364 protein-coding genes, 11 tRNA genes, 1 pseudogene and 1 CRISPR repeat array (2 of these 377 cut by a window edge) are annotated in these 461373 nt (G+C 63.6%); of the genes and pseudogenes, 213 read left to right on the top strand and 163 right to left on the bottom strand.

Annotation, left to right across the window (positions count from 1 at the left end):
* Nucleotides 1-272: the 5' portion of a Fe-S cluster assembly protein SufB gene (gene sufB, locus SALLO_RS0107105; protein WP_022835619.1), read on the bottom strand. 1195 nt of this gene lie to the left of the window's left edge; the window shows 272 of its 1467 coding nt (coding positions 1-272); it begins with the start codon at nt 270-272; its stop codon lies beyond the left edge, outside the window.
* Nucleotides 273-578: 306 nt separating this feature from the next.
* Here sufB and SALLO_RS0107100 point away from each other — a divergent pair, with 306 nt between their 5' ends.
* Nucleotides 579-911 (top strand): HesB/IscA family protein, encoded by a 333-nt coding sequence (locus SALLO_RS0107100; RefSeq protein ID WP_022835618.1) that lies wholly within the window; start codon nt 579-581, stop codon nt 909-911.
* A gap of 121 nt (nt 912-1032) precedes the next feature.
* Here SALLO_RS0107100 and SALLO_RS0107095 read toward each other — a convergent pair whose 3' ends face one another.
* The 3 genes from SALLO_RS0107095 to SALLO_RS0107085 form a co-directional block, all read right to left on the bottom strand.
* Complete coding sequence (locus SALLO_RS0107095) at nt 1033-2547, bottom strand: trypsin-like peptidase domain-containing protein (protein ID WP_022835617.1); 1515 nt, start codon at nt 2545-2547, stop codon at nt 1033-1035.
* A 155-nt stretch (nt 2548-2702) separates the two neighbouring features.
* Nucleotides 2703-4103: a class II fumarate hydratase gene (locus SALLO_RS0107090; RefSeq protein ID WP_022835616.1), complete on the bottom strand. Its 1401-nt coding sequence runs from the start codon at nt 4101-4103 to the stop codon at nt 2703-2705.
* A gap of 110 nt (nt 4104-4213) precedes the next feature.
* Entirely contained in the window at nt 4214-4900 is a 687-nt protein-coding gene (locus SALLO_RS0107085; protein WP_022835615.1) for a response regulator transcription factor, read from the bottom strand.
* Nucleotides 4901-5164: 264 nt separating this feature from the next.
* Between SALLO_RS0107085 and SALLO_RS0107080 the strand changes: the two genes are divergently transcribed.
* The gene (locus SALLO_RS0107080) at nt 5165-5893 is read left to right on the top strand and encodes a head GIN domain-containing protein (protein WP_084696204.1); all 729 of its coding nucleotides are present in this window, start codon (nt 5165-5167) and stop codon (nt 5891-5893) included.
* A 29-nt stretch (nt 5894-5922) separates the two neighbouring features.
* Here the strand turns inward: SALLO_RS0107080 and SALLO_RS0107075 are convergent, their stop codons facing one another.
* The 3 genes from SALLO_RS0107075 to SALLO_RS0107065 form a co-directional block, all read right to left on the bottom strand.
* Nucleotides 5923-6861 (bottom strand): tyrosine-type recombinase/integrase, encoded by a 939-nt coding sequence (locus SALLO_RS0107075; protein ID WP_022835613.1) that lies wholly within the window; start codon nt 6859-6861, stop codon nt 5923-5925.
* A gap of 121 nt (nt 6862-6982) precedes the next feature.
* Nucleotides 6983-8851, bottom strand: a complete 1869-nt coding sequence (gene sucB / locus SALLO_RS0107070; RefSeq protein WP_022835612.1) for a 2-oxoglutarate dehydrogenase, E2 component, dihydrolipoamide succinyltransferase — start codon at nt 8849-8851, stop codon at nt 6983-6985.
* A gap of 211 nt (nt 8852-9062) precedes the next feature.
* Nucleotides 9063-11165: a sodium-translocating pyrophosphatase gene (locus SALLO_RS0107065; RefSeq protein ID WP_022835611.1), complete on the bottom strand. Its 2103-nt coding sequence runs from the start codon at nt 11163-11165 to the stop codon at nt 9063-9065.
* 479 nt (nt 11166-11644) lie between these two features.
* On the opposite strand from SALLO_RS0107065, the gene SALLO_RS0107060 reads away from it, so the two are divergent.
* A complete protein-coding gene (locus SALLO_RS0107060; RefSeq protein WP_022835610.1) occupies nt 11645-12601 on the top strand; it encodes a cation diffusion facilitator family transporter in 957 nt (318 codons plus the stop codon).
* An 11-nt stretch (nt 12602-12612) separates the two neighbouring features.
* Here SALLO_RS0107060 and SALLO_RS0107055 read toward each other — a convergent pair whose 3' ends face one another.
* Nucleotides 12613-15114, bottom strand: coding sequence for a lamin tail domain-containing protein (locus tag SALLO_RS0107055; protein ID WP_022835609.1), 2502 nt, complete (start codon nt 15112-15114; stop codon nt 12613-12615).
* A 70-nt stretch (nt 15115-15184) separates the two neighbouring features.
* Here SALLO_RS0107055 and SALLO_RS0107050 point away from each other — a divergent pair, with 70 nt between their 5' ends.
* The 9 genes from SALLO_RS0107050 to SALLO_RS0107010 all read left to right on the top strand — a co-directional run bounded on the left by SALLO_RS0107050 (nt 15185) and on the right by SALLO_RS0107010 (nt 28279).
* Nucleotides 15185-16129, top strand: coding sequence for an L-threonylcarbamoyladenylate synthase (locus tag SALLO_RS0107050; protein ID WP_022835608.1), 945 nt, complete (start codon nt 15185-15187; stop codon nt 16127-16129).
* A 109-nt stretch (nt 16130-16238) separates the two neighbouring features.
* Nucleotides 16239-16802 (top strand): hypothetical protein, encoded by a 564-nt coding sequence (locus SALLO_RS0107045; RefSeq protein WP_022835607.1) that lies wholly within the window; start codon nt 16239-16241, stop codon nt 16800-16802.
* Nucleotides 16803-16947: 145 nt separating this feature from the next.
* Entirely contained in the window at nt 16948-18894 is a 1947-nt protein-coding gene (gene secD, locus SALLO_RS0107040; protein ID WP_022835606.1) for a protein translocase subunit SecD, read from the top strand.
* Between the two features lie 66 nt (nt 18895-18960).
* Nucleotides 18961-19869, top strand: a complete 909-nt coding sequence (secF, locus tag SALLO_RS0107035; RefSeq protein ID WP_022835605.1) for a protein translocase subunit SecF — start codon at nt 18961-18963, stop codon at nt 19867-19869.
* A gap of 76 nt (nt 19870-19945) precedes the next feature.
* Nucleotides 19946-21253 (top strand): adenylosuccinate synthase, encoded by a 1308-nt coding sequence (locus SALLO_RS0107030; protein ID WP_022835604.1) that lies wholly within the window; start codon nt 19946-19948, stop codon nt 21251-21253.
* 139 nt (nt 21254-21392) lie between these two features.
* On the top strand, nt 21393-22757 hold the full coding sequence (locus SALLO_RS0107025; protein ID WP_022835603.1) for a sensor histidine kinase: 1365 nt from the start codon (nt 21393-21395) through the stop codon (nt 22755-22757).
* Between the two features lie 265 nt (nt 22758-23022).
* Nucleotides 23023-26088 carry a SusC/RagA family TonB-linked outer membrane protein gene (locus SALLO_RS0107020; RefSeq protein WP_022835602.1) on the top strand — a complete coding sequence of 1022 codons (3066 nt, stop codon included), beginning with the start codon at nt 23023-23025 and terminating at the stop codon, nt 26086-26088.
* 157 nt (nt 26089-26245) lie between these two features.
* Complete coding sequence (locus SALLO_RS18140) at nt 26246-27730, top strand: RagB/SusD family nutrient uptake outer membrane protein (protein WP_022835601.1); 1485 nt, start codon at nt 26246-26248, stop codon at nt 27728-27730.
* 144 nt (nt 27731-27874) lie between these two features.
* Complete coding sequence (locus SALLO_RS0107010; RefSeq protein ID WP_022835600.1) at nt 27875-28279, top strand: hypothetical protein; 405 nt, start codon at nt 27875-27877, stop codon at nt 28277-28279.
* 125 nt (nt 28280-28404) lie between these two features.
* Here SALLO_RS0107010 and SALLO_RS0107005 read toward each other — a convergent pair whose 3' ends face one another.
* From SALLO_RS0107005 to SALLO_RS15825, 12 genes are all read right to left on the bottom strand, one after another.
* Nucleotides 28405-29706: an NAD(P)H-dependent oxidoreductase gene (locus tag SALLO_RS0107005; RefSeq protein WP_022835599.1), complete on the bottom strand. Its 1302-nt coding sequence runs from the start codon at nt 29704-29706 to the stop codon at nt 28405-28407.
* Nucleotides 29703-30470, bottom strand: a complete 768-nt coding sequence (locus SALLO_RS0107000; protein WP_022835598.1) for a glycosyltransferase family protein — start codon at nt 30468-30470, stop codon at nt 29703-29705. Before SALLO_RS0107000 ends, SALLO_RS0107005 begins: the two co-directional genes overlap by 4 nt.
* A complete protein-coding gene (locus SALLO_RS0106995) occupies nt 30467-31015 on the bottom strand; it encodes a dTDP-4-dehydrorhamnose 3,5-epimerase family protein (RefSeq protein ID WP_022835597.1) in 549 nt (182 codons plus the stop codon). The genes SALLO_RS0107000 and SALLO_RS0106995 overlap by 4 nt, the downstream gene beginning before the upstream one ends.
* Nucleotides 31012-32424 carry a UDP-glucose dehydrogenase family protein gene (locus SALLO_RS15845; protein ID WP_022835596.1) on the bottom strand — a complete coding sequence of 471 codons (1413 nt, stop codon included), beginning with the start codon at nt 32422-32424 and terminating at the stop codon, nt 31012-31014. Before SALLO_RS15845 ends, SALLO_RS0106995 begins: the two co-directional genes overlap by 4 nt.
* A 5-nt stretch (nt 32425-32429) precedes the next feature.
* Entirely contained in the window at nt 32430-33575 is a 1146-nt protein-coding gene (locus SALLO_RS0106985) for an NAD-dependent epimerase/dehydratase family protein (RefSeq protein ID WP_084696202.1), read from the bottom strand.
* A gap of 32 nt (nt 33576-33607) precedes the next feature.
* Entirely contained in the window at nt 33608-34381 is a 774-nt protein-coding gene (rfbF, locus tag SALLO_RS0106980; protein WP_022835594.1) for a glucose-1-phosphate cytidylyltransferase, read from the bottom strand.
* Between the two features lie 29 nt (nt 34382-34410).
* Nucleotides 34411-35361: a glycosyltransferase family 2 protein gene (locus SALLO_RS15840; protein ID WP_022835593.1), complete on the bottom strand. Its 951-nt coding sequence runs from the start codon at nt 35359-35361 to the stop codon at nt 34411-34413.
* A gap of 235 nt (nt 35362-35596) precedes the next feature.
* Nucleotides 35597-36064, bottom strand: a complete 468-nt coding sequence (locus SALLO_RS0106970; protein ID WP_022835592.1) for a hypothetical protein — start codon at nt 36062-36064, stop codon at nt 35597-35599.
* Nucleotides 36065-36202: 138 nt separating this feature from the next.
* Nucleotides 36203-38542 (bottom strand): polysaccharide biosynthesis tyrosine autokinase, encoded by a 2340-nt coding sequence (locus SALLO_RS15835; RefSeq protein WP_022835591.1) that lies wholly within the window; start codon nt 38540-38542, stop codon nt 36203-36205.
* 57 nt (nt 38543-38599) lie between these two features.
* Nucleotides 38600-40105: an undecaprenyl-phosphate galactose phosphotransferase WbaP gene (wbaP, locus tag SALLO_RS0106960; protein ID WP_084696200.1), complete on the bottom strand. Its 1506-nt coding sequence runs from the start codon at nt 40103-40105 to the stop codon at nt 38600-38602.
* 28 nt (nt 40106-40133) lie between these two features.
* On the bottom strand, nt 40134-41270 hold the full coding sequence (locus SALLO_RS15830) for a glycosyltransferase family 4 protein (RefSeq protein WP_051141423.1): 1137 nt from the start codon (nt 41268-41270) through the stop codon (nt 40134-40136).
* A 354-nt stretch (nt 41271-41624) separates the two neighbouring features.
* The gene (locus SALLO_RS15825) at nt 41625-42353 is read right to left on the bottom strand and encodes a response regulator transcription factor (RefSeq protein WP_022835588.1); all 729 of its coding nucleotides are present in this window, start codon (nt 42351-42353) and stop codon (nt 41625-41627) included.
* Nucleotides 42354-42709: 356 nt separating this feature from the next.
* On the opposite strand from SALLO_RS15825, the gene SALLO_RS15820 reads away from it, so the two are divergent.
* The gene (locus tag SALLO_RS15820) at nt 42710-43621 is read left to right on the top strand and encodes a mechanosensitive ion channel family protein (protein ID WP_022835587.1); all 912 of its coding nucleotides are present in this window, start codon (nt 42710-42712) and stop codon (nt 43619-43621) included.
* 22 nt (nt 43622-43643) lie between these two features.
* Here SALLO_RS15820 and SALLO_RS15815 read toward each other — a convergent pair whose 3' ends face one another.
* The 5 genes from SALLO_RS15815 to hisH form a co-directional block, all read right to left on the bottom strand.
* Nucleotides 43644-44840 carry a saccharopine dehydrogenase family protein gene (locus SALLO_RS15815; protein ID WP_051141327.1) on the bottom strand — a complete coding sequence of 399 codons (1197 nt, stop codon included), beginning with the start codon at nt 44838-44840 and terminating at the stop codon, nt 43644-43646.
* Nucleotides 44841-44892: 52 nt separating this feature from the next.
* Complete coding sequence (recR, locus tag SALLO_RS0106935) at nt 44893-45540, bottom strand: recombination mediator RecR (RefSeq protein WP_022835585.1); 648 nt, start codon at nt 45538-45540, stop codon at nt 44893-44895.
* 86 nt (nt 45541-45626) lie between these two features.
* Nucleotides 45627-45947: a YbaB/EbfC family nucleoid-associated protein gene (locus tag SALLO_RS0106930; protein WP_228702790.1), complete on the bottom strand. Its 321-nt coding sequence runs from the start codon at nt 45945-45947 to the stop codon at nt 45627-45629.
* Between the two features lie 179 nt (nt 45948-46126).
* A complete protein-coding gene (gene dnaX, locus SALLO_RS15810) occupies nt 46127-48355 on the bottom strand; it encodes a DNA polymerase III subunit gamma/tau (RefSeq protein WP_022835583.1) in 2229 nt (742 codons plus the stop codon).
* Nucleotides 48356-48472: 117 nt separating this feature from the next.
* Nucleotides 48473-49108 carry an imidazole glycerol phosphate synthase subunit HisH gene (gene hisH, locus SALLO_RS0106920; protein WP_022835582.1) on the bottom strand — a complete coding sequence of 212 codons (636 nt, stop codon included), beginning with the start codon at nt 49106-49108 and terminating at the stop codon, nt 48473-48475.
* Nucleotides 49109-49384: 276 nt separating this feature from the next.
* On the opposite strand from hisH, the gene SALLO_RS0106915 reads away from it, so the two are divergent.
* A complete protein-coding gene (locus SALLO_RS0106915) occupies nt 49385-50947 on the top strand; it encodes a glycine betaine ABC transporter substrate-binding protein (RefSeq protein WP_157621327.1) in 1563 nt (520 codons plus the stop codon).
* A gap of 170 nt (nt 50948-51117) precedes the next feature.
* Nucleotides 51118-51441, top strand: coding sequence for a hypothetical protein (locus tag SALLO_RS0106910; protein WP_022835580.1), 324 nt, complete (start codon nt 51118-51120; stop codon nt 51439-51441).
* 99 nt (nt 51442-51540) lie between these two features.
* Here the strand turns inward: SALLO_RS0106910 and SALLO_RS15805 are convergent, their stop codons facing one another.
* From SALLO_RS15805 to SALLO_RS15800, 3 genes are all read right to left on the bottom strand, one after another.
* Nucleotides 51541-53229 (bottom strand): acyl-CoA carboxylase subunit beta, encoded by a 1689-nt coding sequence (locus SALLO_RS15805; RefSeq protein ID WP_022835579.1) that lies wholly within the window; start codon nt 53227-53229, stop codon nt 51541-51543.
* Nucleotides 53230-53337: 108 nt separating this feature from the next.
* The gene (locus SALLO_RS0106900) at nt 53338-53517 is read right to left on the bottom strand and encodes a hypothetical protein (RefSeq protein ID WP_228702789.1); all 180 of its coding nucleotides are present in this window, start codon (nt 53515-53517) and stop codon (nt 53338-53340) included.
* 107 nt (nt 53518-53624) lie between these two features.
* On the bottom strand, nt 53625-56216 hold the full coding sequence (locus SALLO_RS15800; protein WP_157621325.1) for an amylo-alpha-1,6-glucosidase: 2592 nt from the start codon (nt 56214-56216) through the stop codon (nt 53625-53627).
* Between the two features lie 166 nt (nt 56217-56382).
* On the opposite strand from SALLO_RS15800, the gene dusB reads away from it, so the two are divergent.
* Nucleotides 56383-57438, top strand: coding sequence for a tRNA dihydrouridine synthase DusB (dusB, locus tag SALLO_RS0106890; protein WP_028567002.1), 1056 nt, complete (start codon nt 56383-56385; stop codon nt 57436-57438).
* Between the two features lie 134 nt (nt 57439-57572).
* On the top strand, nt 57573-58055 hold the full coding sequence (locus tag SALLO_RS0106885) for a hypothetical protein (protein ID WP_022835575.1): 483 nt from the start codon (nt 57573-57575) through the stop codon (nt 58053-58055).
* Nucleotides 58056-58244: 189 nt separating this feature from the next.
* On the opposite strand, the gene SALLO_RS0106880 is transcribed toward SALLO_RS0106885, so the two are convergent.
* The 3 genes from SALLO_RS0106880 to SALLO_RS15790 all read right to left on the bottom strand — a co-directional run bounded on the left by SALLO_RS0106880 (nt 58245) and on the right by SALLO_RS15790 (nt 62830).
* On the bottom strand, nt 58245-59324 hold the full coding sequence (locus SALLO_RS0106880; protein ID WP_022835574.1) for a class I fructose-bisphosphate aldolase: 1080 nt from the start codon (nt 59322-59324) through the stop codon (nt 58245-58247).
* Between the two features lie 223 nt (nt 59325-59547).
* Entirely contained in the window at nt 59548-62226 is a 2679-nt protein-coding gene (gene gyrA, locus SALLO_RS15795) for a DNA gyrase subunit A (RefSeq protein ID WP_022835573.1), read from the bottom strand.
* Nucleotides 62227-62389: 163 nt separating this feature from the next.
* Nucleotides 62390-62830 carry a SufE family protein gene (locus SALLO_RS15790; RefSeq protein WP_022835572.1) on the bottom strand — a complete coding sequence of 147 codons (441 nt, stop codon included), beginning with the start codon at nt 62828-62830 and terminating at the stop codon, nt 62390-62392.
* Nucleotides 62831-63015: 185 nt separating this feature from the next.
* Between SALLO_RS15790 and SALLO_RS0106865 the strand changes: the two genes are divergently transcribed.
* The 4 genes from SALLO_RS0106865 (at nt 63016) to SALLO_RS15785 (ending at nt 66930) form a co-directional block, all read left to right on the top strand.
* Complete coding sequence (locus SALLO_RS0106865; protein WP_022835571.1) at nt 63016-64011, top strand: aldo/keto reductase; 996 nt, start codon at nt 63016-63018, stop codon at nt 64009-64011.
* A gap of 189 nt (nt 64012-64200) precedes the next feature.
* On the top strand, nt 64201-64785 hold the full coding sequence (msrB, locus tag SALLO_RS0106860) for a peptide-methionine (R)-S-oxide reductase MsrB (protein ID WP_022835570.1): 585 nt from the start codon (nt 64201-64203) through the stop codon (nt 64783-64785).
* Between the two features lie 102 nt (nt 64786-64887).
* Complete coding sequence (msrA, locus tag SALLO_RS0106855) at nt 64888-65592, top strand: peptide-methionine (S)-S-oxide reductase MsrA (protein WP_022835569.1); 705 nt, start codon at nt 64888-64890, stop codon at nt 65590-65592.
* Between the two features lie 39 nt (nt 65593-65631).
* The gene (locus SALLO_RS15785; RefSeq protein WP_022835568.1) at nt 65632-66930 is read left to right on the top strand and encodes a type IX secretion system plug protein; all 1299 of its coding nucleotides are present in this window, start codon (nt 65632-65634) and stop codon (nt 66928-66930) included.
* A gap of 25 nt (nt 66931-66955) precedes the next feature.
* Here SALLO_RS15785 and SALLO_RS0106845 read toward each other — a convergent pair whose 3' ends face one another.
* Entirely contained in the window at nt 66956-68380 is a 1425-nt protein-coding gene (locus SALLO_RS0106845) for an MBL fold metallo-hydrolase (RefSeq protein ID WP_228702788.1), read from the bottom strand.
* A 195-nt stretch (nt 68381-68575) separates the two neighbouring features.
* On the opposite strand from SALLO_RS0106845, the gene SALLO_RS15780 reads away from it, so the two are divergent.
* Entirely contained in the window at nt 68576-69466 is an 891-nt protein-coding gene (locus SALLO_RS15780; RefSeq protein WP_169577897.1) for an MBL fold metallo-hydrolase, read from the top strand.
* 51 nt (nt 69467-69517) lie between these two features.
* On the opposite strand, the gene SALLO_RS0106835 is transcribed toward SALLO_RS15780, so the two are convergent.
* The gene (locus SALLO_RS0106835; RefSeq protein WP_022835565.1) at nt 69518-70360 is read right to left on the bottom strand and encodes a 2,3,4,5-tetrahydropyridine-2,6-dicarboxylate N-succinyltransferase; all 843 of its coding nucleotides are present in this window, start codon (nt 70358-70360) and stop codon (nt 69518-69520) included.
* Between the two features lie 219 nt (nt 70361-70579).
* On the opposite strand from SALLO_RS0106835, the gene SALLO_RS0106830 reads away from it, so the two are divergent.
* Nucleotides 70580-71830: an MFS transporter gene (locus SALLO_RS0106830; protein WP_040605736.1), complete on the top strand. Its 1251-nt coding sequence runs from the start codon at nt 70580-70582 to the stop codon at nt 71828-71830.
* Here the strand turns inward: SALLO_RS0106830 and rodA are convergent.
* Genes rodA through SALLO_RS0106815 form a run of 3 tightly spaced genes read right to left on the bottom strand, consistent with a single transcriptional unit; the run spans nt 71824 to nt 76292 of the window.
* Complete coding sequence (gene rodA / locus SALLO_RS0106825) at nt 71824-73089, bottom strand: rod shape-determining protein RodA (protein ID WP_022835563.1); 1266 nt, start codon at nt 73087-73089, stop codon at nt 71824-71826. The two genes, SALLO_RS0106830 and rodA, sit on opposite strands and share 7 nt — an antisense overlap.
* Nucleotides 73090-73095: 6 nt before the next feature.
* Nucleotides 73096-74997, bottom strand: a complete 1902-nt coding sequence (mrdA, locus tag SALLO_RS15775) for a penicillin-binding protein 2 (RefSeq protein WP_022835562.1) — start codon at nt 74995-74997, stop codon at nt 73096-73098.
* 56 nt (nt 74998-75053) lie between these two features.
* On the bottom strand, nt 75054-76292 hold the full coding sequence (locus SALLO_RS0106815; protein WP_022835561.1) for an acyl-CoA dehydrogenase family protein: 1239 nt from the start codon (nt 76290-76292) through the stop codon (nt 75054-75056).
* Between the two features lie 234 nt (nt 76293-76526).
* Here SALLO_RS0106815 and SALLO_RS0106810 point away from each other — a divergent pair, with 234 nt between their 5' ends.
* Nucleotides 76527-77027 (top strand): hypothetical protein, encoded by a 501-nt coding sequence (locus SALLO_RS0106810; protein ID WP_022835560.1) that lies wholly within the window; start codon nt 76527-76529, stop codon nt 77025-77027.
* Between the two features lie 629 nt (nt 77028-77656).
* Nucleotides 77657-78145: a hypothetical protein gene (locus SALLO_RS0106800; protein ID WP_157621323.1), complete on the top strand. Its 489-nt coding sequence runs from the start codon at nt 77657-77659 to the stop codon at nt 78143-78145.
* 74 nt (nt 78146-78219) lie between these two features.
* Here SALLO_RS0106800 and SALLO_RS0106795 read toward each other — a convergent pair whose 3' ends face one another.
* From SALLO_RS0106795 to rdgB, 8 genes are all read right to left on the bottom strand, one after another.
* Nucleotides 78220-78789: a hypothetical protein gene (locus tag SALLO_RS0106795; protein WP_022835557.1), complete on the bottom strand. Its 570-nt coding sequence runs from the start codon at nt 78787-78789 to the stop codon at nt 78220-78222.
* 38 nt (nt 78790-78827) lie between these two features.
* Nucleotides 78828-79310 (bottom strand): cyclic pyranopterin monophosphate synthase MoaC, encoded by a 483-nt coding sequence (moaC, locus tag SALLO_RS15770; protein WP_022835556.1) that lies wholly within the window; start codon nt 79308-79310, stop codon nt 78828-78830.
* Nucleotides 79311-79448: 138 nt separating this feature from the next.
* On the bottom strand, nt 79449-80180 hold the full coding sequence (locus SALLO_RS0106785) for a thermonuclease family protein (protein ID WP_084696198.1): 732 nt from the start codon (nt 80178-80180) through the stop codon (nt 79449-79451).
* A 96-nt stretch (nt 80181-80276) separates the two neighbouring features.
* Nucleotides 80277-81248, bottom strand: a complete 972-nt coding sequence (locus tag SALLO_RS15765) for an NAD-dependent epimerase/dehydratase family protein (protein WP_022835554.1) — start codon at nt 81246-81248, stop codon at nt 80277-80279.
* 3 nt (nt 81249-81251) lie between these two features.
* Complete coding sequence (locus tag SALLO_RS15760) at nt 81252-81758, bottom strand: acetyl-CoA carboxylase biotin carboxyl carrier protein subunit (protein WP_022835553.1); 507 nt, start codon at nt 81756-81758, stop codon at nt 81252-81254.
* 35 nt (nt 81759-81793) lie between these two features.
* On the bottom strand, nt 81794-83470 hold the full coding sequence (locus SALLO_RS0106770) for an amidohydrolase (RefSeq protein ID WP_022835552.1): 1677 nt from the start codon (nt 83468-83470) through the stop codon (nt 81794-81796).
* A gap of 28 nt (nt 83471-83498) precedes the next feature.
* Nucleotides 83499-83954 (bottom strand): D-aminoacyl-tRNA deacylase, encoded by a 456-nt coding sequence (dtd, locus tag SALLO_RS0106765; protein ID WP_022835551.1) that lies wholly within the window; start codon nt 83952-83954, stop codon nt 83499-83501.
* Entirely contained in the window at nt 83951-84547 is a 597-nt protein-coding gene (gene rdgB / locus SALLO_RS0106760; RefSeq protein ID WP_022835550.1) for an RdgB/HAM1 family non-canonical purine NTP pyrophosphatase, read from the bottom strand. Before rdgB ends, dtd begins: the two co-directional genes overlap by 4 nt.
* Before the next feature lie 145 nt (nt 84548-84692).
* Between rdgB and rpsU the strand changes: the two genes are divergently transcribed.
* Nucleotides 84693-84881 (top strand): 30S ribosomal protein S21, encoded by a 189-nt coding sequence (rpsU, locus tag SALLO_RS0106755; RefSeq protein WP_228702787.1) that lies wholly within the window; start codon nt 84693-84695, stop codon nt 84879-84881.
* A gap of 111 nt (nt 84882-84992) precedes the next feature.
* Here rpsU and SALLO_RS0106750 read toward each other — a convergent pair whose 3' ends face one another.
* The 3 genes from SALLO_RS0106750 to SALLO_RS0106740 form a co-directional block, all read right to left on the bottom strand.
* Entirely contained in the window at nt 84993-85424 is a 432-nt protein-coding gene (locus tag SALLO_RS0106750) for a secondary thiamine-phosphate synthase enzyme YjbQ (protein WP_022835548.1), read from the bottom strand.
* 85 nt (nt 85425-85509) lie between these two features.
* Nucleotides 85510-85582: transfer RNA gene (locus tag SALLO_RS0106745), tRNA-Thr, on the bottom strand.
* A 97-nt stretch (nt 85583-85679) separates the two neighbouring features.
* Nucleotides 85680-86003, bottom strand: coding sequence for an ArsR/SmtB family transcription factor (locus SALLO_RS0106740; RefSeq protein WP_022835547.1), 324 nt, complete (start codon nt 86001-86003; stop codon nt 85680-85682).
* Between the two features lie 221 nt (nt 86004-86224).
* On the opposite strand from SALLO_RS0106740, the gene SALLO_RS15755 reads away from it, so the two are divergent.
* Both SALLO_RS15755 and SALLO_RS0106730 read left to right on the top strand, forming a co-directional pair.
* Nucleotides 86225-86965 carry a CPBP family intramembrane glutamic endopeptidase gene (locus tag SALLO_RS15755; RefSeq protein WP_022835546.1) on the top strand — a complete coding sequence of 247 codons (741 nt, stop codon included), beginning with the start codon at nt 86225-86227 and terminating at the stop codon, nt 86963-86965.
* A gap of 83 nt (nt 86966-87048) precedes the next feature.
* Complete coding sequence (locus SALLO_RS0106730) at nt 87049-87894, top strand: zinc metalloprotease HtpX (protein WP_022835545.1); 846 nt, start codon at nt 87049-87051, stop codon at nt 87892-87894.
* Nucleotides 87895-87914: 20 nt separating this feature from the next.
* On the opposite strand, the gene SALLO_RS0106725 is transcribed toward SALLO_RS0106730, so the two are convergent.
* Nucleotides 87915-88604, bottom strand: a complete 690-nt coding sequence (locus SALLO_RS0106725; protein WP_022835544.1) for a protein-L-isoaspartate(D-aspartate) O-methyltransferase — start codon at nt 88602-88604, stop codon at nt 87915-87917.
* Between the two features lie 116 nt (nt 88605-88720).
* Between SALLO_RS0106725 and SALLO_RS15750 the strand changes: the two genes are divergently transcribed.
* From SALLO_RS15750 to SALLO_RS0106655, 14 genes are all read left to right on the top strand, one after another.
* A complete protein-coding gene (locus SALLO_RS15750) occupies nt 88721-89377 on the top strand; it encodes a hypothetical protein (RefSeq protein ID WP_022835543.1) in 657 nt (218 codons plus the stop codon).
* Nucleotides 89335-90537 carry a bifunctional diaminohydroxyphosphoribosylaminopyrimidine deaminase/5-amino-6-(5-phosphoribosylamino)uracil reductase RibD gene (gene ribD, locus SALLO_RS0106715; RefSeq protein WP_022835542.1) on the top strand — a complete coding sequence of 401 codons (1203 nt, stop codon included), beginning with the start codon at nt 89335-89337 and terminating at the stop codon, nt 90535-90537. Before SALLO_RS15750 ends, ribD begins: the two co-directional genes overlap by 43 nt.
* 306 nt (nt 90538-90843) lie before the next feature.
* Entirely contained in the window at nt 90844-91497 is a 654-nt protein-coding gene (locus tag SALLO_RS18135) for a DUF4145 domain-containing protein (RefSeq protein WP_084696197.1), read from the top strand.
* 105 nt (nt 91498-91602) lie between these two features.
* Entirely contained in the window at nt 91603-95331 is a 3729-nt protein-coding gene (locus SALLO_RS17725) for a cold shock domain-containing protein (protein ID WP_022835540.1), read from the top strand.
* 388 nt (nt 95332-95719) lie between these two features.
* Entirely contained in the window at nt 95720-96118 is a 399-nt protein-coding gene (locus SALLO_RS15740; RefSeq protein WP_022835539.1) for a nucleotidyltransferase domain-containing protein, read from the top strand.
* 144 nt (nt 96119-96262) lie between these two features.
* The gene (locus SALLO_RS0106695; protein ID WP_022835538.1) at nt 96263-99463 is read left to right on the top strand and encodes a basic secretory protein-like protein; all 3201 of its coding nucleotides are present in this window, start codon (nt 96263-96265) and stop codon (nt 99461-99463) included.
* 371 nt (nt 99464-99834) lie between these two features.
* Complete coding sequence (locus SALLO_RS0106690) at nt 99835-101415, top strand: AMP-binding protein (RefSeq protein ID WP_022835537.1); 1581 nt, start codon at nt 99835-99837, stop codon at nt 101413-101415.
* 73 nt (nt 101416-101488) lie between these two features.
* Entirely contained in the window at nt 101489-102034 is a 546-nt protein-coding gene (locus tag SALLO_RS0106685; protein WP_028566996.1) for a GNAT family N-acetyltransferase, read from the top strand.
* 78 nt (nt 102035-102112) lie between these two features.
* A tRNA-Gly gene (locus tag SALLO_RS0106680) sits at nt 102113-102185 on the top strand.
* 434 nt (nt 102186-102619) lie between these two features.
* Entirely contained in the window at nt 102620-104818 is a 2199-nt protein-coding gene (locus SALLO_RS0106675) for a sensor histidine kinase (RefSeq protein ID WP_022835535.1), read from the top strand.
* Between the two features lie 224 nt (nt 104819-105042).
* On the top strand, nt 105043-105762 hold the full coding sequence (locus tag SALLO_RS0106670; RefSeq protein ID WP_022835534.1) for a response regulator transcription factor: 720 nt from the start codon (nt 105043-105045) through the stop codon (nt 105760-105762).
* A gap of 83 nt (nt 105763-105845) precedes the next feature.
* The gene (locus tag SALLO_RS0106665; RefSeq protein ID WP_022835533.1) at nt 105846-106994 is read left to right on the top strand and encodes an aminotransferase class V-fold PLP-dependent enzyme; all 1149 of its coding nucleotides are present in this window, start codon (nt 105846-105848) and stop codon (nt 106992-106994) included.
* Complete coding sequence (locus SALLO_RS0106660; protein ID WP_022835532.1) at nt 106987-107844, top strand: helical backbone metal receptor; 858 nt, start codon at nt 106987-106989, stop codon at nt 107842-107844. Before SALLO_RS0106665 ends, SALLO_RS0106660 begins: the two co-directional genes overlap by 8 nt.
* A 5-nt stretch (nt 107845-107849) precedes the next feature.
* Nucleotides 107850-108338 (top strand): hypothetical protein, encoded by a 489-nt coding sequence (locus tag SALLO_RS0106655; protein ID WP_022835531.1) that lies wholly within the window; start codon nt 107850-107852, stop codon nt 108336-108338.
* 62 nt (nt 108339-108400) lie between these two features.
* Here the strand turns inward: SALLO_RS0106655 and SALLO_RS0106650 are convergent.
* Together SALLO_RS0106650 and SALLO_RS0106645 are read right to left on the bottom strand one after the other, a co-directional pair.
* Nucleotides 108401-108473, bottom strand: a tRNA-Met gene (locus SALLO_RS0106650).
* A 175-nt stretch (nt 108474-108648) separates the two neighbouring features.
* Nucleotides 108649-109524 carry a DMT family transporter gene (locus SALLO_RS0106645; RefSeq protein ID WP_022835530.1) on the bottom strand — a complete coding sequence of 292 codons (876 nt, stop codon included), beginning with the start codon at nt 109522-109524 and terminating at the stop codon, nt 108649-108651.
* A 274-nt stretch (nt 109525-109798) separates the two neighbouring features.
* Here SALLO_RS0106645 and SALLO_RS0106635 point away from each other — a divergent pair, with 274 nt between their 5' ends.
* The gene (locus SALLO_RS0106635; RefSeq protein ID WP_022835529.1) at nt 109799-113365 is read left to right on the top strand and encodes a TonB-dependent receptor; all 3567 of its coding nucleotides are present in this window, start codon (nt 109799-109801) and stop codon (nt 113363-113365) included.
* Nucleotides 113366-113476: 111 nt separating this feature from the next.
* Here SALLO_RS0106635 and SALLO_RS0106630 read toward each other — a convergent pair whose 3' ends face one another.
* On the bottom strand, nt 113477-114784 hold the full coding sequence (locus tag SALLO_RS0106630) for a Glu/Leu/Phe/Val family dehydrogenase (RefSeq protein ID WP_022835528.1): 1308 nt from the start codon (nt 114782-114784) through the stop codon (nt 113477-113479).
* Nucleotides 114785-114956: 172 nt separating this feature from the next.
* Here SALLO_RS0106630 and SALLO_RS0106625 point away from each other — a divergent pair, with 172 nt between their 5' ends.
* Nucleotides 114957-115733 carry a TrmH family RNA methyltransferase gene (locus tag SALLO_RS0106625; RefSeq protein WP_022835527.1) on the top strand — a complete coding sequence of 259 codons (777 nt, stop codon included), beginning with the start codon at nt 114957-114959 and terminating at the stop codon, nt 115731-115733.
* Nucleotides 115734-115828: 95 nt separating this feature from the next.
* Here the strand turns inward: SALLO_RS0106625 and SALLO_RS0106620 are convergent, their stop codons facing one another.
* The 3 genes from SALLO_RS0106620 to SALLO_RS15735 form a co-directional block, all read right to left on the bottom strand.
* On the bottom strand, nt 115829-117514 hold the full coding sequence (locus SALLO_RS0106620) for a sodium:solute symporter (RefSeq protein ID WP_022835526.1): 1686 nt from the start codon (nt 117512-117514) through the stop codon (nt 115829-115831).
* 63 nt (nt 117515-117577) lie between these two features.
* Complete coding sequence (locus tag SALLO_RS0106615) at nt 117578-120298, bottom strand: MGH1-like glycoside hydrolase domain-containing protein (RefSeq protein WP_022835525.1); 2721 nt, start codon at nt 120296-120298, stop codon at nt 117578-117580.
* Between the two features lie 9 nt (nt 120299-120307).
* Complete coding sequence (locus SALLO_RS15735) at nt 120308-122764, bottom strand: glycoside hydrolase family 31 protein (protein WP_022835524.1); 2457 nt, start codon at nt 122762-122764, stop codon at nt 120308-120310.
* A gap of 490 nt (nt 122765-123254) precedes the next feature.
* Between SALLO_RS15735 and SALLO_RS15730 the strand changes: the two genes are divergently transcribed.
* From SALLO_RS15730 to SALLO_RS15715, 8 genes are all read left to right on the top strand, one after another.
* Entirely contained in the window at nt 123255-123833 is a 579-nt protein-coding gene (locus SALLO_RS15730; RefSeq protein WP_022835523.1) for a GNAT family N-acetyltransferase, read from the top strand.
* Between the two features lie 147 nt (nt 123834-123980).
* Nucleotides 123981-124850 carry a DUF547 domain-containing protein gene (locus SALLO_RS15725; RefSeq protein ID WP_022835522.1) on the top strand — a complete coding sequence of 290 codons (870 nt, stop codon included), beginning with the start codon at nt 123981-123983 and terminating at the stop codon, nt 124848-124850.
* Between the two features lie 95 nt (nt 124851-124945).
* On the top strand, nt 124946-125812 hold the full coding sequence (locus SALLO_RS0106595; protein WP_022835521.1) for a membrane protein: 867 nt from the start codon (nt 124946-124948) through the stop codon (nt 125810-125812).
* A gap of 85 nt (nt 125813-125897) precedes the next feature.
* Entirely contained in the window at nt 125898-126677 is a 780-nt protein-coding gene (locus SALLO_RS15720; protein ID WP_022835520.1) for a DUF4230 domain-containing protein, read from the top strand.
* Nucleotides 126678-126801: 124 nt separating this feature from the next.
* On the top strand, nt 126802-127164 hold the full coding sequence (locus SALLO_RS0106585; RefSeq protein ID WP_022835519.1) for a hypothetical protein: 363 nt from the start codon (nt 126802-126804) through the stop codon (nt 127162-127164).
* Between the two features lie 69 nt (nt 127165-127233).
* Nucleotides 127234-127974: a tetratricopeptide repeat protein gene (locus SALLO_RS0106580; RefSeq protein ID WP_022835518.1), complete on the top strand. Its 741-nt coding sequence runs from the start codon at nt 127234-127236 to the stop codon at nt 127972-127974.
* 27 nt (nt 127975-128001) lie between these two features.
* Complete coding sequence (locus SALLO_RS0106575) at nt 128002-128541, top strand: 3'-5' exonuclease (RefSeq protein WP_022835517.1); 540 nt, start codon at nt 128002-128004, stop codon at nt 128539-128541.
* A 191-nt stretch (nt 128542-128732) separates the two neighbouring features.
* Complete coding sequence (locus SALLO_RS15715; RefSeq protein WP_022835516.1) at nt 128733-131345, top strand: CRISPR-associated helicase/endonuclease Cas3; 2613 nt, start codon at nt 128733-128735, stop codon at nt 131343-131345.
* A 143-nt stretch (nt 131346-131488) separates the two neighbouring features.
* Here SALLO_RS15715 and SALLO_RS0106565 read toward each other — a convergent pair whose 3' ends face one another.
* Nucleotides 131489-131710 carry a hypothetical protein gene (locus tag SALLO_RS0106565; protein ID WP_022835515.1) on the bottom strand — a complete coding sequence of 74 codons (222 nt, stop codon included), beginning with the start codon at nt 131708-131710 and terminating at the stop codon, nt 131489-131491.
* Nucleotides 131711-131911: 201 nt separating this feature from the next.
* Between SALLO_RS0106565 and casA the strand changes: the two genes are divergently transcribed.
* The 12 genes from casA (at nt 131912) to cas2e (ending at nt 145013) form a co-directional block, all read left to right on the top strand.
* Nucleotides 131912-133474 (top strand): type I-E CRISPR-associated protein Cse1/CasA, encoded by a 1563-nt coding sequence (gene casA / locus SALLO_RS15710; protein ID WP_022835514.1) that lies wholly within the window; start codon nt 131912-131914, stop codon nt 133472-133474.
* 123 nt (nt 133475-133597) lie between these two features.
* A complete protein-coding gene (gene casB / locus SALLO_RS0106555; RefSeq protein WP_022835513.1) occupies nt 133598-134077 on the top strand; it encodes a type I-E CRISPR-associated protein Cse2/CasB in 480 nt (159 codons plus the stop codon).
* A gap of 106 nt (nt 134078-134183) precedes the next feature.
* Nucleotides 134184-135455 (top strand): type I-E CRISPR-associated protein Cas7/Cse4/CasC, encoded by a 1272-nt coding sequence (cas7e, locus tag SALLO_RS0106550; protein WP_022835512.1) that lies wholly within the window; start codon nt 134184-134186, stop codon nt 135453-135455.
* A complete protein-coding gene (cas5e, locus tag SALLO_RS0106545; protein ID WP_028566987.1) occupies nt 135455-136201 on the top strand; it encodes a type I-E CRISPR-associated protein Cas5/CasD in 747 nt (248 codons plus the stop codon). Before cas7e (SALLO_RS0106550) ends, cas5e (SALLO_RS0106545) begins: the two co-directional genes overlap by 1 nt.
* Entirely contained in the window at nt 136198-138777 is a 2580-nt protein-coding gene (gene cas3 / locus SALLO_RS0106540) for a CRISPR-associated helicase Cas3' (RefSeq protein ID WP_022835510.1), read from the top strand. The genes cas5e (SALLO_RS0106545) and cas3 overlap by 4 nt, the downstream gene beginning before the upstream one ends.
* Nucleotides 138774-140300 carry a hypothetical protein gene (locus SALLO_RS17720; RefSeq protein WP_022835509.1) on the top strand — a complete coding sequence of 509 codons (1527 nt, stop codon included), beginning with the start codon at nt 138774-138776 and terminating at the stop codon, nt 140298-140300. The genes cas3 and SALLO_RS17720 overlap by 4 nt, the downstream gene beginning before the upstream one ends.
* Nucleotides 140239-140763 carry a type I-E CRISPR-associated protein Cse2/CasB gene (gene casB, locus SALLO_RS0106530; RefSeq protein ID WP_022835508.1) on the top strand — a complete coding sequence of 175 codons (525 nt, stop codon included), beginning with the start codon at nt 140239-140241 and terminating at the stop codon, nt 140761-140763. The genes SALLO_RS17720 and casB (SALLO_RS0106530) overlap by 62 nt, the downstream gene beginning before the upstream one ends.
* On the top strand, nt 140760-142010 hold the full coding sequence (cas7e, locus tag SALLO_RS15700) for a type I-E CRISPR-associated protein Cas7/Cse4/CasC (RefSeq protein ID WP_022835507.1): 1251 nt from the start codon (nt 140760-140762) through the stop codon (nt 142008-142010). Before casB (SALLO_RS0106530) ends, cas7e (SALLO_RS15700) begins: the two co-directional genes overlap by 4 nt.
* A complete protein-coding gene (gene cas5e / locus SALLO_RS15695; protein WP_022835506.1) occupies nt 142007-142765 on the top strand; it encodes a type I-E CRISPR-associated protein Cas5/CasD in 759 nt (252 codons plus the stop codon). Before cas7e (SALLO_RS15700) ends, cas5e (SALLO_RS15695) begins: the two co-directional genes overlap by 4 nt.
* Nucleotides 142766-142774: 9 nt before the next feature.
* A complete protein-coding gene (cas6e, locus tag SALLO_RS0106515) occupies nt 142775-143557 on the top strand; it encodes a type I-E CRISPR-associated protein Cas6/Cse3/CasE (RefSeq protein WP_022835505.1) in 783 nt (260 codons plus the stop codon).
* Nucleotides 143558-143737: 180 nt separating this feature from the next.
* The gene (cas1e, locus tag SALLO_RS0106510; protein WP_022835504.1) at nt 143738-144628 is read left to right on the top strand and encodes a type I-E CRISPR-associated endonuclease Cas1e; all 891 of its coding nucleotides are present in this window, start codon (nt 143738-143740) and stop codon (nt 144626-144628) included.
* On the top strand, nt 144600-145013 hold the full coding sequence (gene cas2e / locus SALLO_RS15690) for a type I-E CRISPR-associated endoribonuclease Cas2e (RefSeq protein WP_084696192.1): 414 nt from the start codon (nt 144600-144602) through the stop codon (nt 145011-145013). Before cas1e ends, cas2e begins: the two co-directional genes overlap by 29 nt.
* A 94-nt stretch (nt 145014-145107) precedes the next feature.
* Nucleotides 145108-146972: a CRISPR direct-repeat array (repeat unit 28 nt; unit sequence GATGACCCCGCACACGCGGGGATAGACC).
* A gap of 818 nt (nt 146973-147790) precedes the next feature.
* Here the strand turns inward: cas2e and SALLO_RS0106495 are convergent.
* The gene (locus SALLO_RS0106495; protein WP_211214081.1) at nt 147791-150148 is read right to left on the bottom strand and encodes an amino acid permease; all 2358 of its coding nucleotides are present in this window, start codon (nt 150146-150148) and stop codon (nt 147791-147793) included.
* Between the two features lie 498 nt (nt 150149-150646).
* Here SALLO_RS0106495 and SALLO_RS0106490 point away from each other — a divergent pair, with 498 nt between their 5' ends.
* The 4 genes from SALLO_RS0106490 to SALLO_RS0106475 all read left to right on the top strand — a co-directional run bounded on the left by SALLO_RS0106490 (nt 150647) and on the right by SALLO_RS0106475 (nt 162580).
* The gene (locus SALLO_RS0106490) at nt 150647-152599 is read left to right on the top strand and encodes a hypothetical protein (RefSeq protein ID WP_157621320.1); all 1953 of its coding nucleotides are present in this window, start codon (nt 150647-150649) and stop codon (nt 152597-152599) included.
* Nucleotides 152600-152677: 78 nt separating this feature from the next.
* The gene (locus SALLO_RS0106485; RefSeq protein ID WP_157621318.1) at nt 152678-159025 is read left to right on the top strand and encodes an Ig-like domain-containing protein; all 6348 of its coding nucleotides are present in this window, start codon (nt 152678-152680) and stop codon (nt 159023-159025) included.
* Between the two features lie 104 nt (nt 159026-159129).
* Nucleotides 159130-161598 carry a fibronectin type III domain-containing protein gene (locus tag SALLO_RS0106480; protein ID WP_022835499.1) on the top strand — a complete coding sequence of 823 codons (2469 nt, stop codon included), beginning with the start codon at nt 159130-159132 and terminating at the stop codon, nt 161596-161598.
* Nucleotides 161599-161713: 115 nt separating this feature from the next.
* A complete protein-coding gene (locus SALLO_RS0106475) occupies nt 161714-162580 on the top strand; it encodes a vWA domain-containing protein (protein WP_022835498.1) in 867 nt (288 codons plus the stop codon).
* 7 nt (nt 162581-162587) lie between these two features.
* Here SALLO_RS0106475 and SALLO_RS0106470 read toward each other — a convergent pair whose 3' ends face one another.
* The 3 genes from SALLO_RS0106470 to SALLO_RS0106460 form a co-directional block, all read right to left on the bottom strand.
* Nucleotides 162588-163148: an SPOR domain-containing protein gene (locus SALLO_RS0106470; RefSeq protein ID WP_040605733.1), complete on the bottom strand. Its 561-nt coding sequence runs from the start codon at nt 163146-163148 to the stop codon at nt 162588-162590.
* A gap of 88 nt (nt 163149-163236) precedes the next feature.
* Nucleotides 163237-164079 carry a deoxyribose-phosphate aldolase gene (gene deoC / locus SALLO_RS0106465; protein WP_022835496.1) on the bottom strand — a complete coding sequence of 281 codons (843 nt, stop codon included), beginning with the start codon at nt 164077-164079 and terminating at the stop codon, nt 163237-163239.
* Between the two features lie 72 nt (nt 164080-164151).
* A complete protein-coding gene (locus SALLO_RS0106460; RefSeq protein ID WP_022835495.1) occupies nt 164152-165537 on the bottom strand; it encodes a sigma-54-dependent transcriptional regulator in 1386 nt (461 codons plus the stop codon).
* A 172-nt stretch (nt 165538-165709) separates the two neighbouring features.
* Here SALLO_RS0106460 and SALLO_RS15685 point away from each other — a divergent pair, with 172 nt between their 5' ends.
* Nucleotides 165710-166705, top strand: a complete 996-nt coding sequence (locus tag SALLO_RS15685) for an ABC transporter substrate-binding protein (RefSeq protein ID WP_022835494.1) — start codon at nt 165710-165712, stop codon at nt 166703-166705.
* Nucleotides 166706-166766: 61 nt separating this feature from the next.
* Here the strand turns inward: SALLO_RS15685 and SALLO_RS0106450 are convergent, their stop codons facing one another.
* Nucleotides 166767-166988: a cold-shock protein gene (locus SALLO_RS0106450; RefSeq protein WP_022835493.1), complete on the bottom strand. Its 222-nt coding sequence runs from the start codon at nt 166986-166988 to the stop codon at nt 166767-166769.
* A gap of 172 nt (nt 166989-167160) precedes the next feature.
* Here SALLO_RS0106450 and SALLO_RS15680 point away from each other — a divergent pair, with 172 nt between their 5' ends.
* Complete coding sequence (locus SALLO_RS15680) at nt 167161-168189, top strand: M14 family zinc carboxypeptidase (RefSeq protein WP_022835492.1); 1029 nt, start codon at nt 167161-167163, stop codon at nt 168187-168189.
* Nucleotides 168190-168197: 8 nt separating this feature from the next.
* On the opposite strand, the gene lgt is transcribed toward SALLO_RS15680, so the two are convergent.
* Nucleotides 168198-169004 carry a prolipoprotein diacylglyceryl transferase gene (gene lgt / locus SALLO_RS0106440; protein ID WP_022835491.1) on the bottom strand — a complete coding sequence of 269 codons (807 nt, stop codon included), beginning with the start codon at nt 169002-169004 and terminating at the stop codon, nt 168198-168200.
* 74 nt (nt 169005-169078) lie between these two features.
* Nucleotides 169079-169507 (bottom strand): hypothetical protein, encoded by a 429-nt coding sequence (locus tag SALLO_RS0106435; protein ID WP_157621316.1) that lies wholly within the window; start codon nt 169505-169507, stop codon nt 169079-169081.
* Nucleotides 169508-169947: 440 nt separating this feature from the next.
* Here SALLO_RS0106435 and SALLO_RS0106425 point away from each other — a divergent pair, with 440 nt between their 5' ends.
* Nucleotides 169948-171402 (top strand): ATP-binding protein, encoded by a 1455-nt coding sequence (locus SALLO_RS0106425; RefSeq protein ID WP_051141322.1) that lies wholly within the window; start codon nt 169948-169950, stop codon nt 171400-171402.
* Nucleotides 171403-171637: 235 nt separating this feature from the next.
* Entirely contained in the window at nt 171638-172024 is a 387-nt protein-coding gene (gene msrB, locus SALLO_RS0106420) for a peptide-methionine (R)-S-oxide reductase MsrB (protein ID WP_022835487.1), read from the top strand.
* A 382-nt stretch (nt 172025-172406) separates the two neighbouring features.
* On the opposite strand, the gene SALLO_RS0106415 is transcribed toward msrB (SALLO_RS0106420), so the two are convergent.
* The 3 genes from SALLO_RS0106415 to yidD are packed head-to-tail and all read right to left on the bottom strand — an operon-like array spanning nt 172407 to nt 173634.
* Nucleotides 172407-172883 carry a DMT family transporter gene (locus tag SALLO_RS0106415; RefSeq protein WP_022835486.1) on the bottom strand — a complete coding sequence of 159 codons (477 nt, stop codon included), beginning with the start codon at nt 172881-172883 and terminating at the stop codon, nt 172407-172409.
* A 9-nt stretch (nt 172884-172892) separates the two neighbouring features.
* Nucleotides 172893-173351: a DMT family transporter gene (locus SALLO_RS0106410; RefSeq protein WP_022835485.1), complete on the bottom strand. Its 459-nt coding sequence runs from the start codon at nt 173349-173351 to the stop codon at nt 172893-172895.
* 10 nt (nt 173352-173361) lie between these two features.
* Nucleotides 173362-173634 (bottom strand): membrane protein insertion efficiency factor YidD, encoded by a 273-nt coding sequence (gene yidD / locus SALLO_RS0106405; RefSeq protein ID WP_022835484.1) that lies wholly within the window; start codon nt 173632-173634, stop codon nt 173362-173364.
* A 169-nt stretch (nt 173635-173803) separates the two neighbouring features.
* Between yidD and hisI the strand changes: the two genes are divergently transcribed.
* Nucleotides 173804-174196: a phosphoribosyl-AMP cyclohydrolase gene (hisI, locus tag SALLO_RS0106400; RefSeq protein ID WP_028566979.1), complete on the top strand. Its 393-nt coding sequence runs from the start codon at nt 173804-173806 to the stop codon at nt 174194-174196.
* A gap of 4 nt (nt 174197-174200) precedes the next feature.
* Here hisI and pheT read toward each other — a convergent pair whose 3' ends face one another.
* The 5 genes from pheT to infC form a co-directional block, all read right to left on the bottom strand.
* The gene (pheT, locus tag SALLO_RS0106395) at nt 174201-176663 is read right to left on the bottom strand and encodes a phenylalanine--tRNA ligase subunit beta (protein ID WP_022835483.1); all 2463 of its coding nucleotides are present in this window, start codon (nt 176661-176663) and stop codon (nt 174201-174203) included.
* Between the two features lie 54 nt (nt 176664-176717).
* Nucleotides 176718-177704: a phenylalanine--tRNA ligase subunit alpha gene (gene pheS, locus SALLO_RS0106390; protein WP_022835482.1), complete on the bottom strand. Its 987-nt coding sequence runs from the start codon at nt 177702-177704 to the stop codon at nt 176718-176720.
* A gap of 141 nt (nt 177705-177845) precedes the next feature.
* A complete protein-coding gene (gene rplT / locus SALLO_RS0106385) occupies nt 177846-178193 on the bottom strand; it encodes a 50S ribosomal protein L20 (RefSeq protein ID WP_022835481.1) in 348 nt (115 codons plus the stop codon).
* Nucleotides 178194-178297: 104 nt separating this feature from the next.
* A complete protein-coding gene (gene rpmI / locus SALLO_RS0106380; protein WP_022835480.1) occupies nt 178298-178492 on the bottom strand; it encodes a 50S ribosomal protein L35 in 195 nt (64 codons plus the stop codon).
* A 289-nt stretch (nt 178493-178781) separates the two neighbouring features.
* On the bottom strand, nt 178782-179300 hold the full coding sequence (gene infC, locus SALLO_RS0106375; RefSeq protein ID WP_028566978.1) for a translation initiation factor IF-3: 519 nt from the start codon (nt 179298-179300) through the stop codon (nt 178782-178784).
* 188 nt (nt 179301-179488) lie between these two features.
* Between infC and SALLO_RS0106370 the strand changes: the two genes are divergently transcribed.
* From SALLO_RS0106370 to SALLO_RS0106340, 7 genes are all read left to right on the top strand, one after another.
* Nucleotides 179489-181132, top strand: a complete 1644-nt coding sequence (locus SALLO_RS0106370) for a S41 family peptidase (protein WP_022835478.1) — start codon at nt 179489-179491, stop codon at nt 181130-181132.
* Between the two features lie 40 nt (nt 181133-181172).
* Complete coding sequence (locus SALLO_RS0106365; protein WP_022835477.1) at nt 181173-182687, top strand: aromatic amino acid lyase; 1515 nt, start codon at nt 181173-181175, stop codon at nt 182685-182687.
* A gap of 7 nt (nt 182688-182694) precedes the next feature.
* Complete coding sequence (locus tag SALLO_RS0106360) at nt 182695-183024, top strand: 2Fe-2S iron-sulfur cluster-binding protein (protein ID WP_022835476.1); 330 nt, start codon at nt 182695-182697, stop codon at nt 183022-183024.
* A 74-nt stretch (nt 183025-183098) separates the two neighbouring features.
* Nucleotides 183099-183578, top strand: coding sequence for a hypothetical protein (locus tag SALLO_RS0106355; RefSeq protein ID WP_022835475.1), 480 nt, complete (start codon nt 183099-183101; stop codon nt 183576-183578).
* Between the two features lie 72 nt (nt 183579-183650).
* Nucleotides 183651-185027 carry a tRNA uridine-5-carboxymethylaminomethyl(34) synthesis GTPase MnmE gene (mnmE, locus tag SALLO_RS0106350; protein WP_022835474.1) on the top strand — a complete coding sequence of 459 codons (1377 nt, stop codon included), beginning with the start codon at nt 183651-183653 and terminating at the stop codon, nt 185025-185027.
* A gap of 199 nt (nt 185028-185226) precedes the next feature.
* Complete coding sequence (locus SALLO_RS0106345; RefSeq protein ID WP_022835473.1) at nt 185227-185463, top strand: FitA-like ribbon-helix-helix domain-containing protein; 237 nt, start codon at nt 185227-185229, stop codon at nt 185461-185463.
* Nucleotides 185460-185870 (top strand): type II toxin-antitoxin system VapC family toxin, encoded by a 411-nt coding sequence (locus tag SALLO_RS0106340; RefSeq protein WP_022835472.1) that lies wholly within the window; start codon nt 185460-185462, stop codon nt 185868-185870. The genes SALLO_RS0106345 and SALLO_RS0106340 overlap by 4 nt, the downstream gene beginning before the upstream one ends.
* A 487-nt stretch (nt 185871-186357) precedes the next feature.
* Here the strand turns inward: SALLO_RS0106340 and SALLO_RS18420 are convergent, their stop codons facing one another.
* Nucleotides 186358-188040 (bottom strand): DUF2207 domain-containing protein, encoded by a 1683-nt coding sequence (locus tag SALLO_RS18420; protein WP_022835471.1) that lies wholly within the window; start codon nt 188038-188040, stop codon nt 186358-186360.
* A gap of 426 nt (nt 188041-188466) precedes the next feature.
* Here SALLO_RS18420 and SALLO_RS18895 point away from each other — a divergent pair, with 426 nt between their 5' ends.
* Nucleotides 188467-188748, top strand: coding sequence for an endonuclease domain-containing protein (locus tag SALLO_RS18895; protein WP_040605732.1), 282 nt, complete (start codon nt 188467-188469; stop codon nt 188746-188748).
* A 193-nt stretch (nt 188749-188941) separates the two neighbouring features.
* Here the strand turns inward: SALLO_RS18895 and SALLO_RS0106330 are convergent.
* Nucleotides 188942-189025 (bottom strand) — tRNA-Leu (locus tag SALLO_RS0106330).
* Nucleotides 189026-189347: 322 nt separating this feature from the next.
* Here SALLO_RS0106330 and SALLO_RS0106320 point away from each other — a divergent pair.
* Nucleotides 189348-190331, top strand: coding sequence for a DUF4268 domain-containing protein (locus tag SALLO_RS0106320; RefSeq protein WP_022835468.1), 984 nt, complete (start codon nt 189348-189350; stop codon nt 190329-190331).
* A 195-nt stretch (nt 190332-190526) separates the two neighbouring features.
* Here the strand turns inward: SALLO_RS0106320 and SALLO_RS0106315 are convergent.
* The 5 genes from SALLO_RS0106315 to SALLO_RS0106290 form a co-directional block, all read right to left on the bottom strand.
* Nucleotides 190527-190611 (bottom strand) — tRNA-Leu (locus SALLO_RS0106315).
* 112 nt (nt 190612-190723) lie between these two features.
* Nucleotides 190724-190966, bottom strand: a complete 243-nt coding sequence (locus tag SALLO_RS0106310) for a DUF4926 domain-containing protein (RefSeq protein WP_022835467.1) — start codon at nt 190964-190966, stop codon at nt 190724-190726.
* Nucleotides 190967-190971: 5 nt separating this feature from the next.
* On the bottom strand, nt 190972-191319 hold the full coding sequence (locus SALLO_RS0106305; protein WP_022835466.1) for a DUF6883 domain-containing protein: 348 nt from the start codon (nt 191317-191319) through the stop codon (nt 190972-190974).
* The gene (locus SALLO_RS15670; protein ID WP_157621312.1) at nt 191320-191616 is read right to left on the bottom strand and encodes a hypothetical protein; all 297 of its coding nucleotides are present in this window, start codon (nt 191614-191616) and stop codon (nt 191320-191322) included.
* Between the two features lie 242 nt (nt 191617-191858).
* Nucleotides 191859-191943 (bottom strand) — tRNA-Leu (locus tag SALLO_RS0106290).
* A gap of 219 nt (nt 191944-192162) precedes the next feature.
* On the opposite strand from SALLO_RS0106290, the gene SALLO_RS0106285 reads away from it, so the two are divergent.
* Nucleotides 192163-193611, top strand: a complete 1449-nt coding sequence (locus SALLO_RS0106285) for a sodium:solute symporter family protein (RefSeq protein WP_022835465.1) — start codon at nt 192163-192165, stop codon at nt 193609-193611.
* 10 nt (nt 193612-193621) lie between these two features.
* Here the strand turns inward: SALLO_RS0106285 and panD are convergent, their stop codons facing one another.
* From panD to SALLO_RS0106265, 4 genes are all read right to left on the bottom strand, one after another.
* Nucleotides 193622-194047, bottom strand: coding sequence for an aspartate 1-decarboxylase (gene panD / locus SALLO_RS15665; protein ID WP_022835464.1), 426 nt, complete (start codon nt 194045-194047; stop codon nt 193622-193624).
* Between the two features lie 33 nt (nt 194048-194080).
* Nucleotides 194081-194962 (bottom strand): pantoate--beta-alanine ligase, encoded by an 882-nt coding sequence (gene panC, locus SALLO_RS0106275; protein WP_022835463.1) that lies wholly within the window; start codon nt 194960-194962, stop codon nt 194081-194083.
* A 46-nt stretch (nt 194963-195008) separates the two neighbouring features.
* Nucleotides 195009-195392 carry a preprotein translocase subunit SecG gene (gene secG / locus SALLO_RS0106270; RefSeq protein WP_022835462.1) on the bottom strand — a complete coding sequence of 128 codons (384 nt, stop codon included), beginning with the start codon at nt 195390-195392 and terminating at the stop codon, nt 195009-195011.
* Nucleotides 195393-195482: 90 nt separating this feature from the next.
* Nucleotides 195483-196031, bottom strand: a complete 549-nt coding sequence (locus tag SALLO_RS0106265) for an NUDIX domain-containing protein (RefSeq protein ID WP_022835461.1) — start codon at nt 196029-196031, stop codon at nt 195483-195485.
* Nucleotides 196032-196136: 105 nt separating this feature from the next.
* Here SALLO_RS0106265 and SALLO_RS15660 point away from each other — a divergent pair, with 105 nt between their 5' ends.
* Nucleotides 196137-196601 (top strand): thiol-disulfide oxidoreductase DCC family protein, encoded by a 465-nt coding sequence (locus tag SALLO_RS15660; protein ID WP_022835459.1) that lies wholly within the window; start codon nt 196137-196139, stop codon nt 196599-196601.
* Here the strand turns inward: SALLO_RS15660 and malQ are convergent.
* The 3 genes from malQ to SALLO_RS0106240 are packed head-to-tail and all read right to left on the bottom strand — an operon-like array spanning nt 196569 to nt 200181.
* On the bottom strand, nt 196569-198071 hold the full coding sequence (gene malQ, locus SALLO_RS0106250) for a 4-alpha-glucanotransferase (RefSeq protein ID WP_022835458.1): 1503 nt from the start codon (nt 198069-198071) through the stop codon (nt 196569-196571). The two genes, SALLO_RS15660 and malQ, sit on opposite strands and share 33 nt — an antisense overlap.
* Before the next feature lie 25 nt (nt 198072-198096).
* On the bottom strand, nt 198097-199641 hold the full coding sequence (locus SALLO_RS15655) for a PH domain-containing protein (RefSeq protein WP_022835457.1): 1545 nt from the start codon (nt 199639-199641) through the stop codon (nt 198097-198099).
* Nucleotides 199642-200181, bottom strand: coding sequence for a PH domain-containing protein (locus SALLO_RS0106240; protein WP_022835456.1), 540 nt, complete (start codon nt 200179-200181; stop codon nt 199642-199644).
* 474 nt (nt 200182-200655) lie between these two features.
* On the opposite strand from SALLO_RS0106240, the gene SALLO_RS17715 reads away from it, so the two are divergent.
* The 3 genes from SALLO_RS17715 to SALLO_RS0106225 all read left to right on the top strand — a co-directional run bounded on the left by SALLO_RS17715 (nt 200656) and on the right by SALLO_RS0106225 (nt 204338).
* Nucleotides 200656-201753: a sensor histidine kinase gene (locus SALLO_RS17715; protein ID WP_022835455.1), complete on the top strand. Its 1098-nt coding sequence runs from the start codon at nt 200656-200658 to the stop codon at nt 201751-201753.
* 17 nt (nt 201754-201770) lie between these two features.
* Complete coding sequence (locus SALLO_RS0106230; protein WP_022835454.1) at nt 201771-202637, top strand: SDR family oxidoreductase; 867 nt, start codon at nt 201771-201773, stop codon at nt 202635-202637.
* Nucleotides 202638-202724: 87 nt separating this feature from the next.
* A complete protein-coding gene (locus SALLO_RS0106225) occupies nt 202725-204338 on the top strand; it encodes an alpha-amylase family glycosyl hydrolase (RefSeq protein WP_022835453.1) in 1614 nt (537 codons plus the stop codon).
* 91 nt (nt 204339-204429) lie between these two features.
* Here the strand turns inward: SALLO_RS0106225 and dnaK are convergent, their stop codons facing one another.
* Entirely contained in the window at nt 204430-206361 is a 1932-nt protein-coding gene (gene dnaK, locus SALLO_RS0106220; RefSeq protein WP_022835452.1) for a molecular chaperone DnaK, read from the bottom strand.
* A gap of 302 nt (nt 206362-206663) precedes the next feature.
* On the opposite strand from dnaK, the gene pgsA reads away from it, so the two are divergent.
* From pgsA to SALLO_RS0106205, 3 genes are read left to right on the top strand one after another with little or no spacing between them, the layout of a single operon-like run.
* Nucleotides 206664-207266, top strand: a complete 603-nt coding sequence (gene pgsA, locus SALLO_RS0106215; RefSeq protein WP_022835451.1) for a CDP-diacylglycerol--glycerol-3-phosphate 3-phosphatidyltransferase — start codon at nt 206664-206666, stop codon at nt 207264-207266.
* Between the two features lie 10 nt (nt 207267-207276).
* Nucleotides 207277-207921: an orotate phosphoribosyltransferase gene (gene pyrE, locus SALLO_RS0106210; RefSeq protein ID WP_022835450.1), complete on the top strand. Its 645-nt coding sequence runs from the start codon at nt 207277-207279 to the stop codon at nt 207919-207921.
* An 11-nt stretch (nt 207922-207932) separates the two neighbouring features.
* Entirely contained in the window at nt 207933-209174 is a 1242-nt protein-coding gene (locus SALLO_RS0106205) for a competence/damage-inducible protein A (RefSeq protein WP_022835449.1), read from the top strand.
* 18 nt (nt 209175-209192) lie between these two features.
* Here SALLO_RS0106205 and SALLO_RS0106200 read toward each other — a convergent pair whose 3' ends face one another.
* Complete coding sequence (locus SALLO_RS0106200; RefSeq protein ID WP_028566975.1) at nt 209193-209624, bottom strand: hypothetical protein; 432 nt, start codon at nt 209622-209624, stop codon at nt 209193-209195.
* Between the two features lie 325 nt (nt 209625-209949).
* Between SALLO_RS0106200 and SALLO_RS0106195 the strand changes: the two genes are divergently transcribed.
* The 7 genes from SALLO_RS0106195 to SALLO_RS0106165 all read left to right on the top strand — a co-directional run bounded on the left by SALLO_RS0106195 (nt 209950) and on the right by SALLO_RS0106165 (nt 217309).
* Entirely contained in the window at nt 209950-211050 is a 1101-nt protein-coding gene (locus SALLO_RS0106195; protein ID WP_157621310.1) for a hypothetical protein, read from the top strand.
* A 118-nt stretch (nt 211051-211168) separates the two neighbouring features.
* Nucleotides 211169-211987 carry a hypothetical protein gene (locus tag SALLO_RS0106190; RefSeq protein ID WP_022835446.1) on the top strand — a complete coding sequence of 273 codons (819 nt, stop codon included), beginning with the start codon at nt 211169-211171 and terminating at the stop codon, nt 211985-211987.
* 108 nt (nt 211988-212095) lie between these two features.
* The gene (locus SALLO_RS0106185) at nt 212096-214396 is read left to right on the top strand and encodes a hypothetical protein (protein WP_157621308.1); all 2301 of its coding nucleotides are present in this window, start codon (nt 212096-212098) and stop codon (nt 214394-214396) included.
* A 43-nt stretch (nt 214397-214439) separates the two neighbouring features.
* Nucleotides 214440-214970: a DinB family protein gene (locus tag SALLO_RS15645; protein WP_022835444.1), complete on the top strand. Its 531-nt coding sequence runs from the start codon at nt 214440-214442 to the stop codon at nt 214968-214970.
* Nucleotides 214957-215598, top strand: a complete 642-nt coding sequence (locus SALLO_RS0106175) for a class I SAM-dependent methyltransferase (protein WP_022835443.1) — start codon at nt 214957-214959, stop codon at nt 215596-215598. The genes SALLO_RS15645 and SALLO_RS0106175 overlap by 14 nt, the downstream gene beginning before the upstream one ends.
* Nucleotides 215599-215672: 74 nt before the next feature.
* The gene (locus SALLO_RS0106170; protein WP_157621306.1) at nt 215673-216413 is read left to right on the top strand and encodes a hypothetical protein; all 741 of its coding nucleotides are present in this window, start codon (nt 215673-215675) and stop codon (nt 216411-216413) included.
* Between the two features lie 83 nt (nt 216414-216496).
* Nucleotides 216497-217309: an SDR family oxidoreductase gene (locus SALLO_RS0106165; RefSeq protein WP_022835441.1), complete on the top strand. Its 813-nt coding sequence runs from the start codon at nt 216497-216499 to the stop codon at nt 217307-217309.
* A 17-nt stretch (nt 217310-217326) separates the two neighbouring features.
* Here the strand turns inward: SALLO_RS0106165 and obgE are convergent, their stop codons facing one another.
* Complete coding sequence (obgE, locus tag SALLO_RS0106160) at nt 217327-218343, bottom strand: GTPase ObgE (RefSeq protein ID WP_022835440.1); 1017 nt, start codon at nt 218341-218343, stop codon at nt 217327-217329.
* Between the two features lie 210 nt (nt 218344-218553).
* On the opposite strand from obgE, the gene rnhA reads away from it, so the two are divergent.
* Nucleotides 218554-218994: a ribonuclease HI gene (rnhA, locus tag SALLO_RS0106155; RefSeq protein WP_022835439.1), complete on the top strand. Its 441-nt coding sequence runs from the start codon at nt 218554-218556 to the stop codon at nt 218992-218994.
* 14 nt (nt 218995-219008) lie between these two features.
* Here the strand turns inward: rnhA and SALLO_RS0106150 are convergent, their stop codons facing one another.
* Nucleotides 219009-219464, bottom strand: a complete 456-nt coding sequence (locus SALLO_RS0106150) for a CBS domain-containing protein (RefSeq protein WP_040606070.1) — start codon at nt 219462-219464, stop codon at nt 219009-219011.
* Between the two features lie 204 nt (nt 219465-219668).
* Between SALLO_RS0106150 and SALLO_RS0106145 the strand changes: the two genes are divergently transcribed.
* The 17 genes from SALLO_RS0106145 (at nt 219669) to bcp (ending at nt 236426) form a co-directional block, all read left to right on the top strand.
* Complete coding sequence (locus SALLO_RS0106145) at nt 219669-220346, top strand: hypothetical protein (protein ID WP_022835437.1); 678 nt, start codon at nt 219669-219671, stop codon at nt 220344-220346.
* Between the two features lie 30 nt (nt 220347-220376).
* Complete coding sequence (locus tag SALLO_RS0106140) at nt 220377-221027, top strand: histidine phosphatase family protein (RefSeq protein WP_022835436.1); 651 nt, start codon at nt 220377-220379, stop codon at nt 221025-221027.
* 20 nt (nt 221028-221047) lie between these two features.
* The gene (locus SALLO_RS15640) at nt 221048-222463 is read left to right on the top strand and encodes an isochorismate synthase (RefSeq protein ID WP_051141320.1); all 1416 of its coding nucleotides are present in this window, start codon (nt 221048-221050) and stop codon (nt 222461-222463) included.
* A 24-nt stretch (nt 222464-222487) separates the two neighbouring features.
* A complete protein-coding gene (locus SALLO_RS0106130; protein ID WP_022835434.1) occupies nt 222488-223210 on the top strand; it encodes an RsmE family RNA methyltransferase in 723 nt (240 codons plus the stop codon).
* A gap of 80 nt (nt 223211-223290) precedes the next feature.
* A complete protein-coding gene (locus SALLO_RS0106125; RefSeq protein ID WP_022835433.1) occupies nt 223291-225402 on the top strand; it encodes an ATP-dependent helicase in 2112 nt (703 codons plus the stop codon).
* An 8-nt stretch (nt 225403-225410) separates the two neighbouring features.
* A complete protein-coding gene (locus tag SALLO_RS0106120) occupies nt 225411-225887 on the top strand; it encodes a GNAT family N-acetyltransferase (RefSeq protein ID WP_022835432.1) in 477 nt (158 codons plus the stop codon).
* A gap of 82 nt (nt 225888-225969) precedes the next feature.
* Nucleotides 225970-227772, top strand: coding sequence for a sodium:solute symporter family protein (locus SALLO_RS0106115; protein WP_022835431.1), 1803 nt, complete (start codon nt 225970-225972; stop codon nt 227770-227772).
* A 39-nt stretch (nt 227773-227811) separates the two neighbouring features.
* Entirely contained in the window at nt 227812-228453 is a 642-nt protein-coding gene (locus SALLO_RS0106110; protein WP_022835430.1) for an LON peptidase substrate-binding domain-containing protein, read from the top strand.
* Nucleotides 228454-228510: 57 nt separating this feature from the next.
* The gene (locus SALLO_RS15635; protein WP_022835429.1) at nt 228511-229359 is read left to right on the top strand and encodes an MBL fold metallo-hydrolase; all 849 of its coding nucleotides are present in this window, start codon (nt 228511-228513) and stop codon (nt 229357-229359) included.
* Nucleotides 229360-229393: 34 nt separating this feature from the next.
* A complete protein-coding gene (locus tag SALLO_RS0106100; protein WP_022835428.1) occupies nt 229394-229651 on the top strand; it encodes a histidine kinase dimerization/phospho-acceptor domain-containing protein in 258 nt (85 codons plus the stop codon).
* 217 nt (nt 229652-229868) lie between these two features.
* Entirely contained in the window at nt 229869-231050 is a 1182-nt protein-coding gene (gene porV / locus SALLO_RS0106095; RefSeq protein ID WP_022835427.1) for a type IX secretion system outer membrane channel protein PorV, read from the top strand.
* Between the two features lie 961 nt (nt 231051-232011).
* A complete protein-coding gene (locus tag SALLO_RS0106085) occupies nt 232012-232371 on the top strand; it encodes a chorismate mutase (RefSeq protein WP_022835426.1) in 360 nt (119 codons plus the stop codon).
* 106 nt (nt 232372-232477) lie between these two features.
* The gene (gene mltG / locus SALLO_RS0106080) at nt 232478-233518 is read left to right on the top strand and encodes an endolytic transglycosylase MltG (protein WP_228702784.1); all 1041 of its coding nucleotides are present in this window, start codon (nt 232478-232480) and stop codon (nt 233516-233518) included.
* A gap of 79 nt (nt 233519-233597) precedes the next feature.
* Nucleotides 233598-234344, top strand: coding sequence for a TIGR01548 family HAD-type hydrolase (locus tag SALLO_RS15630; protein WP_022835424.1), 747 nt, complete (start codon nt 233598-233600; stop codon nt 234342-234344).
* Between the two features lie 18 nt (nt 234345-234362).
* Nucleotides 234363-234968, top strand: coding sequence for a diacylglycerol/polyprenol kinase family protein (locus tag SALLO_RS17710; RefSeq protein ID WP_157621304.1), 606 nt, complete (start codon nt 234363-234365; stop codon nt 234966-234968).
* A gap of 13 nt (nt 234969-234981) precedes the next feature.
* Nucleotides 234982-235842 carry an esterase/lipase family protein gene (locus tag SALLO_RS0106065; RefSeq protein WP_051141319.1) on the top strand — a complete coding sequence of 287 codons (861 nt, stop codon included), beginning with the start codon at nt 234982-234984 and terminating at the stop codon, nt 235840-235842.
* A 98-nt stretch (nt 235843-235940) separates the two neighbouring features.
* Nucleotides 235941-236426, top strand: coding sequence for a thioredoxin-dependent thiol peroxidase (bcp, locus tag SALLO_RS0106060; protein ID WP_022835423.1), 486 nt, complete (start codon nt 235941-235943; stop codon nt 236424-236426).
* Nucleotides 236427-236432: 6 nt separating this feature from the next.
* Here the strand turns inward: bcp and SALLO_RS15620 are convergent, their stop codons facing one another.
* Both SALLO_RS15620 and SALLO_RS0106050 read right to left on the bottom strand, forming a co-directional pair.
* On the bottom strand, nt 236433-237782 hold the full coding sequence (locus SALLO_RS15620; protein WP_022835422.1) for an NAD(P)-dependent oxidoreductase: 1350 nt from the start codon (nt 237780-237782) through the stop codon (nt 236433-236435).
* Nucleotides 237783-237873: 91 nt separating this feature from the next.
* The gene (locus SALLO_RS0106050; RefSeq protein WP_022835421.1) at nt 237874-238575 is read right to left on the bottom strand and encodes a hypothetical protein; all 702 of its coding nucleotides are present in this window, start codon (nt 238573-238575) and stop codon (nt 237874-237876) included.
* A gap of 110 nt (nt 238576-238685) precedes the next feature.
* Between SALLO_RS0106050 and SALLO_RS0106045 the strand changes: the two genes are divergently transcribed.
* Nucleotides 238686-239714, top strand: coding sequence for a hypothetical protein (locus tag SALLO_RS0106045; protein ID WP_028566960.1), 1029 nt, complete (start codon nt 238686-238688; stop codon nt 239712-239714).
* Nucleotides 239715-239823: 109 nt separating this feature from the next.
* On the opposite strand, the gene SALLO_RS17705 is transcribed toward SALLO_RS0106045, so the two are convergent.
* Nucleotides 239824-241638, bottom strand: a complete 1815-nt coding sequence (locus SALLO_RS17705) for a lamin tail domain-containing protein (protein ID WP_084696187.1) — start codon at nt 241636-241638, stop codon at nt 239824-239826.
* A gap of 132 nt (nt 241639-241770) precedes the next feature.
* A complete protein-coding gene (locus SALLO_RS15610) occupies nt 241771-242247 on the bottom strand; it encodes a hypothetical protein (protein WP_157621300.1) in 477 nt (158 codons plus the stop codon).
* A 355-nt stretch (nt 242248-242602) separates the two neighbouring features.
* Here SALLO_RS15610 and SALLO_RS0106030 point away from each other — a divergent pair, with 355 nt between their 5' ends.
* Nucleotides 242603-243283: a metal-dependent hydrolase gene (locus SALLO_RS0106030; RefSeq protein ID WP_022835417.1), complete on the top strand. Its 681-nt coding sequence runs from the start codon at nt 242603-242605 to the stop codon at nt 243281-243283.
* 144 nt (nt 243284-243427) lie between these two features.
* Nucleotides 243428-244096, top strand: a complete 669-nt coding sequence (locus tag SALLO_RS0106025) for a phosphoribosylanthranilate isomerase (protein ID WP_022835416.1) — start codon at nt 243428-243430, stop codon at nt 244094-244096.
* 18 nt (nt 244097-244114) lie between these two features.
* On the opposite strand, the gene murJ is transcribed toward SALLO_RS0106025, so the two are convergent.
* Together murJ and SALLO_RS0106015 are read right to left on the bottom strand one after the other, a co-directional pair.
* Nucleotides 244115-245818 carry a murein biosynthesis integral membrane protein MurJ gene (murJ, locus tag SALLO_RS15605; protein WP_022835415.1) on the bottom strand — a complete coding sequence of 568 codons (1704 nt, stop codon included), beginning with the start codon at nt 245816-245818 and terminating at the stop codon, nt 244115-244117.
* Nucleotides 245819-245821: 3 nt separating this feature from the next.
* Nucleotides 245822-246319: a metal-dependent hydrolase gene (locus tag SALLO_RS0106015; RefSeq protein ID WP_022835414.1), complete on the bottom strand. Its 498-nt coding sequence runs from the start codon at nt 246317-246319 to the stop codon at nt 245822-245824.
* A gap of 153 nt (nt 246320-246472) precedes the next feature.
* Between SALLO_RS0106015 and SALLO_RS0106010 the strand changes: the two genes are divergently transcribed.
* Together SALLO_RS0106010 and SALLO_RS0106005 are read left to right on the top strand one after the other, a co-directional pair.
* Nucleotides 246473-247042 carry a gamma carbonic anhydrase family protein gene (locus SALLO_RS0106010; protein WP_022835413.1) on the top strand — a complete coding sequence of 190 codons (570 nt, stop codon included), beginning with the start codon at nt 246473-246475 and terminating at the stop codon, nt 247040-247042.
* Nucleotides 247043-247059: 17 nt separating this feature from the next.
* Nucleotides 247060-247135 (top strand) — tRNA-Arg (locus SALLO_RS0106005).
* Between the two features lie 33 nt (nt 247136-247168).
* Here the strand turns inward: SALLO_RS0106005 and SALLO_RS0106000 are convergent.
* Nucleotides 247169-247447, bottom strand: coding sequence for a hypothetical protein (locus SALLO_RS0106000; RefSeq protein ID WP_157621298.1), 279 nt, complete (start codon nt 247445-247447; stop codon nt 247169-247171).
* A 237-nt stretch (nt 247448-247684) separates the two neighbouring features.
* On the opposite strand from SALLO_RS0106000, the gene SALLO_RS0105995 reads away from it, so the two are divergent.
* The gene (locus SALLO_RS0105995; protein WP_022835411.1) at nt 247685-250777 is read left to right on the top strand and encodes a type ISP restriction/modification enzyme; all 3093 of its coding nucleotides are present in this window, start codon (nt 247685-247687) and stop codon (nt 250775-250777) included.
* Nucleotides 250778-251313: 536 nt separating this feature from the next.
* Here SALLO_RS0105995 and SALLO_RS0105990 read toward each other — a convergent pair.
* A complete protein-coding gene (locus SALLO_RS0105990; RefSeq protein WP_022835410.1) occupies nt 251314-252834 on the bottom strand; it encodes an aminotransferase class V-fold PLP-dependent enzyme in 1521 nt (506 codons plus the stop codon).
* 129 nt (nt 252835-252963) lie between these two features.
* On the opposite strand from SALLO_RS0105990, the gene SALLO_RS17700 reads away from it, so the two are divergent.
* Nucleotides 252964-253767 (top strand): hypothetical protein, encoded by an 804-nt coding sequence (locus SALLO_RS17700; RefSeq protein WP_022835409.1) that lies wholly within the window; start codon nt 252964-252966, stop codon nt 253765-253767.
* 88 nt (nt 253768-253855) lie between these two features.
* Here SALLO_RS17700 and SALLO_RS15595 read toward each other — a convergent pair whose 3' ends face one another.
* Nucleotides 253856-254521, bottom strand: coding sequence for a phasin family protein (locus tag SALLO_RS15595; RefSeq protein WP_022835408.1), 666 nt, complete (start codon nt 254519-254521; stop codon nt 253856-253858).
* Nucleotides 254522-254790: 269 nt separating this feature from the next.
* Between SALLO_RS15595 and clpB the strand changes: the two genes are divergently transcribed.
* Nucleotides 254791-257454, top strand: a complete 2664-nt coding sequence (clpB, locus tag SALLO_RS0105975) for an ATP-dependent chaperone ClpB (protein WP_022835407.1) — start codon at nt 254791-254793, stop codon at nt 257452-257454.
* A 112-nt stretch (nt 257455-257566) separates the two neighbouring features.
* Here clpB and glgX read toward each other — a convergent pair whose 3' ends face one another.
* Complete coding sequence (gene glgX, locus SALLO_RS15590; protein ID WP_022835406.1) at nt 257567-259750, bottom strand: glycogen debranching protein GlgX; 2184 nt, start codon at nt 259748-259750, stop codon at nt 257567-257569.
* 269 nt (nt 259751-260019) lie between these two features.
* Between glgX and SALLO_RS0105965 the strand changes: the two genes are divergently transcribed.
* Together SALLO_RS0105965 and treS are read left to right on the top strand one after the other, a co-directional pair.
* On the top strand, nt 260020-262044 hold the full coding sequence (locus SALLO_RS0105965; RefSeq protein ID WP_228702782.1) for an alpha-1,4-glucan--maltose-1-phosphate maltosyltransferase: 2025 nt from the start codon (nt 260020-260022) through the stop codon (nt 262042-262044).
* A 49-nt stretch (nt 262045-262093) separates the two neighbouring features.
* Nucleotides 262094-265462, top strand: a complete 3369-nt coding sequence (gene treS / locus SALLO_RS15585; protein ID WP_040605730.1) for a maltose alpha-D-glucosyltransferase — start codon at nt 262094-262096, stop codon at nt 265460-265462.
* A 3-nt stretch (nt 265463-265465) separates the two neighbouring features.
* On the opposite strand, the gene purD is transcribed toward treS, so the two are convergent.
* Nucleotides 265466-266758: a phosphoribosylamine--glycine ligase gene (gene purD, locus SALLO_RS0105955; protein WP_022835403.1), complete on the bottom strand. Its 1293-nt coding sequence runs from the start codon at nt 266756-266758 to the stop codon at nt 265466-265468.
* Between the two features lie 167 nt (nt 266759-266925).
* Here purD and SALLO_RS0105950 point away from each other — a divergent pair, with 167 nt between their 5' ends.
* Nucleotides 266926-268074, top strand: coding sequence for a BamA/TamA family outer membrane protein (locus SALLO_RS0105950; RefSeq protein WP_169577896.1), 1149 nt, complete (start codon nt 266926-266928; stop codon nt 268072-268074).
* Between the two features lie 6 nt (nt 268075-268080).
* Here SALLO_RS0105950 and SALLO_RS0105945 read toward each other — a convergent pair whose 3' ends face one another.
* Entirely contained in the window at nt 268081-269562 is a 1482-nt protein-coding gene (locus tag SALLO_RS0105945) for a UDP-N-acetylmuramate--L-alanine ligase (protein WP_022835402.1), read from the bottom strand.
* A 131-nt stretch (nt 269563-269693) separates the two neighbouring features.
* Here SALLO_RS0105945 and SALLO_RS0105940 point away from each other — a divergent pair, with 131 nt between their 5' ends.
* Nucleotides 269694-270788: a type III polyketide synthase gene (locus SALLO_RS0105940; RefSeq protein WP_028566957.1), complete on the top strand. Its 1095-nt coding sequence runs from the start codon at nt 269694-269696 to the stop codon at nt 270786-270788.
* An 18-nt stretch (nt 270789-270806) separates the two neighbouring features.
* Here the strand turns inward: SALLO_RS0105940 and SALLO_RS0105935 are convergent, their stop codons facing one another.
* Nucleotides 270807-271748 (bottom strand): ATP-grasp domain-containing protein, encoded by a 942-nt coding sequence (locus SALLO_RS0105935; RefSeq protein ID WP_022835400.1) that lies wholly within the window; start codon nt 271746-271748, stop codon nt 270807-270809.
* 339 nt (nt 271749-272087) lie between these two features.
* Here SALLO_RS0105935 and SALLO_RS15580 point away from each other — a divergent pair, with 339 nt between their 5' ends.
* Nucleotides 272088-273962, top strand: a complete 1875-nt coding sequence (locus tag SALLO_RS15580; RefSeq protein ID WP_040605729.1) for a glycoside hydrolase family 13 protein — start codon at nt 272088-272090, stop codon at nt 273960-273962.
* Between the two features lie 241 nt (nt 273963-274203).
* Here SALLO_RS15580 and moeB read toward each other — a convergent pair whose 3' ends face one another.
* From moeB to SALLO_RS0105900, 6 genes are all read right to left on the bottom strand, one after another.
* Nucleotides 274204-275382 (bottom strand): molybdopterin-synthase adenylyltransferase MoeB, encoded by a 1179-nt coding sequence (moeB, locus tag SALLO_RS0105925; RefSeq protein ID WP_022835398.1) that lies wholly within the window; start codon nt 275380-275382, stop codon nt 274204-274206.
* 63 nt (nt 275383-275445) lie between these two features.
* The gene (locus SALLO_RS0105920; protein ID WP_022835397.1) at nt 275446-275748 is read right to left on the bottom strand and encodes a MoaD/ThiS family protein; all 303 of its coding nucleotides are present in this window, start codon (nt 275746-275748) and stop codon (nt 275446-275448) included.
* Between the two features lie 49 nt (nt 275749-275797).
* Nucleotides 275798-276238 carry a M67 family metallopeptidase gene (locus tag SALLO_RS0105915; RefSeq protein ID WP_022835396.1) on the bottom strand — a complete coding sequence of 147 codons (441 nt, stop codon included), beginning with the start codon at nt 276236-276238 and terminating at the stop codon, nt 275798-275800.
* A 13-nt stretch (nt 276239-276251) separates the two neighbouring features.
* Complete coding sequence (locus SALLO_RS0105910) at nt 276252-277187, bottom strand: PLP-dependent cysteine synthase family protein (RefSeq protein ID WP_022835395.1); 936 nt, start codon at nt 277185-277187, stop codon at nt 276252-276254.
* Between the two features lie 266 nt (nt 277188-277453).
* Nucleotides 277454-277756, bottom strand: a complete 303-nt coding sequence (locus SALLO_RS0105905) for an FxLYD domain-containing protein (RefSeq protein WP_157621296.1) — start codon at nt 277754-277756, stop codon at nt 277454-277456.
* Between the two features lie 152 nt (nt 277757-277908).
* The gene (locus tag SALLO_RS0105900) at nt 277909-280581 is read right to left on the bottom strand and encodes a valine--tRNA ligase (RefSeq protein WP_022835393.1); all 2673 of its coding nucleotides are present in this window, start codon (nt 280579-280581) and stop codon (nt 277909-277911) included.
* 344 nt (nt 280582-280925) lie between these two features.
* Between SALLO_RS0105900 and pgl the strand changes: the two genes are divergently transcribed.
* Nucleotides 280926-281684 carry a 6-phosphogluconolactonase gene (gene pgl, locus SALLO_RS0105895; RefSeq protein ID WP_028566955.1) on the top strand — a complete coding sequence of 253 codons (759 nt, stop codon included), beginning with the start codon at nt 280926-280928 and terminating at the stop codon, nt 281682-281684.
* Here the strand turns inward: pgl and SALLO_RS0105890 are convergent.
* Nucleotides 281665-282279 (bottom strand): MarC family protein, encoded by a 615-nt coding sequence (locus SALLO_RS0105890; protein ID WP_022835392.1) that lies wholly within the window; start codon nt 282277-282279, stop codon nt 281665-281667. The two genes, pgl and SALLO_RS0105890, sit on opposite strands and share 20 nt — an antisense overlap.
* Nucleotides 282280-282617: 338 nt before the next feature.
* Between SALLO_RS0105890 and SALLO_RS15575 the strand changes: the two genes are divergently transcribed.
* From SALLO_RS15575 to SALLO_RS0105875, 3 genes are all read left to right on the top strand, one after another.
* Nucleotides 282618-284135, top strand: a complete 1518-nt coding sequence (locus SALLO_RS15575; protein WP_157621294.1) for a nucleotidyl cyclase domain-containing protein — start codon at nt 282618-282620, stop codon at nt 284133-284135.
* Nucleotides 284136-284241: 106 nt separating this feature from the next.
* Nucleotides 284242-284796, top strand: a complete 555-nt coding sequence (gene msrA, locus SALLO_RS0105880) for a peptide-methionine (S)-S-oxide reductase MsrA (RefSeq protein ID WP_022835390.1) — start codon at nt 284242-284244, stop codon at nt 284794-284796.
* A 156-nt stretch (nt 284797-284952) separates the two neighbouring features.
* Nucleotides 284953-285357, top strand: coding sequence for a hypothetical protein (locus tag SALLO_RS0105875; protein WP_022835389.1), 405 nt, complete (start codon nt 284953-284955; stop codon nt 285355-285357).
* A gap of 76 nt (nt 285358-285433) precedes the next feature.
* Here SALLO_RS0105875 and SALLO_RS15570 read toward each other — a convergent pair whose 3' ends face one another.
* The gene (locus tag SALLO_RS15570; RefSeq protein WP_051141317.1) at nt 285434-286681 is read right to left on the bottom strand and encodes an Lnb N-terminal periplasmic domain-containing protein; all 1248 of its coding nucleotides are present in this window, start codon (nt 286679-286681) and stop codon (nt 285434-285436) included.
* 112 nt (nt 286682-286793) lie between these two features.
* Between SALLO_RS15570 and nth the strand changes: the two genes are divergently transcribed.
* Complete coding sequence (gene nth, locus SALLO_RS15565; RefSeq protein WP_040605728.1) at nt 286794-287642, top strand: endonuclease III; 849 nt, start codon at nt 286794-286796, stop codon at nt 287640-287642.
* A 15-nt stretch (nt 287643-287657) separates the two neighbouring features.
* Here the strand turns inward: nth and SALLO_RS0105860 are convergent, their stop codons facing one another.
* The 3 genes from SALLO_RS0105860 to SALLO_RS0105850 form a co-directional block, all read right to left on the bottom strand.
* Nucleotides 287658-288143: a hotdog family protein gene (locus SALLO_RS0105860; protein ID WP_157621292.1), complete on the bottom strand. Its 486-nt coding sequence runs from the start codon at nt 288141-288143 to the stop codon at nt 287658-287660.
* Between the two features lie 217 nt (nt 288144-288360).
* On the bottom strand, nt 288361-290973 hold the full coding sequence (locus SALLO_RS0105855; RefSeq protein WP_022835386.1) for a S9 family peptidase: 2613 nt from the start codon (nt 290971-290973) through the stop codon (nt 288361-288363).
* Nucleotides 290933-291589: an acyloxyacyl hydrolase gene (locus SALLO_RS0105850; protein ID WP_169577895.1), complete on the bottom strand. Its 657-nt coding sequence runs from the start codon at nt 291587-291589 to the stop codon at nt 290933-290935. The genes SALLO_RS0105855 and SALLO_RS0105850 overlap by 41 nt, the downstream gene beginning before the upstream one ends.
* A gap of 59 nt (nt 291590-291648) precedes the next feature.
* On the opposite strand from SALLO_RS0105850, the gene SALLO_RS0105845 reads away from it, so the two are divergent.
* The gene (locus tag SALLO_RS0105845) at nt 291649-292416 is read left to right on the top strand and encodes an alpha/beta fold hydrolase (RefSeq protein ID WP_022835384.1); all 768 of its coding nucleotides are present in this window, start codon (nt 291649-291651) and stop codon (nt 292414-292416) included.
* A gap of 10 nt (nt 292417-292426) precedes the next feature.
* Here SALLO_RS0105845 and SALLO_RS0105840 read toward each other — a convergent pair whose 3' ends face one another.
* From SALLO_RS0105840 to SALLO_RS15560, 5 genes are all read right to left on the bottom strand, one after another.
* Nucleotides 292427-293866: an NAD(P)(+) transhydrogenase (Re/Si-specific) subunit beta gene (locus SALLO_RS0105840; RefSeq protein ID WP_022835383.1), complete on the bottom strand. Its 1440-nt coding sequence runs from the start codon at nt 293864-293866 to the stop codon at nt 292427-292429.
* A gap of 42 nt (nt 293867-293908) precedes the next feature.
* On the bottom strand, nt 293909-294199 hold the full coding sequence (locus SALLO_RS0105835; protein ID WP_022835382.1) for an NAD(P) transhydrogenase subunit alpha: 291 nt from the start codon (nt 294197-294199) through the stop codon (nt 293909-293911).
* 6 nt (nt 294200-294205) lie between these two features.
* Nucleotides 294206-295354, bottom strand: coding sequence for an NAD(P) transhydrogenase subunit alpha (locus SALLO_RS0105830; RefSeq protein WP_022835381.1), 1149 nt, complete (start codon nt 295352-295354; stop codon nt 294206-294208).
* A 123-nt stretch (nt 295355-295477) separates the two neighbouring features.
* Nucleotides 295478-296584 carry a 3-phosphoserine/phosphohydroxythreonine transaminase gene (gene serC, locus SALLO_RS0105825; RefSeq protein WP_040605727.1) on the bottom strand — a complete coding sequence of 369 codons (1107 nt, stop codon included), beginning with the start codon at nt 296582-296584 and terminating at the stop codon, nt 295478-295480.
* 156 nt (nt 296585-296740) lie between these two features.
* The gene (locus tag SALLO_RS15560; RefSeq protein WP_022835379.1) at nt 296741-297211 is read right to left on the bottom strand and encodes an FKBP-type peptidyl-prolyl cis-trans isomerase; all 471 of its coding nucleotides are present in this window, start codon (nt 297209-297211) and stop codon (nt 296741-296743) included.
* Between the two features lie 192 nt (nt 297212-297403).
* Between SALLO_RS15560 and SALLO_RS0105815 the strand changes: the two genes are divergently transcribed.
* The 5 genes from SALLO_RS0105815 to SALLO_RS0105795 all read left to right on the top strand — a co-directional run bounded on the left by SALLO_RS0105815 (nt 297404) and on the right by SALLO_RS0105795 (nt 306263).
* Entirely contained in the window at nt 297404-298354 is a 951-nt protein-coding gene (locus tag SALLO_RS0105815; protein WP_022835378.1) for a Brp/Blh family beta-carotene 15,15'-dioxygenase, read from the top strand.
* Nucleotides 298355-298672: 318 nt separating this feature from the next.
* Complete coding sequence (locus tag SALLO_RS0105810; protein ID WP_022835377.1) at nt 298673-299404, top strand: hypothetical protein; 732 nt, start codon at nt 298673-298675, stop codon at nt 299402-299404.
* Between the two features lie 95 nt (nt 299405-299499).
* Complete coding sequence (locus tag SALLO_RS15555; protein WP_157621290.1) at nt 299500-300645, top strand: glycoside hydrolase family 113; 1146 nt, start codon at nt 299500-299502, stop codon at nt 300643-300645.
* A 57-nt stretch (nt 300646-300702) separates the two neighbouring features.
* The gene (locus tag SALLO_RS18615; RefSeq protein WP_022835375.1) at nt 300703-305451 is read left to right on the top strand and encodes a DEAD/DEAH box helicase; all 4749 of its coding nucleotides are present in this window, start codon (nt 300703-300705) and stop codon (nt 305449-305451) included.
* 5 nt (nt 305452-305456) lie between these two features.
* A complete protein-coding gene (locus SALLO_RS0105795; RefSeq protein WP_022835374.1) occupies nt 305457-306263 on the top strand; it encodes a coiled-coil domain-containing protein in 807 nt (268 codons plus the stop codon).
* A gap of 342 nt (nt 306264-306605) precedes the next feature.
* Here the strand turns inward: SALLO_RS0105795 and SALLO_RS0105790 are convergent, their stop codons facing one another.
* Nucleotides 306606-307556 (bottom strand): aldo/keto reductase, encoded by a 951-nt coding sequence (locus SALLO_RS0105790; RefSeq protein WP_022835373.1) that lies wholly within the window; start codon nt 307554-307556, stop codon nt 306606-306608.
* A gap of 232 nt (nt 307557-307788) precedes the next feature.
* Here SALLO_RS0105790 and SALLO_RS0105785 point away from each other — a divergent pair, with 232 nt between their 5' ends.
* Both SALLO_RS0105785 and SALLO_RS0105780 read left to right on the top strand, forming a co-directional pair.
* Nucleotides 307789-308121, top strand: a complete 333-nt coding sequence (locus SALLO_RS0105785) for an ArsR/SmtB family transcription factor (RefSeq protein WP_022835372.1) — start codon at nt 307789-307791, stop codon at nt 308119-308121.
* Between the two features lie 20 nt (nt 308122-308141).
* Nucleotides 308142-308840 carry an SDR family oxidoreductase gene (locus SALLO_RS0105780; RefSeq protein ID WP_022835371.1) on the top strand — a complete coding sequence of 233 codons (699 nt, stop codon included), beginning with the start codon at nt 308142-308144 and terminating at the stop codon, nt 308838-308840.
* A 21-nt stretch (nt 308841-308861) separates the two neighbouring features.
* Here SALLO_RS0105780 and SALLO_RS0105775 read toward each other — a convergent pair whose 3' ends face one another.
* Nucleotides 308862-309476 (bottom strand): class I SAM-dependent methyltransferase, encoded by a 615-nt coding sequence (locus tag SALLO_RS0105775; RefSeq protein WP_022835370.1) that lies wholly within the window; start codon nt 309474-309476, stop codon nt 308862-308864.
* Between the two features lie 84 nt (nt 309477-309560).
* On the opposite strand from SALLO_RS0105775, the gene SALLO_RS0105770 reads away from it, so the two are divergent.
* The 5 genes from SALLO_RS0105770 (at nt 309561) to SALLO_RS0105750 (ending at nt 312851) form a co-directional block, all read left to right on the top strand.
* A complete protein-coding gene (locus SALLO_RS0105770; RefSeq protein WP_022835369.1) occupies nt 309561-310208 on the top strand; it encodes a polysaccharide deacetylase family protein in 648 nt (215 codons plus the stop codon).
* Nucleotides 310209-310277: 69 nt separating this feature from the next.
* Entirely contained in the window at nt 310278-311078 is an 801-nt protein-coding gene (locus tag SALLO_RS0105765) for a TPM domain-containing protein (RefSeq protein ID WP_028566952.1), read from the top strand.
* Nucleotides 311079-311118: 40 nt separating this feature from the next.
* On the top strand, nt 311119-311442 hold the full coding sequence (locus tag SALLO_RS0105760; RefSeq protein WP_028566951.1) for a tetratricopeptide repeat protein: 324 nt from the start codon (nt 311119-311121) through the stop codon (nt 311440-311442).
* A gap of 64 nt (nt 311443-311506) precedes the next feature.
* Complete coding sequence (locus SALLO_RS0105755; RefSeq protein WP_228702780.1) at nt 311507-312373, top strand: LysM peptidoglycan-binding domain-containing protein; 867 nt, start codon at nt 311507-311509, stop codon at nt 312371-312373.
* Between the two features lie 40 nt (nt 312374-312413).
* Nucleotides 312414-312851 carry a DUF1353 domain-containing protein gene (locus tag SALLO_RS0105750; RefSeq protein WP_022835365.1) on the top strand — a complete coding sequence of 146 codons (438 nt, stop codon included), beginning with the start codon at nt 312414-312416 and terminating at the stop codon, nt 312849-312851.
* A gap of 93 nt (nt 312852-312944) precedes the next feature.
* On the opposite strand, the gene SALLO_RS0105745 is transcribed toward SALLO_RS0105750, so the two are convergent.
* The 9 genes from SALLO_RS0105745 to SALLO_RS0105705 all read right to left on the bottom strand — a co-directional run bounded on the left by SALLO_RS0105745 (nt 312945) and on the right by SALLO_RS0105705 (nt 319042).
* Nucleotides 312945-313018, bottom strand: a tRNA-Cys gene (locus SALLO_RS0105745).
* A gap of 452 nt (nt 313019-313470) precedes the next feature.
* Nucleotides 313471-313544 (bottom strand) — tRNA-Pro (locus SALLO_RS0105740).
* 14 nt (nt 313545-313558) lie between these two features.
* Entirely contained in the window at nt 313559-313717 is a 159-nt protein-coding gene (locus tag SALLO_RS18610; protein WP_022835364.1) for a hypothetical protein, read from the bottom strand.
* Between the two features lie 6 nt (nt 313718-313723).
* The gene (rpmG, locus tag SALLO_RS0105730; protein ID WP_022835363.1) at nt 313724-313888 is read right to left on the bottom strand and encodes a 50S ribosomal protein L33; all 165 of its coding nucleotides are present in this window, start codon (nt 313886-313888) and stop codon (nt 313724-313726) included.
* Nucleotides 313889-313921: 33 nt separating this feature from the next.
* On the bottom strand, nt 313922-314158 hold the full coding sequence (gene rpmB / locus SALLO_RS0105725) for a 50S ribosomal protein L28 (protein WP_022835362.1): 237 nt from the start codon (nt 314156-314158) through the stop codon (nt 313922-313924).
* A gap of 161 nt (nt 314159-314319) precedes the next feature.
* Nucleotides 314320-315144, bottom strand: a complete 825-nt coding sequence (locus tag SALLO_RS0105720; RefSeq protein WP_022835361.1) for a phosphosulfolactate synthase — start codon at nt 315142-315144, stop codon at nt 314320-314322.
* A 41-nt stretch (nt 315145-315185) separates the two neighbouring features.
* Nucleotides 315186-316451, bottom strand: coding sequence for an ABC transporter permease (locus SALLO_RS0105715; protein ID WP_022835360.1), 1266 nt, complete (start codon nt 316449-316451; stop codon nt 315186-315188).
* 34 nt (nt 316452-316485) lie between these two features.
* A complete protein-coding gene (locus SALLO_RS15545; protein ID WP_157621288.1) occupies nt 316486-317346 on the bottom strand; it encodes a hypothetical protein in 861 nt (286 codons plus the stop codon).
* Between the two features lie 175 nt (nt 317347-317521).
* Entirely contained in the window at nt 317522-319042 is a 1521-nt protein-coding gene (locus tag SALLO_RS0105705) for a helix-turn-helix domain-containing protein (RefSeq protein WP_022835358.1), read from the bottom strand.
* A gap of 259 nt (nt 319043-319301) precedes the next feature.
* Here SALLO_RS0105705 and SALLO_RS15540 point away from each other — a divergent pair, with 259 nt between their 5' ends.
* The 4 genes from SALLO_RS15540 (at nt 319302) to SALLO_RS15535 (ending at nt 324703) form a co-directional block, all read left to right on the top strand.
* Nucleotides 319302-321041 (top strand): malate synthase, encoded by a 1740-nt coding sequence (locus SALLO_RS15540; protein ID WP_022835357.1) that lies wholly within the window; start codon nt 319302-319304, stop codon nt 321039-321041.
* A 45-nt stretch (nt 321042-321086) separates the two neighbouring features.
* Entirely contained in the window at nt 321087-322382 is a 1296-nt protein-coding gene (gene aceA / locus SALLO_RS0105695; RefSeq protein WP_022835356.1) for an isocitrate lyase, read from the top strand.
* A gap of 263 nt (nt 322383-322645) precedes the next feature.
* Nucleotides 322646-323134 carry a Uma2 family endonuclease gene (locus tag SALLO_RS0105690; RefSeq protein ID WP_022835355.1) on the top strand — a complete coding sequence of 163 codons (489 nt, stop codon included), beginning with the start codon at nt 322646-322648 and terminating at the stop codon, nt 323132-323134.
* A gap of 252 nt (nt 323135-323386) precedes the next feature.
* Nucleotides 323387-324703 carry a glycosyltransferase family 2 protein gene (locus tag SALLO_RS15535; RefSeq protein ID WP_022835354.1) on the top strand — a complete coding sequence of 439 codons (1317 nt, stop codon included), beginning with the start codon at nt 323387-323389 and terminating at the stop codon, nt 324701-324703.
* 24 nt (nt 324704-324727) lie between these two features.
* On the opposite strand, the gene egtD is transcribed toward SALLO_RS15535, so the two are convergent.
* Nucleotides 324728-325702, bottom strand: a complete 975-nt coding sequence (gene egtD / locus SALLO_RS0105680) for an L-histidine N(alpha)-methyltransferase (protein WP_022835353.1) — start codon at nt 325700-325702, stop codon at nt 324728-324730.
* Between the two features lie 166 nt (nt 325703-325868).
* Nucleotides 325869-327209 (bottom strand): ergothioneine biosynthesis protein EgtB, encoded by a 1341-nt coding sequence (gene egtB / locus SALLO_RS0105675; protein ID WP_022835352.1) that lies wholly within the window; start codon nt 327207-327209, stop codon nt 325869-325871.
* 259 nt (nt 327210-327468) lie between these two features.
* Between egtB and radC the strand changes: the two genes are divergently transcribed.
* Complete coding sequence (radC, locus tag SALLO_RS0105670) at nt 327469-328200, top strand: RadC family protein (RefSeq protein ID WP_022835351.1); 732 nt, start codon at nt 327469-327471, stop codon at nt 328198-328200.
* A 36-nt stretch (nt 328201-328236) separates the two neighbouring features.
* On the opposite strand, the gene SALLO_RS0105665 is transcribed toward radC, so the two are convergent.
* Nucleotides 328237-329331: a prephenate dehydrogenase gene (locus tag SALLO_RS0105665; RefSeq protein WP_022835350.1), complete on the bottom strand. Its 1095-nt coding sequence runs from the start codon at nt 329329-329331 to the stop codon at nt 328237-328239.
* A 177-nt stretch (nt 329332-329508) separates the two neighbouring features.
* Here SALLO_RS0105665 and SALLO_RS15530 point away from each other — a divergent pair, with 177 nt between their 5' ends.
* Nucleotides 329509-330270 (top strand): rhomboid family intramembrane serine protease, encoded by a 762-nt coding sequence (locus tag SALLO_RS15530; protein WP_022835349.1) that lies wholly within the window; start codon nt 329509-329511, stop codon nt 330268-330270.
* Nucleotides 330271-330286: 16 nt separating this feature from the next.
* On the opposite strand, the gene SALLO_RS0105655 is transcribed toward SALLO_RS15530, so the two are convergent.
* Nucleotides 330287-330742 carry a YkvA family protein gene (locus SALLO_RS0105655; protein WP_051141314.1) on the bottom strand — a complete coding sequence of 152 codons (456 nt, stop codon included), beginning with the start codon at nt 330740-330742 and terminating at the stop codon, nt 330287-330289.
* Between the two features lie 213 nt (nt 330743-330955).
* On the opposite strand from SALLO_RS0105655, the gene SALLO_RS0105650 reads away from it, so the two are divergent.
* The 5 genes from SALLO_RS0105650 (at nt 330956) to SALLO_RS0105630 (ending at nt 337042) form a co-directional block, all read left to right on the top strand.
* Entirely contained in the window at nt 330956-331168 is a 213-nt protein-coding gene (locus tag SALLO_RS0105650; protein WP_022835347.1) for a type II toxin-antitoxin system Phd/YefM family antitoxin, read from the top strand.
* Nucleotides 331169-331248: 80 nt separating this feature from the next.
* Entirely contained in the window at nt 331249-332322 is a 1074-nt protein-coding gene (prfA, locus tag SALLO_RS0105645) for a peptide chain release factor 1 (RefSeq protein ID WP_022835346.1), read from the top strand.
* Nucleotides 332323-332956: 634 nt separating this feature from the next.
* A complete protein-coding gene (locus tag SALLO_RS15525; protein ID WP_022835345.1) occupies nt 332957-334975 on the top strand; it encodes a copper resistance system multicopper oxidase in 2019 nt (672 codons plus the stop codon).
* A gap of 71 nt (nt 334976-335046) precedes the next feature.
* Nucleotides 335047-335769 carry a copper resistance protein B gene (locus tag SALLO_RS0105635; protein WP_022835344.1) on the top strand — a complete coding sequence of 241 codons (723 nt, stop codon included), beginning with the start codon at nt 335047-335049 and terminating at the stop codon, nt 335767-335769.
* A 46-nt stretch (nt 335770-335815) separates the two neighbouring features.
* Nucleotides 335816-337042 (top strand): permease, encoded by a 1227-nt coding sequence (locus tag SALLO_RS0105630; protein ID WP_022835343.1) that lies wholly within the window; start codon nt 335816-335818, stop codon nt 337040-337042.
* Nucleotides 337043-337152: 110 nt separating this feature from the next.
* Here SALLO_RS0105630 and SALLO_RS17690 read toward each other — a convergent pair whose 3' ends face one another.
* The gene (locus tag SALLO_RS17690; RefSeq protein WP_169577894.1) at nt 337153-339309 is read right to left on the bottom strand and encodes a LamG-like jellyroll fold domain-containing protein; all 2157 of its coding nucleotides are present in this window, start codon (nt 339307-339309) and stop codon (nt 337153-337155) included.
* Between the two features lie 547 nt (nt 339310-339856).
* On the opposite strand from SALLO_RS17690, the gene SALLO_RS0105620 reads away from it, so the two are divergent.
* A complete protein-coding gene (locus tag SALLO_RS0105620; protein ID WP_169577893.1) occupies nt 339857-344080 on the top strand; it encodes a hybrid sensor histidine kinase/response regulator transcription factor in 4224 nt (1407 codons plus the stop codon).
* Nucleotides 344081-344226: 146 nt separating this feature from the next.
* Here SALLO_RS0105620 and metK read toward each other — a convergent pair whose 3' ends face one another.
* On the bottom strand, nt 344227-345381 hold the full coding sequence (gene metK, locus SALLO_RS0105615; RefSeq protein ID WP_022835340.1) for a methionine adenosyltransferase: 1155 nt from the start codon (nt 345379-345381) through the stop codon (nt 344227-344229).
* Between the two features lie 162 nt (nt 345382-345543).
* Between metK and SALLO_RS0105610 the strand changes: the two genes are divergently transcribed.
* The 18 genes from SALLO_RS0105610 (at nt 345544) to SALLO_RS15485 (ending at nt 365615) form a co-directional block, all read left to right on the top strand.
* Nucleotides 345544-346020 (top strand): GNAT family N-acetyltransferase, encoded by a 477-nt coding sequence (locus SALLO_RS0105610; RefSeq protein WP_028566944.1) that lies wholly within the window; start codon nt 345544-345546, stop codon nt 346018-346020.
* Nucleotides 346010-346654 carry a 16S rRNA (guanine(527)-N(7))-methyltransferase RsmG gene (locus tag SALLO_RS0105605; protein WP_022835339.1) on the top strand — a complete coding sequence of 215 codons (645 nt, stop codon included), beginning with the start codon at nt 346010-346012 and terminating at the stop codon, nt 346652-346654. The genes SALLO_RS0105610 and SALLO_RS0105605 overlap by 11 nt, the downstream gene beginning before the upstream one ends.
* 346 nt (nt 346655-347000) lie before the next feature.
* On the top strand, nt 347001-347654 hold the full coding sequence (locus SALLO_RS0105600; protein WP_022835338.1) for a cytochrome c3 family protein: 654 nt from the start codon (nt 347001-347003) through the stop codon (nt 347652-347654).
* 79 nt (nt 347655-347733) lie between these two features.
* Nucleotides 347734-350886, top strand: coding sequence for a Fe-S cluster-containing hydrogenase (locus tag SALLO_RS0105595; protein WP_022835337.1), 3153 nt, complete (start codon nt 347734-347736; stop codon nt 350884-350886).
* Nucleotides 350887-350996: 110 nt separating this feature from the next.
* Complete coding sequence (gene nrfD, locus SALLO_RS15515) at nt 350997-352418, top strand: NrfD/PsrC family molybdoenzyme membrane anchor subunit (RefSeq protein ID WP_051141420.1); 1422 nt, start codon at nt 350997-350999, stop codon at nt 352416-352418.
* A gap of 50 nt (nt 352419-352468) precedes the next feature.
* Nucleotides 352469-353074 carry a DUF3341 domain-containing protein gene (locus tag SALLO_RS0105585; protein ID WP_022835335.1) on the top strand — a complete coding sequence of 202 codons (606 nt, stop codon included), beginning with the start codon at nt 352469-352471 and terminating at the stop codon, nt 353072-353074.
* A 46-nt stretch (nt 353075-353120) separates the two neighbouring features.
* Complete coding sequence (locus SALLO_RS15510) at nt 353121-353774, top strand: c-type cytochrome (RefSeq protein ID WP_022835334.1); 654 nt, start codon at nt 353121-353123, stop codon at nt 353772-353774.
* 92 nt (nt 353775-353866) lie between these two features.
* A complete protein-coding gene (locus SALLO_RS0105575) occupies nt 353867-355129 on the top strand; it encodes a hypothetical protein (RefSeq protein WP_022835333.1) in 1263 nt (420 codons plus the stop codon).
* Between the two features lie 121 nt (nt 355130-355250).
* Nucleotides 355251-356030, top strand: a complete 780-nt coding sequence (locus tag SALLO_RS15505) for a hypothetical protein (protein ID WP_022835332.1) — start codon at nt 355251-355253, stop codon at nt 356028-356030.
* Between the two features lie 310 nt (nt 356031-356340).
* On the top strand, nt 356341-357090 hold the full coding sequence (locus tag SALLO_RS0105565; RefSeq protein ID WP_228702777.1) for an SCO family protein: 750 nt from the start codon (nt 356341-356343) through the stop codon (nt 357088-357090).
* A gap of 41 nt (nt 357091-357131) precedes the next feature.
* Nucleotides 357132-358127 (top strand): cytochrome c oxidase subunit II, encoded by a 996-nt coding sequence (gene coxB / locus SALLO_RS0105560; protein ID WP_022835330.1) that lies wholly within the window; start codon nt 357132-357134, stop codon nt 358125-358127.
* 86 nt (nt 358128-358213) lie between these two features.
* Nucleotides 358214-359932 carry a cytochrome c oxidase subunit I gene (ctaD, locus tag SALLO_RS15500; protein WP_051141419.1) on the top strand — a complete coding sequence of 573 codons (1719 nt, stop codon included), beginning with the start codon at nt 358214-358216 and terminating at the stop codon, nt 359930-359932.
* Between the two features lie 65 nt (nt 359933-359997).
* Nucleotides 359998-360699 carry a cytochrome c oxidase subunit 3 family protein gene (locus SALLO_RS0105550; RefSeq protein ID WP_022835328.1) on the top strand — a complete coding sequence of 234 codons (702 nt, stop codon included), beginning with the start codon at nt 359998-360000 and terminating at the stop codon, nt 360697-360699.
* Between the two features lie 63 nt (nt 360700-360762).
* Nucleotides 360763-361206, top strand: a complete 444-nt coding sequence (locus tag SALLO_RS0105545; protein WP_022835327.1) for a cytochrome C oxidase subunit IV family protein — start codon at nt 360763-360765, stop codon at nt 361204-361206.
* A gap of 119 nt (nt 361207-361325) precedes the next feature.
* A complete protein-coding gene (locus SALLO_RS15495) occupies nt 361326-361631 on the top strand; it encodes a hypothetical protein (protein ID WP_051141312.1) in 306 nt (101 codons plus the stop codon).
* 154 nt (nt 361632-361785) lie between these two features.
* The gene (gene metF, locus SALLO_RS0105535; protein ID WP_022835325.1) at nt 361786-362742 is read left to right on the top strand and encodes a methylenetetrahydrofolate reductase [NAD(P)H]; all 957 of its coding nucleotides are present in this window, start codon (nt 361786-361788) and stop codon (nt 362740-362742) included.
* A 41-nt stretch (nt 362743-362783) separates the two neighbouring features.
* On the top strand, nt 362784-364973 hold the full coding sequence (ppk1, locus tag SALLO_RS15490; protein WP_022835324.1) for a polyphosphate kinase 1: 2190 nt from the start codon (nt 362784-362786) through the stop codon (nt 364971-364973).
* A 12-nt stretch (nt 364974-364985) separates the two neighbouring features.
* Nucleotides 364986-365615 (top strand): hypothetical protein, encoded by a 630-nt coding sequence (locus tag SALLO_RS15485; protein WP_022835323.1) that lies wholly within the window; start codon nt 364986-364988, stop codon nt 365613-365615.
* Nucleotides 365616-365628: 13 nt separating this feature from the next.
* Here SALLO_RS15485 and SALLO_RS0105520 read toward each other — a convergent pair whose 3' ends face one another.
* The gene (locus SALLO_RS0105520; RefSeq protein WP_022835322.1) at nt 365629-366462 is read right to left on the bottom strand and encodes a ZIP family metal transporter; all 834 of its coding nucleotides are present in this window, start codon (nt 366460-366462) and stop codon (nt 365629-365631) included.
* Nucleotides 366463-366625: 163 nt separating this feature from the next.
* Here SALLO_RS0105520 and SALLO_RS15480 point away from each other — a divergent pair, with 163 nt between their 5' ends.
* On the top strand, nt 366626-367432 hold the full coding sequence (locus tag SALLO_RS15480) for an NRDE family protein (RefSeq protein ID WP_051141417.1): 807 nt from the start codon (nt 366626-366628) through the stop codon (nt 367430-367432).
* A gap of 99 nt (nt 367433-367531) precedes the next feature.
* Here the strand turns inward: SALLO_RS15480 and rho are convergent, their stop codons facing one another.
* On the bottom strand, nt 367532-368959 hold the full coding sequence (gene rho, locus SALLO_RS0105510) for a transcription termination factor Rho (protein WP_022835320.1): 1428 nt from the start codon (nt 368957-368959) through the stop codon (nt 367532-367534).
* Between the two features lie 460 nt (nt 368960-369419).
* On the opposite strand from rho, the gene SALLO_RS15475 reads away from it, so the two are divergent.
* Nucleotides 369420-370658 carry a KamA family radical SAM protein gene (locus SALLO_RS15475; protein WP_022835319.1) on the top strand — a complete coding sequence of 413 codons (1239 nt, stop codon included), beginning with the start codon at nt 369420-369422 and terminating at the stop codon, nt 370656-370658.
* Here the strand turns inward: SALLO_RS15475 and corA are convergent.
* The 4 genes and pseudogenes from corA to SALLO_RS0105485 all read right to left on the bottom strand — a co-directional run bounded on the left by corA (nt 370618) and on the right by SALLO_RS0105485 (nt 374703).
* A pseudogene (gene corA, locus SALLO_RS18725) lies at nt 370618-371460 on the bottom strand (magnesium/cobalt transporter CorA). The gene SALLO_RS15475 and the pseudogene corA sit on opposite strands and share 41 nt — an antisense overlap.
* Before the next feature lie 264 nt (nt 371461-371724).
* Nucleotides 371725-372039, bottom strand: a complete 315-nt coding sequence (locus tag SALLO_RS15465; RefSeq protein ID WP_051141309.1) for a LapA family protein — start codon at nt 372037-372039, stop codon at nt 371725-371727.
* Between the two features lie 44 nt (nt 372040-372083).
* Nucleotides 372084-373145, bottom strand: coding sequence for a glycosyltransferase (locus tag SALLO_RS0105490; RefSeq protein ID WP_228702776.1), 1062 nt, complete (start codon nt 373143-373145; stop codon nt 372084-372086).
* A 139-nt stretch (nt 373146-373284) separates the two neighbouring features.
* Nucleotides 373285-374703 (bottom strand): NAD-dependent malic enzyme, encoded by a 1419-nt coding sequence (locus tag SALLO_RS0105485; protein ID WP_022835317.1) that lies wholly within the window; start codon nt 374701-374703, stop codon nt 373285-373287.
* Between the two features lie 433 nt (nt 374704-375136).
* Here SALLO_RS0105485 and SALLO_RS0105480 point away from each other — a divergent pair, with 433 nt between their 5' ends.
* The 9 genes from SALLO_RS0105480 (at nt 375137) to SALLO_RS0105440 (ending at nt 389371) form a co-directional block, all read left to right on the top strand.
* A complete protein-coding gene (locus tag SALLO_RS0105480) occupies nt 375137-378160 on the top strand; it encodes a SusC/RagA family TonB-linked outer membrane protein (RefSeq protein ID WP_022835316.1) in 3024 nt (1007 codons plus the stop codon).
* Between the two features lie 64 nt (nt 378161-378224).
* Nucleotides 378225-379847 carry a RagB/SusD family nutrient uptake outer membrane protein gene (locus SALLO_RS0105475; RefSeq protein ID WP_022835315.1) on the top strand — a complete coding sequence of 541 codons (1623 nt, stop codon included), beginning with the start codon at nt 378225-378227 and terminating at the stop codon, nt 379845-379847.
* A gap of 113 nt (nt 379848-379960) precedes the next feature.
* The gene (locus SALLO_RS0105470) at nt 379961-381355 is read left to right on the top strand and encodes a hypothetical protein (protein ID WP_028566938.1); all 1395 of its coding nucleotides are present in this window, start codon (nt 379961-379963) and stop codon (nt 381353-381355) included.
* Between the two features lie 102 nt (nt 381356-381457).
* Nucleotides 381458-385783: an alpha-amylase family glycosyl hydrolase gene (locus tag SALLO_RS17685; RefSeq protein ID WP_051141307.1), complete on the top strand. Its 4326-nt coding sequence runs from the start codon at nt 381458-381460 to the stop codon at nt 385781-385783.
* 49 nt (nt 385784-385832) lie between these two features.
* Nucleotides 385833-386063, top strand: a complete 231-nt coding sequence (locus tag SALLO_RS0105460) for a hypothetical protein (RefSeq protein ID WP_157621280.1) — start codon at nt 385833-385835, stop codon at nt 386061-386063.
* 149 nt (nt 386064-386212) lie between these two features.
* Nucleotides 386213-387781: an alpha-amylase family glycosyl hydrolase gene (locus SALLO_RS15455; RefSeq protein WP_022835311.1), complete on the top strand. Its 1569-nt coding sequence runs from the start codon at nt 386213-386215 to the stop codon at nt 387779-387781.
* A 21-nt stretch (nt 387782-387802) separates the two neighbouring features.
* Nucleotides 387803-388273, top strand: a complete 471-nt coding sequence (locus SALLO_RS15450) for a 6-pyruvoyl trahydropterin synthase family protein (RefSeq protein WP_022835310.1) — start codon at nt 387803-387805, stop codon at nt 388271-388273.
* A gap of 10 nt (nt 388274-388283) precedes the next feature.
* Nucleotides 388284-388982: a 7-cyano-7-deazaguanine synthase QueC gene (queC, locus tag SALLO_RS0105445; RefSeq protein WP_022835309.1), complete on the top strand. Its 699-nt coding sequence runs from the start codon at nt 388284-388286 to the stop codon at nt 388980-388982.
* Nucleotides 388983-389098: 116 nt separating this feature from the next.
* Nucleotides 389099-389371 carry a hypothetical protein gene (locus SALLO_RS0105440; RefSeq protein WP_022835308.1) on the top strand — a complete coding sequence of 91 codons (273 nt, stop codon included), beginning with the start codon at nt 389099-389101 and terminating at the stop codon, nt 389369-389371.
* A 182-nt stretch (nt 389372-389553) separates the two neighbouring features.
* On the opposite strand, the gene SALLO_RS0105435 is transcribed toward SALLO_RS0105440, so the two are convergent.
* The 4 genes from SALLO_RS0105435 to SALLO_RS18125 are packed head-to-tail and all read right to left on the bottom strand — an operon-like array spanning nt 389554 to nt 393833.
* Nucleotides 389554-390288 carry an ATP-binding cassette domain-containing protein gene (locus SALLO_RS0105435; protein WP_022835307.1) on the bottom strand — a complete coding sequence of 245 codons (735 nt, stop codon included), beginning with the start codon at nt 390286-390288 and terminating at the stop codon, nt 389554-389556.
* Nucleotides 390285-391208: a universal stress protein gene (locus SALLO_RS0105430; RefSeq protein WP_028566937.1), complete on the bottom strand. Its 924-nt coding sequence runs from the start codon at nt 391206-391208 to the stop codon at nt 390285-390287. The genes SALLO_RS0105435 and SALLO_RS0105430 overlap by 4 nt, the downstream gene beginning before the upstream one ends.
* 46 nt (nt 391209-391254) lie before the next feature.
* Nucleotides 391255-391911: a response regulator gene (locus SALLO_RS0105425; protein ID WP_022835306.1), complete on the bottom strand. Its 657-nt coding sequence runs from the start codon at nt 391909-391911 to the stop codon at nt 391255-391257.
* Nucleotides 391912-391925: 14 nt separating this feature from the next.
* Nucleotides 391926-393833 carry a PAS domain S-box protein gene (locus tag SALLO_RS18125; protein ID WP_022835305.1) on the bottom strand — a complete coding sequence of 636 codons (1908 nt, stop codon included), beginning with the start codon at nt 393831-393833 and terminating at the stop codon, nt 391926-391928.
* 300 nt (nt 393834-394133) lie between these two features.
* Between SALLO_RS18125 and SALLO_RS0105415 the strand changes: the two genes are divergently transcribed.
* Nucleotides 394134-395018 carry a universal stress protein gene (locus tag SALLO_RS0105415; RefSeq protein ID WP_022835304.1) on the top strand — a complete coding sequence of 295 codons (885 nt, stop codon included), beginning with the start codon at nt 394134-394136 and terminating at the stop codon, nt 395016-395018.
* Nucleotides 395019-395099: 81 nt separating this feature from the next.
* On the opposite strand, the gene SALLO_RS0105410 is transcribed toward SALLO_RS0105415, so the two are convergent.
* The 3 genes from SALLO_RS0105410 to SALLO_RS0105400 form a co-directional block, all read right to left on the bottom strand.
* Nucleotides 395100-395176 (bottom strand) — tRNA-Asp (locus SALLO_RS0105410).
* A gap of 23 nt (nt 395177-395199) precedes the next feature.
* Nucleotides 395200-395275: transfer RNA gene (locus tag SALLO_RS0105405), tRNA-Phe, on the bottom strand.
* Between the two features lie 182 nt (nt 395276-395457).
* Nucleotides 395458-396348, bottom strand: coding sequence for an NAD(+)/NADH kinase (locus SALLO_RS0105400; RefSeq protein WP_022835303.1), 891 nt, complete (start codon nt 396346-396348; stop codon nt 395458-395460).
* A gap of 152 nt (nt 396349-396500) precedes the next feature.
* On the opposite strand from SALLO_RS0105400, the gene SALLO_RS0105395 reads away from it, so the two are divergent.
* The 7 genes from SALLO_RS0105395 (at nt 396501) to SALLO_RS0105365 (ending at nt 406642) form a co-directional block, all read left to right on the top strand.
* Nucleotides 396501-398792, top strand: a complete 2292-nt coding sequence (locus SALLO_RS0105395; RefSeq protein ID WP_028566936.1) for an NAD(P)-binding domain-containing protein — start codon at nt 396501-396503, stop codon at nt 398790-398792.
* A gap of 234 nt (nt 398793-399026) precedes the next feature.
* Nucleotides 399027-401474, top strand: a complete 2448-nt coding sequence (locus SALLO_RS15440; RefSeq protein ID WP_022835301.1) for a TonB-dependent receptor domain-containing protein — start codon at nt 399027-399029, stop codon at nt 401472-401474.
* 61 nt (nt 401475-401535) lie between these two features.
* Nucleotides 401536-402690 carry a sensor histidine kinase gene (locus SALLO_RS15435; RefSeq protein WP_169577891.1) on the top strand — a complete coding sequence of 385 codons (1155 nt, stop codon included), beginning with the start codon at nt 401536-401538 and terminating at the stop codon, nt 402688-402690.
* Complete coding sequence (locus SALLO_RS0105380) at nt 402687-403502, top strand: LytR/AlgR family response regulator transcription factor (protein ID WP_022835299.1); 816 nt, start codon at nt 402687-402689, stop codon at nt 403500-403502. The genes SALLO_RS15435 and SALLO_RS0105380 overlap by 4 nt, the downstream gene beginning before the upstream one ends.
* 103 nt (nt 403503-403605) lie before the next feature.
* Nucleotides 403606-404682: a hypothetical protein gene (locus SALLO_RS18605; RefSeq protein ID WP_022835298.1), complete on the top strand. Its 1077-nt coding sequence runs from the start codon at nt 403606-403608 to the stop codon at nt 404680-404682.
* Between the two features lie 142 nt (nt 404683-404824).
* Complete coding sequence (locus tag SALLO_RS0105370) at nt 404825-405913, top strand: endonuclease/exonuclease/phosphatase family protein (protein WP_022835297.1); 1089 nt, start codon at nt 404825-404827, stop codon at nt 405911-405913.
* Nucleotides 405914-406042: 129 nt separating this feature from the next.
* Nucleotides 406043-406642: a YceI family protein gene (locus SALLO_RS0105365; protein ID WP_022835296.1), complete on the top strand. Its 600-nt coding sequence runs from the start codon at nt 406043-406045 to the stop codon at nt 406640-406642.
* Here SALLO_RS0105365 and SALLO_RS0105360 read toward each other — a convergent pair.
* A complete protein-coding gene (locus SALLO_RS0105360) occupies nt 406639-407928 on the bottom strand; it encodes a M16 family metallopeptidase (protein WP_022835295.1) in 1290 nt (429 codons plus the stop codon). The two genes, SALLO_RS0105365 and SALLO_RS0105360, sit on opposite strands and share 4 nt — an antisense overlap.
* 203 nt (nt 407929-408131) lie before the next feature.
* Here SALLO_RS0105360 and SALLO_RS15425 point away from each other — a divergent pair, with 203 nt between their 5' ends.
* Nucleotides 408132-408887 carry a hypothetical protein gene (locus SALLO_RS15425; protein ID WP_022835294.1) on the top strand — a complete coding sequence of 252 codons (756 nt, stop codon included), beginning with the start codon at nt 408132-408134 and terminating at the stop codon, nt 408885-408887.
* Here the strand turns inward: SALLO_RS15425 and SALLO_RS15420 are convergent.
* The 3 genes from SALLO_RS15420 to SALLO_RS17680 form a co-directional block, all read right to left on the bottom strand.
* Entirely contained in the window at nt 408869-410284 is a 1416-nt protein-coding gene (locus tag SALLO_RS15420; protein WP_051141306.1) for a DUF6298 domain-containing protein, read from the bottom strand. The genes SALLO_RS15425 and SALLO_RS15420 overlap by 19 nt on opposite strands.
* 29 nt (nt 410285-410313) lie before the next feature.
* Complete coding sequence (locus SALLO_RS0105345) at nt 410314-411072, bottom strand: class I SAM-dependent methyltransferase (protein WP_022835292.1); 759 nt, start codon at nt 411070-411072, stop codon at nt 410314-410316.
* Between the two features lie 216 nt (nt 411073-411288).
* Nucleotides 411289-412830 (bottom strand): PKD domain-containing protein, encoded by a 1542-nt coding sequence (locus tag SALLO_RS17680; protein WP_022835291.1) that lies wholly within the window; start codon nt 412828-412830, stop codon nt 411289-411291.
* 831 nt (nt 412831-413661) lie between these two features.
* On the opposite strand from SALLO_RS17680, the gene SALLO_RS0105335 reads away from it, so the two are divergent.
* Nucleotides 413662-414468, top strand: a complete 807-nt coding sequence (locus SALLO_RS0105335; protein WP_022835290.1) for an enoyl-CoA hydratase/isomerase family protein — start codon at nt 413662-413664, stop codon at nt 414466-414468.
* Between the two features lie 22 nt (nt 414469-414490).
* On the opposite strand, the gene SALLO_RS0105330 is transcribed toward SALLO_RS0105335, so the two are convergent.
* Genes SALLO_RS0105330 through pyrR form a run of 4 tightly spaced genes read right to left on the bottom strand, consistent with a single transcriptional unit; the run spans nt 414491 to nt 417423 of the window.
* Nucleotides 414491-414757, bottom strand: a complete 267-nt coding sequence (locus SALLO_RS0105330) for a Smr/MutS family protein (protein ID WP_022835289.1) — start codon at nt 414755-414757, stop codon at nt 414491-414493.
* Complete coding sequence (locus tag SALLO_RS15410; RefSeq protein WP_051141305.1) at nt 414757-415839, bottom strand: isoaspartyl peptidase/L-asparaginase family protein; 1083 nt, start codon at nt 415837-415839, stop codon at nt 414757-414759. Before SALLO_RS15410 ends, SALLO_RS0105330 begins: the two co-directional genes overlap by 1 nt.
* A gap of 15 nt (nt 415840-415854) precedes the next feature.
* Nucleotides 415855-416802, bottom strand: a complete 948-nt coding sequence (locus tag SALLO_RS0105320; RefSeq protein ID WP_022835287.1) for an aspartate carbamoyltransferase catalytic subunit — start codon at nt 416800-416802, stop codon at nt 415855-415857.
* A gap of 48 nt (nt 416803-416850) precedes the next feature.
* Nucleotides 416851-417423, bottom strand: coding sequence for a bifunctional pyr operon transcriptional regulator/uracil phosphoribosyltransferase PyrR (pyrR, locus tag SALLO_RS0105315; protein ID WP_022835286.1), 573 nt, complete (start codon nt 417421-417423; stop codon nt 416851-416853).
* A gap of 324 nt (nt 417424-417747) precedes the next feature.
* Here pyrR and SALLO_RS15400 point away from each other — a divergent pair, with 324 nt between their 5' ends.
* From SALLO_RS15400 to SALLO_RS0105300, 3 genes are all read left to right on the top strand, one after another.
* Nucleotides 417748-418347 carry a hypothetical protein gene (locus tag SALLO_RS15400; protein WP_022835285.1) on the top strand — a complete coding sequence of 200 codons (600 nt, stop codon included), beginning with the start codon at nt 417748-417750 and terminating at the stop codon, nt 418345-418347.
* A 122-nt stretch (nt 418348-418469) separates the two neighbouring features.
* Complete coding sequence (locus SALLO_RS15395; RefSeq protein WP_022835284.1) at nt 418470-418967, top strand: polyhydroxyalkanoate synthesis regulator DNA-binding domain-containing protein; 498 nt, start codon at nt 418470-418472, stop codon at nt 418965-418967.
* A gap of 197 nt (nt 418968-419164) precedes the next feature.
* Nucleotides 419165-419683: a hypothetical protein gene (locus SALLO_RS0105300; RefSeq protein ID WP_022835283.1), complete on the top strand. Its 519-nt coding sequence runs from the start codon at nt 419165-419167 to the stop codon at nt 419681-419683.
* Between the two features lie 51 nt (nt 419684-419734).
* Here SALLO_RS0105300 and SALLO_RS15390 read toward each other — a convergent pair whose 3' ends face one another.
* Nucleotides 419735-420583 (bottom strand): tellurite resistance TerB family protein, encoded by an 849-nt coding sequence (locus SALLO_RS15390; RefSeq protein ID WP_022835282.1) that lies wholly within the window; start codon nt 420581-420583, stop codon nt 419735-419737.
* A gap of 83 nt (nt 420584-420666) precedes the next feature.
* On the bottom strand, nt 420667-421278 hold the full coding sequence (locus tag SALLO_RS0105290; RefSeq protein WP_022835281.1) for a thioredoxin family protein: 612 nt from the start codon (nt 421276-421278) through the stop codon (nt 420667-420669).
* Between the two features lie 941 nt (nt 421279-422219).
* Here SALLO_RS0105290 and SALLO_RS0105285 point away from each other — a divergent pair.
* From SALLO_RS0105285 to hrpB, 11 genes are all read left to right on the top strand, one after another.
* Complete coding sequence (locus tag SALLO_RS0105285) at nt 422220-423215, top strand: alpha/beta fold hydrolase (protein WP_028566933.1); 996 nt, start codon at nt 422220-422222, stop codon at nt 423213-423215.
* 5 nt (nt 423216-423220) lie between these two features.
* Nucleotides 423221-424405 carry an aminotransferase class V-fold PLP-dependent enzyme gene (locus SALLO_RS0105280; protein WP_022835279.1) on the top strand — a complete coding sequence of 395 codons (1185 nt, stop codon included), beginning with the start codon at nt 423221-423223 and terminating at the stop codon, nt 424403-424405.
* On the top strand, nt 424402-425667 hold the full coding sequence (locus SALLO_RS0105275; protein WP_022835278.1) for an MFS transporter: 1266 nt from the start codon (nt 424402-424404) through the stop codon (nt 425665-425667). The genes SALLO_RS0105280 and SALLO_RS0105275 overlap by 4 nt, the downstream gene beginning before the upstream one ends.
* Nucleotides 425668-426004: 337 nt before the next feature.
* Nucleotides 426005-426274, top strand: a complete 270-nt coding sequence (locus SALLO_RS0105270) for a cold-shock protein (protein WP_022835277.1) — start codon at nt 426005-426007, stop codon at nt 426272-426274.
* Nucleotides 426275-426354: 80 nt separating this feature from the next.
* Nucleotides 426355-426789 (top strand): rRNA maturation RNase YbeY, encoded by a 435-nt coding sequence (gene ybeY / locus SALLO_RS0105265; protein ID WP_022835276.1) that lies wholly within the window; start codon nt 426355-426357, stop codon nt 426787-426789.
* A 142-nt stretch (nt 426790-426931) separates the two neighbouring features.
* Nucleotides 426932-428698 (top strand): single-stranded-DNA-specific exonuclease RecJ, encoded by a 1767-nt coding sequence (gene recJ / locus SALLO_RS0105260; protein WP_022835275.1) that lies wholly within the window; start codon nt 426932-426934, stop codon nt 428696-428698.
* Between the two features lie 171 nt (nt 428699-428869).
* Entirely contained in the window at nt 428870-432010 is a 3141-nt protein-coding gene (locus SALLO_RS0105255) for a basic secretory protein-like protein (protein ID WP_051141304.1), read from the top strand.
* Nucleotides 432011-432093: 83 nt separating this feature from the next.
* Nucleotides 432094-433254, top strand: a complete 1161-nt coding sequence (locus SALLO_RS15385; RefSeq protein ID WP_022835273.1) for a quinone-dependent dihydroorotate dehydrogenase — start codon at nt 432094-432096, stop codon at nt 433252-433254.
* A 153-nt stretch (nt 433255-433407) separates the two neighbouring features.
* A complete protein-coding gene (locus tag SALLO_RS0105245; RefSeq protein WP_157621278.1) occupies nt 433408-433833 on the top strand; it encodes a hypothetical protein in 426 nt (141 codons plus the stop codon).
* Between the two features lie 213 nt (nt 433834-434046).
* Nucleotides 434047-434478, top strand: coding sequence for an Hsp20/alpha crystallin family protein (locus tag SALLO_RS0105240; RefSeq protein WP_022835271.1), 432 nt, complete (start codon nt 434047-434049; stop codon nt 434476-434478).
* Nucleotides 434479-434625: 147 nt separating this feature from the next.
* Nucleotides 434626-437121, top strand: coding sequence for an ATP-dependent helicase HrpB (gene hrpB, locus SALLO_RS0105235; RefSeq protein WP_022835270.1), 2496 nt, complete (start codon nt 434626-434628; stop codon nt 437119-437121).
* A gap of 75 nt (nt 437122-437196) precedes the next feature.
* Here the strand turns inward: hrpB and SALLO_RS18890 are convergent, their stop codons facing one another.
* From SALLO_RS18890 to SALLO_RS18885, 4 genes are all read right to left on the bottom strand, one after another.
* On the bottom strand, nt 437197-437418 hold the full coding sequence (locus tag SALLO_RS18890; RefSeq protein WP_022835269.1) for a PIN domain-containing protein: 222 nt from the start codon (nt 437416-437418) through the stop codon (nt 437197-437199).
* A 471-nt stretch (nt 437419-437889) separates the two neighbouring features.
* Nucleotides 437890-441630 (bottom strand): choice-of-anchor D domain-containing protein, encoded by a 3741-nt coding sequence (locus SALLO_RS0105230; protein WP_169577890.1) that lies wholly within the window; start codon nt 441628-441630, stop codon nt 437890-437892.
* Nucleotides 441631-441854: 224 nt separating this feature from the next.
* Nucleotides 441855-442178: a DUF6916 family protein gene (locus SALLO_RS15380; protein WP_022835267.1), complete on the bottom strand. Its 324-nt coding sequence runs from the start codon at nt 442176-442178 to the stop codon at nt 441855-441857.
* Nucleotides 442179-442371: 193 nt separating this feature from the next.
* Nucleotides 442372-442890, bottom strand: coding sequence for a phage tail protein (locus SALLO_RS18885; protein ID WP_407689958.1), 519 nt, complete (start codon nt 442888-442890; stop codon nt 442372-442374).
* A gap of 255 nt (nt 442891-443145) precedes the next feature.
* Here SALLO_RS18885 and SALLO_RS15375 point away from each other — a divergent pair, with 255 nt between their 5' ends.
* Both SALLO_RS15375 and SALLO_RS0105215 read left to right on the top strand, forming a co-directional pair.
* A complete protein-coding gene (locus tag SALLO_RS15375; RefSeq protein WP_051141303.1) occupies nt 443146-443679 on the top strand; it encodes a GNAT family N-acetyltransferase in 534 nt (177 codons plus the stop codon).
* Between the two features lie 441 nt (nt 443680-444120).
* Nucleotides 444121-448548 (top strand): hybrid sensor histidine kinase/response regulator transcription factor, encoded by a 4428-nt coding sequence (locus tag SALLO_RS0105215; RefSeq protein ID WP_084696176.1) that lies wholly within the window; start codon nt 444121-444123, stop codon nt 448546-448548.
* Nucleotides 448549-448618: 70 nt separating this feature from the next.
* Here the strand turns inward: SALLO_RS0105215 and SALLO_RS0105210 are convergent, their stop codons facing one another.
* Entirely contained in the window at nt 448619-455758 is a 7140-nt protein-coding gene (locus SALLO_RS0105210) for a LamG-like jellyroll fold domain-containing protein (protein WP_169577889.1), read from the bottom strand.
* A gap of 545 nt (nt 455759-456303) precedes the next feature.
* On the bottom strand, nt 456304-461373 hold the 3' portion of the coding sequence (locus SALLO_RS0105205) for a LamG-like jellyroll fold domain-containing protein (RefSeq protein ID WP_022835263.1). Its footprint extends 4284 nt past the window's final position; only the last 5070 of its 9354 coding nucleotides appear in the window; its start codon lies beyond the right edge, outside the window; it ends in the stop codon at nt 456304-456306.

Genomic DNA, 461373 nt, shown 5'->3' with positions numbered 1-461373 from the left:
TAGCTGATGTCCTGCAGGTCCGGTCGCTTATAGTCCAGATGGGCCCACTCCGGATAGCTGCCTTCGTCTTCCATCAGTGTTTTGAAGTAGCGAAAGGCCTTCAGGCGCCATTCGGTAAGCCACTCGGGCTCTTCCTTGCGCTCGGAAATGTAGCGCACGACGTCTTCGTTCAGGCCTTTGGGGGCCGTCTCGGTTTCGATGTCGGTGGTCCAGCCATGCTCATACTCCTGACTGGCCACTCCTTCGAGGTATTCGGTTTCAGACTGGCTCATAGGGCGTCGCGTTGTGCTCAGGCTCAAGTGCGCGGAGGATGAACGAAACCGGCCCATGCGGCAGCAGGCAGCCAGTGTTCATCGCAGTGTAAACGTTTGTTTACGTGTCAACAGCAGTCGACACACCTGGTCTACCTGTGCACCTCCCGGACGTTCCGCGGCCGTGGTTTGGCATTGCATGTTGGTCACGGTTTGCCCCGATTCTCACGCAGGGTTCATGCGGTCGTGCGCAGAAACTTATGAGTGGATGCCGCGGTTACGAATCATCCGTCTGCAATGAACTGCTTCACTTGTTTGGTTGCTGCCATGACTGTCTCTGTTACGGATCGCGCGCTTAATCAAATCCGCGATGTAGCGTCTGAGGAAGGGGTTGACCTGGAAGAAACGCTCTTGCGCGTTGCGGTCGTGCCCGGCGGGTGCTCGGGGCTTACGTACGACCTAGGCTGGGATACCACCGTGCAGGAAACGGACACCGTGGAGGCGGTGGACGGCGTGCGCGTTGTGCTCGATCAGAAAAGCGCGCTCTACGTCGACGGCTCGGAGCTGGATTTTACCGACGGGCTAGATGGCGAGGGCTTTCACTTTGCCAACCCGCAGGCATCGCGCACTTGCGCATGCGGTGAGTCGTTTGGCATGTAAACGTTTGTTTACACCGCACTGAGGCGACGTCTGTCGTCGGGCACGCAAACGCAAACGCCCGGATCGCTGCAAAGCGGTCCGGGCGTTTGCGGTATGGTACCGACAGCGTAAGACCGGTGTGTTAGTTCGCGGGCTTCGTGAGGGAGGAGACGTACATGAAGCCGTTCGGGCTTTGGAGCATGATCCGGAAGCTCTGTCCCGGCTCAATCTGTTGGTAGATCGCCTCGAAGGAATCCGCGCCGGTTACGCGCTGTCCCGCCATCTGCACGATGACCATGCGGGGCTGGATGCCGGAGTTGCGCACCATGCGGTTGCTCTGGTCTACCTCCGTGATGATAACACCTTCTGACGTCTCTAGGCCCAGCTGACGTGCGATTTCGGGGGTGATATCGCGATAAGCAAAGCCTAGCTCACTCATGATGTCTTCGCTCGTCAGGCTGTCCTCGTCGCCCTCGCCCGAAGATCCGTTTGAAGCCGTTGGGCCGGGGTTCATGGCCCCAAGCGTGACGGTAAAGGTCTGACGTTCGCCGTTACGCTGTACCGTGAGCTGCACGGTGTCACCGGGTTGTTTGCCAAGAATGACATTGCCCACCTGCAGGTAATCTTCCAGCGTCTGCCCATCGATGCTTACAATGATGTCGCCTGCCTTGAGGCCGGCTTCGTCGGCGGCCGATCCTTCGTTCACCTGCCCAATGACGGCAGCGCCGGCTGGTAGGTCTTCGTTTTCAATGAGCGTTTGCGGCGCCGGGCCGTAGCGGATGCCGAGGCGCGCGCGCTGCACGGTGCCATCGGCGATCAATTGTTCGGCGACCCGTTTCACGGTGTTCACCGGAATGGCGAAGCCAATGCCTTGATAGCCGCCGGTCTCGGAGATAATGGCTGTGTTGATGCCGATGATTTGCCCCTTAAGGTTTACCAAGGGGCCGCCGGAGTTTCCGGGGTTGATGGCGGCATCGGTCTGAATGAAGTTCTGGACGCCGCCGTCTTGGGAGGCCGCGCGCAGGCGCCCGACGGCTGAGACGATGCCTGCGGTAACGGTGTTGCTTAGCTGTGCGGAGAGCGGGGAGCCAAACGCCACCACCCACTGCCCGGTCTCTACCGATTCAACATCGGCGTAGGGGACGGTGGGCAACTCGGTTGCGTCGACCTTAATGACGGCCAGGTCGCTCAGCGGATCGGTGCCCACAATTTCGGCGTCGTAGGTCGTGCCGTCGAACATGCGCACGCTTAAGTTGTCGGCATTTTCCACCACGTGGTTATTGGTGACGATGTACCCGCTGGAACGCACGACCACGCCCGAGCCGATGCCTTGCGAGCGATACGTGCCGCCGCCCCGCCCGCCAAAGAACTCTTCGAACGGCGTGCCAGCAAACGGGCTGCGCCGTTGTATGACTTTTTCCGCCTGAATTTGGACGACCGCCGGGTTGACGGTTTCAGCAACTTGGGTAAAGGCTTCTTGCATGGCAGCCATCTGCGGGCTAACCGGCAACGCCGCGGCCGAGGGGGCTGCCGTGGTTGCTGTGCCTACGGCCTCCTTGGCATTGAAGTAATTGGCACCTATGGTGGCGAAAAAGATGCCGGCGGTAAATGCCGTAACCACCACGATTGCTATCGATACTTTGCTTTTTGCACTCATAAGCTGTGCGTATTCGTCGCTTGGCAACACGAACAACGGCCCGGGTATGCGGGGCCGCTGCAACTCCCACCACGGGGCTGTATAACGGAACGGACCCGCGGTTTCGTATGCGCGGGCCCGTTCCGGCAATCTTACGTTTGGTTGACGCATCTACGCTAGCCGGGGATGCCGGGTTCGGTCATGGCGCGCACGTCGAGGTACTCGTCGAGCTCCTCGGCGGTGAGCAGATCCATTTCCTGCACGATGGTGCGCACCGACTTCCGCTCCTTCGCGGCCCGCTTGGCTACCTCGCTGGCTTTGTCGTATCCAATCGCAGTATTCAGGGCCGTCGCAATCGAAGGGTTGAGTTCCAACAGCTCCTTGCAGCGCGCCCGGTTGGCCTCGATGCCCTCGACGCACTTGGTGCGGAAGGCCTCTACGCTGCCGGCCAAAATGTCGATGCTCTCAAGCATGGCATGGGCCATGACGGGCATCATCACATTCAGCTCGAAGTTGCCGTGCGTGTTGGAAACCGTGATGGTGGTGTGGTTACCCATCACGCGGGCCGCAACCATCATCACCTGTTCGCTTTGCACCGGGTTGATTTTGCCGGGCATGATCGACGACCCCGGCTGAATGGTGGGCAGCGTAATCTCCGAGAGCCCGCTCGTGGGCCCGCTCGACAGATGGCGCAGGTCGTTGGCAATCTTGAGAAGGGCCGAGGCCAACGTATTCAAACTGCCGTGCGCCTCCACGTACGTATCTTTGGCGGCCTGTTCGGCAAAGTGATTGTCGGTCTCCTGGAAGTCGAGCCCCGTAATCTCGCTGATAAACCCGATGGCCCGCTCGGGAAAGTCGGGGGGGCAGTTGAGGCCGGTGCCCGTGGCGGTGCCGCCCAGGGCGACGGTGCCCAGCGCCGCGGCCGACTCCTCGATGCGCGCGATGGCCCGCGCAACCTGCGCAGCATATCCGCTAAACTCTTGCCCCAAGCGTACCGGCGTGGCGTCCATCAGGTGGGTGCGGCCGCTTTTGAGCACGTCGTCGAACGCAGCGGCCTTGTCCGATAGCGCCGTGTGGAGGGCGCGCAGGGCGGGCAGCAACTCCTCGGTGAGCGCACGGCGGGCGGCCACGTGCATGCTCGTGGGAATGGTGTCGTTGGACGACTGCGACATGTTGACGTCGTCGTTGGGGTGCACCGCCTTGCTGCCGCGCGCGGCGCCCACCAGCTCCGAGGCGCGGTTGGCAATCACCTCGTTGGCGTTCATGTTGGTGGAGGTGCCGCTGCCGGTTTGGAAGATGTCGACGACAAAGGCGTCGTCGTGGGTGCCCGCGCGCACCTCGCGAGCGGCTGCTACAATCGCATCGGCGGTGGCCTCGTCGAGCAAGCCCAGCGACTGGTTGGCGCGGGCCGCGGCTTCCTTCACGATGCCAAGGGCTTCAATGAAGCGGCGCGAAAACCGTAAGTCGCTTACGGGAAAGTTCTCCTTCGCGCGTTGCGTCTGGGCGCCGTAAAGGGCATCAGACGGCACGCGCACCTCGCCAAGGGAGTCGCGCTCGGTTCGAAAATCGGTAGCCATAAGGGGTTGAAGGGCGTTCGTGCAAAGGGCGAAACGAAACGGGGCGGCGCCTCGGGCGCAAAGCATAGCTGCCCGAGGCACACGCCACCTGATCGGAAAGAAAACGGGCGTTACTCGTCCGTTTCGAGGCGGTAGCCCACCCCACGCACCGTCTTCAGCTGTAGGTCTTCGTCCCCATCATAGGCTTCGCGCAGGTGCTGTCGCAGCGTCGAGACGGTGACGTCGATGGCGTTGTTCGAGACGTCGCTCGATCCCCATACGCGGCGCGCGATCACGTTTCGCGGGACCACCGCCGGCGCCCGCTCGGCCACGAGCCGCAGCAAGTCGAATTCTTTCTTCCGAAGCTCAAGGGTCGTGTCGCCGATGTACACGCGCCGCTGCGCCATGTCGATGTGCAGCGGGCCTACGTGGATGTCGTCAATCGATTGCCAGCTAGTGGGCCGCCGCAGTAGGGCGCGCAAGCGGGCTAGCAGCTCCTCAAACGAGAACGGCTTCGTGAGGTAATCATCGGCGCCGCTTTCCAGGCCCTCCACGCGATCAGACACGCTATCGCGCACCGTCAGCATCATGGCCGGGGTGTGGTGGCCTTTGTCGCGCAACGTCTTGATGAGCTTCGGGCCGTTCATGCCGGGCAGCATCCAGTCGACGACCATCGCGTCGTAGTTATGCTCATCGGCCGCCTTCAGGGCATCCTCGGCGGTTTCCATATGATGCACGCGGTACCCGTGGGCTTCAATGCCGTCGAGCAGGGTATCGGCCAATTCCGGTTCGTCTTCTACCAGGAGTACAAGTTTCATGGGCAGGTGTCTAAAAATGTACGGTTACAGAGTTGTGGGTGGGTATTCTCTTAAATATAAGAGGCACAAATGAGAGTGTCCATCCACAAACCCAGAAAGGATGCAAAAAAGCGTGGAAGGTGGGGCAATGCGAAGTTTAGGACTACTGAGGAGCGGCCTGTAGGGGCGTAACATTGCGCGCAGGCCTTTCGTCTTGACGGGCACACGCTGCACCAATGCCATGCAGCGCTCACGCATGCTACACATACAACACCCCTGCCTACCATGAAACGTTTTGCCTGGATACCGATGATGTTTTTGCTGTTGCTTGCCGGCGCGTCGGCGGTTAGCGCGCAAGATGTAGAGCGCCGCACGTACGACGTCCGCGGCTTTACGGGCCTTTCTGCGTCGTTGTACGGCACCATTCACGTGCGTCAAGGCGACACCTACGCGGTAGCCATCGAAGCGCCGGCGCGGGTCCTCAACGAACTTGCGGTTTCGGTCGAGGACGGCCTGCTGGTGCTAGAGGCGAAGCAGCGCGGCTTTTGGGACCGGCTGTTTGGCGACGGCTTCGACGATGACAACGCACCGGTGGCTACGGTACAGATGCCCGTAATCAATGAGGTGGCGGTGTCGGGCGCGGCCGACGTGGTGGGCGATACCCCCATCAAAACGGAGACGCTGCGGCTGTCATTGAGCGGCGCGGGCTCGATGACGCTCGATGTTGCGGCCGACCGCGTGACGTCGGCGCTCTCTGGCGCGGGCGACCTGATCCTGCAGGGAACGGCCACGGAGCACACGCTCCGGTTGAGCGGGGCCGGCGAGGTGACGGCGCACGAGCTGAAGACCGCCCGCTCGACGCTCACCGTTAGCGGGGCCGGAGACTGCAGCGTGTACGCGACCGATCGCCTCGACGTAACCATCAGCGGCGTGGGCGAGGTGCGCTACAAGGGGACGCCGAAGATTTCGCAGAGCGTAAGCGGCGCGGGGTCCATTGAAGCCATGGACGAATAGCGCGCGCCGCGAGGGCCTCTAAGCCGGCGTCAAGTGTCCTCAGGGGCGCGGGTGAGGAGGCCCTGTTTCTTGTAGTAGATCATGGTGGTTTCGAGGGTGCCGTGGCGCATGCGCTCTTTCACCTCTTCGAGCGGCATGCCTTCGTTCAACCAGATTAGGGCGGCCGTGTGGGTGAGGCTGTGGGGCGTTATGCCCCGTCGCTTAATGCCCGCCGCCTTTAGGTACCCGTTGATGCGGCTGCGCACCGAACGCGTCTTCAGGCGCTGGCCGGCCGACCGGTGCCCGTGCGATACAAACAGCGGCGCAGAGGGCGCGGGCTGATCGCGCGTTTGCAGGTACGCCTCTACCGTGGCCAGCACCGGCGGGTCGAGCGGCGCCTGCTGATCCTTGGCCGTGTGCCCCTTGCTCTGCACATACAACACGGGGCCCATCAGCGTGTGGTCGAGGTCCTCCACGTTGGCGCGCACAATTTCGATCTCCGTAAGACCGGCATACAACATCAGATGCACCATGGCCACATCGCGCTTGTCGATCGGCGACGAGCCGCCCAGTTCCTCCTTGAGCGCGGTGATGTCGGCTTCGGTGAGCACCTTGCGCGTGTGACGATCGGGGCGCCGGTTGCCTTTGACCCCGGCTGCCGGATTTTCCGACAGCGCGCCGGTATCCACAAGGTACTGGCAGAAGCGCCGCAGCGCCGTCAGATAGGTTGACACGGAGACTTGGCTCAGCCCGCGCTCCTCGCCCAGGTACGTCTTGTACGCCCGCACATCGTCCTCGCGGAAGTAGAAGCGGCCGTTGATCTGCACAAACCACTTTTGGAAGGTGCGCAGCGAGCGCTGATACGTGCCCACCGTTTCCTCGCTCTTTTCGGCCAGGTACTCGGTGACAAACGCGTCCAGGTGGCGGCGAAGGGCTTTGAGGCCCAGCTTGAGGTGCGGAGACTCGGGCGCGTCGGAAGCACCAGGCATAAGAGGCAACAATCAACGAGCAGAATACGAACGCCACGCGGCCCTCGACTGGCGTTGGTACCAATCAAGGGCCGCGCGCGGTTTTAATCAACCGTTGAGGCGATGCAGCAACGCAACGACCTTACAACAGATCGCTGTCGGCATCAATCGCTTCCAGCTCGTCGACCACCTTGCGCAGGAAGCTAGCGCCCATCGCGCCGTCGATGATGCGATGGTCGTAGCTGAGCGACAGGTACATCATGTGGCGAACGGCAATCACATCGCCCATCGCGGGGTCTTCAACCACCACCGGCTTCTTCTTGATGGCGCCCGTTGCCAGGATGCCCACCTGCGGCTGGTTGATGACGGGCGTGCCCATGAGCGAGCCAAGCGAGCCGATGTTGGTGACGGTGAACGTGCCGCCCTGCAGCTCGTCGGGCTGCAGCTGCTTCGACCGAGCGCGCTCGGCAATGTCGGCCGCGCGGCGCGCGATGCCCACCACGTTGAAGTCGCCCGCGTTGCGAATGACGGGAGCGAGGAGCCCCTTGGTGCCGATGGCCACCGCAATGCCCACGTGGTAATCCTTCTTCACCACAATCTTATCGCCTTCTACGCTGGCATTCAGCACGGGATGTTCGCGCAGGGCCTCTACCGCCGCCTGCACAAAGAACGGCGTGTACGTCAGCTTGATGCCTTCGCGTTCTTGGAAGGCCGCCTTGTGTTTCTCGCGGAAGTTGACGAGACCGGTTACGTCGGCTTCGGCAAACGACGTGACGTGCGCCGATGTGGCCTTCGAGCGGACCATGTGCTCGGCGGTGATGCGCCGCATGCGATCCATCTCCTGAATCTCGACGCGGTCGCCGTACTGCTGGCGGATCTCCGCATCGCTGGGGCCATCCTCAACCGTGTACGCGGGCCGCGCAGGGGCCGCAGCGGGCTGCGACGACCGCTGGGCGGGCGCTTCGGCCGGGGCGTCCTCGCGGGAGGGTTCGCGCCCGGGGGTGGCTTCCTGCTCCTGTGCGGGTTGCGCGGGCGTCGGGGCGGCCTCGCGCGTGTCGAGATAGTCCATTACATCGGATTTCGTGACGCGCCCGTCGCGGCCCGATCCGTCAATCGTTTCCAGCTCGTGCATCGATAGGCCTTCCTTCTCGGCAATCGAGCGGACGAGCGGCGAAAAGAATTGGCCATCCGTGCCGCGGCGCTCAATGGGGCCGCCGTCACCGGCCGGTACAGGCTGGGCCGCGCCGTCGCCTGCGGCGGGCGCGCTGGTATCCACGTCGCTGGTGTCTGCGGGCGCAGCGTCTGCCGCGCCGCCGGTGCCGCCGGTCGCATCGGCAGCGGGGGCCGCGCCTGCGCCAGTGGCTACCCGTGCAATGACGGTGCCCACCTCTACGGTGTCGCCCTCGTCCACAAGCTGCTCGTGCAGCGTTCCGGCGGCCGACGACGGCACCTCGGTATCCACCTTGTCTGTGCCAATTTCCAGCAGGATTTCGTCAATCTCCACCGAATCGCCGGGCTGCTTGTGCCAGGCAATGATGGTGCCTTCGGTGATGCTCTCGCCCATCTTGGGCATCACGATGTCGACCAGCTCGCCGGCCGCTTCGTCATCGCCCGCCTCAGGCGCATCCGCACCGTCGCCGGTGGATGCTTCGTCGCCGGACGCGTCCGCAGCGGCTGGTTCGGGGGCCGTGTCGTCGGCTTCTTCGGCCGCCGCTTCCTGGGCTGCCTCGTCGGGGGCGTCGCCGGAGGCCCCGTCGCCTGCTGCGGCGGCCTCCGTTTCGAGGCGCGCGATAATGGTGCCCACCTCCACGGTATCGCCCTCGTTGACGAGGATCTCGTCGAGCGTGCCCTCGGCGGGCGACGGCACCTCCGTATCGACCTTGTCCGTTCCTATCTCCAGCAGAATTTCGTCCTGCTCCACCTGGTCGCCCGGCTGTTTGTGCCAGACGATGATGGTGCCTTCAGTGATGCTTTCGCCCATTTTGGGCATTTCGACGTCAACCTTCGCCATAATAGATCCGCGTATTCAGCGTCTGAGAGCATGTGTGCGTGAGGGGTGGGCGGTGCTTCGGGGCGGAAGCGCTGCCGCAGCCGTTGCGTTTGCGATAAGGTAATGTAGGAAACGCAACGGTATCAAAAAAGCGGGGCGGCCTCGGAAGATCCGCTGTGCGCGCATCTGCGTGACCGCCCCGCGTGATGGTGTGCTGTGTGGCGGCCGCCAATTAGCCCGCGAGGAGCGGTGCAATGACGAGCGACACTACCGCAATGAGCTTGATCAGGATGTTGAGGCTGGGGCCGCTGGTGTCCTTCAGCGGGTCGCCCACGGTGTCGCCCACGACCGATGCCTTGTGGGCCTCGGAGCCTTTCCCGTGCGTGGTGCCGTCCACCACGAGGTCCGACTCAATGCGCTTCTTGGCATTGTCCCAGGCGCCGCCGGCGTTGCTTTGGAAGATGGCAAACAGAACGCCGGATACCGTGACGCCGGCCAACAGGCCGCCCAGCATGCTCTTGTCGATAAAGCCAATCACGACCGGGACGAGCACCGCCAGGATGCCGGGCGCTACCATCTCGCGCAGCGCGGCCTTCGTCGAAATGTCGACGCAGCGGGTGTAGTCGGGCTTCGCTTCGCCCTCCATGATGCCCGGAATGTCGTTCAGCTGACGGCCCACTTCGGTAATCATGTCGCCTGCGGCGCGGCCCACCGCACCCATGGCCATGGCGCTAAAGACATACGGCAGAACGGCGCCAATCAGAAGACCGGCCAGAATGCGCGGATTGGCGACGTCAATGTTTGGCACTTGGGCTTGCTGCATGTACGCGGCGAACAGCGCAAGGGCCGTAAGGGCCGCCGAACCAATCGCAAAGCCTTTGCCGATGGCGGCTGTGGTGTTGCCCACTGCGTCGAGCTTATCGGTGCGCTCGCGCACTTCGGGCGGGAGCTCGGCCATCTCGGCAATGCCGCCGGCGTTGTCCGAAATCGGACCGTAGGCATCAACGGCCAGCTGGATGCCGGTTACGCTGAGCATGCCCACGGCCGCAATGGCAATGCCGTACAGGCTGGCAAAGTAGTTTGCACCAATGATGCTCACGGCAATGATGAGGGCCGGAATGCCGGTGGAGTACATGCCCACGCCCAGTCCGCTAATGATGTTGGTGGCGGTGCCGGTTACGCTCTGCTCCGCAATGCCCAGCACCGGTTTCTTGTCGGTGGCCGTGTAATACTCGGTGATGAGGCCGATAAACGTGCCGGCGAGAAGACCGATGACCACGGCAGCAAAGATGCCGTTGGCAGTGTATGTGAAGTTGGCCCCCGTGATGGCGCTGGCAGCTGTCCAGCTATCAGGCAGCAGCGCACCAATGATGAAGTACGTGGCCACGAACATGATACCCACTGCGCCAAACTCTCCGATGTTGAGCGCGGTCTGCGGGTTGCCGCCTTCCTTCACGCGCACGAAGAACGACGAGGCGATGGCCACTACAATACCGACGCCCGCGATAACGAGCGGGAGGACGACAGCAGCCAGTTCCATAATGCCCGTCTGGGCCTGAAAGGCCGTCATGAAGGCCGTGCCCAGCACCATCGTACCAATGATGGAGCCGACGTAGCTTTCGAAGAGGTCGGCGCCCATGCCGGCCACGTCGCCCACATTGTCGCCCACGTTGTCGGCAATGGTGGCGGGGTTGCGCGGGTCGTCCTCCGGGATGCCGGCGTACACCTTGCCGGCCAAGTCGGCGCCCACGTCGGCCGCTTTCGTGTAGATGCCGCCGCCCACACGCGCAAACAGGGCGATGGACGATGCGCCCATCGAGAAGCCGGTGATCACGTTGATCACCTTGGCCGTCTCCCATCCGAAGCTCGTGTACAGCAGCCAGAGCAAGCCCAGGCCGATGATGCCGAGGCCCACCACCGAAAGTCCCATGACCAAGCCGCCGGAAAAGGCCACGTTCATGGCCGGGCTCAGGCCCGTGCGCGCCGCCTGCGTGGTGCGTACGTTCGCCTTTGTGGCCACCGTCATGCCAATGTATCCGGCTAGGGCCGAGCAAACGGCGCCGAGAATGAAGGAGACGCCAATCCACCACGACGAAGCGGCTTCGTTCGTGTTGGCCACGATCAGGAGACCTGCCACCACCAGGACGAAGATGGCCAGAATCCGATATTCGCGGTTCAAAAAGGCGCGGGCCCCGTCGGCAATGCTGGCCGCGAGGTCGGCCATCTGTTCGGTGCCGACCTCCTGCTTGTTAATCCACTGCGTTCGGTACAACGCGTAGAGAAGGGCCAGCACACCGCTTACCGGCACCAGAATGTTAATAAGTGACAGACTCATGAGAGCTATTCAGCCAATGAATGAAGTAAAATTGCGTTGGTGTGGTCACGTCCGTTCCCGACGTGGTGCGCCGGGGGGTGGCGTGCTTGCTGTTTTTCAAGTTCGCCGGTCGTTCCGCCGCGGCCCGCAGACTGCGTCGAGGGCTGAACGGACGCGTGCCATGGGGTTAAAAGGCCATGGCAAAACCTCAGAAACAAAAATCTGTGCGCGACCTGCCGCGTGCAACGCCCCTAAAAGACGGGCACGGATCGCAGGTTGCAAGGCTTCAACGTACCGACCATGGACCCGCCTTTACAGCGTTTAACACGTAATTCGTGGTGAAATCCAGATGGACCGTGCGCAGGCGGTCGTCAATCGGCGCTGTGGGGCCCATAAGCCGTTGGGCACACAAGCACTCGACGGACAAGTCGCGGCGCGGGCGTCAACATCCGCGCGGGGAGGAGCGTAGCCTACCCCCTCTGGACCAATGCGTATCACATATGCCTGCTACCCGCCCAAATCAACGCGCCCGCTACCGAGCCATCGGGTGGAGCGTAGCCGTTGCCGTCCTCATGCTGGCCGGGAAGCTGACCGCGGCGGCCATCACCGGCAGCGCGGCCATCTATTCCGATGCGGCGGAGTCCGTCATCCATCTTTTTGCTACGGGCTTTGCGGCCTTTAGCCTGTGGTACGCCTCCACGCCTGCCGACGAGAGCCATCCATACGGCCACGGCAAGATCGCCTACTTTGCCTCGGCCGTCGAAGGGCTGCTCATCTTGGTGGCTGCCCTCACCATCCTCTACACGGCGATTCAAGATCTGGTGCGCGGCCCGTCGCTCGACCGGCTGGGCACGGGGCTGTACATTTTGCTGGGCCTTACGCTGGTGAACCTGGGGCTCGGGGCGTATCTGGTGCACACCGGGCGCAAGCACAACAGCCTCGTGCTGGTGTCGAACGGGCAGCACGTGCTTACCGACATGTGGACGAGCGTGGGCGTGATTGGCGGCGTGGCGCTGGTGTGGCTGACGGGCATCGAGTGGCTCGACCCGGTGGCCGCGATCCTCGTGGCCCTCAACATCCTGTGGACGGCGGGCCAGCTTCTGCGCCGCTCGGTGTATGGCCTCATGGAAAAGGCCGATCCGGAAAGCACCGCGCGCATCTTTAACGTGCTAAACGAAGCACTGGAAAACGAGACCATCGTCAATTTCCATCAGGTGCGCTACCGCCGCGTGAGCGACGAGGTGTGGATTGAGTACCACTTACTCTTCCCGGGCAAGATGTCGATTGAGGAGGCGCACGCCCGGTCGCACGCCGTAGAGGACGAGATCGCGACGCTCTTTCCGCGGGCCGAGGTGCACGTAACCGCTCACTTAGAGCCGGCGCGTCACGACGAGGCGCATCCGCCGCACCACGTCGAGCCGTCCGATCCGCTGTACGAGGCGCAACACGGGGCGTAGCGCCGCGGCGATTACAACGGACGGGCAAGCACGACGGGCACCTTTTCGCGGGCGACGGTACCGCCGCGCGCGTCGACGGCTTCAAACAGGACCACGTAAATGCCCACGGGCAGCCGGTGGCCATTGTCGTCGCGGCCATCCCACAGCAGCTCGCCGGTGGGGCCGGCCAGCCGGGCGGCGGTGAGGGTACGCACCTGGCGGCCGCGGTTGTCGAAGATGCGCACGCGAATCAGCTGCGGGGCCCGCGGCAGCGTGTAGCGGAGGCGCGTGGCTCCGTCACGTTCGATGGAAAACGGCGACGGCGCGATGCTGAGCGTAGCCGCGGTGGGGCGAGCGGTGCGGGGCGGAAGCGACAGGCTGTTGGTGTGGCCGGGCGTGCCGCCGGCGGCAGCCGTGCTGCTCGACCAGTTGTCGGCCGACTGCGCCGGGCCGGTGGCGCTGATCCGCTCCAGCGCAACGCCGCGCGGTGTCTCCAGCGCCTCGGCGTGCCAGTCGGGGCGGTAGGCGATGCGTGCGACCACGCGGCCGTCGGCGCGATGCACCACGATCTGTTCGCCGCTGTTCAGCAACCCCAGCGAGGCGGCCTGTGCAGGCAACAGCGCTACGCTATCGGCAGCAAACGACAGCCCCGGAAAGGCCGTGGCGAGGCCCGCGGTGGTATCGGAGGGCGGGGCTGCATCTACGCGGTTGTACGCCACGGCAAAGCCGCCCGGCGGCACGGCCTGCAAGCGGTCGCCAAGCCGCAGCGTGTCGGCCGCGCCTGTCTCGTCGGGCGTGTCGGTCAGGAACCAGCCGCGGAGGGTGCGCGGGCGGTTGGACAGGTTCTGCACCTCGATGTACTCCGGCTGATTGGGGCGATCGTCGAAGGCGTCGGTGCGCGGGGCGTACATGATCTCGGTGAGGGCCACGTGTGACGAGTCGGCGCGGAATGCCACGACGTGCCGCGTGGCGGATTGCTCGTTGCCCGTGCGGTCGGCAAAGGTGCGCACGGTGGCCACGCGGCCCGCGGGGGCGTCATCGAACACAGCGACGGCGGTCGTGGCATCGGCGGCCGTGGTGACCGAGCGGGCGGCGGCTTCGCCCCACCGCACGTCGCCCGCGCTGAGCGTGGCGGCGTCGATGGCCTCGCTGAACCACAGCCGGAGCGTATCGGCGGCTTGCGCTTCGGCAAACACGAGCCGCGGCGCGCGCTCATCCGGGGCGTACACGCTGTTGCGGGCCCCGGGCGTGCCGCCTTGCGGGTCGGTAGACGCGGCAAACGTGGCAGGCGCATCCGAGGGGCCCCGTGGGTCCACCCGCGCAAGGGCTGTGCCGTCGCCGCCGCCCCACGACGAGGCGTATGGGACGGCATCCAGCACGGTCGTTTCAAACAACACGGCCGGAATGTCGCCGCCGTTGTTGAGCGCGGGCCAGTTGGGCAGCGTGAGCGTGTCGGCGTTGGCGTTGGGGAACGATGCGGCAAAGGCTGCGGGCGCTTCCACTAGCACCAGATAGCCCCCGGGGCGCAGCGGGCGGCGCGTGGCGGTGAGGCGCTGCGGGGCGCTTCGTTCGTCGCGCCACCGGAGCTGGCGCACGTCGATGGTCTTGTTCGACCGGTTGTAAAGCTCCACGTACTCGCCCGAGCCGTTGGGATCAATCATCAGCTCGTTGATGACGAGGTCGCCGGGCGCGGGCCTATCGGCCTGAAAATAGGTGAACGAGGCAGTGGTGCGGGGCTGCACGTTGCCGCGGCGGTCGGCCATGTTGGTGGCGACGAGCGTGTACCGGCCGTCAGAAAGTGCAGCGCCCAGGCGCAAGCGGACGGTATCGGGGGCAACGAGCGCCGCTTCGGTGATGGCGGGCGGCGCGGGGCCGTCCAACGCAAATGCAGCGGGCGTCACGGCTGCCGGAGCGAGGGCCTCCGAAAAGGCCGCGTGGAGGGTGCGCCCGTCGCGGGCCCAGCGCACCGTGCGCAGTTGCGGCGGGGTGGTATCGACGGCGTACACGCTGTTTTGGACGCCGGGCGTGCCGCCTTGCGGATCGGTGGAGGCGGCAACGTTTTCGGAGGTGGACGGGCCGCGCGGGTCGATCCGCTCAAGGGAAACGTTGTCGGGCGCGGCATCGCCGTCGTAGACGAGGGAGTCGATCATGGTGGAGCCGCGGCGCAGCAGCACCCGGTCGCCGCCGTTGTTGAGGCCCTCCCAGTCGGGGGCTTCGAGGGCTGCGGGCGCTTGCGGAAAGCGCGCCGCGAAGGCCGTGGTGTCGCGGGCAATCAGGAGATAGGCGCCCGGGGGCAGCGCTGTGCCGGCAGGCGCCAGCGCATCGAAATCGCGGTTGCCGTCGGCATACTGAAGGCCGTCGAGCGACAGCGTCTGATCGGTGGTGTTGTAGACCTCGATGAACTCGGCCGCGGTGGGCGTGGGCGCAAACAGTACTTCGTTAATCACCAGATCGCCCGGCGTGGGCGCCGGTTGGGCGACAGCGCTGGAGGCGCACAGCACGAGAAGCAGGAGGGCGCGGGTCAGTTGGCACATACGCGAGCAGCAAAGCGTAGCAGGCACGGGGAGGCAAGACACGCAGACCGCCAGAAAATAACGAATTGGCATGAAGACCCTTTGCACGTCTGATGTGGAGCGGGCCGCCGCGGTGCTTCGGTCGGGGGCGCTAGTGGCCTTTCCCACCGAGACGGTGTATGGCTTGGGCGCCGACGCGCTGGATGCCGCGGCGGTGGCGTCGATCTTTGCAGCGAAAGGCCGCCCCGCCGATAATCCGCTGATTACCCACGTCGCTTCGGTCGTCGAAGCCCGCTTGCTTGCGGACGTATTGCCCGAAGCGGCCGAGACGCTGCTCCATGCGTTTGCGCCGGGACCGCTCACGGTGATCGTGCCCCGCGGCCCGCGTGTGCCCGATGCGGTGACGGCCGGCCTCGACACGGTAGGGCTTCGCATCCCCGCGCATCCAATGGCACAGCACTTCCTGCAGGCGTGCGCCCGGCCGGTGGCCGCGCCCTCGGCCAACCGCTCGGGACGGCCCAGTCCAACCACGGCCGCCGCGGTGTTGGAAGACATGGACGGCCGGATTGCGTGCGTTTTGGACGGCGGCCCCACCGATGCCGGCGTGGAGTCGACCGTGGTCGATTGCACGACCGATCCGCCGGTTCTCTTGCGGCACGGTGCCTGCACGGTGGAGGCGCTGCGCACGGTATGTCCGGCCCTCCGCGTGTCATCGAGCGCCGAACAGCAAGCGCGGAGTCCGGGCACGCGCTACCGCCACTATGCGCCGCAGGCCCGTGTGGTGCCGGTGGCGCACCCCGGGGCCGCCGCGCCGGGGGCGCAGCACGCCTACATCGGTCGACACGCGCCGCCCGCGCCCGAGGCGTTTGGGCTGGTGGCCGTGTGCGACACGCAAGCCGCGTATGCGCACCGGCTCTTCGACTTCTTCCGGCAGGCCGACCGGGCCGGCTGCTGCGTCATCTTTGCTGAGCGGGCGCCCGCGGAGGGGCTGGGGCCCACCATCAACGACCGGGTCGCGCGGGCCGCGGCGGGGTAACAGGCAACGCACGGCCCGCACCGGGCCGGAGGAACAACCGGTGCCGGTGGCGAATTGGCGGTTGCGGTTGTTACGAACTTCTTTCCTGAGCGCCTTCCGAACGGCATCCATGCAGAGGTTTCGCACGTATTGGGGCCGGCTTGTGCCGGTCGTTGTGCTGGTGGCCAGCCTGCTACCGCTCAGCAGCGTGCAGACGCTCGTCGCGCCGCCCACATCGAACGCGGCGTATGCGCAATGGCTGCACGCGCGCCTGCCGGCAACTGCCGAGGCGGTGCAGCCGGATGTTCAGGCGGCGCTTGAGGCCGCACAGCAGCAACCGGCACCTTCGCTTGCCGCGTTTGTGGAAGCCTTCGTGCAGGCCTACGCTGCACAACAACCGTCTCGTTCGTTGGCACAGGTGATAGGGCACGCCGCCACCGATGGGCCTGCGCTCGTGCGGTACCTGCGCGGGCAGCAAAGCTTGCAGGCCCTTCCGGCCGTGCCCGGCCCGCGGCTCGCGCAATGGCTCGTAGCCACCTCCACCGCCGCAAGCGGTCCTGCGGCTGCCCTTGGGGCCGCCACGCGGACGCTGGCCATGCGGATGCACATGGTCGTGCAGCGCTGGGGCCCGCCCGTGGGCGCTGCCATCGCCGAGGCCCTCATCCCCCGCGTGCTGCAACCGCGCGCGCCGTAGTCTCTGGGCGTCCCATGTCGCGGGACGCCGCGCTTCGTCTCTCCTTCTGTCAGCTGCGCGCCTGTCACAGGCATGCAGCATGCAGCGCGTGCGCCGTGCGTGCGCTGCCGACCCTCTTTGTCTCTATCGAACGACTGCCTGACTTATGAACGGTAACGGAGTAAAAATTGGCCTGACGGTATTCTTCCTGGCCATCTGCGGGTACTACCTGTACCCCACCGCGCAGAACTTTATGCTCACCAACAAGCTCAACGAGCTCTCCCCCGAGGCCCGCGAGCAATACATAGCAGACAATGCCCAGTACATCCGCGATGTGCGCAACAGCTCGCTTCAGCTGGGCCTCGACCTGCAAGGCGGCATGCACGTAACGCTGCAAGTGCGCGTCGCGGCGCTGCTCGATCAGCTGGCCACAAACAAAGACGCTGCGTTTCGCGAAGTGCTGCAAGCGGCCCGGCAGCAGGCCGCCGCCCAGGGCACCTCGGTAGTGGAAGCCTTCCTGACGCAGTTTCAACAGCGCGACGGGCAAGTGCGCCTCTCGCGGTACTTCCGTAACGAAACGGCCAACATCACGCGCCGCTCCACCAACGAGGAGGTGGCCGAGTACCTGCGGCAGCAGGTGGACGAAGCCGTGGATCGCGCCATGGAGGTGGTGCGCAATCGCGTCGATCAGTATGGCGTCTCCGAGCCGTCCATCCAGAAGAAAGGGTCGCGGCGCATCAGCGTAGAGCTGCCGGGCGTAGACAACCCCGACCGCGTGCGGAATCTCCTGGAAGGCGCCGCGCGCCTCACCTTCCACCTCACCGCCGAGCCGCAGGCCCTCACGCAGTCCGCGCAGGACATCATCGCATACTACGAGCCCGACACCACCGGCACCGCCGACACGACCGCGGTGGACACCGTGGCGGCCGATCCGCAAGCCGGCGGCGACCCCGTGCCCGAAACGCAGGGCACGTCGCTCGTCGATCCCACCGATACAACCGCGGGCGGCGATCAGGGCACCGCGCTTACGGGCCCCAGCGGCGATGCGCAAAACCCGTTGCTTGCGGTGCTGCAGCCCTTGCCGTACCGCCAGCAGCCCGTGTTGGGGCAGGCCTTTGCGCGCGATACGGCCCGCGTAAACGACTTGCTACAGCGTCCGGCGGTGCAGCGCATGTTGCCCAACGGCGTCCGCCTGATGTGGACGGCCAACCCCGCGCCGGGCGCGCCGGGTGGGCAAGAAGCCTACAACCTGATAGGCGTGCAGGCCGAGTCGGAGTTGAGCGGCGAAGTGATTGAAAGCGCATCGGTGCAGTTCGATCAGTTTACGAACGAGCCCAGCGTGTCGATGACCATGAACTCGGACGGCGCCCGCATCTGGGCACGCCTCACCGGCGCCAACGTGGGCGAGCAGGTGGCTGTGGTGCTCGACGGCAAGGTGTACTCCTATCCGCGCATTCAGGAGCGCATCGCCGGCGGCCGCACCTCCATTAGCGGACTGGAGTCGCGCGCGGAAGCCCAGGACATCGTGACGATCTTGCAGTCGGGTGCGCTGCCCGCGCCGCTCGACATCATCGAGGAGCGCACGGTAGGCCCAAGCCTCGGCGAAGCGTCCATCCGCGCCGGTTTCATTTCGGCCGTGGTGGGGCTCTTGCTTGTGGCGCTGTTCATGATCTTCTACTACCGCACCGCCGGCATTGTGGCCGACGTAGCGCTGCTGCTTAACATCGTCCTCATTCTGGGCGTGCTGGCCGCCTTCAACGCCACGCTCACGCTGCCGGGCATCGCGGGCATCGTGCTTACGATTGGTATGGCGGTGGATGCGAACGTGCTCATCTTTGAGCGCATCCGCGAGGAGATGGCCACCGGAAAGACCGAGCGCGCCGCGCTGGAAGCGGGCTACGACAAGGCCCTCAGCGCCATCCTGGATGCCAACATCACCACCTTCTTTACGGGCGTAATTCTGTACTCCTTTGGCGTGGGGCCCATCCAAGGCTTCGCCGTTACGCTCATGATTGGTATCTTGGCGTCGCTCTTTACCGCCATCATCGTAACGCGCATCGTCTTCGACTACTTGATGGACACGCGCGGGGTGACGAGCATCAACTACGGCTGATGCGCCGCCTGTCCGCTCCGTTCCATCTATTGACCGGTCGGCAACGACCTCAACCGAATAGCTACTATGCGTATTTTTGAAAACGCCAACTTTTCGTTCATTCCCAATCGCCGCCGGGCGTACATCATCTCGGCGGTGCTCCTGCTCCTTAGCATCGGCTCGCTTGCCACGCGCGGGCTGCAGGTAGGCATCGACTTCAAGGGCGGTATGGAGTTCGTCGTGGAGGCGAGCAACCGCTTGGAAGCCACCGAGGTGCGCAATGCCCTCACGCAGCCGCTGGGCGGTCAGCCCGAGGTAAAGACGTATGGCGAGGTGGGGCTGCTCATTCGTACCGCGGCGCAAGACGACATTAGCGCCGTGGAGTCGACCATCCTCAACACAATCCGGCAAGAGTTTCCGCAGTCGACCCCCAAAATGGTGAAGACCAACGTGGTGGGGCCGCGCTTTGCCGAGGACTTGATGTGGGGGGCCTTCTATGCCGTGCTCGGATCGCTGCTCGTCATCTTTCTGTACATCTTGCTGCGTTTCGAGTGGCAATTTAGCACAGGCGCAGTGGCCGCGCTCCTTCACGACGTCACCATCACGCTGGGCATCTTCTCGCTCTTGGCCGGCATCGCGCCGTTCTCGCTCCAGGTCGATCAGTCCATTATCGCCGCGCTCCTTACGGTGGTGGGCTACTCGCTGAATGACACCGTGGTGGTGTTTGACCGCGTGCGCGAGTACACCAACATGTTCAAAACCGACGCGTACAACGACGTCGTAAACCGATCCATCAACAACACCCTCAGCCGTACCTTCATGACGTCGATTACGACGTTGCTGGTCGTCACCATTCTGTTCTTCTTTGGCGGCGAGGTGCTGCGCGGCTTCTCGTTTGCGCTCATCATTGGCGTGCTTGTGGGAACGTATTCATCCATCTTCGTGGCCTCGCCCGTGGTGGTGGAACTCCGTGACCGCGCGAAGGCGGCAGCGTAACGTGTATCCATGATGGGGCGCCGGCCGCGTCGCCGGCGCCATTTCTGCTCAATTTCTGAAGACCCAACGCATTCTCATGCCCGTTTCAATTGTTATCGGAAGCCAGTGGGGCGACGAAGGCAAAGGCAAGATCGTCGACCTCCTCAGCCCCGACGTCGACATTGTGGCCCGCTACCAGGGCGGCGCCAACGCCGGCCACACCATTTGCTGGGACGACGAGGAGTTTGTGCTGCACCTGGTGCCCAGCGGCGTCTTTCACGACGGGGTCACCTGCGTGATTGGCAACGGCGTGGTGCTCGACCCGAAGGCCGTCATTGACGAGATCCAGAAGATTGAAGACCTGGGCTTCCCCGTTGAAGGACGGCTGAAGATCTCGCACAATGCGCACCTCATCATGCCCTATCATAAGGCCATCGAGGCCGCGCAGGAGGCGAGCCGCGCCGAAGCCTCCGACGACGACGCAATTGGCACCACGGGCCGCGGCATTGGCCCCAGCTACACCGACAAGTTTGCGCGCACCGGCATCCGCGTGGTCGACTTGCTGGACCGCGACGTGCTGCGCGCCAAGCTGACGCGCTCCATCGAGGAGAAAAACGCCATCCTCAAGCAGATCCACGGCGCCGATCAGCTCGATGTGGACGCGATTATTGAAGAGTACGTCGCGTTCGACCAGCAGATTGACCCGTACGTCACCGACACGTCGGAGTACCTGTGCAACGCCCTGGACGATGGCAAACGCGTGCTGGCAGAAGGCGCGCAGGGTTCGCTGTTGGATGTAGACTTCGGCAGCTACCCGTTTGTGACGTCCAGCCACCCCACGGCGGGCGGCTGCTGCACGGGGCTGGGCGTACCGCCCACGGCGGTGGACCGGGTGATTGGCATTGCCAAGGCGTACTGCACGCGCGTGGGCAACGGGCCCTTTCCCACCGAGCTGCACGATGCCGCCGGCGAGCGGTTGCGCAAGGTGGGCGCCGAGTTTGGCGCGACCACCGGGCGGCCGCGGCGCTGCGGATGGCTCGACCTGGTGGCGCTGCGCTATACCAGCATGATCAACGGCTTCAGCGAGCTCACCATCACGAAGATGGACGTGCTCTCGGGGCTCGATGAGCTGAAGGTGTGCACGCAGTACCGCTACGATGGCAAAACGACCCGCCGCTTCCCCAGCGAAGCGCAAACGCTGGAACGTGTGGAGCCGCTCTACGAAACGCTACCCGGCTGGGACGAAGACATCACCGACGCGCGCCACATCAGCGAGCTGCCCAGCGAGGCCCAGGACTACCTCGACTTCATCAGCGACTACCTGCGCGTGCCGGTGGGCATGGTGTCGATTGGGCCGCGGCGCGACCAGATCATCCCCCTGGCCGACACCGCGCCTGCCGCGTAAGCATGGAGCTGCACGGCTGCAGCGAAGCAGCCAGCTGGCGTTGATGTACAACAGTTGATGTACAACAAGAAGTCGCAGGGGCGCATGCACGTGCGCCCCTGTTGCGTTGCATACCTATTTCTTCTGCCCTGCGAGTCTCATGAACACCTACCGCTGGTCGGTTCGGCTGAAGCTGGGACTCATCGTCTTTGCCGGGGTCATCGCATTGGCCTCGCTATGGTACACGCAGCAGCTCGTCGACCGGCTGCAGGAGCGCGAACAGGCCATCGTGCAGCTCTGGGCCGATGCGCAGGCCCAGCTCGCCAGCGCGCAACAGCAAACCGGCAACCCCTACCAGCGCGAGCTGCAATCGCTCGCGGCCTACGTGCGGGAAGGCGCTGCGCTCTCGTCCGCACAGCGCACCCAGCTGCTCCGCGCCATTCAGTGGGCGCAGTCCATGCCGCCCGCAGGCGAGGTCAACTTCATCCTCAACGAGATCTTGGAGCCGAACGCCTTTGCGATACCGGCGATCATCACGAACGCAAGCGGGCAGCCGCTCTTTTGGCGAAACGTCGGCGTGCCGCCGTCGCTGCAGTCCCTAACGCGCGAGGACTCGCTGAAAGCCCTGCAGAAACTCCGCGAGCGCGTGGTCGCAATGGACGCCGCGTTTGCGCCCATCCCCATCACCATTCAGTTTGGCACGCCGCAGGGGCCCGCGCAGATAACGCAGTACGTGCACTACGACGAGTCGTCGCTGGTCACCGAGCTCCGATGGTTTCCGTACGTGCAACTGTTGTTCGTAGCGCTTTTCATCGGCATAGGCTACGTCGGCTTTTCGTACATTCGGCGCAACGAGCAGAGCAACCTGTGGGTGGGCATGGCGCGGGAGGCCGCGCATCAGCTCGGCACGCCCATCTCCAGCCTGATGGGGTGGACGCAGCTCCTGGAGGCCAACGACCTGTCGGCCGCCCGGCGAAAAGAGGCCGTGCAGGAGATTGCGCGCGACATTGAGCGGCTGCAGCGCGTGGCCAATCGCTTTTCGGATATAGGGTCGATGCCCAAGCTGGTGGAGCAGCCCCTGGGGCCCATCTTGCAGGATACCGTGCAGTACATGCAGCGCCGGGTGCCCCAGCACGCGGGCCGCGTGCGCCTTGAAACCGCGATAGAAGAGCCCCTTACGGCGCCGGTAAACGCAGAGCTGTTTGGCTGGGTGATTGAGAACCTCCTCAAAAACGCCCTCGACGCGCTGGATGCTTCAGGCGGCACCATCACCCTGCGGGCACAGCGGCAGGCCGCGCAGATTCGCATCGAGGTGGAAGACACCGGTCGGGGAATTGCGCGCAGCGAGCGGAAGAGCATCTTTCGGCCCGGCTACAGCACAAAACAACGCGGCTGGGGGCTGGGGCTCAGCCTGGCACAGCGCGTCATCAACGTCTACCACGAAGGCACGCTGGCGCTTGCCAAGAGCCACGTGGGGCACGGCAGCACCTTCCGCATCGTGTTGCCCGCTGCGTCGGACGGATGAGGCGCATAACGACCAAAATGTGAAGATACCAAAAACTTGGCTTGTAGGATGAGCGAAGTGCGGGGGATATGGTCACCCTCTCTTGACAGTCTGTTGACCTTCGCATAAGATGGGAACGTAATATTTCGCAAAACGCACGGATTGCCGTTTGTGAACTCCCCCGCTCTTTCAACCGTCGTAGACCCACCTACGGCGCACGCGGCCCTTGGGCGTTACCCATCGTGCAGTCCACTCGTCGTTTCTCGGTTACATTAGAGGAATCATCATGAGAAGATTTGCTACACAGCTCCTCTGCGGGTTGTTGGTGTTGCTCTTTACACCAGCACTTGCGTGGGCACAAGATGCTACGATTCGAGGGGTCGTGCGCGACACCGAGGGAGAACCCCTTCCCGGCGCCACGGTCCAGATTCAAAGTTTGAGCATGGGTGCCGCAACCGATGCTGACGGTCGGTATACCATTGCCAGTGTTCCGGCAGGCACCTATACCTTGCAGGCCTCATTTGTTGGGTACAACACCCAAACCAAAGAAATTACGGTAAGTGAAGGCCAGCGCGTCAACGTCAACTTCCGCTTGTCGATTAAGACGGCAACGCTTGATGCCGTTACGGTATCGGGCTATCGGCCCACCACATCTCGTTCAGAGAGCGGGGCGTCGGTCGTTGTCGGCTCCGAAGAGCTAGAAGGCGTGAGTGTACGGAGCCCCGACGCTGCGATTCAAGGCAAGGCCGCTGGTGTACGTGTTACCGCTGCTAGTGGGCAGCCGGGAGCAGGCATCCAGGTGAATGTTCGTGGCGCGGTATCGGTGAATGCCGGCACGTCGCCGCTTTACATTGTGGATGGCGTCCAAGTAAGCGCCAACGACAACTTGTCGCTTGCCTCAGGCAACCCGCTCACGTCCATCGCCCCAAGTGACATTCAGTCGATTGAGGTTCTGAAGGATGCCGCGGCTGCGTCAATTTACGGCGCCCAGGCGGCCAATGGCGTGGTGCTCATTACCACAAAGCGTGGTCGTGAGGGCGCTACACGCGTCAACTTCAGTGCGCAGCTCGGGTCGGCGGATCGCACGAAAACATTTAACGTGCTGAATACGCCGCAATATCTTCGGTACAGAGCGCTAGCAATCTCAAATGCCGGAAATATTCCCGTTGGTAACCTCGAAGACAGCTTCAACAGCAACGGAGACTTTACAGGATACGGGATCGCAAATTCGTTCCGAGGACCACGTAGCGTCAATGAGAACTGGCAAGATCTGGTATTTCGCACCGGACTTCAGCAGTCCTACAACCTCTCAGTGCGTGGCGGCAACGAGGATACACAGTTCTACATCTCTGGGCGTTTTGGTCGAGATGAAGGGCAAATTATCGAGTCGGCTTTCAAGCAAGGCGGCTTGCGTGCGAACCTGAGTCACGATGTGAATGACAAGCTGACGTTGGAGTCTACCTTCAACTTCACGAACGGACACTACCGCGGAACCATTGGAAACGGTGCATTCATCAATAGTCCGTTTTGGGCCGCGCAGTTTATTCCGCCTACCGCTTCGTTGTATAACGAACCGGGCAACCCGGCAAGCGGGTTCAATCTGGAGCCCAATAACACCTTTAGCTATAACCCGGTAGCGCAGGAGAAATTCAATACGCGCAACTCCGTGGTGAATACGGTTATTGCGAATGTGTCGGCTGATTACCAGTGGACGGATGATATTGCATCGCGTACGTTTGCTGGTGTACAGTACGAGGACGTACAAGAGGAAAACTACGATGACCCACGACTTCCGGCGAATGCAGGCGTTGGCGGGTCCGGTTTTGCGCGGGCCTCGCGTACGACAAGCTTTAACATTAGCCAGACCGTGGCGTACGACAAGCTGTTTGCAGACGTACACAACGTGTCCGTCCTTCTTGGTGGCGAGGTGAAGCGCGAGCTGGAAACCGGTCTTGGTGGAAATGCCCAGGGGTTTCCTAGCTTTCTGTTTCGCAAGCTGAGTCAAGCAGCGGAACCAACTGGTGTGTTTCAGTACAGCACGGAGTATCGCCAGCTGAGCGTGTTTGGAAATGTAGAGTACACCTACGACAACACGTATCAGATCTCGGCGACGGTACGGCGCGACGGCAACTCACGCTTTGGCGAATCCCAGCGCTATGGTACATTCGGTACGGTGGCCGGCTACTGGCGCGTATCCAACATGGGATTCCTTCAGGATATTGAGGCACTCTCAAACCTGAAGCTGCGTGCGAGCTATGGTGTCACTGGAAACAGCGACATCAACAACTTTATCTCGCGTCAGAGCTTCCTGGGTGCCGGAGAATACAACGGATCACCTGGGTTGCGCCCTAACAGCATTGGTAATAACCAGCTGTCGTGGGAGGAGAAGTGGTCGACCAACATTGGGCTTGACTACGGCCTCTTTGGCGGTCGCATCTCGGGTGCTGTGGACGTGTGGCGTGATCGCCGCACGGAACTGCTCCTAAATCGTGACCTGCCGGTTGATAGCGGGTTTGGCTCGATTATCGACAACGTGGGAGAGATCACGGTCGAAGGCATTGATGTGCTCGTGAACACTACGAACATCGACTATGCCGACTTCCGGTGGGATACGTCCTTCAACATTAGCTTTCAGCGCACCGAGGTAAACAAACTTCTACCCGGTGATGACACGGTGATTGCTGGTGGCCTCTATTACGTGGTTGGCGAACCCGTAGCGCAATCCCGCTACGTGCGGTACGCAGGAGCCAATCCGGCCAACGGACGGCCCATGTACTACGATGCGGATGGCGACCTGACCTACGTTGGAACGAACGTCGATGACGAGAAGCTGGTGGGCAACACGCAGCCTGATTTCTTGGGTGGCTTGACCAATAGTTTCTCGTTCAAGGGAATCTCACTCAGCGTTTTCTTCCAGTACGACTACGGTCGCACAACGCTTAACAATAATGCGTTCTTCTCCGACGTTGGGTACTTCTCATTCAACAAGGCAGATCGCGTGCTGGATGGCTGGCGTCAGCCCGGCGATGTGACCGAGGTCCCGAAGCCTTACGGTACAACGCTGCTTGCTGGAGGAACAACGTTTCCGGATGGAACGACTGAAGGAATCTTCACCACGCGATTTGTCGAGAACGCCTCCTACATCCGCTTGAAGCGTGTCCGGTTAGGATATTCCCTGCCGTCCTCGCTACTTGCAGGTACGGGTCTCCGTTCGGTTGAGATCTACGGTGCAGGAGCAAACTTGGTAACGTGGACGAACTTTACGGGCCCCGATCCGGAGCTCGTGGGTACGGCCCTTGGTGACTATCCGCAGGCCAAGACCATCACCGGCGGCATCAACATTGGCTTCTAAATGATTCGTATCATGGGAAGCTACCGGGAGGCATTTTGCTTCCCGGTAGCGCATGATGCGGCTGCGCCTGATTTCTCCTCAACGGAGAAATGCAGTGCCAGAAGTCTCTGTTCGATACGTTCAAGAAACATCCTCGCTTCCTTAGAAGCTTTTGACTATGATTAGACAGCTTACACGTTTAACACTAATAGCCGCGCTGGCCATTGGCTTGTTCAGTGCATGCGATACTATTGCGCTCGATGAGGCGCAGCCTACAGACCGCGTCGTTCCTGGAGAGGCGCTCTCGACCGTACAAGGGCTTGAGTCTATTCTTGCAAGTGTCTACGATCGCTTGCAGGGCGTAACACGGTATGGGCAACATTTTTTGCTGTACCCGTCTGCATTGGCAGACAACATTCAAATTAAGCAGGGGTCAACCTCTAACCGCTACCCAGGGGTAGTTGCAAATACAGTGTTTACGCACTTGACTACTTACGGCGGCCCCTATGCGTCGATAAACGAAGCAAACAATGTCCTGGCGGCCATTCCAGATGTGGAAATTACCGGCACCGACGCGGAAGCGACTCGTGATCGCATCGAAGGGGAAGCGCGCTTCCTCCGCGCCCTGAGTTATTTCGATCTCGTGCGGACCAAGGCCTATGAGCCAGGACGTGGCGTTCAGCAACCGGATGCACCACAGGGATGGACGCCCCAAACAGGCGTCGTCATTCGGACGGAGCCAACCCAAACGGTTGAAGATGCAAGCTTTCTGCCTCGGGCGCCAGTGTCAGAAGTTTATGCCCTCATAGAGAGTGACCTGAGCACTGCGTACGACCTTCTCCTGGATAATCCGACGGCTGCGCCGCTTCCTAATCGTGCGACGGCAGCGGCGGCAGCAGCACTGCTTGCCCGCGTATACTTGTACCATGCTGATCCCACGGCTGCTAACGATCCCTTGTGGGCGGAAGCAGAAACGTGGGCCACGCGTGCTATTGACCTCGCTGAAGCGGCGGGCGTCACAGTGAGTACGCCGTCTTCGTTTGCAGGAGACTGGGCGAGCAGCACGCATCCTGAGTCTATCTTCGAGCTTACACTAACCTCCGGGCTTGATGGAGCTGTAACCAACTCCAATGAAGCGTTGACTGCGCTTACAACGCCTGGGGTATTCACGTACGAGGTCCTTCCGACCCAAGACCTGATCAGCACGTACGCCGCAAATGATGTGCGTCGTGAGTTGCTCAGAACGGATAGCGATGGTGCCACGTACCTGGCGAAGTACACGGGGACGATTGCGCCCTTTACCGATCGCCTCCCGGTGATTCGGATATCGGAAATGTACCTGACCCGTGCCGAGGCGCGCGCCCAACAGGGCAAGTTGCCGGGGGCACGCAGTGACCTCGATGTTATCCGCACAAACCGTGGAGTCGGGAGCATCGGAACGAGCATCGGCCAGGCGGCACTCATTGACAGCATCCTGCTGGAGCGTCGTCGCGAACTGGTGTACGAAGGCCATCGCTTCTTTGACCTGAAGCGCTATGCGCGCGACATTCCGAAGCCGCAGCTTGGCGGATCGCTTCCGTACTCTGATATCCGGATCTTGGCGCCGCTGCCGTCGGCACAGGTCGACAGCAATCCTGAGCTTGTGCAAAATCCTGGATACTAACGGTTGCCAGGTGTGCTAGGCTGCGTGGCGTGAGAGCGTCACGCAGCACGGTACCATGGATTGCTCAATTTTGTATGTCTTAACTCTTTTGACGTTATGAGAACTCGAGGATACACACTTGTACTTGCCGTAGCGGTTGCTTCCATGCTACTGCTCACGGGATGCTTTGACGAAGTTAGCGGACCCTACGACGGACCGCCTCAGGTGGCTTTTGCACAAGTTGGCGGCGCGTATTCGGCAGCCGTGCTTGAAGGATCGGGCGTTGTTGGCCTGACCGTTGAGCTCGTTGGTCCGCAACGTAGTGCGCCGCTCACGGTGAACTTCCAGGCAGAGGGCGGAAGCGCCTACTCGTTGCCAAATGGAAATAGCCTTACGATCCCGGCGGATAGCAGCAGTGGCACGCTGGCCATCAACGTACAAAGCGGAGTCAATGATGGCGCGACGCAGGTCGTGGAACTCAGGCTCACGGGCGCTGATGCCAGTGAGGTTGTGGTGGCCGAGAACTGGTCGACTTTTGAGCTGCAGATCGTCGACGATCCGCAAGACTGACACGCTGGTTACGATTCCAGCATAGCATACCAAAGCAAAGAGGCTCGCAAGTGTGTGCTTGTGAGCCTCTTTTTTATGTTCGCCGACGTTTTTGTGGGGCGATGGTACCGCGAGGCCGACGTCAATCAGGCGTCGACTGTTGATCCAAATCGCTCGACCTGTTCATTCCACAGCCGGTCGAGGGGGCGCCCCGCGGGGCGCGCGATGGCATCGAACGTCAACGCTTCATCCTGCGGCACGTCGCGGGTGAGCGTAGCGCCCTCGGCGAGTCCGATGGGTAGCAGGTTGTGCATAGCGGCCTCGGCTTCGGTTTCCAGCACGCCATAGGTCATAAAGCCGCCCAGCCCGTCGATCGTCTCGCCGGCGCGTAGGTCGCGCTTGGCGAGCGTGAGCACGCGCGCAACGGGGCCGCCCTGCGGTGCGATAACCGCGTCATGGAAGTCCACCGCACGGGCCACCGAGAGCGGGGCCTCCCACATGGGCAGGTGGTACGGCGTGTAGAACACGTGGAACGGCCCGTCACCCATCTTGAGGTACGACATGTACGGCGCGCGCACGGGGTCTTCGTTGTACCCAATCACAAACACGCCCGGACCGGGCTCGGCGCCCAGTACGTAATCCACCAGACCGCCGTCCAGCAACTGATCTTCTGGAAACAGGCCGACGGCGTCGTTCACGTGCGCGCACGTAGGACCGTACATGCCGCGTTGCCCCACGCCAAAGCCGGTGGCATTTGCCACGACGGCCATTTCTGCAGAAATCTTGGTGCCGTCGGCAAACGACGTGACCATATGCGGGCGCTGGTTGTGCTGCTCGGCAAAGCGCTGCTGCGTTTTGGGCGTCCGATAGGGGTCGATGAGTCCTTTGATGTTGCCTGCGAGCACAGGGCGGTAGCCGGTCATCTCGACAAAGCGCATCAGGTTCATGACCACGCCGGGCTGGTCGCCGTCGGCATTGGTGAGGATGACGCCCGCATCGTCGGCGTAGGTCTTGAGGATCGGTCCTAGGGTGGCATCGAGCTCGGCGTTGAGCAACACCACGTGCTTGCCGTGGCGGATGGCGTCGAGCGTTACGTCGAGGCCAAAGGCGACGGCGCCGGTCGCTTCCAACACGGCGTCGATGGGACCGGCCTGCACGACGGCCTCGGGCACGTCGCTCACGACGTATTGCCCCCGCTCGATGGCCGCGGTGGCCTCGGCTGGGGTGTTCACGGTAACAACCGCGCTGTCATCGAGTCCGGCGGCGGTATACGCTTCCCGAGCCCGCGGAAGCGTGCGGTTAAAGATGGCAACGATCGCCAGGCCGGGCACCTCGTGCAGCACGTGGCGCACTATGGCCCGGCCCATGTAGCCGGCGCCGATGAGGGCAACGCGAATTGGATTATTGGCCGCGGCGCGCTTCTTAAGGGCGGTGTCTACGATAATCATGGCTGGTCGGTAACGGAATGAAAGGTGTGGGCGAGGGCGTCGGGCGTACCTACGTCCCGAAAGCGTCCATCAGGAAACGAAACGGCGTCAATGCGGAGGCCGGCGGCATGTGCGTCCTGCAGCACGTGGCCAACGTAGCGCTCGTGTGCATAGAGCGCATCGGCCGGCCGGCGCTGCCACGCGGCGACGGTGTCGTGCAGGTGCTGGGTGAAGCGCGGGCCCCAGACGGCCAGCACCCAGGCGTGGGTCAGGTCGGTGGCCGGTGGTTTGATCACAAGGTCGGTCACGCGACCCGCTTCCACCTGTACCATGTCGACCTTCGACGGCTCGGGCGCCGGAAAGCATCCCAGCACGACGTCGGCGGCTGTGTTCGAAAAGCGGTCGAGTAGTGGTCGGATCACGCCCTCCGGTTCGATCAGGATGTCGGGAAAGCCGAGCACCACCGTGCGGTTGTGTACAAACGGATAGGCAGCATCCAGCGTGAAGGGCGTGCCGAAATCGGTGGCGGCGATCAGGTAGCTCAGCGCCAGGTTGTAGGCCGCGCCGTCGCCCAAGAACGCCGGGATGTCCCACTTGCCGCGGCGTAGAATCACGTGGGCCTCGCCAACGCCCGCGGCGTGAAGCTGCCGCAGCAAGGGCTCCATCACAACCGTTACCGTGGGGGCTGCGGCATAGCGGATCGGCAATACTTCCTTGCTACACGGCAAGCGCCCCAATCGGCGCGCGCGCCCCGCGCAGGGCAACAAAGCAACGGGAGCCGTCATGGGGCAGAGGGGGTTGCATCGTGGAGCAGCGGCCAGGCGCGGTCTTTGGCAGAGACGTTCGTCACCGCGTGCGGCCAGTCGATAGCGAGGGCCGGATCGTCGTAGCGCAGGCCGGCTTCGGCCGCGGGGGCGTACGGGGCCGAGACGAAGTAGAACGCTTCGGTGTCGGGCGCTAGCGTCTGGTAGCCATGGGCACAGCCTTCGGGCAGGTAGAGCATCGTGCGGTTCGCTGCCGTTAGCTCAAGCCCCAGGTGCTGCAGGTACGTCGGCGACTCCGGGCGAACGTCGACGATCACGTCGTAGAGGGCGCCGGCCGTGCAGCGTACGAGCTTCGCCTCGGCATGCGGCGCGCGCTGGTAGTGCAGGCCGCGTACGGTGCCCGCCGCTGCGGTGTAGCTGGCGTTGGCCTGCACCATGTGCGGCGTGCAGCCGTGGGCACGGGCTTCGTCTTCGCACCAGATCCGTGCAAAGAAGCCGCGGTCGTCGCCGTGGGTGGCAAGGTCGACGCGGTACGCGCCCGCGATGGCGAGGGGCGTAAAGATCATGACGGGGCCGTTGCTGTGTGTGAAAGCGATGGCGCCGCCGTGGCCGTGCCGTCGCCGGTCGTTGATGTGGACGACCACCCGATGGCCGCGTAGCGCGGCACGCTATCTTTGGCCAGCATGCGCCGCCCGTCAATCACCACCGGCGCGGGCGAGCGGCCCTCCAGCAGCGCGGGGACCTCGGCAAACGCGGGCCAGCGCGTGATGAGCAGCACAGCCTCAGCGTCGGAAAGCGCCGCGGCAAGCGAGGGGGCATACGTGATGCCTTCGGTGCCCAGCACGGCCTGCGCCTCGTGCGCGGCCACCGGGTCGTATGCCATCACGTGGGCGCCTTCCGCGCGCAGCGACCGGATCACCGGCAGCGCGGGCGATTCGCGGACGTCGTCGGTGCCGGGCTTAAAGGCAAGGCCGAGCACCGCCACGCGGCGGCCGCGCAGGTCGGGAAGGTGCGCGCGCAACAAGCGGAGCATCTGCTGCGGCTGCGCGGCGTTGATGTCGAGCACCGATTGCAGCAACGGCATAGGCACCTGGGCCGACGAGCCGTGGGCGACGAGCGCCTTCACATCCTTCGGGAAACAGCTGCCGCCAAAGCCGCAGCCCGCGGACAGGTAGCTTGTAAAGCCGGGGGTAATGCGCGAGCCGTCGGGCAGGAGCGGGCTCATGCGCTTGTCGAGGTGCACGCCGCGCATAACGTCTTGCGCGTCGATGTCGCCCAGCGCGCTGCACAGGTTTCCGATTTCATTGCTGTACGAGATGAGCGTAGCCAGCAAGGCGTTGGCAGCATACTTAATCATCTCGGCGGTACGCGGCGTTGTGCGCAGCTTATCGGTATCCGGGAAGACGGCGTAGAGCGCGTCCAGCCGGTCGAGCGTGCGTTCGTCCATGCCCCCCATCACGATGCGATCGGGGGCCATAAAGTCCTCGATGGCCGTGCCCTCGCGCAGGAACTCCGGGTTCATGCCCACGCCAAAATCGCGGCCCGCGCGTTTTCCAGCGGCTTCTTCGAGCAGCGGGCGCACAACGTCGCTCGTGGTGCCGGGCACCACGGTACTTTTTACGATGACAGCGTGGTACGCGTCTTTGGTGCGCAGCGCCGCGCCCACGTCGCGGGCGGCCTGTTTGATGTACGAGAGGTCGATGGTGGTGCCGTCAAACGGCGTGCCTACGGCAATAAGCGTGAGGTCGGAGGCGTGCACCGCAGCGGGAAGATCGGTGGTGGCAAAAAGCCGCGTGCCCACGGTGCGCGCGAGCAGTTCGGCAAGCCCCGCTTCGTAGATGGGCGGGTCGCCCTGGTTGATCTGCTGCACTTTGGCGGCGTCGATGTCGACGCACGTTACCGTGTGGCCTTTTTCCGCAAGGCACACGCCGCTGACGAGGCCAACGTATCCGGTGCCAACAATGGAGATATGCATGGGGGTCAAAAGTCTTCGGTGAAGGTGGTGGCGTACCATAAGAGCGAGCGCTTCAGGCCCTCGTCGAGCGAGATGCGCGGCTCGTAGTTGAGCGTCGTGCGCGCCTTGGTGATGTCGGGGCAGCGCCGGTTCGGGTTGTCGGTGAGGTACTGCGGGTCGTCGGCGGTTTCGCGGACCACCTGGCCGGTGTAGTCGAACAGCTCACGGCCGAGCGTCACGAAGCGCGCGCCAAGGTCGGCGATGGACACCTCGGGCGCATCGGTGCCAATGTTGTAGGCGGCGCCGGGCGTGCCGTGCACCAGAATCTTGTAGTAGCCGATGATGGCGTCGGCCACGTAGCAGAAGGTGCGGGTGGGCGATCCGTCGGAGAGCATCACGATGTCGCGATTGGCCAGCACGTCGCGCGCAAAGTCAGGCGGTACGCGGCGGTCGTGCAGCGAGAGGCCGGGGCCGAAGTTGTTGAAGGGGCGCGCGGTTTTCACCGGCACGCCGTGCGCGGCTGCGTAGTTGACGCACAGCGTTTCGCCATAGCGCTTCGACTCGTCGTAGCAGGCGCGGGGGCCGGTGCACGATACGCGTCCGGGATAGGTCTCGGGTGTGGGGATGGCCGCGGGCTCCGGGTCGCCGTAGATTTCGCTGCTTGAGAAAAAGAGGAGTCCGTGCAGCGGGTGGCCGGCGTGGTCGCGCGCCACGGCATAGTCGAGCAGGTGGCGCAGGCCCTGCACGTTGGCATCCATCGTGGCCAGCGGGTGCTTGCGGTAGAACGTGGGCGAGGCGATAGAGGCGGCATGCACGATGAAGTCGAACGCGCCCCACGTGTCGGGCAGCGGCGCGGTGATGTCGTGCGTGCCTACGGTGAGCGTGTCGTAGGTGGCGGCGCAGCGGTCGAGCCAGCGCGGGCGGCCGCGCATGAAGTTGTCGACGGCCACAACCGCAACGGGGGCATCGGCGCCGCGGGTGGCGTTCCAATGGAGGACCGACTGCACCAGGTAGTAGCCCAGGAAGCCCGCCCCGCCGGTAATGAGGAGGCGCGTGCCGGCCATGGCGCGGAAGGTATCATCCAGCGCGTCGGCCATGTAGTCGAGGTCGAGCGTGCGCACCGGGGGACCGGTGCGGGTGGCGGTGGGCACGGAAGGAGCGAAGGGAGGCATAGTGCTTGGGTTGACGGGGGGGCAGGGGGCGGTTACCAGATCTTCCACGGCGGGCTGTCTGATTCCCAGAGTGATTCGAGATAGTTCTTGTCGCGCAGCGTATCCATGGGTTGCCAGAAGCCCTCGTGACGGAAGGCGGCTAGTTGCGCATCGTGGGCGAGCTGCATGAGCGGCTCCTGCTCCCACACCGTGGCGTCGCCCGCGATGTAGTCGAACACGTCGGGCTCCAGGACGAAGAAGCCGCCGTTGATCCAGGCACCATCGCCCTGTGGTTTTTCGCGGAAGTGGGTGATGGTGGAATCGTCGTCGGGCAGGTTGAACACGCCAAAGCGGCCGGGCGGCTGAATAGCGGTGAGGGTGGCGTGCTTGCCGTGCGAGCGGTGAAAGTCGATGCTGGCGCGCACGTTGAGATCGGTGACCCCGTCGCCGTAGGTTAGGCAAAACGTCTCGTCGCCCACAAAAGACCGCACGCGCTTTAAGCGGCCGCCGGTCATGGTGTCCTGTCCGGTGTCTACGAGGGTCACCTGCCACGGCTCGCAATGGTTGCGGTGGATCGTCTCGGTGCCGGTGCGAAAGTCGAACGTGATGTCGGACCGCTGCTGGCGGTAGTCGGCAAAGTACTGCTTGATGACCTCGCCCTTATAGCCGCAGCACACGATAAACTCGTCGACGCCGTGGGCAAGGTAGATCTTCATGATGTGCCAGAGGATCGGCTGGCGCCCAATATCCACCATGGGCTTGGGGCGTACCGAGGTTTCTTCGGACAGGCGCGTGCCGTATCCGCCGGCAAGGATAACCGCTTTCATGGGACAGAAGGGGTTGGATGAAGGGGCATTTAGGAGGGTACAGAGTGCACCGGAGGGCGAGGTGCGAGGTATGAACGGATGGCATGACGCGTCGCTGTGCAGCATTCGCGGAACAGGTTGCGCCGGTGATACCGCATGTAGACAGTCACGACGTGTTTTTGGCAGATCAGGCGCTGCGCTGTGGTAAGCGGGGCGTCGGCGATGGCGTCTCGGTAGGCCTGCACAAACCGCCAGGCGGGCAACACGAGGCGGTCGGTATTGGCCGGATCGAACCAGGCCGCGCGGGCAGCGGCTGTGGCGTAGCCGTGCGAGGAGTTGTTGGGGTGGTCGCGGCGATACATCAGCGCCCCGGGGGCCTCAACGATCGGTCCGTGCAGCAAGAGGGCCCCGAGCATGACGATGTCGGCCGCCGGGTAGCCGCCCAACCCGCCCACGCGCCGCAGCACGTCGGTGCGTACAATGCCAAACTGCTGGGTGCACAGCCCGCCGTGCAGGTACCGCCACAGGTAGTGCCGGAAGCGCTCGACCGGGTCGGCCATGGGCAAGTGCAGCGAGCGGATGGAGAAGCCGGTGTTGGGGAGCTGCTCGCCGTCGGCGTCAATCATTTGGGTGGCCGGATAGGCCAGCACCGCCTGGGGGTGCGCGCGCAGCGCGTCGAGGCACGCTTGGAGGCAATCGGGGGCGAGCACGTCGTCGTCGCACGCCCAGCGAAAAAGCGGGGCCCGCGCCGCCTGCAGCACGTAGTTAAAATTGCCCGCGGCCCCCCGATTGGTCGTGTGGCGCACAAAGCGAATGCGATCATCACGCGCGGCATACGCCTGCGCAATCTCGGGCGTGGCATCGGTCGAGGCATTGTCGGCCACGATAATCTCAACGTCCGTGAACGACTGACGCACGATCGAATCGAGCGCCGTGCGCAGGTACCGAGCGCCGTTGTAGACCGGCAAGCCAATGCTGAGACGCGGCGGAGCAGGAGGCATTGGGACGAAATCGGGTCGCGGAGAGCCACTGTGGATTGCGGGTTCAACATCGGAAGCGGCGATCCGGCAGACGTGCACATTCCGACGCAACCCCCATGGACTTTTGGCGCACGCCGGGGGGCAGAGGCGGCCCATGGGCGGCGCGGGTCTACGCGCTACCGCCCGTATAAACGCACAACGGACGCTACCTTGTGGGCAGCGTCCGCGGACGTCCGAAGCAGCATGGACGGAGTGGTTACAGGCGATCGAGAAGCAAATAGGTGGAGACGAGCGACGCGATGGTTCCGGTAACCTGCGAGATGTCGCGCCACGAGAGGCGGCGCTTGGCCTCGGCGTCTAGCACCAGGATGTCTCCATTTTGCAGGCTCGGATAATCGATGCGCCGTGCGAATAAGTTTTCCAGGCGGGCCGAAAAAATCGGGTCGCCCTGGGTTTGGCCGCGGCGGTACAGCTTCACGGTGTAGATGATGCGGCGGTCGGGGCTGCGATCCGTCATGTTGGCGCCGCCGGCCGACACGCTTAGGAACTCCACGAGGTCGGTGCCCTCTTCAATAGACCACGTGCCGCCGGTGGGGGTGCCCCACACGAAGATCGTAATTTTTGGGTAGCCCGGCCGGCCGTAGGTCTGAATGTTCGGGTTGGTGTTGGCATCGGGAATCGTTTGTGCGTATGCCATCTCGCTGCCCGCAAGCAGCATAATCATGAAGCAGGTGACAAACGTGGCAAGAGAAGTTGCAGCAGTGCGTATCATGGGTGTGGTAGAATCATCGAAGGGAATGGGGTTGGGGCGCGCCGCCCTATGCAGCGCAGGAACTACGGTTCATGCAGCGGAGGGGCCGCCTTACGCCTCCTCGGGCGCATAGGCATACTTCTGATCATAGCTGTACCCGTACTGGTAGGCGCCATCCCCTTTGTCGGCATCGTAGCGGTTAAAGATGACGCCGGCAATTTTGATGCCCACGCCGTCGAGCGTCTCGCGGACCTGGCGCAGGGCGCGCAGATCGGTTTTTTCGGCCGAGGCAATCATGAGCGTTGCATCGCACAGGTCGCCAATGATGAGCGGATCGCTGGCCGCAAGAATCGGCGGGGTGTCGACGATCACAACGTCGCAGCGCTCGCGGCCCATCGCCAAGAGGCGACGCATCCGCGGCGAATCGAGCATCTCGGTGGGCGGGTGGTTCACCGTACCCGCCGGCACAAAGTAGAGGCCATCGACGAACGTCTTCTGAACGATCTCCACGTCTTCCGCGCCCGACAGCATTTCGGCCAGCCCCGGCGAGCGGGACACGCCCAGCAGCTTGTGAGCATTTGGCCGGCGCATGTCGGCATCAATCAGTAGCACCCGACGCCCACTCAGGGCAATAGTAAGTGCAATGTTCACCGCTGTGGTGGTCTTGCCATCCGACGGCTCGGGGCTTGTAACCATAAGCACCTGCGGCGCTTGCTTGCTGCCGTTGGTAAACTTGAGGTTGGTGCGCACGAGGCGGTAGTTCTCCGTCACGGGCGACCATGGGTTCAGGATCGGAAACAAGCGCGTACTCACGTCGCGCCCGTCCACCTTCACCGACTCGTTGCCCTTGAAGGACTCCTTGATCTCGCGATCCATCCGTGGGATGACGCCCACCAGGCTAAAGCCATGCTGCATGATGTCTTCCGGGTTGTAGATGCGCCAGTTCATGGCTTGCCGTACGAACGCGAGGCCAATGCCCAGCACCAGGCCCAGCAAAATGCCCAGGATGATGTTTTGCTGCATGTTGGGGCTCACCGGCAGCGTAGGTACAATCGCCGCCCGCACCATCTGCACGTAGCCCAGCTCCGACTCTTCGGCAATAATGGTGCGCTGGAGCTCCATGGCAATGTCTTTGTAGAACTGCTCGGCCTGAGCCAAGCGCCGTTCCAGCTGCTCCCGCTGTACCGTTTGTTGCGGGATGGATTGAATGCGGCCGCGGAAGTTGGCAATGCGCTCGTCGAGCGTGCGAATTTGGGCGCGCAGTTGTCCGATCGTAAGCTCTTGCTCCTCAATCTGTGTGCGCAACAGGCCTACCTGCCCGATGGCCGCGCCCGCCTGCACGCTGTTGGGCGCGTTGGCGGCGTGGGCTACCAGACGGTCGGTAAGCGCGGCGCGGCGCTGCTCAAAGCCCTTAACGCGCCGTACCAGCTCGGCGAGCTCAGGCACGCGCCCCTCGTTTCCGCGCAGCGTCGGGTCGTTGATGTAGTACGGTTCGGCCTGCGCCTTAAGCGAAGCAATTTGTTGCTCCAGCGCCTGAATTTGGGTGCGCAGGCTGGCGGCTTCTTGCTCGTCGCGCACGCTCGCCCGCAGGTTGGGCTGCAGCTGCGCCAACTGTTCTTGCATCACCGTCAGCTTGCGCTGCTCCTGCTCCAGCTGAAAGACCAGCTCCTGGCGCTGCGTCGTCAGGTCCACGTACTCCTGCGCCACGCGCTGGCCGTCGGGGCCCTGCGTGACGAGCTGGTTGGAGCGCGCAAACGTGGCCCACTCGTCTTCCAGCTGGCGGATATCCTCGCGCCGCTTGGCCAACTGATCCTCAAGAAACTTCCGGGCTGCCACGACGCCCACACGGGCCATCTCGCGGCTAAACTGCCGGTACTCATGGGCAAACACGTTCGCAATGGCCGCAGCCTCGGCGGGCAGCTCGCTCGTGGCCGTAATCTTGATCATCATCTGCTCATCGTTCGCATTGAAGTCCACGACCTCGCGCATGCGTTCGATGGCCACGAGCGTATCAACCGGCACGCCGTCTTCCGGACGAAACAGCGGGAAGGCCGCCGCGCTGGTGTCGTCGATGGCGTAGAGCCGGCGAATCACGCGATGGGACAGCTGGCCGGAGTTCTCCAGGATGCCGACCTCGTTGGCCAGGTCGGGGGCCGCGCCAAAGTTGATGACGCGCTGCTGCGTGGGCGAGGGATCGACCGACACGATGGCGCTCGATTCGTACACCGGCGGCAGCGTAAGCGTGTAACCGCCAAAGGCGGCGGCTACCAGCACGCAGGTGGCCAGGATGATCCACTTGCCGCGCTTTAGGGTGCTCCAAATGGCGCCCAGGTCAAGGGCGGCTTCGTCGGTGTCGGGCGCCGCCGTGTTGGCGTGCGGACGCGACGTGCCGTAGGAGGCCGCGGCCTTTTTCCGGGGCAGATCGAGGGCTGTTTCGTTTGTTTTTTTCATTGCGATACGGGGTGAACCGAAGGGGTTCGTGAGTGGGGCGCAAAGGGGCGTAGCAGCCTAGCAGGCGCCGTCGCCACGCAGCACAACCGGCGCGGTGCGGGCCAGCAGGTATAGGTCGAGCCAGGGCGACCAGTGCTGAATGTAGTGCACGTCGAGGTGCACGCGGGCTTCAAAGCTCAGGTGATTGCGGCCGGACACCTGCCAGAGGCCGGTGATGCCGGGCGGCGTTTGCAAGACGCAGCGCGCGAGGCCTTGCATCTCGTGCAACTCGCCAGGCATGTAGGCGCGCGGGCCCACGAGGCTCATGTCGCCGCGCAATACGTTCCAAAGCTGCGGCAGCTCGTCGAGGCTGTAGCGCCGCAGCACGCGGCCAATGGGCGTTACGCGGGGGTCGTTTTGGAGCTTATGGAACCGTTGGTACTCCGCGCGCAGGGCATCGTCGCGGAGCAAGACCTCGCGCAGCATGGCATCGGCGTTGGTGTACATGGTGCGAAACTTGAGCACGGAGAAGCACCGACCGTCGCGTCCCATGCGATGCTGACGATAAAACACGGGCCCCGGATCGTCGCGCTTGATTAGGAGCGCCACCAATGCAACAATTGGCGCAAGCAGGACCAGCAGAATGGCGCTCCCTACCACGTCAACGGTTCGCTTCGCGGCGCGCGCGAGGGGGCGCAGCGCGTAGCGCCGGATGCCAACGCCCATCAGCCCATCGGCCGTTGCGCCGGTCGTCCAAAGCGCGGGCCCTTCGCCGGCCACGGGTACGATAAAGACCTTGTCAAAGAAGCGGCTGTAGCGTTCGATGAGGCGGGCCCGGTCGACGGCCTGCACGTGGGGCAGCGCCACCACCACGTACGGAATCTTGTGGGTGGTGGCCAGGTGCAGCGCCTCGGCCTCGGCACCGCCATAGGGCACCGAGGCGGCCGCCGACGCGTCGTCGGGCAGGGCGTCGCCCACCAGCGCTACCGGCCGAATGCCCAGCTCGGGCCACCGGCGCAGCGTGTCGAGCACCGCGGGCGCCGACTGGCTCCGGTTGATGATGACCGCCGGAATGCCCCACCACGACTGTTGGGCCAACAGGATGCGCACCAGGCCGTGCGTGAATGGAAGCACGAGGGTTGCCATCAGGCCCCAGACCATCAGCTCCAGGGCCTGTTCGGTAGACCCGGTGGCGAGTCCTACGGAGAGGGCAGCAACCACCGAGAGCACGAGGGTGAGCATGGCCATGCGTTGCATGACGTGCACCGGGTGCTGGGCCGCTTGCTGGTAGAGGCCATTCAGGCCGATCAACACGAGCAGGGCCACCGTGGCCACCACCAGCGATGGTCCGGGAACCTGGAAGGCCGCCCGCACGCCCAGGGCGAGCATGCTCAGCACCAACAGATCGGCGGTTGCCATGAGCGCGGCTACGAGGTAGCGCGGCGCCCACGGCACCTGCACCGTGGCCCTTGAGGCGGCGGAGCGATGGGCGGTTTCTGCCAACACCGGTACCGGGTGGCTGCGGTTGGTAAGACCCTTCGGGGCAAAGGGCGCTGTAGGTGATACAGATACGGAGGGCATCATGAGAACAAAACGTAAGGGGAGAGCGGCGCTACGTTAGGTGATCCTCAAGCGTGAAGGGGTCGTCGTTAAACGCGGCATGCGTGTCGCTCACCAGTTGATGGAACGCCTGCCGAAAGCGAGGAACGGAGAACTGCTCGGCGTGCGCACGAATGCGCTCGGGGACAAACGACGCGCGGCGCTTCTCGAACGTGCGGACGGCCTCGCACAGGGCTTCGGTCGTCTGGCGATCGAACCACACGCCGGTTTCGCCGGGCACAACCGTTTCGCGGGCGCCGCCGCGTCCGTAGGCAATGACGGGGGTGCCGCAGGCTTGAGCCTCCACCGGCACGATGCCAAAGTCTTCTTCGGCGGCAAACACAAACGCGCGGGCGTGCTGCATGTAGTACTGCACGGCTTCGTTGGGCTGGTAGCCCAAGAACGATACATTGGGCCCTGCCAGCTGGCGCAGTTGCTGGGCCTCGGGGCCGTCGCCGATGACGATCAGCTCTTTCTCGGGCATCGCGGCAAATGCCTCCACGATGAGGTCGATGCGCTTGTAGGGGACGAGCCGCGAGAGGGTGAGGTAGTACTCATCCTTGTCGGTTTGCAGCGAGAAAGCATCCACATCCACCGGCGGATACAGCACGGGGGCCCGGCGCCGGTACGTTTTCCAGATGCGCCGTGCTACGTGTTGCGAGTTCGCCACAAAAAGATCCACCCGCGGGGCGCTACAGGCATCGAAGAGGCGCATGTAGTGAAGCAGCGCACGCGCCACCCAGCCCCGTAGTCCGCTCGTCAGGTTGTTTTGCTTCAGGTAATCGTGGTGCAGGTCCCAGGCGTAGCGCATGGGGCTATGCACATAGCTGATATGCAGCTGATCGGACTGCGTGAGGATGCCTTTGGCGACTGCATAGCTGGAGGACACAATGACGTCGTGCGCGCGCAGATCGAACTGCTCAATGGCCAGCGGGGCCAGCGGAAGGTAGTAGCGGTATTTTGAGCGAGCAAAGGGAAGGTGTTGAACGAACGAGGTGTGTACCGACTTCCCTTGCAGGAAGTCGCGCTGATCGGGGGGGAGAAAGTCGATGAGGCTGTACAGCTCGGCCGATGGGAACGACACAAGCATCTGCTCCAGTACCCGCTCAGCCCCTGCGTACACAGGCAGCCAATCGTGGACGAATCCCATGGCTGGAAGTCCCGATTGGCCATCGCCCCCGGTCAGCCAGGCGGCCACATCCGGATGAGAGGCGGTAAGCGATGTTGACGATGAAGGCATAGAAGCACCAACAAAACGTTCAGGAGGAGGCGTGCGGCAGTTGATCCATAGCATACGGCGCATCCCTAGGAGGCATGGTGCGGTTGCAGCGCATCCCCACCGCGCCTTTTCACCCGTCCTGTGCGTGCAGGCCCTACCAGAGTTGGAGACGGGATGCGCCAAAAGTAGCATACCGACCTATCGTTGCGGTCCACCGTCCGCGGGCGGCGCGCCGGGCGGTGGCCAGGCGCGCGCCGCGAACCACGGAGCGCGCCAATGGGCCGCTCACGGATGTGTCTCGGTTGAGGAAGACGATGCCTCGCGGCCGTACGTCCATTGCACCGCATACTGCAGCAGCTCGGAGACGGTATCGAAACCCAGTTTTTCCTTGGCCCGTCGGCGATAGGTCTCAATCGTTTTGCGGCTCAAGTCCAGCTGGTCTGCGATGTCGGTGACGTTATGCCCGGCACCCAACATCTGGAAAACGGTCATTTCGCGGTCGGTCAGGCGCTCGGTGGCGGCCCCTAAGGTGTAATCCTTTTGATGGATCACCTTGTTGAGGATGCGCGACGACATGCGGCGGCTCAGGTACACCTCGCCCTGCATCACCGTCTCGATGGCCTGAATGACATCCTGCGTGGGGGCATTCTTCATCACGTATCCGGCGGCGCCGGCTCGGATGGCGCGTTCGGCGTACACCGTCTCGTCGTACATCGAAAAGACGAGCGCTTGCACGTCGGGCATCTCGTTGCGGAGCGTCTCGATAAGGTCAAAGCCGTGGCCGTCCGACAGCGAGAGGTCGACGATGACCACGTCGGGGGGGCGTCGCCGCAGGAGCTCCAGCGCGGTCTGCGCAGATCCGGCCTCTCCGATCAGGCGGAAGTTAAGGGTGCGAGTGATGGTGGAGGCGAGTGCTTCGCGAATGGCGGGGTGGTCGTCCACGATAAAGACGCGAACGCGCTCATCAGGCGTCGAAGCACTAAAGTCGTGTGGATGTTGAGACGGTGCGTTCATACGAACAGGTGTGCACGCTTAGTAGGTAGAAAAGCCTTGCAGCCTGCCGGTAGGCCCATGAGGCAACGAGAACATGCGTGAGGACAACCAACCTCGGTTGTTTCATCGTCGCATAACCTACACGATGGCGCAGGGGCGTACACGGTCGTTCCTACCCAACGAGTGACGGAGGTTGGGCGCATTGCGGTGTCATGCTTGCGCTGCGCCACCGTCTCTTTTGCTACCGTGGGGCGGTCATCCAGGCCGTGCGTACACGAGTAATTGCCCGTGCAGAATATCCGCACGCCAGCAGTTGCATCTCTCCCGCCGCCCGCTTTCCTTCAGGGCAGCGTGCTGCTTCCGACGTCTCTTAGGCCATGGACCTCTCCACCCTGCCGCTCAATGCTACGCTCATCTACCGGCTGGTGGTTACCGCTGCTGTGCTGGGGGCGGCCTACGGACTCATCCGCCTGGGCCATCGGCTCATTAAGCGCTACGTGCACGACGCGACGCACCGCTACCAGGCCGCCAAATGGGTGCGGCGGGGCACGGTGCTGCTGGCTGCTGTCTTCACCATTGCCTTGTGGTCCCCCAGCGCAAGCGGCGTGTTTACCCTCCTCACCATCATTGGTGCGGGGCTGGCCGTTGCGCTGCGCGACGTACTGCTGAGCCTTGTGGGCGGCGTGCGGCTGTCGTGGCACGTGCCCTTTGCGCACGGCGACCGCATCGAGGTGAACGGCGTGCGCGGCGACGTTGTCGACATCGGGCCGCTCCAAACGGCGGTCATGGAGGTGGGCGAGTGGGTCGCGGCCGACCAAAGCACGGGCCGCATCGTGCACATTCCGAACAGCTGGCTCTTTGTGCACGCCGTTAAGAATTACACGGACGGGTTCGACTTCATCTGGAATGAGGTGAGCGTCGTGGTTACGTTTCAGAGCGATTGGCGCGCGGCGCGCGGCATCGTCGAAGAAGTGGCCGAGGAGTTGCTGCCTGATGTGACGCGCGAGGCGCGCGAGCAGCTGCAGGCCGTAACGCGGGACTACCTGGTGCGCTACCGCGTGCTTACGCCGTACGTGTATGTCGACATGGTCGACCATGGCGTGCGGCTCACCCTGCGCCACCTCACACACACGCGCGGCCGTCGCAACCTGCGGCATGGCCTAACCATCGAGCTGCTGGAACGCTTCGAGACGCACCCCAACATTGCCATCGCTTACCCCACCTACACCGTGCACGGCGCCAACCCGCACAGCGCATCGCCCGATCGGCGGCCGCTGCCGCCCATGTAAGCCGCCCGGCTCGGTCGAGCGCTTAGGCTTGCTCCATCGGGCGGGCCGTGGCCACGTCAACAAAGCCCTCGTGCCAGCGCTCGGTGATGCCCAGCCCCTGCTCGCACACCATGTCGTAGAACGCATCGAGGGGTACCACATCTTCAAGGACGCCAGCCCCCCCGCCCGTAACGGCCCCGTCGCGCCTTGCGATGAGGAGCGCTGAGGCAATGGCCGGAATGGCTGTGCTGCGCATCATGGCCGTCTCGTGGGTGTCGTCGTTGAAGCGCTCAGCCATCTCGTAGACCAGCGTGTGCGGGGCGCCGTCCTTTTCGCCGTGGAGCACCACGCGCAAGAGCACGGCGTCTTTGTACACGCCCCCCAGCCGATCGCGCATCTTGCGCACCAGCACATCGCGGTACGTGAGATGCGTTTGGACGCCAATCTTGCGATCTTCGGCAAGGCCCAGGCCCAGCACAAACTGCATCTGCGAGAGGTGTCCGGGCCAGCGGATCGTCTTGTGATCAAACGTTTCGATGGTGCCGGCCAACGACTCGGCCAGCGTGGAGAGGCCGCCCTGCGTGCAAAAGGCCTGCATCCCTTCAAACGGCGGATCGAACGTGATGTCTTCGGCGCCCGAGAGGGCGTCGACGGTGGTGAGCGTGCCGCCTCGGAGGTGCTGCGCAGGATTGGTGTAGTCGTCGAGGATGCGCTGTGCCGACCACGAGATGCGGAAGTTGAACGGGGGCTGCGGCTCCAGGGGCACGTCGCCCACGCGCAAGTGCGCGGCCTGCGGGGTGTCGAACTGCGCCAGCCCGCGCATGCACAACACGTTGATGAGCCCCGGCGCGAGGCCGCAGTTGGGCACCACCCATATCGACTTTTCGCGGGCCTGCTCGTCGAGAGCCAGCTCGCGGTTCACAATCTGGTCGTTGCCGCCCAGGTCGCAAAAGTTGATGCCAAGGTGCACGCAGAGCTCGGCGAGCTCGGGGTTTAGCTCAGGCGGCACGCAGCTAATCACGCAGTCGCTGCCCCGAATAATCTGGTCGATCACGTTGGTGTCGCGCGCGTCGGCCTGAAACGACCGCAGCACCGGCGCGTCGGTCTGGTCGTGCAGCTTTTGCAGCGAGCTGGCATGCGTATCGCACACCTGCACCTGCGAGACGTCATCGGTGTGCGCGCACAGGTGACGGGTGACGGCTGCGCCGATGGAGCCGGCGCCGATGACTGTAATTTTCATACCGTTGCAGTTCCGAAGGGGAGAGGAACACGTGGGGAACGCAGCACCGCCCTTAGACGTGGCCGCGTCCTTCGAGCGCCCGCGAGAGGGTGGCTTCATCGGCGTACTCTAAGTCGCCTCCAATGGGCAGGCCGCGGGCAATGCGCGTTATGCGGACGTCAAACGATTCCAGCAGTTGCGTGATGTAGTAGGCCGTGGTGTCGCCCTCCACGTTGGGGTTCACCGCCAAAATGAGCTCTTGAATGGCGAGGTCTTCCGGTGCGGGGGCTTCTTCTTCGGCCGTGCCGTTGCCAAACGACGGATCGAGGCGTTGCGCCAGCTCGCGGATGCGCAGGTCGTCGGGGCCTATGCCGTCGAGCGGCGAGATGACGCCCCCAAGCACGTGGTACAGCCCGCGATATTCGCCGGTGCGCTCAATGGCCAGCAGGTCGCTCGACTCTTCCACAACGCAAATCGTGGTACGGTCGCGTTCTTCCGACTGGCAGATGGGGCACGGATCGGCGTCCGCAACCACGTAGCACCTTGAACACCGCTGTACGCGCTCTTTTACGTCGAGCAGGGCCTGCGCAATCGCCGCCACCTCATCGTCGGGCATCTTGAGCACGTAGTTGGCCAGGCGGCGTGCCGTTTTTTGCCCAATGGTGGGGAGCTTGGTGAATTGCTCCACCAGCGCTTCCACAGACTCCGATGTAAATTGCATAGTGCACCCACTTATCAGCAATACCGGCGCAGCGGCCCCGAAGCGACACGCGACGGGGCGCCTACACCATCACAACGCGGTTCGGTCTACAGTCCCAGCTGGCTCAGGTCCATGCCCGGCGGCAGCATGTTGCCCATCGACTTTTTCATCTCTTCCTGCGCGAGGTCGCCGGCTTCTTCCAACGCCTTGTTCACGCCCGCGATGATGAGGTCTTCGAGCAGTTCGAGATCGTCAGGATCAACGGCATCGGGGTCAATCTCGATGGCCGTGACTTCCTGGTTGCCGTTGGCGGTAACCTTCACCATGCCGCCGCCGGCTTCCGCGGTGGTCGTTTTCTTACCAAGCGATTCCTTGGCCTCGGACATCTTTTTCTGCATGTCCATCATTTGGCCAAACATCTTCGACATATCCATTCCGTTGGACATAAAAGGGGTAGGGCTTAAGAAATTGTGTGCGTACAAGCGGGTAGTGTACGAGGAAGTGCTCCTGCCGATCCGCTCCCACGGGCGAAACGATGTGAACCCATCGTTAGGCATTGACGGGGCAGCCCGCCCGCGGTGCGCGGGTTAACGGAGGCGGGCATGCGCTACCAGGCCGATTCGAGGTCGAAGCCTTCAAAGAGGGCGTCGAGGGCGTCGTACGTGGGCCGCAATTTTTCGAGCCGTTTGATGGGCGAGAGGAACGCGTCGGGCGTGGCAGCCGAGGTGTCGGCGGGGGCGGTGTGCACCTCCGGGTTCAGCCGCTTCACATCCACATCCGTTTCCTCGGCGATGGCGGTCAACAGGGCCTGCTGCTGCTCGCGGACGGTGCGCCGCTGCAGGTCGTCCTCCACCGTAAGCGTCAGCACGCCGTTGGAGAGTGCGCCGGGCGCTACGTTTTTGAGCACCGATCGAACGGCAATGTGCCCCTGCGTGGCCGACTGCACGATGCGTGGCCATTCCTTTTCGATGCGCGCCTGGGCGTCCGCATCGTAGCGCGCGGTGGGGGCGGGGGGCTCAGCTACCGCCGTGGCTGTGGAACTTGCGTCATCGCGTGGGGCGTCGTCGCCGCTCGCCGCCTCGCCGGCAGTCTCGTCGTCGGGCGAGAGGGCGGGCTGGCTAAAGAGGTCGTTGTACAGGTCGTCGCTGCGATCGGACGGTGAGGAACCTGCTGCAGGCGGTGCGGTGTCGTCCGACGGAGGCCGGTTGCTGGGGGCGTCGTCCGCTCCGTCGTCCGCGCCGGTTCCGTCCTCGCCCGAGGAAGCCTCGTCGCCTGGCGCCGCGGTGGGCGTTTCGTCCTCCGCGGGCTTCGGGTCAGAAGCGTCTGCATCGGCCGCAGGCGTCGTATCCTGCGCCGGCGCATCCGCAGGTTCATCGTCGGGATCGGCCGGTGCGGCCTCCGATTCATCATCACGTGCGGCGGACGGGTCGGCCGGTGCGTGCGGCGTGGGGGGGCCCGGAATTGGATCGTCGGTGGGGGATGCCTCGGTGTCCTCGTCAACGTCCGAAGCGTCTCCGGCATCCGGAGCGCTTTCGGTGGACGTTGCGGGCGGCGTCGATGCTGCGTCGGAGTTCGAAGCGCTCGATTCGGTTGAAGCGCCGGTTGTTCCTTGTGTGGGGTCGGAGGCTGACGGGCGGTCGGGGGCCGTCCACGTATCGGGCAGTTCTCCTTCGTCTACCAACGTTTCCAGGGCATCGATCGCGTCCAGGGCCCGCTCAAGGTCGGCGGCGCGCTGCATGTGCGCCATCTTCAGCAGGGCGAGCTCCAGCTTCAGGCGCGGCTGCGGGCTCCCCTTGACGTCGGCTTCGGCGTCGCTGGCCACCATGAGCAGGCGCAACAGATCGGCTTCCCCAAACGGGGCGGCGGCCGCGACGTAGCGGCTGCGGGCGCCCGCGGCGACTTCGGTAAGGGCTTCGGGGCCCAGCGTTTCCACCACGAGCAGGTGGCGCAGGTGCTCGGCCAGTCCATTGAGAAATTCGCGGAGGTCGTAGCCCTCGTGCACCACGCGCTGCACCAGCTGGAGCATTCCGGCGCTGTCTTGCCCGGCCGCGTGGGTAGTGGCCTTGAAGTAGAGGTCGCGGTCGACCACGCCCAGCGCCTGCGCGAGCGCTTCGTACGTGAGCGTGGTGCCACAGAGCGAGAGGGCCTGATCGAACGCGGAGAGGGCGTCGCGGAGGGCGCCTTCCCCCTTGCGCGCGATGAGCATGAGCGACTCATCATCGGCCGTGATGTCTTCGGCCGTGCAGATTTCCTGGAGGCGCTCCACAATGTCTGCGACGGGGATGCGGCGGAAGTCGAACCGCTGGCAGCGCGACAAGATGGTGGGCAGCACCTTGTGCGGCTCGGTGGTGGCAAAGATGAACAGCGCGTGCGGCGGCGGCTCCTCCAGGGTCTTCAGCAGCGCGTTGAAGGCCTGGGTGGAGAGCATGTGCACCTCGTCGAGGATGTACACTTTCTTTTTGCTCCCCTGCGGCGGGATGCGCACCTTCTCACGCAGCTCGCGGATGTCGTCGACCTTGTTGTTGGAGGCGGCATCGACCTCAAATACGTTCAGGCTGCGGCCCTCCTCAAACGCCTTGCACGACGGACAGGCGCAGCACGGCTCGGCGTTGTCGGGGCGTTCGTCGCGCGGGGTCTCGCAGTTGATGGCCTTGGCCAGGATGCGCGCGGCGGTGGTTTTGCCCACTCCGCGCGGTCCGCTAAAGAGATAGGCGTGGCTGAGCCGGTCGCGGCGGATCGCATTTTTGAGCGTGCTCGCCACGTGCTCCTGCGCCACCAGCTCGTCGAACTGGCGGGGGCGGTACTTGCGGGCACTTACGAGATAGCGCTCGGCCATAAGCGGGCGGCGGGTTGCTGAACGATACGCGGGATAAATATAGCCGCCGGCGCGCCGACGCGCAAACCGATTACGGGTGAAGCGGTCCGGGCCCTGCTCATGCCCTGTCGGAAGCCTCTATGCGGGCACCGGCGCCAGGGTGGCAAAGTTTTGGAGGATGCGCAGCCCCGGCAACTGACTCTTTTCGGGGTGGAACTGGACGCCATACACGTTGTCGCGCTGCACGATGGCCGGAAACGCGTGTCCGTAGGTCGCCGTCGCCACGACATCGCGCGGGCTGTCGGCGACGGCGTGATACGAGTGCACAAAGTAGACGTACGGCGCATCGCCCAGGTCGCGCGTCAGAGGCGTTGCGCGCCGAATGGCCAACTGGTTCCAGCCCATGTGCGGCACCTTGAGGGCGTCGGCTTCTCCGGCGGGCGCCTTGTGGAAGTGCACCACGCGGCCGGGCAGGAGGCCGAGCCCCTCGTGGGTGCCGTGTTCGAGGCCCACATCAAACAGGAGCTGCATGCCCACACATACGCCCAGCAGCGGCGTGCCGCGGCCCACCGCCTCCTGCAGGGGCGCTTCCAGGCCGCGGCTTCGGATGGCGTCGGCGCATGCCCCAAAGGCGCCCACGCCTGGTAGGACCAACCGATCGGCGGCTGCAATGGCCGCTGGATCATCGGTGCGCGTGACCGACGCGCCCACGCGCTCCAGCGCCTTCTCGATAGACCGCAGATTGCCAATCCCGTAGTCGATGATGGTGACCATGGTCGTTCGGGCTGAGATGAGAAAAACGTTCCCCGCTTGTACGATATGAGCCGGGCGGGAGGTCCAGCCGTGTCCGGAACCGGCGATGGGGCCCAGCCGGCTGCTGCGGCAAAACGGCGGGGCGTGCTTTTTATGTGCTCGGTCGTATTGACAACTTGAAACGCCGTTGCCCAATCCTCGACGGAGGGGACCACAACCGCCGGCCTATCGGTGTTAAGGCACGGTGCTTTGTCGCCCAATGGCCGTTCGCAAGTCCCGATGCGCCTCATGATCCGTATGCAACCCGTCCGCTGGCTTCTTCAACGTGCTCGTTTTAGCCTCCCCCGGCCTCCCGAAGTATCTCGGTGGAGCCTGATCGGGGGGCTGGCGCTTCTGCTGGCGATTGGCCCGGCGCCCACATCTGCTCAACCGGCCGACAGCACGCGCGTGGTGGTGGGCTCGAAGAAGTTCACCGAGAACGTCATCCTGGGCTGGATGGCTACGCACCTCATCGAAGCGACCACGTCGCTACCGGCGCGCCACGAAGCGGAACTGGGCGGCTCGCGCTTTCTGTGGGAGGCCCTGCTGCGCGGCGGGCTCGATGTGTATCCGGCGTACACGGGCACGCTTACGCAAGAAATTTTGCCGGGCACTGCCCCTACGCGGGCCGCGCTCCGCGATACGCTCGCGCACTACAACCTGCGCATGACCGCGCCGCTCGGCTTCAACAACACCTACGCCCTCGGCATGCGCGCCGCGCAGGCCCGGCGCCTGGGCATCGAGTCCATTGCCGACCTGCGGGCGCATCCGGACCTCACGTTTGCGTTCACCAACGAGTTTATGAAGCGCAGCGATGGCTGGCCGGCGCTGAAGCGGGCCTACGAGCTGCCGCAGTCGGCGCAGGGCGTCGACCACGCGCTGGCCTATCGCGGGCTGCGCAGCGGGGCGATCGACGTCACCGATGTGTACACCACCGATGCCGAACTGGCGGCCCACGATCTGCGCGTGCTTGCGGACACCCGCAACTTTTTTCCGGCATACCAGGCCGTCTACGTCTACCGGGCCGATCTGCCGGCTGCGGCGGCACAGGCCCTTCAGCGGCTGGCCGGCCGCATCGATGCGGCCACCATGCAGCGGCTCAACCGGCGCGCCAAAATTGACGGGCAGCGGGAGACCGTCGTCGCGGCGCGCTTCCTCAATCGTACCTTCTCGTCGCTGCGCGTAACGCCGCCACCGGCCGCGTCGTGGGTCGATCGCGTGTGGCAGCGGACGCGCGAGCACGTGGGGCTGGTGGGCGTTTCGCTGGCCGTGGCCGTAGTGCTGGGCATTCCGCTGGGTATTGTCGCGGCCCGCGTGCGGTGGGTAGGCCCCGGCGTGCTGTTGCTCGTGGGCGTCACCTACACGATTCCCTCCCTGGCGCTGCTGGCCCTCATGGTGCCGCTCATCGGATTGGGCTACGCGCCGGCGGTGCTGGCGCTTACGCTCTATAGCCTGCTGCCCATCGTGTGGAATACCTTCACCGGACTGCGCGGCATCGAACCGTCGCTGCAGGAATCGGCGGCGGTGCTCGGACTCTCTCCCACGGCTAAGCTCCTGCGCGTCGATCTTCCGCTGGCCGCCCGCTCGATAGGGGCGGGCATCAAAATCGCGGCCGTCATCAACATCGGAACGGCCACGCTCGGTGCCCTCATTGGCGCCGGCGGCTATGGGCAGCCAATCCTCACCGGCATTCGCCGCGCCGACGTAGGTCTCATCTTGGAAGGCACCGTGCCGGCGGCCGTGCTCACCGTTGCGGTGCTTGCCGTGTTGGAAGGGGTGCAGCGCGGCCTTCTGCCCCGCAGCCTGCGCACATCCGAGTGACGCGGCTTGTCTTCATCCAGCGCAGTGCGTATCCTGACGTACCTGGCCTTTATTGCTTACATGCTACCTTTATGAATCACGTGCTCGCTGCATTTCTTCTGAGCGTGTCTGTTCTTGTTGCTGGTTGTTCGGTCACGCAGTCCCTATCGGGTGGCGCTGGGGAGGGCGCAATGCGTACGTACAGCCAGTCGTCCGTTGGGCAGGTGCTAACGGCCGCGCAAGCGGTCATCCGTGCGTCCAATTTCCAACTCGCGGGCACCGCCCGGCCCGCGCGATCGCGTTACGAACTCTCGTTTGTTCGCCAGGACGCCAAGACGCGAACGCCGTATCGCGTCGTTATCGCAGACAAAGAAGCCACGACGCGTACCAACGCCCGCGTAACCGTGCAACTTCTCGCGGCCGACGGCGACGAAGCCCCGGCGGACGTTGTGCAGGCCTTCTTCAGCAGTCTGGATAAGCAGCTGGGACAGCAGCGCGGTGCGCTCGTGCAATAGACCCGCGTCGACCGGGCGCGCATCGAGGCCTTACGGTAAGTGCGACTTTCGGCGGCAAATCCTGATAACAAGGCACGAGTGAGCTTCGAACGGCCATCATCAGGTTTGGATGACGCCCGGATTGAACGGCTCCATGGTTGGGTTGTGATCGGCCATCTCGATGCCTAACGACAGCCACTCGCGCGTGGCGGTGGGATCGATGAGGGCGTCGGTCCAGAGGCGGGCCGCGGCGTAGTAGGCGGTCGTTTGCTCTTCGTAGCGGTCCTCGATGGTTGAGAGAAGCTCCTGCTCGTCTTCTTCCGAGAGCTCCTTGCCTTTCTTCTGCAGGGCGCGCACCTGGATCTGCTTGAGCACCTTCGCCGCTTGTGTGCCGCCCATCACGGCGATCTTGGCCGTTGGCCAGGCGAGCATCAAGCGCGGGTCGTATGCCCGCCCGCACATGGCGTAGTTGCCGGCGCCGTACGAGTTGCCCATGACCACCGTAAACTTGGGCACGGTGCTGTTGGCGACCGCGTTCACCATCTTGGCGCCGTCCTTGATGATGCCGCTGTGCTCGGCGCGCTTGCCCACCATGAAGCCGGTGACGTCCTGGAAGAACACCAGCGGGATGTGCTTCTGATTGCAATTCATGATGAAGCGTGCGGCCTTGTCTGCTGCGTCGCCATAGATCACGCCGCCCACTTGGATTTCGCCGCGCTTCTCGTGGCCCACATTTTTACGGACGATGTTGCGCTGGTTGGCCACAACACCCACGTTCCAGCCGTCGATGCGGGCGTAGCCGGTAACGAGCGTTTGCCCGTAGCCCGCCTTGTATTCCGTCCACGACTCGGCATCTACGATGCGCGCCAGGATGTCGCGGGCGTCGTACTGCGGCGTGCCTGCGCTGGGGAAGAGGCCGTACAGCTCATCAGCGGCAAACGCTGGTTCTTGGGGCGTCGCGCGCGTAAAGCCGAAGCGCTCCACCGGCCCCATGTGGTCCATCAGGTTGCGCACAATGTCGAGCGCCTCTTCGTCCGTCGCGGCGGTGTAGTCGGTCACGCCCGAGATTTCAGAGTGCGTTACCGCACCGCCCAGCTCGTCCTCGTCCACTTCCTCGCCGATGGCCGCCTTTACCAAAAACGGTCCGGCCAAAAAGACCGAGCCGGTGCCATTGACGATGATGGCCTCGTCCGACATAATCGGCAGGTAGGCGCCGCCCGCTACGCAACTGCCCATGATGGCGGCAATCTGCGGGATGCCGCGGCTGGAGAGACGGGCGTTGTTGCGAAAGATGCGCCCAAAGTGCTCTTTGTCGGGAAAGATTTCGTCCTGCATGGGCAGGTAGACCCCGGCCGAGTCGACGAGGTACACGATGGGCACGTGGTTCTCCAGGGCAATTTCCTGGGCCCGCAGGTTCTTCTTGGCGGTAATGGGAAACCACGCGCCGGCCTTTACGGTGGCATCGTTGGCCACCACCAGGGTGAGGCGTCCGCTGATGGTGCCGAGGCCCATCACGGTGCCGCCGGCCGGGCAGCCGCCTTCCTCCTCGTACATCTCGTAGCCCGCAAAGAGCCCAAGCTCCTTGAAGTCGTCCGGATCGTCGAGCACGTATTCGATGCGCTCGCGGGCCGTGAGCTTGCCGCGCTCGTGCTGGCGGTCAATGCGCCGCTGGCCCCCGCCGGCGCGCACGGCGGCGGCGCGTTCGTTCATGGTTTGCAGCAGGGCTTCGTAGCGGGCCGCGTGCTCCTGGTAGGAAGCGCTTTCATGATCGGCAGCGGCGCCAAGGGATGTAGCGTCAACATCAGACATGCAACAGCAAGGGTGTGTGCGTAAAAACCAAACGAAAGCGCCTGTCCGCAAGTGCGAGACAGGCGCCGGTGCGCAGTGCGCAAGAAAGCAAGCGAGCGCGGACGAAAGCTACAGGATTGCGCCCATTTTGCGGCGGATTTCCTCACGCGATTCGCCGGTCTTGTCGTGAATCAGCCCGACGATCTTGTGCATCTCGCCGCGGGCCCGCTTCATCTCTTTGTCGTCGAAGTCGGCCTCTTCCCAGATTTCTTTGATCTGGTCGCGAATGCGACGCCAGCTTTCGTTCATTGCCTCTGTTGCCATAATACAGCCTCCGGTGCGCTTATTTCAATAGTCGGATGCCTATCTAACCGTAAATTTACCGGCTACGTTCCGCGCGCTGCCGACGGGCGCGTCTACCACCGCACGCGAAGGGTCTGCCGCACGTAGCGCGTGTCGGCGGGCGGAAAAGGCACAGACAGCACGGTGATGTCGCCGCGGCGTTCTACAATGGATGTGCCCGGGGGCGCCGTGAGGCGGTGGGGCGAGCGGATGGGCACGCGGTAGGTGCGCCCGGCGCGGCCCTCCAGCACGAGGCGCAGCGTACCCGTGGTGGCGGCAGCGCGCAGCACCCGCAGCCCGCGATTCATCGCCCCCTGGGCCGGCGCGTGCACGGGCAACAGCGCATCGGTACCGCGCGTGCGTTGCAGCGTGAGGGTCAGCGTATCGGCGGCGCTCGATGCCCGAACGACCGCCCGCATGCGATCGCCGGCCGCGTGCGTCCGAACGTCCACCGCCGCCCCGTTCACGCGCGCGCCACGGACCGTCGCGTCGCCGGGCAGCGCCGGGGCAAAGACAACGTCCGGAAGGGCCGCTGCCGGGGATTGCGGCGCGAGCGTGAGGCGATAGGTGCTGTCGGTGCGAAGCAGCGTCAGCGTGTAGCGCTCGTTGCCGGCCGGCACATTGCGTGCCTGCAGGTGGTCCCAGTTGGCCGGTAGCTGCGGCGCAACGTGCAGCGTGCGTCCGCCATCCCGCACGCGCAGGCCCAGGAGCCCGCGCAACGCCGGCGTCACAATCATCGCTTCCGACCAGATCTGGTGGTGCGAGGTGCGTCCAAAGGCGGTGTTGAAGTCGCCCGACAGCAGTTCGGTGATGTAGCCCAGGGCATCTTGCGTGGTGAGCAGGGCCGTGCTCATCAGGGCCTGGTACCCCACGTGCGGCCGCGTGTACCGATAGGCGCCCATCGCGGCCCATCCGGTAAAGAGGGGCCACACCGATCCGTTGTGATACGACAACGGATCGTACACGTCGCTCGTCTGTGCCACAATGCGGTGCCCCCAGTCGGTAGCCAGGGCGCCACTGCCCAGGTGGTCAATTTGCGAGGCCGCACGGGCGCTGTCGAGCAGGCCCCACCACAGCGGCACGGCCGGAAGCACGCTGCTTGCGGTGTAGCGCTCGTTGCCGGGGGCGGGCCGCCGGGTGCCCAGGGCGTAGTGGCCGCGTCGGGGGAGCCAGTAGGTGGCCTCCATCGCCGCCACAACCTGCGCGTGCACCGCGCGGGCCTCGCGGGCCAACGCCGGAGCGTCCATGACGGTAGCGAGCGTGGCCATGCTGCGGGCGGCCTCGGCCCACAACCCTTGCAGGTAGAGCTCTTCGTGCGACGGGTACAGCAGGCCCCCCTCAATCCAGGCGTGGCCCACGTTCGTGTTCTCGATGAGATGATCGCCGTCGGTATCGGTGCGTTTCGAGAAGCGGTAGGCCTTCCGGAGGGCCTCCCAGTGCTTTTGGAGGAAGGCGCGGTCGCCGGTGGTCTGGTAGAGATCGGCGTGCGCAATGATGAACAACGGCGTCGCATCGGCGCTGGCCCAGGGGTACGGAAAGTCGGCAAACCAGTCCACAAGAGCAGCGCTCTGCGACACCTCGTGGGGAATTTTGCCGTCGGCACGCTGATAGGTCTGGAGGAAGTTGAGCGCCGTGCGGGTCCCTTCCGTGTCGCCCGCGGCCGTCAGGGCGAAGGCGGTCCAGAGCGCATCGCGGCCAAAGAACCAGGCAAAGCCGGGGCGGTCGCTCGCGCCCGCCGTGCGGAAGCCCGCCACGAGCCCGGTGCCCAGCTGCGGATTGGTGGCAAAGCCCTTGTCCATTCCAATCAGGGCCCAGTCCATGGCCCGGTCAAGGCGGTCGTCGGGCGTGTCGAGCTGCACCGATTCGCGCAACACCGCGCGGTAGTGCGCGACATTCTGCTGATAGAGCGAGGCAGCGTTTTGCAGAAGCCGGTCGGCGGTGGCGTGGGCAGCGGCGAGGCTGTCCATGCTGCCGGCAAAGACGATGGGCAGCCACCGGTTACGGGTCGTAGCGGGCGTCGTCTCGATGACAAACTCGGCGGGCACGTTGCGCGGCTCCTCCTGGTACGGCATCAGCGAGACGTCGCGCGCCCCGGGGGCCGCGATGACCCCGGCGTAGGGATGGCCGGGCACCGTCAGCTGGTAGCGATCGCGGGCCGCGTCAAACGCGATGTTGTCTTGCGGCATGCCCGCGGGCCACATCAGGCGCAGGTCGGGCCGAAAGACGCCGTGTACCGTCACCGGCCGCACGCTTTCCACATCCAGGAGCATCACCACGCCGGGCGCGTCAATCGGGGCAAACACAACTTGCCGCACGGTGAACGCCGCGTGGGTGTAGGTGATGGTTGTCGCCTCCGGCCGCACCGTGATGCGGGTCATGAGGTCGCGCCCGTCGTAGGCCAGCGGGTAGCCCGCAATGGAGAACTTCAGCCGCCAGTCGTGCACCAGCTTCAGCGGATAGGTCCACACCTCAAACGATTCGTTTTCGTAGCCGAGCAGTGCTGCGCGGCGTCCCACCACATCCAGGAAGGCGCCTTTTTGCGCGGGCCGCGAGAGGACGAGGCGCGTGGAGTCGCGCGCAAACGGTTCGATCCATTGCGCGGGCTGCGCGGGTAGGGCGGCGGGCATCAGGAGGAGAACACACCAGGCGGCAACGAGGCGTCGCATGAGGCACGAGGGTAACGGTGAGCGGCGGTTGCGCTGAAGTATAGATCAGGCGTCGCACAAAAGAAACGGTCGCGTCTGCTTCCCCTGCAAAGGAACAGCCCGCTGAGGAAAAAAGTTGGGCCGCATCCATGTTTCGGTGTCATCCCGGTTCTGTGCTTCGCGTGCCATGCGCATTGGCCCCCTCGAATTTTCCGACCGCCCCTTGTTTCTCGCGCCCATGGAGGACGTGAGCGACCCGCCGTTTCGCATCCTGTGCAAGCGGTACGGCGCAGACATGCTCTACACCGAGTTTGTCTCGTCGGCCGGGCTCCTGCGGGACGTAGACGATGCGCACCAGAAGCTCGACATCTACGAGGCGGAGCGTCCCATCGGCATTCAGGTGTGGGGCGGCGCGCTCGACGAGGTGCGCCGGGCAACCCCACTCGTGGATGCCGCGGGCCCCGATGTGATCGACATCAACTTCGGCTGTCCGGTGCGTAAAATCGTGCGCAAGGACGGCGGCGCGGGCATCCTCCGCGACCTCGACAAGATGGAAGCCATCACGGCCGCCGTGCTCGAGCACTCGAACCGTCCGGTCACCGTCAAAACGCGTCTGGGCTGGGACGACGACTCTATTCGCATTGTGGAGGTTGCCCGGCGGCTGGAGCGCCTGGGCATTGCGGCGCTAGCCGTGCATGCCCGCACGCGCGAGCAGCAGTACACCGGGGATGCGCGCTGGCCGTGGCTGCGGCGTATTAAGACGGACGGCGTAACCAACATCCCGCTCATTGGCAACGGCGACGCGCTCGACCCCGAGCGGATTGATGCCATGTTCAACGAGACGGGCGTCGATGCCGTGATGATTGGCCGCGGCGCGATCGGCAACCCCTGGATTTTTCAGCAGGCAAAAACGTATATGGAAACGGGCGAGGTCCCCCCGCCGCCCGGCTGGGAAGAGCGCGTGCAGGTGGTGGCCGAGCACTTGTCGATGAAGTGCGAGTGGCTGGGCGAGCGGACCGGCGTGCTGGAGATGCGAAAAAACTACAGCGGCTACTTCAAAGGCTTTCGTAACGCCAGCAAGCTGCGGCACCGGCTCATGCAGCAAGACACCAAAGACGAGGTGCTGGAGGTGCTCCTCAACTTTCGCCCCGACGCCCCGGACATTCAACTTCCCAGCGCTTCCCTTCCTTCCGAGACGGCCGCGCCCAAAACGAAAAAGGCGGAGCTCCCGGCACCCGCGTGATGTCCGCCGTAGCGCATGGATGCGGGGCTTCGTGGATGTACGGACTTTGTAACTAGACAGCGTCTGCTGCAACCGGCAAGACGAGCAGCGGTAGGTACAACATATGCTATTTTTTCACCGTTGCTTCATCAGTTATGGCTACCACCAAGGCAAAGCCTCCTCAGCAGCTTGGTTCGACCGGCGAAAGTGCCGAGTATGTCTCCGACATTAGCCTGCGCGGCATTTTGTGCGCAGCGTTTCTTGCCGGCGGTGCGTTCATCTTCTTCGAGTACGCCACGCACTGGATGGGGGCCGACAACCCAATGGGCCCCACGCACTTCATTCCGAAGGTGCTTAACTTTGAGCCGGGCCCGCAGCTGGTGACGTACCTGGCGCCCATCCTGTTCATCCACTTTGTGATTGCGACGCTTGTGACGGTGCCCCTGGGGTGGCTCATCCATCGCCGATCGAAAAGCCTGGCGCTCCCTCTAGGCACGAGCTTTGGGCTGTCGCTCTACGCGCTGACGTACTTCATCCTGAACACCGAGCCGATGGGGGTAGGGCAGCACGTTGCCGTGGCGTTGGTCTTTGCGGGCTACGGGACGCTCACGGCCTGGATCTACAAAGTTACACAGTAGCCGCACGCTTCACGTTTGGGTACCATACATAGCAGCCCGTCGGTCCACACGCGGCCGACGGGCTGTTTGCTTGTTGAGATTTGAACGGTGGACGTATTGCACAAAAAAGCGCACCCTCAGACAGAGAGTGCGCTTCGGGATAGCAGGTACCTGCGGGACCCTGCTGCTTGGATGCAAGGATATCGTGGGTTAGGCGACGGTGATGTCCTCGTTGCGGTACACATCCTGAATGGCGTTCAAGATCTCAACGCCGTCCTCCATGGGCTTCTGGAAGGCTTTGCGGCCGGAGATGAGGCCCATCCCGCCGGCCCGCTTGTTAATCACAGCGGTGCGCACCACCTGCTGCAGGTCATTTTTGCCCGAGCCGCCGCCCGAGTTAATGAGCCCGGCGCGCCCCATGTAGCAGTTGGCCACCTGATAGCGCGTCATGTCGATCGGGTGATCGCCCGAGAGCTTCGTGTAGATGCGCTCATCAAGCTTCCCGTAGCTCGAATCGCCCATGTTAAGCGCCTTGTAGCCGCCGTTCAGGGTGGGCTGCTTCTGCTTGATGATGTCCGCCTCAATGGTTACGCCGATGTGGTTGGCCTGCCCGGTGAGGTCGGCCGAGGCTTCGTAGTTTTTGCCGTCAATTGTGAAGGCCGAATTGCGCACGTAGCACCACAAAATGGTGAACATGCCCAACTCGTGGGCCCGCGCAAAGGCCTGCGTCACCTCCTGAATCTGGCGCGTCGAGTTGTCCGAGCCAAAGTAGATGGTGGCGCCCACGCCGGCACAGCCCATGTCGAAGGCGTCCTCAACCGATGCGTAGAGCGTCTGGTCGTACGTGTTGGGGTACGACAGCAGCTCGTTGTGATTGAACTTCAGGATGAACGGAATCTTGTGGGCGTACTTGCGGGCCACGCTGCCCAGTACGCCGTAGGTGGTAGCCACCGCGTTGCACCCGCCTTCAATGGCCAGCTCAATGATGTTCTCCGGATCAAAATAGATCGGGTTCGGGGCAAACGACGCGCCGCCGGAGTGCTCGATGCCCTGGTCGACGGGCAAAATGGAGAGGTAGCCCGTTCCGGCCAAGCGGCCGGTGTTGAACATCTGCTGGAGGTTGCGCAGCACACGCGGGTTGCGGTCGGAGTCGATCCACACGCGGTCCACAAAGTCCGGACCCGGCAGATGCAACTGGTCTTTGCTGATCTTGTCGCAGGTATGATCGAGGAGCGAGGCGGCTTCGTCGCCCAAAAGGTCGGCGATGTGGGACGTCGTTGCTTCAGCCATAATATGAAGTCTTATGTGAGCGAGCTACAGAAACAGCGGATGGTGCATACTGCACCACCACGATACAAAATGAGGGACAGCTTGTCCATCTGCAATGCACAAAATGCGCCCAATTTCGATGAAGGACGCGCCGCGGCTACAGCACGCCGCACGCGCCATAGCGCAGCCGTAGTGCGTGCCCAGGCGCTATCCGCATCGGCCGGTGCAAACCGCCGTAGCGCGCTCACGCCTCCGGCGATTGTCCGTTGGTTGGCGTATCGACGGCCACCGTTGGATCTGTGTCTTCGTCGGCCGCGCGTTCATCGGCCGTTTCCTCCGCGCCGTCGGCCTCTTCCTCAACCACCACACGGGTGATGTCGGCAATGGCATCCTTCGACTTCAGGTTGATGATGCGCACGCCCTGCGTGTTGCGCCCCATGGTGGAGATGCCCTCCACGCCGGTGCGAATCATGATGCCGTTTTCGGTGATCACCATCAGGTCTTCGTCGTCGGTCACGCCTTTCAGGGCCACGAGCGGACCGGTGCGGTTGGTCGTCTTCATGGTGATGAGGCCCTTGCCGCCCCGGCTTTGGGTGCGGTACTCCGTGAGGGCCGTACGTTTGCCGTAGCCGTTGGCGCCCACAGCTAAAATGTCGAGCGCCTCGCGCATGTCGGGCGCCACGGAGACCATCCCCACCATTCGTTCGTCGTCGCCCAGGGTGATGCCCCGCACGCCGCGGGTGTTGCGGCCGGTGGGGCGCACATCGTCTTCGTGGAAATGCACCGCCCGCCCGCCAGAGGATCCTACCACCACGGTGTTGTCGCCGCCGGTGAGCGCGGCCTCAATGAGCTGATCGTCTTCGTCGATCGAGATGGCGATGATGCCGTTGGTACGCGGCCGGCTGAAGGCTTCAAGCACCGACTTCTTGACCTGCCCTTTGCGGGTGGCCATGAGGACGTAGTGGCTGTTAAGGAAGTCGTCGTCCTCGAAGTCGTCTTTGCTCACGGACAGCACCGCCCGCACGCGGTCGTCGGGCGCAATGTCGATGAGGTTGCGGATGGAGCGGCCTTTGGCGGTGCGGCTGCCTTCCGGGATTTCAAACACACGGAGCCAGTAGCACTGGCCGTGGTCGGTAAAGAAGAGGAGCATGTCGTGCGAGTGCGTCACGAACAGATGCTCGATGTAGTCGTCGTCGCGGCGTCCGGTGGCCTTCAGGCCCACGCCGCCGCGGCCCTGCGCCCGGTAGACGTCGAGGCTGGTGCGCTTGGTGAGGCCCTGATGCGTGAGCGTAACCACCACGTGCTCGCGCTCAATCAGGTCCTCCATGATGATGTCGCCACCGGTATAGTCGATGGCGGTGCGGCGCTCGTCGTTGAAGCGGTCCTTCACCTCCAGCAGCTCTTCGCGGACGATGGCCAGGCGCCGCTCGCGGCTGTCCAAGATTGTTTGCAGCCGGTCGATCTCGCCCAGGATGTCGTCGTACTCGGCCACGATCTTCTCCCGCTCCATGCCGGTGAGGCGGTTGAGCGTAAGGCGAAGGATGGCGCGGGCTTGCTCCTCGGTCATCCATCCCTCGTCGGGACGGTGCATGAGGGCATTTTCGTTGCGGTCCGGGCGCGTGTGCGGCGGGGCGAGGGAGACGCCCAGGTCCTCCAAATCGGCATCGGAGAGCGTGTCGGGATACACGCCGCGCATCAGGTTCTCGCGGGCCGCGTCGGAATCCGGCGAGTGTCGCACAATCGCGATGACGGCGTCGAGGTTATCGAGCGCCCGCGTGAGGCCGGCCAGCGTGTGGGCCCGAGCCTGCGCCTTGTCGAGGTCGTAGCGCGTACGGCGCACCACAATCTCGTGGCGGTGCTCCACGTAGTGCTGAATCGCCTGCTTGAGGTTGAGCACGCGCGGGCGGCCGTTGACGAGCGCCACCATGTTCACGCCAAAGGTGTCTTGCAGGCGCGAGTGCTTGTAGATTTGGTTCTTGACGACATCGGGCACCGCGTTTTGCTTCAGCTCCACCACGATGCGCATGCCGTCGCGGTCGCTCTCGTCGCGCAGGTCAGAGATGCCTTCAATCTTGTCATCGCGCACGCGCTTGGCAATGCGCTCCAGCTCGTTGCTCTTGTTAACCTGGTACGGAATTTCGGTGATGACGAGGGCTTGGCGGCCCTTACGGATTTCCTCCTCGTGCATCTTGGCCCGCATGATGACGCGGCCGCGGCCGGTGTGGTAGGCATCGTGCACGCCCTTGTAGCCGTAGATGATGCCGCCGGTGGGGAAGTCGGGCGCCGGGCAATGCGCCATCAGATCCTCGATGGAGCACTCCGGGTTGTCGATGTAGGCCACCGTGGCATCGATGGCCTCGCCCAGGTTATGCGGCGGAATTTTGGTGGCCATGCCCACGGCAATGCCATCGGCGCCGCTCACGAGCATGTTGGGGAAGGCGGCCGGCAGCACGGTGGGTTCTTCGAGCGAGCCGTCGAAGTTTTCCTGCGTGTTGACGGTTTCCTTGCCCAGGTCGCGCAGCAGCTCCTCGGCCAGCTTGGTCATGCGGGCCTCGGTGTAGCGCATCGCCGCTGCCGAGTCGCCGTCGATCGAGCCAAAGTTGCCCTGGCCATCCACCAGCGGATAGCGCATCGAGAAGTCCTGGGCCAGCCGTACGAGCGTATCGTACACCGACGAGTCGCCGTGTGGATGATACTTTCCGAGTACCTCGCCCACGATGCGCGCGCTCTTTTTGTAGGCCGCGCCGGCGGTAAGGCCCAGGTCGTGCATGCCGTACAGCACGCGCCGGTGCACCGGCTTCAGGCCGTCGCGCACGTCGGGCAGGGCGCGGCTCACAATCACCGACATCGAATAGTCGATGTAGGAGGATTTCATTTCCTCCTCGATGTTGATCGGAATGATGCGGGAGTTGTCCGCTTCCATAAAGCGTCAAGTAAAATGCGTACACAAAGCTACCGTCGCGCCCCGTCCTATTTTTTGCGGGGCGTCGTCGAATGCGAAACAGTACAACGTACGAATCCGCGAGGCCAAAAGCTACCGCGCGGGCGCCGCACGCACGCCAACAACTGTTGAAATTTGGTTGCGCTTAGGAGGCGTCCGGTGCGGCCTGGTCGACGTGCGCGCGCACCGCCTGGCGCAGCCGCTGATAGATGGCCGACAAGCCCTGGAGGCGCCGCGCGCCCAGCAGCGCGCGCAGGCCGAGGCGGTCGAGCAGGTCATCGGGCGCGTTGAGGAGGGTGGCCGGCGGCTCGCCATCGAAGGCGTCGTGCAGGATGGAGACGAACGCGCGGGCGGTGGGGGCCTCGCGGGGCGCGTAGGCATTGACGCGGACGGTGCCATCGCGCACCTCGGGCCGTAAAAAGACGGGCGACTGGCACTCGTGCACCATGTTGAGCCCGGCGTTGCGCATTTCCTCGTAATCGGGCGGCAGCGGCGGCAGCTTATCGGCGTACTCCAACAGCAGCTCAATGCGCATGTCGCGGTTTACCATCTCAAATGGGGCCGCAATGTCGTCTATCGAAGGCATACGGACGGAAGCAAGAAGCAGAAGATCAAACGTTGGAAGCAGTGAAACGGCGCAGCAGAGCAATCGCTCCATGCCCGCGCTGTGTCGTGCGCGTTTGGATCTATGCCGCGCGGTGGCTACCTTCCGACGACCTGCTTCTTTTGGGGTCCACCCATCGGTTGCCCTGTCAAAAGCTTCTTGCGCGTATGACCAATTTCCGATACTTGGGCACTACGGGCGTGAAAATTTCCCCGCTGTGCATGGGCACCATGTCGTTTGGCGATGCCGCGGACGCCGAGATGGCAGCGCGCATGTTCGATCGATGCCGCGCGGCTGGGATCAACGCGTTCGACTGCGCCGATGTGTACGCCGATGGGCGCTCGGAGGAAATCTTGGGCGGGCTCATGGCCGGCTGCCGCGACGAGGTGTTCATCACAAGCAAGGTGTACTTTCCCACCGGCGCCGGCCCTAACGCCCGCGGCAGCTCGCGCTACCACATCCGCCGGGCGGTGGAGGCGAGCCTGCGCCGCCTGAACACCGCATACATCGACTGCTACTTTGTCCATCGCTTCGACGAAAAGACCGACCTGGCGGAAACCCTCCGGGCGCTGGATGATCTGGTGCGACAGGGCAAGGTCCTGTACCTGGGCGCGAGTAATTTTGCGGCGTGGCAGGTGATGAAGGCGCTGGGCATGCAGCGGGCGCGCGGCTGGACGCCCTTTCACGTCATTCAGCCGATGTACAACTTGGCGAAGCGGCAGGCCGAGGTGGAGCTGCTGCCCCTTGCGCAGCACGAAGGCCTGGGCGTGCTGTCGTACAGTCCGCTAGGGGGCGGGCTGCTGACTGGGAAGTACGGCGTAGATAAGCGGCCCGATGATGGGCGCCTCGTGGAAAACAAGATGTACCAGACGCGCTATGGCGACCGGGTGCATTACGAGATTGCCGAGCGGTTTGCAGCCCTTGCGGCCGACCGCGGCTTCCATCCCGTGAGCCTCGCGGTGGCCTGGGCGATGCACCATCCCGGCGTAACCGCCCCAATCATCGGCGCGCGCTCGGTGGAGCAGCTGGAAGGCTCGCTCGGCGCCCTCGACATCGACATGACCGAGGAATTGTACGACGCCATTGCTGCGTGTGCCCCCACGCCGCCGCCCGCGACCGATCGGGTGGAGGAACGTTCGGAGCACACGTACGGGACCCGGTGAGCGGCTGCTTGGGCGGCCGAGAGGACGCACCGGGCGTACCACCAACGACAACGTAACACCGTGCGGGCATCGTTTGGCACACGCTGTCGTTAGAAAACATGCGTTGGTTGTCGTCCTTCGCAGGCTTATGTTCCTGCGTGGCGGTTCACCCAGCGCGTAGTTTATGCAATCACCAACCGGTCTGGCATTATGGATCGTAAAACCTTTTTGAAGGGCCTGTTGGGCGCGGCCCTCGTGCCCTCGGCGCTCGCGGCCTGCACGCGTGGTTCGTCGACCCCCCGTGCGTCGGCGCCGGCGGCAGCGTCTGCCGCGCCGCCCGACACTTTCTACGTGCACCCGCCGGTGGAGGCGTTTCAGCCGCTGCAGGTTTCAACGGCCCGGTGGAAAGAGGTGCTGCCGGCCGATGCGTACCGCATCTTGTTTGAAGCAGGCACCGAGCCGCGTTTTTCGAGTCCGCTCCTGGAGGAGCAGCGCCGGGGCACGTACATCTGCGCGGCGTGCTACCTTCCCCTGTTTTCGTCCGAGACGAAGTTCAAAAGCGGCACCGGCTGGCCGAGCTTTTGGGCGCCCCTCACCGAGAAGTACATCGAGACGTCGCGCGACACGAGCCTGGGCATGGTGCGCACCGAGTACCACTGCGCGCGCTGCAGCGGCCACCAGGGCCACGTGTTTATGGACGGCCCCGAGCCGACCGGATTGCGGTATTGCAACAATGGCCTTGCGCTCAACTTCATTCCAGAGCACGAGGCGCTCCCGGCGCTACGAAGCCTTTAAGACCCCGTGCTGATCCTGCATCAGAAGGCGCGCAGCGGGGGGGGGACATCGCACCAAGCGTGCACGGCGCCATCCTTTTACCGAACCAGTAGAATACACGTTATGCGCATCCTCTTTGCTAACCGTTTCGGCGGTTTCCTCGCCGCGGTGCTTATGAGCGCCGCCCTGCTTGGCGGCTGCCAATCTTCGACCTCCTCGGAGGCCGCGTCGCGCACGGACGTGCCGGCAGACCCCGCGGCCCTTACGCTGCGCCCGGCACTGGCCGACACAGCCGTCTTTGCGGGCGGGTGCTTCTGGTGCATGGAGCCGCCGTTCGACAAGCTCGCGGGCGTGCAGTCAACCATCAGCGGCTTTGCAGGCGGCTCGATCGAAAACCCGAGCTACCGCCAGGTGGCCAGCGGCGCCACCGACCACACCGAGAGCGTGCAGGTGGTGTACGACTCGTCGCAGGTGTCGTACGAGGAGCTGCTGTACGTGTACTGGCGCAACGTCGACCTGCTCGACGACCAGGGGCAGTTCTGCGACCGCGGATCGCAGTATCGTCCGGTCATTTTTGCGCTCAACGACCGGCAGGCCCGGCTGGCCCGCGCGTCGAAGCAAGCGCTCACCGACGACTTCGATCAGCCGATTGTCGTGCCGGTGCAGCCGCTGATCGCTTTTTATGCCGCCGAGCAGTACCACCAAAACTACTACAAGAAAAACCCGAAGCGCTACAAGACGTACCGCGTGGGGTGTGGGCGCGATGCCCGGCTGCGCGCCCTGTGGGGCGAAGCGGCGGGCGGCCATCCGGTGCCCGATTCGCTGTAGCTCTCGCGGCCGACTGACCTTCAACGTTTCTCTTCTGGTATGATTGTTCGTCGCGTCGCCTGGCTGCTCGTCATCGGTGGGCTCGTTGGGGGCAGCCTGGCTGGGTGCGTGGCGCCGCAGTCTACGTCGGGCGGGGGCGCAGCCGGAGCGTCAAGCGCCGCGGCCCCCTCCTCGCAGCCCGCGCCGGCCCGCACCAGTCCGGCCGTGCGCACCGTGCAGCTGTACCGCGGCACCGATGAGCGCGCCCTGCCCCACCTTACGCTGGGCAGCGATCAGTCGCTCACGCTCGCGTTTGATCTGATGGAGGCGCGCGGACGGCCGCTATCGGTCCAGTTCATTCACACCGATCGCCAGGGCCGTCCCGACCTGTCGCCCGTGCAGTACATGGACGGCTTCACGCGCGACAACATCCTCTCGTACGACGCGGCCCTCGGCACGCGCGTGCCGTACGTGCACTACACGTACCGCTTCCCAAACGACGACATCCAGTTTCGGGTGAGCGGCCGGTACCTCGTGCGCGTCACCGCGCAGGGGGAACCGGACCGGGTCTTGCTGGAGCGCCCCTTCTATGTGTCCGACGGTACCGCCCTGCTTCAGCTGTCGATGGACGAGGTGGTGATGACCGGACAATCCTCGAACGCCATGCGGCCGGTGGTGCAGCTCACCCCGCCCGGCGACATACGTGGCGATGCGTTTGGGTTTACCGTGTGCGTGGTGCGCCAGGGGAACGCGCCGATGCGCCGTTGCATGGAGCGCCCGCGCCTGTCGCTACAAGACGGGCTGCGGTTTGTGCTGGACCGTGCCGAAGCCTTTCCGCCCGCCCCGCCGCAGTATCGGTTGGATCTTGGCCGGCTGCAAATAGGAGCGTCCATCGAGCGCATCGACCGCACCGTAACGCCGTTTCAGGTGCAGCTGGAGCCCGACATTGCCGACTTCTCGGGCAGCCTGCCTGCGCCGCTGCTGGGCGGACAAATTGTGGTGGGCGGCGTGGTGGATGCCTTGGCAACGCCTGCGCGGAGGGCCGAGTACGTTCGGACCACGTTCCGCTTTGTGCCCCCCAACCGGCAGCCGCTCCGCCGCTCGGTGTATCTGCAGGGGAGCTTTACGGAAGGCCGGCCCCCCACCGATTTTCGGCTGGCCTGGGACGCCAAGCAGGCGCGCTACGAGGGCAACGTGCTGCTAAAGCAGGGGCTCTACGCGTACGCCTACCGGTCGGACGACCGCGCGCTGATGGCGCGGACGCTCTCGGGGCGCGCGCTGTACACGGCGTATGCCTACTACCGCGATCCGCGACTGGGCACCGATCGCCTGCTGGCCCTTCAAACGATTGCTTATTGAGCGGTGCCCGTGCGCGGGCGCCGCGTTACAGCGTCAAGACCTCGCCGCCGTCGGGCTTGTGCACCGTGACGGTGGGGTGGCGCTCCTCAATCTGCTCCTGCATCCATGCGCGGGCGGCGGGTTCGCCATGCACCAGCACCACGGTGTCGGGGGAGAGCGTCGCAACGATGTCGAGCAGCTCCCGCCGGTTGCTATGGCCCGAAAAGCGAAAGCGCTCGACGGCGCAGCGAACGGGCTGGGGCCCGCGCGCCTCCGAGAGCACCACTTCAGTGCCGGGACCCTCGGCGGCGGCATCGAGCAGGCGGCGCGCCGGGGTGTCCTCCTTGGAGTACCCCACGAGCAGAACGGCGTTCTTTTCGTCCTCAATGAGGCGGCGGCCCAGGCGGTTGGAGAGGGTGGGCTCAAACATCATCCCGCTGCTTACCACCATGATGCTGGGTTCCTTAAGCGCCTCGCGGAGCCCGCTATCGCTGTAGGGCAGACGCTCTTGCGAAACGCCAAACACGCGAAAGTCGGAATCGAGGCGGGGCGTGTTGTTTCGGGTGCGGTCGTAGATGTCGGCCACGCCGCGCATGGAGCCGGCCGTGTAGATGGGCACGTCGTCCGGGATTTTGCCCTGCCGCTTCAGCTGGCCAAGCACCGCAATCATTTCCTGCGCGCGGCCCATCACAAACACGGGGATGAGCGCCGTGCCGCCGCGCTTTAGGGTGCGCTGCAGCAGCTCGGTAAACCGCTTCGTCTCCAGCCCGCGGGTGGTCTGCTCCGCTTCCGGGTCGCTGCCCAGCGTCGACTCCAGGATGAGCACGTCGGTGCTGTTGGGGTACGACGCCCCTGCAATGATCGACTGCGGCTTGACGTTCGTGTCGCTGGTGTAAAAGACGTCGCGCGTTTGGCCCTCCTCTTCAAACTGCAGCGCCACGCCCACCGAGCCCAGGATGTGCCCGGCATCGTAGAACCGGGCCTTCACGGGGGTGGGGCTGTGGCCGGTTACGTCGAAGGTTTGCTGCAGCTGGTGCGTGAGGTACAGCTGCTGGTAGAGCTCGGCCTCGTCCTCGGTAAAGAGCGGATCGGCATCGGTGGTGCCCTCCTCGCGCTGTCGCCGCTGCAGCCGCGCCGAGGCCGGAAGCAGCATCTCGGCCAGGAGGTGCGTGGCCTCCGTCATGTGGGCTACCACGTTCGGAAACTCCTGCACCAGCACCGGCAATCCGCCCAGGTGGTCGTGGTGGGCATGCGTTATCAGCGCATGGTTGACGTAGCGGTCGCGGTGGCTGTGGATGATGTCGAAGTTGGGAAGGGAAGCGCGGCCGTCGCGTCGCGGGTCGACGCCCGCATCGAGCACGAGGCCCGTGTTGTGGATGCGCACGAAATGGCAGCTGGCCGCCACGTCGTCGGTATCGCCCAGTGCGATAAACTCCATAAAAAGCCGGAAGAAAAAGTGGGGAGAGAGCAAGCAAGGCCCGGTGATAAGCCGTCCGGAAAACTTTACCGGGCGTTTGATTGTTTCTTAGCGGCTTATGCTCCTAATGCTGTGTACTGTATGCTTCCCACCGTTCGATCGCACGCGTGGTACACCCAACACCATCACCACAACGGCAGGTTTTACAATCTGCAGGGCCCGTCGCGTGACGCTTCTCTCTGGAAGACCATGCGCTGGATGGCCGGGAAGGCCGTCGACGGCACCTACCACCGGCCGCCTGCGGTGGTGCGCCCCACGTCCGAAGCGCTTGCCCCACCGCCCGAGCGGCTGCGCATCACGTGGCTTGGCCATGCCACCGCGCTGATTCAGTGGCCGCACCTTACGCTGCTTACCGACCCGGTGTTTAGCACGCGCGCAAGCCCCACCGCGTGGGCCGGCCCCGAGCGCATTCCGGCGCTGCCGCTCGACCCGCGCGGGCTGCCGCCCATCGACGGGGTTGTCCTTTCGCACGACCACTACGATCACATGGATCGCGCCTCGCTCCGGCTCTTAGCCGCGCGCGACAACCCGCTGTTCATTGCGCCCCTCGGCGCGCACAACCACCTGATCGGGTGGGGATGCACCCGCGTGGTGCCCTTCGACTGGTGGCAGTTTGCCGAGGTGCCCGCGTGGGGCATGACCGTACGCTGCGCGCCGGCGGTGCACTTCTCGGGGCGCACGCTCACCGACCGCAACGAAACGCTGTGGGCCAGCTGGTGGCTGGAGCCCACCGACGCGACGCAGGCGACCGTCTACTTTGGGGGCGACAGTGCTTACAGCCCGCACTTTCAGGCCATCCACGCGCACTGGGGCACGCCCGATGCTGCGCTGTTGCCCATTGGCGCCTACGCGCCGCGGTGGATGATGCAGGCCGTACACGTCAGTCCAGAAGAGGCGGTGCAGGCCATGACCGATTTGGGCGCACCGCCAACCGTCCCGATCCACTGGGGCACGTTTGCGCTGTCCGATGAACCGCTGCACGAGCCACCGGAGCGGGCGCGCGAGGCTGCGCAGGCGGCCGGCATCGCCGATCGCCTGCACGTGCTCGATCTCGGCGGGTCGTTTGCCCTGCCCACGTAGCACCAAGGCCCCCCTCGGCCAGGCGCGGCCCGCGGGGGCCCAACCAGCGCCCTAGCGCAGCGCCTCTTCGAGCACGGTGGCCGCGTCGGTGCTCGCATCGCGGTACTTCACGATGATGGGCGCGTACAGCGACAGCCCGTGCTCGCGTCCAAAGTCGGAGGTCATGGGGCGGGTGCCGGGCACAACCACAGCGCCTGCAGGCACTTCCAGCGGCTCCTGGGCGGTGCCTGCGATGACGGTTTCGTTGACCGTGTCGTAGAGACGCGTCGATGCCGTAAGGCGAACGCCTGCCGCCAGTACGGCGCCTTCGCGCACCACGCAGCCTTCGTAGAGGCCGCAGCCGCCGCCCACAAACACGTCGTCCTCTACAATCACGGGCGTGGCGTTCACCGGCTCCAGCACGCCGCCCACCTGCGCCGCTGCCGAGAGGTGCACGCGGGCGCCGATTTGGGCGCAACTGCCGACGAGCGCGTGCGAGTCGATCATCGTGTCGGCGCCCACATAGGCCCCCACGTTGACGTACATTGGCGGCATGCACACCACGCCCGAGGCGAGGTGCGCCCCGGTACGCACCGACGAGCCGCCGGGGACCACGCGCACGCCGTCGCCCAGCTGGAGTGGCTTCAGCGGGTAGGTGTTCTTATCGAAGAAGGGGAAGTGGTCGGTGGAATAGTCGACGATGCGGCCGATGCGAAAGCCGAGCAAAATGCCCTCCTTCACCCAGGCGTTGGCGCGCCAGGTGCCATCGGCGGTGCGCTGGGCCGCGCGCACCGTGCCGTTGTTCAGCGCGCGCAGGAGGTCGGCGACGGCGTTGCCTGCTGCGCCGCCGTCGGGCGCGTCGTCGGCCACAAGCGCGGTGATGCGGTCTTTCAGATCCTGAACGTCGATAGCCATGAAGTACCATACATTGGGAAACAGAGCGCACCTCTACACTACAAAAGCGGCCGGGCGAAGAACGTGAAACGTCAAGCAAACCGCCGGTAGCGCCCGCGGCGCTCGCCAAAATTCCGCAACAAAATGCCTTTATCGTGTACACCGGATGAAGGGCCGGCACTTCTCAAATTGGGGTATCGTAGAGGCCCTACCGCACTGTATCACTTGTATAACAACTGTATGGCTTCTATAGCGACTTCGCCGACGCATTTGTTGGGCATGGATCGGCGTGTGCTGGCGCTGGCGTTTGCGCGCATGGCCGACGCGCTGGGCAATTCGTTTCTCATTATTGTCTTGCCCCTGTACATCGCAAGTGGCACGGTGACCGGTGTGGTATTTGGGCTGTCGGAGTCGTTGGTGACGGGCGTGGTGCTTGCCTTGTTTGGCTTTGCGAGCAGTGCGGCTCAGCCGTTTGCGGGGCGCTTTTCGGATCGCGTGGGCCGGCGGAAGCTGTTTGTGCTGGCCGGATTGTTCGTGTTTAGCGTGGCCAATGTGGCCTTCGTGTGGGCCACCACCTACGTCTTTCTTTTTGGGCTGCGCATTGTGCAGGGGCTGGCGGCGGCGTTCACCATTACGGCCAGCCTGGCGCTCGTCAACGAGGTGAGCACAGGCGGCGACCGTGGCGGCAACATGGGCGTGTACAATGCCTTTCGCCTCGTCGGCTTTGGGTCGGGGCCGTTGCTCGCAAGCCTTCTCATTGAGGGCGGTCCGTATGCGGTGGCCGCGTGGCAGGTGTCGGGCTTCGAGGCAGCGTTTTATGTGGCGGGGGCTTCGGCCCTGGTGAGCGCCGGGTTGGTGGGCCTGCTGGTGCGCGACCCGGACGACATCGAGCCGCCCGATCGGTCCGTGCCGCTGCGCGTGCGTGACCCGTCCGGCCGCACATGGCTCGACTCGATCTTTGTGCTGGGCATCGGAACGCTCGTCCTGTCGCTCTGCTTTTCGATGCTTGCCACGCTAGAGCCGCAGCTCAACGCCCGCCTGTCGCAAGGCCCTACGCTGTTCTCCATCGAGTTTGCAGCCCTGGTGCTGTCGCTTGCTCTTTTTCAGCCATTGATTGGCAACGCCAGCGACACGTGGGGACGCAAGGTGTTCATCGTAATTGGGCTGGTGAGCCTTGTGCCCACTACGCTGGCGCAGGGGCTGGTGACGACGCCGGCCGCGATGATTGCCGCGCGGGCGCTGCAGGGCATTGCCGGGGCGATGGTGTTTGCGCCGTCGCTTGCGCTGGCGGGCGACCTGGCGCGCAAGGGGCAGTCGGGGGCCGAGCTCTCGGTGCTCACGGTGTCGTTTGGCCTGGGCATCGGCTTCGGACAGATCGTGGCGGGCTACATGGTGCGCTTTGGCTTTGTGGTGCCGTTTGCCGTGGGCGCCGCGTTGGCTGTGGGCGCCGTGGTGCTCGTGGTTACGCAGGTACGCGAGCCTGCTCAATAGCCGTAGATGGAGAGGTCGTCGCGCCGCATGTGGGTGTTCAGGACGATGGCCAGCATGGCGGTGTTGGCTACCAGGGCGCTGCCGCCGTACGACACGAACGGGAGCGGAATGCCAATAACCGGCAGCAGGCCTGTGGCCATTCCAATATTCACGAAGATGTGAATGAGGTACACGCCCACCGTGCCGGCGGCCACCATCGACCCAAACGGGTGCTTGACCTTGCTGCCGAGATGGATCAGGCGAAGCAGCAGCGCAGCAAACAGCGCAAGCAGCACCACGCTGCCCACAAACCCAAACTCTTCGGCAATCACGCTAAATATGAAGTCCGTTGACTGTTCGGGCACGTAGGCGCCTTGGGTTTGGGTGCCCTGCATGAAGCCCTTCCCCCAGAGGCCGCCCGACCCGATGGCCGCTTTGGATTGCACGAGGTGAAAGCCTACGCCCTGGCGCCATTGCTCGGCCTCGGGGTTCGTGAACGACACCAGCCGGGCCACCTGGTGCGGCTGGAAGACGTACGTCATCAACACGGAAAGGCTCGCAGCTACGCCGCCCGTAAGGAGCGCCGCCAGGGCCGTTACGTAGCGCTGACGGGTGTACCAGTACAGCCCTCCGGTAAACACCAACCCGAACCCGAGGGCGACCGGCGGCGATAGCAGGGCGATGTACCCCGTCACGGCGGGCGACAAAATGAGCGCGATGATGTACAGCGGCATGCCGCTCCAGAACAGCACGACGGGCACCAGCCCCAAAAAGACGAGGGCCGTGCCGGTATCGTTTTGCATGAGGATGAGCACGGCCGGAAGCAGAAGCAGCCCCACCGCTTGCAGGGCGGCGTTTACCTTCCGTGCCTTGTTGATGCGGCGCTCAGAGAGCAACTGGGCGACGGCCAGCACGGTGCCCACTTTGGCAATCTCGGCGACTTGCAGCCGCACCGGTCCCAGGGCAATCCAGGACTTTGCACCGTTCACCTCTACGCCAATGACGAGTGAGGCGATAAGCAGAAGGATCGACACGACGTACGCCGGAAACGCCAGGTGCCGGTAGTACCGCACCGGAATGGTGAGGGCAATGGCGAGCCCCACGATGCACAGCCCGGCCCACATCAGCTGTCGTTGGAAGTTGTTGCCGGTTCCCTCGGGCGCAAACGCCGCCGCGGGGCCATGCGTGGTGCTGTAGATGGCGATGAGTCCGGTGGCCACCAGGCCCACCCAGGCCGCAAGCGCAAACAGATCCAGGCGTTGGGTATAAGCGCGGGCCATGGGGCGTCAGTCGGTTTGAACAGTAGCGGCCGCCGTGACGGACGACGCGGGGGCCTCCTCCGGCGCAGGAGGGGGCTGCACCGAGTCGGGGGGCGTGAGCGGCGCGCTGCGTACCTCGTTCATCAAGCGCTTGATCCAGTAGCGGCGCTGCCAGGTGTCGGCGATGGTGCCGGTCAGGTATTGCTCGGCCATGAGGCTGGCAATGGGCGCAGCGGCTGTAGAGCCGTAGCCCGCGTTCTCGACCGCCACGGCGATGGCAATCTCGGGATCGTCGAACGGGGCAAACATGATGAACAGCGAGTGATCTTTGCCGTGCGGGTTCTGCGCCGTTCCCGTCTTGCCCGCGCTGGGGATGCCTGGAATTTGCACCCACTGGCCGGTGCCGTTCAGCATCACCCGGTGCATGCCCTCGCGCACAATGTCAAAGTAGTCCGTTTTTATGGGAATGGATTTTTCGGGCGGGTGATCGGGGCGTATCACGCGGCCGGTTTCAGGGTGCACCATCTTCCGCACAAAATGGGGGGGCACCAGCGTGCCTTTGTTGGCCAAGGCCGCCGCGTAGCGCGCCAGTTGCAGCGGCGTAACGCTCATGTCGCCCTGGCCGATGCCCAGGTTTACGGTGTAGCCCCGGGTCCAGCGGCCGTAGGTTCGGTTGAAGTACGAGGAATCGGGGATGAGGCCCGGCAACTGATCGTCGATGTCGAGGGGCGCGCGCTGTCCAAACCCAAACTTGAGGGCCCAGTCGTGCCACGTGTTGACGTCCATCTTGAGCATCACCTGGTAGAAGAAGGTGTTGCAGGACACCTCCAGGGCTTTGGGGATGGTGATGCGCCCGTAATCCTTGGTGCCGTGGTTATGGAAATACCGCCGGCCAATGCGCCATGCGGGGGGGCAATTGAGGGTTTCGCCGGGCGAAAGGATGCCCTCCTGCAGGGCCACAAGCGACATGAACGGTTTCCAGGTAGAACCCGGCGGAAAGCCACTCATCGATGCGCGGTTGTAAAGCGGATCGGACGGCGCGGTGCGGATGCTGTCCCACACGGCCGGATCGATGGTCTGCGAAAAGCGCTCAAGCGAAAAGTCTGGGTGGCTGACGAACGAGATAATTTCCCCGTTGTCCGGGTCAAGCGCCACGGCAGCGCCGCGCTTGCCCACAAACAGCGATTCGGCCAGGGCTTGCACCTGCGGGTCGAGGGTAAGGTGCAGGTTGAAGCCGCTGGTGGGGGCCTGGTCCATCGCGCCGTTGCGGTACGGTTGCACCGGCATGCCGCGGACGTTCACAAACACGTACTCGGTGCCGTCGCGCCCGCGCAGTTGTTCCTCGTAGGATTCTTCCAGGCCCGTAATCCCCATGCGGTCGCCCAGGCGATAGCCGTCATCGCGCAGGCGCCGCAGGGCGCGGTCGCCGATCTCGCGGACGTAGCCCAGGGTATGGGTGAAGTTTGCTTCGGTGCGGTAGCGCCGCCGCTGATCGATGACGTAGGAAACGCCGGGGAGCCGGTACAGATGTTCTTGGACGCGGCTGAAGGTCTTAAACGGCAGGTTTTTGAACGAACGGCTGGCACGAAAGGGACTCCAGGCGCGCGCTTCGGCGAGCTTGCGGGCAACGGTGCTGTCGGGCACGCGCAGCAGGTCCGCCAACAGGGGCAGCTTCGAGCGGTCGAAGTAGCGCGGCGTGAGGGTGATGGTGTACGCCGGCTGGTTGTCAACGAGCAGCGTGCCGTTACGGCCGTAGATGGCACCTCGCGCCGAGGGCACCGACCGCTCGTGTACGGCAATGCTCTGGGCCGTGCCCCAGTACGTGTCGCCGCTCACCAGCTGCAACTGCACCAGGCGGCCCAAGAGAAGGCAAAGCACGACCAGGACAGCTCCGGCATACAACCGGACACGCCCGCGCGGTTCATCCATAGACAGAGGGAAACATCAAATCAGGCAAAGAGAGAAAGGGGTGAGGGCAGCGTGCCTTACGTGAAGGCATTTTCGCCTGTTACGTCTTGGCCAACCACCAACGTGTGCACCTCGTGCGTGCCTTCATACGTGATAACCGACTCAAGGTTGGCCATGTGGCGCATCACCGGATACATGCCGGTAACGCCGTTGCCGCCCAGAATTTGGCGCGCCGAGCGGGCGACGTCCAGCGCCATCTGGCAGTTGTTGCGCTTCGCCAGCGACACCTGTTGCGGGCGCATGGTGCCGTCGTCCTTCAGGGTGCTTAGGCGCCAGTTGAGCAGCTGGGCTTTGGTGATTTCTTGCACCATGTCGGTGAGGCGTTCTTGAATCAGCTGGAAGCCGCCAATGGGGCGTCCAAACTGCTTGCGCTTGGTGGCATGCTGGCGGGCGACGTCGTAACAAGCCATTGCGGCCCCCGTAGCGCCCCAACAAATGCCGTACCGGGCCTGCGTCAGGCACGAGAGCGGGCCGCGAAGTCCTTCCACGTTGGGCAGGCGATGCGCATCAGGAATGCGCACCTCGTCGAGGATCACCTCGCTCGTCACCGCGGCCCGCAATGACCACGTATCGTCGATGGTCGGTGTGGAGACGCCGTCGCGATCGGTTTCCACAAGAAACCCGTGCACGGTGCCCGCCTCGTCCTTTGCCCAAATGACTGCCACATCGGCGATGGAGGCATTGGTTGACCAGCGCTTGTGGCCCGTTAGTATCCAGTCGTCGCCGTCGCGCACGGCGCGCGTCTCCATCCCCGCCGGGTTTGAGCCGTGATGGGGCTCGGTGAGTCCAAAGCAGCCGATAGCCTCACCGGCGGCTAGGGCCGGCAGCCAGCGGTCCTTCTGCGCGTCGCTGCCGTACCGCCAGATCGGATACATGACGAGCGAGCCGGTGACCGAGCAAAACGAGCGCAGCCCCGAGTCGGCCCGTTCAATTTCTTGCATCATAAGGCCATACACGAGGTTGCTGTGGCCTCCGCCGCCGTAGGCCGCGGGCAGGTGCGGCCCCAGCAGACCGTGCTTGGCAAATTGCGGAATGAGGTGCTCGGGAAACGTCTTCGACTCCGCGTAATCCTCAATGATGGGAAGGACGGCATCCGTCACGAAACCGCGCACGCGGTCGCGGATGGCGCGGGCGTCGGCGGGGAGCAGGTCGTCGAGGGCGTAGTAGTCGAGTCCTTCGTAGGCCGCGGGGTCCCAGGTGGACGAAGCGGCGGAAGCGGTTCCGTTGAGGGGCGCGGCAGGGGTGGCGTCAGGCATGCAGCCAGGGGCTTAATGAAGGCGGCTTGGTGAAAGCACTGCACAAACGTGCTGAATCGTTCGGGGGCGGCGCGTTGGTGGTTGACCCTCTACGGGCCACCGCCTACGTTCTATTGTGCGCTGTGGCGGCGGCTATGCTAACGGGCGCCAAGCCCACAAGGAGCCGACCCGAACAGACGCCGTATGTACGGCTCGTGCACCCCCATGATTCATCAAACGACTTCTGGTTTTTACATGAGATACGCAGCCCGCACATTGTTCGTATGTTTTCTTCTATGGGGCCTACAAGTGGCGGCGAGCCAGGCACAAAGCGGGCCGCGGGTCGGCTTAGGGTTAAATGTGCAGGCGAGCACGGAGCAGGGCGTGGGGCCGGGCGTGCTCTTGCGCATGTCGGCGCCCATCAATGCCGACGTGTCGCTCGCTATTGGATCGTCGTTCACGGGCTACGTGCTGGAGGGACAAGACGAAGCCTCATATGCGTTCAATCCGCAGGTGTCGGCGATTGTCACGGTGCCCATTGGGAACGCCGTAGGTACGTACGTGATGGGCGGTGTGGGCGCGTACGTGCCGTTTGGAGAAACGCAAGCCGGCGGCAGCCCCACGTTTCATCTGGGCCTCGGGCGGGCTTGGCTGCTGCGTGACAGCTCGTTCTTCGTCGAAGCCGACCCGTCACTCGTCATTGGCGAAACGGCCGTCGACCTGGTGCTCCCGTTGCGTCTTGGAATCATCTTTTAGATGAGGGCATCGGTCGTGTAGGCGTTGTTCGAAACGTCAGGATGCAAGCGCGTCCGCAGAGGGCAGATAACGCCCGGCTGTTCGCGGGCCCCGCGTATGCGCGGTCGTGGCACGAGAAGGGGGCGCAGGGGGCGGCTATGCGGCCGCTCAGGTTCTGTGGCCGGCCCACCATCATCACTTCCCAGATCCCATCGGGGCAAGCAGGCGCGAGCCATCCGTTCATGGATAAAACGCCCCCGCACATCTAACGCCCACAGGGTGCAAGAGGTACAAAACACCCCGTTGTCCGTCGATTGGCAAGTCCTAAGAATGTAAAGATTAAATCAAGCGGTGTGGGGAGTCATGGCGACGACAGTGCGCTTCACTTCACAAAACCACGGACTCACGCCATTCTAGCCCTTTTTTTGTTCGGGAATACAATACGGGCATGATTATTGTTGGCGGCAAAACATCATCTTTTGGAGCAAATATGTAACCTGCACTGGAACTTATGACTGCTCTTTCGTACTCATGGTGACAGTGTATGCAAGTCGTTGCTGTACATCGATCGTCGCCTCGCGGCGGCTGCGGTGGACGCCACAGGCTTGGAGGGAGGATTCCGTTCATCGAAGCAGATTTGAGATTTCATCATGAAGCTTGTCAATCCGCTCCGTTATTTCGACTCGGCTCAGCGTCCTGGGGAAATGATCGCTGATGACGCGCATCTCATCGACCAACTGCCAACTATTGGAGAAGCGTTGCAGGCTGCGGCGACACAGGAGAATATCGTCGCCGAGGACACACAGACCATGCTGTACTGGGTGCGTCGTTTTTGCCAGTACTATGCAGAGGTGACGCCGGGCGAGGTCTCGGTGGCGCATGCGCGTGCCTACCTGCAGGTTGCACGCACATTGTATCGTCTATCGGACGAACAGTATGGCGAGCTGGAGCGGTCCATCCGCTTCTTCTACAAGTACGTCCTGGAGTGCACCGACGAGGACACGGATGCCGGCGCGTGGTGGCTCGAACGGATGCAAGACAATCCCGAGGAATGCCGCCAACAGTTGCTGCCGTGGTTCTTGCTGCGCACGAGCATGAACCTTCAGGAGGCGTATCAGCTGACGTCGCGCACGCCTTGAGAAACGACCGTTTTCACGAACCCGCCGCGCGGGCTGTGTCTACGCACTACGCAGGCGCAGCCCGCGTTTGTACGTTACGTTGTGCTGGCTTCGGGCTGCCGTCCGTACGCGAGCACGAGCTTGAGGTGGCGCACGACGGGCGGCACCAGGTCGAGCGACGCGAGGCGCTCTTGCGGCGATTCGGGAAGGCCCGGCGGGCTGATGCGGCCCATCCACAGCTCCATCTTGTCAGATAACGCACGCGGCCCCGGAAAGCGTCCGTCGGGCAGGTGCGTCCGATAGAAGGAGAGCTTCCGCTCCAGCCGCGCGTGGATGGCATCGGTAGCGTTGGCGTCGCCGGGGGCGTCGGGCGCTTCCATCATCGACAGCCCCAGGAGGTAATCGCGGTAGGTGTACGGCAGGGCAAGCAGCGCATCGGGGAGCGACGCATCGTCGGTGCGCTTCGAAAGCGCGACCGCCACGGCACGCGCTGTGGCAGTCGCGACGAGGCAGAGCGTCTCTTCTGCAATCAGTTCCGGATCGGCGCCCTCTATGTCCCCAAGCGAGCGCAGCATCGTGTGGGTCAGGTCTTGCGTAAGGCCAAGCGCCCCCACGGTGGCGAATGTGGCGTAGCGGGCGGTGGTATCGGGAGACAGCGAAGGCATAGGTGCACACGCAGGTGAAGGGACGGGAGCAACGGGCATCACGCGTCGACGGCGCGCTTCCAGCTACCGCTTTGGCCGCCCGTTTTGGCCAACAAGCGGATGTCGGTGATCTGGATGTTTTTGTCGATCGACTTGCACATGTCGAAGACGGTGAGTGCGGCCACCGAAACGGCGGTTAAAGCTTCCATACCCACGCCGGTGATGCCCAGCGACTTGGCGTACGCACGAATGACAACCGCTTCGGCCTCGGCATCGAGCGAGAAGTCGATGTCGATGCCGTTGATTTGGGCGTCATGGCAGAGGGGGAGGAGCGTGCTGGTTTGTTTGGCGCCCATGATGCCGGCGATATTGGCCACGGTAAGCACATCGCCTTTCTGAATCGTGCCCTCGCGGAGCTGCTCAAACGCTTCGGTGGACAGCAGCACGCGTCCTTGCGCAACCGCCGTGCGGATGCCTTCGCCGCCGGACGATTCGGATGAAAGGTGCTGGGTTGACGCGGCAAGCGTCGAGGAGCCACTCATGGCACATGATGCATTTCGTCAAAGGGGGTAGGCGAACGCTCCTCGTTGAAGGAGCGGGGGGCGCGCCGTGTTGTCCGCTCCTATGGAGAGCGGGCGCCGGGGTTTCTGCGGTGCCGGGCGCGTGCGGGGCGCAAGGCGTTACGGACGTGCAATGGATGCCGCGCCGCATGCCGCGCCGTCGCCGTCGGGGTCCAGGCCATAAGGATCGCGGGCCGGACCGCCAAAGCGGCGAAAGAACCGTTGCGCAAAGGCCGGTGACGGAAACGTCTGGCACGAGATGGCTGAGGTGGCAACATGCGGGGGCACGGGATGGGTGGTGGCTTCCAGTGCGGGCAGCGTTGTGTTGCCCCAGAGGCCGCGCTTGTTCTGGCGCGCCTCGATTTCGTACGCCCAAAACGATTCTAGCTGTTTGAAGGGGCGGGTCAAGCGCGCGTAGGCGTAGCCGTCTACAATCATCCGCGCATTGAGCATAAACCGGCGTGTGCCCTGCGCGTCGGTCACCCAGACGTACGCATCTTTGGTGGGGCGGGCGGCGGCCGGTACGACTTGGACGCGGGCGCTGTCAAGGAGCAGGCGGGCATAGCCCCGGGCCAGCCGTCCGAGCGATTGCAGATCCTCCAGGGAGCGGCCGGAGGCACGGGCCCAGCGCCGAAGCTGCAGCCCCGTGTAGGGCGAGAGGGCATCGACGCCCACAAGGTGCACCCGGCGGCCGTCGGCGAGCTGCAGCATGTCGCCTTCCAGGACGCGCGCCACGCGCACACTGCCCGTGCCCGATTGCGCGCGCCCCGCGAGCGGCACAAGGCCGATGAGCAAGAGGAAGCAGAAAAGACGCGTTGTAGACATCGTAGCATCGGGGCACGTCCCAGACATATCGCGGACACAGCCCGTATGCGTTCCGCCAGCATTCGTTTTCGTGATACTGTTAATCGGAGATTACCATTGTGCTATTGGGCGCGCATCCAGGGGCTACGTATCCGAAGGCAGCGCGTTGGCAAGGAAGGCGGCCGTGTCGGCAAAGGGACGAAACGAGCAGCCGAGTTCCTCGATGGCGCGGCGGTTGGAATAACGCGTGCGGCGGGTGGCAGCCCGCGCCTGATCGCGGAGTGCGCTGGTGGGCAACCCGACGCGCGCCAAGAGTCCGGCCGTGCGGCCGGTGAGGTGCAGCGCGGCGGCCGGCAGCGTGTAGCGGGGCGGGGCCTGCCCGAAGGCCGCGTTGAGCGTGCGCCCGATCGCGTGCCACGACAGGTTTTCGCTCGACAGGATGTACCGGGTGCCGGTGGCGCCGTGGCGCATGGCGCGGCGGTGCCCGGCGGCCACATCGCGCGCATCGACAACGCCGGTACCGCCCGGCGGCACCACGCGCAGCCACCCGCGGCGCGCCAGCTCCACAATCCGGCGCGTATTTTCGTGGGGACGCCCCAGGCCAAACATCAGCGACGGGTTCACGATGACCGCGTCGAGGCCTTCCGCAATGCCGCGGTGCACCTCGCGCTCGGCCGCGCGCTTCGATTGGCCGTACCCCGACAGGGCCGCGTGCGCTGCAACCGTCTCCTCGGAGACCGTCTGGTCGCCGTGGCGCCCCAGGGCGGCAATGCTTGAGGTGTACACGAGCCGCTGCACCCCCGCAACGCGCGCGGTGTCCACCACGTGGGCGGTGCCCTGCACGTTCACGGCATGCAACGTTTCCTCGCGGAGCGTGCCCGACGGGACAACGGCGGCGGTGTGGTAGACGTGCGTGATGCCGTGCATGGCTTCCTGCACGGCGTACACATCGCGGAGGTCGCCCGTGGCGTGCTCCACCTGCGCGCTGTAGTCGCCCAGCGCCTCCAACGAGGAGGTGGCGCGCCGAAAGATGCGCACCGTCGCGCCGTCATCCACCAACTGGCGCGTGAGCACCGAGCCGAGCAGGCCGGTGGCGCCGGTTACAAGTACATGCACAGGCTATCCCGCGTTAATTTCGAGGAGCAAGGCGTTCTTGTCGACGGCATCGCCCGGGGCCACATGAATGGCTTCCACAACCCCATCGGCGGGCGCGTGCAGCTCGTTTTCCATCTTCATGGCTTCCAGCACGAGCAGGCCGTCATCGGTCGCCACGGTGTCGCCCTCCGAAACGAGCAGGTCCAACACGAGGCCGGGCATGGGCGCGCGCACCTCCTGCTGTCCGGCCGCAAGCGCATCAGCGAGTCCAAACTCTTCCAGCAGCAGCGCCCGCTCGTCCTGGACCGCAACGGTGGTGCGGCGACCGGCAATGGTCACCGCCAGCGTTCCGTCGGTGTCGGTGGGGGCGATGGCAAGCGGAATGCTGCGGCCGTTAACGATCAGCGAGACGTAGCCGGGACGGATCTGCTCAAACGAGTAGGCGACGGGTTCGCCGTCGACGGTGAGCGATCCGTCGTCGAGGGACAGGTCAAACGTTTGGTCGTCAACCGTGGCGCGAAAGGTAGGCATGAGCAGCGGGGAATGGGTGAGCGGGGTGGAAGCCGTTACGGGGTGTGGGGCCAGGCGTCGTCGTGGTAGACCGGCGCGCCGCCCACGTAGGTTGCAATCACGCGGGTGTCGAGGATCTGTTGGGCGGGCACCTGCATCAGGTCCTGCGAGAGGACGACGAAGTCGGCGTACTTGCCCACTTCGAGCGAGCCGCGGTCGTCGGCCTGAAAGGCGGCGTAGGCCGCGTCGATGGTAAATCCGTGCAGCGCCGCGGTGCGCGAGAGGCGTTCGCTGGGGTACCAGCCGCCGGCCGGCTGCCCCTGCGCGTCTTGCCGGGTGACGGCCGCGTAAAAGCCTTCGATGGGGCTCACGTCCTCCACGGGAAAATCGGAGCCCAACGCGAGGCGCGCGCCGCTTTCGAGCAGCGAATTCCACGCATACGCCGTCTGCAGCCGCTCGTCGCCCAGCCGTTCATCGGCCCAGGGCATGTCGCTCGTGGCGTGCGTGGGTTGCATCGACGCGATGACGTTCAGCGCGGCAAAGCGTGGCAGGTCGTCGGGATGCAAAATCTGCGCATGTTCAATGCGATGCCGCCCGGGGCCCGCGCCCAGCGAGTCGATGGCCGCTTCGTACGTGTCGAGCACCACCCGGTTGGCGCGGTCGCCAATGGCATGCGTGTTGACCTGCAGCCCGCACCGAAGCGCAGCGCGCACGTTGGCCGCAAACGTATCGGGCGATTGCAGCAGCAGCCCGCGATTGCCCGCATCGTCGCTGTAGTCCTCCAGCAGCGCAGCGCCCCGGCTGCCCAGCGCGCCGTCCATGTAAAACTTCACCGATCGGACCGTGAGGCGGCCGTTGTAGTCGTGCAGCAGGCCGTTTTGGCAGAAGTGCGTGAACGTGTCGCCGCGGCCGGCAATCATGCCGTACAGGCGCAGCGGAAAAGCGCCCGCGTCAATAAAGTCCTGGTAGCGCTGTACCGTGGCCCGGTCGACGCCCGCGTCATGAACGCCGGTAAGGCCGTTGCGAGCGGTGACGTCCAGCGCGCGCGACAACCCCTCATCCAGCGCCTCGTCCGAGAGCGGCGGCATCTGGTCGCTGATGAGCTGTGCCGCTGCGTCAACAAACACACCGGTGGGTGCGCCGTCGTCGGTGCGCACAATGTGGCCGCCGGGGGGATCGTCCATCGTGCGCAGGCTGCCGAGGCCCACCGTTGCTTCAATGGCCGCCGTGTTCACCCAGGCCGCGTGCCCGTCGATGCGTTCGAGGTACACCGGACGATCGGGAAAGGCCGCATCCAGCACCTGGCGGGTGGGAAATTGGGTGGTGGGCCAGTCGTTCTGGTCCCAGCCGCGGCCGCGCAGCCACGCGCCCTCGGGGAGCGTGGCTGCAAACGCCTGGAGCGTATCCACAATGGCTGCTTTGGACGGCGTGCCGACGAGGTCGGCCTGGATCAGGCTCGTGGCGAGGCCCATCAGGTGCCCGTGCGCGTCAATCAGGCCCGGCACCACCGTGCGCCCGCCCGCGTCGATGCGACGGGCCTCGGGGTAGGAGGCCAGCACATCCGCGGCGGAGCCCACCATCACCAGCCGGTTGCCGCGCACCGCAAGTGCCTCGGCCGTTGGCTGCTCGGTGTTGGCGGTGTAGATGGTGGCGTTGTGCAACACGTACGTTGCCTGTGCAGCAGCCAGGTGGGGCATGAGCAAAAGAGCAAGCAGCGAGAGCAGATAGCGCATGGAGTGTAGAAGCAATGGGTAGGAAAACTTAGGCGTCGGTGGGCGAGCGCTCAAGCCAGAAGGTGGCCGGTCCGTGATTGGTAAGCGATACGTCCATCATCGCCCCAAAGACGCCGGTGGGAACGGGGCGGTCGAGCTGGGCGGACAGTTCCTCGACAAAGTGCCGGTACAGGCGCTTCGCTTGGTCGGGCGGGGCCGCGTCGGTAAACGAGGGCCGGTGCCCGCTGGCCACGTCGGCGCACAGCGTAAACTGCGGCACCACCAGCGCCTCGGCGCCCACATCCAAGGCGGAGTGGTTCATGCGGCCATCGGCGTCCGAAAAGACACGCAGGTGGGCGCACTTGTGGGCGAGCCACGCGCTCTCGTCGGTGGTGTCGCCGGTGGCCACGCCAAGAAAAATCAGCAAGCCATCGCCAATCTGTCCGGTGGTGGAGGCGTCAACGGTTACGGCCGCCGATGACACGCGCTGAACGAGAGCAATCATTCCGACGAAGCGTGGGTGGAAAGGAAGGTGCGAACGGCATCGAGTGCCCGTTTCCGGTGACTGATCGCGTTTTTCTCGTGCTCCGGCATTTCCGCGAAGGTGCGCGTGTGCCCGGTGGGAATGAACAGCGCATCGTAGCCAAAGCCGCCCTCGCCACGGGGCGACGCGGCAATGCGTCCCTCGCAAACGCCCGCAAACGTGCGGGCGGGGCCGTCGGGCCAAACCAGCGCCGCAACGGTCCGAAAGCGGGCGGCGCGCTCCGTCACCCCATCCATTACCGAGAGCAGGTGGCGTTTGTTGTCATCGGCCGTGGCCGCATCGCCCGCAAAGCGCGCGGTGCGCACGCCGGGCCGCCCGTTCAGCGCATCCACAAACAAGCCGGTGTCGTCAGCCAGCGCCACAGCCCCCGACTGCTCGGCGGAGGCGCGGGCCTTTTTGATTGCGTTGCCCGCCAGCGTCGCCCGATCCTCATCCACCGCGGGCGGCGCATCGAGCGTCATTAAAGCAATGGGCAGATCGGCAAGAAGGGCTTGAATTTCACGGACCTTTCCGGGGTTTCCGGTAGCCAGCACCAGGCGGCGAGGGATCTGCATGAACAACGAGGGGTACGCAAGGACGAGGACGGAGAAACATGTCGGCACAGGGCCTGTAACTCAGCTACTACCTCGGGTGTGAGGCCCAACTAAGTTAATCATCGTAACCAGACATCGCAAGGAGGGATCCATCTTGGCTGTTGGAGTGAAAGTTCGTAACAACGAATCGATCGATCGTGCACTCAAGCGTTTTCGGCGTCAGGTAAACCGGAGCCGCGTGCTGCGGGAGTTTCGCCAAAACATGAATTACCTGAAGCCGTCGGAGGAGAAGCGGCTGAAGGCGAAGCGTGCGCGTCGGCGGCGGCACCGCAACCGGAGCCGGAAGCGCCTCTAACGCTGCGGTTCTGAGAACCTGTTTTGAAGCATCGTGGAGGCTACGGTGTGGCGCTGTAGCCCCTGAAAGGCAACCCGGCCCATGGGTTGCCTTTTCCATGTGTGGGCACCATTAGGCGGCCTCGGGGGCCTGGCCGTGCACGGTAAGCACCAGCGTGCGCGGCCCGCCCTGGGTGCGGTGCTCACACAGGTACAACCCCTGCCAGGTGCCAAGCTGCAGCGTGCCGTTGTTGATGGGCACCGTAAGGGTGTGGCTGAGCATGGACGCCTTGATGTGCGCCGGCATGTCGTCGGGGCCCTCTAGGGTGTGCTCGTAGTAGGGCTGGCCTTCGGGAACCATCTCGTTGAAGTGCCGCTCTAGGTCGCCGCGCACTGCGGGGCTGGCGTTTTCGTTAATCGTGAGCGCCGCGGAGGTGTGCTGGATGAACACGTGCAGCACGCCCACGGCGACGTTTGACAGGTCGAGGGCGTCGCGCACGGCATCCGTGATGAGGTGAAAACCGCGCGGGCGCGGGTCGAGGGTCAGGGTGCGCTGGGTCCACATAACGGGCGCGTCGTGTTAATACGAAGAAACGGGGGCGCATGAGCAACAAAAAAGCCCCACAGCGAACGCTGCAGGGCTTGTGGTGAGCCAACGACCGGACTCGAACCGGTGACCTGTCCCTTACGAGGGGACTGCTCTACCAACTGAGCTACGTTGGCGGGTGTTGTAATGTCGGCGCTTTCTCACGAGGCATTGGGCGTTAGGATCCGCTGCCCGCCTGGTTTCGACAGGGATTAACAGAGCCGCAGCATCGTTCTACGGCGCATCGTCGGCGTCCGATTCGTCACGCAAGCGCCCGCATACCAGCATACACAGGGCCGACAGCGTGGGGTCCGAGATGGAGTAGTGCACGTACAACCCCTCCTTGCGGCGATGGAGCAGCCCCTCGCGGGCCATCAGGCCCAGGTGCTTGCTTACATTGGCCTGTTGATGGTCGGTGGCGTCCACCAGCTCGCTCACCGTCATCTCGCCTTTCTTTTGCAACTGGTTCAGGAGTTCAAGCCGTACCGGTTCGCTCAGAATCTTGAAGCGACGCGCCGCAAGACGAATCTGATCGGCAGGAATGAGGGTGTTTGCCATAACGACGCGAAATCCTTCCGGGGAAGCACTGTGCAGCCGGGGCGCTGCGGTATGCGAGCAGCGGGGCTCGTGGGCGTTTTTGCATGCAACGTACATTTGTAATATGCAGAAGGGAGAGGCCGCGCGCAATACCCCACACGTTCTTAACGCAGGATGCAGCGGCGGTCTATTGTGGCCCCGCTGGGCGCACGGGGTGTAACCGAAGCCTCGTGTTGCACGTTATGCTCGGTGATCCAGACCAAACGGAGGACGCACCCATGACATGGACGGTGTATCATCGCGCGACGCGGTCGCCCACCTACGGCTTCATCCACGGAATCCTGCTGGTGCTGCTGTACGAAGGACTGCGGTGGACGGCTGGGGCCCATGGGGTGCGCGTGGGCGCGGAGGTGTGGATGTGGCAGGGGCTGGCGGTGGTTGGATTGCGGGGCGTGGCGGCCCTGGCGGTGGCCGTGGGCTGCGTGGCGGCGCTGGTGTGGTGGGCCGAGCGCGGCCGTCAGGTGCCGTTGCGGTGGGACGTTGCAAGCCTCGTCGTGGCCGAGAGTGGCCTCTACGCGGTGGTGGGGGCGGCGCTGGTTTCGGGAACCGTGGGGCTTGTGCTGGGCCAGTGGGCGCCGGGCGGGGGCGCCCTCGGCACGCGGCTCGCGCTCTCTGTGGGCGCCGGGGTGTACGAGGAGCTCGTCTTTCGCGTGCTGCTGGTGGGCGGCCTCGCGTGGACGCTGCGCCACCTGATGGCCCGCCGCGGGTGGGCCTACCCGCTGGCCGCGCTTATCGGCGCCCTCGTGTTTAGCGCGGTGCATTACCTCGGCCCCATGGGCGATGCCTTCGCGCTCGCATCGTTCACCTTCCGGTTTCTCTTTGGGCTCGTCCTCAACGGATTGTTTTTGTGGCGCGGATTTGCTGTAGCGGCCTGGACGCACGCCCTGTACAACGTTTTCCTTACGCTCGGCCTGCTGGGCTGACACTTCGGCAGCCCGCCTGCGGCTGGCACACCCTTTGACCTTCGTATCGCCCGACGTTTCCCTCCTTACGCTCACGTAGTGCAATGAATGCTTTTCGTACCACCGCCCTGATGGCGGCACTCATTGTTTTGTTTGCGCTCATTGGGCGCGCCCTCGCCGGCCCCGGCGGCATGCTGGTGGCGCTTTTGGTGGCCGTTGGGCTGAATGCGTTTAGCTACTGGTTTAGCGCGAGCATCGTGCTGAAGGTGCACGGCGCGGAGCCCGTGTCGGCCGACGAGGCGCCGGAGCTCTACGCCATGGTCGACCGGCTCCGCCAACGGGCCGACCTGCCCATGCCGCAGGTGTGCATCATCGCGTCGGATCAGCCGAACGCCTTTGCCACGGGGCGCAACCCGGCGCATGGCGTGGTGGCGGTTACCACCGGCATCCTGCAGCAGCTCACCGATGAGGAGCTGGAGGGCGTGATTGCGCACGAGCTGGCGCACATCAAAAACCGCGACATCCTCACGTCGTCGGTTGCGGCCACGCTGGCGGCGGCCATTACGCTGCTGGCGCGCTTCGGCATCTTCTTCGACCGCGGCGACCGCGACGGCGTGTTCACGTCGCTCCTCATGCTGATTCTGGCCCCGCTCGCGGCCGTCATGATCCAGATGGCCATCTCGCGGTCGCGGGAGTACGCGGCCGACCGGGAGGGCGCGCGCATCGCGCAGAATCCGATGGGTCTGGCCCATGCCCTGCAGCGGCTGGAGGCGGGCGCGGCGCGGTATGCAATGCCGCAGGCGCAGGAGTCGACGTCGCACCTGTTCATCGTGAACCCGTTTAGCGGGGCGCTGAGCGGCTTGCGGTCGCTCTTTTCCACGCACCCGGCCACGGAGGAGCGCGTGGCACGCCTCGAAGAAATGGCGCGCGACGGCAGCTACCGGGCGTAGCGGGTGCCGGGTGGGCCTGGTTAGTCCCCATCGCTGACAAGCGGAACGAAGCGAAAGTCGCCAAACGATTCGCGCTGCACGGCCTCCGGTCCGGTGCGGGTGATGCGCAGCATCTCCTGGCTCTCGCGGTCGCCCACCGGAATCACAAGGCGGCCGCCGCGCGCGTCCTCGGTTTCGGCCTCCGGCGCACGCAGCTGATCGACCAGCGCGTCGGGCACCGCGGTGGCGCCGGCGGTTACGATGATGCCATCGTACGGGGCAAAGGCCCGCCAGCCGTTCGAGCCGTCGCCGCTTTTGGCCGTGATGCGATAGCCCAGCGTGCGGAGCAGGTCGCGCGTGCGCGACAACAGATCGGCGTGCCGCTCGATGGAAAAGACGCGGGCGCCGAGCTCGCACAGGACGGCCGCCTGGTAGCCGCTCCCGGTGCCCACCTCCAGCACCTTCATGCGCGGCGTAACGCCCAGCAGCATGGTCTGGTAGGCCACCGTAAAGGGCTGGGAGATGGTCTGATCGCGCCCGATGGGCAGCGCCTCGTCGTTGTACGCCCGGTGCCGCAGGCCCGGCTCCACAAACCGATGCCGGGGCACGCGCCCGATCGCCTCCAGCACGCGTTCATCTTCGATCCCCCGCTCGCGCAGGGTACGCACGAGGCGTTCGCGGCGTCGGTCAAACGACCATTCGGCACGTTCTTCGGCGGAAGGAAGCGACATGGGCTTGCGTATCAATGGAAACGAAAAAGCAACGGCACGCGGCAGCGCATGATGGCAGAAACGCGAGCCTGTGCTGCGCCGTTTGCCTTGTTCTACCATCGTAATGACGTATCGTTGTGGACATTGTCAAGTACTTTTTCGAGGAGCCGGTGCTGGTGGAGCCCGTGACGCCGGATACGAGCGCGGATGCCCGGCGCCGCGAGGGCCCACAGCTTCCGCTGGACGCCTTGTTGCGCACATCCGATTACCACCGCGGCTACCTGGCCGGCACCAACCTGTCGACGGGGCGCGTTGGCTTCACGGCGTTGCAGAACGCGGAGGAGGTGGCGCGGGCGCTCGTGGAGGCCTTCCCAAAAGACCGGTGGACGCGCTGGGCTGATGAAGGGGTTGACGCGCTGTCACCGGAGGCGGTGATTGCCGAATGGATGGCCCCAACCGGAAGCGCCGTGCTGGCGACGGGTCCGACGCCGCCCGCGCCCGAGGCCCTCGCCACGGTGGCCCGCGGGCCGCGGCGCGACACGCTGGCGGCGCTGCGCACGCTTTTGGACGACGATGCGCTCGTGTGCTTCCGCGAGCCCGCCCATGACGGATCCGACTGGAGCCTGTTTGCCGCCCATCCGTTGCGTGCGACGGTTGTGGACGTCCTGGGGGCGCTCACCCATCCCACGATGCGGCAGTTTGTGCTGCCGTACCAAAAAGCCCGATCTGAATCCAAGTTTTACTTTGAGCAATGGCAGCTAACGTCGCTTCCGACGTACATCACGGAACTGTAGCGCCCGCCTCGTCCGACGCCCGCTGGATGGCCCGCTGCCTGACGCTGGCCCGCCGCGGCACCGGCTTCGTGAGTCCGAACCCGCGGGTGGGCGCCGTGATTGTGGGGGCTGACGGCACCGTGCTGGGCGAGGGCTACCACGCGCGGTATGGCGAGGCCCACGCCGAGGCGCGCGCGCTGGCCGACGCCCGGGCCACGCATGACGCGGCGGCGCTGCGGCAGGCCACGCTCTACGTGAACCTGGAGCCGTGCAACCACCACGGCAAGACGCCGCCCTGCACCGACCGCATCCTGGCGCACGACATTCCGCGGGTGGTGGTGGGCATGGTCGATCCGTTTCCGGCGGTTGCGGGACGGGGCATCGAGCGGTTGCGCGCCGCGGGGGTCGACGTGACCGTGGGCGTGCTGCCGGAGCGCTGCTACCGGCTCAACGAGGCGTTTGTGCACCATGTGCGCACCGGGCGGCCGCTGGTGACGCTCAAGATCGCGCAGACGCTCGACGGGCGCATTGCCACGCGCACCGGCGACAGCCGGTGGATCTCGGGCACCGAGGCACGGACCATGGTGCACGCCTGGCGGGCCGCGGCCGATGGGGTGCTGGTGGGCGCCGGTACGGCCGCGGCCGACAACCCGCGCCTGACCGTGCGCCATGTGGAGGGGCCGCAGCCGCAGCGCCTGGTGCTCGACCGCCGGGGCACGCTCGATCCGTCGTTGCACCTGTTTAGCGACGACCAGGCCGCCACGACGACAGCCGTGCTTGGCGCAACGCGCGCCGCGCCCCCTTACGCCGAGGCCCTGCGTGCCGCGGGCGGACGGGTGCTGCGCATCCCCGAGCGCGACGGGCACCTCGACCTGTCGGTGTTGCTGCAGCACCTGGGCGACGGCGCCGGCGAGGCACGTCCGGTGCAGTCGCTGCTGGTGGAGGCGGGGCCCGGGCTGGCCACGGCCCTCGTGCGGCAGGCGTTGGTGGACCGCTTCTTTCTCTTCATCGCCCCGAAGCTCGTGGGCGCCGGGCGGCCTACGCTCAGGGATCTAGGCATCGAGGCCATGGCCGAGGCCCGGACCTTCGCGGCCGGCGCGTGGGAGCCGGTGGGCGACGACATGCTGTTTCGCGGCTACATGCACCCGGCCGAAGCAGGCGAGACGCGGGCTTCTTCCTAGCAATGGCTCCGTTTGCGGGCGGCTGTCGCCCGCGCGGACCGTTGCCAGGGCCTTCCGTTTGCAGTTCTTTCAGATCGCCTGTACATTTTGTAAGCATTACCCTCGCATGCTGGCCCGTGGCTACATGCGATATCGCATAACGCGCTATGCCCACTTTGTTGACATAGCACCGGGCCCGATACACCCATCGCACTGACTTTCAGGTGTTTGCGCAAAATGATGGATGCGTGCTATGTCAAGTATGTTGATATAAGTATAGGTTATGTGGTTTCGAGGAACCAAGATTATTCTTCATATCAGTAGGACATGAGAGTCTTTTGCAATAACTGCGGTTCAGAGACAAATCATCAAATCAAGGCTGAGCATACCACAGAGTACCCTGATATCCGTGCTGGACGTTACACGGGTTTCTGGGAAAGGCGTAGGCAGAGACTCCTCATTTGTGCTGGCTGCGAAGAGGGAACGCTTGAAGTTAGTTGGACACGTGCGGGTGATCACGATCCTGAGAGTGGTGAACAGTTATGGTCATCTAGCTACTATCCGAAGAGGAAAAAGCGGCTAGTTGATGCAAAGCGTTTTAAGCAGCTACCAGAGAAGTTGAACAAAATCTACCGGGAGACAGCTCAGGCCTTCAATTTAGAGACCAGAATCCTAACGGCTGTTGGGCTTAGGTCTCTCGTTGAGGGAATCTGCAAAGATCAAGACATAGGTCAGTCCGGTGACAACTTAGAGAAGAGAATAGAGAAGCTGGACCAGATACTCCCTGATCACATCGTGGAAGACCTCCACGAGTTCAGATTCATGGGTAACGAAGCAGTTCACGAACTGGGCGCTCCTTCGGAAAATGATCTCCGAATCGCGATTGAGATCTGCGAGGACCTATTGAATTACATCTACGAACTCGATTATAAAGTTAAGCAGCTTTCGTCAAGTCGTAATCAAGACGGGAAAGCCACATAACCTCACGCTGCTGCGGACGGCAAGCCGCCGCAGAGCTCCCCCGTTATGCCGCTCTGTGCTAATAGCTCCATCATCAGTTCATCCGTGCTGACTGCATTTTCTGTAATGGTTACACGTATTGACCGAGAGAAATCAAAGTGGTGCCTTGGAAAAGTAAAGTTCTACGATGCTAAGAAGGAGTTTGGCTTCGCGCGAGATCTGACCGTTGCCGATTACACGGAGAACGAGGACGACGTCTACATCGGGGGCGATGTACAGGCTTCCCACAAACTCGTCGACGATGCATACATTGTTTTTCAGAAAGTTCCGTCCTCAAGAAAGCCGGGTACCTTCAAGGCCAAAGACATTCGTCTTCTTCACGATCACCCTGATGATCTTGGACCGCTTATCAAAGAGGTTGCCTCTACCTCCGAACACGAAGAGCTCCGTAGCTACCTCGAGAGTGAGCGCGCGAACTGGCAGATCGGAAAGGTCAAGTTTTTCGACTCCAACAAGGGATTCGGCTTCATTCAGCCGCTGAAGCCGCTCGACGTGCTGGACGGCGATGACGCATACGTCAACGAGCGGAATGTCGAGGCTGAATCTATTTCCGATGACATGTACGTCGCGTTTCGCATTGTTCCCTCTCGGAAGCCGGGAGAGTACCAAGCCGTCGGAGTTCAATCCCTAAGAGAGTTCGGCCGGCCTTCAGTTTCGTTTGCGGAGGATTTGGCTTTTTGGATGCTCGGGGGTGTAAGTCTGAGACCTAATGTTTCCGTTATGGCTCACTTGGTGCCACAGTCGGACGTCAGCGGGGTGCTGGATCTCATCGAGATGGTTGCCTGGAGCAACGAAGAGCGGTCCGACCGAAAACGGGGAACGGCCCTCCGGCTGCTCGGCAACGTGCTGGAAAAGGCAGTTTTGCCCTCGGAGTGGACGGAGCGTATTTGGAATAAGTACTGTCAAGAAGTCCGAAGTCTGCTGGATCACGACGTCATTCCAGGTAGCGTCGCCTCCATGCTTTGGCTGGAGGGGCTTCTCCCGACGCTTGAACCGGGTCTAATTGACACGCTTGTAGACCAAGCCTGTCAAGATGACTGGTCCGACCAGCTTGTCGATCTATCCTATCACTCCTATCGGTCGAGATCTATCCGAGGGACAAAACTTCGAGACATTGTTCGACGCTTTTCACAGGAAGATCTTGCGAGCTGGGTTGATCGACATACCGAGATAATCAATGAAGCCCTCCTGACTGCGGATGCAAACGCTGTCTCTCTCCTTGATAAGCATTATGAGATTCTGAAGGCGCTTCGGAAGGAGCACGAGAGGGAGATCCCCGAGGATATTGACGGGTACGTGGGGGCTGTCGAACGCCTCGTACAGCATTGCTACAAGCAGAGCGAACTGAGCAGAGAGCGGGCGTTTTCGCTATGGGAAGATGGTTTCCTCGTCGATATCGGATACTCGGAGTTCGTCAATGGCTACTCTGACTGTTGGAAAAAGAAGACACGCGTCGATCTGCTCCAGCACCTGGAATCCGAGCAACGGCGCCGGTTTGCTATCTGCCGAACGAACGAGCTTTTGAAGGCCTGGGAAGACTCTACTGAGGAGCGAAATGATACTCTTTCCCAATGGCTTGAGGATGTCCAGTCCTATTCGGAGACATTCGAGAGTGAGACCAGGGATACGACTACAGAGTCCCTGCGTGATCAATGCGAGATGGTTCTACAGCAGGAGGCGACAGAGAAAACGCAGGTTGTTCTCTACGGCAAAGGCTGCCTGTCCGCAGTTCCGGAAGAATGGCTCTTGCAGAATGCCAGCAAGTTTGACCGAAGTGACCTGGAGCCGGTGCTCGAAAAGGTAGACCCAACCATCGCAGAAAGGATTTTGAGGGCACGCCTGGAGGATCTACCCATGATCGCTGAGTCCGACCAAACGAGCATCCGCGGGTCCGATTTCCTCCCGGTCATCTACACATCGCAGGAGTCGAAGTGCTACCCAGAAGCCCGATGGCTTCTCGCTGCAGCCGAACAGACGTTGGCCGATGCGCGGCGTGCAAATTTCGAGTCTGCATTGGTGGAGCACGTAGATGTCCCCACCCACGTTCAGCTCTACCAGGAGGGACATCTCGACGTGCATCCACAACCTCGAATCTTGGAGTATCTGGACGGTCTCACGGTGGATGCGATTGATACTGGTGAGTCTTGGGTCAAGAACGGAGCTCTTGAAGTCAGTGCGTTCGCACACACCCTGTGCACGTACCTGCAGGACATTCAGGTTAGGAATCGAGAGACCGCACGCTGTGTGCAAAAGGCGGCACGCCAACTGGTGGACCATGCCCCCGGCCGCCTGACTCTTTCTAATCTGTCTTCCGAGACCGCCCGTGCCGTGGTCCGTCTTACCTGGTGGATTGACGATGAGATTGATCGGCAGGAGGACGCTGACTTTGAATTACCACTGCTCCAGGAGGGTCTTTCCTGGCTCTCGGATTCGGATCAAGTGAAGGCCCTCCGGAAGGCGTTCTACCTGCATGCCCAGGAACGCGTGACGCTCACTCCGGAACGTTTAGCTGCCTGCTCGTCCTTTCAACTTGAGGAGGAAAACAAGCGAGACAGAAACGAAAGTCCTCCCGGTGCTTCACCTCCTCTGGGCCTCTCCGCCGAGCTCATCATCCAGACGATTCAGCATGCCGCTCGAACGGGAGAATTTCCTCGAGAGGGGTACCTGATTCAAATTGCGAGACACGTCACCAGAGACAATCCCTGTCGACGTCTTCGGATTCAGGACATTTTTAATCGTTGTGAAGGTAGAGCCGAACTTCAGATGCGACCAGGAAAGGGCGAGGTGGAGGAGGTCATGCAGAACGAGCGGCGGCTATTCGTTATCTCATTTGAGTACGACAAGCAGCTCGTTGCTAATGTCAAGCGTCTCCCTAGACGACGCTACGACCCCAACCGGAAGGTTTGGACTGTTCCGGCGGAGAACGAAAACCAGCGGGAAGCCGTCTTCCAGTTTGCACGTAACCATGATTTCTTTATCAACCTCCAGGACGAGAAGCATTGGTCCAACAGCAAGCATCTGGTAGAGACGGAACGAGAGAGTTGTCTTGATGACCCGACGTACTGCGAGGGTCGAAAAGCGAAGCGTAAAGACTTTGGCGTCCATGATTTCTGGTGGTGTCGCAACAAGAAGTGTTACGCCAGTTGTCACGGACGCCATGAAGAGAGTAATTGGGAATCTTACACCCTCGAGGATTTCCTCGTCCTGCTTAATCTGTCCGTCGATGAAGATCTTCCGTACGAAACCATTGAGATGGGGCAGTACCACCGGTTTCTCGGCTGGGTCAATCGATTCGCGCAGTTGCTGGACCGGCTGTACTGTCGGGAATGTGACCACATTCTCGATTCGACGCGAAGTAGCAATTATGCATACTACCGCGTGACGCACTTTCACTGCGGAAACAAATCGTGCGCAAAGCATGGCCAAGAGGTGTACCTACACCATTGCTTCAATCCGAAATGCCGTTCTGTTATTGACAGTAGGGATTCATCACAATGTGATAATGGATGGTGGATTTGCACGAACGAAAATTGCGGAGCGTGCTGCTCACATGAAGAGATGGTCAAGAGAAGAGACCGGCTCATTGAGGTCGGGCAGTACGTTCCAAAAGGATTGATTCGGGACATCAACGAGAAGGTTGGCCACTTGGAGCGAGCCCAGCACTTTTGCTACGTCTGCGGGAAAGAGATGGAAGAGCGACGCCCCGAGCATTTCCACTGCTCAGACGGTCATGTCAGGTATGATCTCGAAGAATCGGAGTTTGACCGCCCTCATCGCGGCCTTACGGACAAATGAAAAAGCGCACATATGGAAAAAGAAGTGTTATGCTATCTACTTTGTTTGGCAATCACGCGGCATAACAAAACGCTACAGCTGACGATGGGCCAACGCCAAATTCTAAAGCTTGCACTGATCCCGCTACTATCGCAAGTTCATGGCGTCCATCGCACCTGAGCTATCCCGTTATACCACCCAGGAGCCTGTTCCAAACGAGTCGGTAACACAGATACACTCGTCCAATACCAAACGTTTGCTCGTATGGCAAATTCTCGTTTCAAGCTGGATACCTCAGCGTTTTCGGTGACTTCCTTCGCTGAAGCTGAGGACGACGACCGCACCTACTGGTTGTCACTGGATCCCAAGGCCCGTATCGCGGCACTCGAGGAAATGCGCCAAATCAACTATGGCTACGATCCAGCTTCCGACCGAATTCAGCGAACTGTTGAAGTTGCTCAACGCTCATGAGGTCAAATACCTCATCGTCGGAGGTTACGCTGTCGCCTACCACGGTTATCCCCCCACCACAGGCGACATCGACATCTGGATCGAGTCGACGGAGAACAACGGGAAGCGAATCGTGGCCGCGTTGGCTGAGTTTGGCTTCAACGTTCCGGCCCTACAGCCCGCTCTGTTCACAAAGCAAGATCAGATTATCCGCATGGGCCATCCGCCGCTTCGCGTGGAGATTCTGACCAGCCTCAGCGGCGTTGTCTTCGGTGAATGCTACCGGCACCGAACGCAAGACGAGCTCGGCGGTGTCGCGACCACGCTGATCGGCTCATGGAAAGGAGCTGCCGCCTAATCACGCGCTCCAGCGGCCGGTCGTGTAACGATTTGTTCCCTCGTTGCGGACGCGTAACGACCGTCGGCAGCGGGCGTGAACGCTTTGGCTTTAGGGGCGGTTGGGAAGACCACGCGTAGCCTTCTTCCTAGCAATGCGTATATTATGGATCGGTCGTCTGTTCGTACGACCCTGATAGGTCTGCTGCTCGTGCTCGTCGCGGTGCCTGCGCAGGCGCAGTACTTTGGGCGCAACAAGGTGACGTACGACAATTTTAATTTCCGTACGCTGCGCACAGATCACTTCACGTTCTACTACTATCCGGCCGAGGAACAGGCCGTGCGCGATGCGGCCCGGATGGCCGAGCGCTGGTACGAACGCCACTCGCAGGTCTTCCTGCACACGTTCGACCACAAGCCGATCATCCTGTATGCCAACGATGCCGACTTCCAGCAGACGAACGTCATCGATCAGGCGCTGAGTCCGGCCACGGGCGGGTTTACCGAGCCGCGGCGCGAGCGGGTGGTGATGCCGCTCTCGCCTGCATACGGCGAAACAAACCACGTGCTGGGCCACGAGCTGGTGCACTCGTTTCAGTACGACCTGGCCCTCAACAGCGACAGCCTGAACCTGCAGCTGCAACGCCTGCCCCTGTGGCTGGTGGAGGGCATGGCGGAATACCTCTCCCTGGGGCGCGCGCATCCCCACACGGCCATGTGGATGCGCGACGCGGCGCTGCGGCAGGCCCTGCCGTCGTTTGGCGAGCTGTCGAATACGCAAAAGTTCTTTCCGTACCGCTACGGGCAGGCCTTCCTGGCTTACGTGGGCGGCAAATACGGCGACCGCGCCGTCACCAACCTCTTCAAGCTGGGCGGGCAGATCGGCGTGAAGAAAGCCATCCCGCGGCTGTTTGGCATCACGGGCGACTCGCTCGTCACCGAGTGGACTGAAACCATCGAGAACACCTACGCGCCCCTCATGACCGGCCGCACCCCGGCCGATTCGCTGGGCAAGACGGTGCTCACCGGCGGCTCCATCAACATCGCGCCGCGCCTGAGTCCGGACGGGCAGTACGTGGCGTTCTTCTCGGCGCGCTCGCTCTTTTCGCTCACCCTGTACGTGGCCGACGCGCAAACGGGCGAGATCATTGCCGAGCTCGACAATGCCGGCACCACCGCCCACTTCAACGCGCTGCGCTTCATCAGCTCGGCCGGCACGTGGTCGCCCAGCGGCGAAAAGCTCGCCTTCGTGTCGTACGCCAACGGCGACAACCAGATCACGATCTGGAATGTGCAGACGGAAGAAATCGAGCGCAGCTTTAAGATCAAGAACGTAACCGCGCTCAAAAATCCGGCGTGGTCGCCCGACGGCACGAAGCTCGCCGTCACCGGCACCAACGGCGGCATCAGCGACCTGTACGTGCTCAACCTGCAGACGAAGGACGTGCGGCAGCTCACCAACGACCGCTACGCCGACCTGCAGCCCGCGTGGTCACCCAGCGGCGACCGCATCGCCATCGCCACCGACCGCGGCGACACGAACCTGCGGCTGCTTGCGCCCACGACCAACATGAACCTGGGCCTCGTGGACGTGTCCTCGGGCGAGATCACCATCCGCGAACCCTTTGGCGACGCCCTGCACCACAATCCCCAATTTTCGCCGGACGGCGAGAGCCTCTACTTCATTAGCGACCAGGACGGCTTTAAGGATGTGTACCGGCTGGTGCTGCGCAGCGACGCCCTCTTTCGGGTGACGCGCTTGAAGACGGGCATAAGCGGCATCACCGCGCTCTCGCCAGCCATGTCGGTGGCGCGCCAGAGCGGGGCCATGATGGTGTCGGTGTTTGCCAAGGACACGTACACCGGCCATCGCCTGACGAAGGCCCAGGCCCAGGGCACGCCCATGAATGCAGCGGCCACGGCGGGGGCCCAGGGCGCGCCCGATCCAGCGTCGGTGACCGACGCCGTGCCCGAGGCGGCTCCGCCGGCCAACCGTGTGGCGGAGGCCGCGACCGTGCCGCCCGAAGCCGGTGTGCTGCCGCCCTACACGCCAACGGAGGATGGCCTCGTGGCCACGCTGCTCGATAACCCGCGCCTCGGATTTCCCAATGCGCCCGACACGTACGAGACGCAGCCCTACGACCCCGACCTGTCGCTCACGGGCATCGTGCCGCCGTCGGTGGGCGCTTCGGTCGGCGGGCCGCTGGGATCACGCGTTTCGGGCGGCGTGGCGCTGCAATTTTCTGATATGCTGGGGAATCAGCAGCTGACGGTTGCGGTGCAGGCGCAGGGCAGCTTCAAAGACATCGGCGGGCAGGTGCAGTACCTCAACCAGCGCTACCAGTGGGATTACGGCGTCTCGGGCGGCCATCTCCCCGTCATTTACGGCGCGCGCGTCGTGCCGGTGGCATCCAACGCCGGGCCCATCTACAACCAGATCATCCGGCGCGCGCTCATCACCCAGGTGGGCGGCGACCTCATCTACCCGCTCGACCGCACGCGGCGGTTCGAGTTTGGTGTGGGCGGCGTGCGGTACGGCTTCGACGTCGATGTGCAGTCGCAAACCTTCACGGGCCGCGCGCTGAACGAAGATCTCTCCCTCGCGGAAATCAACAACTTCCTCCGCCAAAACAACTTTCAGCCGCTCCCGGGCGAGGCCAAAACACGCTACTTTGCCCAATCCTCGGCCGCCTACGTGCAAGACTTCTCGTACATGGGGCTCACGTCGCCCATCAAGGGCGGGCGGATGCGGCTGCAGGTGTCGTCCCAAGTGGGTTCTACGTCGTTTGTCTCTACCCTCGCCGACTTGCGCCGGTACGTTTTTGTGAAGCCGTTTACGTTCGCCGGGCACATCCTACACATCGGAAATTACGGCGCGTCGTTCAACGATCTGTTCGGGACGGAATACATCGGCTACCCGTACAGCCGCGGGTTCATTCGCGGATACAACGTGCGGGAGATCAGTCCGAGCGAGTGCACCACGCTTCAACAAGGCAGCGTATCGCCCGCACAGTCGCTGACCGGCTGCCCGGCCATCGACCGGCTCTTTGGTACGCGGGTCGCCAAGCTAAGCGCGGAGGTGCGGCTGCCGCTCCTTGGCCCCGAGCAGCTGGCCGTCATTCCGTTTAAGTACCTGCCCACGCAGGTCGGCGTGTTTGCCGATGCCGGGCTGGCGTGGACGAGTCAGGATGCACCGACGCTCAAATGGGACACGAGCACCAACGAGCGCGTGCCGGTGACGAGCATGGGCATCACGTCACGCTTTAACGTGCTGGGCGCGATTATACTGGAGATGTACTACGCGTATCCGTTTCAACGGCCCGATAGCGGATGGGAGTGGGGCCTCCGCATTTCGCCCGGCTGGTAACGACGCCGCTGCGGGCCCCGATCGGCGTCACCGCGCCCCCTAAAGGTCGATGCAACAACCCTGGATTTCTTGGAAGGAGGCGCAAGGTCATGCTGAAAGGGCAATCTCCGCAATGGGGCACTCCTGGCCGTAGATGGAGATCGTACCACGAGCATGACCAAGGCCCTATCGTAGATATGACCCCCGGCCCCTCTTGCTCCCGGGCACGTCGTCATCACGCTGTAAATCCCTCCTGAGCGACATCAGCGCGAACCGGCACGCTTGGAGCGATTACCCTGCGATCGGTGTGAAGCAGTTGCAAAGCCGGAAGCGCCTCCTTACGTTAAGGGATACTGCATCGAAGCGCTTCCATTGGCTATTGCCCGGCTCCCATGATCTACACCAGCCCGTTTGACGACGTTGCCATCCCCGACGTAAGCCTGCCCGCGTTCGTTACGGAGCGCTTTGCCACGTGGGCCGACCGCCCGGCGCTCATCGACGGCCCCTCGGGGCGCACGCTCACGTACGGGGCCTTGCAGGCGCGCATCGAGCAGATGGCCGGGGCCCTCGCGGCCCGCGGGTTTGCCCCCGGCGATGTGTTTGCGATCTACGCGCCCAACGTGCCCGAGTACGCCATCGCATTTTACGGTGCCATCCGCGCCGGCGGGATCGTCACGACCATCAATCCGCTCTACACTGCCGACGAGCTCGCTCATCAGCTGAAGGACGCCGACGCCCGCTTCCTGCTGACCGTCCCGCCGTTTTTCGACAAGGCCAAGGCGGCAGCGGACGCTGCAGAGATCGAGGAGGTGTTTGTACTGGGCGGCGGCGATACGGGCGGGACGTCCTTCGAGGCGTTGCTGGCAACCGGCGGCGCGGCGCCCACGGTGACGGTCGATCCCGCAGACGACGTGGCGGTGCTGCCCTACTCCAGCGGGACGACCGGTCTGCCGAAGGGCGTGATGCTTACGCACCGCAACATCGTGGCCAACATCTGCCAGTGCGTGCCGGTGGAAGGCCTCGAAGCCGGTGAGGTAACGGTGGGCATCCTGCCGTTCTATCACATCTACGGCATGACGGTCATCTTGAGCATGGCGCTGCGCTGCGGCGCAACGGTGGTGACCATGCCGCGCTTCGAGATGGAAGACTTCTGCGCGCTCGTGCAGGCGCATGGCATCAAGAGTGCCTACCTCGTGCCGCCCATCATCCTGGGCCTGGCCAAGCAGCCGGTCGTCGACGACTACGACCTCTCGACGCTCCAGTACATCACCTCGGGGGCCGCGCCGCTCCCCACGGCCGTCGCCGAAGGCTGCCGCGACCGGATCGGCTGTGTCGTGAAGCAAGGCTACGGCATGACGGAAACGAGCCCCGTCACGCACCTCGCGGCCCGCGGGGCCGACATCCACAAGATTGACGCGGTAGGACGCGCCGTGCCCAACACCGAATTTCGGATCGTAGATGTAGACGGCACCACCGACGTGGAGACTGGCGCGCGCGGCGAGCTGTGGGTCCGCGGCCCCCAGGTGATGAAGGGCTACCTGAACCGCCCCGACGCCACCGCCGACACCATCGACGAGGCGGGCTGGCTGCACACCGGCGACGTAGCCATCGCCGACGAGGAAGGCTTCGTGTATATCGTCGACCGCGTGAAGGAGCTCATCAAATACAAGGGCTACCAGGTGGCCCCCGCCGAGCTGGAGGCGATCTTGCAGGCGCACGAGGGCATTGCCGATGCCGCGGTGGTGCCCAGCCCGAGCGAGGAAGCCGGCGAGGTGCCCAAGGCGTTTATCGTGCGCAAGCCGAACGCCCGCGGCCTAGCGGCCGAGGACGTAATGGCGTTTGTGGCCGACCAGGTGGCGCCGTACAAAAAGGTCCGGCGCGTGGCGTTTGTGCAAGAGATTCCGAAGACGGCCTCGGGCAAGATCCTGCGGCGTACGCTCGTGAAAGAGGAACGAGCAGCGGCCGGATCGTAACCGGTGGATACATTGCAGCCGTCGGGCGTTGTTTGCCGTCCGTGTGCCCATTGAATCGATCTCTTCGTTTGCCATGTCCGATGCTCAAGCATTTCCCGATGTTCGCCGCGCCGCGACGGACGATTTGGCGCGCCTGGAGGCGCTGTGGCTGGCGCTGCAACGCGAGCAGGCCGCCCAAGACGAGCGCCTCACGCTTTCTGAGGATGCCGCCGAGCGCTGGCGCAACGACGCGCCGTATTGGCTGAGCGACGAGACGCAGCGGCTGTTTGTGGCGGAGGACGAAGGCACGGTGGTGGGGTTTGTGAGTGCGCGCCGGACGGGGCCGCCGCCCATTTATGCCGCCGTGGATGAGGTGTTTATCGACGAGCTGTACGTGGTGCCAGCGGTGCGGAGCCAAGGAATTGGCCGGCAGCTGGTGGCCGCGGTTACCCACTGGGCCACGCACCAGGGCGTGGCCCGCGTTCGGTTGCAGGTGTTGCAGGCCAACGGGGCCGGGCAGGCCTTCTGGAAGGCACAGGGCGCCACGCCGTATGCGCAAACGTTTACCCTTCCGCTTGAAACGCGCGCGTCGGGCGATGCCGAAGACGCGCGCAAAGGATCCGCGAAGATTGGGTTTTGAGGGAACCGATGGTTAGCGTCCGTATTTACCGAAATCGCAGTTGCGAAAATAGCAACTGCTCCCAACATATTGCCTTATGCGGGTGTAGCTCAGTGGCTAGAGCATCTGCTTGCCATGCAGAAGGTCGTGGGTTCGAATCCCATCACCCGCTCCGAAGCGCGGAATAAGCTATGAAAAGCTTGTTCCGCGCTTTTTTATTTTCTTGATATTTGTATCTCGGATGGTGGGTCGTGTGGCACAGCAGTTGTCTCCATGACCCATCGCCCCCGCTCCCCCTGACGCGCGGGCATCCATCAGGCGGTATGATACTGAAAACGCACGGCCTAGCACGCTTCGCCTACCGGATGATGCACCAGAGGCGCAGTACAAACGGACGAAGAGTGGACTGACGGATGTTGCCCTATCCTTTACTATGCGTAATAGATGCACGTTGGAGGACACGACCTTGCGCGTAACGCCTCCAATCCCCACCATCCCCACCTAACGCGCTGCTTGTTTGGGATCGCATCCCGCAGGCAGCTCTCCTGTGCACATATGAAGTCTTTACCTGTAGCTGTTACAAGATCGCGGCCCTCCGAGGCCTCTGTGGCGCCGTTGTGGGACGCTATCGCGCTGGGCGTGGCGGGCATTGCCGCGGCGCCGGGCGCGCGATCGGCCCTGCAGCAAGCGCTTGCACGGGTGACCCGTGCGCTGGGCGCGGCCGACGGGGCGCTGTTTGTCCATCACGCGTCGGTGCAGACGCCGTATGTGAGCTCCGGGCTTCGGGCGGTGGATGTAAACGAGGCCGCGTTCTCGATGGATGTGCCCATCTCCGATCCGGCTGTGGGGTTGTGGGGCCGCCTGCGGTTTCGGTCGCTCAATAGCGTGGTGCACTGGGGGCACGACGCCATGGCGCGCCTGGAGCACTTCGGCGAGATGCTGCGGATGCACCTCACGGAAACAGGCGCATCCACGCCCGGCGTGCTGGCCGCCGTCGATGGCCTCATTCAGCGCGCAAGCAGCAGCGGCACGCTGAGTCACCCGGCCCTTACAATCGCGCCCGACGGCCGCGTGCATCGCGCCTCCACGGCGTTCCGGGAGCTGTACGGCCGGCCGGTGCATCACCTAACGGATGCCGTGACCCACGAGGAGTACCGGCAGACCATCGCAGCCGCCGTTGCCGAAGGCCGCGCATGGACGGGGCGCATTCCGCTGCGCGGGCGCATGGTCCGCTGGCACGTTACGCCGCTGCAACCAGCGGGCACGCTGCACGGCGCCGTCTGCTGGGTGACCGAGACGATGGGCCCGGCCGCAATGCCCGATAGCGGGGTTGAAGAGGCGTTGGTGAAGGCCTCGCGCCTGCTCGTCGCCGAAACCCCGGGCGACCTGAACGCGCTCCCCGAGATCGTGGGTACGGCCACCGGAGCCCAGTACGCGTTTCTGATGGTGTTGCCCACCGAGCGCATCGCGCGCCTCCGAGACGAAAAGGCCGCGTCGGCCGCCGACGATGCCGTGCCGCTGGAATCCTACGTTCAGTACGAGTGGGGGCACCCCTCGGGCGAGCCGCCGCCCGGAGCCATGTTTGCGGTGCCCATCTTGACGGCCGAAGGGCACATGCTGGGCTACCTGGGCATTGAGCACGGGCCGGGCCACAGCGCCTACCGGTCGCGCGATGCGCGCTTGCTCAACGTGCTGGGCGACCTGCTGTGCACCTCGTTGCAGCGGCGGGCCGCGAACCGGGCGCTCCGGCGCAGCCAGCAGCGGTACCAGCAGTTTGTGGATGCCACCTCCGAGGCCATCCTGCGCATTGGGCTGACGCGGCCGCTGTCGCTCCGAAAAGCGTCCGAAGCGCAGATCGACCATGTACTGCGCGCGGGCTACGTGGCGGAATGCAACACCGCCGCAGCGCGGCTGCTCAACTACAAGAGCGCACAGGCCCTCACCGGACGCGCCCTCAGCGACTTGCTAACCGACAACAGCCGAAAGATTCTGGAGAAGGCGGTGGCCGCGCAGTTCCGCTTGCAGGGCTACGAGCACGTGATGGAACAGCTGGAAGCCCCCCATCGGCACTTTGTGATCAACACGGTGGGCGTTGCGGAAGAAGAAGTGCTGCATGACATTTGGGTAGGAAGCACCGAAGTGACCGACCGCGTGCACATGGAGCAGCGGATGGTGACCGCCGTCGAGCGTCATCACCGCCGGATTGGGCGCGCCCTGCACGATCGTATTGGGCAGCAGCTTGCCGGTACGCGCATGCTGCTGCAAAACATTGGCGAGCGCCACTTCGAGCCTGCAACCGATGGCTACCACGCCATTCAGCGCGTGTCTAATCACTTGCAAACGTCCATCGTCCACGTCAACGACCTGCAGCGGGGCGTGCTGCCCATGCAGGTAGAGCGCGACGGCCTTGCCCATGCGCTGCGCGACCTCGCCACGCGCTGCAACCAGGAGCGCGACGCCGTAACGTGCTGCTACATGCACGACGGCAGCGCCGAGGTGACGGACGACTACGCCAAGATGCAGCTCTACCGCATTGCCCAAGAAGCCCTGCGTAACGCCCGCCTGCATTCCGAGGCCACATGCATCGAGGTGGTGTTCCGTCGCACAGACGACGGGCGCCTGCTGCTCCGCATTGCCGACAATGGCGACGGATTCGACCCGCGGGCCGCGAGTGATGGACTGGGCCTGCACAGCATCCGGTACCGGGCGCGCGCCATCGGCGGCCAACTGAACATCACGTCCTCTCGGCGCAACGGAACGACCGTTGCGTGTACGTGGCGCCCTTCGGCTGTTGAGAGCGTTTGACTTGGGTGTGATTGAGGTGGAGCCACGGGCTGTGGATATGCTCCAAATCTACCACGCACAGCCCGTCACTGGCGCATATTCTAGGTGTTGCTTCTTCCGTACCATACTCCTGCGTGCTTCTGTCGTTAGCGTTTTGTACCATGACGTCTACGCGACGCGTGCCACGCGCCCTGTACCTTCCGTCTGCTGTTCGGATCCCCTTCGTTGATCGATCTACCAATCCCATGGCTAAGAAATCCAACGCCCGCTCCACCGACCACGTACGCATCTTTGTTGTTGACGATCATCCGGCCATCCGTGAGGCCATTGCCGACCTCATCGAAGGCACCATGGATATGGAAATTGTTGGCGAGGCGAGCTCGTCGGATGAGGCCTTTCACCTCATGGAAAAACTGTCGCCCGATGTGGCGGTCGTCGACATTTCCTTGGACGATGCGCACGGCCTCGACCTCGTTCAGAACGTGCGTGCACAGCTTCCCGACGTGCAAATGATTGTCTTTTCGATGTACGACGAGAACGTGTATGCCGAGCGGGCCATTCGGGCCGGCGCCTCGGGCTACCTGATGAAGAGCGAGCCCACCCGCACCGTTCTTGAGGCCATTCGAAGCGTGCAAAACGGCGAGGTGTACCTCAGCCGCCGCATGGCTTCGCGCATCCTGAACAAGGTGGCCATGGGCCGTTCCTCGGAGCCGAGCTTCGCCATCGACGAGCTGACGGACCGCGAGATGGCGGTCTTTCAGATGCTAGGACAAGGCTACAGCGTGCAGGACATTCAGGAGCGCCTGAACTTGTCGCGCAAAACGATTGAAACCTACCGCCGACGGGCCAAGGAAAAGCTGGGCTTCGATACGGTGTCTGAGCTGTTGCAATACTCGGTGCAGTGGACGTACAGCCAGGGCACCAACGAGCAAACGCCGAAGCCCCCGGTGATGGAAGAGAACTGACGTCCGTCCGTTGTAAGTCGCGGACGCTGAACACCCCTTAGCAGCAGGCGAACCATTCGTCTGTTTCGTCTGCTGCTTTGCTTATGTCGCCGACCGACGCCCGCCGGTACTTTCCGCACACGGCCCACACGATCTACCTGAACCACGCGGCCACCGCGCCTTTAAGTCGGCCGGTGCAGGCCGCCATTGAAGGGTTTGTGCGCCAGCGGCAGGGCACAGCGCCCACCGATCCGATTGACAACTACGCGGATTTTGCGCCCGTGCCCGCCGCGGCCCGCGCCCACCTGGGGGCCCTACTCGGGGCGCCGGCCGACGATGTTGCGTGGATGCCGAACACGTCGACGGGGTTGGCGCTGCTGGCCGAGCACTTTCCCTGGACGGCCGGCGACCGGGTGGCGCTGCCTGCGTGCGAGTTTCCGGCCAACGTGTATCCGTTCATGAACCTGGAGCGCAAGGGCGTCGCGGTCGATTTTATTCCGCACACGCACGGCACGTTCACGCTGGAGGCCATTGAGGAGACGCTGACGCCCCGCACCCGCCTGCTCACGCTGTCGTGGGTGCAGTTCCTCTCGGGCTTTCAAGTGGACCTCGAAGCGGTGGGCGCGCTGTGTGCGGCGCACGACATCATCTTCTGCGTGGATGCCATCCAGGGCCTGGGGGCGCTAACGCTCGACGTGGACGCCGCACAGATTGACGCGCTCGCCGGGGGCGGCCAAAAGTGGTTGATGGGGCCGCAGGGCACGGGCTACTTCTATTGCCGCCCCGCCCTGCGCGAGCGCTTGCATCCGCCCGCCGGATGGCTGCACGGTCCGGTGGACTGGGACGACTTTTTTGCGTACGACCTGCAGTTCTACGACGACGCCCGCCAGTTTCACCTGGGCACGCCCAACAACATCGGCATTGCGGGACTGCATGCGGCGCTCGCGCTGTACCGCCGCGTGGGGCCTTCCGCCGCCGAGCGCCACCTCATGGCGCGTGCGCAGCAACTGGCCGAGGGGCTGGCCGCCTTGGGCTTTGCCCGCTACGGCACCAACGACCCCGCACACCGCAGCGGCATCGTAACGATCGACGTGCCGGAGCCCCAAGCCCTGCACGACGCCCTGAAGGCGGACGGCATCGTGGCCTCGGTGCGCAACGGAAACGTCCGCTTTGCCCCGTCGTGGTACACCACCGCAGAAGAAATCGACACCGTTCTCGATGCCATGGCGCACCATGCCCCCTCCCATGCCTGATGCCCCGGCCCCATTTCCGTACCACACCACCGATGCGCTGGGCCGCGCGGTATCGCTTGCGCAGCCGCCCGAACGCATCGTATCGTTGGTGCCCAGCCAAACGGAGCTGCTGGCCGCGCTGGACGTGGGCGAGCGGGTGGTGGGCATCACGCGCTTTTGCGAGCGGCCGGAGCACTGGCGCGAGGAAAAAATTTTGGTGGGCGGCACAAAGCAGGTCGATCCCGAAGCGGTGGCCGCGTGCCGCCCGGACCTCATCATTGCCAACAAGGAGGAAAACACGCCGGACGACGTGTCGGCCCTCGCGGAGGAAGCGCCCGTGTACGTCACCGACGTGGCGACGGTCCCCGCGGCCTGCGCGATGATGCGGGCCGTGGGCCGGCTGGTGGATCGTGCCGCAGCGGCCGACCGGCTGGCCGCGCGCGTGGCAGACGGATTCGCCGCGCTTGACGTGCAAGACACGCTGCGGGCGGCCTATTTCATCTGGCGCGATCCGTGGATGACGGTGGGCGGCGATACGTTCATCCACGATGTGATGCAGCGCGCGGGCCTTCGCAATGTGTTTGCCGATACGACGCGCTACCCCGAGGTGACGCTCGATGCCGTGCGCGCCGCCGCGCCCGATGTGGTGCTGTGCAGCAGCGAGCCGTTTCCGTTTCACCAAAAGCCGCGCTTTACGGAGGACATGCGCGATGCCGTGGAGGCGCCGGTCCATGTGGTAGATGGCCAACTGTTCTCGTGGTACGGCGCCCGCTTGCTGCACGCGCCGTCGTACCTCCAGGCGCTCCGCGCGGCCCTCGCCGCGGGCAATGCCCCGCGCCTGCTGCTCCACGACGTCCCCCAATCCGCTTGAGCCCAATGCCCGCCTCGTCCCTACCGCCCGTCGTCGATCCGGCACCTTACCTGCAGCTGATGGAGGAGCGTTTTGGCATTCCGCCGGACGTCTTTGATGCGTGGGTGATGGTGCGCCCCGGAAAGAAAAAGATCTACCTCGTGCCGCCGGACTGCACGCCGCCCGCCACGTATCGCAGCGTGGGACTGCCGTTCGTGCGGCCGGCCATGAAGTATCCCAAGCCCACCACCGAGGCCGTCCTGCAGTTTGGCCACCACGCCACGCAGAACGTCATTGCAGCGACCGCCGCGCAGGCGACGGCGTTCATGCATCGGGCGCCCTTTGCGGCGACGGAGACGCAGCGGGCGGCGTGTACGGGCCGTGGCTACGTAATCATCCGCTACCAGGACATGGCGCTGGGCATCGGATTCTGGACGGCGGACGACGCGCACACCGTGCGCAGCATGTTTCCGAAAGCCATGAAGCAACAAGCGCTTTCGGTACAGTTGCCGTGAGGAAGCAGAGCACAGGACAACAAAAAAACCCGAACCTCACATGCGTGAGATCCGGGCGGTAGTAGCGGGGGCGGGATTCGAACCCGCGACCTTCGGGTTATGAGCCCGATGAGCTACCAGCTGCTCTACCCCGCGATCGTTAAGTATGCTTGAGAGAAGCTGCGCAGCGCAACGTTGCGTGAAGCACCCATCGATGCCTCGGTGCCGCCGCGTCTCCTTTCGAAGCACACCCTTAGATGCTTGGCGCGAGCGTTTGTTCTGCCGGTTGCCGGTGTTGGTGAAAACTCCACACACCTCGCCGCACGCGTAGTTATGCTTGGGTGACAAGCAGCGTGCCGCTCACCACCAACGCGGCGCCCGCGCCCGTCCACACGTCCGGCACTTCCTGGAACAGCAGAAAGCCCCAGCACGCGGCAAACACGATTTGAAGGTACGAGATGGACATGGCCCGCCCGGCGCGCTCGGCATGCAGCCCCTTGGTGAGGAGCACCTGCGCCACCTGAGCGCACCCACCCACGCCCACCAGCAGCACGATCCACGTGAGCCACGACGGCCACACCAAATCGGCAACAAGCGCGGTGGTGGGCACCGAGCCCAGCGTAGCCACCAGCGGAAAGTAGAACACCACCACCAGCGGATGCTCGGTAGCGCGCAGCCGGCGTACCACCACATAGGCCGACGCCGCAAGGAGCGCCCCAAGCAGCGCAATGCCTACGTGCAGCGGGTTAAGGTCGGCGGTGCCAAAGAGAAACGCGGGCTGCGCAATGCACACGACGCCCGTGAGGCTTAGCAGCGCACCTAACATTTCCTGTCGCCGCAGCGACTCGCCCAGCACGGGGGCCGCGATGAGCGCCGTGAGCACCGGGTTGGTGTAATGAATGACGGTAGCATCGGCCAGGGGGAGCACCGTGAGGGCGAAAAAGAAGCAACTGAGCGCCCCAAACCCCAAAAGGCCACGCAGCCAAAGAAGGGGCTTGTTGTGGCCCCACACATCGACGTCGCTCCACCGCAGCAAAACGTAGCTGTACGCCAACGTCACAACGGCACGCACGAGCACAATCTGCTGGCTCGGGAGCATATGACCGGCCCACTTTACGCAGGCACTCATGAGGCTCCAAAAAAATGCAGCGCCAATCATGTACCAGACGCCGCGTGAGGTTTGCGTGGGCGTAGCGGTGGTGGCCATGCACACAGATTACTTTGCAACACAAGCGGGCAAACCAGACGTGTCGCTGCATGCCAAAGGTTCGTAGGGGGCGGGGCGATCGTGCGACGTATCGGTGAAATTAGATGCTTTTAGCGCTTGTGCGTAGCGGGTTTGCAATTCGGTAAAAGAGTGATAACGCAGCGGTCAAGCACTCGGCCTGCGGCCTTTCTACGTTGAGCCATGCACGCCCGGACGCCGCTCCGGTCGATGCAGCACCTTCGTTCGCTGTATGTATCCGTACAACAGAAATCCTATGAGACACCAAGCTACCACGCTGTGCATGGTGCTCGCCTTGATGCTGGGAACAGCATCGTGGGCGCATGCGCAGGGCGTAACCACCGCGACCATTCGCGGGCAGGTGGTCGATGAGTCCGGTGAACCCTTGCCGGGCGCCAACGTCGTCGCCTTACACGTACCCACCGGATCGCAATATGGCACCGCCACCAGCGCCAACGGGCGGTTCGTGCTGCCCAGCGTGCGCGTCGGTGGGCCCTACATTATTGAAGCATCGTTTGTGGGCTATCAGTCCCAGCGACTAGAGGGCATTCAGCTCGACCTGGGCGAATCGCGCCGCTTCACTCTTCGCCTAAAAGAGCAGACTGCACAGCTTGCTGAGGTGCAGATTACCGCGGACGAGGGCGGTGTATTCAACAAGGAGCGCACGGGTATTTCCACCAATATCTCGGGTGATGAAATCGACAACGCTGCCTCGCTAGACCGCAGCCTGGCGGATTTCGTGCGCCTCACGCCGCAGTCTACCACCATCAACACGGGCGACGATGGCACGGCCTTTTCGCTGGCGGGCCAGAACAACCGCTACAACACCATTTTCATCGACGGCGCGGTGAGCAACGATGTGTTTGGTCTGGCCGAGACGGGCGTTGACGGCGGGCAGACCGGCGCGTCGCCCATCAGCATCGACGCCATCAAGCAGTTCGAGATCGACATCTCGCCGTTCGACGTCACGCAGAGCTTCTTCGGCGGCGGCGCCATCAACGCGATTACGCGCAGCGGCTCGAATCAGTTTAAGGGCTCGTTTGCGTATGAGCGCCGGGAGGAGAGCTTCGTGGAAAACCTGCCGGATGGCCCGTTCCCTACGTTTACCAACAATCGCTACGTGGGCTGGGCCAGTGGGCCGATCATCGAAGACAAGCTGTTTTTCTTCGTCAACGCCGACATCCTGCGGAGTAGCACGCCGGCCCCATTCACGGCCGAATTTGCCAACGACAACGACGCCGTCGGCACCTACCGGGGAAGCGTCATCAACTCAGCGGCCGAGGTAAACAACTTCCTCGGGTTCCTCGATCAGACGCTGGGCTTCTCGCCGGGCGGCTTTCGCACCAAAGACAGCGTGCTCGACAGCAACAAGCTGCTGGGCAAGCTGGATTGGAACGTAAACCAAAACCACCGGATCACGCTGCGTTACAGCTACACGCAGTCGGACAACGTGGAGGTGGACGGAAGCGACTCCGGCGAGCTCGTCTTTAACAGCCGCAACGAGGTCTTCCCCAACACCACCCAAATTGGCGCGCTGGAGTGGAACGGCACGTTTGGCACCCGGGTGTCCAACAAGCTGATCCTGTCGTACAAAAAGGTCGAGGACGATCGCGACACGAACCTCTCGCAGCCTTTCCCTACCATCAGCATCACGGACGGCGCGGGCGCAATTGAGATTGGCGGCGAGCCGTTTTCCACTGTCAACTTCCTCTCGCAGGATGTGGCGACGCTGACCAACAACACCAACATCTTTCTGGGCGATCATACCCTCACGTTTGGTACGCACAACGAGTGGTACGACCTGAACAACCAGTTCATCCCATTCAATTACGGCTGGTACTTTTTCGACAGCGTCGACCAGTTCCGGCAGTCGGCGTGCGCGGCGGCCAATAATCCCGGGAGCATCAGCGGATGTGCGCCCTACGACGCCGACCCGAACGCGGCGGGCTATCAGCGCCCGCAGCCGGCCAACAGCTTTTTGCTGCGTGCGTTCTCGTTGGTCGATGACAACCCGAACACCCCCGGGTTTGAGGAAACGGTGGGCGATGCGACCAGCTTTGCGGGGCAGTTCAATGCGCTCCTCTCGGGCGTCTATGCGCAGGACGAGTGGCAGGTCAACGACCGCCTGCGCCTTACCTACGGGCTGCGCGTCGACTTCCCGTTCATCCTCGACGATCCGCCGTATGCGAATCCGGAGGACCCGCTGGTGCCCAACAATTCGTTGTTGAACCCGCGGAATACGACGCTGCCCACCATCGCCAACTACTACGACCTGCAAGGCGCCCAAGCCGGCGAAGCGCCGAATGCCACGCCGCACTGGGCCCCGCGCTTTGGGTTTAACTGGGACGTGTACGGCGACCAGCGCACGCAGGTGCGCGGCGGCATAGGCGTATTCACCAGTCGCCAGCCGTTTGTGTGGTACGGCGGCATGTTCTTAAACAACGGCGTACTATCTGGGCAGGTCTCAAACTTCGGCCAGAATCCGCTCGATACGGATCTTAGCGATGGCGGTCTTACCGTAGAGGATCCGTGCTGCGGGGGCCGCGCTCCCTCGGAAATCATTCCGAGTGGACGCCTGGAGCTGTTCGAGGACGAATACAAGCTGCCCCGCTTCCTGCGCTACTCGCTGGGGCTCGACCAGCAGCTGCCCGGCGGCTGGGTGGGCACGTTTGAAGGGCAATACACCAACACGCTCTCCAACGTCCTCGTCACCAACGTGAACCTGCTGCCGGCCAATGCGCGCCTCAACGGCCCCGACAACCGTCCGGTGTGGGTGCCCGAGATGTACAACAACGGCGATGTGGGGCCCTTCTCCGAAGGCGTGCGCATCGACAACCGCTATACGGCGGTGCACCGCGTGGGGAATACCGACCGCGGGTACTCCTACAACCTCACGGCGCAGCTTCGCAACACGTACGAAGATGTCTTCGGTACGGACAACGCGATGCGCGTGAATGCGTCGTACACCTACGGCGATTCGTACGTGATCAACGAGGGCACCTCCTCGCAGATCAACTCGCTGTGGGACGGCATGGAAAACGTGAACGGCGCGAACAACCTGGAGCTGTCGCGCTCCGACTTCTCGGTGGGCCACCGCATCCTAGTGCGCACCGATTACCGGCAGGCGTTTGGTGAAAACCTGGCAGCCACCATTGGCCTCACGTATGTGGGGCAGTCGGGCCGCCCGCTGTCGTATATCATCGACAACAGCGAAGACATGGTGCGCTCAAGCATTGACGAGAGCGTCTCGCTCTTTTATGTGCCCCGCACGGCGTCGGCGTTCAACTTTCAGCCGACGACAATTAACGGCGTCACGATAACGCCCCAGCAGCAGGCAGCCGCCCTGGATCAGTTCATTCAGGCCAACGACTACCTGAACCGCCACCGGGGCGAGTACACCGATCGCAACGCCGACCGCACGCCGTTTGAAGGCGTCGTCGACCTCAACTTTAAGCTTGAGGTGGCCGGCGACCTGGTAGGGCGTACGCAGTCGCTGGAGATCACGGCCGACATCTTCAACTTCTCCTCCATGCTGGGCGACATCTTTGGCACCGACTGGGGCGAGCGCTTTCAAACGCCCAGCTCGTTCTCGCCGGTGCAGTTTGAAGGGTTTGTGGATCCGCCCGGCGACGGCAACGGCACGATGGACCTGACGCCGGTGTACACGGCGGAAGTGGTGCAGGTGGCCGATACCAACGGCGATGGCACCCCCGATGCGTTCAACGGCGCAATCAGCCAGGATGCGCTGTTCGATAAGTTGCGCACCGGCTCCACCTACAGCTCGCAGTGGCAAATGCGCCTGGGCGTGCGGTACACCTTCTAACGCCCCTGAGCGTGTGTGACACGCTGCCCAAACGACCAAACGGCCCGTTGCCTCTCCGCAGCGGGCCGTCTGTTATTTGGGCCTTCGGTGATGAGCGGTACACGCAGCCGGTTAGGCGTAGATGCCGCGGATGCGCAGCGCTTCGGCGACCTTCCGGATAGACATGACGTAGGCGCCAATGCGGAGCGACACATCGTGCGTTTCGGCGGTCTCAAACACGCCGTCAAACGCCCGCGTCATGATGCGGTCCAGGCGCTCGTTGACGCGGTCGAGCGTCCAGAAATAGCCCTGGCGGTCCTGCACCCACTCGAAGTACGACACGGTGACGCCGCCGGCGTTTGCGAGAATATCGGGGATGACGATGACGCCCTTCTCGTTGAGGACGGTGTCGGCCGCCGGGGTGGTGGGGCCGTTCGCGCCTTCGGCGATAATTTTCGCCTGCACGTCGCGCGCGATCTCCTCGGTAACCTGATCTTCCTTCGCAGCGGGCACAAGAACGTCCACGTCGAGCGTCAGGAGCTCCTCGTTGGTCAGGGGCTCGGCGGCTTCGTAGCCGTCCAGCGTGCCGTCGTGGGTCTTCACGTACTCGATCATGGCCGGGATGTCGAGGCCGTCGGCGTTGTAGTAGCCGCCGGTGACGTCGCTCACGGCGACGATGGAGCAGCCCTGTTCGGCGAGCAGCTTGGCTGCGATGGAGCCTACGTTGCCAAAGCCCTGCACGGCCACGGTGCAATCGGCAGCATCGAGGCCCACGCGGTCCAGCGCGGCCAGCGTTACGGTCATCACGCCACGGCCGGTGGCCTCGGTGCGCCCCCGCGATCCGCCCAGCCCCACCGGCTTGCCTGTCACCACGGCGTTCTCGGTGCGGCGTGCGTGCATCGAATACGTGTCCAGTATCCACGCCATGATCTGGTCGTTGGTGTTCATGTCGGGCGCCGGGATGTCGCGGTCGGGGCCAAACACGTCCAGCAGGTTGGCCGTGTAGCGGCGCGTCAGGCGTTCCAGCTCACCGGGACTCATGTCGCGCGGGTTGCAAATCACGCCGCCCTTGGCGCCGCCAAAGGGCACATCCACCACGGCGCACTTCCAGGTCATCCAGGCGGCCAGGGCTTTCACCTCGCTCACGCTCACGTCGGGCGCGTAGCGAATGCCGCCCTTGCTGGGCCCCAGCACGTTGTTGTGGATCACGCGGTAGCCTTCAAACACCCGGATGTGGCCGGTGTCCATCACCACCGGAATCGAAACGGTGTGTACATGGGCCGGACGGCACAGGTACTCGTAGAAGCCCGGGTTGAGCTCCAGGATTTCTGCGGCGACGTCGAACCGCTCCATCATGGCCTGAAAGGGATCGGCCGCGTGGTCGATGGGGGCCGGTTCGCGATACACGGAGCGGTTGTACACGTCTTGTTTGAAGGGCATGGGGAACGATGGCGTAGGTGAACGATCAAGCGTGCGGGTGGGCGACAAAAGAAACAGCGCGCTGCAACCGCTTCCAGCCCACGGTATGATGCAGGGCGTGCCCTAACGGTGCAGCAAATGCCGGGTTGCTTGCCCGTCTGATGTGCTCTTCACGTTAACAGAAACCTCACGCATGCATCTTCCTGCGCTATCCAATCGCCGTCGCAAAGCCATCGCGCGCCTCGGGCAGCGCAAATATCGGAAGCGCACCGGGCGCACGCTCATTGAGGGGGTGCGCAGTGTGGAAGCGGCCCTCGCGGCGGGCGCGCCCGTCGTGGAGGGCGTCGTCACGCAAGAAGCGGCCGAGCAGTCGGCGGTGCGCACCATGCTGGCCGACGCCAACGTGCCGTGGTACCGCACCGATGCTGCGACGATGGCGCAGCTCTCCGATGTGGCGCACGCGCAGGGCGTGCTTGCCGTGGTGGAGCAGACGTACGTGTCGCCCGAAGCGCTAACGGAAGCGGCCACGGTACTCGCGCTCGACGGGGTGCAGGATCCGGGCAACGTAGGAACGCTGCTGCGCACCGCGGCCTGGTTCGGGATCGAGGCGGTGCTGTGCGGACCGGGCACGGCCGATGTCTTCCACCCAAAGGTGCTGCGGGCGGGCATGGGGGCGCAGTGGGACCTCCGCCTCGCGGCGACGCCAACGCTCGGGGCCGCGCTCGATGCGCTGCAGCAACGCGGCTTTACGCACTACGGCGCCGACCTGTACGGCACGCCCGCCGGGGCGTGGACGCCACAGACGCCGGCCGTCCTCGTGATGGGGAGCGAGGCGCACGGCCTGAGTGCGGCGGTGCGCGATCGCCTGCACGAGCCCGTCGCCCTGCCCGGCGCCGCGGGCCGCGCCGGGGTCGAGTCGCTCAACGTGGCCGTGGCGGGGGGCATCCTGCTGTACGAATGGGCCGGATAGGCCGCTGCTTGGCCGGGCGCAAGCAGCAACGGCGCGAACATCAAACGACGATGGAGGGTCGCACCGCGCTGCGGCCCATCACCCGCTGCGGCGGATCAGCTGAAGTACCACCACATCATGCCCACGAGGGCAAGCAGGAAAAGCGTGAGCCCGAGGTCCACCCGGCGCCAGTCCGATGTGTCTTCGTCGGTGCCTTCCATCGCGGCCGCCAGGTTGGCATCAACCGTCTCTTGGCCCGCGACCGGCTCATCGGCGGTGGCATAGGTGAGGCCGGCGACTTTCTCGCGGGCCGGCGGCTCGGTGAGCAAGCTCACAATCACGAGCACCGCTACGCAGATGAGGAAGAGGAAAAATGCCAGGTGCAAGAAGTTAATCTCGGCCACGTAGGCCCACACCGAGCCGTCGGGCAGCCCCGTTTTCTGTGCGCCGTTGATCAGCTCCAGGATCAGCCGGGTCGCGCCCAGCACAAAGCCGGTGCCCAGCGAGGCCAGCGCGCCCTTCGCGTTCACACGCTGCCAGAACACACCGAGCAAAAAGACCGCCGCGATGGGCGGGGCAATGTAGCCCTGTACGCTCTGCAGGTAGGTGTACAGCTGCCCGCTGATGTTGTCCATGAGTGGAATCCAGGCCAGGCCCAAAACGGTCAGGCCAACGGTAGCCAGGCGCCCCACCCACACGAGTTGCCGTTCGGTAGCATCGGGCTTAAGCTCGCGGTAAACGTCCCAGGTCACCAGCGTAGAGCACGAGTTGAAGACGCTCGACAGGGAGCTCATGAGCGCGGCCAGCAGACCGGCCACCACAATGCCACGCAGCCCCACCGGAAGCAGCGTGCCCACCAACACCGGAAGCGCCTGATCCGGCTGCTCTAGCGTCAGCAGCCCTTGCTGTTGCAGCGCATAGGCCACAATGCCGGGCAGCACGAAGATAAAGACCGGCAGGAGCTTCAGGTAACCGGCAAACATCGACCCGCGCCGGGCGTGGTCCTCGTTTTTGGCCGAGAGCGTGCGCTGCACAATGAACTGATCGGTACACCAGTACCAGATGCCCAGGATCGGTGCGCCAAAGAGAATGCCCGTCCACGGAAAGTCGGGGTGCGTCATGGGCAGCCACATGTCGAAGAAGCTCTCGCCTGCAATCTGCTGCAGCTCGGTCCAGCCGCCCAACTGCGAGATGCCGATCAGCGTCACCATCACCGAGCCGCCAATGAGGACGAAGACCTGCATCAGGTCGGTGTAGAGCACCGCGCGCAGCCCGCCCAGGATGGTGTAGAGGCCGGTAACGCCCACCACAATGAAGGCGCCGGTCCAAAACGGCACGCCAATGGCGTCGAACACCACGCCGCCCGCGAAGATCGTGACGGAGATCTTGGTGAGCACGTAGCCCACAATCGAAATCGTGGCCAGGTACCAGCGCGCGCCCGACGAGTAGCGCTTCTCCAGAAACTCGGGCATCGTAAACACGCCGCTCTTGATGTAAAACGGCACAAACACCCAGCCCAGAAGCAGCAAGATCAGCGACGCCAGCACCTCAAACTGCCCGACGGCCACACCGCTCGACGCCCCCGTGCCGGCGAGGCCAATCAGGTGCTCGCTGCCAATGTTGGAGGCAAAGAGCGACGCGCCCACCACAAACCAGCCGACGTTGCGCCCCGCCAAGAAGTAATCCGCTGAGGTTTCCTCGCCGCTTCGTTCCTTGATGGTGGCCCAGGCTGCCACCCCAAACACGACGAGAAAGTATAGCGCGATGATGCTCCAGTCGATAATACCCAGCGAAAGATCCATGCGGCCGGTTGCTCATTGGTGGAATAATACAAGCGTAACGCCCAATGTATGAAAGCGCATCCGTTATTTCAGGCGCGTGAGGCGCAAATGATCGAAATAAGCCGTATTCACATTTCCGTTCATGTTATTATTGCTTTCTGTAAAACGCACGGTGATGCTATGGGTGCCCTGATGCAAGCGCACGCGCAGGGGATTGCTGTAGCCCCAGTCGCTCCACACGTCGTCGCCGCGTTGCGGCATCACCAGCGCGCCCACCCGGCGGTTGTCCACGAGCACGGTGCGGATGGCCGCCTTGTTGTCGGTGTTTACCGGCCCGCTGCCGTTTGCGTAGCGGGCGTCGAGGGCGTACAGGCCGGGCGCGTCGACGTTCAGGGTAAAAGTGACCGTGGTGTGCCGGTCGGTGGTGAGCACGAGGTACCCGTCGCCGCGATAGCCGGTGGTTTCGGTGGACAGGGGAGCGGGCGGCTCCAGGGTGCGCACCGCGTCGTTCTGAATCACGCGCACCGGCGCGCTCAAAAACGAGGAGAATCCGTCGGGGCCTACCGCGCTCACCTGGTACTCCGAGAGCGTGCCGGTGGGCGCGACGCCGTATCGAAGCGCCGTGGTGCTGTCCACCAGCGTGCCGTTGCGGTAGATGCGGTAGCGCACGGCATCGGCCACGGCATCCCACGATAGTTTCCCCGCGGTGCGTGTAACCTGCGGCGCGCGCGGCGTGTACCGATGCGCCACGTGATGCACGCGGCCCTCGGGCAATCCACCGCTTAGCAAAAGGGTGATGTTGTGCGTACCGGAGAGGGTATCCGGGATGACGGGCTGGCGCAGGGCCTCGCCGTCCAGCGTTGTTTGCACGATGCGGCTGCCGTGCCCGCGCATGGTGATGTTGAGCGTTGCGTCGTGGTAGCGCACGCCGGTAAGGGTGCGGGTGCCGCTGTAGGCCCTGGGCACAAACGGCTGCAGGTGCAACCCATCGGGCCGAAGGCGGAAGCCAAACAGCACGCGGTACACCGATGCGAGGGTGCCCGCAACGCTCCACAACTGGCGATCGGAGTTGATTTGGGTGCCCTCGAAGTGGCCGGTTTGGATGACCATGTTTTCCTTGTTGGTCAAAAAGAGGGCCGCGGCGCGGTAGAGGCTGCCCAGGCCCTGCGTAACGCCGGGCGTGTTGCCCGCCTCGGCGTTGGCCCAGGTCCAGTACGCCTGCACGAAGGGCCACATGCTAGCGTTATGGTACGGCGGGATGTCGGGGATGTAGGGCCAAATCGTGGGCACGCCAAAGGGCGTTACCGGCTGATGGGTGGCCAGCGTGCGGGCCCGTTCCCCTGTGGCAATGCCAAACAGAATGGACAGGGAGGCGCCCAGCGCCTCGGCGCGCGGCGAGACGGTGTAGTAGTTGCGGCCGTACCGGTATTGCCCGTAGTAGCCACGGTCGGGCAGCCAAAGCCGGTCGTTCATGGCCGCGCGAACACTTTGCGCGATGGTGCGCCACCGCTTGGCCGGTGCGCCTAGCTCCTGGGCCATGGTGGCCAGCAGGTCGTACGTGCGGTAGTGCACTGCGTTGGTGCCCAGGGCCTGCGAGAGGTAGATGCCGGTGGGCGACAGCCACTTGGGGTACGACTGCTCGCGCCAGTCCAGAAACGACGACTCGCCGTAAAAGAGGCCGCTGGCTTCGTCGTAGGCCGTGCGCAGGTCGTCTTCCGCCGAGCGCTTGATGATGGGGTAGATGGTGGTGAGCCAGTCGCGGTCGCCGGTGGCCAGGTACACCTCCCACGCCGCCACGGCCCACGTCATGCGGTCGGTGGAGATGGGCCACGAGCCGCCGGTGCCGGTGTCTTGGATGATGCGGCCATCGGGCGTCACCTTGTGCATCAGGCTCTTTTTCGCCGCTTCGGGGTGCAAAAACGCAAGGCTCAGCAGAATGCTGTAGCTGATGTCGCGCGTCCACACGCCGGTCCACTTGGCGCCCGCCATAAACGCGCCGTCGTCGCGGACGCTAAGCAGCAGCTCTTCGAGCGACAGGTTGTAGAGGGCGTCCACGAGCCGCTGCTCGGAGCGGTACGTGGGGAAGCGGTCAAGGTCTTTGCTGAGGGTCCATACGGCTTGGCCTTTGGCATTGAGGGGCCGCACGTCGCGCGCGGCAAACGTGAGGGTCACGTGGTACACCCCATCGCCGTCGGGGTCGGTGAGGCGAAAGCGCGGCGAGCGGGCGGCCCGCTCGAAATCCCAGATGAGCGGATCGACGTCGCCCACAATGGCAACCGACCGAAAGTCCTCGGCCGCGATGCGCGCGCCCGACGGCGGATCGTAGAAGCCGTGTTGGCGGAAGCTCCGCAGCACAGGGCGCATGTCGAGGCGGAAGGTGACGCGCACCGAGTCGCCCGTACCGCGGGGCGCGGCCACCGTGGGGCGCGGAAACGATCCGTCGGGGCGCTCGCCGAAGGTGTACACGGGCGTCAGCACGCGGCCGTCGACGGGGCGCAGCCGCAGCCGGTGGTCGTCGCCGGAGGGCGCCTCGTTGTCTTCGCCGTTGATGCTAAACTTGAAGTTGAGCGCCGTCCGCTCGCGCTGGTAGTTGGAGACGAGGCGCGTGCGGGAAGGGGCCGCGGCGCGGAAGGGGCCTTGCGTTACCGACGTATCGGTGACGGTATAGGCCTGGTTCTGAAACAGCACCGCTTGAGCGGCGACCCGTGCGGGGACGCACAGCGCCACAAGCAGCGCCAGGCCCGCGAGGCCCTGCGGCAGCGGAAAGCGGGCGGCGGGACCAGATGCAAAGAAGCCGGTGGGCATGATGGCAGCTTATGGAGTGACAGAAATAAGCGACACGCCGCGTGCAACGAGACGTTGCGCCGAATCGGTCCGTCCGGTCCATCGCACGTGCAAGATGCGGCGGTCGGCGTCGTAAAAGGCGCCGCCGCGCTGCGCCATCGCCGCCCGCGAGGAGCGAAGCGGCACAGCCGTTCCGTTCACGTGCACGGCCGTCGGGGCGGTTGCCATCCGGTGAATGGCAGCGGTGAGCGTGCGCTCGGCCGGCAGCCCGTCGTAGGTTCCTTGCGCCGGGTGCACCGTCAGGCGAAGCGCATCGCCGGCCATCGACTGCTCGATGCGGGTAAGGGCGTACGCCCCGCTGGCGTAGGCTTGCGAGCGGCCGTCGTCCTCGTACAGCGTAAAGGCCGCGGGCGACGTGGCGTGCGGATACACCTGCAGGCCGAGGCTGTCGGCGGGCTGCGCGCCGGTATGCAGGCGCACCGGGCGCGTGGGGACGATGCGGCCGGCGCGTACAAAGAGCGGTAGGCGCGCAAGCGGCGCGTCGACCGTCACGGAGTCGCCACCGGCCACCACGGCTTCCGTCCAGTAGTGCACCCACGTTCCCTTCGGCAGGTACACCGTCTTGGCGCGCTGGCCCTCGTGCTGCACGGGCGCAACGAGGAAGGCATCGCCGAAGAGAAACGCCTCATCGTAGCCCTGCAGGTGCGGGTCGCTGGGATCGAGGAAAAAGAGCGGCCGCACGATGGGCAGGCCGGTGGTGTGGTTCTGCCAGGCAGTGGAGTAGAGGTACGGCATCAGGCGATACCGCAGCCGCACGTAGTCGCGCACGATGGCCTCCACCTGTGGCCCGTAGCCCCACGGCTCGGTGGGCTGCGGCTCAACGCCGTGGGCGCGCATGGTGGGCGTAAACGCGCCGTATTGCAGCCACCGTGCGTACAACTCGGGGGTGGTGGTGCCGCCGGTAAAGCCGCCCAGGTCGGAGCTGTAGTAGCTCAGGCCGGAAAGGCCCATGTTGAGCATGAAGGCGGTTTGCGGCTGAAACGCCGAAAAGCTCCGCCCCACATCCCCCGACCACAGAAACGTGCCGTAGCGCTGAATGCCAGCGAATCCGCTGCGCGTAAGGTTGAACATGCGCTGGTTGGGCCGCCAGGAGCGGAAGTTTTCGTAGAGCGTTTGCGCCCACAAAAAGTTGTAGATGTTGTGCACCTTTTCCGCCGAGCCCAGGTGGTGTGTCATGGCGCGCGGGTGGCGCTCCGGTTCGCCCAGGTCCGTCCACAAGCCGGCCATGGCATCGCCCATAAACTCCGGGTACTGCGACCACCACCACTGCTGGGCGGCCGGATCGGTGAGGTCGACGAGCGCCGTGCGGCACACATCGGTGGCGCACGACCACCAGTCCTCCATGATGAGCGGCTCGCCCGACGGCCCGGCGCCCGCCCAGCCCCGATCGGTAAGCGGATCGAACAGGCGGGCCTGCTCCACCACGAAGGGCTCCGTGATGGCAATCGTTTGCACGCCGCGTGCCTTCAGGTCGCGCATCATGTCGAAGGGCTGCGGGAAGCGCTCGCGGTTCCACGCCAAATCGCCCATGTGCTCAAACCAGTACAGGTCGAGGACGAGGCCGTCGACGGGAAAGCCTTTGGTGCGCAGCGTATCGACGACACCGCGGGCGTGGGCTGCGTTTTGGTAGCCGTAGCGCGACTGAATGTAGCCCAGGCCCCATTTGGGCGGCATGGGTTGGCGGCCGGTGAGCCACGTATAGTGGCGCAATTGCTCGGGGATGGCGCGGGCGGCGATGACATAATACGTGAGGGTGCCCTCCGGCTCGTAGGCCGCGTAGCGCCAGGCGGTAGTGTCGGCCACGCCGACGTCCAGGTACCCCGGATAGGTGTTGTCGATGAAGGCCGCGTAGCCACCCGAGGTGGGAAAGAACGGCACGTTCACCTTCATGACCTTCGGGGCGGTCTGGTAGCCGTACTGCTGCGTGTTGTAGAGCCGAAAGGCCGTGCCGCGCAGGTCGAACTGATGGCCGCGCTCGCCGGAGCCGTACACGTGCGTGGTGGGATCGAGCGCAAAGCGAACGCTCACGGTGGTGTCGGCAAAGACGACGCTGCTGTCGGGGGCGGCCTGCAGGACGGGCGCCCCGTCGCGGGCCACGTGAATGCGCACCGGGTCTTTCGTAACGGTGACGGTAGCGCGCGGGCTGCGCAGGTAGAGGGCCGTGGCGGTGGCGTGGCTGCGCACGGCCACCGGTTCGGGCGTAGCCACCACGGTAAACGAGCTATCCGGCGCGGTGGCCCCACGGGGCAGCCAGTCGATGCGCACCACGGCGGGGCGGTAGAAGGTGACGCGGGCCGTCGCGTGTTCGGCCGTGATCGTTGCCCCGTGCGGCGTGGCCCGGTGCGACACGTACGCCCCCGGCGTTGTTTGTGCATGCACCGGCAGGGCCCATGCAAGCGCGATCCAAATCCATCCCAGATATCTCATTGAGCGTCTGTTGTTGATCCGCAGTGGGTACACGATCTTCCGAAGCCATGGCCTTGAAAGCGCTTCGGAAAGTAGGTGCCGATGTGTACTTTCGCAAGGGGCACAGTGGGCTTCTACGGCGTGGAAGGGCTTTTGTGTAATGCGTGTATTACGATAGAAGCGCTTCCAAAATATGCTGTTTGTGCAAAAACGAAGGAGCGATCCCACGCCAGATCGGGCAAAGCGCAACGAGCGCCGCCGCGTTCAATGACTTGCCACGCAGGTGCGCCAATAGATGATACGCGGCATGCCATTTGTTGTAAGATGCAGTAGTGCGAGCTGCATGCCGGGTTGCGCGTTCGTGCGTCTGGCGCATGCGTCGGACGTCCTGCGAAGGCGAAACGATTCTTCGGCATCTTGCATTCCAGAGAAGCACGTGCACCCACGGGGCTCATCCCCCTCGCCCTCGTTTTCTTCCTCATCTACGTTCGGAAGCGCTTCCGAAACGCTTATGGAAATCCAAGTACTCCCCTCGGTGTCGCAACTGCTGCCCATTCGTGGCCGCCGCGTACACTTTGAGCCGCTGCAACGCGAAAACATCTACACCCACTTCCGCTGGAATAACGACCCGGAGCTCAACCGCCTGGACAGCGAGATTCCGTACGAGGAAGAGAGCTTTGGGGCGTTCAAAAAGCGCTTCGAACAGATGTGCGACGCCCCCTCGCCCGGCCACCGCGACTTTGAAGTCCACGTGGGCGATAAGCTGGTGGGCGTTGCATACATTGGGCGTATCAACCCGCACCACGCGCACGCCCTGGTGGGCCTTACCATTGGCAATCGCTCGTACTGGGGCGAAGGGTACGGACGCGAGTCGATGGGCTTGCTCTTGGATGTGTGCTTCGATCGCCTGAACCTGCACCGCGTGCGGGCGGAGACGTTTGAGTACAACACGGCCTGGCGCGACCTGGTGGAGGGCATGGGCTTCACAAAAGAAGGCACGGCCCGCGATTACCTCTACCGCGACGGTGCATACTGGGACAAGGAGAGCTATGGGCTGCTGGCGCCGGAGTACAACGCTGCCCAGGCGTAGGCGCCTACCCCACCGTGAGGCGCTGATGTAACGATGGATGCGGGGCGTGCACAGAAGGTCGTATCTGCCAGGAAAGGCGTGCGTGCGCATGCCGCGGCGTGACAGAACCCCTGGACGTTTGCAACTGAATGCGATCCAACCTGCATAATGCAGCAAATCAACCACGGGGTGCCGGAAAGCGCTGATGCGCTGTATGCTATCCTGATGATGTTGCTTTTCGGATGGACGAGCAGCGGCGGTGCCTTCGGTCAGCCGGCGCCGGCGGTCGGTCGCCCGGCGACAACTATAGACCATGCTCCGTTTACCCGGCTCTTGCAGGCGTATGTGGACAGCAGCGGCCGTGTGGACTACGCCGGGCTTCGACAGGTGCAGCAAACGACGCTCGCGCCCTATCTGCAGGTTTTGGCTCGCGCCGATACGTCTCACATGAGCCGCGCGCAGCAACTGGCCTTTTGGATCAACGCGTACAATGCGCTCACCTTGCGCTTGGTGCTCCGGCATTACCCGATTACGAGCTTGCGCGACCTTCCGCCATCTAATACCGCGGGGAGGACGCATGGACCGTTTGAGCGCACGGTAGGCCGCGTGGCGGGCGCGCCGCGGTCGCTCAACGAGATTGAGCACGGCATCATCCGTACGCGATTCAGCGAACCACGCATCCACTTTGCGCTGGTATGCGCCGCGATGAGTTGTCCGCCGCTGCGGCGCAGGGCCTACACGGCTGCGCGCCTCGACGCACAGCTGGCGGCGCAAGCACAGCGTTTTCTGCGCGATTCCACCAAAAACCGCATCCCGCGGCCGTCCGTTAGCGATACGCTCCAGCTTTCAAAACTCTTTCTGTGGTTTCAAGAAGACTTTGGCGGATCACCGGCGGCCGTGCAGCGCTTTCTTGCGCCGTACATGCGCGGTCCGCGGCGCGCCGCGCTTCGCAAGGCGCGCTACACCGTGACATATCGCCCGTACGACTGGTCGCTTAACGATTGGGCGCACGACCGTGCCCGGCGGCAAATGCCCTAACGCACCCGTCTGCACGAATTTTCGTCCAACCGCACATCTAGGCTCCGGATCTTCCGTACCGCAGCACCCAATATCCGGAAGCGACCTGTGGGTTCATGGCCTATCTTGCGGCTGCAATTTTCTGTAGCATTGCCATCGGTGTGGTGTTTAAGCACACCGGTGGCCGCGTCGATCGTGTGGCCCTGGTAGCCATCAACTACGGGGCGGCGGTGGGGGTAGCGCTCGTGCTGTTGAGCGGCGGCGGGGCGTCGGCCGGGGCGCTCACGTGGTCGCCGGCGCTGGTGGCCATGAGCCTGGCGACGGGCGCGCTCCTCATCGGCGGCTTCTTCATGCTCTCGTGGGCTACGGACGTCGCGGGGCTCTCGCTGGCGGTGGGCGTCATGCGCGTGTCGGTGGTGCTGCCGTTTGTGGCCTCGTGGCTCGTCTGGCACGAACCCCCGTCGCCCGCGCAACTCGTGGGGATGGTCATTGCAAGCGGCGCGTTCTTCTTGCTGTCGCACCGGCCCCAAGACGAAGGGCCCGACGCGTCGGCCGCGCGCGTCTCGCTCGTGCTGCTGTTCACCTTTCTGCTGGGCGGGGCGGTCGACATCTCCATGAAGGCGTTCGAGGAATGGTTCGGCGCGCACAACAGCCGCACCCTCTTTCTGCTGCTTTCCTTTGGCGTGGCCTTTCTGGTGGGACTCGCCATTGTGGCGTGGCGCGGCTGGCGGCACGGCCGCTGGCCCACGCGGCGCGCGCTGGGCTGGGGCGTGCTGCTCGGCATCATCAACTATGGATCGCTGGAGTTTCTGCTTGCCGCGCTAAACCGGCTGCCCGGCACGCTCGTCTTTCCGGTCAACAACATTGCCATTGTGCTGGGCGCCACCCTGCTGGGCGTGTGGACGTGGGGCGAGCGCCTAACGCGCTTCAACCGCTGGGGACTGGCGGCGGCGGTGGGGGCGCTGGCGCTGCTGGGCTGGTAGCCGGGCCGTACGGAGTCCGTGGGGAGCGATTGCACCGGCGGTCCGTATGCGTCCCGCGTACCACGATTCAGACAGCCCCCCGCCCATGAGTGATTCTGCGTCTCCTTCTACCAACGACGCTACCGGCCGCTCGCCGTGGACGGCCCGTCAGAAGATTGCGGCCTGGGGCGGTGTGGTGGTGGGGCTGCTTGTGGCCGTTGCCGTGGCGGTGTGGCAGGTGCCGCCCGGGGCCGCGACGGTGGAGCGCACTGTGATTACAACGCTTCAGGAGGAGACGCCCGCGTCGTTTTTGGTGACGGGGCAGCTCGACATTACGGTGGAGCAGACCGTGCAGCGCACCGCGAGCGTCGCGCCGTGGTTCTTCAACGCGGTGCGCGCCTGGGCCCCAAGCTTCGACTGGGATCAGGGCACCACGCAGGCGACGGTGCGCGTGCCGGGCACGGTGTCGTACGGCTTCAACGTGCAACAGCTCTCGGCCGACATGATCGATGTGGCACCCGACGGCCGCATCGTGGTGGAGCTGCCGCCGCTTACGGTGCATGCGGTTGAGCCGCACCTGGGGCAGATGAAGATGCGCACCACCGCCACGGGCTGGATGCAGCTCGCTTCGACCGCCGCAACCGACTCGGTGAAGGCACGCGCGCTGCGTACGCTGCAGCCGGCCTTCGAAAAGCAAGCCCGCCGGCACCTTCAGCAAGCCACGCAGCCGCGCATTAACACCGCACAGGCCGTGCAGCAGATGCTCACGCCAGCCCTGCGCGCAGCCGGTATCGACACGCCCACGTTCCGCTTTCAAATCCGCAACGACCTCACGCTGCACGCCCCCGAGACTCCGTCCGACAGCAGTCTACACCCGACGCCTTGATGATTTCTTAACGCTTGGGGCGGCGGTTATGGAATACTTCTCGCAGAAACTTGACACCAACACGTAGGACCTGTACTTTCTGGCAGGTTCCGGGGGACAATCTTCTAACGACTCATCCGTGCATATGCAGCGCGTCGTATCCGATGAACCGTTGCTCGTGTCGCCGTGCGATGTACCCAATCAGTCGTTGTTTTGGGGGCGCGCCTACCTCTACTCCGATCGCATCATCATTACCGGGTGGACGTGGCGCGGGCGGTATCGTGAATGCGTGGCGCTCGACCGGGTCGAAAGCACCCGGTGGTGGGGCGGACTGGACGATGTCAACTTTATGTTGCGGCTGCAGAACGACCGGCGCGTTCCGCTACAGCTCAAACGAAGCGCCGGGCGCTGGCACTGCTGCGTGAGCGATCTGCTGGATCATGACGTGCTCGCGTCGCCCGCGCTTCCCTCGCCCACGCCGCCGCCCAACATGAACCGCGCCGCGTAGCTGCTAGGCCGCCCGAACCTTTTCCCTGCCGGGCCTTCACCGCCTTCCACAATCGATTGCTGGCCGCATATGCGACGTCTCTTGCTCTCTTTCGTTTTAAGCATCGCGTGCGTGGGTGCCGCACACGCGCAAGCGCTTCCGCTAAGCACCATCGACAGCCTGCGGCAGGCCGGGGCGTTCCAAGAAGCGCTCGAAACCATTAACACGGCCCAGACCGGACGGCCCCCGGCGGTGGCGCTGCTGTGGCGGGAGGCCCTCACCGAAGTCGACATTGGCGAGCAACGGTCGGGCGATGCACAGGCGCAGCAGTATGCCAAGGCGCTAGAGACCGCACAGCAAGCCCTTGCGGCCGACTCATCGAACGCGCATGCGCACTTGGCCCTGGCGATTGCGCAGGGGCGCGTGGCGCTGAATGCCGGAACGGGCGAGCGCATCCGCCGGTCGCGCGCGGTGAAGACCCACGTGGATCGGGCCATCGCGCTCGATTCGACCCTGGCCCCTGCGTACCACGTGCGCGCCCGCTGGAACCGTGAGGTGGCGGACCTCGGCTTTTTCTCGCGGGCTATTGTGCGCACCGTGTACGGCGGCCTGCCCGAGGCATCGTTTGAACAAGCCGTTCGCGACTTCAAAACGGCCATCCGCCTCGAAGACAAAATTATTCATCACGTGGAGCTTGCGCGCACGTACATGAAAATGGACGAGGAAGACCCGGCGCGCAAGCACCTCAATATAGCCCTTCAGATGCCCGTGAAGGACCCGGATGATCCGCGGCACAAGGAAGACGCCCGGAAGCTGCTGGACGACGTGTAGCCTCCGGCGTTGCACCGGAGCGATGGCATGCGCATGCACAGCCCGTGGGCCGACGGTCCGATATCGGTTGCACCGCTGCGTTTCTTTGATATCGAGACCACCGGCTTGCGCCCCGACCGCGGCGCGCGCATCACCGAGACGGCACTGGTGGATCATCGCGGATTGGTGCTGCACGGGACGGCCGATCCCTCCGCATCCGGCTACGATGCCGCGCTGGCCCGTCACCTTGACGCGCTGTTCGCCGCGCTCAGTGAACACGTGGTGGTGGGCCATCATCTGGCCTTTGATGTGCGGTTTGTGGCGCGCGAAGCCGATCGTCTCGGGCAGCGCGGCCCGCAGCTTTGGGGCCTCGACACGCTCGCGCTGGCCCGCCGGGCCAACCTGCCGGTGCCCAACCATCGCCTCGGCACGCTGCTCACGCACTTCCAGATCACGCCCAGCGGCCCTTTGCACACCGCCCCGGTCGACGCGCGGGCGACGCGGGCCCTCTTTTGGGCGCTCATCGACCAACTCGGACTCCGCACGCTACGGGAAGCCGGCGTGCAACGGATGCAGTGGGCCCCGTGAGGAGGGCTACATTGCAGGCAAAGTGGACACCGAATGTCCACCTCGCTGCTGAACGCCGGCTATGTTGAAGCACGTCACACCCACAACCGCGGGCCGCGAGCAACGGAAGCATTTCGCATGCTACCGGAGACGTTACGTTCGCACCGCCCGGTTGTCTTTCCATCGCGCCTCTGCTCCAATCCATTCCTGCTATGCACGGTACCCCCCACCCCCGCCAGTTCTGGGCCAAGCTCAAATACAAGGACAACGACCGCACCACCGGCACTATCACCGGATGGCATCCGCTCATTGCCCACGCGGCGGATGTGGCGGCCGCCACCGAAGCGTTGCTCACCCGCACGGTTCTCCGCGATCGCCTGGCGCGGCTCATCGGCTGGGAGGCCCTTTCGGACGTGCACGTGGCGCGCCTGGGCGTCTTTGCCGCGCTGCACGACGCCGGCAAAGTCAACCACGGCTTCCAGAACATTGCCCACGATGCAAAGCCCACGGCCGATCATGTGCGGCCCATCGTTAACGTCCTCAGCGCACCGGAGCCCATGCGGTGGCTAAAGCCGTTGCCGATTGTGGAAATGGCCGAATGGTTTCCGGCCGATCCAACGGGGGAGACCCTGATGCACTTTCTGCTTGCCACGTGGGGACATCACGGCAAGCCCGTGCCTGTAGAATCGTTCGACAAGCGGCTGTGGGCCCCCACCGACGCCCGCGATCCTGCCGACGGTCTGCATCAACTCGCGACGGCCACGCAGCGCTGGTTTCCGAAGGCGTTCACCGAGGCCCGTCCGTTTCCCGATGCCCCCGTGCTGCAGCACGCCTTCAACGGCGTCCTGACGCTGGCGGACTGGATGGGCTCCGACACCCGCTTCTTCGACTATGCCACCGAAGAACGCCCGATGGAGCGCGCCCGCCGTTGTGCCCACCGGGCCGTCGACACGCTGTTTCTGGATGCCGAGCAGACCCGCCGCGCGTTGGACGCGCCCGTCGGTTTTGGGCCGATCTTGGGGGGATGGACCCCGTACCCGATGCAGGAGGCGGTGCAGGCGCTGCCTATTCACGACAGCGGCAGCCTGTCGATTCTGGAATCGGACACGGGGTCGGGCAAGACGGAGGCCGCCCTTGCGCGCTTCATGCGCCTCTTTCAGGCGGGGCAGGTCGATGCGCTCTACTTTGCCGTTCCCACCCGCAGTGCCGCCACGCAGCTCCATGAACGCGTAACCGATACCGTGCGGCGCATCTTTCCCGAGGACCGCCGCCCGCCCGTGGTGCAGGCCGTGCCGGGCTACCTGAAGGCCGATGACACCGAAGGCACGCGCCTTCCGGGGTTTAAGGTGCGCTGGGACGACGAAATTGAGCATCGCGGCTGGGCGGCCGAAACGTCGAAGCGCTACCTCGCCGCACCCATCGCCGTGGGCACCATCGATCAGGTGCTGCTTTCGGCCCTGCAGGCCAGCCACGCCCACATGCGCGCCGCCGCGCTGCTGCGCCACTTCCTGGTGATCGACGAGGTGCACGCCTCGGACGTGTACATGACGGCCGTCACCGACCGGGTGCTCGACCGGCACCTGTCGGCCGGCGGCCACGCGCTCTTGATGTCGGCCACCCTGGGCGCCGCGGCCCGCACGCATCTTGCCACCGGTGGCACGGGGCAAACGCCGTCGCTGGACGCCGCCACCGTCACCGCCTATCCGCTCGTGACGCACGTCGACGCCGCACGCCAGCATCCCGAAGCAACGCACGCCGCCTCGTCCGATCAACAGAAAACGGTGGAGCCGTCGCTTGTGCCCATCGCCGACGACCCGCAGGCCATTGCCCGCCGAGCGCTGGAGGCCACCCGCGAGGGCGCCCGCGTGCTTATCATCCGCAACCTGGTGGACGACTGCAAGGCCGTGCAGCGCGCCCTCGAAGCGGAGGCAGACGATGCAGGATTGCTGTTTGGCATCAACGGCACGCCCGCCCCGCACCACTCGCGCTTTGCCCCCGACGACCGCCGCCTGCTCGACCGGCGCATCGAAGCGGTGTACGGCAAAGACGCGCGCTCTACGGCCGACGGCCGCGTGGTGGTTGCTACGCAGACCGTGGAGCAGTCTCTCGACATCGACGCGGACCTGCTGCTCACCGACCTCTGTCCGATGGATGTGCTCTTGCAACGCATCGGCCGGTTGCACCGCCACACCCGCCCGCGGCCCGACGGATATGCTACGGCCCGGTGCCTCGTCCTCACCCCCGCAGGGCGCGATCTCACCGCCGCCCTTACGCCTGAGGGCAAGGCGCTGAAGGGTCCGCACGGCCTGGGCACCGTCTACCAAGACCTGCGCATGGTGGAAGCTGCGTGGCAGGTGCTGGAAGCGGGCGGCGCGTGGGACATCCCGCACGACAACCGCCGCCTCGTGGAGCACGCCACCCATCCCGAGGTGTTGCGCGCGATCGTAACGGCGGGCGACGAGCGATGGGCGGCCCACCAGAAGCACATCATGGGCAAGGCCAGCGCCGACCGCATGCTGCACGACCTGGCCACGTACGACCGGTCGCAGCCGTTTGGCGAAGAGCTGTTCGGGGACGCGCTTGACCAGATCAAGACGCGCCTCGGGCAGAACACCCATCGCATCGTGCTTCCTGACGCGATGATGGGCCCCCTTGGAAAGACACCACTTACCGAGCTGTCGGTGAGCGAGTGGCAACTCGGCGGCCCGCCCGATACCGAAGACGCAACCGATGTACAGGCCTTCGACGGCGGATTCCGGTTTCAATTCGCCGGTCACGCCTTCCGCTACGACCGCTTCGGGCTCACACGCACCACAGACCGATGATAGAAAGCGAATGGACAACATCCCAAAACGTGTTGCTCAGCTAATCTCCGGAACGATGGCACAAACCACCAAGCACACACGAGGACTTGTCCGGCAGATGTTGGACGGCGAGTTAGATCATGCCCGTATCCACCCCAACGCGGTCATATACGCTCATCGGACCGACGCTCTTCGCGCAGCACATGATCGGAGGACGCGTCGACGCCACCCGACCCGGCCCGTTTCAGCAGCCGTTCGCGGGCCGCGCGCCGATGCAGCCGGTCGAGTTTTTCCTGCAGCGCCTCTGCGACGAAGGCCGACACGTTGTCGGTCTGCTCCTTCACCGCCGCCCCAAGCTCATCCGGTACCGTGGCCGTGATACGCATCAGTATGCCCTCGTATGAGCGGAAAGGTGCACGATGTGCATACTCTAAAACGCATGCGCCGCTTCTGGGTGCAGCAGCGTCCTTCTGCACCACGACATCTTGGGCTGGACACGGAATGTCCACCCTGGCATCGGTCGATTCGTACGTTTCCTTGCAGCCGTTGGGGAAACAGCTCACTATACCGCCTCACACCTGCCTACCATGATGACCTACAGCTTGCTCGACGATCCGCTTTTCCGTGCTCGCAGTGCCGATGATGCTGTGGAGGCCCTGACGTTGCCCGCCGTGCTGCACCGGCTTGCCGATGCCGACGCGCCCGCCATCACCAGCTTCGAGGCCCTACAGGCGCATCAGCAGCAGCCGTGGTATCAGTTCCTCGTGCAGCTGGGAGCCCTCTGCGCGGCCCGCGCCATGGGCGGCCCGGTGCCGGCATCTCCGAAGCGCTGGCGCACGGCCCTTCTTGCCCTCGCCGACGATAACGGCGCCGCGTGGCACCTGGTAGTGGACGACCTCGCGCAGCCCGCGTTCTTGCAGCCACCTGTGCCCGAGGGGCGCCTCGACGGCTTCAAAGACGACCTGCCTACGCCCGACACCCTCGACTACCTCGTCGCCTCGAAGAACCACGATCTGAAAGTTGCCCGCATCACCCAACCGCGGCCCGCGCACTGGATCTATGCGCTGATTACACTTCAAACACTGGAAGGGTACTCGGGCCGGTACAACTACGGCATTGCCCGCATGAACGGCGGGCTCGGCAACCGCCCGCTGGTGGGGCTCTCGCCAGCTCTGGAATGGGGGCGCCGCTTCCGGCGCGACGTGCAGGTGCTGCTCGATGCCCGCGGCTCGCTCGCGGAACGCTACGATCTCAACGGTCCGGCGCTGCTCTGGACGATTCCGTGGGACGGCGCCAAAAACAGCACGCTGTCGCTGGAGGCGCTCGATCCGTACTTCATTGAGGTCTGCCGCCGGATTCGCTTCACCGCCGACGAAGACGGCACGCTCACCTGCTGGCGCACAAGCACAAAGGCCGCCCGCATCGACGCGCCCGACGACCTCAACGGCATCACCGGCGACCCGTGGACGCCCATCGACAAAGGCGAGGCGAAGGCCCTCACGCTGGGCGGCAATGGCTTCACGTACCAGAAACTGCATCAGATCTTGCTTTCGGGCGACTACCAAAAGCCGCCCGCGCTAGAGGTGCGTGCCGGCGATGACGGATTGTTGTACCTCGTAGCCCAAACGCTGGTGCGCGGGCAGGGCAAAACGGAGGGGCTGCATCACCGCATTGTGGCTGTGCCCAAGAAGGTCGCCACGTTGTTTGGGCGGAAGACCGAGCGCGAGCAGCTAGCCGCCCGGGCCCAGGCGCGCATCGAGCAGGCGGGCACCGTGCAGTCGAAGGTTTTGTACCGTGCCGTAGGCACCCTTCTGAATGGCGGCAACCCCGACGACGTAGACGGCGACGCGGTGCAGCCGTGGCTGGAGGCGTTCGACCGCGCGGTGGACAACGCCTTCTTCCCGAAGCTGTGGGCCTCGGTTGCGATGGACCCGGACGAAGCCGCGGCCGACTGGCAGCGCGTCCTCCGCGACGCGGCCGAGACGCAGTTCCACGACGCCGAGACGCGCACGCCGCGTACCGCCACGCGCTACTGGCGCGCCCGAAGCACCGCGCAGTCCATTTTCTGGGGCACGCTGCGGGAGCAGCTTCCGAAAGCCTTTCCCAATCAGGCGTCTGCGCCCCGTACCACCGAGGCACCCGCTACGTAGTTATAGGCCGGTGCAACCCGCTGTTTTGCTCTCACCCACAATCCCAACCCCATGCCAGACCCCGCAGCTCCCGAAGTTACGACAGATAACAAATCCCAAACCCCTAGCGAAGCCGTTGGGACCATGGCCGGATTGCTTGCGAACCCCGGCTTCCTCTCAACCGGCGAAATTGCCATGCTGCGCCGCGTCAATCCCGAGGCACCGGTGACGCCGGCGCTGTGGCGCCTCCTCGAACAGACCGATCAGCTTGATGCCCCCGGCTGGGCGTCGCAGGACGACTGGGAGCGCCGCTGGGGGCTTTTGGCCCTGTGCATGGCGTACGTACCCGGTTTGCACGACTACAACGTGCCTTTGGGGCAAGCGCTGGCCACGGCCGGGTGGTCGGAGATGCGCTTCGTACGCCTCATGGAAGCCGGCGCCGATGCCTTGCCCCCACTGATGCGCCGCATGGCGCAATACCTGGCCAGCAAAGAGCAGTCCGCCAACTGGGACGACGCGCGCCGCCTCATCTTTAGCCTAGGGGCCCCGCACGCGAACGACGTGCGACTCACGATTGCACGCTCCTATTACCGCGCCCTGTACGCGCAGGAGCAAGACGACTGAATGCTTGCCGGGCGTGTCTTCCCGCGCGCCGACGTACGGCTGTGTGTCCCTCCACAAACACACGTTGAACACCCTGTACCAACCTCATTCATCACGCATACCACGTATGTTTATCCAACTGCACACCCTCACGTCCTATCCAGCCACGTTGCTCAACCGCGACGACGCGGGCTTTGCCAAAGCCCTGCCGTTTGGCGGGAGCACGCGCACCCGCGTCTCCTCGCAGTGCCTCAAGTACCACTGGCGCAACTACGACGGCGCGCATGCCCTGCGCGACGCCGGTGCCGAGATGGCTGTTCGGTCGCGTCGCACGTTCCAGAAGCGGGTCGCCCAGCCGCTCATCGACGACGGCTACCCGGCCCCGCTGGTGCGCGCCGTGACCTTTGCGCTAAAGGAGCGGCTCCTCTCCGACAAAAAAGCCACCAAGACCGCAACGCGCGACTTCATCATTCCGGAGAAGCCCGCCGACGCACTCGAGGATCTGAACACCAATCAGATCGTGGTGCTGGGCGTCCCCGAGGTGCGTTACGTGCGTAGCCTCGCCGCCGAAAAGATCGACGCCGTTCGCGAAGACTTCCCCATCTTTTGGGAAGCCGAAGAACCCGACGACGCCCCTCTGGACCTGGACAAAGATACCGCCGGGGAGGCCGCCGACGCGATGCGCGACATTAGCAAACGCGACCTCAAGAAAAACCTGAAAGCCTTAACCCACGCCGCTGGCCTCGATGCGGCTATGTTCGGGCGGATGGCGACAAGCGACGTGCTGGCCCGGGGCGACGCCGCCCTGCACGTGGCCCACGCCTTCACGACGCACGCGCAGGAGAGCGAGAGCGACTACTTCACCGCCGTCGACGAACTCGTGACCGGCACCGGCGAGCTAGGCTCGGCGCTCATCCAGACGCAAGACCTCACGAGCGGCCTCTTCTACAGCTACGTGGTGGTGGACGTCCCGCTTTTGGTGTCCAACATCGAGGGCGTCCCGCGCGCCGACTGGACCGACGCCGACCGGGCCCTCGCGGCCGACGTGATGGAGCGCTTCGTGCACATCCTGACGACCGTGTCGCCCGGCGCAAAACGCGGCTCCACCGCGCCGTATGCCCACGCGCAATGCCTCTTGGCCGAAGTGGGCACCGCGCAGCCGCGTACGCTGGCCAACGCCTTCCACACCCCGGTGCCGCAACAGGACGTGGTGGCGGGCAGCTACAAGGCCCTCGGCCGCTACGTGAAGGAGATGGACGGCATGTACGGTCTGCAGACCGACCGCCGGCTCGCCGCGATGGGACCGGTGGATGGCCTCACAGACGCCGTAGGGGTCGACGCAACGACGACCGTCCCCGACATCGCTCGCTGGACCGCCGATCAAATCCGCACGGCCTAATGGATATCCTCTTGCTTCACTTGCGCGCCCCGCTCATGAGCTTTGGCGCCCCGATTGTGGACAGTCGGGGCGTCATCCAGCCGTACCCGGCCCAATCGCTACTCACGGGCCTGCTGGCCAACGCGCTGGGCGTGCAGCATCACGAAACCGACCGGCTGGAACGCCTGCAAGCGCGCCTGCGCTATGGCGTACGGCAAGACCGCGCCGGGCGTCAGATCCAAGACTACCAGACGGTGGACCTGGGCAGCGACCACATGAACTACAAGAACGTGGCGTGGACCACCCGCGGCGTCATGGAGGAGCGCAAAGGCGGATCGGCGAGCACCGGCACGCACATCCGCGAGCGCGACTACTGGGCCGATGCGGGCTACACCGTCGCCTGTACGTTCGATCCGGCCGCCGAAGCGCCCACGCTTGAGGACGTGGCCGCTGCCCTGCAGCATCCCGCGCGCCCGCTCTTCATCGGCCGCAAGCCGTGCCTTCCTGGAGCGCCGCTTTTGGCCGGCCGGTCCACCGCCGGTTCGCTCCGTGAAGCCCTCGCAGCCGCGCCCTTGCCCGCCTGGGCCGACGCCGACCGCACGCGCTACCGCGCCTGGTGGCCGGGCACGCCCTCCGATGACCGCGCGCGCCCCGTGACCGACGCCCGCGACTGGACGAACCAGATTCACGTCGGCGAGCGATGGATTACCGAGGGCTATGTATCTGTTCGCGATGATGCTCCATCTCCAAACGCCCCTTTCGCATGATTACGCATCCATGGGCAAAATTGAAGCGCGAAGACGACCAGGACAAAACGAGTCCGGTCGTGGACTGGCATCCGCTGGTAGCGCATTCTGCCGAAGTGGCGGCCTGTCTCGAAATGCTGCTTCGGCACACCAAGATTGGGACACGCATGGCGCATCTGATGAAGCAGGACGCTCTTACGGAGACGCAGATTCAGCGCTTCGGCGCACTCGCGGCGCTGCATGATGCGGGCAAAATGAATCAGGGGTTTCAGAACCGCGCTTTCGGAAAGCAACCTACATGCGATCATGTGACGCCAATGGTAGGGATGCTGGACTCCGAAGAGCATTGGAATACGATTGAAGCTGCTCTTCAGCTTTCTGATATGTATTCCTGGTTTGGGGATATGTGGGACACAATGGGCTGGCTTCGCACCACGTGGAGCCACCACGGATCTCTTGTCGAAATAAAACCGCCGAAGAAAGGTCTGTGGCCTCCAAAAGCGATGACCCGATTGTCAGAAGTTGGAAGCTGGGCACGCGAATGGTATCCGAAAGCGTTTGGAGACGCACTCCCCTTTACGCAAACCGAAGTGCAGCACCTGTTCAACGGCGCGCTTACCCTGGCCGACTGGATCGGCTCTGACACCACCTTCTTCGGATTTGATGCGACACGCATTGATCCTGCTACGGCCATTGAAGACGCACGCGAGGAGGCACTTATGGCCTTTAGCGAACTCGGTCTGGTGCTGAACACTGATGTAGACGCTTCGCTGTCCACCATTTTAGGGGGGTACGAGCCGTATGAAGTGCAAGAAGAAGTTCAATGCCTGCCTACAAGCACAGATGGTACGCTCTCTATTTTGGAATCGGCCACCGGATCTGGCAAGACAGAGGCTGCGCTTGGGCGCTATGCCCGGTTGCTCAAGGAAGGGCTCGTCGACAGCATGTACTTTGCCGTTCCTACGCGTGCTGCAGCCAAGCAATTGCATGAGCGTGTTAAAGATGCGCGCAACGTGATGTTTGGCACTGATCACCCGCCGGTGCATCTGGCCGTGCCAGGCTATTTAAAAGTAGACAGTACAGAAGGTACGCGTTTTGGCTGGCAGGTGCGTTGGGATGAGGATGTGGATAATCGGGGATGGGCGGTAGAATCCAGCAAGCGTTATATGGCATCGCCCATTGCCGTAGGCACCATCGATCAAGTACTGCTTACCACGCTCCGTGTACGACATGCACACCTCAGACTTGCAGGACTGACGCGCAGTTTCCTCGTGGTGGATGAGGTGCATGCCTCCAGCACGTACATGAATGAATTGCTGCATAACGTACTCACGCTGCATCAGCAGATGGGCGGGCATGCACTGCTGATGTCGGCGACGCTCGGATCCCGTGCTCGCGTGGCCTTTACTGGTGAAGATCCAATTCCATTCAAAGAGGCAAAGAAACAGCACTATCCGCTTGTAAGCCATGTGAATGGCGGGGCTATCATCGATCCGAAAAAACCTGCACCTCCTACAGGCGATGAAAAACAGGTCGCGTTAGATCTTGTACCGTTAATGCGTGCTCCCGAAGCGATTGCCCGCCGTGCTGAGGCAGCAGCTAGTGATGGAGCCCATGTACTCATCATTCGAAATACTGTGAGCGAGTGCCAGCGCGTGTTCGGCGAGATCGATTCGCAGTATGTATTTACCATTCCGACGGAAAATGGTCCTGTTCATGCTCCGCACCATTCCCGCTACTGCGCGCACGATCGTGAGCTATTAGACGAACAGATCGAGCATGTCTACGGAAAAAACGAGGTAGATGATAGGCCTACGCGCCCTCACGATGGTGGTATCATAACCGTGGCCACGCAGACGGTTGAGCAGTCGCTCGACATCGATGCCGACCTGCTCATCACGGACCTCTGTCCGATGGATGTGCTCTTGCAGCGTATTGGGCGTCTGCACCGGCACAGCCGCCAAGGCCAGCGTCCTGAAGGTTATCAAGCGGCGCAGTGCGTAGTGCTTACACCCTCACAACGAAGTATTGCAAAGACGATTGACCCTAAAACCGGGACAGGCCACCCGGGTCCCGGACTGGGATCGGTGTACGATGACCTGCGCATCGTAGAAGCCACTTGGCGGGCGTTGGAAGAACGCAACACCATCTCTATTCCGCGTGATAACCGCACACTCGTCGAAGAAGCCACGCATCCCGACGTTCTATCTCAAATCGAGCAGTGTGATCCACGCTGGGAAGCGCACGTCACCTACCTGCGCACGGGCCGACGCGAGGAAATCCTCGGGGCGAAGAATGCCAAGTTGTCTTGGGAAAAGCCGTTTGTCGATGACGCGAACGGCTTTTCAGGCGAGCGATTTACGACGCGCCTTGGAGAACAAGACATTGTTGTGGCGCTGCCAGCGCCCATGCAAACACCATTCGGGCAAACGGTGGAAGAGATGACACTGTCCCCGTACCTGTTTGGGCCAGACCAGCGCCCTGAAAACGGAATGGCAACGCATGTGCACCCTGTCCCCAAAGGCTTCGGGTTTACTTTTGCAGATACCCCATTCACCTACACGAACTGTGGCATTCAAAAACAATCCTCGACATGAATCTACTCGACAACCCGATATTTACCGTAGAAACCAGCACCGGCCATGAAATGTGCAGCTTGCCACGCATCTATGCGCTGCTGCAAGCTGATGCGGTGGAATCGTTTGCGAAGCTGCAGGCACATCAGAAGCAAGCCTGGCATTGCTTTCTGGCACAGCTTGGCGCCATCGCTACGGAAAACCGCGATCTACCCGAGACCGAAGCAGGCTGGCGCGAGGCGCTGGCAGCCCTAACGGTGCCCGAGGCCTGGAATCTGTACACCGAAGATCTCAGCAAGCCCGCATTCATGCAGCCGCCCGTGCCCGAGGGTAGACTGGACGGGTGGAAGGAAATTCATCCGACTGAATACGATGTGCCGGTTCTCTCGAAAAGCCACGCACTCAAAATGCGCCGGGTGCATACACCCACAGATGAGCACTGGATTTACCTGTTAGTGAACGTGCAAACTACAGGGTTCTACTCACCGGGTGGACGACGTACCGTACGTATGAATGGAAGCTACGGAAGTCGACCCTTCTTTGGGCTGACCCCAAGCCTTCGACTGGGTCCTTGGATTATGCACGACATCAAGGTGCTCAATACACATGTGGATCGTATTGAAGAAAAGTACAGCTTCAAACGAGAGATCCACCCCTTACTTTGGACACGGTCATGGAGTGGAAACGGAAGCCTGGATCTTGCCCGACTTCATCCGCTGTTTATCGATTGCCCACGGCGAATCCGAAAAGGGGAGGCATGGATGAAGAAAAGTACAGAAGCTGAACGCGTTATCGGCGATATCAACGGACAAACCGGCGATCCCTGGGCACCAGTCAACATTAGCGAAGATAAAGTGCTTAATCCGAGTCGCCGTGACTTTGAGTATCGTCGGCTCCGCGACATTATTTTTGGCGACACATACGAGCGTCCCATCAGTTTTGCTGAGGCTACCAAGGGGTACATCGTTTGTCGCGCGGTAACAGGTGAGCAAGGAGGACGTGTGAACGACCTACAGCGCATCATTCCCTTCTCCAACCGCCGCAGAGGCTGGAATAAGATCGAAAGAGAGTCAAAGCGCCGTGTCCAGAAAGCGGAAACCGCCGAGAGCATCTTCTCCCACGCACTCGGCTGGCTCTTCTGTGAAGATGTCGATGAAGGCACCAGCAGTGGCTTCATTGGCGCATACAGGAAGAAAGATTACAACGAGCCCGACAAAGCATACGAGCGCCAGATCAGTGCCCTCCACGCCCGCATCGACCAGCGTTTCTTTGACCGGCTCTTCGAAGCGCCTGACATGAGCGACGAGGAGCGTCAGACGTTCTGGGAGACAATTCTGGTCGATGTCCTGCAGACGCAGATGAACGAGGCGATGACGCTCTGTCCGAACAAGCAGCCGTGGAAACGGAAGGCACACGCCCAATCTGTTTTCAGTGGTCGCATGAGACACGAATTCACCTATGCCAAACAGTACGACACGTCGTATGGAACCGAATCCAACGCCAACGACCGAAACGCCGACAAGTCACACCACGCAGCTGTATGAGCGATACGTTGAACTGCCATCGGGCGAGCAAGCTGAACTCCGGCGCGGAACGACCGGCGCTGCGTTCTGGCGACTGCTTCGCACGATTGGCAAGCACAACGCCCGCAAAGACGACCTGCGCAACTGGCAACTGCTCATTCAATGCATAGCCATTGCCGGACATTCCGAGAAACCGCCACTCGGCAAGGCGCTCAAGCAAGCCGGGTACTCTGAGGCCCGACTCAAGCGCCTACTGGAAGCCGATGACGACCTGCTCCCCGGCATTCTGCGCCGCACGGCCAGACAGCTCAAGAGCAGCGGTCATACGGGTAACTGGAATATCATTCGTCGCATCCTCTTCGATCATAAGGGCGCAGGCGACGACGCACGGCTTCAACTTGCGCAGGACTACTTTACCTACATCCCTGACGATGACACGTCAGACGCTGATACTTCGAATCAAGACACCCCCCAACACCGATGAGTAACTTCTTTCAGTTTCACCTGCTCACGTCCTATCCCGGCACGCTTTTGAACCGTGACGATGCCGGATTTGCAAAATCCCTTCCGTTTGGCAATGCCACACGCACCCGTGTCTCCTCGCAGTGCCTGAAGTATCATTGGCGGAAGTACGAAGGCAAGCATGCTATCCGTAAGGCGGGTGATATGGCCATTCGGTCGCGGCGCACGTTCCGCCAGAAGATCGCTGATCCGCTTGTCGAAAAAGGATACGATGAGCGCCTTGTGGCGGCTACAGTCCAAGGGCTGTCGGACATTCTATTAAGTGGAGATACGTCGAAAGGCGATATTAAAGACAACGTACAGCCGGTTCTTGAATCGGATGACCCACTGGGTGAGACCGAACTTTCGCAGCTTGTTGTCCTGGGCCAGCCAGAGGTGCGTCAGATTCGGAAAGATGCTCAGGCCGTGCTCGACCGCGTTGCAGAAGCAGACTACAACGAAGACAGCGTCGCTCAAACTCGAGATGCTATCGCAGATGCAATCGCTGTCGATGAGTTGCGTAGCAACCTCGCCGCACTGGGAAACGCCATGGGCATCGACGCGGCCATGCATGGGCGTATGGTGACCAGTGACGTGATGGCCCAGGGCGATGCAGCCGTACACGTAGCACATGCCATCACGACTCATGCCCAACAACGTGAAGACGATTACTTCACCGCCGTCGACGATCTACAAGACGAAACAACCGGCGGTACTGAAGCCGGAAGTGCGCACATCAACGTAAAGCAGCTTACCAGCGGGCTCTTCTACAGCTATGTGGTGGTCGATCTGCCGCTGTTGGTGAGCAATCTGGAAGGATGCAAGCGCGAAGAGTGGAAAGAGGCTGATCCCACCCTCACCAAAGAGGTGCTCCGGCGTTTCCTGCATACCATTACGACTGCTTCGCCGGGTGCTAAGCTTAGTTCAACGGCCCCGTACGCTAGAGCCGAGTTCGTAATGGTGGAGAGTGGCGACGAACAGCCACGCACCTTGGCTAATGCATTCAAAAAAGCTGTACCTGCCGAGGGCGATGTCACCGAGGCAAGCATCGAGGCACTCACCAGCTACGCCGCACGCATGGATGATATGTACGGCGCGCAGGAAGAACGCATCTGTGGGACGACATCCGAAACAGATGCGCTGCCTGCTGAAAGGGCGACCTTGCCCGAAATTGCCGACTGGATTGCTGCACACGTCGATCGCTTTTACACAAACGGGACGTCCTCATGACCTACTCCATACTCCGATTTGACGCACCCATGATGAGTTTTGGCGCGCCGATTGTCAGCGAGGAAGGACTCATTCAACCGTTTCCAGCCCTGTCCATGATGACTGGGATGCTGGCGAACGCATTGGGGTACGACCGTCGCGAACCCGAAAAGCACGAGCGTCTACAGCGTGGTCTTTCCTATGCCGTGCGCGAGGATATGCCTGGCGAAAAGATCGTGGACTATCAGACTGCAGATCTGGGCCACCCCCATCTGCAAGCAAAAAGCAAAGGAGGAAGTGTCGCATGGACAACATGGGGTACATTGGACCAGCGCGGAAGCGGGAATACGGCTACTACCAATATCCGTAACCGCGAATACTGGGCAGGAGCTGTGTATACCGTCGCGCTTAATGTACAGCACCTTGCTGCTGAGCAGATTGAAGCTGCACTCCGGAAGCCGGAGCGCCCGCTCTTCATTGGGCGCCAACCATGCCTTCCGGGTGTGCGCATGTATCAGGGCACAGTGGAAGCCGAGCGGCCTCAAGAGGCTCTCGCAGATGAAGAGACATTTGCAACCGATGAGGAAGGCACCCGCCTGATGCCTAAACGCCTTTGGTATGCCTGCGACGCAGATACATCTGGCAATGTCATGCCGGTGACCGACGCCCGCGACTGGACGAACCAGATTCACGTTGGCGAACGGTTCATTTGTGAAAAGGCAATGCCGAAGCGCTGGCTCACCGCCATCGACGCACTATCTCAACGATCAACCTGACAGTATACCATGGCGATCACTGCAACATCTACCAACACCTTTCACATGGTGCACCTTCAGCTCGACGCCAAGGGCCTCGCCGCCCTCGGCCGTATGCTGAACCTGCCCGCTAAACACACAACCACCAACTATCTTGTACACTGCGCCCTGGGCGAACTCTTTGGCGACGATGCCCCCAAGCCCTTTAGCATCGAGTCGACGCCGGGCGCGCGGCACGTGCACGTGCTGGGCTACGCCGATGTTGATGCAGACGGCCTGCAGAATCAGGCCCAGATTGGGGCCAGCCCCACGGTGTACGATCTGTGCGATTGGGAGGCCCTGGCCGTGAAAGACATGCCCACTGCGCTCCCCGAGGGCCTCGCGCTCCGGTTTGAGGTGCGCGCCTGCCCGGTGATCCGAAAGGCGTCTGCGGGGTCGGGCACCAACGCTGCCGGCGATACGGTGCACTGGCGCGAAGGACAGGAGCTGGACGCCTTTCTGTCTGAGCAGTGGACCAGCGACGTCCCCCTCAGCCGAGAACAGGTGTATGCCGATTGGCTGACGCGTCAGTTTGATGTGCGCGGCGGGGCCGATATCACAGCGGCCGGCCTGGAGCGATTTTCGATTGAGCGGATGATGCGGCGCGTCCCCAACGGCACAAAGCGTAAGGCGGCGGTGATCAAGCGCCCGGACGTGACGTTCACCGGTACCCTGCAGGTGACGGACAGCGATGCGTTCCTGCAGGTGCTCCGATCGGGCCTCGGCCGTCACAAAACCTTCGGGTACGGCATGCTCAAGATCCGCCGTGCGTAACCTGTGCAGACCTGCATGAATGGAGGCGTGGCGGCAGGCTGCGCTATCGTCCGCTGGTACGACCTCCGAAAAAGCAACGGTGTAAAACCGGGCGCTTCTCGATCCAGAAAGGGACGGTTCTTGTCCTGCGGGGACCCCCATTTGCCATTCGTTATTCGCCATTCACCACTTGTCCTTCCCATGCCGCTCAAAGGACGCCTTGGACTTGAAAGTGCGCGCGTGCCCCAGGCCGATCGGCACGGGCTGCTCTGGCTGGAGCGTGGCCGCCTGGCCGTCGAGGACGGCACGGTGGTTTTTACCACGGCGGGCAACGACCAGTTGGAGGCCGGCGCGTACGACATCCCGCTGCAACAAATCTCCAACCTTTTGTTGGGGCCGGGTACCGTCATTAGCCACGATGCATTGCGGCTTCTGGCGCGGCAACAGACGGGACTGTTGGCCGTGGGGTCGAAGGGCGTGCGGCTCTATGCCGTGAGTATGCCGCTGGGCCCCGATCGCGCCAAGCGCGCACGCCAGCACGCTATGCTGTGGGCCAACGAAGACCGCCGCATAGACGTCGCCCGCGCCATGTACACGATGCGCCTGGGCGGCGAACTTCCACCATACATGCGCGACATGGACTCGCTGCGTGGCGTGGAGGGCGCACGCATGAAGCAGGTCTACGAGCGCCTTGCCGAGCAGTACGGCGTGCAGTGGCAGGGCCGGCGTTACGACCGTACCGACCCCGAGGCGACCAATGCGGTGAACCAGGCCATCAACCACGCGGCGGTGGCCGTGTACGCTGCGGCGCGCATTGCCGTGGCCGTCACGGGCACCGTCCCGCAACTTGGTTTCATCCACGAATCGTCGGGCTACGCCTTTGCCCTCGACATCGCCGATTTGCACCGCGCCACGCTCACGTTGCCCGTGGCGTTTCGTGCGGCAAAGCGCCACAGGCAGCGCGGCGGGAAAATTGAAGGGCTGACGCGGCGAATGACGGGACGCATGCTGCGTCAAAACAACGTCATTCCCGAAATGATTGATCAGATCAAGGAGGTGCTCGATGGCGATGACGATCGCGGTGACGCGTAACACGCCCAACCGCTTCAACGGATTTTTGGCCTCATGCATGCACGAGATTGCCCCCGGCGTGTATGCCGCGCCGCGGATGAAGAAGTCTGTTCGGGAGCGCGTCTGGCATGTGATGATGGAATGGGCCGGACTGCTTCCGCCGGAGGGCGGCGTGGTGCTTTTTTGGAAGAGCCGGCAGGCCCCCTCGGGGCTGGGCGTTCGGATGATCGGGTGGCCCAAGAAAGAGATGGTCGACCACGAAGGGTTATGGCTGACCGTACGGGGGCTTACTGCCGCGCATGACATCGACGAGCTGCAGGATCTCGCGCGCGCTGCGGAGCCCACGCCCGACGCAAACGATCCGGTGCTTCGGTACCTACCAGCCGAGGGCGAGGACACCCCGTAGGGTCTGCCGGATTGGCAGCAGGGAGCCTTGCATCTGGCTATGTTCTTTGATATAATGAGATTGATGTACCTGTGCCGTGACATATCGGCGCAGGGATGACCCCGCACACGCGGGGATAGACCTGGCCGAGCAAGTCACGGTAAAAATTAATGTGGGATGACCCCGCACACGCGGGGATAGACCGAAGTGTCGTACGAGGATGCCGAGACACCAAACGATGACCCCGCACACGCGGGGATAGACCGCATGCCGAAACGAACGAGGATCGCTGGAAGGCGATGACCCCGCACACGCGGGGATAGACCTCTTCCGCGCCTCGTGGATCGACGAAGGGCGCGGATGACCCCGCACACGCGGGGATAGACCCAACTTGGGATTCATGGCCGAACAGTTCGGCACGATGACCCCGCACACGCGGGGATAGACCCGTCAACGCGAAAACCGATCTGTCAACCGATGGGATGACCCCGCACACGCGGGGATAGACCGATGCGCAAGAGCGTGTGGACGCCGCGGAGGAGCGTGTTGGATGACCCCGCACACGCGGGGATAGACCTTCTTCGACGCACAAGATTATGAGGCCATCCGGGATGACCCCGCACACGCGGGGATAGACCTCTGGAAAGCCCTGGAAGCATCGGCTTCCGGGTGATGACCCCGCACACGCGGGGATAGACCCTCACGATCCAGTTGGCTTGACTGCGCACGCTGGATGACCCCGCACACGCGGGGATAGACCGCTGCAGAGAGCGAAGCACAGACTTGAAAGGACGATGACCCCGCACACGCGGGGATAGACCGTAAGCCGGGGCGGGCCGGCGAAGCCGCCCACCGATGACCCCGCACACGCGGGGATAGACCCCCGCGCTCAGGCGGGCGGTGACCGGGTTGGCCGATGACCCCGCACACGCGGGGATAGACCTTTTTTGCGACGATCCCGAATCCTACCTCACGCGATGACCCCGCACACGCGGGGATAGACCGGTAGCGCCTGTGCGCAGCGCCAAGCGAACGGGGATGACCCCGCACACGCGGGGATAGACCGCCGCCCATGGACAGCGTCACTCGGCGCTTTGCGATGACCCCGCACACGTGGGGATAGACCGTACGACGACGAGTACGGCTGGGTCATGACGGAGATGACCCCGCACACGCGGGGATAGACCCATGATCGGCAACTGCGGCCTGCTCATCGAGGCGATGACCCCGCACACGCGGGGATAGACCCGTGACAGCGCTGGGGTTATGGTGCCAGCCGATGATGACCCCGCACACGCGGGGATAGACCTCATCGTGTAGAGGTCGGAGTTACCCTTGCTGGGATGACCCCGCACACGCGGGGATAGACCGCACGAAGGTACATCGATCCGCGAGCTGCTGGAGATGACCCCGCACACGCGGGGATAGACCGCCGTAGGCTCGGTTGGCTACCGTGTGGTAGTAGATGACCCCGCACACGCGGGGATAGACCTGACGAATACGATCATGAAAGTTCTTATTTTGCGATGACCCCGCACACGCGGGGATAGACCCATAATGGAGGGTCAGCAGGATGATCGTGCCTAGATGACCTCGCACACGCGGGGATAGACCTGAGGTTGACCACAATCTCCTCCCCACCGGCACGATGACCCCGCACACGCGGGGATAGACCTCCGATTGAGGGCAGCCGCGGGCGCATTGGCGGGATGACCCCGCACACGCGGGGATAGACCGCGTGATAGGCTTGACAATCTTCGTCTCAGAATGATGACCCCGCACACGCGGGGATAGACCTGAGCAGCGTAGGACTGATACTGGGCAAGAGGGGATGACCCCGCACACGCGGGGATAGACCCTACGTCGACGTCGATGGCCACCGTGGCGAGATGATGACCCCGCACACGCGGGGATAGACCCGATTCGCTTCCAGGCTGCATCCGCGTCGCCGCGATGACCCCGCACACGCGGGGATAGACCGGATCAAACTGATGAAACAGACCTGTTTTGCTCAGCAGATGGTGTGCAAGACAAGTCTGCTTTACTCATTGCGCTCTTCCTTCAATAATCAGCAAAGCAAGTTTCAGCACAAGAACTGAGAAAAACTATGAGCCACGAGTCGAAAAGACTGCTATCTGGTAAAAATATTATAAATCTTGTAAAAGTATTAATTATTTTTGCCATGGTTACTTCAATAGCTTACCTCTCAAATTTATTTGGGTTGCGGACTCACATTGGTGGCCGGGTACTGCCATGGGTTCTGATGACCGTATTCGGAGCTGTGTCTACTTGGCTGTTCAACATTTACTCCTACGACTTTACAGCCTGGGTTTTAGGGAGGTCGGACGAAGTTCGGTAACGGATGTTATGCGAAACTCCTCACGCGGCGTAACACGGCCAAGCACCCGGACGCAGGGCTGGTGCTTTCATGCTGCCAGTGGGCCAACCTGAATACTCGTCGATTCGGCTGGCGATTGTCGCGCCCCGCTCCGGTGATGGTCGAACCGTTATTCCTCATGCACTACGAGCCCTGAAGGGAAAGCGATAAGAACGCTCCGATCTGCTTGGTTGCAAATTTCAGAGGGCCCATTCAAGGTTCTTGCGTTGTTCTTTACTGATCTTCGAGTCATTGATGGAAAGTCGCAAGGCTGTCGCCACACCAGATGTACGAGTCACTCTGGGATAGCTGGGGAGTAATGAGGTGGTAGCCCCTCCCGACGCCCACTCTCATACGAGACGCCCACTCCCATACGACACGTCCGATGTCCAGCACACCGAGCAACGCGGGGCAGCGCGCGCTACGCAAGGGCCGATTCAAGACCCGAGTCGCGCACGAAAAGACAGGTAGACTGCGTCGTGCGTACCATGCGGTGCGGAAAAGCGAAGTCTAACGTAGGAACGAGCCCAAAGATGTTGAGATCGGCCTGCGGGGCACGGTCGATATAATCGTCGAACGCACCGGTTTCGGCAATGGCTGTGGCGTTGGGAATGCGTCCCACGTCAATCAGCTTCTCTAAAAAGTCCTGGGCCTTCGCCTGCTCGGCGTCATCCGTGACGACTGTCAGCAGACGCAACTTCGCATCCCAGTTCTGCGACAGCTTGTAGCCGGTGAGGAGGGCGAGGTCAAGGTTGCCAATCTCCATCGAGATGCGCCAGTCGGGGCTACGGTCGTGGATCCAGACGTTGATGGTTTGCCGCTGCCCGAGGGCCGCGCGGGGGTGGGGGGCATAGAGAATGGTGCCCACCTTCTCGCGGTCGGCCTCACGAATAACGACGCGGTAGTCATCCGCACGAGCCTGGGTCGCGGGCATCCGCAGAAAAAGGACATTCGGGCGGAAGAACGCCCCGCGTAGCGTCTGCATGCCGGCACACAGGCTGTCGGCAAAGCCGCCCGCATCAATGACCGTGGCCGAGGCAAAGATGTCCCGCTCACGAAACGCATGGGTGAGGGCGCTGATCTCCTCGTTGAGCGCGTCGGTGGCAGCGCGGGACGGATCGGGAGCATCCGCGGCAGGGGGCGCGGCAGCCGCTGTAGAACGCACGGGTCGGGCCGGCCCATCGGCCGCAGACACGCCGACAATCTTTACAGACCCCTGGGGGTGCGTCAGGTCTTGCAGGAAGAGGAAGGTCCCCCGCAGGTCGCTGGCATCCTCCACCGGCACCAGCAGGTTCGGCTTCCAGGCCCGCTCTTGCATGGTGGGCAGCTCGGTCACCTTCTTGGCGGCCCATTCGGCAAAAGCCACAAACAGGCCCGAACGCACGTCTTCGAAGGGCGCGTCGAGGTGGCGGCGCGCCAGCACAACGTAGAAGCCGAGCGTTACCACCACGGCCACAAGGCTCACCATTGGGTTGATAATAAACATGGCAAAGAGGGAGCCGGCCAAGCCGAGCGCCGACACCCAGATGGGAATGCGCAGCCGCGGGCGGAAGCTGACGAGGTCGAGGCTCTGCTCGATGAGGACGGCGGCGTTGATCATGGCGTACGTCACCAAAAAGAACATGGTGATGAGCGGCGCGATGAGGTTGAGGTCGCGCAGGAGCAGCGACAAAAAGATGATGCCGCCCGTTACCCACATCGCATTGCGCGGCTCCCCATTCTCGGACTGTTGCTTTAGCCATCCGGCCCCAGGCACAACGTGGTGCGCGCCCATTGCCTGCAAAATGCGTCCGGCGCCCACCATCGATGCAAGCGCCGATGAAAAGGTCGCTCCAAGAAGCCCCGCTAGGACGGCCGACGGCCAGTAGGCCTTGTCCATCATCACCGTGTAGTTGCTGACCATCTCCGTGGGCGTGGCCGAGCGGGCCAGCCAGATGGCGAGCAAGATGTAGATGACCAGCGAAACGCCAATGGCTGCCATGGTACCCAGCGGGATGGCACGCTTCGGATCCTCGAGGTCGCCGCTCATGTTGGCACCGGCCATGATGCCGGTTGTGGCCGGGAAGAATACCGCAAACACGATCCAGAAGCTGGTCCCCGAAAAGCCATTTTCAGACGAGCCCGGAAAGTTGCCCCACAGTTGGATCTCGCTGAGGCCGTACTGCATCGACCCCGTAGCCGCGGCCGTACCGATGGAGACAAGGGCTGCAGCGATCACCGCCATGATGAGATACTGCACCCGAATGGCAAAGTCGGCGCTCACGTATGCGATGCCGTACAGGACGAGAAATACGGCAACGTCAATGAGAAGCGGCGGGTGCTCGGGAAAAAGGTAGAGCCACCCTTCGCGAAATCCAAAGATGTAGAGGGTGACTGCCAGCGCCTGCGACAGGTAGCGCGGAATGCCCACGCTGCCGCCCACCTCCAGGCCAAGGCTCTGTGCTATGATGGCATAGGCCCCTCCGGCTCCAATCCGGATGTTCGTGGTGATGGATGACATGGCCAGGGCCGTACAGATGGTTATGCCAAAGCCAAGGAGCATGATGAGAAGGCCGCCCACAAGGCCCGCGTTGCCCAGCACCCAGCCCTCGCGCAAAAACATGATGACGCCCAGGATGGTGAGCAGCGTAGGTGTGAACACCCCGCCAAACCATCCAAACTGGTTGCCGCCGCTGCCGGGCGTTTCATCCGGCGGCTTCATACTCGCGTCGATTTCGGCGACCGATGCGGCTGAACCATCGGATGCGGCAGCAGAAGACGAGGGGGCCGAGGCAGCCATGGGCGATGAGGTGCACAAGTGAAGGCGTTAGTGTGTGGTGCAAACATGCGTACGATTGCACCAGCGGAAGGTCTGCGGCCATTGCATGTTGCGGCACTACCCCTGCACACGCGAGGCGAGCGTTTGTTGCTCGGCTTACGCGCGGGAGAAAGCGGATGTCGGTGCAAGCATATCGTGACGGGCCTCAGCAGCACGATAGAAATGACGCGTTCGCTCGGCTGCAAACCCCTGCCCATGCGCGGGTGTGGATTCATGATTGCAGGGACAAGCCGCGTCTGGCACCAGGAGCCAGCACCGCTCCGGCAGCTGCTAGCTGGTGATAGCGCATCCTCTGTTGCGTGCATCGCGCAGGGTTGTGCATCCTGAATGCATGCGGTTGCAACCTGAACGCAACAGATTGCAACATAGACGAAAGCGCGCAACGACGCTGCACCGCATATTGGGGATGCGCAACGTACAAACTCCTTGGGCCCGGCCTCGACCGGGGCCCGCCCCTGTATGAAACGATCTGCTTTCGCGATACATCACGCGCTCACGGCCCGCGTTCTGTCGGACGGCGCTGCCGCTGCCCACCTTTCCGCACGTCAGCGCGGCGCGACGGCGTTGCCGCCTCGGTGGCGCCGGCGGGCCCTGGCACTGATGCTAGCCGCCGCGGCCCTCTTGGCCATGCACGTGCCTGCAACGTACGCACAGTCCGCGGGCAGCGGGCCGTCGTTTTTGGGTCGCACGATCAGCGGGAGCGTCGGGTTTTCGTCGCAGGCGTACGGCGCCAGCGGCATCCCTAGCCGTCGCCCGGGCAGCAGCTTCCAGGCGTTCGCACGCACCACGTTCGATCTCTTCGGGCTCTCGTCGGGGTTCAACCTGACGTATTCCACGACGGGCACGGGCGTGCGCCAATCCCTGAACCGCATCAGCTTTGCCACGGCCTGGGGCTGGGGGCGCGTGCGGGCCGGCACCGTCAGCCCTACGTTCTCAACCTACAGCCTTAATGGAGAAACGCTGCGCGGTGGGCTGTTGGAAGTGTCGCCCGGACCGGTGGTGGCTACGTTCGCCATGGGGCGTGCCCAGCGGGCGGTGCAGCCCCGGCCGTTTACCAGCAACGTGACGCCAGGAGCGACTCCGCTGGATCGGCGGCGCGCGTATCTACGGGGCGCGGCCTACGAGCGATGGCTGTATGCAGCGCGGCTGGGCGTTGGCTCAAAAGACGGAACCCACGTTCACCTCATCGGGCTCTTGGGGCGCGATAGCCCCGGCTCGATCGCTTCCCCAGCGCCCGGTACGCCCGACAGCCTGCGTGCAGATTCGCTCCTGCAACCGGCCGAAAATCTGAGTGTCACCCCCAGCTTCGGCCTCCAGCTCTTTGAGGGCGCGCTGAATGTGCGCGCCGAGGCGACGGCAAGTGCCTACACCCGCGATGTGCGCGACGAGCGGCTCGACCTCAGCAACAGCCGCGTGCCCAGCGCACTCACCCGTCTGTTCACGCCGCGTACCAGCAGCCGCTTCACCGTAGCAGGCCGGGCCTCGGCCGAGCTGTCGTTGCGGCGCTGGGGCATGCGCGTTGCGTACAATCGCGTACAGCCGGGCTTCCGGTCGATGGGGCGCCCGCAAGAGCAAGGCGACCGTGAGATCATCTCGGTCCGGCCGCGCGTGCGCCTGCTCGACAGCCGGCTCAACGTCAGCGGGCAATTTCAGCGGATGCGCAACAACCTGCTCGACCAGAAGATCACCACCTTGCGGCGCCGGCAGTACATGCTAAACGCGCAGATGCGTCTTAGCCGCTCGTTTACGCTGAGCAGTGCAGTGATGCAGATGGTGAACGAGAACACGCCCACCGGGGCATCGGGAAGCGGATTGGGGGCGCAGGTGCCGCTCGGTCGTTTGCTCGCGCGGCGCATTGTGGTGCGCACCCTCAGCCTCACGCCCACACTTTCGCTGCGTGGCGGGCAGCGATCGCACACATTTACGCTATCGGCCGCGCTGCAGTCGGTGGCGGATGAAAGTCCGCCCGTGCCTGGGCAAACGACGCACCGTCCCGATGCCGATACGAACAGCCTAAACGCCACGCTCAGCTACGTATTGTCGATGCCATCGGGGCTGGCCGCCAACGCATCGGCCAACTTCTCCACGAACGGCGCCGCCAGTGCCGAGACGCAGGTGACGGGGTTCAACGTGGGCGCCAGCTATGCCTTTCTGGATCAGGCCCTGCGCACCAATGCCACCGTTGGGCTTTCGCAAACGCAGAACATCTTGCAGCCCATCGGCACCATTCGCAACCCCACGTGCGACCTGGCGAGCACCTCCCGTCAGTTCACGACGATGGTGACGGCAACATATCGCTTGTGGGACGGCGGGCAGGTGAGCTTCAACCTGCGCGGATTGTCGAGCCAGTCCAGCGACGGCCCCTCGTTTCAAGAAGTGCAGACGTCCCTCCGCTTTGCCCACCGATTTTAGTCCCCAATGATTACGCGCTTCTGGATGGCTGTACGTTCCTTTTTTGCTCTCAGCGGATCTCCACGGTTTTCTATGCTCATGCCCAAGGCAACCCATGTGCTCGTTGCGCTTCTCCTGGTGTGCGCGGGGGCCGCGTTGTGCCCACCGTCTGCCAAGGCACAGGGGACGGCGCAGGTCACCATCACCGGGGTGCCGCCGGTGCTGCCCAGTCCATTTGTGGGCGATCTGCGGCAGAACTACAACCGGGGGCAGTATCTCCTGCAGTTTGCCTTCACCGGCTTCGATCCGTTTCAGTTTCGCTTTCGGGTCACGCTCTCGAAGGATGGGCAACCGCTGATTGATCGTACGAGTGACCAGAAGCTTTTTCAGCCCGGGACGTACGTGTACCGGCGCTTCTCGGACGAACCTAGCATCGACTTCAACACCAGTTTTAGCGACATCCTCAATGGGCTCTCGGGGCGGGTGCGTAGCAGCGTCTTACAGGCTGGCCTCTTGCCGGAAGGGACGTACACGCTGCGGGTGGAGCCGATGGTGCGGGACGTTGTTATGGCGACCACGATCCCCGGCATCACCACGTTTCAGGTCATCTATCCCGAGCCGCCCACCCTGGCAACGCCGGTTGACGAGACAACGGTGCAACAGGCTACGCCCACCTTTACGTGGACGCCGTCTATGAATATTCCGGCGACGGCACAGCCGCAGTATCAGGTGCTGCTGGTGGAAATGCTGCCGGGCCAAACGCCGCTTCAGGCCATTCAGTCCAACCAGATCCATTATCAGAACACCTTTGCAAACCGTACGAGCTTCACCTACACGCCCGATCTGTTGCGGTTGGAGGTAGGCAAGCGGTACGCCTGGCGCGTGGTGGCTGGGGCAACGTTGGGCGGGCAGTCGGTGCCCTTCAACAACGAGGGCCTGAGCGACATCCGCACCTTTACGTACCAGCCGGCGGGCACGCTGGCCTACGGCGATCCGCAGCTGCAAGCCCCCACCGATGGCGCAACGGTTGCGCCGACGCGTCCGCTAGAGTGGACGGCCCCCGCGGGCCTGAGCGTGGGTGCGAACAGCGCGTACATCTGGCTGGAGCAGCGCGTGCAGGTAACCGCGCGCGCCCCGGGGCAGTCGGCCGCAGCCGCCCTTGCGCAAGGCGCAACGGTGCTCGATACGGCGGTGGCGTACCAGCCAAGCAACACGTACACCCTCGATGCGCCGCCGCATCGTGGAGGCGCAGGGGAGCGCGTGTGGCAGGTGCTACTGGTGGGGCAAACGCCCGACGGCACGCTCGATACGTTAGCCACCAGCCCGGTGGAGACCTACGCCGTCACGGCGGGGCCTGCCCGTCAACCGGCCCTTGCGGAATGCCGCATGACGGCGCCGAGCGACCAGACGCCCGCCGCGACGCCCGCGCCAGGCTACGAAGGGCAAACGATTCGCGTGGGCGGCTTTCCGCTGGCCGTGCAAACGGCCCGCGGCTCGGCGGCGCAGCTCAGCGGCCGCGGCCGCATCAACGTGCCGTATCTGGGCGCGCCCCTCGCGGTAACCTTCACCAACCTCTCGGTGAACGCGGCGGGCCGCGTGTACGCCGGAACCGTCACCGCAGCACAAGATGACGCGGTGACGGCGCTCGCCGAGGGCGTGCTTGAAAACGCCACCACGACCATCGAGGCGCTGGCCCGCACGCATGCGGCCGCCATCGCCACGGCAATCACCAGGGGCCGACGGATGGCCCCGCAGCTCAACGGCACCCAGCCCGTGGGGCTGCCCTTTGGCATTGCCCCGTCCGGACGCGGGCCGATGACGCTTGCTGTAGTGGGTCTGCAGTTTGCGCCCACCGGCAGCCGCGCCAAGGCGCTGCTGCACGTGCCGATGCCCGCGCTCAACGAAACGCTGACGCTGGGCGCCGCCGATGTGTGCCTCAACAGCAACGGCCTGGGCGGCTCCTTTGCCCTGCGCCTGTTGCAAGACCGCGCCTTCCCCGCGGCGGGCGGAAAGAAAACCTTTCGGTACCAAGCGGCCGCCGGGACCGGCGCGGGCGGCGCGCCGGCCGAGGGCACGTACGCCCTGTGGGAAAACAACCAGCTGGGCGACCTCTCGGTGGCCCTCGATATTGCGTACGTGCGCAGCTGGCTGGTTCCGGTGGATGCTCAAGGCCAAGACACCGGCGGCCAAGCCACGGCGTCGTTCACGTTCACTACCGATGCGGCCCGCGGGCTGAGCGACTGGATGGCGGACGGAACCCTGGAGCGCAGCGCCCTCGCGGTGGCGCCCGACATCCTCGTGCCCGAAACGCCGGTGGTGTACGATCACGCCGCGGGCGCAAATCCGCAGGACATGCAGTTTCCTGACGATTACCAGGGCCTCACAAGCGGCCTGTGGACCGGCTTGTATGTGCCAGATGCCACCCTTACGTTGCCCGCTGCACTGCGCACCCGCGCCCAACCCGACGCCCGCCTCAGCATCGCAGCCGCGCCGCTTCTCATCGACAACGCCGGCGTGAGCCTCAGTGCGCGTGTCCAAGACCTGATGGCTTTCCCGGAGGGCGACCTTGGCGGGTGGGGCTACGGCATCGACGACTTTGTGCTCACCATTACCAAGAACTCGCTGGCCGATGCCCGCATGACGGGCGGCGTGAAAATGCCCGTGATCAACGACGGGCTGCCGTACAACGCCACCATCACACAAACCGCCAACGGCACGCTCGACTTCACCTTTCTGCTGGGTGATGCCGAGGGCCGCGTGTACAACACCAACCTGTGGCGCTCGCAGCTCCTGCTGAAAGAGGGCACCAACATCTCCATCGACTATGCCAACGGCGACTTTACGGCCGAGGCTACGCTCCACGGCGAACTGGGCGTCATTGGCCAAACGCCAGAGGTGAACATCACCGTGCCCGAGCAAACACTGACCACGCCGGAACTGGATGTCACCGTGGCCGGACAAACCGCGGGCGTCGGCCGTCAATCCCTCACCCTTCCCGAAGCGGGCCTCCGAATTTCCGGACAAACGATTAAGCTAGCCGCCATTCCATTCGAGGGGTTCACGCTGCGTAGCCGAGGCACCGACCGGGTTGATGCGGGCACGTGGAGCAAGGGCTCGTCCGACGTCGGCTACAACCTCATCGGCGGGTTTCCCATCAAAATTGGGGAGATCACCGTGAACCCGGGCGAGGGTACGAGCGGCGATGTGTCGCTTGGGTTGGCCTTTAAAGAGGTGCAGCTTTCGCTACCGGGCATGGAGCAAACCCAGATGTTCACGGCGTCGACCAGCTTCACGCTGTGGAGCACCATCACCCAGCCACGCCCCTCGCAGATGGCCGAGGCCCGGTTCGACGACTTCCACCTCGACCGCGTGCGCGTCATTGGCGGCCTCGGCAAAATATTGGAACTCGACGGCACGTTGCTGTTCTTTCAGTCGGAAACTGCTTCGGGGCGGCAGAACGAATTTGGCAAGCGCTTTGGCGACGGGATTGCCGGCAGCGTATCGGCGACCTTTATGCGACAAGCCAGCGTGCAAGCCGAGTTCATCTTCGGTACGAAAGACGATGTTGACTACTGGCTGGGCAACCTGGGCGGATTTTACCGTCAGGGGCTGCCCATCGGGCCGTTTGGCCAACTGAAAATGTTTGGCGCAAAAGGCGGCGCGTACTATCACATGAAGCCGCCGCTCACATGGACGAACAAGGCGATCAACTATCTGCCAGATTCGCCGCCACGCCGCACCGGCGATCCGTGGCCCGCGCCCGATCCGCCCGACACCGGAACCCACTACCAGGTGGATGAGAGCATTGCGCTGGGGCTGCGCGCCGGCCTTACCATCGGACTGACGCGCCCCGAGGTGTTTAACGGCGACGTCAACTTCGAGGTGGCGTTTAACAACGGGAGCACGGGGGTCGAGCAAGTCACGCTCAACGGTCAAGGCTACTTCCTGAGCAAGGGCCGCCTGCGGGGTAACATTACGCAGCGGGCGCAAACAGCCCAAGGCACGGCCGACCTGTCGCTCGTCTACAACATTCCGGACGAAACCTTTGTGGGCGACTTCGGGATGAAGTATGCTCCGGCGGCCGGCTTTATGGAAGCGTCGGGTAGTGCCAAGCTGTACATCAACGGGACCGAGGATCGGTACTACTTTCAGGTGGGCGATCCGGGCAACCAGTGGTTTCAGTTTCCGCTGGCTGGCGCGTTGGCCAAGCTAGAAATGTTTCTGTACCTGGGCAACAGCCCGCCCGCTCGGGTGAAGCCCATTAAGGCGTACTGCGATGCCGCCAACTTTGCGTGGGGCCGCGAGAGCCGGTTGTGCAGCGGCAGCTTTCAGCCCAGTCCGCCCAACCCCAACGTCGGGTTTTTGATGGGCCTTGGGGCTTCGGCGGGCTTCGGCAGTCGCTTCGCCATCTTTTACGGCGCGCTCGATGCGGGCCTTGGCGCAACGATAAATATGCAAGAGGTGGGCGCGGCCACGTGCCAGGGGACCGGCACGGTGCCCGGCAGCAACGGCTTCTACGCCCGCGGGCAGTTTTTTGCCGGCGTGTATGGCGAGGTGGGCATCATTGCCGATCTCCCCCCCATCTACACCGGACGACTCCCCATTGCCCAGCTGGGTGTGGCCACCGAACTGAATGGCGGCATTCCCAACCCCACGTGGATGAAAGGCAACGTGGCGGGACGATACCGCGTGCTGGGAGGACTCATTGAGGGCGACTTTAATTACGAATTTAGCAGTGGCACCGAGTGCCGGTTGGGCGCCGGGCAGGCATTGGCAGGCCTTGATGCCATTCAGGATGTTTCGCCGGCCCCGCGCGAAGACGACGTGAGCGTCTTTGCGCAGCCCAGTGCCACGTTTGCCCTTAACCTCGACCAGGTAGAGACCATCGAAGGGCCCAACGGTCCGGCACTGGTGCGCCTCTCCACTGATGGCATTACGCTGTACGAGGGCAACACAGCCGATGGCCCGGTGGTGCCAGGCACCTTGGAGAAACGAGACAATGGGTCGCTCATGGTCTTTAAACCAAGCGAGGCCCTTAAAGGACGCACCACGTACACCTTTACCGTGAACGCGTACGCCGAAGAGCGCGATGCGGCGGGCCGTTGGATAAGCGCGAAGGACGACGACGGCAACCGCATTCCGCAGGGCACGCGCACCGTCACCTTTACGACGGGCACGCGGCCCACAACCATCCAGCGCGACCACGTGGCCCACACCTATCCGCTCGACAAAAAGCGGTACTACGTGCGCGGCACGCACGGCCGCAACGGGCTGTACTTCACCCACGACGGGATCAACTACAGCTACCTCGAAGACATGACGGCCGCCGAGCGCGCCAACGATGAGATTCGCAGCGTGTACCTGCGGGTGCGCTACCTGTCTGTTGGGGGCGGCACATCATTTAGCACGCCCCGCGTATCGGCCGGAGGCGGATATATCACGTGGGACGAGCCGAATATCGACCGCTCCACTATTTACGCGGTACAGCTCATCCGCGTCCGTAACCTGAATATTTCTTTCCAGGAAAGGATCAACCGGCTGGGACAAAACCTCCGGGCGCAAGAAGAGCGCCGCAGCCTTACCGTGGGCGGCGGCGGGACGGCCAGCGTGCGCGAACGCAAGGTGGTAGGGACGACCACCGCTGTGCCCGGCTACAAGATTTTGTACAGCTACCACTTCGGTACGAGCCGCTACAACTCGTACAACGAAAAGCTTGATGACACCTACGTGGTGGCCGAAGACTACAACCATGAGGACGATGCCTACCGCATTGCCGTAACCTCGCGTTATGAGCCGTACGACCAGTACGACCTCTTTGGCAAAGGAAACGTCATCGATCCGTATCTTACCCTCGAAGGCCCAAGCCCTGAACCAACGGGCCGTACGACGACCGGAAGTTACGTGCGCGAGTATGTACGACCGTACATAAGCAGCTACCCGCGGAGCGCAGCCTACAACCGCGTAGATACCAACGGCCGAAGCTACCGCGGCCGGTTTGTCTTTCCGCCACACCCCCTTGTGGCATGGGTGCTGGGCGACACCGACGGCTACGGCGCGCCGCCGCTACAACAGAGCGAGCTCGTACCGGGCGGCGAGCAGTTCAATGCTGAATGGAAGGACTTCACCACGCGTTGGGAACTCCCAGACGGCGCAATGGCCGAGCATGCCGACATCAAATCGTACGTTGGAGCAAAGGCGCGTGCCAAAAAGAATGAATTGATGGCAGGCTACTCTTCTTGCTGGACATGGAGTAGCTATATGCGAGATCTCTGTGAGTCAATGCAAACGTATTTCCGTCAGGCGTCACTCAGTTCCTTTATGAGTCCTGCCGGGAGGCGCGTGTACGACGAGCCATACTCGTCTACCAAAGGAGACGGTGGCTTCGTGAAGATCGTATTGCCCGTTACGGGCGACCAGAAGTGGGATTGGTTCTACTTTGGACGCTAACACGAGGCCCACATGCCCGGGGGCGTGCACGGCGGTTCCCGGGCGCGCTGCCCCTGCTGTACGCCACACCCGTGCTTCATTTTATCCAACGATGGACGTTTCGCATGATGCAACAACCCACGACGTTTAGACGCGGACTTCTCCTGGCGGTGCTCATCGCTGCTGCTATGCACCTGGCAGTGCCCGGCGCACGAGCGCAAGAACGCCCCGAGCCGTCGCCGCCACCGCTTGATGCGCCTGTGGCTTCGCCGCCGGTGGCACCCGGCCAGCCGCCCGCCAACGCAACCACGCACGGGCTGCGCGTGCTGGCCAAGGCCGCCGCCGATAGCGTCATCTTGCGGTGGGCCCCCACCTCGGCGCGGGCCTGGCGTCATGGCAATGCCGTAGGGTACGTGGTCGAGCGCCTCAGGGTGGGCGCGCGCGTCGTTGATAGCCTCGGGGTCGAGCGTCTCCGCGACAACCTTCCGGCTGATGGAGAGCCCGTTGACGAAGCGGCCGTGCTGCGCGTGTTGGAGTCCATTAACCTGGCGGACGTAGACACGGCGGCCGTGCGCCGGGGGCTTCGGGCCGCTAACGTGCCGCGCATTCTGATTGACGACCTCCTGCGCCGCCTACAGGCCGACGTGACGCTGGCGCGTCCCGAGGACTTCCGGCCCGTCGTCGCCGACACCCTCCGCCCGTGGCCGCTTGCCACCTGGGGGCAATACGTGGAACCGAACAATCCGGCCGATCGGTACGCGGGCGTGGCCCTGCAGATGCTGTACGGCGAGACGGTGATCCCTGCCGGTACGGGGCCCTACGCCCGCCTCAAAATGAAGACCAGCACGTACAAGAGCCGCTACGGCTTCAGCTTGCTGGCGGCCGACCTGGATGCCACCGCGGCCCGCGGGCTGGCGCTGCGCCTCACCGATACCGATGTACAGCCGCGCGAGCACACCTACGTGTACCGCGTGTATCCGGCGGTGCAACCCGATAGCTTCACGGTCGACACGGCCTACGTGCGCGTGGGTCCAACCGACCTTGGGCCGCAGGTGCCGCCCCCCGCCGTGCAGGCGAAGGTAACGCAAAACAAAACGATCCTCCGCTGGCCGCGCGCCGGTCTAAACGGCGACGGGGCCTACACGGCGTACTACATCGAGCGCGCCGACGGCCGCAAAGCCCCGCTCTACCCCAATGGCATCGACGCCACCACCCAGCGCCCGCAAGCGTTTACAGGCGGCGCCTTTCAGCGGCTCAACGACCTGCCGTACCTCCCGCTCCGCAATCAGGACATGCCCACAACAAGCGCGGTGTTTACCGACAGCACCGCCGTGGCAACCCAGGAATACACCTACCGCGTCTACGGAATCACGCCGTTTGCTACGCTCAGCCTGCCGGCACAGGTGCGGGTGCGTGGCCGCGACCTCGTGGCGCCGCCTACGCCCCGCATTACCCAAAAGGAGCAGGTGAAGGGCTCCACGGTACGCATCCAGTGGGAGCTGCCGCAGCCCGCCCCCGATGACTTGGCGGGCTTCGAGGTTGGCATTTCGAACGCCCCCGATGGACCGTTTATTGCCGATTCAAGCCGGGGGCTATTGCCGCCCACCACGCGTCAAACCACCGACAGCCGCGCGCTCTCGCGTGCGATGAACTACTACGTGGTGACGGCGATCGACACGGCGGGCAATCGCGCGCGGTCGAGCTCGCGCTACATCCACCTCATCGACTCGATTCCGCCGCCCCCGCCGCACGGCCTCACGGCCCGCGCGGATACCAACGGCATCGTCACCCTGCAATGGGCCCGCAACAGCGCCCCCGACCTGCAAGGCTACAAGGTGTTTCAGTCGAATGACGCCGATGATCCCGTAACGCTAGAAACCGGACGCCTTGTGCCCGACACCGTGTACGTCGACACCCTCGAAGTGCAGTCTCTCACGCGCGAGGCCTTCTTTGCCGTCGAGGCGGTGGACGGCAACTACAACGTTTCGGAGAAGACGCGCATCCGGGTAGAGCTGCCCGATGTGGTGTCGCCTACCGCCCCGGTCATCCGCAAGGCAACGCCCACGGCACGCAGCGTGCAGCTGGTGTGGACGGCATCGGTGAGTGCCGATGTTGCCCACCATCTGGTGATGCGTCGCCCGGCCCCGGATAGCGCCTGGACCACCCTCGCCACCTTGCCCGACACGGCCGAAGCCTACACCGATGCTGCCGTTGTGCAAAATCGGGCGTACACCTACCGCATCGTGGCCGAAGATTCGACCGGGCTTCGATCGACAGGCGGGCGCCCGGTGGCCGCGCGGCCCTACGACACCGGCGTGCGCCCCGGGGTGCAGCAGCTGGAAGCGATCGCGGACGATGAGGCCGGCGTTGCCCTCACCTGGACCTACGACACACCAGCCCAGAAGGATTACTGGTTTGTGGTGTACCGCAGCACCGGCACAAGCGGGCTGCAGCGATACCGCGCCACCGAGACGCCACGCTTTCAAGATGCTGTGGCTACCGGCGCCTCGTATCAGTACGCGGTGCAAGTGGTCTACGAAGACGGCGGCCAGTCGCGCCTCTCCGAGCGGGTGACCGTCGCTCCTGAGCCGTGAGAGCCGCTGCGTAACACATTTGTTGATCGCACCGCGCGGCCCGCGGGGAACGTGGCCCATAAGCGTTCATGCCACACGCTGACCGCTACCGTTCCCCCGAGCCCTCGCATGCTGCATGCCGTATTCCGCCGAAATTAGCCGCGACCAGCCCACTGCCTTCCTGTTTTTGCTCGACCAGTCGGCGTCGATGCAAGATACCTTTGGGGGCGCGCAGGAGATGGGCGATGCGGCGCCGAGCAAGGCCCGCGTGTTGTCGGATACCGTGAACCGGTTGCTGCAGAACCTGGTGCTGCGTTGTGCGAAAGAAGACGGCGTGCGCGACTATTTCCACGTGGGCGTTATTGGCTACGGCGAGCGTGTGCAGCCGCTGGTGCAGCCGGCCGAAGGGTTCGAGGCGCCGGGCGGCCTCATCCCCATCAGTCACCTCGCCGAGCGCCCGCTGCGCATGGAGGAGCGCATCAAGACGGTGCCCACCGGCGATGGCGAATCCACCGAGCAGCGCGTCAAGGTCCCCATTTGGTTCGATCCGCACGCCAAAAACGGCACGCCGATGTGCCAGGCGCTCGATTTGGCCGCGCGCAGCGTACGCACGTGGATCGATCAGCACGCCGATAGCTTCCCGCCGGTCGTCATCAACGTTACCGACGGCGAGGCCACCGATGGCGAGCCGCTGCGCTTTGCCCAGCAGCTCCGTTCGTTTGCGACGGGCGACGGCGAGGTGCTGCTGTTCAACATCCACCTGTCGGAGTCGGAGGCGCCGGCGGTGGAGTTTCCCTCCGATCGCGCCGAGCTGCCCCACGACGACGAATACGCCGAGACGCTCTTTCAGATGTCGAGCCTGCTGCCGTTTTCGATGCGGGCCGCGGCCGAGCAGGAGGGCTATCGCGTGGACCTCGACACCCGCGGTTTCATCTTCAACGCCGATCCAACCGCGCTCGTCCGCTTCCTGGAGATTGGCACGCGGCCCAGCAACCTACGGTAGCACCGGTTCAGCGCGTGACGGTGACCGTGCTCTGTGCCAGAAAGGCATCGGGGTACTGCTTGCGGATAAAGTTGAGCGCTCGCGAAGCCCGCTGGCGGTCGGCAAACGCGCCAATGCGCACCCGGTAGTACGGCTGCCCGTAGGCAATGACGATGGGCAAGTCCTTCGGAAAGACGTCTTGCGGCGCGTCCTCGCGGACCTTCGTCCACCAGTTGCGCACCTGCAGACGAAATTCCTCGGAGGCCTGCTTGTCGGTGGCCGAGAACACCTGGATGCGGTAGCCCTGCACGGTTTGCTGGATGCCCTGATCGGCGGCGCCGCGCATCAGGCGGGTGGGTACGCGGTGGCGGATTTTGAGCTCGCGCTGCGGCGGGCTCACCGGATAGCGGCTGGGGTCGAACGTTTCGTACGTGGCCCAGTCGACCGTGGCGGTCTGCGGAGTTTGCGGGGCGCGCGGGCCGCGCGCATCGGAGGTATCCGCTGGAGTACGTGCCGAGCGCGGCCCGCTGCACGCGAGCAATCCCAGGCTGGTAGCAAGCACCACGGCAGAAAACATGCGAAAAGACATCGGCAGGCGGATTGTTGAGTTTCTACGAACGTAGGCATTACAGGCGTCAGGATCAAGCGGCCGGCAGAAAAACCGCCCGCACGGCGCGTCAGTACGACGCATCCGACGCCGCGGCGCCCTCCATGATGCCCACCGAGCCGCTCGCGCCGATGCGGGTGGCGCCGTGGGCGAGCATGGCCCGCGCCTTGTCTAGCGAACCGACGCCGCCCGACGCTTTAACGCCTAGCGCGTCGCCCACCACCTGGCGCATGAGGGCCACAGCAGAAAAGGTGGCGCCGCCGCCGGAAAAGCCCGTAGCGGTCTTCACGAAGTCGGCCCCGGCGGCCTTAGCGATCTGTGCAGCGACGGCGGTCTCGGCATCCGACAGCAAGGGCGTCTCCAGGATGACCTTCACGAGCACCTCGCGGTCGGCGTCGGCAGCGGCATCCACCACCGCGGCGATGTCGTCGTGCACGTCGGTGTAGCGCCCGCTCTTGAAAGCGCCCAGGTTCATGACCATGTCCAGCTCGTGGGCGCCGTCGGTGAGGGCCTGTCCGGCTTCGGTAGCTTTCACCACGGGACGATTGGCGCCCAGGGGAAACCCGATGACGGTGCACACGCGGACGTCGCTGTCGCGCAGGTGCTGCGTGGCAAGGGGCACGTAGGCCGGCGGAATGCAGACGGCGCCAAACTGGTACTGCAGGGCTTCCTCGCAGCACTGCTGGATGGCCGCATCGGTCGCGGTAGGCGTAAGCTGCGTGTGATCGATGCGGGCAGCTACCGCCGCGGGCGTGGGTGGCGCGTCGGGCGTGCGCGGCCCTGCGAGCCCCGGGGTGCGGGGCGGATCGAGCGCGGCACGGGCCGCGGCAACAAATGATTGATTCGGCGCAGACACCTGGTCGTGAAGAGCGGCCAGGGCCTCATCGAGCACGTTGGGGGCGGGCAGTTCCATGCTGCAGCGTGTAAATGCAAAAAGGTACGGGCCCGCTCATACCTTGCGGCCCGCGGTGCTGTTGCAGGGCGCTTAGCGATCCACGACTTCGTCTAAGTTGTAGCGCTTGCGTTTGTCCCACAGCGTCTTTTTCGAGATTCCGAGCTCGTCCGAGATGTCGGCGTAGCTGCTGTCGTTGGTTTCGAGCGTGCGGCGGATGTACGCCTTCTCCAAGTCTTTCAGCGTGCGGCCGAGAGGGAAGTGAAACGAGGCGTCGTCGCCGTGCAGGTCGCCCAGTTGGCCGGGCCGGGCGAGTGCCAAATCGGAGGCTTCGATCCGCGAGCCGGTGGCAAAAATCATGGCGCGCTCCAGTACGTTGCGCAGCTCGCGGACGTTGCCGGGCCACATGTGATCCAGCATTTTCTTTTTCGCCGCTTCGGTGAAGCCCTTAATGGAGCGGCCCAGGTCGCGGTTGAATTCCCCAATCAGATGCTTGGCAATCAGCAGCACGTCGTCGCCCATGTGCCGCAGCGCGGGCAGTTTGACGTTGACGACGTTGATGCGAAAGAAGAGGTCTTTCCGGAACGATTTTTCCTTTACGCTCGACTCCAGGTCGGCGTTGGTGGCGCACAGCACGCGCACGTCCACCTCCAGGTCTTCGACGCCGCCGAGCCGGCGAAACGTACGGCTTTCCAAAAACGAGAGCAGCTTCGCCTGCAGCGCCATGCTCATCGAGTCGATTTCGTCGAGGAAGAGCGTGCCGCCGTCGGCGATCTCGACGAGGCCCTGCTTCGAGTCGCGGGCGTCGGTGAAGGCGCCCTCCTCGTACCCAAAGAGCTCGGCCTCTAGCAGGTTGTCGGGCAGGGCCGCGCAGTTCACCTCCATGAAGGCTTTCTTGCGGCGCGGCGAGTTGTAGTGCAGCGTTTGCGCGGCCAGGTTTTTGCCGGTGCCGGTTTCGCCCGAAAAGAGGACGGTGGTGTTGGCGGCGTCAGAGAGCGTGCGGATGGTGTCGCGCACTTGCGCGATGGGATCGCTTGCGCCCAAGATGCCGTCGATAGCGTACTTGGCTTGCTGCTCGTCTTTAATCTGCTCCAGCTCCTTGTGGGCGCCGTACAGGTCGAGCGCCCGTTCCAGCAACGCGCGCATCTCCTCCAAATTGACGGGCTTTTGGAGGTAGTGGAAGGCGCCCTGCCGCATAGCCTCCACCGCCGTTTGAACCGACGAGTGCGCCGTCATGATGATAACCGGTGCCTTCACCTCACGTTCGTTTAGGAGTTCCAGCAGCTCCAAGCCGTCCATGTCGGGCATCATCATGTCGGCCAGGATGACATCGGGCGGGCGCTTGCTCTCGTCAAGCGCCTTGAGCATCTTGGTGGGGCTGATGAACGACTCGACCTCGTACCCGTCTCGAACCAATACGTTGGTAAAAAGATTACCAATCTTCGGTTCGTCGTCGACGATGTAGACACGTTTTTTCATGAGTGGGAGATCTTGTAATTGAGCAGATTAAGATGTCGCACGCGACGCCGGGCGGCGCAGCCTATGCTGCGAAGCACTGATTAGTTTTGTAACTCTTGGGGCAATACTTCCGACCCACATGCAAGCCAATTGTTTTGCGCAGCGCGTGAGTTTCCGACCGCATGCCGGCGCTATGCGGGGAAAACGGCAAGATAACCGTCCATATAGGCGGCTGTTATCATCTTTTGGCGCGATATGCCTGCTGGTTGTTGCGCTGTGGAGCGCGGGCTGCCGCGCCGGCGACGGGTCCACCGAGGCAGCTACGGCCGACACGACGGTAACGGACGCGCTGGGACGCACGGTGGTGCTCCCGCAGCCGGTGCGGCGCGTGGTGTCGATGGCGCCCAACCTCACGGAGATTATCGTAGCGGCGGGCGCGGCCCATCGGCTCGTGGGTGTTACGACGGCCGACGACTTTCCGCCGACCGTGGTGGATGCGTTGCCGGCCATTCAGGCGTTGCCGCCCAACTACGAGGCGATCGTGCAGCAGCGCCCCGAGGCGGTGTGGGCGACGGATCAGGTGAACACGCCGCGAATGGCCGAGACGCTGCAGGGGCTGGGCGTTCCGGTGTACTTCTTCTCGTTCGGGTCGGTGGACGACGTGTGGGCGGCGATCCGAACGACCGGCGCGTTGCTGGGCACGCCCGCGCCGGCCGGCGCGGCGGCCGATTCGCTCGCGGCCCGCATGGACACGCTCCGGCAGCGCATGGCGGATGTGGCGCAGCGCCCCCGCGTGCTCGTGCTGATTGGCGACGAGACGCTGTACGCGTTTGGCGGGAGCAGTTACGTGCACACCCTAGTGGCCGCCGCGGGGGGGCAAAGCATCACCCGCACCCTCGACGCCGCAGCGCCCACGCTCAGCGAAGCGTACGTGCTCAAGCAACAACCGGATGTAATTATCGGCGCGTGGGGACGCTCCTACGACCCCAATCGGCTCCTGAAGCTGCACCCCACGTGGGACGTGGTGCCCGCTATTCGCAACAACCGGGTGTACAGCGTGCCGGCCGACTGGCTCCTGCGCCCGGGGCCGCGCCTCGTACGGGGCGCCTATGCCATCGCGCGCGCCCTGCATCCGCAACAGATGCCGGCGATCGCTTCAACAGCCTCCGAAGAGGGCCGCGGTCAATAAAAAACGCCCCATCGAATCATCGACAAGGCGTCTTTTCATGCGGGTAAGTCAGTGGCACAGCTTATCCGATAACCACCACTTCCTGGGCGTTGAGTCCTTTGTCGGTGCGGCCGGGCGTAAACTCCACCCGGGTGTTCTCTTCAAGAGTACGGAAGCCTTCACCGACGATCTCGCTGTAGTGCACGAAGAGATCTTCTCCCCCCATGTCGTCGTCAGGTACGATGAAGCCAAATCCTTTGTCGTTGCTGAACCACTTAACGGTTCCGGTTTTACGCTCTGCCATGATGCTGGACAATAAAAGTAGAAACAGTAATGCTTGTGTGATAACAGCGCGCGGCCGTTGCATGACGACGAACTGTTACGCATCCACACAATACAAGACACGATAGGTGTTGTCAAGTTTCAATTGCAAATCGTCGATTTCGGAGCCCGTCTCAATCAATTCTTGCCATTCGATGGAGGATCTACAGCCCACAGCGTGGCGCCAGCCGTCAACCTTCACCACGCAGGCAGACAGCCTCGACCGGCTCGAAGCCGCGTGCGCAGCTTCCGATCATGCGCGCTACCAGCACATTGGGACGAGCGAGGGGGGCCGCCCCCTAGCAGGGGTTGTGCTTGGCGACGGGCCGCGCACCGTGAGCCTGATTGCCGGAAATCATGCCGACGAGCCGGTGGGGCCGGCCACGCTTCGGCAGCTGGTGCTGGACGCGTGCCAGCATCCGGAGTGGTTCGGGGACTTGTTTGATGCCTACACGGTGCTTGTGGTGCCGCACACCAATCCCGATGCCGAGGCCCGCAATCAGCCGTGGATTAGCCGGTGGCCCGACGCCCGCGCTTTTTTGGAGCATCGCGTGCGTGAACAGCCGGGCCGCGACCTGGAGTTTGGCTATCCGGCGATGCGGCCCGAGAACGAGGCCGTCGCGCGGTTCATCCGGCCCCACGCGCCGGTCGCCCTGCACATGAGTCTGCACGGTATGGCGTTTGCCGAGGGCGGGCTGCTGCTCATCAACCGGCCGTGGACGTTTCGGACCGAGGCGCTGCAGGCGGCGTTTCGCGCGGCCACCGCACGGGCCAACTTGGGCCTGCATGACCACAACCGGAAGGGCGAAAAGGGCTTCTTTTACATCGATAAGGGGTTTACCACCACGCCCGAGGGCGCGGCCATGCGCACGTTCTTCGAGGCGCAGGGCAACCCCGCGATGGCCGCGCGCTTTCACGACAGCTCGATGGAGTTCGTGGAGGGGCTGGGCGGCGATCCGCTGGCACTGGTGACCGAGCTGCCGCTGTTTCGGGTGCACAACGCGGCCCCCGCGCCGGGGCGCCCGACGGCGTACCTCCGATTAAAAGCGCGCATCGCGCAGGGCGCTTCGTTTGAGGCACTCACCGAAAACTTCGAGTGGACGCCCGTGCCGCTGGAAACCGCCGTCGCGTTGCAGCAGCAGACCATCGCAGCGGCGCTGCGCACGGTGCATGCCGCCGGTTGAGCGACCCCTCACCTACGATACGAGGGCTGGCGGGTCTGCGCGTTGCGCGATCGGACGATCAGCCAGATGCCCAGCGCGATGGCAGGAAGGCTGAGCAGCTGCCCCATGCTTAACGGCAGCGCCTCGCCAAACGTCGCCTGGCGCATCTTCACAAACTCAATAAAGAAGCGCACGCCAAAGATCAGCAGCATGAACAGGCCCGTGAGAAACCCGCGCGGCGTGTCGCTGCCCTGACGCTCGTATATGCGCTGCAGCAGCACGAAGATGATGAAGTAGCTGATGGCCTCATACAGCTGCGCCGGGTGGCGCGGTACGGGCGACACGCGCTCAAAGACCACGGCCCACGAGACATCGGTTGGCGTGCCCAAAATCTCCGAGTTGAAAAAGTTGCCGAGCCGGATGAAGGCGCCGGTGAGGGCAATGGGCGGCGCCAGGCGGTCGGTGAGCCACAGGAAGGGCTGATCCTGACGCGAGCGGCTGTACAGCCAGATGGCTAGCAGCACGCCAATGAGCCCGCCATGGCTGGCCAGGCCGCCTTCCCACACCTGCGGAATTTCCAGCGGATGCGCAAAGTAGTAGCCCGGCGCGTAAAACAGCACGTGCCCGAGGCGCGCGCCAATCACCGTACCGCCCAGCAAATACATCAGCAGCGCATCCAGGTCCTTGATCGGCCGATCTTCGCGCTCAAACACGCGCTGCATCAGGTAAAAGCCAATCAGGAAGCCCAGGGCAAAGAGGAGGCCGTACCAGCGCGGGGCCAGCGGCCCCAACCGGAAGATGACAGGGTCTGGGCTCCAGTGGAAGTAGGGCGACATGGCCGGTGGGGTTCGTGAAACAAACGCGTGGTGTGTAGCCCGCACCGCAGCACACGTTCGGCCTTCATGGAACCTTAACGGTTGGTCGTGAGCGAATCAACGGGCACCACGCGGTAGCCCCGCAGGCCAATGGTGCGGATGGTATGATTCGTTCCCGCAAACGGAATCCAGAACAGCCCGCTGGCGTCGCCGGTTTTGAGGCGGTGCGCGCCAACGCGCCCGGTGGCAACGGCCGACCGCTCGGTGCCGTTGGCCGCCCGAAAAATGACCTCGAAGCGGTAGCGTACCGGATACGCGTTGGTGTTCTGCAGCTTGATGACCACGCCGTTGTGGTGGTTGTCGGCCCGTGGGTAGAACAGGTAATAGAACTGCAAGCCGTTGCGAACAAGCATGGGCGTCCAGGCCGCTTCGTGCCACGCCATCGCCGAGTCGGGCGTCGACGGGCGCTGGGCGCGGGCCGCGGGCGTCGCGAGCCATCCGCCAAGAAGAAGAGCGACAGCCAAGATGCCGTAGCGCATAGGCTAGACAACCTAAATGAAGCAAGGTCTGCACTTCTCTACTACGGAGCCAAGACACCAAGGCTCCGTGCCGCCGTGGATGGCGTAATGGCAGGGGATCCTGACGAGCCGCGTGCACCATCCGCACAAACATCCGCGTGCTTAACGGAGTAGACGTACACAAACAGACTGAACATGCCCCACCGCGTCCATGCCTATGTTGACATTAAACGCACGTTGAACCCCGAGATGGCTGGGATGCGCGACGCGCTTATCCATCAGTATTTTGCCGCTCCCTTCGAAACGGTGTGAATTACGATTCACCATCGCTTTCTGCCCATTCAAGATCAAATCCGTCGCATGCTAGACGCATTGCCCCCGGACACCTAACTCCTTTTGAGCGCCCATCGCACCTTCGACTGCTTTTATCTGTTATCCATTTTTCCATGGAGTCCAATCAACCAAACCGCTCAAACGAAGCCCGTCGATTCGATCTCAACATGAAGGAGGATTTGCTGGAAGCATGGGCACCCAGCGACGGCATTCGGGAGCTCATCGCCAACGCTCTTGACGAGCAGGTGCTTACGGGCACCGATCCAGTCGCTATTGAGGTCAATGGCCGTGCCTCTGAAATTCGCGACTACGGTCGCGGGCTCCGGTACGAGCATTTTGCGCAGGGAGAGGACGAAGAGAAGCTTTCTAAACCCGACCAGGTCATCGGCAAGTTTGGCGTCGGCCTTAAAGACGCGCTGGCCGTGCTCTACCGCCATGGAGTCAATGTCACCATCCATTCGCCGCACAACACGTTTACCGTCGAAGAGGCACCCAAAGCCGAGTTCGACGATGTCGAGACGCTACACGCTGTCGTCCATCCGCCCGAACATCCCGACCTCCAGGGCACGCGTGTGCTGCTGGAGGGGGTGTCTGAAGCGGACGTCGAAACGGCCAAACGCAACTTCCTTCAGTTCACTGATGAAGAGCGTATCGAGGCTACCAACTTCGGCGAGATCTACGCTAAGCCCGATGGCAAGAACGCCGCGATCTACGTGACGGGTCTCCGCGTCGCCACCGAGCCGGATTTCCTCTTCAGCTACAATATCACAAACACGACAAAGAAAGTCCGCGACGCGTTGAACCGGGAGCGCTCTAACGTAGGGCGCACCGCGTATACGCCGCGCGTCAAGAAAATCCTGCAGGCGGCTGAATCTGAGGCGGTGGCCGAGCGGTTAGTCGCCGACCTAGAGCGCTTTACCCGGGGCACGGCGCATGAAGAACTTGGGTGGAAGCCAATCCGCCTCCACGCCGCCAAGCTCATGAACAGTCTTCGAGATGTCGTTTTTGCGACCGTCGAGGAGCAGCACTCGAATCGAGACCTTCTCGATCATGCGCGTGAAGACGGGTACGAGATCATCACGGTCCCCGACAACATCCGCTGGGAGATTCAAGAAGCGGAAGACGTGAGCGGAAACATGATGCGCGATGTCGGAGCGTATGCCGTTGAATACGATGAGAGCTTTCAGTACGACTGGGTTGACGAAAGCGAGCTGAGTAAGCAGGAGCGCAAGGTGTGGGCCCTGCGCGACGATATTTTAGGTCTCATCGCGGACCTTCCTACCATCCATGAGATTCGGATTTCGGAAACGATGCGTATTACGGGTGGTGAGGGATGGAAGACGCAAGGACTATGGGAGCGAGCCGAGAGTCGCATTATTATTCACCGTCCGATATTGCGCAACCCGGTGAAATTCGCTGGTATTCTACTCCATGAGGTTGCGCATCCGAAAAGTGGATCAAAAGATCAAACCCGTGAGTTTGAAAGAGAACTGACAGATATGCTGGGAGAGTGCGCCATCGCAGCTATTGACACCTCCGATTCATTTCTCAAACGATTCTTTCCCTAACGATACCACTGGTGCCATTGATGACTAGGTGACCAAAGAATGGGTCCACAAAGCTAACTAGACGACAAAAATTGTGAGGAATGGCGGAGGATGTTGATATACCGCTGGATGGGCCGTTGCCAGTAGAATGGAGCTGCCGTAATCATTACAGATTGGATGGAGTTGCGCGAATCCTCGCGCGCCAGCCGTGCGTTTTGTCGCTCCACTAACCGTTGATCTATCCCCACAACGCGTTATGAGCGACGACACTTCGCTTAAGAAAACGCTGACCGACGAGCAGTACCACGTCACGCAAGAAGGCGGCACCGAGCGCGCGTTTACCGGTGCGTACTGGGACCACGACGAAGACGGCATCTACCGCTGCGTGTGCTGTGGCGCGCCGCTCTTTGCCTCCGACACCAAGTTCAAGTCGGGCAGCGGGTGGCCTAGCTTTTACGATGTGCTGGAGGCTGAAAATATCGACACGAAGGTCGACCGGAGCCTGGGCATGCGCCGCATCGAAGCGACGTGTGGGCAGTGCGGGGCGCACCTCGGCCACGTGTTCGACGACGGTCCGCAGCCCACCGGAAAGCGGTACTGCATCAACTCGGCTGCCCTCGACTTCGAAGCATCCGACGACTAGCGCCGCGTCAACCGTGACTTTGCACGCTTGATTTGGCCAAGGGCTCGCCGGCATAGCGGACAACCCAGCATCGAACGCGCACCGTTCTACCGTCATCCGGCTGCTCGTGTGCTCCAGGTTTTGCCTGCATCGCGTGTGGTACGTTTTGCCATTGGGCGGGCGCTCGAACAGCGATGATTGTGGCCGCGGAGCCCTCCGGTGCGTCCGAGACGCCGTTCACTTCGGGGCCGATCTCCGCAACCCCCAGGCGTGCCTCTTTCATCTAGGACAATGCACACACCCCAGCGCCAGTCACTCACTAGGCGTCGTTTGAGATCCCTCACGGCCAGTGCGCGGCCGGACCGCTACGGCCTCGCTGACAAGAGGGCCTTTCAAACAGAGGCTAACGCGTCTCCGCATCCGATAAGGCCGAATCGTTTTGAATGGCCATGCGGCGCTCGCGCATCACGAGGCCCGCGCCCGCCATCACGAGCAGCAAGCCGCAGGCCCGCAGCGGCGAGAGCGGCAGCCGCACGTCGCCCAGCCAGCCCCAGTGGTCGATGGCCGCCGATACCGACAACTGGGCCATGAGCATCAGTACGGCGAACAGCACCGCCCCCACCTTCCGCACCGCGTAGTTGCTGGCTGTTACCATGAACAGGCCAATGGCGCCGCCGCTGTAGTACACCCACGGCACATCCGGCGCCCACAGCGTGCCCGTCGAGAAGCCAACGAGGAGCAGGGCTGCCGCGCCCAGCGCCCCCATCACGTGGTTGATCCACGAGCCGTCGAGGCTGCCCACGCGCGCCGAGAGCGCGGCGTTCACCATGCGGCTGGCCGTAGACAGCAGTCCGTTTACAAGTGCAAGCAGAACAAACATAGCGGGTCGTTATCCAAAGCGGACGAGCAGCACGCCGAGTACCACCAGCACCAGGCCAGCAATGCGCAGGCGCGACAGGCGGATCTGCGGGAGGCCGAACCAGCCGAAGCGGTCGGCCAGGCTCGAAAAGAACAAGTCGGCCGCCACGAATAGGCTCACGGCGAGGGCCGTGCCCAGGTGCGGCACAATGAGGTTGGCCACCAGCACCATAAACACGCCCATGAGTCCGCCGGTGTACTCGCGCCACGGAATGTTCTGGTAGCGGGTGATGGAGCGGGCCTCGCGGCGCGGAAGCACCAGCAACAGGCCCACGAGCGCGCCGACAAAGTGCACGATGAACGAGCTCTCCAGCGGCCCCACGTACTGCCCGAGCGTGGCATTGATGCGAATCTGAAATGCGACGAGGACGCCCGTGGCAAGGCTGGCGCCGTAGGCCAGGGCGGTGGTGCGATCGGTGGTGGCACGCATGAGCGAGGGGTTACGTGTGCGAGGACGGCGGCGGTTCGTTAAACCAGCGCGGCGGGTCGTAGCCGTGCCCGCCCCACGGGTGACAGCGTGCGATGCGGTAAAGCGTGAGCACGAGGCCCTTCGCCGCACCGTATGTTCGGAAGGCTTGCACCGCGTAGGCCGAGCACGTGGGATGGAAGCGACAGGTGGAGGGAAACAGGGGCGACACGATCTGCTGGTACCCCTTCACAAGGCCAATGAGGAGCAGGCGCGGCAGCCGGGCGAGGACGCGAAGCAGCTTCATGTCAAAAACCTCTGGTGATGAAAACAACGCGCGGGCCGCGCAGCACCGCCGCCGATGCTGCCGTCCGCATGCGTTTTATTCGGCAAACCCGGAAAGTGTCCGCCGAACCGGTGCGCACAGGCATCGTTGGGATGATGTTCGCCCGCTGTTCGTCCAAGTGCTCCCCGCTATGCCTTCTCCCGATGCGTTCATTGAAGCCGTTGCCTTCGATGACGACGGACTCGTGCCGGTCGTCGTTCAAGACGATGCCACCGATCAGGTGTTGATGCTCGCCTACATGACCGCCGACACGCTGCGGCAAACGCTCACCACCGGCCGCATGACGTACTGGAGCCGCTCGCGCCAGGCCGTGTGGGTGAAGGGCGCCACCAGCGGCCACACGCAGCACGTGCGCGCGGCCCGCATCGACTGCGACGGCGACACGCTGCTGTTTCGGGTGGAGCAGGCGGGCGGGGCCTGCCACACCGGCCACGCGTCGTGCTTCTACCGGCGCTGGGATGATGACGCGGGCCTCGTGGCGGATGGCGAGCAGGTGTTCGACCCGGAGGCCGTGTACTCGTGAGGCGCTACGCCGCGTCGCGGATGGACGCGTCGAACGTGCCGGTGAGCGCGCCCTCGATGGCCTGCATGCGCTCGTCAATCTCCTGATCGGTGAGCGTGCGATCGGCGCCCAGTTGCATGCGGAAGGCGAGGCTCTGCTGCCCCTCGGGAATGCCGGCGCCGGTGAAGCGATCGAAGAGCACCACCTCTTGCAGCAGCGGCTGCCCGGCCGTGCGGATGGCGTCGAGGAGCGGGCCGGCCGGCTGGTCGTCGGGGACGAGCACGGCGAGGTCGCGTTCGGCCACGGGATGGCGCTGCACCGGCTCGTAGCGCCGCTCGGGCAGGTGGGCCACGTGCGCAGCGAGCGTGTTCCAGTCGAACTCTGCCACAAACACGGGCGCGTCGAGGTCGTAGGCGCGGGCCACCTCCTCGTCGAGGCGCATGATCGTTCCCACCTCTTGTTCATCAAGCCGATACGACAGGGCGTAGGCCGCCGTGGGCGGAGGCTCCGAAGCGGGGGCCGCGGAAACCAGCGCGTCAAGCCGCAGCTCGCGCAGCACCGCAGCGGCTATGCCCTTCAGGTCGTAGAAGTCGGCCGGGCGCGGCTTGGTGTCCCAGTGGGTGGGCGCGTGCGGCCCCGTCCAGGCCAGGAGCAGCGCTTCGTGCTCGGCATAGCCCGGCACCAGCGTCTCCTCGTGCGCGCCGGCCTGGCGAAACACGCGGCCAAACTCGAACACGCGCAGGGCCTCCTGGCCATGGTTGGTGTTAAACTGCAGGACGTCCAGCACGCCCGGCAGCAGGCGCGGGCGCAGCGCGGCCATCGTTTGGGCGATGGGGTTCAGGGTTTGCACGGCCGGGGTGGAATGCGGATTGAAGCGCTCGGCTTTTTCCACCGAGCACATGCTGTTGGTGTACAGCTCGCGGAAGCCGTGGCCACGCAGCGCGTCGCGGATGTCGTTGCGCAGGTCTTCGCGCAGGCGGCGGGTGGGCGTTTGGTTGGGAAGGGGTACGCGCGCCGGCTCGGGAATGCGGTCGTAGCCCCACACGCGGGCCACTTCTTCCATCAGGTCTTCCTCGATCGACACGTCGGGCCGCCACGGGGGCACGGTGCAGGCGAGGCCCTCGGCCGTAGCGGACACGTCGAAGCCGAGGCGCTCCAGGATGCCGCGGGCGGCGGCGGGCGGCACCTCGGTGCCCAGGCGTTCCGACAGGCGCTCGGGGCGCAGCGTGACGGTAGCGGGCGCCGGAGGGACGGGATGCGCATCGACCAGACCGTCCACCACGGTGCCGCCGGCCAACGAGGCCATGAGCTGGGCCGCCCACGCCGCCGCGCGCGCTTGGCCGGTGCGGTCGACGCCGCGCTCGAAGCGGTACGACGAATCGGTTTGCAGGCCCAGGGCCTTGGCGGCGCGCCGGATGCGCGACGGATCGAAGTAGGCGCTCTCAATCAGCACGTCGGTGGTTGTGTCGGTCACCTCCGAGTTGGCGCCGCCCATCACGCCCGCAACGGCAACGGGACGCTCGGCATCGTGAATCATGAGCGTGCCGGGCGGTACGGTGCGCGTGGCGCCGTCGAGCGTTTCGACGTCGGTGGGCGCCTCGGCGGCGCGCACGTGGATGGCAGGGCCGGCCAGCGCGTCGAGGTCGAACGCGTGCAGCGGCTGCCCCAGCGCGTGCAGCACGTAGTTCGTGATGTCGACGATGGTGTTGCGCGGCTGCAGGCCGATGGCGGTGAGGCGGCGGCGCAGCCACAGCGGCGAAGGGCCCACGGTTACGTCACGCACCACCATGGCCACGTAGCGCGGGCAGCCCTCGACATCGTCAATCGACACGTCAACCTGCGCGGCGGCCGCGCCGCCCGGGGCGGGCACGTCCACCGCGGGCATCTGCAGGGATTGCTCGGTCTTGGCCGCGAGATCGCGGGCCACGCCCAGGTGACTGGCGGCGTCGGGGCGGTTGGGGGTCAGGTCGATCTCGAAGATGTGATCCTCGGCGGCCACATTGTGCGCGTCGAGGTACGCGGCAAACGACTCGCCAACGCGGGCATCGTCGGGCAGCACCATGATGCCCGCGTGGTTGTCCGAGAGCTCCAGCTCGTCCTCGGCGCAGATCATGCCGTGCGAGGTTTCGCCGCGGATGGTGCGCGTCTCAATGGTAAGGGGCGTGCGCGTGCCGTCGTCGGCGGTTTGGTAGAGCGTGGTGCCCACGGTGGCCACCGGCGCCTTTTGGCCGGCCGCCACGTTGGGGGCGCCGCAGGCAATTTGAAGCGGTGCGCCGGTGCCAATGTTTACATCGCAGAGCACGAGGCGATCGGCGTTGGGGTGCGGGCGCACGTTCAGGATCTCGCCCACCACCACGCCGTCCATGGCATGCCCCAGGCGGCGCTGGCCGTCCACCTCCAGGCCGAGCATGGTGAGCGTATCGGCGAGGGCCGCGGGGGCCGCGTCAAGCGATACAAAGTCCGAGAGCCAGCGGTAACTGATGTCCATGAGCAACAGAAGCGTTGATGCGTCAGCAGAAGCGAAGCGGGTGGCGCCGTTCCCTTAAAACTGGTCGAGGAAGCGGACGTCGTTTTCGTAGAGCACGCGGATGTCGTCGATGCCGTAGCGCAGCATGGTCATGCGTTCGATGCCCATGCCCACGGCGTAGCCGCTGTAGCGCTCGGGATCGACGCCCGCGGCGCGAAAGACGTTGGGGTGAACCATGCCGCAGCCCAGAATTTCCATCCATTCGCCATCGCCCCACACGTCGACTTCGGCGCTGGGCTCGGTGAAGGGAAAGTAGCTGGGGCGAAAGCGCAGCTTGACGTCGGCGCCAAAGAGGGCACGGGCGAGGCTAAAGAGCACCTGTTTGAGCTGTGCCATTGATACGCCCTCGTCTACGTACAGCAGCTCCACCTGATGAAAGAGGCAGAACGACTTGTAGGAGATGGCCTCGTTGCGGTACACGCGGCCGGGCACGGCGATGCGTAGGGGCGGCTCGTTGGCCTGCATCACGCGAATTTGGCCGGGCGAGGTGTGGGTGCGCAGCACGGCCGGATCGTCGGTGGGCGCGTCCTGCAAGAAGAAGGTGTCTTGCATGTCGCGCGCCGGGTGGTCGGGCGGGAAGTTGAGCGCCGTGAAGTTGTGCCAGTCCGTTTCGATCTCGGGGCCCTCGTAGGTTTCGAAGCCGAGGCGGCGCAGGATGCGCAGGATTTCGTGGAGGGTGTGCGTGAGGGGGTGCAGCGAGCCGCGGGCGGGGGTGCGCCCCGGGAGGGTAAGGTCGATGGACGGGCCACGGGCCTGGGCTTCGCGCTCCAGCCGAGCGGTAGCGGCTTCTAGGCGCTCCTCGGCGGCCTGCTTCAGCGCATTGACGCGCTGGCCAAACGTCGGGCGCTCCTCGGGCGGCAGGTCGCCAATCTGCTGGAACAGGTTGGTGATGGCGCCTTGCTTGCGCCCCAGGTACCGAATACGAAAGGCCTCGGCGTCGTCGGCGCTTTCGATGGGGGCGGCTTCAATTTCCTCGTGCAGTTCGTCGATGCGGTCGGGCATGGGCAGCGCAGCAAAGAGGGAACGGAGGGACAAAACAAAGCCCGCCGCCTTGCGGGTGCAGGCGGCGGGCCAAAGAGGCGTTGCGTGCCGGGCACACCGGGGCGCGCGAAGGCCCGCGGCGGCGCGGCATGGGCGCAGGCGCTACGCCATCACGTGCTCCACCACCTGCGCAAAGGCATCGGGGTCGTGCACGGCGAGGTCAGCCAGTACCTTGCGGTTCATGTCGAGGTCCGACTTCCGGTACTGCCCCATAAACTGCGAGTAGCTCACGCCGTGCTGCCGGGTGGCGGCATTGATGCGCGTGATCCAGAGCTGACGGAAGCGCCGCTTGCGCTGCCGGCGGTCGCGGTAGGCGTACTGCAGGCCTTTCTCAACGGAGTGGCGGGCCGAGCTGTACACTTTGCTGCGGCGGCCCCAGTATCCCTTGGCCATGTTCAATATTTTCTTGCGACGACGGCGCGTGGCCGGCTTGTTTGTTGCGCGAGGCATAAGTGCGAGTCTTCGGTTGGCGTAAAGTCAGAGTGCAAACGTAGGCGCGCCTGCCGGAGGGTGCAACCCGACAGGCACGAAAAATAATCGAAGGGCCGGAGGCGTTAGCTAGCCAGCAGTTTCTTCACGCGCTTCAGGTCCGCTTTGTCCACCAGGTCGGCCTTCCGCAACTGGCGCTTCCGCTTCGGCGACTTCTTCGTGAGGATATGGCTCTTGTACGCTTTCTTGCGCTTCACCTTTCCTTTCGAGGTCTTCTTGAAGCGCTTCTGTGCGCCGCTGTGCGATTTCATTTTGGGCATACCAACAACACCGATTGCGTTAAATCAGAAAATAAAAGCTGTGGGCGCTCCCGGCGGGCAGCGCGCGGACCCAACTGTATGAGCCCGTGGCGGCGCGCGTTCCGCACAAGCAGCGGTGCATCAAAAATACGAGAACGCTTGACGCCCCCACGCCGCCGCCCGCTGCAAACGCGGGGCGCGCTGGTCCACGCGGCGGGCACGGGGTTTTGCGGAAGGGGCGCCCATGCGAAACGGCAACCCCCGAAGGCGTTGCCGCTCGCGTTGCGTTCCACGATGCGTAGGACGCACGTTACTTGTTTTTGTGAGGACCCAGCACCGTCGTCATGCGACGGCCTTCCATCTTGGGCGCCTGGTCGATGCGCGCGATATCCTGCACCTCCTCAATAAGGCGGCGCAGCAGGTCCATGCCCTGATCCTTGTAGATGATGTCGCGGCCCCGAAACTGGACGTAGGCCTTCACCTTATTTCCGTTTTCGAGGAAGCGCCGCGCGTGGCCCGCTTTAAAGTCGAAGTCGTGATCGTCCGTGCGCGGCCGAAACCGCAGCTCTTTCATCTGCATCGACTTCGAGCGCTTACGCTGCCGCTTCTCCTGCTTTTGCTTGCGGTAGCGGTACTTGCCGTAGTCGATGATCTTGCACACCGGCGGCTGGGCATCCGGAGCAATTTCCACGAGGTCCAGGTCGTGCTCGCGGGCCCGCTCCAGTGCAGCCTCAAGGTCTACCACGTCGTGCTCTCCGTCGGGCTCAACGACGCGCACTTCGTCGGCGCGAATTTCTCGATTGACGCGAACTTTGTCTGCGTTAGCGATAGTTGATCAGGCGATTGATTAAGGGAATGCGAGTGCGTGACGTAACGTGCCATCTTGCACGGGGAAACCGCTTGTGAGGTTTCCGTCAATTAGGGCGCAGCCCGGTAAATTGCGGACTCTTGGGAACGTTTCATGCGCGTTAAGATGGAATGAACACCGCGAAGTTAAGAAAAATGGGTCGTAGCGCCATGCAAACGTACACGATGCGCCGGGTTGGAGGGGTAGCGCTTGTGCTTCTCATGTTGGGAAGTGGGGTGTGGGCCGGCGCGCAGATGACGCGCGATGACCGCTTGTTTGAGCTCCGCAAAAATTTCCAGATCTTTGGAGCGATCTACGAGCACCTCGTCACCGATTACGTGGAGCCGCTCGACCCGGGGCGCCTCATGCGGGTGGGCGTGCGGGCGATGCTGCAGGAGCTGGACCCGTACACGACATTCATTGACGCCTCCGAGCGGGCGCGCATTGGCCTGATTACGCGCGGGCAGTACGGCGGCGTGGGCGTGCGGGCCCGCACCATCGAGGGGCAGCCGGCGATCGTGGAAGTGGTGCCGGGCAGTCCGGCCGATGTGGCAGGGATGCACGTGGGCGATCGGGTGACGCATGTGAACGGCATCCCGGTGCGCGCGCTGTCTGCCGACGGCGTCGACTGCTTGCTGTGCGGCACGCCGGGCTCAACGGTGACGGTAACGGTGCACCGCGCCGGTCGCCCCGCGCCCCTGCAGCTGACGCTCACGCGCGAAAACGTGCAGCTGCAAGATGTGACGTTTGCGGGCTTTCTGCGGCCCGGCATCGGGTACATCAAGCTGGAGCGGTTTACGCGCGGCGCTGGGGCGGCCACGCGGGCGGCGATACGCGACCTGCAGGCCGAGGGCACGGTGCAGCGGCTCATCCTGGATTTGCGCGGCAACCCCGGCGGGCTGCTGGGGGCGGCGGTGGACGTTGCGGAGTTGTTCTTGGCGTCGGGGTCGGTGGTGGTGAGCACCCGTGGGCGCGGTACCTCTCCCCGCACCTATCATACCGATCGGGCCCCGTTGCTGCCGCGGGCCGCGCTGGTGCTGCTGGTGGACGGCGAAACGGCCTCGGCCAGCGAGATTGTGGCCGGTGCGCTGCAGGATCATGATCGGGCGGCGGTGCTGGGCACGCGCACGTTTGGCAAGGGACTGGTGCAGGTGGTGCGCTCGTTGCCGCACAACACGGCGCTGAAGATGACGACGGCGCGCTACTACACGCCCAGCGGGCGCAGCATTCAGGATGTGGCCATTGGCGCGCTGGCCGACGACTCGCTGGCATCGGCCGATACGTTCCGCACCGATAGCGGGCGGCGCGTGCGCGACCATCGCGGCATTGAGCCCGATGTGCGCGTGGCGCCTGCGGTGCCCGCGGTGATTGAGACGCTGCACGCGAGGGGCGCGTTCTTCCGGTTTGCCAACCGATTTGTGGCGGCGCACCCCGCCCTGCCGGTGTCGTTTGCGGTGCGCGACGACAGCACGTGGCAGGCGTTTCGGACGTGGGTGCTCGATCACGAAATCGGACAACAAACGGCCGTGCAGCAGCGCCTCGACAGCCTTGCCACGGAAGCGCAGCGCGCGGGCTACGCCTCGGCGTTGGATGAAGTAGAAATGCTGGAAGCAGCCCTGGCCCGCGCCTTCGCTCAGCAATTAGACGCCGCAGCGCCGCAAGTGCGGCAGCGCCTGACGTATGCCATCCAGGCGCGCACGCTCACCCGACGCGCGCAGATCCGGGCGCACCTGTACAGCGATCCGCTGATTGAGCGCGCCTTTCAGCTGTTTCAACGGCCCGAGGACTTGACGAACATTTTGCGGCAGAAGTAGTCTACACGACGGTGCTGGTTCGTTTCTTTTCGTTTGTCCGTTGCCCGTCTTGTTTCCCGTTGGCCCAAACGTCCGCTGCTCTTGTGAGACCCTCATCGCTGCGGCGGAAAGTCCCGATCCGGTGCCGGTGCACCCAACGCCGGCCGCCGAGCGCGCCATGACCGAGGCCCGCGCGGCCCTCGATACGGTGCAGCGCCGGGGCGATCCCATCTACGGCGTCACAACCGGCTTCGGGCCGCTCGTGGAGCACGCGGCCCACGACACCGCCCACGACCACGCCACCGGCCTTCTGCACCACCTCAGCGCGGGCGCCGGCCCTGCGGCCGAGCGTGCCATCGTGCGGGCTACCATCCTGGCGCGCCTGCAGGCGCTTGCGCAAGGCCACTCGGCCCTCACGCCGGTCGTGTTCGACGCCCTGGCGGCGCTGCTCGCGCTGCCCGGTGTGCCCGATGTGCCCACGATCGGTTCGGTGGGGGCGAGCGGCGACCTCACGCCCCTCGCGTACATCGCCCGCGTGCTCCTTGGCGACGGTACCGTCCGACAGCCGGACGGTACGGTGGTGCCGGCCCGCGAGGCGCTGGCCGCCGCCGGACAGGCGCCCTTGGACGAACTGTCGCGCCGCGACGCCCTTGCACTCGTGAACGGTACGGCCTTCATGACGGCCTACGCGGCGCGCGCGCTCGTCCGGGGGGGGCGCTTGCTTGCCCGCGCGGAGGCCCTCACCGGCTGGCTCTACGGCCTGCTGCGCTGCCGCCGGGAGCCGCTCAACGATCGGTTGCACGCGGCCCGCGGGCATGCGGGGCAAGCAGAAAGTGCGGCGGCCATAGCGGACGTGGCCCGTACCTTTGAGCCGCCAACCGGCGACGAGCGGCCGTTGCAAGAGCCCTACGCCATCCGTTGCGCGCCGCAGGTGCTGGGCGCTGCCCGCGACCAACTGCGATACGCCGAGACGATCATCACACGCGAGCTGAACGGTGCCAACGACAATCCCATCACCGTCACCGAGCCGCCGGCCGTGCTGCACGGCGGCAACTTTCAGGGGCAGCAGATCGCTTTTGCATCGGATGCGCTGAACGCGGCACTCACCCAGGTTGGGCTTCTGGTTGAGCGGCAGATTGACCTGCTGCTGAAGCCGCAGTGGACTAACGATGCGCCCTTGCTGTTGGCGTGGACGCCGGGCGCGACGAGCGGGCTGGCTGGGGCGCAGCTTACGGCCACCGCGCTCGCGGCGGAGCTCCGCCAACATGCCCAGATGAACGCCACGGCCACCATCCCCACCAATGCCGACAACCAAAACATCGTGTCGATGGGAACGATGGCCGCCCGCGCCGCCCACACGCAAACCGAGCGTCTGGCGCCCATCCTGGCCGTTGCTGGCCTTGCGCTCACACAGCTCACGCACCTGCGCCGGGCCGAGCGTGCACCGGGTCCCGAAGCGCCGCTGCCCGACTGGATGCCTGCGGTGGAGCCCATCGTCGAGGATCGTCCCTTGCGCGCCACCATCGACCGCATCGCGCAAGCCTGGCTCGCTGCCGACGACGCGCTCCCCAACTGATCGCCCCATGAAGCCAACCACCCACACGGTGCGCGTCCACGACGGCGCGCGCTGGCATACCCTCGCGGTGCCGCACGGCACGCCCCTGCGCACGGCGTTGCTCCGGGCCGGGCTGTCGCCGTACACGGCCCTCACCCAGCGCTTCAACTGCGGCGGCCGCGGACTGTGCGCCACGTGTGGCGTTCGTGTCGACCCGCCGGCGCCCGCGCCCACCCACTGGCACGACCGCCTCGCGCAGCGCTTCGGCTACCCGCGCCTCTCCTGCCAGATGGCCGTCAACCGCCCGCTGACCGTGCACCTTTTGCCGGATAAGTACATTTGGCGCGAGCGCTCGTAGGCGTTTCATGGATCATCTGCGGACGGTCTTCCTTTCCATGCGCCGAATTATCCATTCAGTAATCGGTTGACGCCATGACGTTTATTCGCCGCTTTGTGCTTGCCAGCGTGCTCATCCTTGGCCTGGGTACGCTTCAGGCCCACGCGCAGCGCACCGACGGGGCGTTTGGCCTGGGCGCGCAGCTTGGAGACCCCACCGGCTTCACGGCTAAAATTTACAACGATGCGGCCCCTTCGTACGACCTTTTGATGGCCTGGGACGTGTCGGAGAGCGACTTCTTCTTTCTGAATGTGCACGCCCTTTTCGAGCAGCCGTTTACGCTTGAAAACGTCAACCAGCCGCTGGAGTGGTTCATTGGACCCGGCGCCTACATCGGCAGCCGCGAGAACCCCAACGAGTCGGATGCGGTCCTTGGCATCAGCGGCTCGGCCGGCATCAACTGGATTCCTGACCCGCGGGTGGAGGTCTTTGTGCAGCTAACGCCGCGCATCAACGTCATTCCAGAGACGACGGGCGACATTGGCGGCGGCGTTGGCGTGCGGTACTACTTCTAAACGTGGCTTGAGCCGTCAGCGGGTGGGCGCACCGGGGCGGTGCGTTGCATGTGGGGCCTCAGCGCAGCAGTCATGACGGATCGAAACGACACCATTGCAGCGATTGCAACGGCGCGCGGCGCGGCGGCGCTGGCCATTGTACGCACCTCGGGGCCCGCGGCGATCGACACGGTGAATGCCTGCTTTCGGAGCGCCGACCTTGCGTCCGCCGACTCGCACACCGCGCACGTGGGCTACCTCACCAACGCTGCCGGGGAGGCGATCGACCAGGTGGTGGTGACGCTCTTTCGCGGCCCGCGCTCGGCCACCGGCGAAGACGTGGTGGAGGTGTCGTGCCACGGCGGGGATCTGGCGCCGCAGCTGGTGCTGCAAGCCCTCTTGGACCAGGGCGCGCGCCTCGCGGCGCCGGGCGAGTTCACGCGGCGTGCCTTCCTCAACGGCAAACTCGACCTCGCCCAGGCGGAAGCCGTGGCGGACCTCATCCATGCCGAAGCGACGGCTGCCCACCGGGTGGCGCTGCAACAACTGCAAGGCCGCTACTCCGAGCAGCTGGAGGCGCTGCGCAGCGAGCTGCTGGACCTGTGCGGCCTCGTGGAGCTGGAAATTGACTTTGCCGAGGAAGACGTCGCCTTCGCCGACCGTGAGCGGCTGGCGGGATTGCTCGACGACGCCCACACCCTGCTCGCCACCCTGCTCGACTCGTACGCCACCGGCGCCAAGCTGCGCGACGGCGTGCGCGTGGTGATTGGCGGCCGCCCCAACGCCGGAAAGTCGACCCTCCTGAATGCTCTTGTGGGCCGCGATCGGGCCATCGTGAGCGCCACGCCCGGCACCACGCGCGACGAAGTGGCCGCCGATGCGGAATGGGACGGCGTGCGCTTTCGGTTTGTGGATACCGCCGGCCTGCGCGACACCTCCGACCAGATTGAAGCCGAGGGCGTGCGCCGCGCGGAGCGGTCGATGACCCAGGCCGACGTGCTGCTGTACGTCTACGATCTGCAGCGCGGGCTGGATGACACGGAGCGCTCGTTTGTGGAGGCGCGCCGCGCGCAAGACACCGGCCTGACGGTGCTGGTGGTGGGCAACAAGGCCGATGCCGTAGACGCGCCCGCCGCGCCAGACGCTACGCTGACGCTCTCGGCCGAGCGGGCACGCGACGATGCCACCCACCTCGATCCGCTCATTGAGCGCCTCACCGCCACCGTGCGCACCGACCTGAGCCGCTCCGAGGCCTCGTCCATCGTCACAAACCAGCGGCACCGGCAGCACCTGCGGGCCGCGCAGACGGCTGTAGAGCGCGCGCGCCACGCGTTGGATGCCGGCGTCTCGGGCGACCTGCTCGCGCTCGACCTCCGCGAGGCCCTCCACGAGCTGGGCGCCATCACCGGCGCCGTCACCTCCGACGACGTGCTGGGCCACATCTTTTCGCAGTTCTGCATCGGGAAGTAAGCGGTCTTACCGGCGGCGATAGCGTTTGGCGGTCCGGCGATCAGTCTACGCAGTGGATGCAGGGCATCGATCAGATTGCGCCGCGCCGTCTCGATGCGTTCACACTGCCGGTGTAGCACCCCGTCTGAATTGGAACGGTGTCAGCCATGGGGCGGTAGGCACAAATTCAATGGTTCCATAAAGACACCATATTGAAACCATGCCCACACTCACGTTGAAAGGCTTGCCCGAGGAACTGCACGATCGGCTCAAGGAGCAGGCCGAGCGTCACCGTCGCAGCATGAACAGCGAGGCGATCATGATCTTGGAGCGGACGCTTATGCCCACGCGCCAAAGCGCCGAGGCGGCCATCGCGAAGGCCGAAGCGCTGAATCGTAGGATCGGCAAGGCCTTTCCCGACATCGTCAACGAAGCGAAGCGGGAGGGGCGTGCATGATTGTCGTCGACAATGACGTGCTCAGCTATTTCTGGATTCAGATGGACACGGGTCGGTCGGCCCATGCTCGCCGCGCTCGTGAGCGTGATCCGAATTGGGTGGCACCCCGGCTCTGGCGCTCCGAGTTCCGGAACGTGCTCCGCGGGTATCTGGTGGGCGGCTACATGCGCTACGATGAGGCGCTTCAGTTTGCTCGCGACGCGGAAGCCGAGATGGTCGATCAGACGTACGAAGTCGCTACGTCCGACGTACTTCGCCTTGTGACGGAGACCGGCCATTCGGCCTACGACTGCGAGTACGTCGCGCTGGCCCAGCGGCTGGGCGTCTCGCTCGTGACGGGCGACAAGCGGCTGCCCGATCTCTTTCCGGACACCGCCGTGCTACTGGAGGATTTCGTTCGGCAATGATGGTGTACATCGTCCAGCGCGTAGATGCGCTTGCCGATCTCACACCGCGGCTGAGCCGGAGGTGACGCTCTGGCGCTACACCTGCTAGCGTCCGCGCAGGATCTCGACCACAAAGGCAAAGAGCCTGCACGATATGCTGCAGGTCTTTCTGAACGTGCGTGAGCCCGATCTGTGGCCTTCGTCTCAAACAGGCGCTCCCTACGGCTCCTGCGCGCCTATCACCATACGTTTTCAAAGGGCTCCGTCCGGTTCAATCTCGTGGGCATCCTTGAGGCGCACACCTATGCCGACTTCCGGATGCACATGTTCGCGCTAGATCCGCGGGAGCTGAAGCGGAAGCAAGGCGAATCGCTCCACGCGCCCGATTCGCTGGGTTGCTGGTGGGGCCACGGGGGCCGGAGGTGTAGGTCAACTGATGAGGCAGCTACGCGAGCGCCCCTGACGAGCAGCGGGTATCATCGATCGAAATACGCCGGAGCACCAAAAATTAAGCGGCCCCACCGCCGCCGCCTCCAGCGCCTCCGGCAGCCCCGGCACCTGCAGCTGCGCCGCCCGCTACGGCACCAGCCACGGCGCCCGCGCCCGTTGCAGCGCTCGTGTTGATAACGGTGAGGTAAATGGGCAAGAACGCCGCCACGGCCGCACTTGTCGCGTCTTCTGTGGCTTGTGCGGCGCTATCCAGCCAGTCCGGCAGGGCCATTGCCCGGGTGCTAGAGGACAGCGCGTCCTTCAATTCATCCAGCCAGGCTTTGTCAACCCTCGAGTCGAGCAGGAGCCAGGGCAGGTGGTCGAGCAGGCGTTCGGCAGCCGCTACGGGATCGCTATCGCGCTCAGCCTCAAGCTGTTCACGGAGGGCCTTGAGGTAGGCCAACACCTCGGCCTTGTGCTGCGCCCCAGCTTGCGTGATGACGTAGCGCTTCGTGCCGGCCACTAGCGCGCCAAGTCCCAAGCCGCCCAGCCCACCGGCCGCGATAGGACCGCCCCATCCGCCGATCAAAAACGGCGACGCAATGGCTGCGAGGACCAGCAGCGTGCCAACGGCAATCAAGCGGTTAGACCGCGTAGTGCGCGCCTCGAACCATCCGCGAGCGACCGTTTCTTCTTTGATGCGCGTCATCTGCGCCCGCTGATAGCTCGACGCCTGTTGCCCGAAGGCCTTAAGCGTATCGTACTGCTGGACCTCATCAAGCAGATCCGCCTCAAAGTCGGTCAGTCCAAACCGGTCGGTGGTGGAGCGCACCGTAACCACGCCGTCCGTGCCGGTCCAGCTTTCCTGTGGCTCGCAGTGCAGCGTGACGTGCCCGCGCTGGGCAAGGTCGAACAGCACCGCGCTGAACATCCGAAACCGTCCGGCGCTGTTTTTGTGGGCCAGGTGCGCCGCGTGCGGCAGGGGCAGGTCCGGGGGGCGGGACGCGGGCACCGTGTTGGGATCAACCGATGGGCCGCGCCACACGATCAGCGCCACGACGCCGCCGATGAGGCCCAGCACGACGAGCCCAATGGCTGTGACGGCCATCAGGCCGCCCACATCGTCATCCGATGCCGCTACGGCGATGCGCTGCGGGAAGCGGACGATGACGCGGTAGCCCTCGCCGGGTGGTAGGGCCTCGTGTGCAAAGGAGGCGGTCCAGCCCGTCCCGCTGCGCGCCAGCGTACCCGCCACCCGCGGCTTTACGGTCACCGAATCGCGCGGGATATCGCCAAAGGGGATCGATACAACAACATCCATGTCTCGGATGGGCACGGACCACGCATCCCCGATGGCCTGCCAGTCAATCACGTTGAAGCCGTCAGCAGCGTTCAGTGCGCCGTCTACGCTGTACGCAAGGTTGAACGTAGCGGGGGAGCTGCGCTTGGGAAAGGTCCAACGGATGGTGGCGGCGCCGTCCGTTGCGTTAGTCACTGCGGTGATGGGCGTATCGGGGCTCGTCACCTGCACAGCGTAGAGCGAGTCGAAGCGCGCTTGGGGGATTGTGCGCGTCGCGGTGGTAAAGGAGCCCCGCTGAAAGGCAAAACGAATCGTCTCCACCACGCGATACGTGCCGTCGGGCGCCAGGGTGAGGCGCACGTCGTAATTCGACAGCGCGTACCGCTTGTCCTGCGCGTGCGTCGGCGCGCTGAGCAACAGACCGCCAATGAAAATCAGTACCAGACTGCGCCAGTGCGCCATGGGATGGAGAGGTTCGTTTACTGATCGAATACAAGGCCGTATCAACAAACGGACAGCCCAGCAACGGATGCAACGAGGCATATCCACCCGATGTTACGCGCATCCATCGGCTACGCCAATCATCAGGCGGTGCGAGGGACGTTAATGACGATGATCGTATGCAGATGGCGGAGGTTGCTGTCGTCTCACGATGTTTGCGTGGAACAAGGACCGAAGCAATTCCCCCTCACGCTAACTCTCTCCCGCCAGGTAGAGAGCGTGTCCCGTGTAGCCTGTACTGCAAGGCAAGAACTGCTTATTCGTCGTGGCAAATACGCTCACCAGACCGTTCCTCTCCCTTGATGGGAGAGGGCGCCTAGGCACGTATCGCGGGCATCGGTCCGGCTCGAAAGAAGTTCAAAGGGAAGGTGTCGCTACAATCTTCGGATGTTGTGGCACCGCGTTCGTGGACGTCGCATGACTTACAAATTTCGTCGGCAAGTACCGCTCTGCGGATACATCGTCGACTTCGTGTGCTTCGAGAAAAAGGTAGTGGTGGAATTGGACGGCAGCCAGCATGCCGAACCAGACCATCGTGCGGCCGACCGAGTTCGGGACGAGACGTTAAAGGACGCCGAATTTTGCGTGCTTCGGTTCTGGAATCGACAAATTCACGAGTCACTGGACGCTATCTGCCGACAGATATATGCAGTATGTGCACAGCGCTAAACAAACGGGTAAGCCGTTCCCGGCAGGCTCCACTGAACAATTCACGCCAGGATTCTCGTTTCGAATCGTTCAGCGTTAAAGAAAACGGGCGGACGCTACGCACAGGCAGGGCACGTTTCGAAGCCCTTTCAAATTACGTGTCGTTTTATTTCAACTCACGCGGCGCGCTACAATGCCGACGGTTGTGCAGCGGTACCCGGGGGGGACTCGAACCCACACGCCCTCAACGGGCAACGGATTTTGAATCCGTCGCGTCTGCCAATTCCGCCACCCGGGCATTGCTGCAACCTCACTCAGCGACAAGTTGCTGATTTTTGTATCGTATCAACTTCAAGGCATGTACGGCACGACAACGAATGCGTGTTCGTCGGGGGCGAAGTCGCGGGTGTTGCGCGTGGCGAGCTCAAGCCCATGGCGCTGGGCGAGCGCGGCGTGCACATGCGCCATATTCAGGCCATCCTAGGCCACTCATCCACCAGCGTCACCGAGATTTACAGCCACCTCGCGCCGGAGGCGCTGGATCGAACGATGGAGGAGACGTTCGGTGAATAGTATCGCACCCCATAGCCAGAATCATCAGTTATCTCCAGTTCTACACCATGAACGAATCAACCTTAGGCATTCTGACGAAGGTGGATCCGCGCAAGATTTGGCCGGATGAAGCTCGCGATTTCACGCCGTGGCTTGCCAAGCAAGAGAACCTGGACCGACTCGCCGATACGATTGGCCTTGAGCTCCAGTTGGAGGGTACCGAGCAGAACGTCGGTCCCTTCAATGCTGATATTTTCTGCAAAGATACAGTGGATGATCAGTGGGTGCTGATCGAAAACCAACTGAGTCGCACGGATCACGCGCATCTCGGTCAGCTTCTCACCTACGCGGCCGGCCTCGACGCGGTAACCATCATCTGGATTGCTCGGCGCATCAGAGACCAACACCGCGCAGCGCTTGACTGGCTCAACGACGTCACCGAAGAAGGCATCGACTTTTTCGGCATAGAAATCGAGCTCTGGCAAATCGGGGATTCCCCGGTGGCCCCAAAGTTCAATCTCACGTCGAAGCCCAACGACTGGTCGAAAACGGTTTCGCGCACAACAAAGCAGGATGGGGAGCTAACTGAGACAAAGAAGCTCCAGCTCGAGTATTGGACTACGTTTTTCGAGCACCTCGAGGAGCACGACTGTCGAGTTCGTCCGCGAACCCCACAGCCGCAGCACTGGGCCAATTTTGCTGTAGGACGCTCCGGCTGCCAGTTGACTGCTCGGGTCAATACCCGCGACCACCGTGTGGCGGTCGAGGTTGCACTGAAAAATGATGCTCAGCCGCTCTTCCACCTGTTGAAGGAAGAAGGGGGGGCCATCGAAGAAGAAATAGGCGTTGAACTGAACTGGCTACCGAAGCCGGATAAAAAGCGCAGCTTGATTGAACACGAGTGGGACGCTGACCCCACGAATCGAGATACGTGGCCGCGCCAGCACAGTCGCATGAGGGAGCTACTCGACGCTTTTCACCGGGCCTTTTCCCCTCGCATTCGCCAGCTCGAACCTGGTGACTGGGTGCCACCAGAGGAATTGGAGGAATAGGCTATGGGTTGACAGACAGCTGACGCACCATAAGGGCAATCAGAATTGCGCGCCATAAAACAGTTCAGTGACTGACCACATACTGACCAATCACCTTTATTTTAGTGTATTTTGGTGCGGCTAGCGCGACGAAATCCCAAAACCAAATCAAACCGTAAATATCTGTTTATGGTTTATAAAATTTTTTTACAGGTGTACCCGAGGAGGGACTCGAACCCACACGCCCTCAACGGGCAACGGATTTTGAATCCGTCGCGTCTGCCAATTCCGCCACCCGGGCATTGCTGCAACCTCACTCAGCGACAAGTTGCTGTTTTGTATGGGATTAACTTCAAGGCGTATACGGCAGCGAGACAAAGGCATGCGCCTCGGGGGTGAAGTCACGGGCGTGTTCAACCCAAAGCACGGGCATGCGGCACTTCGCGCGGGCGCGCTAGGCGCACCTGCTCGGGACGGACGGACGTTACCGTCAGCGTTTCGCCGTCAAGCGCGGTGAACTCAACCTCATAGCCCGCCGCAGCGGACGGTTCCTCCGCGCTCCGGTGGACGAGCACCACGGTGCCAATGTCGCCGGCTTCCAGGTGGTGTTCCGGCAGGTCTTCGGTGAGTACGACTTGGCTCAGCTCTTCAATCATGGGAATCACGATGGTTTGTCCAGCGGATAGGCGGTCGCGAGATGCGGAACGTCGCGACCTTCTCTGATGAACCATACGGCGCGCAGTTGGGGGCTGCGACCAATCGGCGTTGTTATCATGCCTTCTACGACGTAGCGCGTACCGAACGGGGACGCTTCGGTGCGTGTCACGCCGTGCTGCCCGGCATGACGTTTGAGCGCATCCGCCAAAACTTCCCATTGATCGGGCGAAAACCCAAAGCCTTTAAAAAATTTCGCCTTGCCGCGCCCAGACGGGTGCCTCTCAGAAAGCAGATAATCGGTGATCTTTTCCTTGGGAACTACGGCCTGTTCGAGATTGGGAAGTGGCTCCATTTATGCTTTCGGGTCCCAAGGGCGCGTCCATTCCTCACGGATGCGGCGCTGGTATTCGAGGCCCTCAACGCGCTCCCAGATTCCCCGCGAGTCTTCCAGAAGCGCCCCGAAGCCGTCGCCCTGCTCGCGAGAATCAGCACCGGCGGTACGTCCGGACGGTAGCATTTCTTCGGACGGCTCCTCGGCGGGCCGTTCCAGGTCGAGCTGGCGTTCGATCTCCATCCAGTCGCCGTAGTCGATCTGCACGGCCACGGGCCGCTGGGCTTCGTCCATGACGATTCGTTTGCGTACTTTCATGGCGCAACCTCCGGTGGGGCATCGGTTCCTGCCAGTCGTTCAACGGCATTGTCTGCGGTCTGCTCCGCCAATTGGGGGAAACGCTCAAGGCGCATGGGGAGACTGAAAACGACGAAAAGGAGACGTCTTGGAGTATAGCAGGTATGCCAGGGCAATGCAACCCCCTGCAGGAGTTCCTCATGCTACGCGTTTGCAGCTTGCGATTTGCGCAAGGGGGTAGAACGTACAGAAGTGCATGGCGGTACCCAGGGTGGGACTCGAACCCACACGCCCTTAACGGGCAACGGATTTTGAATCCGTCGCGTCTGCCAATTCCGCCACCCGGGCATTGCGGAGGCCGCCGTACAGCGGCCGATGTGCGCACCCGTGAATGAACAGCTGTTTGGCTTGGTTCCGGCGCGGCCACCGCCCCACAGGAACTCCACAGAGCGCGCCCCGATGACGCGCGCCCGCCGGGGGATGCAACATGCACGTGACGACGAACCACGCGAGGCCCGCGTGGGTTCGGGCGCACGCGTTTTCTGCTGCCAAGGGGCTCTGATCCGCATGCACATCATCGACGGCGTCATCTTCGGGCTGTATATGCTCGGGGTGCTCGGCATCGGCTACTACTTCATGCACGACCACGACACGGCCGACGACTATTACCTCGCGGGCCGCGATATGTCCAGCGGCCACATTGGCCTCTCGGTGGTCGCGACCGACGTGGGCGGCGGCTTCTCCATCGGCCTGGGCGGCCTCGGCTTCATGATGGGCCTGTCGGGTTCATGGATGCTGTTTACCGGTTTGCTCGGGGCATGGATTAGCGCGGTGGTGCTCATCCCCCGCGTTAAGGCATTGGGCGAGGCCGAGCACTACTCCACCTTTCCGGCGCTCTTCAACCACTTCTATGGCCCCACGGCGGCGCTGCTGGCGGGCATCATCTCGGCGCTGGGCTACGCGGGCTTTACGAGCTCGCAGATCCTGGCCGGGGCCAAGTTGGCTACGGCGACGTTCGAGCCGCTCTCGCTTACCACGGCGCTCATCGCAATGGGCATTATCGTGGTGGTGTACACCGGCATGGGCGGCATGAAGGCGGTCATCTACACCGATACCGTGCAATGGATCATCCTGATGAGCGGGCTTATCTTCATCGGCTTGCCGCTGAGCTACGTTGCGGTGGGGGGCTATGCAGGGATTACAGCTGCGGTAGACCCGTCGATGCTGTCGCTTACAGACGTGACGCCGGTGCGCCTCATCAACTGGGGCGTAACCATCTTGCCGATCTGGTTTGTGGGCATGACGCTCTACCAGCGCATCTACGCGGCCCGCGACACCCAGACGGCGCAGCGCGCGTGGTACCTGGCGGGCCTCTTTGAGTGGCCGGTGATGGCGTTTATGGGCGTCACCCTGGGCCTCTTTGGGCGCGTAGCGGCCGAGCAGGGTATGTTCGCGCCGATGGGCTACCCCTCGGCGGCCGTGATGGATGCGGAAATGGGCCTGCCGCTTTTGCTGCGTACGGTCTTGCCCGTGGGCCTCTTGGGCCTCATGCTGTCGGCGTACTTCTCAGCGATCATGTCGACGGCCGATAGCTGCCTGGTCGCTGCCTCGGGCAATCTCACGTCGGATATCATCGATGCGTTTTTGCCGTCCGAGACGCACGCGCAGGCGGTGCAGCGGTCGCAGTGGGCCACGGTGGGCTTGGGGAGCGCGGCCCTCGTGCTGGCGCTTTCCATGGAGAACGTCCTGAACCTGATGCTCAAGTCGTACGCCTTCATGGTGTCGGGCCTGCTGGTGCCGCTGCTCGGCGCGCTCTTTACGTCATGGGGCACGCGTGCGGGCGCCATTGGGGCGATGCTTGTGGGCGGCACCACGACGGTGGCGCTGGGCGCAAGCGGATGGGCGCTGCCCTGGGGATTGGATGCCAATGCGTTTGGCATTGCCGCGGCGGCCGCGGTATACAGCGCCGTGTCGTTGGGATGGCCGCAGCCCGCGCACCCGACGGAAGCAGCGTAGGACGAGCGGGCTACGCGGAGGCGGGGACGTCGTTGCGGACGCGCTTCGGCTCGCGCGGCGGGTCGTGCTGCACATCGAGCGTCATCACCTCTTTCGGGTCGTTGTTCTCGTCGACGATGACCACGCGCGGCTGATGCTGCTCGGCCTCCTCGGGCGTCAGCTCGGTGTAGGCGATGGCAATCACTTGGTCGCCGGTGCTGGCGAGGCGCGCAGCCGGACCGTTGAGGCACACGGTGCGCTCGCCCCGAACGCCGGGGATGGTGTACGTTTCGAGGCGCGCGCCGTTGTTGACGTTCACCACCTGCACCTTCTCGTAGGGCAAGATGCCGGCTTCATCCAGCAGGTCGGCGTCGATGGTGATCGAGCCTTCGTAGTAGAGGTCGGCCTGGGTGACGCGAAGCTGGTGGAGCTTCGCCTTGAACATCGTAATGGTCATCGGCGGGCGAAACGTCGAGAGGGAGCAAGCGAATCAGGCGGCGGGCACGGTGACGAACGCGTTGTCGATGAGGCGCGTGTCGCCAAAAAAGACCGCCACCGCAGCCAGTACGTCCTGGCCAGGGTGCAGCGTGTCGACCGGGCGCAGCGTGTGGGCGTCCACCACCTCAGCGTATTGCACGCGGGCGTCGGGGGCGCTGCGCAGCGCCTGCTGCATCGCACCTACCACCGCTTCGGCCCGCTGTTCCCCCGCCTCGATGCGCGCGCGGGCCGCCGAAACGGCGTCGGAGAGCACGGTCGCCTGGGCGCGTTCGTCTTCCGAGAGATAGGCGTTGCGCGAGGACCGTGCCAGCCCGTCGGGCGCCCGTACGATGGGTACGCCCACGATGTCGATGTCAAACAGCAATTCGTCGGTCATCCGCCGCAAAATGACGAGCTGCTGCGCGTCTTTTTCCCCAAACACGGCTACGTCGGGCCGGCAGGCGTTAAACAGCTTGGTGACGACGGTGGTGACGCCGCGAAAGTGGCCGTCGCGGTAGCGGCCGCACAGCGTTTCGTTGAGCCGGTCGACGGTGACCCACGCCAGGGGCCCGGCCAGCGTGTCGTCGGCGTGGTGCGGGTACATCTCATCGACCGAGGGGGCAAACACGGCATCGACGCCTAGGGCATCGAGCTGCTCGCGGTCGGCGTCCAGCGTGCGCGGATAGCTCTCGTAATCCTCGTCGGGCGCGAACTGCGTGGGGTTGACGAAGATGGAGACGGTGACGTGATCGGCGTGGTCGAGCGCTTCGCGCACCAGGGCCAGATGGCCGTCATGCAGCGCGCCCATGGTGGGCACCAGCGCGTGGGTACGGCCGGTGCGGGCCACGGAACGCGCATGCTGCTGCATCGCGTCGACGGTGCGAAAAACCTTCATGCAGGGGGAGCCAACCGATGAGAGAGGGCCGCGCGGGCTGGAGCGATCAGTTGCTGCCGCCTGTTCCAGCGCCGTTGCCCGACGGGGCGGCGCCATTGCCCGGAAGCGGCGCAGCGCCTTGTCCCGGCGCGGGCGGCTGCGGTGCGGTTTGCTGCGTTTGCCCCTGTTGCGCATTCTGCTGAATCACACTGCCCTCTTCGCCGGTGTCGATGAAGAAGTTGCTCAGGATGCACAGCACCACAAAGATCGAGGCGAGCGTCCATGTTGCTTTTTCCAGCAGATCGGGCGCCTGCCGCGAGCCCAGCACCTGGCGGGTGGCACCGGTTGATGCGATGCCCGCGAGTCCGCCTCCCTGTCCGCTTTGCAGCAGAATGATGATGGACATAAGGAGCGCGATCAGCGCAATCAGGACGATCAGGAACGTAAACATGAGGGTGCAGGTCCGTGCAACAAGAATCCGGTGAAGGCGCAAGTGCGCGCCACGTAGCCTATGCAAAAAACACGCGACGCGTGGGTTGTTTCACTCTGCTGAATTTTCAAGATGCGCCGCGGCCAGCGTTAGGGCCGTGACGGTCTTCATGTCGCGTAGTTGCCCGGTGCGTGCGCGCTCGACGGCCGCGGCAAAGTCGAGGCGCTCCACCTCCACAAACTCGCCTTCGGCCAAGTCTTGCGTGCCCGCCTCCAGGCCTTCGGCCAGGAAGAAGTGAATGACCTCGTTGCTGTAGCCGATGCACGGGTAGATGGCCCCGAGGGCCGTGAAGCGCGCGGCCGTGTAGCCGGTTTCCTCCGACAGCTCGCGGGCCGCGACGGTGGCGGGGTCCTCGTCCGGACGGTCCATCTTGCCGGCGGGCACTTCCAGAAAGGTGCGCCGCGGCGGGTACCGAAACTGGCGGATGAGCACCGTCTCGCCCGTGTCCAGCAGTGGCACAATGGCCGCCGCGCCGGGATGGTCGATCCATTCGCGCACGCCGGTGCTGCCGTCGGGCAAGCGGGCCGTGTCGCGGTAGGCGTGCAAGAGGGCGCCGTCGTAGACGGACTCAGACGTGAGGGGCGCTTCGGTCAGCTCCATGCGGCCGGGGCGTGCGTGAACTTGAAAGACTCGATACAGTGCAACCTGTGCAGCAGGCGATGGATTCGTCGCTTCAATCCGCGCTTCTTCATCATCAGCAAGCCGATGGCTCCCATTGTTTTGTTTGACGGCGTGTGCAACCTGTGCAACGGCGCCGTCGACTTCGTCATGCGGCACGACGCCCACGAACGGTTCCGGTTTGCGTCGTTGCAGTCGGAAGTGGGCGAGACGCTGCTGCAGGCTTACAACCTGCCCGCCACCCTCGACAGCCTCGTCGTCATCGCCGACGGCCGCGCGTACACCCAGTCGGAGGCGGTACTCCGGATCGTGCGCGACCTGTCGTGGCCCGGCGCGCCGGTGCTTGCGGTTCTGTTGGGCCTCATCCCGAAGCCGGTGCGCGATGCCGTGTACCGGTGGGTGGCCGCGCAGCGCTACGACTGGTTCGGCACGCGCGACACGTGCCGCGTGCCCACGCCCGAAGAGCGCGCACGCTTCGTTACCGCCCCGGACGACATTGACGGCGGCGCGCTTAGCGGTTCAGACCGGGGCGCGTCCGTAGGTGAGCGTTAGCTCCTCCAGCCATGCTGCATCGGCCGCCTCCAGCTGATCAGGTGTGAGGCGCCACGTCCAATTGCCTTCGGGCTCGCCGGGCGTGTTCATGCGGGCGGCGGCGCCCAGCCCCAGCACGTCTTGCATGGGCACCACCACGCGCTGCGCCACCGAGGCCATCAGGGCACGGATGGCGCGCCGGTGCACCGCGTCGTTGGGGCCAATTTCGAGGTAGCGGCGGGCAAACGCGCGGTCCTCGTCCGACGGCTCATCGGCCCACCACCCGCAGATGGTGTTGTTGTCGTGCGTGCCGGTGTACGCCACGCAGTTGGAGCGGAAGTTGTGGGGGAGGTAGGCGTTGGAGGGGTCGTTCTCGAAGGCAAACTGGAGGACGGCCATGCCGGGCAGGTCGAACGCGTCGCGCAGCTCCGTCACATCGGGGGTGATGGTGCCCAGGTCTTCGGCTACGATGCCGTCGAGGCCCACCACGTCGGCCAGGCGCCGGAAGAACGCGGCCCCCGGGCCGTCGGCCCACGATCCTTTAATGGCCGTAGAGGCCGAGGCCGGGATGCGCCAGTACGACGCAAACCCCCGGAAGTGGTCGACGCGGGCCAGGTCGATCCGGCCAAGGACATGCTGAAAGCGCCGCATCCACCACGCAAAGCCATTGTGCGCCATGCGGTCCCATCGGTAGAGCGGGTTGCCCCAGCGCTGCCCCTTCGGACTGAAGTAGTCCGGCGGAACGCCCGCTACGGCGGTGGGGGCGCCGTCGCTATCGAGCTGAAAGAGCCGTTGGTGCGCCCACACGTCCGCGCTGTCGTGGGCCACGTAGATGGGCACATCGCCAAAGAAGCGAATGCGGCGGGCGTGGCAGTAGGAGCGCAGGGCCGCCCACTGGCGCTGAAAGAGGAACTGCCAGAACGCGTACATGCGGCGCTCGGAGGCGTACACCTCGCGGGCGGTGTCGAGGGCATCGGGGTCGCGGTAGGCAAGGGCAGGATCCCAGTCGGTCCAGGGCGCGCCGTCGTGGGCATCGCGCAGCGCCATGAACAGGGCGTAGTCGTCGAGCCAGTCGGCGTTGCGCGTCCAGAACGTCCGAAAGGCCGCGCGGTCGGAGGCGCCGCTTGCCGCTTCAAAGCGCTGGAAGGCCGTTTCGAGGACGGCGCGCTTGGCAGGCATGAGCCGATCGAAGGCTACGTGGTCCTGGGGGAGCGCGCGCAGCGGGGCCACGTCATCGTCGGTAAGCAGGTCTTGTTCGAGGAGCGGGTCGATGGCAATGAGCAGCGGGTTGCCGGCAAACGTGGAGGGGCTGGTGTAGGGCGAGGCGCCTTTCCCCACCGGCCCTAAGGGCAGCAGTTGCCAGAGCTGCTGGCGCGTGTGGGCGAGCCAGTCGGCGAAGCGGTAGGCCGCGGGCCCCAGGTCGCCAATGCCGTAGGCGCTGGGTAGCGAGGTGATATGCAGCAGGATGCCGCTGGTACGAGAACGAGGCAACGGTTGGGGGCGGTTGGGAGAACAATTACGAGGAGGCGGGGGCCGGGAGGGCGCGCCGGGCGCTGCGGCGCACAAGCAACTGCTGGTGGTACCACGCAAACCGGGCATGCAGCTGTTCCATGAGTGCGCGGGCTACGGGCTGCGGCAGATCGATAATGTCGGGATACGCCGCAGACGAGGCCCCGGCCGTATCAACAAACACGTTGGCCACGTTCAGGCGCCGCTGAAAGACGGTCGCCGTCTGGTAAAACACGTGAAACTTGGACACAGGCATCACCCAGAGCCGCTGGCGCAGCACGCCCCGGCGCACATACAGCTCGCGGCCCGACAGGGTGTACGCGTGGTAGCGGTACTGAAGCACCGCCCACCCAAAAGCAGCAGGGAGCAGTGCGAGCAGCCACCACGGAGCGGCCACGCCCGCCGGATGCCACCAGTCCAACGGCCACAGCCATCCGCCAAGGCCCACCAGACCAACCAACGCGCCGGCATAGCGCACAAAGCGGCGGCGAATCGTGATGGGCGATACCGAGGTGAAGTCCTCCGGCAAATGGAAGCGGTGCACCCGCTGCGCGAGCGCCACGGCATCCGCAAACTGAGCAAACGGCGCAATGACGCGGTGGCCTTCCTCCTCCACATCGAGCCCCATCGTCTGCACCTTGAGCGTGTACCAGCCAAACGCGCGCATCAGTGGGTTTGTCTCCAGGATGAGCACCTGCACCTTTTCCAGCGGAATGGTGCCTTCGGTAACGGCGAGCAGGCCGTGCTTTTTGTGGAGCTTGTCTTCATCGAGCCACAGCCGAAAGCCGTAGAACCGGTTGACGTGCAGCACGACGCCCGTGGTCCATCCGAGCAGCACGGCGGCTCCGGCCGTGAGCAGGGCCGTGAGCGCGGGCGACGCGTAGGCCGCTTCCGCAACTTGTTGCACCCATCCGCGCGACTGCATGAGCCATGCGGTGATCTGGTTGGGATCAAAGAACTGCGTGACGGAAAAAATGACAGCAATGTACAGCAGCGAAAAGCGGAAGGCGCCAGAGAGCAGGACGCGTGGCGTGTTCATGCCGTACAGCAGGTCGCGCCGATCCGTTGCATCGTCTGCCGGCTGGGCCGTCCCATCGGCCTGTAGGGAGCGAATGGTCTGCCGGATGCGTTGCGCTTCGTCGATGTGCACATACTCCAGCACGCCTTCGGTAGAGCTGCCGCCTGCAGTTTCGATCTTTACGCGGGCCAGCCCAAAGAAGCGAGCCATGAGCGGGCGCTCGATCTGGATGTTTTGCACGCGTTCGACAGGGATGCTCCGGTTCTGTCGGCGGATGACGCCCCGCTGGATCACGATTTGTTGCGGGGTAATCTGGTAGCGCAGCCGCAGGTAGCGCATAATGATGGCCGGAAGGGCCACGAGGCCATAGAGCCCCGTCATGAGCAGCGAGAGCCACGGGTCGTTCGACGACGAGCCGGTGAGCACGGGCAGCAGCAACAGCACCACGGCCGGCAGGCTCGCCAGGATGCGCAGCAGCAGCGTGAGGGGGTGCAGGCGGCGACCTTCCGCAATGTCGGGGGCGGCGGCAGGCATTTACAGCGAGTTGTCGGGCAACGGATCGTCGAGAATGAACTGCCGCACCTGGTCGCGCAGGCGCTCGGCGTCGTCCAGCGGCAGGCCCGGAATGGTTACGTCGCTACTGCGCGACCCTGCCGTATGCACCACCAGGCGTCCCAGACCAAATTCGCGCTCCAGGATGTTCTGCGACACATCGAGGTGCTGAATGCGGCGCAGGGGCACCACCGTGCGCACATGTGTAATTACGCCGTGCATCAGGTAGAGCTCGTTGGGGCGCAGCACAAAGCGCCAGGCCCGGTACTGCCAGTAGGGCCACAGCCACGCTCCTAGCCCCAGAAGCACGCCTACCGCTACAGTGGGCACGCCCAACGGAAGTGCTGGATCGGGCGCGTACCAGCGGGTCAGGTCGTAGAAAATGACGGCCAGCCACAGCGCGCCGCCCCACAGTCCCCACATGCTGCGCCACACCGCGCGAACGGAGGGGTCGAGCGTGCGCAGCGCGTCCTTCGAAGGCGGAAACGGAGCGGTGGCATCGGGCGGAGGGGAGGCGTCCACAGAAAGCAACCGGCGGAAAGAAATCGGGCAACGGACACGAAAGGATAGCGACAAAGATAACCCAAGAGCACCGGCAGAGGTTCAGGCGTTACGTGGCGGGCCGCGCGTGTGTCTTCTGCGAGAAGACCGGGCAGGCGCCAGCGGCGCAGGAGCTCTGGCGCAAAATGCGGTGCACCATGGATCACCGCACCAAACACCAATGTATCACGATAAAGTAAAAAAAGACGCACCCACTGCGTCTGATGGTGCATCCAGCTTTTGGCGATAGTATATGCCATAAAGTAGCTGTGGCGGCTCTGGTACGGTGCTGCCTTCGAAGCGCCGTACACTCGCCATCCAAAATAAGCAGCCACAGAAAACGTAAGCATATGCTTATGTAGTTAATAGAATGCGGCGATAGAACCTCCAGCATTTCATAGGCGCTACGACAAAATTGGGCCATGCCCTATGCGTTTCTTACGATCTGATGATGGCATGCCGCCTGTAGACGCCGTGCAGCCGCCCGCAGCGCAGCCTTCTGATAGTGGGTTGCCCGTGGCCGTAATCTCCCTGCCCGATATTCTGCCAGGCATTGGGGCGTCGGGCGAGCTGGTGCTGTTGGCGGTACTGCTGGGCATTCTGATCTTGCTCGTTGTGCAGTGGCGGTCGCGCCAGTTGCGGCAGCGGGCGCAGCGCCTGGAGCATATGGTGGCGGAGCGTACGCGCAAGGTGCGGCAGCAGGCCCGTCAGCTGCAAAAGTACAACCGGGAGCTGTTGCGGAGCAATGCGCTCTTGCAGGATGCGCTGGAGGAGAATTCGCGCGTGCTGGGGGTTGCCGCGCACGATCTGAAGAACCCCATCTTCGGCATTCGGGCCCTTGCCGAAGTATTGCTGGAGCGCGACGGGCTGGATGAAGAAGTGCACCGCAAAATCTCGCTCATGCAATCCTCGGCCAACGAGTCGCTTACGCTCATCGATGATTTGCTGGCAACGGCAGCCGGCACCGACGACGACAAGCCAACCGCCGAACGCGCTATCGTGGACGTGGCCGATTTGGCGCAGTGGGTGGTTGTGGGCTTTAAGGCGCAGGCCGATCGCAAAGATCAGGTCCTAGACCTCAATATTCCGAGCCGCCCGTGCACCGTGCGGGCGGAACGCCGCCGCCTGCGGGAGGCGATGAACAACCTGGTGAGCAACGCGCTGAAGTACGCGCCGAAGGGGACCACCGTTGCGATATCCGTGCAATACGCGCCCGACGAAATAAGCTTTGCGGTACGGGATGAGGGTCCCGGGCTTACGGAAGAAGACAAGCGGCACCTCTTTCAGCCGTTTCAGCGTCTTACGCCCGAACCTACGGGCGGGGAAAGCTCGTCGGGGCTTGGGCTGTACATCGTGAAGCAAGTCGTGGATCAACACGACGGCCGCGTGACCGTTGAAAGCACGGTTGGCGAAGGAAGCACGTTCAAGATATGGTTGCCTACGGCCGACAAGCCGCGTGCGTCAACCATCGAGGACGAAGAGGAAACCGTCGTTGACGACGATGACGTAAATGTTGAGCGGCTTTCTTCGCACTCTACGCAGGTCAATGGATAAAACACACGCCGTACAACATGCCTGATGCCCCCCTGTCGATCAGTGTTTTGGGATGCGGATGGCTGGGCCGCCCATTGGCTGCGGCCTGGGCCGCCGACGGATACACGGTGTACGGCGCCACCACAACCGAAGCAAAGCTGGATGTTTTGCGTGGCGACGGCATCCGGCCGGTGCTGTGTCGTCTAGAGCCCGAGGTAACGGGTGAGGCGCCGGAGCGCCTGTTCGACGCCGATGTGCTGGTGCTCAACGTCCCCCCGTCGCGCGCGCCCAACGACCCGGCGGCGTATCATGCGCAACAGGTGCAGGCGGTGGCGCGGGCGGCGCGTGAGGGGCGCACCCGCTGGATCGTGATGGCGAGCTCCACCGGGGTCTACCCGCCAACCGACGGTCCGGTGACCGAAGCCGATGCCTGGCCCGACGCGCTCGATGCGCTTCCGCCCCCGCGGCGCGCGACGAGCCGGGCGGTGCGCGCGGCCGAACAGACGCTGTGGGCGGCGCGCGACGCCCTCGACATCACCATCGTGCGGCTTGCCGGCCTCTACGGCGGCGACCGGCATCCGGCGCGCTACCTCGCGGGCCGCGCCAACGTGAGCCGCCCGCAGGCCCCCGTCAACCTCATCCACCGCGACGACTGCATCGGGCTGCTGCGCGCGCTGGTTGCCCAAGACGCACGCAACGATGTGTTTAACGCATGCGCCGATCGCCACCCGGCCCGTGCCGACTTCTACCCCGCAGCGGCGCGCGCCATGGACCTCGCGCCGCCCACATTTGATACAGACGACGAAGCCGGTGGCAAGCGCATCGTCAACGACAAAATCAAGGCGCGTCTCGGCTATACGTTTCAACATCCCGATCCGATGGCCGACGTGGCCGGTCGTGCATGACGGCGGCTTGGGGCGATCTTGCGTTGCAGGCACGAAGAGGCTATCCTAAAGACTCGTGCTTTTGCTCACTCATCCGCCGCTCGCCCCATGTCCGATCCCGCCTGGTGGCAAACCGCCGTCATCTACCAGATTTATCCGCGCAGCTTTTGCGATGCCAACGGCGACGGCATCGGCGATTTGGCCGGCGTCATCCAGAAGCTGGATTACCTGGCCGACACGCTCGGCGTGGATGCGCTGTGGCTCTCGCCCTTCTACCCGTCGCCCATGGCCGACTTCGGGTACGACGTGGCCGACTACATGAACGTAGCGTCCGAGTACGGCACGCTCGATGCGTTCGATCGGCTCGTGGAGGCCGCGCATGCCCGCGACCTGCGGGTTATCATCGACTTCGTGCCGAATCACACGTCCGATCAGCATCCATGGTTTGAGGCTGCGCGGTCGTCGCGCGAGCATCCCAAGCGCGACTGGTACGTGTGGGCCGATCCGAAGCCCGACGGCAGCCCGCCCAACAACTGGCTGAGCATGTTTGGCGGTCCGGCGTGGACGTGGGACGAGGCGACGCAGCAGTACTACCTGCACACCTTTCTGAAGGAACAGCCCGACCTCAACTGGCGGAACCCGGCTGTGCGCGATGCCATGTTTGGCGTGCTGCAGTTTTGGCTGGAGCGCGGGGTGGATGGGTTTCGAATCGATGTGGCGCACTTCATCATGAAGGACCCCGCGATGCGCGACAACCCGCCGCGGGCCACCAGCGATACCGCGTATCACAAGTCGCGCGGCGCGTACGACACGCAGTTGCACCTGTACGACCACGGCCACCCCGACGTGCACGACGTCTACCGCCAGATTCGGAGCCTGCTCGATGCGCGCGGCGATCGCGTGGCCATCGGCGAGCTGCACATCTACGATTGGGCGTCGTGGACGGCGTTCTACGGCGAGGCCCTCGACGAAATGCACCTGCCGTTCAACTTTGCGCTGCTGAATGCCGAGTGGTCGGCCGACGGCGTGGAGCGCGTGGTGAACAGCCTGGAGGCGGCGCTGCCCGAGGGGGCGTGGCCCAACTACGTGCTGGGAAACCACGACGAGGCGCGCCTGGCGACCCGCCTGGGCCCGGCGCACACCCGGCTCGCGGCCGTGTTGCTGCTCACGCTGCGCGGCACGCCCACGCTGTACTACGGCGACGAGCTGGGCCTGCCCGAGGCCGACATCCCCCCCGAGCGGCAGAAAGATCCGTGGGGCAAAAACGTGCCGGGCCTGGGCCGCGACGGCTGCCGCACGCCCATGCCGTGGACGGATGCCCCCGCGGCCGGCTTCTCGGAGGCTGCGCCCGACGCGCTGTGGCTGCCCATTGGCGACGGGCATCGTGCGCTTGCGGTAGACGAGCAGCTGGACGACCCCGGGAGCGTGCTGAACCTGTACCGGCGCCTCCTTGCGCTGCGCCGCACCACGCCAGCGTTACAGCACGGGCGCTACGTTCCGGTCAATCAGCGCCCAGACGACTGCTTCGTGTTTATACGGGCCCATGACGAAGCCGTCTACCTCGTCGCGCTCAACTTCTCGGACGCCGAGCGCACGATGGTGCTGCCCAGCGGCCGGCACCGCGGCACCATCGCGTGTGCCACCGATCCGGCCCGCGATGGCACGGCCGTGGAGTTGTACCTAACGCTTGGGCCCCACGAAGGCGTCGTCGTTGAGATGTGACACGCGTGCTGCCCGCACATAAAAATCCCCCGACGGCCCAGATGTGGGCGCCGGGGGATTGGCGTGAGTGATCACACCTGCGCAAGCACGCTTACGACTCTTCGCCTTCGTCGACGACTTCGAAGTCCGCGTCGCGCACGCCCTCGTCATCAGCCGCTTGCTGGGCGTTGGCGCCTTGCGCTGCGCCGTTGCCGCCCTGCTGGGCTTGCTGCTGCTGGGCCGCGTAGATTTCTTCGCTGGCCGCCGCCCACTTGTCGTTGAGGGTCTGCAGCTTCTGCTCCAGCGCCGAGGTGTCGTCGTCGGCCGTCGTCGTTTCGAGCTCTTCGCGGAGGTCTTCAAGCGCCGCATCAATAGCACTGCGCTTGTCCTCCGGAATCTTGTCGCCGTACTCTTCGAGGTTCTGCTCGGTGGAGTACACCATCGAGTTGGCCTCGTTGATCGTCTCGGCGCGCTTCTTCCGCTCTTTGTCTTCGGCCGCGTGCTCTTCGGCGTCCTTGCGCATCTGTTCGATCTCCTCCTCGCTCAGGCCGCTGGAGGCTTCGATGCGAATGGACTGCTCCTTGCCGGTCGCCTTGTCAACCGCCGACACGTTCAGGATGCCGTCGGCGTCAATGTCAAACGTCACCTCAATCTGCGGTGTGCCCCGCGGCGCCGGCGGAATGCCGTCGAGGTGGAACCGCCCAATGGTGCGGTTGTCGCGTGCCATCTCGCGGTCGCCCTGTAGCACGTGCACCTCTACCGACGTCTGGTTGTCGGCCGCCGTCGAGAAGATCTCGCTCTTCTTCGTCGGGATGGTGGTGTTGGCCGGGATGAGCGTGGTGGTGACGCCGCCCAACGTCTCAATGCCCAGGTCGAGGGGCGTCACGTCAAGCAGCAGCACGTCGTCCACGTCGCCCGAGAGCACGCCGCCCTGAATGGCTGCACCCAAAGACACCACTTCGTCGGGGTTTACCGACTTGTTGGGCGCCTTGCCAAAGAAGTTTTCAACGGTCTCTTGCACGAGCGGTACGCGCGTGGAGCCGCCCACAAGCAGCACCTCGTCCACGTCGCTCGTCGACAAGTCGGCGTCGTCAAGCGCCTTCTGCATCGGCTTCACGGTACCCTCAATGAGGTCGCCGATGAGTTGCTCGAACTTGGCCCGGTTCAGGTTCATGTTCAAGTGCTTCGGCCCTTCATCGGTGGCCGTGATAAAGGGCAGGTTGATGGTGGTCGTGGTAGCGCTCGACAGCTCGATCTTGGCCTTCTCGGCGGCTTCCTTCAGCCGCTGAAGCGCCATGGCGTCGTTGCGCAGGTCCACGCCCTGCTCCTTCTTAAAGGTGTCGGCGATGTAGTCGATGAGCTTCTTGTCGAGCGAGTCGCCGCCCAGGTGCGTATCGCCGGAGGTGGCGCGCACCTCGAAGACGCCGTCGCCCAGCTCCAGGATCGACACGTCGAAGGTGCCGCCGCCAAAGTCGTACACGGCCACAATCTGCTCGGTCTCGTCATCGAGGCCGTAGGCCAGCGACGCCGCCGTCGGCTCGTTGATGATGCGTTGCACCTTCAGGCCCGCAATCTGGCCGGCCTCTTTGGTGGCCGTACGCTGCGCGTCGTTAAAGTACGCCGGCACGGTAATCACCGCTTCGGTGACCTCTTCGCCCAGGTACTCTTCGGCCGTCTGCTTCAGCTTCTGCAGCACCACCGCCGAGATTTCCTGCGGCGTGTACTCGCGGTCGTCAATTTTTACGCGGACGGTGTCGTTGTCGCCCCGTACGAGCTCGTACGGCACTTCGTCGATCTCGTCCTCTACTTCGTCGTAGCGACGCCCCATGAAGCGCTTAATCGATGCAATCGTGCGCTCCGGGTTGGTGATGGCTTGCCGCTTGGCCGGCGCGCCCACAAGGCGTTCGCCATCCTTCTTGTAGGCCACCACCGAGGGCGTCGTGCGCGCCCCTTCTGCATTCTCAATCACTTTGGACTCGCCGCCCTCCATGACCGCCACGACGGAGTTCGTCGTGCCCAAATCGATGCCTATAATCTTTCCCATGAGTGACTGCTATTCGTTCGTTTTGCAATTGCTTGAGCGCCGGAATGCCTTTGCGCAGGTGATCACTCCAGCATGTTCACGCATCCATAAGCGTCAAGAACAATGCCGAGGCGTGTAGCGCGGGTGCGGCCGTCGTAAAAGCGTCACAATGACAGAGTACTGTGGGCGCAGTCCCAGGGGCGGGCGTGTCAGTCCGTCAGGTATGGCAGATGTGGGGCGGGCGGCGTCAAGAATTCGGTGTGACAGAGAAACTGTGCAGAAGGCCGCCAATACGAACAGATCGGACGCGACGCTTCTGCCCTATGCGACACTTGCCCAACATTTTGACGATCGGCCGCATCGTGCTGACGCCGCTGGTGTTGGTGCTGCTGTCGGTGCCTTCGTTGGCCGCGCAGGCCGGGGCGGTCGTGCTGTTTATGGCGGCATCGGCTTCCGATTACTACGACGGCGTCCTGGCCCGACAGATGAATGTGCGCTCGCGGCTCGGGCAGTTTCTGGATCCGCTGGCCGACAAGTTTTTGGTGCTGGGAACGTTTGTCGCGTTTGCGGTGCTCACGCCGCGTGTGGTGCCGTGGTGGGCGGTGGGGCTCATCGCGCTGCGGGATGTGGTGGTTACGGGCCTCCGCTCATGGGTCGAGTCGCAAGGCCGCACGCTACGCACCCTGCGCATCGCGAAGTGGAAGACGATGCTGCAGCTTCTGTTCTTGTGGATGCTGATGCTGCTGCGCACAGCGGCTCACGTTCCGGGAATTGTGGGCCGCGCGGCGGACTGGGTGCTGTACACGTCGCTGCTGCCCACCGCCGCCCTCGTGCTTGTGGTTGCATTTACGCTGGGCACGGGCGCGCTGTACGTGTTGCGTCCGCAAGAAGAGTCTATGCCCGCCGATCCGTCGTCTCTTTCCTGAAAGGTTGTACATGGCCTCCGCCACTGCTTCTACGCTTGCTCGTCACCTGCTCACCATCGATGCCGTTGCGCTGCGGCCCAACGACCCGTTTACGTGGTCGTCGGGGCGGCGCGCGCCCATCTACTGCGACAACCGCCGGACCCTCGCGTACCCCGACGTGCGGCGGTTCATCTGCGATGCCTTTGTGGATGTGCTCGCGCCGTACGACCTGCCGGGGGCTACGGTAGCCGGCACCGCCACGGCGGGCATTCCGCACGCGGCCTGGCTGGCCGACCGCCGCGATGCCCCCATGGCCTATGTGCGCGGCGCGGCCAAGCAACACGGCCGCCAAAATCAGATTGAGGGCGTCGTGCAGCCGGGCGACGACGTGGTGCTGGTGGAAGATTTGATCTCAACGGGCGGCTCGGCGCTCGATGCGGTGCAGGCCCTCCGCGACGCCGGCGCCACCGTACACGCGGTGCTCGCCATCTTTTCGTACGAGCTGGATGTTGCACACCGCGCATTCCGCTCCGCCGACGTTCCCCTGCATGTGCTTACCGGATACAGCACCCTCTTGGAGGTGGCACAGGCAACAGGCGCTATTGCCACAACCGATTTGGAGACGCTGCGCACCTGGCGCCGCGATCCCGAAGCGTGGTCCCGTCAATTTTCCTAACCCCCACCATTATGGATGCCCACCTGCTCACCATCGGCGACGAACTGCTCATGGGGCAAACCGTCAATACGAACGCGGCGTGGCTGGGCGAGCAGCTGAGCGCCTTGGGCGTGCGCGTTCGGCAAGCCGTAACTGTGGGCGACGCCCCTGCGGCCATGCACGAAGCGCTGGATCGGGCGGCGGGGGCCGACCTCGTCATTACCACCGGCGGCCTGGGGCCTACGCACGACGACATCACCAAGCAGGTGGTGGCCGCCCACGTGGGCAAGTCCCTGCACCGGGACGAGGGGTTGTGGCAGCGCGTGCAGGCGTATTACACGCGCCGCGACCGATCCGTCCCCGCGGCGGCCGCGCAACTGGCCGACGTGCCAGACGACTTTGAGCTGCTCGACAATCCGACGGGCACCGCGCCGGGGCTGTGGTACGACGACGGCACGCAGGTGCTGGTGGTGCTGCCGGGTGTGCCCCAGGAGATGAAGGCCATCTTCCGATCGTCCGTCAAGCCGCGCCTGGAAGCGGCCACCGATCGGGCGCTGCAGCACCGCACGCTCCTCACCACGGGCGTGCCCGAGTCGAGCCTGCAAGAAAAAATCGGCGACCTTACGGATCTGCTGCATGATTCGCTGGAGCTGGCGTACCTGCCGTCCACCAGCGGGGTGCGCCTGCGGCTTACCGCCGAAGGGCCCGCGGCGGCGGCCGATCTGGATCGGTTGGAGGAGGCGCTGCGAGACCGCATTGGCCGCTACATCTTTGGGACGGGCGACGACACGCTGGAAGCGGCCCTCGGGCGCATGCTTCGTGATCGCGGGTTGACGGTGGCCACTGCCGAAAGCTGTACCGGTGGACTCGTGGCCCGGCGGCTGACGCGCGTGCCCGGGTCGTCGCGGTACTTCTTGGGAAGCATTGTGGCGTATGCCAACGATGTGAAGGAGCGCCTGCTGGACGTGTCGCCGCAGGACCTGCAGGCCCACGGGGCGGTGAGCGAACCCGTGGCGCGCCAAATGGCCGCCGGGGCGCGCGCGGCCGTCGGGGCCGACGTGGCCGTCTCAACCACCGGCATTGCCGGCCCCACCGGCGGCTCCGACGAAAAACCGGTCGGCACCATCTGGGTCGGATACGCCGACGCCCACGGCACACACGCACGGCGCCTACAACTCGTAAACGACCGCATCTTGAATCAGGAGCTGTTTAGCACCGTGGCGCTCGACACCATCCGCCGGCACCTCTTGGACGACACGCAGGCGAATCCGTAACCATAGGTGTCAGGCCGCCTACGTAAAGTGATCGAAGACAGACTTTAGAAAATACCCCACGCCGCCGCCAAGCAGGGAAAACGATGCGACGCGTAGTATCTTTGCAGCCTTTGGCACCTTATTTTTGCGATTGGTTGCCGCGTCAACGATACTGCTTTGCGCAAACAGGGAGGCAAGCGTGCCGCCCAAGAAAAGTCCCATCGGGATTAAACTATCGGGACCTACCTCCAGCGCGGTCGTTTGAATGAGCGTCAGGATGCCACCGGTGAAGACGATGCCTATGGAAGAGAGGTAGCGGAGGTGTTCGTTCCATAGCAGCCACAACTCGCCCGATGGATGAGAGTCCTCATCTGTAGCACCATGGGCCGCAGCATCATGGGCTGCAGCATCTTCTTGTGACGCTGACGCCTCCGAAGAGGTCGATGCGGCGCTCTCAGGAGATTTTGGCATGGGGCATGTGCGTTATGTGATGGCTACGGAAAGCGTTTATACACAGCACGCGTACCGATGCGCTGATGTTACGTAGAGATGTTATGTTGGGGCGTGCGCCGGTTGGAAAGGGTGAGTCGTTTGACCGGGACACCACGGGGCAGTACCCATTCTGATGGCTACAGGCAAGTCCCTGCGCTGCGACTGTTCTGGCATCCTGAAGGTGTTTTGGGCTTAGAAACCGTGAGTTCTAACACCTTTGCGTATCCTATTGCATCGGTGGGGTTGCTTTTGTATAATGAGCGCTTACAGTGTCAATGCTCCCCTTTCCCCACATTCAGGTGCCATGTCTTTTCCCTTACGATCACGCGCTCCGGCTGCTCGCCCGCTCGGTCGTTCGGAGCACGCACCGCCCGACGATGCGCGCGCGCTCCGTGCGGTGGTAGAAGGTACGGCCCGCCCCAGCGCCGTAAAGCAAGTGGCGCGGATCTGCTACCGCCTGGCATACGCTGCGCTCAAGCACCGCAGGGCCAACCGGGCGCTGGTGGGCCTGTCCTACGAAGACTGGGCGCTCGACTGCATCGCCGAGCTGTTTGCGCAAACCGCCGACGGGTCGTTCCCCGTGTTTGAGCGCTACGCGGCACAGTCCGAAGCCCTCCCGTCATCAGCCGCGGACGTCCCGCCATGGCTGCGGCCTTTGGTGAGCGGCGCCGTTACCGATCGGGTCTTCGAAACGTACGGCGCGGCCGACCCGTCGCTGGCGCGCACCATCCGCTCGGTCAAGCGCTGCGCGCGCACCACCGAGGCGCTGACGCTCGTGCGCCGGCACGGCACACTGCATGTGGCCTGTGCCGACGCCGCAGCCGACGACGCGCACGGCCCGGTGATGCCGCGCGAACGCCTTGAGGCCCGCCTGGCCCGCGTGGCGCGCACCGGCGCACAGACGCCCACGTTGGTGCAGGCCGCTGCCGATCTGCTGCGCACGCATCCCGCCCACCCGCCGTGGGTGCCGGTAACCGCTTTGGCGCAGGCCATCCGGGCGGCGCACGTGCACGTACAGGCCGGTGCGTCGACAAACGTAGCGCCCGGCGCGGGGCCCGCGCTGATGCGAGCGGAAGCCGCAGCCCTCATCCAAGACGTGGCCGCCGCGGTGGCCTCCGAAAAGCGCCGTACGTACGTGGCCTCGGGCAAAGTGTCTGCCGCGTGGTACGAGGCCTACGTGCAGGGTGCCATCCGCTACCTTGAAGGAAGCTACGTGCACCCGCACGCCGCGCCCACGCAGCACGACGCCTTGCGCGCAGCCGCCGCCGACGCATGCGATATGCCACTGACGCGCACAGCCTACCGAAGCGATCACCGGGCCGTCTTTGAATATATGGTGCGTTGCATCCGCGAGCGGTTCATCGACCGGCTACAGGCAGCGTACGGTGAGCGTGCGGATTCCTAAGAGCGCCTGCACAATCAGCAGCGGCGGCTCATCGTAAGGATCATACAACAACGCATCGGCACGCGGCTTCCCGGGCCGCTTCGCGTTCGGGCCTACGCACACGAACGAGCAACGGATTATGTCACCCCAAGACGAGAAACGCATCGAGCAGTACGTATCGCATCCCGAGGCGCTCACGGAAGGTGCGCGCGCGGCGGTGGAACGGATGCTGGCCACAGACCCCGAGGCGCGCCTGTGGAAGGAGCGCCTGGCTTCGTTTTATGACGCCTACGCGGAGGCGCCCGAGCCATCGGATGAGCAGTTGCGTCAGATCGTAGGCGGCCGCCCCTCAACGCCCCGCACCATCCGGCTCACCCCGCACACCGCGCCGCATGGGCCCACGCGCATGATGGCCGATGACGGCACCGGTCCCTCCTTCCGTCATCTCCAAACCTTTGCGTCCGAACAGGCGGGCGTGATGGTGCGCCTGATGCGCGACGAACGTGTGGGGACGACCTACGCGTTCGGCTTGGCCCGCCACCCCGAGCACCTGCACCACGCAGTGGTTGCGCTTGGACAGGAATCGCCGCTTATTCCGTTGTCTTTTGAGGAGGGCGTGCCCGTGCCCGATACGGCGCAGCCCGACGAGGTATCCGCGCCGTTGACCGTCTACCGGTGCGTGTGCCAGGCCGAAGTTCGTGCGGCGCGCGCCCCCCGCGGCCCGCTTGCGTGCGGTGGCAATCACGTGATTCGTGCGTCGTGGCCCGCCGCCGATGTGCTGCAATTGCAGGTGGGTGTCCGGTCGGTTGCTGTTCGTACGCTTCAATTTGTGCGTCTCGTGGTAGCAGACGAGGTGCGTACGGTGCACCTCGACAGCGGCAGAGCTACGATTCCAATAAGCGACTTCTCCAGCAACCCCCCGGACGAGCTTGTAGAAGGAACGCTGTACGTGTACTAAAACCGGTGTAGCCTAAATGCATGGCGTTGCGTATGGTATGGATAGGGGCACGTACAGCGGTGCAGCGGAAATAGGGTGCGTCCCAATAATCAGTGACCAGCGACCTACATGCCAGCATATTCGCAGGATCCGTTTCGGACGGAGCGGCGCGTGCAGCACATCTTCGAGGTGCTGGGCGCCAATGCGTCGGCCCAGTGGCGCCTCTTACAAATCGTCCCCTACATCCCGCCGCCTCCGGTACCCGGCTATACCTCGCATTTGTTGGAACTGGCCCATCCGATTGCGCGCTGTGCAGAGGCGTTACCAGCAGCAGGCGTTGCCCCCCGCCCGGTAGCCGCATTGGCGCGTCGGATGCGCGCCTGGAGTCGTGGGGTGACAGTTCTGCGGACGTTGGACGAGTGGCGCGCGGGCACCGATGCGTTGGCGCGCTGCGCGGCCCGCGGGTACCTGTACGCCGGTGATGTCCACGCTGCGGCTCACATCTTAAGCGGCCGTGATGTGCTTCCGGTAGAAGGGGACGCAAACGTTCAGCGAGGCGATATGCGAGAGTTGCCTAAGGAGCGCGCAACACGCATGCTGGAATGGTACACACTGCCCCCGCCGGCCGCACAGTTCTTGTCGCGTGTGGTGGAGGAATGGATGCCCGACACGTTTGGGCCGTGCGTGCCGGTCGCAGAGCGCGCGCTTCGTTCCACGGCGTCGGCACAACAGGATTCAAATGGCGTACAGCGCGCGGCCGGTACGTTGTATTCCGTCCAGGCCACGTGCCGTCGTACAGGAGATGCTGTGGGCGGCCCTCGGCTCACCCTCACGGCGCCCGTGGAGGAACGCGTGGTGCGCGCTATAAAAGACAGCGCCCAGCAGTACCTGCGCCAGGCGTCGCTGCTCGCCGACGCGTGGCATGTGAGCTTGCGCTTCGCGCCGTCGCCGCGCACGTCGCTGCACGGCGCATCGGCGGTGCTTGGGCTTGCCGCGGCCACGTGCGCGGCTGTGCAGTGCGCAGCGGCCAACCGCGTGCGCGAGACGTTGCCGCGTACCGTGGCGTACACCGGACGGGTGTCGGCCACCGGGCAGGTAAAGAGCGTGGCTGAAGAGACGCTCCCCGCAAAAGTTGCCGCCGCGTTTTTTAGTCCGCTAACCACGTTGGCCGTGCCCCGCGCGCAAGAGCAACAGGCGCTTGCTCACCGCGACGCGTTGCGCCGGCGGCATCCGCACGGGCACCTGGATGTTGTGGGTGTGCGCAGCCTTTCCGATACGTTTGCGCACCGCCGCCTTGTGGTGCGCACCACCGAAGGGCGCGCGCAGTACGCCTTGCGCGTCCTTTGGGCCAATCGCTATACCACCGTTGCTGCTCTGCTCGTCGTTTTGTTGAGCATGGGCCTTGCGGGCATGCTGTATGGACCGATCGACCAGAATCCGGCAGCGGTGCGGCTGCAAGGCGAACAGATGGTTTTGGTGAATGCAGGCGGCGATGTGGTAGACCGAATCACGGTGGGCGAGCACTTTGTACAGCGCGCCTCGCCCCATAGCTATGCGCTGCGCGATCTTGCGGGCGACGCGACGAACGAGGTGTGCTGGATCCAAGGCGGAGCGCCGACGGTGCAGTGTAAAAATGTGAGTGCAGATACGCTGCTCTGGCGGCGCGCGATTCGCCCGGGGCTCGTCTTTCCACAGAAGCCGTTTGTGGACACGAGCGATCGCTATGTGCCGCGCTCGTTGATCATCACGAAGGCTACGGCCCAAGGGCCGCCGCGCGTGTGGGTACAAGCCAACCACTCGCCCTACTTCCCGTGCGTCATTGTACAATTCGACGGGACAACGGGTACCGTACGAAGCCGCTACGTGCATCCTGGGCATCTTACCACCGAGCCGGAGGCCTTTGATTTGGATGGCGATGGTATCAAAGAGCTGATCGCGGCCGGTATTAATAACAGCTATGAGGAGCCGATCCTGGTGGTGCTCGATCCGCGCTACCCCCAGGGCATGGCGCCTCATACCGCTGCTTACGACGTACGCGACATCGCCTCGGCAGCCGAGCGGGCCTACGTGCGGCTTCCGCAAACGGCCTTCCACACGCTTCGGGTTAACACCTACAGCAAGCCCTTTCGGCTCACGATAAAGAAGCGGTACCTGGAGGTGTACATCAACGAAGGCCCTAACATATCGGGCGACCCTGACAACTGCCCCTACATCGTTGTCCGGTTGGCGCACGATCTGGAGCCGGTGTGGATTGGCACGTCGTCCCACTACGACGCGCAGGTGCGGACGATGGTCGCGAATGGACAGCCCGAGGCCCGCTTGACTACGGAGGAGGTGCGCGCGCACATGCAGTCCATGCAGTATTGGACGGGCCGCGGGTGGAGCACCACCCCGCAGTGGAATCCGGAGTGGGCGAAGCGCGTGCATTGATGATACCTGCCGGCACACCTGTTCCTCATCCTCCATGCCCCCGATGCCCACCATTGATCCGCACGTCGAATACGATCAACTCAGCGCCCTGTATGAGCAGCAAGCCGCGCTGCTTGACGGCCCCGAGGCGGTGCTCGTTGCCGCCGTTCCGTCGGTTTCGGGGTGGACCGTGGCGCAGCACCTGCATCACGTGTGGACGGCCAACGGCATGAGTCTTACCGCGGCGCGCTACGCGGCCGTTGGCAAGCGCTCGACGACCACCGGCGAGCCGACGCGTGCGGGCCGCCGCGTGCTGCAGGAAGAAGGCTTGCCGCGCGGACAGATGCAAGCCCCCGACGCCGTCACGCCGCCTGCATCCCCTGATCTTTCGGACTTGCGCGCGACGCTCGAACGTAGCCGGGCCGCGTTGCACCGTCTCGCCGACCATCTTGATGCCGCGGCTGCGTCATCCGAGCGCATCGAGCATCCCGCGCTGGGTTTTCTGACCGCGCCGCAATGGCTCCGGTTTGTGCGCATCCACACGGCGCACCACCAGGCCATCATCGACGACATCCGGGCCCATGCCGACGCTTGATCGCCCGGCGCTGCGCGCGCTGTACGATCGCGTGGGCCGCTGGCAGGACACACAGGCGTTCTACGAAGAGCCAGCCAAAGACTGGCTGCTTGCCCACGGGCCCTGGCCCGACGCCGCGACGGTGGTGGAGGTGGGCGGCGGCACCGGACGTTTTGCTGCGCGGCTGGTGCGGCAGTACCCGCAGGTGCGCTATGTGGGCTTCGAGCTGAGTCCCACGATGGCCCGCCTCACCGCAGAACGTCTGCCGCCTGCGCGCGCCACGGTGCACGTAACCGATGGACGGCCGCCATTCCCGCGCGATGATGCGTCGGCTGACGCGGTGGTGCTCAACTACGTGCTCGACCTCCTGGCGCCCGCGGCCCTCCATGCGATGATCCGGGAAGCCCGCCGCCTGCTTCGCCCCGGCGGCGCGCTATGCATTGCAAGCCTTGCACGCACGGACGGCGGCGTGCCGGGACGGCTGTGCGCGGGCTGGGTGTGGCTGCATCGGCGGTGGCCCGCGCTGGTTGGCGGGTGTCGCCCGATTGAGGCCGTGCGGTACGTGAACTGCTACGCCTGGACATGCGTCACGGTGCAGCGTGTGTGTCCGTGGGGGCTGTGCTCCGATGCTATCGTTGCGTTAAAGTAACAAACGCGTGTTGCAGAAATTAGCGTTTAATCTTTAATGTATGGAAAAGCGTAAAATTAAACTAATAGAATGTCATGCGCCGTTTGCTTGTTTTAGGCGTCTTTTGCCTCCTCGTCGTTGGATGTGACGCATCGGAGCAACCCCCAGACGCCTCGTTTACGCTCTCTTTGAGTGCACCGGTCCACCAAACCGTGCAGGGCAAGGCCGCGATGAACGACGGCGCGGCCTTCAATGACCAGTTCTTCTTCCCGATTGGTAGCGGATTCGGCTCCTCAACGGTCATTCAGCTGTATGGCACGCCGTCGGGGGCGTCAGGCAGCCAGCATGCACTGACGTTTATGCTCCGTGGGTTCGACGAACTGCGTCCGGGGACGTACGAGGTCAATACGCTTGGAGGACTTGGCGGCGGATATCCGGAGGTCGTGGGCTTTAGGGCGCCTGCACCAGCGCTCTTCGACTCGTTGGGCGCACTCACGTGGGCTGATTACTCGCGCATGACGGCAGACTCGGTGGTTTCCTATCCATTGCCACAGGGCACGCTGACCATTGAGCGCGCTGACGATGCGGTGATACGCGGACGGTTTTCGCTCAGCGCGTCGCGCCGTCTCGCCATAGCACGTGAGGCGCTGGAGGCGTACGTTGACTCGCTCCGCGCGTACGATCCTGGCACCATGACGAATCTCCCGATGCCCCCAACCTTCCACGGGCGTCCGTTGGCTGCCCCGTTGCGCATGGAGGGTCGCTTCACCGCCCGTTCGCTGCCGCTAAGCGACGCGGTGCCGCCGACCGGACTCCTCACAGGCGGTTTGTTTTAGCAAGGCAAGGGCGCGAGGGGCGAACCTGACAGGTTGATCGTGGTGCAAACCACCCATTCATCAACCGACCAACCCCCAGGGCCATGGACTTAGGACTCACCGATCGCGTTGCGTTTGTTGCCGGGGCCAGTAGCGGATTAGGGCGTGCAGCGGCCACCCGCCTGGCCCGCGAAGGATGCACGGTGGCCATTTGTTCACGCAGCGAGGCGCGCATCCAAACGGCCGCCGAAGCCATCGCCGAAGCAGCGGGCACGCCGCCCAACCGGGTGCTGCCGCTGGTATGCGACGTAACCGACGCAACGGCTGTTGCGGAGGCAATCGCACAGACGGTGGACGCCTTTGGCGCGCTCCACGTCCTTGTCACCAACGCCGGCGGCCCGCCCTCCGGAACGGCCACCGAGGTCGACGCCGCGGACTGGCGCGCCGCGCTGGAGCTCAACCTGATGAGCACCATTCACCTGTGCACCGCCGCCCGCGCTTCGTTGGAGGATGCCGCCGCCGCGGACGACCATGCGCGCATCGTCATGGTGTCGTCGGTGTCGGCGAAGCAGCCCATTCCCACGCTGGCCCTCTCAAACACCGCGCGCGCTGGCGTGCAGGGCTACGCCAAGAGCCTGGCGGCCGATCTTGGGCCCAAGGGCATTACGGTGAACACCGTGCTGCCGGGCTACACCCAAACCGACCGGCTGACCGAACTGGCCGCGTCGATTGAAGCACGCACCGGAACATCGCGGGCTGCGGTGGAGGCCGCCTGGGCCGAGGAGAACGCGCTCGACCGGCTGGGCACCCCCGAGGAGTTTGCGGCCGCCGTGGCGTTTCTGGCCAGCCAGCAGGCCGGATACATCACCGGCACTGCGCTTCCCGTGGATGGCGGACGAATCAAGCACCTGCTGTGAGCCTCGCGGTCCACGCGTTAGGGCAACGCAACGTCCTTGGCTTCCTTCACATGACGGTATAGACGGCGCTTGAGGTCGTCGAGGCCCAGCTGCGCAACCGCGCTGATAGGCACAAGCGGGACATCGTCGGGGAAGTCGTCGGCTACAATGTCGGGCAGCAAGGCACGCTCGTCGGGCGCGAGCACATCGATCTTGGAGAGGGCCACCATGTGCGGCTTGTGCAGCAACGCCGCCTCGTAGGCGCCCAGCTCGCGGCGCAGCTTCGTGTACGTCGCCGCCAGATCCGTTGCGGTAATGGGGATGACGAAAAGGAGCACGCTCGTTCGTTCGATGTGGCGCAGAAACCGCAGGCCCAGGCCCTTGCCCTCGTGCGCATCCTCGATGATGCCGGGCAGATCGGCCATCACAAACGACTCAAAGTCGTTCAGGTACACCATGCCCAGCTGCGGATTGAGCGTCGTGAAGGGGTAGTCGGCCACTTCCGGCGTGGCGGCCGAAAGAGACGAGACGAGCGTGCTTTTTCCGGCATTGGGAAACCCCACGAGGCCCACATCAGCCAGCAGCTTCAGCTCCAGCACAATGGTTTTCGTCTCGCCGTCTTCGCCCGGTTGCGCAAAGCGCGGCGCCTGGTTCGTCGACGACTTGAAGAAGGCATTGCCCTTCCCGCCGCGGCCGCCCTCGGCCACCAGCAGGCGATCGCCGTCGTTCAGCACCTCGCCCATCTGTGCGCCCGTATCGGCATTGCGGATCACGGTGCCGGGCGGTACGCGCAGCACCACGTCGTCGCCATCGGCACCGGTCTTGTTGAACTTGCCGCCGGGCGCACCGTCCTCGGCCTCGTGGTGCTTGTTGTAGCGGAAGTCGAGCAGCGTATACAGGTTTTCATCCGCTTCAACATACACCGATCCGCCGGTGCCGCCGTTGCCGCCGGCCGGGCCGCCCTTCGGCACGAACTTCTCCCGCCGCCACGAGACGAGCCCGCGCCCGCCATCGCCGCTGCGCACCTTAATTTCTACCTGATCGACAAATTTCATGACGCTGTACCATTGCCTGCATCCATCGTGGGGCCCGTCCCGTAGGCCGAGCGCTGACCAACACCCAACGAAGCGAACGGCGCCCGCGTTCAGTCTGCTCCAAAAATCTGCGCGCGGCGCATCTCCACACGTTTTTTCCGCAGCCCGGTGCGCACACCAATCATCGCACGGTTATGTTGCGAAACCCCTGAATCAATCTCACAACCAACGATGGACACGGTGACGATTTATACAGACGGCGCGTGCAGCGGCAACCCCGGCCCTGGCGGGTGGGCGGCCATCATTGTGCGCGACGAGCACACCATGGACACCCTGGAAGGGGGAACCAAGCACACCACCAACAACCGCATGGAGCTCACCGCCGCGCTGCGGGCCCTGGAGTCGCTGGAGGATTCGTGCACCGTGAAGCTGCACACCGATAGCGCCTACCTCTCGCGCGCCTTCAACGACGGGTGGATTGAAGGATGGAAAAAGCGGGGCTGGCGCACGTCGTCAAAGAAACCCGTGAAGAACAAAGACCTGTGGCAGCAGCTCATCGCACAGGACAAGCGCCACGACGTGGAGTGGATCTGGGTGAAGGGCCACGCCGACAATCCCCTAAACAACATGGCCGATGAGCGTGCCGTGGCAGCTATGGAGCCGTACAAGTAAGCGCCGGTAGGGCCTCAGCGCGGGTACCGCGGATACGGCTTTTCGAGCACGTAGTCGCGCAGGTCCTCGATGGTTTGCTCCTTCATCCGGTTCTCGAAGTGGAGCAGGTCGCGGATCGAGATCATGCCCACGAGCTGGTCGTCGGAGGCCACCGGCAGGTGACGAATGTGCCGGTCGTGCATCAGGTTGAGCGCCTCGTCGCGGGGGGTATCTTCCGACACCACCACCACGTCTTCTGTCATGATCGCGCGCACCGGCGTCTCGGCAGGCGGGCGCTGTTTGGCAACCACGCGGCGGGTGAGGTCGCGCTCCGTCACGATGCCCACCGCATCACCGGCGTCGTTGAGCACCACGAGCGCGCTCACGTTGTGCTCGTCCATCAGCGCAGCCGCCTCAGCCACCGCGGCCTGCGGGCCTACGTGGATGAGAACGCCGCGTCGCTTCAGCAATTCGGAAAGAGGACGTTTCATGGCGTTGTGCATCGCCGGTTGGAAGGAAGTGAACGGGGCAATGCTCAATTGGAGCGCGCCGAAAGCGGTTCCAGTGCATTACAGCTTCGATGCAAGTGGAACCCATTGGCAACGGATGGATGGTCTGCGAAGCTTTCAGAAATATCTGAAACCGGATGTGCGCTCTCGTGTACGTGGATTTGCTGCACAATACAGCGCGCCCCGATGCGCGCCTGCTTTTTATTTATTCAGCCACCCGGTGCCACGCCGCACGTGACGGACGCCCCCGACGCTTCATTTATCGACACGCCGTACGGCCTGTTTACCGCCTCGGGGCGCTGGTTTCATGTGACGGCCGATGGGCTTAAAGAGTATGCGCCGGCGGTGCTGGATGCGGTGCCGCTGGCCCGTCTTGTGGCCTGGGCCGAAGCGTGGCACCGCACGCCCGAGGCGCTGCTGCTGTGGGCGCTTCCGGTGCTGCTGTGGGTGCTGCCGGCCCTTCCTGCAACCACGAGTGCAGTGGGGCTTTACCTCGGTTGGAAAATATTCAGCCCGTCGGTGGCAAGCCTGCGCGCCGCGAAAATCATGCGCTGGGCCGAGCACCCGGTAAGCCAGGGGACGTTCTACGTGGTTTCGATGAGCGCCTTTGCTGCGCAATCGCGCTTCTGGGCCGTGGGCGTTGGGCTCACGGTTTTTGTGCTGGGGCGCTGGGGCGTGCTAGAGCGCATCGGCAACGCAGCGGTACGGCCCATCTGGCGCTTGTTGTACACCTTGCCGGCGGCGGATCAGATGCTGCGGGCCATCATTGTACGGGTCGCCGTCAGCCGGCGTCTCCCGCTGCCCGAGGTGGACGACATGGCGCGCGCCATGATCGACAATTGGAGCGTGCGCCGCGACGACTAACCCATTCTGCCAACCCGATCTTGCTACGCTATGCCTGTGTCCTCTCCGGTCGATGTTGCCACCACGACGCTCTACCTCGTGCGGCACGGCGAAACCGAGTACAACCGCCAAGGCATCGTGCAGGGCCGTGGCATCGACGCCGATCTGAACGCGACGGGCCGCGCCCAAGCGAAGGCGTTGGGCGAGCGCTTCGCAACGGTAGATTTTGACGTGGCGTACGTGAGTCCGCTGCGGCGTACGCGGCAAACGGCCCGCCTGGTCACCGCCCGGCACCGCCCGCTGCCCACCATCTACCTGAAAGATTTGGAGGAGATGGCATGGGGCGTGTACGAGGGCGAACCGCCCGCCCCCGACCGCGACGCGGCCATGAATGCCATCAAAGAACAATGGCGCGCCGGCACGGTCGATCTTCCGATTGAGGGCGGCGAGTCGCCGCGCGACGTGGAAGCGCGGGCCCAGCGGGCGGTGCATCATATGCTGGAGGCGTCGGCCGGGCGCACCATCCTGGTTGTCACGCACGGGCGATACCTGCGCGTGCTGCTGGCTTCCGTGCTGGAGCGCGGGCTGCACAACATGCACGAGATGGGGCACGCCAACACGTGCGTCAATCACCTGGAGTACCGCGATGGCCGTTTTCAGGCCAAACTCCTCAACTGTACCGCTCACCTGAACGCTGCGTGATGCCTGAAGCCGCTCGTTCCATGATGTCGTTAGACCAGATCCTGTCGCCGCCGGAGGTGCCTGCGGCCGATCGGTGGCGTGCAGCGCTTGCCGACCAAGTGGCCCGCGTGCTGCGCGAGACGTCGTCCACCGATCTGCTGATCCGGCAGGTGCGCGTGCCGGTGGAGGGCCGCGTGCCGGCGCTGCACTGGCTGCGCGCGCAGTCCTTTCCCTACGGCTTGTACTGGAAGGGGCGCCGTAGCGCCACGTCCATCGCGGCCGCCGGCGTCGCCGATGCAGTGCGTACCACCGGGGCGCCGCTGCAGTACGACACGCTGGGCGCGCTCCTCGACGCCCGCTTGAGCGACGCACCGTCGGCCGTGCGCTACTACGGCGGCATCCGCTTCGATGCCCGCCAGCCCCCGGTAGACGGCCGCCCGGAGGCCTACTGGCGGCCCTTTGGCACCGCGCGTATGGTGCTGCCCCGGTTTGAGTGGCAAACCACCGACGCGGGCCACGTGCTGGTGTGCAACATCGTGTTGCCGCGCGACAAGAAGCGCGCCGAGGCGTTGCAGCGCAGCATCCAGCAGCTCGTGTTTCCTGCGTCCACCGCGCCCGGCCCGCTGCCCACACCTGTCCGACGCCAAGACGAGCCGGCGCGCGACGTGTGGATGCAGCGCGTGCAGGACGCCGTTGCGGCCATCCGCCGGGGCGACCTGCAGAAGGCCGTCCTCGCGCGCCGCGTGACGCTGGGCTTCGCGTCGGCCCTCGACCCGCTGCTGCTGCTAGAGCACCTGGCGAACGAGACGCCGCAATGCTTTCACTTTGGGTTTCGCCCCGAGCACGGCACCGCCTTTGTAGGCGCTACGCCCGAGCGGCTGTTTCGGCTGGAAGACGGCGTCGTGGAAAGCGAAGCGGTGGCGGGCACCCGGGCGCGCGTCGACGGGGCGTCCGAAGATGAGGCGCTGCGTACCGAGCTGATGGAAAGCGAGAAGGACCGTCGCGAGCATGCATTCGTGACCGACGCCATCCGTGAACAGCTGGCGCCGTTTTGCCGGTCGATTGATGTGGCGCCGCCCACCGAGCTGCGCCTGCGTCGCAAGCGACATTTGTGCTCCACCATCCGCGGCCCGCTCAATAACGGCGCGCATGCGGTCGACTTCTTGCGGGCGCTGCATCCCACACCGGCCGTTGGTGGGGTGCCCACGGGCGAGGCGCTGGACTTCATCCGCACGGCGGAGCCCTTCGACCGTGGCTGGTACGCCGGGCCGGTGGGCTGGATGGGCCCCGATGCGGCCGAGTTTGCCGTGGCCATCCGCTCGGGGCTCGTGCACGGGCGACAGCTGGCCCTCTTTTCGGGCGCGGGCCTCGTGGAGGGTTCGGAACCCGAAAACGAATGGGCCGAGATCGAGCAGAAGATCAGCAACTTCGCCGCCATCCTTGGCCTCGGCGACTAAGCCCACTCGTTTTTTTGTGCGTCTATGGCGATTACGACCAGCTTCTACGCACCGCCCGCGTGCTTTCGGGGCGGCCACGTGGTGCTTCCGGAAGACGAAGCGCAGCACGCTGCCCGCACGTTGCGCAAGCAACCGGGCGACACCATCGTGGTGGTCGACGGTGCCGGGGGCTGGCACGAGGTGCAACTCGACCATGTGAGCCGCGGGCAGGTGGCGGGCCACGTGGTGACCACGCGCCGCAACGTAGGCGAGCCGCCGTACGCGCTCACGCTTGCGCTGAGCCCGCTGAAGCGCCGCAGCCGCTTCGAGACAGCCATCGAAAAGGCCGTGGAGCTGGGCGTAACCACCATCCAGCCGATTCAAACGGCACGCACCGAAGCCGCGTCCATTCGGGCCGATCGCCTGGAGCGGATCATCATCGCTGCGCTGAAGCAATGCGGGCGTTCGTGCCGCCCCACGCTCGCGCCGCTTCGCGCCTGGACGACCTGGCTCGATGCGCACGCGCCGCCCACGGGCTTTATCTGCCATGAAGCAACCGACCGCACGGCTACGCTCTTTGATGCGCTGCGTGCCGCGGATGCGCGCGAGGGCTGCGTGTGCGTGGGGCCCGAGGGCGGTTTTACCGCAGACGAAGTGGCCGCCGCGCAGGACGCCGGCTTCCGGGCGGCCTCGTTGGGCGCGCGCCGGCTCCGGGCCGAGACGGCAGCCCTCACCGCGGCCCACACGGTGCACCTGGCGTGGACGTGAGCGCTGCGGGCGGGATCACTACACGGCAGCCCGCGGTTTTTTGGGTGCGTCCCGCCTTTCTCCAATGACATCCACGTGCCATGGCTCGTCGCATCGTCCTATCATCGGACGGCCCCGCGGAGGCATCGTCGGACGACGCGCTGACGATTGACTACCGCGCGGCGCTGAACGATCAGCAGTATGCGGCGGCTACGGCGGGCGCCGGGGCCACGCTCATCATCGCGGGCGCCGGCACGGGCAAAACCCGCACGCTCATCTACCGCCTGGCCTATCTGGTGGAAACGGGGACGCGCCCCGAGCGCATCGCCCTGCTCACGTTTACGCGGCGGGCGGCGCAGGAGATGACGGCCCGCGCCACCGCGCTCCTCGACGGCCGCTGCCAGCGCGTGCAAGGCGGCACCTTTCATGCCTTCTGCCTGGGCGTCCTGAAGCGCCATGCCGAGGCCATCGGCTTCCCCAACAACTTCACCATCCTGGATGCGAGCGACGCGGCCGACGTGCTGTCGGTCTTGCGCACGCAGGGCAACTACCACAAACGCGACGAGCGTTTTCCGCAGAAGCGGACGCTCTACAACATGTTCTCGGCCGTAAGCAACCGGCAAGAGCCGCTGGAGGATGTGCTGGCCGAGCGGTATCCGCAATACGTGCCGCTGCACGACGACCTGGAGGACATCCGCCGGGCCTACGCGCGCTACAAGAAGGCGCACGGGCTGATGGATTTTGACGACCTGCTCCTGCACACGCGGGCGCTCCTGGCGCGCAATGAAGCGATTCGCCGGCAGGTGGCCGGGCGGTGCAAGCACGTGCTGGTGGATGAGTATCAGGATACCAACGCGCTGCAGGCCGATCTTGTGCAGCTGCTTGCGGCGGTGCACGGCAACGTAACCGTGGTGGGCGACGATGCGCAAAGCATCTACCGATTTCGTGGTGCCGACTACCGCAACATTTTCCGCTTCCCCGATCAGTTTCCCGACACGCGCGTCTTGAAGCTGGAGCAGAACTACCGCTCCACGCAGCCCATCCTGGACTTCGCGAATCACGTCATTGAAGATGCGAATCAGTCGTACGACAAGACGCTGTTCAGTGAGATGGCGGCGGGCGACCTGCCGGCCCGTGTGCCCGCGCCCGACGGCGAGACGGAGGCGCGCTTCGTGGCGCAGATGGTGCTGCAACTGCGCGAGTCGGGGGTGCCGCTGCAGCGCATGGCGGTGTTGTTTCGGAGCAGCCACAATGCCTACGATGTGGAGGTGGCGCTCAACCGCCGCAACATTCCGTTTGTAAAGTACGGCGGCATGAAGCTGAACGAGGCCGCGCACATCAAAGACGTGCTGGCGCACCTGAAGGTGGCCGAGAATCCGCAAGATGCCGCTTCGTGGAATCGCGTGCTGCGGCTGCTGCACGGCATTGGGCCCAAGACGGCGCGCGACCTGATCGCGTGGATCACCGAGGAGGCCGACGAGCCGTTTACCATTGGCGACGGCGGGCCGTTCTCGAAGCGCTACCTGTCCGACCTGAAGCAGCTGTTTGCTACGTTGCGGCGCATCCGCGACCCAGACCTGCCGCTGGCCGAACAGGTGGAGGCCGTGATTGAAACGTACCGTCCGCACTTTGAGCACAAGTACGCCGACGACTACCCGAAGCGCGCGCAAGACCTGGAGCAGTTTGTGAGCATCGCCCGCAGCTACGCCGACCGCGGCCGGTTTTTGGCCGAGCTGGCTCTCGACCCAATTGAGCTTTCGGCGATCGACCAGGAGGGCGCAGACGACGATGAACCACCGCTGGTGCTCTCCACCATCCATTCCGCCAAGGGCCTGGAGTTTCACACCGTGTTTCTGATTCAGGCGCTGGAGGGCACGCTGCCCTCGCGCTATGCCTACGACGAACCCGGCGGGCTGGACGAAGAGCGGCGGCTCTTTTATGTTGCGGTGACGCGCGCCGAGGAAAACCTGTTCGTGTCGTACCCCGAGCGGCAGTATCGTCCGTACCAGGGCGACTACCTGACCGACCCGAGCCGCTTCATCGACGCGGTGCCCGAGGCCCTCTTGGAGCCGGTGCGCCTCGTGACCGACGCGGCCCCCGACGAACTTCCCCCCGCCGCCGCAGACGGCGCCCCTGCACTTGGCGCGCCCGGCGCACCCGACGCGGGCCCCGCCGATGACGATGGGCCTGCCGATGACGGCCTCCCGTTCTGATCCGACCCATGAGCGCTTCGCCTCTCGTGACTGCCCCCCACGCCCTCGACCTTTCCATCACGGAAGTCGACCGCTCGGCGCTGCCCGTGATTCGGTCGCTCAACGAACTCATTTTCGATACGTCGAACGTCATTCGCACCTTCGACCGCGAGGGGCTGCTGCTTTTGCTTGCGCTGATGAACGACGAGCCGGTGGGCTTTAAAGTGGGCTATGCGCTGTCTGAGCAGCGATTTTACAGCGCGAAAGGCGGCGTGCACCCCGATAGGCGCCGCTGCGGCATTGCGCGGGCGATGCTGCGCACAATGCTGGAAATCACCGCGCAGCGCGGCTACCAGACGTTTGTGTACGACACCTTTCCGAACATGCACCCGGGCATGACGGTGCTGGGGCTGGCCGAAGGCTTCGAGGTGATTGGGGCCGGATGGAGTCCGCAGTACGAAGATTACCGGATTCGCTTTGCCACGGCGCTGGACGATTTCCGCTGATTGGACGCGTTTGCTGTGAACCAGCGACGGGCGGTGCAGTTGAGGCGGCCACACGATTCTTACGCACAAGCAGCACGCACGCATGCATTGGATTGACTGGGCGGTGGTCGGCGCGTACATGGCGTTCGCGCTGGGATTGGGCGCGTACCTCTCGGGGCGCGCGTCGGGCTCGGTCGAGGATTTCTTTGTGTCGGGGCGCTCGCTGCCGTGGTGGCTGGCCGGCACGTCGATGGCGGCGACGACGTTCTCCATCGACACGCCGCTGTACGTGGCGGGCGTGGTGGGCACGCGCGGGCTGGCGGGCAACTGGGAATGGTGGGCGTTTGGGTTTGGCCACGTGGCGCTCATCTACATCTTTGCGCGGCTGTGGCGCCGCAGCGAAATTGTGACCGATGCCGCCCTCACCGAGCTTCGGTACGGCGGCCGGCCGGCGGCCCTGCTGCGCGGCGTGAAGGCGTTTTTGTTTGCGGTGCCTATCAACTGCATCGGCATTGGCTACATCATGCTGGCGGCCGTAAAGGTGGTGGGCGCGCTGGGCATTTGGGAGGCGCTGGGGGTGGCAAGCGGGGCAACCGTAGCGGGCCTCGATCCGAAGCTGCTGCTGGTCATTGGCGTGTCGGTGCTGGTGCTGGTGTACGCGGGCCTCTCGGGCCTGTGGGGCGTTGTGGCTACGGACTTCTTCCAGTTCTTCCTGGCGCTGTTTGGCGCGATTGTGGTGGCGCTCTATGCACTGGCACACCCCGATGTGGGCGGCTTGCACGGGTTGGTGACGAAGGCGCAGCGGGTGACCTCGTTCGACGTGCTTGCCTTTGTGCCGTTTACCCTCTCGTGGCACGATGGCCTGCAGGTGGGGTGGAGCGCGTTTGCAGGCATCTCGGCCACCACGTTCATGGCTTACGTGGGCTTGCAGTGGTGGACGTTTCGGCGCTCGGACGGCGGCGGCGAGTTCATCCAGCGCCTGGCGGCGAGCCGCGACGAGCGCGAGGCCGAGCGCGCTGCGTGGTTTTTCAACATCATGCACTACGTGGTGCGCACCTGGCCGTGGGTGCTGGTTGCGCTGGCGGCGCTGGTGCTGTACCCGAATCTGAAGGATCCCGAGTTGGGCTACCCGAAGCTCATGCTGCGCTTCTTGCCCACCGGCGTGTTGGGTCTCGTGGTGGCCTCGCTGGTGGCGGCCTTCATGAGCACCGTGTCTACGCAGATCAACTGGGGCGCCTCGTACCTCACGCACGACCTCTACGGCCGCTTCGTGCGGCCCGAGGCGTCGCAGGGGGAGCTCGTCGCGGCGGGGCGCGTGGCCTCGGTGCTTATCACGGCCTTCGGGGCGTTTGCGGCGTTCTTTGCCGAAAGCGTCGCGACGGTGTTTCGGCTGGTAATTGCCATTGGCACCGGGCCGGGCATTGTGCTCATCCTGCGTTGGTTTTGGTGGCGCGTCAATGCGTGGACGGAGCTCGCTGCGATGCTCGCGGGCTTCGCGGGCGGCGTGCTCACGACCGTCGTGCCGGTGCTTACCATCGACGACTTTGGGCTGCGGTTGCTCGTCATCACGGCTGGCACAACCGCGGTGTGGATTGCGGTGATGGTGTACACCGCGCCGGAAGACGATGGGACGCTGGATACATTCTACCGCAAAACGCGACCGGGCGGCCCCGGGTGGACGCGTCAGCGGGCCCGGACCGGCTTGGCGCCGCTTCAGTCGTTGCGGCATAGCCTGTTGCAAACCGGCGCTGCGGCGTGTGTGCTGTTCGGGGCCATGTTTGCGGTGGGCGGCGCGCTCTTGCTCCGCTGGCCGGTGGCGCTTGCCATGACGGCCCTCGCCGCCGGGGGCGGATGGGTGTTACATCGTCTGCGCATTGTGCCCGAAACATCGCCTTCAGCCCCATAGTTGTGCACGGGTGGTGTTATCGTCTACTGTCTCCGTGTCATGGCCGCTATCCAGTCCCTCCCGCTTTTTCCGCTGGGTTTAGTGCTGTATCCCAACGAACAGCTCCCGCTTCATATCTTCGAGAATCGCTACAAGGCGCTCACCAAGTACTGCCTCGATCACGACGTGCCGTTTGGCATCGTGTTGTACGAAGACGCCCTGGCCTCTGTTGGCACGACGGCGCGCATCGAGCGCGTGCTGAATCGTTACGACGATGGACGCCTCGACCTCATGGTGCAAGGCGAGCAGCGCTTTCGCATTCAGGAAGTGTACGACCGCAAGAGCTACTACACCGCAGACGTCACCCTTTTTGGGGATGAGGCGCCCATCGAAGCGGAGGGGCACGACCTGCAAGAGCGCGTCATTACGCAACACATGAAGCTGCTGGAGCTTGCCGGTCGCACCGTGCGGCCGTCGCTCTACCAAAACGTGGACACCCTGTCGTTTGTGCTGGCCCAAAATGGCGGATTGGACAACGAGCAAAAGCAGGAGGTGCTGGAGCTAACCTCCGAGCAGGAGCGCCTGGCATACCTCAGCCGGCACTTCGCGTCGCTCATCCCGCGCGTGGAGCAGCAAGAAGACGTGCAGCGGCGGATTCGCTCGAACGGCCACTTCAAAGATTTTCCGCCGGAAGAAGTGTAGCGGGACGGCCGCAGATCATCGTTCGTTGATTGCCTCTCATTGGTTGCCCTTTCGCTTATGCCGCAGATCGGTCCGTACACCCTTCATGCCGTGCACGCCGGGCGGTTCGCACTTGACGGCGGCGCAATGTTTGGGATCGTCCCGAAGCCGCTGTGGGCGCAGCGCATCGCCCCCGACGAGCAGAACCGGATTCCGTTGGCCACGCGCTGCCTGCTCTTGCGCAGCGACGAACGGTGCGTGCTGGTGGATACCGGCATCGGCGACGTGTTTGGGGAAAAGTACCGGTCCATTTACGCGGTGGAGGGTACCGATGTGGTAGCGGGCCTCGCGGCCCACGGGGTGGAGCCGTCGGACGTAACCGACGTGATCTTGACCCATCTGCACTTTGACCACTGCGGCGGGGCGACGCGCGCGGCGTGCGAAGAGCGGGTGCCCACCTTCCCCAACGCCACGTACCATGTGCAACGGGCGCACTGGACGTGGGCGCGCAATGCCCATCCGAAGGAAAAAAACTCCTTTCTGCGGCGAACCTTCGACCCACTCGCGGCCGCCGGGCAGTTGCATTTGGTGGATGGAGCGACGACGCTGTTCCCCGGCCTTTCGGTGCGCACGGTAGATGGCCACACCGAGGCCCAACAGCTGGTGGTGGTGCACGACGATGCGCAAACCCTGGTGTACGTCGCCGATCTGCTGCCCACCACGCACCACGTAGGGGCAGCATGGACGATGGCGTACGACGTGCATCCCCTCACCACGATCGACGAAAAGGCCGATTTTTTGCGGCAGGCAGCAAAAGCGGAATGGAACTTGTTCTTTGAACATGACCCCGAGGTGGAGGTCGCCCGGGCGGTGTCCACCGCTGACGGCCCCGCCCTCGCGGACAAGCGCACGCTGGACGCGCTGTAAGCTCTCTTTGCCACCACTAACTGCCTGACCGCTTATGAATGACACATCAACCGCACCGCCGGACGCCTCGGAAAATGAGGAGGTCAACATCGAAGAGCAACTCGCAACGGTCTACCACGACCTCAACAACCCGCTGTCCATCATCAGCGGCAATGCGCAGTTTCTGCTGGAGCTCTGTCGTGAAGCGGATCTTGACGAGCAGTTTGTCCGTTCGGTAGAGGACATTCAAGAAGCTGCCGACCGTATGGGGACCTCGCTCCAGCGTTTGATGCAGATTCGCAAAGACCTGTAAGTCCACATAAATTGCATCAAGCAGCGTTTGTGGATGTACCTGTGCTTCCCTATGTTAGGGATGCGGGCTTCGTTGATACGGCCGGCCATCATTCCCTTCCACAGCAAAAGTCGTCTATCGAAACAGCGTTACTGCACGATAGCATTGCATGCGCGCACGTTCAGCGTGTGCGGCTGTGCATAGAAGGTACGCTGAATCTGACCATAAGCAGGTATCCATGACGTATATACGTTCTGTCTCTTTTTACTCGTTTGCGGTTGCGCTCTTTTCCCTTGCACTGTGGACGCCCGCACCGGCGCACGCGCAGTTGGGCGAGGCGACCGCGCTGTTTTTGCGTATCGAGCCCGACAGCCGTTCGGCCGGTATGGGCAACACCGGCGTTGCCCTTGCTGATAATGCCAACGCGATGTTCTGGAACCCCGCAGGACTTGGTTTTCAGAAGAACACGCAGGTGGGCATCACGCACGCCAACTGGCTTCCCGAATTCAACGCGGGGCTGTTTTATGAGTACATCGTTGGTACGTACCACGCGCCCGGTATTGGGACGTTTGGCGGCAACATCACGTACCTGAATCTTGGCGAGATCGAGTTGCGTGACAACGGAGGCAACGATGTGGGAACGGCGCGCGCCTACGAGTATGCCGTGGCTGCGTCGTACGCCCGCAAGGTGTCTGACAACCTTTCGTTGGGTACCAACCTGCGGTACATTTACTCGAAGCTCTCGGAAGCGACGGGCGACATCGAAAGCGGAACGGCCTCGGCGGTAAGCTTCGACCTCGGCGCGCTCTATCGCACAAATCCCTTTGCGCTGGGCGGCACCCAAACGACGTTCTCGGCGGGCTTCAACCTGTCAAACATGGGAACCGAGATGAAGTACGACGAGGACGCGCAGGCCCTGCCCACCAATCTACGCGCGGGCTACGCGTTCACCTTCGACTTCGATGAATACAACTCGCTGACGTTCACCAACGATTTCACCAAGGCGATGGTGCGCGTGCAGGAAACGCGGACCTGCGAAACGGGCGATCCGCTGGCGCAGTGCGCCGATGAGGACATCGAAGTGCGGAGCGATCCCGATCCCTTCTACAAGGCAATCTTCACATCGTGGAGCAACGGCACCGGCCTGGGGAACGCCGATGGCGGCGTGGCGGAATTGAGTGCCCTCGAACAGATCACCGCAGCGTTTGGGCTTGAGTACTGGTACAACGACTTGTTCGCGCTGCGTACCGGGTACTACTATGAGGACCCGCAAAACGGCAACCGTGAGCTGCTCAACTTTGGCGCCGGGTTGCGCTACAACATCGTCGGGGTTGATGTGTCGTACATCTACGCGATGGAGCAAAGCAGCCCGCTCGATCAGACGCTGCGCTTTTCGTTGCTGCTAAACTTTAACCGGTAGGCTGCGCGCGTGGCACTGTGTCGTTAGGGAAAGGGCTGCTCCACGCCGGGGCAGCCCTTTCGCTGTGTTGCAGCACGCCGCACCGCTGTTCTGGGCACCAGCTGCGCGCGGAAGCCAGAGCAAACGCACGAGTCATCGTGAATCTGCCCTGTGCGCTTCAAAGACGGCCCTTGCTGCCGAGGCACGTCGTCATACCCCAACGATTGATGTAAGAGCTCTGGGCATCTTGGAAGAGCCAATCTCCGCAGGCGTGCAGATGGGCGAATCAAGCCGATCGGCCATCTGAACCATTCACGTATCGTTTTTCCATTTCCCCCCTTTTGTCATTGCGAGGAGCCGAAGGCGACGTGGCAATCTCCACAATGGTGCACTCCTGCCCGTACATGGAAATCGCACCTATGGCATGACCTTCGGCCCCATCATAGATATGACCCGCGGTCCGCACGTCCTTCGCATCCGCACCAGTGGCATGACCAAGGCCCCTCAGTCCTCACGATGACAAAGAGTGTATTGCTTTTTTGTGTGTCACGCGTGCAGGTGGGCAAATCAAGCCGATCGACCATCTGAACCATTCACGTATCGTTTTTGCATTTCCCCCTTTTGTCATTGCGAGGAGCCGAAGGCGACGTGGCAATCTCCACAATGGTGCACTCCTGCCCGTACATGGAAATCGCACCTATGGCATGACCTCCGGCCCGATCATAGTATGACCTTCGGCCCCCCGTCGCTCGCATCCGCACCAGTGGCACGGCCAAGGCCCCGCACTCCTTGCGATGACAAGGAGCGTACTGCTTTTTCGTGCGTTGAGCATGCAGATGCGCAAATCCAACCGAACGGCGTCAGCGCGAACCGGCAAGATTGATGCAATTGCCGTGGCGTGGAAGCGCTTTGCTTGCATCCGCTTGGGCGCGCTTGCATGTTAAGAGGGTACATTCCTGTGTTCATGCATGCGCCGTTATTGATGACGCTCCCCAACGCCCTCCGCCACGCTTCACGGTACGCCGACACCGATGTGCCCGACGTGCCCGACGAACCGACCCCCGATGACCTGGCGCCCTGGCGCGAGCGCATCGATGCCATCGATCAACAAATCGTCCAACTGCTCAACGAACGCACCGCGTATGCCGACGTCATTGGCGCCATCAAAAGTGCCATTGGGATGCGGGCCTACGTGCCGGGCCGCGAGGCCGAGGTGCTCCAAAACGTCATTGACCACAACGACGGCCCACTCCCCGACAATGCCATTCGCCGCATCGTAGAGCAGGTCATCGAAGAGACGCGCACGCTGGAGCAGCGCACCTACGAGGGCCGCGTGGACTGACGCGGGCTTGCCGTGAACGTTCGTTCATGCCCTGCGTTAAGGGGTTTTCCGCGGGAGCCGTCCCGCGCGCGCATCATTTTCCGTTGAACGTGTTCGCACGATGGCAGTGGCACATTTTTCTTGGAAGCACCTCCTCGGCGCCCTCGTCCTTGGCGGTGCGTTGGCCGCAGCCGCGGGCGGGTGGCTGATCCTTGGCTCCAGCACAACATCGTACCCGGGCACGCGCACGGTCATCCTTCCCCCCGATCCGTCCTTTGCTGCTACCATCGATTCCCTGCAAGCCAATGGCATTGTGGGAACGGCAACAGGGGTGCGATGGCTCGCGCGCCTGACGGGGTGGAACGCCCAGATGAAGGAGGGCCACTATGCCTTCACATCGGGCGTGAGCAACTACCGCATGCTCGATGTGCTGCGGCGCGGACTGCAAGAGCCGGTGCGCGTCACCATTCCCCCCGGGTCGCGTCCCCGCGTGGTTGCGGCGGTGGTGGGCAAAGCACTAAAGCTTACCCCCGCCGCCTTCCGATCCGCGCTGCGTGACACCGCCCTGGCCCGACGCCTGGGCACCGATGTGGCGCACCTGTTTGGGTACATGTTGCCCGAGACGTACCACTTCTACTGGCAAACCCCGGCCCGTGAGGTGGTGGAGCGCATCAAAGAAGCGTTTGATGCCTTTTACGCACGAGAACTAGCCGCCGGGGCCGACAGCATCGGGCTGCGGAAGTCCGAGCTCGTTACGGTAGCCTCTATCGTGCAATGGGAAACGTATCTGAATGAGGAGAAACCCATGGTGGCCGAGGTCTATCTGAATCGTCTCGACATTGGCATGCCGCTTCAGGCCGATCCCACCGTGCAATACGCCCTCCTGCAACGCGAGGGCCAAAAGCGCCGGCTCTTCTTTGCGGATTACGAGATCGAGCATCCGTACAACACGTACCAATTTCGGGGACTGCCCCCGGGGCCCATCACCAACCCGGCGCCCTCTACCCTCCGCGCGGTGGCCTATCCCGCCGCCCACGACTACCTCTACTTCGTGGCCGATGGCACGGGCGGACACGCCTTCAGCCGCACCCTGCGCGAACACAACCGAAAGGCCAACGCCTACCGGCGCCTTATGCGACAGCGCCGCGCCAACAGCAACTCGCGATAGCCGCAGGGAACTGTGGATAAAACAGGGTGTGGTATACTGTTAGCGCATTGTTCGTCTCGTATCTCTACGTTCTATCTGTATGCCGCAATCTGTATCGTTAAGCGTCATCCTCTTCGACATGGATGGCGTGTTGGTGGATGTATCGCGCTCCTATCGCCGCGCTATCCAAGAAACGGTGGAGCACTTTACCGGGCGACAAATCAGCGCCAATGCCGTGCAGCGGTATAAAAACGAAGGCGGCTTCAACGACGACTGGAAGCTGACGCACGCGGTGATCACCGATACGGCCATGGAGATTCCGCTGAGCCGCGTGATCGAGGAGTTTCAGCGCCGGTACCGCGGCGACAACTGGGACGGATTCATCGCCGAGGAGGAGCCGCTCATTGACGCGGATACGTTGGATGCGCTGGCAGCGCGTGCAGACATTATGGGCATCGTGACGGGGCGCCCGCAAGATGAGGCCGAGTGGACCATCGAGCATTTTGGATGGACGCAGTACTTTCCGCTTGTCATTGGGAAAGAGAAGCAGGGCGACCGGCCCAAGCCCGATCCCTACCCGCTCAATCATTGCCGCACGTTGCTCGCGGCCGCGGGGCGGCCGGTCGATCCGGACGAAACCGTGTACATTGGCGACTCGGTCGATGACATGAAGGCGGCTCGCGCCGCGAACATGTGGGCGGTGGGCATGGTGCCGCCGTACCTGGAGGCGGCATCGCATGGCCCCTTGCTGCGCGAGCGCGGCGCGCATCTCATCATTGAAGATGCGGCGACGCTGCCCGACCTGGTCGATAACTTTACGACGCGCGTCGCTCTACAGACCAACTAACCGATGCACAAGGGGGCCTTGCCTCTCGCCATGGAGGTGCGACGCAAGATGGTGCACGTGAGCACCGCGCTGGGGCTGACGGCGCTCTTGTATGTGCTTCCGTACCCCGTGGCGCAAGGCACGCTCCTTGCGGCTGCTGTGTGTGCCGTTGGGGCGGAATGGGCGCAGACGCGCTCGGCACGCGTTCGGCGGTGGGTTGCCGCAACCGTTGGTACCCTGATGCGCGCCGAGGAGCAGCGGTCGGCGACGGAACGCGCGTTCCGGCTCAACGGCGCCTCTGCGATGCTTGTAGGGGCGGCCCTGGTGGCGTGCAGCACGCCGCTGTCCATTGCCCGCGCGGCACTGCCCGCTGCGCTGCTCGCCGATGCCGCTGCGGCCCTGGTGGGGCGCCGGTGGGGCACCCACCCGTGGCCCGCGCAAGATCGAACCGTAGAAGGCTCCGCTGCCTTCGTGGGCACCGGCCTGCTGGTCTGGTTCATCAGTGCCCCGTCGCTGCTGGGGGCCGGAGCCGTGGCCGTGGCCGTGGGCGCGCTTGTGGAAGTGTGGCCCCTTCCCCTCAACGATAACATCCGCGGCCCGCTCGCCGTTGCGTATGCAGGCTGGGCCGTGCTCCTCATCCACTGACCTGCTACCTGTTATGGCCAACCTGACCTCGAATGCCGTGAAGCGCTGGGCCGGGCTCGACAGCCGTCCGCAGCCTCCGGTCATTCCGGTGCGGCACCCGGTCGTCCTCATGCACGGATTTGGCATTGGCGGGGCGGTGCGGCGCGGCGGCCACTTGCATACGGCGGCCATGCACCTGCGCAGCCGCGGCGTGCGGGCGTTCGCGCCCAACGTGCCGCCCTACAGCACCGTGAAGGTGCGCACCCAAATTTGGGAACAGCACCTCACCCACATCCTGGAGGCGCTGGGCGCTACGCGCTGCACCCTCGTGGCCCACTCCATGGGCGGGCTCGACGCGCGCTATCTCATCCACGCCATGGGCTGGCACGCCCACGTGGATGTGCTGGTGACGGTGGCCACGCCCCACCGCGGCTCGTCGGTTGCCTCGTTCATCCTGGAGCAGCCCCCGGCGGTGCGCGGCTGGATCGGCGAGATGGCCGACTGGCTGGGCGCACAGGTCTCGGACCACGGCCCCGCCAACGCCTTGCAGTCGATCCGAGAGCTCACCCCCGAGCACATCCAAGAGGCGTTCAACCCCGAGGTGCCCAACCATCCGTCGGTGACGTACTGGTCGTACGCCGGCGCCGCGGGCCGCGGGACGGACGTGCCGGTCGATCCGGTGATGCGCGTCCTGAATGCGTACCTGTACGACCGCGAAGGCCTCAACGACGGACTCGTCTCCATTGAGAGCGCCCAGTGGGGCGACTTCCGCGGGACCCTGGCGGCCAACCACGCCCAGCAAGTGGGCCTCGACCGGTCGCTGGGGAAGTCGGCGTTCGAGGCCAATGCGTTTTACGCTGAGGTTGCGCAAGACCTCGCCGCTGCGGGTCATTGAGCGGCGGCCGGGCGAAGGCGCGCTGCCGGATGGATCCCGCGCGGGCCGCGTGCGTCCGATCGTTGCGCTCGCTTTGTCGCTAACACGTTTGCCTATCCATGCCGCCAACCATCGATCGCCTGCCCGTCGGCACCCAAGCCCCAGACTTCGAAGCGCCCACTCCGGAGGGCACCGTGCGCCTCAGCGATTTCCGCGGACAATGGGTGGTGCTGTACTTCTACCCCAAGGACGACACGCCCGGGTGCACCAAGCAGGCGTGCAACCTGCGCGACGGCTATCAAACATTGCAGGATGCAGGCCTCGCCGTCATTGGCGTATCGGAGGACGACGTGGCCTCGCATGAAGCCTTTGCCGCTAAGCACCAGCTTCCGTTTCCGCTGGCGGCCGACCCCGACCACGACATCCTGAACGCCTACGGCGTGTACGGCGAGCGGAATATGTACGGCAACACCTTCATGGGAACGAAGCGCACCACCTATCTCATCGATCCCGAAGGCACCATCCGCCATGTGTTCAAGCGCCCCAAAACCGGCGACCATACAGCCGAGGTGCTCGAAAAGTGGCACGGCGTGACCGACGCCTAATTTCGGCTATTCGCCGTTGACCTTGAACTGGCGGAGGGAGCGAATCGCGGATGGATCGTCTGAAAGATCGGCCGCCCGCTCGATCAACCGTTCGAGTTGATCTTTGGCCAGCGGCTGGTCGATGGCGCTGATGTCGTACGCGATGCCGTACGCCGGAAAATCCCAGTGGTTGGACTGCACGTTGCTGGCCCCGGCTTCGTAGATGCTGTCGTCGATGGCTTTCTTCGTACCGCGCACGTCGCTGTGCACCACCGCAAGGACCCAGTACGGCGGCTCGGCACGAACGCCAATTTGCTGGCCCGGCGCAAACACCGTGTCGCGCACCGTGCCTTGTTCGTTGAACAGGCGCGTTGAGCCGGCCATGTGCTTCGCGATGCGCGGCTGGGCCTCTTGCGTGGCAGCGCCAATGTGCGGCGTCGTCACGACGTCCTCCAGCTCGGCATACGGATTCTGCCACGAATCGTCGGCGCTGCCGGGCTCCTCCGGATACACATCGATGGCCGCGGCCCGCACATGGCCCTCGTTCACGGCGCGCGTCAGGTCCGAGGGGTCAAAAAGGAATCCACGAGCCGCGTTAATGAACCCGCGCGGACTGTTGGCGGGCCGGTCGGCGGCTAGCTGCTGGAAGTGATCGTACGTGATGAGGCCCGCATTCGATTGCCCCCGCGGATCTTCGGCCGACACATGCAGCGTCACAAAGTCGCCGGCCCGAAAGGCCTCGTCAAGCGAGTGGCAGGCGCGCCATCCGAGCGTAGCACCCACCTCGCGGGCCACGTCCGAACGGTCGTAAAAGCAGATGTCCATGCCAAAGGCATCGGCGATGCGCGCCACTTGCTTGCCGATATTGCCCAGGCCCACAATGGACAGCGTCTTGCCCTTCAGCTCGTAGCGGCGCGCGCTATCCTTCGTCCACAGATGCTGCCGCCCGGCATCATTCGCCGAGAAGATGCGCCGCGCAAGGCATACCATCTCGCCCATCACCAACTCCACCACCGAGCGCCCGTTGCTCACCGGGTCGTTCATCACCAGCACGCCCTCGCGTGCGCAGGCCTTCTTGTCGACCGTGTCGTCGCCAATGCAGCACAGCATGATCGCGGCAAGGTTGGGCGAGGCCTGCAGCACGTCCTCCGTCACCGGAAACTTGCTGCGCTTGTACAGCAGGTCGTGGTGGCCCTCCGCAAGCCGCTCCACCACGTGGTCGATATTTTCGGTCGCCGATTTGGGAAGGCGCTCGGGCGTGATGCCCTGCTCGCGCAGGTAGTCGTCCAGGGAGGGATCGGGTTCCTCCAAGATGAGGGCCTTCGAGAACGATGGGGCGAGAAAGCGGGTGCGCGGTGCCGTTTCGGTTTCCGGCATGGGAGCAAGAGTAAAGCGAGGGGTAACGAGCTATCAATCAGAACAGTCCGGTGCAGCAGTGTTTCGTGGGAGCGCTTCCACGCGGCCGCGCCTATGCCGCGACGGGCTGCCCGTTCGTGCGGCGCTCGGCGCACGTCGCGTCGTGCAGGGTGAGGGCGACCCCGTTCGTGAACAGCGTGAGGGGAGCGGTTGCCTCCGAGACCGTGAGCGCGCCGCCGGCTGCGTGCACAGTCGTATCGGCCTGTAGGCGGTGCAGCGACAGATCGCTCCCCGCGCCATGAAGCGTCAGCGGGCCATGTACGTCGGTGCAGGCGACGGTGGCGCCGTGGGCCTCAATGTTCACCGGCCCGTGCGGCGACGCGAGCGATAGGCGTCCGCCGGACACGTGCAGAGCAAGGGTATTGGAGAGGTCGTGCGCCCAGCACCCCCCGCCGGCCATGTGAAGCGTTGCGCGGAAAGCCGATGGCAGGGCGATGTCCAGAAACAGACCAAGCGATTCATTCCACCGCCGCAGCCATTGCGTGCGGGCATCCGTGGCGCGTGCATCGGCCTCCCATTGCACGTGGATGTCGGCCCCTGCTTGCTGGGTGCTCAGGGGCAGGGTGCGCATGCGCTGTTGGGCCTGATCGGCAGAAGGGGCCGTCAGGTAGCTCTGAATCGTGAGGCGGGCCTCGGCGGGGGTGAGCCGCACGCGTGCCCCGGGCACTTGTAGGTGCAGATGCCCTGCGCCTTGGGCATCAAACGACTGTTCGGCTACGCGATGCGCAGTGTTGGGAAGGGACCAATCGGACATAACCGCTCAATCATGAGGGAAAGACATTGGGCACCACGATTTGTATAATACAAAGCACACGCCGCAGTGTCCATGCGGTTTTTGCTCTTGCTCCTAAGACACAATCTTTGATGCCATCCCACCCAACCTCCACCCGCGACACGATGCGTGGGCGCCTCAACCAAAGCCGCGTAAAGCTCTGGGTTTTGATGAATGCCAGCCGCGGATGGGTGGCCGCAGCGGCCGTGGGGCTTGTCGTTGTGGTTTTGCTTGTAGGCGGGGCGGTAGCGCCCGCTTCGCTTGCGTCGGGCGATCCCGTCGAGACGCTGTTCCAGGGGCTGCTAACAGCCATTATCACGGCGGTATCGCTCGTTATTTCGATCAACCAGGTGGTGCTTTCACAAGAGCTGGGGCCGCTGGGCGATCAGCAGGAGCGGATGGATAAGGCGTTGTCCTTTCGTGCGGAAGTGGCCGACGCGTTGGATCTGGCCGTGAGTCCGCCCGCCCCGGCCGCGTTTCTTGAGGCGTTGCTTCGGGGCATTGCCGCGCGTGCCAAAGCGGTGGGGAAAGCAGCCAACGATGCGTTGCCCGCGGACGACGCGCGGGAGGCCCTGTGCACCTACAGCGAGGACACCGCGGCACATGCCGAGGAGGTTGCGGATCAGCTGTCCGGTGCGCAGTTTGGCACGTTTGCGGTGGTGTTTGCCGCGCTCAACTACAACTACTCGCAGAAGATCAACGAGGGGCGCCGCCTGCAGGCGATGGATGCAGTGAACGGAGAGGCACAGGGGGTAGAGGCCGCTTTGGAGGCGGTCGTGAACCTGCTCACGCTGTTTGGCCCCACGCGCGAGCACATCAAGACGCTGTATTTTCAGTGGGAGCTCATTGACCTGTCGCGTTTTTTGCTGTACACCTCCATTCCGGCGCTTCTTGTCGCCACCTGCATGATCTTGTACGCGGATGCCGGAATGACTGCAAGCCTGTGGACCCTGGCGGGCCTCGATGGCATGGTGTGGGTTGTGGCTTTGGCAACGGCCGTGACGCTGCTGCCGTTTATGGTACTGCTTGCCTACATCGTGCGCATTGTGACGGTCGCCAAGCACACGCTGGCCATGGGGCCCTTTGTGCTGCGTACAAAAGGCAGCGAGGGTGACGATTAGACGCCGCGTCCGCCCGCGGGCCGCGTGTAAACAAGCAGCGGACTGCACCCGCAGGGGTTGCAGTCCGCCCAGGGGAGCAGCAAGACGAAACGGGGCTGCCGGGAAAGGCCTACCGAACGATGGTCACGCGCTGGGTGCTGCTGAACGTTTCGCCGCGGGCGCGCAGGAGGTAGAGTCCGCTGGGCAAATCACCGGCCTCCAGCGCAATGCTCTGCGCGCGGCCCGCCCCAAGCGTACCGCGATAGAGCGTTTTCACCTCACGGCCAAGCATGTCATACAGCGTCACGGTGACGTATTGCGTCTTTTGCACTTGCAAGCGCGTTCGGCCGGTGGTGCGCACCGGGTTCGGCGTTACGTTTGCCCACTGATATGCGCCGCGGAGGCCCACGATGGCCGTCACGGGGCCCGCAAACGACACATCGCCGTCGGCATCGACCTGGCGGAGCCGGAAAGCGTAGGAGCCCGGTGCAAGGCCACGCACGCGGAAGCGATACGACGTTTCGGTTTGGGTGGTGCCGGCACCCTCGCGGCGTCCAACGGCTTGAAACGCGCCGTCAACCTTCTGCTGAACCTCAAAGTGGCTGTTATTGGTCTCCGCAAGGGTCGTCCAGCGAAGCAGGACGTCGCGGCCATCGGCGGTGGCAGTAAAGGCGCCCATCTCGACGGGAAGCGCGCCGCCGCCCGTGGTGGTGCCGGGGGTAAACGCCGAACCAAGCGTGGTGCTCTCCACCATGCCTCCGTAGAAGTCAGGGTTGCGGGTGGAAGAGGTGCCGTCCGCTTCGGGGGCAAACGCCGTGTCGTAGTCGACGATGTCTAGCTGCGTGCCGGTGTCGTTTTCCAGGTAGATGATGTCGCCCCCGTTGTTGAGCGCAGGACTTCCGGTGTCCGTAACGCCTGGAATGCCGGTGGGCGTGCCGCCAGCGAAAATAGTTGCCGCCTCTTGGGGCGCGAGCGACGTGCCCGACGGAAACGTGTAGGTGTTGTCGGCAGCATCACGCAGCACATACCCCGAGAGGTCAATGGTGCCGCCTGAGATATTTACAACCTCAATGAACTCCTCCTCTGCATCGCCGCCGTTTATGCCGTCGCCGTTCGTGTCTTGCGAGCTGCCTGGATTGGCAAAAAACTCATTGATGATGAGCGTTTGTGGCGCCGGGGATAGTTCAATGAAGTTGTCGGTTGGGGTTGTAGACAAATCTTGCGGGGGAACCGCAGCAACGACGAAGCTGGGTTTGCCCGTGGAGGGGTTCACAAACCCCGATGCTAAAACGGTCACCGTTACATTGTCCAGTCCACGTGCCTGCAGGTTGGCATTGTACGACGCTAGGAACGACGAATTGTCGTTGGGACCCACGCGCACCACGTAATCGTCAGTGGGCAAGTTATCGTACAAGACCGTCTGCTTGTAGCCAAGCGCGTCGACGACAACAGCCCCGCGGGTGAGCACATCAACGGTTCCTGCGTCAGGCGTGCCATGTACGGCAAACACGTCAATCAATCCGCTTCCGCCGGCGGTGGTGGTTTGGTTGTTGACGACCGACAGCGAGAAATCACCTACATCGCCCAGGGCGATGGCTTGGTTGAACGTATCAGCTGCAAAGTTGACCGTTTGCGAAGTTACCTGCTGATCGCTCGAACTTGTGCTGCTGGCGTCATTCACCGTGAGCGTGAGGTCTTGCCCGGCAGGTACGCCGCTTGCAACGAGTGCGCCGCGGAAGGGGAAGTCATTGAGCTTATCAAGCTGTGTGCCGCCGCTGTCAAGGATGTAGATATCCACATCGCCAAACCCTGCGGCATTATGGATAACTTGCAGGTCGGCGGTCTGCTGCGCATAGCCTGTAGATGGCAAAAACCCTACAAGAAGTAGCGCACAGGATGCAAAGAAGATGCTGAGATAGCGTAACGTCGTAGCAGTTTGTCTCATAACAGGTACCGGTGTTTAACCCCCAAATGCGAGTTGCGCGTGTCCGATACGACCTACTGGACGATTTTAAAGTAAAAGTGAAAAGAACGCATTGTGCACTATTTTTGTGAATTCGGCGTATAAAATAGCCGCCTATTGCATGATGTCATTGGATACCGAATATGAGCAGTTGGAGCGCCCCGGTGAAACGTTTGGGGCGTGCGGGATGGTGTCATACCGCGCCTTCCAGTCCCGAACGGTCTCGTCTGAAAGCGTCTCGACGACCGCTCCGATGTCGGTGAGGGTCTTGCGAATGCCGTTGAGCTCTTGCCGCATGATCATCTGTTCTTTTTCGGGCAGATATAAATCGATGACGGTCAGTTGATTTTTGACCACATCCGACAGCATCTGCCGCAATTCGGCGATGGTTTGCTCCCGCACGCGTTGCTGCCGCCGCCGCACGGTCCAAAAGATACCGGCGTGGATCATGCCCACCGCAATGGCTACGCTCGCCATAATTTGCCAAAAGAGAAGCCCCGTCGCGCCTGCGGCCATCGGGGCGCCGACAATGACGAGCAGTGCGGCTACACTGAGCCACCATTCGATATGATTGAGGAAGACCTGCTGCACGCGTTGTTGCGACATAAAAACGAGGGCCGTAAGGAGAGAAAACCATGCAGGCGGCAGGCGTTGTCTGACATCTCATCAGGGACTGCGCGCAGCTGGGCCGGTACAGACGTGTCAGATAAAGCCTACGTGAAGTACGCACATTCAAGATGGTACGCAGTGCCTTCAAATACAAAGGCGCAGTCGACATGTAATTCGTTCTTTACGTGTGTATCGGTGATCCGTCGACCGCTCACGTTTCACCACGCACGCCACGGGGACCTTTCAATGTTGTAACGCCCCGGCCTGAAGAGCACCTCTGCTTCGTTACGGTCGTACAGCGCAGTGACACGGGTCTTTTCATCATTCCGCAATCGCTATGACGCTTACATACTTCGGCCACTCCACTTTTCAGATCGAGACCGGCGGCACGACGTTGCTGTTCGATCCGTTCTTTAACGACAACCCGCACACCGAGACGGTGCCCGCAGACCTGTCGCCCGACGTAGTGTTGCTGTCGCATGCGCACTTCGATCACTACGCCGACATTGAGGGCGTGCTGGCGGCCAGCGATCCCACAGTAATTGGTACGTTTGAGGTCATTTCGCGCGTGGGGAGCGACTACGATCACGAGAAGGTGCAGCCCCTCAACGAAGGCGGAACGGTGCACTTTGACTGGGGCTCGGTGGAAGCTGTGCATGCGCGCCACACGTCGTCTTTCCCCGATGGAAGCTACGGCGGCGTGCCCGTTGGTTTTGTGCTGGAGCTTGCCGACCAGTGCGTGTACTACACCGGCGACACGGCACCTTTTGCCGAAATGCAGTGGATTGGCGATATGTATGACGTCGATCTGATGCTTGCTCCCATCGGCGATACCGTGACGATGGGCATTGAGGGCGCGCTGATGGCGGCGGATATGGTCGATCCGGCGTTGTTTGTGCCGGTGCACTACAACACCTTCCCCTTCAACCAGATTGACCTAGACGACTTCACGGAGGTCTTTGACGAGGCGGGCTTCGATACGCACATCATTCCGTTTGGTGGTACGCTGGAACGCTAGCGGCCGCAACCAAACCAAAGCAAAAACGCACGCGGACCCGTCGGCACGGCCGGCGGGTCCGTTTGTGGTTAGGGGATCAACCCGCGGGCCGCGCGGCTTCTGTTCCATACTGCTTGCCCTGCGCCCTCAATGCCCTGTATTCGTATGCCGGTACCTCGCATAAAAATCTGCTGCATTCAGCGTCCGGCTGAGGCGCGCGAAGCGGTGTTGGCTGGAGCAAACGCGCTCGGGCTTGTGTCGGCCATGCCCAGCGGGCCGGGTGTCATCGACGAAGCGACGGCGCGCGGGATTGCAGCCCAGGTGCCCCCGCCGGTGGCCACGTTTTTGCTGACCAGCGCGCAGCGCCCCGCCGCCATCATCGCGCAGCAACAGCGCATCGGCGCAACGGCGGTGCAGTTGTGTGATGCGATAGATCCGTCGGACGATAAGGCGCTCCGCAGGGCACTGCCGCGCACCCATTTGGTGCAAGTCATTCACGTACAAGGCCCCGCGGCCCGCGCAGAGGCGGCAGCGGCAGCACCGCATGTCGACGCGTTACTGCTCGATTCAGGGAATCCGCAGGCTGCGGTGAAGGAGTTAGGCGGCACGGGGCGCGTGCACGACTGGGCGATCAGCCGCACCATTCGTGATGCCGTAGACGTGCCCGTTTTTCTGGCGGGCGGCTTGCACGCGGGCAACGTGGCGGCAGCCATTGCGCAGGTGCGGCCGTTTGGGGTGGATGTGTGTAGCGGCGTGCGCACCAACGGCATGCTCGATGCCGAAAAGGTCCGGGCCTTTGTAGCGGCGGTGCAGGATACGCGTAGCGATGCGTAAGCGGCGATCCCTGACGCCCTACCACGGGAGGCGCCGGCGCAGCTGGTGCGTCCAGGCGCGGCCTTCGGGGAAGCCAAGCGCCGCGGCGCCCGCGAGGTAACAGCCCGCAAAGCTTCCGCCCACCAAGCCCGCCAGCACGAGCGGCGGCCACGCCGGCAGCATCCACCAGAGGCCCGTGCATAGCGCACCGACGATCGTAGCCAGCAGGCCCATCCGGCCGATGGCGCGCCACGGCAGGACGAGGGCCGGCAAGCGGGCGTGCAGGGCACGGCGGAGCCACCACAGCTCCATCCACGCCCCGGCGCTCGCGCCCAAGCCCAGCCCTACGGCGCCCAAAAACAGCGGCTCGCCCGCCAACGGATGGCCCACCACCGCCGTCAGCGCCACCCGATCGAGCAAAAACATGGCGGGCAGGGCCACGGCGGTCGAGACGCCCACGCGCCACGCGGCCACGCGGGCAGGCGTCTTCGTTTCCTCAACGGCGTAAAACGCATTTTGCAGCAGCCGCGCGAAGGTCGAGGCGAGGATGCCCAGCGCGTAGGCCCCCAGCACCAGCCACACGAGCCAGGTGCTGGCCACGCCAAACTGTCCGCGTTGCAGCAGGGCGGCCACCAGCAAGTAGCCAAACGATAGGTAGCCCACGACGGTGGGCACGGTGAGGAAGGCGATCTGGCGGAGCGAGCGCCGCACGCGTTCGGCAAACGTTTGCCGGGCCGCCGCCGTGAGGCGCGACAGCTCGGGCAGCTCGGAGGCCGCCACAGCCAGTCCAAATAGGCTGATGGGCAGCAGGTAGAACAGCTGCGCAAAGCGAAGGGCGCTGAGCGCGCCAACGGCCAGAAACGTGGCCAGGAAGGTATCGAGGTAGCTGGACAGCTGCACCACGCCGCGGCCCGCCACAACCGGACCAAACGCCCGCAGCGCATCGCGCACGCCGTGCACCTGGGTGGAAAGCGACAGGCGGAAGCCCGTGAGGTGGCGCGCCACAAACGGGAGCTGCACGCCAAACTGTAGCGCGCCGCCCACCAGGGCGCCGCCGCAGGCCGCGAGCACGAGCCGCGCGAGCTGGTCGGAGGCAAGGGCCGCGGGCGTCCAGGGCGTGCCCGTCCAGTACAGCGCGCCCGCCGCGAGGGCCGCGATAATGCTCACGTTCCACAGCGCAGGGGCCACGTACGGAATGAAAAACTGCCGGTGGCTGTTGAGGATGCCCAGCGCCCACGCCGCGAGGGTCGCCAGGCCTGCCATCGGAAAGATGATGCGCACCGCATCGACGAGCAGGTCCAGCCGGTTGATGGCGCGCGCGCCGGCGGCCACTTGGGCCGCATCGCCCACGTAGCCCGGTGCAAGGACGATGGCCAGCGGCCGCGCCGCCACCACGCCCACAATGACAAGCACGCCCACGATAGCCAAGAGCAGGCCAAAGATGGCCCCTGCGAAGCGGCCGGCCGCCTCGGGCGACTCCTCCTCCAACAGCCGGGTGTACACCGGAATGAAGGCCGCCGAGATCGTGCCCTCGCCCAGCAAGTTTTGGATCAGGTTGGGCGACTTGAACGCGACCTGCAGCACGTCGGTGAAGGCGCTTACGCCAAAGTAGTAGGCAAAGGCGCTCTCGCGCAGCAGCCCGGCCACGCGGCTCGACAGAATGCCCGCTGCCACCGACCCGGCGCGGCTGTCGGACGAAGCGGCAGACGGCTCGTTGGGGGGCGACGCGTCGGTCTCATCCATGAGCTATCGGGTGCGCTCCATGCCAGGAAAGACGCCGTCGAGCACCAGGTGGCTAAAGTAGCCGATGACCGCCGCCCCATAGAACGGCACGCCTACCAGCGGACGCTCGGGCATGTGGAAATACGGCAGTACGAGGATGGGCGCCGGGACGAGGAGCATGGCCCACCAGGTGTGGGTCCACCCGCGGTGCTTGCCCATGGCGGGTACGAGCGCAAAGAGGCCGAGGTAGGCCGCGTAGCGAAAGTGGCCCATCAGGATCAGGTAGAGGTCCGTCAGGAAGAACAGCACATAGAATACGCGTTGCCCCTTCGAGTCGGTGTCCACGTCGGGCCACAATCCGAACAAGAGGGCCAGCACAAAAACGCCCAGCGGATAGGCAAGGAGCTCCCACGCGGTGAACTGCTGATAGGCCGCGTTGATCGAAAAGACGTAAATCAGTGCTGCCACGTAGCCTGTACCAAATACGGAGGCACCGGCCACGTGTCCTTTGTATCCAGCCACGATGTGCGGAAGCGGTCTGTGCGAAAAGGCGTGGAATGGTATGTACGCCGCATGTGTGGCGGTGTGCCATAGGCCGGCAGGGCCGGGCGTTGCAATCCGGTGTGAAAATGCCGATGTTGCAGCGTCACACCCATCCACCGGTTTTCTGACGCCATGATCCGATCGTTTCTAGGGCAGCACCCGCGGTATAATGAAAGCAACTACATAGCCGACTCGGCGGTCGTGCTGGGCGACGTAACGTTGGGCGAGGGCGCGAGCATTTGGCACAACACCACCGTGCGGGGCGACGTGAACGCCATTCGCATCGGGAAGGCGTCGAACGTGCAGGACAACAGCTGCGTGCACGTCACCCACGGCACGGCCCCAACCGACGTGGGCGCGTACGTGACGATTGGCCACGGGGCCATCATCCACGGCTGCACGATTGAAGACACGGTGCTTGTAGGCATGGGCGCGACGGTGATGGATCATGCCGTGATTGGCACGTGCAGCATCGTGGGGGCGGGGGCGCTGGTTACCGGCGGTACCGAGGTGCCGCCCCGGTCGATGGTGCTGGGGCAGCCGGCGCGGGTGGTGCGCTCGCTCACGGACGCCGAGGTGGCGCGCATTCGGACGTATGCCGAGAACTACCTGCGGTACAGCGCGGCCCACGCGGGGCGCGAAGTCCCCGACGACAATCCGTGGTACGACCCGTCAGAAACACCGTGGCGCAACACGCAGTAACCGCGCACCGGCACGAAGCCCTCGTAGTTCAACTGGATAGAACGGCGGCCTCCTAAGCTGCAAATCCTGGTTCAAGTCCAGGCGAGGGTACCATGAACCGGCCGGGGGCGCTGCGTGCGGCGTCGCCTACGAGGACAAGGCGTCGCGCACCCAATCGTCGGCCGCACCCTCCAGGGTCAGCAGCTCGTGCGGCGGCACGTTGAAGTCGGTGTGCGCCCAATCGCCGTGTCCATTGCGCAGCGCGCGGTATTTCGAGCGGTATGCGTCCGGCCGTGCGGCGATGTCGGCGAGGGCGTCGGCCGCTGCGTCAACATCCGCCCGCGTATTGTACAGGCCGAGCGACACGCGCACCATGCCCGGTTGCTCCTGCGGCGTGCAGGTATCGAGGCAAGAGTCGGGAGCCACGCCGGTTGCATCGGCGATGCCCAGCAGTTGCCGTTTTAGCAATCGGGGCAGGCACCGGACGCAGCAGAGCAGACATGGCCCCGCGTCCCAATCCGGCCCCGTGGGTAGATCCTGCATCGTGTAAGTGTCCGGTAAACACCGCTTTTGCAGCCTCAATCTGTATCCCACGAAACGCACGTTGGGCCACAAGCGTGCGTGTATACGCGTGCTCACACATCCAAAACCTTCGCATCCCGCATGTCAAAACTGAACCTCAAGCCCTCTCATCAGGCCGTTCAGGACTATTACGACCAGCTTCAATCCTATGCCAACGTGGGGGCTGAACACGAAGGTGCTGTGCGCACGGCCTTTCGGGATCTGCTCAACCACGGGGGGCAGCAGATGGGTTGGACGCTCGTGCCTGAAAAGACGCTGCGCGAACGCAACATTCGTCCTGACGGCGTGCTGGTGGATCACTTCGATCTGCGCAAAGGCTTCTGGGAAGCAAAAGACAGCGCCGACGATCTCGACCGCGAGATCCAGAAGAAGATCGACAAGGGGTACCCGACCAGCAACATCATCTTTCAGGAGCCCAATCGGGCTGTGCTGGTGCAGGACGGCGGTGTTGTGTTCGATGCGGACATTACGGACCCGCAGCACCTTGTGGACTGCCTGCGGATGTTCTTTGACTACGAGGAGCCTGCCCATGAAGAGTGGGAAGCCGCTGTGTCCGAGTTCAAGGACCGCGTGCCCGACATCGGGCAGGCACTACGCGGTATCATTGAAGACGAGCTCGACCAAAACGCGAGCTTCCGGCAGGCATTCAGCGACTTCTTTGCGCTCTGCCAGCAGGCCATCAACCCGAACCTTTCGCGGGAGGCCGTGGAAGAGATGCTCATTCAGCACTTGCTCACAAGCCGCCTCTTCCGTACGGTCTTCCAGAATGATGCATTTGTGCGCCGCAACATCATTGCCCGCGAAATTGAGCAGGTCATTGATGCGCTTACGTCGCGTTCCTTTTCGCGCACCGAGTTTCTGAAGCCGCTTGACCGCTTCTATCTGGCCATCGAGAACGCTGCCGACGCAGCCACCGACTTTTCCGAGAAGCAAGAGTTTCTCAACACGGTCTACGAGCAGTTCTTTCAGGGCTTTGCGGTCGATGTAGCCGATACGCACGGCATTGTGTATACGCCGCAGCCCATTGTGGACTTCATGACGAACAGCGTGACCGGGCTTTTGCAGGAGGAGTTCGGCGTGTCTATTGGGGATTCGGGTGTGCATGTGCTCGACCCATTCACAGGCACAGGCAACTTCATTGTGCGCCTGATGCAAGAGATTCCCCGTCGCCAACTTCCGCAGAAATACGGGTCCGAGGGCGATCCCGAGTTGCACGCCAACGAAGTGATGCTGCTGCCTTACTACATCGCCTCACTCAACATTGAGCACGCCTACTACGAGCGCATGGGCACCTACGAGCCTTTTCAGGGCGTGTGCTTGGTGGATACGTTCGAGGCAGAAGACCAGCGCCAATCCCCGCAACTCTTCACGCCAGAGAACACCGAGCGCGTCAAGCAGCAGCAAGAGCAGTCCATCACCGTGGTGATTGGCAACCCGCCGTACAACTCAAAACAGGTTAATGCGAACGATAATAACCGAAATAGAACGTATGAACACGTGGATAGCCGGGTGCGAGAAACGTATGCATCTGATTCGTCAGCCACGAACAAAAATGCGCTCTACGATCCCTACGTGAAGGCGATTCGGTGGGCCACCGACCGGATTGGGGATGAGGGCATCGTGGCGTACGTGACAAATAGTAGCTTTGTCCATAAAAACTCATTCGATGGTGTTCGGAAACACCTGGCAGAGGACTTCGACGCGATCTACGTGCTGGACTGCGGCGGGAACGTCCGCAAGAATCCGAAACTCAGCGGCACCACGCACAACGTCTTCGGGATTCAGGTCGGCGTGAGCGTCACCTTCTTCGTGAAGCATGCAGACGGCGACCCCGAAACCTGCGACATCCGCTATTTTCGAATGGAGGAGTTCCTGACGAAAGAGGAGCGCTACGCGGTGATGAACGACGCCGAAGACTGGCGCGGCATCGCGTGGGACGAACTGGAACCGGATGCCAAGCACCGCTGGCTGGTGGAGCCGACGACGCGGGAGTTTGAGGCGTACATTCCCCTCGGCACGAAAGAAGACAAGAAGGCCGACTGGGGTGAGGCGGAGACGATTTTTGAGACGTACAGTCTTGGTGTCAACACGAACCGGGATGGCTGGGTGTACGACTTCGATAAAGCGGAGCTTCGCAACCGCATCAAGCAGTTCATTGCTACCTACAACGATGAAGTGCACCGCTGGGAGGTACGGAATGACCGTGATGCAAACCTGCGAGAGTTTTTGCTAAACGATGACAAGCAAATCAAGTGGAGCAGTAGTCTTCGTAGCGCAGCGAAACGCGGAAAGCGAGTAAATTACGATGCCGACAAAATCCGGCATGCACACTTCCGCCCTTTCTGCAAAAAACACCTCTATTTTGATCGGACGCTGGTACACCGAACCAGTCAGTTCCCCAAGGTGCTGCCTTCTCGTGAATCAGAGGAAGAGAGCGTCATTATCGCCCTTCGCACCACGAGCAATACGAAGGACTTCCACTGTCTCGCCACAGACCAGATTGCGGATCTCCACCTCACGGGCGATTCCCAATGCTTCCCCTTCTACGTCTACGACGAAGACGGCACAAACCGTCGGGAGAACGTGACCGATTGGGCGCTGGAGCGCTTCCGGTCGCACTATGACGATGCGACCATCACCAAGCGCGACATCTTCTACTACGTCTACGGCGTGCTGCACCACACAGGCTACCGTGAGCGCTACGAAGGCAACCTCAAGCGCCAACTCCCCCGCATCCCTTTTGCACCCGATACAGACGCATTTCGCGGCTTCGTGGAGGCCGGTGCGCAACTGGCCGAGCTGCACGTAGGCTACAAAGACGCGGAGCCGTATCCGCTGAATGAAGTGGAAGACGACGCTGCCAACTACGAGTGGCGCGTTGAGAAAATGCGGTTTCGCCAGAACAAGACTGCGATCAAGTACAACGACTTCCTCACGCTCGAAGGCATTCCCGAACGGGCACACGATTACCGTCTGGGGAACCGCAGCGCGCTGGAATGGCTCGTCAACCAGTACCGTGTGCGTACCTACAAACGCTACGACATCACCCACGACCCCAACGACCCCGACAACAAGTGGTACATCGCAGACCTCATCAAGCGCGTCACCACCGTCAGCGTAAAGACCGTGGACATCGTGGAGGGGCTGCCGGATTTGGGGTTGCCGGAGGAGTAATAAACTACATACCCCTCTGATCATACCACACATAGGGGACAGATCGGCCTTGAGCGCTTATAAGCCCGGTTTTCGCGGTCAAATAGGCCCCCTTATCTGCAAGTTGACACCCCCCTGTCTGCAATCTGAACACTTCCGCGCGCGAATGTAATGTAAGGAATGCGCGCAATACATAGAACACGCAGATAGTAGACCAGCCAGCAACAGCTTTTTCCCTCTGGCAGTCTCGTACCGAAAGGATCACGCAGCACGGATATTCCCTTACTAGCGCATCTTCACAGGTAAGCGAACAACATAACTTTGCCACAACCGCGAAATGTAGTGTGCGACCTAGGGCGCGCGCCGAACCCAAAGAATCATATTCACACCAAATCAGCATATAAAACCCCAAACCGCGACAGATAATGCAATGGAGCCTTATTTTATTTCCGGTAAGTCTATTACGTGCGATAACTTACTGATTGCCCTTTGGAATCCTGGTTCAAGTTCAGGCGAGGGTACCATGAACCGGCCGGGGGCGCTGCGTGCGGCGTCGCCTACGAGGACAAGGCGTCGCGCACCCAATCGTCGGCCGCACCCTCCAGGGTCAGCAGCTCGTGCGGCGGCACGTTGAAGTCGGTGTGCGCCCAATCGCCGTGTCCATTGCGCAGCGCGCGGTATTTCGAGCGGTATGCGTCCGGCCGTGCGGCGATGTCGGCGAGGGCGTCGGCCGCTGCGTCAACATCCGCCCGCGTATTGTACAGGCCGAGCGACACGCGCACCATGCCCGGTTGCGCCTGCGGCGTGCAGGTATCGAGGCAAGAGTCGGGGGCCACGCCGGTTGCATCGGCAATCCCCAGCAGCTGCCGCACGAAGGGTTGCGCACAGAAGCACTCGTTGCGCACCGCAATCCCGAAGTAGTCGTTCAGGATAGCCGTTACCAGGCCGTGGGGCAGTCCCTCCAGGTTAAACGTGAGCACGCCGATGCGCTCGGCCACCTCCAGCCGGTGCGAGCCGTACAGGTGCAAGCCGTCGATGGCGGTGAAGCGCTCCATGGCGTACTGCGTGAGGGCGCGCTCGTCCTCGGCAATCAGGTCCATGCCCACACGCTCCATCAAGAGGAGCATGCTGGCGAGCAGGAAGGCGCCCGGCAGGTTTGGCGTGCCGGTTTCTTCGCGGTCGGGCAGCGCGTCGGTGACAGTGTAGCGCTCGGTGTCGACAAACTCCACGATCCCGCCGCCCACTTCTTCCGGCTCGTGCCCGGCAAACAGGTCCTTGCGCGCCACGATGACGCCCGGACTGCCCGGCGCGTAGATCTTGTGGCCGCTCAGGCACACCACATCGAGGGCCTCGTCGTCGCGGTCGCCCGTTATGCGAATGGGGCTATGCGCCGCCGACTGTGCCGCGTCGACCACGCACAGCGCCCCCACGTCATGCGCGAGGCGCGCGATCTCGTGCACGGGGTTGGTGATGCCCGTGACGTTCGACGCTGCCGTGACGGCCACGTAGTTGAGCCGGTCGGCATGGGTGCGGATGGCACGGCGCAGGGCGTCCATGTCCACGCGGCCCGCTTCGCCGTCCGGATCGTGCGCAAGCGGCACGTGCACCACGCGGCCGGCGTGCTTGCGGTGCGGCAAATCGTTGGCGTGGTGCTCCATCATGGTCGTGATGACCACGTCGCGCGAGGGACGCTGCGCGGTAAGCACGCGCGCCATGCGGTTGAGGCCGCCCGTCACGCCCGTTCCGCAAAAGATGGCGGTGTAGGCTTCCGGCGCGCCCACAAAGCGGCGGACAATGGCGTGGGCCTCGTCGTAAAGGGCCGTCATGAGCGATGCCCCCATGTGCAGCTGCGAGTGCGTGTTGGCGTAGTGCTGCATCGCCCGGTCGGCCATGGCGCGGGCGGCGGTGCAGCGCAGGTTGGACGCGGCGCTGTCGAGGTAAATGCGCCGCTGACGGGTGCCATCGGCGCGTTCGTAGGTTGTGTCGAGCCCGTCGAACGAGGTGCGAAGCGCTTCCAGTAGCTGGAGACGCTCGGCGCGCGGGCGGTGTGTGGTGGCAGCGGGAACGGTAGAAAACATAGGGACGCGGCAATTCTTCAACAGGCACTCACAACATTCCAAAGATAGTTGTGCACATTGAGAAATGCAGGGGAGGTTATGCAAATTCTCCTGCGGCCTCGTGCTTTTTTGTCGAACGGTGCATGCCCCATGACGTGTGTTCGCGCAACCTATGTTCTGATGATCTTGTGGATGGCAACGGCGGCGCATAGCGCGGCGCAAACCATCTGGACGGCGCCGTATGTGCCCTCGCAGGTGGCGGTGGAGTGGATGCAGCCGTTGTATGACGACGCTACAGGCCGCTCGGGGCAGGCGGTGTTCGTGAGCGCTGGGTACCTGATCAACGAAAACATTGAGGTGGTTGCGGAAGTGCCGGTGTCGGTAAATGCCGCTGTCGCCGGAGGCGCCGCCACGTCCACGGTTGGAAATCCGTACCTGGGGCTGCGGCTCGCCGGGGTCGACTGGCCGTTTTTGGTGGAGGTCGGCGGGCGCTTGGGCCTTGCCTCGTTTGGCGGCGCGGCCGGGCTCGATCCGTTGGCGAGCGTGGGGCGCACCAAGGCGTTCGTGCCCGAGGAGTACAGCGGGCATTTGGCGCTCAACGGGCGGCTGCAGCTGGGCGAGAAGCTAACCGCGCGGTTGCGCGCGGGCCTCGTGTATGCCGAGCATCCCACGGCGCCATCGGGGGCCACGACCGAGCAGGCTGTTCGGTCGCACTACAGCGTGCAGTTCTGGCGCGAAGATGAGTGGGTGACGATTGGTCTTGCGGGCAGCGCCCGAACGGTGCTCACCACGCAGCCCGGCCCCAATACCCTCTTTTACGCCACGGGCACCGTCATCTTTAACACGCCGTACGTTCGGCCCGGACTTTTCTTGAGCAGCCCCATCAACTCGACCGTGCGCAACACGGCGCCGTACGTGCTGGGCCTTTCGTTGTCTACCAGCCTGTTCCGATAGAGCGCGGGCGGCGGTACCAAAAAAACGCCCGCCTGCCACAAGAGCAGACGGGCGTCGTACAGCGTTGGGTTGGATCTACGAGGCCCGGTTAGGCATCGTCGCCGTCGTAGGAGAAGGTCTCCTGCACCGAGCGATCTTGCTTGTGCACGATCAGCTCACTGGGCGCGTGCTTCTTCGCAACGGAGCGGGCGGCATCCACTGCTTCCTTCTTCGTGTCGTACACGCCCGCGGCTTGCTCCGCCGACTCACGCTTCACGGCCCAGCCGTCTTCGTGCGGAATGACGTGGTACACCGTCGTCGTGGCATCCTGCGCCGCGGCTTGCGCGTCCAGGAGCGCCGACAGGTCGTCGAGCTTCTTCGAAAGCGCGCCCACCTTCTCCGAGAGCCCCTGCACCTCGTCGCGCGTCGGGACGCCCAGGCGGCCCAGCGCACCGGTAAGCGTTTCGTTGACGGCTTTGCTCACCGTCTCGGTGGTCTTGTTGACGCTTTCGGTCACGTTCTTGCTGATGGTCTCCTGCTGCTTGCGCAGGTCGTTGGCCACGTCATCAATTTGGTTGCGGCGCTTGCCTTCGTAGGTTTTGCCGCGTTCGACCAGCGACTTAAACACCTTGTCGCCCTCTTCTTCGAGGCGCGACAGGGCACCGAGGCCCGCCAGCCATACCTCACGGGCGCGGCCGCTCAGCTCCTTCGTCACGTTCGACAATTCTTGCGGCAGCTGATTCGTTTGCTTCTGTTTGGTTTCTTGCGTGCTCATAACAGGTAGGGATAAAATGCAAAATACTGTGGCAAGGCAACTGCGCGTACTGCATATCCTTGAATAACGCGCTGCGTCATAAGGTTTCAAAAGAGCGGTAACGCGCCGCGTCATTTTACAATACGTTCATGCGACGCGCCCTGCCTCCGCGTGCTGTCATTTTGGCGGATTGGCGGGTGTGGTATGCTTTTGGTTCCGTTATGCGGTGAACGATGCAGGACATGCGCCTGCTGCTCCCCCATTACCGTCATCAATCACTCCCACATCGTATGAACCTGCAAAAGTTTACCGTTAAGGCGCAGGAAGCTGTGCAGAAAGCGACCGAAATTGCGGCGTCGGCCCATCACCAAGGGGTGGCGCCCGCTCACCTGTTGGAGGCGTTCGTGGGCGATCCCGAGAGCATTGCAACGTCCATTTTGCGGCGCCTGGGCGCTTCGGTGGAGGCGTTGCGGCAAACAGCCGAGGCCGAGCGCGAGAAACTGCCCACCGTTACCGGCGCTAGCGCGACGGGGCAGTACCTGAGCGAGGACCTCAAGAAGGTGTTCGACCGGGCCCGCGCCGAGGCCGATGTCATTGGCGACGAATACGTATCGACCGAGCATCTGCTCATTGGCCTGGTGGAAGGCAAAAACGCCATCGGCGACGCGCTGCGCGCGCAGGGCGCCACGAAGGACAAGATCATGCAGGTGCTAGGCGATGTGCGCGGCGGGCAGAGCGCCGACGATCCGCATGCGGAAAGCCGCTACGAGGCGCTCGACCGCTTCGCGCGCGACCTCAACGACCTGGCGCGTCAGGGCAAGATTGACCCGGTCATTGGGCGCGATCAGGAGATCCGGCGCGTGCTGCAAATCTTGAGCCGCCGCACCAAGAACAACCCGATCTTGGTGGGCGAAGCCGGCGTGGGCAAAACAGCGATCGCCGAAGGCATCGCCACGCGCATTGTGCACGGCGATGTGCCCGAGAGCATGCAGACGAAGCGCATCGTGGCGCTCGACATGGGGGCGCTCATCGCGGGCGCCAAGTACCGCGGCGAGTTTGAGGATCGCCTGAAGGCCGTTGTCAAGGAAGTGAGCGGCTCCGACGGCGAGCTCATCCTGTTTATCGACGAGATCCATACCCTTGTGGGCGCCGGTGCGGCCGAAGGCGCGATGGATGCGGCCAACATCCTGAAGCCCGCGCTGGCCCGCGGCGAACTGCGCGCCATTGGCGCCACCACGCTCGACGAGTACCGCAAGCACTTTGAGAAGGATCGCGCCCTGGAGCGCCGCTTCCAAAAGGTCATCATCGACGAGCCCTCGGTAGAGGACACCGTCTCCATTCTGCGTGGCCTAAAGGAGCGCTACGAGGTGCACCACGGGGTGCGCATTCAGGACAGTGCGCTCGTGGCCGCGGCCGACCTGAGCGAGCGCTACATCTCGGACCGTTTCCTGCCGGATAAGGCCATCGACCTGATCGACGAGGCCGCCGCGCAGCTCCGCATCGAAATCGACTCGATGCCTGCCGCGCTCGACCAGCTGGAGCGCGACATCCGGCAGCTGGAGATTGAGCGCGAGGCGGTGAAGCGCGATGAGGACGACGAGAAGCTCAACGATATCAACCGGCAGATTGCCGATCTCGAAGACGAGCGCGATGCCCTCAAGACGCGCTGGAGAGAGGAAAAAGACCTGATCCAGACCGTGCGCCGCGCGAAGGAGCAGATGGACAAGCTCCGCGTCGAGGCAGAAAATCTGGAGCGGGAAGGCAAGTACGATCGCGTCGCCGAAATCCGGTACGGCGAAATTCCGGAATTGGAGCAGGAGGCTGAAGCCGCCAACGAAAAACTGCAAGCCATTCAGGAAGACGGTGCGCTCCTCAAAGAAGAGATTGAAGGCGAAGACATTGCCGAAATTGTGGCGCGCTGGACGGGCATCCCCGTCAGCCGCATGATGGAGAGCGAGCGCCAGAAGCTGCTTCGCATGGAGGAGGAGCTCTCGAAGCGCGTGGTGGGCCAGCCCGAGGCCATCAAAGCCGTTGCGGATGCGGTGCGCCGCGGGCGCGCAGGGCTGCAGGAAGAATCGCGGCCCATCGGCTCGTTCATCTTTTTGGGCACCACAGGCGTCGGCAAAACGGAGCTCGCGAAGAGTCTAGCGGCGTTCTTGTTTAACGACGAGGACGCGATGGTGCGCATCGACATGAGCGAGTACCAGGAGCGCCACACGGCCAGCCGCCTGATTGGCGCGGCCCCCGGCTACGTGGGCTACGAGGAGGGCGGCCAGCTCACCGAAGCGGTGCGGCGGCGGCCCTACTCGGTGGTGCTGCTCGACGAGATTGAGAAGGCGCATCCCGAGATCTTCAACGTGCTGCTGCAGATGCTGGACGACGGCCGCCTGACGGACAACCAGGGCCGCACGGTCGACTTCACCAACACCATCATCATCATGACGAGCAACATGGGCTCGGAGGTCATCTCGGAGCGTATGGAGCTGGCATCGGACGATGGGCACCTGTCGGACGCCGAGCAGCAGAAGCTGGAAGAAGAAGTGCTGGCCCTGCTGAAGAAGCGGCTGCGTCCGGAGTTTTTGAACCGGATCGACGACATTGTGATGTTCCGCTCGCTGGGCCGCGAAGAGATCCGCGAGATCGTGGAGATTCAGTTCAACCGCATTGCGAAGATTGCGGCGAAGAGCCACGACCTCACGCTTACGCTCACCGACGAGGCCAAGGATTGGTTGGCCGAGCGCGGCTACGATCCGGCGTTTGGGGCGCGCCCGCTGAAGCGCGTCATGCAGCGCCAGGTCTCCAATCCCCTGGCCGAGGAGCTGCTAAGCGGCTGGATTGCAGACGGCGACACGGTGCGCATTGCCTACGACGCGAGCGCCGATGGGCTAACGTTTGAGACCGTGAAGCCCGAAGCGGCTGCGGCCCCCGCCACGAACGGCACCCCGCACGGTTGAGCCGAACCCTGTTCGGTCAAAACGACACCACAGCATTATCCGCCTACGCTAATGTAGGGACGATCCGCCGGAATGTAGGGACGACCCGCGGGTCGTCCCTACCACGGTAGGTCTAGCGTTCAGCCCGCAGGGCCGTGACGCTATGCGGATGCAGCGTTAGGGTGCCGCCCGCCACGCAGCGCGTTTTGTTGCGCACCATTTCGGTGAGCTCGTCGATGACGGTCCACGCCTCGCAGACGGGGTCGTCGTCGTGCGTTTCGGAAGGCAACGTGACGGTGACGGGGGCGTCGCCCTGGTTCATGAGCACGAGGAATGTGTCGTCGCGTACGGGTTCGCCGCGCGTGTTGGTGTCGGCGATGTGGCCGCGCAGCAAGAAGCCGAAGCAGCGCAGCCCGCCGTCGTTCCAGTCGGCGTCGGACATCTCGCGGCCGTCGGGGTGCCACCAGAGGGCATCGCCGGGGCCTTCTACTTCATCCCCCGCCGTAAGAAAGTGCCGCCGGTGAAAGCTAGGATGTGCCTTCCGGAAGGCAGTGAGGCGCTGCACAAACGTCAGAAACTTCTCCTCGCGGGCATCCAGGTCCCAGTCGTACCACGTCACCTCGTTGTCCTGGCAGTACGGATTGTTGTTGCCGCCGCGCGTGTGCGACAGTTCGTCGCCACCCAGTAGCATGGGCACGCCCTGCGAGAGGAGCAGCGTAGCAATGAGGCTGCGTTTGCGGCGCTCGCGGCACGCAACCACGTCGGGATCGTCGCTCGGTCCTTCCACGCCGCAGTTGGTGCTGAGGTTGTCGTTGTGGCCGTCGCGGTTGTTCTCGCCGTTGGCCTCGTTGTGCTTCCGCTCGTAGCTCACCAGGTCCTGCAGCGAAAAGCCGTCATGGGCCGTAATGAAGTTGACGGAGGCAAACGGCCGGCGCCCCGAGCGCTCGTAGAGGTCGCTCGACCCCGACACGCGCGTAGCAATTTCGCCCTGCAGCCCGCCGTCGCCGCGCCAAAAGCGACGCACCGCATCGCGGTAGCGGCCGTTCCACTCGGCCCATTGCCACGGAAAGCCGCCCACCTGGTAGCCGCCCGGCCCCACGTCCCACGGTTCGGCAATCAGCTTCACCTGGCTGAGCACCGGATCCTGCTGCACGATCTTGAAGAACGGCGCCAGCATGTTGATGTCGTAGAGCTCGCGCGCCAGGGCCGACGCAAGATCAAAGCGGAAGCCGTCCACGTGCATCTCGTTCACCCAGTAGCGCAGGCTGTCCATGATGAGCTGCAGGACGTACGGATCGCCGGGATCGAGCGTGTTGCCCGTGCCGGTGTAATCCATGTAGAACCGCTTGTCATCGGGATTTAGCTTGTAGTACGTGCGGTTGTCGATGCCGCGCAGCGAAAGCGTAGGCCCCATCTGATGGCCCTCGCACGTGTGGTTGTACACCACGTCGATGATGACCTCAAGCCCGGCGTCGTGCAGGGCGCGCACCATCATCTTGAAGTCGCGCACCGCGGTGATGGGGCCGTTGGTGGAGTACTCGGGCTCGGGCGCAAAGTAGGCCATCGTGTTGTAGCCCCAGTAGTTGCGCAGCCCCTTTTTGAGCAGATGCCGGTCTTGCAGCTTCGCGTGCACCGGAAGCAACTGCACCGTGGTGATGCCAAGATTTTGGAGATGGTCGATGATGGGCTCGGAGGCCAGGCCCAGGTACGTGCCGCGCAGGGGCTCGGGCACCTCGGGGTGGCGCTGCGTGATGCCCTTGACGTGCGTCTCGTAGATGATCGTCTCCTCCCACGGGATGGCAGGCGAGCGGTCGTTGCCCCACGAGAAGGTCTCCTCCACAACCGCCGCGAGCGGCGCGTAGGGGGCGCTGTCGGTCGTGCTAAACGACAGGTCTTTTTGCTCCTCGTCCGATACGTCGTAGCCAAAGAGGCTGTCGTCCCAGCGCAGCGGGCGCCCAATGGCCTTGGCGTAGGGGTCGAGCAGTACCTTGTTTGGGTTGAAGCGGTGGCCGTGGGCCGGATCGTACGGGCCGTACACGCGGTAGCCGTATAGCTGTCCGGGGCGCAGGTTCACGAGATAGCCGTGCCAGATGGGGCCGGTCCGCTCGGGCAACTCAAACACGAACGAGGGCTCGGTTGCATCTTTATGATCGAACAGCAACAATTCCACCTTTTCGGCATGTGCGCTATGCAGCGCAAAGTTGACCCCAATGCCGTCCCACATGGAGCCGCGCGGATAGGGTTTTCCGGGACGAATGCGCAATCCGCGCGGGGAGGAGACCGTGTCCACGCGTTGTTCAGCAACAAATTCTTCCATAAAACGGCATTCTGCGAGTGGGGAAATACGAACCGGCGGCGTTGGGCCTTACGGGATGCCGGGTAAAATATGCACGGCACCTTCATCCATCGAACAACCCCATGCGCATGTTCCTATGCACTACCGGCGCATCGTGCTATGAAGTCTCCGGTCTATTGCCTATCGTATGATCGGCGCATACGTGATCGGCGCGCACGCACAGCCGATGGGTTGCGTAGGAGCGGATGCGCCATCGCCTGTTTCTCTCCACCAACTGTTACGTCTCTTTCATGTCCACAGCACTTGAAGCAACAACGATGCCGTCGGATTGGTCGCGCATCATGATTACGTCCGTGCACCCGTCGGTGGATGGCGGGCGCTGGCCCATCAAGCGCGCCAAAGGCGAGTCGGTGCATGTGCGCGCCGGGGTGATCATTGACAGCCACGACGTGCTGACGGTGGAGCTGCAGCATCAGCCGCCGCAGACGACGGCGTGGACGACCGTGCGCATGACGCCGGAGGGCAACGACGAGTTTACGGCGTCGTTTGGTACGCACCAGCTGGGGCGGCATGCCTACCGCGTGCGCGCCTGGCTGAACCGCTTTGCGACGTGGCAGGATCAGTTTGCGCGCCGGGTGGACGGCGGCGAGTCGGAAGCGGAGCTGGCGAGCGAGCTGAAGGCAGGGCTCGATTTGGTGGCGCGGGCGCTGGAGGCAAGCGCGGGCCAAGACCGCGAGATGCTGGCGCGCTACCACGAGCAGATGCAGGACGGCCTGTACGACGCGGCCCTCAGCGAGGAGCTGGCGGCCCTGGTGCGCCGGTACGCGCCGCACGATCAGGAGACGGTGAGCGATACCTTTGAGGTGCTCGTCGATCCGGTGATTGCGCGCTCGGGGGCGTGGTACGAGTTCTTTCCGCGCTCGGCGGGCGACACGCCCGGGGCGCATGCTACGCTGGATGAAGCGGCAAAGCGCCTGCCCCGCATCAAGGAGTTGGGCTTCGACATTGTGTACCTGCCGCCGGTGCATCCCATTGGCGAAACGAATCGCAAGGGCAAAGACAACGCGCCCACCGCGGGCCCCGACGACCCCGGCAGCCCGTGGGCCATTGGCGGACCTACGGCCGACGGCACCTCCGGCGGCCACAAAAGCGTGCACCCGGCCCTGGGCGGCATTGAGGCGTTCGACCGCTTCGTGAGCGAGGCCGAAAGCCTTGGACTGAAAGTGGCCATCGACATTGCCTTCCAAACCTCGCCCGATCACCCGTACGTAGAAGAACACCCCGCGTGGTTTTACCATCGCCCCGACGGCTCCATCCGCTATGCCGAAAATCCGCCGAAGAAGTACCAGGACGTTTACCCCATCAACTTCGAAACCGACGATTGGCCGGCGCTCTGGCAGGAGCTGAAGAGCGTCTTCGAGTTCTGGATTGAACATGGCGTCACCATCTTCCGCGTGGACAACCCGCACACCAAGTCGTTTGCCTTTTGGGAATGGTGCTTGCAGGAGCTACGGAAGGATACGCCCGAACTCATTGTGCTGTCGGAAGCCTTTACGCAGCCGAAGACGATGTACGGGCTGGCCAAGCTCGGCTTCAACAACTCGTACACGTACTTCACGTGGCGCAACACGAAGCACGAGCTGGAAGACTACGCCCGTGAGCTCTTTCATACCGAAGTGGCCGAGTTCTTCCGGCCCAATTTTTGGCCCAACACGCCCGACATCCTGCACGATTATCTGGTGCACGGCGGCCGCGCGGCTCACAAGGTGCGCTTTGTGCTGGCGGCTACGCTGTCGAGCGCCTACGGCGTGTACGGCCCGCCCTACGAACACGTGTTCAACGTGCAGCACCCCGACCGCGAGGAGTACGCACAGAACGAGAAGTACGAGATTCGCACCTGGAACTGGAACGACCCGTCGTCGCTGCAGCCGTTCATGCAGAAGGTAAACGCGGCCCGCGCGCAGAACCCGGCGCTCCGCCAGATGCGCACCATCCAGTTTCATGACACTCAAAACCTGAACCTGCTGGCCTACACCAAAGAAACGGCCGACAACCTCGTGCTGGTGGTGGCCAACCTCGACCCGCACCATGTCCAAGAGGGCCAGGTGGTGCTGCCGCTGCATGAGCTAGGCCTGCCGCACGATCAGCCGTACGACCTGACCGACGTGCTGCACGACGCCCACTACACGTGGCAGGGCGCTGCAAATTATGTGCGCCTCGATCCGGGCCACACCCCGGTGCACCTGTTTCGGATTGCCCGGCACGGCCATCATGAAACGCAGCATCCGGTGTATCATCGCCCCGTGCACGCATAACACCCACGCACTCGCCTCTAAACGCCCCGAAAGCCTTCCCCTACGCCGCATGCCTGATCGATTTCTCGACGACCCGCTCTGGTACAAAGACGCCGTCATCTATGAGCTGCACGTCCGCTCATTCAACGATGCCAACGACGACGGATTTGGTGACTTCCAGGGGTTGCGCGAGCGGTTGCCGTACCTGGAGCGCCTGGGCGTAAATACGCTGTGGCTGCTGCCCTTCGTCGAGAGTCCGCTGAAAGACGACGGCTACGACACCTCCGATTACACGAAGGTGCTGCCCATCCACGGCGACCTGGACGACTTCCAAGCCTTCCTGGACGAGGCGCACGCCCGCGACATGCGGGTGGTGACCGAGCTGGTGCTCAACCACACCTCCGACCAGCATCCGTGGTTTCAGGAAGCGCGCGACCCCGCCTCCGACAAGCACGACTGGTACGTGTGGAGCGAGACGGAAGAGAAGTACGAAGATGTACGCATCATCTTTACCGATACCGAGGATTCGAACTGGACGTGGGACCCCAAGGCGCAAAAGTACTACTGGCATCGCTTCTTTAGCCATCAGCCGGACCTTAACTACGACAACCCGGCGGTGCGCGAGACGATGAAGGAGGTGATGTTCTTCTGGCTCGACATGGGCGTCGATGGGTTGCGGCTCGACGCGGTGCCGTACCTGTTCGAGCGCGAAGGCACCAACGGCGAGAACCTGCCCGAAACCATCGATTACGTGAAGGAGCTGCGCGCGGCCATCGAGGCGCGCTACGGGCCCGGCAAGGTGCTGCTGGCCGAGGCCAACCAATGGCCGGAGGACACGCTGCCGTACTTTGGCGATGCCGACGCCGAGCAAAGCACCGGCGTGCAGATGGCGTTCAACTTCCCGATTATGCCGCGCATGTACATGGCCCTGCGGCGCGAAAACCGGCGCCCGCTGGTAGAGATGCTGGAGCAAACCCGCGACATCCCCGACGATGCGCAGTGGGCCATCTTCTTGCGCAACCACGACGAGCTGACGCTCGAAATGGTGACCGACGAGGAGCGCGACTACATGTACAACGAGTACGCTGCCGAAGACCGCTTCCGGATCAACGTGGGCATTCGGCGGCGGCTTGCGCCGTTGCTGGGCGGCGAGCGCCGGCGCATCGAGCTGATGAACGCGCTGCTCTTTTCGCTTAAAGGCAGCCCTGTCGTGTATTACGGTGACGAAATTGGGATGGGCGACGATCCGTTCCTGGGCGACCGCAACGGCGTGCGCACGCCCATGCAGTGGAGCCCCGACCGCAACGGCGGATTCTCGCGGGCGCCGCATCATAAGCTGTTTATGCCGCCCATCAACCGGGGGCAGTACAGCTACGAGTTTGTGAATGTGGAGGATGCCGAGCGCGACCCGCATTCGCTCCTGCACTTTATGCGCCGCCTCATCACGCTGCGTCAGCAGCACAAGGAAGTGTTTGGGCGGGGCACGCTGGCGCTCATTCCGGTCGACAACCAGCGGGTCCTCACGTTTGTGCGGGCGCATGAGGGCGAGCAGATTCTGGTGATGGCCAACCTCTCGCGGTTCGCGCAGTCGGTTACGGTGCCGCCCCACGAGGCGCTGGCCGGACACGCGCCGGTGGAGCTGCTCGGCCAAACGGCCTTTCCCCAATTCGAGGCCGACGAGGACTATCACATGGTGCTGGCGCCGCACGGCTTCTACTGGTTCAAGCTGACGCCGGCGGACGACCTGCAGCGCGAAAGCGAGCGCCGGCGCGGCCTGCGCATCGAGACGGGCCCCAACGGCCACGAGCTGCCGGTGCTGCGGGTAAGCGAAGGGCTGCAGAACTTGCTTGTGCCCACCATGGCCCGCGACCGTGGCCCCGAACAACTCGAAGCGCTCTTGCCCGACTTCATCCAGAAGCAGCGATGGTTTGGCGGCAAAAGCAGCGCGGTCGATGACGTGTACGTGGCCGATGCAGTGCGCCTGCACACCAACCCCTCCATTTACCTCTCCATTCTCGCGGTGGAGACGGCCGAGGGCACGTCGCTGTACACGCTGCCGCTCACGGTGGCGCGCGTGGCCGAGGCCACGCATGTGCTGGAAGACCACCCGACGGCCGCGGTCGCCTGGATCGACATTGAAGACGACGGGCGCTATCTCGTGTACGACGCCACGGTGAACGAGCACTTCTGGGCCGTGCTGTTCCAGTGGTGGCAATCGAACAGCAAGCGCCGCTCCCTGAAGGGCTTGTACGTGGCCGAACCTTCGGAGGCCGTGGCCGCTGCCGATCCCGAGAACGTACGGCTCCTCACCGGCGAGCAAAGCAACACCTCGGCCATCGTAGGCGATCAGTTCTTCGTCAAGCTCTACCGCCGCCTCGAAGAAGGCATCAACCCCGAGCAAGAGCTGCTGGACCACCTGACGTCCGTCGACTTCACGTTTGCGCCGCGGCTGCACGGTACCATGCAGTTCCGCCAGGGCGATCAGCGCTTTACGCTGGGCATCCTGCAGGAGGCGCTGCCGGTGGAGACGGACGGCTGGAATTATGCGCTGGACAGCACCACGCGCTTTCTGGACCGCGTGGCCCAAACGCGCTTCCCGGGCGAGGCCCGCTTGCACACCGATGGCACGCACTACGGCCCAACCGACGACGCGGTGGTGCCGGTGTGGCTGGAGGAGGTGGCCCCCGAAATGATTTCGCTGGCCCGCGTGCTGGGCGTGCGCACTGCCGAGATGCACCGCGCGTTGCACCAAGGCACCACCGAAGCGCTGCGTCCGCAGCCCGCCGATGACGGCACAGGCGCGGCCCTCGCGGCGCGCATCCGCGATGAGGCGCAAGCCACCCGCGACCTGCTCGCCGACCGCGCGCACGACGAGGCGCTGCGCAAAATGTCCCTTCCGCAGGCCTCCGACTGGGCCGCGGCGCTCGATCGCATCGAGCAGCTGGCCGAAATCCGCGCGACCCCCGATCATATTCGCATCCACGGCGACTACCACCTCGGACAGGTGCTGCGCGCCGATGGCGATTTCTACCTCTTGGATTTTGAGGGCGAGCCGGCCCGCTCCATTGCGGCGCGGCGGCAGCGCGACAACGCCCTGCGCGATGTGGCGGGGATGTTGCGTTCGCTGGAGTACGCCGTGCTGGCGGCCTGGCAAGACCGTGCCGCCCTCGACGCGGCCTTCGAGCCGTGGATCGACGCCCTCATCCAGTGGTCCGATGTCGTATTTCTCGACGCCTACGCCGACACCGCGCGCGATGCCGCGTTTTTGCAACCGAAGCCCTCACGCTATGATGTGCTGTGGGCGTACCTCTTTGAGAAGGCCCTCTACGAAGTGCGCTACGAGCTGAACCACCGCCCCTCGTGGGCGTGGCTGCCGCTGCGCGGACTCAACCGCTTGCTGCACACCGAAGCCCGCAGCGCCCCATCGGCCTCGTCGTAAGGATCACTCCGCGGTCTGGTGCATGAGGCCCTTTTGGCCGATATCGCGCCGCACGGTCTTGCCCTCAAACTCGATCGCCTCAACGCCACGGTAGGCGCGCTCCAGGGCGTGCTCCAGCGTATCGGCCACGCCCACCACATTGCACACGCGTCCGCCAGCCGTAACCAGCGTGCCATCATCGGCGCGGGCCGTGCCGGCGTGAATGACGTGCACGCCTTCTACCGTTTCTGCGTCCTCGATGCCGGTGATGGGGAATCCGGTTTCGTAGTCGGTTGGATAGCCGCCCGAGGCCAGCACCACGCAGGCCGCAGCGCCATCGCGCGCCTGGACGGCGGTGCCGCGCAGTTCGCCCTGGGCCACCTGCATGAAAAGATCGCCCACGTCGTTCGCGATGAGCGGAAGCACCACCTGGGCCTCGGGGTCGCCCAGCCGGCAGTTAAACTCAACCACCTTGGGGCCTGCGTCGGTCATCATCAGGCCGCAGTACAAAATGCCCTGATACGGATGGCCCTCCGCCGCCATGCCCGCGAGGGTGGGTTCGATGATGGTGCGGCAGATGGTTGTGAGGCGCCCGCCGCTCACTACCGGCGCGGGCGCATAGGCCCCCATGCCGCCGGTGTTGGGCCCCACGCCGCCTTCGCCGATGGCTTTGTGATCTTGCGAGGGGGTCAGCAGCACGTAGCGGTCGCCATCGGTGAGCGCAAAGACGCTGGCTTCCTCGCCGGTCATAAACTCCTCGATGACGATCTGGTCGCCGGCGGTGCCGAAGGCCCGATCCTCCACGATGGCATCGAGGGCGTCGTGCGCTTCCTGGCGTGTGGCGCACACGAACGCGCCCTTGCCGCCGGCCAGGCCGCTCGCCTTTACCACGATGGGCACCGGCTGGGCGTCCAGGTACGCGCGGGCCGCGTCGGCGTCCGCCGCGCTGAACGTTTTGAAGGCAGCCGTGGGGATGTTGCAGCGCTGCATGAACGCCTTGGCAAACGCCTTGCTGCCCTCCAGGCGGGCCGCAGCCTGCGAGGGGCCCACCACCGCATGCCCGGCGTTGCGCAACCGGTCGGCGACGCCGTCTACCAGCGGCTGCTCGGGGCCAATGACGGTCATGTCGATGGCATGCGTCGCCACGAGGTCCAGCACTGCCGGTCCGTTGGTGGCGGCGACGTCGAGGGTGGTGCCGAGGGCGGCGGTGCCCGGGTTGCCGGGCGCAACGAACAACGCCTCAACAGACGGCGAAGCAGCAAACGCACGAGCGAGGGCATGCTCGCGTCCACCGCTGCCAAGAATCAGAATGCGCATGCGAATGAGCCTTGAGAAAAAAGAGTGCGGGCGAACCTTTCGGTGCAGACGCAGGGTTGAGAGTCCTGCGCGTCTACGCCTGTCAGTATAGCTGATACGTTGCTTCTATGCACATCCGCTGCCGACCCGTTTTCCGGATTCTGAATAAAATTGCGTGCTGGGCGGTCGTGCTGCTGCTTTGCAGCATGGGCGTGGTGCGGGGGCAGGCTGCGCCGCCCGATCCGTACCTCAACCTGCGCGTCTATCCGCTAGCTACCTGGGGCCCGCAAGCCGGCTGGGGCGGCGGCGCTGGGCTCGTGGCGCACCACGTGGGGCATCCGGGCACGGTGGCGCTGCTCACCGCGGCGCCCGCGCAGTACGAGACGGTACTCACCGCCTCCATCGCTACGCGCAACCCCCACGCGGCACCCTGGTACGTGGCCCTCACAAGTCGCTACATGACCACCACGCGCCAGCCGTTTTTTGGGCTGGGGCCGTTTGCGCGCGGGCCACAGCGTACGCTCACCGATCTGCAGTCTGTGCGTGCCACGGTGCGCCTGGGCTACACGCTGCTCGACGGCCGCGTGCTGGTGGAGCCGCATGTGGGCTGGCGGGCGCATGCGCTGGAGGCCCCGCCAGTGGCGCCTGCAGACGTCCAGTCGCATCTGACGCAGGCCGCGGCGGCCGATCCGTACGGGGTGGTGGCCGGGGGCAGCGTGGCGTATGACACGCGCGACCGCCGCGCCGCACCCACCCGCGGACTGCTGCTGCAAGGCACCGCCGAGCGCTTCGGCACCCTCGGCACCGATGAACTGACGTTCGATCAATTTCAGATAGAGGCGGCGGGCTACGTGCCGCTGGGCGGGCGGCACCGGCTGTTTGGCGTTGTGGCGGCGGGCATCACCCGGGCGCGCAGCGGAGGGCCCGTGCCGTTCTATCTGCGCATGCGCTTGGACGGGCGCCGGATGCCGGGCTGGCGCCGCGACCGCTTCTTTGGCAACGACCGCCTGCTGGCCACCGTGGGCTACCGATTTCCGGTGGGGACGGTGGCGCAGCTGTTTCGCATTGAAGGACATGCCGCAGCCCAAGTGGGCAGCGTGTACAACAACGTGTTTGAGGACTTCGACCCGGCGGTGACGTTTGCGGAGGAGCCGCCCGTCACGCCGGCAGCCGTTCCGTTGCGGCCGGCGGCTTCGCTGGGCGTGCACCTTGCGCCGCTGTTCCGCGACGAGAGCTACATCGACCTCGCCGTCGGCGTGAGTCCGGAAGGTGTGACGGGCGTCCGGTTTACGCTCACGCGCACCCTGCGGTCGCTGCGGCCGCCGCATCACGAGTAGCGCGGGCTATCCGGCAGCCTCCAGGGCCTCCAGGAGGCGCGCGTGGAGCCCATCGAAGCTGCCGTTGCTCATGATGACCACCACGTCGCCGGGCCGCACGACCTCCACGAGGGCCGGCAGCAGGGTGTCGGCGTCGGGGTAGGCCGCCGCGGGCGGTCCATCGGCGCGGATGGTGCGCACCACCGCTTCGGGATCGAGCATGGCGTCGTTGGTATCGTTGTGCCGCACGGGGGGCGCGCTCAGCAGTACGCGGTCGGCGGCCCCAAACGCCTCGCCGTACGCGGCTTCAAAGAGCTTGCGCCGGCTCGTATTGCTCCGCGGCTCAAAGACGGCCACAAGGCGCCGCTCGGGGTAGGCGCTGCGTAGCCCCTGCAGCGTCGTGCGAACGGCGGTGGGATGGTGCGCGAAGTCGTCGATGACGCGCACGTCGTTCACCTCGCCGCGCACCTCTTGGCGGCGCTTCATGCCCTGAAACGTCCGGAAGCCTTCGGCAATCTGCTGGGGCGAGCAGCCTTCGGTGAGCGCCATGAGGGCGACGGCCAGGGCATTCTGCAGGTTGTGGCGGCCGTGCATGGGCAGAAACATCTCGCCGCGCGACAAGCCGGCCATCGTGAGGGTAAAGTGCTGGCCCTCGGGGGTGACGCGCAGGTCGGCCGCGCTGATGTCGTTGGAGGCGTCGAGGCCGTAGGTGCGCACGCGGGCGTCGGTGTGGTCGGCGAGGGCAGCTACCGCCGGATCGTCGCCGCACAATGCCAGCAGGCCGTCGCGATGGCCGAGTTGGCCCACAAACGCTTCAAACGCTGCCGCATATGCGGGGGGATCGTCGTAGATGTCGGCATGGTCGAACTCCAGCGACGTGACGATGGCCTTTTCGGGCCGGTAGTGCATGAATTTCGGCCGCTTGTCGAAGTAGGCGCTGTCGTACTCGTCGCCCTCAATGACGAACGGCTGATCGGTGCCCAGGGCGTAGCTGCGGCCGGTGTTTTGCATCACGCCGCCCACTAAAAATCCGGGATCGGCCGCGGCGGTCTGAAAGACGTGCACGAGCAGGCCGGTGGTGGTGGTTTTGCCGTGGGTGCCGGCGACCACGATGGAGCGCCGCTCGTCCGACAGCATCATGTGGGCGAGGGCCTCGGGGAAGGAGAGCTGCACCAGGCCCTGCTCGCGGGCGTAGGTGGCCTCCGGGTGCGTGGGCCTGCAGGCGTTGCCCACCACCACGAGGTCGGGCGGCGGATCGAGATGCGCGGGGTCGTAGCCTTCCAGCACCTCAATGCCCTGCTCGGCCAGGTGCGTGCTCATGGGCGGATAGGCCGCCTCGTCGGAGCCCCGCACGGTGCAGCCCGACGCCTTTAGGAGGCCAGCCAGTGCGCCCATGCCGGTTCCGCAGATGCCAATCAGGTGCACCGAGTCGATCGCCTCGGGCGGCGGCGCGTCGGGTCGTTCGAACACGCGCAAGTGGGCATCGGGGAGGTCGTGCAGGTCAGTCATAGGGGGCAGGTATAGCGGAAAAAGATGCGACGTTTCCGCAAACGACGCCGCTTGTGGGCAGATCCCTTCAACCAAGCGCGGGCCGCGAGCGTAATGCAGCCCCATATTTTCTCATAGGATGTGCGCCCCTCATGCCCACCGTCATCGACGCCATTGCCACGGGCCACCCGCCGCACCGCCGGTCGCAAGACGAAGCGGCGGCGTTCATGCAAAACATCGAGACGCTTTCGCCCTCGCTGCGCAGCCGGTTGCCGGCGGTGTACCGCAGCTCACACATCGACTACCGCTACAGCTGCATCGCGGATTATGGGCGCGACGATCCGTCGGACTTCACATTCTTTCCGCCCAACTGGGCATTGGAGCCGGCGCCCACCACGCGCCAACGCAACGAGCACTATCGGGCCGCGGTGGTGCCCCTGGCCACCGACGTCGCGCAGCGCGCGCTCAACGACGCCGGGCTGGAAGCATCGGACGTGACGCACGTGGTGGTGGCGAGCTGCACGGGGTTCTTTGCACCGGGGCTCGACATCGAACTGGTCAAGCGCCTGGGCCTGGGGCGGGGCACGCCGCGCACGTTCATCGGATTTATGGGCTGCTACGCGGCCTTTAACGCGCTGCGGGTGGCCGACAGCTTCTGTCAGCAGCACCCCGAGGCGCGCGTATTGGTGGTGTGCGCCGAGCTGTGCACCCTGCACTTTCAGGTGGAGGATGCGCTGGAGAGCGTGGTGGTGAATGCGCTCTTTTCGGATGGCGCCGCGGCCGCTGTGCTCTCGAACCGGCCGGCCGCCTCCGGCGCGCTCACGTACGTCCGGTCGCAGACGCGCCTCGACGACGATTCGATGGATGCAATGACGTGGGCCATTGGCAATACGGGCTTCCTGATGGGGCTCTCCTCGCGCGTGCCCAACGTCATCGCCGAGCATCTGCCCGCCTACCTCCGCGACCTGTTGCCTCCCGCGACCGCGCCGTCGGATGTGGGCTTTTGGGCCATTCATCCCGGCGGGCGCGCCATCGTTGACAAGGCGCGCGAGGTGATCGGGCTGCCGCCGGAGGCCGTACGGGACAGCCTGGAGGTGCTGCGGCAAAACGGCAACATGAGCTCGCCCACCATCCTGTTTGTCCTGAAGCGCATCCTGGAGCGCGGCCCCACCGCCAACCCCTACGGCGCGGCGATGGCCTTCGGCCCCGGATTAACCATCGAGGGCGCTTTGCTCCAGTGGACGTAGCGTGGCGTGCGGGCGGCGCTACGCCACCGGCGCAGCGGTTGCGTCCTTTAGTGCGCGCCGGGCCAGGTCGGCCACGGCGGCCATGCCGCTCACGTCATGGGCCGCCTCCACATCGGGCGAATAGTTGGTGGTGCCATTGATGTCGTACGTCCACACGCGGCCTTCGGTGTCTTCGATAAACTCGATGCCCGCGATGTCAATCCGTTCGGCCTGCAAAAACTGCGCGTACTGCGCAATCAGGTCCTGGGGCACGTCGGTGCGGAGGGCAAACAGCGAATCGTCGCCATCCACCGTGCACGTGGGGCCGTCCACGCGGCAGGCCTCGGCTGGACACAGCTCGAAGCCCTCGCTGGTGTCCGAGGTGATGGCATACTGAAACGTGCCGCCTACAAACTCGCAGCGCGTGATAAACGGCGCCGCAGCTTCAACGTACTGCTGCAACAGCAGGATGTCGTCGGCCGGTGGATCGATGGTGCCGGCGTCGACGGCCTGTGCAAAGGCATCGTAGCTGCGAAAGAGCTGCACGCCCAGGCCCTTTCCGCCCCGGTTGTGCTTTGTGATAAACGGCGTAGGGACGTCCTTTGCCGCGGCGAGCCACGCTTCGGGGCCGCCCGCCACCGCCCGCGTCGCCGGCGTACGAAGCCCGTGTTGCGTAAGCGCGGCGTGCTGGTGCACCTTGCTCATCTCCAGCTCGAAGGCATGCAACCCGTTGAGGACGCGCCGCCCGTGACGTTCCAGCCACGCCAGCAGCTGCCGCGTGTGCGATACGCTCACGTGATGGCCGCGGGTGTGCGACGAGGCGCTCATGCGGTTCAAAAACACGCCCTCGGGGGGCGGGCTCGTCACATCGAAGTGGCCGTCGGTCACGAACCACTCGGTGTACGGCACGGCGGCCTCATCGAGCGCGGCCCGCAGCGGGGGCATCCAGTCGTCGTTCTCGTGGAGGATGTATAAGGACATAGGCGGTCGGGCAATGCATGAAAAAAGCCCGCAGCGGCCACACGGTGTGCGCCAGCGGGCATCCAAAATCAGCGGAGAAGACGGCGCAGGGGTTACCACATGGGGCTACAGGATAAACACCAACCAGTCATGCGCGTGTCCCCGTATTTTTCGCAAGTAAATAGCTAGAGGAAGCTACCTGTGCGTCGTTGATGCGTTCCACCGCCCGAGCCCCGGAAGTTTCCTTCAAACCTACGCAGATTTCCTGACTGCGGAGGTCGCTCCACCTCGGAAGCACTTGCACCTGCAGCGGACATTTGCTTCCTTGCAGGCCCCTGTCTGCCCAAAATTGTGGAATCTATGCGCGCTGTTCTGCTTGCTGTTCTCGTTTCGTTGGGTGTGGTGGGCTGTCAGCCGACGACACCGCCGCCTTCCACGCCATCGCCTGATCCGGTGCCCGCGTGGGTGCGCGACGCGGTCTTCTACCAGATCTTTCCGGAGCGCTTCCGAAACGGCGACCCCAGCAACGACCCGACGCGCGCGACCCTCGAACGCCCACTCAGCGACGTGCCGTCCACATGGACGGTCACGCCGTGGACGCGCAACTGGTATGAGGAAGCGGCGTGGGAGCAGGCCATGCCGGGCGGCTTCTACGAAAGCGTGTACGACCGACGCTACGGAGGCGACCTCCAGGGCGTCATCGACCGGCTGCCCTATCTCGACTCACTGGGCGTCACCGCGCTCTACTTCAATCCCGTGTTCTGGGCGCGTTCGCTGCACAAGTATGACGGGCGCACCTTCCACCACATCGATCCGCACTTTGGCCCCACGCCGGCCCGCGACAAGCGCCTCATCGCGCAAGAAACGCCCACCGACCCCACCACCTGGCGCATGACCGGTGCCGACTCGCTGTTCGTGGCGCTGCTCCGCGCGGCACATCGGCGGGGGCTGCGCGTGATCATCGACGGCGTGTTTAACCACACGGGCCGCGACTTTTTCGCATTCAACAGCGTGCAGGCCGAGCAGCGCGACGCGCCGTACGCCGACTGGTACGATGTGACGGCGTTCGATGACCCTGCTACGCCCGACACCAACGAGTTCGCGTATGTGGGCTGGTGGGATCTGGCGTCGCTGCCCGAGTTTGCCAACAACCCCGCCGGTACCGATCTGCAGGCCGAGGTGAAGCGCTACATTTTCGATAGCACCCGCCGCTGGATGGATCCCAACGGCGACGGCGATCCATCGGATGGCGTTGACGGGTGGCGGCTCGATGTGGCCCCCGAGGTGCCCGCAGGCTTTTGGCGCGACTGGAACGCGCACGTGCGGTCCATCAACCCCGCGGCCTACACCGTGGCTGAGGACTGGGCCGCGGCCTCAGGATTTTTGGCGGAGGGTGGCTTCTCGGCCACCATGAACTACCACGGCTTTGCGTATCCCGTGAAAGGGTTTCTGATTGACAATGCCATCGGGCCCACGGCGTTTGTGGAGCAACTGGCTGCGCGCCGCACCGCCTACACCAAGGCCCGCCGGTATGCGCTTCTGAACCTCATCGACTCGCACGACACGCCGCGCCTGGCCTCGATGGTCGCCAATCGTTCGGACACGGGCTACGTAAAGCCGGCGCGCTTCGACTACGACTGGGGTGCCGTGGCGTCGGTGCGGCAAAACCGCTCGTACGATGTCACCGCGCCGGAGCCGACCGGGCGCCGGGTGCAGCGGCTCGTGGCGCTCTTTCAGATGACATACGTGGGCGCACCCATGATCTACTACGGGACCGAAGCGGGCATGTGGGGCGCCGACGATCCGGACGACCGGAAGCCGATGGTGTGGCCCGATATGCAGTACGAGCCGGAGGTGAACCATCCGTTTGGACAGCCCCGGGAGCGCAACGCGGTGGCCTTCAACGCCGACCTGCACAGCTTCTACCAAGACCTTGTGGGGCTGCGCACGGCGTATCCGGCGCTGCGCCGTGGCCCATTTACGCCGCTGTATACCAACGACGCGCAGCGGACGCTGGCGTACGGGCGTACCTACGAGGGCAGCGTTGTGGTCGTGGCGCTCAACCGCTCGTCTGAAGCGCACAGCCTCCGCATCCCGTTGCCCGACACGCTCCGCGGCACCTATGCGCTGGCCTTTGCCGTGCCGGGCGACGGCTTTCGGGTGCAGCAAGATGGTGCGGCGCTGCTGTTGGAGGTGCCGGCGTATGGCGGGCTTATCGTGCGCCGCACGCGCTAAGTGCTAGGCTGTGTTTGCCCCCCCACGCGGACGGCGCCCGATTGGACAGCCGCTGCTGCGTTGTGCTGCATGGCGGTAGGCCCGCTGCTTCGAACGCCGTGCAGCTACGTCTTCCCCCACAGGCGCTTCAAGCAGTCCTTCATTCCGCCCGTCGTGGTGCCACGGAGCAAAAAAGCGGGCGACCGGCACCAAGTGCCCCGTCGCCCGCTCGTCGTTTGCAGCTCCTGATCACGGCGCGTGGCTAATACGTGGGCACGCTGTCATCAATTTCCTCGCTCCAGGCAAGCGTGCCGCCGGCAAGGTTCTTGGCATCGAAGCCGTGCTGGCGGAGCAGCGCCGTTGCTTTGGCCGAGCGGCCGCCCGAGCGGCAGTGCACCACCACCTCGCGCTCCTTCTGGTCCTCGAGCTCGGCGAGGCGCTCCGGCAGCTCGTCGAGCGGAATCAGGCGGTCGGCGCCGATGTTGGCAATCTCGGCCTCGTGCGGCTTGCGCACGTCGAGCACGAAGGGCGCATCGCCCGCGTCGCGCCGCTTCTTGAGGTCTTGCACGGAGATTTCAGGGACAGCCATGTCGTCAGATTCGGTTCCGTTCGTAGCAGATGGAAGGCCGCAAAACGCTTCGTAGTCAATCAGTTCCGTCACGCTCGGGTGGGCGCCGCACACGGGGCATTCCGGGTTCTTCTGGATGTTGAGCGTGCGGAAGTTCATCGCCAGCGCGTCAATCATGAGCAGGCGGCCCACCAGCGGCTCGCCAATGCCCGTAAGCAGCTTGATGACCTCGGTGGCCTGGAGCGTGCCCACCAGGCCGGGCAGTACGCCCAGCACGCCGCCCTCGGCGCACGATGGCACCAGCCCCGGCGGTGGGGGCTCCTCGTAGAGGCAGCGGTAGCACGGCCCGTCCTCGGTAGCAAAGACCGACACTTGGCCTTCAAACCGAAAGATTGAGGCGTACACGTTGGGCGTGTTCGTCATTACGCACGCGTCGTTGACGAGGTAGCGCGTGGGGAAGTTGTCCGTACCGTCGGCCACTACGTCGTAGCCGTCAATGATGTCCAGGGCGTTGTCGCTCGTCAGGCGCACCTCGTGGACGTCCACCTCCACGTGCGGGTTAAGGTCGTGGAGGCGCTCGGCGGCCGCATCGAGCTTGGGGCGGCCCACGTCGCTCGTGCCGTACAGAATCTGGCGCTGCAGGTTAGAGGCCTCCACCTGGTCGAAGTCCACCAGGCCAATGCGGCCCACGCCGGCAGCGGCGAGGTACATCGCCGCGGGCGAGCCCAGGCCGCCGGCGCCCACCAAAAGGACGGAAGCGTTCTTGAGTTTTTCCTGCCCGGCCCGCCCAAATTCTGGGAGGGTCAGGTGCCGGTTGTAACGCCGCAGTTCATCGGGCGAGAGCGTGGCCGCATCAGCGGTTGAAGTAGCCATACAAAAGGGTCGGTTGGGGTGGGTGGAACGCGCGAGGGAAGATGCCAGCAGGCGCGGGGCGTGTTAGGCGCGGCCCCCGGCGATGGACGGCACAATGGAGACCTCCTCGGTGCCGTCGAGGGACGTTGCCACGCCGTCGCGGTAGCGGATGTCGTCGTCGCCCACGTACACATTCACGAACTGCCGCAGCGTGTCGTCGTCGGTGTACAGATTGCTCTTGAGGTCGGGGTAACGCTCCACAAGCGTGCGCAGCGCGGCATCAACCGTGCCGGCGGTCACGTCTACGGTTGCGTGCCCGTCGGTAAACGAGCGCAGCGGGGTTGGAATGTGCAGCGTAACGGTTGGGGTGTCGGTGGTCGTTGCCATAAAAGCAAGCAGGTTCGTTGGTGAAACAGTGCGATGAGTGGTGTGCGTGTTAGGCAATCGTTTCGGCCGCGGACGGGTCGGCAATCGACTCCTCCTCAAACCGTGAGCGGTTGGGGGCGAGGGTCCAGGCCGTAAGGTCGCCCGGCGTGCCGTCTTGTACGGACACGATCACGTAGGTGTAGCCCGGAAACGTGGCCTCGTCGAGGTCGGTCGTCGACGGGCGTGCGGGATGATCGGGGTGCGAGTGGTAGAACCCCACCACGTCGAGGCCTGCCGCGTCGGCCACAGCGGCCGCGTCGCGGTAGTCTTCGGCTGTGATTTCGTAGCGCCGCTCGCGCTGTTCGGTGCGCCGGTTGGTAACGGGCAGGATGCGCACGACGTGGTTTCCGGCGGCGGTGGGCTGGCCGAGCAAAAAGCCGCATCCCTCCTCGGGGTACGCATCGGCCCCGTGGGCGCGAATGTCGTCAAGAACGGCGTCGGTGGTAAGCATAAGGCAGTCAGGGTCAGGAAGAAGTCCAGAAGTCGTCGCTGAGGTAGCGCGTGCCGGTGTCGCACAAGATGGTACACACGACGCCCGCGTCGAGGGTGCGGGCGATGCGCAGGGCCGTGGCCACGTTGGCACCGGCGGAAGGGCCAACGAGCAGCCCCTCTTCGGCAGCGAGGCGGCGCGTCATGGCAAAGGCGTCCTCGGTGGCGCAGCGCACGTGGCGGTCGGCCAGGGAGGCGTCGTAAATGGCGGGCACGCGGGCCGTGTCCATGTGCTTTAGGCCCTCCAGCCCGTGCAGCGGCGTTTGCGGCTGCATGGCGATGGCTTCCACCGCGGGCCGCGCTTCTTTGAGGCGGCGCACGGTGCCCATGAACGTGCCCGAGGTGCCCAGCCCGGCCACAAAGTGCGTGATCCGGTGCTCCGTTTGTTCTAAAAGCTCGACGCCGGTGCCCGCGTAGTGCGCGCGCCAGTTGGCCGCGTTGCTGTACTGGTCGGGGTAGAAGTACGCCGTTGGGTTCGCCTCCACGACCGATCGGACGCGGGCCTGGGCGCCATCGGTGCCGTCCATCGGGTCGGTGAGCAGCAGCTCGGCGCCGTAGGCTTGCAGGATGCGCTTGCGCTCATCGGAGGCGTTCGCCGGCAGGGCAAGGAGCACGTCGAAGCCCATGGCTGCGCCCAGCATGGCATAGGCAATGCCGGTGTTGCCGCTGGTTGCGTCGATGAGCGTTTGGGTGGACGGATCGAACGCGCCGCTTTGCAATCCGGCGTCGATCATCGCGCGCGCCGGGCGGTCTTTTACCGAGCCTCCGGGGTTGAGGTGCTCGGCCTTGGCGTAGAGCGTTACCGAGGCCGGCAGGTCGGCGGCAATGCGCGACAACTGCAGCAGCGGCGTGTGGCCGATAGCGGCGCGTACATCGGCATCAGGGGTGTGCGTTGAAGGGACAGGCGTCATGCAATAAACGGTGATACACAATAGAAAAGCCGCTCACGGAACGAACCGGAGCGGCCAGCAGGCGATCAGCAATGCGCGGTGTGCTAAGCGGGAACTCCCCACAGCGCATGCATCCACGACGGCGGCCGGCCGGTGCAACAACACCGACAACAACATGGCTGTGTACAGCGTGACCGACGAGGCATAACGAGCACTGGCGTCTTGTTTATCGAATCTGTGCGATTATAGGATGAGCAGGTAGGGTGCGTTCCCGCATCGTCAACGCGTTACGGGATCAGCACGCTTTCCACGCGGGCCCCGTCTACGCTGGCATCGGTGCTCACGCTGCGCTTGAAGGGCGCGCTGCCGTTCGCAGGAATCTTTTCGACCGCAATCTTTCGCCGGCCCACCTGTACGCCCGACCGGTTGTACAGGGCGACATCAATTTGAGCGTATGGAATGGTTTGTTTCGTTTTGTTATGCAGGCGGCCCATGAACTGTCGTTCGCCGTCGGGCAGCTGCACGTACCGAAAGTCGCTCACGGTCACGCGGGTGCCGGCCGGCTCTTTCGACGAACATCCGGAAAGCATGCTTAGCAAGACGCAGGCGGCAAGGACGGCCGCAGGGCGCAAAAATCGGCGGGTCATGTGGTGCAAAAATTCGTACAGGAAAAACATGCATCCGTGGAAGGCGTAGGCCCGGCACAAGATCCACACGACGTGTTATGCACGCATGAACCCATCTATTCCAGGTCTTCAAGGTCGGCCAAGTTGGCGCGCAGGCGCTTGAGCTCGGCGGTGGCGTCGCGTTTCTTCTGCCGCTCCCGTTCTACCACATCATCCGGGGCCTTCTCAACAAACTGTTCGTTGGACAGCTTGGCTTCTACGCTCTGCAGGAATCCCTCCTTCGAGGCAATATCGTTGCGCAAGCGCTCACGCTCCTGTTCGAGGTCGATCATGCCTTTAAGTGGCACAAACACCTGACTCGTTTCAACCACGGCGGAGGCGCTGGCGGGGGGCTTGCTGGCCTCCACGGCCACGGTAAGATCGGTAACGCGCGCCAGTTTCTCGAAGTAGTCCGCGTTTTTCTCTACGATGGCGGCCTCCTCGGGTGTTGCTACGCTGATGGTGGCCTGTACCGCCTTTCCATCGCCCACGCCGTAATCGCTCTTGATGCCCCGCACACCCGAGATGAGGTCTTGCAGGTGGCCAAACGCCGCCGCCCGCGCATCGTCCATCGCCTCGGCATCCACCGTGGGCCACGTGGCAACGATGCAGGCCTCGCCCTCGCCGCGCGGACGCAACTGCCACCACAGCTCTTCGGTGATGAACGGCATGAACGGATGCAGGAGCTTCAGCAGCGCCTCGTAGATTTCCACAGCCAGTGCGATGGTTTCGTCGTCCATCGCCTCGCCGTAGGGCGGCTTGATGAGCTCCAGGTACCAGTCGCAGTAGTCGCGCCAGAACACATCGTAGATGCGCTGCGCGACCTCGTTGAGGCGGTAGCGCTCCAGGGCGTCGCCAATGTCGGCAATGGCCGTGTTGAGGCGATGCAGCATCCATTGCTCGGCGAGCTCTAACTCCTCAAACGAGCGCGTGCGCCGGTAGTCGGTGCCTTCCTCCATGAACTGCCCGAAGACGTTGAAGGCGTTCCAGATTTTGTTGGCAAAGTTGCGCCCCATCTCAAACTTCGAGGGGGCGAGCTTAATATCTTGTCCCTGCGCGCACAGCATGGCGAGCGTGAAGCGGGTGGCGTCGGCGCCGTACTGATCCACCATCTCCAGCGGATCGATGCCATTGCCGAGGCTCTTGCTCATCCAGCGGCCCTGTTCGTCCTTCACCATGCCGGTGATAAAGACGTGCTTAAACGGCGGCTCGTCGGTAAACCAGAGCCCGGCCATGATCATGCGGGCAATCCAAAAGAACAGGATGTCGTAGCCCGACACCAGCACATCGGTGGGGTAGAACTTGTCGAGCGCCTCGGTATCGTCGGGCCAGCCGAGCGTGGCAAAGGGCCAGAGCCAGGACGAAAACCACGTGTCCAGCACGTCCTCATCTTGCACCATGCCCGGCTCGGGCTGCTCAACGCTCACCACGTAGCCCTGCGACGGGTCGGCAGCGCCGTTGGCGTCGGTGTAGTACCACACCGGAATGCGGTGCCCCCACCACAGCTGCCGGCTGATGCACCAGTCGCGGATGTCGTCCATCCACCGGAAGTATTCGTTGGCCCAGCGCTGCGGGTAGAACGTGATCGTTCCGTCCTCAACGGCCGCCTTAGCTTTTTCGGCCAGCGGCTCCATACGCACAAACCATTGCCGCGAGATGAGGGGTTCGATGACGGCGCCCGAGCGGCTGGAGACGGGGACGTTGTTTACATGGTCCGCAACAGACACGATGCGGCCCTCGGCTTGCAGGTCGGCCACGATGTGCTCGCGGGCTTCGAAGCGGTCGAGGCCCGCGTACGGACCGCCGTGTTCGTTGATGGTGCCATCCGGGTTCATGATGTTGATCGTGTCGAGCCCGTGGCGCTCGCCAATCGCGAAGTCGTTTTCGTCGTGGGCCGGCGTAACCTTAAGCGCGCCCGTGCCGAAGCTGCTGTCGATGTAATCATCGGCAATGATGGGAAGCTCGCGGCCCAAGAGCGGCAACAGCGCCGTTTCGCCAATCAGGTGGGCGTAGCGCTCGTCCTCGGGATGCACGGCGATGGCCGTGTCCCCCATCATCGTCTCGGGGCGGGTGGTGGCAATGGTAAGGGCACCCTCGGCGTCTTTCAGGTCGTAGCGGATGTGCCACAAGTGGCCCGCGCGCTCCACATTGTCAACCTCCTCATCCGAGAGGGCCGTTTCGTTCTTGGGGTCCCAGTTGACGAGGTAATCGCCGCGATAGATAAGATCCTGCTCGTAGAGCTGTACAAAGACGTCCTGCACGGCCTTTGTAAACCCCTCATCCATCGTAAAGCGCTGGCGCTCCCAGTCGCACGAATCGCCCAGGGTGCGCTTTTGCTGGAGGATGATGTCGCCGTACTCCTCTTTCCAATCGTACACGCGCTCCACAAAGGCCTCGCGGCCCAGATCGTGACGCGTGCGCCCTTCTTCCGTCTCCAACTTGCGCTCCACCACGTTTTGCGTGGCAATGCCGGCGTGATCGATGCCGGGCATCCAGAGCGCTTCGTAGCCCTGCATGCGCCGAATGCGGGTGATGGCATCCTGGATGGCGTCTTGCAGCGCGTGGCCGATGTGCAGGCGCCCGGTCACATTGGGCGGCGGCATCATGACGGTATGCGGCGGGCGCTCCGATGCCTCATCCGCATGGAAGAAATCGTTGGCCTCCCAGTACTGGTACCACTTCTCCTCAATAGCAGATGGGTTGTAGGCCGCGTCGGTAGACGCATCGGACATCGGCGCGTCGGAAGCCATAAGTACAGAAGCAGTCGAGTCAGAAGCGAACGAAAGTAAAGATGCAAACACAGACAGTATAAAACACTGATCACCCATTTGCGGTCCCTGATGCGTTAAATTCTTTCAATTTGGCAATTCTATTGGCGAAACCAGGGGCGCCCCGTGTTGCTGCTCAGCGGGGCAGGGTGCATGTCAGGCGGCCGTGGGACTGCCTGACATTGCCTACAAATCGTAATGCTTCGTGCGATATAAACTGCATGCGCAAAGGAGAACGGCTGGCCGCTTCGATCTATGCACATTTTAAGTAACCGGCATAATTTTTGCGCGTTATAGAACGACACAAATAGTGGTAGCAATGTTTTATGCCCAATCGGCCAAAGGCGTCGCTCTACGTATATCCCAACCTCGACGTGCTCAGTCGAGGGATAGCGCAGCACGTTGTTTCGCATATCCAAACCATTCTGTCGCGGCAGTCGGTGTACACGTTGGCCGTTAGCGGAGCGGCTCCTCTTCAGCTAACGTACGACCTGCTGGGCACCATTGAGGATGCGCTGCTCGACTGGTCGCGGGTGCATGTTTTTTGGAGCCACGAGGCGCTTGTGCCGCCCACGCACCCTGCAAGTGCGCAGCGGCGGGTGCGTGACGCCTTGCTGGATGTCATTCCGCTGCCGCCGCCCAACATCCACCCCATCCCGACCGACGCCGCCAGTCCGCGCGCGGCGGCCCGGCGCTATGCCGAGGTGCTGCGCACCTACTTCGATCAGCGGACGCATACGTTTGATTTGGCGCTGTTGTCGCTGTATCCGGACGGCCGCACCGCCGGTCTTTTCCCGGAGAACGATTTGCACTCCGACGACACCCAGTGGGTGCGTGCGGTGACGGCGCCGCCCCGATACGATGTTGCGGAGCACCTGACGTGCACGATCCCCGTGCTCAACGGCGCACGGCAAGTGGCCGTCGTGGCCACGGGGCACGCGACAGAGCGCGCGCTGCGGGGCAGCTTGCAAGGCGACCCCACGTTTCCCGCGGCCCGCATTCATCCGCGGCAGGCCATCGGGTGGTTCGTGGACGAAGCCGCGCGGTTTGGGCTGGGCGCGCGGGCTACCCCGGAAGGCTCATGATGGTGTCCGTGATGCCGGTGCGAATGAGCGCTACCGAGATAGCCGCCAGAAAGAGGCTTGCGACCTTCGCAAAAGCTTTGGAGGCGCTTGCGCCCAAGTACCCGATGAGCGTGGGGCCAAAGATAAACACCGTGAGGGTGATGAGCAGGTTAACCAAAAGCGCCGCCAGGGTGGGGCCGTACCCGACGCTCTGCTGAAGCACCAGAATCGCCGTAATAGCGGCAGGGCCCACGATGAGCGGTGTGCCCAACGGAACAGCGGCAAGGTCTGCCTCTGGCACGGCGTTGCTCGAGGGCTGGCGCGTGAGGTTGCTAAAGAGCAAGTCGGTAATGCTAAGCACCAGCAAAATGATGCCCCCGCCAATGCGCAAGTCGTTAAGGGTAATGCCCAGCGTCTCGAAGATGAACCGGCCGGTGAGCAGGATAACGAGTGCAATGACGAACGCCGTAGTGGTCGCGCGCACCACCAGCCGCCGCCGTTCGCCGGTTTTCATGCCCTCGGTGAGTCCGATAAACAGCGGCAGAACGCCTAGCACGTTCATGGCTACAAACAGCGAAAGAAAGGCCTCGGTGAACGTCGCAAGGGTGATGGTCATGGGCACAAGGACAGTCGAATAAGGTACCATGCGGGAGGTAGCTAAGGGAACGAGCGCCCGAAGATGCAACCCTACACAAACTCTTCGTTTCTGTGTAGGTACCTTTCACCATCCTCCACAACGTGAAGAAACCGGACGTTGAAGCGGCATTGCATGGCTGGTGGAACGCGCCAACGGGCTGTGTGGAGCAACACCGGATCATGCATCGCATACCATCACACGATTTTCGATCGATCTGAAGGGTTGCTCGTTAGAAACCCGTAAGGCGCATCCACGCCTCCTCGTTTGTACGTGCCGCAGGCACGCTCATCGGTGACGGAGTAACAACGCACAAACACATGGCCGCACGACACATGAGTTTTCAGGGGAAAGTGGCTGCCGGGTTGGTTGCGGCAAGCGTTCTCATCGCCATGCTGGCTTATTTCTTAAGCCTCTCGTGGATGTACGTGGTGGCGGGCACGTTGGCGTTGGTAGGCACGGGGCAGGGCCTTGCGGCCTGGCTGGAGATTGGCGAGCCGCCGCGCGCGCCGGTACAGCGCCCGGCCGAGTCGCTTGAATCGCTCGGACTCTCGGAAGCGCGGCCGGCCGCGCCCGATGCGGCGCCGGCGGCCGGCCCCACGCCGGTAGCGAACGAAGACGCATCTGCTGCACAGACGTCGGAAGCTGCAGCGGCCCCCACGCCCGTTGACAACGGCCCTTCAGACGACGCGCGGCCCGCGTCTGTTGCGCCCGTGGTTGAGCGCCCCCCGGTGCAGGCCATTCAGCACACCCCCCTTGAGGATGCGCCGGTGTGGGTGCCGTACATGCAAGCCCTGCGCGCGGCCCTCTCGGTACAAACGGTGGCGCTGCTCGCGCAAGAGGAGGTGGCGCTTGAATACCGAATCGCAGCCCTCGTTAGCGAAATTGCGGACGTGCAGGTGTCGGGCACGTTTCGGACCCACCGCCCGCTGCTTACCGCTACGATGTCGCGCGAGAAACTTGCGCTCTGCTCGTCCGACGACAAAATCTCTGAGGTGTTGCGCTACTACGCCACCCCGCCAACCCTCCAACACGCGGCCCTCGCGCCAATTTCCACCGATGGCCCCACCACGTATTTCCTCGTCGCGGATACCAGTCAGGCCGACTTGCTAAGCGCGCGCCGCCCGCAGCGTCTCATGAAGTCGTTTGCGCAAACCATGGCCCTCCTCATCGACGGCCCGCACGCGGCATCGGAGGCGGCCGAAGCGTCGGCGGCACGGGCCGATCAACAGGCGGCCGAGGCGCGGCCAGCCGATCAGGCACACGCGGCCCCCGCGCCGTCCGATGCCGAAGCGCCCGATACCGAACCCTCGGAGGCGGCATCGCCCGCTCCCGCCCCTGAGCCCACACCCGAATCGGACGTCCCCGATGCAGCCGATGCAAACCCCGAGGCCTCTCGGCCCCCCGCCCAGCGCACGCGCCGCGAGATCATCGCCGAGGAAATGCACAAGGCCCGGCAGTCGGGCGACGAACTGGCCCTGGCGCTCATTTACCTGAATCGGGCCGAGGCCATTGCCAATGAAGGCGCCGAGGCGGTGCAGGCCGCCGAGCAGTCGCTTGGTGGCCACCTGAGCCAGCGCATCGGTCCGCACCGCATGGAACGCTTCGGCGAGCTGATGTACGGGGTGTTTGTGCGCGAGCCCGAAACCGCCGTTGAGCAATGGGGCGGCAACTTGCAGGAGGCTATGTCGGCCGCCGATGGGTGGCTCGCGGGCGGCGTGAGCATCGGCATTGCCATCGTGGGGCCGCACCACGACACCCCCGACGCCCTACGCGACGATGCCACCGAGGCGCTGGAGCATGCCTTCCAAACCGGTACCTGCACCATCATCGGCTAACCGGGCCTTGGGGGCGGTGCTGTGCATATTGCGGGGTGGTCACAATCTTTGAGCGCGCTGCGGCGTAGCATCCCGTACATTCTTTTGGACTGATTGATACAGCGCAATGGCTGATTCTTCGCTCGAACAGGCTACGCTTGGCGGCGGATGCTTCTGGTGCCTCGAAGCTGCGTACGACGGGGTGGACGGAGTGGCTGCGGTAACGTCGGGGTACGCCGGCGGCTCCACCCCCAACCCCACCTACCGACAGGTGTGCAACGGCACCACGGGCCATGCCGAGGTGGTGCAGTTGTCCTACGACCCGGCGGTCTTGAGCTACCGCGACATCCTGGAAATCTTTTTCACGATCCACAACCCCACCACCAAAAATCGGCAGGGGGCGGATGTAGGCACGCAGTATCGATCCATCATTCTGTACCACACCGAGGAACAGCGCGAGACGGCGCGGGCCGTCATCGACGCATTGGAGGCAGAAGGGGTGTACGACGATCCGATCGTTACCGAGGTGGAGCCGCTCGACACCTTCTACGAGGCGGAGGCGAAGCATCAGGACTACTACCAGCGCAACCCGCAACTGCCGTACTGCCAGGCGGTCATCAATCCCAAGCTGGCCAAGCTTCGCCAAAAGCACCGTGACAAGTTGAAAGGAGCCGCCGCGTAGGGTTGTGTGGCAGCCGGCGGCCGGGCGCGTTGCGCAAATCCTCGGGGAAGTTGTGCAGGCGCAGAATCTAAACGATCGGCTTTGTGTTGGGTATGCTTTGCATGACAGGGTCTGCTCTGTCGTCTGTTATCCTCTGACCGATTGTTTTGACCGACCATGGCAGCTGAAAGTAGTGCATATCCCGAGCCCACCGATTTTGAGGTGATGCGCCCGCATTACCACGAGAAGGAGGACGGCTTTGTGACGGCCACCATCGAGATTTCGCCGTTTCGGGTGAAGGGCGAGAGCGCTACGAAGGCGGGCGCGCGGCGCGCGGCCATCTACGAGGCCGAGAAGACGTACCACTCGTATCACCCGAGCTACTCGGTGCGCAACCCCTACCCGAAGCACTTCAAGGACCACGAGGGCATGGTGTGGGAGCGCGTGCCGCCGTTTCAGCGGTCGACGTACGGCGACTACAAGTTCACAGACGACCAGGGCGAGGAGGATTACGTAGACATCGAGACGATGCTGCTGTGGGACGTGCGTCCGGCGGATGTGCTGGAAGATGCCGACGCGTAACAAAGGCTGCGGTGCCTGTACAAAACTGCTGGATGTTGTGCCTGCGTCATCTGCGTAGTGCACCGCCTACGCCGGGTTACGCAGACGCCTCCATGTCGATGTGCATCGCAGCGCTCCGCCAGATCGCCCGCACGGCCATCAGCAAGATGATGGGAAAGAAGGCGGCCGGGAGGTCTTGCGGAATGAGGCGCCACGCCACAGCCACTAGCAGGCAGGCGCCGGCGGTGAGGCTCCAGTAGAGGGTGCGGTTCGTTTGGGAGAGGCGCGCCCGCAGCGATGGGCTGAGCAGCAGGACGTGCCAGGGCCAAGCCCACAGCAGGTTCCAGTTGGGCGTGGTAACGTCGTGGGTTGAGATCCACAGGTACGTAAGCAGGAGCCCTATTACGCCGGCGCTTCCAAACAGCGTGCCGTCGAGGCCCCAGCCCGGGGGCTGGCGTTTGTGCAGTTGCCAGGCCGTCGTGCCTACGCCCAAGGCAAAGACGAGCCACGCCATCCACACCGGCCAATTGGCGGCGTGGGGGCTTGGGCGGTACCCCTCAATCCACAGGAGAGTGTCGGTGCGGGCCACGAGGGGGCGCCGGGTGCCGTCGGTTTGCAGCACCGCGTGGTCGGCCGCTTCCATCAGGTAGCGCGGCAAAAACATCGATTCGAAGGTGTTCACGTCTTGGTCGACGGGCTGGCCCAGGCCCAGGTCCATGCCGGCCCAGGTGAGGGGGCGGTTTTGCATGTAGCGGGCCAAGAGGTCGCGAAACGTAGCCGCGGGATCGGGGCGCGCGCCCCACCGCAAGGTATCGCCCAGCACGTAGCGCAGCGCATCGCGAATGCGCGTCGAGCAGTTGTCGTACAAAAAGTCGTAGCGGTAGTAGCGGTGCTCCGGCTGCGCGTTGTGCTCCAAAAAGCGAAACAGCGCCGAGCGCTGCGCCCGCGTAAGGTTGAGGGTCTGGGCAATCACGGGGCGGTTCATGAAGCGATACGCCCGCAGGGCGCCCGGAAACGAGGTGGTGCTCAGAAAATAGCGGAGCTGCCCGTAGGTGAACTTGACCAGAAACCAGGGGTCTTCGAAGCTAAAGGTGCCGTAGTTGTACAGGCGGTCGATGCCGCGCACGGGATCGTAGACGCGCAGGGCGCTGTGCCCGAAGGCCGAATAGAGCGGTGCGCCAGAGCGAATGGTAAGCAGGGCGATCGACGACTGGGCCGAGAGCGTGTCTGGCGGAGCCGTGCGGGTAGAAGCCGCGGTGGGGAGCGGCGCGGCCACCGATGGTTGCAACGGCGCGCCGCCCGCGCAAAACGCGACGATCACGCATAGCACAGAAACCCAGCGCATGAGCGCACATTCGGTAGTGGAACACATAAGACGGCATTCCAACGATGCCCGCTCCGGCGGGTTCAACGCGCCGGTAAACTTCTGACAGCCTCCACGTAATTTCCGACCGCCTGTGGGCCGTACCCAACGTGCACGCGAAACGCTCGACCGCCTCCGCGACGTCATCGATCGCCCGGCCACCGAACTGCACTACACCTCGCCGTATCAGCTCCTCGTGGCCGTCATCTTATCGGCGCAGTGCACCGATGCCCGCGTCAATCAGGAGACGCCTGCGCTCTTTGCGGCCTACCCCACCGTGGCCGACCTGGCCAAGGCGACGCCGGAAGACATCTATCCGTACATTCAGTCGATTACCTTTCCCAACAACAAGGCGGGCTACCTCGCCAAGATGGCGCGCCAGGTGATGGATCGCTTCGATGGCGCGATTCCGGAGACGCCGAAGGCGCTGCAAACCCTGACGGGCGTCGGGCAGAAAACGGCCGAGGTGGTGGCCAACGTCGCCTTCGATCGCGCCACGCTGCCGGTGGATACGCACGTGTACCGCGTGGCGCATCGCATTGGACTCGTAACGCGGGACGCGACCACCCCGGCGAAGGTGAGCGCGCAGCTCAAGCGCATCATCCCGCGCAGCGACTGGGGCGATGCGCACCACCTACTGATTTTGCACGGGCGCTACACCTGCACGGCCCGTTCGCCCCAGTGCGCCGACTGCGTGCTCACGGACTTCTGCGACCACTACGACCGCCTCCAGCGCCTCCCCGACCCGATGCCCGCGCTCAATGCGCAGGCCGGGCGCTACTTCTGCCGGACGTGCGATACGTATTTCGACGAGCCCGCCACGCATGTCGACCGCTACGACATCGAGCAGACGGCGTGCCCGCGCTGTGGCTCCATGATGGTGTTTCGCACCAGCACGGGCGCGCCCACAAAGCAGCCGCTCGACTTTCGCGTAAATGATTGAGGGCTAACGCAGCGCCTAGTTCAGGCAGATCATGCCCACCGGCGTGGGAAAGACGGGCATGAAGAGGGCCGGATCGGGGCGCTCGTTGTCATCGACCGGCTCCTCGGGAAGCTCCACGTCGTCCGGCAGCGTTTCTGTGCCGGGTTTGTAGACGCCGCGCGCCGTAGCAATGACGGCGCCGTCGGTCGTTAGGAGCGCAGCCTCTACCACCACATGCGGCGGCTGCGTCATCACCACGCGGGCCGTGGCCGTCACCGGACCGTCGTGATCCGGTGCTTGCAGATCGACGGTAAAGCGCTCGGCGGTGACGCGGCGTTCCTTCTCCAGCGAGCCGGCCGCGAGCATGGCCACGTCCTCTAGCAGCTCGTGGTGGTCGCTGGTAGACGCAGCTTGCAGCGCGCCGTTGAGCTGGGCGCGGCCGTGCGCGATCGATACGCGCTGGTTGTTGTGGGTGCCGGCGTACAATTCTTCGAGTCGGCGAAAATGTGCATTACGAATCATAATCATCACACATTCTGAACAGGACATGCGGGGCGCCGCGCATCAAGCGCGACGGGCATTCTATGCCCACGAAAAGGATGCCAAGCCGCCCGGCCGTGCCCAATTGGCAGACGGTGGGCCCACGGTGGGCGCGTTCCCTCGGCAGGTGTTACATCCCTGAAAGAGATGCCCGCGCGATGCGCGACACGATACAGAATGTCAGCGACGAGGTGACAGGCTACGGGGCGGCCCGTGGCGGCGCGTAGCGTGCCAGAAACTCGTAGATGCGCAACAGGCGGTCGATGCGCTGCGCGGGGGCGCCGGTACGCGAGAGGTCGTGGCCCGCGTTGGGGTAGCGGACGTACTCGACGGGGCGGCCCAGCACCTTCAGGCTTTTGTAGAGCATCTCGCTCTGCACGACGCCGGTGCGCAGGTCGTCGTCGGCGTGCATGATGAGGAGCGGCGTGTGGATGGACGGTGCGTAGGTTTGCGGGCTGTTGCGAAGGAGCGCGGCCCGCGGGGGGGAGCGGAGCGAATCTACCGGCGGATGCTCAATGACGGCGCGGTAGGCCGAGTCGGCCGTGGCGGTGAAGGTCGAGTCGGTGCGGCCGGCCGGGGCCGGCACGGCGCCGTTCCACGGATAGCCGCCAAAGTGCCAAGGCACCAGGCGCCACGCATTGCCTTCCCCAAAGAAGGTGGAGAGGTCGTACACGCCACGCTGCGCGACGGCCGCGTCAAACCGATCCGTTTGGCTCACCATCCAGGCGGTTAGGTAGCCCGCGTAGGAGCCGCCGGTGAGCACCTGGCGCGAGGCGTCGATGCCCGCCGAGTCGACGACGGCATCGACCGCCGCCAAGACGTCCTGCATGGGGCCGGGGCCCCAGTTCTGGAAGTTGGCCGCCTTAAAGGCGCGTCCGTAGCCGCCAGAGCCCCGCGGGTTGGCAAACACGATGGCGTAGCCGCGGCCCGCGAGGTACTGAAACTCATGCCACATCGTAGCTTCGCCGGGGCCCCACATGGCCATGGGCCCGCCGTGCATTTCAACCAGCAACGGAGCGCCCTGAGGGGGCACCGGGCCGGGCGGGCGCATCAGCCAGGCGTCGATGGTAAAACTGTCGCTTTGCACGGTAAACGGCCGCATGGAAGCCAGCTGCCGCTGGGCGATCCACGCATTGGGGTTGGCCAGGAGCTCCTCGCCGGTAAAGCTGACGGTGTTTACGTACAGGGCGTACGGATTGCGCGGCGTGGTGCGGGCGTACACGACGGTCGCGTCGGTCGCGTCGAAGGCGCGCACGCCCTGCGTGGGGGGTACGAGCTGCTCGGGCGCCACGTCGTGGATGAGCGTGCTGTCGACCACAAACGAGTCGCGCGACACGGCCAGCGTCGGCGGTTGATAGGGCGCGCGCGTCGAGTCTTGGGCAAACGGCGCAAAGCGGTACAGGGGAACGCCGCCCTCGGAAGGAGCGGTGGCGTACAGGTACCATCCGGCGGGCGACCACTTCGGAGCGCTCAGGGAGCGGTCGAAGGCGCGGGTGATGAGCTGCGGCTTGCTCCGCCCATCCAAGGCAAACAGGCCCAGTTCGTTTTGGGCATAGCCGGCGTCGCGTAGGTCGCGCGCCACAAAGGCGAGCTGGGTGCCATCGGCCGTAACGCGGGGAGCGCTGAGGGCGTAGTGCTCCAGATGCAGCAGGCGCCGCACGGTGCGCGCCTGCACATCGACAAAGTAGAGGCTCCGGGCACGCACGCGGTCGGGGTGGCGGCTGGTGGCCGGCGGCGCGCTCACCACAAGTTGGCGTCCGGTGGGGAGCCACGCGGCATCGTAAAAGCTGCGGAAGTAGGGCGTGAGGAGGCGCGGTTGCGGGCGCGGCGGCGTCTCCTGCAGCAGGTCATTGGGAAGGCGCACCGTGTAGAGGTGACGAAACGATGCATCGGGCCGGAGCGCATGCTCGCCCTGAAAGTCGAGCCGCGTGATGACCTTTGGGTTGTGGCGGGCCTGGCGCTGGGCAAGCCAGCGGCGCACCTGCGGGAGCGTACCATCGGGCGTGGCCGGCGGCCGCGGGGGTTTGATGGCGAGGGTATCGGGCACGAGGCGCAGCGAATCGAGGACGGACTGCAGGCTGTCCGGCGGGACGGCGCGCAGCGTGTCGAGGCGCGGCGCGAGCGTCTGCGAGTAGATGCGCGCGCTGGTGTCGGGCCGTAGCGGGAGGTTGAGCGTGTCGCGCGGGGCGAGCGTGGCGGCGTCGCGCAGCACCAGCACCGTGTCGGCGGGTGGGGCCCAGAGCGTGTCGCGCGGCGAGCGGCCGGGGCGCTCGCTGAAGGACGGCACCTGGCGGAGCGCACGGGCCACCGCGGGCGCCGGGCGGGTGGAGGCAAACAGCAGCTGTTGGCCGTTTGGGCTCCACCGCGGACGGGTGGCGCCGTGCGGAAGGCTGGTGAGCTGGTAGGGCGCGCCGCCGGTGGTGCTCATCACAAAGATTTGGGGCGTACCATCCACGGGGCGCACAAAAGCGATCAGGTCGCCGTCGGGATGCCAATCGGGCTGCGTAGCGCTCGCCGTGCGGGTAAGCAGGCGCGGTGCGTCGCGGCCGCTGGTGGGCACTACGTACAGCTGGTGGCGATACGCGTAGGGCGCGTCGGCCGCGGGCGTCTCCACAATGCGCTTCTGCACGTATGCAGCGTAGCGGCCATCGGGCGAAAGCTGCACCGCTTCGATGGAGCGGATCTTGAGCAAGTCGGTGGCTTGTACGGGGGTGGGCTGCGGTTGGGCGCGGGCCGCCGCTAGCGATCCGCACAGCAGGATGAGAACGAGGCTACAGCGCCACGAGGACGCCAGCGTAGAGAAAGTGGACATCAAACCCGGGATTGATAACTCCGCGAAAACCGTTGGATAGGTGGTGGTAACGATAGCCAAGCTGCAGGGTCCATGGCCGCGTGGGGTGCCACGCAACACCGGCGCCCAGGTCGGCCGAAAAGTTCATCTGCAGGCCCTTGGTATCGGGCACCACCTCAAAGAAGTAGACAAAGCCCACGCTGCCGCTAATGAAAGGTTGCACGGCCCGGCGCGGGCGAAGATTGAGCTGGAGCCCGGCCGGCACGAGGCCCACCCCCCGTACGCGGCGCGCCGGGGGCACGCGGCCGGGCGGCGTGCGGGGCGTCGTAAAGTTGCGTCCGGGAATATGCAGCACCACCCACGGCAGCGCATCGAGCGTGTACAAGAGGGCCGCCGAGGTGAACGCAGGCAGCAGGCGGCGCTGATACCGCACGGCGCCGAGCGAAAGGCGCGAGGTGGTAGACGGCGCAATGAGGCCCCCGGAAGCCACCGAGGCCCCGCCCCACACGCCCACCTGCTGAGGCGCAGCGGGCTGCGCGTAGGCCGCACGTCCGGTGAATAGCAGAACGACAAGGAGGAGCCACACGGGCCGAAAGAAGTTGGCACAGAACCGAAGCGAACGCAAGCGTACGGGCAAGGTACCTATGCCAACGGTGCCGCGTTTCTTCGCGTAGATTCTCCGACAACCAACCCATCATGGATCTTTTCTACAAGCAGTACGGCAAGCACAACCCGCCCCTTATCATCTTGCACGGCCTGCTGGGCGCCAGCGGCAACTGGCATACGCTAAGCCGCAACGTATTCAAAGAAAAGGCGACCGTGTACGCGGTCGATCAGCGCAACCACGGCCGCTCGCCTCACCACGAGACGTTGACGTATGAGGCCATGGCCGATGACATCCGCGACTTTATCCACCGCCATGCGCTGGGCACCGTCACGCTGCTAGGGCACTCGATGGGCGGCAAAACGGCCATGCAGACGGCGCTCTCGTACCCGGGGCTCGTGGATCGGCTGATTGTGGCCGACATGGCGCCGAAGGCGTACCCGCCCCATCACACCGAGCTGCTTGAAGCGCTCGCGGCCATCGATCCGTCGGCCTACGACAGCCGAAGCGCCATCGACGAGGCGCTGGCCGAAGATGTGCCATCGTTTCCGATCCGGCAGTTCTTGCTGAAAAACCTGGCGTACGAAGACGGGACGTACCGGTGGCAGATGAACCTGGGGGCCATTCGGGCCAATTACGAAGCCATCAATGCGGCGATAACGAGCGGGCGGACGTTCGACAAGCCCACGCTGTTTGTGCGCGGCGGGCGCTCGGACTACGTGGCCGATGCGGATCTGCCGGCCATCCGCGGCTTGTTTCCGCACGCGCGCCTCGAAACTATCGCGGACGCCGGGCACTGGGTGCATGCCGATGCGCCGGACGCGTTTGCGCGCCTCGTGATGGACTTTCTGGCGGATTGACGAGGCGGCGCTACGCAGCCTGCAGGGCCTTCACCTCGTCGACGAGGGCGCTTACGGTCTCCTTCGCGTCGCCGAACAGCATCTTCGTGTTGTCGGCAAAGAACAGATCGTTTTGTACGCCCGAGTAGCCGGGGCTGAGGCTGCGCTTGAAGACGACCACCGTCTCGGCTTCGTCTACATTTAGGATCGGCATGCCGTAAATGGGACTCCCTTCGTCGGTGCGCGCGGCAGGGTTCACCACGTCATTGGCCCCAATGACGAGCGCCACATCCGTCGTGGAAAACTCCGGGTTGATCTCGTCCATCTCGTATAGCTGTTCGTACGGCACATTGGCCTCGGCCAGCAGCACGTTCATGTGGCCGGGCATGCGGCCCGCCACGGGATGGATGGCGTACTTCACCGTGATGCCCTGTTCTTGCAACAGGTCGGCCAGCTCGCGCACGGCGTGCTGCGCCTGCGCCACAGCCAGCCCGTAACCCGGCACGATGATCACCTGCTCGGCGTAGCTGGTAAGGATGGCGGTGTCGTCGGGCGAGGTCTCCTGAACGGTTTTGCCTTCGGGGACGTCAATCGCGCCAGGGGCGTCGCCGTCGCCGCCAAACCCGCCAAGCATGACGTTGGCCAGCGAGCGGTTCATGGCGTCGCACATGATGACGGTGAGGATCATGCCTGCAGCGCCCACCAGCGTTCCGCTCACGATGAGGGCGGTGTTGTTGAGCACGAAGCCGGTGGCCGTGGCCGCGAGGCCCGAGTAGGAGTTGAGCAGCGACACGACGACGGGCATGTCGGCCCCGCCGATGGGCACCACGAGGAGCACGCCCAGCGCGAGGGCCGCCAGACAGAGCGCGAGCGCCGGGTAGGCCAGGCCGGTGCCCTCCACGAGCAGCCCTCCCGCGCCGCGCGTCATCTGCACGAGGGCCGCGCCCGCCACAAGCAACATGCCGATGGTGAAGCCGCGCATGCCCGGAAAGGTGAGCGGCTGCCCCGACAGGCGCCCGCTGAGCTTGCCATACGCCACGAAGCTGCCCGAGAACGTGACGGTGCCAATGAGGATGCTGAGGCCAATGACGAAGGCGTCGCTGCCGGCCACCGTTGCGGCGTTCAGCACGGAAGCTTGCTGCGCGTACCGGGCCACCTCGGCCCCAGCCACCAGCGCCGAGGCGCCGCCCCCAAAGCCGTTAAAGACCGCCACCAGCTCGGGCATATCGGTCATTTCCACGCGCTGCGAGAGCCACCCTCCAACGGCGCCCCCCAGCGCTAGCCCGCTCACAATCATGGGCCACGACAGGATCTCTTGCAGAAAGAGCGTCGCGACAACGGCTACCAGCATGCCCGACGCGGCCAAGGCGTTTCCCACGCGGGCCGTAACCGGCGATTGCATGCGCTTGAGTCCCAAAATGAAAAGAATGGCCGCGGCAACGTAGGCCAGGTCGATGAGGGCGCGTTCCATAGTGGGGAGCGGGCAGGAATAGGTGAGGCGAACGGGCGTGGGCTATGCAGCGGGGGGCGCTTTCTTCTTCTTGACGAACATCTCCAGCATGCGGTCGGTGACGAGGAAGCCCCCCACCACGTTGATGGTGGCCATGACGAGCGCGGCAAAGCCCAGCCATTGCGCCCACGGACTTTCGGTCATGCCGGCGGCCACGAGCGCGCCCACGATGGAGATGCCGCTGATGGCGTTGGCGCCCGACATGAGCGGGGTATGCAGCGTTTGCGGGACTTTGCTCAGGATCTCGGAGCCCAAGAAGGCCGAGAGCACAAAGTGAATGATGTTGGCAAGCATGGCAGGTTACGCCTCAGATGATTGATTCAGCAGATCGCGCACGCGGTCGTTCTGCACGGCGCCGTCGTGGGTCAGGCAGGCTCCGGCAAACACATCGTCGTCGGGGGCCGGCACAAACGCCCCGTCGTCGTCCAGAAATTCTTCGATGAGGGCCGCCACCGTCTTGCTGTACAGCTGACTGGCGTGCACCGGCATGTCGGCCGGCAGGTTGGTGGGGCCGAAGATGTGCACGTCGTGAACGGTGCGGGTGGTGTTGGCTTCGGTGTGCACGCAGTTGCCGCCGTTCGGCGCGGCGAGGTCTACGATGACGCTGCCGGGCTCCATGGCGTCCACCGCCGCCTCGTTGATGAGGACGGGCGCCGGGCGGCCGGGGATGAGCGCGGTGGTAATGACGACGTCGGCCTCGGCCACGTGCGGCTTGAGGAGCTCGGGCTGGCGCTCTTGCTTGGCCTTTTCGAGGGCCCTTGCGTAGCCGCCTTCGTCTTGCGATCCCTCGGTGTCGAGCGAAAGCTCGACGAACGTTGCGCCCAGGCTTTCCACCTCCTCGCGCGTGGCGTCGCGAATGTCGTAGCCAAACACCTTGGCGCCCAGCCGCTTGGCGGTGGCAATGGCCTGCAGGCCGGCGACGCCAGCGCCCAACACGAGCACGCGGGCCGGTCGGATGGTGCCCGCGGCGGTGGTGAGAAGCGGAAAGAACTTGGGCAACGCGTGGGCCGCGATCAGTGCGGCGCGGTAGCCGCCCAAGGAGCTCATGGCCGAGAGCGCATCCATCTTCTGCGCCCGCGAGATGCGCGGCACGAGCTCCATGGCCAGGCTCGTAACGCCGGCATCGGCCAGGCGCTGCGCGCGCTGCGGGTGTTCGAGGGGCGCGAGAAATCCGACCAGGGTGTGCGCGGGCCGCAGCGCATCGAGCAGGGCGTCGGTGGGCGCTACGGTAGCCAGCACATCGGCGTCCAGCACGCCCGCACGATCGGTGACGGTCGCCCCGGCCTCGGTGTAGGCCGCGTCGTCATGAAAGGCCGCAGCCCCTGCCCCTTCTTCCACCACCACCTGCACGCCATGCTGCGCCATGAGCCGCTCCGCCACGGTGGGCGTGAGGGCGACGCGCGTTTCGCCGTCTGCGGTTTCGCGGGGCACGCCAAGGGTGGTTGCCATGACACGGGGGGCTCGTTGCAAGGGGCACGGGCGGCGCAGGCAATGGCTGCACCGTGCCTATAAAATAGTGAAGGGACATTGGATTGCAATGCCCCTTACACCATCGTCGAAGTTGCGTGTCGATCAGCCGTGGGTGCGCTCAAATTCATCCATGAATGCCACCAGGGCATCCACGCCGTCCTCGGGCATGGCGTTGTAAATGGACGCGCGCATGCCGCCTACGCTGCGATGGCCCTTCAGGCTCATGAGCCCTTCAGCGGACGCTTCTTTGATGAAGACCGGTTCGAGGTCGGCATCGTGCAGGCGGAAGGTGACGTTCATGCGCGAGCGGGCACCTTCGTCGACCGTGCCGCGGTAAAAGTCGTTGCGGTCGAGGCGGTCGTACAGCTTTTGCGCCTTCCGCTCGTTCAGCGCGGCAATGGCGTCGAGTCCGCCCTGGTCGAGCAGCCAGCGGCCCACCTTCTCCACCATGTAGATGGGAAACACCGGCGGCGTGTTGAAGCGGCGTTCGGCGTGGGTGCCGTAGTCGAGCATGGTGGGCAGGGGCTGCTTGCGCCGCTGCAAAAAGTCGTCGTGGACGAGCACGATGGTGACGCCGGCCGGGCCGATGTTTTTCTGCGCACCGGCGTAGATGAGGCCGTAGCTGTCGAGGTTCATCGGGCGGCTCAGGAACTCGCTGGAGGCGTCGGTGACGACGGGCACGTCGAGCTGCGGGTCGAAGCCGTACTGGTTGCCGTTTACCGTTTCGTTGGTGGTGATGTGCACGTAGGCCGCGTCGGGGTGCAGGTCCCACGTCTCCTGAGCCGGGATGTGGCTAAAGTTATCGTCCTCGCTGGAGGCGGCCACATGCGCGGTGCCCACGCGCTTCGCCTCTTTAATGGCCTTCGTGCCCCAGCGCCCGGTGATGACGTAGTCGGCCACGCCGTCTTCGGGCAAGAAGTTGAGCGGCACCTGGTAGAACTGCATCGACGCGCCGCCCTGCAGGAAGAGGATGTGCCAGTCGTCGTCGAGGTCGAGCAAGGCCCGGATGTGGGCGCGGGCGCCGGCCTCAATTTCGTCGTAGGCCGCCGAGCGGTGGCTGATTTCCATAACCGACGCGCCCACGTGGTCGTACACGGGAAGCTCTTCGCGGGCCTCAAGGAGCACGTCTTCTGGAAGCGCTGCCGGACCGGCGGAAAAGTTGTAGAGGCGCTGGCTTTTGTCAACCGGCGTAGATTCCATCGTAGGCATAAGCGTTGCGTGGGGTTGGATGAACAAGCGGTACGCGACGTGCACGAAGCAACCCGCACAAAAGATTCCGAGGGGCGTAGCCGTGCAGCATCATACAAAAAAGCCCCTGCACCGGAAGGATGCAGAGGCTCATGTCGCATCACGCAGGGGAAGGACTCACGGCGTGATGATGTTCGATTCGCCATCGCTGCTTTCACCGTTGGAAGCAATGTCAACCAGCTCCAGATCGAAGGTGAGGGTGCGTCCGGCGAGCGGATGGTTCGCGTCGATGGTAACGGACTCTTCGCCGAGGGCCGCGATAAACACCGGCACCTGACGGCCGTCTTCAAGGCGCAGCGTAAGCTGCGCGCCAACCTCGGGCTCCAGGTCGTCGGGCAGCTGCTCGCGCTCCAGCTCCATCACCATGTCCTCGCGGTGCTCCCCGTAGGCCTCCTTCGGCGGGATTTCTGTCGTCTTCGAATCACCGGGTTCCATGCCGGTCACGGCCTCTTCAAAGCCCGGAATAACCCGTTGCTCGCCTATCGTAAAGCGCAGGGGCTCGTCTTGCGACTCGTCGAACACGTTGCCGTCTTCGAGCCGTCCGGTGTAGTGCACCAAGACTTCGTCTCCTTTCTTCGCTTGTGCCACGGTGCTGTGCTATTTGGTTCAGTATTGTGAATCTCTACGCTGCAACGCGCCGTGCAGCCGCGTGTTCGTGAGGAGGCGGCTTCGCGGGCGCTGTGGCGGCTGTAATTTGCTTGTCACTGCGGTTGGAAGCGGGCGCCGTGCCTGCTATACTACGAGCAGCCCATGATTTCTTGAAGGCTCTGAAAGAACGCCATGTCTGCTGATGAATCGATTTCGCTGCGTGCTACACCGGTGTATGCGGGGGTGCTTGCGTGTACGTTAGCTGTTACGCTGTGGGCGCTGTGGCAGCCGTTTGTGCTGAATGGCTTGACGCTCGCGCTGCTTGGGGCCGCGCTGGTGCTTACCGGCATTCCGCACGGGGCGGTCGATCACTTGGTGGCCGCTCGCCTGTTTGATACGGGTGGTTCGTGGAAGGGCCACGTGGCGTTTTATGGCACCTACGCGGCGCTGATGGCGGCGTACGGGGCGGTGTGGTATGTGGCGCCGGTGGCTGCGCTGGCGCTGTTCTTTCTGCTCACCATGTACCACTTTGGGCAGGCCGACCTGGCGTACTGGCGGGCGCCGCGGGGCCTCGACGTGGCACTGTACCTGTCGCGCGGGGCGCTCTTGGTGGGCCTGCCGGTGGCCGCGCATCCGGCGCTCGTCGATCCGATCTTCGCGGCCCTCGCGGGGCTGCACCCGGCCCAGTGGGCGCTCTGCACCACGTACCAGACGACCACGCTCGTGGTACTCGTGGCGCAGCACGTTGTGGTGTTGGGCTTCGCGGCAGCGCTGAACGCGCCCGCCGGCGGGTGGCGCGAAGGCCTCAATACGGCGGTGCTCACGGCGCTATTTGTGGTGGTGCACCCGCTGGTCGCGTTTGCCGTCTACTTTGGACTCTGGCACTCGCTGGGGCACATCCTGGAGCTGCTACGTTTCTTTCGAACGCGCCAAGGGCCCACGACGCTCCGCGGCTTTTACCAGAAGGCGGCTTTGTACACGCTGCTGTCATTTGTTGGCCTTGGCGTGCTCTACGCCGTCACCCAGTCGTTTGGCCTGCAGCACCGGATGATTGCGCTGCTGTTCATCCTGATTAGCGTGCTTACGCTGCCGCACATGCTTGTGGTGGAGGGCTTGTACCGCACCGACCCGCCGCCCGCGTAAATTACCCGCGTAAATTACAGGCGCAACATGTAGCGCCGCCGCCCCTCGGATCTGAGAAGCGGCGGCGCGCAGCGACATTCTGTGTGGCTGTGTAGGCTTCAGCATGGGGCGGGGAGGAGCTCATATGAAACAAAAAGGCCTACAACAGTCTTACTCGTCACATCACGCTCGATGTCATCTGCCGAGTGCTCGAAAGTAGATGACTACCTCTGCTCGCAAGTCCACGTCGCTCGGTACGGGTTGCGCATCCAGGTTCCAGGCGCCTAATTGCGTCTCCCGGCAAAGTCCACTTCAACGTTAACAGGTCTTCGTTTCAACATGATGGATACGCTTCTTGGTGGTGCGATCATTGTCGGCACCGCACTCGTTTGCTTTGGCCCCAGCCTCTGGATGCTGGCGACGCTCTACCGGAAGTGGGGCAGTCTCTCATGGAAAGGCGTTGCCCGTCAGGCTCTCGGTGCCTTTGTGTGGCCTGTGGTAGCGTTGACGGGGGTGTCTATGATCGTTTTCTACGTTGCTCTCTCCGGTGGAGGAGCTTACACGCGTACCACGGACATCGAAGACTATGAGGACACGCTCGCTGCGTGGTACGACTCGACAAAAGTCGCCCATTTTCCCCCCACCGTTGCCAAACAGCAGGTGCGCCAATTCAGATCGTACCGATACCATTTCCCTGACATTCACCACCAGATCCTTCTGGTGATCGACGTATCGCCGGAGCGAGCACAGACGATCTACCAAGAAGCCGACCCGAAGGCAGCGTACGTGGTCACATGGAGAGACTCCACGTCCAACAAACCCGTCGTTTTGGAGCATCGATCTGGGGTGAAGCCAAGCAAGGCGCCGCTACGTCTTCCGAGGTTCGCGAACGATAGTGCGTCTGCGTCCAACTACGTCGGCTACTTTTTCAAAGCCCAGCCGCACCGATACGGGGATCCCGATCTTGATGGCGAGGATGCCGGACCACAGCAGGACGAAGTCGCTTACGGGATTGCCTTTCACAAAAGTCGATCGCGCGTTCTGTACTGGAGTGAATGGGCAACCTATTGATCGCAAAGGCTGGCAGCAAGCGCTGATCGCACGTGGACCTGTGCGTAGCATTCCGTTGTCTCCGCATCCATTCCCTCTCTATCTGCCTTTTACCAATGAATCTGCGCTCTCTGACTACGATCCCGATGTTCATCCTCGGTGCGGTCCTGCTGTTGTTGCTCGGTGCCCTCGGCCTCTCGTTCGCCGTTGGTCTCCCCGTGCAAGCGTGGTTTGCCGATGACCCGCCCCCGGCCGCAGGCATTCAGGGCGTCACGCTCGATGCCAAAGACCGCCCCGGCCCGGTCACGTACGACCACCTCGAACGGCTGGGCATCAGTCATGTGGCAATTGTGCCCTACATCTTCCAGCAGGACGCCGAGACGCCCGTCTTTCAGGCCAACTACGGATCGGGGTGGGCCACCGAAAACGATCAGGGCATCCGTTCGATTGCCCGTGCGCTCGACAAGCGCGGGATCGACCTGGTACTCAAACCTCAACTCTGGCTCCGTGACGACACAAAAGGCTGGCTTCAAAACATCACGTTTGAAGAGGGTCCAGAGTGGGACCAGTGGAAAGCCGGGTACCGCGAGCACCTGATGCACTACGCCCGAATGGCCGAACGGCTGGAGGCGGACGTGTTCTGCGTTGGCACCGAAACCGACCGGTTGGCCGCGTCGCATCCCGGCTTCTGGCGCGAATTGATCGCAGACGTGCGCGACGTCTACAGTGGCGAACTGACGTATGCGGCCAACTTCGGGACATTCGGCCAGATCCCGTTCTGGGAGGCCCTCGACCGGATCGGCGTTCAGGCATACTTCCCGCTAGCGGCAGCGCGTGGGTCCGTTTCGGTAGCTTCTCTCAAACGTCGATGGACGCCCTACAAGGCGGCTCTGGCCGTCGAAGCCCGCGCGCACGGTCGACCGGTGCTGTTTACGGAGATCGGCTACCGGAGCGCGCCTCATGCCGCCCAGCAACCGTGGGCGTGGCCGACGTCCGGCGAACAAGCAACGATGACGCCTGCCCCCAAGCTGCAAGCGCGTCTCTACCGAGCGTTCTTTCAGTCGGTATGGAACGAGCCGTGGTTTTCGGGCGCCCTCCTGTGGAAGTGGCACCGCCACGATGAGGCGTTCTACGACGAGCGGGCCATCGACTACACGCCGCAGGGCAAACCCGCCGAAGCTGTGATCCGCCAGTGGTTTTCGGAGCGGCCCCTGACGGGCAGACGTCACAACCGCACTCAGGAAAAGGGGCCGGGACAGTAGACGCGCAGGAATAGACGTGCCGCCCCTTTCGTACGCCGCAGATTGAAACCGAAGACCATGATTCTTTTCCTCGCCACGGAAGCGACCGCGCGCGTCCCCCGGTTCGGAGTGCCGCTTGGGCAGGACCTACAAGACGGGCCGCACTTGGTGGAAGTTGCGTGGCAACCGTACTCAGACGACCGGAAGTCTCTCGACGGCAAAGCCTTTCTGGTAACGCCCAATGAATTTGAGTTTCCAGAATGCACCCTAAAGGCTCACGGAATGACGATGGAGCAAGCGGTATCGGCCGGAAGAAAGCCAAAAGACATCCTTACCCGCCTGAACGACCGGCTGCGCGATGTTGACCTTCTTGTTGTCCACGATGCTCCCGCACAACTCGGGATTTTGCTCGCGGAGTTTCACCGCGCTGGCCTGGATACCCCTTTAGCACAGGTTCCCGTGCTGTGCACAAAGCATGCGTCCATTGGGGCTGGTCTCCTCTCTGCTAACGAGGACAGCGCGTCCGACGTGATCGCTCTTTATGCACAACTCACAGGCCGGCCCGCGTCAAGCACGCATCGAACACGCACTGCAGTTCAGAGACTCGTTTCGTGCTTTTGGAAACTCGTAGCGCGAGATGTTCTCACTCCGGAGCAGCCGGGTCCCTCATGGGAGAAAGCAGGTGCGTCGGTCGGAGCCATAGATCAGACCTCAACCAATGAGAAAGAGGCCGGTCCAGACGTCGATTCTTCCAGAGACGTCAAAGAAAGACTGCCCTCACAGGAAGCATTCATCATCGATGAGGTGGATGATACGATCCGGTCGATCCTCCGTACCCTTGATGACGACGAAGCGGATGCCCCGATGGGCGATGCGGAGGACGAGCATGATGAGGACGCTGGGCGCATCGGCCAGACCGAGGACCTTGGCGACGTCAAAAGCGATTCAGAAGTGGACTCGCATCCTCTGGATGCGTTCTACCAGCGGGTCGGACAGTTCTACGTGCCGGAACTGCGGAGGACTCCGCCACCGGATCCGGTCGATTCTTCTCTTGCGGTTGCCTACAACTATCTTTGCCGTGGGTACCCTACTCGGGCGTCGCTGCAACTCAGCGAAGGAATGCTCGATCATTACATCCCGGAAGCCGGTGCTACGTCCTCAGAAGACGGACCAACGATTCGCATCATGATCGATGCGGTTCCTTGGGAAGACGTGGATGCTGAGGCGCTCCGTGATGCGTTAAGCACTCCCCTATCCGCCGATTTAGCAAAAGTAGCGGGAAACATCGGTCAACGCCCGCTTCAACTTCTACGCCTGAATCGAAGCCTCATCCACGCCGCGCACATTCAGATTGTCCTGGTCTGGTGGCTGCTCCAGCAGGAAGCCTCCATGACGGAGTGCGACGGAAGCCAGCAGGTGCGTGTGCATCTCGAAGGATTGGCAGACGAGATCGCCCGGCTTATCTGCGACGATCTCACGACGCTGCTACACCAGTTGGCCACCCTTCGCGATGGCGAAAACGTCTCCACGATTCAAATCTGCGCTGTTTCAGATCCCGGAGAAGCCGATATTGACATTCGCGGCCCTTGGGCGCTTCCTGCGTCGAATGCGTCTGAGATGGCAGGCGAACCGGAATGCAAAACGGCATCCGGCACTGAAGCCTGCGCCTCTCCTGAAGCCTATGCCTCCTCTACATCGTCTCCCCTACGCCTGACACTCACCTACCCCGACGACATAGAAGCGAGCGATGCGCCGCAGTGGCCCAAGCGGCGCGTGTTCGCACGTCGCATTGAATACCCATCCATTGGGCATGTTGAACGGAGGCAAGAAAAAGATAGCGTATTCCAGAAGTTTGTGCGAACCGATGAGGCTCGCGTAGAGGCTTTGACCTACTTCTTGCAAAACGCACTCCGAAAGCGGGACTTTTACCCAGGTCAGTTGCCCATCATCAATCGTGCGTTGCAGGGCAAAGACGTCATCGGACTGCTTCCTACAGGAGGAGGAAAGTCGCTCACATTTCAGCTCTGTGGCCTGTTGCAGCCTGGCACCACGGTCATCGTGGACCCCCTCAATTCGCTCATGAAAGACCAGTACGATGCCCTCTGTGAAGAAGGTTTAAGCGCGAGTGACTTCATCAACTCGTTTTACTCCACAGACGAAAAGACGCGCGTTCGCGAGGACGTAGTAGCGGGCCGCCTCGGCTTTCTGTTCATTGCTCCTGAGCGTCTGCAGATGCCTCGCTACCGAGCGATGTTTGAGAACAGCCAGCGCAATGGCGTCCGATTTTCCTGCGGCGTTGTAGATGAAGCACACTGTGTCTCGGAGTGGGGCCACGACTTCCGCCACGTGTACCTGCATCTGGCAAGCAATCTACAGCGGTACTGCTCAGGCTCAGCATCCGGTTCTGCCACAGGCGACGAAGGAGATGAAAGCACTGCCTGTTTGCCTCTTTTCGGGCTAACGGCAACAGCGTCGTTCGACGTGCTGGCCGACGTGCAGCGGGAGCTTCGCGTGGGGGAAGATGCCATCATCACACTTCCCGCCGAAGCGATTGACCGCGAAGAACTTCACTTCCGTATTCTTCCGATTGACGCGGACGTTGGAGAAGGTCTTCCGTTCTACAGGCGAGAACGCAGGTTGGGCGGGCCAAAGTACGAGGCAGCGGAGAAGTTCATCCGCTCGGTGCCGGCCGAACTGCATAAGCTCAATCCAGACTCGGAGGATCACCTGCCGCCGGATGTCGACACGTTTTTCGGGACGGATGGTGCCGGAACGTATCCGAACGCTGGGATCGTTTTCTGTCCAACGAAGTCACCCACCCTCGCAAATGGCGTGTTGGCTCTGCGCAATGGAAAAAAAGGAAGGAGAGGTCTGGTGGACCGGATCGACAGCCTTGAGATTGTGACATTCTTTGGGAGGCAAGACGACGACACGGTCAAACAACCGGTTGTGCAGAAGACGGCAAAAGAATCGCAGGATAACCAACGCCTCTTCCTCCAGGATCGCGCAAACCTGATGATCGCCACGAAGGCCTTTGGGATGGGTATTGATAAACCCAACCTGCGGTTTACGCTGCACTACAGCACGCCCGGCTCCGTGGAGAACTTCTACCAAGAGGCCGGACGCGCCGGGCGCGATGGGCAACCGGCTCTCTGCGGCATCCTGTACCATCCGCGGGACATTGAGATGAATCGGGACTTCCACCGAAACTCGTTTAAGGGCATTGCCCGCGAGAAAGAAATTCTCACCGAACTGCTGGAAGAGGTTCGATACGAAGACCGGTTCTTTCTCCGGTTGGTTGAGCAGAAAGTCCGAGATCAATCCGATACGTACGTTCGCCTCAATCTCTTTCCCACCGAGGGCGGCACCGATCCGTTCTTGTTGTACGTCAACGGCAAGTGGCGCGATACAAAAGCCGACCGTGTCTGTTACGGTTGCCTTCATCTTCGGGACCTTTCCCAGTTTAAACCGAGAAGGTATCCGCAGAACGCCGATCCTCAAACGGCGCAGAACATCCTTGAATGTGTCCGAACGGTCATCCAGGAAGAATCCGACACCGACACCTACGTCGACTTTCTGACCCGCGTGCAGGCCCCTGGCATCCTTCGCGTCCTGCGAGAGCAAGAAAACAGGCAGACGCACGAACTCAGGGTGGGCTTCACCAGCAATACCGTTCAGGAGATGACAAAGCGTCTGGAGGAAATCGGAGCGCTCAAGGGAGGCAAATCGTACGAAATCAAAGATGAAGTCGTCCGAGCCGCCTACAACTTCAGCCACAGCGAAGATGAGTTTACTGGACGCCTTCACTTTCAGTACGAGAGGTACTTCGACGTACGCGACCTGGAACGATCTCTTTCCTTAGATGAAGAGACGGCGGCGTTTCTCCGTGCCAACTACCTAAAGATCCGCAACCCAAACGACACGGAGCGCGCGCTCTACCGGCTTTCTATTCTCGGGATCATCGACGATTACGACATTGACTACGCAGCGTCAGTCTACAACGTACGGTTTCAGGGAAAGCCGGACTCGGAATACCGTAGGTCCCTTGAAACGTATTTCCGACGCTACCTGGGAGAGGAAAGCACCAACGAACGGCTGCGCCAGATGGAAGCCTCGGAAATAGAGCCGCCTGATACGGATTCGCCCATCACGGATTCGATGATCCGGCGCTGTCTTTGGGCGCAAACGGAGTTTGTGTATGATGAGATTAAACAAAAGCGGGAGCAGTCGATCAAGTATATGGATACCCTTTGTCGTGAGGCCATCGAGCAGGGCGAGCAGCACTTTCGCGACAGCATCGTGTACTACTTCACCTCGAAGTACGCTCGGGATAAGTACTTGCCCGCAGCGCTTGATATGGGGAAAATCGAATCTCCCGAAATTGCCCGCACCTACATCAACTATGTCTTCAACCCGCCCGATGAGATGGGTGGACAGATTGACAATGCCAAGCATCTTCGAGGCGCCTGTGCCCGGTTGCAGACGAGCCTAAGAGGACAGAACGCCGTCCTTGACGTCTTGAATGCCTTCAGCATTCTTGTCCTTAACTCGGTTCAATACGACGACAACTCCACAAACAACGACAGCAAGGCGGTCAAGCCCTCCGAGGAGGCACTCGACGCCTACCAGCAGGGCTTTCGTTCCTTCGCGCGAAAGCCGTCCGTCGCTTGGACCGATGTTCTCGACACAATTCAGCACTTCCATGAGCACCTTCGCAAGATAAGCCCAGACATCGAGCGTTCCCTCCGTCCCAAACGGAATGCGCTTCTGGTCGAACGAACGGCCAAACGTCTCGCCACGCTCAATGAAACCCTTGACATTCTGTAATCCCAATGGAAATCACCCAAACACAACGTCATTTCGAAGACCTGGTTGACGAACTCCAGCGGCTGAAGTCTGCCACTGATAAGATCGACCAGAACGCCTCGGCAACCGAGGAATTGGCGGAGCGCGTTTCGGACATTGCGGAGGCGCTGGAAGCGTTCGTGCCTCGATTGCAAGCTGCCACCGACAAAAGCATCAAGAAGCTGGAGCAGCGGTCGAAAGCGCTTCAGGAGGCTGCCGAATCACTTCGTGGGTTTCAGGAAACGATTCAGTCGCGACACGAGACCCAACTTGACGACCTGGAGGCGGCGATTGATGCGGCACTGGAAAGGACAGGAGCGTCGAATGAGCAGCATCTGGACGATCTGTTCAAGACAGTTCGAGGGCTCATCGGTGAAGTCGAAAAGAGCCTCGACGCAAAGATGCGCCGTGTAACGAAGGACAACCGGGAACATGCAAACGAGCAGGCAGAACAGCTTCAGAAGCTCAAAGAGGCACTGGGTCAAGAGGTGTCAGCGCTGAGAAGCGAAACCCGACAAGGGTTACATGATGGCCAAAAGACGACCAGCAGGCGCGCAGATCAGTTGGAGAAGGAGAACGAGACCCTCATTAAGAAAGTGTCAACGCTTCGAGACGAAGCACAACAAGGGCTTCGCGACAACCGACAGCGGACCGACGCTCTTCAAGAAAGCCTCAATAAGCACGAAGAACAAGTGAGAGAATTGTCAGAGCAGATAGAAAAACAGCACCGGACGCTTCTGATTCTGATTGTTGGAGTCACAACTATCGTCTTGGCTCTGATTGTAATGGGATAATGCCAAATTACAACAGATGCACTCGACGAGATGTAGGGAGATGCGCTTGATGCTACCTGAAGGCAATCGTGGTAACCGTCGGGGGGCACAAATCGTGGTCTTGGGCGAATTTATGGAGAAAGAAAGTAGGAAAGCTTTATTCTTCAAAAGATAGCGTAGCCCACCTGCCTGGAGATTCTAGACAAGGACTTCTCGCAGTCTGTGGTGAAACAGGTTCGTGGAGGCTTCCGACCGCCCGCGTAAATTACAGGCGCAACATGCAGCGCCGCCGCCCCTCGGATCTGAGAAGCGGCGGCGCGCCGCGACATACGCAACATGCGATGTGGGCCTCGGCCGATGCGGCTAGCCCCACAGGTCTTCCATCGTGTAGGGGCTGCCCTCCATCGCCCAGAACGAGCCGTCCACATACCGCCGCCCGCGATTGAGTGCGGCGATCTGCTCCATGTCGTCCTCCGTCAGCGAGAGCTCGGCCGCGGCCAGGTTCTGGCGGATGTACTCGGGCGTTACCGACTTCGGAATGACGGCCGTGCCGCGCTCGATGGCCCAGCGGATCAGCACCTGCGCCGGGGTCGCCTCGTGCCGCTCGGCAATCTCGGCAATCGTTGGGTCGTCCATCAGCACCGGCTCGTCGTCGGCCTTCATGGCCTCGGGGCGGTCTGAGGAGCCGAGGGGCGAGTAGGCGGTGAGGTGAACGCCCAGCGCGTCGGCGGCTTCCAGCATCTCGGGCTGCTGCAGGTACGGGTGCAGCTCAATCTGATTCATCTCGGGCGCGTGGTCGGCCGCGTCAACCAATGCTTCCAGGCGCTCCACCTTGAAGTTCGAGACGCCAATGTGGCGCACGAGGCCCGCGTCTACAAGATCCTCCATCGCCGCCCACGTCTCCGCGATGGGGTGCTCATCGAGCGACCGGAAGTCCTCGGGGCCCGAGGGCATGCCGGTGCCAGGCGCCAGCGCTACGGGCCAGTGCATCAGGTACAGATCGAGGTAGTCAAGCTGAAGATCGTCCAGCGTGTCCTCCAGGGCGGGGCGCACGTCCGACGGGGCGTGGGCGTCGTTCCAGAGCTTCGAGGTGATCCACACGTCGTCGCGGGCCACGGTGCCGGCGTCGATGGCCGCTTGCAACCCGGCGCCCACTTCTGCCTCGTTGCCGTAAATGGCCGCACAGTCGATGTGCCGGTAGCCGGCTTCCAGGGCAACCTGCACGGCGCGCTGCACCTTGCCGGGGTCCGACTTCCAGGTGCCAAGTCCAATGATGGGCAGTTCGTCGCCGTTGCTGAACGAGAGGGTTTTCATACAAGTTATTGGCGTCTGTGGCAGGGAGTGCATGAGATATACCGTACACGAACAACTGCTGCACGGCCGCTGCGGTTTTTTATAACCTGTGATCTCTGCGGCAACGTGCGTAACCATTTGTTGACGACGTCCACTGCTAGCGACACGCGCGGGGCCGTTGCGGCTGTAGAAACATCTGCCGGCGGGTTTCATCGAATGCCATGCCCTACGCCTTCGTTATACGGCTGTTAACATGCCTTCTTCTTCCAATCAATTTCCAGCAGACGTGCGCGCCCTTGCGGCGCAGGCCAAGGTGCTTGCGCATCCGGCGCGGCTGCACATCTTGCGGTTGCTCGCCGAGCGCGGCGAGTGCATCTGTGGCGACGTGGTCGAGGAGCTGCCGCTGGCGCAGGCCACGGTCTCGCGGCACCTGAAAAGTTTGGTGGAAGCGGGCCTCGTGCGTGTGACTGCGGACGGGCCGCGCTCCTGTTACTGCCTAAACCGTCCGGCCATTGATGAACAGCGCGGGGCGTTCCTGTCGTTTTGGACGACCCTTGATGCGCCGGCGCCCGCCGATTGCTGCTAACTGCTCACCGCCCATATTCTATGATTGTTGTCGTTACCGGTGCCAGCCACGGCATTGGCCAAGCCATCGCCGAAGCCTTTGCCACGCTGCCCGACGCCCGCGTGGCGCTCGTGGCCCGCACGACCCACAAGCTGGAGGCCGTCGCCGAGGCGTGCCGGGCCGAAGGCGCCGAGGCGCTGGTGTGCCCCTGCGACGTGACGGATGACGCGGCCGTCGCGGCGATGGCCGAGCGCGTGCACGACACCTGGGGCGCGCCGCATGTGCTCGTGAACAACGCCGGCGCGTTCACCTACGCGCCCCTCGACGAGCTCACCGCCGACGGCTTCCGCGATCAGATCGACGTCAACCTGACGTCTGCGTTTGTCGTCACGCAGCAGTTTCTGCCCGCGTTGCGCGCTGCCGGTCGTGGCCACATCTTTTTTACCGGCTCGGTGGCGTCCATCCAGGCGTATCCGGGCAATGCCGGCTACTGCGCCGCGAAGCACGGACTGCGCGGCTTTGCCCGGGTGGTGCGCGAGGAAACGAAAGAGGACGGCGTGCGCGTGACGACGGTCATCCCGGGCGCTACGTACACGCCCACGTGGGAAGGCATCGACCTGCCCGAGGACCGCTTTATGCCGCCCGAGGATGTTGCGCAGTCGGTGGTTGACGCGTACCGGCTGTCGGACCGCACGGTGCTCGAGGAGCTGATCCTGCGGCCGCAAGCGGGCGATGTGTAGGGCCGTGCGCAAGTGATGGTTTCAGGCAATGGCGTGCCCGGCAATGTGTGGGCGCACCACGGGCAGCGGGGCGTTGAAGCGTTCGATGGCGACCTTGGCAAATGGGCTGCGATGAAGCGCGGCCGCCGTGTCGCGGTCGGGGTGGCAGCCGTCGGCGAGGCACGACCAGCAGGGCCGTAGGCCGCGCTGCACCAGCCGCTGCGCGGTACGTTCGGGCGCAATCACATGCTCGATGAACACGAGCCGCCCGCCGGGTCGTAACCATCGGTGAATGCGCCGCAGGGCGTCGTCGACATCGGGCACCGAGCATAGTACCAGCGTGCTCACCACGGCGTCTGCGGTGCCATCGGGCAGCAGGGCCGTCTCCAGCGGCGCCGGGCGCAGGTCGAGGTCCGATACCCCGCGGGCCGCCGCTGCACGCCGTATGAACGAATGCATGTGCGGGTTGGGCTCCAGGCCGATCCACGTGATGTTGGGCGAAAGGTAGCGGAAGTTGAGTCCTGTGCCGGGCCCAATTTCCACCACCGTGCCGCGCAAGGGGCCAAGCAGTTCGCGTTTCCGCGCACCGTAGATGCGATGCTGCGCGTCGTCGCCCCGGGCCAATCCGTGGGCAAATGCTTTGTGGTACCAGCTCATTGGGACGGTGGGCCGTTCGTAACTTGTGTGCGTACGCACACGTACATCCGTCCCACGCATTTGTCTCGACTTGTTACGTGCTGCATGCGCTTTCTCATTCCGCCCCTGGCCACGCACGGCCTGCGCCTGGTGCATCGTTTCTTTCCGGATGTGCTGTGGCGCACCGATGACCGCGAGCGTGTCGCCTATCTCACGTTCGATGACGGCCCTACGCCCGACATCACCCCGAAGCTGCTCGATCTGTTGGCGCGCTACGAGGCAAAAGCTACGTGCTTTTTGGTTGGACGCCATGCCGAGGCGCATCCGGCGCTCGTACGTGATTTGCACGCGGCGGGGCATACGCTCGGCAACCACACCTACACCCATCCCGATGCGTGGCGCACGCCCCACGAGCGGGTGGCCGGCGAGTTGGTGCGGACGACGCGGGTCATTGAAGACTGCATCGGTGCGCGGGTGCGCCACATGCGTCCGCCCTACGGCCACCTTACCGGACCGATGCGGCAGTGGTGTGCCACGCACCGCCAACGCATGGTGCTGTGGGACGTGATGCCGGGCGACTTCCTCAAAACCGCGACGGCGGACGGTGTGGCCCGTTTCGTGGAGCGGACCGTTCGGCCCGGATCGGTGATTGTGCTGCACGACAATCCCATCTGTGACCAAGTGGCCCTCCCCGCGCTCAAGCGCATGCTGGAAACGCTGACCGCGGCCGGCTGGCGCTTTGAAGCGCTGTAGTGCTCGCACCGAACTTCCCCATTGACCGGCTCGTTCATGGCGCGTCTTGTTGATCGTACTTCGTCTGTTATGAAACGTCTGCCCCCCGTGCTTCGCTGGCTTGTGCTGTGCCTCCTCCTGGTTGGGGGGAGCACGATGCAAGTGCAGGCTCAGGCACAACTTGCCGACGTCATTCCGTCCGATAACCGACTCGTCGTCGATCAGGGCAACTTTCTGAGTGCTACGGAGGCGCAGCGTCTGGAGGCGAAGCTCCGCCGCTATGCCGACACCACGTCCACCCAGATTGCGGTGGTTACGGTGCCCACGCTGGACGGGCAGGCCATTGCCGATTACGCGACCGCCATCGGGCGGCAGTGGGGCGTGGGGCAGGCGGGACAAGACAACGGGGTGGTGCTGCTGGTGGCCCGCGAGGAGCGAAAGGTGTTCATTGCGACGGGCTACGGGATGGAGGGCGTGCTGCCCGATGCCATTGCCAACCGCATCGTGCGCACCATCCTTACCCCATCCTTTCGGGAGGGGCAGTTTTACGCGGGCCTCGACCGGGCCACCGATGCCATCATCCAGGCGGCGGCCGGTACGTACACGGCCTCGGCAACAGAGGACGCCGCAGGGGACGGCTTCGACCTTCCACCCGGCCTCATCTTTACGGTGCTCATTATTCTCTACTTTGTGTTTACCAACAAGCGCCGGGGCGGCAAGGGCGGCGGCAAGCGGGGCAAGCACCGGCACCGCGACATGGATGTGCCCATCATCTTTTGGGGCGGCGGCTTCGGCGGCGGATCGGGCGGGGGCGGCCTTGGCGGCGGCGGTGGCTTTGGCGGCTTCGGTGGCGGCGGCTTCGGTGGTGGGGGCGCGGGCGGCGATTGGTAGCACACCTTCATCGGATTCAGCACACACAAGCATTGCACCCATGGATCGCATCGAACAACTTGAAGCCTTTTTGGCCGAAGACCCGGACGACACGTTTACGCGGTTTGCCCTGGCACAGGAGCACCTGAAGCAGGATGCGCCCGAGCGCGCGCTGGCCTACTTCGAAGACCTCGTGGCCACCGACCCGGGCTACGTGGGCACCTACTACCACCTGGGCAAGTTGTACGAGCGCATGGGCCGTACCGAGGATGCCATCGCCACCTATGAGCAGGGGATTGAGCATGCGCGTGCGCAGAAGCAAACCAAAGACCTCTCGGAGCTGCAAGACGCGCTGTTGCAGGCGCAGGGGGTGGGCTTTGATTGACGCGCGCGCCCGACGCTGCACCTTCTGCCTGTGGAGGTGTGCTGCGTGGATTGTACTCCTTGTCGTGGCTACGTCCGGTAGCGTCACGCATGCTCAGGGGCGTGCCGACACGACGGCTACGGATACGGTGTACGTGGTGAAAAAGGGCGATACCTTGTACAGCATTGCGCGGCAGTACAACCTCTCGGTGGCCGCGCTGCAGCGGTGGAATAACCTCGATACCGCGGTGCTGTCGATTGGACAGCGCCTGCGCCTGGTGCCGCCCGCAACAGCTAGTCCGGCGCTGGAGCCGCTGGCGCGCCCCGAGCCCAAGCCGTACGGCCGCTACGTGCTACGGCCCGGCGACACGCTCGTCAACGTGGCCCTATGGCTGGGCACGACGGTGGATACGCTGCGCATGCTCACAGACGTCGCGCCGTTGGGTGTTGGCGACACCCTGCGGCTTCCCCCGCGTTTTGCGCGGCCCACGCACTTGGTGCAGCCGGACGAGACGCTGTACGCCATCGCTGGGCAATACGGCGTGAGCACGCGGGTTTTGCAGACGGCAAACGCCCTGGACACGACTGCGGTGCGGGCGGGACAGCGGCTCATCATTCCGGGGCGCCCGGCGCAGCGGCCCCCGCGCGGTACGCTCGCGCCGCCCGACACCACCGGTGCGGCGGCGATCTACCCGGCGGCATATGCTGGACGTCTGATGGCGAGCGGGCAGCCGTATCAGCCATCGGCGTTTGTGGGGAGCCACCGCACCCTGCCCCTGGGCAGTCTCGTGCTGGTGTCGGCCAACGACGCCCACGCCTTCGTCCGCATTGCCGACCGCGGCCCGCTGCAGCGCGACCGGGTCATGGACGTCTCGCGCGCCGTAGCCGATGCGATAAACCTACAAGACGGCGGCCCCATTGCGCTGCGCTACGTATGGCAGCCGCCGCGTTAAGTCATACAGCTTGCCGAAGCATCTGCCGGAGCGCGCTCTGATGAAGAACAACCTCTACCCGTCGCTTGGCCAGCGCCCCGGCGGGGGCAACCGGTGGGAACTGCGCGAGCGATGGGTGTACACCTGGCGGGCGGAAGGGGAACGATGGCGCGTCATCTTGCGCGAGGGGTATCCGTTTGCACCGAGCGTGCCGCGGTGGGCATGGGCGCTGGTGAGTCCGGTGGAAACGCTCACGGCCAGTGCCCCGCACGACTGGCTCTACGACCGGCAGGGGCTCATCCCGCCGGACGATCCGGACGGGCAGCTGCTGATCTTCGACGATGGGACCTGGCAGCCGTATCGTGCCCGCGTCACCCGTCGCAACGCCGATCGCTTCTTCGGACGCATCCTCAAGGTGCAAGGGGTCACGCCGTGGCGCCGCTGGTTGGCCGTAAAGGCCGTACGCCTGACGGGATGGTACTGGTGGCGCGCCGCGTAGGCCGAGCGAGCATGCATGCAACGGCACGGCAGACATCTACGGCAGCCAGCAAAAGGAAACCCCACCCTTGAATGCCATCAAGTGTGGGGCTTATGGAGGTGACGGGCGGATTCGAACCGCCGTAGGAGGCTTTGCAGGCCTCTGCCTAACCCCTCGGCCACGTCACCACAAAAATGGAGGGTTGTGTTGGATGCTGCCCTGCATCGACTGTTCCAACCATGCGCGGCGGTCCGTGTGAAGACAGCGCAAGCATGACAGAACGCATCGGTGCCCGCACGCCCGGCAGGATTCGAACCTGCGACCTCCGGATTAGCGTCCGCCGTGTGACTTTCGTCACCACTCGCAGGGAGCGTTGCGGATGGACCATCTCTTCGCCGTTGCAGGCGTGGTGCGTATGGCCTCTACGGATCCCGTGTGCATTGCACATGCTCGCCTACCGTCGTTGCACCGGCACGACCCTTCGGAAAGCAGTCGGTTTCCTCGGGGTTGCCGCCGGCCAGGCCGCTGCGGGTTCCCCGATACAGCACCATCCACTGCGCCGGTTGGGTTTCCCGGCGCAGGCTCCGTTTCTAAAGTCCGATGCTCTATCCAACTGAGCTACGGGCGCATCATATGTGTGTCGGGGCGGCCGGATTTGAACCGGCGACCCCCTGCTCCCAAAGCAGGTGCGCTACCAGACTGCGCCACGCCCCGATGCTACCACGCGCTTAATTCTTGCGCGCGGCCTTCAGCTCCTCTTTTACGTTGTCCAGCGGCACCATCTTCTGGCGAAAGCCGTACTGCCCGCCGTTGCGCTTCTCGGCAACGACGATACGGGCCATCTTGCGCGATGCCGCTCCTTTGTTTTGCTTTCGTTTCTTGGCCATGACGCTCTACTTCTTCTCACGGTGAATGGTATGCTTGCGCAGAACGGGGTTATACTTTTTCAGCTCCAACCGTTCCGTGGTGTTGCGTCGATTCTTCGTGGTATGGTAGCGCGACGTACCCGGAGCTTCCGTGCACTCTAGCGTAATCTTGATGCGGTTGCCTTTAGCCATAGCAAAAGCGGCTGCCGGTGAACAGGGAGTGGATTATACGTTGATGCCTTGCTTCCGCGCTTCTTTCAAAACGGCCTCAATCCCTTTCTTGTTGATGGTCTTGAGGGTCTTGGCAGACACCTTCAGGGTGATCCAGCGGTCTTCAGAGGGAATGTAGAATCGCTTCTTCTGAAGGTTGCGTTGGAAGCGGCGCTTCTCCTTTTTGTTGGAGGGCGAAACGGTGTTGCCCGATACAGGGCCCTTACCGGTTAAGTCGTCTTTGCGTGCCATGGCAGCGGGAAGGTCTTCGCAGTCAATAACAACGGAGGATGGCTCGCGGCATGCATGCGCCGCAACCACAGTCTCTTTATAGAAGCAGCGGCACGTCGAGGTTCTTGAATATGTTGCACAAACGCGCCGCCGCCCGCGATAGGGGACCCCCGATAGACGCTTTACGCGCCCGAGCGCCCGTCGCCTGCGGGCTGCCCGCTGGCGTGCGTGGTGACGCCGGGCGTGAGGAACTCAAAGAGCGTGTCGCCGCGCAGCCCCAGCCGCAGCGTTTCGACGGGAATGACTTCCTCGGGGGCGATGTTGCCAAGGTTTACGTTGGCCCCAAGCTGCTTGATGAACCACACCTGCTGCGCTTTATTGGGGGCCTCAAAGATAATCTTTCCGGGATCCACGCGGGCCACGATTTCGTCGACCAACCCGGTGCGCACTTCGCCGTTGGGGCGAAAGAGCCCGGCCGTGCCCGTCTCGCGCGACTCCGCAATAACTTTCCAGCTTCCGGCGTTCAGCTCGGCCTGCATCGCCTCCACCCAGCGGTACGGCGGCATGATGTTGTTGGCGTCCTTCGAGCCCACCTCGCTGAGCACCTGGTAATCTTTCGAGAAGTCGGCAATCAGCTCCAGCTTCTCGTCGTGGGCCATCGACACCGAGCCGTCCGAGATTTCGAGCGACTGCACGCCCAGGTCGTCCATCAGGCGGCGGTACACATCCAGCTGATCGCGCAGGAAGAACGCCTCGAAGAGCGTGCCGCCAAAATAGAAGGGAATGTCCGCAGCGCGGTACAGGTCGAGCTTCTCTTCCAGGTTGGGCGTGATGACGGCCGTGCCCCAGCCCAGCTTCACCACGTCGATGTACTCCGCCGCTACGTCCAGCATATTCTCCACCTGCCGGATCGAAAGCGCCTTGTCAAGCACGTGGGTCAGCCCTTTCGTGCGGGGCTTTTCTTGGCGGTCGGGAAGGCCGAGAATGTCGAAGTCGTCGCGGATCATAGCAGCGAAGCGGTTGGGAAAACAAAAAACGATGCAAGGCCTCAGGCATCCAGGTGAACGGCCTCGGCCGGCACAATGCGGGCGGCGCGGGTTGCCGGATACCAGGCCGCGGCGATGCACATCACAAACGCAACGCCCGCAATCAGTAGAATGTCGGATGCCCGTATCATGACAGGGTAAGCATCAATCAGGAAGGATTCTGCCTGCGCCATGGGTACAACCTTGAAGTATTGTTGGATAAGCGCCAGCCCCAGTCCTAAAAGTACGCCACCGCCTGTACCGACGGCGCCAATGATCGCTCCTTCCAGCAGAAAAATTTTCTGAATGTTTCGCCGGGATACGCCCATGGTCATGAGGGCGCCAACGTCGCTTCGCTTCTCAATGACGACCATGGTGAGCGATCCCACAATGTTGAAGGCCGCCACAATGACGATGAGGAGGAGGATGGCCGATGCGCCCCACTTTTCGAGGCGCATCACGTCGTAGAGCGATTCTTGCAGGTCGTACCAGGTACGCACCGCGAAGCGCGCGCCGAGGCGCTGCTGCAACGCATCTTTCGCGGCGGGGGCGGCGGCAAGCCGCTGCAGCCGGAGGTCGACCCCCGAGGCGCGGCCCGCGAGATTGAACAACCGCTGCGCAGGCTCCAGGCCAATAAACACGCGCTCGGCCGTTCCAGCCGCCTGCGGGCGGTACAGGCCGCGCACGGTAAATTGCTGAATCGACGGTCCGCCAAAGACGCTCGTAAGGGCCTGCTCAAGGGCGGGCGCAGACAGCAGTCCAACGGTGGCCCCTGCCCGGCCGGTGCCCGCGGGAAGCAACCCAAGGCGCTGCCCCATCCCGAGGCTCACCACGGCCCCGGCGCCTGCGCTGTCTGTCGACACATCGAACCGGCCGTAGGCCATCGGGTGCTCGTGGGCGCCGGTGCGGAGGGCCGCCTGCGCACCCACGCCGTGCACTTGCACCACCGGCGTGGGCCCAGTTATGCCGTTGTCGGTCACGAGCAGGGCCTTGCCCGCCACGTACGGGGCGGCGCTGGCAACCATGGGAAGCCGCCGCGCCACCTGCGCCACCGAGTCGGCGCGAGCCATCGGGGCGCCGTCGGCCCGCACAATGCGCACGTGCGGGTCGAGCGATACCAGCAGGTCGCGCACAAAGTCGTAGAAGCCGTTCATCACCGAAAGGACCACGATGAGCGCCGCCACGCCCAGCATCACGCCGAGCGACGAAATGCCGGTGATGATTGAGATGAGCGAGACGTTGCGCCGCCCCAGCAGGTAGCGGCGCGCAATCTGCAAGCGGTAGTCCATGAAGCCAGCATCTTACAGCAGGAGCACGAGCCCCTCAGCGTGAAACCATCCACGGAGCCGGGGCCGAAAAGAGCGACTGCCCAACGGAATCCGGAAGCGAAAGGTCCGAAAAGACGATGGCCATGTTGCCCTGCGCGGCTTCCTTGCGCGTAGAAAGCAGCACCGGCCCCTTGCTCGTCTCCAGCGGCTGCGTCTGGGTCCAGTCGAAGGCGCGGGCGGCTGCCGTATCGGGCATGCCCTGCAGGTGAAACGCCCAGCGGTCGAGCAGACCCGTGGCGCGGTCGACGTACAGCCAATACCGATCGCCGGGCGTAAGGCCCACGTCGCCAAACGACAGGCGGATGACGGCGTGCTCGGACGTCGACGAATCGGGCACGTAGGTGCGCTGCACGCCTTCATCAAAGACCTTCAGCGGGGCCAGCAGCCAGTAGCTGTCGTTGATGAAGCGCTGGTACGCCACGCGCAAGAGCGAATCGGCACGGGCGCTATCCACCGGTTCGCCGTTGCCGTACACGGCGCCCGTGGTGGGCAGGCCGTTCGAGACCTCATCGACGTCGAACAGCGCGACGAGCGTCGATTCGGGCGCGACGTCCCATTCCACCCGGTACGCGCCCGTTTCCTTATTCCACAGATGCTGCGCAACCACCTGCGAGGTGTCGCCCCGACCTACGCCAAAGCTGAAGCGCAGATACGGCACCACATTCCACCCGGCCGCGCCATGGGCGCGGTACATCCGGAAGGCGATGGAGTCGGCCGTAGACGCTAGCGCAAACGTGTCGGGCAGCACGCCGTCGGGCGCTTTCTCCGATGCAGGAGGGGGCGTGGTGGTTTGCTGGCAGCCAACAACCAGAAGGCTGCCGAGGAAGGCAGCGCACAACAGATGAGATAAACGCATGAGCACAGGGCGATGAAGACGGGGCGGCGAGGCAACGGAACGACATGCCGTAACATACCGGATGGTGTTCCGGAAATGCATCCTTGAAATGTAACGGGATTGTTTGCTGTGGCGCGCAGCGCGGTTTTTCTGAGCAGATACCGCTTCGGTGTGGATTCGCCCTGCCGCACAGCGCCTAGTCATCCGATGTGCCGAGATGGCGCAGGGCCTTTTTCTTTTGCTTCAGCGTTTGGGCCCGATGGTGCGCCGTGGGGGGCGCCACGCGCTCGTGGCACGCCGCTTCGGGCAGCGGGCAGCGCTCGCAGGTGAGGTTGACATCAACGGACGGAATGGCTGGGTCGTCGGCAAACGCAACCGTCGACTGAAAGGCATCGTCACGCAAGAATCCGATGGAGACGCACGAGTTGGTGTGGGGCTGGAGCGCCAGCGGGCGGGCGGCCGAAAAAACCAGAAACGTGGAATCCTCGTCCATGAAATGCGACCGTTGCGCGCGGATGTAGGCGGCATCGGGCGCGGACGGTGCCTCGTCGGAATACTGCGCGCCGCTGAGCCGCTTCAACAGGCGCATGGCCGGCCACCGCCGGCAGTACGATTCCTGAAGGCCAATGCCGTGCGGCACGGGGACCTGCGACAGGTTGAGCACCTTGGTGAGACGAAAGCCCGCGGCGCCCGCGCCGTGATGGAAGCGCAGAAAGAAGAAGTCGTCGAGGCCAAAGTGGTGCGGGACGAGTTCGGTGAGGCGGTAGAAGAACATCTCGGGGGTCGCGCCAAAGCGATCCATGCACGCGTGCAGCGGCGCCGGGTCCCATGTCGGGGCGTCAAAGAAGCCGTCCAGGTCCTCAAGAAGCGGTTCGCGGTCGATGAGCAGAGCACCCGCGACATACGACGCCCGAAAATTGTTGAGGACCTGTTCGTACGACGTCACCTCAATCCACGAGGACGTGGTGGCGCGCTCGTCCACATCCATGGCGCAGTACGCCAGCTCGCGTGCATAGATGAAGGCCCGCTGGTTGTCCATGAGCCGGCGGTTGATAAAGAGCTGCGGCGCCTCTTCTTCCCCCTTAAGCACCGACCGCAGGTCGCGCAGCGCCGGGTCGTCAGCAAGTTGTTCGGTATCGATGGTGTAGTTGTGGTGGGTGGTGAGCACCGCCCGCAGATCCGAAGCCGTGAGGCGCGTGCCGCGCGCCCACTGATAGCGCTGGCGTAATTTCGCTGCCATCTGCTCCAACTCCGGAAAATAGTTGCCGTGCATCTGCTGGTACGAGCGTAGCGCGGCAAACAGAAAGTGCTCCACCTGCATGTCGTAGGTGCGGGCCACCTCCAAAAACGTGCGGATGAGCGCACCCGCCTGCGACGGCTGATCGGCCACAAGCGCGAACAAATCGTGTGGCTGAAGGCCAAACACGTCGAAGGGAAATTCCTGCATGAAGGTCGACGAGAAGACCTCCTTGAGCGGTCCCATCGACTCGTCGACGTGGAGCGACACGAGGTCGTCGTAGGGCACGTCGAAGGCGCGGGCGAGGTCGAGCAGTTTGTCGGGCTTCGGATACTTTTTCCCCTTCTCAATCTCGCTCAGGTAAGAAATGGAGAGCCCCGACCGCTCAGAGATTTCCCGGAGCGATGCCCCGCAGTCCTGCCGCAGGGCGCGCAGCTTGAGGCCAAGGATAAAGCGGAGGTTGTCGCCACGAACAGGCATCGTGCAAAGGAGCAGGGAAACAGAAACAAAAGCGAAGGACCGGTGCGCCAAAGGCCGTAAGCGCCGCAACACCCAAGGAAAGATATTGCATCAGCCGTCGCTTCAATTCTTCGCTTTTAGCGAAAGTTCATGAACAAAACGTAAAGACGTGCGCTGGGCGGTTCACTAAATTCCCAAATAGCGAAATTTCGCTTGACAAGTATATTCGCTCAAACCTATTGTTAGGCAGTTGTCGCGTACATCAGACCCCAACGTGCTCATGACTTCCATAACCGCCCCTCCGCCCACGGCCGACGTGTCGTGGCACGCCTTGGCCGACGGCGTTACCATCAATGCGGCTGCCTGGACCCCGCAGGCCCGTCAGGTGCTCACCGACGAAGCGGTGGCGCTGATCGCTTCGCTGCATCGCGCGCTCAATGCCGACCGCAAGGCCCTCCTGGCGGCGCGCGACGAGCGCTACGCTGCGTACGCCGCGGGCGACGTGCCGGGCTACTTGCCGCCTGACGCCCACCCCGAGGCCCACACAGATTGGCAGGTGGAACCGCTTCCGTCCGATTGTCGCCCGCGCCGCGTGGAAATTACCGGCCCGGTCAGCGATCCCAAGATGGTCATTAACATGCTCAGCCGCACCGACGACGGCCACCGGGCCGATGCGGCCATGCTCGACTTCGAGGACTCGATGAAGCCCTCGTGGGACAACGTCATGCAGGGGGTGCTGAACGTGAAAGCGGCCGCTGCGGGCACCCTGCGCCATGAAAAGACCGACGCAAGCGGCAACGTCCTCAAAACGTACACCCTCGACCCCGACGACATGCCCCTGCTGATGGTGCGCATTCGGGGGTTGCATCTGGACGAGAGCAATGTGCGGGTCGACGGTGAGCCCGTTGCAGGGGCCATCATCGACCTGGCACTCGTGGCGTTCCACTCGGCGCACACGCTCATCGAACAGGGCAAAACGCCCAAGTACTACGTGCCCAAGGTGGAGCATTACACCGAGGCCCGCTGGTTCAACCGGCTGTTTGTGGCCCTCCAAGACGCGCTCGACATCCCCACGGGCACGTTCAAGGCCACGTTTCTGATTGAGACGCTGCCCGCGGCCTTTCAAATGGAGGAGATCCTCTACGAATTCCGCGCGCATGCCGCCGGACTCAATGGCGGGCGCTGGGATAAAATCTTTAGCGACATCAAGTGCCTGCGCACCCACGACGACCGCGTGCTGGCCGACCGCAACTCCATTGGCATGAACCGCCCGTGGATGGAAGCCTACGTTAAGCACCTCATCGACGTGTGCCACAAGCACGGCGCGTTTGGAATGGGCGGCATGGCCCCGCAAACACCGGGGCGGACCGAAGCCCTCCGTCAGGAGCAGGTGGCAAAGGTGGTTGAAGACAAAGAGTTTGAGGCGTCCATTGGCCACGATGGATGCTGGGTCTCGCACCCGTACTTCATTGGTCCGGCCATGCAGCCCTTCAACGACGTGCTGGAGGCCAAGGGCAGCACGCACCAGCTCGATGTGCGCCCCGACATCCCGGAGCGGCCCGATCTGCTCCCGAAGGCCACGGGGCCCAAAACGCTCGACGGGCTGCGCGTAAACGTGCGCGTCTCCATCGGCTACATGAAGGGCTGGAATCAGGACATTGGCTGCGTGGCGTGGGACCACCGGATGGAGGACCTGGCCACGTTCGAGATCTCGCGGGCGCAGACGTGGCAATGGCTGCATCATGGCGTGACGCTCGACGACGGCGAAACGGTAGACCGCCCGCTCATCAAGCAGGTGTTTGACGAGGAGATGGCAACCATCGAAGCCGAAGTGCGCGATGCGTTTGCCGATCGCTCCGAAGCCTTCATCGAGCAAGAAGTCGCGCGCTATCGTCAGGCCCGGCACGACGCCGAACACATCTTTACCGAGGAGCGCTTCCGGCCGTTTTTGGCCTGTGCATCGGAGCTCTTTGGGCACCCCGACCACAAGCGCTGGCTCATTGAGCAGTCCTCGTGCTAACCAATCATAGGTTTGTTGCTCACGAATAACCTGACAGGACATCCCATGACTACCGAACACACCAACGACCGAACCGAAGCCGCCACGTTGGAGCGCCAATGGCGCCAGGAGGCGCGATGGAACGGCATCAAGCGTCCGTACACCGGCGAAGATGTACTGCGCCTACGCGGCTCATTTCAAGTGGAGCACACGCTCGCCCGCATGGGCGCTGAACGCCTCTGGGCGCTGATGGACGACGAGCCGTACGTGAACGCCCTGGGCGCGCTCACCGGAAATCAGGCCATGCAGCAAGTAAAGGCGGGCCTGAAAGCCATCTACCTAAGCGGCTGGCAGGTGGCGGCCGACGCGAACCTCAGCCGGCAGATGTACCCCGACCAAAGCCTGTACGCGTCGAACAGCGTGCCCGACGTCATTCGCCGCATCAACAACGCGCTGAAGCGGGCCGATGAGTTGCATCATGCCGAAGGCGACGATAGCGTCCACTGGATGGCGCCCATTGTGGCCGATGCCGAGGCGGGCCACGGCGGCGTGCTGCACGCGTACGAGCTGATGAAAGCCATGATTGAAGCCGGCGCCGGGGGCGTGCACTTCGAAGATCAGCTGGCCGCCGAAAAGAAATGCGGACACCTGGGCGGCAAGGTGCTCGTGCCCACGCAGCAGTTCATTGAGGTGCTCACCAGCGCCCGCTTGGCGGCCGACGTGCTCGGCGTGCCCACGGTACTGATCGCGCGCACCGACGCCGACAGCGCCAAGCTGCTGACGAGCGACATCGACGCCCGCGACCGTCCGTTTATCACCGATGAGGAGCGTACAAGCGAAGGCTTCCACCGCATCAGCGGCGGCCTGGAGATGGCCACGATGCGGAGCTTAGCGTACGCGCCCTACGCCGATCTGCTGTGGTTTGAAACCTCGCGGCCCGACCTCGACGAGGCGCGTCAGTTTGCCGAAGCGATTCACGAGCGGTTCCCCGGCAAGAAGCTGGCGTACAATTGTTCGCCGAGCTTCAACTGGAAAGCGCACCTCACGGATGCGGAGATCGCAACGTTTCAGCGCGAGCTGGGCGCCATGGGCTACGCGTTCCAGTTCGTTACCCTGGCAGGCTTTCATGCGCTCAACCACAGCATGTTTACGCTGGCCAAAGGCTACAGCGAACGCGGCATGGCGGCCTACGCCGAGCTGCAGGAGGCCGAGTTTGCCTCGGAGGACGACGGCTATACGGCCACCAAGCACCAGCGCGAAGTGGGCACCGGTTACTTCGATGCCGTAAAGAACGTCATCACCGGCGGTACGGCGAGCACCGGCGCCATGGAAGGATCGACCGAGAACGCGCAATTCGCCTGATCTGCAGGCGGCGTCGTTCATTGCGTGAAAGGAGCACGGGCAGGGTTCGGCACATCGCCGGATCCTGCCCGCGTTTGTGGCTCCTGGTTGGGTGGTTGGCGCAACGAGGCGACGTTCCGAGTGCCGTGGGGACAGTCGTTTGCGGGGGGCGTCCAGCAATGAGCCCTGGATGATCGCGCGCGCGGCGTGTCGGCACATCCCGAGTGTCTCCGCGTACCACCATCACCGGTTCACCCTTTCTCCACCGAATTGCCCTGCGTGCCATGGAGACCGTCACACGTTCCGCTTACGAAGAAGAGCGCGGCAAGCCCATGCCAAGCAAACTGCATAGCATTGCTCAAACCAACCTGATCGTTACTCTCTCTGGATATCGTCCAAAGTATCAGGTGCTCAGCGAACTGACGCTTCGTCTCGGCGACCTTGACGTTACGCCAGATTTGGTTGTGTATCGCGATCTGTCTGTTGACTTTTCGGTCGATGAAGTGCGCGTAACCGAGCCGCCGCTAACCGCTGTCGAAATCGCTTCGCCCACCCAGGGCATGCAAGACCTGCTGGACAAAATTCGTGATCTGTTGGAGCACGGGGTGCAGTCGTGTTGGTTGGTGCTGCCGCCGCTGAAAACCATCACCGTATTCACTGCGGGGATGGAATCGACGACGTATTCCAGCGGCACGATTACCGATCCGGTGACGGATATTGCAGTAGAGTGGGAGGCGGTGTTTGCGACGCCCGGTTCAACCTCCGAGGCTTGACAACGGCTTGCCTGAAACGTCCGCGGTAACGGGATGTGAGGTGGTGCAGATATGGTCCAGCTCCCTGTGGGGCGATCAAGGAGACAGCCATTCGACTGGCAGCGCCGGATCTCGCATGCGCTTGTACGGCGCACATCGGTTTGGGATTGCGCCAAAGGCGCATAGTCCCCGCGCCGGTTTGGGTGTTGGGGCCTTGGGCGTGTGGGCGATATTGGCGGTCACCCCTTTTCCGATGGCCCGTATCCTCCGCCTATGTCTGCCCCTGCGTACGTAACACGCGTCGACCTGTCCGCGCCGGTGCCCTCCTTCCACGGATTGCACGGCTACGCGTCGCTCCACGTTTTGGTGTGTCTTGGGCTGCAGCCGGTCGGCCGGGTGGATGTGCCCCTTGCAGCGGGAACCTGTGCAGCGGAGACGCTCGCAGGAGCCATTGCCGCCGATACAACGATCATTTGGCGCGACCACCTGCCCGACGGAACGCCGCCGCCGACGGATTCGCAGCTTCAGCATGAAGGGCTGGTAGGAGCCGCGGCGCACCGGCTCACGACAACCGGCACGCAACCACTCGTTACGGTGGCCGTGTGCACCCGCGACCGTCCCGACGCCCTCGCGGCCTGCCTGGCAGCGCTGCAGCGGCTCCGGTATCCGGCCGTAGATCTGCTCGTAGTGGACAATGCGCCATCGAGCGATGCCACCGAACGGCTGGTGCGCACGCGTTTCCCCTCCGTTCGTTACGTGCGTGAACCGCGTCCGGGGCTCAACAATGCCCGCAACAGGGCCCTCGCCGAAGCCCGCGGAAGCATTGTGGCGTACACCGATGACGACGTGCGCGTCGACCCGCTGTGGGTGACTGCGCTGGTGGGTGCGTTTGCCGACACGCCCGAGGCCATGGCGGTGTGTGGACTGGTGGTGCCTGAGGCGCTCGATACGCCGGCGCAACAACTGTTTGAGTCGTACGGCGGCTTTGAGCGCGGGTACAAGCGTCGGCGGTATGCGCTGCGCTTCTTTGGCGAGACGCCGCCGCGAATCTATCACCACAACGCCGGCCGCTTTGGCACGGGGGCCAACATGGCGTTTCGAGCGGAGGTCTTTGATCACGTCGGCGGCTTCGACCCGGCACTCGATGTAGGCACCCCCACGCAAGGCGGCGGCGACCTGGAGATGTACTTCCGCATCATCCAGGAAGGCCACACGCTCGTGTATGAGCCGCGAGCCCTTGTGTGGCATCAGCACCGCGCGACGCTGGAGGCGCTGCAGCGACAGCTCACCACGTGGGGCACGGGGTTTTGGAGCTTTGCCTTCCGCAGCCTGGCGGCGTACCCCGGGCAGTGGAAGAGCTTTGCGGCCATCGTGCCCTGGTGGCTGCGCCATCGGGTGAGCCGCTGGCTGCAGGCGTGGCGCGCGGGCGATGCGGTCCAGCAGCAGCTGGTGGCCTGCGAAGTGCGCGGCGCGCTCAAGAGTGGGATCGTCTACTGGCGGTCGCGGCGTCATGCGGCCGAGTGGGCCCCGCGCGTGGCACGCCCACAGGCGCGTCACGAGGCGGCCGTCGATCTAGCTTCCGCCGCGTAGCTGCAGCGGCACGGCGCGACGCGGTCACGAGGAAACGGGTGTAAGGTACTGCACGCTGAACCAGTCGCGGGCGTCGGTCCATACGTCGCGCACGGCCAGTCCGGCCCGCTGCGCCCGCTGTGCAAACGCGTCCAGCGTGTATTTGTGCGAGTACTCCGTGCGGATCACCTCGCCTTCTGCAAAGGAAAACGACTGTCCGGCGACCGTTGCCGTTTGGGCCATTGTGCTAACGAGGTGCATCTCGATACGGCTTTTGTCGGCGATCCAGGGGGCATCGTGGCGGAACTGATCGAGCGCAAAGGTACCTTCGAGCTCTCGGTTGATGCGACGCAGCAGGTTCTTGTTGAAGGCGGCCGTAACGCCTTCTGGATCGTTGTAGGCGCGGCGAAGAACCGCCGGGTCCTTGCGCAAATCGACGCCCACAAGCAGCCCGCCCGATGGCGCAATCACCGCGGCGATATGTTCCAGAAAGGCCTGCGCCTCCGCCGGCAGAAAGTTGCCGATGGTGGAGCCGGGAAAGTAGACCACCGTTCGTTGGGCCGCAGGAGCTTCGGGTAGCGGAAACGGCGCGGTGTAGTCGGCGCACACCGGACGAACGGGAATGTGCGGGTAGTCCTCTGCGATCGCGGCGGCGGCTTCCAGCAAATGCTCTTTCGAGATGTCTACCGGCACGTACTGCGCGGGCCCGTCGAGGCGGTCGAGCAGCTCACGCGTCTTCAGGCTACTTCCGCTGCCGTATTCCACGAGCTGTACGCCAGCGCCCACGGCATCGGTCATGGCGCTGCCGTGCGTTTGCATGATGGCGCGCTCGGTGCGGGTGGGATAGTAGGCGTCCAGCGTGCAAATCTCGTCAAACAGCTGCGAGCCGCGCCGGTCGTACAGGTACTTCGAGGGAATGTCCTTGGGCGATTGCTGCAACCCGTTCAGCACATCGTCTCGGAAGGAGCCCCGATCTGGGTTGCAGTCGATGAGGGGCAGCGCGTCGGGTGGGGCGGTCATAAAAAGAGGTGGTTGGTAGAAAGCACGTGCGGGGCCGTGTGTTAGAACCTGCTTTGATGTTGCATCAGACGGCGAGCGCCAGCAACGATGGCGCAAATATCGGACCTCGGGCCGGTCCGTAGTGGGGCTACGGCCCAAGCCCGAGGGCAAGGATTAAAACAGGCTCTCAGAGGTCTTGTGCGAGGCGCAGTCCCATAAATTGCCAGGCTTCGTCGGGGTGGAAGTAGTTGCGGTAGGTAGGCCGCAGGTGCGATTGCGAGGTGGCACACGAGCCGCCGCGCAGCACGTACTGCCCGCACATGAACTTGCCGTTGTACTCGCCAATGGCGCCGGGCAGGGGCTCGTAGCCCGGGTAGGGGCTGTAGGCCGAGCGGGTCCACTCCCACACGTCGCCGTACAGTTGGTAGAGCGCGCCGCCGTCGCCCGCGGCTGGCGTGTGGGCGGGCGTGTCGTCGGTGAGCGGAATGGGATGAAAGTATCCGGCGTCGACGGTATTGCCTTCGATGGTCGCATCGCGGGCCGCGAGCTCCCATTCGCCTTCTTCAGGCAAGCGGGCGCCGGCCCAGCGGGCATACGCTTCGGCCTCGAAGTAGCTGAGGTGCGCCACCGGCTCATGCGGGTTCAAGGGGCGCAGGCCGCCCAGCGTGTACACGTACCACTCGCCCTCGCGCTCCTCCCAGTAGAACGGCTCGGTCCAGTCGCGTTCTTGCACGGTGGCCCACCCGGCCGAAAGCCACAGCTCGGGACGCTCGTAGCCGCCGTCTTCCATAAAGGCGCGGTACTCTCCGCACGTTACGAGCCGATTGGCCAGGGCAAACGGCCGGCGGTATTCCTTGTGGCGGGGCCCTTCATTGTCGTAGTAGAAGCCGTCGCCGTCATAGCCCACCTCGTACACGCCTTCGTCTGCAAAAGCCACCCAGTCCAGTGCAGGGATCGCGTCCACGGTGGGCGGCGCAAGATCGTCGCGGTAGGCCGGCCGCAGCGGGTTGACCGACAGGACGTGCTTCAGGTCGGTCACCATCAGCTCCTGGTGCTGCTGCTCGTGGTGAATGCCCAGCTCCACCAGCGGCGCAAGGGTGTCGAGGTCGTCGGCCGAGGCAGTGGCGAGCAAGGCCTCCACGTGCTCGTCCACGTAGGCGCGGTACTCGTACACCTGCTCCACCGTGGGCCGCGAGATGTACCCCCGCCGGTCGCGGCAGTGGCGCTCGCCGGCCTGAATGTAGTACGAGTTAAAGAGGTACGGATACTGGTCGTTGAGCAGTGTGTAACTGGGGTCGTGCTCACGCAGCACGAACGTCTCAAAGAACCAAGTTGTGTGCGCCAGATGCCACTTGGTAGGGCTTACGAATTCCTTGGTTTGCACCACGTAGTCTTCCGTGTTCAGGGGCCGACAGAAGTCCGTGGTAAACCGGCGGGTGATGCGGTAGCGCTCGGCAATGCTTCCGCGATCGGTGGTTTGCAGGCGCGGGCCGCGAGCGGGCGCGTCGGGAGAGGTGAGTGTAGGCATATGTAAGCGCGTGGTCCTTGAGGCAAGCAACTGATACACTGCGCAGCGCGCATGAAGCAGGCTACACGTACTATGTAATGGGGAGGCATGCGCCAACGCAACGGTGTTTGGATGTTTGTGGGCGGCGTTCGGAGAATGTTACACGCGCAGCGGCGTGCGCCGGCGCGCTGGGCCGGATGGCGCTGCAGCAGAGGAGACGTTGCGCTTTGCAGCGGCCGCGTGTCTACGCAGTCCACAGCCTCAGCAGATCCCAACGCCCATGCCCGACGCTTCGCAAGAGCCGCCCATCGCATACAATTCGCCCATCCACGCGTGGGACCCGTCCGATCAGCCGCGCGAGAAGCTCCGCAAGCACGGCCCGCAGGTGCTGTCGGATGCCGAACTCGTCGCCATATTGCTGGGGAGTGGCATCCGGGTGGAAGAGGGCACCCTCTCCGCGGTCGATCTGGGGCGATCGTTGCTGCAAACCTATGGGACGCTGGGCGACGTAGCGCAGCGGGCGTTGAAAGAGCTGGAGCGTGTGCGCGGCATCGGGCCGGCCAAGGCCACCAAGCTGATGGCTGCGTTTGAGGTGGGGCGGCGCGTGGAGTCGCAACAGGGCGGCGAGCGCGTACAGGTGAGCGCCCCAGCCGACGTAGCGGCGGTCTATGGCCCGCTGATGCGTGACCTAAAGAAGGAAATATTTAAGGTCGTGCACCTGAATACGGCCAACGTCATTCTGAACGACTTTACGATAAGCGAAGGTGGGCTGGCCGCGAGCATTGTGGAGCCGCGGGCCGTGTTTGAGCAGGCCATTCTGGAGAACGCGGCGGCCGTGATTTGCCTGCACAACCACCCGTCGGGCAACCCGGAGCCCAGCCGGCAAGATATCCAGATTACGCGCCAGCTGGTGGACGCCGGCAAGCTCATGGGGATTCCGGTGCACGATCACCTCATCATCGCCGGCGAAACGTTCACATCGCTTGCCGAGCGGGGCCTGATGGAGAGCTGAGGCGACCGCGTGCGCAGTCCTATAGCCTTCAGAACATCACGGGCGGCGGGCGGAAAAGCCGGCGTCTTCGAGCACGGTGCGGGCGGCTTGGGCATCCGCAGCAGAGGCGAAGCCCAGGCGGAAGGTGCCGGCGGCTCCTTCGCGCACCTTCAGCAGCTCGATATCCTTGATGTTGAGGTCGGCCGAAGACAGCGCGCCGGTGAGGCGATGCAGGGTGCCGGGTGTATCGGGAGCCTGCACGTACAGGTCGTGCTGCGGCGTGAGGAAGCCCTTCATGCCCTCGGGAATGGACGCGCGTGCGGCGCGGGCCTGCCCAAATGCCGCTTCGATGTCGTCCATCAGGTCGGCGGCCAACCGCGAGCGGAGCCGCTGCAGCTGATTCGAGAACCGGCTGAGCGCGTCCAGCACGTAGCCCTGGTTGCCCACCAGGATGTCGCGCCACAGCTCGAACGGCGACGCGGCAATGCGGGTCATGTCCCGAAAGCCGCCGGCCGCGAGGTGCATCGCACCGTCATCGTGGGCTGCTGCGGTGTTGGTGAGGGCGACGGCCAGAAGCTGCGGCAGATGACTCACGGCGGCCGCGATGCGGTCGTGGCGCGCAGCCTCCATGCGCAGCGGACGGGCCCCCACCGTTTCCGTAAGCCACCGCACCGTATCCAGCGCCGCCTCCGATGCCGTGGCGGCCGGACACAGCACGTACGTGGCGTTCTCAAACAGAAGAGCGTCGGCATGGTCGATGCCCGCATGCTCCGCACCGGCCATGGGATGACCACCCACAAACGAGACGCCCGCTGGCAGCACGTCGCGGGCCTGGTCCATGACCGGCTCCTTGATCGAGGCTACGTCCGTTACCACCGCGTCGGGCGGCAGGGCGTCGGCGATGGTGTCGAGCAGGCGCAGCGTTACGGCCGGCGGCGTGGCCAGCACGACGAGGTCGGCCGCGGCTACAGCGGTTTGCGGATCGGCAGCCTTCGCGTCAATTGCTTCGCGGGCCGCGGCGCGCTCCAGCACGTCGGGGCGGTCGTGCCCCACCACCGAAACGGTGGGCGCGCGGTCGTGCAGCGCCAGGCCCATCGATCCGCCAATGAGTCCGGTGCCAAGCAGGGCAATGCGCGAGGGAGGGGTAGGCATGGGACAAAGGAGCATGGGAAGAAAACGGGACGCCCCATACGCTCGTCAGCAAGCGGTTGTTGGGCAAGGCGAGCAAGTGCCGCAGGTCATTCTCTTGTGAAAGAACCGAAAACGAAATGCTTCGTACAGCAGGGCAGCAGTAGATCCCTGCTTCCCCATGCATCCGTTGATCTGCGTATGCTTATTCCCATTGGCGATGACGACCAGCACCTGAGCGGTCCGGCGTTCGTGACGCTGGCGCTCATGCTGCTCAACCTGGGCGTATTTTTCCTGGTGCAGCAGGCCGGCGGCCGGCCCTCGTTCACGTATGGGTGGAGCGTCATTCCGTACGAGATTTACGCGGGCATCGACCTGATTGCGCAGCAGGTGGCCTCGTTGGGCTCAACGACCATCGCTATTCCGCAGGCGCCGGGCCCGGAGCCCATTTACCTCACCGTGGTCACGTCGCTGTTTATGCACGGCGGGTACGGGCACCTGTTTGGCAACCTGCTGTACCTCTGGATTTTTGGCGATAATGTGGAGCACCGCCTGGGCGCCTGGGGGTTTCTGGGCTTTTACTTGCTCTCGGGGGCCGCCGGCGTCCTGGTGCAGATTTGGCTGAACCCCACCAGCGTGGTGCCCATGCTGGGCGCATCGGGGGCCATTTCGGGCGTGTTGGGGGCATACCTCGTGTTCTTTCCGAAGAACAAGGTGCACGCGCTGCTCCTGTACACGGTGGTGTCCATCCCCGCGTCGCTCGCCATTGGCGTGTGGGTGTTGCTTCAGTTTGTGAACGGCATTGGCGCGGTAGCCTACACGCAATCGGTGGGCGGGGTGGCCTATGGCGCGCACATTGGCGGCTTCGTGCTGGGCGTGCTCCTTGCGTTGGGGCTGCGCGCCCTGATCGACGCCCCCGACCCGCCCGCGCAGCCGCGCACGTCGCGGCCCCGTAGCCTGTAAGTTATGGCGGCGGGCGTTAGGTGGCGAGGGCCTTGCGTTCCTGGCGCCACTGCTCGTACTTCACCAAGTCCTTTTCAACCAGGCGCAGGCAGGCCGAGAGGACCAAGGCATCGTCGATTGCGCCTACGCCAGGAATGGCATCGGGGATGAGGTCGACCGGGTTAAGCACGTACAGCAGTGAAAAGACAATGGCGGCCACCGTCCAAAACGGCAGGCGGCGGTAGCGGCGCTTCCAGTAGTCGCGCACCAGGCGCAGGAGCAACATCCCGTCGCTCGCGAGCCGACGCAGCGGCCCCTTCTCGCGCATGCGCTGCTTAATCGCCGCCGCGTTGTCCACCACCTGCTCCACGTTGTCGTCCGAAACGTCCTCGGCGCCATTGGCCACATACGCTTCGCTGAGGTCGTTGAGGCGCTGCCGAAAGCGATCGGCCAGGGTTTTATCGCGGGCCGCGTCAGAAGAAGAGGATCCCATAAACTCATGCACATCAATGAATGGAAGCAATGGTACAGTATGCGAAGAATAAAACCGGGCGGAAGATCCCGTACACGGAAAATCTGTTAGCCCCGCCCACCCCCGGGCGGTGCTTCTGGAAAACAAAACGGCTTTATTTGTGGTTTAGACGGTCTACAGGTTCACGGGTGTGGCCTGCGAGCGGAATTGTACTCATTGCATGAAAAAGCACATATGTATCAAACCGAAGGCGTTGATGCCATCGCTACCATCACCGAACTCCGTTCCGACACGTCGGAGCTGGTTGACCACGTGCGCGAGAACAAAGGCGGCATCCTCATTCAGCGCAACAACGCGCCGCACGCGGTGCTCATCGACTGGGAGGTGTACAAGCGCATTCGCGAAAAGCTGGGTGTAAAGCACCTCAGCGAGTTGATGGATGAGTAGCGGCGCTTGAACCCTGCCGCAGCGCGCGTCGTACAGGCGACGGTTGTCGTTTTCTCGTTCCCCGCTTTGCATTTGCGTACATGATTGAACTGGAAAAGCTCGAAAAGATAAAGCATCGTTTTGAAGAGATTGAGCAGATGATGGCCGATCCGGCCATTGCCACCGATGCGCAGCGTATGTCGGAGCTGGGCCAGGAGCATGGCGAGCTGCGGGACGTGGTGGCAGCCATTGAACGGTATGAGAACTTGCTGCAGGAGCGGGCCGACCTCCGCGAGATGGTAGAAGACGAGTCGGGGGAGATGGCGGCCCTCGCGCAAGACGAGCTCGATACGATTGAGGAGAAGCTACCGGCCGTTGAGGCCGACCTAAAGACCAAGCTGATCCCCAAAGATCCCGAAGATAAGAAAGATGCCATCGTCGAGATTCGGGCGGGCACGGGCGGCGATGAGGCAGCGCTTTTTGCGGGCGATTTGTACCGCATGTACACCAAGTTTGCCGAGAAGCACAACTGGAGCTACGAGGTGATGGATGCTTCGTACGGCAGCCACGGCGGCTTTAAAGAGATCATCTTCGGCGTGAGCGGCCCCGAGGTGTTTGGGACGCTCAAGTACGAAAGCGGCGTGCATCGCGTGCAGCGCGTCCCCGAAACCGAGTCGAGCGGACGTATCCACACGTCGGCGGCTACCGTGGCGGTGTTGCCCGAGGCCGAAGAAGTGGACATCGACATTAGTCCGAACGACATAAACATCGACTACTACCGGTCGAGCGGGCCGGGCGGGCAGTCGGTGAACACCACCGACTCGGCCGTTCGCATCACGCACATGCCCACCAAGCTGGTGGTTACGTGCCAAGACGAGAAGAGCCAGCACAAGAACAAAGCCAAGGCCATGCGGGTGCTGCGCTCGCGTCTCTACGAACGAAAGCTGGAGGAGCAGCGCAAAGAGCGCGACGAGGCGCGGCAGTCCATGATTGGCAGCGGCGACCGTTCCGGCAAGATTCGTACGTACAACTTCCCCCAAGACCGCGTAACCGACCACCGGCTGGAGGGCGACCTAAAAAACTACGCGCTGCAGGACATTATCGAAGGCAATATCGACCCCATTATTGAGTCGCTAAAGGCTGAGGAAAACGCGGAGCGACTGGCGCGCCTGTAGTGTGAAAATGTTTGAAACTTATGCCTCGATAAAAGGCTGTACCCTGGTATAGCGTGCTCTATTTGGGGAACGGTGGTGAGGCCTTCTGCTACAAGCGACGCGCGGCATTGGACCTATGAAATCGTAATTGCGCGGCATGAGCTCGTGGAAAGTGCTACTTGTGGCGGTGGGATGCGCCCTCGGGTACGCCGGGGTGTGGTGTCCTGCAGCGGCGGCGCATGGAAACGGCTGTGCCGACGCCCCCGCCGCGCACACATGTCCGCACCATCAAGTAGAGCACGATCGGCCCGCGTGTACACCGCCCGCCGACGCTGCGCTCCGCGCCGAGGGCTCGCGCACGCATGTCCCCTCCGACGAGGGCCACGGCAGTGCCGACGCGGGACACGCCCACCTCCCCGCTTCCACGCCGGCCGCTTCATGGCATACCGGCACCGGCGCGCATAGCGGCCCTGTGCCTCCTACATCCGGCACAGCCCGTCATCTCTTGTTGAACGTCTGGCTGAATTGATCGCATCGGGGCCCGCGATGCACCGTTCGGCGCTGCCTCTTCCGTGCGAAGGGCGCGCGTCCGATGGCGCGCGGGCTGCTTCTCGTTAAGCCAGTGTTTGGTCTGCTTCATCCGATTGCGATCCCTATGTCTACGCATCCTTCTTCGGCAGCGGAAGCTGCCCCTGCCGTCTCTTCATCTGCACACCCCCAGCCGTCCGCTACCCCTGGCGTCTCGCGGCGCGACTTCGTAAAAGGCGCCGGGGCCCTCGCGGCCTACGCCGGCCTCCAAACCCTCCTGCCGGGCTGGGCCCGCGCCATGCCCAACGGGCCGACCGCGGCTCCGGGCGTACATGCGCTGCAGCCCACCTACCGGGGCAACGGGCGCGTCGAGTACGACCTGGAGATTGCCCGCACCGCCTTTGAAGTGGCGGGTCGCCGCGCCGAGGCCATCACGGTAAACGGCACCGTACCCGGCCCGCTCATTCGCCTGCAAGAGGGCGAAGAGGCCGTCTTGCGGTATCACAACAGCCTCAACGAAACATCGTCCATCCACTGGCACGGGCTGATTCTCCCCAACCGCTTCGACGGCGTGCCCGGCGTCAACTACCCCGGCGTTGCACCCGGCGAGACGTTCGAGGTGCGCTTTCCGGTCCGCCAGTACGGCACCTACTGGTACCACAGCCACTCGGGCGTGCAAGAGCAGCTCGGCCATCTCGGTCCGCTGCTCATCGACCCGGCGGGCGGCGATCCCATCGACTACGACCGCGAGCTGGTGGTCGTCCTCACGGACTGGACCTTTAACGACCCGCACCAGATCTTCGCTAACCTGAAGAAGGGCGAGGACTACTACAACTTCCAGAAGCGCACCGTGGGCGACTTCTGGCGGGACGTGTTCGATGAGGGCTTTCTCGATACGCTGAAGGACCGTTTGGCCTGGAAGCGGATGCGCATGAGCCGCACGGACCTGCAGGCGGTGCGCGGTACGGAATACACCTACCTCATGAACGGCCACGCGCCCGGGGCGAACTGGACGGGGCTTTTTGCGCCCGGCGAGCGCGTGCGGCTGCGCTTCATCAATGCCAGCTTTTCCACCATCTTCGATGTGCGCGTGCCGGGGCTGCCTATGGAGGTGGTGCAGGTGAGCGGGCAGCACGTGGAGCCGGTGATGACCGACGAGTTCCGGATCGGCACGGCCGAGCGCTACGACGTCATCGTTGAGCCGACGGAGGACCGCGCTTACACGGTCTTTGCGGAATCGCTCAGCCGCAGCGGCTACGCACGCGGCACACTCGCGCCTCGCGCGGGCATGGAGGCCCCGGTGCCCGACGAGCGCGAGCGTCCGCTGCTTACCATGGCCGATATGGGCATGAAGCACGGAAGTGGCAGCATGGACCACGGCGGCATGGCCATGGGCGCAGCGGCCGGCGCTGGAGCAGCTTCCAGCACCGGGGGAATGGATCATGGCGGAATGGCCCATGGCGAGATGAAGCACGGCTCGATGGATCACGGCCCGATGAAGGAGGGCGCGATGGCAGGCGGCATGATGGCCTCGAACGAGCGCGGCCTGCGCGCACCCGGCACGCTCCCCGAGCCGGTCATGCACGACCCCGACAACGACCATGGCCCCAAAGAAGCAGGCATTCCCATGATGACGCGCTCGCGGCTGGATGAGCCCGGCGTGGGGCTGGGCGACGACGGCTGGCGCGTGCTCACCTACAGCCACCTGAAGGCGCGCGACGCGAAGGAGTCATTTGCGGCGCCCACGCGAGAGATTGAGCTGCACCTGACGGGCAACATGGAGCGGTTCATCTGGTCGATCGACGGAAAAGAGTTCTCCGAGGACGAGCTTGTTCGCCTCCAGTACGGCGAGCGGGTGCGGCTCATCCTGGTCAACGATACGATGATGAACCACCCAATGCACCTCCATGGGATGTTTATGGAGCTGGAGAACGGGCACGGCCGGAAGAGTCCGCTCGTCGACACCGTGCTCGTAAAGCCCGCCGAGCGCGTTTCCCTATTGGTAACGGCCAACGAGCCGGGGCCGTGGTTCTTCCACTGCCACATCATCTGGCACATGAAGGCGGGCATGGCGCGGGTCTTCTACGTGGAGCCGCCGGAAGGCTCCGACGAGGACTTTTACTACGACCACCCGTCCTTGACGTAGGAAACCCCTACACGGGGCTCCCAACGGCGGGGCCCGCATGCCGTCAACCCACATATCAATTCCGCTAAATAATGAAGATCCACGAGTATACCTCCGGAACCATCATAGTGGCGCTACTGCTTGCCTTTCTCCCGCAGGCCGTGCGCGCCCAAACCAGCGACGCCAAACTCTTTGCGAAGGTGCTCTTCGACCAACTGGAGTACGCCCCTGCGCCCGCCGGGCAGCCCATCAGCATGGAAGCCGTGGGCTGGGTGGGCGGCGACGTCAACCGGCTGTGGCTGCGGGCCGAGGGCGCGCAGTCGACCGTAGAGCACGCCGGCGAGGTCGAGGTCGAAGCACTCTACGGCCGCCTCATCACGCCATTCTTCGACGCGGTGGTGGGCGCGCGCGTCGATCGGAGCTGGGAGGGCGGCGGGCAAACGCGCGGCCATCTTGCGGTGGGCGTTCAGGGACTGGCGCCGTACAAATTTGAGGTTTCGCCTACGCTCTACGTAAGCGATGAAGGCCATGTCTCGGCACGTTTCGTGGCGGCCTACGGATTTCTATTCACGCAACGGCTCGTGCTAGAGCCCGAGGTGGAGCTCAACGCGGCCGTGCAAGACGTGCCTGCGTGGGGCGTAGGCAGCGGCCTAAACAACGTTAACGCCGGGGTGCGGCTGCGCTACGAGGTGCATCGCAAGGTGGCCCCGTACATTGGCTACGACCACACCTGGCGCTTTGGCGAGACGGCCGATCTTGCCGGGGGCGACGTCAGCACCGGCGCGCTCGTCTTTGGCGTGCGCCTCTGGCGCTAAGCGCGTCCCATCCTCCGCGTTCTCCTTTTCTGATAAACCGGTTTGCATGGATTCCTCTCCTTCGTTCTGGGCCTGGTACGGCGAGGCCACCAAAACCGCCATCGGCTTCTTCTGGAAGTCGGGCTGGGCCTTTGTGCTGGGCTACACCATCAGCGCCATGATTCAGTCGTTCGTGCCCAAGGCGCGGCTCACCCGGTACATGGGCGATGGGGGCGCCGGAAGCGTCGGCCTCTCCACGATCTTCGGCGCCGTCTCCTCCTCGTGCTCGTTTGCGGCACTGGCGGCCTCGCGCTCGCTCGTGGCCAAGGGGGCGCACTTCGTGGCCGCCGTGGCGTTCATGTTTGCCTCCACGAACCTTATCATCGAGCTCGGCATCCTGATCCTCATCTTTCTGGGGCCGCAGTACCTGGCCGCCGAAATTGTTGGCGGGCTCGTGCTCATCGCCATTTCCAGCCTGCTCATCCGGTGGACGTACCCGCAGGAGTGGTTGGAGGCCGCGCGGGAAAAGGTAGAGCGCGAGGCGCCCGAGATGGAAGAGGACTTCGACTGGAGGGAGCGCATCCAAAGCCGGAAGGGGTGGCACCTGGTCGGTACCTCCTTCGTCGACGAGTGGAAGATGGTGTGGGAGGAGATCCTGATCGGCTTTACGATTGCGGGCTTCGTCGCCGTGCTGGTGCCGCAGTGGTTCTGGGAAGCGCTCTTCCTGACGAACTTCCAGGCAACGCTGCCGGCGTGGCTTATCGCGCTGGAGAACGCGATGGTGGCCCCGTTCGTGGCCGCGGCGACGTTCATCGGCTCGATGGGCAACATTCCGCTGGCCACGGTTCTCGCCTCAAACGGCGTCTTGTTTGCGGGCATCATGGGCTTTATCTACTCCGACCTGATGGTGCCGCCGCTGGTGGCCACGAATGCGAAATACTACGGCTGGCGCGTGGCGCTCTACATCGCCGGCATCATGTACGTGAGCATCGTTGCTACGGCGCTGATCTTGAACGGCTCGTTTGCACTTATCGGATGGGTGCCCGAGGGCGCGCGCGAGATCGCGGCCCTAACGCAGTTTGCGATCGACTACACGTTCTGGATGAACGTCGCGTCGGTGGCCGTGGTGGGCGCGCAGCTGTACCTGCGGTGGCAACACCGCCGGATGCACGCGGGCGGTGGGCACGATCACGGCAGCGACAGCGTGTCGGTGAAGCGGCTTGTGGTGTACGGCTTCATCGCTGTGCTACTCGGCGGCATCGTGGCCTGGGCCCTGACGGGCGGCGTGGCATAATCACTGACGGTGGGGTTCGCTGCCAATAACGCGGTACCAATAACAAGACCTGTCAGGTTGCTAAAACCTGACAGGTCTGGAGATGCAGAACGGAGTCAAACGCCCATGCGTCACTGCACCACGGTCAGCCGCTCGGTGGCGCTGAACTGCTCGCCGGTTACGCGAATGAAGTAGCTTCCGGACGGCAGCCCGTCGCCGATGCGGATCGACCGCTCGGTCTGCGCCGGGACGGTGCCGCGGAACGCCGTCGCCACTTCACGGCCCAACAGGTCGTACACCGCAATCCGGACCTGTTGCGACTGCGCAACGGAAAGGCGGAGCGTGGCGCCATCGGGAGCCGGGTTCGGATGCGGAGCCACAAGGCGGTAGGCCTCGGCCATCGTCACGTCCAGGGCAACCACGTCGCTGTAGTGCGCCGATCCGTCGGTGTCCGTCTGCTTCAGGCGGAAGCGGTGCGTGCCCACCGGCAGATCCTCGACGCGGAAGCGGTAGGTCTGGGCCTCTTGGGTGGTGCCGGCGCCTTCGACGAAGCCGAGGGCCGTCCACGTCTCGGTTTCGCCGGAGCGCCGCTGGATCTCAAACCCGGCGTTGTTCTGCTCGCTGGCCGTGGTCCATTCCAGCAGCGCCCCCTCGCCGTCGCGGGTGGCGGTGAAGGCCGTCAGTTCGACGGGGAGGGCATCATTCGGCGCTGCGACGGCAAACTGAAATCCTTGGGATTCGTCTTCGCCCCGGAGAAACGTGTACGTGAAGGTGCGGGCGTCGGGGTCGAGTGTGGCCAACGAAACCTCAAGCCACGGTTCGCCCGGAGCGGTCCGCCCCAGCAAAATGGCCTGCGACGGATCGGCGATTCCCGAGACGTTGCTGAAGTCGATGGCGAGAGTCACCTCGCCTTCGGCATCTTCGGGGCCAACCCACACGCCCCACACCGGATTCAGGCGCCGCGTAACGGAGACATCGGAGAAGTCTTCTTCTGGAGCTGTACCATCGACCAAGGCACCATCGGCGCGTCCTTGCCGGTAAGCCGCCACATACGCGTTGCTTGCGAACGAGATGGGATTCACGGTCATCGATGCGCCGGTTCCGCCGACGCTACCGGGCTGCCCATCGGTTAGAATGGCGCTCTCATCGCCCACAGGCACGGGGATATCAGTTTGCAGCGTGGGCGTGCCGGGCGAGGTGCCATTTTGCGCGCCGCCCGCATCGGCAACAGCAATATCGTAGGCGTCGGCGTCGGCGTTGTGGTCGAAGCGATAGGCCGCCACCAATCCTTCGTTCGGAGGCACGTCGTTCGAAGCACGAAGGCGCTCGGCGGAGGCCGTACTGTAAATGTCCCAGTAGGACGGTGCGTACTCGTGGGCATGCGCCCGGATGCGCTCCAGCGAGATCACGCGGTTCCAAATGGAAACGTTATCCAGCGCGCCGCCGATGGTCCGCTCCGGGAAATCGGCATTGCTGCCCAGCCACACGGGGTTGTCATTCTGGTTGACAGCGCGGGTTTCGGCAGAACTACCCGAGAGCACCCCGTTCACGTACAGGCGCTTCTGGCCTGCATCGCGGTCGTACACGGCGGCGATGTGGTACCACCGAAACGATTGGACAGACGCGTTGGCCGTCGTCGATGCGGCCAATCCCTGCGAATGGCGGGTGTCGAAGGTAAACGCAGTTCCATCCTCCGAAAGCTGAACGCGCCACGCCGTGTCCCCCTTGGTCACCAATCCGCCAAAGGACGGGCGGTCGTTCAGGTAGACCCAGAAGGCGACGCTGAAGTTGCCCGTAAAGTCGAATGCGGATTCGTTCTCGAGAACGACGTAGTCGTCGGGATCATCCAGCAGCAGGCTCGATCCGACGTCAACGGTGAGGGGCGTAATGGCGATGCCCGCTCCATCCAACCGGTCCAGCGACTGGTCGGCTCCGGTAATGGCCGGGCGCATCACGCCGGGCACCGTGCCGTCTTTCGTGACGTCCACCACCAGATCGATTGCTTCGCCTGCATCGACGCGCGACACGCTCCAGGTGCCGTCCGTCACGGTGCCGTCCCCGGGTGTGATGCTGTTGAGGATTAGTCCGCTCTGTACATTCAAGTCAATGGTCACGTTAGTAGCGTCGCCTTCTCCAAGGTTGCGGAGCGTGAACGTGAGCGTCGCCTGTTCATCAGGGTAGAGCGCATCGGCTGTGCTGGCAACCGAGAGCCGGAGGACGGGCTTTGCTACTCCGATGGACGGCCGTGGGGCATCCGCATTCATCTGCGGTTCTGCTGTCGTCTTCACGGACTGAGCGCGACTCAATGGTGCCAGGGCGGCCACGATTCCAAAAATGGCTAGAAGAGCAACTTGAACGCAAGACGGGGTGCTGGATGCTGTAGTGGAGAGGCGACCAAGGTTGGGAATGCGATGCATCGTCATCTGGGGTTGTAGCATGAGAATGATTCATCGGAGACGTCTGGAGGCAAAAATCCACGCGATAACAATCCACCGATGTGGCATCCCAATGTCTTTCACTTATCGGACAATCTCTTGCACACATCGGCCAATCTGCCCCAGACGGCGCTGCGGGCCGCGTTCTATTGAAAAAGAGAACCGTAAAAAGACCTGTCAGGCTTTGGAGACCTGACAGGTCTAAACGTCCGTATTCGATCCTCGCAGCTCTCTCTCCCGGTTGCTCCTGTCGGCCACAGGGGATATGTTTGACGTTGCACGTACTGCTTTCGCCTTCTCATCCCCGAATCACGTGGTCGCTTCTGTCTCCGCACGCACATGGTTATGGGTCGTGTCTCTTCTGCTCGTGGGGCCTCTCATTGGATCGAGGGTGCACGGCTTGCCCGTACCCTTTTCTGGACCGTCAGCACTGCCAGATACCGGAGCTGCACCGACGTTCGTCCGCACGCAGTGGACCGTGAAGGACGGGCTGCCGGTGAATGCCATCAACGATCTGGCGCGCACCAACGACGGCTACCTCTGGATGGCGACGTTCGACGGACTGGTGCGCTTCGATGGCGCTCGGTTTCGCGTCTACCGCTCAGGCACCACGCCCGGCCTGCCCAGCAGTCGCATCACGCGCGTCCAACCGCATCCCGACGGCCTCTGGCTCGTTACCGAATCGCGCCAGCTGGTGCGCCTGCACAACGGACGCTTCGAGACGATCAACACGGGCCCGCGCGTCGTCACGGCGTTTCACGTGGGGCCTTCGCGCACTGTATGGGTTGGGACCAACAATGGGCTGTACCGCTGGACCGATGCCAACCGCCTGCGCCGCGTGGATGTGCCGGTGCCCGGCGGCCGCGTGCTCTCGCTGCTCGAACGCCCCGATGGCACGCTTTGGGTAGGCACCAATGACGGGCTGCTGCGCCGGGGTCCAAACGGGTCGGTGCGCACCTGGACCACGGCCAATGGGTTAGCGGGGGAGGCGGTGTATGACCTCGCGGCCCATCCCGACTCGGCGTCACTTTGGATCGGGACTTTTCCCCACGTCCAACGCTGGGCCGCCGGCACGCTCACAACCCTCGCCAGAGATAAGCCCGATGGCGCGGTCCATGATCTGTTTGTAGATGCGACGGGCGTCACGTGGCTCACTACGCCCAATCGTTTGCTGCGGTACACCGCGGGACGTTTTGTGCCAGACTCCGGCCGATCCGTTGCCTTCACTACCTTTCGTAAAAACCGACGGTTGCGCTTTAATCATGCCGGAACGGTATGGACCAACACGGGGCGCACGCTAGAACGCAATGGACATGTCATCTACCGTGCGTCATCCACTATCGAAGCGGTGCAGCGGGGTCCACACAGCGTGTTGTGGCTGGGCACCTCCGGCAATGGTCTCGTGCAGTTGCATCCCTCACGTGTTCGTGTATGGGGCACTTCGGAGGGGCTTTCGAGCTCGATTATTTACCCAATTGAGCAACACCGCGACGGATCGATATGGATGGGCACCCTAGGTGGCGGGGCGGTGCGATTGGATCCGGATGCGGACACGACGCGAACGTATTTCTTTCGCAAGGGGGCCGAAATCCTCCGCAACGTCTGGGCCCTCCATCAGGGCCGGTCCGGTGCATTTTGGGTTGGCGGAACCGACCTCTGTCGCGTGGAAGATGCACAATGTGCCCACCCAAATGCCCCCAATCCGTTTCGCCCGACACGCATCCGTGCCATCTACGAAGACCGCGACGGACGCCTCTGGGTGGGTACCGAAAACGGACTGTATCGGCGCGAGCAGGCAACCGATGCTTCCGCCCCCTGGACGCGCTTCATGCCCCAAAACAGCGGTCTGCCGCATCCATACGTGCGTGTCATCCGCGAGACGCCTGATGGTGCGCTCTGGGTGGGCACCAACGGCGGCGGCATTGCGCGCTATCACAACGGTCGGTTTGTCGCGTTTACCCAGGCCGATGGGCTGCCCTCCAATCTCATCCGCGACATTTACCGCGATCCGACGGGCACATTTTGGCTTGCTACCGAGGATGAAGGCCTTGTGCGCATACAGTGGGCCGCGCAGGACGACACGTCACTCGTTGCTGCGTCGCTCGCGCACATTACAACCGCTGAGGGCTTGTTTGACAATGTCCTCCATCGGATTTTGACAGATTCGCAGGAGCGGTTTTGGATGAGCAGCAACCGCGGGTTGTTTTGGGTGCGTCGTGCGGCGCTCAACGCCGTGGCCAATGGATCGCGTTCGCAGGTTCGGTCTATTCCCTACACCACCCGGCACGGCCTCCGCAACCGCGAGGCAAACGGCGGCGTGCAGCCTGCCGGAATCCGGGCACAGGATGGACGGCTGTGGTTTCCCACGCAAGAAGGCGCCGTCGTCGTGGATCCGGCAACCGACCCGGTACGCGAGTCCGCTCCGCCGGTCGTCGTGGAAGCGCTTGTGCCCGAGGGCGGCGCCCCCCGCTTTGTCGATGCCGGGCGCCTCCCCCTGCCGCCCGATCAGCGCAACTTCTCGATACGCTATGCCGCCTTGCATTTCCGCGATCCGGAGCACCTGACGTTCCGCTATCGTCTGCGGGGCCTCCATCAGCGGTGGATCGAAGTGGACCGCCGCGAAGCGTTCTTCACCAATCTGGATCCGGGCAGCTACACCTTCGAGGTGTCGGTGCGGAGCGCGCGCAGCGGCTGGTCGCCCCCGGCCACCCAGGTGATTGTGCTCAAACCGACCGTCTACGAGACCACGTGGTTCCGGGTGGTGCTCGGCCTCCTCGTGCTGGGCATTGCAGGTGCCATCGTGTACGGCGGCGTGCAGTACCGGCTGCGGCGGCTCCGGCAGCGGGAGGACGAACTAAGCCGACAGGTGCGAGAAAAAACAAAGGCGCTGCGTCTCGAGAAACAATCAACCGAGGAGGCGCTCGAGGTGGTCGAGGAACAAGCCCGCGTGTTAGCAGACCTCAACGAACGGAAGTCTCGGTTCTTTACGAGCATCAGTCATGAGCTACGTACCCCCCTCGCACTTATTAAGGGCCCGGTGCAGCACGTGCTCAGAGGTGACGAAGAGCTCTCGGCTTCGCTCCGGCGTTCATTGCACATTGTTGAAGCCAACAGCGAGCGTCTCGAAGCGCTTACGGTACAAGTGCTGAACCTTGCCAAATACGATGCTGGGCGGTTGTCATTAACGGTGCGCCGCTATCCGTTGGCGGACTTTGTGGAACGCGTTGCAGAGCGCTTCGCGCACCGGGCCCACGAAGCACAAATTGATCTGCTGGTGGATGTTGAGGCTGCTCGAGCGGCGGTGGAACTCGATGCGGAGCACATGGAGACGGTTCTGGGAAATTTGCTGGAGAACGCGCTGAAGTATACGCCGCGTGGTGGACGCGTGCGTGTGACAGCTTCTGTACAAGACCATAATGCGCGCATCGCCGTTCACGATACGGGTCCTGGGCTAAGCGTGAGTGAACAAGAACACGTCTTCGAGCGCTTCTACCGAAGCGCGCGCACAACGAAGAGCGGCACAGGCATCGGCTTGGCACTGGCTTATGCGCTCACGTCGCTGCACAATGGCACCTTGCGCGTAGAAAGCCCGGGTACGCATGGAAGTACGTTTATCGTCATATGGCCTGTTGAGATAGACCGGTCGCCCGCAAGACCAAACAACCCATCCGCCAAACGATGCTCAGGAGATGGCACGTCTGGCAGTGCCTTGTCGCCCCATGTACCGGACTCGCACGAGGCATTTGCAGGCGATGGATCTGCTGAGCGTGCTCAGCAACCATCTGCGCGAGCAGCGCCGGCAGCCTATTCTTCCGGGACAGCTACCGCTCAACCTACGGTGCTCGTTGTCGATGATGACCCCGACATGCGAACGTTTGTCCGCTCCATCCTGGAGCCTGATTATCTCGTGCGTGCGGCTTCCGATGGGCACGCGGCGCTGCGCATGTCTCGCGAAATCCTCCCGGATTGCGTTGTGGCAGACGTAGTGATGCCCCGCGTGGATGGTATGGAGCTGGTGGCGGCACTGCGCAAGCACGACGCAACGGAAGACATCCCCGTTGTGATGCTCACAGCGCGCGCCGACACCGATGACCAGATAACTGGGCTCACATCGGGGGCAGATGCGTACCTCACGAAACCGTTTGTTCCCGACGTGCTGCGTGCGCATGTGCACCAACACATCACCACACGCCATCGCCTCCGCGAGCAACTTCAAACGGAACCGAGCGGGCCTGCGTCGCTTGTGAGTGCCGCTATGTACGACGCTATCGGCGCCGATGCTTCAAGCGCTGCGACGGACGAAGTCATGCAGTCACTTCAAACGTATCTCGAAGCGCACTTGGTGGACCCGGAGGTAGGCGTTGCAGACATGGCTGAGGCTGTGTCGATGACGCCACGCACGTTGCGGCGCCATCTGAAGAAAACGGTGGATCAAACGCCTAACCAGTTCCTTCGCGCGGTGCGGATTCAGGTCGCCACGCGGCTTCTGGCCGACAACAAGGGTACGGTGGCTGAAGTGGCGTATGCCGTAGGGTTCAATAGCCATTCCTACTTCAGTCGCTGCTTTAAAAAGCAGATGGGCTGCTCGCCTTCTGATTACGCAGACCGCTCCTCGTCTGTGTAGTGCAAGAGAAGGGCACTGTTGAACATCACGGCCGAAGAGCTCAAGCGGGCGGCGTGGCCCAATCACAATAAAAAAACGGCGACCCGCCTTGTGGAAAGACGGGCCGCCGCTTGCAGGGGGGCGGAGCATATCCGCGGTGCATCGCATCACGCGGCGCGCTTCAGGGCATCCACGTAATCGAGACGCTCCCACGTAAACTCCGCACGACCGAAGTGCCCGTAGGCCGCGGTATCCCGGAACTTCGGACGCTTCAGGTCCAGCCGGTCGATGATGGCCGCGGGCGACAGCTCGAAGTGCTCGCGCACCAGCGTCACAAGCTCACGGTCGGGGATGGTCCCGGTGCCGTTGGTGTTCACGTCGATGGAGACGGGCTCGGGCACGCCAATGGCGTAAGCAAGCTGCACCAGCGCTTCGTCGCAAAGCTCGGCGCCCACAAGGTTTTTGGCTACGTGTCGGGCCGCGTAGGCCGCGCTACGGTCAACCTTCGAGGCATCCTTGCCGCTAAAGGCCCCGCCGCCGTGGCCGCCCTTGCCGCCGTACGTATCCACGATGATCTTGCGGCCCGTAAGGCCGGTGTCGCCGTGCGGGCCGCCAATCACAAATCGGCCGGTGGGGTTCACGTGCAGAATGAGGTCGTCGTCGATGAGGTCGTCGTACCGGTCGCCCAGGGCCCGCGGCACCAGAATCTCGCGGACGTCGCGCGCAATCTCCTTTTGCGACACGCCGGGGTCGTGCTGCGTGGAGACGACGATGGTGTGAATGCGCTTCGGCGTGCGCCGGTCTTCCGCGTACTCTACCGTCACCTGACTCTTGGAGTCGGGCCGCAGGTACGGCAGGTCATCGGTGTGCTTGCGCAGGTGGGCCAGCTCCTGCATCAGGCGATGCGAGTAGGTGATGGCCATGGGCATGAGCGCCTCCGTCTCGCGGCACGCGTAGCCAAACATAAGGCCCTGGTCGCCGGCGCCCTGTTGCTCTTTGCCGTCTACGCCGCGGTTGATGTCGTCGCTCTGTTCATGGATGCTACTGAGCACGCCGCACGAATCGGCGTCAAACTGAAGCTCTGGGTTGGTGTACCCGATGTCGCGGATTACCTCGCGGGCCACCTCGCGCAGCTCAACGTACGCATCGGTGCGCACCTCGCCGGAGAGTACCACGAGGCCGGTCGTCACCATCGTTTCGACGGCCACCCGGCTGTTTTTGTCTTCGGTAAGGAGCGCATCAAGAATGGCATCCGAAATCTGATCGGCCACCTTATCGGGGTGTCCTTCGGAAACGGACTCGGATGTAAACAAGTAGGCCATAAAGGAACGCGGAAATTCGAAAAAGGATGAGTTCTTGGGTGTACTGCGCGAGAAGCGCCGCTTCAACCAGCCCTCTGCGGGTTTGGTTCGGAGCATCCCCCAGCCGCGGCGGCCCGCACCGGCCTGCGCATCATGATCTTGACACGTTCTTGCTATTCGCCCATGCCTCCGCCGCTATCGATTCGCGCTGCTACCCTCGACGACCTAGACACGCTGGTCGCGTTCAACCAGGCGATGGCCGCGGAGACCGAAGACAAACCGCTGGATGCCGAGCGGCTGCGCGCCGGGGTGCGCGCTGTGCTGACGGATGAAGCCAAGGGGCGCTACCTGCTGGCGCAACGCGGCGGGCGCGTGGTGGGCGGGCTGCTGCTCACTACGGAGTGGAGCGACTGGCGCAACGGCCAGTTTTGGTGGATTCAGAGCGTGTACGTGCGCCCCGAGGCGCGCCGGCAGGGCGTGTACGCGGCGCTCTACGCCTACGTCGTTTCGGCGGCGCGCGCTGCGCCCGACGTGTGCGGCCTCCGGTTGTACGTCGAGAAAACCAACGATACAGCGCGGGCCACGTACGGTGCGCTTGGCATGCGCGAAACCTCGTATCGCTTCTACGAACGAACGTTTGCACCGGCTGATGACAACTGACGTCCCGGCGCTGCCAGCACTTACCGATACGCAAGCGGAACGCCTGCAGGCGTTTGCCCGCCTGCTGCAGCGCTACAATCCCAAGGTCAACCTCATCTCGCCCGACACGACGCACGACATCGTGCGGCGCCACATCGTACACAGCCGTGCGCTTCTGCTTCGCCGTTTTCCATCGGATGCTGTGGTGGTCGATTGGGGGACGGGCGGCGGGCTGCCCGCCCTTGTGCTGGCGATCTGCTGCCCGCACGTAACGGTGCATGCGGTTGACGCTGTGGGGAAGAAGGTGCGGCTCGTGCGCCAGATGGCACGGCGGCTGTCCCTTGACAACTGCTTCGGCTGGCACGGCCGGGCAGCGCAATGGACCGGACCGGCCGATTACTCGGTGTCGCGGGCCACGGCGCCGCTGGCCGACATCTGGCGGTGGCATCGGCGCGTGGCTCGGCCCTCCAACACGGTGCCCGATGGATGCTGGGCACCGGGCTTGCTGTGTCTGAAGGGCGGCGACCTCACGCAGGAGAAAGAGGCCCTGCACGCCCAATCCCCTGATGTGCGCGTGTCCGAGCATGCCCTGCGCCCAGTGCTTGACGATGCGTACTTTACGGATAAGGTGCTGCTACACGTGCACACGCCCTGAGCGCACCGCATACCATCCATCCAATGAGCCAACATGGTCCCTAACGCAGATTAACGCGCGCTCACATTCCATAATGAGTCTAAATTAGGGGTCTTGTTGTGCTTGTGGCGGTATCGCTCGTATGATGCGTTAAGGTTTAGCGTAAAAGCGGTGGGATTTATTGGAATCTGTTGCATTGTTCGGGCCCAGCAGGCACGTTGTGAAGCAGGATGCAAACGCTCGTACCGCCTCTCTAGCCACCGCTGCCTTTTACTCCAAATTCAAGGGGTAGAGGTCTCAGTTTAGGCAGTTATGCCGTACCTTTTGTACTCCACGGTCATCTTCGGTCGCTCATCGCCGCATTTGTATGCCGCAGATATTTCCTAAGAAAGCCAATTTGCTCCCATTGCTCTCCCTTGCGGGGGCCCTACTGGGAGGCATGGCCACGATTTTTCTTGTCTGGTACTACTTCTCTCCGGAATACTTGGTGGTGGGGTATCAGCCGGAGCAGCCCGTGCCCTACAGTCACCAGATTCATGTGGACAAGCTGGGCATGGACTGCCGGTATTGCCACAACTGGGTGGAGAACTCGAAGCACGCCAACGTGCCGCCCACGCAGACATGCATGAACTGCCACAACCAGATCAGAACGGAGTCGCCGAAGCTCGCTAAGGTGCGTGAGAGCTGGGCGAACGATCAGCCGATTGAGTGGGTGCAGGTGCATCACCTGCCCGACTATGCCCACTTTAGCCACGCGGCCCACGTAAACAAGGGCGTGGGATGCGAGACGTGCCACGGGCGCGTCGACCAGATGGGGGCCGAAGGCGTCTATCAGGCCGAGCCGCTGTCGATGGGGTGGTGCCTGGAGTGCCACCGGCAACCCGAGTTGTACCTGCGTCCCAACGACAAGATTACCACCATGGGATACGTGCAGCCCGCCAACTTTGTGGAGCGCAACCTCCGCCGGGTGCGCGAGGAAGGCATTCAGCCGCCCACCAACTGCTCCGCCTGTCACTACTAACCACTTGTAGGGCGCCCGATCGGCCCGCGCGGCCCACTCCTCTGACGTACACCCTTGCCACTCAATACCGCAGTGTAGCATGATTGAGCTTGACGTAATTGATGCAAAAGCCGCCGACACCGACAGCGATGGGCTGCGGTTTTGGCGGAGCACGCCCGAGCGCTCGCAGTCGTCCTTGATGGCGTCGGGCGATGGGGCGGCGCCCGAGTTTGGCGAAGGCATGAGCGAGCCGCCGAGCGGCGCATCACGCCGTCAGTTTCTGCAACTGATGGGGGCTGCGATGGCGATGGCCGGGCTCACGGCGTGCCGCCGCCCGGTGCAAAAGATTCTGCCGTACGCCGAGAAGCCGGAAGAAATCATTCCGGGTGTGCCGCAGCGCTATGCTACGGGCATGCCGTTTCGGGGCACCCTGCGCCCGCTGCTTGTGGAGTCGCACGAGGGACGCCCAACCAAGGTGGAGGGCAACAAGCGGCACCCAAGCAGTCAGGGCAGCACGAGTCCGTTTGAGCAGGCATCGGTGCTCAACCTGTACGACCCGGATCGCTCGCAGCGCCTGCTGCGGGAAGGCTCTGAGGCCTCGTGGGACGACTTCGTTTCATTCGCACGTGAGCTTAGCACGCAGGCTGGCACCGTAGCCGTACTGGCGGAGCCGAACAGCTCCCCCACGATGGCCGCGCTTCGCGAGCAGCTGGATGCACGCTTCGATACGGTGCAATGGATTCCGTACGCGGCCGCGGGCAACGACAACCGGCGGCTGGGCATGCAGCAAGCGTTCGGGCGCCCCCTCCGCCCGCGCTACGCGCTGGATGCGGCCGATGTTATTGTGAGCCTCGACGACGACTTTCTGGACGGCCGCGCTGCCGACTATCTGCACAACAGCCGCACCTTCGCCCAGGGCCGCGAACTGGACGGGCCCGAGGACGAGATGAGCCGGCTGTATGCCATCGAAAGCACGTTCTCGGTAACGGGCGGCATGGCCGATCATCGCCTGCCGATGAAGGCGAGCGCCATTGGCGCGTTTGCTGCTGCGCTGGCGCGCGAGCTGGGCCTGGATGCTTCGGGCGGGGACGGGCTCGATGACAAGCAACAGATTTATGCCCGCGAGATTGCCCGCGACCTTGCCGCGGCGGGCCCCAACGCGGTGGTGATGGCTGGCGAAGAGCAGCCGCCCGCCGTGCATGCCCTTGCCATGGCCATCAATGGGCAGCTTGGCAGCATCGGCACGACGGTTGAGCTACTGGAGACCGGCGAATCCTCGCGGCCCGCGCAAGACGAGGCGCTGGCGGCGCTGGTTGACGACATGAACGCCGGCGCGGTGGATGCGCTCTTTATGCTGGGCGTCAACCCGGTATACAGCACGCCATCGGCGCTGGGCTTTGAAGAGGCCCTTACGCGCGTCCCGTCCGTTGTGCACACCGGATTGCACGTCGACGAGTCGGCACGCGCGGCGCACTGGCACATCCCGCAGGCCCACTACCTGGAAGCCTGGGGCGACGGCCGCGCCTACGACGGCACGCTCTCGGTTGTACAGCCGCTCATCGCGCCGCTCTACGACGACGCCAAGTCGCCGCTTGAGGTGCTCAACCTTGTCGCCACCGGCACCGACGTAACGGGCTACGACCTCGTGCGGCAGCAATGGCGGCAGCAGCTCGACGCCGCCGACTTCGAGTCGGCCTGGCGCACGGCCCTCCACGACGGCTTCGTGGCCGGCTCGCAGTACCCGGCGGCCAGCGTGGCGGCTCCGGCGCCGCCTGCCCTTGCAACGGGCGCGAGCGACGGGATGGAGGTGGTCTTCCGGCTCGATCCGAAGGTCCTCGACGGTCGCTTTTCCAACAATGCCTGGATGCAAGAGCTGCCCGACCCCACCACAAAAATTGTGTGGGATAACGTGGCCACCATGAGCCAGGCCACCGCCGAGAAGCTGAACGTTTCGGCGGAATACTCCGAAGGCAACTTTTACTCCGACACGGTCGCCATCACCATCGAAGGCGAATCCGTAGAGCTTCCGGTGTGGGTGCAGCCCGGCATGCCCGACGACACCGTGCTGGTGACGCTCGGCTACGGGCGCTACCTTGCCACCAACCGCCCCGAGCGGCACACCAACTTCTTTGACACCGACGACTACACCGACATTTACAGCGACGGCCCCATTGCCGGCGACTGGGCCGGGGGCACCCGTGAGTACACCGTGGGCCGCAACGTCTCGCCCCTGCGCCCGTCCGGCCGTCGTTTTGCGACCGGCGCGACGGTAGAGAAGACGGACGCCGCGCCGTACATGATTGCCACCACGCAAGAGGAAGGCTCCATGATGGGCCGCCCGATTGCCCGGTGGGCCACGCTCGATGAGTACCGCGAAAACCCCGAATTTGTGGAAGACATGGGGCCGCCGGTGCCGGGCGAAGAAGGCGAGACGTTCGAGTCGTATCCCACCCTGTGGCAAGACGACCATCCGTCCGAGTCGCGTGCCTACAAGGACAATCCCTACCACGACAACCAGTGGGGGATGGTGATCGACCTGAACACCTGCACGGGGTGCAACGCCTGCGTTGTGGCGTGTACGGCCGAAAACAACGTGCAGGTGGTGGGCAAGGAAGAGGTGAGCCGCGGGCGTCACATGTACTGGATGCGCACCGACCGGTATTACGTGAGCGACGGGACGAACGACGACAACCCGGAGATGCTCATGCAGCCGGTGCTATGCCAGCATTGCGAGAACGCCCCCTGCGAATCGGTCTGTCCGGTTGCCGCAACGGTGCACTCGCCCGACGGCATGAACCAGATGATTTACAACCGCTGCATCGGCACGCGGTACTGCGCCAACAACTGCCCATACAAGGTCCGGCGCTTCAACTTTTACAACTGGACGAAGACCTTGCCGCTGTCGCTGCAAATGCAGCAGAACCCGGACGTTACGATGCGCTTCCGCGGCGTGATGGAGAAATGCTCCTTCTGCGTGCAGCGCATCCGCGATGGGCAGCGCCAAGCCGATAACGAGCAGCGCGACCTGCGGCCGAACGAAATTGAGACGGCGTGCCAGGAGGCATGCCCCACCAACGCGATCACCTTTGGCGACCTCAACAACGAGGACAGCGCCGTGGTGCAGAAGCGCAAAAACAGCCGCCGGTATCAACTGCTGGGGTACCTGAACACCAAGCCGCGCGTGTCCTACCTTGGACGCGTGCGCAACGTGAATGATCGCCTCGTGCAAGCGCTCGATGCGCTGGCAGCATAAGGCCGCCCGCCCGCTGAATTTCCCACTACACGCGCAACAGACCTGTGGAAGAACAACCAACCACTCAATCGGCGCACGCATCCGATGGCGGGCCTGGGCACCGTCCGCGCCTGATTGGCAAGCTCTCGTTTCATGAACTGACCGAACGCGTTGCCGGTCATACGGAGAAGCAAACGCCGCTGGCGTGGTACGGCGCCTTTACGGTGGCCGTGTCTATGCTGGGGCTGCTGGCCGTATGCCTGGCCTACCAGATTTGGAATGGCGTCGGCGTGTGGGGCAACAACCAGCCGGTAGGTTGGGGCTGGCCCATCGTCAACTTTGTGTGGTGGGTGGGCATTGGCCACGCCGGCACACTGATTTCTGCTATTTTATTTCTGTTCCGGCAGGGCTGGCGTACGTCCATCAACCGCTCGGCGGAGGCCATGACCTTGTTTGCAGTGATGTGTGCGGGCATCTTTCCGGCCGTACACGTGGGCCGCGTATGGGTGGTGTACTGGATGTTTCCCATCCCCAACCAGATGGAGATGTGGCCGCAGTTTAAGAGCCCGCTGCTGTGGGATGTCTTTGCGGTGTCCAGCTACTTTACCGTGTCGCTCGTCTTTTGGTACGTAGGCCTCATCCCCGACCTTGCAACGCTGCGCGACCGCGCCAAGGGCCTGCGCGCGAAGGTGCTGGCGTTCTTTTCGCTGGGCTGGACCGGGGCCAACCGCCACTGGCGCAACTACGAGAAAGCGTATCTCTTGCTCGCGGGCCTCGCTACGCCGCTCGTGCTTTCCGTGCACTCGGTGGTGTCGTTCGACTTTGCGGTAGCCGTGCTGCCGGGCTGGCACACCACCATCTTTCCGCCCTACTTTGTGGCCGGCGCTATCTTCTCGGGCTTTGCCATGGTGGTGACGCTGCTCGTCATTGCGCGCAAGATCTACAACCTGGAGGACATCATCACGAAGAATCACCTGGAGAAGATGAACATCATCATCCTGGTGACCGGCACGCTGGTGGGCTTTGCCTACATCACGGAGTTCTTCATGGCGTGGTACTCGGGCGTCGAGTACGAGCAGTACGCCTTCCTAAACCGTGCGCTAGGACCGTATGCGTGGGCCTACTGGATCATGATGAGCTGCAACCTGATCTCGCCCCAAATCTTCTGGTTTAAGAAGATGCGCCGCTCCATTCCGGTGATGTTTACGCTGTCGATTGTGGTAAACATTGGCATGTGGTTCGAGCGGTTTGTGATTACGGTAACTTCGCTGCACCGCGACTTCCTGCCCAGCTCGTGGGGATACTACACGCCCACGTGGATCGACATTGGGACGTACGTCGGGTCGTTTGGGCTCTTCTTTACGATGTTCTTGCTGTTCCTCCGGTTTGTGCCCATGGTGGCGCTGGCCGAGGTGAAGGCCGTTACGCCCGAAGCCGATCCGCATGCGCACGACGAAGGCGATGGCCGCGCCACAACCGACGTGCCGTACGTGCAGCCGGCTCAAGAGTACAGCGCCTACCGCTCGGCCGACGACGATCCCGCGACGACGTAAACGCCCCGCGGGCCCCGGTTTCCACTGATTTCTGACGACTGTAGCACGCCATGCTGAGTGAACTGACACGCGAAGTGAAGGCCTCGATGGGCATCTACGAGCCCGTCACCGACGACGTATACGGGCTCCTTGCGGAATTTAAAGATCCCGCGGCCCTGATGCACGCGGCGGAGGCCGTGCGCGAGAAGGGCTACGCCCACTTCGATGCCCACAGTCCGTTTCCCATTCATGGCATGGACAAGGCCATGGGGCTCGGGAACTCCTTGGTTGGGTACTTTGCCTTTGGTGGCGGGCTTACCGGCTGCGCCGTGGGGTACGTCTTGCAGTGGTGGACGTACGCCGTAGACTACCCGATTAGCGTGAGCGGCAAGCCGTTCTTTGCGGTGGAGCCCTCGGTGCCCATTATGTTCGAGCTCACGATTCTGTTTGCGGCGTTTGGCGCGGTGGGCGGCATGTTGGCGCTCAACGGGCTGCCCCGGCCGTACAACCCGCTCTTTTACTCCGATCGCTTCAAGCAAGCGACCGACGACGCCTTCTTTATACACATTGCGGCGAGCGACCCGCAGTTCGATGCCGACCAGACGGCCGACGAGCTTCGCGCCATGGGGGCGCTCGCTGTAGAGCTCATCAAGGACGATGGAACGGCCGATGCTTAGTCGCCCCCTGCTCGCGCACTGCCCCTTTCCGAGACCGAAACGCCTCATGCATCGCTTACCCCTACTTCTCGTGTTGAGCCTCGTTGTGCTTGCGGGCTGCCGTGGGATGCAATCGGAAGAACCTCCGGTGCACCCGAACCTGAATATGGACATTCAGCAGTCGTTTAAGCCGCAAGAAGCGAATCCATTCTTCGCCAACAACATGGCGATGCGTAAGCCCGTGCCCGGTACGATTGCGCGCGGGCTGCGGGAGGCCAACGCCCCCTACCATACCGGGCGTACCGCGGCCGGGCAGTACGTTGAACGCGTCCCGTTTCCGGTGACCAAAGCGCTGGTGCGGCGGGGGCAAGAGCGCTATGAGATTTACTGCACCGTGTGCCATGGGGGCGCGGGCAACGGCAACGGCGTCATTATGACCGGCGATTACGGCTACACCCCGGCGCCCACATATCATTCCGAGCGGCTGCGCAATGTACCGGACGGCTACATCTACGACGTGATCGCAAACGGCGTGCGCAACATGCCCGGCTACGCGCAGCAGATCCCGGTGCGCGACCGCTGGGCGATCGTCACGTACATCCGGGCCCTGCAGCAAAGCCAGAATGCAACCGAGAGCGAACTGCCCGCAAGCGCGCTTGCGCAAATCGAACAGGGCGGAAGCGCCAACATCGACGGGCAAGCCGGCGCCTCGGCCCCTTGACCCCCGATCCTTGACGAGCGAGCGGCGCACATTGCCGCTCCCCGACGTTTTCTTGATCACCGGCCCGCGTGGCCACGCAAACACGATACACTATGGCGGAATCGGTTAAACCTTACCTCGGACCTCGGTGGTTTGCAGATCCTGTGCAGGCTACCAAAGATGCAGCGCAGCGCGCGTATCGCTTCACGGGCGACCGACGGGCGTGGTTGGTGCCTCTGGCCATCGGCATCGCGCTCCTGGCCATAAGCCTCATCGGGCTCGTGCAGGACGCAAAGCGGTTCTACTTTGCGTACCTCACGGGGTGGACCTTCTGCCTGACGACGTCGCTCGGGGCGCTCTTTTTCCTGTTCTTCCATCATCTCACGAAAGCCGGGTGGCACATTGTCGTGCGGCGCCTCACCGAGGCGTTGCTCTGGGCCTTTCCATTGCTTGCCTTACTGGGCATTCCCATCGTGTTTGGCATGCACGACCTGTATCACTGGACGCACCACGACCTGTACGTTGAAGGCGGCCCGCACTACGATCCGGTGCTGGCCGGCAAGCGGGCCTACCTGAATCAGCCGTTTTGGATTGCGCGGATGGTCGCGTACCTCGTCATCTGGTCGGTGCTGGCGTACAAGCTGTATGTGACGTCCATACAGCAGGACGCCGGCGGCACCGGCAAGCATCAGCAGAAGCTGCGGAACGTAAGTGCCTGGGGGTTGCCGGTTACCGCCGTAACCACCGCGTTTGCGAGCTACGACATCTTGATGTCGCTCGACCCGCACTGGTACTCCACCATCTTTGGGGTGTACATGTTTGCGGGAAGCATGCTCGCGATGCTCGCGCTCGTCACGCTCATTGCCCTCGTCATGCAGCGCCGTGGCATGCTGCAAGACGTCATCACCCGCGAGCACTACCAGGACCTTGGGAAGTACATGTTCGGGTTCACGGTCTTCTGGGCATACATCGGGTTCAGTCAGTACATGCTGATCTGGTATGCCGGCATTCCCGAAGAAATTGCGTGGTACCAGCACCGCTTGCAGCACGGGTGGGGCTGGCATAGTGCCATGCTTGTGCTACTTCACTTTATTGTGCCCTTCTTTGTGCTGCTGCCGCGCTTCACCAAGCGGATGCTCCCACTGATGGGCTTTATGTCGGTATGGATGCTCGTGATGCACTGGTTCGACCTCTACTGGATGGTGATGCCGGTGTACGGCTCGGAGCACGCGGCCTTTCACTGGCTTGACTTCAGCACGTGGCTCGGCCTCACGGGAATTTTCGTGGGCACCGTCATGTATCGGGTGAAGCGCCACCCGCTGGTACCCGAGGGCGATCCATACCTCGAAGAGTCGCTCCATTTTGAGAATGCCTAGTCCGCGCGCCCTCCCTCCCATGTGCTTTGCACATGTGTCTTTGGGGTATATTCACGTGCTTTCACGATCAACTGAAAATCGCTAAGCGTTACGTTCCGTCCCTTAGCTAAGCATAATTACCATGGACTCAACGGATACACATACCGGCGCAGCACCGCCCTCGCCTGCTCTAACATCGCCGTACGGGGCTGAGGTCGTCGACGGTCGCCAGGTGACATTCGCCTGGGAGCCGGTGGAGCGCGCGACGGGCTACACGCTGCAGGTTGCGCGTGACGCGAACTTCAGCGATCTTGTGCTGGACAAGGACGTCGCGCAGCAGACGGCCGTAGAGGTCGGCAACTACCTGCCCACCGACGGGCAGACGTTCTTTTGGCGCGTGCTTTCCTACAACGACGCCGGAACGAGTCCGGGCGAACGGGTGGAGAGCTTTGTGGCGGCAACCGAAGCCGAGGCGGCGCGGCACACGCGGGCGCCGGATGACGGCGAGGCCATGGGGCCTGCCACCGAGTTGGTGCAGGCGGCCGCGCAAGACGTAGAGCAAAAGCTGACGCCCGAAGAGCGCCTGGCCAAGGAGAAAGAACAGGGCGTGGCCGACGAAGGCATTGCCGCAAGCCTTGTGATGGGCATTGCAGGCTCGACGCTGCTGATTATCGCTCTTGCGATTGTCATCGTGTTTGTGTGGTTTCAGATGACCAAGCAGCAAGTGGCCGCTACCCGCGTTGCGCAGACGCCGAACACGTTGGTTGAAGAAGCCACAAACGAATCAAACCGCTTGCTAAATGAGTACGGTGTGGTAGATGCCGAGGCAGGGATTTACCGCATGCCCATTGAGCAAGCCATGGATGTGGTAGTGAACAAGTACGATCAGACCCCGCCGCCATCGGCGCCATCATCGGAATGATTGTTTGAGGTGGATCGTCTGTTTGTAAGAACCTGTGTTGATTTTGCGTCAGGAGGTGAGCGCGAGCCACGATGGCGCAAAAACCTAACCTCGGTCGCGGCTCATGGTAGCGCCACGGGCCACGCCCGGGGACGATGTGCCGCCCGGCGGCAGGAATTGCAACAGGTTCTAACGGTGCGAGCAGTCGACGCGCTTCTCAGACGGATGCAGAGTCATGTGCAGAACGACAAAGACAAGATCGCTTGTTGTTTTCATTGCGTTGCTTTTGATGAGCAGCGTGGGGCCCAGTGTTGCCCAGCCGAGCGGTCAAATGAAGAAGGAGTTTGACGGTGTCGGTATCACGCGAGCCCTGGGCTCGGACGTGCCGACCGACCTGACTTTCCAAAATGCCAGCGGGGAGACCGTGACGCTTGATCGGTACTTCGATGGCACAACACCTGTTATACTGAACTTGGTGTACCACAACTGCCCCATGCTGTGCGGGCTGATGCTCAACGGGGTTACGCAAACGCTGAGCAAATTGAAGTGGACGCCGGGTGACCAATTTCGGATTTTGACGGTAAGCTTCAACCCCCGCGAGACGCCCGCGATTGCGCAAACGAAACGCACACAGTACCTGCAGCGCCTTAACCGGCAGGGGGCTGAAGAAGGCTGGCACTTTTTGACCGGTAGCAAGGCGTCTATCCAGGCGCTCACCCAAGCGGTCGGGTTTAACTACAAGTGGGTGCCTGCCGAAAAGGAATACGCCCATCCCACAGCGCTCATCTTTTTGAGCGGCACGGGAACGGTGACGCGGTACATTTACGGACTGGAGTTGCCCGCCGGCGACGTGCGTAAAGCACTTGTAGAGGCCTCCAACGGAAACGTGGGCAATCCCGTGGATCAGATTGCGATGTATTGCTTCCAGTTTGATCCGAAGGCCAATACGTACACGGCCGATGCCTTTAACATCATGAAGCTTGGAAGCGGCGTTACGGTGCTGCTCCTGGGCCTTGCGCTGTTCGTGTTTTGGCGGCGCGAAAAAGAAGATTTGCAGTCGTATGCGTCCTCGACGCCATAGACTGCCCGCACGATTTACAGGGACGATTCAATACAACTGCTATGGGCGATTACGGCTCATTTTGGCTGCCCGAACAGGCCTCCACCTTCGCAAGTCAGGTGGATAGCCTCTTCCAATTCGTTACGTGGACGAGTCTTGTCATCTTTGTGGGCGTGATAGCGGCCATGCTCTACTTCGTGGTGCGTTACCGGCGTCGCAGCGCCGACGAACGCCCCGAGATGGTCGAGGAGAGCAAGATCGTAGAGATCTCCTGGGTTGTCATTCCCACCATTCTGGTGCTTATTGTATTCACGTGGGGCTTCAAGTCGTACGTAAACATGTACACCGCGCCCCCCAACGCCTACAATATTAAGGTGACGGCCTGGAGCTGGAAGTGGCGGTTTGAGTACCCAAACGGTACGCAGGTGATGGACACGCTCATTGTGCCTGCCAACCGGCCGGTTAAGCTGACAATGAGCAGCCAGGACGTCATCCACAGCTTTTTTGTGCCGGCGTTCCGCGTGAAGCACGACGTGCTGCCCAACCGCTACACGAGCCTCTGGTTTGAGGCGACCAAGCAAACCGGTGAAAGTGGATTCTACAACCTGTTTTGTACCGAGTACTGCGGCACCGGGCACTCCGCGATGATTGGCGGCGTAAAGGTGCTCTCGCAGGAGAACTTCCAGAAATGGCTGGAGAGCGGCGGCGGCAACTACGACGAGATGCCGCTGCCGGAATATGGCGAGGTGCTTTACACCCAGCAGGGCTGTCAGACGTGTCACAGCGTAGACGGTGCGCCCAAAGTGGGCCCGACGTGGAAAGGCTTGTATGGAAAGGATAACCATGAGATGGCCGATGGTACAACGTTAGAGGCCGACGCAAACTACTTGCGTGAGTCTATCCTAAATCCGGGAGCAAAAATTGTCGCGGGCTACAACAACATCATGCCCGCCTCATACGGCGGACTCAGCGAGCGCCAGCTCACAGCGCTGATCGAATACATGAAGACCTTGAGTGACAAAGAAGTATCCACAACCACGGCATCCCTCGCACGGTAAGAGGTAACGCCGCTGCGGAGATGATGCCGCGCGGCGTGCCTGTGGTTGGCAAACGGTTCACGAAGAAGCTATTGGAGCCCATGAGCATGGATAAAGCAGTACAGGCGGCCGGAGCGCACGCCTCCGATGTTAACTATCTGAACCATGAGACCGGCCTCTGGTCGTGGCTGTCTACGAAAGACCACAAGCGCATTGGCATCATGTATGCCATCTCGCTTGCGCTGGTCTTTCTTATTGCAGGTATTTTGGCGCTGCTCGTGCGCGCTGAACTCATCGGGCCGGGGCAAACCATCATGGATGCCCAGACCTACAATGAGGCCTTTACGATGCACGGCATCCTGATGGTGTTTTTGTTTTTGGTGCCGTCCATTCCGGCTATCTTGGGCAACTTTGTGCTTCCGATTCAGCTAGGGGCCAAAGACGTTGCCTTCCCGAAGCTCAATTTAGCGAGCTGGTACGTGTACATGGTAGGCGCTGTGTTTACGATGCTGGCTCTGGTCTACGGCGGCGTTGACACCGGCTGGACGTTTTATACGCCGTACTCGGCCTCTACGGGGGGCGGCGTTTTATGGATGACGGCGGCCATCTTTGTGACGGGATTCGCCTCCATCTTTACGGGAATCAACTTTATTGTGACCATTCATAAGATGCGGGCGCCGGGGATGACCTGGAATCGCCTGCCGCTCTTTGTGTGGGGCATGTACGCCACGAGCATTGTGCAGGTCTTGGCTACGCCGGTGATTGGCATCACCATGATTCTGCTGATTCTGGAGCGGACGCTGGGTATTGGTATCTTTGATCCGGCCCTTGGCGGCGATCCGGTGCTGTTCCAGCACTTCTTCTGGTTCTACAGCCACCCGGCCGTGTACATCATGATCTTGCCGGCCTTTGGCATCTTGAGCGAGCTGATTGCAACGTTTAGCCGGCAGCGCATCTTTGGGTACCGTGCCATTGCGCTCTCCTCGGTGGCCATTGCCATGCTGGGCTTCTTGGTGTGGGGGCATCACATGTTCGTGAGCGGGCAGTCGGCCGTGGCCGCCATTGTCTTTTCGCTCATTACCTACCTGATTGGCATTCCCTCCGGCATCAAGGTGTTCAACTGGGTCGGCACGATGTACAAAGGCTCTATCTGGCTGCAAACGCCTATGTTGTATGCCTTGAGCTTCCTGTTCCTGTTCACCATTGGCGGCTTTACCGGCATTATGGTGGGGGTGCTGGCGGTTGATGTCCACCTGCACGACACGTACTACGTCGTCGGCCACTTTCACTACGTGATGATGGGTGGTTCGGTGATTGCCCTGCTGGGCGGCATGCACTACTGGTGGCCCAAGATTACCGGACGGATGTACAACGAGACGCTTGCCAAAATTGCAGCGGTGCTCATCTTTGTAGGCTTCAACGTGACGTTCTTTACGCAGCTCGTGATGGGCGCGCAGGGCATGCCGCGACGCTACTACGACTACGTAGACAAGTTTACGCAGCTGCATCAGATTTCGACGGTGGGCTCGTGGATCTTGGCCGCCGGGTTGTTCCTGGTGCTGGGTTACGGCATCTGGTCGCTCTTTAACGGGGAGAAGGCGCCGGCGAATCCGTGGGGCGCTGCCACGCTGGAGTGGACGAATGTGAGTTCGCCGCCCGATCCGCACAACTTCAAGCGCACCCCGCTGGTTACGCGCGGCCCGTACGACTTCCACCTGGCGGACGAAGTTTTTGGTGGCGACGGGAGCGCGGGCGACGGAAGTGGCGATGTGCGGATGCCTGAGCCAGCGCCGGCCGCCCCTGAGCCTGCCGACGGCGATAAGTAATTCCTTCGACTGCACGCGCGGCCCGCGTGCGCTCCACCACCTTTTTCCGCTCAACACGTATTCTCATGGCAACCGAGACGGCCCCTGCAACAACATCGGCGGGCGACGTTCATGCGCACCAGCACCCGCCGCATCTGGAGCACCATTTCGTATCGTCCGAGCAGCAGTTTGACTCGGCAAAGCTAGGCATGTGGATCTTCCTGGCAACCGAGATCCTGCTGTTTAGCGGGATGTTTGTTGCCTACGCGGTCTTCCGGCAGTGGCATCCCGATGCTTTCCTGGCTGCTAGTAATGCCCTGAACTGGGTTATGGGCGGCACAAACACGGTGGTCTTGCTTACCTCGTCGCTCACGGTCGCGCTCTCAATCCACTTCGCGCAAAAGGAAGAGCAGCGAAAGATGGTGTGGAGCCTGCTGGCAACGCTCGTTCTGGCCGGTGTCTTCTTGGTGATCAAGTATTTCGAGTATACGGCCAAGTTTGAGCACGGCGTGTATCCCGGCAGCTTCTTTGACCCACACGGCGCCCACTATGCCTACCTGGCTGACATTCCATTTGCGGCGCAATTCTTTAGCATCTACTTCGTGATGACGGGCATCCACGGCGTACACGTCCTCATCGGCATGGCCCTCATCGGGTGGATCGCGTGGCGCGCCAACCGAGGGGACTTCAGCAGCGAATGGTACACCCCGGTGGAGCTCACCGGCCTGTACTGGCACCTGGTCGACATCATCTGGATCTTCCTGTTTCCGCTGCTCTATCTCATTTAGGACGCATCCGCGGGCTGAACCCTCTGCCTTATCCCTTCGAACCCGATACGTATTCCGAGAGTCATGGCACACGCAGGCGACGACCACAGCCACCACATTATTCCCCTGAAGACGCTCCTAAGCGTTTTTGGGGGGCTCATCGTGCTTACCATCCTTACGGTTGCCGTGGCGCAGGTAGACCTTGGGCCGCTGAACATTCCGGTGGCTATTGGCATTGCGGCTGCCAAGGCTACGCTGGTCGTCATGTTCTTCATGGCGCTCAAGTACGACAAGCCGGTGAACACGCTCACGTTCGTCATGAGCACGGTGTTCGTCGTGGTGTTTTTGGCCATTACCCTCATGGACACCGCGTTTCGGGGCGACCTGACCAACACCACCCCAACGACGATCGTGCAGGAGGAAAAGCGTCTGAAGGAGCTTGAAGCCCGCGATCCAGGTGCCGAGAATCTGAAGGTTGCCCCTGCCGACTACCCGCCGGGAAGCAATAAGGGGGCTCAGCTTCCGTAAGGCGAACCCGCCATACGAAACGGACATGCAAAAATACGAGACGGATGTGCATTTGTGCGCTGCTGCGCGTATGTTGTATGTGTAACGTGTGAACTATGTACGCAGCATCAGGACTCGCCATGGTTTTGCTCCTTGCCACCATTGTTGGCCCCATCGCCCTTTTCCTCATGGCCTGGGTGGTGGCCACGGCCTACCGGCTATACTTTCCGGAAGAACCCCAGCCGTATCATCAGCATCCCGTGATGATTCGGGAGCGCGCCCGTGCCGCCGGCCGCGCGGTGCCCGTAGGCGTTCGGGAGATCCAGGCCGATCAGCGGTACAAGCGGCGACGCGAGGAGGCCGTCGTCCAGTACCACTACGCCTGGGACTCGTCCGACGGATTCCCTGAGGCATGGCGCGAAGAATTGTGGGCCCGTCGGAATTAAGCGGGCCGGGCGGAAGCGCTTTCCGACACGCAGGCAGATCGATGGTCATTTCTTAACTGCCAATCGGCGGTACACGCCGGTCGTGCACGAACAAGCCCCTCCGTTGGCGCGTGTACAAACACCATCTATTGTCCCGGTAACCAATGCTGCGTTCATGAAGGTCATCGAGCATCTGGAGCGTGCCCGCAACCCGCTTATTTCGTATGAGATCATCCCGCCGAAGCGTGGCGGCTCGGCCGAGCAAATGCTCAACGTGGTCGATGCGCTCATGCCGTTCGATCCACCGTTCATCGACGTGACGAGCCACTCGGCCGAGGTGTCGTACAAGCAAATGCCCGATGGCACCTGGAAGCGATGCGTAAAGCGCAAGCGTCCGGGCACGTTGGGCTTGTGTGCGGCCATCGAGGGGCGGTTTGGCGTAGACACCGTACCGCACATCCTCTGCAACGGATTTACGCGTGAGGAGACCGAGGATGCGCTCATCGAGCTCAACTATCTGGGCATCGATAATGTGCTCGCCATCCGCGGCGATGAGAAAGGGTTTCAGAAAAACATCGACCCCGACCGCTCGCGCAACAAGTACGCCATCGACCTAGTGAAGCAAGTCGATGCGATGAACCAGGGCACGTACCTTGAGGATCTGATGGACGCTGCGCCCACCGACTTCTGCGTGGGCGTGGGGGGCTACCCGGAGAAGCACTTCGAGGCGCCCAATCTGTCGTGGGACATCATGCGGCTGAAGCAAAAGGTAGAGGCCGGGGCCCACTACGTCGTGACGCAGATGTTTTTTGACAATGCGCATTACCTGTCGTTCGTGGAGCAATGCCGCGAAGTGGGCATCGACGTGCCGATCATTCCAGGAATCAAAATCATCACGCGGAAGCGGCATCTCACCTCGTTGCCGCGGCACTTCCACACCGAAATTCCAACGGAGCTGGCCGCCGAAATTGAGGCCGCCGACCCGGAGCACGTGAAAGACATCGGGGTAGAGTGGGCGCTGAAGCAGTCGGAGGAGCTGCTGCGCGCGGGCGTGCCGTGCCTGCACTTCTACATCATGTCGAGCGCAGATACGGTGCGGCGCGTCGTTGAACCGCTGCGCGAGATGGCGTAGCACCGCTCCCGGTCCTGTTGACTCATCGTTGAGGCCCCCGTATGCCGGCTTCTGAAGACGTCCGCCCCTCGTCCCTTTCGTTTACCCCTGCCGTAGAGGCGCGTGAGGTGCCCACGGAGGCCGCGCTCGACCACCCGCATCTGTACTTCAACCGCGAGTTGAGCACCATCGACTTCAACTGGCGCGTGCTGTACCAGGCGCTGGACGACCGCACGCCCCTGCTGGAGCGGATTTTTTTCGTTGCCATCACGGCAAGCAACCTCGACGAGTTCTTTCGGAAGCGTGTGGGCGGGCTCAAGCGCCAGGCGGCGGCCGGTGTTACGGCGTACTCCCCCGACGGCCGCTCGCCACAGGAGCAGCTGGCGCTTATCCGAGACGGCGTAGCGCCGCTGTACGAGCGCCTCACGACGTTCTGGGGCACCACCCTCCGTCCGCTCTTGCGCGAGCATGCGGGGCTGCACATCCACGACTACGAGGCGCTCTCGGCCCGGCAGCGCAAACGTGCCGATGCCTATTTCCGCGAGCAGGTCTTTCCGGTCCTTACGCCCCTCGCCGTCGATCCGGGCCATCCGTTTCCCTTTCTGTCAAACCTCAGCCTCTCGCTTGCCGTCTCGCTCCACAACGAAGCGCGAGGTACCGAGCACTTTGCTCGCGTAAAGGTGCCCAACAACCAGCCCCGGTGGGTGCCGGTGGACGGGCCGATGCACGTGGTGCCGCTGGAGCAAATTATCACGCACAACCTCGATGCGCTCTTTCGGGGCATGACGGTGGCTGCTGCACATCCCTTTCGGGTGACGCGTAATGCGGACATCCGGCGCGATGAGGAGGAGGCCGACGACCTGCTGGAGATGATTTCCGACGAACTGCGCGAGCGGCGGTTTGCGCCTGTTGTGCGGCTTGAGATTACGCCCGACATGCCCGCCTCGCTGCGCGACTTGCTGGTTGACGAGCTGCGCATTGGGCCCCGCGACGTGTACGAGAGTCAGAGCCTGCTCGGCCATGCCGATGCGATGCCGCTGGCCGGACGCGACGTGCCCGGCGCGTCATTTCCGCCCTGGACCCCTCGCATCCCGGCCCGCCTCCGCCGCGAGGGCGATCCGGCCGATTTGGCACGGAAGGGCAAAACCGCCGATCATCCCAACATCTTCAGTGCGATTCGCGCGGGCGATGTGCTCGTGCACCATCCGTACGAGTCGTTCCAAGAAAGCGTGCAGCGGTTCGTTGAAGAAGCGGCCGAAGACCCCAAGGTGCTGGCGATCAAGCAGACGCTGTACCGGACGTCCGACGATTCGCCCATCGTGGCGGCGCTGGTGCGCGCTGCCGAGCGGGGGAAGCAGGTGGCCGTGCTCGTGGAGGTGAAAGCGCGCTTCGATGAGGAAAACAACATCGAGTGGGGGCGCATGCTGGAGGAGTCGGGCGTGCACGTGGCCTACGGCCTGGTGGGTCTAAAGACGCACGCAAAAGCAACGCTGGTCATCCGCGAAGAAGACGACGGTCCGCGGACGTATTGTCATCTGGGAACCGGAAACTACAATTCGAAGACGGCGCGGCAGTACACCGATCTTGGCCTGCTCACGTGCGACGCCGACATTGGCTACGACGTCACCAACCTGTTCCACTATCTGACGGGCTACGCGCCGGCGCAAGACTACCGGAAGTTGCTTGTGGCACCGCACAACATGCGAGCGACCCTCAACCGCCTCATTGATCGCGAGATACAGCACGAACAGGACGGGACGGGCGGACGCATCGTAGCAAAGATGAACGCCATCAACGATGTAGACATCATCCAGCGCCTCTACAAGGCCTCACAGGGGGGCGTCCAGGTCGATCTTATTGTGCGAGGGCACAGCCTGCTGCGGCCGGGCCTCGCCGGATATAGTGAAAACATCCGGGTGGTGAGCATCCTGGGGCGCTTCCTGGAGCACACTCGCATCTTTTACTTCCAGAACGCGGGGGCCGAAGATGTTTACATTGGCAGTGCCGACTGGATGAGCCGCAACTTGAACAGCCGGGTGGAGGCCATCGTGCCGATTGAACAAGACGCGTTGCGGCAGCGCGTGGTACACGTGCTGGAAGACGCCCTCGCCGATCGGCGCACCGCATGGGAGTTGCAGTCCGATGGCCGCTACGTGCTCCCGTATCCCACCAACGCAGCCGAAGAAGCCTCTGGCTTGCAGGACCTTCTCATGCGCACCATTGAAGATCGGAGCCGCGACATTCTCACCTAACAGCCCATGGTTATGGATCGCACCCGCGAGGTTCGATGGTTCTTCAACGGCCGACCGCCCGCCGATGTGACGTCGTGGTTTGAGGCCCACGGGGCAACCCTCGAATCGACCCGCACCGACAGCTACGTCGTATCGAACGACCCCGCGCTGAACGTGAAGCTGCGGGAGGGCAAGATCCAAACAAAGCACCGCTTTGGGGCGCCCACAGACGTGCAGTTTGGCCCCGCGGTGGCCGGGCGCGCAGAGGAGTGGGGCAAGTGGAGTTTCGCGCTGTCGGACGCGCCCAACGTGCACGCCACCGACCCCGGGCCCGTGTGGGTGGCGGTGCAGAAGGAGCGCTGGCAACGGGTGCTCACGCCCCAGGCGCACCGCGAGCACTTGGGCGCACAGGCCGCCGCCGACCCGTGCGAGGCATCTATCGAGCTTACAAAGCTTCAGGTGGGCCCGCGCACCGGATGGACCCTCTGCTTTGAGACCGCTGGGCCCGCGGCCGCGGCCCGCGCCGAAACGTTTCGGGCCGTCGGCACGCACTGGCTGGGCGGCACGTTTCCACACGCGCTACCGGCTACGCGCTCGTTTGGGTACGTCGCCTGGTTAAAGCGCCTGCTGGCCGACAAGTGGCCGCCCGCAGAGGCCGCGTAGCGTCACGGGCCGCTCAGCCGAGCGCCACATCCAAAAACATCATGACGGTGAAGCCGCCCATTGCGCCCATGGTCGCGAGGTCGGTGTTGCCCGCGCGCTGCGACTCGGGAATGAGCTCCTCCACCACCACGTAGATCATGGCACCGGCCGCAAAGGCCAGCGCGTATGGCAACAGGGGCTGGATGGCAAGCACAGCCGCTGCGCCTAGCACCGCCGAAATAGGCTCCACGACGCCCGATAGCTGTCCGTACCAAAAACTCTTACTTTTCGACATGCCTTGCCCGCGCAGCGGCATCGACACGGCAATGCCTTCGGGAAAGTTCTGAAGCCCGATGCCAAGGGCCAGCGTTACCGCAGCCGCCAGCGTAGCACCCGTGCTCACATCCAGCGCCGAGGCTGCCGCCCCAAAGGTGACCCCCACCGCAAGTCCTTCGGGAATGTTGTGTAGCGTGATGGCGAGCACGAGCAGCGTCGAGCGCCGCCACTCGGTGGGTAACCCCTCCGCCTCCGAACGATTGGCCGCGCCGGTGTGCAGGTGGGGCAGCACCGCATCCGCAATGCGTAAAAAGAGGCCGCCGGTGGCAAAGCCCACCACCGCCGGGAGCCATGTGGGAATGCCCTGGGCGGCCGCCATTTCAATAGCGGGTGCGAGCAGCGACCAGAAACTTGCGGCAATCATCACACCGCCGGCGAAGCCCATCATGGCATCCAGCAGCCGCTGATTGACCGTGCGCGTGACGAACACAGCCGCCGCTCCGAGTGCCGTTACCGTCCACGTAAAACAGCCGGCAATCAGCGATTGCGTGATCGGCGAGAGCCCCTGAAACCATGGTGCGAAGAGGTCCATGTTGCCCTAACAGTTTGTTTGGAAAAATAGCCTCTGCCTATGGGCTGCGCACCGTTGGGTTTCGGGGCGTGCTGCAGCGCGTGTATCAACCTGTATGGGGCGGATCATGGCCGCGGCGGGACAGGTTGGCTCGTTACGTGCTGTGCCATTCATTGCCAAGATTATGTGCCTGATCATTGCAGGAATTGCGGCTCATCCCACCTACGCGTTAGTGATTGCAGCCAATCGCGATGAGTTTTACGCGCGGCCGGCGCAACCGGCGCGGTTTTGGCAAGATGCGCCGCACGTCCTCGCGGGCCGCGATGAAACGGCCGGCGGCACGTGGATGGGCGTAACGCGCAGCGGGCGCTGGGCGGCGCTCACCAACTACCGCGCCCCGAACCAGTACGCCCCCGAAGCCCCGTCGCGGGGCGCGCTCGTTGCGGACTACCTCACCGGTAGCGCTGCGCCGCGCACCTATGCAGCCGATGTGCAGGCGCGTGCAGAGCGCTTTAACGGATTCAACCTTTTGGTGGGCCGCGGAGCCGCAGCCTACTACGTCTCCAACCAGATCGACGACGGCCCGCGCGCCGTGGGCGACGGCTGGCACGGACTCAGCAATGCCGTGCTCGATACGCCGTGGCCCAAGGTAGAGCGCGGCCTTGCGGTTGTGCCCCCGGCGCTTGCGGCCGACGACCCGGTGGCCGCGCTGCTGCAAGCCCTTAACGACCGAACGCGGGCGCCGGATGAGGAGCTGCCGGATACGGGCGTAGGCAGAGCCGAAGAGCGCTTGCTCTCGCCAATGTTCATCGCGAGCGACGAATACGGCACGCGCTGCTCCACCGTCCTGCTGCTCACGCACGATGGGCGCGTGCACTTTGCCGAACGCACGTACAACCGCGGCGCCCGCGGCACCACCCGCCGCTTCTCGTTTCAATGCACCCAGCCGCCGCAGCGGGAGCCCGCGGATGCCTCCGACGTAGTGGCTTGAGCCCGTACGTCTCCACGCAATACAATCGAACGCCCCATTGCGAACGAAAAGCAATGGGGCGCCGGCGATGGTAGCACATGTGTTTGGAAGCGACCGTCCTCAGTTCATGGTCGCGAGGAAGTCTTCGTTGTCGGTGGTGCCTTCCATCTTGTTGAGCAGGAATTGCATCGCCTCGACGGCATCCATATCGGCGAGGATCTTTCGAAGGACCCACACGCGCTTCATGTGCGGTTTCGAGAGAAGTGCTTCCTCACGGCGCGTCCCCGACTTGATGAGGTCGATGGCCGGGTAAATGCGGCGATCGGACATCTGGCGGTTGAGCACGAGCTCCATGTTGCCAGTGCCCTTAAACTCCTCAAAGATCACGTCATCCATCCGGCTGCCGGTATCGATCAGCGCGGTGCCAACGATGGTGAGCGAGCCGCCGTCTTCTACGTTGCGGGCCGCGCCAAAGAAGCGCTTGGGCCCGCGCAGGGCACCGGCTTCCATGCCGCCCGAGAGCGTACGGCCTTTGCCCGGCGCCACGGAGTTGTAAGCGCGGGCCAGGCGGGTGATGGAGTCGAGCAGTACCACAACGTCTTGGCCGGCTTCTACGAGGCGCTTGGCCTTGTCGAGCAGTGCCTCGGCCACCTCCACGTGACGCTCCGCATCTTGGTCGAAGGTCGACGCGACCACCTCGCCCGTCACGTTACGGTCCATGTCGGTTACCTCCTCCGGCCGCTCATCGATGAGCAGGATGAGCAAGTGGGCGTCGGGGTAGTTGGTGGTTACGCCGTTGGCAATCTTTTGCAGCAGCACGGTTTTGCCGGTTTTGGGCGGCGCAACGATGAGGCCGCGTTGCCCGAAGCCGATGGGCGCAAACAGGTCGATGATACGGGTGCTTACCTCGTCGGGCGTCGTTTCGAGGCGCAGGTGCGTGTCTGGGAAGATGGGGGTGAGCTGCTCGAAGTCGGTGCGTTCTTCCATGGCCCCGGGCGAGCAGCCGTTCACCTCGGTGACCTGGATCAACGCGAAGAACTTCTCGCCTTCCTTGGGCGGCCGAACGCTGCCGGCAACGGTATCGCCATCTTGCAGCCCAAAGCGTTTGATTTGAGAGGGCGAGACGTAAATGTCGTCGGGGCTCGATTCGTAGTTGTACTCGCCCGAGCGCAAGAAGCCGTAGCCGTCGGGAAGTACTTCCAGGATGCCCTCCTTTTCAATCATGCCCCGCAGCTCCGTTTGGCTGGGGTCGTAGGAGGCCATGTAGTCGGGATGGTCCGCATAGAGCCGCTCGCGCCGTGACATGCGACGTTGCGGCGCGCTTTTGCGTGCCGAGGAGCGCCCCTTGCTTTTGTTGGGCGATGCATCGGCAGAGGATTCGCGCTGTTGCGCACCGCGCGTGGCGGAGGAGGCGCCCTCTGCTTGGGCTTCTAAGATGCGATAGATGAGATCTTGCTTTCGCAGTTTAGAAACGCCCGACAGATCCAACTCGCGTGCAATCGCGCGAAGATCGTCTAGCTTCTTCTCTTGCAATGTAGATATTTTCATGGGCTTTGTGCTGGGCCGTCGATAAGATTCGAACAGAAGGTCTGAGGGGGGACTGCACAATGCAGCGGTTGCACTAGCGAACAGGTGGGTGGGCAATCACGCCAAACGTAGGTGGGACGTTGTGAGACATGAGTGGCTAGGCAACAACCGATAGATGCAAGACCTTTGTGGTATGCACGACGCATAGGGTAAATAGTTGCGCGCTATGACCGCGATCGGCCCCAAGCGCGCGTATGTTCGGAAGCGGGGTATGGCTTCACGTGTGGTACTACGCCCATGCGGTGCATGCGTGTCCGCATATCGATGGCATGGTGAAAAGTTTTTGATCTGTTTTGCGAATTCAGGGTAAGCATGGGGGGCGCACAAGTGCAAGCGATGGATCGATGAAACGCGGGCCTGGGGGCGTGGCGTACGTTGGGTCGCGCTTAACGTTACACAGCGGGTTCGCCCATCCCAACCAATGCCTCGTCCCCAACACGTAGATCCATCCGATTGGCACAACTGGCGCTGGCAGATGCAGCATCGCATCCACCGCCTGTCCGACCTCCGGGCGTGGATACACCCTACACCCGACGAGATCGAGGCGATTGAGGCGACGTCGTCGGTCTTTCGGTGGAACATCACGCCGTACTACGCGGCCCTCATGGACCCCGACGACCCGGCGTGTCCGATCCGGCGGCAGGTGGTGCCAACCATGCACGAGCTTGCGCCGGACATCGTGGGCGTGGTCGATCCGCTCACGGAGGAGGCACACTCGCCCGTCAAAAACCTGATCCACAACTACAACGACCGCGTCGCTTTTTGTGTAACGGCCGAGTGCGCCATTTATTGCCGGTACTGTTTGCGGAAGCGCATGGTGGGCGATTCGAGCTTTATGATGCGCACGTCTGAACACCGCGAGGCCATCGCGTACATCGCCGCGCACCCGGAAATCCGCGACGTACTGCTGACGGGCGGCGACCCGCTTACGTTCAACAACCGGCACCTGGAGTGGCTGCTGAAAGAGCTGCGCGCCATCGATCACGTCGAGATCATCCGGTTTGGGTCGCGCATGCCGGTGAAGCTGCCGTACCGGATCACTGATGCGCTGTGCGACCTGATTGCACAGTACCACCCCGTGTGGATCAACACGCACTTCAACCACCCACGCGAGCTTACGTCGGATGCGGCAGCGGCCATCGACCGACTGACGCGCGCCGGGATTCCGGTGGGTAACCAAACCGTCCTGCTGCGTGGCATCAACGACGACGTAGCGACCATGAAATCACTCAACGAAGGGCTCGTGGAAATGCGCGTGCGGCCGTATTACCTGTATCAGGCGCAGCTCATTGGCGGCACGGCGCACCTGCGCACGCCCATTGAGCGCGGCATGCATCTGATGGAGGCGTTACGCGGGCGCACCTCTGGGTTTGCCATCCCCACGTATGTGCTCGATACCCCCCACGGCAAAATTCCGCTGAACGAGAGCTACGTGAAAGGCCGCGCCGGCGATCATGTGATCATGCACAGCTACGATGGCACGGTATGGGCCGAGCCGAATCCGGTGGAGGACCCCCAAGCGTTGCCGCGCCGCCTGCCGGCCGTTGCATACCCCGAGGACGCGCGCACCATTCCAACCGAGGCCCCCACATTTACCGGCGGTGACGACGCAGCGGCCCCTAGATCCAATCGTTCCAGCGAAAATAGCCGAGAAAGATAATGCCAATGACTGCCATGACGCCCATGACGACCGGGTATCCCCATGGCGATTGTAGCTCAGGCATGTACTCGAAATTCATGCCGTAGATGCCTGCAATAAACGTAAGAGGGATAAAGATCGTCCCGATGATGGTAAGCACCTTCATGATCTCGTTCATGCGGTTGCTTAGCGCTGTCATGTACAGATCTAGCGTCCCATTGGTCACGTCGCGCAGCGATTCGACGAGGTCGGCTGCCTGGGTGGCGTGGTCGTGGGCATCGCGCAGGAAGGGCTCCGTCGAGGCGTCCATGAGCGGGTGCTCCAAGCGCGACCACGTGGCCAACAGCTCGCGCGTAGGCCACACCAGCCGCCGCACGCTGATGAGCTCGCGCCGTACATCGTTAATGGCCTCGCGCTGCGCAACGGTAGGGTCCTCGTCCAGAAGCTGATCTTCGAGCGTTTCGAGCGTCAGGCCCAGGTGCTCTAGCACCACAAAGTAGTGATCGACAATGATGTCGAGCAGCGCTTAGGCGAAATAGTCGGCCCCGGCGGTGCGCAAGCGGCCGGTGGCATTGTCCAGGCGCCGCCGCACGGGATCGAACACGTCCCCGGCGCGCTCCTGAAAGCTGATGACGAGCCGCTCTTGTACGATGAGGCTCACCTGCTCGGCGTCGATGGTTTCTTCGACATCGAGGCGCAGCATCTTGACGACGGCAAAGAGATAGTCGTCGAACGTCTCAAGCTTGGGGCGCTGGCCGGTGTTGGCAATGTCTTCCAGCACGAGCGGATGGATGTGCGCGAGCGCTCCGATCTGTTGGACCATCGCCTCGTCGTGCACCCCGTCCAGGTTAATCCACCGAACCGTGACCCCCGGGGGCGGTGCGAGGGCGGCGGGGAGGGCCTCGGGCGTCGTGCGCTCAACGCGATCGGGGTACAGGTCGGTGATGGTGAGCGTGGCGGGCGTTGCAGGCGCGTCGCCCACAAAATCGACGGTGCCCGGCGGCTGACCAATCTTTGCGCTACGACGGGTGAAAAGACGCATATGGTGCAGGCGGGCGGGGCTGGGCGTGCTGGCGCGGGGGCAGGGTTACGGCGTGGTGGGCGGAACGGACGGCGTGCTGCCGGCGCCTTTGTCCTTTTTGGCTTTCGGGTCGGCCGGCGTGTGGGCATCGCGCAGGTCGCGCTTCAGCTGTTTGATCTCGCGCCGGTCGCGCATGCGCCGCGGGATGGTGGCGAGCAGCCCCACGAGCACGCCAACGGCAAACGACAGAATGATGACCAGTGCCGCAGAGCCGCGCGTCTCATAAAACAGGAGATTGACGGTGATGGTGGCTGTGTTTTGCAGCGCAAACACCACGGCCAGCACAGCCAGCAGCAGCGAAGAGATGAGTGTAAGTCGCATAGCGGCACGAAGCGGTGAGTGGTAGAACAGGAAGGCGGCCCGGACTATGAAGCCACCGAACGGCCTTTCCAGGTGACACGCTTCGTCCAATGACTAAGTGCAGAATGAAGTTGCAACACGCTGCCGAGCGCGTACGACAGCGGCGCAAGCACCGTCACGTGCCAGGGCAGGCCGTTGCACCGGTCGGTGATGAGCTTGAGGCCGTACACCGAGAGCAGGAGCGACGGATATAGCGCGGGCCCCGCAACCCACGTCCACGCAAAAAAGATCCACAGCGCCACGAACGCAAGCGGCGAGCCGCCGAGGATCAGGTAGGCATTTTTGCGGAAGCCGGTCCAGGCGTCGCCCAAGCGCTCGTACATGAACACCGACACCTCGGTGGTTACATCCACGAGCACCGGGGTGAAGCCCTCGCGCTTCAGGTAGCGCCCAATTTCCACATCTTCAAGCACTTTAGCGCGCACGTGGCGATGCGGCCGAAGGGCGCGATAGGTCGCCGCCGCGATCATCCAGCACTGTCCGTTGAGGGCCCCGAGCGACGGAAGGCGCAACGGGCGCACGAGGGGCCACGGCAGTCCGGTAAGCATGGCGCTTGGCAAGAGGCTAACCAGCAGCAGCGCGCCGCCTTTCAGGCGCGGCAAGGCCGTGAGGACAGACCCGTCGGGTTGCGCGGCGTACTGGGCCACGAGGCGCGCGAGGGCCTGAGGGTCGGCGAGTTCGGTATCGGCATCCAGAAACAAGAACACGTCGCCGGTGGCCGCTTGCTGCAGCTGGTGCAACGCATGGGGCTTGCCCAGCCAGCCGGGCGGCGGCCCGTCGCCCGCAAACGTACGCAGGCGGTCGTCGGAAAAGGAGCGGAGCACCGCGCCCGTGGCGTCCGTCGAGCCATCGTTGTACACGAGCACTTCGAACGACGGGTAGCGCTGACGGAGCAGCGACGGCAGCAGGCGTTGCAGGTTTGCTGCTTCGTTGCGCGCCGGGATGAGAATGGAGACCGACGGCTGCTGCGCGGGCCGCGCGGAGGTGCGGGTGCGCCGCAGGTACCAGAGGTTGCCCAGCAAAACGATCCAGATGAACCCGTGAATGCCCGCCAGTACAAAAAACAAGAGATCCGTGCCGATGTGAGCGATGGTGGTGATTGGGGACCGCCTGCCTAACGTACGCAGCACAGCGTTGCACACTGTGAACAACCCGTGATAGGTTGTGCGCGCCGCGGGGTGGGGAGGCGTCGCCGCGGGATACCCCTCAGCCCCGCTTGCGGGCGACGCCGTTGTGCGTGGCGGCGTGCTGCACCGCTTCCGAAACGCGCCGAACAACCTCCTGGTCGAAAACGCTGGGTACGATGTAATCGGCGGTCAGGCTCTTTTCGTCGATGGCGTCGGCAATAGCGTGGGCCGCGGCCATCTTCATCTCATCGGTGATGGCCGTGGCGCGGCACGCCAGCGCGCCCTTAAACAAGCCCGGAAAGCACAGCACGTTGTTGATCTGGTTGGGATAGTCGCTGCGGCCGGTGGCCATGACGGCCACGTGCGGGTACGCTTTTTCTGGCATGATCTCGGGGGTGGGATTGGCCATGGCAAACACGATCGGGTCGCGCGCCATGCGCTTTAGGTCCTCCACGCCAATGACGTCGGGGCCGCTCAGGCCGACAAACACATCCGCGCCGCGCATCACTTCAGACAGCGACCCCGTCTCGCGGTTGGGGTTGGTCATGGCTGCGTAGCGGGCCTTGGCCGGATTGAGGTCGGTGCGCTCGGGCGTTACGGCCCCCTTCCGATCGACGCCCACAATGTTTTCGACGCCCAGGGACTGCATCATGTGGGTGACGGCTGTGCCCGCCGCTCCAATGCCCACCATCACCACCTTCAGCTCCTCGGGCGTTTTGTCGACGATTTTGAGGGCATTCAGCAGGGCCGCCACGGCAACAACCGCTGTACCGTGCTGGTCGTCGTGAAAGACCGGGATGTCGAGGGCCTCGCGCAGGCGATCCTCAATCTCGAAGCAGCGCGGCGCGCCAATATCTTCGAGGTTAATGGCCCCAAACACCGGCGCAAGCCGAATGATGGTCTCCACGATTTCGTCAACGTCGGTGGTGTCGAGGCAAATCGGAAAGCCGTTGACGCCAGCAAACTCCTTGAGCAGCTGCGCCTTGCCCTCCATGACCGGGATGGCCGCCTCGGGGCCAATGTCGCCCAGCCCAAGCACCGCGCTTCCATCCGACACAACCGCGACGGTGTTGCTCTTGATGGTCAGGCGGTGCGCGTCCTCCGGCCGGTCGTGGATGGCCTCGCACACGCGCGCCACGCCAGGGGTATAGGCCATCGAGAGCTGATCGCGGGTGCGAAGCGGCGCTTTGCTGTTCACTTCCAGCTTGCCGCCGAGGTGCAGCAAGAACGTCCGATCCGAAACATTGATGACCCGAACACCCTCTAATCCAGAGAGGGCGCTGATAATTTCGTGTGCATGGGCGTCGCTGCGCGTGTTGATGGTAATATCGCGCACGAGGAGCGAGTCACGGGCCTGCACGATGTCAATCGCCCCGATGTTGCCGCCGCGCGCGCCAATGGCCGAGGTGACCTGCGCCAGCATCCCCGGTTGGTTTTGGATCGCGATGCGAGCCGTAATCGAGTTGCTGGCAGTGGGTAGGTACTCGTTGCTATCCATAGGGTCGGCGGATAGGTCAGTAGGCGGAGCAAAAGATTCAGGGGGCTCCATCTGATGGATTCTAGCCCGTCGGGTTCGCCGGCACTGCATGAAAGTAGTAGGAACACGCAGGCAGCGTCGCACGCCCGGTAGGCGTACCTGTTGGCCGCACAAGCGGCGCATTCGTCTATACCACCCTTTCATTCATCGTTATTTCAATTTTTGGAAGCGCTTCGTTTCTGAATCGACGCTCCGGTGAAAGCGCTTACAGCATAAATGATTGATAACAATAGCTTGACATCGCGCATACACGGCGCTACACTCCATGACGGAAGCGCTCCCACATCGCACAAAAACCATTCCTCATGATAGGTGCGCTCCTGCAGAGGCGTGCGTTTTCGGGGTGCTCATCATCGACGGTCATCCGTAGCATTACTTAAAGGGTTGAACTGATATGCGAAAAATCGCTACCACGGCGCTATGGACAGCGCTCCTATTGCTCATTGCCGCGACGCCTGCGTTTGCGCAGAAAGATGTGTCGGGCACCGTTACAGACGCAACCAGTGGTGACCCGCTCCCGGGGGTAAACATCCGCGTGGCCGGTACCACAACCGGGACCGCAAGCGATGTGAACGGTCAGTACTCGATCACCGTCCCGGGGCCCGATGCCGAACTCGTATTCTCGTACGTGGGGTACAACACGAAAACAGTGCCGGTTGGCACCCGCGAGCAGATTGACGTCGCGTTGCAGCAAGATGTCGCCGCGCTTGAGGAACTGGTTGTTGTGGGGTACGGCGAGCAGCAGGCCGAAGACATCACCGGATCGGTCGAGAAGGTTGAGGCGGAAGACTTCAATCAGTCGGCGAAGGTGAGCCCCGAGCAACTCATTGCGGCGAAGGTGCCGGGCGTTCAGATTTCGTCAAGCAGCGGCGCGCCGGGGTCGCAAACGTTCATTCGCATTCGTGGGGCCACCTCGGTAAACGCCGACAGTCAGCCGCTCTTTGTGGTCGACGGGGTGCCCATCAGCAACGAGGGCACACAGGCGACGCGCAACCCGCTCAACTTCCTCAACCCCAACAGCATTGCGAGCATTACGGTGCTCAAAGACGCCTCCGCGACAGCGATTTACGGATCGCGTGGCGCGAACGGTGTCATTATTATTGAGACGAAGACGGCGGATGAGGGCGAAGCCAACATCACGTATTCGGGCAACTTCACGATGTCTGAGCCCACCGATCAGATTGATGTCCTGAACGCGGATCAATTTCGTCAGGTGGTGCGCGAGCGCGCCCCGAGCCAGCTCGGATTGCTTGGCGATGCAACGACGAACTGGCAGGATGCCGTGCAACGGACTGCCTACGGACAGGAGCATAACGTAAGCGTATCCCGCGGATATGAGGACGCTAACTACCGTCTTTCGATCGGTTATCTCGATCAGCAGGGGGTATTGCAAACATCAAACACCGAGCGCTTGAGCGTCGGGCTCAACTACAATCAGTCGCTGCTCGACGATCAGCTGTCCATCACGGCCAATGTGAAGGGCGCACAGACCGAGGATCAGTTTGCGCCGGGGCTTGTGGGCGGTGCCGCGTCGTTTGCGCCCACCCAGCCCATTCGCGACGTGAACAGTGCGTTTGGTGGATTCTATGAGTGGAGCCAGCCGGGGCTTGGCCTTGCCGAGAATAACCCCGTGGCCGAATTTGTTCTCTCCAGCAACATTGGAACCAGCTATCGTAGCCTGGGAAGCGTGGAGGCTAATTATAAGCTTCCCTTTGTGGAAGGGCTGAGCGCACGGGCCAAAGTGGCCTATGATGTAGCAGCCGGTGAGCGGGAGTACTTTGCCCCAACGTTTTTAAAGGGACAGGCCGAGTCGGCCAACCCCGGCACCGTGGTCCGTGCCAACTTCGAGCGCCTTTCAACGCTGTTTGACGCTTTCCTCAGCTACAAAAATACGTTTGATAGCATCGACAGTAAGTTCGATATCACGGCGGGTTACTCCTGGGAAGACTTTCAGGAAGAGTATCCGGAGTTTAACGCCAGCGGGCTTACGACGAATATCTTTGGCCCGAATAGCGTCGCGCCCATTTCGGACCCGGTGAACCTTCAGGGCTTTGTGACAGAAATTCCCAACCGGCTCATTTCGGTCTTTGGGCGTGTGAATTACACGTTCATGGATCGTTACCTGCTCACCTTCACGGTGCGCCGCGACGGATCGTCACGGTTCGGACCAGAGAACCGTTGGGGTACGTTCCCCTCGGGCGCGCTTGCGTGGCGCGTGAATCAAGAATCGTTCTTTGATGCGATTCCGCTGCCTATCTCGACCTTCAAAATCCGCGCATCGTGGGGCGTGACCGGTAATCAAGAAATTGGCGACTTCCTGTATGCGCCGCTGTACGTATCGGGCGGGCCGCAGGCGCAGGTTCAATTTGGTGATGAGTTTGTGACGACGATTCGTCCCAGCGCGGCCGACGAGGCGCTGAAGTGGGAGGAGACAACATCCACGAACATCGGCCTCGATTATGGCTTCCTGGACGGTCGACTGACGGGGTCCTTCAACTACTACGTGAAGGACACCGATGATTTGCTGTTTACCGTACCGGTTGCGGCAGGTGCAAACCTCAGCAACCGCTTGCTCACCAACATCGGGTCGATGCGCAATGAGGGCTACGAGTTTTCCATCGCGGGGCGCGTCATAGATACGGAAGCGTTCCGGTACAACGCTCAGTTTAACGTGTCGACCAACGAGAATAAGCTCACGAAGATTAACCGGGCCGACGACGTCGAAGACTTTCAGGGCATTGACGTGGGCGGCATTAGCGGCGGCGTGGGCAACACCGTGCAAATCCTGCAAGAGGGGGCTGCGGTGAACTCCTTCTTCTTGTATCAGCACAAACGCGATGCGAACGGCGATCCCATCTACGCCGACGTGAACGGCGATGGCACGATCAACGGCGATGATCTGTACAAAGATATCAACGGCGATGGTGCCGTAACCAGCCAAGACCGCTCGGTAGTAGGTGCCCCGCAGCCCGAATGGATTCTGGGCCACACCTCGCAGCTGAGTTACAACAACTTCGATCTCAGCTTCACGCTACGGGCCCACATCGGCCAAGAGGTATACAACAACATTGCCTCGAACTACGGCCACTTCCAGCGCCTCACGGAGTTTGCCCCCTCCAATCTCCACGAGAGCGCCCTGAAGTATGGCTTCGAAGAGCCGTTGTATCTCTCCGACGTGTATCTGGAAGATGGGTCGTTCCTGCGGATGGATAATATCACGCTCGGCTACACCCTCACGTCGATCCCGACCGTTGACCAAATTCGGGTGTACGGCTCGGTCAACAATGCTTTTGTGCTCACCGGCTACAGCGGGCGCGATCCTGAAGTGGGCGGGCCGGGTGCCTCAGCCATCGGCATTGACAACAACACCTACCCGCGCTCACGGACGTTCTCGGCGGGCATCAATGTGCGGCTGTAGCGGCCCCCGGTGCTTGCGCGATAGCCTAAGACCCCTTTGACTGTAGAACTTTCTGATCAGACCTATGATGTTTCGATCAACGCACACGCTCTACCGCGCCTTATTTGTGGCGGCGTTTGTAGCGCTCTTTACCGGGCTCACGGCGTGCGATAACGTCGGCGTTCAGCCCAAGAGCAGCGCCACAGCTTCCACCGTGTTCACGCAGGATGGAGCCTTCAAACAATTTCTCGCAAAGCTCTACGGCAGCTTTAATGTAACCGGGCAGCAAGGTCCCGCTGGCAGTGGCGACATTGGCGGGATTGATGAGGGCTTTTCGCAATACATGCGTCTGTACTGGCAGATGCAGGAGCTGACGACCGATGAGGCCATTATTGCCTGGAACGACAACGGCATCCGCGAGCTGCACAACCATTCCTGGGACGCGGCGAATCAGTTTTCGCGGGCCATGTACGACCGCATCTTCTTCACGATCTCGCAGTCGAACGAATTCCTGCGGCAGTCGACCGATGCGAAGCTGGAGCAATATGGCGTTTCCGCTAATCGTCAGCAGGTGATTCAGCAGTACCGCGCTGAGGCGCGCTTTCTGCGGGCCCTCGCGTATTGGCACGGCATCGATCTCTTTGGCAATATTCCACTCGTCACCGAAGACTTTACCCGCGGCAGCGAAGCCCCCCAGCAGAGCACGCGCGCCGAAATCTTCGCCTTTGTGGAAAGCGAGTTGAAGGCCATCACCGACAGCGAAGGGGAGGAGAACCTGCCCGCCGTGGGGCAAGCAGAATACGGGCGTGCCGACGCGGCTGCGGCGTATATGGTGCTCGCGAAGCTCTACCAGAATGCACCGGTGTACATCGGGGAAAATCGTTCCGCCGATGTCATCGAGTACACAACCCGGATTATCGACGCGAATGCGTACAGCCTTGAAACCGAGGCCACGGCGCAGTTCTCTGCCTACCATCGCCTGTTCCTGGCCGATAACCACACCGCCAATGGCATTATCTTCGCCATTCCGCAAGACGGAAACCGCACGCAGCACTATGGCGGCACCACGTTCTTGTGCCACGCGCCGGTGGGCGGGAGCATGAACCCGGCCGCTTATGGCCTCGACTTCGGGTGGGCCGGATTGCGCACGACGGCGCCGGTGGTTGATCGTTACAGCGGCACCGACGACCGTGCCATCTTCTTCACGCAAGGACAGTCGAAGGAGATTGACGACATTGGCACCTTCACCGATGGCTACGCGGTGCCGAAGTACCAAAACGTGACATCGACGGGCGCAGAGGGCAAAAACGCGACCTTCCCCGATACGGATTATCCGATGTTTCGCCTCGCCGATGCGTACCTGATGTACGCCGAGGCGGTGCTGCGCGGTGGCGGAGGCAGCCAGCAGCGCGCGCTGGAGCTCGTCAACGACCTGCGCGAGCGCGCGGGCCTCGGGCGTGATGTTACGGCTACTGAACTCGATCTCCAGTTTATTCTGGATGAGCGGTCGCGCGAGCTCATGTGGGAAGGTCATCGCCGAATCGACCTCATTCGCTTCGGTCAGTATACCACGGATGCCTACTTGTGGCCGTGGAAGGGCGGCGTAAAAGAGGGGCAGGCGACGCAAGACCACTTGCGCCTCTTCCCGCTTCCCGCGACCGAACTGCGGGCCAATCCGAACCTGGAACAAAACCCGGGCTACAGCTGACCGCCGGCTGACGCACGTGTGCTAGGGCCTGTCGCCTCGTTGCTGTGGCAGGCCCTAACACGGCGCGTGCACCCTCTCCTCGCCATCTGTCGCTATTAGATTTTACCATTAACATGAATCACGCTACACCCTCCTTTTTCCGATTCGCGCTGGTTCTGCTCCTCGGGGTGAGCCTTAGCGCCTGTGACGAGAGTCCGACGAGCGTTGAGGACTTCACCATCCAGCCCAACATGGAAACCCCCAGCGACTTCACCTTGGTTGTGGCCGGTGAGAATGCCGGGACGACCTTCGATGTGGGGTATCAAGGCCTAAGCAGTGCGCCGCAGGCTACAGCTACGGGGAACCTGGCTCTGGAGAAAATAAATGAGACCGGCTCGCCTACACAGGGCGGCGCGCAGCAGTGGCGCGTGACATACAACGCGGCCCTTGAAGGGGTCGTGCAGGAGCAGGTCATCATTCAGGCGGCTTCGCCCGATCGGCAAATCACGGATACGCTAACGGTGACCGTAAGTCCGTTTGTCATCGAGACGCAGTTCGAAAGTACCTTTGCGGCTGTGGCTGACTACGAGGACGACCAACGCAGCATGACCGTAACCGGGGGGACAATGGCCGAGATAACAAGCGAGAGCGTGGCCGATGGCAGCAATGGTGCCAATGCGCTTAAGGTAACCTCGGGCGGAAGCGGCTCGGTGGTTATCAGTCGACAAGCCAGCGGCCCCCAGTCGGACCGGTTCAGCTTCTTGTTGCAAAACACGACCGGTTCGAGCTTTGATCTGACCATCACCTTTACCGAAGAAGCGGCTGGTGGAGAGATCACCCACGACTTTACGTTCCCCATCCCGGCCGATAATCAGTGGCGGCGTTACGCGGTGGGCTTCTCGCAGGTGAGCCCCGACTTCAACCCGGTGGCCCAGCGCGCCGGCGGCGACGGCCCGCTCCTAAGCGTGGAGCTTTCGACCAATACGCAGGCGTCGTTCTATATCGATGAGCTTGCACTATCTTCACCCAACGCGACGCGCGTCGAAATCGACGACTTTGAGCGCACCACCAACGCCTACGGATCGTTCTCGGCCATTCAGTTCGAGAACACCACCGAGGTCGCCGACATGGCCGATGGGCCCACTGCGCGCAGCCTCTCGTACACCACCGGAGGCAATTTCTTCGGCTACAACTACGAGCTGCTGTCCGTGAGCGCCACTGCCGACGACGTGCTTACGATGCGCATTGGCGAAGTATCACGCAACTTCGTGTTGTTTGCCTTTGTCGAGACCTTCGATAGTGCCGGCGGCTACACCTTTGATGCAGGCATTGAAGTGCCCATCAGCGCGGGGAACGACTGGCGCACGGTCGAGATTCCCCTGGGGCAACTGGGTGAGAGCCCCGCGGCCCTGGCTGAGCCGGGCATTCGGAATGTTGGGTTTGAGGTGCGTCGCGCCGCGGACGATGCAACCACTGAGCCTATTGAGTTCCTCATCGACGGCATTAGCCTTCAAGCGGGCGGCGAGTGACGCCCGTTGGCGTCTCAGAACATGGAAAGCGCACCAGCCCCTGCAAGCGGTTGGTGCGCTTTCTATCTTTGCTTTTGTCTTTAATGCTTACCAGCAGTTGCAATGCGCTACTTCTCTCGCGCCTCACGGGGCGCCCTCTCGTTCCTGCTATTGTTTGTTGCACTCGTGGCTGGCGGTCCTTCCGCCGCCGCGCAGGAGAGCGAACCTGTGGTAGAAACCGATCCTGCGCTTCCCACCGTCACACGTCCGGTGACGATCTACTTCAATGCCGATCAAGGCAATAAGGGCCTGCAGGGCTACGACGGGGCGGTGTACGCCCATACCGGCGTGTATACGAGCGAGAGCCCTACCACCTGGAAGTGCGTGAAGACGGAGTGGCCTAACAACCGGCCGGACATCCGCATGACGGAGGTCGCGGCTGAACGCTACAAGCTAGAGATTAGTGACATTCGGGCGTACTACAACGACAACAATACCGGCTGCATGCTGGGGCCCAATGAGGAAATTCTGTCGATGAACTTTGTCTTTCGTAATGACGACGGTACGCTGGAGGGCAAAACGGCCTCGGGGGGCGACATCATCGTGGAGCTGGCGGACAGCGATCCGGGCGTAAATGCCAACATCGAGACGCCGGCGGTAAGCGCCATCAACCCGGTGGTCGTCGATACGGACACGACGATTTCCGTGCTTGCGATTGCCGACACCATCCAAACCGATCTGCAGAGCTTTAAGCTCTTTGTGGATGGGACCGAGGCGGTGCGCACCACGAATGACACCATTCAGTACAGCTTGTCGTTGACCCAAGCCGGGCGAAAAGATGTGCGCATTGAGGCGCGCGGCACCGACGGCTCGGTCGCTGCCGATTCGATTTATGCGGTGCGCACGGCGCCGCTAACCGATGCACCGGTGCCCGCCGGGCTCGACGACGGCATCAACTACACGAGCAGCACCTCGGCCACCCTGGTGCTGCAGGCCCCGCGCAAGTCGTTCGTCCACGTCATTGGCGACTTTACCAACTGGGAGGTGCAGCCGTCGTATCAGCTGAATCGTGAGCGCAACACGGCCTCCACCGGGCAAGACAGCACCCGTTGGTGGATTGAGCTGAACAACCTGACGCCGGGGAAGGAATATCGCTTTCAGTATTTGGTTGATGGCGACATTCGCATTCCCGATCCGTATTCGGGCAAGGTGCTGAGCACCAACGACCAGTTCATCGATGCGCAGACGTATCCCAACCTCATCGCGTACCCAACGGGCAAAACGCAGCAGCTCGTATCGGTCCTGCAGACCGATCAGGCCGCCTTCAACTTCTCGCCTTTTGAGCGGCCGCCGCAGAAGGATCTGGTGATCTACGAGTTGCTCGTCCGTGACTTCATCGCCAACCATAATTACCAGACGCTGCAAGATACGCTGGCGTACCTCGACCGCATGGGCATCAACGCCATCGAACTGATGCCCGTCTCGGAATTTGACGGCAACGAGAGTTGGGGCTACAACCCGGCGCTCTACTTTGCGACCGACAAGTACTACGGCCCCGCCAAGGAGCTAAAGCAATTCATTGAGATGGCCCACCAGCGCGGTATCGCGGTGATCCTGGACGTGGTGTACAACCAGCAAACCGGGCAGAGTCCGTTTGTGCGGCTCTTTAACGACGGAACCTACGGTCCGCCCACCGACGATAACCCATGGGTGAATCGCGATGCGCGTCACCCTTTCAACGTGTTTTACGACAACAACCACGAGAGCACGTTTACGAAATACTGGCTGGATCGCGCGAATGAATACTGGCTCACGGAGTTTAACGTCGACGGCTTTCGGTTTGACCTGTCGAAGGGCTTCACGCAGGGCCCCGATGCCGATGGCTACAATGATGTGGGTGCCTGGAGCAGCTACGACCAGGAGCGCATCAACACCTTGCAGCGCATGGCCGACAAGATCTGGGCGGTTGATGACAATGCGTACATCATTCTGGAGCACTTCGCTGCAACCGACGAAGAGAGAGCGCTCGCCGAGTACCGCACCGATCAGGGCCAGGCCGGCATGATGCTGTGGAATAACATGAACGATCCATATAGCGAGGCAGCGATGGGGTACGATGAGGGCTCGGACCTGTCGAACACCTATTACCGCAACCGCGGCATCAGCGTCCCTAACTACATCACGTACATGGAAAGCCACGACGAGCAGTGGCTTATGTACCGCAACTTAGCGTTTGGTAACTCTAGCGGTTCGTACGACATTCAGGAGCTGCCTACGGCGCTCAACCGGCAGAAATTGGTCGGGGCGTTCTTCTTCACCGTCCCTGGCCCGCGCATGATGTGGCAGTTTGGCGAGCTCGGCTACGGCTACGGCGACAACGGCGAGCAGTGCCTGCGCCCCAACGATTGCCCCACCGTTGCGCCAGGTCGCACGGCGCCGAAGCCGATCCGGTGGGACTACCGCGATCCGCAGCAATCGCCCAACCGCGTGAAGCTCTACAAGACGTGGTCGGCGCTCATCAACCTGCGCAACCAGCACGAGGTGTTCACCTCGACCGACACGCAGGTCGACCTGCGCGTGGGGGCCGCGGTGGATGGGCGGCGCATCGGCCTGCAGCATCCCTCCATGAATGCCATCGTGGTGGGCAACTTTGGCGTGGAGCCGACCGACGTGACGGCAAACTTCCCCACTAGTGGCACCTGGTACGACGTTTTTTCCGGCAAGGCGGTGTCGATTGAAGCGGAGGAACAAGACGCCGCGATTCCTATGGCGCCGGGCGAGTTTCACGTGTACACCAGCGAGCCGCCGGCCGTTACACCGGAAGCAGGCATTGTGCCGTACGGTGTGGCGGCGCCGGCCCCCGAAGCGCCCACCGGCGTCGAAGCGTCGTCGAACCTGGAGGCGGGCGCGGTAGAACTTTCGTGGACCGCCAGCGACGCCGTCGACGTGGTGGCGCATCAGGTGTATCGGGGCCGGACGGCCACGTTTGACACCACCGGTGCGCTCTTGGCCACGCTGGGACCCAACGCAACAACGTACACCGACGACGCGGTCGTGTCGGGTCCTACGTACTATTACCGCGTGGTGGCGCTCGACAACGACGGCATGCAGAGCGCGTCCGCGGCCGCTTCGGCCCTGCTGTATCCGGCATCCATCCCGGTGTCGGTGACGCGTTCCTTCGGCAACGGCGCGGCCAAAGACGATTACCGCCTCGTCGCGCTGCCGGGCGACGTGAGCCGCGGGCTTGGCGATACCTTTCAGGGAACCGCGGGCGACGCGTGGCAGGCCTACTGGGACAACGGCAACGCCACGGACTACCTGGTGAAGTACACGCCCTCGGCGACGTTTGCCTTGCGGCCGGGCCGCGGCTTTTGGGCCATCAGCGAATCGGCGTGGACGGTAGATGGCGATATCCCGACGGTGGTGCCGCAGCAAACGGCCGGAAGCGACGTGCCCGTCACCACGATTCCGCTGCATGAGGGGTGGAACATCATCTCGAACCCGTTCGATCGCGACGTGGCATGGAGTGCGGTGGCGGCCGCAAACGGGGGATCGCTGCAGCCGATCTGGCGCTTCAACGGGTCGTTTCAGCAAGCCGAGACGTTTGTCTCGGCCCGCAGCGGTACGGCGTTCTACTTCAACAACCAATCCGGTCTGTCGTCGCTCACCATCCCATACGCTATGCAGTCGGCTGCTGCCCAGCGCAGCAAGACCGCGTCGCCTGAACTGCTGCGCATTACCGCCACGCTCGACGACGCGCGCTCGTCGACCGTAGCGCTTGGCGTAGCGCCCAACGCCTCGAACGAGGTGGGCGCCGAGGACATCATCGCGCCATCGACGTCGTTCGAGTCGTTTAGCTTGCGTGCGAAAGCGCCGGGAGCGGGCGCACGGCAAGATCGCTTGGCCCGCTCGGTGCGCGCGCGCTCCCAACGCGGCGGCCACGTTTTCCCGCTGCGCCTGCAAACCCCCAACGGCGGCCGTATCACACTGACGGTTGAAGGCGGCACGGCCATCGGGCCCGCAGCGCGCCTGGTGAATCGTACCACCGGCGCCGTGTACAATCTGTCCACAAAGCAACGCATCACGCTAACGGCTACCACGGATGCGGTCGACCTGGCGCTGCTCACCGGTAGCGCGGCCTTCGTGGAGCGGCAACAAGAGAAGCTGGTGCCGCAAACCGTTCGGCTGTGGGCCAACTACCCGAACCCGTTCCACGACCAAACGACCATCACGTACACCCTGCCCACCGCGGGGCCCGTGACGGTTGAGGTCTTCGACATTTTGGGCCGCCGGGTGCACGTGCTGGCGCGCGGCAAGCAGTCGGCCGGGCTGCATCGCGTGCAATGGAATGTCAACGAGAGCCGTGGGCCCATTGCCAGTGGCCTCTACATTGTGCGGCTGACGGCCAACGGCACGACCCGCACGCGCAAAGTGACGCTGGTGCGGTAGGGCCTGCACTGCGTTCTCCTGTATTGATGAACTGACTCCCGAGCTTCGTATGTCTTCCCGTACCCTTCGTCCGCTGGCTTTGGCCGCCCTCTTGGGCGCAAGCCTGCTGCTCTTGCCTGCTTGCGATTCAGGCGGTGGGGGCGGCGGCTCGTTTCCCGAGCCGCCGGGGCGCCCCAGCATGCAACTGCCCAGCCAAACCGTAACGGCGCCCGCGCGCCCCGATACGGCCGTGGCCCGTCATCCGCGACCGCGCGTGCCCGCCGCGCCGTCGCCACGGTAGGGCGCAGCAGATCTGTACCGGTGCGTTGGCGCGTCGCCGCACGAACAGGGCGCAGCCGCCCCGAAGCCCTCGCGGGCCGCGGGTGTGAAACCCTGCCCTCAAGGGGGCGATACACGAGGATCCCATACGCCTTACCGATCCAACGATCTATGCTTGAGCTCCAGCGCATTCTTGGATACAGCTGCGCCTTCGTTGGCGCGGTTGTGCTGCTCGTCGCCGGGTGGGCGCACCCGCGCTCCGAAGACCGCATGCCCGACTGGCCCCGCGCCATCACCTACGAGATCTTCGTTCAGTCCTTTGCCGACACAAACAACGACGGCATTGGCGACCTCGACGGCGTCACGATGCATCTCGACAGTCTGCAGCGCATGGGCGTAAAAGCCATCTGGCTCATGCCCATCCATCCGTCGCCCTCGTACCACAAGTACGATGTCACCGACTACCGCGCGATCCATCCGGACTACGGGACCATGGAGGATTTTGAGGAGCTGGTGCGCGCGGCCCACGCGAAAGGCATCAAGGTCATCATCGACCTCGTCATCAACCACACCGCCCGCACCCATCCGTGGTTTAGGAAGGCGCTGGCCGACACCACCAGCCGCTACCACGACTACTACGTGTGGAAGGATTCCAGCCAGATAACTGATGCAACGGTTGAAGAAACCGGGCCCGACACCGACAACGTGCAGCGCTGGCATCCCATCGCGGGGCGCTCTGAGCGCTACTACGCGTACTTCTGGGGCGGCATGCCCGATCTTAACTTCGACAACCCGGCGGTTCGTAAAGAAATTTTGGACATCGGCCGGTTTTGGCTGAAGAAAGGGGTCGATGGATTCCGGTTGGATGCTGCGAAGCATATTTACATCGATCACCAGAAAAACCACGCCTGGTGGCAAACCTTCCGGAAGGAAATGCAGGACGTGGAGCCCAACGTGTTGCTCATTGGAGAGGTGTGGGACCGGGCAGAGATCGTGCAGCCCTACCTGAAGGGCCTCGATGCGCTGTTCAACTTCGACATGGCGGCCGCCATGCTGAACGCGGTAAAGACGGGCGACGGCGACTCGCTGGCATATCGCCACAAGCAGGTCCGTGAAAAATACCAGGCCGTGGCGCCGGACTTCATCGACGCGACGTTTCTTGCAAACCACGACCAAAACCGTGTGCGCAGCGTCCTGAACGGCGATCGAAAGGCCAAGATGGCCGCCAACTTGCTGTTTACGCTGCCGGGCGCGCCGTTTGTTTACTACGGCGAGGAAATTGGCATGCGCGGCATGAAGCCCGATCCGCACATCCGGGAGCCGTACCTGTGGCAAGAAACGCCGGGCGCGCCCTACCGGACCACCTGGATCGATCCGAAGTACAGCACCGACAGCACGGTGGTGCCGCGCGCGCGACAAGCCGCCCGCGACACATCGATGCTGCACCACTACACCGAAATGATGGCGCTGCGCAACGACAGTCCGGCGCTCACCATGGGGCGCATGCAGCCTGTGATGTTGCCTAACGAGCACCTCACGGCATTTGTGCGCCTGCATCCCGAGGAGCACCTGCTGGTGGTTCACAACGTGGCCGACCGAGCGGTTTCTGCCCCTATGCCCGATTCGCTCCGCCGCTACACGACGGAGCTGTTTACGAGCAATGCGGCGGCCGAGGTGATGCCTGAGGGCGTGACGCTCCCGCCATACAGCACCGTAATTATGCGGGCGCCGGATAAGTAAGCACACGCGTTATTGGCTCTCATGGAAGTAACCAAACGTTTTCGCTGGGAAGCAGCCCATCGCTTGCCTTGGCACGCCGGGGCCTGCCAGCACCTGCATGGCCACTCCTACCGAATGGCCGTGACGGTGGCCGGCACGCCCGACGCCCGCGGCCTCCTGATCGACTTCAAAGAGCTGAAGGCCCTGGTCGCGCCCCTCGTGGAGCGGTTCGACCATGCCACGTTTGTGTCGACCGACGATACGGCGCTGCGCGAGGCGATGCACGCTCTTGGCACCGACGTCGTGCTCCTGCCGTTTGATACGACAACGGAGAACCTGGTAACGTACGTCCTCGACTACCTTGAAGACGAAGGCGCTTCGCTGTTTCGCGCCCACAACATCACACGCGTGAGCGTGCGGCTGGCCGAAACCGAAACCTGTTTCGCCGAGGCCGCGCGCACGCTGCACCACGCCCCCGAATCGGCCCCCGCTGCTGTTTCTCCCGCAACCTAACACCCTCCGCATGCTGTATCCTCCGCAAACGCCAGCCGCCTCGGCGCTCGTGCTTTTCTCCGGCGGCCAAGACTCGACCACCTGTCTGTTTTGGGCGCTGGAGCATTTCGAGAACGTAAGGGCCTTGGCGTTCGACTACGGACAGAAACACGCCGTAGAGCTCGAACAGGCGCGTCATATCGCCGAGCAGGCCGGGGTGCCGCTGCACGTCATGGACGTTGCGGGCACGCTGCGCGGCTCGGCGCTCACCGAGCACGACAAAGACATGAACGCGGCCCACGAGCAAAACGAAGACCTGCCGGCGTCCTTTGTGCCCGGGCGCAATGCGCTGTTTTTGAGCTACGCCGCGAGTCATGCCTATCTACATGACATTCATGACCTTGTGGGCGGCATGTGCGAAACCGACTACTCGGGCTATCCGGATTGCCGGCGGGCCTTCATCGACAGTATGCAGGTGAGCCTCGGGTTGGCGCTCGATGCGCCGCTGCGCATCCACACCCCGCTCATGTACCTGACCAAGGCCGAGACGTGGAAGCTGGCGGCCGACCTGGGCGCAGACGTGCTGGAGGTGGTCCGCCGCGACTCGCACACCGATTACAACGGCGACCGAAGCACGTGGAACGAGTGGGGCTACGGGCGGCTGGACAACCCGGCGTCTGAGTTGCGGGCAAAGGGCTACCAGGAGGCGAAAGCCAACGGATGGGTGTAGCAGCCCGGCAGAATCTTTGCATGTGCGTAAGGTTGTGGGCGGCGCGGGAGAAACTTTTCGCGCGCTCGTCGTTTTACTTTTGCTACGGTTGCTTACTCATAGACCACCTCAGCATTATGCGCGGCGTTAGCTTTAAGCCAAAAGGGGCCGAGAACTTTTCATCGGGCGATGTAAAAGTGTACGGCGGAATCTACGCGGCCACCGCGGAAGATTTCGCCAAGGAGCTTGGGACCGATGTGGACACGTTTATTTCCAAGGTTCACGCATCGGACGTTGAGCCCCTCACCGCGGTAGGCGATGAAGACAAGCCGGATCGCTACAGCTTGTCGTTCACGCGCGATGAATATCGCAAGCTGCAGGAATTCTTTGGCGTTGAGAATCCGGTGTAGCGCTGTTTGTTGACGTCCCCAGCAATACCAAAAGGGCCCTCTCTACCGGAGAGGGCCCTTTTTGCTTGCGTGACAGGCGCCATCCCCAAATCCTTTAGGGGGTGATGTGCCGGGAGGCAACTCGTAGGAGGCAGCCGCAGCCCGCGCAGAAGACCACCGGAGGCGCTGCGGACGACCGGAGCCTATAGGGCGTGCGCCGTGCGTTGCGCTTGCACGAAGTCGGAGACGAACGCGTTGGCGGGCGCTTCGGTTAGGGTATGCATGGGCCCTTGCTGCACCACGCGGCCCGCGCGCATCAGCACGATGGTATCGCCAAAGAACGCCGCCTCGGGCAAGTCGTGGGTGACCAGCACCACCGTCGCAGACAGCTGCCGGATGATGGCCCGCAGGTCCTCTTGCAGGTCGGCGCGAATCATCGGGTCGAGCGCCCCGAGCGGCTCATCGAGCAAGAGAACATCGGGCGCTAACATCAAGGCCCGCATGAGGCTGACGCGCTGGCGCTGGCCCCCCGACAGTTCGCGCGGATACTGCTGCAGCTGGCGCGGTGCAAGCTGCACGAGTTCCGTGAGCGTATCAAGGCGTTCGGCGCATCGGGTCGCGCTCCACCCCAGGTGGCGCGCCAACAGCGTCACGTTGGCGCGCGCCGTAAGGTGCGGAAACAGGCCCCCCGACTGAATCACGTAGCCCATGCGATGACGCACGGCCGCCAGGTCGTCGTACGGCAGCGGAGCGCCCCCGAAGGTTATCGAGCCTTCATCGGGACGCACGAGGCCCGTGATAAGCCGCAGCACCGTCGACTTTCCGCAGCCGCTAGGGCCAATGAGCACCGTCGTCTCGCCGGCCGGTACGTTGAGCGTGAGGCCGTCGACGGCCGTGGTGGCACCGAACGTCTTCGCAATGTTGGTAAGCGCAATCATGCCGATGCGGTAAGTAGCGATTTGCCATTGGGCTTCAGCACAAATACCGGGCACGGCGCGCCGCGCACCACCTTCTCGGCCACGCTGCCAATCAGGAAGCGCTCAAGGCCCGTGCGGCCGTGCGTTGCCATCACGATAAGGCCGGAATCGTTGGCCTCGGCAAATGAGAGAATTTCGTGCGCCGCGTAGCCTACGGTGATGTGCACATCGGCGGCGACGCCTGCTTCGGACGCTCGCTGGGCCAGGCTATCGACGGCGGCACGTGCGCGCTCCTGGATGTCGTTGAGCATGGGCGTGATGGGGTCGATGTTGTACACGTTCGGGTACACCACCTCCTCCACCACATGCAGCAGGTCGAGGCGCGCGTCGTACGTGTCGGCCAGCGCCGTGGCATGATCGGCCACCGTGTCGGCCGTTTTGGAGAGGTCGAGGGGCGCGAGCACGCGGGAAACGGACTGCGTTGGCAACGGCCCTTCGCCATCGGAGCGCACGGCGAGTACCGGACAGGGCGCGGTGCGCACCACATGCTCCGCGACGCTTCCGCTCAAGATTCGGTCGATGCCTTGGCGTCCGTGGGTGCCCATGACGATCAAATCGGCGTCGATCGTTTTGGCCTGTTCGGTGATGGCGGTGCTGGGCGCGTCGCTCTCTTTTTGCTCGTAGGCCACGTGCACGTCGTGGGCGGGCGCCTCGTCGCCGGCGCCTACGTTGGATGCCGGCATCCGGTAGAACCCGTTCTCCTCGGCCTCCAAGGGCAGGTAGGTCATGGGGTTGGTGGCCTCGGCCTGGTCGGGCGCCACAACGTTGAAGACGTGGATCTCGGCGTTGTGCTGCATGGCCAAGTGGGCCGCGTGGGCGAAGGCGTCTTCGGCCACGGCTGAAAAATCGGTCGGAAACAGAATACGGCGGATCGTTAGCATGAGTGCAGGAAGGTTGGTGTGTAGGGAGCGATCGGGAGGGGTAAACTCAGGTGGCGTCTTCACTTTCCACCCATTGTACGGCGTGCTTCATCAGTTCGTTGGCCGAGTCAAGCTGGAGCTTTTTCTTGATCCGGGCGCGGTAGCTCTCCACCGTCTTGACGGACAGGTGAAGGCGCTCGGCGATGTCGCGCGTGGTGGAGCCGTGGCCGGTGAGCTCAAACACTTCCAGCTCGCGGTCGCTCAGCACCTCCAGCGGCGATTGCCCGATGCGCTCGCGGCCGCCGGTGGCCATACTTTGCAGCAAGCGCTCGTTGATCTCGTCGCTCACATAAATCTTTCCGCGCAGCACCTGCCGGACGGCCTGCACGATGATGTCGCCGGCTTCCATCTTCATGATGTATCCGCGGGCCCCGGCGCGAATGACGCGCTCGGCGTACAGCGTTTCGTCGTGGCGCGAGACGACCAGGATGGGCAGCTCGGGGCGCAGCGACTGAAGGTGTTTTACGAGCTCCACGCCGCTCATGCCGGGCAGCGAGATGTCTACGATGGCGAGGTCGGGGTCGAGGCGGTCGAGGGCATCCAGGGCCTCCTCGGCGCTGCTCAGTTGGCCCGCGATGTTCAAGTCGGGCTCCTCATCCAGCGACAGGGCCAGGCCCTTGCGCATGAGGGGGTGATCGTCGACAAGCATGATGTCGTAGGTCATAGCAAACCAGGGGATTAGTGATGCGCGGGGGTTGGAGCGGTGGGGTGCCGTCGCGGCAATGTGCACGTTACGGTGGTGCCGTTGGCAGGGGCGCTGCTGATGTCGAGCGTGCCGCCGATGATGCGGGCGCGGTAGTGCATGATGTGAACACCCATGCCAGGGCCTTCGATAGCCGCGGGATCGAACCCGTCGCCGTCATCATGAATGCGCAGCCGAACTTGGTCGGTGCCGGCAGCTAGGATAATTTTGAGATGCGCCGCGTCGCCATGACGAACCGCATTGCTTACGGCTTCCTGCGCGATGCGATACAGGTGGGTGGCCGCGGTGTCGTCGTGAACCAGCACGGTGCCCACTTCCTCAAAGGTGCAGCCAACGTCGAACAGGCGCTTGGCATTGTCGGAGAGGCGGCGGAGCGCTTCGGCGAGGCCCTCCGCTTCGAGGTCAACGGGCGTGAGGCCGCGCGAGAGGTCGCGGGCGTACTGATCGGCCTCCTTGATGAGTTCGGTGATCTCGGCAGCATCCTCAGCGCGCGGGTGGTCTTCGCGGGCTAGGTGTTTGGCAAGGCTTTGGCTGAGCAGTCCCGTGCCGGTGAGCATCTGCCCGAGGCCGTCGTGCAGGTCTTGCCCGATGCGACGGCGCTCTTGCTCGCTGATGCTCAGGATTTCCTGTTCGAGGCGGCGGCGCTCCGAGATGTCGCGCACGATGCCGGTAAACAGGTGGCGATCGTCCAGCATCACCTCGCTGACGGCTAGGTCCATGGGAAAGGTCGAGCCGTCGCGGCGCTTGCCTGTCACCTCGCGGCCAATGCCGATGATTTTCGCGCGCCCCGTATCGTGGTAGCTCTGCATGTAGCCGTCGTGCTCCTCGTGGTAGGGCGACGGCATGAGCATCTTCACGTTTTCGCCGAGCACTTCGGCCTCCGAGTAGCCAAAAATGTCTTCAGCCGCCGCGTTGAACGAGGTGATGTGGCCCTTGGCATCGATGGTGATGACGCCATCCACGGTGGTTTCCAGGATGGCGTGGGCCTTGGCGCGGCTTTCGCGAAGGGCGTCTTCGGTTTGGACGCGTTCCACCGCGCCGGCGAGCACGTTGGCCACCGACTGAAGGAAGTACGCGTCGGCCGAGGTAAAGGCCGCTGGCGTGGGGGCATGCGCGCCGAGGACGCCGTAGGGGCGCGGCGTGCTGGTGATGGTGACGCTGATGCCGCTGCGTATGTTGTGTGACGTGAGCAGGGACGGCGCGGCAAAGCGGGCCTCGTGGGTTAGGTCGTCTACGATGACGGGTTCGGCGCTTTGTAGCGTGAATCCCGCTTGTGAGTCGGTGCCGTCGTTTGTGCACGCCGTGCCAAGCGTTCCGTCGTCCCATCCAACGCCGGCCTCAAGCACAAAGCACGCCTGGGCCGGTTCGTGCCGCAGCACCTTGCAAAACGGTGCGTCCAGGACATCGGAAATGGTATGCACAGCATAGGCCATGAGCACATCGAGGGCGGTGCTGGCGAGCGCGCGCCGGCCAATTTCTGCAATGATGGCGGGCCGATGGGCCGCGAGGGTTTCGGGGCGGGGGCGTGTGGCGAGGTGTTGTTCAAGAAATGCGAGGCGCGTATCCATGCGCGGTACATCATCGGACCAACGTAGGCAGTCGTCGGCGCCGTGGGTAAACACGGCTTGGATGCGCCCCGGCGCACACGCGTCTTCGAGGCAGTAGGCGATGGTGGCCATGGCCGGACACTGCGCACGGGCCGCCTGGCAGAAGCGGAGCCCTTCGGGAGCTGTGGCCGCAAAAAAGGCGAGCGCCGGATCGTTCTGCTGGGCAAAGCGCAGGGCCTCAGGGGGCGTAGCGCACACATGCACCCGGTGGCCGCGCGCCTTGAGGCGGGCGATCAGCGCGTCGGGAGGCGAGGCGGCGCAAAGCAAAACGTCCATAGCAGGAAGCAGCCAATGACAAATGCACATGCACGGTACATGCAGCATACGCAAACGCACCGTGGAGATTCCACCGCAAGAGGCCGTGTGGGGGTGTAGGAAAAATCCCCACGCAGAAGGCGGCAGATCGCCCACGCGGTAAGCGGCCGTCTCCTGTAGCGCGCCGTGCACCGAATCTTCGTATGGTGTAGGTACCCCGCAGCGGCACGGGCGCTTGCTGCGCCGACGGCCGTGCTGCCGCGGCTTGCGCCGCGGGTCCGCTCGCACGCTGACTTCTGGAACAGAGCTTCATGGATCGATATGCTGAGCATCTCTCCTCTTCTTGTGCTTGCTGCGCCGAACGACACGGCGTTGCCGGCGGTGCAGCGCGCGCTACGCATCGTACCGGCCGAGGCTACGGTACAGGTGGCGCGGCTGCCGGGCGCCCCGCCCACGCCCAATCGCTGGGCCTCGGCGTCCGTGTTCAACGACCCGCGGGTTGAGCGCCTCACGCTCGGTGTGGCGGAGGCCCCGCTCGAGGCGCAGCGGGCGGCGGTTAAGCAGCACGTGGCCGATGCGTCCGTGCGGCTCGTGGCGTTAAGCACGCCGCCCGATCGGGGCGCCATCCCGCCGCTGGACTGTTCGCTGGTGCAGTGGGCGGCATTTCAGCTGCCCGTGTCGTTGTTGGTTGAGCGCCGGGTGGAGGCGGTACCGCCGCTGCAGCAGCTGGTCGTCCCGGTCGACTTCTCGAAACATGCCCGCGCTGCGCTGCGGTGCGCGCAAGCGCTGGCCGAAACCGCCCAGTGCCGCCCCTCGCTGATGCACGTCATCGAGCGGCCGCAGTACGTGGCCCTAAACGAGATGGACTTGCTCGCGCTCTCTGACCCAACCATTGCCGAGCGGCAGGCACGGCGCCGCGCCGCAGCCCTCACGCGTACGGCCCTTGGCGTAGACGGCGACGCGCTGGCGTTTCATCTGGCGCATGGCGATGCGGCGTCCGAGATCGCGCGTTTTGTGCAGGAGCACCCGGTGGATCTGCTCGTGATGGCCACGCACGGCCTAATCAATCGCTCGCGCCGCCCGCTTGGGCACGTGGTGGAGAAGGTGCTGCGCCGCGTGGTGCGGTCGGTGCTGCTGGTGCGCACCGGCGGGCCGCCGCTCGTTCCGGAAGCGATGGCTGCGCTAAACGCGGTAGATGAGCGGTAGATGAAGGGTAGAAGCTCGCGCGCAACGCCGCCCATAAACAGAAAAACGCCCAACGGCCGCAGGGCCATGGGGCGTCTGTTGTGGCGGTCCGGACGGGACTCGAACCCGCGACCTCTGCCGTGACAGGGCAGCATTCTAACCAACTGAACTACCGGACCGTCTGGTACTGCATACCAATATTTGGTGGTCAGGGGCGGATTCGAACCGCCGACACACGGCTTTTCAGGCCGTTGCTCTACCACCTGAGCTACCTGACCGGGCGTTGTCTGGCGCGGGCGAAGCCCGCAGGCTCCCCATCGGAAGCGGATCCCAATGTAGGCGGCGCACGCGGCGGTGTCAAGCGCCTGCGTCGGTTTCACTCCGAGTTCAACGCGGCTTGGCCAAGGCTTCAGCGCGTGGTGCGCAGCGCATGGCCTGTTGCGGAGGGCGCGCCGCCCCGTCAGCTAAAACCATCGCTCGGGCGGCGGCCCCACATCAGCTTGGTGCGCAGCGTCTTGAAAAAGTGCTGGCCCGGGAGCTTCACGAGGTTAACCGTGTGAGCGGCGCGTTCCACGGTAAATGTGAGGCCGTGTTCCTCCAGCAGCACGCTGCGTCCGTCGGTTGCGCACACGTAGGGCTGGTCGCCGTCTTGCACGCGGGCCGTGATGGTGGCGGTGCCGGGCAGCACGATGGGCCGCACCGTGAGCGTATGCGGCGCGATGGGCGTTAGGATGATGGCGTCGACGCCGGGCGCAATGATGGGGCCGCCGCTGGAGAGCGAGTAGGCGGTGGAGCCGGTTGGGGTGGCCATGATCAGGCCGTCGGCCCAGTACGTGTTGAGGGGCACGCCGTCGACTTCCACCTCGATGTGGATGAGTCCGGCGGCGCCGCTGCGGTCGATAACAAATTCGTTGAGGGCCCACTCGCGGGCGAGCTCCGTGCGCGGCCCGCCTGTAATTTCGAGCACCATGCGCTCCTCCACCGTATAATTGCCGGCCTCGATGGCCGCGACGGCCTTGGTGAGCTGCTCCACCTCGATGTCCGCGAGAAAGCCGAGCCGCCCGATGTTTACCCCAAGCACCGGCGTATCGTGCGCCCCGGTGGCGTGCGCCACGCGCAACAACGTCCCATCGCCGCCAAACGAAAGCAGCACGTCGGCGCGTTCGGTGAGGGCAACGGCATCGCGCGCGTCGAGGGGGTATGCGTCCGCCTGCCCGCGGGCGCGTAGGCCCTCGACCAGGTCGGTATGCACCGAAAACGGAAGCCCCTGACTGGAGAGCCAATCAATGAGCTGCGCCACCGGCGACCAAATTTCTGACTTTGTCGGATTTCCTGTAAGGCCGTAGTGCATGGGGACATGGGTTTACGGAAACGAAAGCACCGGCAATACGGACCAGCACAGCCTTCGTTACGGCCAAGGTGTAACATTTTCTGCGTATGTGAAACGGATCTGTTGGTGACCGGGTGCTACACACGTCATTCCATTGTAGAAGCTTAGCTGTCATGCTTTCCGCCCTTCGTTCCTACGCGCACTGGTTGCATCTTCAGTGGCCCGGCGGAACCGTCGAACAACTCCCCCGCACCGACGCCCATCACCAAACCAACGTCGACGGGGTGTACGTGGTGGGCGACCTGTCGGGCGTTCCGCTCCTCAAGTTTTCGCTGGATAGCGGCGTGCAGGCCGTGCGGCACCTCGTGGCGCACTCCAACCGCCTGGGCCGCGGCCCCGACGATCACGTAGACGTGGTCATCCTGGGCGCGGGCGCATCGGGCATGGCCGCCGCGCGCGAGGCGCAGCAGCAGGGCCTCTCGGTGCGCGTGCTGGAGGCGCAGCGCCGCTTTGCGACGATCAAAGACTTTCAGGCGGGCAAGCCCATCTACACCTATCCGGCCGATATGACCCCGGCGGGCGATGTGCAGGTGACGGCCGATGTGAAAGAGGCGTTGGTGGACGAGCTGGAGGCGCAGACGCAAGACATTTCGGTCACAGCGGCCGAGGCGCATCGCATCCGCGACGCGGGCAACCACCTGGTGGTCGAAACGACGGACGGCGCGGCCATCGAGGCGCGCCACGTGATTGTGGGCATCGGGCGGAGCGGCAACTTTCGGACGCTCGATGTGCCGGGCGAAGACCAGGACCACGTGCACCACCGCCTCCACGATCCCAGCGCCCATGCGGGCGAAGACGTCGTGGTGGTGGGTGGGGGCGACAGCGCGGCGGAAGCAGCCATTGCCCTGACCGAAGCAGGGGCGCACGTGCGGCTCTCGTACCGGCGCGGCACGTTTGGGCGGCCCAAGGAAGAGAACGTGGAGCGGCTCTACGAGCTGGCGTCGTACCACGCGGGCGAGGGCACGCTCGAACTCATCCTGAACAGCGAGGTGCGCCGCATCGAAAAAGATCGGGTGGTGCTTGAAACGCCGGACGACACCGAAACGGTGCCCGCGCAACACGTGTACGCCACAATTGGCCGCGAGGCGCCCATCGACTTCTTCCGGCGCTCGGGGATTGCGTTGCGCAACGATTGGGGCGATCCCCCCGATAGCTGGCGGGCGGCCGTGTCGTCGCTCGACTGGGTAACCGACCTCCGGTGGGACCGCATCGGGGCGATGACGGCGTTTGTGCTCTTTATGGCCGCCGTGTACAGCTGGACGAAAAGCGGCTGGCTGCACCGTCTGGCCCAAGAGGCCGGGGCGTTTCCGTTTTCAATCACTCCACCGGCCGATCCCGCGTCGCTCGCGGGCGTGGTGCTCACGTCCATGCAGCAGCCGTCGTTCTACTACACGCTGGCGTACTCGGCCATCGTGGTCATCTTCGGGTTTCGGCGCATCCGTCGTCGCAAAACGCCCTACGTGAAGGTGCAAACCCTCACGCTCATGGCCATTCAGGTGGTGCCGCTCTTTCTGTTGCCGGAAGTCATTCTGCCGTACCTGGGGCACAACGGGCTTTTGCCCACCGGCGTGCTCGACGCCCTCTTTCCGGTTACGGAGTATGCCGTGCATGGCCGCGAATACTGGCGGGCCTACGGCTTTATTCTGGCGTGGCCGCTAAGCGTTTACAACGTGTTTACCGCGGAACCGCTGTGGTGGTGGATTGGCATTTGCTTTGTCCAGACCTTCGTTCTCATCCCGGCGCTCATCTACTACTGGGGCAAAGGCGCCTACTGCGGATGGATCTGCTCGTGCGGGGCCCTGGCCGAAACCCTCGGCGATACCCACCGCGACAAGATGCCGCACGGCGAGGGCTGGAATAAGCTGAACCTGGCCGGACAGGCCCTCCTGGCGCTTGCGTTTGCGCTCCTGTTCCTGCGCATCGGCGGGTGGATATGGCCCGGCAGCTGGATGGAAGCGGTGTACGCGCAGGTTTTTTACGGCACGGTCGCCGGGCTCAAGCTCAACTACAGCTGGCTGGTGGATGTGGTGCTGGCGGGCATGATTGGCTACGGCGTGTATTTTTGGCTGAGCGGGCGGTTCTGGTGCCGGTTCTTCTGCCCGCTCGCTGCACTGATGCACATCTACGCGCGGTTCAGCCGGTTTCGTATCCTGGCCGATAAGAAAAAATGCATCTCGTGCAACGTGTGCACCAGCGTGTGCCATCAGGGGATCGACGTGATGCACTACGCCCAGCAAGGAGCGCCGATGGAAGACCCCGAGTGCGTGCGCTGCTCGGCCTGCGTGCAAAGCTGCCCCACCGGCGTGCTGTCGTTTGGGCAGGTGGAGCCGTCGACGGGGCAAGTCATTACCGTTGACGAGCTGGAGGCCTCCTACACGCGCATCCAGGAAGAAGCGGCTGCTTAACGTTGCAGGGCATGCAGGTCTCGCTTCATCGTAACGGCCTTGATACGCGCTGAAGGGCTCTTTTTGACGATCCTGTCGCCCCTAAAAGGTTCGTTGCGTCCGCATGCCGCTGATAGCGCAGGCATGCCGCTCGTCCATTCCACAGGATCCGACGCGCGCCGCGGTCTTTCAGGAGCATGCATCGGTCGCTGATGCACTCCGCACTGCTTCTTCCTCCTGGCCGTTTTACGTACCATGCGTCGTTTGTTCTGTTGGATTGCTTGTCTCCTGTTCCTTGCAGTCCCTGCACGCGGGCAAAATGCCGCGACGGGCGAGGGCGTCATTCAGGGCCGCATCATCGATGCGTCGACCAACGAGCCGCTCATTTCGGCTACGGTGGCGCTGTGGCAAGACACGACCCTGGTCACCGGAACGGTGACCCAAAAGAATGGGACCTTTACGCTCGAGGGCATTCGGCCGGGCACGTATGAGCTGCGGATGAGCTACGTGGGGTACACGACCAAGCGCCGGTCCATCACGATGAGAGACGACGCGATGCAGCGTAGCCTTGGCACGGTCGCCCTGGCGCAAGATGCGTCGCAGCTCGAGGGCGTGGAGATCACGGGCGAGCGTTCGTTCATGGAGAACCGGATCGACCGTACGGTCTACAACACCGCCGACCAGGTGACGACGCTGGGCGGTACGGCGAAGAACGTGCTGGAGAGCATCCCGTCCATTCAGGTGGATATTGATGGCAGCGTGAGCTTCCGCGGGAATGAGAATGTGGCTATTCACATCAACGGCAAGCCGACGTCGCTGTCGGGCGCGGCCCTCGCGGGATTTCTGCAGAGCCTCCCCGCAGACGCCATTGCCAGCATAGAGGTCATCCCCAACCCGTCGGCCAAATTTGACCCGGAGGGCATGGCGGGCATCATCAACATTGTGCTGAAGAAAAATCGTGAGAGCGGTTGGAATGGCGGCCTTACCGCAGGGGTGAACGACAGTCCGGGCGCCAACCTGTCGGGCAACGTGGGCTATCAGGGCGGGCCGTGGACGCTCTTTACCACCTACGGCTTTCGGTACGACGAGGATACGTCCTCGGGGTATCGGTTTCGGCGCAACCTGCAAACCGACCCGATCTCGGCGCTGGAGCAGCTAAGCAACGAGTTCGACAGGGGGCGTTCGCACTCGTTCACGGCGCAGGTGGACTACAGCCTCAGCGACATCAGCACCCTCTCGCTGACGAGCGTGCTGCGCACCAGCACCGACGACGAATCGGGCACGACGCAGTACTTTGAGCAGAACAATACGGGCGTTGTCGTTGATCGCTACCGGCGCCTCAGCGATGAAAATGACAACGACATTGGGGCCGACGTGCGCCTGTCTTTTGCCCGCACCATTAAGCCGCGCGAGAATGAGCTTACGGTCGATCTGCGGTACGAGACGGATCAGGAAGAAAGTACCTCGATCTACCGGCAGCGGAACGTGACGTTGGGGGGCACGGTGGGCGACTTTACCGAGCGCGAGCGCGCCGAAGAAGCCGAAACCGAGCAAGAGGCCAGCTTTGAGGTGAACTACATTCGCCCGCTTACCGACACGTACGGCATTGACGTGGGCTACAAGGCAGATTGGGAGCGCGAGTCAACGGATTTCTTTGCGGCGGCGTTCAACTTCCAAACGAATCAGTTTGAGCCGCAGCCTGAGCGGGGCAGCAACTTTACGTACGACGAGCAGATCCACGCGGCCTTTGGCATCGTGAATGCCGATTGGGGGACCTGGGGCGCGCAGGTTGGCGTGCGCGCCGAGCAGGCCCTCACCACCTTCGATCTGGCCGACGGCAACGCCTACGACAACAACTACTTCAGTCTCTTTCCCAGCGCGTACCTGATGTACGAGCCGTCGCAACAAACGAAGTTTCGGCTCAGCTACAGCAAGCGCATCAATCGGCCGAACTCGTGGCAGCTGAATCCGGTGGATGACTATGAGGACCCGCTCTTTCGCCGCATTGGCAACCCGTCGTTGAATCCGGAATACGTGCATGCGTTTGAGTTTTCCGCCACGCAGTACGTGGGGCCGTTCACGCTCACGATGAGTCCGTATTTTCGGCGCACGGTCGACAAGATTGAGTGGCAACAGCGCATCACGCCCGAGGGGGTGACCATCACCACGTTTGAGAATTTCGCCACGAGCAATTCTTACGGGACCGAGCTTGTAAGCACATTTGACTGGCAGAAGCTGCTGCGCGGCACCGTCAGCGCAAACGCGTACCGCGTGGTAACCGACGGAAGCAATGTGGACAGCGACTTGAGCAGCGACGCGCTGGGGTACTCGGGCCGCATCAACCTGACGGTTACGCCGCTGGATGGCTGGAAGGCGCAGTGGTCGCAGTTTTATCGGTCGCCGCTCGATGTGCCTGGGGGGCGCATTGACGGCCGTACCATGACAAATGTGGCTGTGCAGCGGCAGCTGTTCAACAACAAGGCCTCCATCAGCTTGCAAGCGCGCGACTTGTTCGGTACCATGAACTTTCAGTTGTACCGCAGCGACAACCTGTTTACGCAGCGCACACGGTTCAACTGGAGCGCGCAAGAGTTCTCGCTTACGTTCACGTACACGTTCGGCGCCTCAGATTCCCGCGACCGGGGCCGGCGAAGAGACGGCGGCTACGGCGGAGGCGATGCGGGCGGTGGCATGATGCCGTAACGGCGCCCGCGCATCTTTCGCGCTCTGCTCGCATGACGTGACCTTAATGCTACGAACCATTTTGCCACAACAGAAACGCCGCCACATCGAGTGGGGGCTCATCCTGGGCTTTTGGACGCTCTTCGCGGTGCTCATCGCCGGGAGCCGCTTGGTAGGGCCCGACGATGGCATCACCTTTGGCCCGGAGCTGGCCCGGCGCGTGGGCCGCGTGTTTCTCACCAGCTACTTGTGGGCGGCCCTCACGCCGCTCATCTTTTGGATTGCTGAGCGCTTCGAGCTGGAGCGGGCCCGGTTGGGGCGACACCTGCTGCTGCACCTGGCCGTTGCCGGCGCTGTGGCGATCTTTATGGACCTGAGCGGCGATGCCGTTCGGGCCTTCGTGCTCCCCTCGCCCGACGACCCGTCGCAGTTCCATCCGATGCGCGCCATTGTGCGCTTCTGGTTCCTGAATGAGCTCATCATGTACGCGGCGGTGCTGGCTGTGGGCGTGGCCCGCGTGTACTACTGGCGCCACCACGAACGCCGCGAAGAAGCCCAGCAGCTCAAGGCCGAAACGGCACGCCTGGAGGCCCAGCTCACACACGCCCGCCTCGAAGCGCTGCGGATGCAGCTCAACCCGCACTTTTTGTTCAACACGCTGCACGCCATCTCCACCCTCGTCGGCCGCGATCCACAGGGCGTGCGGCGCATCATCGCCCGTCTTAGCGGACTGCTGCGCTACGTGTTGGAGGAAGACGATGCGCAGGAGGTACCGCTGGAGGACGACGTGCAGTTCCTGCGCGACTACCTGGAGATTCAGCAGATCCGCTTTCAGGGGCGCCTCGACGTGTCGATGGACATCGCGCCCCGCACGCAGCACGCGCTGGTCCCTACGCTGCTGCTGCAGCCCATCGTGGAGAATGCCATCAAGCACGGCGCCAGTCAGGCCGCGGGCGGCGGCCGCGTTGCGCTGCATAGCGAGCGGCAAGGGCAGCGCCTCGTGCTTCACGTGGATGACAACGGCCCCGGCATTACCGGCGAAGAGGCACTGCAGGGCGGCGTGGGCCTCAAAAACGTGCGCGAGCGCCTCAGCGGACTCTACGGCGACGACGCCACCATCGCCTTTAGCGACAGTCCCTTGGGCGGGTTGCGCGTTACGGTTGCCTGGCCCTTTCGCGATGCGGTACCGCCGGCGCATCATCGTTCGTCTGCTTCACAACTTGCTTCAACGCCATGACCGACGCCTCCCCCGATGCTTTGCGCGTACTCATTGTAGACGACGAGCCGCTGGCCCGTCAACGCCTGCGCGACCTGCTGAGCGATCGCTCCAACGTTACCGTCGTGGGCGAGGCCGACACCGGCACCGACGCCATTGCGGCGCTTCGCAAGCACCGCCCGGATCTGCTCTTTCTGGACGTTCAGATGCCCAACGGCTCGGGGCTGGATGTGGTAGAGGCCGTGGGGCCGGAGCACATGCCCGTCACGGTTTTTGTGACGGCGTACGACCAATACGCCCTCGAAGCCTTCGATGCTGCGGCCACCGACTATCTGCTGAAACCATTTGACGATGAGCGCTTCGAGCAGGCCTTTCGCCGGGCGCGCAAACAGGTGGAAACCAACGCCCTGGGCGACGCCTCTGAGCACCTGAGGCAACTCCTGCGCGCTACCGAGTCGTCGGGCGATACGTCCTCCAGTACGGAGGACTACCTGCAGCGCATTGCCGTGCACCTGCGGGGCCAGGTGCGCATCGTGCCGGTCGACGAAATCACGCACATTACGGCCGATGGCACGTACGCCGAGCTGCATACGCCCGACGGTACGCACATCGTGCGTGAGCGCATGAAGACGCTGGAGGCGAAGCTCGACCCTGCGGCGTTTGTGCGGATTCACCGATCAACGATTGTGCGTCTCGATGAGGTGAGCACGATCTTGCGCGGCGGGGGCGGCGACTACGCGGTGCGCCTGCACGATGGCACGCGGCTAAGCGTAAGCCGCCGTCGTATCGACGAACTGGAAGATCGCCTCGATGTAAAAGCGCTCAACAACTGACGCTCCAACGTTTTGGTAGCGGTGTGTCGCATGCTTTACGGATGCGGTGCACGGGCGCTTTCCTGCCCAATGCCTTTTTACGTATCCAACCCCAGCTCGGCCTATGGCTTCGTTTCGCACGCTGTGTAGTTTTTTGTTTTTGCTTTGTACGCTGTGGGCGGCGCCCGCGACAGGACAGACGGCGCCGCGCGCCGAATCGGCTGACCTGGGCACGATCGCGTTTGCGACCTCGGGGACGCCGGCGGCGCAGGCGTACTTCCTGAAAGGCGCGCTGGCGCTGCACAGCTTCTGGTACCCGCAGGCCCGCGACTACTTCCAGCGCGCCCAGCGGCTCGATCCGGGGTTTGCCATGGCGTACTGGGGCGAGGCCATGACGCACGACCATCCGCTGTGGGACCAGCATGACAATGCGGCGGGCCGGGCGGTGCTGGCCCGCCTCGACTCGGTGGCCGCGGCCTCGGGCGTGGCGGCGACGCCCCGCGAGGAGCGCTACCTGCAGGCGGTGCGCACGCTGTTTATGGGCGAGGGCACCATCGACGCGCGCCGCCGCGCCCATGCCGACGCGATGGTGGCGCTGCGCAAGGCGTACCCATCGGACGACGAGGCGGCGATCTTCGCGGCCCTCGCGCGTATGAGCCTGCCGTCGTTCTCGTACGAGGAGCCGTCCGATGTCGTCCCCATTGCCGCCGATCTGGAGGCCATCTACCAGCGCAAGCCGCGCCATCCCGGCGTGCTGCACTACCTGATTCACGTGTACGACTCGGCGCTCTTTGCTCCGCTCGGGCTGCGCCCGGCCCAAACGTACGCCAAGGTGGCGCCGGCGGCGTCGCACGCCTTGCACATGCCCAGCCACATCTATCGCTCGCTGGGGCGCTGGACGGACGTCATTCCGCCCAACGTACGTGCGTACCAGGCCTCGGTAGACTGGCAGCAGCGCACCGGCCGGCCCATCCACATGCGCGACTTCCATTCCTACCGCTGGCTCTTTGATGCGTACGTGGCCCTGAATCGTCCGGAGGATGCGTGCCAGCACATGGACCGGCTGCAGGGTCTCATCGACCAGGCGCAGGCGCGTGACGAGTCGACCGGGCGCATGCCGGAGGTGCTGGCGTATATGGCCGAGGAGTATCAAACGGCCTTCGAGGACGGTTCGTGCGCGGCGGCCGCGGGCACTCCATAGCGCGTGCCTCCGTTTGCTTTTGTGGCTGGGCGTGGTCCCCAATGAGTTTTCAGCAAGCACCTCGCTGAGGGAAGAATCTGCGGCGATGGGCGCACGTATAGCTGCATGTTCTCCCCTTTCAGCTGATGCAATCGCGTCTTCGGTGCGTACCACGTTCCGCCTGCTGCTCCGGTTTTTGCTTGCTGTGCTCGTGTTGCTCTTTGGGTTGGGCTATGCCTGCCGGCACCTGCCGCCCGAGTGGTTTTGGTGGACGGGCCCGGTGGCGGTCTTTCTGCCGTTGCTTGCTCTGCTTTTGTTGCCGGCCATTGCATGGTACCTCCCGCGGGCCGCATGGCAGGGCGCAGCGCCCACGGCCTTGGGGTGGGGCGTGCTGCTCGTCCTCATCGGCGTGCGCTTTGGGCCGAACTGGACCGTGCCGTATCAGCCGGCATCTGCCAAGGCGCCAGCCCTGCGCGTGATGAGCTATAACGCTCCGGTGCACGGACCGCATCCCGACTCGCTCGCGCAGCGCACGGTTGCGTTGGTGCAGCAGGCCCAGCCCGACCTTTTGGGCCTGCAAGAGCCCTGGCTGCGCCTCACCAAACGGCGCACGGTGGCCGGGGCGCCGCACCTGCAGGCGCTGTTGCGTCGGACCGACCTACGCCCGACGCCCGCGCTTCGTCCGCGCGAACGCATCCGGCAGCCCGTGCTGGCGCGCATCCCGCTAACGGCTTACAAAACGTACATCCTGGGCACCGACTCGCTCTTTGCCGAGACGGTGGCTACCCGCACCACGGTGCGCTGGCAGGGGCGCCGCCTGGCGGTGTACAACGTGCACCTGAACACCGTAAGCCCATCGAAGCCCTGGCGCGCGGCGCTTACGCGGATGCTCAATGGCACGTTTTGGTGGGAGGCCATCGAAACGTATCGCCAGGCGATGCTGCGGCGCGCCCGCGAGGCCCGCGTCCTGCGCGACCTGATTGCTCACGAGCCGCTCCCGGTCATCGTACTGGGCGACTTCAACAGCACGCGCCACCACTGGGCCTACCACCACGTCGCAGAAGGGCTACGCGATGCGTACACCATCGCCGGACGCGGCTGGGGCGGCACCTATCCGGCCACGTGGCCGCTGGTGCGTATCGACCACATCCTGGTAAGCAAGGCCCTCCGCGTGCAAGGCGCGCGCGTCCTGCCCACGTACGGCTACTCCGACCACCGCCCGGTCGTCGCAGAACTGGTGTGGCACAAGTAGGCGCGCGTCGTCTTTTCCAAGCAGCCGGCGTCGCCGGGCGTACCAAGAACGTCAGGGTTGCGGCGAATCGCCGGCCCCCGTGGGGCGTGCAGCACACGCGACGGTTTTGCGTACCTATCCCCCAACGTCATGATAGCTTCTGCCGCGTCGCGCGGGCTGATTGGGGCCCTGCTCATCGGACTCCTCGGCGGGCTCGGCCAGCGCCTGCAGGCGCAAACGGTGGTAACCATCGACTCGACAGCGAGCGTCATTGCGTATACCGGCTCGGCGCCGCTTCATGATTGGACGGGCACCAGCCGGTCGGTTACGGGGCGGTTTGTGCTCGGCGGCGCATCGCCCGACAGCCGTGTTGCGCGCATCCGTGTGCCGGTCGCTAGCTTCGACAGCGGCAACAACCGTCGCGACCGAAAGATGCGAGCCGTAACCGAGGCACAGCGCTACCCCATGGTTCGCTTTCGGGCGTCGCGCCTGCAGCGTGTAGCCGACGCCGCGGCGCCCGATGGAACGCAGCGGTGGGCCGTGGCGGGCACGCTCACGTTCCACGGCCAGTCGCACCGCCTGCGCGATACGGTGCAGGTCACCCAAACCGCGGGCCGCGTGCGGGTGCGGGCGCGCTTCCCGGTGTCGCTGACGCGCTTCGGGGTGGAGCGGCCGTCGTTTTTGTTCTTCACCGTGGCCGATACGATACGCATCGACGCGACACTCGTGGGCCGCATCCGGCGCCGCTAAGCCGCCACCGCGTCGGGGACGTACCAGCCCGTGGTGCGCCCGGCGGGCGTCAGAAAACGCTGGGCGGCGGCGTTCACTGCGTCCACCGTCACCGCGTCGATACGGTCGAGGTAGGTGGTGTACAGCCGCCAGTCGCCCGCAGCGATGGCCTCGTTAAGCTGGGCGGCCACCTGAAACGAGCCGTCGCGCCCAAACGCCTCCTTGGCGATGAGTTGCTTCTTGGCGCGGGCCACTTCGTCGGCCGTAACGCCGTCGGCGCGCACGGCAGCGAGGGTTTCCTCGATGGCCGCCTGCACCTCCTCGTGGGTGCGCTCGGGGTTCAGGAACGCAAACAGCGAGAACAGGCTCGGATCACGCAGGCGAAAGTTCATCGCAAACACGTCGGCCGCAAGGCCCCGGTCGGTGAGGCGGCGGTACAGGCGGCTGCTTTTGCCCGAGGCCAGGATGCGGGCCAGCACGTCGAGGGCGTCGGAGGCCTCATCCAGCGCGGGCGGCGACTTGTAGCCCATGAGCACCGCCCCCAGCTGCCCGTCTTGGTGCACCGTCACGTGGCGCGGACCGGCCTGCTCGGGCTCGCGCGTGGTCACTTCGGGGATGGCGTGCGGGGCGCGCGGAAGATCGCCAAACGCCTCGGCCACCTGCGCGAGCGCCGCGTCGCGGTCCACGTCGCCAATGATGGACAGCGTGGCGTTGTTGGGCCAGTAGTAGGTGTCGTAGAAATGCTTCAGCCCGTCGCGCGAGATCGTTTCGATGTCGCTGCGCCAGCCGATGGTGGGGTGATGGTACGGATGCGCCACGAAGGCCGCGCTCCACACAGCGTCAAACAGCCGCCGCGTGGGCTCATTCTGCCCCTGATCGTACTCGTTGAGGATCACCGTGCGCTCGGCCTCGACGTCGTCGGGGTCGAGCAGGGCGTTGCGCATGCGATCCGCCTCAATCTCGATGGCCAGCGGCAGATGCTCTTTTGGCAGCATCTCGTAGTAGTTGGTGCGGTCGACCCAGGTAGAGGCGTTTACCTCGGCGCCCACGCGCTGCAGCGTGTCGAAGATGGACGTGCCCCGGCGCTTATGAAACCGCTCGGTGCCCTTAAACATGAGGTGCTCCAGCATGTGGGTGGCGCCGGTGTGGCCCGCATGCTCGTTGCGGCTGCCCACATGATACGTCACCATGAAGGTAACCACGGGCGCCGCCGTGTCTTCCAGAAAGAGCACCTGCAGGTCGTTGGCATCCAGGCGAAAGCCGTCGATGCCGCCCGAGGATTCAATGAAGGAAAAAGCGTCGTGCATAAGGCGGATGCGATTGAAGGCAGAAGCGTACAGCCGTCATACCGCAGGCCGGGCGTGGGGTTCAGGGCGAGTGGCGCCGCCAAGGGCCCATGCGCGTGGCGGCCCCAGGGCCATCTGTTGCCAAGCCGCTACGTTTGCGGCGGAGCGTCCGTGTCGGCGGTCCGTTGCATCCCTCCGCATGTGTCTCAACACCCGTGTTGCCTATGCTATCGCCCGAGTTGCCCGTCGTCGATCCGGCCTTGCAGCCGGCCGCAGACTTTGCGCGTCCCGCGCCGCTTGATCTGTCGTTTCCGGGATGGACGCCCGACGTGTTTGCCCTGCTCGATCGGCTGCGCGCGCATCCGCACATCGACCAGTACAAGCAGGAGAAGCCCGGCGTGACGACGCTGCTCAAGGACCCGTTTAAGCAGTACCGCGACGACCTCGTGGTGAACTGGGTGCTGCCCAACCGCCTCGATCTCGAAACCGAGAAGAATGTCTTCAGCCGGCTCCTCAAAAACGATTTTGGGGCGGGCGGTTGCCACGACAACCTGTGGATGGCGTTTTACCGGCCGCACACCAAGCGCCTGAAGGACGTGCAGGTGTCGCACAAAATTTCGCCCGATGGTTTTGAGGTGGGCCTCTACGTGGGATCCTACGCGAAGGATTTGCTCGACCGGGCGCTGGCGCGTATTGCCGCAGCCCCGGCCACGTACCTCGACCTCATCAATCCGCTGCTGGACCAGGCGGGCTGGCACTGGGGCTTTCATGCCGGTACGGGCGATGCCAAGCGGGCGCCGCGCTTCACGGCTCCTCTCGCGGAGCTCCCCGAGGGGCTGTCGTCGGCCGATGGACTCTGGCTGCGCCGCCGCTTTCCGCGCGATCAGGTGCTCGATTGGGGGCCGCAGCTCGTGGCGCACGCGCTCGATGCGGTGGCCGATGTGTGGCCGTTGTATCGGTTCTACTTGGCCGGTCGTTGATCCGTTCGCGTGATGAGTGCGATCCAATCGCCCGCGGCCGTGACGCGAAGCGGCAGCCAGCGTCCGCCTGGCGTGGTGATGGCGGGGCTCCACTGGCTCGACGGAGCGTTCAGCCAGCGCACGGTTACGAGGCCCTTCTGGCTGCGCAGGTCGAGGCGCACCGCCCCACCATCGGGAAAGTAGACCACGTACTGCGCGCCGGGGATGCGGGTGAGGTAAGCCTCGTTGGGCGAGCGGTCGGCCAGGAGCGTGTGCCGGGCGTCGGGTACTGCCTGCGGAAACGCAAACGCGGTGGCCAGGGCGCGGGCGCTGGACAGGTGAGCGCGCGCCGCAGCATTCAGTCCGATGCCATACGGCGGCCGATGGAAGCGCACGGAGGCTGCCCCGCCGATCAGCGAGCGCCAAAAGCGGTCGATACCCTCCGCAGCCCCGCCGGTCCAGCGTACCGCACCGCCGTAAATCTTTACGTGGTTGATGGGCCGCGGCGCGTCTTGGAGCCGCCGGTACACCCATTGCAGGCGCGTCCAGTGGAGCTCGGTGCGCTGGCTTGCATTCTGCGACAGCTCGATGAAGTCGAACGCAGCGGTATCGGCGTGGGCGATGCGGTGCGGGCCCTTGCGGACGTCGTGTGCCTGAAACATCTCGGTGACATGCACGCGGCGCCCGGCCTGCGCGGCCCGCCGCCGTACGTGCGCCATCCAGTACCGGCTCCAGGCCACCGGATGCTGCGTGAGGAGTTCGTTGGTGACGACATACAGCACGTGGTTGTAGCGGAGCGTAGCGTCCAGCACGCGATCCACAAACCGCCGCTGATAGCGCAGCACGGTGGTGTCGTGGTGCGCGCCGGGTATGGTCTGGTAGAAGTCATGCGTCACGCCGTTGTCGTGCGCGACGGTTGTGTAGTGGCCGTCGCCGCGGAGCGTCGTGTGCGTCGTGTCGTAGTTGACGTTGTTGTCGGGATTCCACGGACTGTCGGCCCAATGCGTACGGCTTTGGTCCCACTGATCCCACAGCTCCACCTGCACGATGATGTCGCGGGCGTGGGTGAGCCGCAGCAGGCGTTCGAGGCGGGTCCAGTATTCCGGATTCCACCGCGTCAGATCGTACCGCCCGTCCGGACGCTGGTAAAACGGATACACCTCGTACCCGCGAATGCGGCGGCTGCTCATGGTGAGGCGGATGTAATTGCCCCCGGCGTTCACCAGCGAGTCGAGGTGGGCTTCGAGGCCCGGCATCTGGAAGAGGTTGTCATCACGCGTGCCGCCCAAAAGCATGACGGGCGCGCCCTCGTACGACCAAAACCGCGGATTTTCAGCAGCGGGCTGCACCCCCTGTCCCCAAGCGCCCGTCCCGCTTGACGCGCCCGCGAGCACGGCCCACGCGAGCAGGGCTTGCATTACGGAAAGAAGGCGTTGCGTGCTGCGCATCATGAAGCCTCCAGGTAAATGTGCTGCCGGTAGCTGTGGCGACGGATGGCAGGAAAGCGGTAGAAGAACCGGTCGAGCGCATGCATCGCACGGCCCATGCTGCCCTTGAGAAGGTAAAAAGAGATCATTCGAAAGAGGAGCAGCTCGGGGTAGCGCACCGAAACGGAGAAATGATCGTCCAGCTGCGACACCTCGTCGGGTGTGAGCGGAATCTCGTGCGCATCGCCAAACTTGGGAATCCACCCGCGGCCCACCACATGCCGCCGAAACCACATCAGGAGCGGATTCCGGCCGTTATTTTCCCAGAAGAACGCTCGCCCGTTGGGCTTCATCACACGTCGTAAGGTGCGTACAAACGCAGCAAACGGCTCCACGTGGTGTAAAATCATGGCGCCATAGACAAAGTCGGCCCGCGTATCGAGCGCAGTGAGCTCCTCGGCGGTGCAGCACACCGGCGTGATGTTGTGGATGCCGTGTTGGGTGCAGTACGTGGCAAGGTTGTCGATGGCCACGGCGCTGGCGTCTACGCTGATGACGTGGGCGCCGTGGTAGGCAAAGAACAGCGAGGCCGAGCCGCGCCCGCAACCCACGTCGATGAGCGTGCGCCCCTCAACGTTGCCAAAGTGTTGCAGCGCTTGCTGCAGGTTGGGTTCGTTGAGATCGGGCATGGCCACCCGGCTGTAGGGGTTGGCGTGGCCCTCGGAAAATATCTCGTCCCAGAATGCGCGGGGCGAGCGGGCTGTTGCGGAGGAGGACATGGAGCGTTGATCGTTAAGGGAAAGCAGCGGAGCGGTTGGGAGGTAAATACTGAGGTGTTGCAAGCACTACGCAGAAGAGACGCCACGGACGGGGATCGAGGAGCAAGGGCCTTCGTCGGGTGACGGAAGGCGCTTGCTCCTCCGGCATCGATCCCCAAGAGCAGGGGCACCACGAAGCGCGCACACGCTGAAGGGTTCAGGCGGGCGCGTCGCGGGCTACCATTGAATATTGGAGGTTCGGTCGTTGGTATCGTTTGCGAGCGGCGGAGCCTCGTCAACCGTCAGCACGGCCTCTACGCGGCGGTGCGGGCGGCAGCCCCGGTCGCGGCCTTCGGCCGGGCATGCGGCATCTACTTCGCCATGGCCGTGCACGATGAAGCGGGCGTCGGAGATGCCCAGGCTGCGAAGGAAGGTGCGCACGGTTTGGGCGCGGCGCTGCGAGAGCGCGGCGTTGTAGTCCGTGCTTCCCACGGCGTCGGCAAAGCCGTCTACGCGCAACATGGTTTGGGGGCAAACCTTCAACGCGCCGGCCACTTGCTGCAGGAGGTCTCTTGAGGCTTCGGTAAGCTGTGCGCTGTCAAAGGCAAACAGCACCTTTTGCTGCAGCGGGCCGCACGCCAGCGCGGGCTGCGGGGCGGGCCCCACCTCGATCACCACATCTTTCGTTGATTGCCCCAGGGCATTTTCGGCGGTGAGCGTTACGGTGTAGGTGCCAGGGGATTGGAAGGCATAGCCTTGCCCGGTCTCGCTGCGCATGGTGCCAATGTAGCGGTCGGCGTTGTAGTGGTGCAGTCCCCGCTCGGTCACCGGTTCGGTGCCATCACCAAAATTCCACTGTACCGAGAGGGGCGCCGTGCCATGCAGGGCCGCCTGAAACTGTACCAGCTCGCCGGTACGCACGGTGGTGGTGTCTGCGCTGAGCGCAAGGATGCGGGCCGGGGCCGTCGGCTCACGCACCGTTACGGTCTTGTGGATGCGGTCGGTGCCGCCGTCGTTATGCGCGACCACCGTTACCGTGTACGCGCCCTCCAGCGGATAGGCGTGCGTCGTAGCGAGACCCTGCGCGGTGGTGCCGTCGCCCATCGTCCAGGTGTAGCGCACGGGCCGATCGACGTCCGGAGCGGTGTGTACCGTGAACTGCCCGTCTGTGCCGCGATCGATGACATCGGGCCCTTCAATACGGAGCAGGTCAACCGGCTTTGGGGCCGCGTTTAAGGTGCTGCGCACGCCTACGCCCCAAAAGCCGAGGCCGTCGAAGCGCGCGCGGCCGTCGGTGCGGCTGTCAATGGCGTTGTCGGGCATGGTGGCGTATGCGGTGGCTTCTACGAACACCGACGCGTGCCGCGTCACCACGTAGTCGAGCCCCAGGCCAAAGGTAACGCCCGTGGCCGGATTGTCGCCGCCAAGGGTGACGTTGGGGCCGGCGTTAAAGTAGGGCGACAGCGATTGGCGCGGAAAGAGAATCCAGCGGCCGATGGCTTGCAGCGTGAGCATTTCCGTATTCTGGACATTGGCCTTGGGATAGTTGGCAAAGGTGCCGCCCAGGCCCACGCTGAGGCCTTGCGTGAGGGTGTAGCCCATCTCGCCGTTGAAGCTGTACGGTTCGATGGCGTAGGTGGAGATGTCCGTTTCGCTGACCGATGTCCCCACGCCGAGGCGCGCATACGCCGTGTGGGGGGCACGAATGACCTGCGCCGTTGCCACGGCCGGCAGCATCAGGAAAAGGAGAAAGAGGACGGAGTGAGCAAAGGCACGCATCGTATTCACCGGGCTGTATCAATCACCAACGGAAGGGGGTTCGGCCCAGCACGGGCACCGAACAAGGGCACGCCCAACGTAACGAAGCCGCTCCGTTGCCTGCTTATCCCTGCGCGCATCCGTGGCAGGACACCAGGCGTGTGCGTCGTGCGCCTGCGGACGGCTGCGCTATGGAATGTTTGGCGCACCGCACCAGGGCCCCGACGGTTGACGTGCTGGGGCGCAGACTTTAGGTCATCCCGGAGAGGAGGCTGAAGGTCACGCTGAAAGCGCAATCTCCGCAAAGGGGCGCTCCTGCCCATACATGGAGATCGTACCACAGGTATGACCTTCAGCCCCAACAGTGGCATGACCTTCGTCCTCCACGTCACTCCTCACGATCGTTTCTTGCGATGACAAGGAGCGTACTGCTTTTTGTGTGTTGAGCATCCAGTCGGTCAAAACCCGTCCGAGCAGCCATCTGAACCACCAACATTGCATTTCTATCATCAACCACTGTTGTCATTGCGAGGAGCCGAAGGCGACGCGGCAATCTCCGCAAAGGGGCACTCCTGCTCGTACATAGAGATCGTACCACAGGCATGACCTCCGGCCCCATCATAGATATGACCTTCGGCCCCCACGTCATTCACGTGCGTTCATTCCTCGCGATGACAAGGAGCGTATTGCTCTTTTGGGCGTTGAGCGTGCAGATACGGAAATCCACCCGAACGGCGCCAGGACGACATCCAGTCGATGCGGTTGCTCTGCGCCTGGGGCCTGGCGGTTGACGTGCTGCGGCGCAGGCCCTACGTTTGGAAGCGGTTTTCTCTTTCCCAAACGATCGCTCCTATGTCTGATGTGCTCCAGATACGTACCGAGGGTCCGGTGCAAACCCTCACGCTAAACCGACCGGCGAAGCGCAACGCGCTCAACGGAGCCCTTGTGGCGCGCCTCCACCAGGCGCTCGATGATGCCGCGGCCAACGATGCCGTGCGCGTGCTCGTGCTCACCGGGGCCGGGTCGGTGTTTTCCGCCGGGGCCGACCTTGCAGCGCTGAAGGCCCTGCGCACGGCAGGTCCCATGCAGAACCGGAACGACTCGCGTCAGCTCGCCGATCTTTTTGCTGCGGTGTACACCCACCCGAAACCCGTTATTGCGAAAGTGAACGGGCATGCCATCGCGGGCGGCAGCGGGCTGGCGGCGGTTTGCGATTTGGCGGTGGCCGCGGAAGGGGCCAAGATGGGCTTTACCGAAGTGCGCATCGGGTTTGTGCCGGCTATCGTGATGGTGTTTGTGCGCCGGAAGCTGGGCGAAACCGTCGCCCGCGACCTGTTGCTGCGGGGACGCCTCCTCGATACGCAGGAAGCGGCTGCGCTGGGGCTCATCACCGCGGCGGTGGCGCCCGACGCGCTCGACGAACGCGTGGCAACGCTTGCCAACGAACTCGCAACGGAAACCAGCGGCTCGGCGGTTGCGCTCACCAAGCAAATGCTGGCGCAGGTGCCGGGCATGGGGCTGCACGAAGCCCTCGACTATGCCGTGCAGATGAACGCGTTTGCTCGCGCCACAGACGACTGCCAGGCCGGCATCCAGGCGTTCTTAGACAAGGAGCCGCCGCCCTGGAAGCGCACAGACGAGGCGCCCTCAGATGCGTGAGGCGCGGTCGCGTGAATGGGCGTTACACAAGGTGGACGATGGTCGCACCCCAGTGGCTGGCATCGCGGGCCGTCTCGTAGCGCGCCACACCGTCGAGACGATCCAGGATGGCATGCACGCTGCGTCGCAGCGCGCCGGTGCCCTTGCCGTGAATGATGCGGACCTGCCGGATGTCTTTCGCCCGGCAGGCCCGCAGGTACTCCGGCACCAAGCTGCCAACGTCTGACGGGTTGAAGGCGTGCAGGTCTAGCACCCCATCGATGGGATACTCCACAGGGGCATCGTCCATTACTGCGCGTTCGTTTTGGAGTACGCATCGGGGCCAAAGAAACGAACCACCTGTGTGCCGCTGGTGTCGATGTAGGCGCGAAACATGCCCGGCGTGTTGAAGGGCATGGCGATGTTGCCTTTGCGATCGAGCGCGATGATGCCGCCGGTGCCCTCGCCGCTGCCAATGGATGGCAGGACGTCGTGGATGGCTGCGCGGGCCGCGTCGTCGAGCGAGGCATTGCCGTATTGCATCTGCGCGGCCACCGTGTGGGCAATAACGCCACGGATGAAGTACTCGCCGTAGCCCGTGGCCGACACCGCACAGGTGGCGTTGTGCGCGTACGTGCCGGCGCCAATGATGGGCGAGTCGCCAATACGGCCGAACCGCTTATTGGTCATGCCGCCGGTAGACGTGCCGGCAGCCAGGTTGCCGTTTTTGTCGAGCGCAACCGCGCCGACGGTGCCAAATTTCTTCCCGGGGTCCAGCCGCAGCGACGGCGTGGCGGCGTCGCCGCCGCTTGGCGTATCGTTCTCTTTGGATTGCTTCAGGCGCTTCTCGGTGTAAAAGTAGCTGTTTTCCACCATGGGCAGGCCCTGCTGCTTCGCAAAGGTCTCGGCCCCGTCGCCCGCGAGCATTACATGCGGCGACTCGGTCATCACCTCATACGCCAGCTTGATGGGCGAACGCACGTGCTTGATGCCCGTCACCGCACCGGCGTTGCGATTGGCGCCGTTCATGATGGAAGCGTCGAGCTCAACGGTATTCTCGCTGGTAAAGACCGCGCCCTTGCCCGCATTAAACAGCGGATTGTCTTCCATCGTGGTGATGGCGGCGATCACGGCATTCACCGAGGAGCCGCCCGACTGCAACACCTCGTAGCCCGCCTGCAGGGCCGTTTGCAGCGCCGCCCGGTAGGCCTGCTCCTGGGCCTCGGACATGTCGAGCTCGGTGATGCTGCCCGCTCCGCCATGAATGACCAACGCAATGGGGGCGCTGGGCCGCTGGGGCGGCTCGGGCAGCGGTGGGGGCGTTTGCGCCGAAGCGCTTCCAGCAACGCCAATGAGCAAAAGGGCGACTAACAACGAGCGAAGGGTGGACATCGCAGAAGGCTGTATTCAGTTGGAGGTTGGGGCGAGGAGGTACAGCACGGCCATGCGCACAGCCACGCCGTTGGTCACTTGATCGAGGATGATGGCGCGTTCATGATCGACCACGGCATCGGCAAGTTCCACCCCGCGGTTTACGGGGCCGGGATGCATGATGCGCAGCGCCGGGTAGCGGGCCAGGTGCTCCAGCGTAAGGCCGTAGCGCGCGTGGTACTCGCGTAGACTTGGAAAGAGCCCCTCGTCTTGCCGTTCCAGCTGGATGCGCAAGGCCATGACCACGTCGGCGGCTTCCAGGGCGGGAGCCAGCCGATCGACGACGCGCACGCCCATCGCGTCGAGTCCGTACGGCAGCATCGTGCGCGGGCCGCAGACCGTCACCGAGGCGCCCATGGTGGTGAGCAGGCGGATGTTGGAGCGCGCCACGCGGCTGTGGGTGATGTCGCCAATGATGGAGACGTTGAGGTCGCCGAGCGGGCCGATGCGGGTGCGCATGGTGAGGGCATCGAGCAGGGCTTGCGTCGGATGCGCGTGGGCGCCGTCGCCCGCGTTGATGATGACGCTGTTGGTGGTGCGGGCGAGCAGGTGCGGCGCGCCGGGCGAGCTGTGGCGCAAGATGGCCATGTCGCTCTTCATCGCCTCAATGTTGCGTGCCGTGTCCTTCAGCGTCTCGCCCTTCGATACCGACGAGCCCGACTTCGAAAAGCTGATCGTTTCTGCCGAGAGGCGGCCCGCAGCTAGTCCGAACGAGAGTTTGGTGCGGGTGGAGGGCTCAAAAAAGAGGCTGGCCACGGTGACGCCCTGCAGCGTGGGCACCGAGCGGATGGGGCGTTCGAGGACGGCGCGAAACTCGTCGGCCGTGTCTAAGATGAGGCGGATATCGTCGGCCGAGTAGGCCGAGAGGTCCAGCAGGTGGCGATGCGGCAAGCGGGCCGGGGCATCCTCCGAAGCGGCGGCCATAGACAAACGAAGACGTTGGATGAATGAGGCAAGGCGAACGTGGCGCAGCTACCGGGGGCGTGATGTTTCCACCAGCCACACGCCCTCGCGGTCGTCCACTTCGCGCACCCGCACGCGCACCTCCTCGCCGGGCAGCGTAGGCACGTGGCGCCCCACGATGTCAGCCGCGATGGGCAGCTCGCGGTGGCCGCGATCAATGATGGCCAGGAAGCGCACCGAGGCGGGGCGCCCGCGATCCATGAGGGCATCGAGGGCGGCGCGGGCCGTGCGGCCGGTAAACACCACATCGTCAACAAGCACGAGGTGGCGGCCGCTTACGTCAAAGGGAATGCGCGTGGTGCGGATTTGCGGCGACGCCATCCGCAGGCGCACATCGTCGCGATACATCGTCACATCCAGCACCCCTAGCGGCAACGATACCTGCTCCTGTGCGGCAATGCGCTGCTGCAGGCGGCGCGCCAGGTGCACCCCGCGCGTTTGCATGCCTACCAGCGCATGCGTTGCCGAAGGGTCATCAGACGGCGCGACGCCCTCCAAAATTTGCTGCGCCATGCGGTCGAGCGTGCGCCCCAGGGCCTGTTCAGACATCAGCAGTGCCTTGACGCGGTCGTCGGGATTCATGGACGGACGGTAGCGGGTTGCGTGGACGGCGGGCGCTTGCTAAGGCAAGGTGCCACGTGAGACAAATCTAACATACAAAGCGGGGGCCAAGGATCAAAGCATGCGCCCACGAAGCCTCTGGAAAAGTCCCGAACCCACTGCATATTATGCAAATGTTATCAAACCTGCCGAAAGGGCATCCGTAGGCGGTGCCCACTCAAATAATCACCCTCACTGTTTTTCGCATTCATGTGCCAATGGTCTCGGGCGGTTCTGTCGTGCTGTGTCGCGTATGTTGGACTTTTGGTTTGTCTGGTCGATCGAAGTTATGCGCAACAGGCGCCGGTGTGGACCGCCTCGGTGGGCGCTGCGGGCGAACGAGAGCCGTCGGAGGTAAAGTGGGAGGCCCCGGCTGTGGCGGTGGAGGCCGCGTGGGCCGCGTGGGCCGTGTCGGCGGCAACGGATTTCTCGTTTGAGAAGGGCCTCTCGGGGGGCGCGTGGGGGCGCGAGGTGGAGGAAGTAGACCTGACGGTGGCGCATACCTGGGCGGCCGGCGGGCCGTGGGCGGCTACGGCGGCCGTTGAGTACACCGAGCCGATGGTTGCGGATGGCAAGCGCGAGTTTGCGATGATGCAGGCGCTGGCGTATGAACAGGGTGCCTGGACCGCCGAGGCGCAGGCGGGCTACCGGTGGTCCGACAACGACCCCAACCGGTGGCTGGCCACCGTTGCCCTCGAACGCGCGTGGGCGCCGGTGGCCCTCACGGCGTCCTTCGATACCGGCCTTCCGCACAATCAGGCCCTGTGGGAGCCGATTGCCGCGCTTGGGGCCGAAGTGGCCCTCACGCCGTCGCTTGCCCTTTGGGCGGAGGCCGGCCACAGCATTCAGCCGGATGCCGATGAAGACGAAATCGTTGGGGGCCTCGGGCTTGCGATGACCTGGTGAGACGCCGCGGTGCTGCGCAGACGTCGGCCCAAGACCGCCTCGCGCGCCGGATCATTTCAGCCGTGCGAGCCGTCTGCATCGGGCGTTCTATCTTTTCCATGCTGCAACCGACGCGTCGATCTATGGCACGCCTCATCAAGCGCTACGACAACCGGAAGCTGTACGATACGGAGGCCAGCGCCTACGTCTCGCTCAGCGACATCGCCCACTTGGTGCGCCGCGGCGAAACCGTGCAGGTGATTGATAATGCCACCGGGCAAGACCTAACGGCGCAGACGCTCACGCAAATCATTCTTGAGGAAGGCAAGGCCGGGCAGCATGCCATTCCCTCCGAGGCCCTGCATGAACTGTTGCGACGGAGCGGACAGGCGCTCGACTCGGGCCTCGATCAGTTGCGGGTGCGCGTAGACGATCTGGTGCAGCACTCGGTGGAGCGGCTGCGTTCGGTGCTTGGCGGGCCGCAGGCGAAAGAAGTGGACGACCTGCGCAAGCAACTCCGGGCGCTTGAGCAGCAGCTGGCCCGCGTGCTGGAGCATCTGCCGGCAGAGCCCGACACGACGCCCGCGGCGGACCAAGCGCCCCCTGCTAGAGAAGCCACCCCGCCGCCTGAGGAGGCGTAAGCGCTGCTGGCCGAGTGCCCCCTCATGAAGGGGATTCCCGCAGCGTTTGATTGTACCCGCTGCGCGCGCAAACCCAACCGATAGTTCACGAACTGAGGGGCCGGGCGCCGATCTTGTAGTCATAGAGCACGTAGAAAGCGGTAGTGCCGCATCCCTGCGTGCGGCCTCGCGTTCGTTTCACCAACCGCGCCAGCCCCGTGGCCCGCTCTCCAAACAAACTCATTGCGCGCAGCGCCTGGATCCTTCCTCTCTTTCTGTTTGCGCTCATGCTGCATCAGGCCTACACGGCCTACAGCATCGGGCAAACGCTCAGCAAGGGCACACAAGTCACGGCGACCATCACCGACCTGTACCAGTCGTCGCGCGTGGACGTATCGTACGACTACGTCAGTCTTCGCATCCCGATGCCCGACGGCACGGTGCTGGTGCGCGAGCGGCTGTCGCTGCCGCATTCGCTGGCTCCGCTCATCAACGATCAGGAGACCGTGGTTGTCGATGTGCTGCCGGGGGCGACGCAAGAGGTGGTGATTACCAAACTGGCCGACACGCAGCAGCGCATTGCCCTGATGAACACCGCCATTTGTTTGGTGGCCTTTCTGCTAACGGGCGTGGGCGTCTACTACTGGAACCGGATGCTCACCGAGAAGGGCGACCCCTCAGAGCGCGGGGTGGTGGCGCCCGACCCGTCGCACCCGGCGCGCCAAGTGGTGCGGTAGCGCTGCTTCGGTAGCGGGCAGCGACGGAGCGTTGCGCGGCCGCTTCGTTTGCTAATGCGCCTCGTCGGACGAATCGGCATCGCCGGTGGGCACAACCGCGCGGCCGTTGAGGCGAACGTTGAGGCCCCAGGCCTTGGCGAGCGACGTGATGAAGCTCCGCTCCTCGTCCGAGACGGGGCCATTGAGGCGCGCCAGGCCGTACAGGTCGTCGAGAACCGCGAGGCGCTGTACCGAAGGCAGGGCCTCCTTGAGGGCGCGTACGGTGTCCTCAATCATGGCCCCTTCCGGCGCGTCGCTGTACACCTGCAACACGGTGCGCACGACCTCGCGGGCATTCTCGTAGCTCAGGCTGGGCTGCCACGGCTGCAGGCGCTCCAAGACGGCCTGAATGGCCTCGTTGTTGAGTTCTTCTTGGGCGGTATGGATGGTGAGCACGTAGAGGAATGCTAGCTCGTGGATGAGGCCCCACTCCTCGCCGCGGTGCTGCACCGCCACTGAGGTGTCGCTGATGAGCTCTTTGCCCAGCGCCTTCAGCGACCAGGCGTCGGCCACCGTGCTGATGAGGCCCTGTTCGCGTTCGAGCAGCACGCCATCGGCCTCGGCAATGCGCATCACATCGGTGAGGGCACGGCGGCGCTGCGCGCTGTCGAGTTGCTCGCTCAGGTCGCCAATCGCGCGGCGCACTTCGGCGCGGGCGTCGGATTCTAGAAATGCCGTCGTGGCTTCCATCACCACCGTGCGCACCGACTGATTGTCGGGTACGGTCACCCAGTCTTTGAGCGCATCGGTGATGCTGCTCAGTTCGTCGTCGCTTAGGTCGTGGTCGGTGCCGTAGGCGAGCGCGACATATAGCAAGGCCAGATCGTGGACGTGCGTCCAAGCATCGGAGGGGGTGCTCATGGGAGGAGGGATGCAATCAAACAAGGGTGCATCGCATGATACGGAACGCGGCCCCGGAATCGCAACGCGCAGCCAGCGCTTCGTTATGCCGGTTTGGTAACGCCGGCCAAGCGGGCCGCGAGTTCATCGTCTACGGCCTGCCAGCCGCCGTCTTCATAGTGAGCCAAAAGCTGGTTCACCACTTCTTGGCTGTCGGTGCCTTCAGCAATCAGGCGCTCGCGAAGGGCGCGCGCCGGTTCGGGGCGGGGGCCCCACGTGGCGTGTTCGTCGCCATCCTCAGAAAAGATCACGAGCTTTGGGATGCTGCGGCTGCCACCGGTCAGGTACTGATCCATGATGTCGAGATTGTCGTCCCGCAGGAGGATGCGCAGCGACACGTTGGGGCTTTCAGCCGCGGCATCGGCAATCACCGGCAGGTTGTACGCCGAGTCGCCGCACCAGGGCTCGGTAAGCACCATCCACAGCTGCGGCGCCGGGAGCCGATCCAGGGCGTCCGTGAGCGTGGCTGAAGGGATGTAAGCATCGTGCACATGCTGCTGACGCTCCCAGTTGTAGTTCAGGTAGTGCTTGATCTTCCGATCGGAGGCGTCTGCATCATCGGGCAATGGCTGTTTGATTTGCTCCTGCCAGTAGGCACGGTAGGCGTCGTAGGTAAACCCTTCGTGAGGACGGCGCGCCGCAAAGAAATCACGCATGTGTGGTTGGTTTATCGGGTGTATGCAATAAACGGGTAAATCGCACGCCAGGAAGCAGCGCGTGTTCGGGCGGAAGGTGGCCAAACAGGTGATGCGCTGTGATGAAATTCCGACGTGGACGACGCTCGGCGGGGCAGCCGGGGCTTCCATTGCGGGGTTTTGCCTACGTCGAGTGGCATCTGAGGGCAACAGGGCAATTGCATCAATCTTGCTGGTTCGCGCTGACGCCATTCAGGAGTGATTTGCAAAATGACGACGACATGCCCCGGAAGCAGGAGCTGGCTTTGAAGCGCACGGGGCGGATTCACGATGACTCATGCAATGGTTCCGTCCGTACGTCTCGCTGATTGCACTGTGCGGCAGGTTTGACCGACGGCACGCCCAACGCACGAAAAAGCAGTACGCCCCTTGTCATCGCGAGGACTGAGGGGCCTTGGTCATGCCACTGGTCCGATCTCCATGTACGAAAGGATACGCACGGCTGTGGAGATTGCACCTACGGCATGACCTAAAGCCCCCCACGCTCCCGTTGGTCGCTCGCAATGACAAGAGGGGTACAATGCAGAAACGATACGTTGATGGTTCAGATGGTTGTTCGGATTCATTCGGGCATCTGCACGCTCAACGTCCGGAAAAGCAACTCCTTTCTTGTCATCGCGAGGAATGAACGCACGTGAATGACGTGGCGATCTCCATGTATGGGCAAGAGCGCCTCATTGCGGAGATTGCCGCGCACCATAGGCATGACCTTCGGCCTCCCCTCCGGGATGATCTAAATACCTCGCTTTCAGCATGCCCCCTTTCCAAAGGCCGCACTTTCAGTCAGGGCGGATTCACAATTGCTCATGCGATTGCCCTGCTGCGGGCAACGCCCGGTTGATCTCTTGCCACCATCAGCCGTACCCTATGTCCGCAACCTCTCTTACCCAATGCGCCTTGCCATGTCTGACGACCGATCCACGCTCCAGCAGATGTTAAACGCGGGCCTCGCCACGGCGGGGCTATACGCTGGGCTTTCCGTGGCGGAAGGCGTGCAGCAGCGTCGGTTGCCGCCGCCCACAGCGCTAGCCCCGGCGCTCGACATGGACGGGCATACGCTGGAGACCCCCTCGGGGCGCGCCCACGTGTACCACCGCCCCGGCACGGGCACACCGCTGGTCTTTCTCCACAGCTTCAACGCAGCCGCCTCATCGTACGAGATGCGTCCGCTGGTGCAGCACGTCGTGCGCACCACGCAGCGCCCCGTGTATGCGATGGACTGGGGGGGCTTCGGCCGGTCGCACCGCAACGACGTGGCCTACACCCCCGATCTGTACATCGACCAGTTGCACCGCCTGCTGGATGAGATGGTGGAGGCCCCGGCCGACCTCGTGGCGCTCTCGCTGGGGGGCGAGTACGCAGCGACCGTAACGCTAGAGGCCGCGGCCCAGGTGCGGCGCCTCGTCTTGATCAGCCCAACCGGCCTCTCGGAACAGCGCGGGCCGTCGGTGCCGGGGCGCCTCGCCATCAAAGCGGCGGCCTACACGAAGCTGTTTCCGCTCATCTTTTATCGCTTCGCCTCGGCGCCGCGCCTTCGGCGGTACTACGAGCAGCAGATCTTTTTGGACGAAGCAGCCGTGCCGGATGCGCTCCTACGTTACGCCGACGCCACCACGCACATCCGCGGCGCCCACCATGCCCCGCGGCGCTTCATCGACGGCTCGCTCTTTATCGACGACGTGCGCGACGCGGTGTACGCGCGGCTCTACCGTCCAACGCTGGTGTGCACGCCCGCCAACCCGGTGCCCACGGTGCAGCGCTTCGACCGGCTGCCCGCGGTGCTCGAAGCTGCCGGCCGCGACATGACACACCAGCCCCTGCCCGGCGGACTGCTTCCGCACTGGGAGGCGCCCGCGGCCTGCTTCGACGCCCTCGATGCTTTTCTCCTCACGACCTAACGCCTATGCCCATCGATGTAGCGCGCGCCCGGGCCGAGACGCCGGGGTGCACCAACGTCCTGCACCTCAACAATGCCGGCGCCGCCCTGCCGCCGCAAGGTGTCGTGGAGGCGCAGATTCAGCACTTGCGCCGTGAGGCCTCCACGGGCGGCTACGAGGCGGCCGCCGATGCCGAGGCGGCGCGCCATCGGACGTACGAGGCAATCGCGACGTTGCTGCATGCTTCGGCCGAAGAGATCGCGCTCGCCCCAAACGCAACCCGCGCGTGGGACATGGCCTTTTACGGGCTTCCGCTGACGGCCGGCGACCGCATCCTCACGCACCGCGCCACCTATGCCAGCAATGGGTTGGCGATGCTGCAGCGCGCCGAACAAACCGGCGCCACGGTCGAGGTCGTGCCCAGCACGCCGGAGGGGACGATCGACGTGGGGGCGCTTGAGCAGCGCATGGATAACGACGTGGCGCTCATTGCGCTCACCCATATGCCCACCAACGGCGGCCTGGTCAATCCGGCCGAGGCGGTTGGGGCCGTGGCGCGCGCCGCCGGGGTGCCGTATCTGCTGGACGCGTGTCAGTCGGCAGGGCAGCGGCCCCTCGATGTGGCGGCAATAGGCTGCACCATGTGCGCGGCCACCGGACGCAAGTTCTTGCGCGGGCCGCGCGGCACCGGATTTCTGTACGTGCGCCGCGACTGGATCGATCGCCTCACGCCGCCCTTCATCGACCTGCACGCGGCTACGTGGACCGGCCCTTCGTCGTACGAGTGGCGCCCCGATGCCAAACGCTTCGAAACGTGGGAGCGGTACGTGGCTGGCACCATCGGCCTGGGCGTGGCCGTGGACTACGCGTTGGATTGGGGCCTGGAGGCCATCTGGGATCGCATTCGAGACCTGGGGGCAGCCCTCCGGGCGCGCTTGCAAGACGTGCCGTCGGTCGTCGTTCGTGATGCGGGGCGCGAGCAGAGCGGCATCGTGACCTTTTCCTCGGACGCATGCGAGGCGGCGTCGATACAGCGCGCGCTGCGTGCCCAAGACATCAATGTATCGGTAAGCACGCCGTCGTCAACGTACCTCGACGCCGCGGCCCGCGATCTGCCCGACCTGGTGCGCGCATCGGTGCATTACTACAACACAACCGACGAACTCGATCGCTTTACGCACGCCCTTTCAACGATTCTCGCTTCGGTATGACGGCCAACCGACGCACAATTTCCGCCTGGGCGCTGTACGATTTTGGAAGCTCGGCTTTCACGACGTTGGTCGTGACGTTCGTGTACGCCACGTACTTTGCACAGGGCATTGCGCCTAACGAGACGGTAGGCACGGAGTGGTGGTCAAACGCGGTGACGGCCACGGCGATCATCGTGGCGGTGGTGTCGCCCTACGTGGGCGCATTGGCCGACCGGGGCCACGCCCGCAAAGCCTTTTTGGGCATTACCACGGTCGTGTGCGTGGGGGCCACGGCGCTTCTGGTGGTCCCGCAGGCGGGCGATGTGTGGTGGGCGCTGGGGCTTTTTGTGGTGGCTAACATCGCCTTCGAGCTGAGCTACGTTTTCTACAACGCCTTTCTGCCAGAAATAGCCCCTTCAGACCAAATGGGCCGCGTGTCGGGGCTGGGCTGGGGGCTGGGCTACATTGGCGGATTGGGCTGCCTGGTGGTGGCCCTTGTGGGCTTCGTCATGCCCGAAACGCCCTGGTTTGGGTTGTCGACGGCCAACAGCTTGAACGTGCGTGCCACCAACGGCCTCGTGGCCGGGTGGTACGCGCTCTTTGCGCTTCCCTTGTTCTGGCTGGTCCCTGAGCCGCGGGCCGCGTCGGCACCGGCGCCCGGACGGCTGTTTCAGTCCACAAACCGGCAGCTCCGGGCCACCTTTCGCGCGCTGCGGACCGAGCACCGGGGTGCTTTTCGGCTGCTCGTGGCGCGCCTCTTCTATAACGACGGGCTCATCACCATCTTTGCGTTTGGCGGATTGTATGCGGGCGTCACCTTCGGCTTTAGCACGCAAGACGTCATCTTCTTTGGCATTGCCCTCAACGTAGCCGCGGGCCTGGGGGCGCTGCTGTTTGGATACGTCGACGACTGGATCGGCGGCAAGGCCACCATCTTCATCAGCATCGGCGGGCTGGCGGTGGCTACGCTCATGGCCGCGCTCACCACGAGCGTAACGGTCTTTTGGGCCGCCGGCATCCTCATCGGCCTCATGGCCGGGCCCAACCAGTCGGCCAGCCGGTCGCTGCTGGGGCGGTTCGTGCCACCCTCCAAAGAAAATGAGTTCTACGGGCTCTTTGCGTTTTCGGGCAAGGCGGCATCCTTCCTCGGACCGCTGCTCTTTGGGCAGCTGACGGCCGCGTTTGGTACGCAGCGCGCCGGGGTGGCCGCGGTCCTGGTCTTTTTCCTCATCGGCGGTGTCCTGTTGGCAACGGTTCCTTCGCCTTCTTCTACAGATGCGTAGTGGGCGTAAGTCGCATCGCAACGTGTTGCGGTGTTGCCGCCGGGCGGTGTAAGGCGGGCCGCGAAGCGGACGCAAACGCGTTTTGGAATTTCCTTGACAGAGCGCCGGTCAGTCTGCTATGTTGATAGCATCATGTACCGTAGTGCTCCCAGTATGCGTGACACAGCGCCCGTGAAGGGAGCGGAGTGGCATGAGAACCCGGCGCCGTCGCTACGCGGCGACCGTCAACGCGCTGCTATTGGTTGGGTGTTCGCTCTCATCTGCGGGGTTGGCCATCGCGCCACCCCCCGACGTCCCGCGCGAGCAATCATTATCGGTACAGATACTTCTCTACGCCATGGAATACAGTACAGTAAAGTGGTTCGACGCCAAGAAAGGCTATGGTTTCATCCATCATCCCGATGACGGCGACGACGTGTTTGTACACTACTCGCAGATCGACTCGGACGATGATTTCAAGACCTTGCGCACCGGGCAAGCAGTCGAGTTTGAGTTGAACGACGGGCCGAAGGGGCTGCACGCCCTCAACGTCACCGCGTCCGAAGACGGGCCCACCGGTGACGGCGCGGCACTCGACGGCCGGGCGATGGACGAGCCGTCGCTGTAACGGCCGGCTCTGCTTTGGAACGCCAGCGTTGGGTCGGTCCGTACAGGGGATGCTTCGGTTTCCCAAACGCATGGCTTCCTATGTCCCACGAACCGCCCGTCACGCTCACCCTTGCCCACGATGAGCGCACGGCTGCCATCGACGCGTTGCGCGCGCTGGTGCGCCACGTGCTTGCCGAAGAAGGCGCCACGGCGCAGCACGTCTCGATCGTGCTCGCCGATCACGCCACCGTGCACGAGCTGAACGTCGCCTACCTCGACCACGACTACACGACCGATGTGCTCTCGTTTGCGCTCCACGACGATCCGGCGCAGGGCGTTGAGGGCGAGGTGTACGTAGACCTCGACACGGCGGCCGAGCGCTACGCGGAATTTGGGACCACTTACGCAGAGGAGGTGGCGCGGTACGTGGTGCATGGGGTGCTGCATCTGTTGGGATACGACGATGCCTCCGATGACGAGCGGGCGGCGATGCGTGCGCTGGAAGATCGCTACCTGCAGGCGCTTGCAACGTAGGGAACGTGCGCGTCCCGCGGTTGCGTGCCGCAACCGAAGTGCCTAAAGCATGGTGAATTCGGCCGCCTGGCGTCTCGTTTGTGGTGCCTGATGCCTATGATGGATTCGTGCCGTTCGTTTTGCAGACCTGCAGACTCTCTTCATGACGTATCGATGGATTCAGCGCCCGATTGACGACCCGGCCGACGTGGCGTCGCTGCAGCAGGCCCTCAACGATTTGCCGGAGGCGCTTGCCCGGACGCTTGTGGCCCGCGGCATCACAACGTTCGACGCGGCGCGCGACTTCTTCCGGGCCGACCGTAGCGACCTGCATGATCCCTTTATGATGGCGGATATGCGGCGGGCCGCCGAGCGCCTTGCCGATGCCATCACACAGGGCGCAACGGTGATGGTCTACGGCGACTACGACGTAGACGGCACGACCGCCACCACCGTGATGACGCACTTTTTGCGCACGCACGGCGCCGATGTGTCGTATTTCATCCCGGATCGGTACCGCGACGGGTATGGCCTGTGCCGCCGCGGGATGGATGTGGCCGCCGCGCGCGGCGCAGAGCTGGTGGTGGCGCTCGATTGCGGCATTACGGCCCACGACGAAGCGGCCTACGCCCGCGAGCTGGGGCTCGACCTCATCATTTGCGACCACCACACGCCGAAAGACACCCTGCCCCCAGCGACGGCCGTGCTCGATCCCAAGCGGCCCGATTGCGACTATCCGTTTGCCGAACTGTGCGGCTGCGGCGTGGGCGTAAAGCTCGTCCAGGCCACGCTGGATGTCCTGGGGCGCGCCCCCGACGCGGCGTTTCAGTACCTCGATCTGCTGGCCGTGGCCACGGCGAGTGACATCGTACCGCTGCGCGACGAAAACCGGGTGCTCATGGCCGAGGGGCTCGATGCCCTCCAGCGTTCCCAGCGCATCGGGCTTAACGCGCTGGCCGACGCCGCCGACCTCAGCCTGTCCTCCGTCACGTCTACCGGGCGCATCGTGTTTACCATTGGCCCGCGCATCAACGCGGCCGGGCGGATGGAAGATGCCGAGCAGGCTGTGGCGCTCCTTCTGGCCGATGACCCCGACGCGGCGGCCTCCAGGGCGCAGCACATCGAGCAGCTCAACACGAAGCGCCGCGACATCAACGACGAGATTCTGCGCGAGGCGGTGGCACAGGCCGAGCGGCGCATCACCGCTGCCACGCCGCACGCGCTGGTGCTGTACGACCCCGACTGGCACCTGGGCATCATTGGCATTGTGGCCAGCAGCATCGTCGAGCGCTACCACAAGCCCACCATCATGCTCACGCGCAACGGCGACACGGTGAAGGGATCGGCGCGCTCCATTCGCGGCATCAACATCTACGACGCCCTCTCGGAGTGCGAGGATACGCTCATCCAGTTTGGCGGGCACGACTACGCGGCCGGAATGTCGCTGGAGCCTACGCAGATTGAGGCCTTCCGCGAGCAGTTTAACGCGGCCGTGGGCCGCCGGATCACGCCCGAGCTGCTGACGCCGTCGCTGCGCGTGGATGCGGCCCTCGATCTTGAAGCCATTGGCCGGGTGCAGGACCGCTTCTGGTCGGTGCTGAAGCAGTTTGGGCCGTTCGGGCCGTCCAATCCAACGCCCGTCTTTCAGGCGCGCTCGGTGGCTCTTGCGCGGCCCCCGCGTACGGTGGGCTCCGACGACAAGCACCTGAAGCTCAGCGTGCGCCCCGCCGAGGCCCGCGCTCCCACCTACGACGTCATTGGGTTCGGCATGGGCGCCAAGCAGCGTGCCCTTCAGCAGTGCTGGGATGATGGAACCCCGATCGAGCTGTTGTTCTCGGTGGAGGAAAACACCTGGAACGGCCGCACCAGCCTGCAGCTAAAAGCGCGCGACGTGCGTCCGCTCGCACAGGGTGAGCCGGCCGAGTCGTAGCAACGTGGCGCGGCACAGGCCATCGGCCCCCCGGCCGCCCGCGGTATACGAAAACTGCAGCGGCTGCGTTGTAACAGGTGCCGCCGCATGTGCACTGATCCACAGAACTTTATGAGTTGGGTCGATGTATGTACGGTGTAGATTTTGTTAACCCACCGAGCGAGTGTATCCATGGGCCACTCATCGTTGTCTCGCGCGTTGTGCTTTGTCGTTCTGCTCCTTCTTGGCGCGAGCCCCGCGGCTGCGCAGTATTTTGGGCGGAATAAGGTGCAGTATGATGACTTTAACTTCAAGACGCTGCGCACCGACCACTTCGAGATTTACTTCTACCCGGAAGAAGAGCAGGCCGTGCAGGATGCAGCGCGCATGGCCGAGCGCTGGTATCAGCGGCACTCCGGCACCTTCCTTCGAAGCTTCGACCGGCGCAAGCCCCTGATCTTTTACGCGAACGACGCGGACTTTCAGCAGACCAATGTCATCTCCGGGATGATTGGTCAGGGCACCGGCGGCGTGACCGAGTCGCTGAAGGAACGCGTGATCATGCCCATGACGGGCAGCTATGCCGAAACAAACCACGTGTTGGGCCACGAGCTGGTGCACTCGTTTCAGTACGACATTGCCCTGCGAGGCGACGTGCAGGGCTTCCAGATTCAGCGGCTGCCGCTGTGGCTGGTTGAGGGCATGGCCGAGTACCTCTCGGTGGGGCGCGACGACCCGCATACGGCGATGTGGCTGCGCGATGCGGCCCTGCGCGACGATCTGCCCACCGTCGAGCAGATGACAAAAGAGATGTACAAGTATTTTCCGTATCGTTACGGGCAGGCCTACATGGCCTACATCGGCGGGAAGTATGGCGATGCGGCAGTGACCAATCTGTACAAGCTCGCGGGGCGCGTGGGCGTCGATTCGGCCTTTGTGTACGCGCTGGGCGTTACGACGGACTCCCTTTCGAGCGAGTGGAAGGCGGCGGTGCGTGATGCCTATTTGCCGATCGCCAAAACGCGGACGCCGGCCGATTCTGTAGGCACCACGGTGGTGGGCACGCCGGGAGCAGACAATCAGATTCACGTGTCGCCTGTGGTGAGCCCGGACGGCCGCTATGTGGCCTACATCGGGCGCGATGACCTCTTTACAACCAACCTGCTCGTTGCCGATGCACAAACCGGTCGTGTCATCCAGACGCTGGACGGGGCGAAGCGCAACCCGCACTTTGATGCGCTTCGGTTTATCGGATCGGCGGGCACGTGGTCGCCCGATGGCCGCTCGTTTGCGTTCGTCACCTTCGTTGAGGGCGATAATGAGATTAACCTGCTCGATGTAGAGTCGGGCAACATCCGGCAACGAATTTCGGTGAAGGGCGTGGGGGCCATCCAGAGCTTGGCGTGGTCGCCCGACGGTCAAAAACTCGCCTTCACGGGGCTCGACGGCGGCATTAGCAACTTGTACGTACTCGACCTCAACACGCGGGCCGTGCGGCAGCTCACCAATGATCGGTACGCCGACCTGCAGCCGGCCTGGGCGCCCGACGGTGAGACGATAGCCTTTACGACCGACCGCGGCGAAAACGGGAGCAACTTCTCGACGCTCAACTTTGGCCCCATGCGCATCGGGCTGATTGACCTCTCGTCGCGCGACATTCGGACGGTGCGGCCCTTTACGGTTGGGATGCAGCACAACCCACAGTTTGCGCCGGATGGCCAGAGCATCTACTTCCTGGCCAACCCCGACGGTTTTAAAGACATCTACCGGCACGACCTGTCCACCAACCAGACGTACCGCGTCACGCACATTCAAACCGGCATCAGCGGCATCACGGAGATGTCGCCGGCCCTTTCGGTGGCTGCGCAGAGCGGCCGCGTGATGTTCTCGGTCTTTTCCAACAGCAGCTACACCATTGCAACGCTTACGCCCGAAAATGCACAGGGTACGCTGGTGGCGCCGACCGAAAAGACGGCGGCTGCGGCGCCTGCCGACACGAGCAACCTGCAGGCGATGCGCCTGCTGCCTCCGGCCGGGGGCGACGACAACAGCCTGGTAACTGCCTACCTGAGCGATCCGCTGACGGGCCTGCCGGAGCAGACGTCGTACGAAGTATCCGGATACGACAACACGCTGCGCCTGGACGGCGTGGCGCCGCCCTCCATTGGCGGAACCACGGGCGGGGTGTACGGCCCGCAGTTCGTTGGCGGGGTGGCGTTTTCGTTCAGTGATATGCTGGGCAACCAAACCCTCGATGTCTTCCTGCAAGCCAACGGCACGTTCAAAGACATCGGTGGCGGCGGCTTCTACACCAATCAGGGCGACCGCCTGAATTACGGGGTGGGCGCTTTCCACATTCCCTACCGCTACGGTAATTTCCAGTATGTGGACCAGAATGGCGATGGACTGGCCGATGCGGTGGCGACCATCTTTCAGCGCACGTTCCGTTCGTCGGTGCTTACCACGGCAAGCTATCCGCTCTCGCAGACCCGGCGGTTTGAGCTGAGCGCGGGCATGGAGCGCTTTGGCTTTGATGTGGAGGTGCAGCTGTTTGATGGCTTCCAGACGTACGAGGTAAACCCGGGCGACGTGGGGCTTGGCAACTTGCCCGATCCCATCTATCTGGGACGGGTGGGCGCGGCCTTCGTGGGCGACTTCTCCAACGCGGGCTTCGTATCGCCGCTTCAGGGCGGGCGCTATCGCTTCCAGGTGACGCCCTTCTTTGGATCGCGGTCGTACGTGTCAACCCTCGCCGACTACCGGCGCTACTTCTTCTGGGAGCCGGTCACCTTTGCTGTGCGCGGCCTCCACGTTGGCAACTACGGCGTCTCGGAGTCTAATCTGCAAGACAGCTTCGAAGATGTTTTTGTGCGCGAGACGCTGGGCGATCCATACCAGCTGGCCTTTGTGCGCGGCTACAGCTTTAGCTCCATCTTTCAGGATCCACGATGCTTTCAGGGCGGCCAGTGCGCTACCGATCTGCTGATTGGCTCCCGCATTGGACTCGCAAGCGCCGAGATACGGGTGCCGTTCTTTGGAACGGATGCGTTGGGGCTCTTCAACTTTCCCTACCTCCCAACGGAGCTGGTGGCGTTTACGGATGTGGGGGTCGCCTGGACCAGCGAAAACCTGGAAGACTTTACGTTCACGCGCACTCGGTTTGACCCGCAAACCGGCGCCCTCGTCGATCGGCCGGCGCAGCCTGTGGTCAGTACAGGCATATCGGCCCGATTTAATGTGTTGGGCGCTGTTATCCTCGAAACGTTCTACGCACGTACGTTCCAGCGCGCGAAGGATTGGGACTTTGGCCTGATCTTGCGTCCGGGCTGGTAGGTCTTGCGCATGGGCGGAACTGCGTAGCGGACGTCCGGCTTCTTTAATGCCGGATGCCGTCCCTTTGCCAATTGCCGTGTGCCATGTATCGCCTCTTGCGCCCGCTGCTTTTTCGTCTCGATGCCGAATCGGCCCACGCGGCCACGCTGCGATGGGCGGGACGGCTGCAGCAGATGGGACTGGGGCCGGTGGCTTCGTGGTATGGGTTTGAGGATCAGCGCTTGCAGCAAACCCTGTGGGGGCTGCGGTTTCCGAATCCTGTGGGATTGGCTGCGGGGGCCGATAAGAACATCCGGCATGTGCCGTTCTGGACGGCCATTGGATGTGGGTTTGTGGAGGGCGGTTCGGTGAGCGCACAGCCCGCTTCGGGCAACCCGCAGCCGCGGGCGTTTCGGTTGCCGGATGACGACGCCATCATCAATCGGATGGGCCTGAACAACGACGGCGCCGAGGCGGTGGCCGCGCATGTGCGCACCGAGCGCGAGCGCTTCACACGGCCACTGGGCATCAACCTGGCCAAAACGCACAGCCCTGACATCATGGGGACGGCGGCGCTGGAAGATTTCCGGAGCAGCTTTCGGATGCTGGCGCCGCTGGCCGGCTACATCGCGCTGAACGTTTCGTGCCCTAACACCCGCGAAGGCAAAACGTTTGAAGCCCCCGACGCCCTCGATGCCCTGCTGGGCATGATCATGGAGGAGCGGAAGACGCCCGAGCGCCGCGTGCCGGTCCTGATAAAGCTGAGTCCGCCGCTTACCCCGCGGGTCGTGTTTGACACGGCGCTGGAAGAGCTCATTGCCGTGGCCGAGTCGCACGACGTGGACGGATACATTGCCACGAACACGGCGGCCGACCGTGCGGGCCTTACCACCGATGCAGCGACGCTCGCGGCCATTGGGCCGGGCGGGTTGAGCGGGCCGCCGCTGGCTGCGCGGTCGAACCAGTTGATCCGCTATCTGTACCGCGCGACCGGCGGCGCAACGCCCATCATTGGCGTGGGCGGCGTCGACTCGGCAGCGGCAGCCTACGACAAAATCGCGGCCGGCGCGTCGCTGGTGCAGTGCTACACCGGCCTCGTATACCAGGGGCCGGGGCTCATCAAATCCATTAAAGAAGGCCTTGTGGAGCACCTTAAGCGCGATGGCTTCGCCTCTATCCAAGACGCCGTGGGGCACGCGGTACACGCCGCGGAAGCGCGCGGCGATGCGTGGCGCCAACCACAGACCGCCCGTGCGGCCTCATAGCGCGGGGTGCCATTGACTGCAGGGTGCGTGAGGAAACGGCCTGATGATGCCCCGTCCGCTGCCTCGTGGCAACGCTAGAAAATGATGGGAACACGTTAGGTAAATTAATTTTACTAAGCAAAAAATTATGGTGTCGTAATAGCACGGGTGCCTATGCGTACGGTTAGCGGGCAACGACTGGTGCGGTGGCTTATGCTTGGGTTTGTCGTTGGCAGCATCGGATTCCTCAGCGCCGGGTGCGACAGCCAGTCGGTGCTGTGCACCGCTGAGTTTGTGACGTACACCGTGCGGGTGGTGACGCCTGCCGGGCAGCCGGCCGACTCGGTGCAGATCGAGGTGCGCAATGCCTCCACCGGCGCCCGCTATGACGTGTGCGGGGGACTGTCCCCGTGCCATAATCCGGAGGACGGGCAGTACACCATTTTCCACGACGGCGTGGACGTGGGACCCTTTCCCACCGAAGTGGTGGTAACGGGCCGGAAAGGCGATCTCGGCTTCCGGGCCACCTATGTCTTCCGGCAGGGGCAATGCCACGTCCGTAAGTTGGCAGGCCCCGCGCAGGTGACGCTCAGCAGATGACGCCGGATTCCATATCTGTGTCTGATAGCGTGTAAGCATCCCCTAGGAGCTGTCAGGACGTCAATGGCGGGGTGACAAACCGGCGCACGCGCTGTCATTTCGTTCCGGTGCGGCGCGTTGCAGGGCCCTGGTACAGGGTTTGCTCATTCCATAAACGAAATTGATCGTGTCGAATGACGCTTCCTTGACAACAAGATCACGGAGGGATCAGATATGACTCGGTTGACGACGTACAATCCGAACCGCACGGTAAGCGAGCTGCAGCGCGAGGTGGATTCGCTGTTCGATCGCTTCTTTGGCAATGCGTCGGACGATAACACCACCTGGATGCCCAGCACCGACCTGGTCGAGTACCCCGATCGGTTTGAGCTGCAACTGGATGTGCCGGGCATTCCGAAAGAAGACCTGAACATCAGCGTGCAGAACCGTACGCTGACCATCAGCGGGCTGCGGTCGCGCGAGCAGTCGAGCGAAGACGAAGAGCTTGTACGCGTGGAGCGCCACGTGGGCCGCTTCCGCCGGTCGTTCACGCTGCCGGAAACGGTGAACCCCGATGCAATTGAAGCGAACTGCGAGAATGGCGTCTTGACGCTTGCGCTGCCGAAGACCGAAGAAAGCGCGCCGAAGATGATTGACGTACAATAGCCCGCGCACTGCACCGTCCGGCCGTTGCCGGATCCATCATGCGAGGCCCGCTGTGCACGGCACGGCGGGCTTTTGCATGCGGGACCATCGCGGGCTGCGTTCGTTTGTACATCGCCGTCGTTTTCCTGCAGTCACACCCTTGCGCGTATGGCGTTGCCCATCCACGACGTTCTGCCCGACCTGCAAGCTGCCCTCCGTCGCCGCTCGGTGGCGGTGCTGGAAGCGCCAACGGGGGCCGGCAAAACGACCCGTGTGCCCCTGGCGCTGCACGACGAGCCGTGGCTTGCGGGGCAGCGCCTCATCATGCTAGAGCCCCGGCGCCTGGCCGCGCGCTCCGCGGCGCGCTTCATGGCCCAAACGCTGGGCGAGTCGGTGGGCGACACCGTGGGCTACCGCGTGCGGATGGATACGAAGGTAGGGCCCAACACGCGCATCGAGGTCGTTACGGAAGGCATCCTGGCGCGCATGCTGCAAGACGATCCGGAGCTCGCGGGCGTCGGGGCGGTAGTGTTCGATGAGTTTCATGAGCGCAACCTGCAGGCCGATCTGGGCTTGGCGCTGGCGTTGGAGACGCAAGAGGTCCTGCGGCCCGACCTCCGCCTGCTCGTCATGTCGGCCACCCTGGATACGGGGCCCATCGCCTCCTTTCTGGGCGATGCGCCGCTTATCCGCAGCGAAGGACGAAGTTTTCCGGTGGAGGTGGCCTACCGCCCCTCGCGCCACGCCCGCACCGAGGATGCCGTGGCGCACGCCGTGCGCACGGTGCTGCCCAACAGCTCCGGCGACGTGCTGGTGTTTCTACCGGGCGCGGGCGAAATCCGTCGTACGGCCGAGCGGCTGGAGGGGCTGCCCGCCCACATCACCGTGCATCCGCTGTTCGGCAACCTGTCGCCCGCCAAACAGGACGCGGCCATCGCGCCAAGCGCCGAAGGCGAGCGGAAGATCGTGCTGGCGACGGACATCGCGGAAACGAGTTTGACCATTGAGGGCGTGCGGGTGGTGGTGGACAGCGGCCTGCGCCGCACGCCACGGTTCGACACGGGATCGGGCATGACGCGCCTGGAAACCGTGCCCATCTCGCAGGCCGCCGCCGAACAGCGTCGCGGCCGCGCGGGCCGCGTGGCGCCGGGGCGGTGCATCCGGCTGTGGGCTCAGGCCAACCACCGCCGCCGCGCCGCGCATACGCCGCCCGAGATGGCCAATGCCGATTTGGCGTCGCTGGTGCTGCAAACGGCCGCCTGGGGCGCATCCGATCCTAGCGACCTGCGGTGGCTCGACCCGCCGCCGTCCGCTGCCGTGACGCAGGCCCAAACGCTGCTGCGCCGCCTGGGCGCCCTGAACGAAGATGGCGCCATCACCGATCACGGACGGGCCATGGTGCAGCTCGGCCTCCATCCGCGCCTCGCCCACCTGCTCCTGCAGGCCGAAACGTTGGGGCACGGTGCCATTGCGTGCGACCTGGTGGCGGTGCTGAGCGAACGCGACATCTTTTCCGGCCAGGGCGAAGCTCCTCCGGCCGACCTCCGGCTGCGCCTTGAAACCCTGCAGCGGCTACGCAATGGCGATCGTCCGGCGCCCGGCTACGCCCGCTACCGCGTGAAGCGGAGCACGGCCCGGCGTGTGCTGAAGATGGCCGCCCACTGGCGCCGCAAGCGAAACGTAGCGCGGCGGGCGACGGGCGACATCGAAGCGGCCGGACTGCTTACGGCGTTTGCGTATCCCGACCGCATTGCGCAGCATCGCACCGGCGAGCGCTTTCAGCTGCGCAGTGGGCGCGCGGCGGCGCTCACCCGCCCGCAACTCCTCTCTGATGCCGAATACCTTGTCGTGCCGCACATCGACGGCAGCCGGCGGCAGGCCCGCATCTTTCTCGCTGCGCCGCTCGATGCCGACGCGCTAACCGACTACTTTGGCCACCAGATCACGTCCGAGGCCCGCATAACGTGGGACGGCGACGCGGGCCGCGTGCGGGCCCGTGCCCAAGACACCCTGGGCGCGCTCGTGGTGAAGGACGGTCCCCTCCCTGCGCCCGACGCCACCGCGATGGCCGAGGCCCTGGCCGCAGGTGTTCGCGAAGCCGGGCTTGACGTGCTCCCGTGGTCGAAAAAGGCCCGGCAGCTTCAGGCGCGCATGCAGTTCATGCACCACCACGACGACGCGTGGCCCGCGGCCTCCGATCGTGCATTGCTCGATGCCCTTGAGGACTGGCTGCTGCCGCATCTCTACGGCCACCGCAGCCTTCGCGATCTGCAGCAGCTCTCCCCCACCAACCTGCTGAAAGAGCGTCTGTCGTGGGAGCGGCGCGAACGCCTGGACGAGCTCGCCCCCACGCACTGGACGGTGCCTAGCGGCTCGCGGCGACCCATCGACTACAGCACCCCCGAGGCGCCCGTGCTGGCCGCGCGCGTGCAGGAGTTCTTCGGGCTTACCGAGACGCCACGCATCCTCGCGGGCCGCGTGCCGCTGACGCTACACCTCCTCTCGCCGGCACAGCGCCCGGTCCAGATCACACAAGACCTGGCGCATTTTTGGGACGAAACGTACTTCGACGTGCGCAAGGACATGCGCGGGCGCTACCCCAAACACTATTGGCCCGAAGATCCCCTCACCGCTACGCCCACCAACCGCGTGCGCCCGCAGTAAGGCACACGTGGTTGGTACGCATCAACGCTCACACAGAATGGCATGGGAGATTCGGCTTCGAAAGCCGATGGAAAACTATCGAATGATATGCACAAGCTCGGTGGGGATGAAGCTCCGAGCCACGTTGGCGTTTGCTGTTCTTCGTCCTACGTAAAAGGCGTTCGTTAGTATGGTTGGAATTACCAAGCCATGGATCTGACGAGCTCGGGCTGCATCGAGAAGCATCATTCCTTCCACTGCGTGCGCCCGGTCTAACAAAACGTCCAATAGCACGTTCGTGTCAAAGGGCACGGTCATGAGATGCTGCCGCTACGGGGTGTGTTTGTCCTCGATGGCATCCGTGAGGATCTCTCGTTCCCAAGCCACATCGTCAGGATACGTTGACTCACGTGCAAAGGCACCGCGCCACCGTTGCGCCCATTTCGATGGATGGTAGGAAGGCATCCGCTGCTCGACAGAAGCTCGTGCCTCGCTCTGCAGCGATGGCTTTGACACGCTCCATCGGGCGTTCTTCAACAGAGAGGGTCAGTTTTTACGGCTCATACCGGGGCGCACCTCTTTTCTTTTGCCGTGCTGGTATGGCCGACCGTTGCGGTCTGCTTCGGTTCCAACGTATCATGTGGTCGTTCCAACGCTCGGTCTTTGTGTAGTCGTCTAGCAGCCCGAAGAACAGCCAGGGTTCATTTATCCTTGGGATTTGTATGGCTAGGTTGTCGTACAAACGTGTCCACCAGGGACTTTCACGCAGCGTCTTGTTCAGAAGCGCAGCTATTGCACCACGGTGATCTTTTGGGTTTGGGTGCGGCCGCCCGCTTGCAGCCGCAGGAAGTAGAGCCCGCTGGCGAGACCGCCTACGCGTAGTTGTAGCTCGTGGCGTCCGGCCGTGGCTGCGGTCCGCACGGTGCGCACCTGTCGCCCCAGCACATCGTAGAGCACGAGGCGCACGGCTGCATCGTCCGCGCCCTTGGGCACGGCAAACCGCACCGTGGCGTGCGTGCGGGCCGGGTTGGGAAAGGTGCCCAAGAGCCGCAGTTGCTGCACCGCCCCGCGCCGGACCGTTACCTCTTTGGAGAACGAGACGCTGCCGTCGGTGTCGACCTGCTTCAGGCGATATGTGAGCGAATCGGCCGCGTAGGGCACGGTGGCATCCGCAAAGCGGTACGACTGCGCATCGGTCGTCGTACCGGCACCCGCCACAAAGCCCACCTCCTGCCAGGCGGAAGAGGCGTTGGGAGGGGACGAGACGTCGTCCCGCCGGGACGTCTGTACGGCGCGCTGGATCGCAAAGCCCGCGTTGTTGGTTTCGGAAGTTGTTTCCCACTGCAAGAGTACCGCCTCGTTGCGGGCCTGCACCTCGAAGCTCACTAGCTCCACCGGTAGCGCTGTGGACCCGTTCGAGAGCAGCAGTCCTGCGAAGGTGTTCTGACTGCTCCCGTTGACCGTCGCAATCTCTCCCCCCGATAGCGACAGGTCGCTCGGCTGGCTCAATTCAAACTGCACGTCTCCCGTAGCGCCGCTTTGCACATCAATCGCTAGGATTGCGTAGCGGGCCGATCCTGGAATGGTTTGGCTGAATCCGCCAAACGAAAATGCACTTTCGGCGCTCGTCTCGTCAACGTCGAAGGTTGCGAGGACCGCGTCGCTGCCCGGCTCTAATGTTTGGTTGTCGGACCAGTAGAGGCGCGCGGCGGTGATCCCGGCTACGCCCGGCGCTGTATTGGTAACCGTCACTCCGTCGAACGAAGCCCCGTTCTGCCCAGCCGACAGTGCAAAAACTCCCACCGGATTGTCGGTGGTGCCGGGCGTGACGCTGCCCGAAAAGTCGAGCCCTGAAGCCGAGCCGTCGGTAAGCGTGAGGTCCGGCACGGCGGTAACGGTGAGTACGAAGGAGGTGCTGCGTGTATTGTTGGACGCCGCGCCGTCGTCAACCGTCACCGTGATGGTCGCCGTGCCGCTTGCGTTGGCCGCTGGGGTGACCGCAACGGTGCGATCGGTCGCTGAGCCCCCAAGTGTGATGTTGGCGTCAGGCACGAGTGCCTGGTTGTCTGACGTAGCCGTGACGGTGAGGTTGGAGGCTGCCGTCTCGGTGTCGTCCACCGTAAAGCTTACGGGGTCGAGCGGGGCATCTTCTTCGATCGTCTGATCGGGGATGTCCGAAATCGTAGGCGCGTCGTTTTGGGTTGTGATGCCAATGGAGAAAGTGATGCCCGTGGGCCCGGCGCCGCTGTCGTCCGTCAGGTCGAAGGTGAAGCTGTCGGTGGTGGTCCCCGAACCGTCGTGGGCGTAGAGCAGGTTGCCGCTGTCGATGATCGCCTGGGTGAACGAGCCGGTTCCAATGCCCGACTCGCCGTCGAGCGTTCCATCATCGGTGCCGCCGGTGCTGCCGTCGATGAAGAGCGTGCCGTTGGACACCGCGCTGGTAACGTTAAATGTAAGGGTCGATGCCCCGTCGCCCGCGTCCTCGTCGGTGGCGTTGAGGGCACCGGTTCCAATTGTGGCCGTTGCGCCTTCATCCAGCAAGAGCCCAGTATTCGTAGCTACTACTGGAGGCTCGTTCACGTCGTTGATCGAGAGCGTAAACGTCTCGCTGTCGTCCGGCGTCGTGCCCACGCTCGTGTCGTCGACGTTGACCGTCACGGTGTAGCTGCTCTTCGTCTCAAAGTCGGCCACGTCTGCAAACTCCAGGTCGGTGCCGTCGATCTGGAAGGCACTGGCATCCGTGCCGCTGAGGGAGAGATCGTTGGTGCCGCCATCCGGATCGTTCACCGTAACCGAGGTCAGAACGGTCGGTGGGCTGTTGTTCTCGTCGACCGACCCGCTCGGGGCCCCGAGCGCCACGGTGGGCGCGTCGTTAACACGGGTAACGGTCACGGTCGTCGGCCCGCTGACATCGACAAAGCCGCTTTCTTGGTCGTCGACCTGAACGGTCAGATCCGTGTTAAAGGTGCCGCTGCTGCCCGTGTTGTCGGTGGGGCTAAAGCGCAGATTGTCGAGGGCTGTGTCGATGGTACTGGGGTCGAACGAGCCGCTCACGCTGAAGACACCGCCCCCCTCATTCGTGACGCTCGTCCCATTGACGCCGCTGATGACACCGGCTGACGCATTAGCAACGGTCACGCGCAGCGTGAGGTCGGTTTCGCCAGCGTCCGGGTCACTTACGTCAATGCCGTCAAAGAGGGCTGTAGGGCCTGCATTGTCATTGAGGCTGGTTGGACTGATGCTGCCGCTTGCTGTAGGAGCCGTGTTGGGATCGTTGCCCGTTCCGGTGACCTCGAAGGTGTAGGGGTCCTCGTCGGGGTCATTGTTCGGAATCGTCACTGTAGCGGTGCGTGTGCCGGCAGCCTGCGGATCGAAGGTAACGGCAAACGACGTTTGTCCACCTGGGGAAACAGGAGAACTTGGCGAAGCAGAAACTGAGAAATCCCCTGCATTCGTGCCAGAGAGTTGTATCTCTGGGAGGCCGTTAAGCGAGAGGTTGGCGTCTCCGGTATTTGTGATGCGGAAGAAGCGCTCTGATGTAGATCCGAGATTTACCGTCCCGAAGTCGAACGTCCCTGAGCCATCGGGGAGCGGGTTGCTGCCATCGTCTGTGATAGCAATGTCTGGCACGAGACCCTCACCTTCGACAGCAAAGCTGTAGGTTCCCTCCGCGTCCGGGTCATCGGAGGTAATCGTAATGGTGGCTGAGCGTGTGCCGCCCGCCGAGGGCGCAAACGTCACGTCGAACGTGCCTGAGCTGCCGGCCGCGATGCTACCTGGTATGCCCGACACCGTAAACTCGCTGGTGTTCGAGGACGTGATATTGCTTACATTAAGCGTGCCGGTCCCCGTATTTCGGATCGTGTATGTCGTGACGCTGTTGCCCGCTACAGCCACTCCCCCAAAGTCTGTGCTTTCGCCCGGTGAAGGAGACGTATCGCCATTGGGGATACTTGTCCCATCGCTGTCCTCTACAGCAATATCGGGCTGCGGGGAGACGGCCGGGCCCACCGTAACGTTGTCAAACATCAAAAACTCATTGTCAAGGCTTGACCCTCCGGTGATGCTGTTTGCTTTGACAGTGATCTTGTCGACGTTTCCGAAGCCGGGATCCCTCGATGACAAGCCGATTTCCGTATTCGTGCCTCCGACGATGTTTGTGTTGTCCGTAAACTGTGCGACTTGGGTCCCATTGCGGTACCCCGTGATCGTCACGCTTGCGCCCGTTATTACAGGGTCTCCATCAATAGAAACGCCGTCGACGAATCCCAAATCGATTGACTGGGCGTTAATTTCCCCGCCACTGTCAGTTGTGATGTCGAGTTGGCCGCTGGATTGATAGTTCAGGTCGCCTGTACGTGCAGTGCGGTACTCAAAATCGGGAATCGAGGTGTTGACATCCTCAAAGGAGAGCGTGAAACTCCCCTCAGTAATCGTGACTGGGGCCGTGATGATTTGCCCATTGGTCCATCCCTGATTGTCGAAGCTAAAGGTGGATTGCCCTGTTGCGGGGGATACAGTACCGAGCAAGAGGATGGTCGTGAGTAATCCTACAAGCCAGTGGCAAACAGCAATAGGGGCACCATGCATGCGATCTGTTTTAGGATAGAGCAAACGCGTGTCAATCGTCATGGGCTTACGTGTTGATAAAGGGGTACAGTTTAAGAATACATCAGGGCTGTAGTGAAGCGGGGGCGTGACACCTGAATGATACCGGTTTTGACCACCGATGGCTCTCCTCAGAGCCGAGAGTTCTATTCGGCTGAAGGCATCTCCTTTTCTTTTAAGTGCTTGAACACAGCCTCGTAATGAACCTTCTCCGGTTCTGAAGGGCTTGCCTGAACGGGGACAAGGAAAATCTCGTGTCGACCCGCTTCATCGTGGGTCAGGGTATACATGCCCTGTTCCAGTTGCGTATCAGCAGCACCTTCAAAAAGGAGCGTAAACCCGGTGGTGTGTTCGTCTTCGTGAAAGATCGCTTCTGCGAGCGTAATGTCGAGCGATGCATCATTGCCCGTTGCAGTAAACGTCTCGCCTGTCTTTCCTTCAAAGTGTTCGTGTGATACAGTGTCAGACATAGCCATACGATAAAGATGAAAGATGTAGGTGCGTGCGTTGTCCCCGACTGAAAAGTCAGCGGCCGAATGAGCCAACAGCGGAAGGCGCTGCTGCGTGGCTTCGAAGCAGCAGTAGCGGGACTACAGCGGCGCCGAAGAACGCAGCAGCAGCGACGGCTTGGCCGGTCGCAATCCGCGAACGTTAAGGTAGAGGCTAATTGCGAGAAGGGAAGATGCCCGTCATGGCGATGCAGAAGCGAACCGTGAGGAATGGCTGCCGCTGATCAAAGGCAATGCCTGATCCAGTCGGTCCGGTGGTAAAAGGCGTCGGGCCCATCTCAGCGTTTTCGCCGTCAGCATAGATCTGGGGCTTGCTCCCGCGCCCACCGGCTCCTGTTGCCGGATAGTTGTCTGTTGGGCTGGAGCTGTTTCCCTCGCTAGATGCGCAGTTGGGCTTGATTGTCCCTGCGTGCGAGTGCGGCGGGAGATTGCTCACGCTCAATGTCTTCGATTCCGTGCCCCCGCGTTGGCCCTGCGGATAGGGGGAGAGCCCCGGTCCGTGTCCGGCGTGCACCGGTACTCGGCCGCGAAGGTCGGGCAGCGCGAAAGTTGTTCGCCCATCACCACCATACGTGGTACCAATTAGGGCAAATAACGCCTGGTTTTGTGATATGGGCATCAGTTGTCCATCGCAATTAGCAAACATGCGCGGGGCGAACGTAAGCCCCCACATGCGAATCTCACTGATATAAGGCTCTGACATTGTTAAAAACCTCCAAGGGTTGTGGAATAAAAGAAAATCAAGTAAGGCTGTTAAGTAAACCCCAGTCGCGCACTGAGCAATTCTTTTTTAAAAAGAAGATCGATGCTAGTGAGGTATACATAGGGTAACACAATGGTACGAAGAAAAATTACTTATGTCAATATTATTTTTAAAAAGGGTGTAGTAGGTGCATTGTTTACGCAATAGAACTGGCGCTATCCTATATTGCACTCTTCCATTTTTGCTCTCCTTTTTGCTGCCCTCATGCCCGACCTGTCGATCACCCGCCGTGCAGTTCGCTCTGATGACGCGTCCTTTTTGCTTCGTCTGTTCCGCTCCTTCCGCATCGATATTGACCATGCCATTGACCTCTCAGAAGCAGAAAAGCGAACGTTCATCCAGCAGCAATTTGAAGCACAGCGGCGTTCGTATCGCCATCGGTATCCCAACGCGAATCCCAAGGTTATTCTGGCCGATGGAAAACGGGCAGGGCGCATCTGGGTCGCGTATTTGGAAGACCAAATTCGACTCGTGGACATCATGATGCTCCCGGCGTTTCAAAATCAAGGGATTGGCACGCATCTCATTGAGCAACTTAAGGAAGAGGCCCGCGCATCGGGACGTCCGCTCCGGCACATGGTGCACACAACGAACCAGGATGCGCTTCGCTTCTATCGTCGCTTGGGCTTCACCCGGTGCCCGTCCCCGGCACCGACCCATCATGCGATGGTATGGCGCCCGGAGGCACCGTCGGCGTGACCGAGGGGACAGCGTCTTCGGATCAACAGGGGCGGGGATGCGCCAGAGAACTGCTTGCGTCAGCGTGTCAAACCCATCAGCGAAACGATTAAAGCACGCACACGGCCATCGTTAAGGCGTGAGCGTTTCACGGATGCCATCGGCTGATTCGTTGCGACGCCCTCTTTGCTTGTGGGAGCTGATCCACGCATGACAAACAAAACGCCGTCCCTATGTGCATTTTTGCGAATACATTCCTATACTCTAGTGCTTACAAGAAAAAGGCGTATAAGCGCAGGTAGAAGCGGAAAATAGGCACTCCGACCGGGCGCAGCTCGCGAGAGGCTTTCAAACATATTCTAGTGCGCGGGGCAGGGGAGCCCGTGCGTACGGGAGCAGTCCGTTGAGAGAGCGGTCCTTCTGCCGAGCATTTTGTGCATAGCAAACCGTGCAACTTCATTGATGTATTGGAAGACGCTCGTTTGGGCTGCTGGGATATGGGCGATGCTGCTGGGAGGGAGTGGCGAGAGCGCTCGGTCGTATGCGGCAGACGCCGCGTTGCGTGGCCTGCCGGTCGACACGCTGACGGCCGACCGGCCCGACATTCGCTTTCGTCGTCTGACCCTTGCCGACGGGCTCTCGCAAGGTCATATCACGGATATCGTGGAAGATCGTCGTGGGTTTTTGTGGATCGCGACCCAGAGTGGCCTCAATCGCTACGACGGGTATCAGGTGAAGGTGTACAATCCCAATCCCTTCGACACAACATCTCTTTCGGACGGCACGATCGACGATTTGCACCTGGGGCGTGGGGGCGTGCTGTGGATTACAACCCGCTTCGGGGGGTTGAACCGAATGGATCTGCAGACCGAGACTTTTCAGCAATTTCAGCACGATCCCGACGATCCATCCAGCCTGCTTCCGGGATACGTCATGGCGGTGTTCGAGGACGCGCGCGGTGTACTTTGGGTCGGCACCCGCCATGGCCTCAGCCGCATGACGCCGGAGCAGCCCGGCACGTTTGTGCACTACCGGCATGATCCGGACGACCCCAACAGCTTGAGTGAGAACCGCATCCGCTCGATTCGCGAAGGCCCGGGCGATACCCTCTGGATTGCGACGGCCAATGGCCTCAATCGGATGTCGCTCCATCGCCCGGGACACTTCACGCGGTTCTTGTACGGGTCCGCGGCCGATGCACAGACGCGCGCGATTCCGCACACGTCGTTGCATGAGCAGTACGTTGACCCGGCGCGGCCCCATATCCGCTGGATTGGTTCAGATCATGGCCTGATTCGTTTTAACGCGACCGATGGAAGCAGCACGCGCTTTTTGCCGTATCCAAACCGAGGCCCGTCAGCCAACGAGGTGCGCACGGCAAGTCCGGACCCGTCCATGCCTGGTGTGCTGTGGCTGTCCATCCACAACAACGGCATTGCGCGCTTCGACCCCCGCACGCAGACCTTCACGCGCTACCGAAGCGCGCCCACTAACCGGCACGGGCTGGTTGAACACGCCGGCACCGTCACCTTTACCGACCGGTCGGGCATGGTATGGGTGGGGGCCGACGGCGGCGGGCTGGGCACGTTCAACCCGTCGGCTATGAAGGTGGCGCACTACACCAGCAGCGCGTCGAACGAGAAGGGGCCGCACGCGGTGGCGCGCTTGCGCAATGCCAACGTGTGGGGCCTGGCGATGACCACGGACCGCATGCTGTGGGCGGGAACCTCGGAGGGATACTTGCACCGCATCAACCCGCGTACGGGGGCAGTGCGCGTGTGGAAGGCCCGCCCCACCGCCCCATCGCCCACGCGTCCTTCGGGGACGGCCTACGCCTTCGCGGAGGCGCCCCATGGCGACCTGTGGATTGGTACCGGGCGCGGCCTCGATCGCTATCAGCCCGACACGGAGCGATTCGTGCGGTACCGCCACGTGGCGGGCGATACCACCACGCTGAGCAGCAACAACATCAACGATCTCTATCGAGCGGCCGATGGTACCCTGTGGGTGGCGACCATGAAGGGGCTCAATCGCTTCAACCCTGCGTCCGGGACGTTCACGCGGTACCTGCATGACCCGGCAGACTCGACCAGCCTGGCAAGCGACTGGGTAGGTTTCGTATACCGTGACAGGGCCGAACGCCTATGGGTGGCTACGCAGAACGCCGTGAGCCGCTTCCACCCGGCGACCGGGCAGTTTACCCATTACCGGCATGTCCCCAACGACCCGACGAGCCTCACCAATGGGCGCTTTGCGTGGATTCATGAGCGGGCCCGCGAGCCGGGCATCCTTTGGATTGCAAGCATTGACGGCGGCGGGCTGGATCGTCTCGATACGCGGACGGGCACCGTGACGCACTTTACAACCGAGACGAGCGATTTGCCCGACAACACGGTGTACGCCATTCAAGAAGATGCGCGCGGGCGCCTGTGGCTGAGTACCAACCACGGCCTCGTGCGGTTTACCCCCGATGCTCCGGCGCCGCGCCGGGCGTTTCGGTCGTTTGGGCGGTTCAGCGGACTGCAAGGGCTCGAGTTTAACCAGCATGCTGCCGCGCATGGCCCGGAGGGACGTCTGTTGTTTGGCGGCACAAACGGATTCAACGTATTTCAGCCGTCGGCGCTGGCACGCAACGCGGTGCCGCCGCGGGTAATCATTACCGGATTGGAGGTGCTGAGCAACGGCGCTACCGCGGCCACCGATTCATTGACGCAACAGGCCGTGCGTGGCACGAAGCCGCTGCGCGTGCCCCATGACCAAAACGAGTTCACCGTCGCTTATGTCGGGGTGCATTTTAAAGCCCCAAGGCAAAACCGCTACCGCTACAAGCTGGTTGGCTACGACGAAAAATGGATTGCGGCCGGGGCGCGGCGCGAGGCTACGTACACGAATGTGCCGCCTGGCACATACCACTTCAAGGTGCACGCGGCCAACGCCGACGGGGTGTGGTCGGAGCAGGCGGCGTCGGTTACCATTGCGATTGCGCCGCCGTGGTGGCGCACGTGGCTCGCGTACGTCGTGTATGGGGGCGTGATTGTAGGCGGCTTGCTGGCGATGTTTTACGGGCAGCGCCGCCGCTTAGAGCGACGGCAGCGCACCCTAGAACGCACGGTGCACGCGCGCACCCAGGCCCTCCGCCAGGAGAAGAAAAAGACGGAGCAGCAGGCAGTGCGCCTGCGCGAGATGGATCGCCTCAAAACGCGATTCTTCACCAATGTGAGCCACGAGTTCCGGACGCCGCTTACGCTCACCATCGGGCCGCTGGAGGATGTGAAGCGGGCGCTTTCAACGGACGGGGAGGTGTCGCGCAGCAGCATCCGCCAAAATGTGACGCTTGCCCTGCGCAACAGCCGTCGCTTGCTTCGGCTCATTGGGCAACTGCTCGACGTTGCCAAGCTCGAAGACGGCGCACTGACGCTCGATGCCCAGCAGAACGACCTCGTGTCGTTCGTGCGCGAGCTGGCGCGCTCCTTTGTGCCCCTGGCCGAGCGGCGCCGGGTGCGCTTCGTCTTTGAGGGCCCTGCCACGCCCCTTCCCGTTGTGTTCGATCGTGCAAAATTGGAGCAAGTGTTCACAAATCTCTTGTCGAACGCCTTCAAGTTCACGCCGCGTGATGGTACCATTCATATGCGCGTAGCCATCGCGGCGTCCACAGACGATGAAGCGCCGGAGCCTCATGCGGTTGCGGTTACAGTGCGCGACAACGGTCCGGGGATTCCGCCGGAGGACTTGCCGCATCTCTTCGATCGGTTTTACCAGTCCGAGCAGGCGACGCCCGATGAAGCGCCGGGAACAGGCATCGGGCTGTCGTTGGCCAAAGACTTGGTGGAGCTCCATCGTGGCACCATCGCTCTGGAGAGCGCGCCGGGCGAAGGAACGACGGGCATCGTGCGCTTGCCCCTAGCAGCGGCGCCCGCGGAGGGATCAGACGGCGAGCAGACCGTGCGCGTGGTGTTGACCGATGGCATGGCCACGGCCAATGACCTCTCGGCCGAAGGAAAAGCCAACCCAAAGCGCCCCGATGTGCGCGCGGCGTTTGCCAACCCGGCCTCCGGCGACGGGGCCTCCGACGATCGCACGACGTTGCTCGTGGCCGACGACAATCCGGAGATTCGTGCGTACATTCGCAGCCACTTTGCAGACACGTACCGTATCGTGGAGGCACGCGACGGCCGCGAGGCGCTCGAACGTGCACATGAGGACCTGCCGGATCTGATCATCAGCGACGTCATGATGCCACGCCTCGATGGCTTTGCCCTTGTCGAGGCCCTGCGCAGCGACCGTGCCACCGACTTTCTCCCCGTCATTCTTCTTACCGCGCGTGCAGCCGAGCACGACAAGCTCGCGGGCCTGCGCGAGGGGGCCGATGCCTACCTCACCAAGCCGTTCAACATGGAGGAGCTGCAGACCCGCGTCAAAAACCTCATGGCGGCACAGCAACGCTTGAAGGCGCGTTTTGCTGCCGAACCGTCGGATGAGACGTCGGGGTCCGGCGGCCCGCCAACCGTCACGCCGGCGGCTTCGCCTCCGGCAGAGGACGCGCCCGCCGAGCCGCCGTACGTGGTGCGTGCCCGAGCGATTGTTAGGGACCATTTAGCCGACGAAGAATTTGGCGTGGCTGAGCTTGCCGACGCCCTCGCCCAAAGCCGGTCGACGGTGTACCGTCGCTTTCGCGACCTGCGGGACCAATCGCCCAGTGCGTTTCTGCGCGAGGAACGGCTTGCACGGGCCGCTGCGCTGCTGCGCACTCAGGAAGGCACCGTAAGCGAAGTGGCCTATGCCGTCGGCTTCAAAAGCGTGTCGCATTTCTCGGAAGCTTTTCAGGCGATGTACGACGTGCGGCCGTCGGACTATCTGGCGCAGCCGACGTCTGCCCCAACGGCCTCGTAACTCTTGTGGGCGTCGGGGATGGTGGAGGTCGGGCTGCCGATCGCTCAACGGCGTTACTTTTGCCACGACGCTACTGCACCACGGTGATTTTTTGGGTTTGGGTGCGGCCGCCGGCTTGCAGCCGCAAGAAGTAGAGGCCGCTGGCGAGGCCGCCCACGCGCAGCTGCAGCTCGTGGCGTCCGGCCGTCGCCTTCGTACGCACGGTGCGCACTTGCCGCCCCAGCACATCGTAGAGCACGAGGCGCACTGCCGTCTTCTTTGGTCCATTGGGAATCGCAAACCGCACCGTAGCGCGCGTGCGGGCCGGGTTGGGAAAGGTGCCCAAGAGCCGGAGCTGCTGCACCGCCCCGCGCCGCACGGTGACCTGTTTGGAGAACGAGACGCTGCCGTCGGTGTCCATCTGCTTGAGGCGGTACGTGAGCGAATCGGCCGCAAACGGCACGGTGGCATCCGCAAAGCGGTACGACTGCGGATTGGTCGTCGTACCGGCGCCTGCCACAAAGCCCACCTCCTGCCAGGCGGAAGGGCCATCGGGCCGGGTAGAGCCGTCTTGCGGGGGGAAAGCATCCGTCCGGGGCGGCCATACGGCGCGTTGGATCGCAAACCCTGCGTTATTGGTCTCCGATGCAGTGCGCCACGCCAAGGCAATGCCCGCGTCGCTGCTCTGGGCTTCGAAGTCCGCAAACTCGACCGGCAGGGCAACCGTGCCGTTGGACAGCGGCAGCGCGGCAAAGGTGGATTGTGCCGTGCCGTTGACCGCTGCGAGTTCGCCCCCAGCAAGCGATAGGTCGCTGGGCTGCGAGAGCTCAAACTGCACCCCGGTGGCAGCAGCGCCAGCAGCTACGTCGAGCGCCAGGAAGGCGTAGCCGGGCGTGGCCGGAACGGCCTGCGAGAAGCCCGTGAAGGCAATGCTCACCGGAGCGCTCGACGCATCGGTGGACACCTCGGCAAGCGCACGGTCGCTGCTAGGCTCTAGAACGGCATCGGCCGACCAGTAGAGGCGTGCAGCAGTAATGCCGGCCACACCCGGGGCCCGGTTGGTAACCGTGAGGCCTTCCAGCGTAGCGCCTTCCTGTCCGGCACCGAGTTGGAGCAGACCCACGGGGTTGTCGGCGGTGCCGGGCGACACCGCCGCGCTAAAGTCAAGCCCTTGTGCCGAGCCGTCGGTAAGCGCGATGTCTGGCACGGCAGTAACGGTGAGCGCAAAGGAGGTGCTGCGGGTGTTGTTGGCCGCCGCGCCGTCGTCAACCGTCACCGTGAGGGTTGCTGTGCCGCTCGCATTGGCGGCTGGGGTCACCGCCACCGTGCGATTGGCCGCTTCGCCTCCAAGCGTGATGTTGGCGTCGGGCACGAGCGCCTCATTGTCTGACGTAGCCGTGACGGTGAGGGTTGAGGCTGCCGCCTCGGGGTCGTCTACCGTAAAGCTCACCGGGCCGAGGGGGGCATCCTCCACGATTGTCTGGGCCGGAATGCCCGAAATTGTGGGGGCATCGTTTGCAGCAGTGATTGAAACGGGTACGGTTACGCCGGCCACCTGCGCGCCGCCTGCATCCTTCAAGCTGAGCGTGACCGCATCGGTGGTGGTCTCCGAGCCGTCGTGGCGGTAGGCGACGCGCCCCGCGTTCACATCGGCCTGGGTGAACGCAGAAGCCATGTTGCCCTCCACCTGCAGCGTGCCGTGGGCGGGGGCCGTGGTAACGGTGTACGTGAGGGCTGCAGGGGCGTCCTCGGGGTCGGTAGCTGTGAGGATGGTGGGAGACACCGTACCGGCGGTGCCCTCCGTAACGGCAAGCGTGCCGACCGCGCTTACTGAGGGCGGATCATTTACGTCGCTGATGGCCACAGTAACGGCTCGGCTGGCATCGGGGGTGCCGCCCACGGCGGGGTCGTCAACGGATACGCTGAGCGCATAGCTGCTCTTCGCCTCAAAGTTGGCGGCCTCTGTGAGCTGCAACGTGGTGCCATCGAGCTGAAAGGCCCCAGCGTCGGTTCCGCCCAACGAGAGGTTGTTGGTGCCACTGTTGTCATCGTTGATGGTCACCGTCGCCACATCTGTCGGCGGAGTGTTGTTTTCGGCAATCGAGGGATCGGCCGGGGTCAGCGTGAGGGTGGGGGCGCTGTTTACGTCAGTGATGTTGAGCGTAAAGAGCGCATCGTCGTCTGGCGTGCTGCCTACGCCGGGGTCATCAACCGTTACGCGTACCGTGTAGCGGTCCTTCGTTTGCACGTTGAGCGATACGCCGGCCTTCAATTGGAGCGTAAACCCGTCGAGCTGAAAGCTGCTCGCGTCTGCTCCTGCAAGCGTCAGGGCGTTGGTCCCTAATGCGTCGTCTTGCACGTCAACGGTGGAGAGGGCTACCGGAGCCGTGGGGTCGGCATCCTCGGCGATGGACGTGGTGGTGACGCTAAGACCTACCGACGGGGCCTCATTCACATCCGATACAGCGACGGTAAAGGATCGAGTGGCATCGGGGGTGCCGCCCACGGCGGGATCGTCAACAGATACGCTGAGCGTATAGCTGTTCTTCGCCTCAAAGTTGGCGGCCTGTGTGAGCTGCAACGTGGTGCCATCGAGCCGAAAGGCCCCGGCGTCGGTTCCGCCCAACGAGAGGTTGTTGGTACCGAGGGCGTCATCGGTGACTGCAACCGTGGCCACCCCGGCAGGAGAAGCCGTATTTTCGGCAACCGAGGGATCTGCAGGCGTTAGGGCGACGGCCGTGGGAGCCTCGTTCACATCCGTAATGCTGAGCGTTACGCGGGTGGTTGCCTCGGGTCCCGTACCGATACTGGGGTCGTCGGCGGTCACATCAACGACGTACGTCGACATTGTCTCGAAGTCGGGCGTGGCCGTTAGTTGGAGCGTGGAGCCGTCGAGCGCAAAGGCATCGGCATCAGGACCGGCTAGCGCGAGCGTACTGCTGCCCACGCCGTCGTCCTGCACGGTGATCTCAGTAACGGCAGCGGGTGTGGCGCTGTTCTCAGCAAGCGAGGGTGTTGCCTGGGCCACCGAAAGGCTGGGCGGCGTATTTCGAATCAGTGCATACTCGCGGACGGGCACCGTGCCGGTGCGGGTAAACGTCTGTGCGGCGGGGTCTTTGGTCCAGCCGGTGGCTATCTGCCAGGGCTGTCCGGGCGCGGCGCGGTGGACGAGTGCCAACGGCCCCTGCGGAGCGGTAACGTCGCTGTAGTCGAGCGTGAGCGTAGCTGTGGGGCTTGTGCCACTTGGCGTAGAGACGCCCCATGTGAGATGTGAGCGTTTGGTGACACTGGTGGGCAGGCCGCTGAGATCCTCGCCCGCGTCGCTCTCGGTGCGCAACGGGGCGCTGGCATCGCCGTAGCGGTAGAGCTGTACGTCACCGCTGGCGCCGGTCGCGGACAGCTGCGCGCCGGCTGGGCCGATGCTCGCGTCGGTGCTGCTCGTGGCCACGGCGCTTTCTTTGCCGAGCCGGGCGGCGCTGAACGGCACCCACTGCGGATCGCCCTCGAAGGTGGCGAGCGGGCCTTGCCCCGCGCTGTGCGCAAAGGATCCGCTGCCCTCGTCGAAGCGATAGCTGGCCAGGAGGAACTCCGCATTGGGGTCGCCCGGGGTGAGACGCTGGTGCATGCGGGCGCGAATATCGCCGGTTGAGAGCATCCGATCCCAAATGCGCAGCTGGTCGAGCTCACCTGCAAAGTGCTGCGCGTTCGTGTACGCCGCACGGCCTATGAATAGATCGCCGAGACCGCGATAGACTTCTTTTAAGCCGCTTCGTTTCACGCGGACGCCGTCGCGGTAGATCGAAAAGAAGGCTGTTTTAATGCCAACAGACTCAAAGACAACTGTCCAGTGATGCCAGTCGGTGTCGGTTACGGCGTTGTCTGTGACGACAGCGCTCCCGCCGATTCGTGCCTCGAAGCGGTCGTCGCTACGAAAGCCGATCCGCAACGCCTCGTCGCTGCTGGCGCCTTGACTGATGATCGTCTGGTCGGAGCCGGTGGGTCCGCGCTTTGCCCAGAAGGAGAGGGTGAAATCGCGGCCGTCCAGGCGCATGTCAGGCCCGAGGTTAAGGGCATCATCTGTGCCGTTGAAAACCAGCGCCTGCCCCGGTCCGTACGCCGGAGACGCGGGCACCACCGCTTGCGCCGCGTTGTTGCCGTTGTCGATGTCGTTCAGTCCGAGGGCACCGCGCAACGCAGGAAGATCTGCGCCCGACTCGACCGTCGCAGTGAGCGTAATGTTCGTAGAGGCGTCGCCTGCGAGCGTGCCGACGTCCCACGTACCGCCCGAAAAGGTGCCGCCGGACCCCGAGAGGCCGCTCAAGGCGGTGGCGTCGAAGTCGACCGTCACGCCGGGCACGTCGTCCGGGCCGTCGTTGGTAAGGGTGGCAGTGAAGGTGATTGTTTCCCCAGGAGCGGCCGTTTGCGTTTCGGGCGTCAGCGTCAGATGCAGATCCGAGAAGGGGAAGGACGCCAGCGCCAGTTCACCCGTTGGAATTACGGTATTAGGTGGTGTGGAGAATGTTTGGGCCTCTGCGTCTTTCATGGAATAGTTCGCCACGCGCCACGTGTCACCTGGTCCGCTTCGCCAGAGCAATCCCACCGGCTCAGAGATTCCCGTAACGTTGGCATATTCAAGTGTGTCAACCGAAAGCGCAAGTATGTTCTTGCTCTCGAAGATTGTGTTAGCGTTGTTCGTCCGCTCGATATATCCGCCCCACGTAAGTGCCGCTCGTTCAGTGAGGTTGTTCGGCAGAGCGGAATCGAAGACTTCGCCTGGATCGGCGCTGGTACGCACCGATCCGTTAGACACTCCATATCGGTACAGTCCCATAAACTGCGTGCTAGATCTTGGTCCTCCATTCACTGCAAACGAGGCCCCATCCGGACCGACGGGGTTGGCTCCGGCATCCTGCCCAACGGGCGCGGTGCTGAGGACGGGTCCGGCGCTGTTCTGGTACGTGCCGCTGTTGCGTCCGGCATAGTCGAAGGCGATGTTGGGATCGCCGCTGTCGAAGCGGTACTCCGCAATCAGGCCGCTATACTGCCCGTCCGACAGATCCGCCGTGCGGTGGATGCGACGGCGCACGTTGAGTTCGGCAGCATCGCTGGTGGAGTTGTCCGTGAGCAGGTCGCTTTCGGCAAGCGGACGGTCGTAAATGCGCACTTGATCGAGCGTGCCCCCTGCGTCGATGGTGACGGGCGCGTCGTTTGTTGATGGCCGGCGGGTGTTGGTCAAACGAAGGTCGTCACCTGTTCGCGAAGCGCGTTGTTTAAAGCCGTCAACATAGACTTTTGCTATGTGCGTTCCTTCATTGGCATCGTTAAACTGATATGTGGCTGCCACGTGATGCCACTGCCCGTCATCGGGGACACTAATGGATGTAGGGACATTTCTAACTATTGTATTTCCGGCGTCATCTTCCCCTTCAAAATTGACAAAGAACGTAGCCTCTCCACCCGGCGAGCCAGACAGGCCCCAGCCGCTGGGTTCATTTTCTTCTTTTTGTACCGAGAAGCTGCCCTTCGTCCACAGGCTGACGGTAAAGCCGCTGGATCCGCTCGTTGGCGTGGGGAAGGTGAAGGCAGACGGGTCACTGATCTCCACGGAGCCGGGTGCACCCAGCGCCTGCCCAGGGCCGTAGGCGGGCGGGGTCACCTCCACCGGTTCTTCGGTCGTGATCGTGCCGCCCGGCGTGTCGATCTCGACGGGGCCGGAGGTTGTGCCCTCGGCCACGGTGACGGTGATGCGCTCGTTGCCGTCGCCCGTGCCCGTGAGGTTCGTGGCGGGCGTGCCGCCGATGCGCACGGCGGTGGCGGCATCCACGCCCCTGCCCTCGATCCGAAGACGGTCGCCTATGGGAACGGCACTCGCGGCAGGATTCGGCGCGGTGCTAAAGGGACTTTCGTACGCGCCGGGGTCGGGAGCGGCGCCCTGGATCCGCTCGTTCCCGCGTGCATCTATGGGTAGCGGCTCGGACGTGTCGCTGTCGCCGTCCAGATCCTCGGCATCGGCGGGGAGGCGGCTGGTACTGCCCGCGTCCACCAGCGAACTGGTCTCCGTATCGATTTGCAGGAAAGTCGGGCTGCTCGGGTCAAGGTCAAGATCATTGCCGACTGCATCGTTATCAGCAAACAGCACGTCGTCGCCCGCGATGTTCTCCAGTGTGCTGGCACCTCCGGGATGCTGGTAAAAGGTGGAAAAGTCGATGTCCGGCGAGCTGCCGTCGTTGAACACTGCCGAGCCCAAGCCATCACTGATCTGATCGGTAATGGGTTGTCCATTGGTATCGCCGAGCCTACTAACAAGATAAAATCTGAACTCTCTATCACCCGGAGGATTGCTAACGGTTGGTGGCCGCTTGCCAGCATTGTTGCCCCAGAAGACGCTGTTGATGAAGTGTGGGCTGCCGCCGCCCGTCACGTACACCGCCCCGCCTCGTGCAGCGGCATAGTTGCCCCGAAACGTGACGCCCCGCATCGTGGCGCTGCATCCGTCGCAAAACAGCCCCCCGCCGAAGTTGCGCTGTTCGCCCCCAACAAAATCACCGGTGGATGTGGAGACGAACTGCGCCACGGCAAAGCCGCCGGTGATGGTGACGCCGTCGATGACGGTACTTCGCGAGAGGCCGCCGCCGAGAAACACGACGTGGTTCACGTTGGCCCCCCAGCCCAGCTCGGGCGGTCCACTCGTGAGCCCCGCTCTCAGATGGTCGGTGGCGGATCGCGTTTCGGGAACCGGGTCCACAATGTCGCCGGTCGCATTCGTATTGGCATCCGAATCGAAGTCGGGATCGAAGGAAGCATCGTCACCAGGACCGAGATCGCCGGAAAGGATGACCTCGTGGGCGCCGGGATCGCGCTGGTCGAGGGCCGTCTCCGTGCCATTAAAGCCGCCGTAGAGCTTCAGTCCGTCTTTGCTGTCGGGGATGACGAACGACCGGTTGCGATAGGCGAGATACGAAAACTGCACCGTGCCCGGGCGCTTGAATGTCGGTTTGTACGTGCCCTCGGCAATCCAGATCTGGTCGTTACCGGTGGCGTTGTCGATGGCTTCCTGGAGGCCGGTGTAGGCGTTGGCCCAGGAGGAGCCGTCATTGGCGCCCGAGGCGCTGTCGTCGACATAGATCACTTGCTGGCCAAAGGCCGCGGGGGCCGTGCCGGCAATGAGCAACGCAAGCAGCAGCGTAGGTATGAGGCGAAGGGGCGAAGCGTGTTGGAAACGGACGGGCAAGGCCATGGGCATCGGTTCAAAGAGATTGCTGTTGGGTTGGGGCGCAGGCGTCGGCGGGGGCGCGCGCCGTTGCGGCCAACGCCTGCACCTGTGTGCAAAGGCGACGACGGCGGCGGTGACGTAGCATTTCCGTTCTGGTGCACGAAACGCCCGGCCGCTGGGCTGCCGTCCGTGCCGTGGACGGGCCTCGGGGTGCGAGCCTAGCGGTTCGTGTGCGGCGCGTCGTCGTGCGCATCCTGGGCGTTCGGGTACTGGAATAGCTACATGTACTACCCAACGTAGAGCAGTGCTGTATTTGCCGTTTGTATATTTGTGTCAGATGTTTGCATATTTGTGTCACCGGGCACAACACGGCCCTCAGTGGATGCAAACGATGGTTTGGATAGCCAATTCACTGTTTCATCACAAATTTTATAGCGTACGCACTCCCTCCTGGATACTCGCACAGCCGCTGCGCCCACCACCCGTGTCTGCCCGCAGCGCGGCACATGCGGGTCATGGACGCAAGGCCGTCCGTTGTGCAGCAACGTTTTTACATCAGATAGCTACTGCACCACGGTAATTTTTTGGGTTTGGGTGCGGCCGCCCGCTTGCAGCCGCAAGAAGTAGAGGCCGCTGGCGAGACCGCCTACGCGTAGTTGTAGCTCGTGGCGTCCGGCCGTGGCCTTCGTACGCACGGTGCGCACTTGCCGCCCCAGCACATCGTAGAGCACGAGGCGCACGGCTGCATCGTCCGCGCCCTTGGGCACGGCAAACCGCACCGTGGCGCGCGTGCGGGCCGGGTTGGGAAAGGTGCCCAAGAGCCGGAGCTGCTGCACCGCCCCGCGCCGCATGGTGACCTGTTTGGAGAACGAGACGCTGCCATCGCTATCGACCTGCTTGAGGCGATATGCAATCGAATCGGCCGCGTAGGGCAGGGCTGTGTCGCGGAAGCGGTAGGTCTGGGGCTGCGTGGTTGTCCCGGCCCCGTCGACACGCCCGACCGTCTGCCACGCGACGCCCGACGCGTCAGCTCTATCGGCGGATGTGGGCGCTGCGGAGGCGTTCGCATGATCGGCGATGTGGCGCTGAACCTTAAACCCGGCGTTATTGGTCTCCGAGGCGGTGGTCCAGCTGAGGAGTGCGCCGGTCTTGGTGCTTTGGACCTCGAAGCGGGCAAACTCGACGGGGAGGGCCGTCGGCTGGCTGGAGAGCGGAAGCCGCTCGAAGGTCGAGCGGCGCGTGCCGTTGATGGTGCGAAGCGATCCGTTCGTAATCGCAAGGTCACGGGGACGGGCAACCACGAACTGCACGCCGGAGGCGGCCGCCCCAGGCTTCACATCGAGGGCCAGGAGAACGTAGCCGGGGGTAGCACCAATGGGTTGGCGCACCTCCGCAAAGGAAAGGGTGGCCGGGGCGCTTGCCGGGTCGATGGGTAGGGTGCCGAGGACGGCGTCGCTACTGGGCTCGAGCGTCTGATCCGTCGACCAGAACAGGCGTGCGGCGCTGATGCCGGCCACCCCCGGAGCGGTGTTGGTGATGGTGAGGGCGTTGAGCTTGGCACCGGCCACTACACCATCGAAGCCCAGAATGCCGACGGGGTTGTTCTGCGTACCGGGTGCAACCTGTGCCTCAAAGGCGAGGCCCTCGCCTGATCCGTCGATAATCGCAAGCGGAATGGACGCGGCTGCCTCGTATGCTCCGGCGTTGACGGTGCCGTTTTCCACGCGCGCGGCGCCTGCGAGATCAACCGGAAGGCGCTCGGAGGTATCGCCGTCGCCGTCCAGGTCTGCGGCATCGGCGGGCAAGGCGTTGTTGTCGCCCGCATCGACTGCCGGGCTGCCGGCATAGAGGCGCAGGCCGTCGTCGGCGGTGCCGAAGGTGCCGTCCGGGCCGGCCGGGGTCCCCGAGTCTACGAACTGCGGATCCGAGTCGAGATTTCCGCCGCCGTCGGTGGTCGACGAGGACGCGTCCTCGCTGATGCCTGCAAGCCCTCCCTCTACGAGTGAGTGACTGATTGTGAGACTGACGCCCTGGTTGGCGATCTGATCGCCGCGGTCCGAGGCGGTGTTGCCGTACACGATGACGTTCGACAGCGACGGGGCGTCGGTGGCCGATCCCTCATTAAAGAGGGCGCCGCCGTCACTTGCGCTGTTGTTGACGAAGGTCGAGTTGACAATGGAGGAGTTGCTTGTGCCGCCCGCTCCTGCGTTGTACATGGCTCCTCCATCCACGCCCGCACGGTTGTTGATGAAGACGGAATTCGTGATGCGTGGGCTGCTCGTGCCCCCCGCGCCGTCGTTGAACAGCGCTCCACCGGAGGCCTGCGCCTGGTTACCAACAAATATGCTGTTCACAATGTGGGGACTGCTGGCCCCGTTGTTTCGTCCGTTGTTGAACAGTGCGCCGCCGTGCGGAGCCGTCGTAGCGGGCGACAGAAACGTTGCTGTATGATTCCGAAAAATTATGCCGGCGAGCGTTGGACTACAGGCGTTTCCACGACCCGCGCCGTTGCAGTACATTCCGGCCCCGCGTAGTTGCTGCTCGATCGCGGAGTCGCCGTTGGCATAGCCGTCGGCCACGGTAAGCCCGCGAAGTGCTGTGGCGGGCGTGATCGGTCCGCCGGTGGTGCCGTCCAGATAGACCACCGTGTAGCTGTTGTCGGACGCGTCGCCTGCCGCGCCAACGTCGCCGCTAAGAACAACGGGGTGGTCGGTCGGAGCGCGGTCGGCAAAGGCGTCGCCGTTTGCAAAGCCGCCGTAGATCTTCAGGCCGTCCTGTGCGCCGGTGATCGTGAAGCTGGCCGTTCGGTCGTCGGCCGTGACGCCCGGTCCCTCGTCGGGGTGGTACGTGCCTTCGGCGATCCATATCTCGTCGATGCCGGTGGCTACGTTGAGCGCCTTCGTGAGGGTTGCAAATGGCTGGTCCCAGCTCGTGCCGGGGTTGGCATCGTCGCCGTTGGCCGCGTCTACGTGGATGGGCGGGCGCGTGGCAACGGCGTACTCGCCGGTCGGCACGGGGCCGCTGAACGTGAACCGCTGATTGGCCGGGTCGTGCGTCCAGGCGGTGGCGCGGGTCCACGGAGCGCCGGGCGCGTCGCGGCGCAGGAGGTCCACCGTGCCGGAGAGGCTCTGCACGCCGCCGTAGCTGAGGGTGAGGGTGGCGGTGGGAGCGCTGCTGTCGGGCCGGGCAATGCCCCATGTGAGATTAGCGCGCTCCGTTGGGTAGACGCCGCTCAGGTCGTCGCCGTCGTTGCTTGTGGTGCGGGTGGGGCCGTCGGCGCTTCCGTAGCGGTAAAGCTGCACGGTATCGCCAGCGGAAACGTTGGCCGCCGTAAGCGTGGCGTCGGCCGGGCCGACGCTCGCGGGTGCTCCGTTTGTAGCAACGGCGCTTTCTTGCCCGAGGCGCGCGCCGCTAACGGGCGTCCAGGTTGGGCTGTTGTTGCGCGTGCCGGCGTAGGGGCCCACGTAGTCGAAGGCCATCCCGCCGCTGCCCGCGTCGAAGCGGTAGCTGGCCACAAGGTTCGATGCAGCGGGCGTGCCCCGTGCAATCGTGCGGTGCATGCGGGCGCGAATCTGCTCCTGCGTGAGCACCGCGTCCCACGTGCGCACCTGGTCGATCTGGCCGGGGAAGGTGCGGTCGTTGAGGAAACCCGGCAGAAACTCGCGTCCGATGAGGACCGGCTCGTTGGACGCAGTGGTGAAGGCTTCGCTCGTGTACGTGGCCGCATCGACCCGCTCGCCGTTGACGTAGAGCGCCTGCGCGGTGCCGTCGTACGTGGTGGCCACGTGGACCCACTCGTTGGCGGGCGTCGACGTGAGGCTCACCGATCGGGTGGGGCCGCTCCCAGCAGGGTCGAGCCCTGCCACCAATTCACCGTCGAACACCACGAGGGCGACGCCGGAGGAGGTGCCGCCGTCCGGCTTGCTGAAGAAGGCCCGGAAGCCGTCGCTTCCGTCCCACTTGATCCATGCCTCGACGGTAAACGGCGCGGTCGTATCCAGCACGTCGGTGGGGGCCTGCACGTACGCCCCGCTGCCGTCGGTTGCACCATCAAATGTGAGGGCGTTTTCGGGGCCGTAGGGGGCATCCACCACGCCAAGATCCGTAGCACCGCTGACGGTCTGTCCGTTCATGGTGAGCTTCACCGGGCCGGTGGTTGCATCGTCGGGGATGGTGACTGTGACCTCGGTGCTCGACTCGACGGTGAACGACGCATCGGTGCCGCCAATGGTCACCTCGGAGGTGTTGGTGAGGCGCGTTCCGATGATCGTGACCGTTTCGCCCGGTGCGGCGGCGGTGGGGGCAAACGCGTCGAACGCCAGCGCGGGCGTGCCGCCTTCGTAGGCGCCGAGGTCCACGGTGCCGTCCTGCACACGGTTGGCGCCGGTGAGGTCAATCGGGAGCAATTCCGACGTGTCGCCGTCACCGTCGAGGTCAAGCGCGTCGGTGGGCAGAGCGTTGCCGTCGCCTACGTCAAGGGCCGGGCTGCCAGGGAGGAGGCGCAGGCCGTCGTCGGTGGTGCCAAAGGCGTCATCAAAACCGTTTGGGTCGGTGGCGTTCACGAACTGCGGGGGGCTGCTCAGGTTGCCGCCGCCGTTGGTGGTCGTGGCGCCGTTTTTCTCGACGATGCCGCTCAGCCCGCCCGCGATAAGGGTGTGGGACAGCGTGGCGCTCGCGTCGTCGCTCACCATCTCGGCACCGCTGTTCGTGTCGCCGTTGTTCCAGAGGAGGCTGTTTTGAAGCACCGGCCCGGCGCTCCCGCTGGTGAACTGGTTGTAGATGGCCCCGCCCTCGGTAGCGGTGTTTCCGGTGAATGTGACACCCACCAGGTCGGTGCGGGTAGAGCGCCGCACGAACAGGCCGCCGCCTTTTTGGCCCGCTGTGTTGTTTGCGATGACCGTGTTGTAGAGATCCGGCTGGCTGTCCGTGGCCTTCACGAACAGACCGCCGCCCTGGAATGTGGAGCGGTTATTGGCAATGACGGTACCGGTAATGCGCGGGTCGGCGTCGCCGCTGGTGCCGTCAATCATGATTCCCGCGCCCCAGGAGGTGCTGGCATTGTCGGTCACACGGAGGTTGGAGAGCGCGGGGCTGCAGTCGCCGCCGTTTCCGTTACAGAAAAGCCCAGCACCCTGCTGCGTGAGGTTGCCCTGCGCCTCGGAGCCGTTGGCCGTGCCGTGGGCAATGGTGAGCCCATCGAGGCGCGTGGCGCGGGTGATCGGGTCGCTCGTGCCGTCCAGATGCAGGACCGTGTAGCTGTTGTCGGTGCTGTCGCCTGCGGCGCCGATGTTGCCGGAGAGCACCGTGGGGTGGGCACTCGGGTCGCGGGCGCCAAGGCTCGACTCATTCCCCGAAAATCCGCCGTAGACGTGCAGGCCGTCCTGGGCACCGGTGATGGTAAAGGCAGCGGTGCGGTCGCCTGTGGTAACGCCCGGTCCCTCGTCAGGATAATAGACGCCTTCGGCCACCCAGATCGTATCCTGCGTCTGCGCGACATCCAGGGCCTTGCTGAGCGTAGCAAAGGCCTGTGCCCAGCTCTCGCCGCTGTTGGCATCGTTGCCGGCAGCGGCGCTCACATGAAAACGCTTGATGGCCAGCTCAACTTGCGCACTGGCGTTGTGGTTGTCCCCTTC

The organism is Salisaeta longa DSM 21114, assembly GCF_000419585.1.
In the GTDB taxonomy this organism is placed as follows: domain Bacteria; phylum Bacteroidota; class Rhodothermia; order Rhodothermales; family Salinibacteraceae; genus Salisaeta; species Salisaeta longa.
The sequence above is the reverse complement of the archived record's forward strand: the minus strand, read 5'-3'. Positions and strand labels throughout refer to the sequence as shown.

Bases quoted from the DNA above. Each gene is read 5' to 3' on its own strand.
- SALLO_RS0107025 (WP_022835603.1), top strand. From the start codon at position 21,393: ATGAACACCTACCGCTGGTCGGTTCGGCTGAAGCTGGGACTCATCGTC.
- clpB (WP_022835407.1), top strand. From the start codon at position 254,791: ATGAACCTGCAAAAGTTTACCGTTAAGGCGCAGGAAGCTGTGCAGAAA.
- dusB (WP_028567002.1), top strand. From the start codon at position 56,383: ATGCGCATTGGCCCCCTCGAATTTTCCGACCGCCCCTTGTTTCTCGCG.
- SALLO_RS0105940 (WP_028566957.1), top strand. From the start codon at position 269,694: ATGCCCACCGTCATCGACGCCATTGCCACGGGCCACCCGCCGCACCGC.
- SALLO_RS0105440 (WP_022835308.1), top strand. From the start codon at position 389,099: ATGCGCGGCGTTAGCTTTAAGCCAAAAGGGGCCGAGAACTTTTCATCG.
- SALLO_RS0105945 (WP_022835402.1), bottom strand. From the start codon at position 269,562: ATGACTGACCTGCACGACCTCCCCGATGCCCACTTGCGCGTGTTCGAA.
- SALLO_RS15640 (WP_051141320.1), top strand. From the start codon at position 221,048: ATGATGTCGTTAGACCAGATCCTGTCGCCGCCGGAGGTGCCTGCGGCC.
- SALLO_RS15545 (WP_157621288.1), bottom strand. From the start codon at position 317,346: ATGCGTTTATCTCATCTGTTGTGCGCTGCCTTCCTCGGCAGCCTTCTG.
- rnhA (WP_022835439.1), top strand. From the start codon at position 218,554: ATGGACACGGTGACGATTTATACAGACGGCGCGTGCAGCGGCAACCCC.
- treS (WP_040605730.1), top strand. From the start codon at position 262,094: ATGCCTGATCGATTTCTCGACGACCCGCTCTGGTACAAAGACGCCGTC.
- SALLO_RS0106200 (WP_028566975.1), bottom strand. From the start codon at position 209,624: ATGCCAAAATCTCCTGAGAGCGCCGCATCGACCTCTTCGGAGGCGTCA.
- mnmE (WP_022835474.1), top strand. From the start codon at position 183,651: ATGACGGATCGAAACGACACCATTGCAGCGATTGCAACGGCGCGCGGC.
- SALLO_RS0105900 (WP_022835393.1), bottom strand. From the start codon at position 280,581: ATGGCTTCCGACGCGCCGATGTCCGATGCGTCTACCGACGCGGCCTAC.
- dnaX (WP_022835583.1), bottom strand. From the start codon at position 48,355: ATGGCCGAGCGCTATCTCGTAAGTGCCCGCAAGTACCGCCCCCGCCAG.
- SALLO_RS0105650 (WP_022835347.1), top strand. From the start codon at position 330,956: ATGTATCAAACCGAAGGCGTTGATGCCATCGCTACCATCACCGAACTC.
- SALLO_RS0106910 (WP_022835580.1), top strand. From the start codon at position 51,118: ATGCGTACGTACAGCCAGTCGTCCGTTGGGCAGGTGCTAACGGCCGCG.
- SALLO_RS15540 (WP_022835357.1), top strand. From the start codon at position 319,302: ATGACTTCCATAACCGCCCCTCCGCCCACGGCCGACGTGTCGTGGCAC.
- hrpB (WP_022835270.1), top strand. From the start codon at position 434,626: ATGGCGTTGCCCATCCACGACGTTCTGCCCGACCTGCAAGCTGCCCTC.
- SALLO_RS0106480 (WP_022835499.1), top strand. From the start codon at position 159,130: ATGATGCAACAACCCACGACGTTTAGACGCGGACTTCTCCTGGCGGTG.
- SALLO_RS0106665 (WP_022835533.1), top strand. From the start codon at position 105,846: ATGTCGCCGACCGACGCCCGCCGGTACTTTCCGCACACGGCCCACACG.
- SALLO_RS0105285 (WP_028566933.1), top strand. From the start codon at position 422,220: ATGTCTGACGACCGATCCACGCTCCAGCAGATGTTAAACGCGGGCCTC.
- cas7e (WP_022835512.1), top strand. From the start codon at position 134,184: ATGTTTATCCAACTGCACACCCTCACGTCCTATCCAGCCACGTTGCTC.
- rdgB (WP_022835550.1), bottom strand. From the start codon at position 84,547: ATGCAGATCCCTCGCCGCCTGGTGCTGGCTACCGGAAACCCCGGAAAG.
- SALLO_RS18135 (WP_084696197.1), top strand. From the start codon at position 90,844: ATGAGAGTCTTTTGCAATAACTGCGGTTCAGAGACAAATCATCAAATC.
- SALLO_RS15825 (WP_022835588.1), bottom strand. From the start codon at position 42,353: ATGAACGCACCGTCTCAACATCCACACGACTTTAGTGCTTCGACGCCT.
- SALLO_RS0105610 (WP_028566944.1), top strand. From the start codon at position 345,544: ATGCCTCCGCCGCTATCGATTCGCGCTGCTACCCTCGACGACCTAGAC.
- pgl (WP_028566955.1), top strand. From the start codon at position 280,926: ATGCCCAATCGGCCAAAGGCGTCGCTCTACGTATATCCCAACCTCGAC.
- SALLO_RS0105435 (WP_022835307.1), bottom strand. From the start codon at position 390,288: ATGATTGCGCTTACCAACATTGCGAAGACGTTCGGTGCCACCACGGCC.
- SALLO_RS15845 (WP_022835596.1), bottom strand. From the start codon at position 32,424: ATGCATATCTCCATTGTTGGCACCGGATACGTTGGCCTCGTCAGCGGC.
- SALLO_RS0105360 (WP_022835295.1), bottom strand. From the start codon at position 407,928: ATGCACGACGCTTTTTCCTTCATTGAATCCTCGGGCGGCATCGACGGC.
- SALLO_RS0106310 (WP_022835467.1), bottom strand. From the start codon at position 190,966: ATGATTGAAGAGCTGAGCCAAGTCGTACTCACCGAAGACCTGCCGGAA.
- SALLO_RS0105995 (WP_022835411.1), top strand. From the start codon at position 247,685: ATGTCAAAACTGAACCTCAAGCCCTCTCATCAGGCCGTTCAGGACTAT.
- SALLO_RS18420 (WP_022835471.1), bottom strand. From the start codon at position 188,040: ATGGCGCACTGGCGCAGTCTGGTACTGATTTTCATTGGCGGTCTGTTG.
- gyrA (WP_022835573.1), bottom strand. From the start codon at position 62,226: ATGGAAGCGGACAACTCCCGCATCATTCCGATCAACATCGAGGAGGAA.
- yidD (WP_022835484.1), bottom strand. From the start codon at position 173,634: ATGAAGCTGCTTCGCGTCCTCGCCCGGCTGCCGCGCCTGCTCCTCATT.
- panD (WP_022835464.1), bottom strand. From the start codon at position 194,047: ATGACCATTACGATGTTCAAGGCGAAGCTCCACCAGCTTCGCGTCACC.
- SALLO_RS15785 (WP_022835568.1), top strand. From the start codon at position 65,632: ATGATTGTTCGTCGCGTCGCCTGGCTGCTCGTCATCGGTGGGCTCGTT.
- egtD (WP_022835353.1), bottom strand. From the start codon at position 325,702: ATGACCGCCCCACCCGACGCGCTGCCCCTCATCGACTGCAACCCAGAT.
- pgsA (WP_022835451.1), top strand. From the start codon at position 206,664: ATGCGACACTTGCCCAACATTTTGACGATCGGCCGCATCGTGCTGACG.
- SALLO_RS0105855 (WP_022835386.1), bottom strand. From the start codon at position 290,973: ATGTCCACTTTCTCTACGCTGGCGTCCTCGTGGCGCTGTAGCCTCGTT.
- SALLO_RS0106725 (WP_022835544.1), bottom strand. From the start codon at position 88,604: ATGTCGCTTCCTTCCGCCGAAGAACGTGCCGAATGGTCGTTTGACCGA.
- SALLO_RS0106630 (WP_022835528.1), bottom strand. From the start codon at position 114,784: ATGCCCTTCAAACAAGACGTGTACAACCGCTCCGTGTATCGCGAACCG.
- SALLO_RS0106165 (WP_022835441.1), top strand. From the start codon at position 216,497: ATGGACTTAGGACTCACCGATCGCGTTGCGTTTGTTGCCGGGGCCAGT.
- SALLO_RS0106415 (WP_022835486.1), bottom strand. From the start codon at position 172,883: ATGTTTGTTCTGCTTGCACTTGTAAACGGACTGCTGTCTACGGCCAGC.
- SALLO_RS0105595 (WP_022835337.1), top strand. From the start codon at position 347,734: ATGATTGAGCTTGACGTAATTGATGCAAAAGCCGCCGACACCGACAGC.
- SALLO_RS0106125 (WP_022835433.1), top strand. From the start codon at position 223,291: ATGGCTCGTCGCATCGTCCTATCATCGGACGGCCCCGCGGAGGCATCG.
- SALLO_RS0105475 (WP_022835315.1), top strand. From the start codon at position 378,225: ATGATGTTTCGATCAACGCACACGCTCTACCGCGCCTTATTTGTGGCG.
- SALLO_RS0105545 (WP_022835327.1), top strand. From the start codon at position 360,763: ATGGCACACGCAGGCGACGACCACAGCCACCACATTATTCCCCTGAAG.
- SALLO_RS0107020 (WP_022835602.1), top strand. From the start codon at position 23,023: ATGAGAAGATTTGCTACACAGCTCCTCTGCGGGTTGTTGGTGTTGCTC.
- SALLO_RS0106915 (WP_157621327.1), top strand. From the start codon at position 49,385: ATGCAACCCGTCCGCTGGCTTCTTCAACGTGCTCGTTTTAGCCTCCCC.
- SALLO_RS15715 (WP_022835516.1), top strand. From the start codon at position 128,733: ATGCACGGTACCCCCCACCCCCGCCAGTTCTGGGCCAAGCTCAAATAC.
- SALLO_RS0106265 (WP_022835461.1), bottom strand. From the start codon at position 196,031: ATGGAGCTGACCGAAGCGCCCCTCACGTCTGAGTCCGTCTACGACGGC.
- SALLO_RS0106450 (WP_022835493.1), bottom strand. From the start codon at position 166,988: ATGGCAGAGCGTAAAACCGGAACCGTTAAGTGGTTCAGCAACGACAAA.
- SALLO_RS0105430 (WP_028566937.1), bottom strand. From the start codon at position 391,208: ATGCTAACGATCCGCCGTATTCTGTTTCCGACCGATTTTTCAGCCGTG.
- rpmB (WP_022835362.1), bottom strand. From the start codon at position 314,158: ATGGCACGCAAAGACGACTTAACCGGTAAGGGCCCTGTATCGGGCAAC.
- SALLO_RS15790 (WP_022835572.1), bottom strand. From the start codon at position 62,830: ATGCCTTCGATAGACGACATTGCGGCCCCATTTGAGATGGTAAACCGC.
- SALLO_RS0105240 (WP_022835271.1), top strand. From the start codon at position 434,047: ATGACTCGGTTGACGACGTACAATCCGAACCGCACGGTAAGCGAGCTG.
- SALLO_RS0105965 (WP_228702782.1), top strand. From the start codon at position 260,020: ATGTCCACAGCACTTGAAGCAACAACGATGCCGTCGGATTGGTCGCGC.
- SALLO_RS0105585 (WP_022835335.1), top strand. From the start codon at position 352,469: ATGCTGAGTGAACTGACACGCGAAGTGAAGGCCTCGATGGGCATCTAC.
- SALLO_RS15635 (WP_022835429.1), top strand. From the start codon at position 228,511: ATGCCGCAGATCGGTCCGTACACCCTTCATGCCGTGCACGCCGGGCGG.
- SALLO_RS0105460 (WP_157621280.1), top strand. From the start codon at position 385,833: ATGTCTTCCCGTACCCTTCGTCCGCTGGCTTTGGCCGCCCTCTTGGGC.
- SALLO_RS0105290 (WP_022835281.1), bottom strand. From the start codon at position 421,278: ATGCGTGATTTCTTTGCGGCGCGCCGTCCTCACGAAGGGTTTACCTAC.
- msrA (WP_022835569.1), top strand. From the start codon at position 64,888: ATGCGCATCCTCTTTGCTAACCGTTTCGGCGGTTTCCTCGCCGCGGTG.
- SALLO_RS15815 (WP_051141327.1), bottom strand. From the start codon at position 44,840: ATGAAAATTACAGTCATCGGCGCCGGCTCCATCGGCGCAGCCGTCACC.
- SALLO_RS15680 (WP_022835492.1), top strand. From the start codon at position 167,161: ATGGAGGATCTACAGCCCACAGCGTGGCGCCAGCCGTCAACCTTCACC.
- SALLO_RS15385 (WP_022835273.1), top strand. From the start codon at position 432,094: ATGTATCGCCTCTTGCGCCCGCTGCTTTTTCGTCTCGATGCCGAATCG.
- SALLO_RS17720 (WP_022835509.1), top strand. From the start codon at position 138,774: ATGAATCTACTCGACAACCCGATATTTACCGTAGAAACCAGCACCGGC.
- SALLO_RS15535 (WP_022835354.1), top strand. From the start codon at position 323,387: ATGTCTGCCCCTGCGTACGTAACACGCGTCGACCTGTCCGCGCCGGTG.
- SALLO_RS0105785 (WP_022835372.1), top strand. From the start codon at position 307,789: ATGCCTTCTTCTTCCAATCAATTTCCAGCAGACGTGCGCGCCCTTGCG.
- SALLO_RS0106110 (WP_022835430.1), top strand. From the start codon at position 227,812: ATGGCCGCTATCCAGTCCCTCCCGCTTTTTCCGCTGGGTTTAGTGCTG.
- rfbF (WP_022835594.1), bottom strand. From the start codon at position 34,381: ATGAAAGCGGTTATCCTTGCCGGCGGATACGGCACGCGCCTGTCCGAA.
- SALLO_RS0106045 (WP_028566960.1), top strand. From the start codon at position 238,686: ATGCCATCCCACCCAACCTCCACCCGCGACACGATGCGTGGGCGCCTC.
- SALLO_RS0105480 (WP_022835316.1), top strand. From the start codon at position 375,137: ATGCGAAAAATCGCTACCACGGCGCTATGGACAGCGCTCCTATTGCTC.
- SALLO_RS18140 (WP_022835601.1), top strand. From the start codon at position 26,246: ATGATTAGACAGCTTACACGTTTAACACTAATAGCCGCGCTGGCCATT.
- ctaD (WP_051141419.1), top strand. From the start codon at position 358,214: ATGGATAAAGCAGTACAGGCGGCCGGAGCGCACGCCTCCGATGTTAAC.
- purD (WP_022835403.1), bottom strand. From the start codon at position 266,758: ATGCGCATTCTGATTCTTGGCAGCGGTGGACGCGAGCATGCCCTCGCT.
- SALLO_RS0105520 (WP_022835322.1), bottom strand. From the start codon at position 366,462: ATGGACCTCTTCGCACCATGGTTTCAGGGGCTCTCGCCGATCACGCAA.
- SALLO_RS0105665 (WP_022835350.1), bottom strand. From the start codon at position 329,331: ATGCCTACCCCTCCCTCGCGCATTGCCCTGCTTGGCACCGGACTCATT.
- SALLO_RS0106025 (WP_022835416.1), top strand. From the start codon at position 243,428: ATGCCGGTACCTCGCATAAAAATCTGCTGCATTCAGCGTCCGGCTGAG.
- SALLO_RS0106085 (WP_022835426.1), top strand. From the start codon at position 232,012: ATGACGCTCCCCAACGCCCTCCGCCACGCTTCACGGTACGCCGACACC.
- rpmG (WP_022835363.1), bottom strand. From the start codon at position 313,888: ATGGCTAAAGGCAACCGCATCAAGATTACGCTAGAGTGCACGGAAGCT.
- SALLO_RS0105550 (WP_022835328.1), top strand. From the start codon at position 359,998: ATGGCAACCGAGACGGCCCCTGCAACAACATCGGCGGGCGACGTTCAT.
- SALLO_RS0105280 (WP_022835279.1), top strand. From the start codon at position 423,221: ATGCCCATCGATGTAGCGCGCGCCCGGGCCGAGACGCCGGGGTGCACC.
- SALLO_RS15495 (WP_051141312.1), top strand. From the start codon at position 361,326: ATGGTTTTGCTCCTTGCCACCATTGTTGGCCCCATCGCCCTTTTCCTC.
- SALLO_RS0105575 (WP_022835333.1), top strand. From the start codon at position 353,867: ATGGCGGAATCGGTTAAACCTTACCTCGGACCTCGGTGGTTTGCAGAT.
- SALLO_RS0105915 (WP_022835396.1), bottom strand. From the start codon at position 276,238: ATGCTTACCACCGACGCCGTTCTTGACGACATTCGCGCCCACGGGGCC.
- SALLO_RS18605 (WP_022835298.1), top strand. From the start codon at position 403,606: ATGGCTTCGTTTCGCACGCTGTGTAGTTTTTTGTTTTTGCTTTGTACG.
- SALLO_RS0105905 (WP_157621296.1), bottom strand. From the start codon at position 277,756: ATGCTTTCCGGATGTTCGTCGAAAGAGCCGGCCGGCACCCGCGTGACC.
- SALLO_RS15410 (WP_051141305.1), bottom strand. From the start codon at position 415,839: ATGTCCACCCTTCGCTCGTTGTTAGTCGCCCTTTTGCTCATTGGCGTT.
- SALLO_RS0105810 (WP_022835377.1), top strand. From the start codon at position 298,673: ATGATGGATACGCTTCTTGGTGGTGCGATCATTGTCGGCACCGCACTC.
- SALLO_RS17725 (WP_022835540.1), top strand. From the start codon at position 91,603: ATGGTTACACGTATTGACCGAGAGAAATCAAAGTGGTGCCTTGGAAAA.
- SALLO_RS15760 (WP_022835553.1), bottom strand. From the start codon at position 81,758: ATGCCTACCTTTCGCGCCACGGTTGACGACCAAACGTTTGACCTGTCC.
- SALLO_RS0105335 (WP_022835290.1), top strand. From the start codon at position 413,662: ATGTCTGATGTGCTCCAGATACGTACCGAGGGTCCGGTGCAAACCCTC.
- rho (WP_022835320.1), bottom strand. From the start codon at position 368,959: ATGAAAATATCTACATTGCAAGAGAAGAAGCTAGACGATCTTCGCGCG.
- secD (WP_022835606.1), top strand. From the start codon at position 16,948: ATGAACGGTAACGGAGTAAAAATTGGCCTGACGGTATTCTTCCTGGCC.
- SALLO_RS0106030 (WP_022835417.1), top strand. From the start codon at position 242,603: ATGACGCTTACATACTTCGGCCACTCCACTTTTCAGATCGAGACCGGC.
- pyrE (WP_022835450.1), top strand. From the start codon at position 207,277: ATGGCCTCCGCCACTGCTTCTACGCTTGCTCGTCACCTGCTCACCATC.
- SALLO_RS18890 (WP_022835269.1), bottom strand. From the start codon at position 437,418: ATGACCGTGCCCTTTGACACGAACGTGCTATTGGACGTTTTGTTAGAC.
- SALLO_RS17685 (WP_051141307.1), top strand. From the start codon at position 381,458: ATGCGCTACTTCTCTCGCGCCTCACGGGGCGCCCTCTCGTTCCTGCTA.
- moeB (WP_022835398.1), bottom strand. From the start codon at position 275,382: ATGGCTACTTCAACCGCTGATGCGGCCACGCTCTCGCCCGATGAACTG.
- SALLO_RS15555 (WP_157621290.1), top strand. From the start codon at position 299,500: ATGAATCTGCGCTCTCTGACTACGATCCCGATGTTCATCCTCGGTGCG.
- SALLO_RS0106130 (WP_022835434.1), top strand. From the start codon at position 222,488: ATGGCGATTACGACCAGCTTCTACGCACCGCCCGCGTGCTTTCGGGGC.
- SALLO_RS15655 (WP_022835457.1), bottom strand. From the start codon at position 199,641: ATGCCTGCCGCCGCCCCCGACATTGCGGAAGGTCGCCGCCTGCACCCC.
- SALLO_RS18885 (WP_407689958.1), bottom strand. From the start codon at position 442,890: ATGTGGGGGCTTACGTTCGCCCCGCGCATGTTTGCTAATTGCGATGGA.
- SALLO_RS0105565 (WP_228702777.1), top strand. From the start codon at position 356,341: ATGAAGAAGGAGTTTGACGGTGTCGGTATCACGCGAGCCCTGGGCTCG.
- SALLO_RS15685 (WP_022835494.1), top strand. From the start codon at position 165,710: ATGCGGGGAAAACGGCAAGATAACCGTCCATATAGGCGGCTGTTATCA.
- SALLO_RS0106930 (WP_228702790.1), bottom strand. From the start codon at position 45,947: ATGTCGAAGATGTTTGGCCAAATGATGGACATGCAGAAAAAGATGTCC.
- SALLO_RS15425 (WP_022835294.1), top strand. From the start codon at position 408,132: ATGCTATCGCCCGAGTTGCCCGTCGTCGATCCGGCCTTGCAGCCGGCC.
- SALLO_RS0106620 (WP_022835526.1), bottom strand. From the start codon at position 117,514: ATGGATCTTTCGCTGGGTATTATCGACTGGAGCATCATCGCGCTATAC.
- SALLO_RS0106285 (WP_022835465.1), top strand. From the start codon at position 192,163: ATGCACATCATCGACGGCGTCATCTTCGGGCTGTATATGCTCGGGGTG.
- lgt (WP_022835491.1), bottom strand. From the start codon at position 169,004: ATGTCGCCCTACTTCCACTGGAGCCCAGACCCTGTCATCTTCCGGTTG.
- wbaP (WP_084696200.1), bottom strand. From the start codon at position 40,105: ATGATGCCCTCCGTATCTGTATCACCTACAGCGCCCTTTGCCCCGAAG.
- SALLO_RS0105630 (WP_022835343.1), top strand. From the start codon at position 335,816: ATGGATTCCTCTCCTTCGTTCTGGGCCTGGTACGGCGAGGCCACCAAA.
- SALLO_RS0105690 (WP_022835355.1), top strand. From the start codon at position 322,646: ATGGAGACCGTCACACGTTCCGCTTACGAAGAAGAGCGCGGCAAGCCC.
- SALLO_RS15480 (WP_051141417.1), top strand. From the start codon at position 366,626: ATGTGCCTGATCATTGCAGGAATTGCGGCTCATCCCACCTACGCGTTA.
- SALLO_RS0105635 (WP_022835344.1), top strand. From the start codon at position 335,047: ATGAAGATCCACGAGTATACCTCCGGAACCATCATAGTGGCGCTACTG.
- SALLO_RS15660 (WP_022835459.1), top strand. From the start codon at position 196,137: ATGGCTCCCATTGTTTTGTTTGACGGCGTGTGCAACCTGTGCAACGGC.
- SALLO_RS0106690 (WP_022835537.1), top strand. From the start codon at position 99,835: ATGATCTACACCAGCCCGTTTGACGACGTTGCCATCCCCGACGTAAGC.
- SALLO_RS15440 (WP_022835301.1), top strand. From the start codon at position 399,027: ATGCGTCGTTTGTTCTGTTGGATTGCTTGTCTCCTGTTCCTTGCAGTC.
- SALLO_RS0106485 (WP_157621318.1), top strand. From the start codon at position 152,678: ATGCCCAAGGCAACCCATGTGCTCGTTGCGCTTCTCCTGGTGTGCGCG.
- SALLO_RS17705 (WP_084696187.1), bottom strand. From the start codon at position 241,638: ATGAGACAAACTGCTACGACGTTACGCTATCTCAGCATCTTCTTTGCA.
- SALLO_RS0105365 (WP_022835296.1), top strand. From the start codon at position 406,043: ATGATAGCTTCTGCCGCGTCGCGCGGGCTGATTGGGGCCCTGCTCATC.
- SALLO_RS0107080 (WP_084696204.1), top strand. From the start codon at position 5,165: ATGAAACGTTTTGCCTGGATACCGATGATGTTTTTGCTGTTGCTTGCC.
- recR (WP_022835585.1), bottom strand. From the start codon at position 45,540: ATGCAATTTACATCGGAGTCTGTGGAAGCGCTGGTGGAGCAATTCACC.
- SALLO_RS0106835 (WP_022835565.1), bottom strand. From the start codon at position 70,360: ATGGCTATCGACGTTCAGGATCTGAAAGACCGCATCACCGCGCTTGTG.
- SALLO_RS0106985 (WP_084696202.1), bottom strand. From the start codon at position 33,575: ATGCCTCCCTTCGCTCCTTCCGTGCCCACCGCCACCCGCACCGGTCCC.
- SALLO_RS0106885 (WP_022835575.1), top strand. From the start codon at position 57,573: ATGGCTACCACCAAGGCAAAGCCTCCTCAGCAGCTTGGTTCGACCGGC.
- cas1e (WP_022835504.1), top strand. From the start codon at position 143,738: ATGCCGCTCAAAGGACGCCTTGGACTTGAAAGTGCGCGCGTGCCCCAG.
- pyrR (WP_022835286.1), bottom strand. From the start codon at position 417,423: ATGAATCCCGACGACCGCGTCAAGGCACTGCTGATGTCTGAACAGGCC.
- SALLO_RS0106100 (WP_022835428.1), top strand. From the start codon at position 229,394: ATGAATGACACATCAACCGCACCGCCGGACGCCTCGGAAAATGAGGAG.
- SALLO_RS0106730 (WP_022835545.1), top strand. From the start codon at position 87,049: ATGAATGCTTTTCGTACCACCGCCCTGATGGCGGCACTCATTGTTTTG.
- SALLO_RS0107045 (WP_022835607.1), top strand. From the start codon at position 16,239: ATGCAGAGGTTTCGCACGTATTGGGGCCGGCTTGTGCCGGTCGTTGTG.
- mrdA (WP_022835562.1), bottom strand. From the start codon at position 74,997: ATGGATGAACCGCGCGGGCGTGTCCGGTTGTATGCCGGAGCTGTCCTG.
- rodA (WP_022835563.1), bottom strand. From the start codon at position 73,089: ATGGCCCGCGCTTATACCCAACGCCTGGATCTGTTTGCGCTTGCGGCC.
- porV (WP_022835427.1), top strand. From the start codon at position 229,869: ATGACGTATATACGTTCTGTCTCTTTTTACTCGTTTGCGGTTGCGCTC.
- ppk1 (WP_022835324.1), top strand. From the start codon at position 362,784: ATGCCGGCTTCTGAAGACGTCCGCCCCTCGTCCCTTTCGTTTACCCCT.
- SALLO_RS0105815 (WP_022835378.1), top strand. From the start codon at position 297,404: ATGTCTGCTGATGAATCGATTTCGCTGCGTGCTACACCGGTGTATGCG.
- SALLO_RS18610 (WP_022835364.1), bottom strand. From the start codon at position 313,717: ATGGCCAAGAAACGAAAGCAAAACAAAGGAGCGGCATCGCGCAAGATG.
- SALLO_RS0105845 (WP_022835384.1), top strand. From the start codon at position 291,649: ATGGATCTTTTCTACAAGCAGTACGGCAAGCACAACCCGCCCCTTATC.
- glgX (WP_022835406.1), bottom strand. From the start codon at position 259,750: ATGGAAGAATTTGTTGCTGAACAACGCGTGGACACGGTCTCCTCCCCG.
- SALLO_RS0106810 (WP_022835560.1), top strand. From the start codon at position 76,527: ATGAGATACGCAGCCCGCACATTGTTCGTATGTTTTCTTCTATGGGGC.
- SALLO_RS0105485 (WP_022835317.1), bottom strand. From the start codon at position 374,703: ATGGATAGCAACGAGTACCTACCCACTGCCAGCAACTCGATTACGGCT.
- SALLO_RS17700 (WP_022835409.1), top strand. From the start codon at position 252,964: ATGACGTGTGTTCGCGCAACCTATGTTCTGATGATCTTGTGGATGGCA.
- SALLO_RS15450 (WP_022835310.1), top strand. From the start codon at position 387,803: ATGGAAGTAACCAAACGTTTTCGCTGGGAAGCAGCCCATCGCTTGCCT.
- SALLO_RS15575 (WP_157621294.1), top strand. From the start codon at position 282,618: ATGGCCGCACGACACATGAGTTTTCAGGGGAAAGTGGCTGCCGGGTTG.
- cas6e (WP_022835505.1), top strand. From the start codon at position 142,775: ATGGCGATCACTGCAACATCTACCAACACCTTTCACATGGTGCACCTT.
- msrB (WP_022835487.1), top strand. From the start codon at position 171,638: ATGAGCGACGACACTTCGCTTAAGAAAACGCTGACCGACGAGCAGTAC.
- SALLO_RS0107075 (WP_022835613.1), bottom strand. From the start codon at position 6,861: ATGCCTGGTGCTTCCGACGCGCCCGAGTCTCCGCACCTCAAGCTGGGC.
- SALLO_RS15820 (WP_022835587.1), top strand. From the start codon at position 42,710: ATGGACCTCTCCACCCTGCCGCTCAATGCTACGCTCATCTACCGGCTG.
- SALLO_RS0106195 (WP_157621310.1), top strand. From the start codon at position 209,950: ATGTCTTTTCCCTTACGATCACGCGCTCCGGCTGCTCGCCCGCTCGGT.
- SALLO_RS0105840 (WP_022835383.1), bottom strand. From the start codon at position 293,866: ATGGAACGCGCCCTCATCGACCTGGCCTACGTTGCCGCGGCCATTCTT.
- ybeY (WP_022835276.1), top strand. From the start codon at position 426,355: ATGTCCCACGAACCGCCCGTCACGCTCACCCTTGCCCACGATGAGCGC.
- SALLO_RS0105705 (WP_022835358.1), bottom strand. From the start codon at position 319,042: ATGCCTGTTCGTGGCGACAACCTCCGCTTTATCCTTGGCCTCAAGCTG.
- SALLO_RS0106880 (WP_022835574.1), bottom strand. From the start codon at position 59,324: ATGGCTGAAGCAACGACGTCCCACATCGCCGACCTTTTGGGCGACGAA.
- SALLO_RS0105655 (WP_051141314.1), bottom strand. From the start codon at position 330,742: ATGGGATCCTCTTCTTCTGACGCGGCCCGCGATAAAACCCTGGCCGAT.
- SALLO_RS0105215 (WP_084696176.1), top strand. From the start codon at position 444,121: ATGTATTGGAAGACGCTCGTTTGGGCTGCTGGGATATGGGCGATGCTG.
- msrB (WP_022835570.1), top strand. From the start codon at position 64,201: ATGGATCGTAAAACCTTTTTGAAGGGCCTGTTGGGCGCGGCCCTCGTG.
- SALLO_RS15465 (WP_051141309.1), bottom strand. From the start codon at position 372,039: ATGCGACTTACACTCATCTCTTCGCTGCTGCTGGCTGTGCTGGCCGTG.
- SALLO_RS0106830 (WP_040605736.1), top strand. From the start codon at position 70,580: ATGGCTTCTATAGCGACTTCGCCGACGCATTTGTTGGGCATGGATCGG.
- hisH (WP_022835582.1), bottom strand. From the start codon at position 49,108: ATGGTCACCATCATCGACTACGGGATTGGCAATCTGCGGTCTATCGAG.
- SALLO_RS0106575 (WP_022835517.1), top strand. From the start codon at position 128,002: ATGCGCATGCACAGCCCGTGGGCCGACGGTCCGATATCGGTTGCACCG.
- SALLO_RS0107100 (WP_022835618.1), top strand. From the start codon at position 579: ATGACTGTCTCTGTTACGGATCGCGCGCTTAATCAAATCCGCGATGTA.
- cas7e (WP_022835507.1), top strand. From the start codon at position 140,760: ATGAGTAACTTCTTTCAGTTTCACCTGCTCACGTCCTATCCCGGCACG.
- dnaK (WP_022835452.1), bottom strand. From the start codon at position 206,361: ATGGGAAAGATTATAGGCATCGATTTGGGCACGACGAACTCCGTCGTG.
- SALLO_RS0106785 (WP_084696198.1), bottom strand. From the start codon at position 80,180: ATGTCTGGGACGTGCCCCGATGCTACGATGTCTACAACGCGTCTTTTC.
- SALLO_RS0106595 (WP_022835521.1), top strand. From the start codon at position 124,946: ATGGCCTATCTTGCGGCTGCAATTTTCTGTAGCATTGCCATCGGTGTG.
- SALLO_RS0105760 (WP_028566951.1), top strand. From the start codon at position 311,119: ATGGATCGCATCGAACAACTTGAAGCCTTTTTGGCCGAAGACCCGGAC.
- SALLO_RS15630 (WP_022835424.1), top strand. From the start codon at position 233,598: ATGCCGCAATCTGTATCGTTAAGCGTCATCCTCTTCGACATGGATGGC.
- SALLO_RS15395 (WP_022835284.1), top strand. From the start codon at position 418,470: ATGGCACGCCTCATCAAGCGCTACGACAACCGGAAGCTGTACGATACG.
- SALLO_RS15740 (WP_022835539.1), top strand. From the start codon at position 95,720: ATGGCTACGATCCAGCTTCCGACCGAATTCAGCGAACTGTTGAAGTTG.
- cas5e (WP_028566987.1), top strand. From the start codon at position 135,455: ATGGATATCCTCTTGCTTCACTTGCGCGCCCCGCTCATGAGCTTTGGC.
- deoC (WP_022835496.1), bottom strand. From the start codon at position 164,079: ATGGAACTGCCCGCCCCCAACGTGCTCGATGAGGCCCTGGCCGCTCTT.
- SALLO_RS0106205 (WP_022835449.1), top strand. From the start codon at position 207,933: ATGGATGCCCACCTGCTCACCATCGGCGACGAACTGCTCATGGGGCAA.
- SALLO_RS0106120 (WP_022835432.1), top strand. From the start codon at position 225,411: ATGAGCGCTTCGCCTCTCGTGACTGCCCCCCACGCCCTCGACCTTTCC.
- casB (WP_022835513.1), top strand. From the start codon at position 133,598: ATGGCCGGATTGCTTGCGAACCCCGGCTTCCTCTCAACCGGCGAAATT.
- SALLO_RS0106225 (WP_022835453.1), top strand. From the start codon at position 202,725: ATGTCCGATCCCGCCTGGTGGCAAACCGCCGTCATCTACCAGATTTAT.
- SALLO_RS15420 (WP_051141306.1), bottom strand. From the start codon at position 410,284: ATGCAAGCCCTGCTCGCGTGGGCCGTGCTCGCGGGCGCGTCAAGCGGG.
- SALLO_RS0106565 (WP_022835515.1), bottom strand. From the start codon at position 131,710: ATGCGTATCACGGCCACGGTACCGGATGAGCTTGGGGCGGCGGTGAAG.
- radC (WP_022835351.1), top strand. From the start codon at position 327,469: ATGCCCGACGCTTCGCAAGAGCCGCCCATCGCATACAATTCGCCCATC.
- SALLO_RS0106470 (WP_040605733.1), bottom strand. From the start codon at position 163,148: ATGTCTTTTCGCATGTTTTCTGCCGTGGTGCTTGCTACCAGCCTGGGA.
- SALLO_RS0106670 (WP_022835534.1), top strand. From the start codon at position 105,043: ATGGCTAAGAAATCCAACGCCCGCTCCACCGACCACGTACGCATCTTT.
- SALLO_RS0107065 (WP_022835611.1), bottom strand. From the start codon at position 11,165: ATGAGTCTGTCACTTATTAACATTCTGGTGCCGGTAAGCGGTGTGCTG.
- SALLO_RS15595 (WP_022835408.1), bottom strand. From the start codon at position 254,521: ATGAGCACGCAAGAAACCAAACAGAAGCAAACGAATCAGCTGCCGCAA.
- SALLO_RS0106795 (WP_022835557.1), bottom strand. From the start codon at position 78,789: ATGCCTTCGCTGTCTCCCGATACCACCGCCCGCTACGCCACATTCGCC.
- SALLO_RS0105920 (WP_022835397.1), bottom strand. From the start codon at position 275,748: ATGGCAACGACCACCGACACCCCAACCGTTACGCTGCACATTCCAACC.
- SALLO_RS0106190 (WP_022835446.1), top strand. From the start codon at position 211,169: ATGTCACCCCAAGACGAGAAACGCATCGAGCAGTACGTATCGCATCCC.
- SALLO_RS0106355 (WP_022835475.1), top strand. From the start codon at position 183,099: ATGACGTTTATTCGCCGCTTTGTGCTTGCCAGCGTGCTCATCCTTGGC.
- SALLO_RS0107095 (WP_022835617.1), bottom strand. From the start codon at position 2,547: ATGAGTGCAAAAAGCAAAGTATCGATAGCAATCGTGGTGGTTACGGCA.
- SALLO_RS0106010 (WP_022835413.1), top strand. From the start codon at position 246,473: ATGATCCGATCGTTTCTAGGGCAGCACCCGCGGTATAATGAAAGCAAC.
- queC (WP_022835309.1), top strand. From the start codon at position 388,284: ATGCTGTATCCTCCGCAAACGCCAGCCGCCTCGGCGCTCGTGCTTTTC.
- SALLO_RS0105270 (WP_022835277.1), top strand. From the start codon at position 426,005: ATGGAATACAGTACAGTAAAGTGGTTCGACGCCAAGAAAGGCTATGGT.
- SALLO_RS0106370 (WP_022835478.1), top strand. From the start codon at position 179,489: ATGCAAACGTACACGATGCGCCGGGTTGGAGGGGTAGCGCTTGTGCTT.
- SALLO_RS0105245 (WP_157621278.1), top strand. From the start codon at position 433,408: ATGCGTACGGTTAGCGGGCAACGACTGGTGCGGTGGCTTATGCTTGGG.
- casB (WP_022835508.1), top strand. From the start codon at position 140,239: ATGGAACCGAATCCAACGCCAACGACCGAAACGCCGACAAGTCACACC.
- rpmI (WP_022835480.1), bottom strand. From the start codon at position 178,492: ATGCCCAAAATGAAATCGCACAGCGGCGCACAGAAGCGCTTCAAGAAG.
- SALLO_RS0106115 (WP_022835431.1), top strand. From the start codon at position 225,970: ATGCATTGGATTGACTGGGCGGTGGTCGGCGCGTACATGGCGTTCGCG.
- SALLO_RS0106460 (WP_022835495.1), bottom strand. From the start codon at position 165,537: ATGAAAAAACGTGTCTACATCGTCGACGACGAACCGAAGATTGGTAAT.
- SALLO_RS0106360 (WP_022835476.1), top strand. From the start codon at position 182,695: ATGAAGCCAACCACCCACACGGTGCGCGTCCACGACGGCGCGCGCTGG.
- SALLO_RS15620 (WP_022835422.1), bottom strand. From the start codon at position 237,782: ATGCCGGAAACCGAAACGGCACCGCGCACCCGCTTTCTCGCCCCATCG.
- SALLO_RS15530 (WP_022835349.1), top strand. From the start codon at position 329,509: ATGCTTATTCCCATTGGCGATGACGACCAGCACCTGAGCGGTCCGGCG.
- SALLO_RS0106655 (WP_022835531.1), top strand. From the start codon at position 107,850: ATGCCCGCCTCGTCCCTACCGCCCGTCGTCGATCCGGCACCTTACCTG.
- cas2e (WP_084696192.1), top strand. From the start codon at position 144,600: ATGGCGATGACGATCGCGGTGACGCGTAACACGCCCAACCGCTTCAAC.
- SALLO_RS15525 (WP_022835345.1), top strand. From the start codon at position 332,957: ATGTCTACGCATCCTTCTTCGGCAGCGGAAGCTGCCCCTGCCGTCTCT.
- SALLO_RS0105765 (WP_028566952.1), top strand. From the start codon at position 310,278: ATGAAACGTCTGCCCCCCGTGCTTCGCTGGCTTGTGCTGTGCCTCCTC.
- SALLO_RS15505 (WP_022835332.1), top strand. From the start codon at position 355,251: ATGGACTCAACGGATACACATACCGGCGCAGCACCGCCCTCGCCTGCT.
- SALLO_RS0106750 (WP_022835548.1), bottom strand. From the start codon at position 85,424: ATGTGGACCCAGCGCACCCTGACCCTCGACCCGCGCCCGCGCGGTTTT.
- SALLO_RS0105470 (WP_028566938.1), top strand. From the start codon at position 379,961: ATGAATCACGCTACACCCTCCTTTTTCCGATTCGCGCTGGTTCTGCTC.
- SALLO_RS15730 (WP_022835523.1), top strand. From the start codon at position 123,255: ATGGAAATCCAAGTACTCCCCTCGGTGTCGCAACTGCTGCCCATTCGT.
- SALLO_RS0105425 (WP_022835306.1), bottom strand. From the start codon at position 391,911: ATGACCTACGACATCATGCTTGTCGACGATCACCCCCTCATGCGCAAG.
- SALLO_RS15670 (WP_157621312.1), bottom strand. From the start codon at position 191,616: ATGAAAGTACGCAAACGAATCGTCATGGACGAAGCCCAGCGGCCCGTG.
- SALLO_RS0107090 (WP_022835616.1), bottom strand. From the start codon at position 4,103: ATGGCTACCGATTTTCGAACCGAGCGCGACTCCCTTGGCGAGGTGCGC.
- SALLO_RS15455 (WP_022835311.1), top strand. From the start codon at position 386,213: ATGCTTGAGCTCCAGCGCATTCTTGGATACAGCTGCGCCTTCGTTGGC.
- secF (WP_022835605.1), top strand. From the start codon at position 18,961: ATGCGTATTTTTGAAAACGCCAACTTTTCGTTCATTCCCAATCGCCGC.
- SALLO_RS0106065 (WP_051141319.1), top strand. From the start codon at position 234,982: ATGGCCAACCTGACCTCGAATGCCGTGAAGCGCTGGGCCGGGCTCGAC.
- SALLO_RS0106625 (WP_022835527.1), top strand. From the start codon at position 114,957: ATGCATCTTCCTGCGCTATCCAATCGCCGTCGCAAAGCCATCGCGCGC.
- msrA (WP_022835390.1), top strand. From the start codon at position 284,242: ATGGCTGATTCTTCGCTCGAACAGGCTACGCTTGGCGGCGGATGCTTC.
- SALLO_RS0105320 (WP_022835287.1), bottom strand. From the start codon at position 416,802: ATGGCCGCCGCTTCGGAGGATGCCCCGGCCCGCTTGCCGCATCGCCAC.
- SALLO_RS0106305 (WP_022835466.1), bottom strand. From the start codon at position 191,319: ATGGAGCCACTTCCCAATCTCGAACAGGCCGTAGTTCCCAAGGAAAAG.
- SALLO_RS0106425 (WP_051141322.1), top strand. From the start codon at position 169,948: ATGGAGTCCAATCAACCAAACCGCTCAAACGAAGCCCGTCGATTCGAT.
- bcp (WP_022835423.1), top strand. From the start codon at position 235,941: ATGCCGCCAACCATCGATCGCCTGCCCGTCGGCACCCAAGCCCCAGAC.
- dtd (WP_022835551.1), bottom strand. From the start codon at position 83,954: ATGATTGCTCTCGTTCAGCGCGTGTCATCGGCGGCCGTAACCGTTGAC.
- SALLO_RS0106815 (WP_022835561.1), bottom strand. From the start codon at position 76,292: ATGCCTGACGCCACCCCTGCCGCGCCCCTCAACGGAACCGCTTCCGCC.
- SALLO_RS0106340 (WP_022835472.1), top strand. From the start codon at position 185,460: ATGATTGTCGTCGACAATGACGTGCTCAGCTATTTCTGGATTCAGATG.
- SALLO_RS0106145 (WP_022835437.1), top strand. From the start codon at position 219,669: ATGCGCGCCTGCTTTTTATTTATTCAGCCACCCGGTGCCACGCCGCAC.
- SALLO_RS0106585 (WP_022835519.1), top strand. From the start codon at position 126,802: ATGCAGCGCGTCGTATCCGATGAACCGTTGCTCGTGTCGCCGTGCGAT.
- SALLO_RS0106900 (WP_228702789.1), bottom strand. From the start codon at position 53,517: ATGAACGAAAGCTGGCGTCGCATTCGCGACCAGATCAAAGAAATCTGG.
- SALLO_RS0105380 (WP_022835299.1), top strand. From the start codon at position 402,687: ATGACCGACGCCTCCCCCGATGCTTTGCGCGTACTCATTGTAGACGAC.
- SALLO_RS15835 (WP_022835591.1), bottom strand. From the start codon at position 38,542: ATGAAAAAAACAAACGAAACAGCCCTCGATCTGCCCCGGAAAAAGGCC.
- rplT (WP_022835481.1), bottom strand. From the start codon at position 178,193: ATGCCTCGCGCAACAAACAAGCCGGCCACGCGCCGTCGTCGCAAGAAA.
- SALLO_RS0105415 (WP_022835304.1), top strand. From the start codon at position 394,134: ATGCTGAGCATCTCTCCTCTTCTTGTGCTTGCTGCGCCGAACGACACG.
- SALLO_RS0105715 (WP_022835360.1), bottom strand. From the start codon at position 316,451: ATGGACTACCGCTTGCAGATTGCGCGCCGCTACCTGCTGGGGCGGCGC.
- SALLO_RS0106615 (WP_022835525.1), bottom strand. From the start codon at position 120,298: ATGCCCACCGGCTTCTTTGCATCTGGTCCCGCCGCCCGCTTTCCGCTG.
- SALLO_RS0105750 (WP_022835365.1), top strand. From the start codon at position 312,414: ATGAAGAACAACCTCTACCCGTCGCTTGGCCAGCGCCCCGGCGGGGGC.
- SALLO_RS0106800 (WP_157621323.1), top strand. From the start codon at position 77,657: ATGAAGCTTGTCAATCCGCTCCGTTATTTCGACTCGGCTCAGCGTCCT.
- SALLO_RS15475 (WP_022835319.1), top strand. From the start codon at position 369,420: ATGCCTCGTCCCCAACACGTAGATCCATCCGATTGGCACAACTGGCGC.
- SALLO_RS15390 (WP_022835282.1), bottom strand. From the start codon at position 420,583: ATGAGCACCCCCTCCGATGCTTGGACGCACGTCCACGATCTGGCCTTG.
- secG (WP_022835462.1), bottom strand. From the start codon at position 195,392: ATGTTTACGTTCCTGATCGTCCTGATTGCGCTGATCGCGCTCCTTATG.
- SALLO_RS0105770 (WP_022835369.1), top strand. From the start codon at position 309,561: ATGCGCTTTCTCATTCCGCCCCTGGCCACGCACGGCCTGCGCCTGGTG.
- SALLO_RS0107085 (WP_022835615.1), bottom strand. From the start codon at position 4,900: ATGAAACTTGTACTCCTGGTAGAAGACGAACCGGAATTGGCCGATACC.
- SALLO_RS0107055 (WP_022835609.1), bottom strand. From the start codon at position 15,114: ATGTGCCAACTGACCCGCGCCCTCCTGCTTCTCGTGCTGTGCGCCTCC.
- SALLO_RS17715 (WP_022835455.1), top strand. From the start codon at position 200,656: ATGCCGCCTGTAGACGCCGTGCAGCCGCCCGCAGCGCAGCCTTCTGAT.
- SALLO_RS0106865 (WP_022835571.1), top strand. From the start codon at position 63,016: ATGACCAATTTCCGATACTTGGGCACTACGGGCGTGAAAATTTCCCCG.
- SALLO_RS15800 (WP_157621325.1), bottom strand. From the start codon at position 56,216: ATGCGACGCCTCGTTGCCGCCTGGTGTGTTCTCCTCCTGATGCCCGCC.
- serC (WP_040605727.1), bottom strand. From the start codon at position 296,584: ATGCCTACGATGGAATCTACGCCGGTTGACAAAAGCCAGCGCCTCTAC.
- SALLO_RS15485 (WP_022835323.1), top strand. From the start codon at position 364,986: ATGGATCGCACCCGCGAGGTTCGATGGTTCTTCAACGGCCGACCGCCC.
- SALLO_RS0105780 (WP_022835371.1), top strand. From the start codon at position 308,142: ATGATTGTTGTCGTTACCGGTGCCAGCCACGGCATTGGCCAAGCCATC.
- SALLO_RS0105345 (WP_022835292.1), bottom strand. From the start codon at position 411,072: ATGTCCTCCTCCGCAACAGCCCGCTCGCCCCGCGCATTCTGGGACGAG.
- SALLO_RS0106490 (WP_157621320.1), top strand. From the start codon at position 150,647: ATGAAACGATCTGCTTTCGCGATACATCACGCGCTCACGGCCCGCGTT.
- SALLO_RS0106185 (WP_157621308.1), top strand. From the start codon at position 212,096: ATGCCAGCATATTCGCAGGATCCGTTTCGGACGGAGCGGCGCGTGCAG.
- SALLO_RS0107030 (WP_022835604.1), top strand. From the start codon at position 19,946: ATGCCCGTTTCAATTGTTATCGGAAGCCAGTGGGGCGACGAAGGCAAA.
- SALLO_RS0106635 (WP_022835529.1), top strand. From the start codon at position 109,799: ATGAGACACCAAGCTACCACGCTGTGCATGGTGCTCGCCTTGATGCTG.
- SALLO_RS0106140 (WP_022835436.1), top strand. From the start codon at position 220,377: ATGCCTGTGTCCTCTCCGGTCGATGTTGCCACCACGACGCTCTACCTC.
- SALLO_RS0107010 (WP_022835600.1), top strand. From the start codon at position 27,875: ATGCTACTGCTCACGGGATGCTTTGACGAAGTTAGCGGACCCTACGAC.
- SALLO_RS0106475 (WP_022835498.1), top strand. From the start codon at position 161,714: ATGCCGTATTCCGCCGAAATTAGCCGCGACCAGCCCACTGCCTTCCTG.
- aceA (WP_022835356.1), top strand. From the start codon at position 321,087: ATGACTACCGAACACACCAACGACCGAACCGAAGCCGCCACGTTGGAG.
- SALLO_RS15725 (WP_022835522.1), top strand. From the start codon at position 123,981: ATGCAGCAAATCAACCACGGGGTGCCGGAAAGCGCTGATGCGCTGTAT.
- SALLO_RS15805 (WP_022835579.1), bottom strand. From the start codon at position 53,229: ATGTCTGATGTTGACGCTACATCCCTTGGCGCCGCTGCCGATCATGAA.
- SALLO_RS0107005 (WP_022835599.1), bottom strand. From the start codon at position 29,706: ATGATTATCGTAGACACCGCCCTTAAGAAGCGCGCCGCGGCCAATAAT.
- SALLO_RS0105990 (WP_022835410.1), bottom strand. From the start codon at position 252,834: ATGTTTTCTACCGTTCCCGCTGCCACCACACACCGCCCGCGCGCCGAG.
- SALLO_RS15840 (WP_022835593.1), bottom strand. From the start codon at position 35,361: ATGCCTCCTGCTCCGCCGCGTCTCAGCATTGGCTTGCCGGTCTACAAC.
- moaC (WP_022835556.1), bottom strand. From the start codon at position 79,310: ATGAGTGGCTCCTCGACGCTTGCCGCGTCAACCCAGCACCTTTCATCC.
- SALLO_RS15380 (WP_022835267.1), bottom strand. From the start codon at position 442,178: ATGTCTGACACTGTATCACACGAACACTTTGAAGGAAAGACAGGCGAG.
- SALLO_RS0106740 (WP_022835547.1), bottom strand. From the start codon at position 86,003: ATGGCAAACACCCTCATTCCTGCCGATCAGATTCGTCTTGCGGCGCGT.
- SALLO_RS0106410 (WP_022835485.1), bottom strand. From the start codon at position 173,351: ATGCGTGCCACCACCGATCGCACCACCGCCCTGGCCTACGGCGCCAGC.
- sucB (WP_022835612.1), bottom strand. From the start codon at position 8,851: ATGGCGAAGGTTGACGTCGAAATGCCCAAAATGGGCGAAAGCATCACT.
- metF (WP_022835325.1), top strand. From the start codon at position 361,786: ATGAAGGTCATCGAGCATCTGGAGCGTGCCCGCAACCCGCTTATTTCG.
- SALLO_RS0106150 (WP_040606070.1), bottom strand. From the start codon at position 219,464: ATGAAACGTCCTCTTTCCGAATTGCTGAAGCGACGCGGCGTTCTCATC.
- SALLO_RS0105775 (WP_022835370.1), bottom strand. From the start codon at position 309,476: ATGAGCTGGTACCACAAAGCATTTGCCCACGGATTGGCCCGGGGCGAC.
- casA (WP_022835514.1), top strand. From the start codon at position 131,912: ATGATGACCTACAGCTTGCTCGACGATCCGCTTTTCCGTGCTCGCAGT.
- SALLO_RS0105795 (WP_022835374.1), top strand. From the start codon at position 305,457: ATGGAAATCACCCAAACACAACGTCATTTCGAAGACCTGGTTGACGAA.
- SALLO_RS0105875 (WP_022835389.1), top strand. From the start codon at position 284,953: ATGGCAGCTGAAAGTAGTGCATATCCCGAGCCCACCGATTTTGAGGTG.
- SALLO_RS0105835 (WP_022835382.1), bottom strand. From the start codon at position 294,199: ATGCTTGCCAACATCATTCACTTTGTGCTCTCGGCCTTCTTGGGCTCC.
- recJ (WP_022835275.1), top strand. From the start codon at position 426,932: ATGACGTATCGATGGATTCAGCGCCCGATTGACGACCCGGCCGACGTG.
- SALLO_RS0107000 (WP_022835598.1), bottom strand. From the start codon at position 30,470: ATGACGGCTCCCGTTGCTTTGTTGCCCTGCGCGGGGCGCGCGCGCCGA.
- SALLO_RS15735 (WP_022835524.1), bottom strand. From the start codon at position 122,764: ATGAGATATCTGGGATGGATTTGGATCGCGCTTGCATGGGCCCTGCCG.
- pheT (WP_022835483.1), bottom strand. From the start codon at position 176,663: ATGGACATCAGTTACCGCTGGCTCTCGGACTTTGTATCGCTTGACGCG.
- SALLO_RS0105790 (WP_022835373.1), bottom strand. From the start codon at position 307,556: ATGAAAACCCTCTCGTTCAGCAACGGCGACGAACTGCCCATCATTGGA.
- SALLO_RS0107050 (WP_022835608.1), top strand. From the start codon at position 15,185: ATGAAGACCCTTTGCACGTCTGATGTGGAGCGGGCCGCCGCGGTGCTT.
- SALLO_RS0105605 (WP_022835339.1), top strand. From the start codon at position 346,010: ATGACAACTGACGTCCCGGCGCTGCCAGCACTTACCGATACGCAAGCG.
- SALLO_RS0106685 (WP_028566996.1), top strand. From the start codon at position 101,489: ATGTCCGATGCTCAAGCATTTCCCGATGTTCGCCGCGCCGCGACGGAC.
- SALLO_RS0105395 (WP_028566936.1), top strand. From the start codon at position 396,501: ATGCTTTCCGCCCTTCGTTCCTACGCGCACTGGTTGCATCTTCAGTGG.
- SALLO_RS0106580 (WP_022835518.1), top strand. From the start codon at position 127,234: ATGCGACGTCTCTTGCTCTCTTTCGTTTTAAGCATCGCGTGCGTGGGT.
- SALLO_RS0105255 (WP_051141304.1), top strand. From the start codon at position 428,870: ATGGGCCACTCATCGTTGTCTCGCGCGTTGTGCTTTGTCGTTCTGCTC.
- SALLO_RS0106770 (WP_022835552.1), bottom strand. From the start codon at position 83,470: ATGCGCTATCTGCTCTCGCTGCTTGCTCTTTTGCTCATGCCCCACCTG.
- SALLO_RS0105890 (WP_022835392.1), bottom strand. From the start codon at position 282,279: ATGACCATCACCCTTGCGACGTTCACCGAGGCCTTTCTTTCGCTGTTT.
- ribD (WP_022835542.1), top strand. From the start codon at position 89,335: ATGGCAGCTAACGTCGCTTCCGACGTACATCACGGAACTGTAGCGCCC.
- obgE (WP_022835440.1), bottom strand. From the start codon at position 218,343: ATGAAATTTGTCGATCAGGTAGAAATTAAGGTGCGCAGCGGCGATGGC.
- SALLO_RS18895 (WP_040605732.1), top strand. From the start codon at position 188,467: ATGTTGTGGCACCGCGTTCGTGGACGTCGCATGACTTACAAATTTCGT.
- SALLO_RS15510 (WP_022835334.1), top strand. From the start codon at position 353,121: ATGCATCGCTTACCCCTACTTCTCGTGTTGAGCCTCGTTGTGCTTGCG.
- SALLO_RS0105910 (WP_022835395.1), bottom strand. From the start codon at position 277,187: ATGACGCCTGTCCCTTCAACGCACACCCCTGATGCCGATGTACGCGCC.
- SALLO_RS0106495 (WP_211214081.1), bottom strand. From the start codon at position 150,148: ATGGCTGCCTCGGCCCCCTCGTCTTCTGCTGCCGCATCCGATGGTTCA.
- SALLO_RS15570 (WP_051141317.1), bottom strand. From the start codon at position 286,681: ATGCGCTGGGTTTCTGTGCTATGCGTGATCGTCGCGTTTTGCGCGGGC.
- SALLO_RS0107060 (WP_022835610.1), top strand. From the start codon at position 11,645: ATGCCTGCTACCCGCCCAAATCAACGCGCCCGCTACCGAGCCATCGGG.
- SALLO_RS0106695 (WP_022835538.1), top strand. From the start codon at position 96,263: ATGGATCGGTCGTCTGTTCGTACGACCCTGATAGGTCTGCTGCTCGTG.
- SALLO_RS15580 (WP_040605729.1), top strand. From the start codon at position 272,088: ATGCGCGCTGTTCTGCTTGCTGTTCTCGTTTCGTTGGGTGTGGTGGGC.
- SALLO_RS0105720 (WP_022835361.1), bottom strand. From the start codon at position 315,144: ATGATCCGCGACGACTTCGACATTCTCGGCCTTCCCGACCGCCAAGAA.
- SALLO_RS0105400 (WP_022835303.1), bottom strand. From the start codon at position 396,348: ATGCACTACGGCCTTACAGGAAATCCGACAAAGTCAGAAATTTGGTCG.
- SALLO_RS0106970 (WP_022835592.1), bottom strand. From the start codon at position 36,064: ATGATTATGCTGCTTGCGGGCAGCGAGATGGCATACGCACAAACGATT.
- SALLO_RS15780 (WP_169577897.1), top strand. From the start codon at position 68,576: ATGCGCTGGATGGCCGGGAAGGCCGTCGACGGCACCTACCACCGGCCG.
- prfA (WP_022835346.1), top strand. From the start codon at position 331,249: ATGATTGAACTGGAAAAGCTCGAAAAGATAAAGCATCGTTTTGAAGAG.
- coxB (WP_022835330.1), top strand. From the start codon at position 357,132: ATGGGCGATTACGGCTCATTTTGGCTGCCCGAACAGGCCTCCACCTTC.
- SALLO_RS15720 (WP_022835520.1), top strand. From the start codon at position 125,898: ATGAGTGATTCTGCGTCTCCTTCTACCAACGACGCTACCGGCCGCTCG.
- cas5e (WP_022835506.1), top strand. From the start codon at position 142,007: ATGACCTACTCCATACTCCGATTTGACGCACCCATGATGAGTTTTGGC.
- SALLO_RS0106995 (WP_022835597.1), bottom strand. From the start codon at position 31,015: ATGATCTTTACGCCCCTCGCCATCGCGGGCGCGTACCGCGTCGACCTT.
- panC (WP_022835463.1), bottom strand. From the start codon at position 194,962: ATGAAGGTTTTTCGCACCGTCGACGCGATGCAGCAGCATGCGCGTTCC.
- SALLO_RS15830 (WP_051141423.1), bottom strand. From the start codon at position 41,270: ATGGGATTCGTCCACGATTGGCTGCCTGTGTACGCAGGGGCTGAGCGG.
- SALLO_RS0106175 (WP_022835443.1), top strand. From the start codon at position 214,957: ATGCCGACGCTTGATCGCCCGGCGCTGCGCGCGCTGTACGATCGCGTG.
- SALLO_RS0105275 (WP_022835278.1), top strand. From the start codon at position 424,402: ATGACGGCCAACCGACGCACAATTTCCGCCTGGGCGCTGTACGATTTT.
- metK (WP_022835340.1), bottom strand. From the start codon at position 345,381: ATGGCCTACTTGTTTACATCCGAGTCCGTTTCCGAAGGACACCCCGAT.
- SALLO_RS15755 (WP_022835546.1), top strand. From the start codon at position 86,225: ATGCTCGGTGATCCAGACCAAACGGAGGACGCACCCATGACATGGACG.
- SALLO_RS0105830 (WP_022835381.1), bottom strand. From the start codon at position 295,354: ATGGCAACCACCCTTGGCGTGCCCCGCGAAACCGCAGACGGCGAAACG.
- SALLO_RS0105600 (WP_022835338.1), top strand. From the start codon at position 347,001: ATGCCGCAGATATTTCCTAAGAAAGCCAATTTGCTCCCATTGCTCTCC.
- SALLO_RS15645 (WP_022835444.1), top strand. From the start codon at position 214,440: ATGCCCACCATTGATCCGCACGTCGAATACGATCAACTCAGCGCCCTG.
- SALLO_RS0106050 (WP_022835421.1), bottom strand. From the start codon at position 238,575: ATGTCCGATTGGTCCCTTCCCAACACTGCGCATCGCGTAGCCGAACAG.
- SALLO_RS18125 (WP_022835305.1), bottom strand. From the start codon at position 393,833: ATGGACGTTTTGCTTTGCGCCGCCTCGCCTCCCGACGCGCTGATCGCC.
- SALLO_RS17680 (WP_022835291.1), bottom strand. From the start codon at position 412,830: ATGCGTGCCTTTGCTCACTCCGTCCTCTTTCTCCTTTTCCTGATGCTG.
- pheS (WP_022835482.1), bottom strand. From the start codon at position 177,704: ATGCCCGACCGCATCGACGAACTGCACGAGGAAATTGAAGCCGCCCCC.
- murJ (WP_022835415.1), bottom strand. From the start codon at position 245,818: ATGGATGAGACCGACGCGTCGCCCCCCAACGAGCCGTCTGCCGCTTCG.
- SALLO_RS0105860 (WP_157621292.1), bottom strand. From the start codon at position 288,143: ATGATTCGTAATGCACATTTTCGCCGACTCGAAGAATTGTACGCCGGC.
- SALLO_RS0106645 (WP_022835530.1), bottom strand. From the start codon at position 109,524: ATGGCCACCACCGCTACGCCCACGCAAACCTCACGCGGCGTCTGGTAC.
- SALLO_RS0106170 (WP_157621306.1), top strand. From the start codon at position 215,673: ATGCGCCGTTTGCTTGTTTTAGGCGTCTTTTGCCTCCTCGTCGTTGGA.
- SALLO_RS0106320 (WP_022835468.1), top strand. From the start codon at position 189,348: ATGAACGAATCAACCTTAGGCATTCTGACGAAGGTGGATCCGCGCAAG.
- SALLO_RS0105935 (WP_022835400.1), bottom strand. From the start codon at position 271,748: ATGTCCTTATACATCCTCCACGAGAACGACGACTGGATGCCCCCGCTG.
- hisI (WP_028566979.1), top strand. From the start codon at position 173,804: ATGCCTTCTCCCGATGCGTTCATTGAAGCCGTTGCCTTCGATGACGAC.
- SALLO_RS0105330 (WP_022835289.1), bottom strand. From the start codon at position 414,757: ATGGACGATGCCCCTGTGGAGTATCCCATCGATGGGGTGCTAGACCTG.
- cas3 (WP_022835510.1), top strand. From the start codon at position 136,198: ATGATTACGCATCCATGGGCAAAATTGAAGCGCGAAGACGACCAGGAC.
- SALLO_RS18615 (WP_022835375.1), top strand. From the start codon at position 300,703: ATGATTCTTTTCCTCGCCACGGAAGCGACCGCGCGCGTCCCCCGGTTC.
- SALLO_RS0106345 (WP_022835473.1), top strand. From the start codon at position 185,227: ATGCCCACACTCACGTTGAAAGGCTTGCCCGAGGAACTGCACGATCGG.
- SALLO_RS0106660 (WP_022835532.1), top strand. From the start codon at position 106,987: ATGCCTGATGCCCCGGCCCCATTTCCGTACCACACCACCGATGCGCTG.
- SALLO_RS0106230 (WP_022835454.1), top strand. From the start codon at position 201,771: ATGCCTGATGCCCCCCTGTCGATCAGTGTTTTGGGATGCGGATGGCTG.
- egtB (WP_022835352.1), bottom strand. From the start codon at position 327,209: ATGCCTACACTCACCTCTCCCGACGCGCCCGCTCGCGGCCCGCGCCTG.